The 457,858-nt window shown below is 56.5% G+C and carries 414 protein-coding genes, 8 tRNA genes, 3 rRNA genes, 5 pseudogenes and 1 riboswitch (2 of these 431 only partly in view); of the genes and pseudogenes, 229 read left to right on the forward strand and 201 right to left on the reverse strand.

The genetic code is table 11. From position 1 onward, the window contains the following. The 3 genes in view from NBV64_RS06280 to NBV64_RS06290 are tightly spaced (at most 52 nt apart) and all read right to left on the reverse strand, a layout consistent with a single transcriptional unit that may run on beyond the window. A protein-coding gene (locus NBV64_RS06280) for a PhoH family protein (protein WP_022983572.1) crosses the window boundary here: on the reverse strand, positions 1-301 show its 5' end (the start). It extends 1,424 nt beyond the left edge of the window; 301 of the gene's 1,725 nt are visible here — the first part of the coding sequence; it begins with the start codon at positions 299-301; the stop codon falls past the left edge of the window. 52 nt (positions 302-353) lie between these two features. Then, the gene (locus tag NBV64_RS06285; RefSeq protein WP_009457565.1) at positions 354-821 is read right to left on the reverse strand and encodes a peroxiredoxin; all 468 of its coding nucleotides are present in this window, start codon (positions 819-821) and stop codon (positions 354-356) included. Continuing rightward, positions 818-1,261, reverse strand: a complete 444-nt coding sequence (locus NBV64_RS06290; RefSeq protein WP_009457563.1) for an Mth938-like domain-containing protein — start codon at positions 1,259-1,261, stop codon at positions 818-820. Before NBV64_RS06290 ends, NBV64_RS06285 begins: the two co-directional genes overlap by 4 nt. Positions 1,262-1,428: 167 nt before the next feature. Between NBV64_RS06290 and alaC the strand changes: the two genes are divergently transcribed. The 4 genes from alaC (at position 1,429) to speG (ending at position 6,189) form a co-directional block, all read left to right on the forward strand. After that, positions 1,429-2,616, forward strand: coding sequence for an alanine transaminase (alaC, locus tag NBV64_RS06295; RefSeq protein WP_026484343.1), 1,188 nt, complete (start codon positions 1,429-1,431; stop codon positions 2,614-2,616). Next, a complete protein-coding gene (locus NBV64_RS06300) occupies positions 2,613-3,911 on the forward strand; it encodes a homoserine dehydrogenase (RefSeq protein ID WP_022983573.1) in 1,299 nt (432 codons plus the stop codon). Before alaC ends, NBV64_RS06300 begins: the two co-directional genes overlap by 4 nt. Further along, complete coding sequence (gene thrC / locus NBV64_RS06305; RefSeq protein ID WP_250756912.1) at positions 3,911-5,320, forward strand: threonine synthase; 1,410 nt, start codon at positions 3,911-3,913, stop codon at positions 5,318-5,320. The genes NBV64_RS06300 and thrC overlap by 1 nt, the downstream gene beginning before the upstream one ends. Before the next feature lie 311 nt (positions 5,321-5,631). Beyond that, entirely contained in the window at positions 5,632-6,189 is a 558-nt protein-coding gene (gene speG / locus NBV64_RS06310) for a spermidine N1-acetyltransferase (RefSeq protein WP_009461630.1), read from the forward strand. A 310-nt stretch (positions 6,190-6,499) separates the two neighbouring features. Here speG and hpnE read toward each other — a convergent pair whose 3' ends face one another. From hpnE to hpnC, 3 genes are read right to left on the reverse strand one after another with little or no spacing between them, the layout of a single operon-like run. Then, positions 6,500-7,786, reverse strand: coding sequence for a hydroxysqualene dehydroxylase HpnE (hpnE, locus tag NBV64_RS06315; protein ID WP_250756913.1), 1,287 nt, complete (start codon positions 7,784-7,786; stop codon positions 6,500-6,502). Beyond that, positions 7,783-8,646, reverse strand: a complete 864-nt coding sequence (gene hpnD, locus NBV64_RS06320; RefSeq protein WP_009461634.1) for a presqualene diphosphate synthase HpnD — start codon at positions 8,644-8,646, stop codon at positions 7,783-7,785. The genes hpnE and hpnD overlap by 4 nt, the downstream gene beginning before the upstream one ends. 6 nt (positions 8,647-8,652) lie before the next feature. After that, positions 8,653-9,513 (reverse strand): squalene synthase HpnC, encoded by an 861-nt coding sequence (gene hpnC / locus NBV64_RS06325; RefSeq protein WP_009461636.1) that lies wholly within the window; start codon positions 9,511-9,513, stop codon positions 8,653-8,655. Positions 9,514-9,583: 70 nt separating this feature from the next. On the opposite strand from hpnC, the gene alr reads away from it, so the two are divergent. From alr to phoU, 12 genes are all read left to right on the forward strand, one after another. After that, positions 9,584-10,714, forward strand: a complete 1,131-nt coding sequence (gene alr, locus NBV64_RS06330) for an alanine racemase (RefSeq protein ID WP_009461638.1) — start codon at positions 9,584-9,586, stop codon at positions 10,712-10,714. An 18-nt stretch (positions 10,715-10,732) separates the two neighbouring features. Next, entirely contained in the window at positions 10,733-11,449 is a 717-nt protein-coding gene (locus tag NBV64_RS06335; protein WP_009461640.1) for an SDR family oxidoreductase, read from the forward strand. Positions 11,450-11,458: 9 nt separating this feature from the next. Next, positions 11,459-12,844 carry a DNA repair protein RadA gene (gene radA / locus NBV64_RS06340; protein ID WP_009461642.1) on the forward strand — a complete coding sequence of 462 codons (1,386 nt, stop codon included), beginning with the start codon at positions 11,459-11,461 and terminating at the stop codon, positions 12,842-12,844. 5 nt (positions 12,845-12,849) lie between these two features. Further along, the gene (locus NBV64_RS06345) at positions 12,850-13,629 is read left to right on the forward strand and encodes a sulfite exporter TauE/SafE family protein (protein WP_250756914.1); all 780 of its coding nucleotides are present in this window, start codon (positions 12,850-12,852) and stop codon (positions 13,627-13,629) included. 9 nt (positions 13,630-13,638) lie between these two features. After that, a complete protein-coding gene (locus NBV64_RS06350; RefSeq protein ID WP_250756915.1) occupies positions 13,639-14,358 on the forward strand; it encodes a 3-deoxy-D-manno-octulosonic acid kinase in 720 nt (239 codons plus the stop codon). A 77-nt stretch (positions 14,359-14,435) separates the two neighbouring features. Beyond that, positions 14,436-15,542: a polyamine ABC transporter substrate-binding protein gene (locus NBV64_RS06355; RefSeq protein ID WP_009461648.1), complete on the forward strand. Its 1,107-nt coding sequence runs from the start codon at positions 14,436-14,438 to the stop codon at positions 15,540-15,542. Between the two features lie 6 nt (positions 15,543-15,548). Then, positions 15,549-16,679, forward strand: coding sequence for an ABC transporter ATP-binding protein (locus NBV64_RS06360; RefSeq protein ID WP_009461650.1), 1,131 nt, complete (start codon positions 15,549-15,551; stop codon positions 16,677-16,679). Beyond that, the gene (locus NBV64_RS06365; protein ID WP_009461652.1) at positions 16,676-17,596 is read left to right on the forward strand and encodes an ABC transporter permease subunit; all 921 of its coding nucleotides are present in this window, start codon (positions 16,676-16,678) and stop codon (positions 17,594-17,596) included. The genes NBV64_RS06360 and NBV64_RS06365 overlap by 4 nt, the downstream gene beginning before the upstream one ends. Then, positions 17,593-18,399, forward strand: coding sequence for an ABC transporter permease subunit (locus NBV64_RS06370; RefSeq protein WP_009461654.1), 807 nt, complete (start codon positions 17,593-17,595; stop codon positions 18,397-18,399). Before NBV64_RS06365 ends, NBV64_RS06370 begins: the two co-directional genes overlap by 4 nt. Positions 18,400-18,426: 27 nt before the next feature. Then, positions 18,427-18,771 (forward strand): Spx/MgsR family RNA polymerase-binding regulatory protein, encoded by a 345-nt coding sequence (locus tag NBV64_RS06375; RefSeq protein ID WP_009461656.1) that lies wholly within the window; start codon positions 18,427-18,429, stop codon positions 18,769-18,771. A gap of 38 nt (positions 18,772-18,809) precedes the next feature. Continuing rightward, complete coding sequence (gene rpiA, locus NBV64_RS06380; RefSeq protein ID WP_250756916.1) at positions 18,810-19,493, forward strand: ribose-5-phosphate isomerase RpiA; 684 nt, start codon at positions 18,810-18,812, stop codon at positions 19,491-19,493. An 87-nt stretch (positions 19,494-19,580) separates the two neighbouring features. Next, complete coding sequence (gene phoU / locus NBV64_RS06385; protein WP_009461659.1) at positions 19,581-20,315, forward strand: phosphate signaling complex protein PhoU; 735 nt, start codon at positions 19,581-19,583, stop codon at positions 20,313-20,315. A 61-nt stretch (positions 20,316-20,376) separates the two neighbouring features. Here the strand turns inward: phoU and NBV64_RS06390 are convergent, their stop codons facing one another. From NBV64_RS06390 to argA, 3 genes are all read right to left on the reverse strand, one after another. Beyond that, a complete protein-coding gene (locus tag NBV64_RS06390; RefSeq protein ID WP_250756917.1) occupies positions 20,377-21,663 on the reverse strand; it encodes an EAL domain-containing protein in 1,287 nt (428 codons plus the stop codon). Between the two features lie 368 nt (positions 21,664-22,031). Next, entirely contained in the window at positions 22,032-22,304 is a 273-nt protein-coding gene (locus NBV64_RS06395; RefSeq protein WP_009461661.1) for an oxidative damage protection protein, read from the reverse strand. Between the two features lie 70 nt (positions 22,305-22,374). Continuing rightward, on the reverse strand, positions 22,375-23,730 hold the full coding sequence (argA, locus tag NBV64_RS06400) for an amino-acid N-acetyltransferase (protein ID WP_009461662.1): 1,356 nt from the start codon (positions 23,728-23,730) through the stop codon (positions 22,375-22,377). A 72-nt stretch (positions 23,731-23,802) separates the two neighbouring features. On the opposite strand from argA, the gene hrpA reads away from it, so the two are divergent. The 8 genes from hrpA to NBV64_RS06440 all read left to right on the forward strand — a co-directional run bounded on the left by hrpA (position 23,803) and on the right by NBV64_RS06440 (position 37,154). Next, positions 23,803-27,594, forward strand: a complete 3,792-nt coding sequence (hrpA, locus tag NBV64_RS06405; protein ID WP_250756918.1) for an ATP-dependent RNA helicase HrpA — start codon at positions 23,803-23,805, stop codon at positions 27,592-27,594. A gap of 157 nt (positions 27,595-27,751) precedes the next feature. Then, on the forward strand, positions 27,752-31,228 hold the full coding sequence (dnaE, locus tag NBV64_RS06410; RefSeq protein WP_022983575.1) for a DNA polymerase III subunit alpha: 3,477 nt from the start codon (positions 27,752-27,754) through the stop codon (positions 31,226-31,228). Then, positions 31,225-32,331, forward strand: coding sequence for a glycosyltransferase family 4 protein (locus NBV64_RS06415; protein ID WP_083053968.1), 1,107 nt, complete (start codon positions 31,225-31,227; stop codon positions 32,329-32,331). Before dnaE ends, NBV64_RS06415 begins: the two co-directional genes overlap by 4 nt. After that, entirely contained in the window at positions 32,328-33,170 is an 843-nt protein-coding gene (locus NBV64_RS06420; RefSeq protein ID WP_022983576.1) for a polysaccharide deacetylase family protein, read from the forward strand. Before NBV64_RS06415 ends, NBV64_RS06420 begins: the two co-directional genes overlap by 4 nt. Further along, positions 33,143-33,949 (forward strand): glycosyltransferase family 2 protein, encoded by an 807-nt coding sequence (locus tag NBV64_RS06425; RefSeq protein WP_009461667.1) that lies wholly within the window; start codon positions 33,143-33,145, stop codon positions 33,947-33,949. The genes NBV64_RS06420 and NBV64_RS06425 overlap by 28 nt, the downstream gene beginning before the upstream one ends. Before the next feature lie 33 nt (positions 33,950-33,982). Then, positions 33,983-34,699 carry a polysaccharide deacetylase family protein gene (locus NBV64_RS06430; protein WP_009461672.1) on the forward strand — a complete coding sequence of 239 codons (717 nt, stop codon included), beginning with the start codon at positions 33,983-33,985 and terminating at the stop codon, positions 34,697-34,699. After that, positions 34,696-35,880 carry a glycosyltransferase family 4 protein gene (locus NBV64_RS06435; RefSeq protein WP_052159324.1) on the forward strand — a complete coding sequence of 395 codons (1,185 nt, stop codon included), beginning with the start codon at positions 34,696-34,698 and terminating at the stop codon, positions 35,878-35,880. The genes NBV64_RS06430 and NBV64_RS06435 overlap by 4 nt, the downstream gene beginning before the upstream one ends. Before the next feature lie 158 nt (positions 35,881-36,038). Next, complete coding sequence (locus NBV64_RS06440; RefSeq protein ID WP_035270697.1) at positions 36,039-37,154, forward strand: glycosyltransferase family 4 protein; 1,116 nt, start codon at positions 36,039-36,041, stop codon at positions 37,152-37,154. Between the two features lie 67 nt (positions 37,155-37,221). Here the strand turns inward: NBV64_RS06440 and NBV64_RS06445 are convergent, their stop codons facing one another. Genes NBV64_RS06445 through NBV64_RS06455 form a run of 3 tightly spaced genes read right to left on the reverse strand, consistent with a single transcriptional unit; the run spans position 37,222 to position 39,151 of the window. Then, positions 37,222-37,488 (reverse strand): YkgJ family cysteine cluster protein, encoded by a 267-nt coding sequence (locus NBV64_RS06445; RefSeq protein ID WP_250756919.1) that lies wholly within the window; start codon positions 37,486-37,488, stop codon positions 37,222-37,224. After that, entirely contained in the window at positions 37,485-38,249 is a 765-nt protein-coding gene (locus NBV64_RS06450) for a YdcF family protein (RefSeq protein ID WP_009461680.1), read from the reverse strand. Before NBV64_RS06450 ends, NBV64_RS06445 begins: the two co-directional genes overlap by 4 nt. Continuing rightward, positions 38,246-39,151, reverse strand: coding sequence for a glycosyltransferase family 9 protein (locus tag NBV64_RS06455; RefSeq protein WP_250756920.1), 906 nt, complete (start codon positions 39,149-39,151; stop codon positions 38,246-38,248). Before NBV64_RS06455 ends, NBV64_RS06450 begins: the two co-directional genes overlap by 4 nt. Positions 39,152-39,298: 147 nt before the next feature. Between NBV64_RS06455 and msbA the strand changes: the two genes are divergently transcribed. The 3 genes from msbA to NBV64_RS06470 all read left to right on the forward strand — a co-directional run bounded on the left by msbA (position 39,299) and on the right by NBV64_RS06470 (position 42,246). Further along, positions 39,299-41,092, forward strand: coding sequence for a lipid A export permease/ATP-binding protein MsbA (gene msbA / locus NBV64_RS06460; protein WP_009461684.1), 1,794 nt, complete (start codon positions 39,299-39,301; stop codon positions 41,090-41,092). A 30-nt stretch (positions 41,093-41,122) separates the two neighbouring features. Next, positions 41,123-41,581 (forward strand): hypothetical protein, encoded by a 459-nt coding sequence (locus NBV64_RS06465; RefSeq protein WP_009461686.1) that lies wholly within the window; start codon positions 41,123-41,125, stop codon positions 41,579-41,581. 134 nt (positions 41,582-41,715) lie between these two features. Continuing rightward, positions 41,716-42,246, forward strand: coding sequence for a P-loop nucleotide/nucleoside kinase family protein (locus NBV64_RS06470; RefSeq protein ID WP_250756921.1), 531 nt, complete (start codon positions 41,716-41,718; stop codon positions 42,244-42,246). Positions 42,247-42,421: 175 nt separating this feature from the next. On the opposite strand, the gene rng is transcribed toward NBV64_RS06470, so the two are convergent. Continuing rightward, entirely contained in the window at positions 42,422-43,885 is a 1,464-nt protein-coding gene (gene rng, locus NBV64_RS06475) for a ribonuclease G (protein ID WP_009461688.1), read from the reverse strand. A gap of 1,648 nt (positions 43,886-45,533) precedes the next feature. Here rng and NBV64_RS06480 point away from each other — a divergent pair. The 6 genes from NBV64_RS06480 (at position 45,534) to NBV64_RS06505 (ending at position 52,980) form a co-directional block, all read left to right on the forward strand. Then, a 16S ribosomal RNA gene (locus NBV64_RS06480) occupies positions 45,534-47,070 on the forward strand. 93 nt (positions 47,071-47,163) lie between these two features. Beyond that, positions 47,164-47,240 (forward strand) — tRNA-Ile (locus tag NBV64_RS06485). A gap of 11 nt (positions 47,241-47,251) precedes the next feature. Further along, positions 47,252-47,327 (forward strand) — tRNA-Ala (locus NBV64_RS06490). 378 nt (positions 47,328-47,705) lie between these two features. Continuing rightward, a 23S ribosomal RNA gene (locus tag NBV64_RS06495) occupies positions 47,706-50,589 on the forward strand. Between the two features lie 180 nt (positions 50,590-50,769). Beyond that, positions 50,770-50,882 (forward strand): 5S ribosomal RNA (rrf, locus tag NBV64_RS06500). The 16S, 23S and 5S rRNA genes sit together here with 2 tRNA genes alongside, the layout of an rRNA operon. A gap of 517 nt (positions 50,883-51,399) precedes the next feature. Further along, positions 51,400-52,980 (forward strand): phytoene desaturase family protein, encoded by a 1,581-nt coding sequence (locus NBV64_RS06505; protein ID WP_250756922.1) that lies wholly within the window; start codon positions 51,400-51,402, stop codon positions 52,978-52,980. A gap of 9 nt (positions 52,981-52,989) precedes the next feature. Here the strand turns inward: NBV64_RS06505 and glcC are convergent, their stop codons facing one another. Continuing rightward, positions 52,990-53,754 (reverse strand): transcriptional regulator GlcC, encoded by a 765-nt coding sequence (gene glcC / locus NBV64_RS06510; protein WP_250756923.1) that lies wholly within the window; start codon positions 53,752-53,754, stop codon positions 52,990-52,992. Between the two features lie 195 nt (positions 53,755-53,949). Here glcC and glcD point away from each other — a divergent pair, with 195 nt between their 5' ends. Genes glcD through glcF form a run of 3 tightly spaced genes read left to right on the forward strand, consistent with a single transcriptional unit; the run spans position 53,950 to position 57,742 of the window. Beyond that, on the forward strand, positions 53,950-55,449 hold the full coding sequence (gene glcD / locus NBV64_RS06515; RefSeq protein ID WP_035268958.1) for a glycolate oxidase subunit GlcD: 1,500 nt from the start codon (positions 53,950-53,952) through the stop codon (positions 55,447-55,449). Further along, positions 55,449-56,534, forward strand: coding sequence for a glycolate oxidase subunit GlcE (gene glcE, locus NBV64_RS06520; RefSeq protein WP_250756924.1), 1,086 nt, complete (start codon positions 55,449-55,451; stop codon positions 56,532-56,534). Before glcD ends, glcE begins: the two co-directional genes overlap by 1 nt. Then, entirely contained in the window at positions 56,519-57,742 is a 1,224-nt protein-coding gene (gene glcF / locus NBV64_RS06525) for a glycolate oxidase subunit GlcF (protein WP_250756925.1), read from the forward strand. The genes glcE and glcF overlap by 16 nt, the downstream gene beginning before the upstream one ends. Positions 57,743-57,959: 217 nt before the next feature. Here the strand turns inward: glcF and NBV64_RS06530 are convergent, their stop codons facing one another. The 8 genes from NBV64_RS06530 to NBV64_RS06565 all read right to left on the reverse strand — a co-directional run bounded on the left by NBV64_RS06530 (position 57,960) and on the right by NBV64_RS06565 (position 65,529). Next, positions 57,960-58,913 (reverse strand): Gfo/Idh/MocA family oxidoreductase, encoded by a 954-nt coding sequence (locus NBV64_RS06530; RefSeq protein WP_250756926.1) that lies wholly within the window; start codon positions 58,911-58,913, stop codon positions 57,960-57,962. A 39-nt stretch (positions 58,914-58,952) separates the two neighbouring features. Next, on the reverse strand, positions 58,953-59,801 hold the full coding sequence (locus NBV64_RS06535; RefSeq protein ID WP_021446853.1) for a class III extradiol dioxygenase subunit beta: 849 nt from the start codon (positions 59,799-59,801) through the stop codon (positions 58,953-58,955). Between the two features lie 12 nt (positions 59,802-59,813). After that, a complete protein-coding gene (gene ligA / locus NBV64_RS06540; protein ID WP_009456123.1) occupies positions 59,814-60,206 on the reverse strand; it encodes a protocatechuate 4,5-dioxygenase subunit alpha in 393 nt (130 codons plus the stop codon). A 16-nt stretch (positions 60,207-60,222) separates the two neighbouring features. Continuing rightward, positions 60,223-61,143 (reverse strand): amidohydrolase family protein, encoded by a 921-nt coding sequence (locus NBV64_RS06545; RefSeq protein WP_250756927.1) that lies wholly within the window; start codon positions 61,141-61,143, stop codon positions 60,223-60,225. A gap of 10 nt (positions 61,144-61,153) precedes the next feature. Further along, positions 61,154-61,837: a 4-carboxy-4-hydroxy-2-oxoadipate aldolase/oxaloacetate decarboxylase gene (gene ligK, locus NBV64_RS06550; RefSeq protein WP_009456120.1), complete on the reverse strand. Its 684-nt coding sequence runs from the start codon at positions 61,835-61,837 to the stop codon at positions 61,154-61,156. A 32-nt stretch (positions 61,838-61,869) separates the two neighbouring features. Beyond that, positions 61,870-62,898 (reverse strand): amidohydrolase family protein, encoded by a 1,029-nt coding sequence (locus tag NBV64_RS06555; RefSeq protein WP_021446852.1) that lies wholly within the window; start codon positions 62,896-62,898, stop codon positions 61,870-61,872. 25 nt (positions 62,899-62,923) lie between these two features. After that, the gene (locus tag NBV64_RS06560; RefSeq protein ID WP_009456119.1) at positions 62,924-64,300 is read right to left on the reverse strand and encodes an MFS transporter; all 1,377 of its coding nucleotides are present in this window, start codon (positions 64,298-64,300) and stop codon (positions 62,924-62,926) included. A 119-nt stretch (positions 64,301-64,419) separates the two neighbouring features. Next, a complete protein-coding gene (locus tag NBV64_RS06565) occupies positions 64,420-65,529 on the reverse strand; it encodes a 4-oxalomesaconate tautomerase (RefSeq protein WP_009456110.1) in 1,110 nt (369 codons plus the stop codon). A gap of 136 nt (positions 65,530-65,665) precedes the next feature. Here NBV64_RS06565 and NBV64_RS06570 point away from each other — a divergent pair, with 136 nt between their 5' ends. After that, complete coding sequence (locus tag NBV64_RS06570; protein ID WP_022983202.1) at positions 65,666-66,622, forward strand: LysR family transcriptional regulator; 957 nt, start codon at positions 65,666-65,668, stop codon at positions 66,620-66,622. On the opposite strand, the gene NBV64_RS06575 is transcribed toward NBV64_RS06570, so the two are convergent. From NBV64_RS06575 to pobA, 6 genes are all read right to left on the reverse strand, one after another. Continuing rightward, entirely contained in the window at positions 66,619-67,992 is a 1,374-nt protein-coding gene (locus NBV64_RS06575) for an MFS transporter (RefSeq protein ID WP_250756928.1), read from the reverse strand. The genes NBV64_RS06570 and NBV64_RS06575 overlap by 4 nt on opposite strands. A 104-nt stretch (positions 67,993-68,096) precedes the next feature. Next, positions 68,097-69,548 (reverse strand): aldehyde dehydrogenase, encoded by a 1,452-nt coding sequence (locus tag NBV64_RS06580; protein WP_250756929.1) that lies wholly within the window; start codon positions 69,546-69,548, stop codon positions 68,097-68,099. A gap of 36 nt (positions 69,549-69,584) precedes the next feature. Further along, the gene (locus NBV64_RS06585) at positions 69,585-71,150 is read right to left on the reverse strand and encodes an FAD-binding oxidoreductase (RefSeq protein ID WP_250756930.1); all 1,566 of its coding nucleotides are present in this window, start codon (positions 71,148-71,150) and stop codon (positions 69,585-69,587) included. Between the two features lie 10 nt (positions 71,151-71,160). Beyond that, a complete protein-coding gene (locus tag NBV64_RS06590) occupies positions 71,161-71,652 on the reverse strand; it encodes a hypothetical protein (protein WP_021446850.1) in 492 nt (163 codons plus the stop codon). A gap of 10 nt (positions 71,653-71,662) precedes the next feature. Beyond that, entirely contained in the window at positions 71,663-71,938 is a 276-nt protein-coding gene (locus tag NBV64_RS06595; protein WP_250756931.1) for a c-type cytochrome, read from the reverse strand. Positions 71,939-72,063: 125 nt separating this feature from the next. Next, positions 72,064-73,233 (reverse strand): 4-hydroxybenzoate 3-monooxygenase, encoded by a 1,170-nt coding sequence (gene pobA / locus NBV64_RS06600; protein ID WP_250756932.1) that lies wholly within the window; start codon positions 73,231-73,233, stop codon positions 72,064-72,066. 683 nt (positions 73,234-73,916) lie between these two features. Between pobA and NBV64_RS06605 the strand changes: the two genes are divergently transcribed. The 3 genes from NBV64_RS06605 (at position 73,917) to NBV64_RS06615 (ending at position 74,865) form a co-directional block, all read left to right on the forward strand. Further along, positions 73,917-74,192, forward strand: coding sequence for an aldehyde dehydrogenase family protein (locus NBV64_RS06605; RefSeq protein ID WP_268750657.1), 276 nt, complete (start codon positions 73,917-73,919; stop codon positions 74,190-74,192). A gap of 175 nt (positions 74,193-74,367) precedes the next feature. Further along, positions 74,368-74,613 carry a hypothetical protein gene (locus NBV64_RS06610; protein WP_009456095.1) on the forward strand — a complete coding sequence of 82 codons (246 nt, stop codon included), beginning with the start codon at positions 74,368-74,370 and terminating at the stop codon, positions 74,611-74,613. A gap of 24 nt (positions 74,614-74,637) precedes the next feature. After that, a complete protein-coding gene (locus tag NBV64_RS06615; protein ID WP_250756933.1) occupies positions 74,638-74,865 on the forward strand; it encodes a helix-turn-helix domain-containing protein in 228 nt (75 codons plus the stop codon). A 49-nt stretch (positions 74,866-74,914) separates the two neighbouring features. On the opposite strand, the gene NBV64_RS19135 is transcribed toward NBV64_RS06615, so the two are convergent. Both NBV64_RS19135 and NBV64_RS06620 read right to left on the reverse strand, forming a co-directional pair. After that, on the reverse strand, positions 74,915-75,136 hold the full coding sequence (locus NBV64_RS19135; protein ID WP_082453594.1) for an aldehyde dehydrogenase family protein: 222 nt from the start codon (positions 75,134-75,136) through the stop codon (positions 74,915-74,917). Positions 75,137-75,192: 56 nt separating this feature from the next. Continuing rightward, complete coding sequence (locus NBV64_RS06620; RefSeq protein WP_250756934.1) at positions 75,193-75,627, reverse strand: hypothetical protein; 435 nt, start codon at positions 75,625-75,627, stop codon at positions 75,193-75,195. A 305-nt stretch (positions 75,628-75,932) separates the two neighbouring features. Here NBV64_RS06620 and NBV64_RS06625 point away from each other — a divergent pair, with 305 nt between their 5' ends. Further along, on the forward strand, positions 75,933-76,991 hold the full coding sequence (locus NBV64_RS06625; protein WP_250756935.1) for a DUF1176 domain-containing protein: 1,059 nt from the start codon (positions 75,933-75,935) through the stop codon (positions 76,989-76,991). Positions 76,992-77,309: 318 nt separating this feature from the next. Here the strand turns inward: NBV64_RS06625 and NBV64_RS06630 are convergent. After that, positions 77,310-77,385: transfer RNA gene (locus NBV64_RS06630), tRNA-Thr, on the reverse strand. A 111-nt stretch (positions 77,386-77,496) separates the two neighbouring features. On the opposite strand from NBV64_RS06630, the gene NBV64_RS06635 reads away from it, so the two are divergent. Then, positions 77,497-77,880, forward strand: coding sequence for an MAPEG family protein (locus NBV64_RS06635; RefSeq protein WP_250757221.1), 384 nt, complete (start codon positions 77,497-77,499; stop codon positions 77,878-77,880). A 104-nt stretch (positions 77,881-77,984) separates the two neighbouring features. On the opposite strand, the gene NBV64_RS06640 is transcribed toward NBV64_RS06635, so the two are convergent. Further along, complete coding sequence (locus NBV64_RS06640; protein WP_021446845.1) at positions 77,985-79,073, reverse strand: AI-2E family transporter; 1,089 nt, start codon at positions 79,071-79,073, stop codon at positions 77,985-77,987. Between the two features lie 243 nt (positions 79,074-79,316). Beyond that, the gene (locus NBV64_RS06645; protein ID WP_250756936.1) at positions 79,317-80,894 is read right to left on the reverse strand and encodes a Na/Pi cotransporter family protein; all 1,578 of its coding nucleotides are present in this window, start codon (positions 80,892-80,894) and stop codon (positions 79,317-79,319) included. Positions 80,895-81,111: 217 nt separating this feature from the next. On the opposite strand from NBV64_RS06645, the gene NBV64_RS06650 reads away from it, so the two are divergent. Beyond that, positions 81,112-81,558: an IrmA family protein gene (locus NBV64_RS06650; protein WP_021446843.1), complete on the forward strand. Its 447-nt coding sequence runs from the start codon at positions 81,112-81,114 to the stop codon at positions 81,556-81,558. Positions 81,559-81,673: 115 nt separating this feature from the next. Here the strand turns inward: NBV64_RS06650 and NBV64_RS06655 are convergent. Further along, positions 81,674-81,749, reverse strand: a tRNA-Asn gene (locus tag NBV64_RS06655). Positions 81,750-82,295: 546 nt separating this feature from the next. Here NBV64_RS06655 and NBV64_RS06660 point away from each other — a divergent pair. Beyond that, positions 82,296-83,438: a porin gene (locus tag NBV64_RS06660; RefSeq protein WP_009456075.1), complete on the forward strand. Its 1,143-nt coding sequence runs from the start codon at positions 82,296-82,298 to the stop codon at positions 83,436-83,438. Between the two features lie 259 nt (positions 83,439-83,697). Here NBV64_RS06660 and NBV64_RS06665 read toward each other — a convergent pair. Beyond that, positions 83,698-83,773, reverse strand: a tRNA-Asn gene (locus tag NBV64_RS06665). A 330-nt stretch (positions 83,774-84,103) separates the two neighbouring features. Here NBV64_RS06665 and NBV64_RS06670 point away from each other — a divergent pair. After that, the gene (locus NBV64_RS06670; RefSeq protein ID WP_009456073.1) at positions 84,104-85,024 is read left to right on the forward strand and encodes a DMT family transporter; all 921 of its coding nucleotides are present in this window, start codon (positions 84,104-84,106) and stop codon (positions 85,022-85,024) included. Positions 85,025-85,042: 18 nt separating this feature from the next. On the opposite strand, the gene NBV64_RS06675 is transcribed toward NBV64_RS06670, so the two are convergent. After that, on the reverse strand, positions 85,043-86,266 hold the full coding sequence (locus NBV64_RS06675; RefSeq protein WP_021446842.1) for a patatin-like phospholipase family protein: 1,224 nt from the start codon (positions 86,264-86,266) through the stop codon (positions 85,043-85,045). 122 nt (positions 86,267-86,388) lie between these two features. Continuing rightward, positions 86,389-87,294, reverse strand: coding sequence for a LysR family transcriptional regulator (locus NBV64_RS06680; RefSeq protein WP_035268980.1), 906 nt, complete (start codon positions 87,292-87,294; stop codon positions 86,389-86,391). Positions 87,295-87,394: 100 nt separating this feature from the next. Here NBV64_RS06680 and NBV64_RS06685 point away from each other — a divergent pair, with 100 nt between their 5' ends. After that, complete coding sequence (locus NBV64_RS06685) at positions 87,395-88,450, forward strand: YeiH family protein (protein ID WP_060186834.1); 1,056 nt, start codon at positions 87,395-87,397, stop codon at positions 88,448-88,450. A 230-nt stretch (positions 88,451-88,680) separates the two neighbouring features. Here the strand turns inward: NBV64_RS06685 and NBV64_RS06690 are convergent, their stop codons facing one another. Then, positions 88,681-89,061: a SirB2 family protein gene (locus NBV64_RS06690; protein ID WP_021446841.1), complete on the reverse strand. Its 381-nt coding sequence runs from the start codon at positions 89,059-89,061 to the stop codon at positions 88,681-88,683. 117 nt (positions 89,062-89,178) lie between these two features. Then, the gene (locus NBV64_RS06695) at positions 89,179-90,045 is read right to left on the reverse strand and encodes an MBL fold metallo-hydrolase (protein WP_250756937.1); all 867 of its coding nucleotides are present in this window, start codon (positions 90,043-90,045) and stop codon (positions 89,179-89,181) included. Between the two features lie 74 nt (positions 90,046-90,119). On the opposite strand from NBV64_RS06695, the gene NBV64_RS06700 reads away from it, so the two are divergent. From NBV64_RS06700 to NBV64_RS06710, 3 genes are read left to right on the forward strand one after another with little or no spacing between them, the layout of a single operon-like run. Continuing rightward, positions 90,120-90,446 (forward strand): ArsR/SmtB family transcription factor, encoded by a 327-nt coding sequence (locus NBV64_RS06700; protein WP_009456065.1) that lies wholly within the window; start codon positions 90,120-90,122, stop codon positions 90,444-90,446. Beyond that, positions 90,436-90,864 carry a YeeE/YedE family protein gene (locus tag NBV64_RS06705; protein WP_250757222.1) on the forward strand — a complete coding sequence of 143 codons (429 nt, stop codon included), beginning with the start codon at positions 90,436-90,438 and terminating at the stop codon, positions 90,862-90,864. Before NBV64_RS06700 ends, NBV64_RS06705 begins: the two co-directional genes overlap by 11 nt. 10 nt (positions 90,865-90,874) lie before the next feature. Further along, a complete protein-coding gene (locus tag NBV64_RS06710) occupies positions 90,875-91,285 on the forward strand; it encodes a DUF6691 family protein (protein ID WP_250756938.1) in 411 nt (136 codons plus the stop codon). 18 nt (positions 91,286-91,303) lie between these two features. Here the strand turns inward: NBV64_RS06710 and cadR are convergent, their stop codons facing one another. Continuing rightward, positions 91,304-91,735, reverse strand: coding sequence for a Cd(II)/Pb(II)-responsive transcriptional regulator (gene cadR / locus NBV64_RS06715; RefSeq protein WP_021446839.1), 432 nt, complete (start codon positions 91,733-91,735; stop codon positions 91,304-91,306). Positions 91,736-91,813: 78 nt separating this feature from the next. On the opposite strand from cadR, the gene NBV64_RS06720 reads away from it, so the two are divergent. Both NBV64_RS06720 and NBV64_RS06725 read left to right on the forward strand, forming a co-directional pair. Then, positions 91,814-94,135: a heavy metal translocating P-type ATPase gene (locus NBV64_RS06720; RefSeq protein WP_250756939.1), complete on the forward strand. Its 2,322-nt coding sequence runs from the start codon at positions 91,814-91,816 to the stop codon at positions 94,133-94,135. A 356-nt stretch (positions 94,136-94,491) separates the two neighbouring features. Then, entirely contained in the window at positions 94,492-96,192 is a 1,701-nt protein-coding gene (locus NBV64_RS06725; protein ID WP_250756940.1) for a SulP family inorganic anion transporter, read from the forward strand. Between the two features lie 118 nt (positions 96,193-96,310). Here the strand turns inward: NBV64_RS06725 and NBV64_RS06730 are convergent, their stop codons facing one another. The 4 genes from NBV64_RS06730 to glpK form a co-directional block, all read right to left on the reverse strand. Continuing rightward, on the reverse strand, positions 96,311-97,420 hold the full coding sequence (locus tag NBV64_RS06730) for a formylglycine-generating enzyme family protein (protein ID WP_250756941.1): 1,110 nt from the start codon (positions 97,418-97,420) through the stop codon (positions 96,311-96,313). Then, positions 97,407-99,128, reverse strand: a complete 1,722-nt coding sequence (locus NBV64_RS06735; RefSeq protein WP_250756942.1) for an arylsulfatase — start codon at positions 99,126-99,128, stop codon at positions 97,407-97,409. The genes NBV64_RS06730 and NBV64_RS06735 overlap by 14 nt, the downstream gene beginning before the upstream one ends. 393 nt (positions 99,129-99,521) lie before the next feature. After that, positions 99,522-99,974, reverse strand: a complete 453-nt coding sequence (locus tag NBV64_RS06740; protein WP_021446836.1) for a TM2 domain-containing protein — start codon at positions 99,972-99,974, stop codon at positions 99,522-99,524. A gap of 28 nt (positions 99,975-100,002) precedes the next feature. Further along, positions 100,003-101,496: a glycerol kinase GlpK gene (gene glpK, locus NBV64_RS06745; RefSeq protein WP_035269011.1), complete on the reverse strand. Its 1,494-nt coding sequence runs from the start codon at positions 101,494-101,496 to the stop codon at positions 100,003-100,005. Positions 101,497-101,696: 200 nt separating this feature from the next. On the opposite strand from glpK, the gene NBV64_RS06750 reads away from it, so the two are divergent. Then, positions 101,697-103,295 (forward strand): glycerol-3-phosphate dehydrogenase/oxidase, encoded by a 1,599-nt coding sequence (locus NBV64_RS06750; protein WP_250756943.1) that lies wholly within the window; start codon positions 101,697-101,699, stop codon positions 103,293-103,295. A gap of 124 nt (positions 103,296-103,419) precedes the next feature. On the opposite strand, the gene NBV64_RS06755 is transcribed toward NBV64_RS06750, so the two are convergent. Next, positions 103,420-103,917, reverse strand: coding sequence for a C40 family peptidase (locus NBV64_RS06755; RefSeq protein WP_250756944.1), 498 nt, complete (start codon positions 103,915-103,917; stop codon positions 103,420-103,422). A 437-nt stretch (positions 103,918-104,354) separates the two neighbouring features. On the opposite strand from NBV64_RS06755, the gene flhD reads away from it, so the two are divergent. From flhD to flhF, 14 genes are all read left to right on the forward strand, one after another. Continuing rightward, complete coding sequence (gene flhD / locus NBV64_RS06760) at positions 104,355-104,681, forward strand: flagellar transcriptional regulator FlhD (RefSeq protein ID WP_009455187.1); 327 nt, start codon at positions 104,355-104,357, stop codon at positions 104,679-104,681. A 30-nt stretch (positions 104,682-104,711) separates the two neighbouring features. Then, positions 104,712-105,362, forward strand: coding sequence for a flagellar transcriptional regulator FlhC (gene flhC / locus NBV64_RS06765; protein WP_035269018.1), 651 nt, complete (start codon positions 104,712-104,714; stop codon positions 105,360-105,362). Between the two features lie 191 nt (positions 105,363-105,553). Further along, on the forward strand, positions 105,554-106,429 hold the full coding sequence (gene motA, locus NBV64_RS06770) for a flagellar motor stator protein MotA (RefSeq protein ID WP_009455183.1): 876 nt from the start codon (positions 105,554-105,556) through the stop codon (positions 106,427-106,429). 12 nt (positions 106,430-106,441) lie between these two features. Next, positions 106,442-107,380, forward strand: coding sequence for a flagellar motor protein MotB (gene motB / locus NBV64_RS06775; protein WP_009455181.1), 939 nt, complete (start codon positions 106,442-106,444; stop codon positions 107,378-107,380). An 86-nt stretch (positions 107,381-107,466) separates the two neighbouring features. Beyond that, entirely contained in the window at positions 107,467-109,548 is a 2,082-nt protein-coding gene (gene cheA, locus NBV64_RS06780) for a chemotaxis protein CheA (protein WP_250756945.1), read from the forward strand. 16 nt (positions 109,549-109,564) lie between these two features. Continuing rightward, on the forward strand, positions 109,565-110,065 hold the full coding sequence (locus tag NBV64_RS06785) for a chemotaxis protein CheW (protein ID WP_009455177.1): 501 nt from the start codon (positions 109,565-109,567) through the stop codon (positions 110,063-110,065). 127 nt (positions 110,066-110,192) lie between these two features. Then, positions 110,193-111,929, forward strand: coding sequence for a methyl-accepting chemotaxis protein (locus NBV64_RS06790; RefSeq protein WP_021446832.1), 1,737 nt, complete (start codon positions 110,193-110,195; stop codon positions 111,927-111,929). Between the two features lie 4 nt (positions 111,930-111,933). Next, the gene (locus NBV64_RS06795; protein ID WP_026484567.1) at positions 111,934-112,776 is read left to right on the forward strand and encodes a CheR family methyltransferase; all 843 of its coding nucleotides are present in this window, start codon (positions 111,934-111,936) and stop codon (positions 112,774-112,776) included. A gap of 62 nt (positions 112,777-112,838) precedes the next feature. Beyond that, on the forward strand, positions 112,839-113,897 hold the full coding sequence (locus NBV64_RS06800) for a protein-glutamate methylesterase/protein-glutamine glutaminase (protein WP_021446831.1): 1,059 nt from the start codon (positions 112,839-112,841) through the stop codon (positions 113,895-113,897). Between the two features lie 44 nt (positions 113,898-113,941). Beyond that, on the forward strand, positions 113,942-114,331 hold the full coding sequence (gene cheY, locus NBV64_RS06805) for a chemotaxis response regulator CheY (protein WP_009458133.1): 390 nt from the start codon (positions 113,942-113,944) through the stop codon (positions 114,329-114,331). A 13-nt stretch (positions 114,332-114,344) separates the two neighbouring features. Further along, on the forward strand, positions 114,345-114,986 hold the full coding sequence (gene cheZ, locus NBV64_RS06810) for a protein phosphatase CheZ (RefSeq protein ID WP_021446830.1): 642 nt from the start codon (positions 114,345-114,347) through the stop codon (positions 114,984-114,986). Positions 114,987-115,201: 215 nt separating this feature from the next. Then, entirely contained in the window at positions 115,202-116,353 is a 1,152-nt protein-coding gene (flhB, locus tag NBV64_RS06815) for a flagellar biosynthesis protein FlhB (RefSeq protein ID WP_021446829.1), read from the forward strand. A gap of 5 nt (positions 116,354-116,358) precedes the next feature. After that, entirely contained in the window at positions 116,359-118,470 is a 2,112-nt protein-coding gene (gene flhA / locus NBV64_RS06820; RefSeq protein WP_021446828.1) for a flagellar biosynthesis protein FlhA, read from the forward strand. Further along, a complete protein-coding gene (flhF, locus tag NBV64_RS06825; RefSeq protein ID WP_009458128.1) occupies positions 118,467-120,815 on the forward strand; it encodes a flagellar biosynthesis GTPase FlhF in 2,349 nt (782 codons plus the stop codon). The genes flhA and flhF overlap by 4 nt, the downstream gene beginning before the upstream one ends. Positions 120,816-120,889: 74 nt before the next feature. Here flhF and flgN read toward each other — a convergent pair whose 3' ends face one another. The 3 genes from flgN to flgA form a co-directional block, all read right to left on the reverse strand. Further along, entirely contained in the window at positions 120,890-121,339 is a 450-nt protein-coding gene (flgN, locus tag NBV64_RS06830) for a flagellar export chaperone FlgN (RefSeq protein ID WP_250756946.1), read from the reverse strand. 16 nt (positions 121,340-121,355) lie between these two features. Further along, complete coding sequence (flgM, locus tag NBV64_RS06835; protein WP_021446826.1) at positions 121,356-121,646, reverse strand: flagellar biosynthesis anti-sigma factor FlgM; 291 nt, start codon at positions 121,644-121,646, stop codon at positions 121,356-121,358. Positions 121,647-121,730: 84 nt separating this feature from the next. Beyond that, a complete protein-coding gene (flgA, locus tag NBV64_RS06840) occupies positions 121,731-122,435 on the reverse strand; it encodes a flagellar basal body P-ring formation chaperone FlgA (RefSeq protein ID WP_021446825.1) in 705 nt (234 codons plus the stop codon). Between the two features lie 175 nt (positions 122,436-122,610). On the opposite strand from flgA, the gene flgB reads away from it, so the two are divergent. The 16 genes from flgB to NBV64_RS06920 all read left to right on the forward strand — a co-directional run bounded on the left by flgB (position 122,611) and on the right by NBV64_RS06920 (position 139,310). After that, positions 122,611-123,027 carry a flagellar basal body rod protein FlgB gene (flgB, locus tag NBV64_RS06845; RefSeq protein WP_009458122.1) on the forward strand — a complete coding sequence of 139 codons (417 nt, stop codon included), beginning with the start codon at positions 122,611-122,613 and terminating at the stop codon, positions 123,025-123,027. 12 nt (positions 123,028-123,039) lie between these two features. Then, complete coding sequence (flgC, locus tag NBV64_RS06850) at positions 123,040-123,444, forward strand: flagellar basal body rod protein FlgC (RefSeq protein WP_009458120.1); 405 nt, start codon at positions 123,040-123,042, stop codon at positions 123,442-123,444. A 22-nt stretch (positions 123,445-123,466) separates the two neighbouring features. Further along, a complete protein-coding gene (locus NBV64_RS06855) occupies positions 123,467-124,159 on the forward strand; it encodes a flagellar hook capping FlgD N-terminal domain-containing protein (RefSeq protein WP_009458118.1) in 693 nt (230 codons plus the stop codon). A 54-nt stretch (positions 124,160-124,213) separates the two neighbouring features. Next, complete coding sequence (flgE, locus tag NBV64_RS06860; protein ID WP_250756947.1) at positions 124,214-125,446, forward strand: flagellar hook protein FlgE; 1,233 nt, start codon at positions 124,214-124,216, stop codon at positions 125,444-125,446. An 8-nt stretch (positions 125,447-125,454) separates the two neighbouring features. Continuing rightward, entirely contained in the window at positions 125,455-126,204 is a 750-nt protein-coding gene (flgF, locus tag NBV64_RS06865) for a flagellar basal-body rod protein FlgF (protein ID WP_009458114.1), read from the forward strand. A 44-nt stretch (positions 126,205-126,248) separates the two neighbouring features. Beyond that, positions 126,249-127,034, forward strand: a complete 786-nt coding sequence (gene flgG / locus NBV64_RS06870) for a flagellar basal-body rod protein FlgG (protein ID WP_021446824.1) — start codon at positions 126,249-126,251, stop codon at positions 127,032-127,034. 19 nt (positions 127,035-127,053) lie between these two features. Further along, positions 127,054-127,740, forward strand: coding sequence for a flagellar basal body L-ring protein FlgH (locus tag NBV64_RS06875; RefSeq protein ID WP_009458110.1), 687 nt, complete (start codon positions 127,054-127,056; stop codon positions 127,738-127,740). 26 nt (positions 127,741-127,766) lie between these two features. Continuing rightward, positions 127,767-128,897 (forward strand): flagellar basal body P-ring protein FlgI, encoded by a 1,131-nt coding sequence (locus tag NBV64_RS06880; RefSeq protein WP_026484556.1) that lies wholly within the window; start codon positions 127,767-127,769, stop codon positions 128,895-128,897. Further along, positions 128,897-129,862 carry a flagellar assembly peptidoglycan hydrolase FlgJ gene (gene flgJ, locus NBV64_RS06885; RefSeq protein ID WP_009458106.1) on the forward strand — a complete coding sequence of 322 codons (966 nt, stop codon included), beginning with the start codon at positions 128,897-128,899 and terminating at the stop codon, positions 129,860-129,862. Before NBV64_RS06880 ends, flgJ begins: the two co-directional genes overlap by 1 nt. A gap of 105 nt (positions 129,863-129,967) precedes the next feature. Continuing rightward, positions 129,968-131,683: a flagellar hook-associated protein FlgK gene (gene flgK / locus NBV64_RS06890; RefSeq protein WP_009458104.1), complete on the forward strand. Its 1,716-nt coding sequence runs from the start codon at positions 129,968-129,970 to the stop codon at positions 131,681-131,683. 35 nt (positions 131,684-131,718) lie between these two features. Continuing rightward, positions 131,719-132,936, forward strand: coding sequence for a flagellar hook-associated protein FlgL (gene flgL / locus NBV64_RS06895; protein WP_250756948.1), 1,218 nt, complete (start codon positions 131,719-131,721; stop codon positions 132,934-132,936). Positions 132,937-133,004: 68 nt separating this feature from the next. Then, positions 133,005-134,429 (forward strand): methyl-accepting chemotaxis protein, encoded by a 1,425-nt coding sequence (locus NBV64_RS06900; protein WP_274984795.1) that lies wholly within the window; start codon positions 133,005-133,007, stop codon positions 134,427-134,429. After that, positions 134,429-134,866 (forward strand): hypothetical protein, encoded by a 438-nt coding sequence (locus NBV64_RS06905; protein WP_009458098.1) that lies wholly within the window; start codon positions 134,429-134,431, stop codon positions 134,864-134,866. Before NBV64_RS06900 ends, NBV64_RS06905 begins: the two co-directional genes overlap by 1 nt. Positions 134,867-134,887: 21 nt before the next feature. Continuing rightward, a complete protein-coding gene (locus NBV64_RS06910; RefSeq protein WP_115634920.1) occupies positions 134,888-136,594 on the forward strand; it encodes a methyl-accepting chemotaxis protein in 1,707 nt (568 codons plus the stop codon). Positions 136,595-136,713: 119 nt separating this feature from the next. Then, a complete protein-coding gene (locus tag NBV64_RS06915) occupies positions 136,714-138,624 on the forward strand; it encodes a DUF294 nucleotidyltransferase-like domain-containing protein (RefSeq protein ID WP_250756949.1) in 1,911 nt (636 codons plus the stop codon). After that, the gene (locus tag NBV64_RS06920; protein WP_250756950.1) at positions 138,621-139,310 is read left to right on the forward strand and encodes a 3'-5' exonuclease; all 690 of its coding nucleotides are present in this window, start codon (positions 138,621-138,623) and stop codon (positions 139,308-139,310) included. The genes NBV64_RS06915 and NBV64_RS06920 overlap by 4 nt, the downstream gene beginning before the upstream one ends. Here NBV64_RS06920 and fliR read toward each other — a convergent pair. The 20 genes from fliR to NBV64_RS07020 form a co-directional block, all read right to left on the reverse strand. Continuing rightward, a complete protein-coding gene (fliR, locus tag NBV64_RS06925; protein WP_021446822.1) occupies positions 139,307-140,092 on the reverse strand; it encodes a flagellar biosynthetic protein FliR in 786 nt (261 codons plus the stop codon). The genes NBV64_RS06920 and fliR overlap by 4 nt on opposite strands. Before the next feature lie 95 nt (positions 140,093-140,187). Further along, the gene (gene fliQ / locus NBV64_RS06930) at positions 140,188-140,457 is read right to left on the reverse strand and encodes a flagellar biosynthesis protein FliQ (protein ID WP_003804652.1); all 270 of its coding nucleotides are present in this window, start codon (positions 140,455-140,457) and stop codon (positions 140,188-140,190) included. Between the two features lie 9 nt (positions 140,458-140,466). After that, positions 140,467-141,234, reverse strand: a complete 768-nt coding sequence (fliP, locus tag NBV64_RS06935; RefSeq protein ID WP_039941844.1) for a flagellar type III secretion system pore protein FliP — start codon at positions 141,232-141,234, stop codon at positions 140,467-140,469. A gap of 7 nt (positions 141,235-141,241) precedes the next feature. Further along, positions 141,242-141,544 carry a flagellar biosynthetic protein FliO gene (gene fliO, locus NBV64_RS06940; RefSeq protein WP_235484243.1) on the reverse strand — a complete coding sequence of 101 codons (303 nt, stop codon included), beginning with the start codon at positions 141,542-141,544 and terminating at the stop codon, positions 141,242-141,244. A 3-nt stretch (positions 141,545-141,547) separates the two neighbouring features. Beyond that, positions 141,548-142,051 carry a flagellar motor switch protein FliN gene (gene fliN, locus NBV64_RS06945; RefSeq protein ID WP_250756951.1) on the reverse strand — a complete coding sequence of 168 codons (504 nt, stop codon included), beginning with the start codon at positions 142,049-142,051 and terminating at the stop codon, positions 141,548-141,550. Beyond that, entirely contained in the window at positions 142,048-143,055 is a 1,008-nt protein-coding gene (fliM, locus tag NBV64_RS06950) for a flagellar motor switch protein FliM (RefSeq protein ID WP_009458081.1), read from the reverse strand. Before fliM ends, fliN begins: the two co-directional genes overlap by 4 nt. Beyond that, positions 143,056-143,541 (reverse strand): flagellar basal body-associated FliL family protein, encoded by a 486-nt coding sequence (locus NBV64_RS06955; protein WP_226349333.1) that lies wholly within the window; start codon positions 143,539-143,541, stop codon positions 143,056-143,058. A gap of 212 nt (positions 143,542-143,753) precedes the next feature. After that, positions 143,754-145,100, reverse strand: coding sequence for a flagellar hook-length control protein FliK (locus NBV64_RS06960; protein ID WP_250756952.1), 1,347 nt, complete (start codon positions 145,098-145,100; stop codon positions 143,754-143,756). Between the two features lie 12 nt (positions 145,101-145,112). Continuing rightward, positions 145,113-145,562 (reverse strand): flagellar export protein FliJ, encoded by a 450-nt coding sequence (gene fliJ, locus NBV64_RS06965; protein WP_009458076.1) that lies wholly within the window; start codon positions 145,560-145,562, stop codon positions 145,113-145,115. A gap of 2 nt (positions 145,563-145,564) precedes the next feature. Further along, positions 145,565-147,007 (reverse strand): flagellar protein export ATPase FliI, encoded by a 1,443-nt coding sequence (gene fliI / locus NBV64_RS06970; protein ID WP_371477461.1) that lies wholly within the window; start codon positions 147,005-147,007, stop codon positions 145,565-145,567. Further along, positions 147,007-147,747 (reverse strand): flagellar assembly protein FliH, encoded by a 741-nt coding sequence (gene fliH, locus NBV64_RS06975; protein ID WP_021446819.1) that lies wholly within the window; start codon positions 147,745-147,747, stop codon positions 147,007-147,009. Before fliH ends, fliI begins: the two co-directional genes overlap by 1 nt. An 85-nt stretch (positions 147,748-147,832) precedes the next feature. Beyond that, entirely contained in the window at positions 147,833-148,843 is a 1,011-nt protein-coding gene (gene fliG / locus NBV64_RS06980; RefSeq protein WP_009458072.1) for a flagellar motor switch protein FliG, read from the reverse strand. Beyond that, a complete protein-coding gene (fliF, locus tag NBV64_RS06985; RefSeq protein WP_009458070.1) occupies positions 148,830-150,563 on the reverse strand; it encodes a flagellar basal-body MS-ring/collar protein FliF in 1,734 nt (577 codons plus the stop codon). Before fliF ends, fliG begins: the two co-directional genes overlap by 14 nt. Positions 150,564-150,667: 104 nt before the next feature. Further along, entirely contained in the window at positions 150,668-151,003 is a 336-nt protein-coding gene (gene fliE / locus NBV64_RS06990; RefSeq protein ID WP_009458068.1) for a flagellar hook-basal body complex protein FliE, read from the reverse strand. A 142-nt stretch (positions 151,004-151,145) separates the two neighbouring features. Further along, positions 151,146-151,466, reverse strand: a complete 321-nt coding sequence (locus NBV64_RS06995) for an EscU/YscU/HrcU family type III secretion system export apparatus switch protein (protein ID WP_115634930.1) — start codon at positions 151,464-151,466, stop codon at positions 151,146-151,148. Further along, a complete protein-coding gene (locus NBV64_RS07000; protein WP_250756953.1) occupies positions 151,456-152,718 on the reverse strand; it encodes a flagellar hook-length control protein FliK in 1,263 nt (420 codons plus the stop codon). The genes NBV64_RS06995 and NBV64_RS07000 overlap by 11 nt, the downstream gene beginning before the upstream one ends. Further along, a complete protein-coding gene (locus tag NBV64_RS07005) occupies positions 152,715-153,050 on the reverse strand; it encodes a flagellar protein FliT (RefSeq protein ID WP_115634934.1) in 336 nt (111 codons plus the stop codon). Before NBV64_RS07005 ends, NBV64_RS07000 begins: the two co-directional genes overlap by 4 nt. 78 nt (positions 153,051-153,128) lie before the next feature. Continuing rightward, entirely contained in the window at positions 153,129-153,560 is a 432-nt protein-coding gene (fliS, locus tag NBV64_RS07010) for a flagellar export chaperone FliS (protein ID WP_026484537.1), read from the reverse strand. A gap of 6 nt (positions 153,561-153,566) precedes the next feature. Further along, positions 153,567-154,955, reverse strand: coding sequence for a flagellar filament capping protein FliD (gene fliD, locus NBV64_RS07015; RefSeq protein WP_250756954.1), 1,389 nt, complete (start codon positions 154,953-154,955; stop codon positions 153,567-153,569). 89 nt (positions 154,956-155,044) lie between these two features. After that, positions 155,045-155,446, reverse strand: coding sequence for a flagellar protein FlaG (locus tag NBV64_RS07020; RefSeq protein WP_170978593.1), 402 nt, complete (start codon positions 155,444-155,446; stop codon positions 155,045-155,047). Between the two features lie 236 nt (positions 155,447-155,682). On the opposite strand from NBV64_RS07020, the gene NBV64_RS07025 reads away from it, so the two are divergent. Beyond that, a complete protein-coding gene (locus NBV64_RS07025; protein WP_250756955.1) occupies positions 155,683-156,444 on the forward strand; it encodes an RNA polymerase sigma factor FliA in 762 nt (253 codons plus the stop codon). Positions 156,445-157,086: 642 nt separating this feature from the next. On the opposite strand, the gene NBV64_RS07030 is transcribed toward NBV64_RS07025, so the two are convergent. The 3 genes from NBV64_RS07030 to NBV64_RS07040 all read right to left on the reverse strand — a co-directional run bounded on the left by NBV64_RS07030 (position 157,087) and on the right by NBV64_RS07040 (position 163,954). Further along, on the reverse strand, positions 157,087-160,239 hold the full coding sequence (locus NBV64_RS07030; RefSeq protein ID WP_250756956.1) for an O-linked N-acetylglucosamine transferase, SPINDLY family protein: 3,153 nt from the start codon (positions 160,237-160,239) through the stop codon (positions 157,087-157,089). 156 nt (positions 160,240-160,395) lie between these two features. Beyond that, positions 160,396-161,478, reverse strand: a complete 1,083-nt coding sequence (locus tag NBV64_RS07035; protein ID WP_250756957.1) for a FliC/FljB family flagellin — start codon at positions 161,476-161,478, stop codon at positions 160,396-160,398. Positions 161,479-161,938: 460 nt separating this feature from the next. After that, complete coding sequence (locus tag NBV64_RS07040; protein ID WP_009458332.1) at positions 161,939-163,954, reverse strand: PhoX family protein; 2,016 nt, start codon at positions 163,952-163,954, stop codon at positions 161,939-161,941. A gap of 249 nt (positions 163,955-164,203) precedes the next feature. Here NBV64_RS07040 and NBV64_RS07045 point away from each other — a divergent pair, with 249 nt between their 5' ends. After that, positions 164,204-165,520, forward strand: coding sequence for a DUF445 domain-containing protein (locus tag NBV64_RS07045; RefSeq protein ID WP_250756958.1), 1,317 nt, complete (start codon positions 164,204-164,206; stop codon positions 165,518-165,520). 163 nt (positions 165,521-165,683) lie between these two features. Here the strand turns inward: NBV64_RS07045 and NBV64_RS07050 are convergent, their stop codons facing one another. Then, the gene (locus NBV64_RS07050; protein WP_021446811.1) at positions 165,684-167,339 is read right to left on the reverse strand and encodes a methyl-accepting chemotaxis protein; all 1,656 of its coding nucleotides are present in this window, start codon (positions 167,337-167,339) and stop codon (positions 165,684-165,686) included. Between the two features lie 286 nt (positions 167,340-167,625). Next, a complete protein-coding gene (locus NBV64_RS07055; protein WP_250756959.1) occupies positions 167,626-169,356 on the reverse strand; it encodes a methyl-accepting chemotaxis protein in 1,731 nt (576 codons plus the stop codon). 405 nt (positions 169,357-169,761) lie between these two features. On the opposite strand from NBV64_RS07055, the gene NBV64_RS07060 reads away from it, so the two are divergent. The 3 genes from NBV64_RS07060 to NBV64_RS07070 all read left to right on the forward strand — a co-directional run bounded on the left by NBV64_RS07060 (position 169,762) and on the right by NBV64_RS07070 (position 172,742). Further along, entirely contained in the window at positions 169,762-170,706 is a 945-nt protein-coding gene (locus NBV64_RS07060; RefSeq protein WP_021446810.1) for an NUDIX hydrolase, read from the forward strand. A gap of 94 nt (positions 170,707-170,800) precedes the next feature. Next, positions 170,801-171,700: a carboxylating nicotinate-nucleotide diphosphorylase gene (gene nadC / locus NBV64_RS07065; protein WP_250756960.1), complete on the forward strand. Its 900-nt coding sequence runs from the start codon at positions 170,801-170,803 to the stop codon at positions 171,698-171,700. A gap of 22 nt (positions 171,701-171,722) precedes the next feature. Beyond that, a complete protein-coding gene (locus NBV64_RS07070) occupies positions 171,723-172,742 on the forward strand; it encodes a tripartite tricarboxylate transporter substrate binding protein (protein ID WP_250757224.1) in 1,020 nt (339 codons plus the stop codon). Between the two features lie 276 nt (positions 172,743-173,018). Here the strand turns inward: NBV64_RS07070 and NBV64_RS07075 are convergent, their stop codons facing one another. The 4 genes from NBV64_RS07075 to NBV64_RS07090 form a co-directional block, all read right to left on the reverse strand. Next, positions 173,019-173,291, reverse strand: a complete 273-nt coding sequence (locus tag NBV64_RS07075; RefSeq protein ID WP_009458345.1) for a hypothetical protein — start codon at positions 173,289-173,291, stop codon at positions 173,019-173,021. A 270-nt stretch (positions 173,292-173,561) separates the two neighbouring features. Further along, entirely contained in the window at positions 173,562-174,104 is a 543-nt protein-coding gene (locus NBV64_RS07080) for a (2Fe-2S)-binding protein (RefSeq protein WP_250756961.1), read from the reverse strand. Continuing rightward, positions 174,101-176,920 (reverse strand): xanthine dehydrogenase family protein molybdopterin-binding subunit, encoded by a 2,820-nt coding sequence (locus NBV64_RS07085; protein WP_250756962.1) that lies wholly within the window; start codon positions 176,918-176,920, stop codon positions 174,101-174,103. The genes NBV64_RS07080 and NBV64_RS07085 overlap by 4 nt, the downstream gene beginning before the upstream one ends. A 516-nt stretch (positions 176,921-177,436) precedes the next feature. After that, entirely contained in the window at positions 177,437-178,840 is a 1,404-nt protein-coding gene (locus tag NBV64_RS07090) for a GntP family permease (protein WP_035269147.1), read from the reverse strand. 316 nt (positions 178,841-179,156) lie between these two features. Between NBV64_RS07090 and NBV64_RS07095 the strand changes: the two genes are divergently transcribed. Next, a tRNA-Met gene (locus NBV64_RS07095) sits at positions 179,157-179,233 on the forward strand. 38 nt (positions 179,234-179,271) lie between these two features. Here NBV64_RS07095 and NBV64_RS07100 read toward each other — a convergent pair. After that, on the reverse strand, positions 179,272-180,006 hold the full coding sequence (locus NBV64_RS07100; RefSeq protein WP_352230610.1) for a site-specific integrase: 735 nt from the start codon (positions 180,004-180,006) through the stop codon (positions 179,272-179,274). 163 nt (positions 180,007-180,169) lie between these two features. Between NBV64_RS07100 and NBV64_RS07105 the strand changes: the two genes are divergently transcribed. Then, the gene (locus NBV64_RS07105; protein WP_250756964.1) at positions 180,170-180,556 is read left to right on the forward strand and encodes a hypothetical protein; all 387 of its coding nucleotides are present in this window, start codon (positions 180,170-180,172) and stop codon (positions 180,554-180,556) included. A gap of 139 nt (positions 180,557-180,695) precedes the next feature. On the opposite strand, the gene NBV64_RS07110 is transcribed toward NBV64_RS07105, so the two are convergent. The 3 genes from NBV64_RS07110 to NBV64_RS07120 form a co-directional block, all read right to left on the reverse strand. Next, on the reverse strand, positions 180,696-181,115 hold the full coding sequence (locus NBV64_RS07110) for a BON domain-containing protein (RefSeq protein WP_250756965.1): 420 nt from the start codon (positions 181,113-181,115) through the stop codon (positions 180,696-180,698). 1,553 nt (positions 181,116-182,668) lie between these two features. Then, on the reverse strand, positions 182,669-182,821 hold the full coding sequence (locus NBV64_RS07115) for a hypothetical protein (RefSeq protein WP_181363933.1): 153 nt from the start codon (positions 182,819-182,821) through the stop codon (positions 182,669-182,671). Between the two features lie 78 nt (positions 182,822-182,899). Then, the gene (locus NBV64_RS07120; RefSeq protein WP_203144929.1) at positions 182,900-183,133 is read right to left on the reverse strand and encodes a hypothetical protein; all 234 of its coding nucleotides are present in this window, start codon (positions 183,131-183,133) and stop codon (positions 182,900-182,902) included. A gap of 249 nt (positions 183,134-183,382) precedes the next feature. Here NBV64_RS07120 and NBV64_RS07125 point away from each other — a divergent pair, with 249 nt between their 5' ends. After that, positions 183,383-183,661 (forward strand): hypothetical protein, encoded by a 279-nt coding sequence (locus NBV64_RS07125; protein WP_203144928.1) that lies wholly within the window; start codon positions 183,383-183,385, stop codon positions 183,659-183,661. 290 nt (positions 183,662-183,951) lie between these two features. Here the strand turns inward: NBV64_RS07125 and NBV64_RS07130 are convergent, their stop codons facing one another. Next, positions 183,952-184,248 carry an addiction module antidote protein gene (locus tag NBV64_RS07130; RefSeq protein WP_250756966.1) on the reverse strand — a complete coding sequence of 99 codons (297 nt, stop codon included), beginning with the start codon at positions 184,246-184,248 and terminating at the stop codon, positions 183,952-183,954. Beyond that, positions 184,245-184,472, reverse strand: coding sequence for a type II toxin-antitoxin system RelE/ParE family toxin (locus NBV64_RS07135; RefSeq protein WP_342467221.1), 228 nt, complete (start codon positions 184,470-184,472; stop codon positions 184,245-184,247). The genes NBV64_RS07130 and NBV64_RS07135 overlap by 4 nt, the downstream gene beginning before the upstream one ends. A 267-nt stretch (positions 184,473-184,739) precedes the next feature. On the opposite strand from NBV64_RS07135, the gene tauA reads away from it, so the two are divergent. The 3 genes from tauA to tauC are packed head-to-tail and all read left to right on the forward strand — an operon-like array spanning position 184,740 to position 187,436. Continuing rightward, positions 184,740-185,738 carry a taurine ABC transporter substrate-binding protein gene (gene tauA, locus NBV64_RS07140; protein WP_250756967.1) on the forward strand — a complete coding sequence of 333 codons (999 nt, stop codon included), beginning with the start codon at positions 184,740-184,742 and terminating at the stop codon, positions 185,736-185,738. 5 nt (positions 185,739-185,743) lie between these two features. Beyond that, positions 185,744-186,529 carry a taurine ABC transporter ATP-binding subunit gene (gene tauB, locus NBV64_RS07145; protein WP_250756968.1) on the forward strand — a complete coding sequence of 262 codons (786 nt, stop codon included), beginning with the start codon at positions 185,744-185,746 and terminating at the stop codon, positions 186,527-186,529. Between the two features lie 16 nt (positions 186,530-186,545). Continuing rightward, entirely contained in the window at positions 186,546-187,436 is an 891-nt protein-coding gene (gene tauC / locus NBV64_RS07150) for a taurine ABC transporter permease TauC (RefSeq protein WP_250756969.1), read from the forward strand. 258 nt (positions 187,437-187,694) lie between these two features. On the opposite strand, the gene NBV64_RS07155 is transcribed toward tauC, so the two are convergent. Further along, entirely contained in the window at positions 187,695-188,399 is a 705-nt protein-coding gene (locus NBV64_RS07155; protein ID WP_060186934.1) for an SDR family oxidoreductase, read from the reverse strand. Between the two features lie 103 nt (positions 188,400-188,502). Between NBV64_RS07155 and NBV64_RS07160 the strand changes: the two genes are divergently transcribed. The 7 genes from NBV64_RS07160 to NBV64_RS07190 all read left to right on the forward strand — a co-directional run bounded on the left by NBV64_RS07160 (position 188,503) and on the right by NBV64_RS07190 (position 195,567). After that, positions 188,503-189,375 (forward strand): LysR substrate-binding domain-containing protein, encoded by an 873-nt coding sequence (locus tag NBV64_RS07160; protein WP_250756970.1) that lies wholly within the window; start codon positions 188,503-188,505, stop codon positions 189,373-189,375. 4 nt (positions 189,376-189,379) lie between these two features. Further along, positions 189,380-189,562 carry a hypothetical protein gene (locus NBV64_RS07165; protein WP_250756971.1) on the forward strand — a complete coding sequence of 61 codons (183 nt, stop codon included), beginning with the start codon at positions 189,380-189,382 and terminating at the stop codon, positions 189,560-189,562. After that, on the forward strand, positions 189,559-189,903 hold the full coding sequence (locus NBV64_RS07170; RefSeq protein WP_026484515.1) for a zinc ribbon domain-containing protein YjdM: 345 nt from the start codon (positions 189,559-189,561) through the stop codon (positions 189,901-189,903). The genes NBV64_RS07165 and NBV64_RS07170 overlap by 4 nt, the downstream gene beginning before the upstream one ends. Before the next feature lie 195 nt (positions 189,904-190,098). Beyond that, on the forward strand, positions 190,099-190,593 hold the full coding sequence (locus NBV64_RS07175) for an RNA polymerase sigma factor (protein WP_250756972.1): 495 nt from the start codon (positions 190,099-190,101) through the stop codon (positions 190,591-190,593). Beyond that, positions 190,590-191,534 (forward strand): FecR family protein, encoded by a 945-nt coding sequence (locus NBV64_RS07180; RefSeq protein WP_250756973.1) that lies wholly within the window; start codon positions 190,590-190,592, stop codon positions 191,532-191,534. Before NBV64_RS07175 ends, NBV64_RS07180 begins: the two co-directional genes overlap by 4 nt. A gap of 101 nt (positions 191,535-191,635) precedes the next feature. After that, positions 191,636-194,353 carry a TonB-dependent receptor gene (locus NBV64_RS07185; protein ID WP_250756974.1) on the forward strand — a complete coding sequence of 906 codons (2,718 nt, stop codon included), beginning with the start codon at positions 191,636-191,638 and terminating at the stop codon, positions 194,351-194,353. 191 nt (positions 194,354-194,544) lie between these two features. Further along, on the forward strand, positions 194,545-195,567 hold the full coding sequence (locus NBV64_RS07190) for a cytochrome-c peroxidase (protein WP_250756975.1): 1,023 nt from the start codon (positions 194,545-194,547) through the stop codon (positions 195,565-195,567). A 93-nt stretch (positions 195,568-195,660) separates the two neighbouring features. Here NBV64_RS07190 and dctP read toward each other — a convergent pair whose 3' ends face one another. The 4 genes from dctP to NBV64_RS07210 form a co-directional block, all read right to left on the reverse strand. Continuing rightward, positions 195,661-196,758 carry a TRAP transporter substrate-binding protein DctP gene (dctP, locus tag NBV64_RS07195; RefSeq protein WP_026484510.1) on the reverse strand — a complete coding sequence of 366 codons (1,098 nt, stop codon included), beginning with the start codon at positions 196,756-196,758 and terminating at the stop codon, positions 195,661-195,663. Between the two features lie 18 nt (positions 196,759-196,776). Beyond that, the gene (locus NBV64_RS07200; RefSeq protein ID WP_009458431.1) at positions 196,777-198,099 is read right to left on the reverse strand and encodes a TRAP transporter large permease; all 1,323 of its coding nucleotides are present in this window, start codon (positions 198,097-198,099) and stop codon (positions 196,777-196,779) included. Continuing rightward, positions 198,089-198,589 carry a TRAP transporter small permease subunit gene (locus NBV64_RS07205; RefSeq protein ID WP_009458438.1) on the reverse strand — a complete coding sequence of 167 codons (501 nt, stop codon included), beginning with the start codon at positions 198,587-198,589 and terminating at the stop codon, positions 198,089-198,091. The genes NBV64_RS07200 and NBV64_RS07205 overlap by 11 nt, the downstream gene beginning before the upstream one ends. Before the next feature lie 385 nt (positions 198,590-198,974). Continuing rightward, on the reverse strand, positions 198,975-200,381 hold the full coding sequence (locus NBV64_RS07210) for an amino acid permease (RefSeq protein WP_031232286.1): 1,407 nt from the start codon (positions 200,379-200,381) through the stop codon (positions 198,975-198,977). 378 nt (positions 200,382-200,759) lie between these two features. Beyond that, positions 200,760-200,849: riboswitch (glycine riboswitch) on the reverse strand. 290 nt (positions 200,850-201,139) lie between these two features. Between NBV64_RS07210 and NBV64_RS07215 the strand changes: the two genes are divergently transcribed. Further along, the gene (locus NBV64_RS07215) at positions 201,140-202,084 is read left to right on the forward strand and encodes a rhodanese-like domain-containing protein (RefSeq protein ID WP_250756976.1); all 945 of its coding nucleotides are present in this window, start codon (positions 201,140-201,142) and stop codon (positions 202,082-202,084) included. 51 nt (positions 202,085-202,135) lie between these two features. Here the strand turns inward: NBV64_RS07215 and NBV64_RS07220 are convergent. The 5 genes and pseudogenes from NBV64_RS07220 to aqpZ all read right to left on the reverse strand — a co-directional run. After that, positions 202,136-202,390 (reverse strand): annotated as a pseudogene (locus NBV64_RS07220) (DoxX family protein); the annotation flags it as partial. A gap of 25 nt (positions 202,391-202,415) precedes the next feature. Further along, the gene (locus tag NBV64_RS07225; protein ID WP_009458440.1) at positions 202,416-203,291 is read right to left on the reverse strand and encodes a DMT family transporter; all 876 of its coding nucleotides are present in this window, start codon (positions 203,289-203,291) and stop codon (positions 202,416-202,418) included. A gap of 145 nt (positions 203,292-203,436) precedes the next feature. Then, positions 203,437-204,375: a LysR substrate-binding domain-containing protein gene (locus NBV64_RS07230; protein WP_009458441.1), complete on the reverse strand. Its 939-nt coding sequence runs from the start codon at positions 204,373-204,375 to the stop codon at positions 203,437-203,439. Positions 204,376-204,379: 4 nt separating this feature from the next. Continuing rightward, positions 204,380-204,799: a lysozyme inhibitor LprI family protein gene (locus NBV64_RS07235; RefSeq protein ID WP_081055479.1), complete on the reverse strand. Its 420-nt coding sequence runs from the start codon at positions 204,797-204,799 to the stop codon at positions 204,380-204,382. Between the two features lie 247 nt (positions 204,800-205,046). After that, a complete protein-coding gene (gene aqpZ / locus NBV64_RS07240) occupies positions 205,047-205,745 on the reverse strand; it encodes an aquaporin Z (RefSeq protein ID WP_250756977.1) in 699 nt (232 codons plus the stop codon). A gap of 183 nt (positions 205,746-205,928) precedes the next feature. Here aqpZ and NBV64_RS07245 point away from each other — a divergent pair, with 183 nt between their 5' ends. Beyond that, on the forward strand, positions 205,929-206,354 hold the full coding sequence (locus NBV64_RS07245) for a nuclear transport factor 2 family protein (protein WP_250756978.1): 426 nt from the start codon (positions 205,929-205,931) through the stop codon (positions 206,352-206,354). Between the two features lie 95 nt (positions 206,355-206,449). Here NBV64_RS07245 and NBV64_RS07250 read toward each other — a convergent pair whose 3' ends face one another. The 11 genes from NBV64_RS07250 to NBV64_RS07300 form a co-directional block, all read right to left on the reverse strand. Next, positions 206,450-207,415 (reverse strand): DUF3325 domain-containing protein, encoded by a 966-nt coding sequence (locus NBV64_RS07250; RefSeq protein ID WP_250756979.1) that lies wholly within the window; start codon positions 207,413-207,415, stop codon positions 206,450-206,452. Next, positions 207,412-207,708 (reverse strand): DUF3649 domain-containing protein, encoded by a 297-nt coding sequence (locus NBV64_RS07255; RefSeq protein WP_060186954.1) that lies wholly within the window; start codon positions 207,706-207,708, stop codon positions 207,412-207,414. Before NBV64_RS07255 ends, NBV64_RS07250 begins: the two co-directional genes overlap by 4 nt. Beyond that, positions 207,705-209,366 carry a PepSY-associated TM helix domain-containing protein gene (locus NBV64_RS07260; protein ID WP_250756980.1) on the reverse strand — a complete coding sequence of 554 codons (1,662 nt, stop codon included), beginning with the start codon at positions 209,364-209,366 and terminating at the stop codon, positions 207,705-207,707. The genes NBV64_RS07255 and NBV64_RS07260 overlap by 4 nt, the downstream gene beginning before the upstream one ends. Positions 209,367-209,946: 580 nt before the next feature. Next, complete coding sequence (locus NBV64_RS07265; protein WP_009461047.1) at positions 209,947-211,308, reverse strand: SLC13 family permease; 1,362 nt, start codon at positions 211,306-211,308, stop codon at positions 209,947-209,949. Between the two features lie 285 nt (positions 211,309-211,593). Next, positions 211,594-212,076, reverse strand: coding sequence for an isochorismatase family protein (locus NBV64_RS07270; protein WP_035269181.1), 483 nt, complete (start codon positions 212,074-212,076; stop codon positions 211,594-211,596). 98 nt (positions 212,077-212,174) lie between these two features. Then, the gene (locus NBV64_RS07275) at positions 212,175-213,182 is read right to left on the reverse strand and encodes a YeeE/YedE family protein (protein WP_250756981.1); all 1,008 of its coding nucleotides are present in this window, start codon (positions 213,180-213,182) and stop codon (positions 212,175-212,177) included. A 33-nt stretch (positions 213,183-213,215) separates the two neighbouring features. Continuing rightward, the gene (locus NBV64_RS07280) at positions 213,216-214,511 is read right to left on the reverse strand and encodes an NAD(P)/FAD-dependent oxidoreductase (RefSeq protein WP_026484494.1); all 1,296 of its coding nucleotides are present in this window, start codon (positions 214,509-214,511) and stop codon (positions 213,216-213,218) included. A 2-nt stretch (positions 214,512-214,513) separates the two neighbouring features. Continuing rightward, entirely contained in the window at positions 214,514-214,867 is a 354-nt protein-coding gene (locus tag NBV64_RS07285; protein ID WP_021446793.1) for a c-type cytochrome, read from the reverse strand. A 165-nt stretch (positions 214,868-215,032) separates the two neighbouring features. Further along, positions 215,033-215,359, reverse strand: a complete 327-nt coding sequence (gene soxZ, locus NBV64_RS07290) for a thiosulfate oxidation carrier complex protein SoxZ (RefSeq protein ID WP_009461038.1) — start codon at positions 215,357-215,359, stop codon at positions 215,033-215,035. 13 nt (positions 215,360-215,372) lie between these two features. Further along, positions 215,373-215,876, reverse strand: a complete 504-nt coding sequence (locus NBV64_RS07295) for a thiosulfate oxidation carrier protein SoxY (protein ID WP_088452464.1) — start codon at positions 215,874-215,876, stop codon at positions 215,373-215,375. After that, complete coding sequence (locus NBV64_RS07300) at positions 215,863-217,191, reverse strand: FAD-dependent oxidoreductase (protein WP_250756982.1); 1,329 nt, start codon at positions 217,189-217,191, stop codon at positions 215,863-215,865. The genes NBV64_RS07295 and NBV64_RS07300 overlap by 14 nt, the downstream gene beginning before the upstream one ends. Positions 217,192-217,595: 404 nt before the next feature. Between NBV64_RS07300 and NBV64_RS07305 the strand changes: the two genes are divergently transcribed. Further along, positions 217,596-217,805: a cold-shock protein gene (locus NBV64_RS07305; RefSeq protein ID WP_009461028.1), complete on the forward strand. Its 210-nt coding sequence runs from the start codon at positions 217,596-217,598 to the stop codon at positions 217,803-217,805. A 92-nt stretch (positions 217,806-217,897) separates the two neighbouring features. Here NBV64_RS07305 and NBV64_RS07310 read toward each other — a convergent pair whose 3' ends face one another. Both NBV64_RS07310 and NBV64_RS07315 read right to left on the reverse strand, forming a co-directional pair. After that, the gene (locus NBV64_RS07310; protein WP_250756983.1) at positions 217,898-219,250 is read right to left on the reverse strand and encodes an ATP-binding protein; all 1,353 of its coding nucleotides are present in this window, start codon (positions 219,248-219,250) and stop codon (positions 217,898-217,900) included. A 12-nt stretch (positions 219,251-219,262) separates the two neighbouring features. After that, entirely contained in the window at positions 219,263-219,925 is a 663-nt protein-coding gene (locus tag NBV64_RS07315; protein ID WP_021446792.1) for a response regulator, read from the reverse strand. A gap of 253 nt (positions 219,926-220,178) precedes the next feature. Here NBV64_RS07315 and NBV64_RS07320 point away from each other — a divergent pair, with 253 nt between their 5' ends. The 4 genes from NBV64_RS07320 to NBV64_RS07335 are packed head-to-tail and all read left to right on the forward strand — an operon-like array spanning position 220,179 to position 224,355. Then, positions 220,179-221,774 (forward strand): cbb3-type cytochrome c oxidase subunit I, encoded by a 1,596-nt coding sequence (locus NBV64_RS07320; protein WP_031232271.1) that lies wholly within the window; start codon positions 220,179-220,181, stop codon positions 221,772-221,774. Next, entirely contained in the window at positions 221,771-222,421 is a 651-nt protein-coding gene (locus tag NBV64_RS07325) for a cbb3-type cytochrome c oxidase subunit II (protein ID WP_009461016.1), read from the forward strand. Before NBV64_RS07320 ends, NBV64_RS07325 begins: the two co-directional genes overlap by 4 nt. A gap of 8 nt (positions 222,422-222,429) precedes the next feature. After that, a complete protein-coding gene (locus NBV64_RS07330; protein WP_035269192.1) occupies positions 222,430-223,245 on the forward strand; it encodes a c-type cytochrome in 816 nt (271 codons plus the stop codon). Between the two features lie 21 nt (positions 223,246-223,266). Next, on the forward strand, positions 223,267-224,355 hold the full coding sequence (locus tag NBV64_RS07335) for a c-type cytochrome (RefSeq protein ID WP_250756984.1): 1,089 nt from the start codon (positions 223,267-223,269) through the stop codon (positions 224,353-224,355). A 1,088-nt stretch (positions 224,356-225,443) separates the two neighbouring features. Here NBV64_RS07335 and NBV64_RS07340 read toward each other — a convergent pair. Beyond that, complete coding sequence (locus tag NBV64_RS07340) at positions 225,444-226,112, reverse strand: metallophosphoesterase (protein WP_250756985.1); 669 nt, start codon at positions 226,110-226,112, stop codon at positions 225,444-225,446. Between the two features lie 236 nt (positions 226,113-226,348). Between NBV64_RS07340 and NBV64_RS07345 the strand changes: the two genes are divergently transcribed. Next, a complete protein-coding gene (locus NBV64_RS07345) occupies positions 226,349-227,482 on the forward strand; it encodes an aminotransferase class V-fold PLP-dependent enzyme (RefSeq protein WP_250756986.1) in 1,134 nt (377 codons plus the stop codon). A gap of 99 nt (positions 227,483-227,581) precedes the next feature. Here NBV64_RS07345 and NBV64_RS07350 read toward each other — a convergent pair whose 3' ends face one another. From NBV64_RS07350 to NBV64_RS07365, 4 genes are read right to left on the reverse strand one after another with little or no spacing between them, the layout of a single operon-like run. Further along, complete coding sequence (locus tag NBV64_RS07350) at positions 227,582-229,072, reverse strand: TolC family protein (protein ID WP_250756987.1); 1,491 nt, start codon at positions 229,070-229,072, stop codon at positions 227,582-227,584. Between the two features lie 10 nt (positions 229,073-229,082). Continuing rightward, complete coding sequence (locus NBV64_RS07355) at positions 229,083-229,769, reverse strand: MarC family NAAT transporter (protein ID WP_250756988.1); 687 nt, start codon at positions 229,767-229,769, stop codon at positions 229,083-229,085. Positions 229,770-229,789: 20 nt separating this feature from the next. Further along, positions 229,790-231,262 (reverse strand): metal-dependent hydrolase family protein, encoded by a 1,473-nt coding sequence (locus NBV64_RS07360; RefSeq protein WP_250756989.1) that lies wholly within the window; start codon positions 231,260-231,262, stop codon positions 229,790-229,792. A gap of 41 nt (positions 231,263-231,303) precedes the next feature. Further along, entirely contained in the window at positions 231,304-232,938 is a 1,635-nt protein-coding gene (locus NBV64_RS07365; protein ID WP_250756990.1) for a Na+/H+ antiporter, read from the reverse strand. 202 nt (positions 232,939-233,140) lie between these two features. On the opposite strand from NBV64_RS07365, the gene NBV64_RS07370 reads away from it, so the two are divergent. From NBV64_RS07370 to NBV64_RS07390, 5 genes are all read left to right on the forward strand, one after another. Next, positions 233,141-233,395 carry a YtcA family lipoprotein gene (locus NBV64_RS07370; protein WP_170978589.1) on the forward strand — a complete coding sequence of 85 codons (255 nt, stop codon included), beginning with the start codon at positions 233,141-233,143 and terminating at the stop codon, positions 233,393-233,395. Positions 233,396-233,402: 7 nt separating this feature from the next. Continuing rightward, positions 233,403-234,452: a multidrug transporter subunit MdtN gene (mdtN, locus tag NBV64_RS07375; RefSeq protein ID WP_021446781.1), complete on the forward strand. Its 1,050-nt coding sequence runs from the start codon at positions 233,403-233,405 to the stop codon at positions 234,450-234,452. Beyond that, entirely contained in the window at positions 234,439-236,190 is a 1,752-nt protein-coding gene (locus NBV64_RS07380) for an FUSC family protein (protein WP_021446780.1), read from the forward strand. The genes mdtN and NBV64_RS07380 overlap by 14 nt, the downstream gene beginning before the upstream one ends. Positions 236,191-236,506: 316 nt before the next feature. Beyond that, positions 236,507-237,886 (forward strand): NCS2 family permease, encoded by a 1,380-nt coding sequence (locus NBV64_RS07385; protein ID WP_021446779.1) that lies wholly within the window; start codon positions 236,507-236,509, stop codon positions 237,884-237,886. 69 nt (positions 237,887-237,955) lie between these two features. After that, on the forward strand, positions 237,956-238,567 hold the full coding sequence (locus NBV64_RS07390; protein ID WP_250756991.1) for an HAD-IB family hydrolase: 612 nt from the start codon (positions 237,956-237,958) through the stop codon (positions 238,565-238,567). A 204-nt stretch (positions 238,568-238,771) separates the two neighbouring features. Here NBV64_RS07390 and NBV64_RS07395 read toward each other — a convergent pair whose 3' ends face one another. The 4 genes from NBV64_RS07395 to NBV64_RS07410 form a co-directional block, all read right to left on the reverse strand. Next, a complete protein-coding gene (locus NBV64_RS07395; RefSeq protein WP_009460967.1) occupies positions 238,772-239,341 on the reverse strand; it encodes an HdeD family acid-resistance protein in 570 nt (189 codons plus the stop codon). A gap of 326 nt (positions 239,342-239,667) precedes the next feature. Then, positions 239,668-240,147, reverse strand: a complete 480-nt coding sequence (locus tag NBV64_RS07400; RefSeq protein WP_021446778.1) for a copper chaperone PCu(A)C — start codon at positions 240,145-240,147, stop codon at positions 239,668-239,670. Positions 240,148-240,167: 20 nt separating this feature from the next. After that, on the reverse strand, positions 240,168-240,785 hold the full coding sequence (locus NBV64_RS07405; RefSeq protein WP_009460963.1) for an SCO family protein: 618 nt from the start codon (positions 240,783-240,785) through the stop codon (positions 240,168-240,170). Positions 240,786-240,841: 56 nt separating this feature from the next. Further along, positions 240,842-241,258, reverse strand: coding sequence for a hypothetical protein (locus tag NBV64_RS07410; RefSeq protein ID WP_021446777.1), 417 nt, complete (start codon positions 241,256-241,258; stop codon positions 240,842-240,844). Positions 241,259-241,340: 82 nt separating this feature from the next. Between NBV64_RS07410 and NBV64_RS07415 the strand changes: the two genes are divergently transcribed. Then, positions 241,341-241,505, forward strand: coding sequence for a hypothetical protein (locus tag NBV64_RS07415; RefSeq protein ID WP_155624338.1), 165 nt, complete (start codon positions 241,341-241,343; stop codon positions 241,503-241,505). Between the two features lie 20 nt (positions 241,506-241,525). Here the strand turns inward: NBV64_RS07415 and NBV64_RS07420 are convergent, their stop codons facing one another. Continuing rightward, a complete protein-coding gene (locus NBV64_RS07420; protein ID WP_009460959.1) occupies positions 241,526-243,232 on the reverse strand; it encodes an FMN-binding glutamate synthase family protein in 1,707 nt (568 codons plus the stop codon). Between the two features lie 374 nt (positions 243,233-243,606). Here NBV64_RS07420 and NBV64_RS07425 point away from each other — a divergent pair, with 374 nt between their 5' ends. From NBV64_RS07425 to NBV64_RS07435, 3 genes are all read left to right on the forward strand, one after another. Next, positions 243,607-245,520: an FUSC family protein gene (locus tag NBV64_RS07425; RefSeq protein WP_250756992.1), complete on the forward strand. Its 1,914-nt coding sequence runs from the start codon at positions 243,607-243,609 to the stop codon at positions 245,518-245,520. Continuing rightward, positions 245,520-245,984, forward strand: a complete 465-nt coding sequence (locus NBV64_RS07430) for a MarR family winged helix-turn-helix transcriptional regulator (protein WP_250756993.1) — start codon at positions 245,520-245,522, stop codon at positions 245,982-245,984. Before NBV64_RS07425 ends, NBV64_RS07430 begins: the two co-directional genes overlap by 1 nt. A 129-nt stretch (positions 245,985-246,113) precedes the next feature. Continuing rightward, complete coding sequence (locus tag NBV64_RS07435) at positions 246,114-246,644, forward strand: CinA family protein (RefSeq protein ID WP_250756994.1); 531 nt, start codon at positions 246,114-246,116, stop codon at positions 246,642-246,644. A 34-nt stretch (positions 246,645-246,678) separates the two neighbouring features. Here NBV64_RS07435 and acnA read toward each other — a convergent pair whose 3' ends face one another. Then, entirely contained in the window at positions 246,679-249,333 is a 2,655-nt protein-coding gene (acnA, locus tag NBV64_RS07440; RefSeq protein WP_250756995.1) for an aconitate hydratase AcnA, read from the reverse strand. A 169-nt stretch (positions 249,334-249,502) separates the two neighbouring features. Between acnA and NBV64_RS07445 the strand changes: the two genes are divergently transcribed. Both NBV64_RS07445 and NBV64_RS07450 read left to right on the forward strand, forming a co-directional pair. Next, a complete protein-coding gene (locus NBV64_RS07445) occupies positions 249,503-250,513 on the forward strand; it encodes a GntR family transcriptional regulator (RefSeq protein ID WP_009460951.1) in 1,011 nt (336 codons plus the stop codon). Between the two features lie 4 nt (positions 250,514-250,517). Next, positions 250,518-251,678 carry a 2-methylaconitate cis-trans isomerase PrpF family protein gene (locus NBV64_RS07450; protein WP_009460950.1) on the forward strand — a complete coding sequence of 387 codons (1,161 nt, stop codon included), beginning with the start codon at positions 250,518-250,520 and terminating at the stop codon, positions 251,676-251,678. Here the strand turns inward: NBV64_RS07450 and NBV64_RS07455 are convergent. Continuing rightward, positions 251,675-252,661 carry an AraC-like ligand-binding domain-containing protein gene (locus NBV64_RS07455; RefSeq protein WP_250756996.1) on the reverse strand — a complete coding sequence of 329 codons (987 nt, stop codon included), beginning with the start codon at positions 252,659-252,661 and terminating at the stop codon, positions 251,675-251,677. The two genes, NBV64_RS07450 and NBV64_RS07455, sit on opposite strands and share 4 nt — an antisense overlap. A 305-nt stretch (positions 252,662-252,966) precedes the next feature. Here NBV64_RS07455 and NBV64_RS07460 point away from each other — a divergent pair, with 305 nt between their 5' ends. The 11 genes from NBV64_RS07460 (at position 252,967) to NBV64_RS07510 (ending at position 267,435) form a co-directional block, all read left to right on the forward strand. Next, positions 252,967-254,148: an ABC transporter substrate-binding protein gene (locus NBV64_RS07460; protein WP_250756997.1), complete on the forward strand. Its 1,182-nt coding sequence runs from the start codon at positions 252,967-252,969 to the stop codon at positions 254,146-254,148. Positions 254,149-254,186: 38 nt separating this feature from the next. Further along, a complete protein-coding gene (locus NBV64_RS07465; protein WP_035268328.1) occupies positions 254,187-255,578 on the forward strand; it encodes an aromatic ring-hydroxylating dioxygenase subunit alpha in 1,392 nt (463 codons plus the stop codon). 32 nt (positions 255,579-255,610) lie between these two features. Then, positions 255,611-256,147, forward strand: a complete 537-nt coding sequence (locus NBV64_RS07470) for an aromatic-ring-hydroxylating dioxygenase subunit beta (RefSeq protein ID WP_035268326.1) — start codon at positions 255,611-255,613, stop codon at positions 256,145-256,147. After that, positions 256,147-256,755, forward strand: coding sequence for a cysteine hydrolase family protein (locus NBV64_RS07475; protein ID WP_250756998.1), 609 nt, complete (start codon positions 256,147-256,149; stop codon positions 256,753-256,755). The genes NBV64_RS07470 and NBV64_RS07475 overlap by 1 nt, the downstream gene beginning before the upstream one ends. Positions 256,756-256,764: 9 nt before the next feature. Further along, positions 256,765-257,592 (forward strand): SDR family oxidoreductase, encoded by an 828-nt coding sequence (locus NBV64_RS07480; RefSeq protein WP_042488955.1) that lies wholly within the window; start codon positions 256,765-256,767, stop codon positions 257,590-257,592. A gap of 104 nt (positions 257,593-257,696) precedes the next feature. Further along, positions 257,697-259,289: a phytoene desaturase family protein gene (locus NBV64_RS07485; protein WP_250756999.1), complete on the forward strand. Its 1,593-nt coding sequence runs from the start codon at positions 257,697-257,699 to the stop codon at positions 259,287-259,289. Positions 259,290-259,594: 305 nt separating this feature from the next. Then, a complete protein-coding gene (locus NBV64_RS07490) occupies positions 259,595-262,036 on the forward strand; it encodes a DUF3772 domain-containing protein (protein ID WP_250757000.1) in 2,442 nt (813 codons plus the stop codon). A 43-nt stretch (positions 262,037-262,079) separates the two neighbouring features. Then, positions 262,080-264,476 (forward strand): mechanosensitive ion channel family protein, encoded by a 2,397-nt coding sequence (locus NBV64_RS07495; protein WP_250757001.1) that lies wholly within the window; start codon positions 262,080-262,082, stop codon positions 264,474-264,476. A gap of 99 nt (positions 264,477-264,575) precedes the next feature. Next, the gene (locus tag NBV64_RS07500; protein WP_009459482.1) at positions 264,576-265,874 is read left to right on the forward strand and encodes an MFS transporter; all 1,299 of its coding nucleotides are present in this window, start codon (positions 264,576-264,578) and stop codon (positions 265,872-265,874) included. A 15-nt stretch (positions 265,875-265,889) separates the two neighbouring features. Next, complete coding sequence (locus tag NBV64_RS07505) at positions 265,890-267,005, forward strand: aminotransferase class V-fold PLP-dependent enzyme (RefSeq protein WP_226349538.1); 1,116 nt, start codon at positions 265,890-265,892, stop codon at positions 267,003-267,005. A gap of 13 nt (positions 267,006-267,018) precedes the next feature. Further along, entirely contained in the window at positions 267,019-267,435 is a 417-nt protein-coding gene (locus NBV64_RS07510; RefSeq protein ID WP_009459478.1) for a hypothetical protein, read from the forward strand. Between the two features lie 9 nt (positions 267,436-267,444). Here NBV64_RS07510 and NBV64_RS07515 read toward each other — a convergent pair whose 3' ends face one another. From NBV64_RS07515 to mgtE, 4 genes are all read right to left on the reverse strand, one after another. Then, a complete protein-coding gene (locus NBV64_RS07515; protein WP_009459475.1) occupies positions 267,445-268,017 on the reverse strand; it encodes a helix-turn-helix domain-containing protein in 573 nt (190 codons plus the stop codon). A gap of 58 nt (positions 268,018-268,075) precedes the next feature. After that, positions 268,076-269,092: a response regulator gene (locus NBV64_RS07520; protein ID WP_009459474.1), complete on the reverse strand. Its 1,017-nt coding sequence runs from the start codon at positions 269,090-269,092 to the stop codon at positions 268,076-268,078. Next, complete coding sequence (locus NBV64_RS07525; RefSeq protein ID WP_022983193.1) at positions 269,085-272,051, reverse strand: MHYT domain-containing protein; 2,967 nt, start codon at positions 272,049-272,051, stop codon at positions 269,085-269,087. The genes NBV64_RS07520 and NBV64_RS07525 overlap by 8 nt, the downstream gene beginning before the upstream one ends. A gap of 160 nt (positions 272,052-272,211) precedes the next feature. Continuing rightward, positions 272,212-273,552 (reverse strand): magnesium transporter, encoded by a 1,341-nt coding sequence (gene mgtE / locus NBV64_RS07530; protein ID WP_021446772.1) that lies wholly within the window; start codon positions 273,550-273,552, stop codon positions 272,212-272,214. Positions 273,553-274,035: 483 nt separating this feature from the next. Here mgtE and cnbZ point away from each other — a divergent pair, with 483 nt between their 5' ends. After that, on the forward strand, positions 274,036-274,797 hold the full coding sequence (gene cnbZ, locus NBV64_RS07535; RefSeq protein WP_009459468.1) for a 2-amino-5-chloromuconate deaminase CnbZ: 762 nt from the start codon (positions 274,036-274,038) through the stop codon (positions 274,795-274,797). A gap of 64 nt (positions 274,798-274,861) precedes the next feature. Here cnbZ and nhaA read toward each other — a convergent pair whose 3' ends face one another. The 7 genes from nhaA to loiP form a co-directional block, all read right to left on the reverse strand. Next, positions 274,862-276,226, reverse strand: a complete 1,365-nt coding sequence (nhaA, locus tag NBV64_RS07540) for a Na+/H+ antiporter NhaA (RefSeq protein WP_250757002.1) — start codon at positions 276,224-276,226, stop codon at positions 274,862-274,864. 118 nt (positions 276,227-276,344) lie between these two features. Beyond that, entirely contained in the window at positions 276,345-276,803 is a 459-nt protein-coding gene (dtd, locus tag NBV64_RS07545) for a D-aminoacyl-tRNA deacylase (protein ID WP_250757003.1), read from the reverse strand. A 15-nt stretch (positions 276,804-276,818) separates the two neighbouring features. Then, the gene (locus tag NBV64_RS07550) at positions 276,819-277,163 is read right to left on the reverse strand and encodes a DMT family transporter (protein WP_009459464.1); all 345 of its coding nucleotides are present in this window, start codon (positions 277,161-277,163) and stop codon (positions 276,819-276,821) included. Between the two features lie 6 nt (positions 277,164-277,169). Continuing rightward, entirely contained in the window at positions 277,170-277,688 is a 519-nt protein-coding gene (locus tag NBV64_RS07555; RefSeq protein WP_026484694.1) for a DedA family protein, read from the reverse strand. A 37-nt stretch (positions 277,689-277,725) separates the two neighbouring features. Continuing rightward, positions 277,726-278,196, reverse strand: a complete 471-nt coding sequence (locus NBV64_RS07560; RefSeq protein ID WP_250757004.1) for a GNAT family N-acetyltransferase — start codon at positions 278,194-278,196, stop codon at positions 277,726-277,728. Then, positions 278,193-278,594 (reverse strand): YchJ family protein, encoded by a 402-nt coding sequence (locus NBV64_RS07565; protein WP_009459461.1) that lies wholly within the window; start codon positions 278,592-278,594, stop codon positions 278,193-278,195. The genes NBV64_RS07560 and NBV64_RS07565 overlap by 4 nt, the downstream gene beginning before the upstream one ends. A 336-nt stretch (positions 278,595-278,930) precedes the next feature. Further along, positions 278,931-279,689 (reverse strand): metalloprotease LoiP, encoded by a 759-nt coding sequence (loiP, locus tag NBV64_RS07570; protein ID WP_009459460.1) that lies wholly within the window; start codon positions 279,687-279,689, stop codon positions 278,931-278,933. A gap of 137 nt (positions 279,690-279,826) precedes the next feature. Here loiP and NBV64_RS07575 point away from each other — a divergent pair, with 137 nt between their 5' ends. Further along, the gene (locus tag NBV64_RS07575) at positions 279,827-280,063 is read left to right on the forward strand and encodes a hypothetical protein (RefSeq protein ID WP_250757005.1); all 237 of its coding nucleotides are present in this window, start codon (positions 279,827-279,829) and stop codon (positions 280,061-280,063) included. 22 nt (positions 280,064-280,085) lie between these two features. Here the strand turns inward: NBV64_RS07575 and NBV64_RS07580 are convergent. The 6 genes and pseudogenes from NBV64_RS07580 to NBV64_RS07595 all read right to left on the reverse strand — a co-directional run. Further along, positions 280,086-280,439 (reverse strand): annotated as a pseudogene (locus NBV64_RS07580) (MFS transporter); the annotation flags it as partial. 12 nt (positions 280,440-280,451) lie between these two features. Then, positions 280,452-280,577: a major facilitator superfamily transporter gene (locus tag NBV64_RS19075; RefSeq protein WP_009459451.1), complete on the reverse strand. Its 126-nt coding sequence runs from the start codon at positions 280,575-280,577 to the stop codon at positions 280,452-280,454. Between the two features lie 152 nt (positions 280,578-280,729). Continuing rightward, positions 280,730-280,808: transfer RNA gene (locus tag NBV64_RS07585), tRNA-Ile, on the reverse strand. A gap of 346 nt (positions 280,809-281,154) precedes the next feature. Continuing rightward, positions 281,155-281,475 (reverse strand): hypothetical protein, encoded by a 321-nt coding sequence (locus NBV64_RS19175; RefSeq protein ID WP_082453584.1) that lies wholly within the window; start codon positions 281,473-281,475, stop codon positions 281,155-281,157. Between the two features lie 119 nt (positions 281,476-281,594). Then, positions 281,595-281,858 carry a Txe/YoeB family addiction module toxin gene (locus tag NBV64_RS07590; RefSeq protein WP_009459444.1) on the reverse strand — a complete coding sequence of 88 codons (264 nt, stop codon included), beginning with the start codon at positions 281,856-281,858 and terminating at the stop codon, positions 281,595-281,597. Then, a complete protein-coding gene (locus NBV64_RS07595) occupies positions 281,851-282,105 on the reverse strand; it encodes a type II toxin-antitoxin system Phd/YefM family antitoxin (protein ID WP_009459443.1) in 255 nt (84 codons plus the stop codon). Before NBV64_RS07595 ends, NBV64_RS07590 begins: the two co-directional genes overlap by 8 nt. Before the next feature lie 189 nt (positions 282,106-282,294). Here NBV64_RS07595 and NBV64_RS07600 point away from each other — a divergent pair, with 189 nt between their 5' ends. Continuing rightward, positions 282,295-282,561: a hypothetical protein gene (locus tag NBV64_RS07600; RefSeq protein ID WP_035275328.1), complete on the forward strand. Its 267-nt coding sequence runs from the start codon at positions 282,295-282,297 to the stop codon at positions 282,559-282,561. A 36-nt stretch (positions 282,562-282,597) separates the two neighbouring features. Here NBV64_RS07600 and NBV64_RS07605 read toward each other — a convergent pair whose 3' ends face one another. Both NBV64_RS07605 and NBV64_RS07610 read right to left on the reverse strand, forming a co-directional pair. Continuing rightward, positions 282,598-283,287, reverse strand: a complete 690-nt coding sequence (locus tag NBV64_RS07605; RefSeq protein ID WP_088453217.1) for a LexA family protein — start codon at positions 283,285-283,287, stop codon at positions 282,598-282,600. Continuing rightward, on the reverse strand, positions 283,241-283,762 hold the full coding sequence (locus tag NBV64_RS07610) for a hypothetical protein (RefSeq protein ID WP_250757007.1): 522 nt from the start codon (positions 283,760-283,762) through the stop codon (positions 283,241-283,243). The genes NBV64_RS07605 and NBV64_RS07610 overlap by 47 nt, the downstream gene beginning before the upstream one ends. Positions 283,763-283,823: 61 nt before the next feature. Here NBV64_RS07610 and NBV64_RS07615 point away from each other — a divergent pair, with 61 nt between their 5' ends. The 24 genes from NBV64_RS07615 (at position 283,824) to NBV64_RS07730 (ending at position 304,259) form a co-directional block, all read left to right on the forward strand. Then, positions 283,824-284,609, forward strand: coding sequence for a phage replication initiator YdaU family protein (locus NBV64_RS07615; protein WP_250757008.1), 786 nt, complete (start codon positions 283,824-283,826; stop codon positions 284,607-284,609). Then, a complete protein-coding gene (locus NBV64_RS07620) occupies positions 284,593-285,300 on the forward strand; it encodes a replication protein P (protein WP_009459907.1) in 708 nt (235 codons plus the stop codon). The genes NBV64_RS07615 and NBV64_RS07620 overlap by 17 nt, the downstream gene beginning before the upstream one ends. A gap of 7 nt (positions 285,301-285,307) precedes the next feature. Further along, on the forward strand, positions 285,308-285,631 hold the full coding sequence (locus NBV64_RS07625) for a KH domain-containing protein (protein WP_250757009.1): 324 nt from the start codon (positions 285,308-285,310) through the stop codon (positions 285,629-285,631). A gap of 13 nt (positions 285,632-285,644) precedes the next feature. After that, entirely contained in the window at positions 285,645-286,025 is a 381-nt protein-coding gene (locus tag NBV64_RS07630) for a hypothetical protein (protein WP_021446766.1), read from the forward strand. Then, positions 286,022-286,270 carry a hypothetical protein gene (locus NBV64_RS07635; RefSeq protein ID WP_009459904.1) on the forward strand — a complete coding sequence of 83 codons (249 nt, stop codon included), beginning with the start codon at positions 286,022-286,024 and terminating at the stop codon, positions 286,268-286,270. The genes NBV64_RS07630 and NBV64_RS07635 overlap by 4 nt, the downstream gene beginning before the upstream one ends. A gap of 174 nt (positions 286,271-286,444) precedes the next feature. Next, the gene (locus NBV64_RS07640; RefSeq protein WP_009459902.1) at positions 286,445-286,864 is read left to right on the forward strand and encodes a phage tail terminator-like protein; all 420 of its coding nucleotides are present in this window, start codon (positions 286,445-286,447) and stop codon (positions 286,862-286,864) included. A gap of 68 nt (positions 286,865-286,932) precedes the next feature. Next, positions 286,933-287,856 (forward strand): phage tail tube protein, encoded by a 924-nt coding sequence (locus tag NBV64_RS07645; protein ID WP_021446765.1) that lies wholly within the window; start codon positions 286,933-286,935, stop codon positions 287,854-287,856. Between the two features lie 11 nt (positions 287,857-287,867). Further along, entirely contained in the window at positions 287,868-288,341 is a 474-nt protein-coding gene (locus NBV64_RS07650; protein WP_250757010.1) for a phage-derived protein YdaY family protein, read from the forward strand. 68 nt (positions 288,342-288,409) lie between these two features. Beyond that, positions 288,410-288,592 (forward strand): hypothetical protein, encoded by a 183-nt coding sequence (locus NBV64_RS07655; RefSeq protein ID WP_250757011.1) that lies wholly within the window; start codon positions 288,410-288,412, stop codon positions 288,590-288,592. Positions 288,593-288,797: 205 nt separating this feature from the next. After that, entirely contained in the window at positions 288,798-290,618 is a 1,821-nt protein-coding gene (locus NBV64_RS07660; protein ID WP_160289034.1) for a phage tail tape measure C-terminal domain-containing protein, read from the forward strand. Continuing rightward, positions 290,615-290,956, forward strand: a complete 342-nt coding sequence (locus NBV64_RS07665) for a phage tail protein (protein WP_051316388.1) — start codon at positions 290,615-290,617, stop codon at positions 290,954-290,956. The genes NBV64_RS07660 and NBV64_RS07665 overlap by 4 nt, the downstream gene beginning before the upstream one ends. After that, the gene (locus NBV64_RS07670) at positions 290,953-291,696 is read left to right on the forward strand and encodes a phage minor tail protein L (RefSeq protein ID WP_250757012.1); all 744 of its coding nucleotides are present in this window, start codon (positions 290,953-290,955) and stop codon (positions 291,694-291,696) included. The genes NBV64_RS07665 and NBV64_RS07670 overlap by 4 nt, the downstream gene beginning before the upstream one ends. A gap of 175 nt (positions 291,697-291,871) precedes the next feature. Next, positions 291,872-292,654, forward strand: coding sequence for a C40 family peptidase (locus tag NBV64_RS07675; RefSeq protein ID WP_250757013.1), 783 nt, complete (start codon positions 291,872-291,874; stop codon positions 292,652-292,654). 14 nt (positions 292,655-292,668) lie between these two features. Next, positions 292,669-293,256, forward strand: a complete 588-nt coding sequence (locus NBV64_RS07680) for a tail assembly protein (RefSeq protein WP_250757014.1) — start codon at positions 292,669-292,671, stop codon at positions 293,254-293,256. Beyond that, positions 293,256-298,583, forward strand: coding sequence for a TipJ family phage tail tip protein (locus tag NBV64_RS07685; RefSeq protein WP_250757015.1), 5,328 nt, complete (start codon positions 293,256-293,258; stop codon positions 298,581-298,583). The genes NBV64_RS07680 and NBV64_RS07685 overlap by 1 nt, the downstream gene beginning before the upstream one ends. Positions 298,584-298,608: 25 nt before the next feature. Then, positions 298,609-298,977, forward strand: coding sequence for a hypothetical protein (locus NBV64_RS07690; protein WP_250757016.1), 369 nt, complete (start codon positions 298,609-298,611; stop codon positions 298,975-298,977). A gap of 50 nt (positions 298,978-299,027) precedes the next feature. Then, a complete protein-coding gene (locus tag NBV64_RS07695) occupies positions 299,028-299,369 on the forward strand; it encodes a hypothetical protein (RefSeq protein WP_250757017.1) in 342 nt (113 codons plus the stop codon). Then, on the forward strand, positions 299,356-300,843 hold the full coding sequence (locus NBV64_RS07700; RefSeq protein ID WP_250757018.1) for a hypothetical protein: 1,488 nt from the start codon (positions 299,356-299,358) through the stop codon (positions 300,841-300,843). The genes NBV64_RS07695 and NBV64_RS07700 overlap by 14 nt, the downstream gene beginning before the upstream one ends. Before the next feature lie 112 nt (positions 300,844-300,955). Next, entirely contained in the window at positions 300,956-302,191 is a 1,236-nt protein-coding gene (locus tag NBV64_RS07705; RefSeq protein ID WP_009459877.1) for a hypothetical protein, read from the forward strand. Then, positions 302,191-302,607, forward strand: coding sequence for a hypothetical protein (locus NBV64_RS07710; protein WP_009459875.1), 417 nt, complete (start codon positions 302,191-302,193; stop codon positions 302,605-302,607). Before NBV64_RS07705 ends, NBV64_RS07710 begins: the two co-directional genes overlap by 1 nt. Next, positions 302,591-303,016, forward strand: coding sequence for a DUF4376 domain-containing protein (locus tag NBV64_RS07715; RefSeq protein WP_009459873.1), 426 nt, complete (start codon positions 302,591-302,593; stop codon positions 303,014-303,016). Before NBV64_RS07710 ends, NBV64_RS07715 begins: the two co-directional genes overlap by 17 nt. A 121-nt stretch (positions 303,017-303,137) precedes the next feature. After that, positions 303,138-303,362, forward strand: coding sequence for a twin-arginine translocase TatA/TatE family subunit (locus tag NBV64_RS07720; protein ID WP_009459872.1), 225 nt, complete (start codon positions 303,138-303,140; stop codon positions 303,360-303,362). Then, positions 303,346-303,804: a lysozyme gene (locus NBV64_RS07725; RefSeq protein ID WP_009459871.1), complete on the forward strand. Its 459-nt coding sequence runs from the start codon at positions 303,346-303,348 to the stop codon at positions 303,802-303,804. Before NBV64_RS07720 ends, NBV64_RS07725 begins: the two co-directional genes overlap by 17 nt. After that, positions 303,783-304,259 (forward strand): DUF2514 family protein, encoded by a 477-nt coding sequence (locus NBV64_RS07730; protein ID WP_250757019.1) that lies wholly within the window; start codon positions 303,783-303,785, stop codon positions 304,257-304,259. Before NBV64_RS07725 ends, NBV64_RS07730 begins: the two co-directional genes overlap by 22 nt. A gap of 45 nt (positions 304,260-304,304) precedes the next feature. On the opposite strand, the gene NBV64_RS07735 is transcribed toward NBV64_RS07730, so the two are convergent. Next, on the reverse strand, positions 304,305-304,835 hold the full coding sequence (locus NBV64_RS07735; RefSeq protein ID WP_250757020.1) for a P-loop NTPase family protein: 531 nt from the start codon (positions 304,833-304,835) through the stop codon (positions 304,305-304,307). A 124-nt stretch (positions 304,836-304,959) separates the two neighbouring features. Between NBV64_RS07735 and NBV64_RS07740 the strand changes: the two genes are divergently transcribed. After that, positions 304,960-305,325 carry a YgiW/YdeI family stress tolerance OB fold protein gene (locus NBV64_RS07740; protein ID WP_250757021.1) on the forward strand — a complete coding sequence of 122 codons (366 nt, stop codon included), beginning with the start codon at positions 304,960-304,962 and terminating at the stop codon, positions 305,323-305,325. 118 nt (positions 305,326-305,443) lie between these two features. Next, positions 305,444-305,788, forward strand: coding sequence for a DMT family protein (locus NBV64_RS07745; RefSeq protein WP_021446759.1), 345 nt, complete (start codon positions 305,444-305,446; stop codon positions 305,786-305,788). Between the two features lie 341 nt (positions 305,789-306,129). Here NBV64_RS07745 and NBV64_RS07750 read toward each other — a convergent pair whose 3' ends face one another. Both NBV64_RS07750 and NBV64_RS07755 read right to left on the reverse strand, forming a co-directional pair. Further along, a complete protein-coding gene (locus NBV64_RS07750) occupies positions 306,130-306,945 on the reverse strand; it encodes an META and DUF4377 domain-containing protein (protein ID WP_250757022.1) in 816 nt (271 codons plus the stop codon). A gap of 107 nt (positions 306,946-307,052) precedes the next feature. Beyond that, positions 307,053-307,760 (reverse strand): tellurite resistance TerB family protein, encoded by a 708-nt coding sequence (locus NBV64_RS07755; protein WP_026482931.1) that lies wholly within the window; start codon positions 307,758-307,760, stop codon positions 307,053-307,055. Positions 307,761-307,969: 209 nt separating this feature from the next. Here NBV64_RS07755 and NBV64_RS07760 point away from each other — a divergent pair, with 209 nt between their 5' ends. Continuing rightward, positions 307,970-309,112 (forward strand): ABC transporter substrate-binding protein, encoded by a 1,143-nt coding sequence (locus NBV64_RS07760; RefSeq protein WP_250757023.1) that lies wholly within the window; start codon positions 307,970-307,972, stop codon positions 309,110-309,112. An 88-nt stretch (positions 309,113-309,200) separates the two neighbouring features. Here NBV64_RS07760 and NBV64_RS07765 read toward each other — a convergent pair whose 3' ends face one another. The 4 genes from NBV64_RS07765 to NBV64_RS07780 form a co-directional block, all read right to left on the reverse strand. Then, a complete protein-coding gene (locus NBV64_RS07765; protein WP_230940605.1) occupies positions 309,201-309,467 on the reverse strand; it encodes a DUF3892 domain-containing protein in 267 nt (88 codons plus the stop codon). Positions 309,468-309,554: 87 nt separating this feature from the next. Beyond that, positions 309,555-310,241 carry a 3'-5' exonuclease gene (locus NBV64_RS07770; protein ID WP_009455576.1) on the reverse strand — a complete coding sequence of 229 codons (687 nt, stop codon included), beginning with the start codon at positions 310,239-310,241 and terminating at the stop codon, positions 309,555-309,557. Positions 310,242-310,554: 313 nt separating this feature from the next. Next, positions 310,555-312,003, reverse strand: coding sequence for a GGDEF domain-containing protein (locus tag NBV64_RS07775; RefSeq protein ID WP_250757024.1), 1,449 nt, complete (start codon positions 312,001-312,003; stop codon positions 310,555-310,557). A gap of 181 nt (positions 312,004-312,184) precedes the next feature. Beyond that, complete coding sequence (locus tag NBV64_RS07780; RefSeq protein WP_009455580.1) at positions 312,185-312,451, reverse strand: hypothetical protein; 267 nt, start codon at positions 312,449-312,451, stop codon at positions 312,185-312,187. A 544-nt stretch (positions 312,452-312,995) separates the two neighbouring features. Here NBV64_RS07780 and NBV64_RS07785 point away from each other — a divergent pair. Next, a complete protein-coding gene (locus NBV64_RS07785; protein ID WP_250757025.1) occupies positions 312,996-313,865 on the forward strand; it encodes an MOSC domain-containing protein in 870 nt (289 codons plus the stop codon). 18 nt (positions 313,866-313,883) lie between these two features. Here NBV64_RS07785 and NBV64_RS07790 read toward each other — a convergent pair whose 3' ends face one another. After that, entirely contained in the window at positions 313,884-314,345 is a 462-nt protein-coding gene (locus tag NBV64_RS07790; protein WP_250757026.1) for an Lrp/AsnC family transcriptional regulator, read from the reverse strand. 146 nt (positions 314,346-314,491) lie between these two features. Between NBV64_RS07790 and metC the strand changes: the two genes are divergently transcribed. Further along, entirely contained in the window at positions 314,492-315,715 is a 1,224-nt protein-coding gene (gene metC / locus NBV64_RS07795; RefSeq protein WP_250757027.1) for a cystathionine beta-lyase, read from the forward strand. Here metC and NBV64_RS07800 read toward each other — a convergent pair. From NBV64_RS07800 to NBV64_RS07815, 4 genes are all read right to left on the reverse strand, one after another. Further along, a complete protein-coding gene (locus NBV64_RS07800) occupies positions 315,695-316,168 on the reverse strand; it encodes a hypothetical protein (RefSeq protein ID WP_009455589.1) in 474 nt (157 codons plus the stop codon). The two genes, metC and NBV64_RS07800, sit on opposite strands and share 21 nt — an antisense overlap. A 158-nt stretch (positions 316,169-316,326) precedes the next feature. Further along, positions 316,327-316,740 carry an NUDIX hydrolase gene (locus NBV64_RS07805; protein ID WP_035268238.1) on the reverse strand — a complete coding sequence of 138 codons (414 nt, stop codon included), beginning with the start codon at positions 316,738-316,740 and terminating at the stop codon, positions 316,327-316,329. 46 nt (positions 316,741-316,786) lie between these two features. Continuing rightward, complete coding sequence (locus NBV64_RS07810; RefSeq protein ID WP_009455593.1) at positions 316,787-317,176, reverse strand: YbaN family protein; 390 nt, start codon at positions 317,174-317,176, stop codon at positions 316,787-316,789. Positions 317,177-317,178: 2 nt separating this feature from the next. Further along, a complete protein-coding gene (locus NBV64_RS07815) occupies positions 317,179-317,769 on the reverse strand; it encodes a peroxidase-related enzyme (protein WP_009455594.1) in 591 nt (196 codons plus the stop codon). A 177-nt stretch (positions 317,770-317,946) separates the two neighbouring features. Here NBV64_RS07815 and argG point away from each other — a divergent pair, with 177 nt between their 5' ends. Further along, positions 317,947-319,281, forward strand: a complete 1,335-nt coding sequence (argG, locus tag NBV64_RS07820) for an argininosuccinate synthase (protein ID WP_035268236.1) — start codon at positions 317,947-317,949, stop codon at positions 319,279-319,281. 253 nt (positions 319,282-319,534) lie between these two features. Here the strand turns inward: argG and NBV64_RS07825 are convergent, their stop codons facing one another. The 6 genes from NBV64_RS07825 to NBV64_RS07850 all read right to left on the reverse strand — a co-directional run bounded on the left by NBV64_RS07825 (position 319,535) and on the right by NBV64_RS07850 (position 325,263). Then, complete coding sequence (locus NBV64_RS07825) at positions 319,535-320,368, reverse strand: phosphodiesterase (protein WP_250757028.1); 834 nt, start codon at positions 320,366-320,368, stop codon at positions 319,535-319,537. A 15-nt stretch (positions 320,369-320,383) separates the two neighbouring features. Beyond that, entirely contained in the window at positions 320,384-321,448 is a 1,065-nt protein-coding gene (locus tag NBV64_RS07830) for an ABC transporter ATP-binding protein (RefSeq protein ID WP_250757029.1), read from the reverse strand. Then, positions 321,438-322,250: an ABC transporter permease gene (locus tag NBV64_RS07835; protein WP_009455599.1), complete on the reverse strand. Its 813-nt coding sequence runs from the start codon at positions 322,248-322,250 to the stop codon at positions 321,438-321,440. Before NBV64_RS07835 ends, NBV64_RS07830 begins: the two co-directional genes overlap by 11 nt. A 7-nt stretch (positions 322,251-322,257) precedes the next feature. Beyond that, positions 322,258-323,064: an ABC transporter permease gene (locus tag NBV64_RS07840; protein WP_026482917.1), complete on the reverse strand. Its 807-nt coding sequence runs from the start codon at positions 323,062-323,064 to the stop codon at positions 322,258-322,260. 22 nt (positions 323,065-323,086) lie between these two features. Continuing rightward, positions 323,087-324,094, reverse strand: coding sequence for an ABC transporter substrate-binding protein (locus NBV64_RS07845; protein WP_425541754.1), 1,008 nt, complete (start codon positions 324,092-324,094; stop codon positions 323,087-323,089). Positions 324,095-324,198: 104 nt separating this feature from the next. After that, complete coding sequence (locus tag NBV64_RS07850) at positions 324,199-325,263, reverse strand: LacI family DNA-binding transcriptional regulator (protein ID WP_250757030.1); 1,065 nt, start codon at positions 325,261-325,263, stop codon at positions 324,199-324,201. Between the two features lie 205 nt (positions 325,264-325,468). Between NBV64_RS07850 and NBV64_RS07855 the strand changes: the two genes are divergently transcribed. From NBV64_RS07855 to NBV64_RS07885, 7 genes are all read left to right on the forward strand, one after another. Beyond that, entirely contained in the window at positions 325,469-326,221 is a 753-nt protein-coding gene (locus NBV64_RS07855; RefSeq protein ID WP_250757031.1) for a type 1 glutamine amidotransferase, read from the forward strand. A 77-nt stretch (positions 326,222-326,298) separates the two neighbouring features. After that, positions 326,299-326,394 carry a K(+)-transporting ATPase subunit F gene (kdpF, locus tag NBV64_RS07860; RefSeq protein ID WP_022983188.1) on the forward strand — a complete coding sequence of 32 codons (96 nt, stop codon included), beginning with the start codon at positions 326,299-326,301 and terminating at the stop codon, positions 326,392-326,394. Positions 326,395-326,530: 136 nt separating this feature from the next. Further along, a complete protein-coding gene (kdpA, locus tag NBV64_RS07865; RefSeq protein WP_250757032.1) occupies positions 326,531-328,234 on the forward strand; it encodes a potassium-transporting ATPase subunit KdpA in 1,704 nt (567 codons plus the stop codon). Positions 328,235-328,246: 12 nt separating this feature from the next. Beyond that, positions 328,247-328,921 (forward strand): potassium-transporting ATPase subunit KdpC, encoded by a 675-nt coding sequence (gene kdpC, locus NBV64_RS07870; protein WP_009455608.1) that lies wholly within the window; start codon positions 328,247-328,249, stop codon positions 328,919-328,921. A gap of 14 nt (positions 328,922-328,935) precedes the next feature. Beyond that, positions 328,936-331,020 carry a potassium-transporting ATPase subunit KdpB gene (gene kdpB / locus NBV64_RS07875; protein WP_250757033.1) on the forward strand — a complete coding sequence of 695 codons (2,085 nt, stop codon included), beginning with the start codon at positions 328,936-328,938 and terminating at the stop codon, positions 331,018-331,020. Between the two features lie 45 nt (positions 331,021-331,065). Next, the gene (locus NBV64_RS07880; RefSeq protein ID WP_250757034.1) at positions 331,066-333,735 is read left to right on the forward strand and encodes a DUF4118 domain-containing protein; all 2,670 of its coding nucleotides are present in this window, start codon (positions 331,066-331,068) and stop codon (positions 333,733-333,735) included. Beyond that, positions 333,732-334,439: a response regulator gene (locus tag NBV64_RS07885; protein WP_009455639.1), complete on the forward strand. Its 708-nt coding sequence runs from the start codon at positions 333,732-333,734 to the stop codon at positions 334,437-334,439. The genes NBV64_RS07880 and NBV64_RS07885 overlap by 4 nt, the downstream gene beginning before the upstream one ends. A gap of 239 nt (positions 334,440-334,678) precedes the next feature. On the opposite strand, the gene argF is transcribed toward NBV64_RS07885, so the two are convergent. Then, positions 334,679-335,620, reverse strand: coding sequence for an ornithine carbamoyltransferase (gene argF, locus NBV64_RS07890; RefSeq protein WP_021446751.1), 942 nt, complete (start codon positions 335,618-335,620; stop codon positions 334,679-334,681). 252 nt (positions 335,621-335,872) lie between these two features. On the opposite strand from argF, the gene NBV64_RS07895 reads away from it, so the two are divergent. Beyond that, the gene (locus NBV64_RS07895) at positions 335,873-336,187 is read left to right on the forward strand and encodes a DUF3579 domain-containing protein (RefSeq protein ID WP_009455652.1); all 315 of its coding nucleotides are present in this window, start codon (positions 335,873-335,875) and stop codon (positions 336,185-336,187) included. Positions 336,188-336,242: 55 nt separating this feature from the next. Here the strand turns inward: NBV64_RS07895 and NBV64_RS07900 are convergent, their stop codons facing one another. From NBV64_RS07900 to NBV64_RS07945, 10 genes are all read right to left on the reverse strand, one after another. Further along, entirely contained in the window at positions 336,243-337,184 is a 942-nt protein-coding gene (locus NBV64_RS07900) for a 2-hydroxyacid dehydrogenase (RefSeq protein ID WP_250757035.1), read from the reverse strand. Positions 337,185-337,341: 157 nt separating this feature from the next. After that, entirely contained in the window at positions 337,342-337,605 is a 264-nt protein-coding gene (gene rpsT / locus NBV64_RS07905; RefSeq protein ID WP_009455654.1) for a 30S ribosomal protein S20, read from the reverse strand. Between the two features lie 56 nt (positions 337,606-337,661). After that, positions 337,662-339,215 carry a murein biosynthesis integral membrane protein MurJ gene (gene murJ / locus NBV64_RS07910; RefSeq protein WP_083053773.1) on the reverse strand — a complete coding sequence of 518 codons (1,554 nt, stop codon included), beginning with the start codon at positions 339,213-339,215 and terminating at the stop codon, positions 337,662-337,664. 18 nt (positions 339,216-339,233) lie between these two features. Further along, positions 339,234-339,998, reverse strand: coding sequence for a 3-hydroxyacyl-CoA dehydrogenase (locus NBV64_RS07915; RefSeq protein WP_060186008.1), 765 nt, complete (start codon positions 339,996-339,998; stop codon positions 339,234-339,236). A gap of 63 nt (positions 339,999-340,061) precedes the next feature. Then, positions 340,062-340,718, reverse strand: coding sequence for an adenylate kinase (gene adk / locus NBV64_RS07920; protein WP_009455661.1), 657 nt, complete (start codon positions 340,716-340,718; stop codon positions 340,062-340,064). A 102-nt stretch (positions 340,719-340,820) separates the two neighbouring features. Further along, entirely contained in the window at positions 340,821-341,585 is a 765-nt protein-coding gene (gene kdsB, locus NBV64_RS07925) for a 3-deoxy-manno-octulosonate cytidylyltransferase (RefSeq protein ID WP_250757036.1), read from the reverse strand. Between the two features lies 1 nt (position 341,586). Next, positions 341,587-341,772 carry a Trm112 family protein gene (locus NBV64_RS07930; protein ID WP_009455665.1) on the reverse strand — a complete coding sequence of 62 codons (186 nt, stop codon included), beginning with the start codon at positions 341,770-341,772 and terminating at the stop codon, positions 341,587-341,589. Continuing rightward, positions 341,772-342,851, reverse strand: coding sequence for a tetraacyldisaccharide 4'-kinase (gene lpxK, locus NBV64_RS07935; protein WP_250757037.1), 1,080 nt, complete (start codon positions 342,849-342,851; stop codon positions 341,772-341,774). The genes NBV64_RS07930 and lpxK overlap by 1 nt, the downstream gene beginning before the upstream one ends. Continuing rightward, on the reverse strand, positions 342,848-343,252 hold the full coding sequence (locus tag NBV64_RS07940) for an ExbD/TolR family protein (RefSeq protein WP_250757038.1): 405 nt from the start codon (positions 343,250-343,252) through the stop codon (positions 342,848-342,850). The genes lpxK and NBV64_RS07940 overlap by 4 nt, the downstream gene beginning before the upstream one ends. Further along, a complete protein-coding gene (locus tag NBV64_RS07945; protein WP_035268192.1) occupies positions 343,252-343,857 on the reverse strand; it encodes a MotA/TolQ/ExbB proton channel family protein in 606 nt (201 codons plus the stop codon). The genes NBV64_RS07940 and NBV64_RS07945 overlap by 1 nt, the downstream gene beginning before the upstream one ends. Before the next feature lie 425 nt (positions 343,858-344,282). On the opposite strand from NBV64_RS07945, the gene xseA reads away from it, so the two are divergent. Together xseA and sodB are read left to right on the forward strand one after the other, a co-directional pair. Further along, positions 344,283-345,629 carry an exodeoxyribonuclease VII large subunit gene (gene xseA, locus NBV64_RS07950; protein ID WP_250757039.1) on the forward strand — a complete coding sequence of 449 codons (1,347 nt, stop codon included), beginning with the start codon at positions 344,283-344,285 and terminating at the stop codon, positions 345,627-345,629. A gap of 54 nt (positions 345,630-345,683) precedes the next feature. Then, positions 345,684-346,262, forward strand: a complete 579-nt coding sequence (gene sodB / locus NBV64_RS07955) for a superoxide dismutase [Fe] (RefSeq protein WP_009455685.1) — start codon at positions 345,684-345,686, stop codon at positions 346,260-346,262. A 138-nt stretch (positions 346,263-346,400) separates the two neighbouring features. Here sodB and bfr read toward each other — a convergent pair whose 3' ends face one another. Next, a complete protein-coding gene (gene bfr, locus NBV64_RS07960; RefSeq protein ID WP_035268187.1) occupies positions 346,401-346,865 on the reverse strand; it encodes a bacterioferritin in 465 nt (154 codons plus the stop codon). A gap of 252 nt (positions 346,866-347,117) precedes the next feature. On the opposite strand from bfr, the gene NBV64_RS07965 reads away from it, so the two are divergent. Together NBV64_RS07965 and pcaF are read left to right on the forward strand one after the other, a co-directional pair. Then, entirely contained in the window at positions 347,118-347,939 is an 822-nt protein-coding gene (locus tag NBV64_RS07965; protein WP_250757040.1) for an acid phosphatase, read from the forward strand. 384 nt (positions 347,940-348,323) lie between these two features. Then, positions 348,324-349,529 (forward strand): 3-oxoadipyl-CoA thiolase, encoded by a 1,206-nt coding sequence (pcaF, locus tag NBV64_RS07970; RefSeq protein WP_042487885.1) that lies wholly within the window; start codon positions 348,324-348,326, stop codon positions 349,527-349,529. On the opposite strand, the gene NBV64_RS07975 is transcribed toward pcaF, so the two are convergent. Both NBV64_RS07975 and NBV64_RS07980 read right to left on the reverse strand, forming a co-directional pair. Next, the gene (locus tag NBV64_RS07975) at positions 349,530-350,000 is read right to left on the reverse strand and encodes a DUF192 domain-containing protein (protein WP_115635105.1); all 471 of its coding nucleotides are present in this window, start codon (positions 349,998-350,000) and stop codon (positions 349,530-349,532) included. A 46-nt stretch (positions 350,001-350,046) separates the two neighbouring features. Beyond that, positions 350,047-350,292: a cold-shock protein gene (locus tag NBV64_RS07980; RefSeq protein WP_003801483.1), complete on the reverse strand. Its 246-nt coding sequence runs from the start codon at positions 350,290-350,292 to the stop codon at positions 350,047-350,049. A gap of 166 nt (positions 350,293-350,458) precedes the next feature. Here NBV64_RS07980 and clpS point away from each other — a divergent pair, with 166 nt between their 5' ends. The 11 genes from clpS to NBV64_RS08035 all read left to right on the forward strand — a co-directional run bounded on the left by clpS (position 350,459) and on the right by NBV64_RS08035 (position 365,667). Continuing rightward, complete coding sequence (gene clpS / locus NBV64_RS07985) at positions 350,459-350,782, forward strand: ATP-dependent Clp protease adapter ClpS (RefSeq protein WP_026482895.1); 324 nt, start codon at positions 350,459-350,461, stop codon at positions 350,780-350,782. Positions 350,783-350,875: 93 nt separating this feature from the next. Further along, complete coding sequence (gene clpA, locus NBV64_RS07990; RefSeq protein WP_035268183.1) at positions 350,876-353,197, forward strand: ATP-dependent Clp protease ATP-binding subunit ClpA; 2,322 nt, start codon at positions 350,876-350,878, stop codon at positions 353,195-353,197. A 93-nt stretch (positions 353,198-353,290) separates the two neighbouring features. Beyond that, a complete protein-coding gene (locus NBV64_RS07995; protein ID WP_009455702.1) occupies positions 353,291-354,490 on the forward strand; it encodes a paraquat-inducible protein A in 1,200 nt (399 codons plus the stop codon). A gap of 10 nt (positions 354,491-354,500) precedes the next feature. Continuing rightward, complete coding sequence (locus NBV64_RS08000; protein WP_250757041.1) at positions 354,501-356,153, forward strand: PqiB family protein; 1,653 nt, start codon at positions 354,501-354,503, stop codon at positions 356,151-356,153. After that, entirely contained in the window at positions 356,150-356,764 is a 615-nt protein-coding gene (locus NBV64_RS08005; protein WP_009455706.1) for a PqiC family protein, read from the forward strand. The genes NBV64_RS08000 and NBV64_RS08005 overlap by 4 nt, the downstream gene beginning before the upstream one ends. A gap of 111 nt (positions 356,765-356,875) precedes the next feature. Then, complete coding sequence (gene putA / locus NBV64_RS08010) at positions 356,876-360,649, forward strand: trifunctional transcriptional regulator/proline dehydrogenase/L-glutamate gamma-semialdehyde dehydrogenase (protein ID WP_021446750.1); 3,774 nt, start codon at positions 356,876-356,878, stop codon at positions 360,647-360,649. A gap of 129 nt (positions 360,650-360,778) precedes the next feature. Further along, positions 360,779-361,936, forward strand: a complete 1,158-nt coding sequence (locus tag NBV64_RS08015) for a branched-chain amino acid ABC transporter substrate-binding protein (protein WP_137430884.1) — start codon at positions 360,779-360,781, stop codon at positions 361,934-361,936. A 128-nt stretch (positions 361,937-362,064) separates the two neighbouring features. Next, positions 362,065-362,997, forward strand: a complete 933-nt coding sequence (locus tag NBV64_RS08020) for a branched-chain amino acid ABC transporter permease (RefSeq protein ID WP_021446749.1) — start codon at positions 362,065-362,067, stop codon at positions 362,995-362,997. Continuing rightward, the gene (locus NBV64_RS08025; RefSeq protein ID WP_021446748.1) at positions 362,994-364,100 is read left to right on the forward strand and encodes an ABC transporter permease subunit; all 1,107 of its coding nucleotides are present in this window, start codon (positions 362,994-362,996) and stop codon (positions 364,098-364,100) included. The genes NBV64_RS08020 and NBV64_RS08025 overlap by 4 nt, the downstream gene beginning before the upstream one ends. Next, positions 364,097-364,933 carry an ABC transporter ATP-binding protein gene (locus NBV64_RS08030; protein WP_250757042.1) on the forward strand — a complete coding sequence of 279 codons (837 nt, stop codon included), beginning with the start codon at positions 364,097-364,099 and terminating at the stop codon, positions 364,931-364,933. Before NBV64_RS08025 ends, NBV64_RS08030 begins: the two co-directional genes overlap by 4 nt. Continuing rightward, positions 364,930-365,667 carry an ABC transporter ATP-binding protein gene (locus tag NBV64_RS08035; RefSeq protein ID WP_021446747.1) on the forward strand — a complete coding sequence of 246 codons (738 nt, stop codon included), beginning with the start codon at positions 364,930-364,932 and terminating at the stop codon, positions 365,665-365,667. Before NBV64_RS08030 ends, NBV64_RS08035 begins: the two co-directional genes overlap by 4 nt. Positions 365,668-366,051: 384 nt before the next feature. Here NBV64_RS08035 and NBV64_RS08040 read toward each other — a convergent pair whose 3' ends face one another. Beyond that, positions 366,052-370,626 carry an AAA family ATPase gene (locus NBV64_RS08040; RefSeq protein ID WP_250757043.1) on the reverse strand — a complete coding sequence of 1,525 codons (4,575 nt, stop codon included), beginning with the start codon at positions 370,624-370,626 and terminating at the stop codon, positions 366,052-366,054. A 597-nt stretch (positions 370,627-371,223) separates the two neighbouring features. Between NBV64_RS08040 and NBV64_RS08045 the strand changes: the two are divergent. Both NBV64_RS08045 and NBV64_RS08050 read left to right on the forward strand, forming a co-directional pair. Next, positions 371,224-371,966 (forward strand): annotated as a pseudogene (locus NBV64_RS08045) (SDR family oxidoreductase). Positions 371,967-371,998: 32 nt separating this feature from the next. Beyond that, positions 371,999-372,643 (forward strand): DJ-1/PfpI family protein, encoded by a 645-nt coding sequence (locus NBV64_RS08050; protein ID WP_250757044.1) that lies wholly within the window; start codon positions 371,999-372,001, stop codon positions 372,641-372,643. A 119-nt stretch (positions 372,644-372,762) separates the two neighbouring features. On the opposite strand, the gene rlmF is transcribed toward NBV64_RS08050, so the two are convergent. The 6 genes from rlmF to NBV64_RS08080 all read right to left on the reverse strand — a co-directional run bounded on the left by rlmF (position 372,763) and on the right by NBV64_RS08080 (position 379,955). Continuing rightward, the gene (rlmF, locus tag NBV64_RS08055) at positions 372,763-373,758 is read right to left on the reverse strand and encodes a 23S rRNA (adenine(1618)-N(6))-methyltransferase RlmF (protein ID WP_250757045.1); all 996 of its coding nucleotides are present in this window, start codon (positions 373,756-373,758) and stop codon (positions 372,763-372,765) included. A 136-nt stretch (positions 373,759-373,894) separates the two neighbouring features. Beyond that, on the reverse strand, positions 373,895-374,356 hold the full coding sequence (gene dut / locus NBV64_RS08060; RefSeq protein ID WP_042487854.1) for a dUTP diphosphatase: 462 nt from the start codon (positions 374,354-374,356) through the stop codon (positions 373,895-373,897). 72 nt (positions 374,357-374,428) lie between these two features. Continuing rightward, positions 374,429-375,613 carry a bifunctional phosphopantothenoylcysteine decarboxylase/phosphopantothenate--cysteine ligase CoaBC gene (gene coaBC, locus NBV64_RS08065; protein ID WP_250757046.1) on the reverse strand — a complete coding sequence of 395 codons (1,185 nt, stop codon included), beginning with the start codon at positions 375,611-375,613 and terminating at the stop codon, positions 374,429-374,431. Between the two features lie 20 nt (positions 375,614-375,633). Beyond that, on the reverse strand, positions 375,634-376,167 hold the full coding sequence (gene lspA, locus NBV64_RS08070) for a signal peptidase II (RefSeq protein ID WP_373568173.1): 534 nt from the start codon (positions 376,165-376,167) through the stop codon (positions 375,634-375,636). Beyond that, positions 376,160-379,000: an isoleucine--tRNA ligase gene (gene ileS / locus NBV64_RS08075; RefSeq protein ID WP_250757047.1), complete on the reverse strand. Its 2,841-nt coding sequence runs from the start codon at positions 378,998-379,000 to the stop codon at positions 376,160-376,162. Before ileS ends, lspA begins: the two co-directional genes overlap by 8 nt. Continuing rightward, positions 378,990-379,955 (reverse strand): bifunctional riboflavin kinase/FAD synthetase, encoded by a 966-nt coding sequence (locus tag NBV64_RS08080; RefSeq protein WP_250757048.1) that lies wholly within the window; start codon positions 379,953-379,955, stop codon positions 378,990-378,992. The genes ileS and NBV64_RS08080 overlap by 11 nt, the downstream gene beginning before the upstream one ends. A gap of 49 nt (positions 379,956-380,004) precedes the next feature. Here NBV64_RS08080 and purN point away from each other — a divergent pair, with 49 nt between their 5' ends. The 6 genes from purN to sorU all read left to right on the forward strand — a co-directional run bounded on the left by purN (position 380,005) and on the right by sorU (position 387,694). Then, positions 380,005-380,661: a phosphoribosylglycinamide formyltransferase gene (gene purN, locus NBV64_RS08085; protein WP_009455720.1), complete on the forward strand. Its 657-nt coding sequence runs from the start codon at positions 380,005-380,007 to the stop codon at positions 380,659-380,661. Positions 380,662-380,834: 173 nt separating this feature from the next. Beyond that, on the forward strand, positions 380,835-382,100 hold the full coding sequence (locus NBV64_RS08090) for an RsmB/NOP family class I SAM-dependent RNA methyltransferase (protein WP_045931823.1): 1,266 nt from the start codon (positions 380,835-380,837) through the stop codon (positions 382,098-382,100). A 101-nt stretch (positions 382,101-382,201) separates the two neighbouring features. After that, a complete protein-coding gene (locus tag NBV64_RS08095) occupies positions 382,202-383,428 on the forward strand; it encodes a DesA family fatty acid desaturase (protein ID WP_026482877.1) in 1,227 nt (408 codons plus the stop codon). Beyond that, entirely contained in the window at positions 383,425-385,719 is a 2,295-nt protein-coding gene (locus tag NBV64_RS08100) for a UvrD-helicase domain-containing protein (protein ID WP_022983186.1), read from the forward strand. Before NBV64_RS08095 ends, NBV64_RS08100 begins: the two co-directional genes overlap by 4 nt. A gap of 392 nt (positions 385,720-386,111) precedes the next feature. Next, positions 386,112-387,332 carry a SorT family sulfite dehydrogenase catalytic subunit gene (gene sorT, locus NBV64_RS08105; RefSeq protein WP_250757049.1) on the forward strand — a complete coding sequence of 407 codons (1,221 nt, stop codon included), beginning with the start codon at positions 386,112-386,114 and terminating at the stop codon, positions 387,330-387,332. Positions 387,333-387,385: 53 nt separating this feature from the next. Next, a complete protein-coding gene (gene sorU / locus NBV64_RS08110; protein WP_250757050.1) occupies positions 387,386-387,694 on the forward strand; it encodes a SorU family sulfite dehydrogenase c-type cytochrome subunit in 309 nt (102 codons plus the stop codon). Positions 387,695-387,726: 32 nt separating this feature from the next. On the opposite strand, the gene NBV64_RS08115 is transcribed toward sorU, so the two are convergent. The 3 genes from NBV64_RS08115 to NBV64_RS08125 form a co-directional block, all read right to left on the reverse strand. Continuing rightward, complete coding sequence (locus NBV64_RS08115) at positions 387,727-389,619, reverse strand: metallophosphoesterase family protein (RefSeq protein ID WP_250757051.1); 1,893 nt, start codon at positions 389,617-389,619, stop codon at positions 387,727-387,729. A gap of 123 nt (positions 389,620-389,742) precedes the next feature. Then, positions 389,743-390,120 (reverse strand): hypothetical protein, encoded by a 378-nt coding sequence (locus NBV64_RS08120; RefSeq protein ID WP_250757052.1) that lies wholly within the window; start codon positions 390,118-390,120, stop codon positions 389,743-389,745. Between the two features lie 23 nt (positions 390,121-390,143). Continuing rightward, positions 390,144-390,791: a TetR/AcrR family transcriptional regulator C-terminal domain-containing protein gene (locus NBV64_RS08125; protein ID WP_250757053.1), complete on the reverse strand. Its 648-nt coding sequence runs from the start codon at positions 390,789-390,791 to the stop codon at positions 390,144-390,146. Positions 390,792-390,889: 98 nt separating this feature from the next. Between NBV64_RS08125 and NBV64_RS08130 the strand changes: the two genes are divergently transcribed. The 3 genes and pseudogenes from NBV64_RS08130 to NBV64_RS19140 all read left to right on the forward strand — a co-directional run. Continuing rightward, positions 390,890-392,032, forward strand: coding sequence for an HlyD family secretion protein (locus NBV64_RS08130; protein ID WP_250757054.1), 1,143 nt, complete (start codon positions 390,890-390,892; stop codon positions 392,030-392,032). A 2-nt stretch (positions 392,033-392,034) separates the two neighbouring features. Further along, on the forward strand, positions 392,035-393,561 hold the full coding sequence (locus NBV64_RS08135; RefSeq protein WP_250757055.1) for an MFS transporter: 1,527 nt from the start codon (positions 392,035-392,037) through the stop codon (positions 393,559-393,561). A gap of 154 nt (positions 393,562-393,715) precedes the next feature. Then, positions 393,716-393,886: pseudogene (locus tag NBV64_RS19140) on the forward strand (DUF4148 domain-containing protein); the annotation flags it as partial. Positions 393,887-394,003: 117 nt separating this feature from the next. Here NBV64_RS19140 and NBV64_RS08140 read toward each other — a convergent pair. Beyond that, on the reverse strand, positions 394,004-395,125 hold the full coding sequence (locus tag NBV64_RS08140) for an arabinose transporter (RefSeq protein WP_342467223.1): 1,122 nt from the start codon (positions 395,123-395,125) through the stop codon (positions 394,004-394,006). A 10-nt stretch (positions 395,126-395,135) separates the two neighbouring features. Between NBV64_RS08140 and NBV64_RS08145 the strand changes: the two genes are divergently transcribed. Next, on the forward strand, positions 395,136-395,687 hold the full coding sequence (locus NBV64_RS08145) for a TetR/AcrR family transcriptional regulator (RefSeq protein ID WP_250757056.1): 552 nt from the start codon (positions 395,136-395,138) through the stop codon (positions 395,685-395,687). Between the two features lie 327 nt (positions 395,688-396,014). Here the strand turns inward: NBV64_RS08145 and NBV64_RS08150 are convergent, their stop codons facing one another. The 4 genes from NBV64_RS08150 to dapD are packed head-to-tail and all read right to left on the reverse strand — an operon-like array spanning position 396,015 to position 400,811. Then, positions 396,015-397,940, reverse strand: a complete 1,926-nt coding sequence (locus NBV64_RS08150) for an ABC-F family ATP-binding cassette domain-containing protein (protein WP_250757057.1) — start codon at positions 397,938-397,940, stop codon at positions 396,015-396,017. Further along, positions 397,937-398,860: a 50S ribosomal protein L3 N(5)-glutamine methyltransferase gene (gene prmB, locus NBV64_RS08155; RefSeq protein ID WP_088452598.1), complete on the reverse strand. Its 924-nt coding sequence runs from the start codon at positions 398,858-398,860 to the stop codon at positions 397,937-397,939. The genes NBV64_RS08150 and prmB overlap by 4 nt, the downstream gene beginning before the upstream one ends. Continuing rightward, complete coding sequence (dapE, locus tag NBV64_RS08160; RefSeq protein ID WP_009455735.1) at positions 398,854-399,990, reverse strand: succinyl-diaminopimelate desuccinylase; 1,137 nt, start codon at positions 399,988-399,990, stop codon at positions 398,854-398,856. The genes prmB and dapE overlap by 7 nt, the downstream gene beginning before the upstream one ends. Before the next feature lie 2 nt (positions 399,991-399,992). Next, positions 399,993-400,811 carry a 2,3,4,5-tetrahydropyridine-2,6-dicarboxylate N-succinyltransferase gene (dapD, locus tag NBV64_RS08165; protein ID WP_026482863.1) on the reverse strand — a complete coding sequence of 273 codons (819 nt, stop codon included), beginning with the start codon at positions 400,809-400,811 and terminating at the stop codon, positions 399,993-399,995. An 850-nt stretch (positions 400,812-401,661) separates the two neighbouring features. Between dapD and NBV64_RS08170 the strand changes: the two genes are divergently transcribed. Then, positions 401,662-402,567: a hypothetical protein gene (locus NBV64_RS08170; RefSeq protein ID WP_250757058.1), complete on the forward strand. Its 906-nt coding sequence runs from the start codon at positions 401,662-401,664 to the stop codon at positions 402,565-402,567. 120 nt (positions 402,568-402,687) lie between these two features. Here the strand turns inward: NBV64_RS08170 and NBV64_RS08175 are convergent, their stop codons facing one another. Beyond that, positions 402,688-403,455, reverse strand: coding sequence for an AraC family transcriptional regulator (locus NBV64_RS08175; protein ID WP_021446735.1), 768 nt, complete (start codon positions 403,453-403,455; stop codon positions 402,688-402,690). A 106-nt stretch (positions 403,456-403,561) separates the two neighbouring features. On the opposite strand from NBV64_RS08175, the gene NBV64_RS08180 reads away from it, so the two are divergent. Next, positions 403,562-404,368: a sulfite exporter TauE/SafE family protein gene (locus NBV64_RS08180; RefSeq protein ID WP_250757059.1), complete on the forward strand. Its 807-nt coding sequence runs from the start codon at positions 403,562-403,564 to the stop codon at positions 404,366-404,368. Positions 404,369-404,522: 154 nt separating this feature from the next. Beyond that, positions 404,523-406,310, forward strand: a pseudogene (locus NBV64_RS19145) (SLC13 family permease); the annotation flags it as partial. Positions 406,311-406,406: 96 nt separating this feature from the next. On the opposite strand, the gene NBV64_RS08190 reads toward NBV64_RS19145, so the two are convergent. Next, on the reverse strand, positions 406,407-406,838 hold the full coding sequence (locus NBV64_RS08190) for a hypothetical protein (RefSeq protein WP_009455757.1): 432 nt from the start codon (positions 406,836-406,838) through the stop codon (positions 406,407-406,409). A gap of 257 nt (positions 406,839-407,095) precedes the next feature. Here NBV64_RS08190 and NBV64_RS08195 point away from each other — a divergent pair, with 257 nt between their 5' ends. Beyond that, complete coding sequence (locus tag NBV64_RS08195) at positions 407,096-407,494, forward strand: DUF1090 domain-containing protein (protein WP_009455758.1); 399 nt, start codon at positions 407,096-407,098, stop codon at positions 407,492-407,494. A gap of 185 nt (positions 407,495-407,679) precedes the next feature. Next, positions 407,680-408,603 (forward strand): DNA/RNA non-specific endonuclease, encoded by a 924-nt coding sequence (locus NBV64_RS08200; protein ID WP_082453580.1) that lies wholly within the window; start codon positions 407,680-407,682, stop codon positions 408,601-408,603. Positions 408,604-408,640: 37 nt separating this feature from the next. Here the strand turns inward: NBV64_RS08200 and NBV64_RS08205 are convergent, their stop codons facing one another. After that, complete coding sequence (locus NBV64_RS08205) at positions 408,641-409,063, reverse strand: hypothetical protein (protein ID WP_250757060.1); 423 nt, start codon at positions 409,061-409,063, stop codon at positions 408,641-408,643. 131 nt (positions 409,064-409,194) lie between these two features. Between NBV64_RS08205 and NBV64_RS08210 the strand changes: the two genes are divergently transcribed. The 3 genes from NBV64_RS08210 (at position 409,195) to NBV64_RS08220 (ending at position 411,366) form a co-directional block, all read left to right on the forward strand. After that, entirely contained in the window at positions 409,195-409,437 is a 243-nt protein-coding gene (locus NBV64_RS08210) for a hypothetical protein (protein ID WP_009455761.1), read from the forward strand. Between the two features lie 104 nt (positions 409,438-409,541). Continuing rightward, entirely contained in the window at positions 409,542-410,450 is a 909-nt protein-coding gene (locus NBV64_RS08215) for an arsenic resistance protein (protein ID WP_425541756.1), read from the forward strand. 379 nt (positions 410,451-410,829) lie between these two features. Next, positions 410,830-411,366 (forward strand): AmiS/UreI family transporter, encoded by a 537-nt coding sequence (locus NBV64_RS08220; RefSeq protein ID WP_026482851.1) that lies wholly within the window; start codon positions 410,830-410,832, stop codon positions 411,364-411,366. 161 nt (positions 411,367-411,527) lie between these two features. Here the strand turns inward: NBV64_RS08220 and soxR are convergent, their stop codons facing one another. Then, positions 411,528-412,016: a redox-sensitive transcriptional activator SoxR gene (gene soxR, locus NBV64_RS08225; protein ID WP_035268132.1), complete on the reverse strand. Its 489-nt coding sequence runs from the start codon at positions 412,014-412,016 to the stop codon at positions 411,528-411,530. Positions 412,017-412,129: 113 nt separating this feature from the next. On the opposite strand from soxR, the gene NBV64_RS08230 reads away from it, so the two are divergent. Continuing rightward, the gene (locus tag NBV64_RS08230; RefSeq protein WP_250757062.1) at positions 412,130-413,563 is read left to right on the forward strand and encodes an MFS transporter; all 1,434 of its coding nucleotides are present in this window, start codon (positions 412,130-412,132) and stop codon (positions 413,561-413,563) included. 1,461 nt (positions 413,564-415,024) lie between these two features. Here the strand turns inward: NBV64_RS08230 and NBV64_RS08235 are convergent. Together NBV64_RS08235 and NBV64_RS08240 are read right to left on the reverse strand one after the other, a co-directional pair. Further along, positions 415,025-415,109 (reverse strand) — tRNA-Leu (locus tag NBV64_RS08235). A 123-nt stretch (positions 415,110-415,232) separates the two neighbouring features. Next, complete coding sequence (locus tag NBV64_RS08240; protein WP_250757063.1) at positions 415,233-416,444, reverse strand: CaiB/BaiF CoA transferase family protein; 1,212 nt, start codon at positions 416,442-416,444, stop codon at positions 415,233-415,235. A 173-nt stretch (positions 416,445-416,617) separates the two neighbouring features. Here NBV64_RS08240 and tig point away from each other — a divergent pair, with 173 nt between their 5' ends. The 4 genes from tig to lon all read left to right on the forward strand — a co-directional run bounded on the left by tig (position 416,618) and on the right by lon (position 422,722). Next, positions 416,618-417,928, forward strand: a complete 1,311-nt coding sequence (tig, locus tag NBV64_RS08245; RefSeq protein ID WP_009459092.1) for a trigger factor — start codon at positions 416,618-416,620, stop codon at positions 417,926-417,928. Next, a complete protein-coding gene (gene clpP / locus NBV64_RS08250; protein WP_021446711.1) occupies positions 417,928-418,581 on the forward strand; it encodes an ATP-dependent Clp endopeptidase proteolytic subunit ClpP in 654 nt (217 codons plus the stop codon). Before tig ends, clpP begins: the two co-directional genes overlap by 1 nt. A gap of 100 nt (positions 418,582-418,681) precedes the next feature. Beyond that, the gene (gene clpX, locus NBV64_RS08255) at positions 418,682-419,983 is read left to right on the forward strand and encodes an ATP-dependent Clp protease ATP-binding subunit ClpX (protein ID WP_009459099.1); all 1,302 of its coding nucleotides are present in this window, start codon (positions 418,682-418,684) and stop codon (positions 419,981-419,983) included. Positions 419,984-420,256: 273 nt separating this feature from the next. Further along, positions 420,257-422,722: an endopeptidase La gene (lon, locus tag NBV64_RS08260; RefSeq protein WP_250757064.1), complete on the forward strand. Its 2,466-nt coding sequence runs from the start codon at positions 420,257-420,259 to the stop codon at positions 422,720-422,722. Between the two features lie 473 nt (positions 422,723-423,195). Here lon and lexA read toward each other — a convergent pair whose 3' ends face one another. The 3 genes from lexA to NBV64_RS08275 form a co-directional block, all read right to left on the reverse strand. Beyond that, positions 423,196-423,855, reverse strand: a complete 660-nt coding sequence (lexA, locus tag NBV64_RS08265) for a transcriptional repressor LexA (RefSeq protein WP_026482844.1) — start codon at positions 423,853-423,855, stop codon at positions 423,196-423,198. Between the two features lie 105 nt (positions 423,856-423,960). Next, positions 423,961-424,521, reverse strand: a complete 561-nt coding sequence (locus NBV64_RS08270; protein ID WP_250757065.1) for a GNAT family N-acetyltransferase — start codon at positions 424,519-424,521, stop codon at positions 423,961-423,963. Positions 424,522-424,592: 71 nt separating this feature from the next. Further along, positions 424,593-425,795 carry an amino acid aminotransferase gene (locus NBV64_RS08275; RefSeq protein WP_009459106.1) on the reverse strand — a complete coding sequence of 401 codons (1,203 nt, stop codon included), beginning with the start codon at positions 425,793-425,795 and terminating at the stop codon, positions 424,593-424,595. Positions 425,796-425,879: 84 nt separating this feature from the next. Between NBV64_RS08275 and uvrB the strand changes: the two genes are divergently transcribed. The 8 genes from uvrB (at position 425,880) to NBV64_RS08315 (ending at position 433,484) form a co-directional block, all read left to right on the forward strand. Further along, on the forward strand, positions 425,880-427,901 hold the full coding sequence (gene uvrB / locus NBV64_RS08280; protein ID WP_009459107.1) for an excinuclease ABC subunit UvrB: 2,022 nt from the start codon (positions 425,880-425,882) through the stop codon (positions 427,899-427,901). A 297-nt stretch (positions 427,902-428,198) separates the two neighbouring features. Further along, positions 428,199-428,690, forward strand: coding sequence for a low molecular weight protein-tyrosine-phosphatase (locus NBV64_RS08285; RefSeq protein ID WP_026482840.1), 492 nt, complete (start codon positions 428,199-428,201; stop codon positions 428,688-428,690). A gap of 141 nt (positions 428,691-428,831) precedes the next feature. After that, the gene (gene iscR / locus NBV64_RS08290) at positions 428,832-429,308 is read left to right on the forward strand and encodes a Fe-S cluster assembly transcriptional regulator IscR (RefSeq protein ID WP_021446710.1); all 477 of its coding nucleotides are present in this window, start codon (positions 428,832-428,834) and stop codon (positions 429,306-429,308) included. A gap of 33 nt (positions 429,309-429,341) precedes the next feature. Continuing rightward, positions 429,342-430,535, forward strand: coding sequence for an IscS subfamily cysteine desulfurase (locus tag NBV64_RS08295; RefSeq protein WP_035268115.1), 1,194 nt, complete (start codon positions 429,342-429,344; stop codon positions 430,533-430,535). Next, positions 430,532-430,915 (forward strand): iron-sulfur cluster scaffold-like protein, encoded by a 384-nt coding sequence (locus NBV64_RS08300; protein WP_009459111.1) that lies wholly within the window; start codon positions 430,532-430,534, stop codon positions 430,913-430,915. The genes NBV64_RS08295 and NBV64_RS08300 overlap by 4 nt, the downstream gene beginning before the upstream one ends. Positions 430,916-430,969: 54 nt before the next feature. Further along, a complete protein-coding gene (locus NBV64_RS08305) occupies positions 430,970-431,293 on the forward strand; it encodes a HesB/IscA family protein (protein WP_003801383.1) in 324 nt (107 codons plus the stop codon). Between the two features lie 6 nt (positions 431,294-431,299). After that, the gene (locus tag NBV64_RS08310; RefSeq protein ID WP_009458020.1) at positions 431,300-432,178 is read left to right on the forward strand and encodes a methylglyoxal synthase; all 879 of its coding nucleotides are present in this window, start codon (positions 431,300-431,302) and stop codon (positions 432,176-432,178) included. Between the two features lie 289 nt (positions 432,179-432,467). Continuing rightward, entirely contained in the window at positions 432,468-433,484 is a 1,017-nt protein-coding gene (locus NBV64_RS08315; protein WP_235484236.1) for a Bug family tripartite tricarboxylate transporter substrate binding protein, read from the forward strand. Positions 433,485-433,631: 147 nt separating this feature from the next. Here NBV64_RS08315 and lysS read toward each other — a convergent pair whose 3' ends face one another. From lysS to infA, 5 genes are all read right to left on the reverse strand, one after another. Further along, positions 433,632-435,155, reverse strand: coding sequence for a lysine--tRNA ligase (lysS, locus tag NBV64_RS08320; protein ID WP_009458015.1), 1,524 nt, complete (start codon positions 435,153-435,155; stop codon positions 433,632-433,634). An 11-nt stretch (positions 435,156-435,166) separates the two neighbouring features. After that, entirely contained in the window at positions 435,167-435,904 is a 738-nt protein-coding gene (locus NBV64_RS08325; RefSeq protein WP_250757066.1) for an SDR family NAD(P)-dependent oxidoreductase, read from the reverse strand. A gap of 1 nt (position 435,905) precedes the next feature. Beyond that, a protein-coding gene (prfB, locus tag NBV64_RS08330; RefSeq protein ID WP_115635138.1) for a peptide chain release factor 2 occupies positions 435,906-437,010 on the reverse strand; the annotation gives its coding sequence in 2 pieces (ribosomal slippage) (positions 435,906-436,928 and positions 436,930-437,010; 1,104 coding nt in all). 111 nt (positions 437,011-437,121) lie between these two features. After that, on the reverse strand, positions 437,122-438,831 hold the full coding sequence (locus NBV64_RS08335) for a methyl-accepting chemotaxis protein (protein ID WP_250757067.1): 1,710 nt from the start codon (positions 438,829-438,831) through the stop codon (positions 437,122-437,124). Positions 438,832-438,942: 111 nt separating this feature from the next. Continuing rightward, positions 438,943-439,215: a translation initiation factor IF-1 gene (gene infA, locus NBV64_RS08340; protein ID WP_009458008.1), complete on the reverse strand. Its 273-nt coding sequence runs from the start codon at positions 439,213-439,215 to the stop codon at positions 438,943-438,945. A 694-nt stretch (positions 439,216-439,909) separates the two neighbouring features. Here infA and NBV64_RS08345 point away from each other — a divergent pair. Then, a complete protein-coding gene (locus tag NBV64_RS08345; protein WP_021446707.1) occupies positions 439,910-440,821 on the forward strand; it encodes a DMT family transporter in 912 nt (303 codons plus the stop codon). 120 nt (positions 440,822-440,941) lie between these two features. On the opposite strand, the gene NBV64_RS08350 is transcribed toward NBV64_RS08345, so the two are convergent. Then, positions 440,942-441,874: a bile acid:sodium symporter family protein gene (locus NBV64_RS08350; RefSeq protein WP_021446706.1), complete on the reverse strand. Its 933-nt coding sequence runs from the start codon at positions 441,872-441,874 to the stop codon at positions 440,942-440,944. A gap of 347 nt (positions 441,875-442,221) precedes the next feature. Here NBV64_RS08350 and NBV64_RS08355 point away from each other — a divergent pair, with 347 nt between their 5' ends. Next, complete coding sequence (locus NBV64_RS08355; protein WP_250757068.1) at positions 442,222-443,145, forward strand: DMT family transporter; 924 nt, start codon at positions 442,222-442,224, stop codon at positions 443,143-443,145. A 172-nt stretch (positions 443,146-443,317) separates the two neighbouring features. Here NBV64_RS08355 and recJ read toward each other — a convergent pair whose 3' ends face one another. Continuing rightward, a complete protein-coding gene (gene recJ / locus NBV64_RS08360) occupies positions 443,318-445,027 on the reverse strand; it encodes a single-stranded-DNA-specific exonuclease RecJ (RefSeq protein ID WP_250757069.1) in 1,710 nt (569 codons plus the stop codon). After that, positions 445,009-445,956 carry a hypothetical protein gene (locus NBV64_RS08365; protein ID WP_250757070.1) on the reverse strand — a complete coding sequence of 316 codons (948 nt, stop codon included), beginning with the start codon at positions 445,954-445,956 and terminating at the stop codon, positions 445,009-445,011. Before NBV64_RS08365 ends, recJ begins: the two co-directional genes overlap by 19 nt. Positions 445,957-445,998: 42 nt before the next feature. On the opposite strand from NBV64_RS08365, the gene NBV64_RS08370 reads away from it, so the two are divergent. From NBV64_RS08370 to purL, 8 genes are all read left to right on the forward strand, one after another. Continuing rightward, a complete protein-coding gene (locus NBV64_RS08370; RefSeq protein ID WP_009457991.1) occupies positions 445,999-447,273 on the forward strand; it encodes a lipoprotein-releasing ABC transporter permease subunit in 1,275 nt (424 codons plus the stop codon). Then, the gene (locus NBV64_RS08375) at positions 447,266-447,979 is read left to right on the forward strand and encodes an ABC transporter ATP-binding protein (protein ID WP_250757071.1); all 714 of its coding nucleotides are present in this window, start codon (positions 447,266-447,268) and stop codon (positions 447,977-447,979) included. The genes NBV64_RS08370 and NBV64_RS08375 overlap by 8 nt, the downstream gene beginning before the upstream one ends. 74 nt (positions 447,980-448,053) lie before the next feature. Then, positions 448,054-448,887 carry a TatD family hydrolase gene (locus tag NBV64_RS08380; RefSeq protein ID WP_250757072.1) on the forward strand — a complete coding sequence of 278 codons (834 nt, stop codon included), beginning with the start codon at positions 448,054-448,056 and terminating at the stop codon, positions 448,885-448,887. A 200-nt stretch (positions 448,888-449,087) separates the two neighbouring features. Beyond that, positions 449,088-451,556, forward strand: coding sequence for a DNA internalization-related competence protein ComEC/Rec2 (locus tag NBV64_RS08385; RefSeq protein WP_250757073.1), 2,469 nt, complete (start codon positions 449,088-449,090; stop codon positions 451,554-451,556). Positions 451,557-451,677: 121 nt separating this feature from the next. Further along, positions 451,678-452,574, forward strand: coding sequence for an alpha/beta fold hydrolase (locus NBV64_RS08390; protein ID WP_137431589.1), 897 nt, complete (start codon positions 451,678-451,680; stop codon positions 452,572-452,574). 6 nt (positions 452,575-452,580) lie between these two features. Beyond that, positions 452,581-453,429, forward strand: a complete 849-nt coding sequence (locus tag NBV64_RS08395; protein ID WP_250757074.1) for a 3',5'-nucleoside bisphosphate phosphatase — start codon at positions 452,581-452,583, stop codon at positions 453,427-453,429. A gap of 17 nt (positions 453,430-453,446) precedes the next feature. After that, positions 453,447-454,040, forward strand: coding sequence for a transcription elongation factor GreB (greB, locus tag NBV64_RS08400; protein ID WP_009457980.1), 594 nt, complete (start codon positions 453,447-453,449; stop codon positions 454,038-454,040). 232 nt (positions 454,041-454,272) lie between these two features. After that, positions 454,273-457,858 carry the 5' portion of a phosphoribosylformylglycinamidine synthase gene (gene purL / locus NBV64_RS08405; protein ID WP_250757075.1) on the forward strand. The gene runs 476 nt beyond the window's last position, so only the first 3,586 of its 4,062 coding nucleotides appear in the window; it begins with the start codon at positions 454,273-454,275; the stop codon falls past the right edge of the window.

The following is a 457,858-nucleotide window of genomic DNA, read 5'->3' on the forward strand; positions in this document are numbered from 1 at the left end:
TGCTGGCTGCGCCGGCGACAGGCTTGGGGGGCTGGGCAGGGCTGGCGGCAGCGCTTTTGCTGGGAGCTGCTTTGGCCACACTGGCGGGCGCAGGCGCTGCTGCGGGGGCCGCGGGCGCCGTTTTGACGGGCGCAGGCTTTTTGGAGCGTGGCGTAGCAGCCGCTTTGCTGGTGGCGGCTTTGGGGCTGGCGGGGGGAGTGTCGGGTTCGTCTAGTGGTACGGGTGGATCGGCAAGGATGACACTGTCATCTTTTTCGCTAAGCAGGGTTCCCAGCTTGGTGGGCAACGTTGGTAGCGGCATATAACACGTACTCCTGGTTGTGTGCCGACCTGCAAGTCGGCACGGTAAGGTTTCAGGCGGCTTGCTGAACAGCCTGTAATACAGCTTGGACGTGGCCGGGCACTTTGATGCCACGCCATTCTTGAATCAACACACCTTGGGCGTCGATCAAAAAGGTGCTGCGCTCGATGCCACGTACCTGTTTACCGTACATGTTTTTCATTTTCATGACCCCAAACAGTTCGCACAAGCGCTCTTCGGTGTCGGCAAGCAAAGGGAAAGTCAGGGCTTGCTTGTCGATAAAACGTTCGTGCGAACTGAGCGAGTCGCGCGAAACGCCAATGATTTGTGCGCCTGCAGCCTGAAATTCGGGCAGGGCATCGCGGAAATTCTGGGACTCGGTGGTGCAGCCCGGCGTGTTGTCTTTGGGGTAAAAGTACAACACTGTCATTTTTCCTTTCAGGTCAGCGGCGCTGAACTCGCCCTGGGTGGAGGGCACGGAAAAGTCGGGGATGGGGGCACCAATTTGTAGGGCTGTCATGCTTTTTCCTGTATGAGTAAGGCGGCGACAACTTTGCGGCCTTCGGACATGAGGATATTGTAAGTTCTGGCGGCGGCCTGGGTATCCATGATTTCCACACCTATGCCCCACTGCAGCATTTCCTGCGTGACAGCCGGGTGCAGAAAGTGTTGGCGCTGGCCAGTCCCAATCAAGATCAATTCGGGGGCGTTGTCAGGGCGCGCCGGTGGGGCGTCGTCCAGAAAGGCCATGGGGTCTTGCTTGACCGATTCCAGTCCGGCAATCCGGCGCAGCAACGGGGCTGTCAGCTCGGTTGCGCTTTGAATGGCCAGGTCCTGCACAGGACCTTCAGGGCTAAAGAAGATGGAATGATCGTGGTTTTGAAAGTTGATTGCCACATAGTCCTCACCGTAAGCGGTGATGGCATTCATGGCTGGATTGTGTTCGCGTTGCAGTTGCACGATGAGTCTCTCCCGTTACAGGGTCGATGATAGCGCAAAGAGTCAGGGACGATGCGGCACCTGATCTGTTTGCAGTGATTCTCAGTAAGTCAATCATGGATTAAACTCTTTGATTTACTTCGCACCTTTTGGTTTGGGTCTTCGCTGTTTTCTTCTCAAGGAATGTCATGATTCGCTTTCCGCGCATCGAGCGTTTGCCGCCTTACGTGTTCAACATTACAGGCGAGCTGAAAATGGCCGCCCGCCGTCGTGGCGAGGACATTATCGACATGTCCATGGGGAACCCGGACGGCGCGACACCGGCGCACATCGTGGAAAAGCTGGTCGAGGCGGCCACCCGCCCGGACACTCATGGTTATTCTGTCTCCAAAGGCATTCCGCGTCTGCGCCGAGCCGTGACCAATTGGTACGAGCGCCGCTACAATGTGCACTTGGATCCTGATAGTGAAGCGATCGTTACCATCGGTTCCAAAGAAGGTCTGGCCCACTTGATGCTGGCAACCCTGGACAAGGGCGACACCGTTCTGGTGCCCAACCCCAGCTACCCGATTCATATATATGGTGCCGTCATTGCCGGCGCGAATATCCGTTCGGTGCCCATGGTCCCCGGCGTGGACTTTTTCGAGGAAATCGAAAAAGCCGTGCGGGAGTCCATTCCCAAGCCCAAAATGATGATTCTGGGTTTTCCCAGCAATCCGACGGCCCAGTGTGTGGAACTGTCCTTTTTTGAGCGTATTGTGGCGCTGGCACGCGAGCACAATATTCTGGTGGTACACGATCTGGCCTATGCCGACATTACCTTTGACGGCTACGTGGCCCCCTCCATCATGCAGGTGGAAGGTGCGCGCGATGTCGCAGTCGAGTTTTTTACCATGAGCAAAAGCTACAATATGGCCGGCTGGCGTATTGGCTTCATGGTGGGGAACGAGTCCTTGGTCAATGCCCTGGCACGTATCAAGAGCTATCACGACTACGGTACCTTCACACCGATTCAGGTGGCCGCCATTGCGGCGCTGGAAGGACCACAAGATTGTGTCAGCGAGGTGGTGGAGCAGTACCGCCGCCGTCGCGACGTATTGGCCAAGGGCCTGCATGAAGCAGGCTGGATGGTCGATGTCCCCAAGGCATCAATGTATATCTGGGCCAAGATTCCCGAGTTCTACAAGGACATCGGTTCGCTGGAGTTTGCCAAGCGCTTACTGAGCGATGCCAAAGTAGCCGTATCCCCCGGCATCGGCTTTGGTGAGTATGGCGACAACTATGTGCGCTTTGCGCTGATCGAAAACGAGCAACGTACCCGTCAGGCGGTACGCGGCATCAAAGAAATGTTCCGTAAGGACGGATTTGTTCAATGAGTCCTATCAAAGTAGGTTTGCTGGGTTTGGGTGTGGTTGGCAGCGGCACCTGGAACGTATTGAAACGCAATGCAGATGAAATCGCTCGCCGCGCCGGTCGCCGTATTGAGGTGGTCGCTATTGCTGTGCGTGACCTGGAAAAGGCACGCGCGCTGGTGGGGGACGAGGTCACCCTGACCACAGACGGCATGGATGTGGTGCGCAACCCCGAGATCGATATTGTGGTCGAGCTGGTGGGTGGCGACACCCTGGCACGCGAGTGGGTCATGGAAGCCATTGCCCAGGGCAAGCACGTGGTCACCGCCAACAAGGCGCTGCTGGCCAAGCATGGCAACAAGATTTTTGCCGCTGCTCACGAGCGTAGCGTCATGGTGGCCTTCGAAGCCGCTGTGGCCGGTGGTATTCCTATCATCAAGGCAATTCGCGAAGGCCTGACGGCCAACCGTATTCAGTGGCTGGCCGGCATTATCAACGGCACCACCAACTACATCCTGTCCGAAATGCGCAACCGTGGTGTCAGCTTTGCTGAAGCCCTGGCCGATGCCCAGCGTCTGGGTTACGCCGAAGCCGATCCTACTTTCGACATTGAAGGTGTGGATGCTGCGCACAAGCTGAGCCTGCTGGCCTCCCTGGCCTTTGGTATCCCCGTGCAATTTAGCAAGGCTCACGTGGAAGGCATTACCAGCCTGGCACTGGAAGACCTGCAACACGCACAACGCCTGGGCTACAACATCAAGCTGCTGGGTATTACCCGCGCCCGTGAAGAAGGTATCGAACTGCGCGTACACCCCACACTGGTTCCACTGCAAAGCATGCTGGCCAATGTCCAAGGTGCCATGAACGCGGTGCTGGTGCATGGCGATGCCGTTGGCCAAACCGTTTACTACGGTGCCGGTGCCGGCGCCTTGCCAACCGCCTCGGCGGTGGTGGCGGACCTGGTGGATGTGACCCGTCTGCAAACGGCAGAACCGGAACATCGCGTGCCTTACCTGGCCTTCCAGCACAACGCCATGTCCGATACGCCCATCCTGCCTATGGATGAAGTGGTGTCCTCGTACTACCTGCGTTTGCGTGTGGATGACCGTCCTGGTGTTCTGGCTGATGTGGCTCGCATTCTGGCGCAAGCCTCGATCTCGATCGGTTCCATGTTCCAGGAGCCAGCCGGTGAACAGGCTGACATCATCTTCCTGACGCATGAAGCGCGTGAAGGTGCCATCAATGGTGCGATCAGCCAGATTCAGAATCTGCCTTTTGTTCAGTCTGCCGTGACCCGTCTGCGCGTGGAGAACCTGTAATGAATTACATCTCTACTCGTGGCGGCATGAAGGCCCAGCCATTTTCGGACATCTTGCTGGAAGGCCTGGCTCCGGATGGCGGTTTGGCCATGCCAGAGAGCTACCCTCAAGTCAGTGCAGAAACGCTGGAGTCCTGGCGCGCCCTGAGCTACCCCGAACTGGCCGCCAAAGTGCTGGGCCTGTTTGTCACCGATATTCCGGCTGATGAACTGTCCGCCTTGACGGCACGTGCTTACGCCCCTGGCGTGTTCGACAGCGAGCAGGTGGTACCGGTCAAGGAACTGGAACCCGGTTTCTCCTTACTGGGCTTGTCCCAAGGCCCAACCCTGGCTTTTAAAGACATGGCCATGCAGTTCCTGGGCCAGGTTTTCGAATACGTGCTGACACAGCGCAACAGCACCTTGAACATTGTGGGTGCCACGTCTGGCGACACGGGTTCGGCGGCTGAATACGCCTTGCGCGGCAAGCGTGGCGTCAGCGTGTTCATGCTCTCGCCTTACGGTCGCATGAGTGCTTTCCAACGCGCTCAGATGTACTCCTTGCAAGACGAAAACATCCACAACCTGTCGGTGAAAGGTGTGTTCGATGATTGCCAGGACATCGTCAAGGCATTGGCTGGTGATCTGGAGTTCAAGTCCAAATGGCATCTGGGCGCCGTGAACTCCATTAACTGGGCACGTATTTCCGCTCAGGTGGTGTACTACTTCTGGGGCTGGCTGCGCAGCACGAACCAGGCCGGTCAAAAGGTCTCGTTTGCTGTTCCTTCGGGTAACTTCGGCAATATTCTGTCGGGCCACATTGCTCGTCAGATGGGGCTGCCTATCGCCAAGCTGGTTCTGGCCACCAACGAAAACAACGTGCTGGAAGAATTCTTCCGCACCGGTATTTATCGTCCCCGTGGTTCCGAGCAAACTTACGCCACGTCCAGCCCATCCATGGACATTTCCCGTGCCTCCAACTTCGAGCGCTTTGTGTTTGATCTGCTGGGCCGTGATGGTAGCAAGGTCAAGGCATTGTGGGAGCAGCTAGCCAAAGAAGGCCAATTCGACCTGAGCGAGCATCTGCCACGCTTCCAGGAAGAGTTCGGCTTTGTGGCTGGTGCCAGCTCGCACCAGGATCGTCTGAACATCATTGCTCAGGTGAACAAGCAGTACCAGACTCTGATCGACCCGCACACGGCAGACGCCGTCAAGGTGGCTCAGAACTTCCGCGAAGAAGGCATCCCCATGCTGGTGCTGGAAACCGCGCTGCCTGCCAAGTTCTCCGAGACAATCGAAGAAGCGATTGGTCAGCCCGCTCCGGTGCCTGCGCACCTGACCGGTCTGGCAGACTTGCCACAGAAGGTGGTGGTGATGGATTCGGATGTAGCTCAAGTACGTCGCTACATCGAGGAACACGCCCCAACCTGATGCCCGCTACCTGCGCTAGCTCCGGGCTGGCGCAGCCATAGCGGCTAGGTAGTAGTTTCAAACCCCGATTTTGATATTCCTGCTGGCCTGACTGATGTTCAGTTTGCTATGCAGGAAAGCAGAAATCGGGGTTTTTGCGTTTTTGGCCGGTTTTACCGCAAGACTGGTCGGGCTGCGGTTTTGCAGCCAACTGAACTTTTTCTATCAGGCCTTCATCAAAAACACACGATATGCGGGCATGATGTCTATGGCCTTTGGTATAGGCAGATAGGCGGCTCGTCTATCGAACATAGAGAAAGGATAGAAAAATCATGAGTAAAACGACTCACGTTAAATTACGCCCGCTGGAGCGCGAAGATTTGCGCTTTGTGCATTTGCTGGACAATAACGCCAGCGTGATGCGCTACTGGTTCGAAGAACCTTACGAAACCTATGGCGAGCTGGCGGCTCTGTACGATGAGCATATTCACGATCAGCGTGAACGTCGTTTCGTTGTGGAGTGGGAAGGGCAGCCGTCCGGCGTGGTGGAACTGGTGGAAATTGATTATGTACACCGCCGGGCAGAGTTCCAGATCATTATTGCGCCGGAGTTCCAGGGCAAGGGCATTGCCTCGCGGGCGACCAAGCTGGCTATCGAGTACGGCTTTGGGGTGCTGAACCTGTACAAGATCGTGCTGATTGTGGACAAGGAAAACCACAAGGCCATCCACATTTATCAGAAGTTTGGTTTTCAGGTGGAAGGCGAGCTCAAGCACGAATTCTTCATTAACGGCCAATATCGGGATGTGGTGCGCATGTGCCTGTTTCAATCGGAGTTTCTGGCCGCTCATAAGCCTGCGCAGACTTTGCTGACACCGTCGGCACAATAGTGTTTTGCCTCAATAGCGCTTGTGTTTAGAGTGTCTTAAACGAGGCCTTCGCTGATGGCCGGGTTTCTGGGCATGACTCTGTTTGATTGCCTTAATGCGTAGTGAGTGTTTGCTGGTTTGTGCAGGACCGCTTTGCAAAGGGCGGATGCCGTACTAGTCAGAATAGCTGCCAAAGCCGAGCCTACGGTTCAAGCCAGGCTACGCCAAGCAGAGCTAAGTCGGCGGTAGAGCAAGAGCTGGATAAACGGGTGGCAGGGAAGACGGTTACTCGGCAGATTCTTTCCAGCTGTGATGCGCTCAGAGCTGGTGCTTATAGATGTGCCGCTTTCAGACCGCTGCGCACAGCGCCTTCCAGCACACCGGGGTAGCCGGTATCGGTCCAGTCGCCTGCCAGGCGAATAGCTGGCCAAGGTGTCGCTACCGAAGGGCGACGCAGACCGGGCACAGCCGCAAACGTGGCCCGTTTTTCGATAATCAGCTCGCTGGCCCGTATGGCAGGCATGGCTTTCAGGTGCCGGGTCTGGCAGCGTACCTGCTCGATGATCGCGGCAATGGCTTGCTCGCGGTCCAGCGCTTGCAGGCGCACAGCATCGCTGATGACGATCCCCACCAGCGTTTCACCGCTGCCCGGTTTCAGGGCGCTGTGATCAAATAGCCATTGGCCACCACTGCCGCTTTTATCGTCCAGCATCAACATGGAATGGGGCAGATTCCAGGCCTGTTCCAATTCCAGATACAGGGTGGCAATAGGGATGTAGCTGAAGGCTTCCAGATCGGCCAGCAGTTGTTCGCTGGCCGGGCTGCTGGGTAGGCTATGCAGCAGGCGCGCAGCCTGTACGGGAGGGCAGGCCACAATGGCTGCATCAAACTGCAGGCCGTCAATTTGTACACCTGACTCTGTCAGTTCCAGTCTTTGTACTCTGTGGCCCAGCTGTAGCTGAATGTCACGCAGGGCGGGCTCGCACCAGAGCTGGCTTAAATCCATCAAGGGAATCAAGGTTTGGCTGGCTTGCCGGGGACCGCCCAGGCTGTCGCGCAAGACATGGGCAAAGAGTTGGGCGCAGGCTTGCTCAATGGGCGTGTTCATGGCCGCCACGCAGAGCGGCTGCCAGAACAAACGGATGACCTGGCTGTCTTGCTGATGCTGCTCCAGGAGCTGCAAAACCGTCAGACCATCCGGGGTGCGCCATTGCTGTTTCATCAGCCAGCGGCAAAAACGTGCCAGCTTGATTTTCTGCGACCAGCTCAGGCCCTGGGCGCCTAGCAGGCCAGTCAATAAATGGAAGGGGGCAGGCAAGGGGCGATTGCGCAGGCGAAAGCGCCCATCGGCCGAGATCACGTCCAGATCCTTGCGTTCCAGACGGGATGCTTCGTCCAGTCCGATTTCCCCCATTAACCCCAGAATGACGGAGTAGGCGCCCAGCATGATGTGCTGGCCATTATCAGTATCACGCCCCAGATTGGGGCTGTGGATGCGGCGGGCACGCCCGCCTATATGGCGCGAGGCTTCAAAGACACTGACTTGATGGCCTTGCGTCTTCAGCCGCCAGGCGGCAGCACAGCCCGCCCAGCCCGCCCCGATAACCGCGACTTTCATCGGCCCAGTTTGCGTTGCAAGCTGCGGCCGCCCGATACCCAGGTTTTCCAGGCCAACCAGAATTTGCGAATGGGTGTCAGCGAAATGCGCTGTTCCAGTACATGCCAACGATCATTGGCAATTTCCACCAGCAGGGCATGGTAGATGGCGGCCATCAACAGGCCTGGGCGTTGTGCCCGGCGATCCACAGCGGGCAGGGCACGCATGGCCTGGCGGTACAAGTCCTGGGCGCGTTCGGTTTGAAAGGCCATCAGGGCCTCGAAGCGCTCCGAATGCTGTTGATCCAGGATCTCGTGAGGTGACACACCGAACTTGTCCAGATCTTCCTGGGGAAGGTAGATGCGGCCACGACGAGCGTCATCGCCCACATCACGGATGATATTAGTCAACTGAAAAGCCAGGCCCAGTTTTTGGGCATAATCGCTGGTCTGTTCCTGGGTTTGGCCAAAAATACGCGCCGATAGCAGTCCCACCACGCTGGCGGCGTGCCAACAGTAGCGTTCCAGCTCGCTCCAGCTTTGGTAGCGCACCTGGTCCAGATCCATTTCCATGCCGTCAATCACGGCCAGCAGTTCGTCCTGAGGCAGGTCGAACGCTTTGATATGGGGCGCCAGAGCCTGCATGACCGGGTGATGGGCACGGCCTTCGTACAGATCGGCCACTTGCGTGCGCCACCAGACCAGCTTCATGCGGGCAACCGATTCCTCGTGAACCTCGTCCACCACGTCGTCCACCTCGCGGCAAAACGCGTACAGCGCCGTGATGGCACGGCGGCGTTCAGGCGGCAGAAACAAAAAGGCGTAGTAAAAACTGGAGCCGCTCTGGGCTGCCTTGTTCTGACAATACTCGTCTGGGCTCATGGACGTTCAGGGTCGGTAAGGGGTACGGCTCAAGCCGCGGGTAATCAGGCGTAGCCAGTCCAGGCGGGACAGGGTGGGACGATGGCTGAAGACATCAAACTTTACCGCTTCCAGGCGTTCCAGAATACGCAGGCCGCCCAATACCATCATTTTCAGTTCCAGGCTGATGCGCCCGGACAGATAGCTGGACAGCAGCAGCCCGGCTTGCAGGCGTTGACGGGCATCGGTAACCAGCAACTGCATCATTTCCTGCCAGCGGGCATCGGCCTCGGGCTGACGCAGCAGCTGGGTACGGGCCTGGATGTAATCATCATCCAGATCATATTGGGCCAGCAGGTCTTGCGGGATATAGACACGGTTCTTGTGCCAGTCCAGTGCCACGTCCTGCCAGAAATTAACCAGTTGCAGCCCGGTACAGGTGGAGTCGGCCATCTCGATCAGCTCCGGGCTGTGGGCTTGATACAGATGCAGCATCAAACGGCCGACCGGGTTGGCCGAGCGGGTACAGTAATCCAGCACCTGGGCCATATCGCTATAGCGATGGGTGGTGACATCCTGGCGAAACGCAGACAGCAGGTCCAGAAAAGGCTTGAGAGGCAACTGGAAGTTGCTGATGCTGCTGGCCAGAGGGACAAAAATTTCACTGTGCGGGGTATCGGCCAGGACGGGCTGGTGATATTGCAGTTGTTCTATTCCGGCTTCGAACTGCGCCAGCAGTTCCAGGCGCTCGGCAGCGCTTAAATCGCCTTCATCAGCAATGTCGTCGGCGCTGCGGGCAAAACGATAAATATCGGTGACCGGTCGGCGTAGCCGACGAGGTAGCAGCACAGAGGCGACAGGGAAGTTTTCATAGTGCTCGATAGACATAGTCCGCCAGTATACGGCTTTCGTTTCCACTAGGGCTGGTTTAGACTTTCGTATTGCTTCGGGGAGAACCATGCCACGTCCTATCTCGGCCACCATTCATATTGCGTCACTGCGTCACAATCTCGATATGGTTATTCAGAGCCTGAATAACGCCACGGCTCCATCCGGCGTAAAACGGCCCCATATCTGGGCCGTCATGAAGGCCAATGCTTACGGTCATGACATCGAAAATGCGGTGCGGGCATTCAGTGCCGCCGAAGGCATGGCGATGCTGGACCTGAAAGAAGCCATACGTTGTCGGGCTGCCGGTTGGACCGGCCCCATCATGTTGCTGGAAGGTTTTTTCCAGCCTGAAGATCTGGATGTGCTGGCCGAGTTTGGCCTGACCACTGTCATTCATTGCCACGAGCAGCTCAAGATGCTGGAGCAGTGGAAGGGCGGGGTGGCCTTGAATGCCATGGTCAAGCTCAATAGCGGCATGAACCGTCTGGGTTTCAGCGTGGACGATTACCCCGCCGCCTTCGAGCGCGCTCAGCGTCTGCAAAAAGCGGGCAAGCTGGGAACCGTGGGGCGCATGACGCACTTTGCGCGCGCTGACGACAATATCGACGCCACGCTGGAGCAGATTCGCTGCTTTAACCGGATCACCGACGGCTTGCCGGGCCCGGTCAGTGTGTGTAATTCAGCGGCAACACTAAGCCCTGACCTGGGTGCATACATGCCCTCCGGTCCGGATCACTGGGTACGCCCCGGTATTTGTCTGTACGGCAGCTCTCCTTTTGCGGACATCAGCGCCGAGGACTTCGGCCTGCAGCCTGGTATGACTTTGGCGGCAGAGCTGATCAGCGTGCGCGGCGTCAAGCAGGGCGAGGGCATTGGCTACGGCCATACGTACATTGCCGAGCAGGCCATGCGTATTGGCGTGGTGGCTTGTGGCTATGCCGATGGTTACCCGCGTCACGCGGGAACCGGCACCCCGATTACCGTGAACGGTGTGCGCACTCGTTTGCTCGGTCGTGTGTCCATGGACATGCTGGCAGTCGACCTGACCCCGGTGCCCGCCGCCGGTGTAGGCAGTCAGGCGGTGTTGTTCGGTCAAGGCGGGCCCAGTGTGGATGAGGTTGCTGCGGCAGCCGGAACCCTGGGCTACGAATTGATTTGCGCGGTCGCCCCACGCGTGCCGCGCGTCATCCAGGATTAACACCAACAAGGCATAGCCATGAAAAATAAATGTGTACTCGTTACCGGCGCTACCAAAGGAATCGGCTGGGCAATCAGCCAAAGGCTGGCTGATGCCGGGGCCCACGTTGTGGGTCTGGCCCGCCACACCGAAAGCATTGATTTCCCCGGATATCTGTACTCCTGCGATTTGAGCAATGCAGGCGAAACCGAGGAAATGCTGCGCGTTATCCGCGAAAAATATCCCGTTGATGCGGTTGTGAACAACGTAGGTATGGTCGCGCCCGAACCGATTGGTCAGGTGGACCTGGGCAATCTTTATCAGGTGTTTGACCTGAATGTACGTGTGGCGGTGCAAGTGGCCCAGGCTTTCATCCCTTCGATGAAAGCGCGCAAGGAAGGCCGCATCGTCAATATTTGCAGTCGTGTTGTGCACGGCGGTTCCGATCGCACCAGCTATGCCGCGGCCAAAAGTGCCTTGCTGGGTTGTACCCGCACCTGGGCCTTGGAATTGGCTCCTTACGGCATTACCGTCAATGCGGTCTCTCCTGGTCCGATCGAAACCGAATTGTTCCGTGCCAATCATCCCGTCGGCAGCGAAGCCGAACAGCGCAGCCTGTCCTCCATTCCTTTGGGACGTTTTGGGCAGGCGGCCGAAGTGGCTGCTGCGGTTACCTTCTTGCTAAGCGATGAAGCTGCTTATATCACCGGCCAGAATCTGGGCGTGGATGGCGGTGGCAGCTTGGCCGGACGTTAAGGAATTTCTATGGCCACCAGTACTCGTGCGGCCCGCAAGGCCAAAGTTGTATTTGTTTGCACGGAGTGCGGGGCAGATACACCCAAGTGGGCGGGCAAATGCCCGGCCTGCGGGGCTTGGAACAGCTTGCAGGAAACGGTAGAGACACCGGCTGCGGCCAGTGCGCATCGTTTTGCTTCCCTGGCTGGCTCCAGCCCGGTCCAAAGTCTTTCCGATGTGCAGGCACGGGAACTGCCGCGTGTGCCCACAGGCATAGGCGAGTTCGATCGTGTCCTGGGCGGTGGCCTGGTGGAAGGCGGCGTGATCCTGATCGGGGGCGATCCCGGAGTCGGTAAATCCACGCTGCTGCTGCAGGCCATGGCAGCCTTGGCCCAGCAAACCAAAGTTCTGTATGTGACGGGCGAGGAATCCGCCGAGCAGGTCGCCTTGCGTGCTCGCCGTTTGGGCGTGCCTACCGAAGGTGTGGATCTGCTGGCTGAAATTCGACTGGAATCCATCAGCCAGGCCTTGCAGTCGCACCAGCCTAGCGTAGTGGTAATCGATTCGATTCAAACCCTGTATTCCGATCAGCTCAGTGCGGCCCCAGGCTCGGTATCGCAGGTGCGTGAATGTGCGGCGCAGCTCACCCGTCTGGCCAAGCAAAGCGGTACTTCCATGATTTTTATCGGTCACGTCACCAAAGACGGGACCTTGGCCGGTCCGCGTGTGCTGGAGCACATTGTGGATACAGTGCTGTATTTCGAGGGGGATACCCATTCCTCTTTCCGCATGGTGCGCGCATTCAAGAACCGCTTTGGCGCGGTAAATGAATTGGGCGTGTTTGCCATGACGGAAAAAGGCTTGAAAGGAGTCAGCAATCCTTCGGCCCTGTTCTTGTCCCAGCATTCCCAGTCAGTAGCCGGTTCCTGCGTCATGGCCACCCAGGAAGGCACACGGCCTTTGCTGGTGGAAATTCAGGCTTTGGTGGACTCGGCCCATGTACCCAATCCGCGTCGCCTGTCTGTGGGGCTGGAAAGCTCCCGTCTGGCCATGCTGCTGGCGGTGATGCACCGACATGCAGGCGTGGTCACTTACGATCAGGACGTGTTCGTGAACGCTGTAGGGGGCGTCAAGATTACCGAGCCAGCCGCTGACTTGGCTGTGTTGCTGGCTATTTTGTCTTCCCTGAATAACCGCCCCTTGCCACGGGGCCTGGTCGTGTTTGGGGAAATCGGCCTGGCCGGTGAAATTCGTCCGGCCCCGCGTGGACAGGAGCGTTTGCGCGAAGCGGCTAAATTGGGCTTCAGCATTGCCTTGATTCCCAAGAGCAACGCCCCGCGTCAGGCGATCGAAGGCCTGGAAATCTGGGCGGTAGACCGGGTGGAAGACGCTGTCGACCGTCTGCGTAATCTGTAACCGTCATGATAAGTATTGAGTTGATCCTGGCCTGCTTGCTGGGAGGCGCGCTTATTGGCTATACCGGCGGGGTCCTGGGGATAGGTGGCGGCTTGCTGGCTATTCCATTGCTGGGCCTGATTCTGGGTATGGACCAGCAAACCGCTCAAGGTACGGCTCTGATCATGGTGGTGCCTGCGGTGCTGCTGACCGTGCGTCAGTACCATCGTCGCAACCACATTGATTTTCGTCGGGCAGCACTGGGGGCGATCTCCTCCATCATCTTTACCTGGCTGGGCGCACGTCTGGCTCTGGGCATGGATGCGATCTTGCTGCGTCGCATTTACTCTGTATTTGTGATGGCCATTGCCCTGTATTATTTCGACCAGAGTTTGGGTTTTTCCCGGCGGCGTCGTCGCAGTGACAAGCCGCGTCCGGACCCGGAGTCGTTTGGCCAGCTGTGGTATATCGCGGTAGGCATGATGGCGGGCTTGGCCGGAGGCGTGTTTGGTGTGGGCGGTGCGGTGCTGGTGGTGCCGTTCCTGACCAGCCGTATGGGTTATAGCCAGACCGGTGCGCAAGGCTTGGCACTGTCCATGATTATTCCCGGCACGTTGGTCGCCTTGGCGACGTACGCGTTTCATGGTCAGGCTACTTGGCAGGTCGGCATACCGATGGCGATGGGCAGCCTGCTGCTGGTGCCGTTTGGCGTGCGCTTGGCCTATCGTTTGCCCGAGAATCGTCTGAAGTTTATTTTTGCCTGCATGCTGGTATTGATCATGGCCCTGTTGCTGGTTCGTGCCTGAGGAGCTGCTGTGAGCACCCAATCCGAAACTGTCTATTCTTTGCCCGGTGGCGGTGCCTTGTTGGCTCCGGAGCTGGCCAATCAGCTGAATCTGGAACCCGAGGCCTTGCAGCGCTGGTTCGAGGCCACCTCGTATGGCGACCAGGCCAGCAAGGTGGGGCAGGGGGGTCGTCAGGCCGCCTGGTTTGTGAACGGGCCCTTTGGTCAGGCGGTGCTGCGTCACTACCGCCGTGGTGGCCTGGTGGCTCGCTTCAATGAGTCTTCCTACTTGTGGCAAGGGGCATCGCGGACTCGCAGCTGGCGAGAATTTCAGGTGATGTCTTATTTGCACAACAAGGGCTTGGCCGTCCCCAAAGTGCTGGCGGGTGCATGGTGGCAACAGGGTTTTTGGTACCATGCGGCCTTGATAAGCCAGCGTGTGCCCGATGTGCAGCCTTTGACTCTGTGCCTGGACCGTGCCTCCCCCGAAGCGGTGGCACACGAGATTGTCCGCATGCACCAATTCGAGGTTTGGCACGCTGACCTTAACGCCTACAATATTTTGCTGGATGCGAATGACAAAGTCTGGCTGATCGATTTTGACCGTGCACGACAGGGGCCCGTCAGCCCCGCCCAGGCGCTGGGTAATGTGCAACGCCTGAGACGATCTTTGCTCAAAGTGTGTGGGCCGCGTGGCGATCAGTGGTGGCAGCAGATGTTTTCTGCTTACCGTCACCAAACGCAGCGTTAATTACGACTACGGGCTTTAAAAAAGCTTTATCATCTCGCCTTTTGGGTTTTTCGCTTTCGATAGGAAGGGGACTCGTGATGTCTTTTGGGATGAACACACCACAGGTACTCGCAGGCCTGCTGGCCGCTGCTGCCATCATGCCTGTTGCACAGGCACAAAATCAGGTTGTTAACGTCTATAACTGGGCTGAATATACGGCCCCCGACACCTTGTCCGGCTTTCAGAAAGCCACGGGCATTACCGTGCGTTATGACGTTTACGACAATAACGACACTTTGCAAGCCAAGTTGTTGACGGGCAAGTCGGGGTACGACGTGGTGGTTCCCTCCACGCATTACGCAGCGCGTCAGATCGAAGGCGGTTTGTTCCAGAAGCTGGATAAAAGTCAGATTCCCAACTGGTCCCATCTGGACCCGGACATCATGGCGCTGCTCTCCGATGTGGACCCCGGCAATGAATACCTGATTCCCTGGGGCTACGGCACCAATGGCCTGGGCTACAACGTCACTAAAGTCAAAGAGATCATGGGCGAGCAGGTGGACCTGGGCAACTGGGACATGCTGTTCAAGCCTGAAAATGCCGAGAAGCTGAAAGGCTGTGGCATTTCCATTCTGGACGAAGCCGCCCAGGTGTTCCCGGCCGTGCTGCACTACATTGGCAAAGACCCCAACAGCAGCAATGAAGCCGATTACCGCGAAGCCCTGGACTTGCTCAAGCAAATCCGTCCTTACGTACGTCAGTTCAGCTCCTCGGGCTATATCGACGAGCTGGCTGCGGGCGATCTGTGCATGGTCTACGGTTTCTCCGGCGACGTGATGATCTCCGCTGATCGTGCGCGCCAGGCTAAAAAGCCGTACGCCATCGACTACTACATTCCGCAAGGCGGGGCTCCGGTCTGGTTTGACACCATGGCCATCCCCAAGAGCGCGAGCAATGTGAAAGAGGCCCACGCCTTCATCAACTACATTGAAACGCCGGAAGTCCATGCCGCCATTACCAACACCATGTTCTACCCGAACGCCAATAAAGATGCGCGCGAGTTCGTGGTCAAGGAAGTAGCTGACAACCCCATGATTTACCCGTCGCCCGAAGTCTCCAAGACTTTGTTCGTCATCAAACCACAGCCACTGAAGGTGCAGCGTCTGCAAACGCGCCTGTGGGCTGAACTCAAGTCTGGACGTTAAGGCATCATGCAAGATATCCGTACCGGAACCTCGCCCTGGATGGATGGCGAGGATGCTTTCGTGCGTGTGGACGAAGTCGTCAAGATTTTTGGCGATACGGTGGCCGTCCAGTCTGTAAGTCTGGACGTCGCCCGTCACGAAATTTTTGCGCTGCTGGGTAGTTCAGGCAGTGGCAAATCCACCCTGCTGCGTATGCTGGCAGGTTTCGAGGAGCCGACTTCCGGTCGGATTTATCTGGACAACGAGGATATTACCGACCTGCCGCCTTACCGGCGGCCGGTCAATATGATGTTCCAGTCCTACGCGCTGTTTCCGCACATGTCGGTTGAGGCCAATGTGGCTTTTGGCTTGAAGCAGGAAGGCGTGCCCCGCAACGAAATCCACGAACGCGTATTTGAAGCCCTGGATCTGGTGCAGATGGCGGGTTTTTCACGCCGCAAACCCAATCAGTTGTCAGGCGGCCAGCAACAGCGTGTCGCTTTGGCGCGTAGCCTGGTCAAGCGTCCCAAGCTGCTCTTGCTGGATGAACCCATGTCCGCATTGGACAAGCAGATTCGTCAGAAAACCCAGATTGAACTGGTCAAGATTCTGGAGCGTGTGGGAGTGACCTGCATTATGGTGACTCACGACCAGGAAGAGGCCATGACCATGGCCAGCCGACTGGCGGTAATGTCCGATGGGCAGATCATCCAGTCCGGTACGCCTTACGATGTGTACTCCTTCCCGAACTCGCGCTTTGTGGCGGGCTTTATCGGTTCCACCAATTTGTTCACCGGCGTAGTGACGGTGGACGAACCGGACCACGTTCATATCGAGTGCGAGGAGTTAAACCGCCCCTTGTATGTCAGCCACGGGATCAGCGAACCGCTGGGCATGGACGTGTATGTGTCCATTCGTCCCGAGCAGATCAAGGTGAGTCGTGAGTTGCCTTCCGAGGACACCAACTGGGGCCACGGCATTGTGACCCACGTGTCCTGGATGGGTAGCTACACCCGCTACCAGATTCGTCTGGACGCCGGCATGCTGATCGAGGCGCAAATGCCCAGTGGCACCTTGGCCCAGCCAGATGCTCCCGGCGTGGACGAAGAGGTCTACGTGTCCTGGTCCGACGATAGCGCAACGGTACTGAGCACATGAAGAACCTGTCCTGGCGCAAACTGCTGCCCACCAGTCGCACGCTGGTGGTCGCACCCACATTCCTGTGGATGATCCTGTTTCTGCTGGTGCCATTTTTGCTCGTGCTCAAGATCAGTTTTGCCGATCTTGATTTCGGGGTGCCGCCGTATACGCCCTTGGCCCAGTTTGCCGAGGAAAGCATTTCCTTTGTACTGAACCTGCGCGGCTATATCCTGCTGTTCAGCGACAATCTGTATTTGGCCACCTACGTCAGCTCCTTGAAGATGGCTGCCGTCACCACGATCTTTTGTATCCTGATCGGCTACCCGGTGGCTTACTACATTGCGCGCTCTTCACCCGCCGTGCGTAGTCTGTTGTTGCTGGCGGTGATTCTGCCTTTCTGGACCTCCATGCTGCTGCGTGTCTACGCCTGGGTAGGCATCTTGCGTGGCGATGGCCTGCTCAATCAGGTCTTGCTGTGGATAGGCATTATTGATGCGCCGCTGGAAATCTACCGCACCGATCTGGCCGTCTATATCGGTTTGATCTATGCCTATCTGCCATTTTTCATCCTCCCTTTGTATGCGAATCTGGTAAAGCTGGATATGCGCTTGCTGGAAGCGGCTTACGATCTGGGCGCACGTCCCTGGTCGGCGTTCTGGAATATCACTTTGCCCATGTCCATGTCCGGCGTGATTGCCGGTGCCATGCTGGTGTTTATTCCGGCCGTAGGCGAGTACGTGATTCCGGAAATGCTGGGTGGGGCTGACACCTTGATGATGGGCCGTGTCATGTGGACCGAGTTCTTCAATAATGCGGACTGGCCGATGGCTGCTGCCGTCACTTGCGTGATGGTCCTGCTCTTGATCATTCCCTTGATTTTCTTCCAGTACAGCCAGATGCGACAGATGGAAGCGCAACGGGGAGGCCGCTCATGACCAAGCCTAATCCCTGGCTGCGTGCCATCGTCCTGACGCTGGGCTTTGGTTTTCTGTACATTCCTATCCTGTTCCTGATCGTCTTTTCATTTAATGAATCGGCCATCATGACGTCCTGGTCGGGTTTTTCCTTCCGCTGGTACGAGTCCCTGTTTCAGGATAAAGCGCTGCTCAGTGCTGCCAAGCTGTCTTTCCTGATAGCCGTGCTGACCGCGACCATGGCCACCATTCTGGGCACCTGGGCCGCCTATGTGCTGGCCCGTATGGGACGCTTCAAGGGCTTTGCTCTGTACATCGGTCTGGTCAGTGCACCGTTGGTCATCCCGGAAGTGGTGCTGGGTATTTCCCTGCTGCTGATGTTTGTGGAGCTGAACTCCCTGTTTGGCTGGCCGGAACAGAACGGTATCTTCACTATCTGGATTGGTCACGTGGTGCTGTGCACCGCGTACGCGACCGTGATTCTGCAGTCGCGCATGCGTGAGCTGGATCGCTCTCAGGAAGAAGCGGCGCTTGATTTGGGTGCTACCCCCTTGAGGGCGTTTTTCCAGGTGGTCCTGCCTTCGATCGTGCCTGCCTTGATGGCGGCCTGGTTGCTGGCCTTTACCTTGTCGCTGGACGATGTGGTGATCGCTTCCTTCCTGTCCGGTCCGGGCTTTACCACCTTGCCGGTGGAAGTGTTTTCGCGCGTACGCTTGGGTCTCAAGCCCGAGATCAACGCGTTGGCGACCCTGCTGATTTTGGTGATTGGTATTTTTGTTGTGGTCGCCAGCCGCTTGCAGGTACGCCGCGAGCGTCGCGCCTGATTGATAAGGAGTATTGCCGTGTTCACGATGTATGGTTTGAAAAATTGCAGCACCTGCCAAAAGGCGATTGCCTGGTTTGAGCAAAACGGTCTGCCTTTGAACTTTGTGGATTACCGCGAACATCCCTTGGAAGCGGCCCGCCTGCAACAATGGGCGCAGGAGCTGGGTGGCTGGCCCAAGCTGGTCAATCGTGCCTCCATGACCTGGCGTAATCTGCCTGCGGAACGTAAAGAGCCGCAGGACGATGCCCAATGGCTGGCCTTGATTGCTGAATTTCCGGCGCTGGTGCGCCGCCCCTTGCTGATTACGCCCGAGGGCGAGGTCAGCGTGGGTTTCAACGAAGGCAAATTTGCCGCACGTTTTCTTAAATAAACCAAGGGGGGCCAAGCCCCCCCATTTTTATATCTGCCATGTACACACAGACCGAACTCAAACAACAGGTGGCTCAGGCCGCGGTTGATTACGTCCTTCCTTTCCTGACCCCGGATTCCATTCTGGGTGTGGGTACGGGTTCCACGGTTGATTTGTTTATTGATGCTCTGGCGGCGCACAAACATGCCTTCAAGGCTGCTGCTTCCAGCTCGGAGCGCTCGACCGCTCGCCTGCAAAGTATGGGTATTGCAGTGCAAGACTTGAACACCATCGAACGCATGGACTGGTATGTGGATGGTGCCGACGAAATCGATGCGGCGTTGAACATGACCAAGGGCGGTGGTGGCGCTTTGACCCGCGAGAAAATCGTGGCTTCGGTCTCGGACAAGTTCCTGTGCATTGTGGACGATTCCAAACTGGTGGATCGCCTGGGTGCGTTCCCCTTGCCGGTGGAAGTCATCCCCATGGCCAAGAATGCCGTGGCTCGCCAATTGCGCGCCTTGGGCGGTAATCCCGTCGAGCGTACGGGCTTTGTCACCGATAACGGTGGCCTGATTCTGGACGTGTCCGGTTTGTCGATTGCAGACCCGGCTGCTCTGGAAGCCCAGATCAACAATATGCCCGGTGTGGTGTGCTGTGGCCTGTTCGCGATTACCCCAGCCAGCGTGGCCTTGATTGCCGGTCAACAGGGTGTGCGTACCCTGCCTGGCGACGGTTTCTGAATTTTAATGTCTCTGTCATAATCGGTGCTTAATCTATGCACGGATTAAGCGCTGGCGCGAGCCATTTTGCTGTTACAGAAGGCCACTATGAACGAACATACCAATAAGCAGTTTCACTCCGATCTGGAGGCCACCCGTTCGCTGTTCTTGCAGATGGGCGGTATTGTTGAATCTATGGTTCGCAGTGCGACCGAAGCCCTGCAAACCGGGGATATGTCGCTGGTTGACCAGGTTCGCGAGCGTGAAAAAGAAATCAACCGCCTGGAAGTGGAGATTGACGAGCGCATCACCAACCTGATCGCCCGTAATCAGCCCACTGCCATTGACCTGCGCATGCTGCTGTCCATCTCCAAAATGCTGACCGATATGGAACGCTGCGGGGACGAGGCCGAGCGCATCGCCAAGATGGCTCGCCGTCTGCACGAAGGTACCGCTGGCTACGAGCCCGTGGTGGAACTGCGTCACATGAGCTCCTCAGTCGCTGGCATGATCAACGATGTGCTGGACGCCTTTGCGCGCCAGGATGCCGTACACGCAGCACAGATTGTGCGTAGCGACAAGGAAGTGGATCGTGAGTGGAAGGGTTCGCTGCGTCACATCATCACTTACATGATTGAAGATCCACGCACGATTTCGCACTCCATTGATCTGATCTTTATCGCCCGTGCGCTGGAGCGTATTGGCGACCACGCCAAGAACATGGCTGAACGCGTGATCTACATGGTGCGTGGTGACGACGTGCGTCACACCGGTGTGAAAAACACCGAGCGTACTGCACGTGGTGAACCCTTGCCAGAACCGGAATCCGAAGACAAAGCCTGATTCCGACCCGGGCCTTCTTGCTGCAAGCCTTGCATGGTGTCATGCAAGGCTTGTTTGCTTTTCAAAAACCAAAACCGTAGCCTTTGGGGGCTTGGTCAGGATAGAACTGGGTACGTAGCAGGACCGCATCCTGCACCGTTATCAACACTGCCGAGTCCCACCAGGGCGGGGTCAGCGTTGGCAAGGCCAGCAGATAGCCCTGTACGCCGTGCGCACCGGACTGGCGCACAAACTCCAGATCAGCCTCGTCCTCGACACCTTCGATGATCACGTAGGGGCTGTAATCGGCGCAGACATTGACCAGATTGCGCAGCAAATGGGCTGGCTGACCGGGGCTGCGTGCCCGCAGCAAGATCGAGCGGTCAATTTTGATAATGTCGGCATGGGTCTGCACCAGAAAGGCGAGGGTGCTATTGCCCGATCCCGTGTCGTCCAGAGCAATCCGTACCCCCAGGTTTTGCAGTTGGGCAATCAGGCGCAGCGCCGTGGGCTTGTGGGCGATGGTGCCGGTTTCCGTCACCTCCAGAATCAGGCGCTGGGCCACATCCGGGCGACTGTCCAGATAGCTGAACAGATCTTGCCACCACAAATCGTCCTGCAGGGAGCCTGCGGAGATATTCACTCCCAGACAAAGACCGGGTTTTGTACTGAGCAGCTCCACCACACTGCCCAAGACACTGCGATCCAGCCGGGACACCAGACCTAATCGCTCCAGAGCGGCGATGGCCTCGGGTAAAGAGTAATCCGCCGTGCCGCAGTGACGAATCAAGGCTTCTTCATAAAAGTCCTTGTTCTTGTGTTTTTCACCCAGGTGATAGATGGGCTGAAAGGCCAGGGCCAGCAGCCCATTCTGTAAATCATCCAGCATGCGAACTGCCAGACTCATATCGTCTCGGTAGGTCTTGGCCCAGACCTTGTGCCAGGCGGCCAGCGTCGCTGGATGATTATGAGAGCAGGGGTTGGGAGCAGGAGGGTGGAGCTGATTCGTGTCGTACTGACGGCTATCGTAGTGGTAAGCCATCTGGGTGTGCAGGTAGATGCGGTGCTCATCCTGGGTGATGGGGTCACACTCCAGTGCCGCACCCAGCAATTGGGCCAGGGCATTGGGATGGGTACGCTGAAAGCGGTGTTGCTTGCCCAACTGCTTCAAGGCAATCAGGACAAAATCCCCCCGGATAAAGATTTCATTGGCAGTCAGCCCACAGTCCAGCAGCCTTTGCTGCACGGTATCCAGCACAAAAGCATGAAACTGCGGCCCATACAAAGCCTCCAAATAGCTCAGGTTGACCAGCCACAGGCGCAAGTGAGTGGAGTACTGGTCAATCTCGGGTAGGTCTAGGCGGCACATGAACTTCTTTTCCTGTGGGTAAAGCAGTAAGCGGCGGTGCTGTGCAGGGCTCGGCGCAAGGCTGCTCAGACATGGACACGTGATGGGCCGGTGTGGCTTGGGCACTGTATGCGCATCAAGGCCAGCCGTGATTTTGTGCCTTAGGGCTTCAGGTAACTGTAGAAAAATCCCATTTCTTTTGATTTTTGACCAGTCTGAAACTAACTTGTCGCGCAGCGTTTCATTTAATTACGTTTTGGCTGCGTGCTGAAGGTGGGGCTATTTGATAAGAATGCGGGGAAAGGCGGGGGAGTCGGGGGCAAAAATAAAGAAACCCCGGAGCACGATGGTAATGCTCCGGGGTTTGGGTGCGTGTCCTGAATCGGGACTTAAGCGGAAGGGGCGGTAAAACCGTCGGCTTCCACGTCCTTGTCTTCAAACAGATATTGCTCCATCTGTTCTTTCAAATACGTGCGGGCACGGGCGTCGGCCAGGTTCAGGCGGTTCTCGTTCACCAGACGGGTTTGCACGTCCATCCAGTTGGCCCAGGCCTGTTTGGAAATCGAGTGCCAGATCTTGGTGCCCAGCTCGCCGGGGTAGGGGGGAAACTCCAGGCCCTCGGCTTCCTGTTTCAGCTTCACACAGTGAATCATGCGTGCCATATGTGTTCCTTTTCAATCAAATGCTTGGATGGGCGTATTGTACTTAGGGGCGCAGGAGGGTCAAACCGGCTTACAGCTTTTTAATAAAGACCATGCTGTTGCGCGAACGGTTGTAATGCGACTGCTTGCCCTTGGGCAGATCGGACACGCCACCTTGTACAAAGCCACGCTTGATAAACCAGTGAGACGTGCGGGTGGTCAGCACAAAAAGACGCTTGAAGCCGGCCGCACGGGCCTTGGCTTCGGTATGGCGCAAGAGAATTTCACCTTCGCCCGAGCCTTGCCATTCCGGGTGCACGATGAGACAGGCCATTTCGGCCATGCTTTCTTCTTCGTACGGAATTAATGCCACACAGCCGTAAATAATGCCGTCGTGCTCCAGAACCGTGAACTGCTCCACCTCGCGCTCGATGACCGAACGGCCGCGGGGGACCAGGGTGCCGTCAATTTCAAGGGGTTCGATCAGTTGCACGATTGCACCCACATCGTCCAGATTGGCCGGGCGCAAATCGTCCAGTGTGTCTTCCACCACCATGGTGCCCACCCCATCGTGGGTGAAGATCTCCAGCAAAATGCTGCCGTCCTGCTTGTAGGGTACCAGGTGCGCACGGGCAATACCGCGTTTGACGGCTTGCGAGGCGTAGCGCAGGAAGGTGGAGCAGTCCTCGTCCAGCTTGCCCGAGGCCAGCAGGGAGTCGGCATCGGCACGGGCCAGTTCCGAATCGATATCCAGATTATTGGAGTGCCCGATATGCTCCGGGGTCAGGAAAATCAGCTTTTCAGCGCGCAGGGCGATGGCCGTGCTGGTGGCCAGATCTTCCATGTCCAGGGTAAAGGCCTCGCCAGTTGGAGAAAAACCCAATGGGGAGAGTAGAATAAGCGCTCCTTGGCTCATGATCAGCCGCATGGCGTCCACGTCCAGCTTGCGTACCGCCCCAGAATGCTTGAAGTCCAGGCCATCAATCACGCCCACCGGACGCGCGGTCACAAAGTTGCCCGAAATGATGCGAATCTGGGCATGGGACATGGGGGTGTTGGGCAAACCCTGGCTGAATGCGGCTTCAATATCCAGGCGAATTTCACCAGCGGCTTCTTTGGCGCATTCCAGAGCGACCGCACTGGTTGGCTCGGTACCGCGACCGAATTGCGTGGTTTCGCCTTTCAGGCGCAGTTGCTCATTGACCTGGGGGCGGGAGCCATGCACCAGCACCAGCTTGATGCCCAGTGCTGACAGCAGCGACAAATCCGGGATCAGGGTGTAGAGCAGTCCATCGTTGATGAGCTCGCCCCCAAAGGCCACCACGAACGTCTTGCCACGAAAATCGTGCACATAAGGCGCCACTTCCCTGAACCATCGCACAAATTGTGCCTGGGATTCATCAGGTGGTTCGATGGCGTTGTACGAGTCGGGGATGTCTGTGTTCATTGCGGGGGATCTTTGCGTCCAAATGGTTTCAAGCCAAAATTATAATGATGTCTGTACCAGAAACTACCTTTCATGCACGAGTCCGACGAATTGACTGAAAACCCACACTCTTTACCAACAATTTCGTACCCTGATGACCTGCCAGTCAGCGCCCGACGGGCCGAAATTGCGCAGGCGATCAAAGACCATCAGGTGGTCATTGTGTGTGGTGAAACCGGCTCGGGCAAAACCACCCAATTACCCAAAATCTGTCTGGAGCTGGGCCGTGGCCTACAGGGCAAGATTATTGGTCATACTCAGCCGCGCCGTCTGGCCGCCACGTCGGTCGCCAAGCGTATTGCCCAGGAGCTGCAATCGGAGATTGGTGACTGGGTAGGGTACCAAATCCGCTTTAACGACAAGACCGGACCGCGCTCGGCCATCAAATTGATGACAGACGGGATCTTGCTGGCCGAGTCCCAGCGCGATCCCCTGTTAAGCCGCTATGACACGATCATTATTGACGAGGCCCATGAACGCAGTCTGAACATCGACTTTCTGCTGGGTTTTTTAAAGCAACTGTTGCCACGGCGTCCGGACCTGAAGCTGATTATTACCTCGGCCACAATTGATGCCGAACGTTTCGCGCAGCACTTTGCCCACAAGGGCAAGAAGGCGCCTGTCATTGAAGTGTCGGGCCGTCTGTATCCCGTCGATATTGTGTACCGCCCGATTCTGGACCCGTCTTTGGTCGATGCCGAAGAACGCCGTTCCGCCTCCGAGGAGGAGCGGGATCTGATGCAAGGCATTGTGGATGCAGTGCAGGAATGTGCCCGGCATGGTACGGGCGACATTCTGGTCTTCCTGCCTGGTGAGCGTGAAATCCGCGAAGCCACCGAGGCGCTGGAAAAAGAAAAGCCCATCAATACCGTGATCCTGCCCTTGTTTGCGCGTCTGTCGCAGGCGGATCAGGAACGTATTTTCCGACCCAAAGGCAATGCGCGCCGTGTGGTGCTGGCGACCAATGTGGCAGAAACCTCGCTGACCGTGCCCGGCATTCGCTTTGTGGTCGATAGTGGTCTGGCGCGTATCAAGCGCTATTCCTGGCGCAACAAGGTCGAGCAACTGCGTATTGAGGCGATCAGTCAGGCCTCGGCCAGCCAGCGGGCAGGGCGTTGCGGTCGTATTGGCCCCGGTATCTGTATTCGTCTGTATGACGAGCAGGATTTCAAGAGCCGCCCCCCCTTTACGGATCCCGAGATTTTGCGCTCCTCGCTGGCCTCGGTGATTTTGCGCATGAAGGCCTTGCATCTGGACGATGTGGAAACCTTCCCCTTTGTGGAGCCGCCCACTGGCCGTGCGATTGCCGATGGGTATCAAATTCTGCAAGAGCTGGGTGCGCTGGATGAACAGCAGCGCCTGACCAAGGTAGGCCGTTCCCTGGCCAAACTGCCTGTGGACCCGCGTGTGGCCCGCATGATTCTGGCCGGTCATGAACATCATTGTTTGACGGAAATGCTGATCGTGGCCTCGGCTATGTCCGTGCAAGATCCGCGTGATCGTCCTGTCCATGAGCGTGAAGCAGCCAATCAGGCCCATGCCCGTTTCAACGACGACAAGTCCGAGTTCCTGTCCTATGTAAAGCTGTGGAACTGGTTGGAAGAGCTGTCGCAGGAACAAAGCTCGCAGCGCAAGTTTGCCAATAGCGTCAAACAGGCTTTGTTGTCCCCTTTGCGTATTCGTGAATGGCGGGATGTTCATACCCAATTACGCAGTCTGGTACAGGAGCAGCGCTGGGTCGCCAACCCCTCGGCAGCCACGTATGAGCAGGTGCATCTGGCCTTGTTGACGGGCTTGATCGGCAATATTGGCTACAAGAGTGAAGAAACGGGTGTCTACCAAGGCACGCGTGAATTGCGCTTTGTGATTCACCCCGGCTCCAAGCTGGTCAAGAAAGCAGGCCGTTGGATACTTGCGGGCGAGCTGATGGAAACCACGCGACTCTTTGCCCGCTGTGTGGCGCGTATCGAGCCGCAGTGGATTGAGAAAGTCGGTGCCCATTTGCTGCGCAAAACCTGGGGCGATCCGCGCTGGGAGAAGAAAGCCGGGCAGGTAGTGGCCAATGAGCGCGCTACCTTGTATGGCTTGCTGATTTACAGTGGCCGTCGCATTCACTTTGGCCGCATTGATCCGGTGCAGGCACGCGAGTTGTTCTTGCGCCAGGCTCTGGTGCCAGGCGAGATCGACTCCAACCTGCCTTTCCTGCGTCATAACCGTCAGCAGATACAGGCGGTAGAGCGTTTGGAGCACCAATCCCGCCGTCCCGATATTCTGGTGGACGAAGAACTGATTTACGCGTTTTACGATCAGCGCATTCCCAAGGACGTGTACCAGACCGCCACATTGGAAAAGTGGTTCAAGGGCTTGTCCAAAGAAGAGGCCAAGGGCCTGGAGCTGAACCGCGACGAATTGATGCAGCACGACGCAGCCGGCATCACCACCGAGGTCTTTCCGCGCTCCGTTGAATGGCAGGGTGTGAAGATGGCGCTGGATTATCACTTCGAGCCGGGCTCGGTGCGCGATGGGGTGACCTTGAGCGTTCCCTTGTTCGCCTTGAACCAGATCGACGCTGCGCGTTGCGAGTGGCTGGTGCCCGGCATGCTGAAAGAAAAAGTGCTGGCTTTGCTGAAATCCTTGCCGCAACGCATCCGCCGCCATTGTGTGCCGCTGCCCGATTATGCTGCCGCCTTTCACCAACGCTGGTTTGAAAAAGCAGCCGATCCGGGCATGGGCCTGCTGGACGCCATTTCGCAGGATATGTGGACTCAGCTCAAGCAAAGGCCGCAGCGCAGTGACTTCAAACCCGAGACGCTGGCGACGCACTTGTTCATGAACTTCCGGGTCATTGACGAGCATGGCCGCATGTTGTCGGGCGGGCGCAATCTGGATCAGCTCAAGGCCGAGCATGGCCGTCAGGCCCAGGCATCCTTCCAGCAAATGGCCGCCAGCGACGAACAGGTAGCGCAAGTGCTGGATCACGAGCAACTGACCAGCTGGAGCTTTGGTGAACTGCCCGAGCTGATGGAAATCAAACGCAAGGGGCGCAGCTTTATTGGCTACCCGGCCTTGATCGACAAGAAAACCCATTGCGATCTGGATGTGTTCGATGACCCGGCCCAGGCCCAGCGTCAGCACCGTCAGGGTTTGCGCCGCTTGTTCCGTTTGGCCCTGCGCGAGCAGGTGCGCTTTCTGGAAAAGAACATTACGGACCTGACTCGTATCAGCATGCTGTACATCAATCTGGGGACGCAGGAACAATTGCGTGATCAGATTATTGATGTGGCCCTGGAGCAGTCCTGCATGATGGAGCCCTGGCCCAAGAACCAGGCCGAGTTCGAGGCTCGTGTGCAGGAGGGCCGCAGCCGTCTGGGTCTGGTGGCCCAGGAAGTGGCGCGTCTGGCCGGGCAGATTCTGACTGAATGGAGTGCCGCCCAGAAGAAACTGGCGCAAATCAAGGCCCACCCCGAGGCTTTGAAAGACATACAGCAGCAATTGAACGCCTTGATGCCTACCTTGTTTCTGGAAAGCAATGAATACGCGCAGTTGGCGCATATGCCGCGTTACTTGAAAGCGGTACAAACACGGGTGGACAAGCTGCGTGCCGACCCGGCTCGCGATCAACGCCTGATGCAGGATATGTCGGTTCTGCTGACCAAGTACCAGCGTGCCGTGGCCGCGCTGAAAGGTGCGACCGATAGCGGTTTGCGGGATTTCCGCTGGATGCTGGAGGAACTGCGCGTGTCCTTGTTTGCCCAGGAACTGCGCACCCCCATGCCTGTCTCGGTCAAGCGGCTGGAAAAAGCCTGGGCTGCCTTGCAGCGCTAGATTGTTTGTTATTTTGGTATTGGTCGGCAGGGGGCGGGTGATTGTGCGTTTGTTGTTCAGTGAGATGTGAACCAATCGAAACATATTGCCTGCCCTTATTCACCTTGAGCATCGCTTCAGGGTCACCAATGTCTATTGGCTTCAGTACAATTCCATCATGAGCGAAACCACCCCTTCCTTTGTCCATTTGCGATCCCACTCGGAGTTCTCCGTGGTGGACGGCATCGCCCGTATTCCCGAAATGATCAAGAAAGCGCAGGCCTATGGGCAGCCTGCACTGGCTTTGACGGACTTGTGCAACTTGTTTGGACAGATCAAGTTCTATACCTCGGCGCGTAAAGCCGGGCTGAAAGCCATCATGGGCTGTGATATCTGGCTGCAAAACGAGGAAGACCGCGAAAAACCGTCGCGCTTGCTATTGCTGGTGCAAAACGAGGCCGGTTACTTGAGCCTGTGTGACATTCTGACCCGCGCCTGGTTGGGGAACCAATACAAGGGGCGGGCAGAGGTACAGCGCGCCTGGCTGAAAGAGTGCAGTGGCCTGATTGCCCTGTCCGGTGGACGTATGGGCGATGTAGGCCAGGCCCTGGCCGATGGCAATCTGGAATTGGCCCGTGATTGCGCCCGCCACTGGGACAGTCTGTTCCCGGGCGCTTTCTATATTGAGTTGCAACGCAGCGGTGCGGACGGCGACGAACTGTATGTACAAGCTGCCATGCGCTTGGCCGCGGAGCTGGACCTGCCCGTGGTAGCGACGCACCCGATTCAATTTATTGCACCCGACGATTTCCGCGCGCATGAGGTGCGGGTATGTATTGCCGAAGGCGAGCAGTTGGCCAACCCCAAGCGTGTGAAGCGTTTTACGCAAGAGCAATATTTTCTAAGCTCGGACGAAATGCAGCAGCGCTTTGCGGACGTTCCTGCTGCGCTGGAAAACACGTTGGAAATTGCCAAGCGTTGCAACCTGGAGCTGGAACTGGGCAAACCCTATCTGCCCGATTTTCCCACGCCCGATGGCATGTCGCTGGGTGACTTCCTGATTCAACAGGCCAAAGACGGGCTGGAAATCCGCTTGAAGCAGCTGTATGCCGACCCCGAGGAGCGCGAGAAGCAACGCCCCACTTACGAAGAGCGTTTGATGTGGGAGTGCAACACCATTATTTCCATGGGCTTTCCCGGCTACTTCCTGATCGTGGCGGACTTCATTAACTGGGGCAAGCACAATGGCGTGCCCGTAGGGCCGGGCCGGGGTTCGGGGGCGGGTTCCCTGGTGGCTTACAGCATGGGGATTACTGATCTGGATCCCTTGCGCTATGACTTGCTGTTCGAACGTTTCCTGAATCCCGAGCGGGTATCCATGCCTGACTTTGACGTGGACTTTTGCCAGGACAACCGCGAACGCGTTATTGATTACGTTAAACAGAAATATGGCCGTCAGGCCGTCAGCCAGATCGCCACATTCGGTACTCTGGGCGCAAAAGCCGTGGTGCGCGACGTAGGCCGTGTGCTGGAATTGCCTTACAGCCTGTGCGATGGCTTGTCCAAACTGATTCCTTTCAACCCCGCCGATCCCTGGACGCTGGAACGTGCGCTGGCCGATGAGCCTGCCTTCCGCGAGCGTTACGAGAACGACGAGGAAGTCAAAGCCCTGATCGATCTGGCCCGTCCCTTGGAAGGCCTGACCCGTAGTGTGGGCATGCACGCCGGGGGGGTCTTGATTGCACCCGGCAAATTGATCGATTTTTGCCCGCTGTATGCCCAGTCTGGCCCGGACGCCAACGCCGTGTCGCAATACGACAAGGACGACGTGGAGGCTGCCGGCCTGGTCAAGTTCGACTTTCTGGGGCTGCGTAACCTGACGATTCTGGACTGGGCCGTGCGCTATGTACGCCAGTTCAATGCGGACAAGCGCGAGTTCGACATCATGGCCTTGCCATTGGATGACGACGCCTCCTACAAGCTGTTGTGCGAAGGTAATACGACAGCGGTGTTCCAGCTGGAATCGCGTGGGATGAAGGAGCTGCTGCGCAGTCTGCGGCCTTCCACTTTTGAAGACATTATCGCCATGCTGGCCCTGTATCGTCCGGGGCCGCTGGAGTCAGGCATGGTGGTGGACTTCGTGAACCGTAAACACGGTCGAGCCGAGGTCGATTACTTCCACCCGGATCTGGAAAGCACCTTAAGCAGCACCTACGGAGTCATCGTCTACCAGGAACAGGTGATGCTGATCTCGCAGATTATCGGTGGCTACTCGCTGGGTGGTGCCGACTTGCTGCGCCGTGCCATGGGCAAGAAAAAGCCCGAGGAGATGGCCAAGCACCGGGTTCTGTTTGAGGAAGGGGCGGTCAAGAAAGGCCACGACCCTGAATTGGCGGTCAAGCTGTTTGACCTGATGGAAAAGTTTGCGGGCTATGGCTTTAACAAGAGTCACTCCGCTGCTTATGCTCTCATCGCCTATCAGACAGCCTGGCTCAAAGCCCACCATCCGGCCGAGTTCCTGGCCGCGACTTTGTTGTCCGATATGGACGATACCGACAAGGTCCAGATTTTCTGGAAAGACGCGCTGGCCAACGGCGTGGAAGTCTTGCCGCCAGATATCAATGCGTCCAACTATCGCTTTGAGCCTGTGCAGGACAGCTATACGGAAAAAGGCTTGCCGCCACGCACCATGCGCTATGGTCTGGGCGCCGTGAAGGGTACCGGTCAGGCTGCGGTTGAAGCGATTGTGGATGCTCGCAAGCAAGGCGGTCCTTTCACCAGTCTGTTTGATTTCTGCCGTCGTGTAGACCGCCATCAGGTGAACAAGCGCACCATTGAAGCCTTGGTGCGTGCCGGCGCTTTTGACACGATTGATGAAAACCGCGCCGCTTTGCTGGCCAGTATCGGTGCCGCTACCGAAGCTGCCGAACAGGCCGAACGTAGCGCCAACCAGTCTTCGCTGTTTGATGACGACTCCAACGATATTGTGGAAGGCGAGGTTGCGAAAGTGGCTCCCTGGAGCCTGCAAGATCGCTTGCGTCAGGAAAAGACGGCACTGGGCTTTTACTTCAGCGGCCATTTGTTTGACGCCTGGCGTGATGAGGTCCGCCGTTTTGCACCGACACCGTTGGCACGTTTGGAAGCGTCGCGCAGTCCGCAGTGGTTTGCCGGTGTGCTGTCAGCGGTGCGTGTACGCATGACACGTCGCGGCAAGATGCTTTACGCCATGCTGGATGACGGCTCGGCGCAGCTGGAAGTGGCCATCTTCAATGAGCTGTTTGAAGAGCATCGCCAGCGTCTGAAAGAAGACCAGTTGATCATCATCCAGGGCAAGGTCAGCAACGACGATTACACCGGCGGCTTGCGGATCAATGCTGATGCTATTTTTGACTTGCAGTTGGCCCGTGAAGCCCGTGCCAGTTGCCTGAGCATCGGCCTGAACAATAATGCCGACGCACAGCGTCTGCAAACCTTGTTGGCACCACACCGTGCCCAGGAGCAGGGCGGGGTGCCGGTCGAGGTACAACTGCTGCGTCCCGATTATGAGTGCGTGGTGCAGTTGGGCCCGCAGTGGCGTGTTCGTCTGGCGGATTCCTTGCTGGAGCAGCTGGAAGGCTGGGACGCCACGCGCGAGGTGGAGATCAGCTACCGATGAGGCCCTTGCGCATTCTGCACTCGGAAGCTGCCACCAGCTTTGGTGGTCAGGAAAACTACATCCTGCGAGCCATGCGCATCTTGCGCGAAAGGGGGCATCAGGTGGAGGCCGCCTGCCAACCCCACGCCCAGTTGACCGAGCGCCTGCGCGACGAGGGTTTTGTGGTTCATACCCTGTTGATGGATGGCCCGGCCAATTACATGCGCGGTGTGCGCCAGTTGCGTCGGGTCTTGCGCCAAGGTCAGTTTGATGTGCTGAACAGCCATAGCCGCCGTGACACCATGCTGGCCGGTGTGGCCGGGCGCCTGGCGGGAACCCCCTTGATTGTGCGTACGCGCCATCTGGCCAAGAAAGTGGGCTCCTTGATGTCTTACACCATCGTGCCCAAACGGGTGATTACGCCCAGTGATTATGTGCGCGATCACCTGATCGAGCGGGGCGTGAAACCTGGGCATGTTCGGGTGGTCTATCCCTGTGTCGATCCCAGCGTGATTGATTCAGCGCCCCTCCTGGATTTGCGTGCCCAGTTGGGTTTGGCGTCTGATACCTTGCTAGTAGGTTGCGTTGCCGTATTGCGGCGCGAAAAAGGCCATCATGAACTGATCGCCGCCATGCAGCCTTTATTTGATCGCTACCCTCAATTGCACTTGGTGCTGGTGGGGGGCGGCTCTCCGGGCTATGAACAGTTGCAGGCCTTGATCGCGGAGCTGGGGCTGCAAGGGCGGATTCATATGCTGGGCGCTCGTGCAGATGTGCCCTCGATTCTGCCCAATCTGGATATTTTTGCCTTGGCGACCCATATGGAAGCGTCGGGCACTGTTTTTGTAGAAGCTGGAAGCGCCGGCATTCCTGTGCTGGGCAGCCGTGTTGGCGGAGTCCCGGAGATGATGCAAGAAGGCCGCAGCGGTTTGCTGGCGGATTTGCACGACCCGGAGCAGTGGCGTGCCGCCTTGGAAAAAATGATCCGGAGCACGGAGTTGCGTCAGGAAATGGGAGCCGCAGGGCGCCTGTTTTGTCGTAGCGACGAGCGCTTTACCCCGGTTGCCATGGGCGACCGGCTGGAAGGCGCTTATTATGCTTGGTTAAAGGAGCTTCAGGGATGAAAGTGGCAAGCACCGTGCCCGTCATGATGTACCACCATGTCACCCCGGAAGGGGGCATGATCAATGCCAGTCCCGAGCATTTCGAGCAGCATTTGCAATGGTTGAAGAAAAACGGCTGGACCAGCCTGACAACCGAGCAATTTGTAGGCCATCTGCAAGGGCAGGGCGTACCGCCCAAATCGGTACTGATTACCTTTGATGACGGCTACCTGGATAACTGGGTATACGCTTATCCCTTGTTGAAAAAATATGGCTTCAATGCCGTGATTTTCCTGGTGACAAGCTGGATCAATGAGGGGCCTGTGCGCCCTTATCTGGGCCAGGGTCAGGACGTGCCCGAATGCCCGGATCATCGTGAATGTGAAGCGCGTATCGAGCAAGGTCGTAGCGACGAGGTGATTTTGCGCTGGAGTGAAATCCACGCCATGCAGGCTGATGGTGTGTTCGAGTTCCACAGTCATACTCATACCCATACTCGCTGGGACCTGAGCGAACAGCGCGATCAAAAGAACGACAAGATGCGTTGGGAACTGGAGCAATCCCGTCAGACCTTGAAGGCCAATATGGGTATGGTCTCTGACCAGCTGTGTTGGCCGCAAGGCTATTTTGATCCTGATTATGTGCAGGTCGCCCAGCAAGCCGGTTTCCGCTATCTGTATACAACGCGCGCCTTCGGCTCCAACCAGCCTGGTAGCGATCCTTTGCACATTTATCGTTTCGCCGTGCGTGACACGACGGGCGTATCGGTAGGACGCAGGCTGAATGTTGCGGTACATCCCGTGATTGGTCCGATTTTCAACAGGTGGAAAGCATGGCGTCGTCGTCAACGACAGAAGTAGGGCAAAGCGCCGCGTCGAGTTCTGGCAAGCGCCTGTCCGTTATCCTGATTACGAAAAACGAGCAGGCGCATATTCGTGCCTGCCTGGAATCCGTTGCCTTTGCGGACGAGATTATTGTGGTGGACTCGGGCAGTACGGATGAGACGGTGGAGATCGCCCGTTCCATGGGGGCGAACGTGACGGTCACCCCGGATTGGCCCGGTTTTGGGCCGCAGAAGAATCGGGCACTGGATCAGGCCACGGGCGAGTGGGTGCTGTCCATTGATGCGGACGAGCGTGTTACGCCCGAGCTTGCACAACTGATTCAGCAGGAAATGACTCAGCCTCGTGGTACAGCTTACCGGATTGCCCGCCTGTCAGAGTTCGCTGGCCGCTGGATGCGCCATAGCGGTTGGTGGCCAGACCGGGTATTACGACTGTTCAAGCGTGGTACAGCCCGTTTTAACGACGCCAAAGTCCATGAAAGCGTGCAGACCGAGCATCCAGTCCTGGTCTTGGATGGACATTTTCTGCATTACCCCTACGCCAGCCTTGAAGTCTTTATCGACAAGATCAACCGTTATTCCTCGGATGCGGCCCGTCAAATGCAGGCCAAGGGCAAGACCACCAGCCTGCCGGGCATTGCTGGCCATGCCAGCTGGACCTTTGTGCGTCACTATATTGTTCGACGGGGTTTCCTGGATGGCCCGCAAGGCTTCATTCTGGCGTGTATGGCCGCTTCTGGCAGCCTGTTTCGATATAGTAAGCTGTGGTATTACACCCGTCAGAAGTCTGATTAGCCCCTTATAATGCCGCCTATGATTCCGATTCTTATGTACCACCAGGTCGGGGTGCCTGCTCCCAAGGGCTCGCCTTACCGTGGTTTGACCGTGCATCCTACTGATTTTCGGCGCCAGATGACTTGGCTCAAGCGCTTGGGTTACCGTGGTTTATCCATGGCGCAACTGATGCCGTACCTGCGGGGTGAAAAGCAGGGCAAGGTTGTGGGGATCAGCTTTGATGATGGCTACCGTAACGTCTTTCAGAACGCTATGCCGGTGCTGGATGAATTGGGCTTTACGGCGACCAATTACATTGTGGCGCGGCATCTGGACGGTTCGAACTTCTGGGACCAACCCAAAGGAGTGCCGCATTCCGGTCTGATGTCCTTGCCAGAACTGCGCGCCTGGGTGAACGCCGGTCATGAAGCCGGTTCGCATACGCTGGACCATGTGCATCTGACCGATGTGTCCTCGGAAATTGCCCATTACCAGATCGCGCAATCCAAGGCGGAGCTGCAAGACGTGCTGCAAGTGGAAGTCAGCGCGTTTTGCTATCCCTATGGCGATCAGAATCAGGCTATTCGTGAGCAGGTGCGTCAGGCTGGTTATCTGAATGCCACCACGACCAATCGCGGTCTGGCCCGTTCAGACGATGATTTGTTTGACTTGCCCCGTGTGACGGTCTCGCGTTCCACCAATATTTTGCGCTTCGTGCAAAAGTGCGTGACACGCCTGGAAGACAAGCGTCGTACGGTTTCCCGCTCATGAGCTCAGATCAAACCCGCGATACTCCCGCTGCGATTCCCGAGCGCCTGCGCATCGCTTTTGTGGTCGACCGTTTCGGTAACCGCTTTGGCGGCGCTGAAGCGTATGGGGTGGAGCTGATGCGCGAGCTGGCCGAAAAACACGAAATCACTGTGTTTGCGCGCGAATATGACAGTCGCTGTGATTTGAAGCTGGCCTATGTGCCTATTCGACATTGGTCGCATTGGCCGGGCTGGATACGCGGCATCCTGTTTGCCCGTCAGGCCGCCAAGGCCACGGCGCAAGGTTTTGATATTGTGCACTCGCACATGAACGGCTGGTGCGGGGACGTGGAAGTAGTGCATGTCACCCCCGTGCGGTTTAACTGGCGCGTGCGGCCTTTGCCTTTGTTGAAAAAACTGGGCTCTTACTTCAGCCCCAGGGTCTGGGGGTATCTGGGCCTGGAAAAACGCCGTTTGCGCCCCGGTCCTCATGCCGTAGTCGCCGTTTCGGGCCTGATTGCCGAACAATTGCAGCAAGCCTATGGCAGCGTGCACGACTATCCCGTCATTGCTCCCGGTGTGGCCTTGCCGCAAGCCGATGCCCAAGGCCAGGAGCGCACCCAGGTTCGCGAGTCTTTGGGTTTTACGAACGATCAGGTCGTCTGCCTGTTGGTGGCTCGTAATCCGCTGCGTAAAGGCTTGAATACGGTGCTGGAAGCCTTGGCGAAACTGCCTTCCCATTATCGATTGCTGGTGGTGGGCGGAAAGCCGGGTCTGCGTGACCAGATACGCCAGCAGCTTCAGACTCTGAATATGCAGGATCGCGTTATCCTGCAGGGTGAAACCTCCAACGTCGAACCTTTTTATCGCGCTGCCGATATTTACGTGCATCCCACCCTGAATGACAGCTTTGGCATGGCACCGCTGGAAGCCATGTCCTATGGCTTGCCGGTTGTCCTGAGCCCGGCTCCGTGGTGCGGCTTTGCCCAATATGTGCAGGGCGGCTATCACGCATTGCTGCTCAGCCATCCGGAGGATGCTCAGGAACTGGCTCGGGCGATTGAGAAAATCAGCAAGGACCCGGCCATGGCCAGGAATCTGATCGAGAACTCGCGTGAGTTATTGGTTCAATTCAGCTGGCCTGCCGTCGCGACTCGCTATCAGGACCTGTATCAAAAAGTGTTGCTTCGCCGCCAAGATTAAAGGCAGGTGCAGCCAGGTTTTCTCTTTTACCGAGATTAAATCGTCAAAACTGCTGTTCAGTCATTGTTCAGCTTACGCAATAGCGGATACACTTTGTGGCCTGTAGATGCTCGATCTGAGTATTTGTCTGTCATTCACAGCCGCTGACGGAGCGAGTTTTGAAGGTCCTGATCACTGATATTCACCATGGTAATGGCGGTGGCCATGTCACCTATATTCTGGGTTTGTTGCGCGGTTTGGCCCATCAGTGTGAATTCACTCTGGCGGCACCGGCAACGGGCCGACTGTATCGGGAAGCGTCGCAGATACCCGGTGTAAGAGTGTTGCCAGGCCTGTATACCGCCCGTATCGGGACGGCCTTGTCGGAAATCTGGAACCTGCGCCGTTTTTTGCAGCGCGAAGCTTTCGATATCGTGCATTGCAATGGCAGTACCGATCATCGTCATGTCATGATCGCCTGCAAAACCTTGTCGAATCCTCCCGTTATTATCTGGACCAAACACAATACCAAGCGCCTACACAGCATGGGTAACCGTTTGCGGGCGCGCTTTGGGACTGATCTTTGCATTGCTGTCAGCGATTATGTTGCCCGCCAACTCGCCAATTCCGATTATCGGCGTTGCAACGTTGAACGGATTTATCACGGTCTGGACTTGGAGCATTATTCCCCGGTTTCCGCGCAGGAAAAGCAGGCTGCACGCCAAGCACTTTTCGGCGCTGATTTGGCAGAGAACAGTTTGGTGCTGGGCTCAGTGGGTGGCACGGATCTGGAAAAAGGTTGGCTGCTGCTGGTTGAAGCAGTGTCCCGTCTGGAGCCGGAACTCAAGCAGCGCGTTCGGATTGTGGTAGCAGGTGATCCACCTGCGCAGGCTGTTCGGGAGCAAGTGCAGGCTTTGGGCTGTGCCGAGCAATTGGTTTTCCCCGGCTTGGTTAAGGATGTGCGCTCGATCCTGGCTGCCTGTGATGTGGGGTTTGTGCTTTCATACAAAGAGTCGGCCTCGTACGCGTGCTACGAATCCTTGGCTTTGGGGCTGCCCGTCTTGATCTCCAATGCGGGTGGTCTACCGGAAAGCATCGAGCATTTGCATGAGGGTTGGGTGGTGCCTTGTGGAGACGTGGCAGCCATTGAGGCGCATGTTCGAGACATGTTATGTCAGAAGTACTGCTTGCATACCGTGGGCAAGCGTGCCAGGCAGCGCGCAGAGAATCGTTTTGATGCGCAGCGTTTTTCGGTGGATACTTATCAGGCCTATTTGAAGGCGCGGGCGCTATAAAGTCAGGTGCAGGCCAAGCCTGTAGCAAAAAGCGTTCTGAGTGTATTTCAGAACGCTTTTTTTATGCCTAGTTGTTGAGGGACGGAGCCGTGAGTGTTTCCAGCTCCGTCAGCCAGGTCAAGGCATCTTCCCGCTTTTCCCCACACATTTCCGAAGAGGCTTGCAAGCCCGAGCAACAGGCAGGGCGTTCGGGTTGGCCAAAAATCCGACAACGTAGCTGTTCGTCCAGCTGAATGCAAGGCACACCCGCAGGCTTGCCGTGGGGCATGCCGGGGATAGGACTGGAGATAGAGGGGGCGATACAGCAGGCCCCACATTCAGAACGGCAAATCATGCCCAGCCTCGGGACCAGTACACCAGAATCCCGACATATTCCTTGATGATGGAGCGGCTGGATTGCAGGGCCATCAGATTGGGTTTCCACATGGAAAACTCGGGGCTATTCGGAACCGTTAGCTGTGGGGCGGCACCAGCCGCAATGACATCGACCCCTTGCTTGCGGAAAATTGCCATGGCGCGCGGCATGTGCAGGGCAGAGGTTACCAACAAGACTTTCTTGGCCTGCTTTTCTTGCAGTAGCTGGGCGGTGTATGCACCATTTTGCTGGGTGGTCAGGCTTTCGTTTTCCATCAGTGTGGCCGAGGCGGGCACATCCAGATTAGTCAGGGTGTTGGCCATGACCTTGGCTTCACTGATGCCGCCGTCCAGCGCGGCTCCCGACAAGACAATGTAAGGTGCACGGCCCGCTTTATACAGATCGGCCGCTCGTTCTACCCGCGCCGATGTTTTCTGTGCTGTTTGGGGCAAGAACCAATTGCTGCGATTTTGAGCGGTGTGGCCGCCCAGAACCACAATGGCATCGGCTTGCGTTACCTGCTCAGCCGGCTGATAGGGATACATTTTTTCCAGATAACCGCCCGCATACAGACTGGTGGCAGGCAGGGACCAGGCGCCGGTCCAGAGCAGTCCGGCCAAGGCCAGAGCGGCGGCGGTTTTGCGCAGGCGCAAGATAAAGAGCAGCACCGCCACAAGTAGTAGGGCGGCAAACAAATTCAGCGGAATGACCAGGCTGGTCAGGATGCTCGATACATTCATGGGTGCTCCCGCTCTGACTCCAGCACTTGCACCACCTCGTCCAGCGTTGGCCATTGGCCATCGCGCCCCAGGCAAATCGCCCGTGGCGACCAGGGACCGGTGTCTTCAGGGTTGGTGACGCCACATAAGGTCAGCTGCTGGGCCTTGATGGCTGCCGCGACATGGGAGACGCCAGAGTCATTGCAAATAACCCACTGCGCCTGTTGGCAAAGCCGCGCAAACGCTCCTAAAGGCAGGGGCGGCAGGCAACGTGCGCTGGGCGCATTTTGCAGGGCAGCCTCATGCTCGTTGGGCGGGGGGCACATAATGACGGTTTTGCCTTGGGCTTGCAGATGGCGGGTCAGTTGGTCGAAATACGGCCAGACTTTGACGCGGCCTTTGTGCAGTCCCGTTGCGGTAGGGGCGATCAGAATATAGTCACCGGGGCGCAGGGCGGCTTGGCGCAGACTGTTGTCGCCTTCTTGCCGTTGCAGGGGGCTGAGCGTCAAATCCAGGGTGGCTGGGGCTTGTTCAGGCGCCGGGTTCAATTTCCACAGCGCTAAAGCCTGCTGAACAATATAGAACCAGGATTGCACCGCATGCAACTGCTTTTGCGGCTTATTTAAAGGCCATCGTAATAAAAGGCTACGGCCGTCGTCCCGGTAACCGCAGGCTGGCAGACCTGCCAGTTTGAAGCTGAGGGCACTACTCAGCGAATCGGGCAGCAGCAGGCCATACGCTTGGCGATGGCCGTGCTGGCGACGATAGCGGCGTATGGCCTTGGCGTCCTGATGCCAGTGGCTGCTCATGGGGAGGAAGCCATGCAAGGGGTAGGCCGACAGCAGTTCGCGGGCCCAGGGACGGGCGCAAACCACGACGGGCAAACCGGTATCCAGCAGAGCCTGTAAACACGGCAGGCTCATGCATACATCGCCTAACCAATTAGGCAATCGTAGGTAAAGGGCAGAGGGATCAGACATGAACAGGACAACTAGGCAGAACCAACAAGTGCGGAGAAGCTCGATTCAGGCAATGAGCGTTAGAATAAACACAATTAGATAGTATATAGGGTGTCCTCGTTGTCTAACGCCATAGAAACCAAAATCAAGCCTGCTGGGCACGATCCTGTCAAATCCGATCTCTGGAAGCGCATTTATAGCCGTTTGCTGCCTTATTGGAAGGTGGCGGTGCTGGCGCTGATCCTGGTCAGCATCTCCTCAGCTACCCAGCCGGTGCTGGCGGTGATCATGAAGCCTTTGCTGGATGATGGCTTTACGGGTGCCAATCCGGACTATATGTGGTCCATCCCGCTGGCGGTGATCGGGCTGATGTTTGTGCGCGGCGTGACCAGCTACGGCAGTTCTTATTTGTTTGCCTGGATCGCCAACAAAATGTTGCTGACTTTACGTGGTGACATGTTCTCCCGCTTGCTGGGATTGTCTGATTCGGAGTTCAAGCAAGGGGATACTGGCCGTTTGCTGAACCGCTTCACGATTGATGCCGGCACCATGACTGGCGTGGCCACCGAGGTGGTCACCGTCGTAGTGCGTGAAACCTTGACTGTGATCGCCTTGTTGGGCGTTCTGCTTTACATGTCCTGGCAATTGACCGTGATCGTGTTTCTGGTCATGCCCGCCTCGGTCTTTGTGGCCAAACTGGTGTCGCGTCGCCTGCGCCGCATCAACCGCGATACCGTGAACATGAATGCCGAGCTGACTCGTGTGGTTAGTGAAGCTATTGATGCCCAACGTGTCATCAAGCTGTTTGATGGCTACGAGCGTGAAAACACCCGTTTCATGTATGTGAATGCGCGCCTGCGCCGCTTCGCCATGCGTGCAGCTTCTGCGGATGCCGCTCTGTCGCCTATTACACAGCTGTTTGTGTCGATTGCCGTGGCCGGAGTGATTTTTGTCGCTCTTTACCAGGCCAATACCGGCACGCTGACTATCGGTAGCTTTGCCGCTTTCATGGCTGCCCTGGGACAGATTTTTGATCCTATCAAGCGTTTGACCAATATCACCGGCACGATGCAGCGCATGCTGGTGGCGGCAGAAAGTGTCTTCAAGCTGGTTGACCAGGACCCGGAGCCCGATACGGGGACTCGAGAGTTCACGCAGCCTGTGCATGGTCATATCGAGTTCGACTCGGTGTCACATCGTTTCCCCAACGCGCATCGCGATACCTTGTCCGAGGTCAGTTTTGCGGTGCAGCCCGGCCAGACCATTGCCCTGGTTGGCCGTTCCGGTAGTGGCAAGACCACACTGGCCAATATGTTGCCGCGTTTCTTGATTCCTAGCAGTGGGCAAGTGCGGGTAGATGGCATTCCCTCCGAAGAGCTGACCTTGCGTAGCTTGCGTAGCCAGATTTCTTTGGTCAGCCAGGACGTGGTGCTGTTTGAGGCGACGATTGGCCAAAACGTGGCCTATGGTGCAGGAGCCGATGTTACGCCGGAACGTATCTGGGAAGCGCTGGAGGCAGCCAATCTGCGCGAGTTCGTGGAAGGCTTGCCACAAGGTCTGGATACGATGGTGGGCGAGAATGCCAATTCCCTGTCTGGCGGCCAGCGTCAGCGTCTGGCCATTGCCCGTGCCTTGATTAAAAATGCTCCCATTCTGATTCTGGATGAAGCCACCTCGGCTCTGGATAATGAGTCCGAGCGTCAGGTTCAGATGTCGCTGGAGACCCTGATGAAGGGCCGCAGTACCTTGGTGATTGCGCATCGTCTGTCTACCGTACAAAATGCGGATCAAATCCTGGTGCTGGACGAAGGGCGGATTATTGAGCAGGGCCGTCACGACGAATTGCTGGCCCGCAACGGTGTGTACGCCGGTTTCTACCAAATGCAGTTTCAGTTCAACGAATAAGCAGCCTGGGGCTGCACGATAAGGAACATCATGAAGAAAATCATTCTTGCGCTGGCCGGGCTGGCTGTGTTGGCAGGGTGTGCCAAGCAGGGTGCGGAACTGCGAGAACAGGATTTGCGTCGTCCCAGTTACTTCAAGACGGAGCGCCGCATCAATACGGACTTTGTGGGTATTCAGCGTGCCTTGTTCAAGCATCAGGCCGAGTGTGGCAAAGCAGCGGTTTTCAAAATGGATGAGCGTCAGGCCAGCTACGGCACTTTGCGCTACGAACTGGAACCGGGGGCGGGCTGGGATAAAAGTATCCTGATCGATCTGACCATGATGCAAAAGGGTTGGGTAGACGCAAAGGTTTACGCTTACCGCGCTGATGTGAAGCGAGAGATTCAGGAGATCTTCACTTCAATTCGTGCTCCAGGTGTGTGCAACCCGGACGATGCACCAAAAGAAGTGCTGCCCGAGGATGATTTTGTACCGGTTGCGCCGCTGTAAGTGTCCAAGCTTTGTGCTGGACAACTCGCTCAGCACATGAGGCGCCCTGATCGCAGGACAAGTCTGTCCTGCTCGTGACCCGCTTTTTCAGGCGGGTTGATTGTTTTAATCCCTCTCAATGAATAGAGATGATTATGGATCTTGCCTCTACACCCCAAGCCAGACAGATAGCCCCGACAGCAGCGATGCTCTATCTGATTTGCGGCAAGATAGCGGCGGGTAAATCCACCTTTGCTAAAAAGCTGTCCGAGCAGCCCAAGACCGTACTAATCAGCGAAGACGTTTGGCTGGCTAACGTATACCCCGGTCAAATTGCGTCTTTGGAAGATTACGCGCGCTGTTCAGCGCAGTTGCGGGCGGCCATGGCACCGCATATTGCTGCTTTGTTGCAGGCTGGGATGTCTGTAGTGCTGGATTTTCCGTCCAATACCTTGGCAACACGCGCTTGGGCGCGGGAGCTGATTGAAAAATCGGCTGTGGCTCATGAACTGCATTATCTGGATGTGGCAGATGAACTGTGCAAAGCACGTTTGCATGCCCGTAATGCCAGTGGTGAGCATCCCTTTGAGACGACCGAAGCGCAGTTTGATTTGTTCAGCTCTTACTTTGTGGCACCTCAGGAGTCAGAGGGCTTTCATATCATCCGCCATCAGATCAGCGAATAAGCCGGGGCGTGTTTTTCTGCTGCTAGTTGCCGCATGCCAGAAGATGTTTGCTGGTTTGCTTGTATCTGTGCCTGAACTTTGCGGGTGTAGGAGCGTGTCCGAGCACGCAGCAGACCTTGCCGTACAAGAGCTTATGTAGGGGATTGGCTACTCAGCCAACCCCAATGCTGACCAATTACAGCAAAATAATGTCGTACTGTTCCTGGGAGTAGTGTGGATCTACTTCCAGAGAAATAGGTTTGCCAATAAAGTCGCCCGCCACGGCCAGGTGCTGGCTTTCTTCTTCCAGAAACAGGTCCACGACCTCTTGAGCCGCCAAAATACGAAATTCTTTGGGATTGAATTGTTTGGCTTCGCGCAGGACCTCGCGCAAGATTTCATAGCAGACTGTGCGGGCCGTGCGGACGGAACCTCGCGATTGGCAGGTGGGGCAGGGCTCGCATAGTTGGTGCGCCAAAGAGTCACGCGTACGTTTGCGCGTCATTTCCACCAGACCTAATTGACTAAAGCCATTGATCGTCACGCGAGTGCGGTCTTTGGCCAGCGCTTTTTGCAGCTCCTGCAAGACAGACTCCCGGTGAGCAGGGTCGTCCATATCAATAAAGTCCAGGATGATGATGCCACCCAGATTGCGCAGACGCAGCTGGCGGGCCAGGGCAATCGCTGCTTCCAGGTTTGTTTTGAAGATCGTGTCGTCAAAGTTGCGACCACCGACGAAACCGCCGGTATTCACATCCACCGTAGTGAGTGCTTCGGTCTGATCGATAATCAAATAGCCGCCGGACTTCAAATCCACCCGACGCGACAGGGCGCGATTGATTTCTTCATCTACATGGGCTGTATCAAACAGAGCGCGACTGCCTTTGTGATGACTGATGCGCTCAAGCACCGAGGGCGTGTAAATCTGTGCCCACTCCTTCATCTCCTGCACGACGGTGCGTGAGTCCACGATGATGGATTGGGTGTTGGGCGTCACCATATCGCGTAAAACACGTTGCGCCAGGCTCAAGTCCGTATAAAGCACAGAGGGGGCGCCTTGCTCGCGGATACGTTCCTGAATACGTGTCCACAAAGTACGCAGATACTGCTGGTCTGCACTGATCTCTTCATCCGTCGCGCATTCGGCCTGAGTCCGTACGATGAAACCGCCTTTCTCATCCTTGGGCATAAGACGACTGACACGCTCGCGCAGCTCGATCCGGTCTGCATCCGAACCAATCCGTTGCGATACGCCAATATGAGGATCAAAAGGCAGATACACCAACATGCGGCCCGCAATACTGATTTGTGTTGATACACGAGCACCCTTGGTACCCAATGGATCCTTGATGACTTGTACTAATAGAGACTGACCTTCGTACAAGAGCTTTTCAATCGGCGTGGTGGGACTACCCTGATTACGCTCGGTGCGATTCTGGCGTAAGTCCGCGACATGGATAAACGCCGCGCGTTCCAGGCCAATATCAATAAAGGCACTTTGCATGCCGGGCAAAACCCGCGCCACTTTTCCCAGATAGACGTTCCCCACATAACCGCGTTGGATGCTGCGCTCGATATGAATTTCCTGGACAGCACCTTGCTCGACCAGGGCAACACGGGTTTCAAACGGAGTGACGTTAATCAGGATGTCTTCATGCATAGTAATTTCGCTCAGGAATATCTGTTCCGGGCTAGTGTAGGGCCAAGTCGGTGAGGCTGCTATGCCTTTATGACTATATAGAGAGTTTAGGGAGGATGAATGCTTCGCTTGTCTTTGTTTGGGAGACTGCTTGGAGGCGTTTATGGTTCCAGTTGCTTTATGCAGGTCGCCACTCGAGGCCCCGGGACCGGGTGTTGGGGCGGACTACTTGCCGGCGCAATGCGCCGGTCCCCTTGTCGGAGTCACAATCGGGGCGCAGTCTGAACTCGCCCAGTGATTGGTCCCCCGGACCAATCACAAACTTTGGGCTCAAACAGCAGACTGCTTGCATCCCCGATTGTGACTCCGACTGCGGCAAGTACTCTGACTCGCCCCAACACCCGGTCCCGGGGCCCCGAGTGGCTAGCAGCCCTGCATAATGCTCGATCTTGGAGGCCATTCAACTCGTTATCTATCTCTATATAGACACTGTTGGTTGAAGGCACAGGGCCGATGCAGTGTTCGTGTGGCCGTTCTTTTGTCCGCCATCTATCCATCCAGCAACCAACCAACCAACCAACCAACCAACCAACCAACCAACCAACCAACCAACCAACCAACCAACCAACCAACCAACCAACCAACCAACCAACCAACCAACCAACCAACCCATCGACTGGCGACTGTTCTTTGGAGGGAGTTTTTCTTCTATCTATATAGAAGAGGATAGAGGGAGGAGTTGTCAGAGAATGGGGGAGATGATTTAACGAATTTCCGTGAGGAAAATAGCTTTCTGTTCGTGTTTTGCTCTGAAGAAGCTTGAAGCCTCCTGCCTGAAGGCAAAAAGTCGAAATAAGCTAAAAATTATTTTTATAGTTATTCTTCATAGTTATCAATCAGCTACATCGTTTTACGGAGTTTTCTCTCCTGAAATACCTAGGAAAATCCCATAGAACGCTTGCAAAGCGGAAAATCCTCGTGCTATAGTTCTTTTCTCGCTGCAGCACACACAGGGTTTTCCCCGAAGCGCCGCAGAGAGCAGTTAGACAAGTTTCACCGCCTTGGCCAAGAGGCCCGCACCGAAACTTGAATGACTGGTCAGGAAACTGACAGGGTGTAAAACCCGGAGCTTGACAAATCAGAAAATTCTGTGTTAAAGTTCTAGGTTCTGCTCCAGGGAACGCAATGTTAAGTTTTTAAGCGGTTTTGCAGGTTGAAACGGTTTTGAGAATTTACCCTTGTTTGTGAAGTTAGATAGTTGACCTCACGGTTGATTGTTCAGTAGGTAAGAAAGAACGAAAGTTCTGGTTTAAGCGGGACGAGTTGGACGGTTTTAAAACTTTCTAGCTTCTTCAAAAAACGCTTGACACACTGCCTGATCTGCTTCATAATCTCGTTTCTCTGCTGCTAACACAGCAAGGTACGAAGCGCTAAGCGCGACGAGCCAGCCGGGTTAGTCAGTAGAACGACAGGCAACTGTCACTGCTCTTTAACAATTAACAGCCGATAAGTGTGGGCGCTTGGAATGAGCGAGTCGAACCCTTCGGGGATCGCCACAAGTTTGTATCAAGTGCTCACAAACGAAAGATGAAGAATTACCTTGTGTAACTCTGAATTTTTCTTTGAGACACAATCGGTCTCGTCGCAAGACGGGACAACCACAGAGATTAAACTGAAGAGTTTGATCCTGGCTCAGATTGAACGCTAGCGGGATGCTTTACACATGCAAGTCGAACGGCAGCGCGAGAGAGCTTGCTCTCTTGGCGGCGAGTGGCGGACGGGTGAGTAATATATCGGAACGTGCCCAGTAGCGGGGGATAACTACTCGAAAGAGTGGCTAATACCGCATACGCCCTACGGGGGAAAGGGGGGGATCGCAAGACCTCTCACTATTGGAGCGGCCGATATCGGATTAGCTAGTTGGTGGGGTAAAGGCTCACCAAGGCAACGATCCGTAGCTGGTTTGAGAGGACGACCAGCCACACTGGGACTGAGACACGGCCCAGACTCCTACGGGAGGCAGCAGTGGGGAATTTTGGACAATGGGGGAAACCCTGATCCAGCCATCCCGCGTGTATGATGAAGGCCTTCGGGTTGTAAAGTACTTTTGGCAGAGAAGAAAAGGTATCCCCTAATACGGGATACTGCTGACGGTATCTGCAGAATAAGCACCGGCTAACTACGTGCCAGCAGCCGCGGTAATACGTAGGGTGCAAGCGTTAATCGGAATTACTGGGCGTAAAGCGTGTGTAGGCGGTTCGGAAAGAAAGATGTGAAATCCCAGGGCTCAACCTTGGAACTGCATTTTTAACTGCCGAGCTAGAGTATGTCAGAGGGGGGTAGAATTCCACGTGTAGCAGTGAAATGCGTAGATATGTGGAGGAATACCGATGGCGAAGGCAGCCCCCTGGGATAATACTGACGCTCAGACACGAAAGCGTGGGGAGCAAACAGGATTAGATACCCTGGTAGTCCACGCCCTAAACGATGTCAACTAGCTGTTGGGGCCGTTAGGCCTTAGTAGCGCAGCTAACGCGTGAAGTTGACCGCCTGGGGAGTACGGTCGCAAGATTAAAACTCAAAGGAATTGACGGGGACCCGCACAAGCGGTGGATGATGTGGATTAATTCGATGCAACGCGAAAAACCTTACCTACCCTTGACATGTCTGGAAAGCCGAAGAGATTTGGCCGTGCTCGCAAGAGAACCGGAACACAGGTGCTGCATGGCTGTCGTCAGCTCGTGTCGTGAGATGTTGGGTTAAGTCCCGCAACGAGCGCAACCCTTGTCATTAGTTGCTACGCAAGAGCACTCTAATGAGACTGCCGGTGACAAACCGGAGGAAGGTGGGGATGACGTCAAGTCCTCATGGCCCTTATGGGTAGGGCTTCACACGTCATACAATGGTCGGGACAGAGGGTCGCCAACCCGCGAGGGGGAGCCAATCTCAGAAACCCGATCGTAGTCCGGATCGCAGTCTGCAACTCGACTGCGTGAAGTCGGAATCGCTAGTAATCGCGGATCAGAATGTCGCGGTGAATACGTTCCCGGGTCTTGTACACACCGCCCGTCACACCATGGGAGTGGGTTTCACCAGAAGTAGGTAGCCTAACCGCAAGGAGGGCGCTTACCACGGTGGGATTCATGACTGGGGTGAAGTCGTAACAAGGTAGCCGTATCGGAAGGTGCGGCTGGATCACCTCCTTTTAGAGCGAATGGCTCGCAAAGCGAAAGCGTCCACACTTATTGGCTGTTAGTTAATGTCATGACCATTGAAGGTATCGCCCACTGGTGATAGATGGGTCAGTAGCTCAGTCGGTTAGAGCACCGTCTTGATAAGGCGGGGGTCGTTGGTTCGATTCCAACTTGACCCACCAACGATTACCTCGGGGGATTAGCTCAGCTGGGAGAGCACCTGCTTTGCAAGCAGGGGGTCGTCGGTTCGATCCCGTCATCCTCCACCACCGCTTTTGTGGTTGGTTGTCGATACAGCAAGGTTCATGACAGAGTATAGGGCACAGGCAAACAACGGTTAGCCTGGCGCTAGATTCAACGAAGAGTGTTCTTTTTAAAGAATACTGCTCGTTGGGTTATGCAACCCACGAATTGCTCTTTAACAATTAGGAAGAAGCACAACGAAGGTGTGTTGTCTAATAAACGCAAGACGATTAGTCGCCTTGTAATGACAATACACGGGTTGTGATTGCAACAGAACAAATTATGTTCAACGAAAGTTCTCAAAAATATAGACGTTGTTCAGTCTTCGGATTGGATAACAGCTAAGGATTGATGAACGGCAACAACGTATACTCATATTCCTATAACAGCATCAAGCGTTATAGGATCAAGCGAATAAGTGCATATGATGGATGCCTTGGCGATCACAGGCGATGAAGGACGCGGTAGCCTGCGAAAAGCTACGGGGAGCTGGCAAACAAGCTTTGATCCGTAGATGTCCGAATGGGGAAACCCACCGTAGTAATACGGTATCCCATGCTGAATACATAGGCATGTGGAGGCGAACCGAGTGAACTGAACCATCTCAGTAACTCGAGGAAAAGAAATCAACCGAGATTCCGGAAGTAGTGGCGAGCGAAACCGGACCAGCCTGGATGTTTTAGCGTAGTGAATAGTCGAATGGAATGGAAAGTCCAGCCGTAGCAGGTGATAGCCCTGTAGGCGAAATTCAGTACGTGGAACTAAGCATCGAACAAGTAGGGCGGGACACGTGAAATCCTGTCTGAATATGGGGGGACCATCCTCCAAGGCTAAATACTCGTGATCGACCGATAGTGAACCAGTACCGTGAGGGAAAGGCGAAAAGAACCCCGGAAGGGGAGTGAAATAGATCCTGAAATCGTATGCATACAAACAGTAGGAGCACCTTCGTGGTGTGACTGCGTACCTTTTGTATAATGGGTCAGCGACTTACATTCAGTGGCAAGCTTAACCGAATAGGGGAGGCGTAGCGAAAGCGAGTCCGAATAGGGCGATTCAGTCGCTGGGTGTAGACCCGAAACCAGGCGATCTATCCATGGCCAGGTTGAAGGCACGGTAACACGTGCTGGAGGACCGAACCCACTAATGTTGAAAAATTAGGGGATGAGCTGTGGATCGGAGTGAAAGGCTAAACAAGCCTGGAGATAGCTGGTTCTCTCCGAAAACTATTTAGGTAGTGCCTCGTATATTACTGCCGGGGGTAGAGCACTGTTATGGCTAGGGGGTCACAGCGACTTACCAACCCATGGCAAACTCCGAATACCGGCAAGTACAGTACGGGAGACAGAGCACCGGGTGCTAACGTCCGGACTCAAGAGGGAAACAACCCAGACCGCCAGCTAAGGTCCCTAACTATGGCTAAGTGGGAAACGAAGTGGGAAGGCATAGACAGTCAGGAGGTTGGCTTAGAAGCAGCCATCCTTTAAAGAAAGCGTAATAGCTCACTGATCGAGTCGTCCTGCGCGGAAGATGTAACGGGGCTAAGCCATAGACCGAAGCTGCGGATGTGTACTTTAGTACACATGGTAGGAGAGCGTTCCGTAAGCCTGTGAAGGTGTTCCGTGAGGAATGCTGGAGGTATCGGAAGTGAGAATGCTGACATGAGTAGCGATAAAGGGGGTGAAAAGCCCCCTCGCCGTAAGTCCAAGGTTTCCTGCGCAACGTTCATCGGCGCAGGGTGAGTCGGCCCCTAAGGCGAGGCAGAGATGCGTAGCTGATGGGAAGCGGGTTAATATTCCCGCACCGTCGTAGAGTGCGATGGGGGGACGGATTGCAGAATGTTATCGGGGTGTTGGATGTCCCCGTTGGCGCATCATAGAAGGCACTTAGGCAAATCCGGGTGCGTAATTCAAGGGTGTGACTGGATAGAGCTTCGGCTCTAAACTAACTGGAAGCAGTTCCAAGAAAAGCCTCTAAGCTTCAGCTCTACGAGACCGTACCGCAAACCGACACAGGTGGACGGGATGAATATTCCAAGGCGCTTGAGAGAACTCAGGAGAAGGAACTCGGCAAATTAATACCGTAACTTCGGGAGAAGGTATGCCTCATTAGTGTGATGTGCCTGCGCACAAAGCATGAAGAGGCCGCAGTGAATCGGTGGCTGCGACTGTTTACTAAAAACACAGCACTCTGCAAACACGAAAGTGGACGTATAGGGTGTGACGCCTGCCCGGTGCCGGAAGGTTAAGTGATGGGGTGCAAGCTCTTGATCGAAGCCCCGGTAAACGGCGGCCGTAACTATAACGGTCCTAAGGTAGCGAAATTCCTTGTCGGGTAAGTTCCGACCTGCACGAATGGCGTAACGATGGCCACACTGTCTCCTCCTGAGACTCAGCGAAGTTGACATGGTTGTGATGATGCAATCTCCCCGCGGCTAGACGGAAAGACCCCATGAACCTTTACTGTAGCTTTGCATTGGATTGTGAACCGGCCTGTGTAGGATAGGTGGGAGACGTTGAAGCGTGGTCGCCAGATCGCGTGGAGTCATCCTTGAAATACCACCCTGGTCTGTTTGCGGTTCTAACCTAGGTCCCTTATCGGGATCGGGGACCGTGCATGGTGGGCAGTTTGACTGGGGCGGTCTCCTCCTAAAGTGTAACGGAGGAGTTCGAAGGTACGCTAGAGACGGTCGGAAATCGTCTTGATAGTGCAATGGCATAAGCGTGCTTGACTGTGAGACTGACAAGTCGAACAGGTACGAAAGTAGGACATAGTGATCCGGTGGTTCTGTATGGAAGGGCCATCGCTCAACGGATAAAAGGTACTCTGGGGATAACAGGCTGATACCGCCCAAGAGTTCATATCGACGGCGGTGTTTGGCACCTCGATGTCGGCTCATCTCATCCTGGGGCTGTAGCCGGTCCCAAGGGTATGGCTGTTCGCCATTTAAAGAGGTACGTGAGCTGGGTTTAAAACGTCGTGAGACAGTTTGGTCCCTATCTGCCGTGGGCGTTGGATACTTGACGGAGCCTGCTCCTAGTACGAGAGGACCGGAGTGGACGTACCACTGGTGTATCGGTTGTCATGCCAATGGCATTGCCGAGTAGCTACGTACGGAAGAGATAACCGCTGAAGGCATCTAAGCGGGAAACTCGTCTGAAGATTAGGTATCCCGGGGGCTTGACCCCCCTGTAGGGTCGTCCGAGACCAGGACGTTGATAGGCTGGGTGTGGAAGTGCAGTAATGCATGTAGCTAACCAGTACTAATTGCCCGTGTGGCTTGATCCTATAACCCTTGAGGTTGTAGTGAGTTAAGTTGTTGACCACAGAACGTAATATTGAAGTGCAGCGCAACCCGCGCTTGACACCTTCGTAACCGCTGCTAGCTGATCCGTACTGATCGCTAGCGGTGTGCTTCTTCCAATTGGCTGGGGCGTCCCTTAAAAGACGACTCGGCAACCAGTTACGCTTGACGACCATAGCAAGGTGGTCCCACACCTTCCCATCCCGAACAGGACTGTGAAACGCCTTTGCGCCGATGATAGTGGACGGACGTCTGTGAAAGTAGGTCATCGTCAAGCTCTTATTCCTCAAAACCCCCGCAAGCATCCCTTGCGGGGGTTTTGTTTTAGGCGGCGACAAAAGAGCAGGCTACCGGCCTGTCTCGGATTGCTCGAAGGCCTGACCCTGGACCGCCCGGTTCAGGCGTACCGCCACCCCTCCTGGCCCGTTCCGGGCTGCGTGTATTCCTTATTCTTACCGACGCCGATTGGCCCAACCCTAGCAGGTCGGTCTTGGCATCCTGTCCCGGCACCCTAGGATTGACCTTCAATCCGTCGTTGCTTACCTGCAGGGTGGTCGGTCGTTCTACTCTTCGCGCTTGTAGCATTAGTTGCTGAGCTTTCTGTACCAATCAGCTTTGATGACCAAGATAGGGCGTACAGCTGTCGGCATCAGGTTCTGTATGGCTATATAACGTGCCTAGTTATTACCCGCCTTTGTCCTACTCGTCCTCCCTGATTCCCCTGAAATTCCTACTCAGTTTCCTCTTTGCGCCGTAGAATACGGATAAATACTTTAGAGCTAAAGGAGTTGCCCGTGGGTGCAGAGACGGTAGTAGACGCGATTGTGGTTGGGGCAGGGCACAACGGCTTGGCAGCAGCGGTTGAACTGGCCAGTAAAGGCTGGAAAGTTCAGGTTGTGGAAGCCAAAAGCTCGGCGGGTGGTGCGGTCAGCACTCAGGAGTTGACCATGCCAGGCTTCAAGCATGATGTGTGCGCCATGAACCTGTCCTCCTTCGCGGGCTCTGCGTTCTTCCAACGCCATAAAGAAGCCTTGGCCCGCCATGGCTTGGTTTTCGTCCCCGCAGAGCATTGCTTTGCCAGCGTGTTCCGGGATCAAAGTTATTTGGGCGTCAGTACAGATCTGGAAACGACCTTGAAGCGTATTCGAGCTGTTTCTGAGAAGGACGCTCAGGCTTGGCAAGCCATGCTAGATGACTTCCAGAGCAAGGCTCCCCATCTGTTTGGTGTGCTCGGTAGCCCTATGCCTTCTTGGGGCCTGATGAAAAGCGCCTGGAAGAGCTGGCGGGAGCTGGGCAAGGATGGCGTTGCAGAGCTGATGCAATTGCTGCTGGCGACGCCTCGTGACTTTCTGGACCGCCATTTCGAGAGCGACTCAGTGAAAGCCATGATGGCAGCCTGGGGGCTGCATGTGGATTTCACACCAGACACAGCAGGCGGTGCCTTGTTTCCTTATCTGGAGTCCATGGCCAACCAAGCCTTCGGCATGGTGATCGGGCAGGGCGGTGCTGACACGATTATCCGTGCCATGACGAGCTTTCTGCAGGAGTTGGGCGGTGAGCTGCTGTTGAATGCCCCCGTGCAGACAATTGAACAAGAGAATGGTCGCGCCAGTGGTGTTGTTTTGGCCAACGGTCGCCGCTTGAAGGCACGCAAGGCGGTCATCGCGAATCTGAATCCTCTGCTCGTCTTTGGGCGCCTGGTGCAGTCTGCTACCGTCCCCAAGGATTATCAGAAGAAAGTCGATGCCTTCCGCCCCGGTTTGGGCACCATGATGATCCATTTGGCTCTGGATGGCTTGCCTGATTGGACAGCGGGCACCGAGCTGCAGCGTTTCTCCTACGTCCATCTGGCACCCGATATGGTCATGATGAGCCGCGTCTATGCCGAAGCAGCTGCAGGTTTATTGCCTGCCGAGCCAGTTCTTGTGGTTGGACAAGGTACAGCACTGGATCCTTCGCGCGCCCCGGAGGGGAAACATACTTTGTGGATTCAAGTGCGTGTGCTGCCCGCCCAAGTCAAAGGCGACGCTTCTGGCAAGATTGCCGCTGGCGATTGGTCGCAGCTTAAGGATGCATATGCAGAGCGCGTCCTGGATCTGCTTGAAAGTTATGCGCCGGGCCTGCGTAGCAAGATCCTGGCCCGCCATATCATGTCGCCCCAGGATCTGGAGCAGTTCAATGCGAACTTGATTGGCGGTGATAACCTCTCGGGCAGCCACCATCTGGATCAGAACTTCTTCTTCCGTCCAGTGGCCGGTTACTCCAAATACAAAACGCCGATCAAGGATCTGTATTTGTGCGGCGCCTCGACCTGGCCCGGTGCAGGGACGGGGGCCGGATCAGGTTATATGCTGGCCAATCTGTTGGCGAAGTAAGTCAAAGAACTAAAGGCCATTCAGACGTTGCCGGGCATGTTCCAGGCGCAGCTGTTTGGCCTCCATCTCCTGTAGTTGTCGTCGTATCCCATCGATATGTTCTTTGGCGGCGCGTCGGGCCAAGTCAGCTTGGCCTTGCGTGACGGCATTGCATAAACGCGCATGTTGTCTGTCCAGCCTGCGTTTGGAGTCATGGTCGGGATACAGGTGCTGCACGGACACACGCACCGTAGATAACATCAAATCGTTGAACAGGCTGATCATATGTACCAGCACCGGGTTGTGCGAGGCCTCACAGATTGCCGCATGAAAAGCATGATCTGCCCGCGCAACCTGTTCAGGCGCTGCATCCTGCATTTGCAGATCCTCCAGTTCCTGAAAGCGTCGTCGTATCATGATGTGATCGGCTTCCGTCCCCCTGGAGGCGGCTAGTTGAGCCGCCTCGCTTTCCAGCAGTTCACGCACTTCCAGCAAGTCATATAGAGTGCGCCCTTGCGCTTGAAGCAGGTGCTCCAGCGGCTTGCTGACGGCTGAATCAATCAGGTTGGCGACAAAGGAACCTTTGCCATGCCGGGTTTCAATCAAGCCGCGCACGCGCAGGATTTGTAGCCCTTCGCGCAGGGCAGATCGGGACACCGCCAGCCTTTGCGTCAGTTGCCGCTCGGAGGGCAGGGCTTGTCCCGGTTTCAGGACGCCATCCATAATAAAAGTTTCGATGCGTTGGGCGACCAGCTCGGCGGTGACTTCCAAACGCTTGGGTTCCTGCATTTTCATTCGTGGTCAGACCAGTTGTATGCCTGTGGAAATGATAACAAGCTGATTATCTATCTGTCTGATTTATAAGTATAAAGATAAACCCTAATACTCTCTTAGGGTAAAAACTGGTCGGACCAGTAGCCTGACGGCTGGACAAGCTAGCCCGCATCAAAGACCATCCGTTTCAGGAGACTTTAAAAGACAGGAGGCGTCATGAGCTTGCGCTACGACGAAAAACTGGACGGTGTGCTGCCCCGCGTGGACAGGATGCAGCTGCTTAGCCGTTTGCGTGATGATATTCCCGGCCTGGATGTGCTGCACACTGATGAGCAACTGCATCCTTACGAGTGTGATGGACTGAGTGTTTATCGCGCCAAACCCTTGCTGGTCGTTTTGCCCCGTAATGTGGAGCAGGTACAGGCCGTGATGCGCTTGGCTCACGAAGTCGGCGTGCCGGTGGTGGCTCGTGGTGCGGGTACCGGCTTGTCGGGCGGTGCCATGCCTTTGGAGCAGGGTATTTTGCTGGTGATGGCGCGCTTGAACCAGATTCTGGATCTGGACCCTGTAGCCGGGATTGCTCGCGTTCAGCCCGGCGTGCGTAATATCGCGATCTCTCAGGCGGCCCAACCCTTTGGCTTGTATTACGCACCGGACCCGTCTTCGCAGATTGCCTGTTCAATTGGTGGCAACGTAGCGGAAAACGCGGGTGGTGTGCACTGTCTGAAATATGGTCTGACCGTACACAATATCCTGCGCCTGGAAGTGATTACCGTCACAGGCGAACGATTGATTTTGGGCTCCGAAGCTCTGGATACGCCCGGCTTTGATTTGATGGCCCTGTTTACGGGTTCCGAAGGAATGCTGGGGGTAGTCACGGAAATTACTGTCAAGTTGCTGGCACGTCCCCCCTGTACGGTAGTGCTGCTGGCCAGCTTTGACGAAGTGGAAAAAGCAGCTGATGCCGTGGCGCAGATTATTGCTCAAGGCATTGTGCCGGCAGGGCTGGAGATGATGGATCAAATGTCCATCCGCGCAGCCGAGGACTTTATCCACGCTGGCTATCCCGTTGATGCACAAGCGATCTTGCTTTGCGAGATTGATGGCGCTTTGGAAGACGTGCAGGACGATGTGGCTCGTGTGGAGCAGGTTCTTTTCAAGGCCGGCGCGCAAGAAGTGCGGGTTGCGCGGGACGAGCAGGAGCGACAACGCTTCTGGGCCGGTCGTAAAAACGCCTTTCCCGCTGTAGGCCGGATTTCTCCCGACTATTACTGCATGGACGGCACCATTCCGCGTCGTCAGTTGGCTTATGTGCTGAAGAAAACCGCGGAGCTTTCCGAAGAGTACGGCCTGCGCGTCGCCAACGTGTTTCATGCGGGCGATGGCAATATGCACCCGCTGATTCTGTTCGATGCCAATCAACCTGGCGAGCTGGAGCGAGCCGAAGCCTTGGGCGGCAAGATTCTGGAATTGTGTGTGGAAGTCGGCGGCACAATTACGGGCGAGCACGGCGTAGGCAGAGAAAAAATCAATCAGATGTGTGTGCAGTTCAATGAAGACGAGCTGCAGTTTTTCCATGCGATCAAAGCTGCCTTTGATCCCAAAACCATGCTGAATCCCGGCAAGAACATTCCTACTTTGCATCGCTGTGCAGAAATGGGCGGCATGCACATCCATCACGGGCAATTGCCTTTCCCAGAGTTGGAGCGTTTCTGATGAGTACCGTAGAACACAAAAATCAGGATCGCAGCGCTGAATTGCTGGAGCAGGTCCAGCAAGCCCTGGCCACTAAAACCCCCTTGCGTTTGCAAGGCGGCAATACCAAAGCTTTTTTAGGCAAAGCCGTGCAGGGGCAAGAGCTGAGCCTGGCAGGCCATGAAGGGGTGGTCGATTACGATCCGGCGGAACTGGTCGTCACGGTGCGTGCCGGGACTTCCGTGCAGGCGCTGGAAACGATCTTGAACGAGCAAGGTCAATGCCTGCCTTTTGAGCCACCTCTGTTTGATAGCCGCGCCACTGTTGGTGGAGCCACCGCCTGTGGTCTGTCGGGACCGCGTCGTCCCTGGGTAGGCTCATTACGAGATTATGTACTGGGCTGCCGTTTGATCAGTGGCATGGGCACACATATGCGTTTTGGTGGCCAGGTCATGAAGAACGTCGCCGGTTATGACGTATCGCGACTGATGGTCGGCGCACAGGGTTCATTGGGTGTAATTACCGAGGTGTCCTTCAAAGTCTTGCCTCGCCCACGTAGCCGTGCCAGCCTGGTTCTGGAGGTAGCCCAGCAGGAAATCGCCGGTTTATTACGCAGTTGGCGTGACCAAAGCCGTCCCATTACGGGCGCAGCTTGGCAGGACGGGCGTTTGCATTTGCGTCTGGAAGGTGGCGACAGCTCGGTGCAATTGGCTCAAGAGCAAATCGGTGGGGAGGCTTTGGACTTGTCCTATTGGGACGATTTGTGCGAGCAGCGCCTGGAGTTCTTCAAGCAACCCGGCACCTTGTGGCGGATCGCCTTGCCAGTCGATGCCCCAGTGCAAACATGGCCCGGCCAGGTTCTGGTGGATTGGGGTGGGACACAGCTGTGGCTGAAGTCCGATGCTGCTGCCGAGCAGATTCACGCGCAGGCTCAAGCTTTGAAAGGGCATGCCCGTTGCTGGTCCGGATCAGGTGCAGGGCAGGATGTCTTGCCCGAGTCCTTGTTGATATGGCATCAGCGTTTGAAACAACAGCTGGATCCTGCTGCCATTTTTAATCCAGGTCGTCTCTTTCCTTCGGCGGAGTCCACATGCAAACACAACTGACACCATGGGCTCAGCAACTACCGCAAGCCGAGCAAGCTGAAGCTATTTTGCGCTCCTGTGTGCATTGTGGGTTTTGCAATGCCACCTGTCCGACTTATCTGGACCAGGGCAACGAGCTGGACGGCCCCCGTGGCCGGATATACCTGATCAAGATGTTCCTGGAAGGCAAAGCGACCTCGGAGCTGACCCAGCATCACCTGGATCGTTGCCTGAGCTGCCGCAATTGTGAAACCACCTGTCCTTCGGGGGTGAAGTATCACAACTTGCTGGATATAGGTCGGGCCGCACTGGAGCCCAAAGTAAAGCGTCCCTTGAAGGACCGTGCCATGCGAGTCGCACTGACGCAGATTCTGCCAGAGCCTGCTCGAGTCAACGCCTTGCTGGGGGTGGCACGAACCATGCGGCCCTTGCTGCCATCTTCTTTACAGGAAAAAATCCCGCCCAAGCAAAATGCGGATTTGACACGACCCGCACAGCGGCACAGCAAGCGTGTCCTGATGCTGGAAGGCTGTGTTCAGCCAGCCATGGCGCCTTCCATTAATGCTGCGACGGCCCGGGTGTTGGATCGCTTGGGCATCAGCGTGACGCCCATCGCTCAGGCAGGCTGCTGTGGCGCTTCGTCTTTTCACTTGGGTGCGCAAGAACAGGGCCTGGAGCAGGCGCGTCGCAATATCGACGCCTGGTGGCCGCAGATCGAACAGGGAGCTCTGGCGATTGTGCAGACCTCCAGCGGTTGCGGAGCGTTTGTGAAAGAGTACGTGGACCTGTTCAGGAACGATCCGGCCTACGCCGAGCGCGCTCGCCGCGTCAGTGAACTGGCCAGGGATCTGGTCGAAGTGCTGGAAGAGCAGCCTTTGGAAGAATGCCTGAACACGCAAACCCGCCCACGCCTGGCTTTCCATTGTCCGTGCACCTTGCAGCATGCGCAAAAACTGGGGGGACGAGTTGAGGCCGTGCTGACTCGCCTGGGTTTTGATCTGGGCGCTGTGCCGGATAGCCATTTGTGCTGCGGTTCGGCGGGCACCTATTCATTGACTCAACCCGAGATCGCAGGACGCCTGCGGGATCGCAAGATGGATGCGCTGGAAAGCAGCAAGCCCGACCTGATTGTCACGGCCAATATGGCCTGCGGGAATCATTTGAATGGAGCGGGTCGGACTGCGGTCAAGCATTGGGTTGAGTTGGTGGATCAATACTTGAGTGCATAGTCGCAGGAACCAGGGTTGTCCGAGTCGTTGAATGTTTTTCTGCGGGCCCCTAAGGATGGCCCAGTACAGCCGCAACGTCCGCGCTTGAACGTGGGGGCAGGCAGGGGCAAATTCTGCGGTTTTGTTATCCTGCCTGTTGTTCGCCCCCTCCACCTGACGATATGCTTGCCGTTGTCGCGCAGATAGCCTCGTTTGCAGGAAGGGGCGGTGCAGACTCTTAGGCGGTCAGTTGTTTTTCGAGCAGGTCCAGTGTCTCATAGCAGGCCAGGACCGACGCCACGCTGGAGTTGGGTTCGCGATTTTCCAGAATAGCCGCGATAAACTCCCGGTCCTGCAATTCGATGCCGTCCATGGATACATCTACGTGGGAGACATCGATTACTTCGTCTTTGCCGGTGGCGAGGTCGTCGTAGCGGGCCAGATAGGTTCCGTTGTCGCAGATGTAGCGAAAGAACGTGCCGAAAGGACCGTCATTGTTGAACGATAGCGATAGCGTGCATAGTGCGCCGTTTTCTGTCAGCAACTGGATGGACATGTCCATGGCAATGCCAAGCTCAGGATGGATAGGGCCTTGGATGGCATTGGCCTTGATGACTTTGGAGCCGGTCTGGTATTGAAAAAGATCGACAGTGTGCGCGGCATGATGCCAGAGCAGGTGGTCTGTCCAGGAGCGCGGTTTGCCCAGGGCGTTGGTGTTGCTGCGGCGGAAAAAATAGGTCTGTACATCCATCTGCTGAATGTTCAATTCACCCGCCTTTATCTTTTGATGAATCCACTGATGGCTGGGGTTGAAGCGGCGCGTGTGGCCAACCATGGCCACTAGGCCCTTTTCCTGTTGTACTTGCAGCACTTCCTGGGCACCGGCCAGGGTGTCCGCCAAGGGAATTTCAACCTGTACGTGTTTGCCCGCTTTCAGGCATGCCAGTGTTTGCGCAGCGTGCATCTGAGTAGGGGTGCACAAGATGACGGCATCGACCTCCTGACTGGCCAGCGCCTCGTTCAGATCGCCCGAGGCGTGGGGGACGCCGTATTTTTGCGCTACTTCCTGGGCCTTGGCCTGGGTGCTGGACACGATATAGGTGACCTGGGCTTCGGGGATACGGGCCAGGCCGTCCAGGTGCTTGATGCCGAAGGCGCCTGCGCCTACCAGTGCAATATTGACTTTTTTCATTTCTATTTCCTTTTGTTCAGAGCGTGGGGCCAAGCCCGCTCACGCAGTCTCTTTGTTTTCCAGGATCAGGTGTCCGACCGCGGTATTGGAGGCGGGCACATGGTAGAAGCGGTGGCGCACATCGACGTGTGGATTCATGGCGCCACGCGCGACCAGCCACATCACCAGCTCGATGCCTTCCGAGCCTGCCTCACGCACATAGTCGATATGGGGCACGCGAGCCAGGGCATCGGGGTCGGCAATCAGGCGATCCAGGAACTGGTTGTCCCATTGGGCGTTGATCAGTCCGGCGCGGGGGCCTTGCAACTGGTGGCTCATGCCGCCTGTGCCCCAGATCTGTACATTCAGGTCTTCGTCATACGAGGCGACCGCGCGACCGATCGCCCGGCCCAGATCCAGGCAGCGCTGGCCGGATGGGGCCGGATACTGAACTACGTTGACGTGCAAGGGGATTACGGGGCAGGGCCATTGTTCGACTTGACCGAACATCAGGGAAAGTGGAACGGTCAGGCCGTGGTCTACTTCCATTTTGTTGCACAGCGTCAGATCGAAGTCGTCCTGAATGACCGAGTGGGCAATATGGGCCGCCAGTTCGGGGTGCCCTTGTACCGTGGGGACAGGGCGTTTGCCCCAGCCTTCGTCACTGGGTTCAAAAGAGGCACCAGTGCCCAGGGCAAAAGTGGGAATCAGGTCCAGGCTGAAGTTGTTGGCGTGGTCGTTGTAGACCAGGATGATGACATCCGGTTTGTTTTCCTGCTCCCATTGCTTGGAGAATTCGTAGCCGTCGAACACTTTTTTCCAGTAGGGTTCGGTGTGCTTGCCCAGGTCCAGCGCGGCACCAATAGCAGGAACATGCGAGGTATAAACAGAGTGTTTGATCTTTGCCATGATAGGTTCCGGTTATTTTTCTTGTTCGTGTAAGTAGCGGTTGCCCTCGGGGGAGCGGCCACCCTTGAGCATCATTTCCCGATAGTCCTGTTCGCTCATACCGGTCATGCTGCCTGCCATTTGTTGGAAGGACAGGCCATCGGTAGCGCCGATCTTGGCCAGAAAGTAGATGTTGCCACCCAGTTGCATGCAGCGATTCAGGTCACGACTGAGCACAGCCTGTTTTTGCTCCATGCTCATGGGCCACTCATCCAGATAGGCTGACTCGTCCGCTTTAAAGCGGGCCCGGTTTTCTGCCTTCATCAGTGACATGCAAAACTGGTTCAGGTGGTAGCCCTTACGCGATTGTTCCGAGTCAAAAATAATCGTTCCCGGTATATCCTGGTACGGTTTGTCCAGTGCCATAGTTATCTCCTCAAATTCATGTCAACTCTTCTGGCCAATACAGGCGCATCGGGTTGTCCACCAGTAGTAATTGTTGTTCTGCGGGACTGGGCGCAATTTGTGCCACGTAGTCAACCAGCAAACCGTCATCGGGCATATGGTCTTTCAGGTTGGGGTGGGGCCAGTCGGTCCCGAACAAAACGCGATCGGGGAACTGCTGCATCAATCGGCGTGCAAATGGTACGACATCCTGATACGCATGCTGCTCGCCATGCAGGGCGGCAGGACCGCTTTTGCTCAGACGCTCAGGGCATGAGAGCTTGGACCAGATGTTCGGGTGTTCGGCCATCAAGCGTACGAACAGGTCGAACTCGGCACTCTCTGCCCCTTGGCTGACATCCGGACGGCCCATATGGTCAACGACCACTGTGGTCGGTAGACCGGCGAAAAAATCCCATAGTTCTGGCAAATCCTGTGCCTCGAAGTACACCACCACATGCCAGCCCAAAGGCGCTATTTTATGGGCAACGTTCAGCAGTTCTTCTTTCGGCGTGAAATCGACCAGACGTTTGACAAAATTGAAACGCACACCGCGCACGCCGGCCTGGTGCATGGCGTCCAACTGCTGTTGCGTGACATCCGAGCTCAGGGTGACAACGCCACGCGCCTTGCCTTGTGAGGCCTGCAAGGCATCGAGCAAGGCGCTGTTGTCCTTGCCGTGACAGGTAGCTTGCACAATGACGTTGCGGGCAAAGCCCAGGTGGTCGCGCAAGGCAAACAGCTGCTGTTTGCTGGCATCGCAAGGAGTGTATTTGCGCTCGGGGGCGAAGGGGAACTGCTCAGCGGGGCCAAACACATGACAGTGGGCATCAACCGCACCAGCCGGTAACTGGAGTCGGGGTTTGGAGGGGGCGGCGTACCAGTCCAGCCAGCCGGGGGTTTTCTCAAAATGGCTCATCATCCTTCCTTCAGTCGATGTAACGGAGCCCGGCCTTCTCCAGGGGCTCACGCATTTTGTACATATCCAGGCCCAGGACACCGCTGGCCAGCTTGGCGCGTTTTTCACCCTCAAAACTTTCTCTTTTTTGGGCGGCCGCCAATGTAGCGGCGGCCTTGGCGGCGGGCACGCACACCACGCCATCATCATCAGCCACGATGACATCGCCCGGCGTGACCCACATGCCTGCACACACGACCGGAATATTGACCGAACCCAAGGTGGCCTTGATGGTGCCCTTGGAGGAAATGGCCTTGCTCCAGACCGGAAAGTTCATCGCCTGTAAGGTGTTGATGTCGCGCACTCCGGCGTCAATGATCAAGGCGCGCGCTCCACGGGCCTGGAAGCTGGTGGCCAGCAGGTCGCCAAAATAGCCGTCACTACACTCCGAGGTCACCGCGGCAACCACGATATCGCCGGGCTGAATCTGCTCGGCGACGACGTGCATCATCCAGTTGTCGCCCGGTTGCAGCAGCACCGTGACGGCAGTGCCGGAGACTTGCTGACCGGAGTAAATCGGGCGCATATAAGGTTTGAGTAGACCGACACGGCCCATGGCCTCGTGAACAGTGGCCGAGCCCAGGGCCGCCAGTGCATCGGCGGCCTGGCGGTCGGCTCGTTGAATGTTGCGGTACACGACACCCAGTTCGTACATGGTTGATTCCTTGATGAATAGTTGCAGGCGGCTTACAAGCCTTTTTTCTTCAGCGCAGCGTCCAGGCGCGGGAACACGCGGCGTGCGTTGCCTTCGTAGATCTGGTGACGTTCCTGTTCGCTCAGGTTAAGCGTGGCTTCGATATAGCGTTTGGTATCGTCGTAGTAGTGACCGGTCGTGGGGTCAATGCCGCGCACCGCGCCAATCATTTCGCTGGCAAACAAGATATTCTTGACAGGAATGACCTCGGTCAGCAGGTCGATGCCAGGCTGATGGTAGACGCAGGTGTCAAAGAAAATGTTGTTGAGCAGGTGCTCGTCCAGCAGGGGCTTTTTCAGCTCCTGTGCCAGACCTCGGAAACGGCCCCAGTGATAGGGCACGGCGCCGCCACCATGGGGGATCAGGAACTTGAGCGTGGGAAAGTCTTTGAACAGATCGCTGGTCAGACATTGCATGAATGCGGTGGTATCCGCGTTCAGATAATGGGCGCCGGTGGTGTGAAAGCAGGCGTTGCAACTGGTGGAGACGTGGATCATGGCAGGAATGTCGTACTCCACCATTTTTTCGTAAATGGGGTACCAGGAGCGGTCGGACAGCGGCGGGGCCGTCCAGTGGCCACCGGACGGGTCGGGATTCAGGTTGATGCCGACGTTGCCATACTCTTCCACACACTTGACTAGCTCGGGAATGCAGGTTTTGGGATCTACGCCCGGCGATTGCGGGAGCATGGCAGCCGGGATGAAATGGTCAGGAAACAGTTCGCTGACGCGATAGCACAGCTCATTGCAAATGGCGGCCCAGGTGCTGGAGGTCTCGAAGTTGCCGATATGGTGGGCCATGAAACTGGCACGGGGACTGAAGATGGTCAGGTCCGAGCCGCGTTGTTTCATCAGCTTGAGCTGGTTGTTCTCGATGGTCTCGCGGATCTCGTCATCGCTGATCTTCAGATCACTGGCGCGGGGCGTTTGATTGGGGTCTTTCAGGCCGGCGATCTGCAAGTCGCGCCAAGCCCCCAGTGCGGCGGGGGCCGTGGTGTAGTGCCCGTGTACGTCGATGATCATGGGAGGGTCTCCTGCGTCTTGATGTTTAAGGGTTAATGAGAGGGGGAGTCGTGCCGCCTTGCGGCTGTGCACGGCTGTATTGCTTGATGAGGAGGGCGGCCATGGCGATGACGCCTGGGATGGCCACAACGGTAAAGATCTGACTGAAATCCAGCTCGCGTGCCGTCAGCTCGGCCACCAGGAAAGAGCCGGCAATACCGCCAAAACGACCGATGCCCAGCATCCAGGCCACGCCCGTGGCGCGTCCCCGAGTGGGGTAGTAGGCGGCCGCCAGTGCAGGCATGGAGGACTGTGCGGTATTCATCAGCGTGCCGGCCAGAAACACGACCACAACCAAGCCGCCCAGATGTCCGGCCATCTGGCCAATCCACCAAATGGATAGAGCGGTCAGCGCGTAGCCCAGAGCGATGATGCGGTTGGCGTTGAAGCGATCCATCAACCAGCCAGAGAGCACGGCACCCACACCGCCCAACGGGAAGAGAGCGGCAACCAGCGTGCTGGTCTGGGATGCCAGTCCGGCTTCTTTGAACAGCACGGGCATCCAGTTCATCAAGGCGTAGAAAATGACCAGTCCCATGAAATAGGCCAGCCAGAGCATGAGTGATCCCAAGCGGTATTCACGCGATAACACGATACCGATACCATTGTGGGCGGCAGGCTGGGAGCTGGTCTCGGTCAGCGTAAAGCGTTGGACGCTGTCCACAGCCTTGCCGGCAATGGGGGCCAGCGCCCGGCGGATACGGTCGGCGGAGTCATGTCGGGCGACCATGTGGCGCACGGACTCGGGCAGCTTCGGGATCAGCACGAGCAGTAGTATCAAGGGGGCGATGCCACCCAATATCAATACACTGCGCCAGCCAAATTGGGGAATCATCCAGGATGCCAGAAAGCCGCCCAGGGCGGCCCCCAGAGGAAAGCCGCAGAACATGGCATTGGTCAGGGTGGCGCGACGGGCATCGGGGCAGTATTCGCTCATCAAGGTGACAGCGTTGGGCATGGCGGCTCCCAGACCCAAACCGGTCACAAAGCGCAGAACAGCCAATGTCCAGATGTCCGGGGAGAAGCCTGAGGCCAGGCAGGCGAGGGCAAAGATGGCTACCGAGCTGACCAGCACCGTCTTTCTGCCCAGCCGATCAGCCAGTGGCCCCGACAGCAAGGCCCCCGTTGCCAGACCGAACAGGGCAGCGCTCAGTACGGGTGCCAGGGCGGGCTTGCTGACACCCCACTCGGCTATCAAAGAGGGGGCGATATAGCCGATGGCGGCAGTATCAAAGCCATCGAGCAGCACAATCAGAAAGCACAAGCTGAAGATGAGCCATTGAAAGCCAGAGAAGGGGTGCTCATTGAGCAGCGTTTGCACATCAAGGCTGGGCTGGTCTGTTTTGTCGGCTAGGGATGTCATGGTTTGTCTCGTCCAATATCATTATTTTTCGGTGGGCACCGTATGCGCAGGCGCAGCCCACCCCCTGCCACCGCAGTGGCGCAAGCCCTGCGGTGTTCTTTTTTTTGTTTGAAATGCGTTTAGTTCGAGTGCGGTACCAGAACGTCGCCGCGCATCAGTGCTCTTGCGGTGCGCAGCAACGCTGCCTTGGTCACAATCTCGGGGTTTTCGGGGTCGCTATCGAGTGTGACGCTGAATTCGCCGGTGGGATGTTCGACCGACAGCGTGACCGGACCCAGGCTTTGCTCGAAGCGGGCGATCCCCTCGCAAACGGTGCCTGGCATTTTGATGGCCGTACCCACTGTCACGGCAGCGAGCACCCCAATGGCCTCATGGCATACATGGGGGATGAAACTACGGGTGGTCACAGCGCCGCCGTGTTCAGGCGGGGCGATCAGTGTCATCTTCGGGTAATTCTTGGTCGAGACATCGCCCAGTCCCATACGTTCGGATATCTGCAGGCGCAACGCTTCTACGCGTCGCTTCAGTTCCGTATTGGCGTTTAGCTCAGCCACGCTTTCCAGGCCGCTTACTCCTACATCAGTCGCCTTGAAAATCACTAGCGGCATACCGTTGTCAATGCAGGTGACATCCAGGGTGAACGGAGGCAAGCCATCCGCATGAACGGTGATGGTGTCTTTGGGTTTGCCCGTGGGCAGCAGTCCCGAGCAAACCGAGCCTGCCGTATCCAGAAAATTGATGGCAATCGGGGCGCTGGTGCCTGGTACGCCGTTGATCGCGGCATTACCTTCGTAGCTGATTTCGCCTTCGGGTGTTTGCACCTGAATTTCACTGACCATGCCGGTATTGAGCGTCAGGACCTTGACCGTAGTGGTGGGGCCTTGGGCCTGGATCAGGCCTTTTTCCAAGGCAAAGGGGACGACCGCCGCCAGCATATTGCCGCAATTGGGTTTGGTGTCCACCAGGTCAGAGTCGGGTTGCAACTGGGCAAACAAAAAGCTCAAGTCAGCTTGTCCGGTGCTGCAGATATCCACGATCCCCACTTTGCTGGTCAAGGCATGGGCGCCACCAATGCCATCGATCTGTCGACGGTCGGGCGAGCCCATCAGCCTGAGCAGTAGTCGATCCCGCTCTTGGATATTTTCGGGCAGATCTTTGGCGTAGAAGAATGGACCTTTGGATGTACCCCCCCGCATCAGGATACAAGGAATGCTATATTGGCTGGCCATAGGTGGTGCTCCATAGGTCACTGAAAAAACAGGCAAACTGCGAGGCACATTGACTGTGTTCCCATTCGCTCTTGCTATGCGTACCTATTTTAGTAAGCCCGATAAAAGTTAAAAGAACGAAACCCGACTAGTAGATATGTCAAAAAAACATAGCGAAGACAAGCGCCCTATGGAATACGTGATCGATCTCAAGCAATTGAGCTACTTCACGCATGTGGCCGAACTGGGCAGCTATACCCGAGCTGCAGAATTTACCAATGTGGCTCAGCCAGTCCTGAGCCGGCAGATTCGCAAGCTGGAAATTGATTTGCGGCAGAATTTGCTGATTCGTCACGGGCGCGGTGTCATGCTGACCGACGCCGGCAAGATCTTGCTCAAGCACAGTCGTCTAATCTTGCGCCAGTTGGAGCAGGCGCAGGAGGATCTGAGTCTGTCTGAGGGCAAGCTGACCGGGCACATGTATTTAGGTTTGCCGCCCACGGTGGCGCGCACCATTTCTTTGGATGTCGTGCAGGCGTTCAAGGAACAATTACCCGATGCACACCTGACGATTATCGAGTCACTGACGGTTAATCTGGAGGAGCAAATTCATCTGGATCGGGTCAATATGGGATTGCTGTACAACCCCTCTTCCTCGCCAACACTGGAGACGCAGCTTCTGGCCGAGGAACAGTTGCACCTGATCTGCGGTGTGGACAGCCCTTATGCGCAGGGACGCAGCCGCATCGCGCTTAAAGATCTGGCCGATATTCCGCTGATCATGCCTAGCCTGTCCAACAGTTTTCGGATGTTGGTGGAAAAAGAGATGCAAAAGCTCAATCTGAAGCCGCAGATCGAGTTTGAAATCAACAGTGTGGGGGTGATTATTCAATTGCTGGCCAAAGGCATGGGGGCTGCCATTTTGTCCCGCTCGGTGTTGGAGTTCATCCCGCAAAGTGGCTTATTGACGGCTATTCCAATCGAGCAGCCGGCCTTGGTCAATCGTTTGTATCTGGCCTATTCCTCCAAACGTTTGCCCACCAAACTCCAGGTTAAAGTGCGGCAGATCCTGATTGATATTTGCCAGCGACATTTTCCTGGCCGGGATGATTAAGCGCCTTGCTTTTGGGTCATGTTATGCCCATCCATGGCATGCAAGCGTCGAAAAAGGAATGCGGAGCTCAGGGTAATGAGCCCGACAATGACAAACGTGAACTGGAAGGCGGTGGTGGCTGTCTGTACGGATGAGGCGCCAAATAGGGCTTGTCCGTAGCGCAGAAGCATGGCACCTATAGCGGTTCCCAAACCCATGGCCAGTTGCTGGTTTACCGCCATCAGGCTATTGCCACTGCTTTTTTGATAGGGACGCAATCTGGCCATGGTCAGGGTGTTGACGGCGCTGAACTGAATCGAATTGGCGGCTCCCAAAAGCAGTAAGTGCAGACTGATCCACAAGGTACTGGTCTGCGCGTCAATAAAAGCCAGCGCTGTAATCAGCAGGCCGATCAGGATGGTATTGCTTAGCAAAATGGACCGATAGCCAAATCGGTTCAGCAATGGGTGCAAAAAGGGTTTGGCTGCCATGGCGGAAATGGCCATGGGCAACAGTAAGAAAGCGGATTGCACGGGGCTGTAGGCAAAGCTGATCTGAAACAGCATGGGCAGCAAAAAGGGCAATGCGGCCATGCCGATCCGGCTAAGCAGATTGCTGCTCAAACCAATCCGATAGGTACGTACAGACAGCAGATGGCCTGGATACAAGGCGTTTTGCTTGTGCGTGCCATGACGCTTGTAACCTAGCAGAAGAAGAAAACCGGCCAGTATTAACATCCCTGACAAAGCGGGGCTGGCGAGGCTGCCAGACAGTTCAAAGCCCAGCGTTAGCAGGCAGGCGCTGCCAGTGAACAGCAGCAAGCCGTGCAGATCCAGTTTTCCCGGCGTTTCGGTGTAGTTAGGCATCCACTTGCTGGCAAAAAACAGGGACAGCAGGGCAAAGGGCAGATTGATCAGGAAAATCCAGTGCCAACTGGCATATTGCACCAAATAGCCGCCTACCAGCGGCCCCAGTATGGGCCCCAGCAGAGCGGGCATGACGGCATAGTTCAGTACACGCAATAACTCGGCATTGCGAAATGATTTCATCAATACCAGCCGTGCCACTGGGGTCAGCAAGGCTCCGCCCATGCCCTGAACCACACGGGAGACCAGCAACATGGACAACTGCGAGGACAGGGCACACAACAGCGATCCCAGACCAAACAGAAACATGGCGGCCATGAAGATTCGTCGTGTGCCAAAACGGTCGCTCAGGTGCGCGCTGACGGGGATGCATACTGCCACAGTCAGGACGTAGCTGACGATGACCGACTGCATGTGCAGGGCTGAGGTGTTCAGGTCGCGGGCCATGCTGGGCAGCGCCGTGTTGAGCACGGTGACGTCCAGCATTTGCATGAAGATTGCCAACGCCAACAGTGCGGGCAACATTTTTTTTTGAAAAGGGGCAAGCGGTACAGAGGCAGGGTGAGGCATGACAACAGGGCGCAGGGTCGGCCCGGGACCGATCCTGCGCCCGGGCCTGCAGGCCAGATTTATAAAGGATACTGGCGGGGGGTAGTCTGGACGGTAATCCAGCGCAGTTCGGTGAACTCATTGATGGCGGACTTGCTGCCAAAGCGGCCATAACCGCTGGCTTTCATGCCGCCAAATGGGGCTTGGGCTTCATCATGGACGGTAGGTCCATTGATGTGGCAGATGCCGCTCTGGATCTGTTTGGCAATGCGCAGACCACGGTTTACATCCTGCGTGAATACTGCTGCCGCCAAGCCATATTCGCTATCGTTGGCCAAGCGGATTGCCTCGCTGTCCTCACGGTAGCGGGTCATGGTGACGACGGGGCCAAAGGACTCCGTGGCATAGAGCTGCATGTCGGGGGTGACGTCATTGACGATCAGCGGATGCATCAGGGCGCCCTCGATGTTCAGGGGCAGCGGCAAGGAAGCACCTTTGGCAACGGCGTCCTCCACCAGAGCCTGGATGCGCTGGGCAGACTGGACACTTTCCAGATAGGCAAAGCGCGTGTCTGCCTGATCGGGTGAGCCAACCGGAATGGTCTTGATTTTGGCGACCAGTTTTTCCAGAAATGACGGGGCAATCGATTCATGCACAATCAAGCGTTCGGTTGACATGCATATCTGACCTTGATTGAAGTAAGCGCCAAAGGCAACACCGGCGACGGCCTGTTCCAGGTCGGCGTCCTCGCACACAATAACCGGTGCCTTGCCACCCAGTTCGAGCAGGACGGGTTTGAGGTATTTGGCGGCAGTTGCGGCGATGATCTTGCCAACTTTGGTGGAGCCGGTGAAATTGATGCGCTTGACCGCCGGGTGTGCAATGAGCTGCTCGACTACGGCAGGCGCATCTTCAAGGGCGTTGGTAATGACGTTGATCACGCCGGCTCCGACGCCTGCGTCATTGAGCACTTGTCCCAGCAGAACATGGGTGGCCGGACACTGTTCGGAGGCTTTCAGAATGACGGTGTTGCCGCAGGCCAGGGGCATGGCCATAGCACGAGTGGCCAGAATCACGGGCGCATTCCAGGGGGCGATGCTCACGACCACGCCGCAGGGGACGCGATAGGCCATGGACAGGCTGCCGGGCAGATCCGAGGGGATGATGGAGCCATCAATCTGCGTGGTCATGGCAGCGGCCTCGCGCAAGATGTTGGCCGATAAATGCACGTTGAAACCATACCAGGAGTCCGTCGAACCCGTTTCCTGACGTACTGTTGCGATAAATTCGGCCGCGCGCTCGTCCATGAGGTCAGCGGCTTTGAGCAGGCGCAGCCGGCGCTCGGTGGGGCCCAGGGCTGACCAGTGTACAAAGGCTTGTTCGGCGGCCTGCAGGGCGGCTTGCACATCCTCAGCTTGGGCGGCTGCCGCGATGGTCGCGGCTTGGCCTGTAACGGGGTTCTGGCGCGTAAATGTCCGTTGACCACTGGCGTCACGAAGCTGGCCATTGATCAATAGTTGACTGGTGTTCATTATGTCTCCTGCAATACTGCGGATAGATAGGCAAAGTTAAAACGGGTTGTTCAGGTCAATGCCGGATTTGCCCGGTGCCAGAATATTGTTCGGGTCCAGGGCGCGCTTGATCGCGTGTTCGACCTGGCGTTTCACCGTTCCGTATGATTGGGCGACCCGCTCCTGAAAGCGTGTATTGACCCGATACACGGCATACCCTTCTTTCTCGAACTCATCGAGCAGTTCATTAAAGCAGGCATCGGCTCGTGCTGTCTCTTGTGGATTGCTGCGATCGTAAAGCACATCGATGACATGGTGCATGTCTCGCCAGCCAACAATGAATTCACCGACGTAATCGAGCCCGTGCTTGTTCAAAATGGCCTTGGCCAGTGTTTTTTGCTTGTCGCACTCGCTGCCACGGGCCTGGCTGACGGGAGCGAACCACATGGAGCCACCACCTCCACGCCAGTTGTACAGGCCAAATTCCTGTAAATTGGGCACGCCCGACATCAGTTCGGCGCGGTATTTGAACGGTTGTGTGTCGCCGGCCTCTTCCTGGGTTACCAGCGTGCCTTTACCCATTTTCTTGACTGCTTCCTGGACAATTTTCCAGTTCACATCTACTTGTTCTTGTGTACCGTACAGGGCGGCGTAGACGTTCCAGGCTCCCAGGTTCTTGTCTTTCTGAATTTGCTTCAACACGCTGTCCGGGGTGGCGCCCGGTTCGCTCAGGTAGTCGCTGCGTCGGGTGTTGCAGGTAGCAGCTTCCCACAGAATATTGGCAATAACCACCGAGTTGGGGATAACCTGGGCAATGCGCAAGGGGCGAATCATCTCCACGATATCGGCAATATCGGCTTCTTCCTCGAATTTGATTTCAAAGGGTTTGTAGACCGGGGGTTTGGGCATGAGCCAAAACCCCATTTTGGTGCAAATGCCGTAATTGGCCTGGGTAAACATGCCGTCCAGCGTTGGGCCATATCCCCATTTGAAAACCTGCCAGGCCTTGTCACCTGGAACACTGCCCATTCCGGTACGCAATACCTGGCCGTCGGCCAGCACCAGCTCCATGCCGCATTGCATCATGAAGTGTTCGCCGTACGGGGTATAGCCCACGCCACGATCCATCGTATTGCCCAAAGGGCCGGCAATGGCCGAGGGCGCAGAAAAGGACAGCATGAGAGGAATGTTGTTGTCCTCCAGATAGTCGTAGAGCTGCTGATACGTCACCCCGGGTTCGACCAAAGCGGTGCACAGATCAGGGTCCACATGGAGGATCTTGTTCATTTTTTTCAGATCCAGCACCACCTGGCCCCGTTGTCCGGGCGCGGCCGAGCCATAACCGAAGTTGCGCCCAGTGGAAATGGTCCAGATAGGGATCTTGTATTCGTTGCAGATCTTGACGATCTGCTGTACCTGTTCCACGCTAGTGGCCGACAGCACCGCCGAGGGCGTATGCGCCTCTTCGGAGACCGACATCATGATTTTGGTGTAGGGCTGAATCTGTGCCGATTCCAGCAGGACATTTTCCTTGCCCAACAAGGTCTGGAACTGGGTCAGCGCCTGTTGAAACTGGGACTGATCTACCCCTTTGGGTAGCACCATTTGTTTGTTGTTTTGCACGACCCCCTCCTTAAATTTCGAGCATGAACGACACGTGATGGCCGTTTACGTAGTGTGTGTTTTGAATGGCAGATTGTATGGGTGCGGCCCCGGCCAAGGCAGCGCCCAGACCTTGGCTGTCCCGGGTGCTGAGCTGTGCGTGGTGGGCCTGCCAATGCAGACGGCCCTGAGCGTTGCGCAGCAGATCGATCACAATGGTGGCGCTGGCATCATCGACCAGCCCCAGGATTTTTTTAGGCCCTGTCTGCTCTAGCAGGGTTTGCCATTGGCGCAGAAAGGACAAGTCGGTGCTGGTGTACAGCACCTGGGGGGCTGACGCAGGCTGGTACGCCTGTACGCCACTGAGAAAGGCCGACGCGCATTGGCCCGGCGTAAGAATGACATGCAGGGGCGGCGCTTGCTGTACACGGTTTGCCCAGGCAGTGGCGGACGAACCCAGGCTGCCCAGGGCCGATCCTGTCAGTACCATGCCTTTGAGAACCTGACGACGTTGACTGTTCATGCCAGGCTCCTTATTTGCTGGTAGCGCTGGCGGGCACCCGGGCCGGGGAGGTGGACAGATACTGACCTAGCTCCTTGAGGGTGGCATCGTTGATATGGGTCTGCGGAAAGGCAGGCATGGCTCTTAGGCCGCTGCGCACAATAATGGCAAAGAACTCGGGCGGAAGCTGCCGGCCTTTCAGTTCCGGGCCAATTCCTGCTTCGTGACAGTAAATACAGGTTTTTTCGTAGGTTTTCTGCCCCAGTGTCTTTGCTTGTTCGGCGGCAGCGCTTGTCGAAAAACACAAGCTCCCCAGCCCCGCCAATGTCAGCAAGCGAGCTGTTCTGAGAGCGTGGCAAGTGAAGCCTTGTATTGCTGGCCTGTGGTAAGCCATATCCGTCTCCTGGTTACGATTGATTTTGATGTTTTTTGTTAGTAGGGAAGGCCAACATAGTTCTCGGCAAGCAGGCGGGCGCCGTGCTCGGAGTTCATCAGTTGATTAAATTCGGCTGCCTGAAGCTTGTGATCCCAATGACTCATGTCCGGGAAAGTATGCATCATCCGGGTCATGTACCAGGAGAAACGTTCCGCTCCCCAGATACGTTTCAGACAACGATCTGAGTAGTTCTCTATTTTTTCGCGGCACTGGTTCTGGTAGAAGTCCAGCAGCGCCTCCGAGAGATACAAGACATCACTGGCGGCCAGATTCAGGCCCTTGGCCCCAGTGGGAGGCACAATATGGGCTGCATCACCTGCCAGGAACAGGTTGTGATGGCGCATGGGTTCGGTCACGAAGCTACGCAACGGAGCAATGCTTTTTTCAATGCTGGGGCCAGTGACCAGGTTGGCAGAACGTGTCGGCCCCAGGCGGGTGCGTAGTTCGTCCCAGAATCGCTCATCGGACCAGTCTTCTACCTTGTCACTCAAGGGCACTTGAAGATAGTAGCGGCTGCGTGTTTTGGAACGCTGGCTGCAAAGCACAAAGCCGCGCTCATGCTTGACATAGATCAGTTCGTCGGAGACCGGGGGGGTGTCTGCCATCAGGCCCAACCAACCAAAGGGATACACACATTCGTAGGTTTTCAGGATATCGGCCGGAATGGTGGGGCGTGATATGCCATGAAAGCCGTCACAGCCCACGATGAAGTCGCAGTCCAGACGGTGCGCCTTTCCTTCGTGCTTATAGGTGACATAGGGGTGGCTGCTTTCCACTTCATGCAAGGCCACATCTTGGGCTTCATAGACAGTTGTCGCACCGATCTTTTCACGCGCTTGCATCAAGTCGCGGGTGACTTCGGTCTGGCCATAGACCACGACATGGCGATTGACCAGTTTTTCAAAATCGACTCGGAACGAGGTGTTGTCGAACACCAGTTCGCAGCCATTGTGCACCAGGCCATTTTTTTTCAGATTATCGGTGACACCAGCCTGTTCCAGGGCATCGACGGTTACGCTTTCCAGCACACCGGCCCGAATGCGGCCCAGAACATAGTTTCCCGTTTGACGTTCAAGAATGACGTTGTCGATACCGTTTCGGGACAAGATTTGTCCCAGCAGCAAACCGGACGGGCCTGCTCCGATAATAGCTACCTGAGTTCGCATTTTTTTCTCCACCAAGATGTTGCTGTGTTGCTCGCTATTTGGCGTATTGTCGTGAAAAAATCAGCAGGCAAATACATCGAATATGTACTAGCAGCTATGCGTTTTTGTGCGAGCAGCCCATTTTGAGTAGCGGACTCAATTCTAGATGTTCTTTCTGCGCTCATCGGCATCACACAGGATGTTTTCAGGCTGTAGTTACTATAAAAAAGAAAGGAGTTGCTCCATGCACTTAACCATTCGCGCGTCCTTGCTCGCCGCGGGCATCTTATGCACCTCTATTCCTGAGTCTCAAGCCTAACGAGCTCTATTGTGAAGAGGGTACTGAGCTCAATGCTGATCTGGCCGTGTCTTTGGTATTTTGAGCAGCAAGCATAACTTTATAGATCGCCCGGACCGTATTGGCGCTGGCTCTGTTTTCGGTAGCCTGGGCTTGGTCAGCTCTGGCACTTAGGGCGACGGTGACCCTGGCGGTTATTCCATAGGGAAAGAAAGGCGTGCCAGTTTTGAGGATGCGTATTTGGGGTAGTGCTCGGAGGACTTGCTTCCCTGCTTGGGCCAGGATGGCATTGATATTTCCTTCGGTCGGCAAAGCATGACGCTTGCCCAGGAGGGCTGGTGGTATGACGCTGCCGCTAATCCAGGCAGAGGTATGGGCAGGGTGTTTGACCGAGGTGGCGCTTACTATGTGGGCCCTTGTCATTCTTTTGCCTAGACAGCTGTTTTCCGTTTGGGCGGCAGCGGCTCCGACCATGAAACCTGTCCCTCTGGAGTTGGGTGGCAAGTCCTCCACTGTTATTTCGGCTGATGCTGATGTGAGCCGAGCAGTGCCTGGTGCGGCCGCTGCTGTTTTCTTCAATTCTGGTCAAATATGTACAGTGGGCTCCCGCTTGCTGATTGATGCCGCGGTATATGAAGAAGTGATCGCGGGTGGTCGGGCTGGTTCGCTCCAGCCTGGGTGAGGGGGCAGTGGATTGGCTGGCGGCGATATGATTGATGAGGCGGGATGAGATTTGATCAGCCCCCGTTTTGACGGGGTATCGCGTGAAATGCCCGTTATACGTGGGGAAGTATCTGGACCAGTGGTCTGTGCCTTGCGTATCGGGGAGCCCGCGGGCTACGCTGGATTCGTTTGGCATGTTTCAAGGCCATTGGCAAACCAGAGCATCCCTGCATGTAATGGCTCAGGCTGAGACCACGACGCTTAGTCACTGGATTCAGAATCGGGCCATTTGGCCGCGCAGTCAGGATACCCGGCTCAAGTCTGTGCTGGAATGTCATTTGCCGGACCTGATGGGGCCAGAGATTACGGTGGCGAAAGCTGTGACAGAGCAAGTAGAGGAAGCGATTGCCCGGCGTTTGGGGCGTGCGCCGGTAGATTGAGATTCCATTACTTTGGTTCTGGGGATGTCGGCTCGATCTTTGCGTCGACGCTTGATGGAAGAGGGGGCATCTTTTCATAGCGCATCGCAGACCGTTCGCCAGGAGCGAGCACAAGCCATGTTGCAGTCTGCTGACCAGCCTTTGTCCGTCGTTGCCGAGCAGCTTGGTTATTCGGATACCGTGACTTTTTCGCGCGCCTTCAAAGAGTGGACGCGGGCTTCCCCGCGTCGTTTCTCCAGGCGGCAAAGCTGAGGCTGGTTTTTTTATCCCTTTTCAGCTCCGCCGTTGATGCTTGCCTGGCTCAAACAGCAAACCCAGGTTGCGGTAAGCTGTTTTGCACCGTGATGGCTTTCAGTTCCGAGTATATGTTCAAGGTTTCACGGCAGTGCTCGCGTCCTATGCCGCTTTCCTTCATGCCACCAAAGGGCGAGCCGCTCCTCAAGTTGAGGTATCGGTTGATCCAGACGTAGCTCTGGATACAAGCCAGGTGCCAATTTGTTGGACGGTCTATGAGTGCCTTCACCCCGTTAAGGCTCGTCCCTGGAAACAGCGCGCAGGCTGTAAGCCCCGGGCTGGTTACTACCTGAGCTCACGTACCTTGCAGCGAGTCTTTCCTTGCTCGTCCTCTCGGCAAGAGGTAGCTGCGGTGCCGTCGGCATCAAAATAAATCCCCATATTCTCTTTCTTGTTGTTGGGCGGGCCGAAGCGATTGGCCGGGTTTCTGTTCTGCTCAAGCTGGGGCAGGCGGTTGCGCTCAAGTTGCTGTTCTCGTGCCGCTTGGCGAGCCTTTTCCTCATTGCTCATCGCCTTCTGGAAGTTTCTGCTGAACTCCGAGTCCTTGGCCGGATCTTTAGGTGTGGCTGCCGAGGGACTCGCTTCGCGTGGCATGACGGAGGTCGAGCGCAGCTTTTTAAGGTCTTCAGTCGTGACGGAAAAATCCGGAGAAGCCGCGTGGCTGGCAACGGCGAGGAAACTGAGCAAGCCAACTGCAATAGGGTTCAGATATTTGCGCATCAGAATTTACTCGACGTGGATGAGGTTTGATTATCTATCGTTTGATAAACATGGCATGGTTTTTTTCTGCATTCTATACAGAGGATTGACACGAGCACAAACGGAAACAGGGCGAGCCAGGTGCCTGTGGCTTAGCCAGATAGCGACAAGCCTTGCAAGGGGACGATTGAACAGAATAATGTCACGAACACAGGCGGTCAGACGTTTAATGTGGTTTTCTGACATGGACTTGGGAAAACGCATTTAGCCTTGCCGCGACGTAATATGTGCTGTGTATCCAGATAACACCTTAGGGAGGAGAGAAAATGAGCGGGCAAAAACAAGATTACAGTGCGTTTTTTTCAGTACGAACAGCCGCCATATCGCTAGTACTTTGTATGGGAGGTGCAGCGGCTAATGCTGCGTCAGTGGCGTTTTCTCATAAAGACTGGGATCTACGTTGCGATAACACGCTAACCTGCCGCGCCGCCGGTTATGCGGCTGAAGGTGAAGAGCTGGGCTCAACGGTGTTATTGACGCGTAAAGCGGGCAGTGGAGAGCCGGTGGCAAATAGAGTCATGCTTGCACATTACGACGATCCCGAGTGGCCAAAAGGCTCAGTGCCAGAACTTGTTATTGCGGGCCGTAAAGCCGGTTCACTGAGTGTTGCGGGTGACGAGTCTTGGCAAATGAGTGAGGCGCAGTTAGCCCAGTTTTTGGCAGCCTTGAAAAAAGACGCCGTAATTTCCTTTCGTGGGAATGGCAGCACTTATGCATTCTCGGGGGCAGGTTCCAGTGCCGTCTTGTTGAAAATGGATGACGTTCAAGGACGTGTCAATACGCCAGGGGCTATTCTGCGTAAAGGGAAGGGCAGCGAGTCTACGGTCAAGGCACCTATTGCTGCGCCAGTTATCAACCGTGCCCCGGTAGTGGATAAAAGCTTGCGCCCCATGACAGCGCAAGAGGATGCCTTGATTCGGCCTGTGCTGTTGAAGGTACTTGCCGCTGATGAAGAGCAATCCTGTAGTGCTGACATGCTGTCCGAGCCATGGGAAATCGCACGATTGAATCAGCAGTTCTCCCTGGTTGGCGCGCCTTGCTGGTTAGCCGCTTACAACGGAGGGGCAGCCTATTTTGTGATCAATAACAATATGCAGTCTGCTCCGGTGTTAGTGAGTACCAGCGCCACTGATTACGATAATGGAATGATCTCGTCCAGCATGAAGGGGCGGGGCTTGGGCGATTGCTGGAGTTACGAGGCATCGGTCTGGGATGGAACCGACTTTGTTGAAAGTGAACGCGGCGACACCGGGCGCTGTGCTCTGATTCGCGCTGGGGGGGCCTGGAATATTCCGGAGCATGTCAGCCAAGTGGTCGGGCCGTGAGGTTATAAAAAAGCTACCGACGTGGCCTTGGAGTACTGATCCCCCGGCTTTCGAGCCTGGGGGTTTATTTTTTTGGTTCTCAGCTCGGCAATGATGTGTTGGTGAGCGGAGAAACCTAACGGTTTCTGGGCTGGCTTGCTATGGCCGCTGCATGTTTGGCATTGCTTGCCATATGCCCATTTGCATGAGGCTAGCCGTGGGGCTTTTTTGGGGCCGTCTATGTGAAATATTTGAAAGCAGGCGATTAATTGCTTCTGATGTTAAACCATTGATTTAACTGAGTTATTGATTATTTTATTTCAATGGTTTTAGATTAGCTGGTGCCGATGAAAGGAATCGAACCCTCGACCTTCTCATTACGAATGAGCTGCTCTACCGACTGAGCTACATCGGCTAACCTAAGAAGATAAGTATATCCTGTTTTTTTCGGGTTTGTAAATTCTGCGCACGCATTTGGGCTGCGGCGTGCTATGTTGGGCGTTTTCAGCCTGTGAAGGGGACGATGATGCTGGGGATCAAGATCAGTTTGGTGGTAGCGGCTTTCTTGCCTTGGTTGGCGGCGATTTGTGCCAAAGCCGGTGGGGCGGGCTTTACGAATCATGAGCCTCGTCCGTGGCTGGCCAGCCTGTCGGGCTGGCGTGGTCGGGCCAATGCGGCGCAGGCCAATGCGTTTGAGGCCTTGCCGTTCTTTTACGCGGCTGTCTTGCTGGCCTTATGGTCGGGGGCGGATGCCTTGAGCGTGCAGAACCTGATGATTTCCTGGATTGTGCTGCGCGTGCTGTATTTGCTGATGTACATAATGGACAAGGCCACCTTGCGTTCGCTGGTGTGGTTCCTGGCCTTGGCCGTCAATATCTGGATTGTGTTCCTGCCCGTGCTGCGGACTTGATGAAATGAATAAGGGCCTGTTCTGTGCTTTTGATCAAGCATGGAACAGGCCCTGGGATTGCTTGCTTGGACTATTGGCAGGCCAGTCGCAAAGCTGGCCTGTTTTTATTTGCCGTTGCTATCTTGCTCTTCCGCTTCCACGCGGGCGCTGACGGCCGAAGGGAACAGGTCCCAGCAGGCAATGAACATGGCGGCGATCAGCGGGCCAATCACAAAGCCGTTCAGGCCGAAAATCGACAAACCGCCCAGGGTGGAGATCAGGATCACGTAGTCCGGGATCTTGGTGTCTTTACCCACCAGCAGGGGGCGCAGCAGGTTGTCTACCAGGCCGATTACCAAAATACCAAAGGCGGTCAGGATGATGCCGGGGACGTAGTGGCCCGAGACAAAGAAGTAGATGGCAACCGGAGCCCAGATCAGCGAGGCGCCCACGGCAGGCAGCAAGGACAGCACGGCCATCAGCACACCCCAGAACAGTGCGCCTTGAATGTCCAGGAACCAGAACATGACCCCGCCCAGCGCACCTTGGGTGGCTGCCACAGCGATATTGCCTTTGACGGTAGCGCGTACCACAGTGGTGAATTTGCGGAACAGATGGGTTTTCTGGCCCTCGCTCAGAGGGATCAACTGGCGGTAATGACGACCCAGCTCCACGCCATCGCGCAGCAGGAAGAACAGCATGTACAGCATGATGCCCAGGCTGACCAGGAACTGGAAGGTGTTCTGGCCGACGTTCAGGGCTTGTTTCGTCAGGAACTGGCCGCCTTGCACGGCAAACTCAGAGAACTTCTCTTGCAGGGATGCAAAGTCATGCAGACCAAAACGAGCGGCAAAATCCGTCACGCTAGGAGGCAGGGCATTCAGTATTTTTTGCAGGTAGGCGCCCGGATTGAGCTGACCGCTATTCATCAAATCGTACAAAGAGGCGATTTGTTGAACCAGGGAAATGGAAATCAGGATGACCGGAATAATGACGATCAAAATGATGACCAGCAAACTGATCAGGGCAGATAGAGACCGCCGGCCTTTGGTTTTAGCCAGCAGTTTGCGTTGCAAGGGGGTAAACAAGATAGCCAGAACGGCACCCCAGAATATGGCGCCATAAAAGGGAAGAAGTATCCAGACAAAGGCAGCGGATACAGCGGCCAGCAAAAGCAAAAAGGTATGGAATTGTAGATTTGGCCGGGTGGACATGGAGTTTTTCCATTAGCGTGAATTTGAGCCGATTGTAAGGGGGAATCCTTACTATGAGCGTGAATCTTGGTATCTGTTTATTGGGTTTCTGTGGGCTTTAAAACACGCTTGTTTTGCATATTCTTGTCATATGAGTTTTGCGCGGCAGGAGAGCCCCAAAAGTTGCTTCAAGTATGAAGGGTAAGCTGGGGGCGCCTGCTTGCGGGTAGCGGCGCCAGCCGGGTTGATGTATGGGCTTGGGGCTTATTGCTCCGGTTGGCGAGCCCGCTGCAAGTAATAGCTGCTGCGCCAGACATGCTGGCTGCTGCGTTCGAACCAGCGATGGGTGTCTGTGATGCGCAAGGTGCGTGAGACATCATCATGGCCTTGTGGCGCGGCTAGAAGCTGACTGCGAACGGCGTTTAACAAGTCGGCCAGGGCCTGGGCTCTGGCTTGTACTTGCTCCAGCCAATCAACAGGGGCTTGTCCGTGCAGGCTTTGCTGCGCCAGGGTATTGAGCTCTGTGGCCAGGGTTTGAGCTTGCTGGTAACGATTGTCCTGCAGGTCCGTGCTGGGCGGATGTTGCAGTCGGCTGCGCAGGCGCTGCATATGGTCAATGGTGTGCAAGAGCGCGCTGATACGGGCGGCAACGGCGGGATCATCGGCTGCGCTGGGGATGCGCAATACAAATTCGTAGGCTTGATCCAGGACTGTCTCGATTTGCTGCAGGTCGGCAGTGGCGGTGCTGGGGCGGCTCATGTTCAGACTGTGCTGATACAGGTTCAGCAGGCGCTGGGCCAACTCTTCCAGGGTGCGTTGTGTGGTTTCCAGGGCCAGGGCCGGTACTTGCAGCAAGCTGTCGTCCAGATGGTGCTGGGGGCGGGCAGCCCGGTCGGGTACCAGGCCTTGTACCCAGCGAGCAAACTGCTGGGTAAAGGGCAGGCACAAGGCAGCCCCCAGGCCGATGAACAGGCTGTGAAAGGCTGCCAGTCCTAATGCACCGGGAGGAACGTTGATGTATGAGCCTGTGGCATACATGGCTTTCAGGAACAAGGGCAGGATCAGCAGCCCCAATAGACCGGCAATAACGTTGAACAGAATGTAGGCAATGGCTGTGCGTTTTGCGTAAATGGTGCCACCGATCGCAACCAGTACGCCGGTCAGGGTGGTGCCTATGGAGGCTCCCACGACAATGGCGGCGGCCTGGTCAAAGCTGACGGCACCGGCATCCAATGCGGTCAAGGTCATGGCGATTGCGGCGGTCGAGGATTGCAGCACGGCGGTCAGAGCCAGGCCGGTCAGCATGATCAACAGGTGTGCGCCATAGCCTCCTGTTGGCATATGGGCCAGGCTGAAGCTGGCTGCCAGCCCTTGCATGCCGTCTTGCAGCATGCCCAATCCAAGAAATAGAGTGCCAAAGCCTGCCAGTGCCCGGCCCAGCTCCTTATAGCGACCGGGGGCAAGCAGTTTGAGCAGGGCACCCAAGCCGATCAACGGCAGGGTGTAAAAGCCCAGATTCACTTTCAGCCCCAGACCCGAGATGATCCAGCCGGTGGCGGTATTGCCCAGACTGGCACCGATGACTACGCCTATGGCTTGTGTAAAGGAAATCAGGCCTGCACTGACAAAACCAATCAGTGTGACGGTGGTGGCGGTAGAGGATTGGGCCAGCGCGGTAATCAGGGCGCCGGAAACAAAGGCCTTGATGGGCCTGCCGGTAAACGCCAGCAGGATCTGCTTGAGAGAGCCACCCGCAAAAGCCACCAGTCCTTCGGACAGCAGCATCATGCCAATCAGGAAAAGGCCAAGCCCCCCTAAAAAGGGGAAAAGAGTATCAAGCATAAAAGAGTGCAAGCAGCGAAATAATCGGCAGGTTCCGGCGCGACAGACCGGGATAGAAAACGGGATGCTGCATTATCGCCAGTTACGCAGCCTATGGAGTGAAATACTTCAGTGTTGCAAACTGGACGTTTCTGGAAGCGTATGTTGCAAACACAGCGGTTATTCTCTTTTTTGTGTATAAGAGCGCTTGGGTTTCTATGGCAAAAGAGAGGGCAATGTGGATTTTCGTAAAAGTGTGAAGCTGGCTGCAGGGGCCATGCTGCTGGGTGGTGTGGTTGCTGGCCAGGCACAGGCGGTGCAGATGTGGCATTCCGATACGGTCTTTGCGAATCAGGGAATGTGCGCTGCGAACTTTACTTTTGATTCCCAAATGGAGCCGGTGCAGCAACTGAGGGTTCATATTCAGGTGCTAAGCAAGAAGAACAATAAGCTGGTGGCCGAGGATGTGATCGAGGTGGACGATTTTGGAAGTTCCAGTGCCGATCGCTATGCCACTGGTTATTGGTATAACGAAATCGCTTGCGATCAGAATTTGCGAGTGGTGGTGACGGGGGCGACTGCAGTGATGAATGGCGAGCGTGTTGATTTGTTGGCCAAGGATCTGCTGGAAGTGGAGAACTTCGTGCCGTATGAGATCAGCATTACACCCGCAGGAGCCAAGTAAGCGATTCTGGATAGTGATCTTGCAGACAAGGCTTCTTGAGCAATCAAGAGGCTTTTTTCATGAGTCCAAATGTAGAAAAGCCCAGCTACTTGCGTAGCTGGGCTTTTTGTATTTTTGGCTCCCCGACCAGGGCTCGAACCTGGGACCTGCGGATTAACAGTCCGTCGCTCTACCGACTGAGCTATCGGGGACCAGCAAAGAAAATAATTATAGGGTAGGGCTATCGAGATTGTAAAGAGGTATTTTTTGAGAAATTCATTTTCATATACGCAAAACCGGATGCGGCCTTGGCAATAGGCGTAAATCCTGATTTTTTCATTGGAAACATACCGTCTGGTCAATAAGGCTCATGAGCCTGGTTTGTTGCAAATGGTTGCAAGCCTTTTGTTTATTGGCTTTGCGACCGTTTAGCCCATTTTTTGCTGAATTCTCTGTAGGTGAAAAACTAGGGAAAATGCGTATTAAACCCAGTAAACACGCTGGATTCAGTTTATTGACACCAATATTGTTTATGTCTGAAATATAAATGCTTGCAGTATATGTGCCTCAACTATCAAGCCCCTTTCATCCCTGTTTCAGGGCTGATCTGTTGAGCAGTTTTGCTTCAAGAAATAGGAGGGGGTGCAGGGGATTGACGTCGGGAAATCAGCTTTTCAGGCGGTGGGACCCAGCACTTGATCAAGAGCCGGACAACGATAAGAAATCCGGCATTCAGACGTTTACAGAGAACAGAGAACATGAAAAAAACTATCTTGGCAGCCATGTTGATGCCTGTGTTGGCGGTTCCCGCATACGCCGCATCAAACGTGACCTTGTACGGCGTGGTGGATACAGGCCTGGGCTACGAGCAGTGGAAAGGGAGCGACCTGAAAGGTGGCGCAGAGAAACAAAGCCGTTTTGGTCTGTACGATCAGGGCTGGATGGGTAACCGCTGGGGCCTGATGGGCAGTGAAGATCTGGGGGGCGGTCTGAAAGCGAACTTCATGCTGGAAAGCGGCTTTGATCTGAGTGATGGCAATATGCGCCAGAACCGCTTGTTTGGTCGTCAAGCTACCTTGGGTCTGAGCGGCGAATCCTGGGGGCGTGTGGATCTGGGCCGTCAAACCACTGTGACTTCCCTGTACGTTGCCGGTGTAGCCAGTCCCTTTGGTGGCAACGGCTATCAGTACGGCGTGGGTGCTGCATTTGATGCGGCCAACACGGTTCGTTACGACAATATGGTCGCCTACCAGAGCCCCGAGTTCTCCGGCTTCCAGTTCGGTGCTGGCTATTCTTTCAATACCAACGGCGCACAAAAGTGGGATCGTAGCGGTTTGACTGGCAATACCATCAACAGCGACGACGCTAACGTGAAAGCCTTTAGCGTGGCCATGCGTTACACCAATGGTCCTTTGAAAGCGGCCTTGAGCTTTGACCAGGCCCGTTATGGTTCGGCTCGTGAGCAAGGCGGCAACCTGGTTGCGGCTGAAAGCGGCAATGTCAGCGCCTGGAACCTGGCTGCCAGCTACAAATTCAGCTTTGCTACCTTGCACGCTGCTTTTGGCCAAAGCCGTAACGGTTACATCGGTGGCTCGCTGCAAACCGAACAGTTTGGTCCCGGACTGCACAAAGACCTGAAGGTTAACTCCTACGCGCTGGGCGTGACTGTTCCTGCAGGCAAGGCCGGCTCGGTTCTGGCTTCCTGGACCATGGCTGATCCACGCTCGACTCCACGCAGTACTGATGATGCCAAGACCCAGCACGTATTTAGCGCTGGCTACCTGCACAACCTGTCCAAGCGCACCAATCTGTACGCGATTGGCTCCTACGCTCGCAACATCGGCTACTACAGCGATCTGAAGAGCACGGTTGCCACGGTCGGTATCACGCACCGTTTCTGATCTTTCTGACTGATTCTGCCAGCTCCGGGTCGACGTAGTGCGTTAGCAGCGGCGGCATCGTCCCGGGCAGGGGCTAGGTCAGGGGAAAAGAGCCACAGCGGGGCGGCATCAACATGCAGTCCCGCTGTCTTTTTGGCTAAAGGATTTTGTTTGTCAAAATGTTAATGGCGCCGCTGCGTTGTTATCGGACAGACGCATTTTGCAAGGACAAAAAAATCAGCCCAAAGCAAATGCTATGGGCTGATTTCAATGGTTTTCTTGGCTCCCCGACCAGGGCTCGAACCTGGGACCTGCGGATTAACAGTCCGTCGCTCTACCGACTGAGCTATCGGGGACCAGAGAAAAAGAATATAGCATGTATTTTGCGAAATGTGCAAGTTTTCATGGAGGAACAGCACAAAAGTTTTGGCATGTTGGTGCTGTTTTCACGGGTGGGCAGACTAAGTCTTTGTCTTTATTGAGGAGTTGGTTCGACATCGTGTCATTCGCGATCTTCCGGTTTTGGAGACTTGTGCACTCTAGTGGGCCATTGGCTGCGATATTGGCAGGGTCAACGTGGCCGCTGCCAGAAGCAAAGAGTAGAATCGACGGCTTGTTGACTCTTTTTTCGCTGGGGCCAGCAGCTCTTGTGCTGACGGTGTCGCCCTGCAAAGTGATGAATTCCCATGCAAGCTAGTCAAAGCTCCAGTGCGCAGCGCAGTTCCTTTTTAATTGGACTGGCCCTGTCGGGGGGCGGCTCTATTCTTTTCTCCGCCAAAGCGGTGGTTGCCAAGCTGACCTATCAATACGATGTCAACGCCTTGACCGTTATTGGCTTTCGAATGCTCTTGTCGCTGCCTTTCTTTCTGGCTATTGCCCTTTGGCAAGTGAAGAAAGTACGGCAGGGCAAGCTGGCCGCACTGACTGGTCGTCAGAAGCTGGAGCTGGTGGTGCTGGGCTTTCTGGGCTATTACCTGGCCAGTTTGCTGGACTTTATCGGCCTTGAATATATTTCGGCAGGGCTGGAGCGGCTGATTCTGTTTTTGTCGCCTACCTTTGTGCTGATGTTCTCCGCCATCTTTCTGAAACGACGCATTCTGCCCAAACAATGGCTGGCTCTGGCGCTGGCCTATTTAGGGGTAGGGCTGGTCTTTGTGCAGGACTTGAGCCTGACCGGCGATGATGTGCTGCTGGGTGCGCTTTGCGTGTTGGGTTCGGCCATTTCCTATGCCATCTACCTGATTGGTTCGGGCGAGCTGCTCAAGGCCATTGGTTCTACACGGCTGGTGGCTTATGCCATGTCCTTCTCGGCGGTCTACACCCTGATTCACTTTTTTGCCGTGCTGGGCTGGCAGGGGCTGGTGCAGCCTGCGCCGGTCTATGGCCTGTCCATGATTCACGCCGTCTGCAATACGGTTTTGCCGACCTTTATGACAATGTGGGCAGTGGAGCGAGTAGGCGCGCCCATGAGTGCTCAAATGGGGCTGATTGGCCCAGTTTCGGTTCTGTTTCTGGCGAACTGGTTTCTGGGGGAGCCGATTACGCTCATGCAATTGCTGGGTACGGCCTTTGTACTTAGCGGCGCGATGGTCTTGAGCCGCCGCTAAGTCTCGGCACAGGCTGGCTTACTTGCCGTTGTTGGCCAGCCGTTTTTCGATTTCGTCGCGGTGCACGTCGTAGGTGGTGAAACCGGCCAGGTTCTCCGGCATGTTCAGCTTGTCTCGATGGATCAGCGTCTGGCGAATATCATCCAGACCGCTACGCCAGTGCTCGCGCATGGTCATGCGACCAAACTGATAGTCCTTGTAGTGCTGCTCGTAGGGCTGGTTGCGGTAAATCAGGTGCACCACGTTGTAGCGCTTGTTGCTGGCCAGCTCTTCGGCCAGGCGGCACGGCAACAGGTCTTTGCGTTGATCTTCGGGGATCAGGGGGAGCAGCTCTGACAGGATATGACGCATGTACTGCGAATGACGCATGTCCTCGGTCACCATACGGGTACGGCTGGAGTAGCGGATCTCGTTCAAGCGGTCGCTGACTTCACCCATATTGTTGGGTACCGGGCCACGCGCACTCCACAAGTCCACTTGAAAAACCAGAGTGTCCCGGCGGGGTGACTGATCCAGCACATAAGAGAGCGGCGTATTGGAAACCAGACCGCCGTCCCAGTAATACTGACCATCAATTTCCACGGGGGCGAAAGCCGGAGGCAGGGCACCCGAGGCCATGAAGTGTTCGGCTCGCAAGGTAGTGCGATGGTTGTCAAAGTAAACAAAGTTGCCCGTGCCTACATTGACAGCACCTACCGAGATGCGCTGACGCTTGTCGTTGATGCGATCAAAGTCACATAAACGTTCCAGCGTGTCTTTCAGGGCGCTGGTGTCGTAATAGCTGGCACCTTCGGGCACGCCCGGTGTGGCTTGCATTGGAGGGGGGAAACGGGGGCGGAAAAAGCCACGCTGTCCCAAGACCAGGGCGTTGCTGGCATTGAAGGCGCTGATGGCCTCACGCATGACATCGTTGATACCAAAGAGGGCACGCTCCAGGCAGGCTGGGCTGGACCAGCCATAGTAGGGCTCGCAAATGGTATTCCAGAACTCCCGCAGGCGTTCTACCTGCCGCTCGGGGGGATTGCCCGCAATAATCGCGGTGTTCAAGGCCCCAATTGAAATCCCGGATAAACAGTCTGGCTCGATTCCTGCTTCCAGCAAACCTTCATATACACCGGCTTGATAGGCTCCCAAAGCGCCGCCGCCTTGCAATACCAGGGCTACCGTTTCGTAGGGTGGCAAATAAGAGGGGCGGGCAAAAGCGGGGACATCTTGCGCTTGTGGCGTAGGAACAGTGTTCATGGCATCACTCGGTTCAAGAGGTGGGCAGGAGAGCGGGACTTATGGTCCCTTCTGTTTGTGCTGCACTGCAGCAAGAATAGCATTGCTGCGGGTGTCAACCATCATCAGAATGCAAACTTGCGTCAAGTTTCCGATGCGCTTGAACCGGACTCCGGGCTGTGTACATGTTCCGCAAAAGCGCTTAACACCTGGCTACGGTAGCGTTCTTTATGCAGGACCAGGGACAGGCGGCGCTTCAAATCCAGAAAAGGGGTGTCCAGGATGCGTAGTCGCTGATTGGCAACAGCATCCAGGGTAGCTGCCTGTGGCAGGCAAGCCAGGCCCAGTCCGGCGATGACCGCCTGTTTGATGGCTTCTACCTGACCCAGCTCCATCAGCACATGGCCGCCGGGCAGCACATTCAAGGCTTGTTCGGTCAGCGCTCGGGAGGCCGAGCCACGTTCGCGCATGATCCAGCTCATGCCCGCAAAGTCCTGTTTTTCCAAGGTGGCCTTGGTAGCCAGCGGGTGATCGGGGGCGGCGCAGACGACCAGCGCATCTTCGCGCCAGATCCAGGTTTCCAACTGAGGGTGATTGACCGGGCCTTCCACGCAGGCAATGTCGCAGCCATGTTCCAGCAACTGATTGATGATGTTGGCCGTGTTGTCCACCGACACATGCAGGGACACGCGCGGGTGCTGGCGCACAAACTGCCCCACCAGATCCCCAATCAGATAGTTGCCGACGGTATTGCTGGCCCCGATGCGGATTTCACCACGCAACTCGCTTTCTTCCTGCTGGCTTTGCATCTCCCGCAGGCGTTCCAGAATTTCGCGAGCGTGTGGCAGCAATTGCTTGCCGCGGCTGGTCAGCTGCATGCGCCCCGGCGTGCGTTCAAACAGGGGACAGTCCAGCTGCTTTTCCAGCTCGGCCAAGGCCATGCTGGCGGCAGGTTGGGACAAGTGAATCTGGGCGGCGCAAGCACGCACGGTGCCCAAGGTGGCAATGCCTACGAACACTTCCAGTTGTCTGATGCTGATCGCATTCATGATAAATAAAATTGATACTTACGATAAGTAATAATGAATTTTTTAATACTCGGGGTCAACCTAAAATTACTTTTACTTATTACATATCTGGAATGACGAGATGAGCAGTGTGACCGATTTACCAGCAGGAAGCACGACCCTGAAGGCACAGGGCAAATCGGGTTTCTCTCTGAAGCCGTCGCGTTGGTGGGGTTTTTTACTGGCGGTGGCCGTGGGTGTGGCCGCTATGGGCCTGGGTAAAGTGTGGCCTTTGATTGGCGGTCCGGTTTTTGCGATTGTCTTGGGCATGGTATTGCGTAACAGCATGGGCGTGGCTACGGTGTTTCAGCCCGGTTTGCGCTTTTCGTCCAAGGTATTGTTGCAGTGGTCGATTATTGGTCTGGGTTTTGGTTTGAGCCTGCCGCAAGTGATGCGTACCGGTATGGATTCGCTGGCGGTGACCCTGGTGACCTTGACGGTGGCGTTTGTGACGGCGCTGGTGCTGGGCCGAGCCTTGGGGATTCCTTCCAAGCTGCGCACCCTGATTGGGGTGGGGACAGCGATTTGTGGTGGCTCGGCCATTGCAGCGGTCACGCCTATTCTGAAGCCTGAGGAACATGAAACCGCACTGGCGATTTCCACCATTTTTATCTTCAATATTGTGGCCGTGCTGATTTTCCCCTTGGCCGGTCACATGATGAATATGTCGGACGCAGGTTTTGGGGTGTGGGCGGGAACCGCCATCAACGATACGTCTTCAGTAGTGGCAGCAGGCTATAGCTACAGCCGTCAGGCCGGTGACCACGCCACTATCGTCAAGCTGACTCGGGCAACCTTGATCATCCCGATTTGCCTGATTCTGGCGGGTCTGGAAGTGTGGCGTTCGCGTCAGGCTGGTCGGGATTTTGACTTGATGCGTGTGTTTCCCTGGTTCATCGTCTGGTTCATGGTGGCCTCGGCTCTGCGCTCGCTGGGTTGGGTGCCGGTGGAGTGGCTGGAACCCCTGCGTTTTCTGGCTGAGTTCCTGATGGTGCTGGCCCTGGCAGCTATCGGTTTGTCTTCGGACTTGCGTGTGATGGCCCGAGCGGGCGTGCGGCCTGCCTTGCTGGGCTTGGGAGTCTGGATCGCAGTGGCGGTCAGCAGTTTGCTGGTACAGCGTTGGATAGGTGTCTGGTAAGACAGGTATGTAAAAAGCCCCTGTCAGTGGAAGATAACTTTCACTGACAGGGGCTTTTTTGTCGCCGGGCCGTCCCAAGACAAAAAGCTCCCCTTCGGGGGGCAGCAAGCCGTAGGCGTAGCGTGGGGGCTTTTTTTGTCGCCGGGCCGTCCCAAGACAAAAAGCTCCCCCTCGGGGGGCAGCAAGCCGAAGGCGTAGCGTGGGGGCTTTTTTGTATGTGGGCTACTGGTTTAGACGAACCAGGACGCCGGGCTGCGATTCAGCGCCACGCCTACGATATAGGCAAAGATGGCAATCGCAATCAGGGCTGCCACGCCGCGGCTAAAGGCGGTTTTACCGCGCTTGATGGCATAGCTGCCCACCACAATGTAGACCACCAGCAACACAATCTTGGTCAGCAGCCAGGGCTGGTTGGCGGCTGCGCCCAACATGCCGGCCAGCGCCAGACCACAGACCAACAAGACGGTATCGATGACATGCGGGGCAATGCGCACAAAGCGATTCTGCAAACAGGATGATCCGCTGACTGACCAAAAGGCCCGAATAATGAAAAACAGAATGCTCAGCCCGGCGGCTGTCATGTGCAAGTGTTTGAGGGCCACGTAAGTCATGCCAGTTATTTCCTTCTGAAGTTCAGGGTGCAGAAAAGGGCAGTATACGCAGGCTGAGCCTTAAAAGTTTTTCTACGTCCGAGCCTGTGTCTGCCCGGACGCAAAAAAAAGTCATATTCAAAGCAGATTGACGGGCAGTTTCAGATAGATCTGACCATTGCTTTCTGGTTCGGGAAAGTGTCCGGCGCGGATATTGACTTGAATGGAAGGCAGGATCAGGCGTGGCATGCCCAGGGTTTTATCGCGTGCGCGGCGGCGCTCGCAAAACTTTTCCTGGCTGATGCCGTCGTGTACGTGGATGTTGCCGTCCTTCTGCTCCTGAACCGTGCAGTGGAACTGGGGCTCCCGTCCTTCAGGCGGATAGTCGTGGCACATGAACAAGACCGTATCTGCGGGCAGGGCCAGCAGGCGCTGGATGGATTCATAAAGCTGGCTGGCGCTGCCGCCCGGAAAGTCGCAGCGGGCGGTACCGACATCGGGCAGGAACAAGGTGTCGCCCACAAATACGCCCAGACCTTGAACGTGATAGGCCATATCTGCCGGGGTATGACCGGGCACGTGCAAAGCCTGCACTTGAATGGCGCCGATCTGGAACGGTTCCTGATCCTTGAACAGCGTATCGAAGGGTGTGCCGTTGGCCTGTATTTCGGCCTCTATATTAAAGATGCGGCTGAACGTGGACTGCACTTGCTTGATGTGTTCGCCAATGGCTATTTTCCCGCCCACCTGTTCTTGCAGCCAGACCGCAGCGGACAGATGGTCGGCATGGGCATGGGTTTCCAGAATCCATTGCACCTCCAGCTGATGCTGGCGCACAAAGTCCACGACCTTCTGGGCAGACACGGTGCTGCTGCGGCCGGAGGCGGCGTCGTAGTCCAGCACCGAGTCAATGATGGCGCATTCGCGTTGACCTTCGGCATAAACCACGTAGGTGAACGTGGATGTGTCCGTATGAAAGAAGCTGGCGACCTGGGCTTGGAGCATGTCAGACCTCTTGTTGCTTAAAAAATATGAAAAGATATTATATAATAATATATATTGTATTTTTGTAGAACGTTATGAATCAAACCGAACTGGAAGCCCTGCGACAGGTAGCGGGCCGAGCCAGCAGCTTGCTGGGCAGCCTGGCCAACCCTGACCGCCTGATGATTCTGTGCACGTTGGTGCAGGGCGAATGCAATGTGGGGGAGCTGGCGCAACGCAGTGGAATTTCACAACCTACTTTATCCCAGCAATTGACGGTTTTGCGGCGCGAAGAGCTGATTGCCAGCCGCAAAGAGGGCAAGTACGTCTATTACCGCCTGGAAAACCCGGCGGTGCTGGCTGTCATGCAAACTTTATATGGAATTTTTTGTGCCCCAGGAGGCATTGATGATCGCAATTGACTGGAGTTCCTTTACCCCATGGAGCGCCTTGTTTGGCGGCGCCTTGATTGGTTTGGCGGCCGCGGTGCTGGTGCTGTTCAATGGTCGGGTGTTTGGCATATCCGGCCTGCTGTCGGGCACCTGGAGCGGGGAGGCGGGTGACAGGGGCTGGCGCTGGATGGCCTTGCTGGGCCTGGCGGCGGCACCCTGGCTGTACCGCCTGGCCGGGGAAACCGTACCTGTCGTGCAGCCGCAGCCCTGGATGTGGGTGGTGGTAGCCGGTTTGCTGGTGGGGTTCGGAACCCGTTTGGGTTCGGGGTGCACCAGTGGTCATGGTGTGTGTGGTCTGTCGCGTTTGTCGCCCCGTTCTTTGGTGGCAACGCTGACGTTTATGGCCAGCGGCTTTCTGACCGTGTTTGTCTTGCGTCATTTGATCTAAGGAGCCCGCCATGCACTATTTCATCGCTTTAGTTTCCGGTCTGATTTTTGGCTTGGGTTTATTGATTTCCGGCTTGGCCAACCCCAGCAAGGTGCTGGCGTTTCTGGATCTGGCCGGAGCCTGGGACCCGTCTTTGGCCTTGGTAATGGCCGCGGCAATTGCGGTGGCGATTGTGCCGTTCAGTCTGGCACGCCGTCGTCCTTGTGCTTTTGTGACTGGCCAGCCCATGAATCTGCCCAAGCAGCGTCAAATAGACCGTCCTTTGGTGTTGGGTGCTTTGATTTTCGGCGCTGGTTGGGGTGTGGCAGGTTTCTGCCCCGGACCGGCCATTGTGCTGGCTGCGTCGGGCGCACCGTTGGCTATTTTGTTTCTGGTCGCGATGCTGATCGGAATGTGGGCGGCAGGGCGGGTGCGTAGCTAAGGACCACGTCACACCGCCTTAGCCCAAATGGGTTGTGGGAGCCGGGACTTGATCCGGCTCCATATTCACCAATCCCTGCAAAATGCCGCAATGCTCCAGGCCACCGGCCTGTCCGCAGCGGTGACGCAGTTCAATCAGTTGTTTTTGCAGGTGTTCCAGCTCGGCAATGCGTACGGCCACATGCTCGATGTGTTCATCCAGCAAATCGTTGACCGGGGCGCAGTCTTGCGCTGGGCCGTCCATGAATGCCAGCAGGCCGCGAATTTCTTCGTGTGTCATATCCAGGCTGCGGCAGTTGCGAATAAAACGTAGCCGTTCCAGGTGGATACTGCGGTACAGGCGGTAGTTGCCCTCGCTGCGCTCCGGCTCGGGCAGCAGCCCAACTTTCTCGTAATAGCGGATGGTTTCCGTGTTGCAGTGGCTTTTTTCCGCCAACTCACCAATTTTCATTGCTTGGCCTCCAAAGGGCTTGACCTTGTAGTTACTTTAGGCTTTCTACTGGTCCCATGCAAGAAGCGAGGAACTGCTATGACATCAGCTAACAACACATCAAAGCTCGGCGTGGGGCAGTGCACAACATCAGCCTGCCAGACCGAGCACGTACATGACCATAGTCATGATCACGCCCATGCGGCGGGCGATCACAGCAACGAGCATAGCCATGATCACGATCACAGCCATGCAGAACAAGCGTCGCACTCCCACGAGGGGGCGTGCTGCTCGGCACCCGCATTTGGCCCATCGGTGACCTTGGCGGCCAGTACCTCCACTCGTCTGGTCGTGCATATTGCTGATATGGACTGCCCGGCGGAAGAGAACATGATTCGCTCCGGCCTGAAAAAGCTGGATCAGGTGCAGAACCTGGGTTTTGACCTGATGCAGCGTGTGTTGACCGTAGACCACGTGGATGGTGCCCGTGACAAGGTGCTGGGCGCGTTGCGCGGCCTGGGCTTTGAACCCCGCATGGCCGATGAAGAGCCTGTGAAGCAGGTATCGCCCAAGCAAGGTTTGATTCGCATTGCCGGCGCCGTGGTGCTGGCTTTGGCCGCCGAGATCAGTCACTGGCTGGCGGCCCCCGAGTGGCTGGTGATTGTTCTGGCTCTGGCCGCGATTCTGTCCGGCGGCGTGCAGGTCTACAAGAAGGGCTGGATTGCGCTGCGTAATGGTCAGCTCAATATTAATGCCTTGATGAGTATTGCCGTTACCGGCGCGGTACTACTGGCCCAATGGCCTGAAGCCGCCATGGTGATGTCCTTGTTCAGCCTGGCTGAGTGGATTGAGGCTCGTTCCCTGGACCGCGCCCGTAATGCGGTGGACAGCCTGCTCAAGCTGGTTCCGGATGAAGTGCTGGTCAGTGCCGATGGCAAGGATTGGCAGCGTGTACCGGCCAATCAGGTGCAGGCAGGCTGGCAAGTGCGTGTGGCCCCTGGGGAGCGTTTTGGCCTGGATGGCAAAGTTCTGCAAGGGCTAAGCACGGTTAACCAGGCTCCTATCACGGGTGAAAGTGCCCCCGTGGACAAAGCGCCCGGTGACGAAGTTTTTGCAGGCACCATCAATGGCATGGGCGAACTGGTGTATCAGGTCCAGGCCGCGCATGATGAAACCTTGCTGGCCCGTATCACACGTTCGGTTCAGGAGGCCCAGGCCAACAAGGCTCCGATTCAGCGCTTTGTCGACCAGTTCTCTCGCATCTACACCCCGCTGGTTGTGGTGGCGGCAGCCTTGATGGCTGTGGCCTTGCCCTTGATCTGGGGTGTGAGCTGGTCGGAGTCCGTATACCGCGCTCTGGTTCTGCTGGTCATTGCGTGCCCTTGCGCCCTGGTGATCTCCACGCCTGTGGCCGTAGTCAGTGCCCTGGCCAGTGCCGCGCGTGCCGGTATTTTGATTAAAGGTGGCGTGTATCTGGAGCGGGCTCGTCAGCTACGGTACTTGGCCGTGGACAAGACCGGCACCCTGACCTTGGGCGAGCCTTCCTTGAGCGAATATGGCAGCCTGCGTCCAAGCCTGTCAGATAGCGAAGTGCTGGACATGGCCGTTGCTCTGGCCGAGCGTTCGGATCATCCTGCCTCGCAAGCGATTGCCCGTGGCCGTGTGGCATCGGGTCTGGTGCGCCTGGATCAATTCGAAGCTTTGGCGGGTAATGGTGTGCAAGCACAAGGCACGACTGGCCAATTGCGTCTGGGCAAGCGTAGCTGGGTGCTGGGGCAGAACAAGGCTGAGTCCAGCCAGGCCGAGCAGCAAGCGGTAGAGAGCGGTGCCACCATGGTGTATCTGGGTGACGAGCACGGTCTGCTGGCCTGGTTCGCCATGATGGATACGCTGCGTCCCACCACCAGCCAGGCGATTCGCGATCTGCAAGCGCAGGGCGTTCAGGTGGAAGTGCTTTCGGGCGACCACGAGCAAGCCGTGCGTCATGTCGCCCAGCAAGCCGGAATCAAGGATTTCCGAGGTGGCTTGCTGCCACAGGACAAGCTGGACCGTATCGAGGAAAAACTGGGTAATGGTCTGGTGGCAATGGTGGGTGATGGCATTAATGATGCACCCGCCCTGGCTCGTGCCGATGTGGGTATCGCAATGGGAGCTTTGGGTTCGGACATTGCCATCGAGACCGCTGACGTGGCCTTGATGGACGATGATCTGGGCAAGATTGCCTTGCTGATGCGTCAGTCTCGAGCCTTGCATGCCGTGTTGTGGCAGAACATCAGCCTGGCTTTGGGTATCAAGGCCGTGTTCCTGGTGATGGCTCTGACCGGACAAGCCACCATGTGGATGGCCGTGTTTGCCGACGTGGGTGCCAGCTTGCTGGTGGTGCTGAACAGCTTGCGTTTGCTGCGCGCCCGCAACCCTTGAACTCCGTGTTCGTTGTCACTGAGCCCCACCTCTTTGAGGTGGGGCTTTTTTTATCGCTGGGCCGTCCCAAGGCTCGGCGCCCCCGGTAAAAAGCGCCCCCTCGGGGATGAGCCTGGACACACAGTAGTCCATTGCGGCCTGCTGTGTGCCAGGCGAATCCGAGCGGCATGCAGGCCGCGAGGTGGAGCGCAAGCCGCAGGCGCAGCGTGGGGGCCTTTTTTATGCCGCATCAAATAAGCCCATCACTAACGTGAAGTTTTTTTGACACGCAGTAGTATCATTAAGGCTTCATTTGGGTTGAGGCCCTGCTTGTTTCTCATCTGTGTCGAGCAGGCTGGGCATGACAAGGACGCGCGATGATTGCACTGCTGGAAGCGGGTCGAGCCGGACTCCTGGGGCGAAAACACTGGCTAAATAACCTGTTGGCTGGTTTGGTGGTGGGGGTGGTGGCCTTGCCGTTGGCCATGGCCTTCGCCATTGCCTCCGGGGTCAAGCCCGAGCAGGGTTTGTATACCGCCATTATTGCTGGTTTGGCGGTGTCTTTATTTGGCGGCAGCCGGGTGCAGATTGCCGGGCCGACGGGGGCCTTCATTGTCATTCTGTCCGGGGTGGTGGCCCAACATGGGGTGGCGGGCCTGCAAATTGCCACGCTGATGGCCGGGGTGATCTTGCTGCTGCTGGGCCTGCTGCGCCTGGGAGCCGTGATCCGCTTTATTCCCGATCCGGTCATCGTGGGTTTTACCGCCGGTATCGGGGTGATCATCTGGGTGGGCCAATGGCGGGACTTTTTTGGCCTTCCCGTCGTCGAGGGCCAGCACTTTCACGAGAAACTCTGGTTCTTGCTGCAGAACCTGCCGTCCCTGGATTGGGCAACCACACTGCTGGGGCTTTTGTCTCTGGCGATTCTGATTGTCGTGCCCAAGATCCCAAGTCTGGCGCGTTTGCCCGGACCGCTGGTGGCCCTGGTGGTCATTACGCTTATCCAGGCGATTTTCCGTTTTGAGTCGGTGGCCACTATCGGCTCCAGCTTCGGTGCCTTGCCCAGTGGTTTGCCGTCGTTTCAATGGCCGGAAATTACGCTGACTCGCGTGGTGGAGCTGATCGGGCCTGCGTTTGCAATTGCCATGCTGGGTGCGATTGAGTCCTTGCTGTCCGCTGTCGTGGCCGACTCCATGACAGGGACCCGTCACGACTCCAATCAGGAATTGGTGGGCCAAGGGATTGCCAACGTGCTCTCGCCCTTGTTTGGCGGGATTGCGGCTACCGGGGCCATTGCCCGTACCGCTACCAATATCCGTAATGGCGGTGACAGCCCCATTGCCGGCGTGGTGCATGTCATTTTCCTGGTACTGGTTCTGCTGTTGCTGGCCCCGCTGGCGGCTTATATCCCGCTGACGGTGTTGGCGGCCATTCTGTTCATGGTGGCCTGGAATATGAGTCAGGCCAAGCTGGTTCTTCGCCTGCAGCGCCGTATGCCTACCGCTGACTTGTTCATTCTGTGGGTGACTTTCGCCCTGACGGTATTTGCGGATCTGGTGGTAGCCGTCAATATTGGGGTGATTCTGGCCATGCTGTATGTGCTCAAACGCACCTCGGATGGGGTGCAAGTGCGGGCCTTGGAAGGCCGCCGTTTACAGCGGGCACTGGATTTGTCCTTCAGCCAGGAATTGCGGCAGGATATTTCGGTGCTGACTCTGGAAGGACCGTACTTCTTTGCCAGTGTGGAAGCGGTGAATCGTTCCTTGCTGACGGTGCCGGAGCAGGTTCGGGCCGTGGTCTTGCGCCTGAATTACGTGCCTTTTGTGGATGCGACGGCCATGCAGGCTTTGGAGACTGCCTTGGCGGAGCTGGAACAGCGCAATGTCATGGTGGCGCTGTGCGAGGCGAACGAGAAAGTGGGTCGCAAGCTGATTCGCATGGGTCTGTTCAAGCAGATTCACGCGCATCGCGTTTTTGATAGCTTGCAGAATGCGTGGGAAAGCGTCAGCGAGACCCTGGACCATCAGGCCGTCAAGCAAAAAGAAACGGCCACGCCTGAAACGGGAATGGCAACGTAAGCCTTGATGCCTTGCTTGTCTGCCCTGAAAGAACTTGATAGTGAACAATCCCCTCGTGAAAAGCGGGGGGATTGTTGTTTGGTGCCGGGCTTGGCAAGGGTGAGCCCGGCTTTTGAGCTTAGTTTTTTATTTCATTAAGCACCGTACGAAAGCCCACATGCTGGGTAGACATGGTGGTTTCCTGGGGTTGCCGTGAAGCTGGGCGATAGCGTACGCAGAAGTTCGCCGCACACAGAAACGAGCCGCCCTTGATGACGCCTGTTGCCGGATTTCCGTTGGCATCCGTTGCTGCCACGAGAAGGGGTTTGGGCGCTAGGGGGCGATGCTGGGGCTGCCATGCACTGCGTGTCCATTCCCAGACATTGCCGACCGAATCCCACAGGCCATAGTTATTGGCCGGGAAGCAGCCTACGGGGGCGGTGCCTTCGTAGCCATCGCGCAGCAGGTTCTGGGCGGGGAAACTACCTTGCCAGGTGTTGGCCATCAAGCGGCCGCGCACTTCAGGCGTATTGCCCCAAGGGTAGGTAGCGCCTTCCAGTCCGCCGCGCGCTGCAAACTCCCATTGCTCTTCGGTGGGCAGATCGCGTCCCAACCAGCGGGCGTAGGCCAGCGCATCCTCGTAGGCGATATGGACGACGGGATGATTGTCACGGCCGTTCATATTGGTATCGGGGCCACCGGGATGCCGCCAGTTGGCACCTGGCACCCATACCCACCAGTTGTAATTGCTGGGAGGGGCATGTTGATCGTGCCCGTCGTGGTGATCGTGATCATGCGTTGCTGCCGGTGGCGTGAAGACGGCGGATCCGGGCTGACGATACTGCTCGGGAACCTGAACATTCGGCGGAAATTCCGGCACCCGTTCCGCCTGGGTGACATAGCCTGTGGCTGCCACAAATTGTGCGAATTGGGCATTGGTGACTTCGTGCTGGTCTATCTGAAAAGCCTGGACCTCCACGGGATGTACCGGCTTTTCTTCCGGATAGCTTTCGTCGGACCCCATCAGAAAGCGCCCCCCGGGAATGGTGACCAAACCAGCCTGATTGGCGGCTCCTTGCCTGGCCGGGCCGAAGCCTGTTGGTATGCCGCTATAGGCTTGGCAATCGTGGGCCGGAACCGGAGGAGGGAGGGTATCGGAGCCGTCTGCCGCTGCAGGCAGCGGGGCTGCTGTCAGCAGCCCGCATACCGTCAGCAGTGCCTTGGCTCGGGAGAGCTTAAAGGACTTCATCCAGATCCTTGTAGTAGTTCAGGCTGTTGCTGTAGCCAGGGCGCGAAGCCAGACCTTCAAAATCCTCCACCCCGTTGCGCTTGGCATATTGCTCGTACTCGGCAATCAGCTCTTTCAGCTTTTCAGGATGTTTTTCGGACAGGTCATTCAGCTCGGAGCGATCTTCGACCACATTGAACAGTTCCCAGCGGTCTTTGCCCCACGGTGCATTGGCGTACACGATTTTCCAGTCACCCACGCGCATGGCGCGGCGGCCATTCAGCTCCCAGCCTTGGCGGAAGGTTTCATGGACCTGATCGCTGTGACCGGTCAGCACATCCACCATGGAGTTGCCTTGCATGGGGATGACCTGGCGGCCACGGTATTCGCCCTTGGGCTGTTCGATCTGGGCCAAGGCCAGAATGGTGGGGGCGATGTCGGTTACATGGGCCGGAGCGCGCACAAATTCGCCCTGACGCTTGCCACCGGGTACGCGCATGATGCTGGGCACCGAGATACCGCCTTCATACATGAAGGCTTTGTACAGATTGAAGGGCGTGGAGCCAACTTGCGCCCAGCCTGGGCCGTATTCCACAAAGGAGCCGGGACGGCCCGTGTTTTCATAGCTGTTATCGCGATGCTTGTGAGCCCAGGCGCGGGTTTCACCTTCATCCAGCACGGTATTGCCGTCGGCACCGTTATCGGACATGAAGATCACAACGGTGTTGTCGTACTGGCCGGTTTGTTTCAGGTGCTCGATGACACGGCCAATCTGTGCATCCATGGCTTCCACCATCGCGGCGTAGACCGCCATACGTTTGCTTTCAACACGTTGCTGTTCAGGACTCAGCTCTTTCCAGCGTGGCCAGGCCGGATTGCCCACATAGCCTTGCATATCCTGGGGCACCAGACCCAGCTTTTTCATGCGTTCCAGACGTTCCTCACGCAGCACGTCATAGCCTGCGTCATAGCGGCCTTCATATTTGCGTATGTATTCCTCGGGTGCGTGCAAGGGCCAATGGGGAGCCGTAAAGGCCAGGTAGGCGAAGAAAGGCTGGTCCTTGCGCTTGTCCGCATCGATATAAGACATCAGGCGCGAGGCAAAAAACTCGCTGGAGTAGAAGTCTTTGGGCAGTTGCACTTCCTTGCCGTTCTCGCGGTACAGGGCAACCGGTGCTTTATTGGCATCAAAGGTGATGATGCCGCTTTGGTCAAAGTGGCTGGCGCCGCCGTGCATCAAGGCGTAGGACTGGTCAAAGCCGCGATTGGGTGGGGCGACTTCCTCTTTCACGCCCAGATGCCACTTGCCCGCCATATAGGTGCGGTAGCCATTGTCTTGCAGGACCAGGGGGAAGGGCAGGGCCTGGTCGCTTAGAAAGCCTTCGTAGCCGGGCAGGGCGCGCTGCTGGGGCGTCATCAGTTCGGCCATGCCACCAAAGCCAACCTGGTGGTTGTCCGCGCCGGACATCAGCATGGCGCGGGTGGGGGAACAGAAGGGGGACGCGTAAAAGTCGGTCAGTGCTACGCCGTCTTTGACCAGGGCATCCAGGTTAGGGGTGGAAATTTCCCCGCCAAACGCGCCAATGTCTGAATATCCCAGATCATCGGCCACGATCAGCAAAATATTGGGGCGTTGTGTCTCTGTGGCTGCGTGACTGCTTAGCGTGCAGGCGGCCAAAGCCAGGCCCAGCAAGTTGCGCAGTAAATAGCTGGTTTTAGTGCGTCGCATTTTCGTGTGTCTCAATCTAGTTATGTTTATAGGTAGAACGGATGTGTAGACAGAGCCAGCAACAAAGGCCTCACACTTTTGATCTGAGCCGCCGCTGCCAGTCTTTTAGAGGCTGGCGTGTCTCCCCCAATTCGATTGGACACGAAGCGGCGTGGGGATTTCCAAGACTAAAAAGGTTTGCTTGTATACCTGGAAGGTATGGTGGCTAATATAAGTATTGGAAATCAAGGAACTAGGTTTGTACGTGGCATGGGCTGTGGTTTTCCCTGATGGGACCACAAAATGTCCTGAATTGGGTCTGTTTGATTGCCGTCGTCGGGCTTCGGGAACGCGTCCGGCGCTCAGCCATGAAAAAAGCCCCAGCAAGTGGGGCTTTGGTGAACAATCTGGAAATTAACGGGCCAGCTTGAACTCGTCGTCGCCCATGAAGGCGTAACGCAAGGCGTCGATCAAGGCCAGGAAATAGGCCAGCGGCGACCAGATGGCAAACAGCACCAGGAATAACAAGCCCATGCCGATCTGGCCCAGGTAAAAGCGGTGCACGCCCAGCCAGCCCAGGAATATCGCCAGCACAATCGCGATCTTGCGGTGGCTGTTGGGCTTGGACATTTCGTCTTTCTTGTTCTTGGAAATCCAGATCACCAGCGGGACGGTAATGATCAAGGCGATCAGTGCCTTGCCCCAATGCACGGTCAGGTAGCGCTGAACTTGCTGCATCAATTCGATGAAGTCATGGAACAGGAATCCCAGGTACGAGGAAATGTAGTGGAAAATGGCCTCGCCAAAGGTCAGGCCCAACATCACGATCAGGAAGATGGCAATGCCCAGAATGATTTTTTGCAGCATGGTGTTTCCGTCAAAAAAAACAGCAAGTTCAATAAGTGCGTGCCTGACGCACGGCTTGTTCCCAACTGAGCATCAGGTTTTGGGCTTCATCGCGCGACATGATGGGCTCGAAAACCCGGTCGCATTGCCATAGCGCCGCAATCTCAGGCAGACCTGAATACAGACCGCTGCCCAAGCCCGCCAGATAGGCGGCGCCCAGCGCGGTCGTCTCAATAGTAACGGGACGCACGACAGGCAGGCCCAACAAGTCTGCTTGAAATTGCATCAGAAGATTATTGGCACAGGCCCCACCGTCCACACGCAGCTCGTGCAAGGCCGGGCCGCCGTTGGCCTGTACATCCCGATTCATGGCTTGCAGCACGGCGGCGCTTTGGTAGGCAATGCTGTCCAGAGCAGCGCGGGCGATGTGGGCCATGGTGGAGGCGCGTGTCAGGCCGGTAATGGTGCCGCGGGCTTGGGCATCCCAATAGGGGGCGCCCAGGCCGGTGAAGGCAGGGACCAGTCGTACGCCTTGTGCATCCGGCACGCTGCGAGCCAGCTCTTCGACTTGCGCGCTATGCTCCAGTGCGCCCAGACCATCGCGCAGCCATTGGACCACCGCCCCCCCAATAAATACGCTGCCTTCCAGCGCATAGGCGGGAGCATCGCCGTGATGGGCGGCGCTGGTTGCGATCAGGCCGTTATGGGATTGGGGGACTTGAGAGCCACAGTGCATCAACAGGAAGCAGCCTGTGCCATAGGTATTCTTGGCCATGCCGGGTGTTGTGCAAGCCTGGCCGAACAGGGCGCTTTGTTGGTCGCCCGCCACACCACAAATGGGAATGGGGCTACCCAGAATTTCGGGGCTGCAATGGCCAAACTCGGAGGCGGAGCTCTGTACCTGGGGCAAGACGCTGGCCGGGATGTTGAACAGGGCCAGCAATTCATCGTCCCATTGCTGGCTATGAATGTTGTAGAGCAGAGTGCGTGAGGCATTGCTGACATCGGTGGCATGGACTTTGCCGCCGCTTAAATGCCAGATCAGCCAGCTGTCAATGGTGCCGAAAGCCAGTTCACCACGCGCTGCACGTTCACGGGCGCCGGGTACGGAGTCCAGCAGCCAACGCAGCTTGGAGGCCGAAAAATAGGCATCAATAGGCAGGCCGGTCTTGCCGGTAATGGTGGCTTCGTGCCCTTGTTCGCGCAACTGGGCGCAGAAGTCCTCGGCGCGTCTGTCTTGCCAGACGATAGCCTTGTGCAGGGCCTGCCCGGTTTGCCGATCCCATAGCACTGTGGTTTCACGCTGATTGGTAATGCCAATGGCGTGTATGTCCTGAGGGCGCAGCCCTGCCTGCTCAATCGCTTGCCGGGCGGTTCGGAACTGGGTGTCCAGGATTTCCTGGGGATCATGCTCCACCCAGTCTGTACGCGGGTAGTATTGCTGAGTTTCCTGCTGCGCCTTGGCCAGAATGCGGCCGTCTGCCGCTACCACAAGGCTGCGCGAGCTGGAGGTTCCCTGATCAAGAGCAAGTATGAATGTCATGCGAATGAGGCAGTAAAAGCGGAGCAGACCACAGTGTACTGGCTCTGTGTGATCTGTGTCCGGTCGCAGAAGGGGACTTGATACGCGAGCAAACAAGTTTCACTGGACGGTAAAAGTTCAGGGGCTAAAATCAGGGTAAATCCCGAGCCAGTCAGTGTTTTTTTCGGGTGTCTGCTAATTTCAGGTCCAAAGCTCATCTTATGACTACATTAAGTTCCCCCTTATTGACCGACAGAGCCCAGATGCTGGGCGCCTTGGCGCGCACCACGCAGGTTGATATGGTCGTGGTGGGTGGTGGCGCTACCGGCTTGGGCGTGGCTCTGGACGCGGCCTTGCGGGGCTTGAGTGTGGTTGTGCTGGAAGCCTGGGACTTTGCCAAAGGCACGTCCTCGCGGGCGACCAAGCTGGTACACGGCGGGGTGCGATACCTGGCCCAGGGCAATGTCAGTCTGGTGCGTGAAGCCTTGCGCGAGCGTATGCATTTGCTCAGCAATGCGCCCCATCTGGCGCAGCGCCTGCCTTTTGTCATGCCCAGCTACAAGTGCTGGGAGACTCCGTTTTACGGGGTGGGCCTGATGGCCTATGACGGTTTGGCGGGGCGCGAGGGGTTGGGTCATACCCAATTTTTGAGTGCTTCCAAAATCCGGCAGCTTCTGCCCGGTGCGCGGCAAAGTGGCCTGAAAGGTGGCGTGAAATATTGGGACGGCCAGTTTGATGATGCCCGTCTGGCCTTGGCCCTGGCCCGTACGGCGGCACTGAATGGGGCCTTGCTCATCAATTACTGTCCGGTTGTGGATGTGATGCACAGCGAGGGCAAGGTCTGCGGGGTGCGCTGCCAGGACAAGGAAAGCGGTCAGACCTATGAGATCCAGAGCAAATGCGTGGTCAATGCCACGGGCGTGTGGGTGGATCAGGTGCGACAACTGGATGCGCAGGAAGCCGGGCGTGAACTGCGCCCTATGGTTTCGCCCAGCCAGGGTGTGCACTTGGTGGTTGATCAGGAATTCTTGCCCGGTGAACACGCCTTGCTTGTGCCACGGACCAAGGATGGCCGGGTCTTGTTTGCCGTGCCTTGGTTGGGCAAGCTGATTTTGGGCACGACGGATACTCCCCGAGACGATATTCCGCTGGAGCCGCGCCCCTTGGCCCAGGAAGTGGATTTCATTCTGAAAGAGTCCGCGAATTATCTGCAAAAAGCGCCCACGGTGCGGGATGTGCGCAGTATCTGGGTGGGGCTGCGACCGTTGGTGCGCCCTGCAGCCGAGTCGGCCGCGGGGCAGACGCAATCCATCAGCCGGGAACATAGCATTACGGTTAGTGCGAATGGTTTGCTGACAGTCACTGGCGGCAAATGGACGACGTATCGTGCCATGGCCGAAGATGTGCTGGAACGCTGCCAGCAGTCCGGCTTGCTGAGGCCTTTGCCAGCCTGTCGGACTCAGGAGCAACGTTTGGTCGGTGCTTCTTATGTAGGTGACCGGCGTTCTCTGGGGCGTACAGCCGGTCTGGATGCGTATGGCAGCGAGGCCGACTGGGTGCAGACCTTGCCGGGAGCGGATCAGGAATTGGCGCCGGGCTTGAGTGTGGCCATGGTGCGCTTTGCTTGCCGCTTTGAATATGCCCGTACCGTTGAAGACATGCTGGCCCGTCGTTCGCGCCTTTTGTTCCTTGATGCGCGTCTGGCGCAGTCACTTGCCCCAGCGGTGGCGGCAATTATGGAAGAAGAGACCGGGCGCTCGCCCGAGCTGGAGGCCTTTCTGGAACTGGCCGAGCAATACGCCACCGTGCCTACGCGTTAAACGTATGGCAATAAGAAAGGGCCCGTTCATTACGGGCCCTTTTGCTTTCTGCGCTCAATGAAATTGGGTTTGGTGAAAGATCAGGCCCGCTTCCATTCAATACCTGCGCTGGCTTGCTGATGAGTCAATCAAAGAAAGTGCGAGCTGTTTCAAAGCGCTTGGCGAAATAGGGATTGTCCAGTGAATCAATCCGCACGCGTCCACCACTGGAGGGAGCGTTGATGAATTGTTGCTTGCCTATATAGATGCCTACATGCGAGTTCGGGGTACCCAGTGTATTGAAAAACACCAGGTCACCCGGGCGCAGCTGTGAACGGCTGACACGCCGGGCCGCGCTGGCCTGGTCGCCGGTGCGGCGTGGAATGGGGGAGCTGGACTCCTGGCTGAATACATAGTGCACCAGGCCGCTGCAATCAAAGCCGGTAGACGGCTCGCGTCCGCCGTAGCGGTAAGGCGTATCCAGCAATGTCAGGGCAGACAGGACGACGGCTGAGCGGCGCTGTTCATCCACACCAATGGGTTTGCCGGGGGGGAGGCGGGACGAGGGCGTGTGCGCACAAGCTGCCAGGATCAGTGTCAGGCACAAGGCGAACAGACGTTGCGTAAAAGCAGCAGGAACCATGGGCTGTTACAAAACGGATGTGGTGGCGGCGGGGAAAGCTGTCCCCAGAAGATTATCCGATATTTCAACGCTTTTTAGGCTGCACGCGAGATGGATCGTCGAAATATGCATTAATTAATGGCTAATGTATGCAACAAAACATAAATTTGATACAGGCGCTTTGATCTTTGTCATGTTACATCTCGTTTATAACTACAACATTAAGTGAGCATCTGATAATATTCTGCTGTGTCTTGATACGTTTATTGCATATATTTATTGTTTTCCATGTTTTTAGGGCATTAAAAGAGAGTGTGTGTCGGAAACATCGAGAATGTAAAATTTATATTCACGCAATAGATTGCAAGGCATGATACATATTTATGTAACTTTATATGTTTTAAATGTGTTTTGTTACAAGAAACTGGCTGATTAACAGATTTACAAGGATGGCTGACATGCCCGTATCGGAAAATTCGCTGCTGAATGATATTCAGGAAGTCAATTTGTCGTACTTGTTACTCGCGCAGCGCCTGCTGCGGGAGAATTTTTCGGCAGGTATGTTCCGTTTGGGCTTCGATACTGATGTGGCAGAGACCTTGTTGCGTCTGTCGCCGGCCCAATTGGTCAAGCTGGCCAGCTCCAGCTCGTTGATTTGCGGCTTTCGCTTCAATGATTACGACCTGCTCACCACCTTGACGCAGGATGTGCTGGGAGGGGTATTGCAGCAGGCTCACTCCACTATTCTTCTGTCACAGCGCGCGACGGCAGAACAAGCCGGTTAAACCGGCTGCGAACTTATTACATCAAGAACTATGGCTATAAAAAGCGTCGCCAAAGAAGCCCAGGAAATTGGGCTTGCTTCCGACATGATTGAGCTGGGGGCGCGTTTGCAGGTCCTGCAAGCAGAAACATCATTAAGCTACGACCGGCTGGCCCGTTTGTACCGTGAAGTCAAGGGCTGCTCGCCACCCAAAGGGATGCTGCCTTTTTCTGTCGACTGGTTCATGACCTGGCTGCCCAATATTCATTCCAGCCTGTTCTATAGCATTTACCAGTTCATGGCCGTACATACGCCGTGCGACAAAAGTCGTGCACTGGTCGAGGCCTATCGCCTTTACCTGGAGCAATCGTCGGCCGGGCGTCTGGACGTGGGGCCGGACGAAGAGCCCGTGCTGAGTTTTACCCGTGCCTGGATGCTGCTGCGCTTTTTTGATAGCGGTTTGTTGCAGCTGTCCCAGTGCGAGCGCTGCAAGGGGGGCTTCGTGGCCCATGCGCACGATCCTGAATCAGGCTTTATTTGTGCCATTTGCCGTCCGCCACCACGGGCCGGCAAGACCCGTGCCAGCAAGGCGCGCAGTACACCTAAATCTCCGGGCGGCAAAAGTCGAAAATCAGAGCCGGTCAAGGAGCCGCAAGCCAGGGTCACGGGGCACGTCAACGCACAGGTAGACGTGCCCATCTAACAATAGCTTTTGTCGTCAGTGTGCAGCAAAGCCGGATAGATGCTGGTTTTTGATGTGGATCTGATAAGAATCTGAATGTGTCAAGGCAACTGGAAGCGTTGATCTAGGCTGGAAAAAGGCCATTAACGCGTCGTTTTAGCCCGGTTGCTTGCCGCCATCATTAGCAGCGTGTATTTGAAGAAGGCGTATCCGTGCTTATTATCCTTGGATATATCATTGTTTTCGTCTCCGTTTTCGGGAGCTTTGTGGGGCTGGGCGGGCACTTGGGTGCGCTATACCAGCCTTTTGAATTACTGCTGATTGGTGGCGCGGCCCTGGGAGCCTATTTTGCGTCCAACAGCGGCAAGTCCATCAAGCTGCTGGCCAAAGCGTTGCCGATTGCATTTCGCAGCAGCCCCTACAACAAGCAGTTGTACATGCAGTTGATGGGCATGTTGTCTGTGCTGCTGAACAAGGCTCGACGCGATGGCATGATGTCCATCGAAGCGGATATCGAAAACCCCGAACAAAGCCCCATCTTTGCTGATTACCCCAATGTGGTGAAAGATCCGGCTTTGATGAACTTTGTGTCCGACTACCTGCGTTTGATGATCAGCGGCAATATGAGCTCGTTTGAAATCGAAACGCTGATGGACCAGGACATTGAAACCCACCAGCACGAACGTAACGTGCCTGCACGTGCCTTGCGTGAAGTGTCTGACGCCTTGCCCGCTTTCGGGATTGTGGCGGCCGTGCTGGGTGTGGTGAAAGCGCTGGCCTCTGTAGACCAGCCGCCTGCCGTGCTGGCAGACCTGATTTCCAAGGCCATGGTTGGTACCTTCCTGGGTATCTTGCTGGCCTACGGCTTTGTCGCTCCCTTGGCTGCTACCATCGAACGCCGTACCTCTGATTCGGTCAAGGTGCTGGAGTGCATCAAGGTCACTTTGCTGGCCAATCTGAACGGTTACCCGCCCCAGCTTGCCGTGGAATTTGGCCGTAAAGTGCTGTTTTCCTCCGATCGCCCTTCGTTCCAGGAGCTGGAAGAGCATGTGCGTCAGGCCCGCTCGGGTGCTGGTCGCAAAGCCTAAGCGGATGCGTTCATGAGCAATCATAAAGATCGCGTGGTCATCCGTCGCAAGAAGACGGCCCATGCCGAGCATCATGGTGGTAGCTGGAAAATTGCCTACGCCGACTTCATGACGGCGATGATGGCTTTTTTCCTGGTGATGTGGATTCTTTCCCTGGTTCCCAAGCAGGACTTGAAGGAAATTGCCGATTACTTCCGCATGCCCTTGATGGACGCCGTTTCGGGCGGCTATCAGGCCGACTATTCGCGCAGCGTCATTCCTGGTGGCCAGCCCAGCCTGGTGCCCAATCCCCATCCCGGCACGAACAGCAGTCAGGCAGCCGATGATCGCCAGGATGTGGAGCGTCTGGAAGATTTGAAATCGGCTCTGGAAGAACTGATCCGCATCGACCCCGTGCTGAAAGAGTTCCGTCCGCAACTACTGCTGGACATGACTCAGGACGGTTTGCGCATCCAGATTATCGACCGTCAAAGCCGCCCCATGTTCTCCACGGGCAGCGCACAGGTGCAGATTTATATGCGGGCTATTTTGCGCTCGCTAAGCGCTCCCTTGAATGAGATGCCTAACCGTATTCTGATTTCCGGTCATACCGACTCGCTGCAGTACGCCAGTGGCGAGCGTTTGTACAGTAACTGGGAGCTGTCGGCCGATCGTGCCAATGCGGCTCGACAGGAGCTGGTGGCTGGTGGTCTGGCCGAGGCCAAGGTCAAGCAGGTCGTGGGTTTGGCCGATAGTGTCAGCCTGGTTAAAGATAACCCCGCCGCAGCCGTAAATCGACGTATCAGCCTGCTCGTGCTCAATAGCCGGGCCGAACGACGCATGGACGAGCAAGCCGCAAGCGGTTCGGAAGAGTTTGATTTGCGCGAAGCCATGCAGGAGACCGAGGGGCCAATCAGTATTCATATTCCCGGTCTGCCTGAAATGCCTTCTGCCTTGCCAGTGGTGCCCTAGGGCTTGTTAACAGGCCCGACGGCCCAGGTGTTTGGGCTGTGCTTTTTGTTTTGTTGTTCTAAGCCATAACCAGGAAGGAAGTGTTCATGAGCTCCGGCGTAGATCTGAGTCAGTTTTACGAAACCTTTTTCGATGAAGCCGATGAGTTGCTGGCGGACATGGAGCGCTTGCTGCTGGAGCTGGATCTGGACGAGCCTGATCGCGATCAGCTCAATGCCATCTTCCGGGCCGCGCACTCAATCAAGGGCGGTGCAGGCACGTTTGGTTGCTTCGGTCAGCTGGCTGAAACTACCCACTTACTCGAAAATCTGCTCGATCTGGTCCGTAATGGCGAGATGCAATTGCGCAAGGACATGATTGACCTCTTTCTGGAAACCAAGGACGTGCTAACCGGACAAGTCAATGCCTACCGCGAGGAACAGGAGCCTGACGAGGAAGCCTATACCCGTATCTGCGCGCAATTGAGGCAACTGGCCCTGGAGCAAAAGGGCATTCTGGCAACGGACGCGAAAGGAACCGAAGCGATTCTGCAAGCCGAAGCGGAACCCGACCCGGAACCGGCCGCCAATACGGATGGCTTGCCACTGTGGGTGTCCATGGGACCGGTATCGGATAAAGATGCGGAGGCGCTGCAACAAGAAATGGAGTTGATGGGCACCATCGTCCATCAAACCCGTGAAGGCGATCGTCTGGATATCTGGGTGGAAACCACAGGTTCAGCTGACGACATACTGGCCGTTTGCTGCTTTATTCTGAATGCCGATCAGGTGTCGGTAAAACCGGCTGCTGCTCCTGGGCAAGCGGCGGCTCCAGCATCCGCGGCTGCTTCTGCTCCTGCCGCCGCCGTGGTTGTCGAACCCGCCGCTGTCGCTCCGGCCGCTCCAGCACCAGCCCCTGTTGCGGCTGAACCTGAAAAAACCGAAACGCCTGCTCCTGCTGTTGCCCCTAAAGCTGCCGACAAACCCGCCAAGGCCGCGGCTCCCAAAGAGTCCGGCACGATCCGCGTGGGCGTGGAAAAAGTTGACCAGATCATCAACCTGGTGGGCGAGCTGGTCATTACACAAGCCATGCTGGTGCAAACTGCCTCGACGCTGGACCCGGTCGTGCATGATCGTCTTTTGAATGGCATCGAACAGTTGGAGCGCAATGCGCGCGATCTGCAAGAGTCCGTGATGTCCATTCGCATGATGCCGATGGATTACGTGTTCAGCCGCTTTCCGCGTGTGGTGCGTGAAAGCGCGGCCCGCATGAACAAGAAGATTCGTCTGGTCACCAAAGGGCAGGCCACCGAGCTGGACAAGAGCCTGATCGAACGCATTATTGATCCGCTCACGCACCTGGTGCGCAACAGTATCGACCACGGCATTGAAATGCCCGAGGATCGTCTGGCAGCGGGCAAGGAAGAAGAGGGCGTGCTGACCTTGTCGGCCCAGCACCAGGGCGGTCATATCATCATTGAAGTGGTGGACGATGGCGCTGGTCTGAACCGCGAACGTATTCTGAAGAAAGCCATGTCTTCGGGCCTGCCTGTCACCGAGACCATGCCGGACGACGAAGTGTGGCAACTGATTTTTGCCCCCGGCTTTTCCACCGCCGACAAAGTCACGGAGATTTCCGGACGCGGCGTGGGCATGGACGTGGTGCGACGCAATATCCAAAGCATGGGCGGCCATGTGCAGCTGTACTCGCGCGCAGGCAAGGGAACGACCACCCGTATTGTCTTGCCGCTGACGCTGGCGATTCTGGATGGCATGTCGGTCCAGGTGGGCAATGAGGTGTTCATCCTGCCGCTGGCTCACGTAACCGAATCCATGCAGCCCACAGAAGAGCAGTTGCGCAGCGTCACCGATACCGATCACGTCATGTTTGTGCGTGGCGAGTATCTGCCCCTGATTTCCCTGCGTGACATCTTCTCGGTTGAAGGGGCCGAGACTGATGTGACTCGTGCGATTGCCGTTATCTTGCAGGCCGAAGACATGCGCTTTGCCTTGCTGGTCGATCACCTGATTGGTCAGCATCAAGTCGTGGTCAAGAACCTGGAAGCCAATTATCGAAAAATTCCGGGTATTTCCGCTGCCACCATTTTGGGCGATGGCAGCGTAGCCCTGATTGTTGATGTTTTTGCCTTGCAACGTCTGGCGCGTGACCCCGCCTCGACGTGGGCCTGATTATTCGGAGATCTTTATGTCCAACGACTTTACTTCCCACTCCGAAGCTGCCGAGGCTGGCGGCAAGGAGTATCTGGTATTTACTCTGGGCGACCAGGAATACGGCATCGATATTCTGAAAGTTCAGGAGATCCGGGGCTACGACTCCCAGACCGTCACTCGTATCGCCAACGTGCCCAATTTCATCAAGGGTGTTACCAATCTGCGTGGCGTAATTGTTCCTATCGCAGACTTGCGGGTGCGTTTCAATATGGAACGGGTGGAGTACGACCACCAGACTGTAGTGGTGATTCTGAACTTGCACGACCGAGTAGTGGGTGTGGTGGTGGATGGTGTCTCGGATGTACTGGTGCTGCAATCGTCCCAGATCAGCGCTGCCCCCAGCTTCGGCACCGCCTTCTCGACCGAGTACCTGACCGGTATCGGTACGCTGGGCGAACGTATGCTGATTTTGGTGGATATTGAAAAACTGATGACCAGTGAAGAGATGGCTCTGGTTGACAGCGCAGTGGCCTGATCGCCCGAGTCTGTAAAGACTTGCCAGGCGGGGACTTGTTTAACGGGTCCTTCAAGGAATGTTCGGGCCGGGGGAGGCGTCACAAGCGCCTCTGATGTTCGGATCTACTCTAGACAAGGTGCTTGCAATGCTGGATGGATTACGTTTAGCCAATCTGAAGGTGCGGACCAGTCTGATTCTGGTACTGGTGTTTTTTTTAGCAATGCTGGTGGCAGGCGCCGCTCTGGGGATTTTGTCCTTGCGCGCCAATAACGGTGCGCTGCAAAGCATCGTGGTCAATCAGCGTGTAGGCTCGGCCATGTATCAGGCCATCGAGCGCTACAAAGAGACTCAAACCCTGATTGGACGAGCGGCCATCAGCTATGTGGTCAGCAATGATCTGCAAAACCAGGACTTGATGGCCGAGTGGAGCGATGTGGCTCCCAAAACCTCGGCGATCAGCTCGGCAACCCGTGATGCCCTGGACGCCACGCGCAAGCAGTTTGAGCTGGCCCAGGAATCCTTCTTTGAATACCAGGGTGTCGCTACCCAGCTGGAAGGCACCAATGATTACTACCAGCGTGTCGACGCGGCGTTCATGTCCCTGATGCAAGGTGGCGTGCTGCCCTTGATCGCCTACCTGGAGCAAGGTGATATTGCGGGTTTCCGCAGCTATGTGGCGACTACCACCAAGTTCCTGGAAGAGGATCTGTACAGCGCCTTGAACACCTTGCAGGAAGCTCAGCAGCGTTCTATCGACTCGCAATACCAGAAAGAAAACGACCAGTACAACATGGTGATCCGTCTGGTGGGTCTGGCCATGGTGCTTTGTCTGTTTATCTCCTTGGCCGTGTATGTGTTCTTGAATCGCATGGTGTTGCGCCCCTTGCGTCAGGCTGGTGCGCACTTTGATCGCATTGCCAGCGGGGATCTGACCCAGCGCGTGGAAGTGAAGTCCACCAATGAAATTGGTGTGCTGTATGACGCCGTGCGTCGCATGCAGGGCAGCTTGCAGTCCATGGTGCAAACCGTGCGTCAGGGCGTGGAAGAGATCACCTTTGGTTCGCGCGAAATTTATGTGGGCAATACGGACTTGAGCAGTCGCACGGAAGAGCAGGCCGCCTCCTTGCAGCAGACTGCGGCTAGCATGGAGCAGTTGGCCAGCACGGTTCGCCAGAACTCGGACAATGCCCAGCAAGCGGACCAGGTTGCCAAGAATGCTTCCGAAGTGGCTCTGCGCGGTGGCCAGGCGGTCTCTACCGTGGTGCAAACCATGGAAGACTTGTCGGCCAGTTCGGGACAGATTGCCCAGATCGTGAACGTGATCGACGGCATTGCCTTCCAGACCAATATTCTGGCCTTGAACGCCGCGGTGGAAGCCGCCCGTGCGGGCGAGCAGGGCAAGGGTTTTGCGGTGGTAGCCGGTGAAGTACGCAGTCTGGCTCAGCGCAGTGCGCAAGCGGCGCGCGAGATCAAGGGCTTGATCGAGCAGTCGCTGGCCAAAGTGAAAGAAGGGACTCGACAGGTGGATGAGGCGGGCAAGGTGGTCATGGAAGTGGTCAGCTCGGTACAGAGCGTAACGACCATCATGGCGGAAATCTCCTCGGCTTCAAACGAGCAGTCCGAAGGAATTGAGCAGGTGAACCGGGCGGTTGCGCAAATGGATGTGGTTGTGCAGCAGAACGCGGCCCTGGTCGAGCAGGCTACCGCTGCGGCGGGCTCCTTGCAGGATCAGGCAACCCGTTTGTCCGATGCGGTGTCGGCGTTCAAAGTCAGTGCGCAAGACATTATTGATGATCCGTTTGAAGCGCCCGAGCCGGAACGATTACGTTCTACCGAGCGTCTGTCGGCGGGGCCTTTTAGCGGGACCTTGGCCAGCCTGTAGTTATATGAGCACATCTGTGGAACCTTTTGTTTATACATTGCCCTCGATCCCGCAAGCCTCGAGGGCCGACTGTGAGCGAGCCGCGCGCTTGCTCAAGTCGTATGCGGGCATCATCTTAGGTACCCACAAAGAAGATATGGTTGCCCGCACGCTGGGTATGCGCAGTCAGAACGCGGGCATGCGCGAGGTACGCCAGTACCTGGATATTCTGGAACAGGACACCCATAGCCAGGAGTGGCAGGACTTCGTCAACGCCTTCACCATCAATCACACCGCGTTTTTTCGGGAACAGCATCACTTCGATATTCTGGGCAAGTTTGTCAGTACACGCGGCAAACCCCTGGATATCTGGTGCAGCGCCGCCTCTACGGGCGAGGAAGCGTATTCCATTGCCATGACGGTGCGCGAACACTGCCCTTCACCGGATGTGAATGTGTCCATTCTGGCTAGCGATATTGACTCGGCTGCCTTGGACAAGGCCCGTCAGGGCGTGTATACCCTGGAGCGCATTCAGCCCGTGCCCGATTTGTGGCTGCCGCGTTACTTTCAGCGTGGCGTGGGCGCTCGCAAGGGGCTGGCACGCGTCAAGCCCGTGTTGCGCAATATGGTGGAGTTCGAGGAGTTCAATCTGGTGGGGCCCGCCTGGCCGTCTTCCAGCCGTTTTGATGTGATCTTCTGTAGAAACACCATGATTTATTTTGATCGTGATGATCAGACACGCATTCTGGAGCGCTTTGCCGCCGTCACCAAGCCTGGCGGACTGCTGTTTGTGGGGCATTCCGAGAACTTCTCCTACCTGACCAAGGCCTTTCGACTGCTGGGTCAGACGGTGTATGTACGGAACTAGGGCCCATTAGTTTCACCCCGCCCCAAGCTCTGTTGGCGTTTGAAATCGGGATTATGAGTAGCATGAAGAAAATTCGAGTTTTGTGTGTAGACGATTCCGCCCTGGTGCGCAGCCTGATGGTGGAAATTATCAACAGTCATGCGGATATGGAAGTGGTGGCCGTGGCCCCCGATCCGCTGGTGGCGCGCGAGCTGATCAAAGAACACAATCCGGATGTGCTGACGCTGGACGTCGAGATGCCGCGTATGGACGGGCTGGACTTTCTGGAGCGCCTGATGCGCTTGCGTCCCATGCCCGTGGTGATGGTGTCCTCGCTGACCGAGCGCAATTCGGACGTGACCTTGCGTGCCCTGGAGCTGGGCGCGGTGGACTTTGTGACCAAGCCCAAGCTGGGCCTGCGGGACGGCTTGCTGGATTACTCGGACCTGATTGCCGACAAGATCCGCGCCGCCTCCATTGCCCGTCCACGTCGTGCGACCCCGGCCCCGGCAGGGTCCGCCCCGGCTCGTCGCCTGACGCACAACTTTTCGACCACTGAAAAACTGATCATGATCGGTGCATCCACAGGCGGCACCGAGGCCATTCGCCAGGTGCTGGAGCCTTTGCCGGCCAATTGTCCGGCCATCATGATTACCCAACATATGCCAGCCGGTTTCACGCGCTCGTTTGTGAACCGTCTGGATGGACTGTGTTCCATGCAGGTGCACGAGGCCGAAGATGGTCAGCGCGTGTTGCCCGGCCATGTGTATCTGGCTCCCGGTGGCGTGGCGCACATGAAGCTGGCCCGCTCGGGTGCCAACTATGTGGTCAAGCTGGTGGACAGTGAACCTGTCAACCGCCACCGGCCCTCGGTTGATGTGCTGTTTCACTCTGCCGCCGAGCTGGCCGGACGCAATGCCGTGGGTGTCATTCTGACCGGCATGGGCAAGGACGGCGCGCAAGGTTTGCTGGCCATGAAACAGGCCGGTGCCATGACTTTTGCCCAGGACGAAGCCACCAGCGTGGTCTTTGGCATGCCGCGTGAAGCCCTGCAAATTGGCGCGGCGGACATCGCCTTGCCCTTGGGGCAGATCAGCGAACGAATTCTAGCCAGTGTGGGGGCCTTTGGGCACCGTGTATAAACGGTCCTGAACGCACTGGCATGCTACTCATTTGGAGAATGTAAATGGTACAAAAAAATATAAAAATTCTCGTCGTCGATGACTTTCCCACCATGCGCCGGATCATCAAGAACCTGCTCAAGGATCTGGGATACGAGAATGTAGACGAAGCAGAAGATGGTCAGATGGGCCTGGAAAAACTGCGCAACGGCAATTTCGAGTTTGTGGTCTCTGACTGGAATATGCCGAATCTGGATGGGCTGGAAATGCTCAAGCAGATTCGTGCCGATGCCAACCTGTCCTCTTTGCCTGTGCTGATGGTGACCGCCGAAGCCAAGAAAGAGAACATTATTGCCGCCGCCCAGGCGGGCGCCAATGGCTACGTCGTCAAACCCTTTACCGCCGCAACTCTGGAAGAGAAGCTGAACAAGATCTTCGAGAAAATGGCCGGTTAATACGGAGTACGTCATGGATCCACAGCAAACACCGAATCATCCCGACCCCCAAAGCGTACCGGTTGATCTGGTCTACCGCATCGCCAATCTGACCCGCCTGCTGCGGGAAAGCATGCGCGAACTGGGTCTGGATCAGGCCATTAAAGATGCCGCGCACGCGATTCCGGATGCCCGTGATCGTCTGCACTATGTGGCTCGCATGACTGAGCAGGCCGCCAACCGGGTACTGAACGCGGCCGAGCAGGTGCGTCCTTTGCAGGAGTCCTTGCAAGAGGATGCCCAGGCCCTGGATGCCGAATGGGAACAGTGGTTTGAACAGCCTCTGGACCAGGACCAGGCCCGCGAACTGGTCAAGCGTACTCGAGGCTTCTTGCGCGATGTGCCCGTCAAGGCCCAGCAGACGCAGGACAATCTGCTGGAAATCATCATGGCCCAGGACTTTCAGGATCTGACCGGGCAGGTGATCACGCGCATGCTGGGTGTGGTTGGCACTATCGAGACCGAACTGGTCCAGGTGCTGGTCGATAATGTCCCCACAGAAAAACGCGAAGAAACTCAAAGTCTTATCAACGGCCCGGTGGTCTCGCCGGTAGCCTCGGAAGTGGTCACCAGCCAGGACCAGGTGGACGACTTGCTGGCGAATCTGGGCTTTTAATCCTCGCCCAAATTCGATCATCGCGTTCGCTTCAGAAAGGCGCTGCACCTTGCAGCGCCTTTTTGCTTGTGGGGAACAGCCTGCTTTTATCGGGCTTTCTCCGCGCTATCAGAGCCGCGGTGCTCTTTTAGAATGACCCCGCGGCCTGCAGTGCGAACGCGACATTCGTGCTGGGCGCGTGATTCATTCTTTCAATTCCTGCGTCTTGGCAGTCCATGGCAGAAGACAGCGATCTCGAAAAAACAGAACCGGCCTCACCCCGGCGCCTGGAGAAGGCGCGGGAAGAGGGGCAGGTGGCGCGTTCCAGAGAGCTGACGACATTCCTGATGCTGCTGGCCGGGATTGGCGGAATCTGGGCCGGAGCCAGCTATTTGTACGAGACTTTTGGCGGCATTGTGCGTCGCAGCGTCTGGTTTGATCCGCGCGTAGCGCACGATCCCAGCGCTATGGTGGTACAGGCGGCCGGTCTGGCAGGCGAAGCGTTAAAAGGTCTGGCACCGCTGTTCCTGCTGCTGGTTGTGGTCGCGATCTTTGCCTCGATCGCCCTGGGCGGCATGAGCTTTAGCGGCAAGGCCTTGCAGCCCAAGTTCGAGCGCATGAATCCGGCCAAGGGCATCAAGCGCATGTTTTCCATGCAGACCGTGATCGAGCTGATCAAGACCCTGGCCAAAGCCGGCCTGGTAGGTTCGGTGGCGGTGTATGTGATCTGGACCGAGCGCGAGCAGATGACGGCTCTGATGTATGTGCATCCCACTGCGGCCATAGCCACGGGGATGACGCTGATCATCAAGTGCTGTGCCCTGATCGCCGCCAGCTTGCTGGTGATTGTCTTGATTGATGCGCCCTGGCAGTTGTGGAGCTTTTACAAAAAGCTGCGCATGTCGCGCCAGGATGTGAAAGAAGAACATAAGGAAAGCGAGGGTGATCCGCATGTGAAAGGGCGCATCCGGCAGCAGCAACGGTCCATGGCCCGTTCGCGCATGATGTCTCAGGTGCCGGGGGCCGATGTGGTGGTTACCAACCCTACGCATTATGCGGTGGCCTTGAAGTATCAGGACGGCAAGGGCGGTGCCCCCCGTGTGGTTGCCAAAGGCACGGGGCTGATTGCTGCCAAGATTCGCGGGCTGGCCGCCGAGCACAAGGTGGCCATGCTGGAGGCGCCTGCGCTGGCACGGGCCTTGTACTTCAACGTGGAGCTGGAGCGCGAGATTCCTGTGGATTTGTACTCGGCCGTGGCCGAAGTGCTGGCCTGGGTTTATCAGCTTCGTAACTGGAACAAGGGGCAGGGCGAGCGCCCGATCATGCCCACCCGATTGAAAGTGCCAACTGGCATGGATGAAGGGCCACTGCGTTCGCGCAAACACTAAAAGCAATGAACAATTTTTTTGCCTTACTGAAACAAAACGGTGGTCAACACGCCCGGCTTTTAGCCGGTCCGGTGCTGATCCTCATGGTCATGGCCATGATGATTCTGCCCTTGCCACCGTTTCTGCTGGACCTGCTGTTTACCTTTAACATCGCCCTGGCCGTCATGATCCTGCTGGTGGCCATGTTCACCAAAAAGCCGCTGGATTTTGCCGCTTTCCCGGCAGTGCTGTTGTTTGCCACCCTATTGCGCCTTTCTCTGAACGTGGCCTCGACGCGAGTGGTACTGATGAACGGCCACAAAGGTCCGGATGCTGCCGGTCAGGTGATTGAAGCTTTTGGCCACTTTCTGGTGGGCGGTAACTTTGCCGTTGGTCTGATCGTGTTCGTGATTCTGGTCATCATCAACTTTGTGGTGATTACCAAGGGTGCTGGCCGTATTGCGGAAGTGGGGGCACGCTTTACCCTGGACGCCTTGCCGGGCAAGCAGATGGCCATTGATGCCGACTTGAACGCTGGCCTGATTGGCGAAGACGATGCCCGTCGTCGCCGTACCGAGGTTTCGCAGGAAGCCGAGTTTTACGGCTCCATGGACGGTGCCAGCAAGTTCGTGCGCGGGGACGCGGTGGCGGGCTTGCTGATCATGGTCATCAACGTGATTGGCGGTCTGATTATTGGTGTCCTGCAGCATGACTTGTCTTTTTCGGAAGCCGGTCGCGTTTACACCTTGCTGACCATTGGTGACGGCCTGGTCGCCCAGATTCCAGCCCTGATCATTTCTACTGCCGCCGGTGTGGTGGTGTCGCGTGTGGCGACGGATGAAGACGTGGGCCAGCAAATGGTCAGCCAGCTTTTCCGCAATCCCATGGTGCTGTACATCACCGCCGGTATTCTGGGTTTGATGGGTTTGATTCCCGGCATGCCCAATCTGGTGTTCCTGCTGCTGGCCGCGATATTGGGTGCTGGAGCCTGGATGATGCAAAAGCATCAGCTCGAACAGCAGCAGCAAGCCAGCGAACCCAATGATGAAGTCCTGGCCGCAGCCGATTCTGCCGCCAGTGAAGCCAGCTGGAATGATGTGTCCATGGTGGACCCGCTGGGTCTGGAAGTGGGTTATCGCCTGATCTCTTTGGTGGACCATGCGCAAAACGGCGAGCTGCTGCATCGTATCCGCAGCTTGCGTAAAAAGTTCGCACAGGAAGTGGGCTTTTTGCCGCCTGTGGTTCATATTCGGGACAATCTGGAGCTCAAGCCCAACGACTATCGCATCCTGTTGGCCGGGGTGGAAATTGGCCGGGGTACCGCCACGCCAGGGCAGTGGCTGGCCATTGATCCCGGGGGCGTCACCATGAAGCTGCCCGGCACACCTACCACGGACCCGGCCTTTGGCCTGCCCGCCGTGTGGGTGGATGTCAGCATGCGCGAGCAGGCCCAGATCGCGGGCTACACCGTGGTGGATGCCAGCACGGTGATTGCCACGCATATCAATCACTTGCTGCATCGCCACGGGGCCGATTTGCTGGGCCGTCAGGAAGTGCAGCAATTGCTGGATCACGTGGGCCGCGAAGCGCCCAAGCTGGTCGAAGATTTTGTACCGCAAACCTTGTCCCTCAGCCTCTTGCTCAAGGTCTTGCGTGGTCTGTTGGCTGAAGATGTGCCGATTCGCGATATGCGTAGCATTGTGGAAACGCTGGCTGAACACGCACCGCGCATTCTGGCTCCCGGCGCGGTTCAGCCCGGCCAGGAGGCTGGCGAATTGCTTGCGGTTCTGCGCGTGGCCTTGGGACGCGCTATTGTGCAGCAGTGGTTCCCTGGCGAGGGCGAATTGCGTGTGATTGGTCTGGATGCCCGTCTGGAGCGGGTCATGACGCAGGCGCTGACCAGCAGTGGTGCGCTGGAACCAGGTCTGGCCGAGTCGGTACTGACCGATGCCATGCGTGCGGCCCAGTTCCAGGAGGAACATGGGGATCCGCCCGTGCTGGTTGTGCCGCCTGTTTTGCGGGCCACCTTGTCGCGTTTCTTGCGTCACCACATCCCACAACTGGGTGTCTTGTCCAACGCTGAAATCCCTGAAGAACGCATCCTTCGGGTCACCACCATTATTGGTCAGTCTGAATGAATATAAGTCGCTTTTTTGGTAGTACCAGCCGGGAAGCCATGCGTCAGGTGCGCATCGCTTTGGGCCCCGATGCCTTGATTGTGTCCAACCGTCGCGTGAATGGCGGGGTGGAGATTCTCGCTACCGATTCCAGCTCCGTTCCCGGTGGTGCCACCGAACGTGCGCCCATGCCCAGCAGTGCGCCGCATCAAGCCGCGGGGATACGTCAGCAGGAAATGGCCCCGCCGCCCGCTGCCGACAATGTGATGGGTGCGATTGGGGCATTGCGTGGTGCCCTGGAAGGCCGCATGGATGATCTGGTCTGGAGTCACCAGATGCGGCGCTCGCCTGTAGCGGTGAATCTATTTCAGAGTCTTTTATCGCAAGGCTTCAGTACCGCCTTGTTGCGTGCCATGCTCAAGCGCCTGCCCGAAGAACTGGGCGCGCGTGCAGCCTTGCAATGGGTGCGGACCGAGCTGGAAACCCATTTGCCGGTGCTGCGTTCCGAGGACTCCTTGTGGCAGCCCGGCTTGGCCTTGGCTCTAGTGGGCCCCACGGGTGTGGGCAAGACCACCACGCTGGCCAAACTGGCTGCGCGTGCCGTGCGTCGTTTTGGTCCCGATAAGGTCGTTCTGCTGACGACTGACACCTATCGGATCGGTGCGCACGAGCAACTGAAAATTTATGGCGACCTGATGCGGGTAGCCGTGCATATCGTTCAGGACGTGGCGCAACTGCGTAGCGTGATGCTGGGTGTGCGGCCCGATCAGGTGATCCTGATCGACAATATGGGCATCAGCCAGCGCGACCGTTATGTGCGAGAACAAGCTGCATTGCTGGCCAGTGCCGGACGCCGGGTGCAACGCTTGCTGGTCCTGAACGCCGCCAGCCAGGGCGATACCTTGGATGAGGTCGCCCGCAGCTACACGCAAGATGGTGGCACACCGCTAAGCGGTTGCATCATCTCCAAAGTGGACGAGGCGATCAAGCTGGGTGGCCCGCTGGATACGGCCATTCGCTTCAAGCTGCCTATTCATTACGTGTCCAACGGCCAGAAAGTGCCCGAGGATTTGCGTTTCATGAGTGCCGCCGAACTGGTCGATTCTGCCTTGCAGGTGCGCGGGAACCAGCGTCCCTTGTACGCGCCCAGTTCCGGTGATCTGGCGGCCTTGCTGGAAAGCGGTGGCCAGTCCGCCCAGGAGCAACAGGCTGAAGAAGAACGCCGTGCGCGTGTCTTGCCGCGTCTGTTGTCGGCTGCCTCTGCGGGTGGCCCTATCGCCCTGGAGCAGGCCCGTCGTGCAGCCGCCGACCTGGACGAGCGTCTGGCCTGCGCGGAAGCCTACGATTTCTGGCGCGATCTGCATGCGCAAAATGCCCCTGTTCAGGACGGGGCGGCGGCACAGCGTGCCGAAGGCCTGATGCGTGCCGCGTGTCAGGAAGTCAGTGAGGGCAATGTGTCCCGCTTGCTGGTGATCCATGCCGATCATCAGCTTGCCGGTAGCCAGGAGCAATGCTCGTTCAGTTTCCTGTTCAGTCCTAAGGGCCAGGCCTTGAGCGTGCCGTATTATCAACGCCAAACGCCCTCCCAATGGTCGGATGTACGAGGCGTGCGCAGCATGGAACGGCCGGGCCCGACACAGGCACTGAACCAGGCCATGCAGGTCTTGAATGCCCAGGCCCAACCGGTAAACTTGCTGCATATTTTTGAAGGTGGTTCGCCCACCATGTGGCGTCAATGGGCTGATATGGAAGCCGACTGGCTGGCCCTGATTCCGGGTGCGACTTCCTTGTGGCACAAGGACGGCAAGACCACGCCTAATGCCCTTGGCAAACAGTTGGCCTTTCACGCGATTCCTGATCTGGCAGCACGATTGCATCTGGAAACGTTGGGCCGCGCCAAGCAGGGTGAAATCGCCCTGTGGTACGCCGTCGAGCCGGTGCAGTTGCGACAACGCAATGCCGAGCCTGTGCATCTGGACCTGATCATCCTGCGCACCGTGCGTCGTCACGACGGCAAAGTGTTGAAAACCCGTTTTGCCTTGGTGCACCAACGCGCAGGCTCCGAGGCTATCGCCCCGGCCAGTCTGGCCTGCTACATGATGCTGCGTAGCGAAGTGCAGGAAATGGCGCGCTTGCTAAGCACTGTGCGTGGCATTTTGCCTACCAGCAATTCCGAGTTTGAAGAAGAACTCAACTTGCTGGCCGCCGCCCAATTGACGCTGGCCGCCTGGGATTTGCTGCAGGCACCGGACAATCTGGGTGTGCGACAACTTAGCGCACGCTTGCTGGGCAAACCGGGGCTGAAGTCCAGCCACGCGGTTGATGCGCTGGTAAAGATGCTGGTGTTGAAGGAAGCGATGAGCTAAATTCAGCAAGATTGAAAAAGCCTGCCGTGTGGCAGGCTTTTTTATGTCTGTCAGAGCGCAGCTTTGGCTTGGCTCTAAGCCTTCAAGCTCAAGGAAGACTGCGTATTCCGTGTTTTGCCGGACGCGTCGTAAAAGGTATTGCGACCCGTGAAGGCTTCCAGGGCGTCCAGGTTTTGCTGGGTGTCGACCAAAAAGGTATCCACCAGAATGCGGTTGTTGTCGCTGGCGTTGCGTACTTTCTCGCTCAGTTCGATCAGTTGGTCCAGCTCGTGTTCCAGTTCGTCTTCTTCGGCGGCATAGCGCAGGCCCTGGATGTTGTTTTCCAGCTCGCGCTCTTGCAGGAGCTGGGCGCGAGCCTGGTCCTGTTGCTCGATACGTTCAACCAGCTGATATTTGCGCAGGGTGATCTGGGCCAGTTCTTGTGGCTCGAAGCTGCGCAGCAGCAGGGTGTTTTCTTCTGCCAGTAGCTGCTCGAAGTCCAGCAGGGTTTGGCGTTGATCGGCAAGACAGGTTTGCAAAGACATGGCCGTTTCAGGTGAGTTACTTGAGAAGATCGCGCACAGAGGCAATCAGGGAGTCGGCGATCCGACTGGTGTCAATTTTGAGCTCGCCGGCTGCAATGGCCTTGCGCAAGGCCTCGACTTTTTTCATGTCGACATCGGCACTGCTGTCTTGCAGGGAATTGAGCTGGCGGGCTGCAGCGCTGAAGTCCACTTCGTTGGTGCTGCTGCTGTTGTTGTACGCGTGGCGCGCACGAGGGGATGCCGTGCTGCGCTCTGCGGCAGACGTTTCAGCAAGGGGTGTCTTGAGGGGGGAGGGGCTGATCTTCACGTGTTTCTCCGTGCGGCCTGTTCTTTGCGTTGATCTTGTAACGGCGCTCTGGACGCAAACTTTAGCATGCTCATCCGATTTAGTTTAGAGAACGACCTGAACCGTGGATGCATCCAGTACCGTGGCGGAAATCACTTGCCCCGAACTGGCCTTGATCTGAATCTGGGTGCCTGGTGAGCCGCTTTGCAGCGCCTGGCCCTCGCCGGTCGCTACAAAACCCATACCGCGCGCAATGGTGCGCACCATCTGGCCGCGTGTTACCGACTGCGGGTCGCGTAGAGCCGAAGCCCGTATCGCATTGCCCAAAGGAATACGCTGGCTGGCGACATACCCGATGATCTGGTTGGGATCAATGACCACGCCATTGGCCAGAGCCAGCAAATCCCCCTCGCGCTCAAGCAGATCGTCCTGATTGATGGTCTCGCCCGGATTGATGCGGCGGTTGGTGACGTAATAGTGTCCCTGAATAGACAAGGTGGCGCTAATGGAGGTGCTCCAGCTTTGTGGGCTCAGGCAGCGCACGCCAATACTCATGCGCGATCGCAGGCGTTGACCGCTGGGCAGAAATATCTGGTTCTGGGTGCAGGCAGGCATGGCGTTCAGGCGCGCGCTGTCCAGGGTGATCGTGGCGATACCGGGATACATTTGCGCCAGCTTGAGCAGATAGTCCTGCGCCTGGTCCTGCATGGCTTGCACGCTCAGCGCCTGAACGCTCTCTTGAGCGCGCACGTTCGCTGTTGCACCCAGGGCGAACAGGCATACGCAGATCAGGAGTCTATATAAGGTCATGACTGAATTTTACGGACTCAGTCGCCAGGTCAAGAGCTGAACTGGCCGATAAATTGCGTTTTGTTCCCTGATTTGTGAAGCAGTGCCTCTGGCTACCATTCTGTTATAGCGGTGAAAAGGCGTGCGCGCGTTCACCTGGATCTCAAACTTGAACACAGAATATTGGCTTGACTCCATGATTGATCGCATCGGTGAGCACCTGAAGTTTTACCAGACGGCCCTGGCTGTGCGCCAGGAGCGCCAGGAGGTGCTGGCCTCCAATATTGCCAATGCCGACACGCCTAACTACAAGGCCAGGGATATGGACTTTACGGCCACCTTGAAGGCCGCTTTAGGGGGGCAGGGCCAGATGGCATTGCCCAATACCAGTTTGTCCTTGACTTCGGCCCGTCATATTCCCGCCCAGGCAACCCGTCCGCCCAGCACGGACGAGTTGCTCTATCGCGTTCCTGTACAACCTTCTCTGGACGGCAACACGGTCGAGATGGATGTGGAGCGCATGCAATTTGCCGATAACACCTTGCACTATCAAAGCACGATCAACCTGGCTTCCCAGCGCTTGAAAGGCTTGATGGCGGCCTTGCAACAGTAATAGCGAGTCTTCATGTCCAGTTTCAGTATTTTCCAGATTGCCGGTTCTGCTCTGACGGCACAATCGCAGCGCTTGAACGTGTCGGCCAGCAACCTGGCTAACGCCGATAGTGTGGTCGGACCCGATGGCCAGCCCTACAAGGCCCGCCAAGTGGTGTTTCAAATGACTCCTCAGGGCAACAGCCCCGTGGGTGGCGTACAAGTGGTGGGCGTGCAGGAAAGTGATGCGCCTGGCCGTTTGCAATATGACCCCGGCAATCCCTACGCTGACGAACAAGGCTATGTGACTCTGCCCAATGTGGATGTGGTGGCCGAGACCGTCAATATGCTGGCCGCGTCGCGCTCTTATCAGGCCAATGTGGAAGTGGTGAACACCTCCAAGAACCTGATGTTGCGCACCTTGACCATTGGCCAGTAAGCCGGTTTACGGAAGATAGAACATGAGCACAGTCAATAACGATCGCACCGCCCTGGACCCCACCGCAGGGGCCATGGCTGGTGTGGATGCCCGCAACAAAAGCGCCATGGCGGAAACGGAAGACCGCTTTCTGACCATGCTGATTACGCAGCTGCGTAATCAGGATCCGCTCAACCCCATGGATAACGCCCAGGTCACGACCCAGATGGCGCAAATGTCCACGGTGGCGGGGATTCAGCAATTGAATAACACCTTGCTGGCTGTGGCCGGGCAAATGGACGTCAGCCAGTCCATGCAGGCCGCCAATCTGATCGGCAAGCAAGTGCTGGTGCCGGGCTCGAAAGTGTCTCTGGGGACCAGCCAGGATGGCGAAAAAGTGGCCATGCCCTACGGCATTGATCTGGTCAGCGGAGCGACTTCGACCGTGGTTCAGATCAAGGACAGCAGCGGCAAAGTGGTTCGTGAATACGATCTGGGCGCCAAAGACGCGGGCGTGTACTCGCTGGAGTGGGACGGCCTGGATAACGATGGTTCACCGCTGGCCGACGGTTCGTACACCGTCAGTGTATTGGCCAGTAATGACGGCACGGCCGTCACAGCCAGCCCATTGACGCATGGCAAGGTCGATAGCGTGGCTTACACCTCCAGCGGCTTGATGCTGGACCTTGGCCTGGCGGGTTCGTTCTCCCTGCTGGATATACGCAAAATCATGTAAGCGCCGCTTGCCCCAACAGCGGGCTGGGCCAACACGACATTAAAAGGAAAGTTCATGAGCTTCGGACAAGGATTGAGTGGCTTGAACGCCGCCTCCCAAAACCTGGATTCTATTGGTAACAACATCGCCAACTCGGGCACGGTGGGCTACAAGGCCTCGACCGTGCAGTTTGCGGACGTGTATGCCAACTCGCGCATCGGTCTGGGTGTGCAGGTATCGCGGGTCAGCCAGCGTTTCTCGGTAGGTAACGTCAGCAACTCGGGTAATCAGTTCGACATGGCGATTGACGGTGCAAACGGTTTGTTCCGCCTGGAGCAAAGTAACGGCGCTGTCCTGTTCTCGCGCAATGGCCAGTTCTATCCGGACAAGGCGGGCTATCTGGTTAACGCCCAAGGTCATTACCTGACCGGTTACGGCCCAGGTGGTAGCCAGCTGGAGCGCTTGCAAGTGCCTTCGGCCAACGTGCCTCCCAAAGCCACGACCGCCCTGGATTTCAAGCCCAACCTGCCCGGTGGTGCCGAAGCGATTCCAAAAGAGGATGCTAGTGGCAATCCCATTAATGTCTTTGACCCCACAGACAACAGTACTTACAGCGAAGCGTTCAGCTACTCGGTGTATGACTCCTTGGGTAACAGCCACGAGATCTCCCAATACTTCGTCAAGCGCCCCGCCAATGCGGCCGGTGAGAGTGTGTGGGACGTGTATTACATGGAAGGCAGCACGCCCTTGTCGCCTGCCAGCGCGACCTTGACCTTTAACGGTGCAGGCGTGATGACCAGCCCCAATCCGGCTACCGTCAATCTGACCCTGGCCAATCCGGGCGGCAATGCGTCGCCAGCGGATGATCTGGTGTTTGATGTGCGTTACACCGGCACCACCCAGTTCGGTGGGGAGTTTGCCAAGGGCAAGCCTTACCAGGATGGTTACGCCACGGGTGAGTACGCTGGCATGAGCATCGACAAGGACGGCACCATGATTGCCTCCTACACCAACGGTGTAACGCAGCGTCTGGGTTCCCTTGTTCTGGCTGACTTCAGCAACCTGCAAGGTCTGAGCCCTGTAGGCGGTAACGCCTGGGCTGAAACCGGCGCATCGGGCCAGCCTATCCTGGGTCGTCCCGGCGAGAACGGCTTGGCCACGATCAAGGGTCAGGCGGTGGAAGATTCCAACGTGGATATGGGTCAGGAACTGGTCAATATGATTATTGCCCAGCGTACCTACCAGGCGAATGCCCAGACCATCAAGACGCAGGATCAGGTTCTGCAAACTCTGGTCAACCTGCGTTAAGAGCTGTCATGGATCGCCTGATTTACACCGCCATGAATGGCGCCCAGCGCACGCTGGAGCAACAAGACGTCATTACCAACAACCTGGCCAACGTGAACACGTCCGGTTTTCGCCAGCAGTTGGCGTATTACCGTTCCGTGCCCGTCACAAGCGATGTGGGTTCGCAAACCCGCGTAGGCACGGCCACAGTGACGCCTGGCAGCCGTTTTCAACCTGGCGCCATGGCCGAGACCGGCAATGCGCTGGATGTGGCCATTGCGGGCGAGGGCTGGTTTGCCGTCCGTGCGCTGGATGGTCAGGAAGCCTATACGCGGGCAGGCGATCTGGTGGTCAATGCCCAGAACCAGCTGGTGACACAAGGTGGCTTGCCCGTGCTCAGCGCCGATGGGCAGGTCATTGAAATCCCGGATCGCGGATCGATCACGTTCTCCAGCGACGGTCAGTTGACCGCGCTGGGTGCGGGTGACAACCCACGCGATATCCAGGTGATGGGTCAATTGAAGATGGTCAATCCCCCTTCTGCTGATTTGTTGCGGGGGCAGGATGGTTTGTTTCGCATGAGCAATGGCGCGCCGGCCCCGGCTGATCCGTCGGTACGCATGGTTTCGGGTTTTATCGAGAAAAGCAATGTGAACCCGGCTGAAGCGATGGTGGCCATGATTGCCAATGCGCGCCGCTTTGAAACCCAGATGAAGGTCATCCAGGACGCCAGCGCACGCGAAGATCGGGCCAACTCCCTACTTTCTTTTAATGGCTAAGCCGCGCTGATTGCGCAGGCGCTAGCTGCAAGGATTACACACACATGATTCGCTCTCTGTGGATTGCCAAGACCGGTCTGGAAGCCCAGCAGACCAATATGGACGTTATCTCCAATAACTTGGCCAACGTGAATACCACCGGCTTCAAACGTACCCGTGCGGTGTTTGAGGACTTGATGTACCAAACCATTCGTCAGCCTGGCGCTCAAGTCGGTGCTGCCAACCAGTTGCCTACTGGCTTGCAGGTTGGCACCGGTGTGCGCACCGTAGCCACCGAGCGTATTCATACCCAAGGTGACATGAAGCACACGGGCCACAATATGGATATCGCGATTCAGGGTAGCGGTTTCCTGCAGGTGGAAATGCCGGACGGCACGTTTGCCTATACACGTGACGGTAGCTTGCAGCGTGACCAGAATGGTCAGTTGGTGACTGCTGGCGGTTATCCCATTCAGCCCCCCATCAATATCCCTGATAACGCGCTGGAACTGACGATTGGCCGTGATGGCACCGTGTCGGTCACTCAGCCTGGTGCAGCCGGTACGAGTGTGGAAGTGGGCCAATTGCAATTGAGCACCTTCGTGAATCCGGCCGGTCTGCAAAGTATGGGCGAGAACTTGTACATCGAAACCGATGCCTCGGGTGCCGCCAACTTCCTGCAACCTGGCATGGACGGTGCTGGTCTGGTCATGCACAAGTACAACGAAACCTCCAACGTCAATGTGGCCGAGGAACTGGTCAATATGATCAGCACCCAGCGTGCCTACGAAATCAACAGCAAGGCCGTTTCCACGGCTGACCAGATGCTGGCTCGCCTGACACAGCTGTAAATCTAAAGAGATCGTGACAATGTTCCAAGCTCTGATGAGCCGTCTTGCCTTGTGTGCGCTTGTAGCCCTGTCCGGTTGTGCGCTGGTGCCCCCTGAAGATGTGGTAACCGGCCCCCTGACGGCGGCCCCGCCACCGGCGGTGCCTGCCGCCGTGGTGGCCAATGGCTCTATCTACCAGCCCTCGGCTTACGGTAACTATCCGCTGTTTGAAGACAGACGACCACGTAATGTGGGCGACATTGTCACGATCATGATCCAGGAGCGGACCAACGCGGCCAAGAATGTCTCGACCAATACGGATCGGACCGGAAGCGGTGGTCTGGACTTTACCGGCGTTCCAGCTTTCCTGCCTAACGAAGTGGGTAGCAAGCAGAACTTTGAAGTCAGTGGCTCGAACAAGGCCCAGGGCAAAGGTTCCAGCCGTGCCGACAATACCTTTAGCGGCACCTTGACGACGACCGTGGTCGGCGTTTTGCCTAACGGCAATTTGCAGGTGGCCGGTGAGAAGCAGATCGCCATTAACCGTGGCAGCGAGCACATCCGCTTTTCTGGTGTGGTGGACCCACGCTCCATTACTGGCAGCAATACGGTGTCTTCCACCCAGGTGGCCGATGCCCGTATCGAGTTTCGTAGCAAAGGGGTGATGGACGAAGTCCAGACCATGGGTTGGCTACAGCGTTTTTTCCTGAATATTTCTCCGTTCTGAGCCTTTTGCTTGCTATGGCGTTTTCCATGAGTCGTACTCGTTTTTCTTCTTGTCGCCAAGTGCTACAAGCCGCCATGTTGGCTGCGGGCCTGTTGCTGGCTCCGGTCAGCCAGGCCGAGCGTATCAAGGATCTGGCATCCATTCAGGGCGTGCGAGACAACCCGCTGATCGGCTACGGTCTGGTCGTGGGTCTGGATGGCAGCGGTGACCAGGTGCGTCAGGCTCCTTTCACCCAGCAAAGCTTGACCAATATGCTGTCCCAGTTGGGGGTGACCATTCCCCAGGGCAGCAATATGCAGCTCAAGAACGTGGCGGCTGTCATGGTGACGGCCCGTTTACCCGCCTTTGCCCGTCCTGGTCAGGCCGTGGATGTGGTCGTGTCCTCCATGGGTAATGCCAAGAGTTTGCGTGGCGGGACCTTGTTGATGACGCCCTTGAAAGGTGCGAACGGTCAGGTCTATGCCATTGCCCAAGGCAACTTGCTGGTGGGTGGGGCAGGGGCCGAAGCAGGTGGTTCCAGCGTCCAGGTCAACCAGCTCAATGGCGGCACCATTCCAGGCGGCGCAACGGTCGAGCAGAGCGTACCCACGACTTACGCTCGGGATGGCGTGATCAATCTGGAAATGAATTCCTCGGATTTCGGTACAGCCCAGAACGTGGTGGCGGCCCTGAACAAGCAGTTCGGCCCTTCAACTGCAACAGCGCTGGATGGTCGCTTGATTCAGGTGCGCGGTCCCTTGGACCCCCAGGCTCAAACCGCCTTTATTTCGCATGTTGAAAACCTGCAAGTGAATCTGCCACCGGCACGTGCCCGCGTGGTGATCAATGCTCGTACGGGTTCGGTGGTCATGAACCGCACGGTCACGATTGATGAAGCCGCCATTGCCTACGGCAATCTGTCCGTGGTCATCAGCCGTCAACCGCAGGTCAGCCAGCCGGATACTCCTTTTGGTGGTGGTCAGACCGTAGTGGCTGACAGCACCCAGATTGAAATGCGCAGTGATAGCGGCTCCCTGCAACGCGTGAAGACCAGTGCCAATCTGGCCGATGTGGTGCGCGCTTTGAACGCTTTGGGTGCCACCCCTCAAGACTTGTTGTCCATCTTGCAGAACCTGAAAAGCGCGGGCGCTTTGCGGGCCGATTTGGAGATCATCTAATGACGGTGCAGTACTTCCCACGTCCGGGCACGGGAACGCAGGTTTCGATTTTTGACCCGCAGCAACTGGCCCAACTGCGTCGGCAAGCCGGGCAGGACGGTCAGAATCAGGCCACTCAGCTGCAAGTGGCGCGTCAGTTCGAGTCCCTGTTCATTCAAAATATTTTGAAGCAGGCACGGGCAGCCAATCCCGAAGGCGGCCTGTTTGATACGCAGTCGGTGCGCATGGCACAAAGTCTGGGTGATGAGCAACTGGCCATGCAGCTGGCTGACCCCGGCATTGGTTTGGCCAAAGCCTTGCAGGCCCAGATGAGCGGGCAGAACAGCGAGCCATTTGGTGTCGCGTCCCATGATCCGGAAGCGGCCTCTTCGCGTCGGGCGGATTTGCGTTCGCGCATGCCTAATGACCGTTCCATTGATGCAGCATCGATTGCCGAGCTGATCGACAAGCTCAGCAATAACAATACGGTGCAGCGCGTGTACTCCGCGATTCAGGGCGCGCCCAATCATATTCGTCAGTTTGTGGACCGCATGAACACGGCCGCCAAAGTGGCTGCCGAGGACAGTGGCGTCCCGGCCCAACTGATCTTGAGCCAGGCGGCGCTGGAGTCGGGCTGGGGCAAGCGTGAAATCATGCACGCAGATGGCTCTACCAGTCATAACCTGTTTGGTATCAAGGCCACACCGTCCTGGAAAGGTAAAACGGTAGAGGTCATGACGACGGAATATCAGAACGGCGTGGCGCGCAAAATGACGCAGACCTTCCGTGCTTATGACTCCTATGCCGAGTCGTTTGCGGACTACGCGCGCCTGATCGGTAATAACAAACGCTATGAAAGTGTAAAACAAGCGGCTTCGCCTCAAGAAGCGGCGCAACGCATTCAGGAAGCGGGCTACGCCACTGACCCCTCCTACGCCAAAAAGCTGATCTCCATCATGGCCTACTTTGATGGCGGCAAGTCTTAATTATTGATACAGGTCTAAATATTGCACCAAGGTGGTCGTTAAAAAGCAGCATGTTCATTTTTCGCCTTGGACACTACGGGCCGGGCAGGACAGAAAGGATTTGATATGAATCTCGCCAACCTTGGTATTACCGGCTTGTTTGCCGCTCAAAAGCGCATGCAGGTGACGGGCCACAATATTAATAATATCGATACCGCTGGCTATAACCGCCAATCGGTCCTGGTTGAGACGGCTGGCTCGGTAGGAAGCGGCAATGGCTATTACGGCCGTGGCGTGCAGGTGGTTACCGTTCAGCGCTCCTACGACAACTTTCTGTATCAGCAGTTGGTGCGCTCGCAAACTACCGGTGCGGCTCTGGTTAGCTACGGTACGGAAATTGCCCAGCTGGACAATCTGTTCTCGGACCGCACGGTCGGCGTCAGCCCCGCCTTGCAAAACTTTTTCAATGGTCTGGAAGCCGTGGCATCGCAACCTGCGGATCCTTCGGCTCGCCAGGAACTGCTGGGCCGTGCAGAAAGCCTGGCTACCCAGATTCGTGACGCGACATCCTACATGAACCGCGTCAACGAGAACATCAATACCCAGGTCGGTACCACCGTTACCCAGATCAACAGCTATCTGGAACGGATTGATAACGTCAACAAACAGATCGTTGCTGCCAAAGGCACCACGCCCGGTCACGAACCCAATGACTTGCTGGACCAGCGCGAACAGCTGGTGTCCGAGCTGGGGCAGCTGATTGATGTGCGTACCGTCGAGCAGGATGGACGGATGAGCATCACCACCGCTGGCGGCCAGATGCTGCTGGGTGGCGAAAGTATTTACCCCTTGCACGCCGTGCGTTCGGCTGAAAACCCCGAGCGTATGGTGGTCGGCTTTACCTCCGCACTGAATGTGGACGGCAAGATGGTGGTGTCCGAGTTCCGCGAGGGCACCATTAAAGGCGGCACCTTGGGGGGCTTGTTGCAGTTCCGTCAGGAAAGCCTGGAGCCGGCTATCAATGCGCTGGGGCGCTTGGCTGTGGGTCTGGCTCACACGGTGAACGATATTCACCGTCAAGGTGTGGACCTGAAGGGTGAGGCGGGCAAAGACATGTTCAGCGTCAGCGGCCCGAAAGTGATTGCCAATGGCAATAACCCGGTCAGCAGCGGTGTGCCTGGTGTGTCTTTCTACAAAGACCCTGTTGATCCGGCTGATCCCAGCAAGGGCTACACCCAGCCAGTCGACAAGCTGACGGGCGACAACTACCGCATCGAGCGCGTGGATGGTCGTTTCCAGCTGCGTAACTTGAGCAGCAACGACGTTACCCCCTTGAACGGTCCGGACAAGAACGGTGGCATTACCCGGGTGGATGGTCTGGAAATTGATGTCTCCGGCTTGAAGACCCAATCTCAGGATGGCGACTCCTGGTTGCTGCAGCCCACCGTCAATGCAGGCAGCAGCTTGCAGGTGGAGATCAAGCGTCCACAGGATATTGCTGCAGCTGATAAAGATACCGGTTCGGCTAACGGTGCCATCGCCCAGAAACTGGCGGACTTGCGCAATAGCAAGGTGCTGGCCGACGGCTCCTTGAGCCTGAACGATTCTTTTGGTCAGATCGTGAACCGTATTGCGGTGCAAACGCAGCAAAACGGCACGGCGGCCAAAGCCCAGTTAAAGCTGATCGAGCAAAACTATGCCGCTCAGCAAACCTTGTCCGGCGTGAACAAGGACGAGGAATACATCATGCTCCAGCGTTATCAGGAGCAGTATCAGGCCGCTGCCCGTCTGATTGACGTCAGCTCCCAGATGTTTGACACCCTTTTAGGCCTGCGTAGTTGAGTACGGCTCTTTAGTCTTGAAATTGGAACCTTGCTATGCGTATCAGTTCTTCTCTTTTCTTTCAGACGGGCCTGACTTCGATCAACAAGCAGCAGTCCGATCTGATGCGGGTTTTTCAGCAAATGGGTTCGCAAAAGCGCATGATCACCCCATCGGATGATCCGCTGGCCTCGGCCCAGACCATTAATCTGGCCCAGTCCCAGGCCATGGACAAGCGTTACGGTGAAAACCGTGAAGTGGCCATGCGTGCCCTGGGTGAGGAAGAAAACCTGCTCAATGCCGTCAACCTGCAGTTGCAAGGCGTGCAGACCCGTCTGGTGGAAGCCTCTACCGGCACCATGTCCGACGCGGACCGCAGCACCTTGGCCACGGTGGTGGAAAGTGCTCTGGATACTCTGTTTGGCTTTGCCAATACCAAGGATGGTTCGGGGCAATACCTGTTCTCCGGTGCCAAGGGCACGACACAGGCCTTCGAGCGTACGGGCAATACCTTCAGCTACACGGGCGACACCAACAGCCGCAATATTCAGGTTGAGCAAACTCGTCAAATGGATTCGGCCGATCATGGCCGCACCATTTTCGAGCGCGCCAATCCCGGCTCGACCGCCTATTTCACCCAGGCCAATGCCAATACGGGCTCGGCTGTAGTCAGTGCGCCTAATGGCAACTCCTCGCTGGCCGGTGCCCAAGCCCATTACACCATCCGCTTTACTTCGGAAACCGAGTACGACATTGAAGTGAATGGCGCGGTTGTCAGCCAGGGCGTACTGGACGAAAACGAGCGTCAACGCATTAATTTGCCCGGTGGCGTCAGCGTCCAGATCGAAGGCAAGCCTGCCGTCGGTGACAGTTTCGAGGTCAGCTCGGTAGACAGCACCAGCTCGGCAGACATGAACATGTTCAACACCTTGCAATCGGTGGTTGAGGCCCTGCGTAAACCTGTCAGTGGCGATCCTGCTGGGCAGGCAGAGTTCCGCAACGCGATGAACTCGGCCATGCAACGTATCGGGGAAAACTTCGATAACGTGCAGACCGTGATTTCCTCGGTGGGTACGCGCATGAACGAAATTGATGCCTTGAGCGCCAACGGCGCGGCTCGTGCTTTGAACTACACCAATGAACTCTCGCGTCTGGAGGATCTGAATATTTTTCAGGCTTCTACCGATCTGGAGTTGCGCAAGGCCGCGCTGGAAATGTCGGCCATGGCGTTCCAGACGATTCAGAGCATGAGCTTGTTCAATATGAATCGCTAAGCCTGCGTTCCTTTTTTGGGTGGTTTTTCCTTAAACCGGCAGTCAAGCACCACGTGCGGGAATCTTCTATGCTTTTTAAGAATTTGAGTCTAAAGGTCGGCATGACCTTTTGTATTGCTGCTCTGATGGCATTGACAGTGGCCATGGCAGGTTGGGCGCTGTATTACTTTCATGGCCTGCTGGCCCTGGGTTCGGGCGACAAAGTATTGCGCACCCTGCAAGAGCAGCAGAGCACGTTCAATATCGTCCTGACCGTTGTGCTGGTGCTGGCCGTGCTGCTGGGCCTGGCCGCGATCAGCTACTTCTTCCGCCGTGTGGTGCGTCCCTTGGGCGACTTTGCCGCGTACTTTGATGCAATTGCCAAAGGCGATCTGACTCAACGTATTCGCGTGCTGACCGCCAATGAAATCGGTGATCTGTTCGAGTCGCTGGGCCGCATGCAGGAATCCCTGGTCAAGACCACCACGACGGTACGTCTGGGCCTGGAAGAGATCCATGCCGGTGCGCAGGAAATTGCCCAGGGCAATACCAATATCAGCAGCCGTACCGAAGAGCAGGCCGCTTCCTTGCAGCAGACCGCTGCCAGCATGGAGCAGTTGGCCGGCACTGTTCGCCAGAACGCGGACAACGCCCAGCAAGCCAACCAGTTGGCCGCCACGGCATCGGATGTGGCTCATCGTGGTGGTAGTGCCGTCAATGAAGTGGTTGCAACCATGCAAGGCATTTCGGCCAGCTCCAGCAAGATTTCCGACATTGTGGGCGTGATCGACAGCATTGCGTTCCAGACCAATATTCTGGCTCTGAACGCGGCTGTGGAAGCAGCTCGTGCAGGGGAGCAGGGTAAGGGTTTTGCGGTGGTGGCCGCCGAGGTGCGAGCCCTGGCTCAGCGCAGTGCCCAGGCCGCGCGTGAAATTACCGCCTTGATCGAGGACTCGGTACGCAAAGTGACGGAAGGTTCCTCGCAAGTGGAACGTGCCGGCGCCACCATGCAGGAAATTGTGGACTCCGTGCGTCGCGTGACCGACATCATGGGTGAGATTACCGCTGCCACGATTGAACAGTCCTCCGGGATTGATCAGGTGAATCGCGCAGTCTCGCAAATGGATGAAACAACGCAGTACAACGCCCGTCTGGTGGAGCAGGCCGCTCTGGCATCCTCTGGCCTGAGCGAGCAGGTGACCAAGGTCAACCAGGCCATCGCTTTCTTCCGTTCGCCCGGTACGGAAGTCATTGACGTCAGCGCGCGCCGTGTGGCCAACCGCCGCAGTGTGGCCGCTGCTTCCTCTGAAACAGAACACCGTCGTAGCCCCGCCTTGAACGGCAGTGCCGCGGCCACCAAAGCCAGCCCCCCCACCAAAGGCTTGTCGGCACCTGCCAAGGCTGCACCGGCCGCCAAGACTACCGCTGCCCAGGACGATAGCCAGCGCCTGCTGCGCCCGGACCTGAGCAAAAGCAGCAGCGCTGCTTCGGATGATGATTGGGAGGAGTTTTAATGTCTCGCACCCGACTGAGTACCTGGGTCGGGCTGGGACGTAAGACGCTGATAGGCTTGTGCTTGCTGACCCTGGTTGCGTGCGCCACCCAGGGATCCTCCTTCAAGGCCTCGGGGTTGAATGATCTGATCCTGGGCCAAAGTACTCGTGCCGATGCCGAGCTGTCCTTGCAAGGTCGTCCTCATCAGGTCTACCGACAGCTCGATGGTAGTGAAATGGCCGTGTGGTTCCAGGGCACAACCCTGGCAACGGATGCGGTCTATTTTCGACAGGAACTGTGGCTTCAATTTGATGCCCAGGGGCGTTTCCAGCAAGTGGTCAAACGCAGTCATATTCCTTCCATGTATCGCGAGCAAGCGCGTAGTACCACGACAGGCTCGGTCACGATTGAGCACCCTGGCACGGACATGATCACCATCTTGCCGGTCAGCCACTAGAGTTTTCTTTGGATTTAGCAAATGCTGGGTATTGAAAGCAGTCTTCCGTCCGCGTCCCGCGCTTCTAAACGTCGTTCCTCAAAATCATTTCGCCCCAGTCTGAAGTCTGCTTCGGGCCTGAAGATCAGCACCATGCTGATGATCTGCATGGGCTTGTTCATGGTCCTGATTGTGGCCGTGGGCGGCCTGGCGGCTTACTACCTGCAGCAAAGCGGCGATGCGCTGCGTACCATCAATCGTCAGGCAGATCGTTCCGCACAGGTTCTGCAGCTCAATAACAATATGATGGAAGCGCGCCTTAGCTTGATGAGCGCAGCGCGCTTTTATCAGGAAGCTGGCATCGATAACGACGCCAATATGCTGCAAAGTGCAGACAATCTGGTGATTATGGCCAACCAGAAGCTGGATGAGGTACGCAAGGCCTTTGCAGATATCCGTGCCAATATGCCTACCGAACCGGAGCTGCGCCGACTGGCCATGGGTTTGGTGGCTTCCTATCAGGCGTATCTGGACGATGGTATCGAGCCTATGGTTCAGGCCCTGGAGACACGCGACTACAGCACTTTTTACTTCGTCAGCGAAGGTTTTGGTGTGCTGCGTGCGGCCACTTTCCAGTTCCGTATTGAAGAGTTGAGCAAGTTCTACAACGATCAGACGGATCTGTTGCTGGAGCAAGCTCAATTGCAAACCCGTGTTGCCAATAGCGCGATTGGTTTGGGCTTGCTGATTGGCTTGGCCATTATTGTGGCGCTGCGCCTGGTGCTGGGCCGTACCGCTTTGGCTCCCCTGCGTGAAGCCGGTGTGCATTTTGACCATATTGCCAATGGCGATCTGACCAAGAAGATTACCTATCGTTCGGCCAATGAAGTCGGTGTTTTGTATGATTCCATGCGCCGCATGCAGCAAAGCTTGCAAGGCATTGTGCTGACCGTTCGCCAAGGTGTGGACGAAATTGCTTCGGGTTCCTCGCAGATTTTTGCAGGCAATACTGACTTGAGTTCCCGTACCGAACAACAAGCCGCCGCCTTGCAGGAAACGGCGGCCAGTCTGGAAGAATTGGCCAGCACGGTGCGTCAGAACGCAGACAATGCTCATCAGGCAGACCAGCTGGCTCATAACGCCGCCAAGGTTGCTCGCCAGGGTGGCGAGTCGGTCGGTGCCGTGGTCAATACCATGAACCAGATTTCTGCGCGTTCCGGCCAAGTGGCAGACATCGTTAACGTGATTGACGGTATTGCTTTCCAAACCAATATTCTGGCTTTGAACGCCGCCGTGGAAGCCGCCCGTGCCGGTGAGCAGGGCAAGGGCTTTGCGGTGGTAGCGGGCGAAGTACGCAGCCTGGCGCAGCGCAGCGCGCAAGCAGCCAAGGAAATCAAGGGCCTGATTGAAGCCTCGCAAAATGAAGTCCAGACCGGTACACAGCAAGTGGCCAGCGCGGGCGACATTATTCAGGAAGTGGTGCGCGCGGTAAATAGCGTGACCACCTTGATGAGCGAGATTTCCTCGGCCTCTCAAGAGCAAACGGCGGGTATCGAACAGATCAATACTGCCGTGGCACAAATGGATGCTGTGGTGCAGCAAAATGCCTCGCTGGTGGAAGAGGCGGCTGCGGCAGCAGGCTCTTTGCAGTCTCAATCCGAGACCCTGGCCGAGGCGGTCTCCCAATTCAAGGTCCAGGAAGGTGATGTCATCGATATGGCCGAGCGTGACTACGATCGTTTGCGTTAAGCGCTTTGAGGGGAAAAACAGGCGCATGCCTATAGTTGAAATCCCCTAGAAAAACGGGGTCCGCGAGGGCCATGCTGCATGGCACAATAATTCTTTGCCTATAGCCAGCAGAGACGCCCATGTCCTTCGCGATTCCCGGTGAATCCGTGGCCAAGACGGCGGTGCGCCAAAAGGCGCCCGGCATCTTGGCCTGGTTGATTGCTTACCCGCCTTTCGATCAGATGCAGGCGCAGCACTGCGATTACCTGATCGAGCATAGCGAGCTACGGTTTTTTTCAGCCGGACAGGTGCTGTTGGAAGAAGGCGCGCGTGTTGACCAGCTCTACCTTGTTCGCCAAGGTCAGATCTCCAGCCAGGAACACGGGGAAACTCACGAGTATGTGGAAGGGGATCTTCTGCCCGTGCGTGAACTGGTTTCGGGTCAGGCTCTGGACAGTGATTACCTGGTACAGGAAGACTGCTTTACCTTGTGCGTGGCTGGTGAAGCCGTTGCCCATCTGCTGACCATCAGCGAGCCTTTTCGGGATTACTGCTTGCGTGGTACCAGCAGCCTGCTGGCCTCGGTCTGGCGCAGTGCCCAGAAAAGTGCCAGCGCCGACCTGGGTGCCAGCTACACGCTGGACATGAGTCTGCAAGCCCTGACAGAACGCGGTTTGCTTAGCTGTTTGCCGGATTGTCCGGTCGAGCAAGCGGTCAAGGATATGCACGAGCGTCAGGTCAGCAGCATGGTGGTGGTCAATCCGGACCAGCATTTGCTGGGCATCTTCACCTTGCGAGACTTGCGCCGTTTGGTAGCCGGTGGTCAATACGATCCGACCCAGGCCATGTCTCAAGTCATGACACCGGACCCGGTCTGGCTGGCTCCCCAATCCTCGGCCTTTGATGCAGCTTTGCTGATGGTAGAGCATCAGATTGGCCATATCTGCCTGGTTCAAGACCATAAAGTCGTGGGCATGGTGTCCGAGCGCGATGTGTTCTCCTTGCAGCGCGTGGATCTGGTGCATTTGTCGCGTGCCTTGCGCTGTGCTCAGGACGTGTCCGTGCTGGTGCGTCTGCAGTCCGATATTGGTCGGCTGGTGGATGCCATGCTGGCTCACGGTGCGCGTTCTGAACAGCTGACTGCGGTGATTACGCGTTTGAATGATCACACGGTTCAGCGCACGATTGAATTGAGCTTGCCCGGCTCCGGGCTGGATGGCATCGAGTTCTGCTGGCTGGCTTTTGGTAGTCAGGCCCGTGGCGAGCAAACCCGTCATACCGATCAGGACAATGGCATTTTATTTGCCGCCCATTCGCCCGAACAGGCCCAAGCCCATCGGGCCCTGCTCCTGCCTTTTGCGCGTCGGGTGAACGAGGCCCTGGACCGCTGCGGGATGGCCTGGTGCACTGGCAACATCATGGCCAGCAATCCTGACCTATGCCTGTCTGAAGCCGAATGGCTGCATCGTTTCCAGATCATGATTGAACGGCCTGCGCCCGAGCAATTGCTGGAGTCCACGATTTACTTTGATTGCCGCGCCATCTGGGGCCAGAGCAGTATGCTGCAACGCATGCAGCGCCGCGTACTGGGCATGGTGAACGATAACCCTGTGTTCCAGCGCATGCTGGCTCAAAGTACCTGTCAGACCCGCATTCCCAGTGGTAAAAAGCGCAGTCGTCTGGAAGCGCTGATGGGGCAGGGCGATGACAAGCTGGACATCAAGAAACAGGCCTTGGCACCGATGGTGGATGTGCTGCGTGTGCTGGCCCTGGCGCATGGTTGCGAACTGGCCTCGTCCATGGACAGGCTGGCCGTGCTGACTCAGCGCGGTGTCTTCACAGACGAGGAGTCGGATGGCCTGCGCGAGGCCTACCGCTATTTGCAATTGCTGCGCTTGCAACATCATCAAACCCAGTTGCAGCAGGGGCAGGAGCCCAACAATCTGGTGCGTTTAAGTACGTTAGGTGCACTGGATGCACGTGTCTTGCGTGAAGCCTTGTCGCAAGTGCGCCGTGCCCAACGTATTCTGGCTTTCCGGTATCGCTTATGAAACTGCTTTCCTGGCTACCTTGGCGTAAATCCTCTTTTGCCGCACGCAGTCCCTCCTTGTCCTGGAGTGGGGTGGACGAACTGGCTTTGGACGAAGCGGCCTTTACGGTGCTGGATCTGGAAACCAGTGGTCTGGAGCCCAAGCGCCACCATATCGTTCAGATGGGGGCGGTCCGCCTGGAAAACGGTTCGATTGCCTTGGGCAATATCTGGTCCGGTCTGGTTCGCACCCAGGGCGAGCGCAGCCCTGATAGCTTATTGATTCATGAGATCAGCCCGCAACAACAGGAAGAAGGCGAGCCACTACCCCAGCTGATGCGGGACTTTGCCCGCTATTCCGAAAATACGGTATGGGTCGCCTGGGATGCCGACTTTGATCTGGCGTTTCTGGACCGTGCCTGGCCGAAGGCGGGCCTGGAGCAGGCCCGACCTTTGGCTCTGGATTTGGCTGAACTGGCTGCGTGTGTATTGCCCGACTGGCGTGGTCGTCGTCTGGGCCTGGACGATTGCCTGAAATATTGTGGCCTGCCGGTAAGTGACCGCCATGATGCCTTGGGAGACGCCCTGGTCAGTGCACAGTTGATGCAATTACTGATTGGGCGCGCCAAGCAAAAAGGCGTCCTGACCATAGGCCAGGCTCGGCGCTTGATGCAATCGCACAAGCAGCGGCAGGCGCACGCGTTTTAAGAGCCTGCCAGTCCCAGCGCGACCCGCATCATGGCTTCGTAGCCGGAGTTGAATAGCTGGGTCAGGAAGGGCGTAGTCTGAGGAATGACCACGGTCAGCAAGGTCAGGCCGACTGTCAGCGTAATTGGGAAACCCACAGCAAAAATCGTCAATTGCTGGGCGGTACGGTTCAAGATCCCGAAGGCCAGGTTAATGGTCAGCAGCACAATAATCAGTGGCAGGGCCAGCAACATGCCTGATACCCACAATTCGCTGCTCCAATCAAGCAAGGCACCCCAGCCATTGATGTGCAGGTCCACGCCGATGGGCAGCACATGGAAGGTGCGCACCAGCACACCCAGCAAGAGCAGGTGGCCGTTCAGGGCCAGAAAGGTCAGCACCGCAATCACGTTCAGCAGCCGCGACAGCACGGCGGTATTCGCGCCGGTAGCGGGGTCAAAGAATGAGGCAAAAGACAGGCCCATTTGCAGGCCGATAAACTCGCCCGCTGTCTGTACCGCTGCAAACACGATGCGCATGGTCAGACCCAACGCGACACCGATGAACACTTGCTGCGCGGCAATCAGCAGGGCCTCGTAAGAGGCCGTAGGCAGATCGGGTAGAGGCGGTAGCGAGGGCGCGACAATCAGGGTCAGGACAAAGCCCAGACCCACTTTGGCCCGCTTGGGGATGGCCGATTCGCTGAAAAAGGGGACCGTGGCCAGAGTGGCCAGAATACGGATGAAGGGCCACAGGAAAGCATTGAGCCAGGCATAGAGCTGGGCGGAGTTCAGGTCGAGCACGGCAAGCCTAGGGCCTGTTCAGTGGGCAAGGCATTGCACTTTGCCAGTCACGGATTTGCGTACTCACGGAAGGCTCCTTGTCGCGCTGGTCAGTCTTAGTTGACCAGCCCGGGAATGCCACGCAACAGGCCCTGCATGTAGTCGACCATATTGTTGATCAACCAGGGGCCCAGCAGCACCACCGTAATGCCCATGGCCAGTAGCTTGGGGATGAAAGACAGCGTCATCTCGTTGATCTGGGTGGCTGCCTGGAAAATACTGATGCCCAGACCGACCACCAGCACCACGATCAACATGGGACCGGCCATGGACAGGGCCAGTTTCAGGGCGGTATAGGTCATGGACATGACGGTTTCGGGAGTCATGACAGTCCTTTATTGGTAGAAGCTGCGGGCGAGGGAACCCAGCAGCAGATGCCAGCCATCGGCCAGCACAAACAGCATGAGCTTGAAGGGCAGCGAGATAGTCACGGGTGGGACCATCATCATCCCCAGGGACATCAGGACGCTGGCAATCACCAGGTCAATGATCAGAAAGGGGATAAAAATCGTAAAGCCGATCTGGAAGGCGGTTTTCAGCTCGCTGGTTACAAAAGCCGGCACCAGTACGCGCAAGGGGACATCTTCCGGGGATTCCAGTTCTGCCACGCCCGCCATATCGCCAAACAGCTTCAAGTCCGCTTCGCGGGTCTGGTGCAGCATGAAGGTTTTCAGGGGTTGGGCACCTTGCTCCAGCGCGGTTTCAAAGCTGATCTTGTTTTCCGACAAGGGCTTGTAGGCGTCCTGATACACCTGATCAAACACCGGTGACATCACAAAGAAAGTCAGAAACAGGGCCAGGCCCACCAGCACGGTGTTGGGCGGCGCCGTACCTGTTCCCATTGCATTGCGCAGCAGCCCCAGCACGATGATGACGCGGGTAAAGCCGGTCATCATCAGCAAGGCCGCTGGCAGGAAGGACATCATGGTCAGCATGGCCAGTGTCTGGATGCTGAGTGACCAGGTTTGCGAGCCGTTCGGGCCTGCTGTGCTGGTAATGGCCGGAACAGCCTGGGCCCAGGCCTCGGAAGGCAGGAGCAGGCTGATCAGGGCCAGAAGCAGCATCAGGCCGATGCGCTGGGTGGGAGAGAAGAGTGCGGTCATGATGCGGTCAGCGGGGCGCACGGTGCTGGTCCAGATGGGCCTGGAAGTCCGGCTCGGAGCTAGCGGGCGTTGTGGTGTGCAGCAGGCTGATCTGCTGAGGGGTGATGCCAATCAGAATTTCGCGGTCATCAATCTGGACCAAGGCCACGCTGCTGCGCGGCCCCAGGCGTTGATTGTCCAGAATCTTGATGCGTTGCTGGTTTTTGTTTTTCAGCAGCCCGCCTCGGCGGGCAACCCAGGCTGCCGCCAGAATCAGGCCTACAACCAGCAGCAGGCTGAGCATGATTCTGACGAGCTGGGCTTGTTCCATGTTCTAGCGGCGGCCGTTCAGGCGTTGGATACGATCCGATGGAGTCACGATGTCGGTGACGCGAATACCGTATTTATCGTCTACCACGACCACTTCGCCTTGGGCGATCAGGTAGCCGTTCACGTAAATATCCAGCGGTTCGCCAGCCAGACCGTCCAGCTCCACCACGGAGCCCTGGCCCAGTTGCAGAATGTTCTTGATGGTCAGACGTGTGCGACCCAGCTCCACCGACAGCTGGACCGGGATGTCCATAATCATGTCGATATCGGTGGTGGCGTTCGCTTCGGCGTGCTCCATGGGCGGGAACAGATTGCTGGCCGGGCTGGATTCGTGCACAGGCGTGGCCGCGCTTTGCTCGGCCAGTGCCGAGGCCCAGTCATCCTCCAGGGGCTGTTCCAGTCCTTGGGCTTGGGTGCTGCTTTGGCTGCCAGCCTGTTGCTCAGCCATCGCGGCTGCCCAGTCGTCCTCGGGCGCAGACCGGTCGTTAGGGTTGTGAGGGTCGCTCATAGGGACTTACCTTTAGTCAAATCGCTGTCGTTGGTGGCCAAGATGTTTTCTACCCGCAAGGAGTAGCGGCCACCGGAGGTGCCGTAGCGGCATTCCAGAACCGGCACGCCATCCACGTGGGCTTCAATAAGAGTGGGGATTTCAATTGGCAAGACATCATTGGCCTTTAACTGGGTCAGCTCGGCAATGGTCATGTCTATATTGACGAAGTTGGCAATCAGTTCAACTTCGGCGCTGCGCACTTGTCGTGACAATTGCTGGGTCCAGCGCTGGTCGATATCGTTGGTGCCTTTGTCCTGCAAGGGGCGGGTCAGCAGATCGCGCAGCGGCTCGATCATGGAGTAGGGCAGGCAGATATTCAGATTGCCACCCTGGGCACCAAATTCAATATTGAAAGAGGTCACCACCACGATGTCATTGCTGCTGCTGATGCTGGCAAACTTGGTATGCATCTCCGAGCGCATGTACTCCGCTTCCAGCGGGTAGATGGACTCCCAGGCACCGCAGTAGCTCTCCAGCGTCAGGGTCAGCAAACGCTGGATGATGCGCTGCTCGGTCGTGGTGAAGTCCCGGCCTTCGACGCGGGTGTTGTAGCGGCCATGGCCACCAAACAGGCTGTCGATAATCAGGAAGACCAGGTTCGGGTCGAAGGTAAACAGCGACACGCCCCGCAAGGGCTTTAAGGCAACCATGTTCAGGTTGCTGGGCACGGGCAGGTTGCGCTCGAAATCCGAGTACTTTTGAATACGAATGGAACCGACGGTGATGTCTGCGTTGCGGCGCATGAAGCTGAGCATGGTCGAGCGCAAACGACGGGCAAAGCGCTCGTTGATCAGCTCCAGGGTCTGCATGCGGTGACGCACTACCCGGTCTGGCGAGGTCAGGTCATAGGCCCGTACGCCAGTCAGGTTTTCGTTCAAGGGCTTGGTGTCAGCGCCTTCGCCGGTAACACCGGCCAGCAGTGCATCGACTTCGTCTTGGGATAGGAAGCTCTGATACGACATTTATTGGATGACAAAGGCGGTGAACAGGACATCATTGATGTTCGGTACAGCAGTGTTGGGCGCGTAGGGCTCTTTCAGGCCGGCGCTCAGCTGTGCAACCAGGGCTTGACGCCCTTCGGAGGTCTGGATGTAGGTGGGGCGCTGTTCAGCCAGAATCTTGAGCACGCGATCACGCACCATGGGCATGTACTCCACCAGCATGGAGCGCGAACCATCGTCCTGGACACGCAAGGTGATGCCCACGTACAAGATGCGCGAGCGGCCATTCTCGTTCAGGGTGACGGTAAAGGGGTCCAGCGGCGCAAAAATGGGTTTGGCATTGACCTTGACCACCGGCGGTTCGTCCGGGGCAGGGGCCGCTTCAACCGATTGGCCTTTTTCTGCCCAGGCCAACCAGGCAGGCGTGCTGCTTTGTTGCAGGGAGTAGTACAGCGTTGCGCCCACGCTAGCGGCGATAATAAACAGAACCAGCAGACCGGTTTTCATCAGGCGTGCAAGTTTGGTGGGTGCTTTTCGGGCCATGTGATGTGAGCGATGTATTTTCTAGCGTATTACAAACAGACAAACGCATGTCGGGCCTGAGCCTGACTGCATGCCTGAGCTATTGTGCCGGAGGTCAGACAGGACAGGCCCGGCGAATAGACGCTGCTTTTCGAGCTTAATCATGCTTTTTGCCGGGCTGTCTGTGGGACTGTGAATCAGGCGAAGGTATCAACCAGCGCGTCGGGGTTCAGCGAGCGTGTGGCGCTGCTGTTCACCAAGGGGCTGCTTTCGTCAGCGGAAGCCACGCCGTTCAGGCTGAAGGCGGGTTGATCGCCTTGATTGCCCTTGGCGGCCAGTTGCTCGTGAAAGGCCTGGTGCGAGGCGTGCTGGTCGCCTACGTCAGCCTGTACCAAGGTCAGCCCGTTTTCTGCAAACTGCTGTTGCAGCTGCTGCAAGGATTGCTCCAGGGCGTGGCGGACTTGAGCATGGGGCGAGGTGATCATGGCGTGGGCCATGCCATCTTGCATTTGCAAGGTAATGCGCAAGGGGCCCAGTTCGGGTGGGTCCAGACGAATGTCGGCGCTTTGAACGCCGCCTTGAGCCTGTTGGGCCAAGGTAATCATTTGACGACCCATGGCCGCCCCCCATTCGGGGGACTGGACCGGCGTGGCAATGGCCAGCGTCAGGGGGCTGGGCAAGGCGGCCGGGCTGTTGGCCTGGACTGCGCTGGGTGCGGCGCCAAGTTGGGCTAGCAGGGAAGCATCCAGAGCGGGCAGGTTCAGATTCACGCCGGCACGGGCATCGTCAGCAATTTGTCGTCCAAAGCTAGCCAAGGAAGCCGACGCTTCATCCATCAAACGTGACTGGGATGAGGGCACATTAGCGTCGATGCCAGTGCCTGGCGGGTTGTTGTTCAGTAATTGTGCTGTGTTCACCGCTGATTTGCGAGTAGTGGTGGCGGCCAGCGGATTGCTGGTTTCAACGGCTTTAGGCAAGACCAGTTCGGCGCTCAGATCAAGCTTGGCTTCTGCTTCAACAGCGTTCAATGGCGCGGTCTGAGCTTGACGGCTACTTGGCTCGGCGGCCAGATTCTGGCGTGTGTTGAGAGCGCTCAGTGGCAGTTTGCTATCGGTTTGGGCACTTTTTGGGTCGGCCTTGCTGCTCTTGATGGCCTGTACTTGCGAAAGAATCGACAAGGCCATGGCAGGCAGGCCGCTATCGGCCGGGGCATCAGTGTCAAGTTCCAGATCGCTCTGATCGGCAATCAGCAGGGCCGGGTCTTTGATCAAGGGGTCCAGCTCGCTGGCACCAGCCTGTTCGGCCACGGCGTCAGCCAGCTTGGGGCTGTCGGCGGGAACCTGGGTTTTGGTGCTGTCCTGCTTGGCGGCTGCTGGTGTCTTGCCAGCCCCTTTGTGTTGCACCTGCTGCTGTTGTGTTTGCAGATGCTGGGCAAAGCCTTCGTCTTTGGGCGCATGCGCAGCCGCAGGCCCGGCCGTGTTAGTGACGGGGGCCGAGGGTGCGGCAGGGGCCGCAGGTAAAACCGAAAGAGTGGGCGAAGTCATGGCGGCGCTTGTTTAATAGGCGGTCTGGCTACGAGTAAAGAGACGAGCAGCGATTTCATCGCTGTTACGTTGTTCCATTCTTTGTTGCTGGACTTGCTGGGTCTGGAGACGGCGGTCGATCAAGGTTTCATACGCTTTCAGGCGCTGCTGATGGCCATACCAGACCTGGCGTCCCTGTTCCATTTTCTCTTCCAGCGCTTGGATGACACTATTTTGCTGGGAAATGGCCTGGTCCAATGTCACGATAAAGCGCCGGAAATTGTGGTAGTTCGCCATGGTTACCCCAGTTTGGCCCACATCCAGCAGGCGCTGGGCGTAGTCCTGGCGATAGGTCTGCAACATTTCCAGCTGCGACTGGGCCGCATCGCGCTCTGTTCGCAGCTCCTGCAGATGGCGGGCCGCGTCGTCCACATTGTTCTGACTGAGATCGACCAGCGTATGTAAAGAGGCGTTGGCTTTCATGGCTATTGCTCGCTATTGAGAACGGCGTTCAATTCATCGAAGGCGCGTGGCACGTCCACACGTTGCTGCATGCCCTGGCGCAGATAGGCTTCCAGCCAGGGGAAACGATCAATGGCTTGATCAATGGCTGGATCATTGCCACGGGTATAGGCGCCCACGGCAATCAGGTCGCGGTTGCGTTGATAGCTGGAGAGCAGGCCCTTGAAGCGGTGCACCATCTTGATCTGTTCTGGCTCCACAATGCTGGGCATGACCCGCGAGATGGACGCTTCGATATCAATGGCCGGGTAATGGCCGGTTTCCGCCAGACTGCGCGACAGTACAATGTGACCGTCCAGGATCGCGCGGGCCGAGTCGGCAATCGGGTCTTGCTGGTCGTCGCCCTCGGTCAGCACGGTGTAGAACGCGGTGATCGAGCCGCAACGGCCTTGTGCATTGGGTTCACCGTTACCGGCGCGCTCCACTAGGGCCGGTAGCTTGGCAAATACGGAAGGAGGGTAGCCCTTGGTGGCAGGCGGCTCGCCAATTGCCAAGGCGATTTCGCGCTGAGCCATGGCATAACGCGTCAGTGAATCCATGATCAGCAAGACGTTCTTGCCTTCATCGCGGAAAAACTCGGCCAGACGGGTGGCGTACACCGCGCCTTGTAAGCGCAGCAAGGGCGAGACATCAGCCGGGGCCGCGACGACAACCGAGCGTTGCAGGCCTTCTTCGCCCAGATTATGCTCAATAAATTCTTTAACTTCCCGGCCCCGTTCACCGATCAGGCCCACGACAATGATGTCGGCTTGGGTGTAGCGGGCCATCATGCCCAGCAGCACACTTTTACCCACACCGGAACCGGCAAACAGACCCATGCGCTGACCACGGCCTACGGTCAGCAAACCGTTGATGGCACGTACTCCTACGTCCAGAACCGTGTCGATGGGACTGCGCTTCAGTGGGTTGGGTGTGGTGTGGCTGAGCGAGACGCACGCTTGCGCGTCGATCGGGCCCAAACCGTCCAGCGGATTGCCGCTGCCATCGACCACGCGACCCAGCAGGCCGGGGCCGACCGGAACATGGCGCGAACGCGCCTGGGCGGGCAGGCTGTCCGGTTGATCGGAGTCGGGCAGCGGAACCGGCGGCTGCAATTGAGCTTCAACCGGTACAACACGTGCACCGGGAGGCAGGCCGGAAATTTCGCTCAAGGGCATCAAATACAGCGATCTGCCTTCAAACCCTACAACCTCGGCTTCGGCCCAGATGTTTTGTGCGGCAGATAATTCCACTTTGCAAGCGGCCCCTACAGCCAGCTTCAAACCTGTAGCTTCCAGCACCAAACCCGTGGCGCGGACAACGCGGCCGCTGCGCAAGCTGGGCTCAATGGCCTGAACCCGTTGCTGTGCCGACAGCATCTGGGCGCGCCAGCGTTCGGGGGAGGAGGCCAGAAGGGGCGTTGCCATCAGGGCTCCGAAGAGACGGGCAAGCCCAGGCTGGCCAGGGCGCGTTTCCAGCGAGTGGCAAAGGTGGCGTCAATATCGCCGTAGCTGGAGCGCACACGACATTCACCGCGTTGCAGTTGGGGGTCTTCTTGCAGACGCCAGGCGCGGGGCTCGCCTTGTTCAATCAGAAACTCACGCACCAGGCTGATGTCGTCCGGGTGCAAGCTCAGTTCCAGGGCGCTGGTATCGCCTGGATCACTACGCAGTACTTCGGCAACCAGATCGCGGATGCGGCTGGGTTCGGCCTTGATGGTGCTTTGCAATACATGCTCGGCAATACGTGTCGCCAGCTGAATCAGGGATTGGCCCATTTCCTGATCCATCAGTTCAATGGACTGGGCGCAGTTCTGGTTCAAGGCGACAAATTCCTTGATGTACTGGTCAATCTGTTCTTGTGCCTTGGCCATTCCAGCCGCCATTCCGGCTTCATAGCCTTGGGCATGGCCACTTTCCTGGCCTGCTGCCAGACCAGCAGCATGGCCCTGGTTGTAACCGGCCTGATAGCCCTGGGTATGGCCTTCTTCCTGCGCCTGGCTGCGCTGGTTTTCCAGATCGCGCTGCAGTTCTTCCGGGGTAGGAGGGACGAACTCGGGCTCTTCCGGTTCCGGGGCGACGACAGGATCATCCAGCCCCTGCATTTGCCAGCGGCTCCAGCTTTCCTGAAGTTCCGAGTAGGCCGAGGCTTTACGGTGGCTGGACATTTACAGGCTCCCGCGCAGGCGGTTCGTGCCTGGGCACAAGCGAATAACGGCTTGGACGGGCAGGAGCTGCCCAAACGAGGCCGTCTTAGACATACTCGTCCCCACTCAGGCCACCCAGCGTAATCTGACCGGCTTCGGCCAGGCGACGGGCCACCTGCACAATGGCTTTCTGTTCCTGTTCCACCTTGGACATGCGGATCGGGCCTTGGGCGTCGATGTCTTCGCGCAGCATTTCGGCAGCACGGTTGGACATATTGCGGAAGAACTTGTCGCGCAACTCTTCGGGCGCGCCTTTCAGGGCAATCGTCAATGCAGAGGTCTCGATTTCCTTGAGCAGCAGCTGAATGGCAATGTCTTCCACATCGGCCAGGTTCTCGAACACGAACATCTCGTCCACGATGCGCTGGGTCAGGTCGGCGTCCATGCCGCGCAGACTGGTCAGGACGGACTCTTCCAGGCTGGCGTTCATGTAGTTCAGCATCTCGGCTGCCGTGCGTGGACCACCCATCTTGCTGCGTTTGGCACCCTGGCCCGATAGCATGCCGTTCAACACTTCGGTCAGCTCGTTCAGGGCCGTGGGCTGTACGCCGCCAAAAGTAGCAATACGCAGGACCACATCATCGCGCAAACGATCCGGAATGTAGCCCAGAATGTCGGCGGCGCGATCACGCTCCAGATGCACCAGAATGGTGGCAATAATTTGGGGGTGTTCGTCGGCAATCAGCTCGGCCACGCTGGAGGCATCCAGCCAGTTCAGGGCATCAATACCGCTGCTGGAGCCTTCGCTGTTTTCCAGCAAGTCTTCGATCAGGCCAGCGGCTCGGTCCGAGCCCAGCGCCTTGTTCAGTACGGAGCGGATATAGGCGTTGGAGTCCAGTGCCACCGCCATGAACTGGTCGGCCTCCTGGCGAAAGCTCTCCAGAGCCGCGTCCATATCGGCACGGGTCAGTTGCTTCAGGGACGCCATGGCGGTACTGAGCTGCTGCACCTCACGAGGCGAGAGGTGGCGAAACACCTCGGCGGCGGCATCTTCCCCCAAGGACATCATCAAAATCGCACTGCGTTCGATGGAATCGTCCGGTTTAGCCGTTTTCATTTTTTTCATCTTTGTTTAACCAGGAGCGCAACACCATAGCCACGGCACGTGGGTCATCGTGAGCCATCGTGCGGGCGGTGTTCAGATTCTCTTCGTAGCGGCTCATTTCGGCGGCACGTTGTTCAGCAGCCTGTTCGCGAGCAGATTCTTCTTTCTGGCGCTCGACGCGGGCGTCAGCCACCGCCTTGGCCTGGATCAGGCCCTGGATGATGGGGTTGATGACGATGCGCCATGCCATGAACAGAATGAATGCAAAGACCAGATACTTGACCAGTTCCATAGCGAGCTCGCGGTACTCCGGATTTTTCCAGAAGGGGGTATCAATATCGCCTTGTTCGTTGAACTGTCCGTTCACCACGCTCAGGCTATCGCCTCGATCAGCCGAGTAACCGACGGCTTGTTTGACCAGATCGCGGATCTTGTCCAGTTCTTCCTGCTCCAGCGGCTGTTGGTCCTTGTCCGTATTGCGATAGTTCACCACCACGGCTACCGACAGGCGGCTTAGCTGACCCAAAGGACCTTTGACGTGGCTGATGGTGCGATCCACTTCGTAGTTCACGGTGGAGTCGTTACGCGCATTGCCGGTGTTTTGCAGCAAGCGGGCCTGTTCGGCCAGGGACACCAGTGAAGGGTCTGTACCGGCCGCTGCAGCGTTTGCGGCGTTGGCGGTTTGTGCGGCGGCATTGGCCGGCTCAGTTGCCGGAGCAGCCGGGGCTTGGGGCTGATTTGGCGCAGCAGGCGGGTTGACCAGATTGGCGGTGGCATTGTTGGGAGCCTGATTGCTCAAGGCACCGGGCACGCCCTGGGGCTGCTGCGGGTTGCGTTGCAAAGAAGAGCTGGTCTGCTGGCTGCGTACCGCGGCCTGACCGGGTTGCTGATTGGGCTTGTAGACCTCGGACGTCTGCTCGCGGCGCGAAAAGTCCACTTCAGCCGTCACCTGGGCGCGGACGTTGCCAGCACCGACCAAGGGGTTCAGCAAGGTCAGGATGCGCTGGACGGCTCGGTATTCAATATCGTTTACAAAATTGCGCTGCTGATTATCAGCACCCATCTCGCCAGTGGGCGCGGTTAGCAAGCGGCCATTCTGGTCAATGATGGACACCTTGTCGGCTTGCAGATTGGGCACGCTGGAGGAGATCAGCCAGCTGATGGCGGAAACCTGGCCTTCGCTCAGGTCGCGGCCCGGATACAGCGACAGCACTACCGAAGCGGTCGGAGACTGGCGGTCACGTACAAACAAGGTTTCACGCGGCATGGCCAGGTGAACGCGCGCTTCCTTGACGGCATGCACGGCCTTGATGGAATTGGCCAGCTCGCCTTCCAGGGCGCGCTGATAGGTGACTTGCTCGGTGAACTGGCTGGCGCCAAAGCGACTTTGATCCAGCAGCTCGAAACCGGCATTGCCACTGCGCGGCAAGCCTTGCGAGGCCATTTGCATGCGCACATCATGCACACGATCTTGTGGCACCAAAATGGCGGTACCGTTGCTGTTGAACTGGTAGGGCACGTTCATCTGGCCCAGGGCCGAGACAATCGCACCGCCATCGCGGTCGTCCAGATTGGAGAACAGTACCTGGTAGGTAGGGCCGCGGCTCCACAGCAAGAGGGCGACAATCAGAGCAATCAGTGCGGCACCCAGCCCGATCAGCGCTACCTTGGGCAAGGCGCGCAGTGTGTCGTAGCCAGGAAGTTTGTTCAGCAACTGTGCTGTCTGACTCATGGGTGAGGCAGAGGCAGGGTTCTGCATGGAATCAGGGGAGTTCAAATCAGGACGTGCTCAGGCAGCATTAAGGAAAGGGCGGCGGGCATGAAAGAATCAGGCGCTTATACCGGCATACTGGCAATTTCTTGGTAGGCGGCCACTAAGCGGTTGCGTACCTGGACGGTGGCCTGAAAGCCAACGCTGGCTTTTTGCAGGTCAATCATCACGTCGTTCAAGGAAATTCCGGGCTCGCCCATTTCAAAGGCCTGAGCCTGGGCATTGGCCTCATTCTGCGCCTGGGAAACCCGGTTCAAAGAGCGGGCCAGCTCGGCGGCAAAACCACCGGGAGCGGCGCTGCTGGCCGAGGAGGACACAGAACTGGAAGCCCCGGCCGCTTGCGCAACTGCGCGCATCTGGGCCAAAAGGTTTTCAATGCTGGAGAGATTGGAAATCGACATATTCGCTTGCCAGAAAGTCAGGATGGGCCACGCGCACAGGTGCGGGCAGCTTGCCGTGCTTAATGTAACGTTTAGAACGCGAGGCTAAGCAGGGTATCTAAGCCCAAAAACAGGGGCTTTTCAGCCCTTATAAATAGCAGGCTCAAGTTTTTGGGGCGTCGTGCAAAGCCTGCAAGGCTTGTGTGGCCTGGGGATGGCCTTGTTCCAGGGCGTAGAGCCAGGCCAGCAATTCAGCCACGGCTTGATAGAGCTGAGGGGGGATATGACGGTCCAGATCCACCTGCATCAGCAGGCCGACCAGTTCGGGGGACTCGTGTACGTACAGACCGTGCTCGCGGGCGGTCTCGACAATTTTTTCGGCCAAGGTGCCGTAGCCTTTGGCAACGACACGCGGGGCCCCGTCTTTGGGCTCGTAGCGCAAGGCCAGGGCCTGCGGGCGACGGGAGGGGGAGTCATGACTCATCGGGCAGGTCCTGCGGCAGGGTCGGGTCGGCTTCAATCTGCAATTGGCTCAGGATCAGGCCCTGGTCTTGCAGACGTTCGCGCAAGGGCAGGCTGTTCTCGTCCAGATAAGGGGCGGATTGATCGGCCTGAATATGGACCAGCAATTGCTGGTTCAGGAGGTTGAGCCGTAGGGTGATCGGCCCCAGCGTGGGCAGGTCCAGTTGCAGGGTACTGGACCAATGTTCGGTTTCGTCCTCTGACTGGGCATGGTGACGTTGCACACTCCAGTTCATGTCGGCATCCGGCCAGGCCTGACCTTGCCATTGCAGGTTCTGGTAGGCCAGCGTATCCAGTTGCTGACGCACCAGCAGGCTATTGGCCGGGTCCTGGGTGCTGGCCTGGGCCTGAGGATTCTGGCTTGTGCTGGTATGTGTTTCGGCCGCGGGGCGATTCAGGTTTTGCGGCTCTTGCTGTAATTCGCCAACGCTGCGTTGCCCAAAGTGCAGATCACTAAGATGAGACTCGTAGAATAGCCCGCTTTGTTGCAAGGCCTGGGGCAAAGCCTGGCTGAAATGCTGGGCCAGAGCAGCCGTGCTGCCTGTAGGCAGGGGGCTTTGGGTTGCGGCGCCGGTGGTCGCAGTGCCTGTTCCCACAGCACTGCTGCCTGTTGTCATTGCACTGGCAGAGCCCGCGTTTGCGCCGCTTGTTGCTGTGCTACCGGGCAAGGGCAGGCGCTGCTGAGCCACGGTGGCGATTGTGCTGGCGGTATTCTGTGCTGTGCCTGCCCGCCCCGCCGTCTGGGTATCGCTGCCGGGACGCGTGGGCTCCTTGCCGTCCGCCTGCATCGTGGGGCGGCCAGGTAACAAGGCCTGTCGTCCCTGGATAGCAGGGGCACGATCCGGAAAGCGCTCCAGCAAGGACAGGATCAATTGGGCAGTGCGCCCCAGGGTTGTGGGGGCCGAGCTGGTGGTGGCCGTATTGGGGCCACGAGCATTCAGAGCCGGGTCGGTCGAGGTTTGTCCGCTTTGTGTGCGGATATTCCGGCTATCGCGACCCTGGGTGTGGGCGCGGGCTTGATCTACGCTTTGGCGTTGATCACGAGCCGTTTGGTTTTCGGCGCGCTCGGGGCGCTGGCTGCCCGGTGTCTGGCTGATGGCGTCCGGTCGGGCGCCCGTGGCGATATTGCTTTGCTGTCCAGTGCTGATACCCAGAACGGCATCAAGCCGTTGAATGAGCAGCGTCCCCAAGGGGGAGGGGCCGCCTATGCTCATGGATGAACGCTAGGGTTGTAATACGCTTGCAACACGGTTTGCTGGCGCTTCATATTGCCCAGCAGTGCACCCAGACGCCCCAGTTCGGGGGTGGCCAGATGGCGGATCTGGGCGTCGTCCTCCAGAATTTGGGTCAGCAACTGACGGCGTGCCTGTTTTTCAGTAATAGACAGGTCTTCCATGTTCTTGAGCTTTTCCACGGCGAGTTGATAGTGTTCGGATTGTTCAAACACATCCTCCCAGCGAGCCGTTTGGGCAAGCTCCAGCATGTGACGGGTGATGCTGGCGATAATTTGATATTGATCGACGATCGGGTTAGAGGTATCGCTCATGTTCGTACCAGGCGCTAAAGGCGCAAAGGAGGTTGGAGGTGCAGGTCAGGAACAGAACCTGTCCCGCGAGCCCCGGAGTCAAGCTGGCTGCTTGGCACGTTGGGTATCAACATTGCTGCGCCAGGCATCGGCAATATCGGTCAGCAAACGCTCGGCCAGCGTCAGCTTTTCCGCGTCATTGCGAAGGTTGGCCAGCATCAGATTGTGCAAAATCAGGTCATAGGTAGCGACCAGATTGCGGGCCAGCTCTCCGCCCTTTTCGGTATCGACCGCCATTTTCAGGCCGCTATCGACAATATCAATAGCCTTCGATAGTGATTGCCCCCGCCCGGCAATATTGCCCTGTTCCATATGCAAGCGCGCTTGCAGCATGGCGGTGCGAGCACCGTTAAATAACAGGGTAATCAGATGTTCGGGGCTCGCGCTCAAGACCTCGGTTTCCAGACCTACTTGAGCGTAGGCGCGAACCGATTGTTGGCCAAAGCGACGGGAAGGGGCAGGATAGCTCATAGGGGGTTATTTATTGCTGTTCATATTGCCCAGCATGGACAGTTGCTGGCTTAGGTAATTGCTGGTGCCTTGCATGCGGTTGATCATGACGTCCAGTTGGACAAACTGCTTGCGATAGGCTTCCATCTTGTTCTCGATACGCTGGTCGGCTGCATCATACTGATCCTGCAATGTCTTGCCGACTTTTTCAGCGCCAGCCTGAGCGTTGTCAATGCGACCATCTTTTTTGATGAATTCGTCAGCGGCTGCTCGTACGCGGCCGGCAACGCTGTTCTCACCCACGAACATGTTCTTGACGTCCGCCATGTTGGTCTTCAGGACTTCATTCAACTTTTTTTCATCCAGCTGCAGATCGCCCGTCTTGGGGTCGACGTTGATGCCAAGGCCTACCATGGAGCGAATCTGGCCTTCGCCGGGCACATATCCTAGCGTGGCGTCACGCATGGCGTTTTGTGCTTCACGGGCCATGGAGTCGCCGGTCAGGGCCGCGCCTTGTTTCAGGTCGACGTTGTAGGCGGTCAGAGCACGGATGGACTTGTTGAACTTGTTGTAGGCTTCGACATAATCTTTTACTGCTTTGGCCGCTGCGCCGTCGTCTTTGGCTACATCGACATTAATTGGCTCGTCACCTGCCTTGTTCAGCGTGATTTCCATGCCTTCAATGGTGTTCTTCAAGGTATTGCTCTGGCTGGTGATGGCAATGCCGTTCACGGTCAGCTTGGCGTTCAGCGCCTTGGTTTGCTCAAAGCCGCTGGCAGCTGGATCGCTGGCATCAAAGTGCAGCAGATCGGCCAGATCATCATTGCCGTCTACGCGAATCGTGCTGACCGAGGCGGCTTCACCGGTTTCACCGGCGGACAGTTGCAAGCGGTAAGGCTCGTCCGGATCACCTGTGTTGATGATGGTGGCTTTCATGCCCAGATCGGCTTCGGCATTGATGGCGTTCATCACCCCTTGTAATGAGGTGTCTTGGCCCTTCATGTCCAGGCTGTGTTCTTTGCCATTGGCCAGGCGAACGGTGATTTTGCCGCCTTCGCCGATTGCTGTATCGCGCGACTTGTGGGAGCCGGTGGTCAGCGTCTGACGAGTGGCAAGATTATCAACCTTGATCACGTACTGACCGGGCGCTGCTTTGGAATTGCCGGTCACTTTGATGTTTTCGCTATTGGCGGTGACTTTGACCGCGCCAAACGAGTCTTCCGAGTTTAGGGCCTTGGCGGCGGTTTGCAGCTCTGCCAGACTGCTTTTGAGCTGACCGTAGGCCGAGATCTTGTTGGTATTGGCCACCTGGCGGTTCTGGATGACAGCAAGACTCTTCTTTTCCGTCTTGCGCAAATCTTCCAGCAGCTCGTCCAGCTTCAGACCTGAGCCCACGCCAATTGAAGAAATAGCCATATCAAATACTCCTGTAGTGTCCTATTTTGTCGCGAATGTGTCGCGCGCAAAGCCCATGTCAATGGGAAGTTTCGATGCCAGTTTGGTTTTTAAACCTTCACGCTGACCGCGTTGCCCTGCAATTGCACGATCATCTTGGCAATCTGGATCACCGCGTCAGACGGGACGGTGCGCAGAACCTCGCCGGTCGAGTTGTCCACAATCGAGACCACCAGACGCTGGGCCTCGTCGTCCATATTGAAGCGAATGCCGGTGGACCAGGCCTGCAAGGAGTTGTTGATCTGGTCCAGGGTGTCGTCCAGTGTGTTGACCATGCCGGGCACGGGTTCGCGTTTGTCGGGCCAGCGTTGCTGCAACTGGGTATCGGTACTGCTTTCCTTGATGGGGGTCACCGTGGTGGCCGCCGAAGGCGTAGGGGTGCCGGGATTTTGCTCCACTGGGGAGGCTAGGGGCACCAAGGCCGTCGTTTGAGATGAAACTGAGTTGATCATGACATCACTCCAAAAGGGGCTTGGTGGCAGGCCTGTTCAATGGGGGGGCTTGGCACCTGTAACGATCCAATTACGGCACCTGCGCCTGTATCTTTAGGAGATATTTTGGTTTTTGGCCGCTTCAGACCCGTTTAAAGCCTGAATAAGATGGCGAAAGACTGTCTGATTTGGGGACTGTCGGGCAGGGCGGGCAGGCAAAATAGCTCAATCTTTATTGTCCGGATTCTTGCCTGTCCATGCCTCGTTCAGAAGACGTCCTGGTTGAGCAGTACGCCCCATTGGTGCGCCGCCAAGCGCTCCAGCTTGTGTCGCGCCTGCCCCCCAGCGTTGAACTGGATGATCTGATGCAGGCGGGCATGATGGGCCTGCTGGACGCCGTGCGTCGTTACCAGGTGGTGGCCGAGGCCCAGTTTGACACCTACGCGGTCACCCGAATTCGTGGCGCCATGCTGGATGAGTTGCGCAGCCAGGACTGGCTGCCGCGTAGTGTGCGCAGCAAAGCGCGCCAGATCGAAGTGGCCGTCAGTGCCTTGCGTCAGGAACTGCTGCGCGAGCCCACCGAGCCGGAAATTGCTGAAGCCTTGTCCATGAGCATGGACGACTACTACGAACTGCTGGATGAGGCGGTCGGAGTGCAGGTGATTCATTACGAAGACCTGAAACGTCATGCCGATCCTTCCGCTGATGCGTTGGAGTTTCTGGAAGACAGCACGCGCGAGCAGGCGTACTTCGATAATCCCCTGAACCTGTTGACCTCCCAGGGCCTTCGGCAAGCCTTGATTACCGCCATCGACCAACTGCCTGAACGTGAGAAATTGCTGTTCGCCTTGCAGTTTGAGCAAGATTTGAATCAGAAAGAAATTGCTCTGGTGCTGGGTGTGACAGAAGGGCGCGTATCCCAACTGCGTAGCCAGGCCGTGGCCCGTATCCGCGCCAGTCTGGCCAAAGACCAGTGGGACGCCATTTCCGATAGTGCGGAATTTCAGGTGTTGTTGTAAGCCTGCGCGTGCTGGCTACCAAGCTTCCACTTTTCGACTCGTACAAGGGACTTTTTCTGGCTCTCGTGTGCTTATAGTCGTCTGATGCTGAAATAGCTCTAAATTTGTAGCTTTTTTGGAGCCATTATGGATGCGATTTACGCTGATTATTCTATTAGCATGTCCGAGTTCAAGAAGAACCCGGCGCAGGTATTTGCATGGTTGGAGAAATGCCTGTTGCTGTGTCGAACCTTAACCGGCCTGCCTTTTATGTGGTGACTTCTCGTTTGTTCGAGGCTTTGATCAAAGAGGTGGCTAATCGGGATCTGGATGAACTGGTGCGTCGACGGGGCTGGTCGTCAAGGATAGGGCGGTCGAGGTTGATCTTGAATAGCGTTGAGCGATAGCCCACAAAATACAAATTAAAGTTCTTCCCCGAAGCCTTGCAAACCTTGGGGGCGGCTGGGTGTACCGCATGTTCCGGGTTTTGCATCGCGGGGCAATTTGCGGCATTGTTACAAAATCAAGCTGCTCAAGCAGGGCTATCGCCTAGCTTATACGGTAGAGGACGATGTATTGGTGGTCTAGGTGCTGTGTTGAATACGGTTGGTCTGAAAATCTGGCCTTTCCTGTAATTCACCGTCAGGAAAGGCCAGATTCGCTTTAACGATAATCCTGCTGGAAAGCAGTTTTTACTGCCTGGAGTTGTGCCCGATTGATGTTGGCCTTGATCTTGAACAGGCCCGCTGTTTCAACGGTTTTTTCGGCGTTCAGGAATTCCAGGACGGGTTTGTAGAACTCACGGTTCCAGAAGTCATGGATGAAGATCCGTGCCGAGGCGGGATCTCCTTTTTCGAGCACGTACTCGATACTTTCCAGGGTGCAGGCTACGCGGAAGCGGCCATCGACCAGAATTAGGTCAAAGGGCAGGTCCTGGGTGTGGATGGAGCGGCTGTAGTTGGGGAATTGATCCGCAGCACGCAGGTCCACGGGGTAGCCCCATTCTTTGGTAGGGCCAATGTCCACATGATTGACCTTGCAGGCCTCACCTACTTCAGCGTGCAGTTGTTCCAGCCAGCGGCGGTCGCTTTCTACGCCATGAACGAGCAGGCCCATGCTTGCGGCCAGTTTGGTGGAGCCGCCACTGCCAAATTCGTAGTAATGCTGGGCCTGATCCAGGCAGGATTCAAAAAACTCGATTTCGGCGGAGGTCATGGCCGGGGTGTCGGGAATCTTCATGCTGGGCAGGTTGCGCAAACGGGCCTGTTTTAGGTAGTCCTCGGCCTTGGGGTGCTGGTGCTGCGTCAGCAAGCGCTGGGTGTAGTCGTGAGCCCCAAAGTAGGCGTGCAGAATAAACGCCAGTTTTTCCAGTCGCTCGGAAGGAAGATCTTGCGTGTTGCGGGGCAAGAACAGGGCTATGGCTGAACGGGTGCGGCTGCCACTGTGGCTTTCCTTGAGCTGCTCGTCGGTGTAGCCGCTTTCGCAATCAAAGGCTGTGAGTGTGTAGAACTCTAGGTCATGCGGTGCAAGCAGGTCGCGAGCCTGTGACAAGTCCAGCTGCTGCGCATCGCCCGGTGCAAAATGCACTTTGATGGAAACAGCTAGGGCTTGTTCCAGGGTATGGGTAGCATTGCCGAGCAGGGCGTGGTTGTCGTAGTTGTCAGCCAGCATCAACCAATCGATAGGTGCATCCCGGTCCAGATCATCCAGTCGGATAGAAGGCAGGTCAAACTGAGCCAGCTCAGGGGTGGCATTCAGTACGGGCGGCAAGGTGCCGCTTTGCCCGTTGTCCATACGAGCTTGGAAATTGACGACCCCGCCATGTCCCAGTACGGCTTGCTGAACGATTTGCAGCCGATCGCGGTTCAAGGGCAGGATCAGGTCCCGGGTAGTCGCTGCCGGGTCAAAGCAAATGACATGCAGGGCCCCAGTTGCGTAGAGCTGCTCGAACTTTGCATCCTGAACCAGGCGGGCACCGTGGTCGATCACAACTATGGGGCTGGTCAGCTCGAAACTGAAGCCCTGGTCGTCATCCGTTTCCTGCAAGGGCACGGCAAGCTGGGCGTTATCCTGGTCTTCAAAGCGAACTTGATGATTTGCCTGGATACTTAGTGCCGCAGGAGCTGCACCGTCGCAATGACGTTGCCAGATTGCTCGTAATCCCTGGCGCAAGGACTGGGCAAAAGAGTTGTGATCGCATACAGGTGAATTCAGGAATACCTGGCGCATTTCGCTGCGCAAGGAGGCTAGCAAAGCATGGTCTTGCGCTAACAGGCAAGCAAGGGACACGTAATGATCCCAGGACTGCGCAACCAGCTGTGGATAACCGGCGTTGCTGATGTGGCTGGTTGAGTGGCGGCTTGCAAAAGTAGGGCCAGGCAGGGTAATGACCGGCGCGCCCATCAACATGGATTCCAGCGTGGTCAGCCCGCCTGAAAAGGGCCAGGGGTCCAGAGTGATGTCTACGCGGTTATAGGTTCTGAGTAGTTTTCGGTGATTTGACTGACCTTCGAAGTCCAGACGCTCAGGATCAATGCCTTGGGCTTGAAAACCGTCCCTGATGCGCTGTGTGAACTCTTCGCCTTCGTACAAGGAGCCTTTCAGCAGCAGGCGTGCATCGGGTACTGCTTTTAAAATAGCTGCCCAGGCTCGAATGGTGGGGGTATTAATTTTGTTGGCATTATTGAAGCAGCCAAACGTAATGAAGCCATTTTCAATATGGGGAGCCGGTCCTACGTCTGGTACGTAGAATGGCGGCGTGTAGCTGATGTAGCCGTTGGGCATGCGGATCAGCTTCTCGGTGTAATCTGAATCTGTGCCTTCAGGGCTTTCAAAACGGTCCGAGATCAGATAGTTGATGTAGTCCAGCCCCATGGAGTTGTTCAATCCGCCGACCCACTTCACGATCAGTGGGGCAGGTTTCATGGACAGCATTCGCAGCCGGCTACCTTTGTGATAGCCGCTCATGTCGATCAGAATGTCAATCCGGTCCTGGCGGATTCGCTGGTTTAGTTGCTCATCGCTCAGGGTAGCGATGTCGTGCCAAGCGTGGCATTGTTCGCGGAATTGTTCGGTGACCTCGTCAGGCTTGTCGGTACTGCTGTAAGCGTACAGCTTGAACTCTTTTTTAGGCAGGCGTGTTAGCGAACCGCTGGTCATGCGAGTAACCGGATGGTTGCTGAAACCGTCGGACAGCAGGCCAATTCGTAGTGTCCGGCTTGCGATGCGGCGCGTGTCAGCCGCGCTATACATGGTGTAGGCGAAACGTTTTTGCCAGTCCTGCTGCAGTTGACGAATAGTGCCCAGATCCAGATCCGGGTTGAAGTGTTCGTCGGTAATGACTTTACCGAGAATCAGATGGTTCTTCGGGTCTTGCCGATGAGCTTGGCGCAGCAATGCGCGCGAGCTCGCCAGGTCACCACGCTTTGCATGGAGCTCGGCCAGTTTGAACAAGGCCACAGCACTGGGCTTTTGCTTGATCTCTTCTTCCAGCAGTGTCTGGGCTGAAGCGTAGTCCCGACAAGCCACATAGACGTCCACCGCCAAGTCGCGTGCGGCAAGGTCTTTTTTGACTTGGAGCAGGGGCAGGTAGTCGCGCGCTTTCTGAGGGTTTTTTTCGTTGATCAGCGCTTTGATGATGAGCGATAGGCTGGCCTGATGCTTTGGGTGATGGGTCAGCAACGTCTCCAGGAGGTCAATGGCGGCAGGGAACAGGCCGTCATTAAATAGCTGGAGGGCTTGTTGATAAAGCGTATCAGGGGACACGGGGCGGTCAGAGGAGGACATGGCGTGGTAGGGGGCTGAAGTCTCGTTCAAATCTGGCTAGCATACCGGTCAGGCTTAGGGATCAATGCGTGAAATAAGCCGGTTTTTCAGGGCTTTGGACAAAAAAAACCGGATATTGCAGACAATATCCGGTTTTCGTGCAACTGGCCGACGGGTAAACCTGTCGGCCCGGTGTGCGGCGGCTGATTAACGCAGCAGCGACAGAACCGTTTGTGGAACTTGGTTGGCCTGGGCCAGAACCGACGTACCAGCTTGTTGCAGGATCTGAGCACGAGTCATGTTGGAGACTTCGACTGCGTAGTCGGCGTCTTCAATACGCGAACGCGAAGCGGACAGGTTGGTAACCGTGTTGTTCAGGTTGGCGATGGTGGACTCGAAACGGTTCTGCACAGCACCCAAGTCGGAACGCAGGTTGTCCACGTCCTGGATAGCAGCGTCGATCGATGCCAGAGGAGCGACCAGCGACAAAGTTTCCTTGTCGGTCACTTCAGCGCCACGAGCCACGGAGATGGTGTTGGCGGTTACGTTGGCGGTGATGGTGCCAGCAGCGTACACCTTGCCTTCGTGCAGGATGTAGTTGGTGGAAGTTGCGCCAGTGGTTTGTGTCAGAACGGTGCCGCCGTTAGCTGCAGTAACCAAGGTGTTGGCATCGCCCATAACTGCGTCAACAGCTGGACCGGTAGTGGTGCCAGCAACAGCAGCTTTCATTTCGAACTTGGTAGCGTCGAACTTCTTGGCCAGTTTGGAAACGTCCAGATCTTTCAAGTTCAGCGTTTCGGAGTCGATCTTTTTCAGGTTAACCGAGATGGTTTCGCCGTCGTTAGCACCAACTTGAATGGCCAGGGACTGGTCTTTGGCCAGGACTTTCACGCCGTTGAACTGAGTTTGTTCGGAAACGCGGTTGATTTCGGCCAGACGCTGGTTGATTTCAGCCTGGATCGAAGCCAAGTCGGTTTCGGAGTTGGTGCCGGTGGTGGCTTGCACGCTCAGAGTACGGATGCGCTGCAAGTTGTTGTTGATTTCGTTCAGCGAACCTTCGGTTGTCTGAGCGATAGAGATACCGTCGTTGGCGTTGCGGGCAGCTTGTGTCAGACCGTTCACGTTGGCGGTGAAACGGTTGGCAATAGCCTGACCGGCGGCGTCGTCTTTAGCGCTGTTGATGCGCAGGCCGGAGGACAGACGCTCAATGGCTTGACCCAGTGCGCCTTGCGATTTGCTCAGATTGCCTTGGGCAACGAGGGAAAGCGAGTTCGTATTGATAACAGACATGGTAACTCCCAATGTTGAGTAGAGCGGCGAAACGGTTTCGCCCTTTGCCCAGGAAAGCGTTGGCGTTCTGCTAGGCCCCAGGGGGCTGATCGCGCATTCGACACACTGCGTTCTTCCTGTACAGCACCATTAACGGATGGGGCAAAAAACTCTTTAGGGGCCTGTTGAGAAAATTTTCTCAGCTTTGTCTTGATGCCTTGAATTACGCGGCTTCAAGCATGACGACCCGGTGTGCAGAGCAGCCTGTTTGCTTTCGTTTTCCGACTCTGAATTCTGATTTTTCCAGTTCGCTGCCTGGAAATGGAGCAGATAGCGCTGTGCCGCAGCAGACAATCCAGAGGCCTTGTTTGAGGTGCGCAGTCAAAAAAAGCAGCGGGGCCATCTATTGACGGCCCCGCATTGTAAAAACTTAAGAAAAAACTGGCTTGGGCGGATTTAAATAAGGAACCCGCCCTTGCGCTTACACGGCAATAGGCTTGCCATCCGCACGTTGGATGACGACGGTCGAAGAACGCGGGCGTACCGTGTTCATGCTGACTACCGTGGCGTCATGCGTGTCGTAGGCCGGCCAGTTCGAGGGGTGCTGAATGTTCAGGAACAGGCTGGTGTGGTCGGGCGTCATGGAAAAGCCGGTAATTTCGGCTTCGTTCGGGCCTACAAAGAAGCGACGCAGATCGGACTGGTTGCTGGCGTTGATGGCCGGGCCGGTGCCCGAGCTGTCCGCCAAGGCACCTGGAATCACGGCCAGCATCTGGTCGTTGGTGGCGCGCGCAACATTGTTCTTGCGTCCGCCGTCGATGCCGTTGTCGGTCTGAATCCACAGAATGCCACGGCTGTCGAAGCCCAGGCCGTCGGGGCTGGCCAACTGGTTCAGGTCGGTCAGGCCGGAGCGGTTGGTGTCTGCGTCCGCACCCGAGTCCGAGCCGAATACGAAGATATCCCACTTGAACTTGTTTGAACCGGGTTCGTCGTGCCAGCGGATGATGTGACCGTTGACGTTGTTCAGGCGCGGGTTCGCGGGGTTGGTGCCAGTGGACGCGTTGCGGCTGGTGTTATTGGTCAGCGTCAGGTAGATGTCGCCATTGCTGGGGTGGGTAGCCGTCCACTCGGGTCGATCCATCGGGGTGGCACCGACAAAGTCAGCGGCGCCCCGGGTATTGATCAGGATGGCGTCGAGGCTGCCAAACTCGTCTGCCAGGGTACGGCCATTCTTGCCCACTGTGGTACCCGTTAGCGGCAGCCACTCGCCAGAGCCATCTTCCTTGAAGCTGGCCACGTACAGCGTGCCCTTGTCCAGATACTTGGCGCCCACGGCCAGGCGATCCGTGCGCTGGGCGTCTTTCGGGTCCCAGTTCGCTTCGGACACGAAGCGGTAAACGTATTCAAAGCGCGAATCGTCGCCACTATAGAAAGCCAGGGGTTTGCCGGCTTCGGGCTTGCTGTAGGCACAGCCTTCGTGGGCGAAGCGACCCATGGAGGTGCGCTTGGTGGCAATGCTGCTGGGGTCGTAAGGGTCGATCTCGACCAGGTAACCAAAACCGTTGACTTCGTTGCGCCAGTCCTCGGTGGCGCTGGCGCCTGTTGCGGTCACGTTAAAGCGGGCGAATTCGCCCAGGACTTCCGAAGGATCCTTGGCAGCCGTTTCCCACTGGTAGCGGCCAACGGGGCCAGCCGATACGCCCACACGCTGCTGGTGAGGCGGGCGGATGCCGGTGTTGACAAAGCAGGCTGCCCAGTTCTCTTCAGCGGTGATGTAAGTGCCCCAGGGCGTGGTGCCGTTACCGCAGTTATTGTTGGTGCCGCGCACTTGCGTGCCGTTGGGCGAGAAGGGGGTCTTGACCCAGTCCGTGCCACCCACAGGGCCAGCCAGTTTCATGGCCGTGGCCGAGGTGAAGCGGCGGTTGTAGCGCGAGTTCTGAACGATGTCCCAGCGGCCATTGGTACGACGAATATGGATGATGGCCACGCCGTGGGCGTTGATTTCCTTGCGTACTTCTTCTGCCGGGCGCTTGCCATTGACCAGGGTCGGCCCATTGGGGTGCAGGGCTTTTTCATCAATGTATTCGTGGTTGACGGCCAGCAAGCCCTCGGTAGAGCTTCCTTCCAGAGGGAAGAAGTGCATGCCGTCATGGTGCATGCCCATGGAGTTGAGCAAGTCGTTGGAGCTGTTATTGCCGTTCTTGTCCCAGGGCAGGGCATTGTCATTGATTGGCGTACCCCATGGGGCCAGTACATGGGCGATGTAGCCGGGAGGTACGACACAGCCGTCGGTCATGGAGGTGGGCAGGGATTCAAAACCCAGTTTGACGCTTGCTGGTGGTTCCGGATCAGGGCCGGGACCGGGTTTCGGGTTCTCGCCGCCGTTATCAGTGGAATTGCCTCCTGTGCTGCTGTTATCGCAACCAGCCAGACCAAAGCTGCTCATGGTGGCCAGGGCGGCTGCCAGGCCACCGCGCATCACGGCGCGGCGAGTCATGCTTCGTTCCAGGATTTCACTGAAAGGGGTGTTCTGACTAGCGTTACGAACAGTCTTGTCGGAGATATGTTTGCTCATAGTGATAAATAGCGCCAAGGCTGAGTTGTAGGGGTAGCGCTCATGCTAGTGGTTTAAGGTGAAAGGACTATGACACTTCTCCTCGTGCGGGGGTTTTGCGCAGGACAGCAAGATTGGCTCACAATAAGAGGTTATTGCATGCGGCTATTGAACTACGCATAGACTGTGGAAATGTCTACATCATCCTCTCGCCCTGACTCGCCCGAACGCCGCCTGCGTCGCATGAAGCGCAGCGCATTGGCTTTGCTGGTGCTGACTATCTGCCTGTTCCTGCTAAGCCACGCCATGATGCGGCAGGGCGAGGCGGCGCCCATTGCCGGATTTTGGCCCTGGTTGCGTGCCTTTAGCGAGGCCGCCACCGTCGGTGCGTTGGCAGACTGGTTTGCCGTCGTGGCCTTGTTCCGCCACCCGCTGGGCCTGCCGTTTCCACATACTGCGATCATTCCCAACAAGAAAAACAGCCTGGGTGAAAGCCTGGGCGTCTTTGTACGCGACCACTTTCTGGACTCCGCCATGTTGCTGGAAAAGCTGCGCAGCCTGGACCCGGCAGCGCGTTTGGGGCAGTGGCTGTCGCAACCTGAACAAAGCGAACGTGTCAGCCGTGCCTTGCAAACCGCCATGGGCGAGGCTCTGCGCTTGCTGGACGAGCGCAGCGTTAAACAAGCACTGACCGATGGCGTACGTGGTTACTTGATGCGGGTGGACATGGCCGGTTCCAGCTCCCAGATTCTGGGCTTGTTGACGCGCAATGCCCGACACCAGCGCCTGCTGGACGAAGTCTTGCAGCAATTGGGTGGCTATTTGTCCAACGAGGCAGTCAAACAGCGTGTGGCTGATGTATTGGTGCGCTACGCTCAGCGGGAGTGGCCCAAGCTGCTGGCCATGGTCGGGGTAGTGACTTCGGTAGACGAGTTATCGGGCAAGATGGCCGACCGTCTGGCGCGGGCTCTGGTGGATGAAGTGCAAACCATTTTGAGCGAGCCCGAGCACCCCTTGCGCAAGGATTACGAGCAATGGGTACACGACTATATCCAGCGCCTGGGTCAGGACCCGGACTTGATGGAGCAGGTAGAGGCGATCAAGCAGCGCTTTTTGCACCATAAAGATGTGGGTGAGTACATTGATGGCGTCTGGACGGATGTGATGCGTGTTGTGCGCAATGATCTGGCCAAAGAGGATTCTTCTGTGGCGGCTCATCTGCGTCAGGTGGCGCAGGATTTGGGGACACGCTTGAATACGGATGCGACGCTGCGTGAAACCTTGAATGAACACATGCTGTCCGCAGCAGCGGGCCTGGCCGAGCAACTACGTGAAGGGGCCAAAGACCATATCTCGCGCACCGTGCGTCAATGGGATGACAGGCAACTGGTGCGCGAGCTGGAGCTGACCGTGGGCACGGATCTGCAATACATACGCTTTAATGGCACGGTGGTGGGCGGTTTGGTTGGCGTAGGCCTGCACGCGATTCTGTTACTGGGTTTGGTCTAAAAAGAACTTGCCAGATCAGCGTCCTGTCAGCGCCTTGGCCGTGCCTGGAAAACAGGGCAGAGCATTTCTGATCAGGGTTCGCTGAATTTGCTGCCTTATCGAGGCAGGAGTAGGGGGGGCGGGGCAGCGAGACGCTCAGCGCTTTGCCCCCACGGCTTTCTTATCAGGCAACTTTCAGCAAGGGAACCGGCTCCTGGGTGGCATTCGGGTCGGGGGCGTAGGTAGAACGGCCAGTCGACCCCGTATTCAGAAGCTGGATGGACAGTTTCAGCTCTTGTGCCTGACGGCTGAGCTCATGCACTGTCACTCCCAAATTTCGAGCCAGATCGGCGTTGTCGTTGGTATCGCTGTCCATGGTGGAGACAGCGTCGTTAATCTGCGCCAAACCGCTGGCTTGCTCATTGGAGGCCGTGGAAATTTCGCTGATCAGATGCGTCACATCGGAGACGGACTGCATGATTTCATCCATGGTAGAACCGGCCCGTTTGGCATGATGGGCGCCGGTTGCCATGCGCTTCAAGGAGTCTTCCACCAGGTTCTTGATTTCCCCGGCGGCCTGCGCACTTTTCTGCGCCAGACTGCGTACTTCACCAGCCACGACCGCAAAACCTTTGCCTGCCTCGCCCGCACGGGCGGATTCCACGGCTGCATTCAGCGCCAGAATATTCGTCTGAAACGCCAGCCCTTCAATAATCGACACAATATCGCCAATGCGCTCGGAGCTATTGTGGATGTCCTGCATGGTGCTGACCATGTCCTGCACCACTTCGCCTCCACGCCTTGCGGTAGACAGGCTCTGGTCGGCCAGCTGATTGGCCAGCCTGGCATTGTCCGCGGTCTGCTGCACATTCATGGTCAACTGCTCCATATTCGCGGCCGTGCGCTGCAAGGAGCCGGATTGGGCGGCGGTACGGTGGGATAGTTGGCGGTTGCCGTCCTCAATCTGTGTAGATACATCCAGAGAAGCCTGAATGCCCTGATGCACATCGCGGGCAAGGCTCAGCAGGCTCTTGCGCATCATGTCCATATAGAAATACAGCTGTGCAATTTCCTGGCTACGGGTGTGTTGTGGGTTCAGGTCGATCAGCAAATTGCCCGTCGCAATTTGTTGAGCGATATGGGTGGCACTGTGCAGGGGCTGCATCATGCGCTGGGTCACAATCCAGCCATAGGCCAGAGTCGCCAGACTGAGCACCCCCAGCGAGGCCAGCCCGGCGGTCAGATAGGTGCCGGATGCGCCACTGCCCAATAGCAAACCGACGCTCAAGGTCACCAGGCTGCCCGTCAGAATCCCGAAGCGTAGCAAGCTGGCGCGCAGGCTGCGGTTCAAGGGTTGGAGCAGGGTGTTCAGGGCAGAGCGCCAGCCTCTGGCTTGCAACTGGCCTTCATGCAGACGAAAGCCGCGCAACCCTTGCTGCTGGATGGAGTGGTACAGATATTCTGCTTCCTTGATCTCTTTGGGCTGGGCGCGTACCCGTACCGAGGCATAGCCATTGACGCGGCCATTCTCTATTAAAGGAATGACGCGGGCCTTCACCCAGTAAAAGCCGCCGTCCTTGCGGCGGTTCTTGATCAGCCCCGACCAGGATCGTTGTTGCTTGAGGGTCTGCCATAAATCCTGAAAAATCACGGCCGGCATGTGGGGATGACGCACGATATTGTGGGGTGCCCCGATCAGCTCATCATGGCTGTAGCCGCTAACCTCGATAAAGACCGGATTGGCGTAGATGATGCGCCCCTTCAGGTCTGTTTTGGAGATTAAATAGGTTTTTTCGGGTACCTGTGTTTCATGAGACGTAATGGCTTGGTTTTCACGCATGATCTGGCCCTGTTAAAGACGTAGGCGGAAAAGGACAGATCATTATGTTTCATATTGACTCAATTTTGTTACCTGGTATTTGCATTAGAGTCTAAATGTGTCAATGTAATGACAAGCAGAATCCAGGGTTTCAGAGCAAGGTTGCAGTGGTCTACTTCCTTGATTTTATTATTAATTATTATTTTCAAGTATTCCGGGTATCAAAACCGATCCCGGAATTATTGTTTTGTCTAGCTGTCAGTTTTATCAGGATCAGCAGAGCCGCTGCCGATCCTGATTTTATGGTTTAGCGACGAATCGCTTCCAGGCGGGCGTTCGCTGTTTTGGCACTTTGAACCTGAAAGGGCTGCGTGTTCTGGTAGGACAGTACCTGCATGGTGGGAGCCTTGCTCAACTGAGCCAAAGCAGGAGCACTTTGGTTGGAATCGACAGAGCCGGTATTCAAGGCCTTGATGGCATCGGCCAGCTCGGAGGCTTCGGAGGCCAGGTCGCTCATGGTGTTGCCCAGATCCTGTACCAGGGCGGCATTCTGCTGGGTGACTCCATCCATCTTGGCCATCGCTTCGTTGATCTGATCCAGACCGCTGGCCTGCTCGATCGACGCGGTGGAGATCTCGCCGATAATATCCGTGACACGTTTTACCGAGTCCACGACCTCACCCATGGTGGCGCCCGCGCGGGCAGCTTGTTCGGCACCCACGGCCATACGGCTGACCGAGGCATCAATCAGGTTCTTGATCTCGCCAGCAGCTTGGGAACTCTTCTGGGCCAGACTGCGCACTTCACCGGCCACCACGGCAAAGCCACGGCCAGCCTCACCGGCACGGGCCGATTCCACCGCCGCGTTCAGTGCCAGAATATTGGTCTGGAAGGCAATGCCTTCAATGACGGTGACGATATCGCCAATGCGGCGCGAGCTGTCGTGAATGCCTTGCATGGTCTGTACCACTTCATTGACCACTTCGCCGCCACGCTGAGCAATCTGCATACTGGCATCGGCCAACTGGCTGGCCTGATTGGCGTTATCTGCGTTCTGACGCACGGTTACCGTCAGTTCTTCCATGCTGGCGGCGGTTTCCTGCAAGGACGCAGCCTGATCTTCGGTGCGCGATGCCAGATTGGTATTGTTGACTTCCAGAATGCGGGCCGCATGGATAGAGGCATCAATCCCGGTGCGTGCATCACTGGCAATTCCCACCAGACTCTTGCGCATCAAATCCAGACAGAAGTAGAGCTGGCCAATTTCCGAATTGCTTTCGCTGGAGTTGATGTCAATATCCAGCTGCAAGTTGCCGGTGGCAATTTGCTGGGCGATCAGGGAGGCCTGGTCCAGAGGGCGGATCACACGCTGGGCAATCAGCCAGCCGTAACCCATCATCACGGCACTGGCCAGACACAAGCCACCTGTCAGCCACAAACCCGAGCCTTGAGGTACGCCCCCCGTCAGGGCGAAGTACAAGGCGGTGCCGGTCGTGGCCAGAGCCAGGGTGCCCATACGGAACAGGCTGGCACGCAAGGAGTTGCTGAAAGGGCGGCGCAACTGACTCAAGGCCTTGCGCCAACCGGTAGGCACAGCACGGCCTTCATGCAGGCGTACACCTTTGGCGCGGCCTTCATTAATGGCGGCGTACAGGCTTTCGGCCTCGTTGATTTGTTCCTGGCTGGGTTTTACGCGTACCGAAGCATAGCCAGCGACGGTGCCATTTTCGTAAATAGGCACCGCCATGGCGTACACCCAGTAAAAACCGCCGTCCTTGCGGCGATTCTTTACCACGCCCATCCAGGGGCGCTTGCTTTGCAAGGTATCCCAGAAATCCTGGAAAGCCTCGGGGGGCATGTCGGGGTGGCGGACCAGGTTATGGGCCTTGCCGATCAGCTCCTCACGGGTGAAGCCACTGATCGCAATAAAGGCTGCATTCGCGTAGGTGATCCGACCTTTCAGGTCAGTTTTTGAAATAAGGTACTGATCGGCCCGGACGCGAACCTCGTCCTGGGTAATGGGGAAATTCTTACGCATTCATCATCCTGGAGGAGAACAACAAAGGGGACGCGGGGGGCCGTCAAGCCCGCATGGGCCATGCAAAAACGGGGCATAGGCTTCTGTCTGTCCGTGATCGACCTGAATTGTCAGAAACCTTCTATTTTTGCGAATGGCGGAGCAGAACAAAGCGTGAAACTGTTGTCTGATCCGGCCTCTGACTGAGCGCTTGCTTGTCATTTATGGCAAACACATACAGTTCAAACGCTTAACGGCAGGCAGGCGAATTTCTTTAGGCTTAGATGTTCATGGGTCATAATTTGAGCATCTGAAAATAAGGTACCCACTGTAATTTCGGATAGCGTCCCTGCCGCCCGCCGGAGCAGGGCGGGCCTCGCTTATAATCCGCCAGATGCGCGCTGGCGCGATTCAGAAGGAGAATATGTGATCGATACGCAGGAACCTGTAGTCAGTGCTGAGCTGGTGGCTGTTTTAGTGGCTGTCACCGATGGTGAGCCTCGTGTCTTGACCACGGATGCCGGGCAGGCCTTGCCCGCCGGACCGTTTCAGCACACGCACCGTTCTTTGCAAACGGGGCTGCGCGATTGGGTGGAAACCCAAACCCATCACCCGGTGGGGTATGTGGAGCAGCTGTATACCTTTGCAGACAGGGATCGTTTTGACGCGCAGGGCACGCGTATTGTGTCGGTCAGCTATGTCGGGCTGACGCGTGAAGTTGGCCAGCCGGATGTAGCCCAGGTGATCTGGCAGGACTGCTACCGTTACTTCCCGTGGGAAGACCGACGCGATGGTGCACCGGACATTATTCAGAAAACCATCGTGCCTGCCTTGCTGGACTGGTGCGAGCAGGACGAATCCTTGCGGGCCTTGCGCCGCCAGCGCGTCAATTACAGTTTTGGCCTGGAAGGGGCGATCTGGAACGAGGACTTTGTTTTGCAGCGTTACGAGCTGCTGTATGAAGCGGGCTTGTTGCCCGAGTCCTGTCGCCGTCGCCAGCGTGAACAGCAAGAGCTGGGCAAGCATTACGAGCTGGGTCTGGGCATGCGTCACGATCATCGCCGTATTCTGGCCACTGGCTTGGCACGTCTACGCGCCAAAATCAAATACCGTCCTGTTGTGTTTGAACTGATGCCGCCAGAATTCACCTTGCTGCAATTGCAGCAGGCCGTGGAAGCCTTGGCAGGGCGGGGACTGCATAAGCAGAACTTTCGCCGTTTGATTGAACAGCAAGCCCTGGTGGAAGAAACCGGCGCCATGAGTGTGGGTGGTTCAGGCCGACCCGCCAAATTGTTTCGCTTTCGTGGAGACGTTTTGTTTGAACGGGCCATCTCGGGCAGTAAATTGCCGCTGGCAAAACAAGCGCGTTAAAAAGCGGGCCTATGGCTTGACAGTGCTTATGCTCAGGAATAGCATAAATGCACCGTGCCATTAGGCCTTATTTTTAGCGATTTAAATACTCATAATGAGCATAATTAACGCCTCCGAGCCGACAGCGCAAGCTGCAGAGACACGAGCTCACCGTATTCCTTCCTTGCCCGACGTCATCCTGGAACCCTTGGTGCGCGCCACCTTGCAAGAAGACTTGGGTCGCGCTGGTGATCTGACGACGGATTCTATCGTTCCCGCAGCAACGCGCACGCAAATGCGCCTGGTGGCCCGCGAGGAAGGTGTGTTGGCTGGCCTGGATCTGGCTCGTCTGGCCTTTACCTTGCTGGACCCTACGCTGCGCTTCGAGGCCCAACTGCAAGATGGCGATGTCCTGACTCCGGGGGCGCAGATTGCGGTCATTAGCGGCTCGGCCCGTTCCATGCTGACGGCAGAGCGCTGCGCCTTGAATTTCCTGGGGCATTTAAGTGGCGTGGCATCGGCAACTGCCTCCATTGCCCGCGCGATTGCGCCCTACGGCACGAAAGTCACTTGCACCCGTAAAACCATGCCCGGTCTGCGCGCTGTGCAGAAATACGCAGTTCGAGTCGGGGGCGGCAGCAACCATCGCTTTGGTCTGGATGACGCGGTACTGATCAAAGACAACCACATCGCCGTTGCCGGGGGCGTCAAAGCCGCGGTGGAAGCAGCCCGTGCCTATATTGGTCATCTGGTTTGCATTGAGGTGGAAGTCGATACTCTGGAGCAGCTGGATGAAGTGCTGGAACTGGGTGTGGACAGCATTCTTCTGGACAATATGGACACCCCAACCTTGACCGAGGCCGTGGCCCGCGTCGCAGGCCGAGCCAAAACAGAAGCCTCTGGCCGTATCACTCCTGAAACAGCCGTAGAAATAGCCCGTTGCGGTGTAGACCGAATCGCAGTGGGCTGGATTACGCACAGTGCACGTGTACTGGATATTGGTCTGGACGCTTGAGTAGAGAAACGTGTTGGCTGTCATGGCGGGTTTTCAGGTGGGTAAGCGGGCGGCAGCAGCCGCCTTGCTGGGCTTGGTGGCGCTAGGCTTGGGTAATCCAGCGGCGCAGGCAAGGGAGGTGGCAGCCGAGCAGGCTGTGAAATATCCCCTCAAGCCGATTACCGTGATCGTCACCTTTCCGCCTGGCGGCGGGACCGACTTGCTGGCCCGCAAACTGGGCCCCAGGCTGGAAAGAGCGCTGGGCCAACCCGTTATTATCGACAACCGACCTGGTGCCAGCGGCAATATTGGTGCGCGGGCGGTAGCTTATGCTCGCGCTGACGGCTACACCTTGCTGATGGCCAATAGCTCTTTCGCTATCAATCCTGGCGTATTTCGTAACCTGGGCTTCAAACCCAAAGAAGACTTTGCGCCGATTGCGAATATAGGATTTGTGCCCTCCGTGATCGTGACCGGACACGGCTCGGATATTCAGAATCTGGAACAAGTTCTGGAGCAGCAGTCCGAACCGGCCTTGGCTTATGCGTCCTGCGGAAATGGCACTCCTCAGCATCTGGCCGGAGAGATGCTCTATGACTTGCGAGGCACGGCCTTGCTGCATATCCCGTATCGCGGCTGCGGCCCCGCTTTGAACGATGTGGTCGCGGGCCAGGTGCCTTTAGGCATTGTGACCTTGTCCAGCGCGGCTACCTTGATCGAGTCCGGACACTTGCGCGCCCTGGCCGTCACCTCTGCCCAACGCAGCCCCGTTCTGCCTAAAGTGCCAACCGTGGCTGAAGTCAGTCATAGTGATTTCGAGCTGGACCAATGGCACGGCCTGTTGGCCCCGTCTCACACGCCTGAACACATTATCAATACGCTGAACCGCGTCGTGCAAAAAGCCCTGACGGACCCGGCCATGCAATCGCAGTTGTTGGCATTGGGTTATACGCCGCAAGAAGGCAATGAATCAGCACAAGCCAGTGGCTTCAAGGCCATGATCTGGAACGACATCGACCGATTTGGGGCCTTGGCCTACAAGATTGGTTTGCAGGTGGATTAGGGCGGGTAGGGCCCTGCTTTGGGGACTGGTTGACTCCTGGAACGCCAGCGACGGGTTTTCCTCTGATAATGTTCCGGCACCCGAATGCATCAGATCATGCGGCAATATGCCCAGTTTCTATATGAATCTTATTGGTCCCTCAGACAGTTTGAGGCCCAGGCAGCGGCTTGGGCTTACCTGGGCCAATATCTATAGAGAGGCGAGGGGCCGATAGCTGAGCTTGTGTCTGTCTAACAGTCAGTCGATTGTGAACTGACAGACAAGCCCAGCTTCTATTTAGAAGAAGCTGTCTTCACTGGGCGCCTCAGGAACAGGCTGGGTCGCAAACCAGTGTTTTTCCAGTAGCAGGGTATGCGTCAAACCATCCTTGCTGCAGTTGGAATCGATCTCGATCTGGCCGCGCTGGCTGCCGCCCGCATTGAAATTATCGGCCTCTACTTCGGCAGCGGCGATATAAGCCTGCAGGTTCAGATCAGGCTGACCACGATCCAGAACAAACTGACGAATCGCTTCAGTGCCTAACTCGTTAAGGGTGTAGGTGTAGTTCATGGTGTGCTCCTGATAGAGGGCCTTGAGAATATGCGGCCATAGATCCAAATCCTAGCACAGGGTAAAAGGAGCCGTGTGCATCGAGGCACTGTACTGCTTGATGTAAGCCCTCCATCTAGCTAACCATGTGACACGAGCAGACAGATGGCGTTGCAACGGAAGGCGTACTGTCGAGTACTCGAACGCCTCGATACCAGCGTGGCTGAGCCCAGAATTTTGCCGTGCAGTTGCCAGGGGATCACCAGCTAGATCCCCCGCAGCCTTTGTGACTTAACTGACCATGCCTGGAGTGGCGAGAATCAGATCCCTCATTGCTTGGTGGTAACGGACATAGCCGGTACAGCGGCAGATATGGTTTTGTAAACCTTCCGATACTTTGGCTTCAACTTGTTCACGTGAAACGGGCTGCTTTTGCAGGGACTCGTACAGCACAATTCCCGCATTTACAAAGCCGGGGGTGCAGTAACCACACTGAAAGGCAAAGTGCTCCAAAAAGGCTTGTTGTACAGGGTGCAGTTGCGTGACCTTGTCCTGTGCATCCCGCTGGACATGGGCCTCGATCGTGCGTATTTTTTTGCCCTCAAAGTAACTGGCTGGTGTGATGCACGTTTGTATCTCTTCGCTACGTCCGTCCGGGTGATCCACGATGACAACACAAGCATGGCAAATCCCCATTCCGCAGCCCAAATGCGTGCCGGTCAGCCCTGCATGCTCATGCAGAAAGTCGATCATGGGCAGATCTGGGCTGACGTCCATTGTTTGCAAGTCCACCCGATTAATGTTGAGGTGTAAGGTCTTAGTGGGGCTGCTCATGCCAAGCGCTCCTTGATTTTTTCTGCGGTCACAGGCAGTTCACGAAAGAACTGTCCTGTAGCGTGGTTAACACCGCTGACAGCGGCAGCAATGATGGGGATCATCACCACTTCGGCAATTCCCTTGGGAGAGTCCGTCTCGGAAATCTGGTCCAGTAGTTCGAAACTGGTGTTCCAGACGGCCACATCCTTGGCGCGAGGTAGGCGATAGCGGTGAAAATTCCAGGAGCCATCGCCGGGGCCACCTTCGTGCAGCGGTAGATCCTCGAACCAGGCCTGACCCAATCCCATGGCTAACCCCCCCTCGGCCTGACTCATGACTAGTTGGGGCACGATGGGCTTGCCGCAGTCGATCCACGTATGTGCTGACAATAAGGTCTGTTCACCACTTTTGCTGTCGATCTCCACTTCCGTTAACACGCCAACGGCGGAGTAATACAGGTAACCGCCTCGACGACGTGACACAGGCGGGTAGCTGATATTGCGACGCTCCAGTCGCTGATAGCCATTATGCGCCTTGGCCTGTTCGGTCTTGGTGCCTGCTCCATGGCGCAGTGCCAGCCCATCCAGCGGTAGTCGCAGGTTTTGGCCAGCTACCTCAAAGTCGGCCTCGGCCCACTGGTAGCGGTTAAACGCATGCAGCACGACACCAGTAACCAATTCCAGCTCGTGGGCGCGCTTGGCCAGTTGTGGCAGCGTGAGGGGTTCCAGACCTCCGGTGCTGAGCAGGCCATCGCCGGTCCAGCTGGCGTCTTCAGGGCGTACGGTCAAGGGGGCGATTTGACCACCACCGTAACCTTCCCCCCAGATGGACAGGGCGGCTGGCCATAGTCCATACAGAAACAGCAAGCGAGCCGCTTCCGAGGTGCCGTGAGAACCAAAGTAGGAGGAGCTGCTGGCGTAGGAGCCGGAGGATAGAACCGGTGTCCAGCGTGGATTGGTTTGATGTTTGTCTTGATCAGGCTGTTTTAAGGTGTAGGGGTTGTGAGTAGCCTGCATATCCAGCTCGGGCCAGTCAAGATGTGAAGCCTTTACCGTGTGGGCAGCGCGGCCAACCCACTTGGCACAGATCACTGCTTGGGACGTTGCCGAGCCCGTACCAATTTCTACCGTAGAGGTGCGAAGGTGGACTTGCCCTTGCTCATCAATTTCGATACCAGAATGGTCTCCTTGCGCGCCGGTGCCATAGTTTTTCATAACGCAGGCAAAGCCCACGCCATACAGCTTGCCTGGGTTACTGGCTTCAAACTCTTTCTTTTTCTTGTCCCGCCCGGTCCACAATGGATGTTGATGTGCTTTTTCTAAAATCTCCCTGGCACGCAGGGAGCCCGCCGGAATCCCTCCTTCCATATTTTTCTGACCGCTGCGCATGACGTTCTTGAGGCGTAATTCGATGGGGTCCATGTTCAGGCGAGCGGCTGCTTCGTCCAACATCAGTTCCATGGCAGTCATGGTCTGTCCCTTGCCATAACCACGCATGGAGCCGGCCTCCACCGCGCGCGAGGCCAGTGCAATTCCCCAGGAGTCGCTCTTGGGCAGATAGTAAATACCCTGTGCGCTTTGTGCACCGCCTGTGGTGACCGCCCAGCTGCACGTAGCCCTGCCTCCACCGTCCGTTATGCTAAAGCTCTGGTACTGCATGATCTTGCCGCTCTTTCTGTCGATAGCAATGCGGTTGTTCATGCGGTTGGAGTGTCGTTTTTGACCAGCTTGAAACTGCTCAAAGCGGTCATTGGCTAGCCGTACGGGCATATTGTCTGCAAACAGGGCAGCAACAACTCCGTAGTGGTTGAAAGCGCTGTGCTCCTTGACCCCGTAACCTGTGGCCGTACAGGGGTGGACAATGATGTTCTCCAAACCAAATTGGGATGCGGCCACTATGCCCGCAGCTTCTGCACCATCCGCCCCCGGGGTTTGGGAGCCGACCACCATTTGCAGCTCTTTGTTTTTGTTGTCATACCAGCAATTGATGCACTCCGGTTCTAAAGGGGCGCCGTCGATCGATTGGGAGTAGTACTCACCATCGAACACGAGCCAGTCATCAGGTGGTTGGTCGAAACGTTCTTGCATCGCTTCGCTCAAGGCGATGGCCTTCGCTGTATTGGTGTTTCCCTTGCTGGACGGCCATACAGGTGAGTTTCCCTGAATTTTTTCCGGAAACACGACTCCGTCCTTCATGCTGGAGAATATATCGTCGGCCCCTGGCGTATCGCCCTCTACACGGATATAGCGTGCTCCACCATAGGCATCTATTTCCCTGAAGCCTGTCTTGTCTCCATACTTCAGCACGGCGGATCTCTTGCTGGCATTTTTAGCGCGGCGGTAGCGATCAAAGTCTTTGTAGATCAAGATGGCGACCGGGTGCCCTAAAAAGCGCGCCGTCTTACCGGTGGCCAATAGCATCTCGTCGTTGTAGTAGTCAGGCAGTTCCAGTTGTGCCTTGGCGAGGTCTTGGGCCTGGATCAATATATCGGGCTGTAGGTCGGCACCTAGTGCTTCCAGGTCCAAGCCGATGTAACGATGATCAGCTTGAGCGGCGCGCAGGATAAAGGCGTGAGCCTGATGCTCTGGCCAACCGGGCATATCTTTGGCGCGAATGTCACGTACAAAAAATTTGCTGCCGGTGACTTGTCGCGTACCGTCAATCTTGAAGGGTACTTGTCGCTCTACGCTATTCCAGGGCGTAGGGCGGGAGTCGTGTTCTCCCAGAAGTGTGGCCTGTGCTGCCTTGGGTATAAAAGGCGCCATATAAATGGATACGCCGGATACGACACTAAACTTCAGGAACTGTCGCCGATTAAAAGGCGCTGTGCTCATGCAGGACCTCCGGATAATAAAAGATACGTCGCGATATTGAGAGCAACACTCCGCCTTCAGATGCGTAGTCGTACAGCATCGTTGAGCGTGGCTGATGATAGGGACGTGTCAGAACCCGAAGTTGGGCTTTTGGCCAAATTTCATATGTGTGTCTCCGAATCTTCGTATCAGGTAGGACCTCGCCTCGCCTTTTTTGTAGATGGCGTAGCGGGACCTGATTATTTTTTAGTTAGCTGGCTAGCTTCATAGGCATGAAGCATTTCTGATAGTGGCGGAGAATATCTGAAAATAGCGTGATAATGGTTATATTGTTTATGTTATGTTGATTTTTATTGTTGTAAATCAGTTGCTTATGGAGGCCCTTGTTGTTGCTGGTGTTTCTACTTAGGCAGGTTTAAATGGTTCTTGGGTGTGGTTTTAACATCCTGACTCTACGGTCCTGGTGTGTCGGCTGTCTCCATTTGGACTAAAAAGCCAGCCCAATGGGCTGGCTCGATGCACTGATAAGAAGAAAATCTAGAAGCTGCCAAAAATCGTACCCAACGTAATCACGGTGATCAGCGCAAAGATAGGAGCAGCCATTGTCACCATGGCGATATTGCCATAGGACTGACGGTGGTTCAGCTTGCAGATCGACAGCAAGGTAATGATCGCGCCGCAATGGGGCAGGGTATCCAGACCGCCCGCTGCCATCACCGCCACACGGTGCAGCAGTTCAGGGCTGATGCCAGCTTGCTGAGCCATCGCCAAATAATCCGAACCCAACGTCTGCAAGGCAATACTCAAACCACCTGAAGACGAGCCTGTAATCCCGGCCAATGTCGTCATGGCGACTGCTTCCGAGATCAGTGGATTGCCAGGAGCCACGTTCAATACAAAGTCCCGAATAATCGCAAAGCCTGCCAGGCTGGCAATTACCGCGCCGTAACCAACTTCAGAGGCGGTATTGAACAACGGCAGCATGAAACCAAATACGCCTTTATTGATGCTCTCGCGCAGACTCTTCCAGTGACCCAAGCGGCTGATGATCAGCACCAGGTTCGCGGTAATCAAGGCAATAATCAGCGCCCACAGACCCGTAATCTTGGCAGGATCAACCTGAGGGAAGCGCTCGGCCATGAACTCGAAGTTTGTGCCGGGGAAAATCCCATAAGTGAACAAGGCATTGACGCCAATCACCAGAATCAGCGGCAAGATAGCCAGGAAGATAGGCATGGGTTTCTGACCATGCGTACTGTGATCGTCGCTGGCATCAAAATGATCCTGACCGTGGTCGCCATAGCCTTCGCCATTCGCAATAGCTTTGCGCGCACGCGACTGCAGCCACCACAGGCCACCCAAAGCCATGATCAAACCACCAATAATCCCCAGCCCCGGTGCAGCAAACACGTTAGTGCCGTAATAAGGAATAGGAATCGCGTTCTGAATGGCAGGCGTGCCAGGCAGAGCCGTCATGGTGAAGGTAAAGGAGCCCAAAGCAATCGACGCGGGAATCAGACGCTTGGGGATGCCTGCGGCGCGAAACAGATCCTTGGCGATCGGATAGATGGCAAAGGCCACCACGAACAAGGACACCCCACCATAAGTCAGTACGCCGCACACCATCACAATGGTGGCAATAGCATGACGATGTCCCAGCTTGCGTGTAATCCACTGAGCAATCGCCTGAGCCGCACCGGAGTCCGCCATCAACTGACCAAACAAGGCACCTAACAAGAAGATGGGCAAGAACTGAAGCACATAGCCGCTAAGCGCGCTCATGAAGGTGGATGTGTAGATGGGCAACAAAAACCCGGAGTCCCCCGAGAGCAGCACAGCCAGGGCGGCCATCAAGGGAGCCAGCAACAGAACCGTCACCCCCCGATAAGCGAAGAACATCAGCAGCAAAAGCGAGACAACAATAGCAAGCGTACTGGCCATAAACAAAGTTCCTGTGGAAGGTCCGGATCACGGACGTCAGTCAATTAACAAGGACGGGTCAAACGCCAAGCAGGCAGTGTAGCAATAGGGAATGACAAACAGGCTTGATAGGGCGCAAGGGGGAGGAGTAGCAGGAAAAGGCCGGGTCGTTTACTTTTTGTATCATTTGGATGGGTGGCAGGAGCAGGCGTTGAAGAAGGGAAGCTCAATGAATACAAGGGCTTAGCGTTTTCATAGGAGAGAATTATCAAAAAGATGAAAAAAGATCGAGATAAGTGCTTGCTAAAAGACGAAACCTTGCTATAATTTCTTCTTCGGCGCATTAGCTCAGCAGGTTAGAGCGACGGAATCATAATCCGCAGGTCCCCTGTTCGAATCAGGGATGCGCCACCAGAATTATCCTTGTTTATCAAGGTTTTAAAGCCGCCTTCTTAGGCGGCTTTTTTCTTGCCTGCCGTTTGCTGTGACCTAAACGTGACGTGATTGGCGTACTGTGCCAGATGGCCTGCGTCCAGGTGGGCATACTTCTTCACCATGTCCAAAGTCTCCCAGCCACCCAGCTCTTTCAATACGAAGAGTGGGGTGCCATTCTGAACATGCCAGCTCGCCCAGGTGTGACGCAGATCGTGAAAGCGGAAGTCCCGTAGCCCAACCTCCTTCATTGCCGCAGTAAATGCTCTGCGGTCGATCTGCTCAATTTGCGACCCTGCCCATATTCGAGAGAACACCAGGCTTGCATGGGTTCCTATTCTGCGCTTAACCGCCTCCACGGCATGCTCGTTCAATGGGACTGCTCGTGCACGGCCCGACCTGGCCAAGTCATTCGTGACCCAGGCCAGACTCCTACCCAGATCCACCTTGTCCCAGGTTAGTGAGAATATTTCGGCAGCGCGGCAGTCCGTTGCCAACGCAAACTCGCAGGAGTCTCGCACCCAATTCAAACGGATAGCGTTCAGGAATTGATCGGCCTTTGCCTGGGTAAGCCAGTGAACGCGTACGGTTGCTTCTCTTGCTATCTGTAGCTTGGGTTTGCGGTCGATCCACCCAGCATCTGCCGCAAGAGACAAGATGCGTGTCATGCTTGCGAGATAGCGGTTCTGAGTCGCAGGGGTTAGTTTTGTTGCTGGCCCGCTTTCATATGTTATGTGCGTCGGCAGGCCATTCATTATGTCGTCAGTTGTTAAAGAGCAGATGGAGCGGCCGCGCACACAGTCTGAATGGATTGTGGGCGTAGTCAGCACGGTGGTGGCTTCGATCTTGGACGGTGTCGCTGTGATCTAGCAGTACGAGCTGCATCACTGGGCAAACAACTCAGTTGATCTGGTGGTCATGCTCGTCTGGGGCTTGCTGGCCCTTTTTTTTCGTCCGCAGAAAGTGGAGCAGGCCACACCAGAACCAGAGAAGGCTTCGCCGATGCCGGGCCGGGCGTCGTTCAGGGTCCGCGCATCAGCCAAGCCGACGCCGACCAGCGCCTGCAGCGCCAGAGCGGCAAGGTGCTGCTGGGCCTGCTGGGGGGGCCTGAACCTTGCCGCTCTGGCGCTGCTGCTGATCGGGCGGCGTCAGGGTAAGGCCCAGGCAGAGCAGAAACAAATAAAGGCAGACATGGCTGCCGTGGTGGGGGTATCAAGAGATGCAACTGAAACGATTGAGCGCCTGGATGACGATGCTGTGCGCGACCGTGCTCGCAAGCGGATGGGTGGCAGCGAAGGGCGGTAGCTACTTCGCCGCCGCCCAGCGGCCTTTCCAGTGGCGCTCTGATGCTGAGATTGACGCCACGCCGATAAGAGTGTTGCGCTATGTGGAAACAGAGGCTGTAACTTGGGGGCGGCTGTGTTTTTGATCAGAGGAATGTCGATCAGTTGGCCTTCACTGTCAAGCCGGTGGCGTCAACCTTGCTCACGCCTTTGATGCTTTCCGCATCTGAAATTGCCTTCTGCAGTTGCTTGTCATCTGAAACTGCACCAGTGAGCTTAGTGACTCCATTTTTGGTTTCGACTGAAATGGTGTTGCCCTGCAGTTCTTTCTGGGCGGCTAGGCGGGCCTTTACCTGCTTTGTGATTTCTGCGTCAGATGTGTTTTGTTGAGTATCGGCCCCGCGGTTGTGTACCTCTTTAGCGTTTGCTTCTCCTGGGGTTTTCTCCTCAGCTGCTCCTTTCCCGGCTGTTGCAGAAAGGTCAGGGTGGGAGGGCCTGTCTTCTGCCATGGCACCGGCGCTTAGCCCAAGGCTGAGTGCTGAGGCTGCCAATAGCTTAGAGATAGTTGTTGAGTTAGTCATTCTTTCACCTAATTTGGGCGAATTGGTTTTGTGGGTCTTTAAAAGGATGTTTCCGGTGGTAGGCTCATCTCTCTTAATTAAAGCGAACCGCACCTTTGCTTGTGCTGGCCGTCGACAGTATTGAAGGTTGAGGAGCTTGCCGATTGTCGTGAGTCAGAAAGGTGTTCAATGTACCTGACCATAACTTGAACCCTAAGCAGGCTTGCCATTTGTCCTGCTGATAAATCCAGTGCATGTGGCAGACTGTGCATTGGTAAAGACGCTGAATGCCAAACTGTCCAGAATCCTCTTTTGGGTTAAAGCCGTTATGTTGGGGTGGCCGCGATGTGCGGGGTTTGGAAAGTGGCAATGTCTGACACATGATGCACATGGTGCCGTGGTCTAGCTTTCCGATATATTGCTCCTTTGGTAAAGGTTGATACAGGTAACAGCTAAGCTCTAACTAGCTCGGGAAATACGAATCAATTCTCATTGCTTTTATTTCTTTCAGACTTTACGCTCAGACGGGTTTTTAAAATGCGCAAAAAGTTACGGATGTAAAGCAATGTGTGGAAAGAGTGCTTATATGGCTGTAGGGTAATTTGTGTTTGGAGCCTGGCACTTTACATTGCTCATCTGCTTGGTGGCGGGGTGCCAATCTTTAGGTTTTTGTGTTTATCAGCTTACGCGTGTGTGACATCTGGCAGGGGAAGAACATCTACTCGCGCAGTTGAGATTACTAAGCGGACGCGACAGTCTGGGACTGCTCGGACCGCGGTGGCTTGTTCAGCCTCACGCGGCTTTATTTTGCGTACTGGCTACCAGATGAAGATAAACAAGCTATTTATCGGTTTATCGCCTATCCTGTACTTATGTCCTAACATTTGTTGGGGCTGCCATTGACCAATGGAGGTCATAATGGACAAGAGAGGCAAACCGGCTAAGAAGCCAAGTACACGCAAGTCTGAGCTCACTCCGCCGCAAGTGGGTTGGCCAGCTCAGGCTCCTAATGCGGGGATCAAGCGCGCCAGTGCTGCCCATGATCACAAACCCACAGGAAGAGGGGCTGTACGGGGAAGATAAACCTCGAGACTTGAATCGCTATCCCATCCCGCTATAGAAAGGGCCTGCAATGACACATCATCGCAGGCCTTTTTGTTTTCAACTCTACACAGTGTACTAGCGTTGGAAATCCTGCTGCATACCCGGCCATAGCTTAAAGCCTAGGTAAGCGCCACAACGGTCGCGCTCATACAGCCACAATGTTTTGCAGTTGGAGCATTGGTATAAAGATTTTTGAGCTTCACCAGAGCCTTGCAAGCAAGGGCCGGCAACAGCCATAAATTCGTGCTTGAGGCTGATCGAAGAGGATAAGGGTAACAGCTGGCATAGAGTGCACAGATTATGTGAGCTTTGATAGGGCACTTTGTTCTCCTGAAGGGGGGAGCTCCAGGCATTAGCCAGAGTGATGAAAAGTTATTATTGTTGTTGGAGTCGTCAGGGGGAGGGGCTGTTGCCGGAATGTTTGGCAGTCCCGTATTGCAGACTCGTTGGGGCGAGTCTGCGAAAGCTACTTATTTGCCTTTCGGCTGGTCCTGCGGAGCTTTGCCATCTTTATTGCCATCCTTCTTGTCGTCAGGATGCATGGCCGCTTTTCGATCAGGAGACGGTGATGGGTTTTGGGAAGGGGCTTGGGGTTTGTTGGGCGAGCTGGTTGTTTGTGTCATGAGAGACTCCAATAGGTGAATCCCAGCAGCAAATCAGGCGATTTGAGGGCACTGCTTTGTGCTGTGATGCACTAACAGTTAGTTAAAAATGGATTGATCGTTTTGCGCTGGAGGAGGGGAGCGAGGTTTCTTGTCGCCGATGGGCTCATCGTTTGCAGGTAATGTCTGATCGTCTTCGTGGATCCGTTCGATTTCAACGGGGCGTTTGTCGCGGGGGTCCGGGATAGTGGGTTCGGCGGGGTCGGCGGCCGAGAGAAGGGGGAAGCGAAGCAAGTTAACTTTTCTTCCAATGGACCGGAGATAGTGTGTCATAGGCACTCCTGCCATGACTGGCGGGATATTTCTCAGAGAGTCTGAGCAACAGCGCCAGTAGCGCCTTCAGGGTGTCAACGAGAAGGTCTAAGTTCATACTAGGCTGATCCTGAAAATACCCACCATGCTAATTTGTAAATCATTGTATTTTAAGGGGAATTCAGTCTGTGTACTTTGCTTTAAATCTGCTTGCAAGGCTGAAGAGGTCTATACTGACAATTCGTTTAACCGCCGATTAGGGAGGGCGTCATGAATACAGAAGTTTCATCAGGCGGCGGGCAATGGGATGACGATGGCGGATCTCAATTGAAAGCCTTGGCAGTGGCACGAGCCGTAGATCAGCTAGATGAAGATGATCAGTTGATACTTGGTTTTTTAGGGGCATCCTTATTGAGCTTATGGGATGATTTACCCGCCAGCGAGCAACAGAGGTTGTTGAATAGCCAGGCCATCAAAAATGCATTTGATAAAGCAGAAATCAAAACTCGAATTCAGCGGTTGGAAGAACATTTCAAGCGGTTAAAGTAGTCGCTCGCCGGCTTAGGGGCACTGTAGTCTGCATAGCCTTGCCTACTGTCATGCGTGGGCGAAAAAAAGCCCGCTCTAGGGCGGGCCTCTTTATCTGTGCTGTGACCGGAACGTGTCGTGAATAGCCAAAAAATGCCATAAAATGGCCAAAATCGGACTGTTGTGTGGTGTGTGATTGTCGCTGCAGTTTATTGTTTTTCAGATGAAGAAGCCACCACTCAGTGGGTGGCTTTTTTCTGTTACGGCAGATCAATTGGAAGTGCGCTTGTCCGCCAACCCCTGATAGCGCCCTATCGTGCATGAAGCGGCTCTGTCGTTAATTTCACCCCAGCAGCCCGCGCTAATTTCAGCACAGTGTCATATCGTGGCTTGGCACCGGGAGCCAGGGCCTTGTACAGGCTTTCTCGGCCTACACCGGCGTCTTTTGCCATCTTTGTCATGCCTCTGGCTTTAACCACATCCGCAAGCGCAGAAAGGAACAAGGCTGGATCGTCCTCTTCCAAAGCAGCAGAGAGGTACTCGGCGATAGATTCCTCACTATCAAGATATTCAGCGGCGTCGAAAGGGGCAGTTTTGATGGCGGTCATGATTGATCCTCCTGAATTTTTTTCCACATAGCGATTGCAGTTTTTATGTCTTGTTTTTGAGAGGACTTGTCGCCCCCGCTAAGTAGCAGATAGACCACACGGCCCTCACGAGCATAGTAGAGACGATAGCCCGGGCCGAAGTGGATGTGCATCTCAGACACGCCATCACTAATTGGCTTTACGTCTCCGAAATTACCCAGGCTGGCTTGTTTAATGCGAACCACGATCTTTCGCTCTGGCCTTGAGGTCTTTTAAGCCCGATAGCCAGGAGCTGAAGGTCTCGGTGCGGTTGATCGTGTTCATGGGGCCAATTGTATCCGTTTGGATACTTTTATGCAATGTAAAGTGCGTAGTTAGGGTGTTCACCCACCTCATAAATTCACGCACTAACAATAAGCGAAATCGGTCTTTTGCCAGCCGTCTCGCTTTGTCTATCCTGATTCCTCGACCTAACGGCTTATCCAGCCGCAAAAATAATCGAGGAATGCTTCATGTCGTTGACGAAAACTCTGCAGCATCTGGGCCTGGCTTTAGCGGCCAGCGTCGTATCTCTAAGCGCGCAGGCCACCAGCCTGACCGTTGCTTATCAGACCATTCCCACTCCATCCAATGTGCCTCAGGCAGACGGTGTTTATGAAAAAGAAACCGGCGCCAAAATCGACTGGCGCAAGTTTGATGGTGGGGCAGAGGTTATCAATGCCGTCGCTTCGGGTGATGTGCAGATTGCCTATTTAGGCTCCAGCCCCTTGGCCGCCGCGGCCAGCCGTAAATTACCTATCGAGACTTTCCTGATTGCTGCCGAGCTGGGAACCAGTGAAGAGCTGGTGGTGCGAAATGGCTCGGGCATTCAAACTCCGCAGGACCTCATTGGCAAGACGATTGCCACGCCTTTTGTGTCGACCAGTCATTACAGTCTGCTGGCTGCGCTCAAGCATTGGAAGATCGACCCCAAGCAGGTCAATATCATCAATCTGACGCCGGCCAATATTGTGGCAGCCTGGGCTCGTGGTGATATTGATGGTGCTTATACGTGGGACCCGGCCTTGAGCAAGGCCAAGGAAAGCGGCAAGGTGCTGATCAGTTCAGGGGAACTGGCCAAGCTGGGTGCTCCGACTTTTGATGTGTGGTTAGTGCGCAAGGATTTTGCGGAAAAACATCCGGATATTGTGTCGGCTTTTGCGCGTGTCACCTTGGCTGCGTACGAGGGCTATACGCATGATCCTGCTGCCTGGGTAGCCAATGCCGATCACATCAACAAGCTGTCCCGCTTGACTGGTGCGACGCCTCAAGAAATTCCCAATGTTCTGGCTGGCAGCGGCTTTTTATCTGCGGCTGATCAAATCAAAACTTTAGGTCAGCCCACTGCCAAGGCCTTGGCCGATACCTCTGCCTTCCTGAAAGAGCAGGGCCGTATCGACGAGGTCTTGCCTGATTACGCGGGTTACACCACCAGCAAATATGTCGAGGCGGCTGCCTCGTCGGCCAAGTAATTCTGATGGCGCAGTTAACACTGAATCACGTCAGCGCACGTTATCCCGGTGCCGATCATCTGGCGCTGCGAGATGTGTCGCTGCAATTGGGGCCGGGGCAGTTGGTGGTGGTGCTGGGGCCTTCGGGAAGTGGGAAGACTACTTTGTTGAATCTGATTGCAGGCTTCACCTTGCCCAGTGCTGGAACGATTATCTTAGATGGCGAACCTGTGCGCGGCCCTGGGGCTGATCGCGGTGTGGTGTTCCAGGACGACGCCTTGCTGCCTTGGCAGACGGTTCTGGAAAATGTGGCTTTTGGTTTGACGCTGCGGGGTGACTCCAAGGAGCAGCGTCAGGCGGTAGCTCGTCATCAATTGGCCCTGGTGGGGCTGGAGGGATTGGAGCAGCGCCGTATCTGGCAATTGTCTGGTGGTCAGAAGCAGCGGGTGGGTATTGCTCGTGCTCTGACAGCGGACCCGCGTGTGCTCTTGCTGGACGAGCCTTTTGGGGCGCTGGATGCCTTTACCCGAGAGCAGGCGCAGACGCTTTTGTTGAATGTCTGGCAGCGTAGCGCCAAGCCTGTTTTTCTGATTACTCACGATATTGAGGAAGCTGTGTTTCTGGCTACCGATCTGATTATTTTGGGCGGTACGCCTGGGCATGTGGTGGAGCGTCTGACGCTAGACTTTGGGCGGCGTTACACCGATGGGCAGCCGGTACGTCAGGTGAAGTCTTCGCCGGAGTTCATTGCGGCGCGAGAGCGTGTGCTGGAGCATGTGTTCTCGGCGCATCCCGTTACCGCTTCATCCTGAGTTTAGGAGACTGTTCATGAAATCCTCTGTCGCTGGCGAGGTTCTGCAACCGCGCGATATCGCTGGTTTGTCGGGCGCTTCGTCTTTAAGCGTGAGTGGCGATTCCAAGCCTGATCAATCAGCGCCCACTAAGTCTCGGCAGACGTCTATTGCCGTGATCAGTTTGCTCACTTTAAGTGGGGTGCTGTTTTTGTGGTGGGCCGTCACCGCTTGGGGCTATGTGGACCCGCTGTTCCTGCCTTCACCCCAGGCTGTGCTGAGTCGCGTTTTTCGTCTGTTCACTGTGGGCTATATGGATGCCACGGTGCAGCAGCATTTGGTGGCCAGTTTGTGGCGGATTAGCTTGGCATTGTTTGCGGCTGTCTTGTTGGCGATTCCTACAGGTATCGCCATTGGTCGTAATCGCATTGCCCAAGGCATTCTGGACCCTTTGATTGAATTCTATCGCCCGATTCCTCCGCTGGCGTATTTGCCGCTGATCGTGATCTGGTTTGGGATTGGTGAGCTATCAAAAGTACTGCTGATTTATCTGGCGATTTTTGCGCCGATCACGATAGCGACAGCTGGCGGAGTGCGTAATGTGGATCCGGTGAAACTGCGTGCGGCTCAATCTCTGGGGGCGACGCGTGCTCAGTTGCTGCGTTACATCATTCTCCCCAGCGCCTTGCCTGATATTTTGACGGGCTTGCGCATCGGTTTGGGAGTGGGGTGGTCAACCCTTGTGGCTTCGGAGCTGGTTGCTGCCACGCGTGGTTTGGGATTTATGGTTCAGTCAGCAGGGCAGTTTCTGGCAACTGATGTGGTGATGGCGGGGATTCTGCTTATTGCCTTGGTGGCGTTTGTGCTTGAAATCGGTTTGCGTCGATTGCAGGCCAAGCTTGTTCCGTGGCACGGGCAAGCGCGTTAGCAACTGGGATGTGATTGTTCGCCTGGAGTTTTTGGTGCAGAGGTTCAGAGTTGATGTTGTGCGGTGTGAGTAGGTCGGCTCTCGTTCGAGCCGACCTGGACGTCCAGGCACCGTAGCATTGCGTCAAGACATTATTACTGCTTTGCTGGTTTATTCCTCAGTTGCTGGATTGAACTTATGGATCCCATAAGGCCTTTATTTAGTGTGCGAACAGTAGCCTTAGTGTGAATACAGCCAGTCTGCTCAGCTCTTGGCAGTTCACACTGACCGAGTCAGCCCACCATCCACTTTGATGTTCTGTCCCGTAATGTAGCCGGCTCCATCCGACAACAAAAACGCAATTGTCGCGGCAATTTCCTCGGCTTTTCCATAACGTCCCATAGGCACGCTTTCTCGACGTTCTTCGGTCGCCGGCAGGCTATCAATCCAGCCAGGCAGCACGTTGTTCATGCGTACATTCTTGGCTGCATAGCTGTCCGCAAAAATCTTGGTGAAGCTGGCTAGCCCGGCGCGGAATACCGCCGAAGTGGGGAACATCTCCGCAGGCTCAAACGCCCAGGCTGTAGAAATATTCACAATAGCCCCACCACCTTGCGCGGCCATGATGGGCGCTACCAGTCGTGCTGGACGCACGGCATTCAGAAAGTAGACATCCATGCCCTTATGCCAGTCTTCGTCGCTGATCTCCAGAACCGGGCCGCGTGGACCGTGTCCAGCGGAGCTGACCAGGGCGTCGATACGCCCCCAGCGCTGCATGGCCAGGTCAACCAGGCGCTGTAGATCTTCGTTAGATTGATTCGAGCCAGTCAGGCCCACCCCGCCCAGTTCTTTAGCCAGTGCCTCGCCCTTGCCGGACGAGGACAGGATGGCGACGCGATAACCATCTTGAGCCAGCCTGCGGGCCGCAGCGGCGCCCATGCCCGAGCCGCCTGCGCTAATAAGTGCTACTTTTTCTACAGTCATGAGAGCCTCCATATGTTGAGATTGATATTATTATTTCAGTCTGGAATGGAAAAATCATGCGATAAATAAACCCTCCAGGATGTAGAAAAACTACTGTCAAAAAATGATGAAATCTCGCCGTTCATTGCCTCCGCTCAATGCCTTGCGTGCTTTTGAAGTGTCTGGCCGTCGTTTGAGTTTTCGTGCCGCTGCTGATGAGCTGGGCGTGACTCAAGGTGCGGTCGCCCAGCAAGTTCGGGCCTTGGAAGAGCATCTGGGGCTTGCGCTGTTTCAGCGTCATCCACGTGGTTTGCAGCTGACTTTAGCGGGCGCGGCCTATTTGGCCGAGGTGACTCGTGCTTTTGACACTTTGGCTGATGCAACAGGGCGTTTGTTGGTACGCCCCGATACAGTCACGATCAGCGTCACGCCCACGGTGGCGGCCAAATTGCTGATTCCCCGCCTGGGGGATTTGCAAGCGGCCTTGCCCGATGTGGAGCTGCGTACCGTGGCAACCGAGGCCTTGTCGGATTTTGAGCGCGATCAGGTTGATATTGCCGTGCGCCTGACTCGCCCGCCTTTTGCGGCGGATTTGGAGGCCCAACTGCTGTTTCGTCAGGATCTGGTGGCCGTGGCCAGTCCTCGTTTGATAGGGAACATGACGCTTCCATTGTCGATTGAGCAACTGCGTGCTTTGCCTTTATTGCATGATGCTCACGATCATTGGGCTACGTTTTTGAAAGGCAGTGGCAGATTGCCGGGCCCGGTGTTCAACCAGACAACGCTGGCATTGGATGCAGCCATGGCGGGTCAAGGTGTGGCTTTGGCGTGCAGGGCTTTTGTGGCAACAGATCTGGCCGCTGGGCGTCTGGTGCAGGTGGCGGAAGCAGGGGCTTTAGGGCCGGATTTCTATCTGGTACGCAAGCGATCAGCGCCGGTCAGACAGTCGGTGGAGGCAGTATGGGATTGGTGCTTGAAGAGATTGTTAATTCTGTAGCCTGATGCGCAGTTTATTTGCCCTTTTTAAGGGGGCTGACGTTGCTATGAATGAGGTACGGCTTGGCCGCAAGCCCATTGCCATGGTTGATGTGAATCTTGCGTTTTTGGTCTTCCTGATGCAAAGGGCTAAACTGGCCGCACTTCTGGTGCAGCAGCACCCAGCTTTTTACAGGAAAAAAATATGAGCACACCGCTTCCCTGTCCTCAGTGCACCTTGGAAAATACCTACCATGACACGGAGCAATGGGTATGTGCCGATTGTGGCTATGAATGGCAAGATGCGGACCCGGCTGCCGAAACGGATACCGATGACGATGAGCTGATCGTCAAGGACAGCAACGGTAACTTGCTGGCTGCGGGCGACGATGTGATTCTGATCCGCGACTTGAAGGTTAAAGGCTCCAGCACCTTGAAGAAAGGTGCCAAGGCCAAAGGCATACGTCTGGTTCGTGGTGACCACGAAGTCGATTGCAAGATTGATGGGATCAGCTACTTGTTGAAGGCCATGTATTTGAAGAAAGCCTAAGTACTCAAACTTAGGTTTTTTCAGGCGCAGCGTATAGACACGCTGCGCTTTTTTTATGCGTACAGACAGGGGAATACATCCAGGCGACAGCAACTATCAGCCAACGTATTGATGGCAGGTAGTCGCAAACAAGGCGCTGGACTTGTATATAATAATGAGAATGATTATTAATTAGATGCTAACCTGATTGTCTCTATGTCCAAGTTGACGGCGGCGTTCCTGACCCACTACCCGGATTTGATCCGCTATCTGCGCAAGCGTACTGATTGCTCTGAACTGGCGCAAGATTGCGCTCATGATACCTGGCTGCGTTTGCTGGAGAAGGGCAAGCAGGTCGCGGTGGACAACCACCGGGCCTATGTGTTCAGAGTGGCTGCCAATATCGCGGCGGACTGGTATCGGCGTCAAACACGTGAGCAGGCTGCTTTCGATGGCTACGCCTTGAGTGTTGCCCATCACCATGCCCCGGATACGTACGAGGAAGTGCTGGCCAAGGAAACCTTGCAACGTCTGGAGCAGGCCTTGATGGCCCAGTCCCAGCGCAGTGTGCGGATTTTCATGATGCATCGCTGTGAGGAGATGAGCTACGCGCAGATCGCCCAGAAGTTGTCAGTGTCCGAGAGCACGATTGAGAAACACATGATGCGCATTTTGTTGGTGGCGCACCAAGTCTTTAATTCCGCAGTATGAACGCGCAGTCAGATTCGGCCTGGAGCCGAGTAGATGAAGACGCCGCCCGCTGGGTGGTGCGTAAAGAAGGCACCAAGCTGGAGCCGGACGCCCTGGCCCAGTTCGACGCCTGGTATGAAGCCGATCCGTTGCATGCTCAAACCTACGATGCCTTGGCAGCCAGTTGGCGGAGGCTGGATCAGGTTTCGGTGTTGCCTATCGCCCGTAAAAAGAGAAAGTCACGCGTCAAAACCCTGGCCAGTGCCTGTGTCTTGATGGGCGTCTCTTTTTACGCCTGGCAGATGTTTGAGCTGCAAGGCTCAATCCGCAGCGGGGTGGAGATCACTCAGTTGAGTTTGTCTGATGGCTCGGTGGCGATTCTGGACGCACAGACCCGTGTGCGGCTGAATTTTGAAAATGGCCAACGACAAGTCAGCGTGGAGTCGGGGCGTGCTTTCTTCCAGGTGGTGCCTGCTTCGCCCCAGACAGGTCCGTTCACCGTGCAGGCCGGCCCGACACAGGCGACGGCTTTGGGAACACGCTACGAGGTCAGTCTTAACGATCAGATCAGCGCCGTGGCGGTATACGAACATACCGTGCAGGTGCAGTGCCAGTCTTGCGAGAGCTCGCAGCCAGTAATCTTGCAGCCGGGAGACAGTGCCACGGTAGCGGGCGGGCAACTGCGGGCGCAGTTGGCTCAGCCTGCAACGTCCACATATGCGGAAGCGGCGCCCGCCTGGGTGAACGGCTTGCTGAGCTTTGATGATGTCAGTTTGAAAGAAGTTGCCCGTCAGTTGGGGGAATACACCCATCGAGTGATCTGGATTGGCAGCGAGCAGGCGGGCTCAATGCGAGTGTCCGGTGTGGTGCAAGCGGCTCGCCCAGCCGCTGCCCTGAACTTGCTGACCTCGGGCCAAGGCTTGCAAATCAAGGAGTTACCAGGACTTATAGTCATTTACTAATGATAATTATTAACAATTAAAAAATACGATGGCAATCAGGGGTGAGGGGAGAGGGGTAGCACAGCGTCCTGAGGGTAGTTGTTTACATAGGATGCTCAATCATGAAGTGCGCTTTGCAGGACACGCCGTCTCTTTTTGCCTTGCGCAGGCAAGCTCGCCCCGGCGTGACAACCAAGTCTCTTTCTTCTTCCCAAGGCTCGCGCTTCAAGCAGGGGCAACTGGCTTTCTTGATGGCCGGTGTTTTGTTCGTGATGCAGCCCATGCCGGCACACGCTGCCGGGCCTATTGTGCTGGATATGGCCTCTCAGCCTTTGGCTGATGCACTTTTGCAAATTGGCCGTCTGGCCCAGGTGGAAATTGCGTTTTCACCGGGACAGGTTCGGGAAAAGCGAGCCGGGGCCTTGCAGGGCGAACTGACGGTTGAGCAGGCCTTGGATACCTTGCTGGCCCCTTGGGGACTGGCGGCCAGAGCCCAGGGCGATCAGCGCTACACGATTGTGACGGCTCCCGTTGCCAAAGGCTTGTCCGTGCTGGAGCCCGTCCGTGTACAAGGCCAGCGTGTTGGTGAACGCAACTATACCCGCGAGGAACTGGATCAACGCGCAGCGGGTAACCGTGATCTGTCCAGCCTTCTGGCCGATAACCCGGCCGTGCGTCAGAACGAGGCCGCAAAAACCAGTGCCAACCGTGGTTCTCTGGCGCTGGAAGATATCAGCTTCTATGGGGCCAGTCCGTTCCAGAATCAGTTCCAGATTGATGGCATCAGCTCCACCAATCAGATTGATCCAGCCAGCCGCAATTTGAATTTGCAGGTAGGCAATGTGCCCGCCTACTCCCAGGCCTACAACCTGGACACGAATATGCTGGAAAGCGTGACGGTGCTCGATAGCAGCATTCCCGTGGAATACGGCCGCTTCACTGGGGGCGTGGTCGATGCCAAGGTGCGTGATCCCAAGGGCAATAACAGCTTCCGTGCGGACTTCAGCTACAACTCCTCGGGTTTGACGTCGCAGACTGTACCTGAAGAGCAAAAGAAAAAGTTTGGGGCGGGTGAGCCCGGATTCACCCCTGCCTGGACCAAGCGTTTTTCGTCCGCCATGCTGGATGTGGGTATTACGGACAATACCTCGGCCTTGATCAATGTGTCCCGGCGTGAATCCAGCATTGATCGCACCATGCGGGTCTTGCACGAGAAGGAGTTCAGTGATGTGAATACGAACTCCAAAGACCGTGTCGATAATGTGTTCGCCAAAATCCATACCCGTTGGAGTGCCAGCACGGATTCCGCCTGGACCCTCAAGTACGCGGATCGACGCGAGGATCTGGTGGATTCCGGCATCACGGCTAATCGTGTTCAGTGGCAGCATCAACAAAAAGCCTATGGTCTGGGTTTCGACCTGAATCATGACTTTGGTTGGGGGCAAGGGCGGGTTCAGCTGGGTTATGACCAGATGAACAGCTACCGTAATTCCGACGGCACGGAATATATGGTCAATATGGTGTTTCTGCCCAATGGCCGCCCCGACTACACCTATATCAGCGGTGGTTTCGGGCAGGAGTCCACCGAGCAACGCAATCTGACCATGAAGACCCGACTGGAGTTCAAGCCGTTTCAGACCGGGGCAATCGAACATACGCCCTACGTAGGTTTTGAGCTGGCCCATACCAAGGGAGAGTTTGTCCGAGATCGGGATGCCTACGGGGGGCAGAGACGCCATTACAGCGATGGGCAGCCCAGCAAGGTGCAGGTCTTGAACTATTACCGCGCTGGAGAGGTGGGCGTCAGCTATACCAATGCGTCCGTTTATGTATCGGATCGCATGTCCTGGCAGCGTCTGGCCCTGACAACGGGCTTGCGCATGGATAAGGACAATTACTTTGGCAATACCAATCTGGCTCCGCGCACCTTGCTGGAATGGGATGTGCTGGGAACGGGTGAAACCCGTCTGTCGGGTGGCTGGTCGCGCTATTACGGCATGGATATTCTTGGAATTGCCATGCGCGAGCGCAAGAGCCAGTTGCACACCTTGCTGGTGACGGGCGGCAATCCGGTAGACCGTCCTTCGCATACGGCCTACAAGCTGGATGGCCTGAAAACCCCGTATGACGACGAGTGGGCCTTGCGTTTGCAGCAACAGCTGACGAACAAAGTAGCAGCCGAACTGGCCTATGTGCGCCGCTATGGTCGTCAACAAGTCTCTATCGAAGGGCAGGCGAGGACGGGCTACACCTACACCAATAATGGCAAGTCCAAAACCGATGCCTTTACCTTGAGTTTGATGAACACGGCCCCTTGGACCTTGGGCGAGAGCTTGTGGACGGGGCGTGTGGATGTGACCTATCAGCACAGCAAGCGTAATAACAAGTTGGCCGACGGTTATGACGGTGAAGCCGAGGAACAGGAGGAGAACATCTATTACAACGGCGACCTGATACGCCGTGGTGATCGTCCAGTGGGGGACTACAACCTGCCTTGGCGAGTCAGCGCTGGCGTAACCGGCATGTGGGCGCGTTATGGTTTGCAGATGAACAACCGGATCAATTGGAACAGCGCCCGCATGGATGTGCACTATGTGGGTCTGAATCGGGGCGATGGCTTGGAGAAGTACGAGTCCGGTCGGGTCGGTTCTTATTGGACCTGGGATATGCGTCTGGATTGGGAACCGGCCATGCTTAAAGGTCTGGGCCTGGGGCTGGATGTGCTGAACGTGCTGGACAAGCAAGCACCCGTGGTGGTTTCGACACCAACCTCGGTGCTGAACCCGAACCTATATCGCACAGGACGAGAGCTGTGGCTGCGCGCTTCCTATCGGTATTAAAAGGGGGACAAGCTGGCGCAAGTTTGCTGATGGCGGCACTGGCAACCGTGCTGTCAGGGGCAGCTTGCGCTGCGGGGGGAGTGGAGACAGGAGCGGACCAGAAGCTTGGCTCAGGTTTAGCTTCTGCTCCTGTGGTCACTACGGGGCTTTCCGCGTCGGAGACAACAGAGCAATCCTGTGGAGCTAAGGACATGCTTGAGGCCAGGTGTCTACGCGCCCTCTATAAAAATGTCCCCGCTCAATGGCCTGCGCCCACTATTGATCCAGGGCAGCCCTGGCAAGAGTGGGGCCCCGTGCCTGGGCCTGGCTCCAGCGCCCAGCCCGAGGCGGCAGAGGATGCCAGGAACAGGCAGATCGTCTCCTTGGGGGCACGGCTGTTTTTTGACAAGCAGCTGTCCCGTAAAAAGCAGATCTCCTGTGCCTCCTGTCATCAGCCCGACAAGTCCTTTACCGATGGCAAGGCATCAGCCGTAGGGGAGGATGGCTTGATGGGAAAACGCCGTACTCCACCCTTGTTTGCTGCGCCTTTTGCTAAAGATCTGTTCTGGGATGGCCGTGCTCGAACCTTGCAGGAGCAAGTCGTCGGCCCCATAGAAAACCCGGTAGAAATGAACCATGCCTTGAGTGACTTGATTCCACGTTTGCAGGATTCGGAAGGCTATCGTCAGGCATTTCAACAAGCCTTTGGCGCATCTTCATCCAATTCCATCGACGCTGAGCGGCTGGCCCGAGCCCTGGCCGCCTATGTCGTTACCATTCGCCCGGCAGCAACGCGCTTTGATGAATTTATCGCCGGGAATACGGCTGCCTTGAATGATCAGGAACTGATCGGCCTGCACCTGTTCCGTACCAAGGCGCGCTGCATGAATTGCCATAACGGCCCCATGCTGACAGACAACGGTTTTCACAATATCGGCCTGTCTTTTTATGGGCGTCGCTTGCAGGATCTGGGACGATTTGAATGGACCCGAGATCCTGCGGATCTGGGGCTGTTCCGAACACCTAGCCTGCGCAATGTTGCCAAGGCAGGTCCCTGGATGCACAACGGTTTGTTCCCCAGCCTGGATGGCCTGTTGCGTATGTATGACGTAGCAATGGGGCCGGACCCTAAAGAAACCGGCCTTTTGGTGCCGCGTAAATCGGAATGGATACGGGTCTTGAACTTGAGCGACGAGGAGCTTCAGGCTTTGCTGGCCTTTCTGCAGGTCCTGTAGCGATCAAAGCGATTCAGACTTGATTGCGGGGCGCATAAAAAAAGCGATAGTGGCGGACCACTATCGCTTTTAAGCTCATTGGAGGAGGGCGTTTTATTTCAGGCAGGCTTTGATTTTTTCCAGATCCGGGCCATCAATCGGGCGTCCCAGATTGAAGGGCATGGAGGTTTCGCGCCAGTCCTTGTAGTCATGCAGGTATTCCATCTGGCTGGCATATACCTTGGCCGCATCAGGATTGCTGCAAGCCATGGAAATCATCACCTCGTTGGTGACTTGCTGAATGGTCTTCAGGCTTTCATCATCCATGCGGTGTATTTCCACGCCAGCTTTCTGGAAGGTGCGCAGACCTTCTGTCGCTTTTTTCTCTGTAAAAGCAATGGACCACATCATGGTGGCGTCGGCGGCAATTTGCAGTTTCTCCTTGGCCGAATCACTGAGTGCATCCCAGGCGGTTTTATTGATCATGACGCCAAACACGGAAGCGGACTGATGCCAACCCGGCGTGGTCCAGTGCTTGGTGACCTGATGCAGCCCGGCAGAAACGTCCACGTTCGGCGTGGAGAACTCGGCTCCCTCGATCACGCCGCGTTCAAGCGATTGATACAGTTCCTGGCCAGCCATGGAAACCTGCGTGCCACCAATCTTTTCCAGCACCTTGCCTTGTTCGAGGCCAGAGAGGCGCAGACGCTTGCCCTTGATTTCTTCCAGATTGCGAATCGGCACATTGGTATGGAAGCCGGATTCGTTATTGGTGATGGCGTAGGGGAGGTACACCATGCCGTACTTGCCGTAGATCTCGTTATAAAGCTCGGCGCCACCCCATTCCTTGATCCAGTTGGCGTAGTCAACCGCGTTGAACAGGCTGGAGTGTGTTCCTAAAGGGGAGAAAGCGGGGTTGCGGCCTGCCCAGTAGCCCGGCCAGTCGGCTCCGGCTTGTATGGTGCCGGACTCCACCGCGCTGAAGACCTCGCCGGTTGGAACCAGTGCGCCGCCTTCAAAGAACTCGATTTTCAGTTCGTCGCCGACCAGCTTGTTGGCCAGCTCTACCCATTTCTTGTCCAGCTCCACCAGCTCGATCGAAGCGGGCCAGGTACTGGTCATGGTCCACTTTTGTGCCGCCTGGCTCAGGCTGGTCATGCCCAGCAGGGCAAAACCCGTCAAGGCGAAGAGTGCCTTCTTTGTCAGTTTCATGGTGTCTCCTTGTTTTATTTAAGTTCCGTACAGGACGGTGGGTAGCCAAGTGGCCAGGCCAGGGAAAATGGCCAGCAAGATGCACATCAAAATAATCAGGGCAATGAATGGAATGACGCCGGTAATGATCTCCATGGTTTTGACGGATTTGGGCGTAATGGCCCGCAAGTAAAACAGTGCATAACCAAAGGGAGGGGTCAGGAAAGAGGTCTGCAACACAACGGCGACCAGAATCACAAACCATAGCAGGCTGATGCCCATCTCTTGCACAATGGGCAACAGAATCGGGAAGGAAAGCAGGACAATACCGGTCCAGTCCAGAAAGCAGCCCAGCGCAAAAATAATCAGCAGCATCACCACGATAAGTAGCCAGGGCTCCATATCCAGGCCACGCATCAGATCCTGTGCGGCACCCAGACCGCCGGTGATATTAAAGACGCCGGTAAAGGCGGTTGCACCCACCACGATAAATAAGATCATGGAGGAAGTACGGCCCGTTTCGTAAAGCGCATTCAGGAAAATGGACCATTTGAATTTGCCCCGGAAAATAACGATCAGCAGGGACAGCAACACCCCAATGGCCGAGGCTTCCGTGGCCGTTGCAATACCGGCCAGCATGGAGCCCAGAATGCCCAGAATCAAAAAGATAGGAGGCACGGCTTCCACCAGCAGCATGCGGATCAGGGCGGGCTTGGAGATCTTTTCATCAGGCTCCACCGAGGGGGCACGTTCCGGGTGACGCCAGGCTACGAACACCACCCAGACGGCATACAGCAGGCCCAGCAGGACACCCGGTATCAATGCACCAGCGAACAGCTCACCGATGGACAGGGGAGAGTAGCTGGCCATCAAGATCAACATGATGGACGGTGGAATCAGAATGCCCAGACAGCCGGAGGCCGCAATAACACCGGTGGTCAGCTTGGGGCAGTAGCCGTATCGCAACATGGGGCGCAAGGCCATCATGCCGGTGACGGTAATGGAGGCGCCAATAATGCCGGTGGTCGCTGCCAGAAGGATGGAGATGAACACCACGGCCAGTGCCAGCCCGCCACGAACGCGGGACATGAGCAGGCGCAAGGCTTCGAACATCTTGTCAGTCACTTCCGAGTCGGACAGGAAGCGCGCCATCAGGATGAATAAAGGAATGGCGATCAGGGTGTAGTTGTCCAGGACATCGCCGTAAATGCGGTTGACGACAATGCCCAGAACCATGGGCTTGCCAGCCACCATTGCGCCGATGACGGCGGTACTACCCAGAACAAAGGCCAAGGGATGGCCCATGAATAGCCCAAGCAGGAGCAGGCCACCCATGACAAGTGCAATCAGTTCAGGCGTCATGGTGAGCGGCTTCCTTCTGGGTCAACAAACGAATAACTTCAGCAATGCCCTGGAGCAGCAAAAGCGCGGCGGCCAGGACCATGGACATCTTCAAGGGATAGACGGGCAACTGTACTGCGCCGTACGTGGTTTCGCCTTGCGCCAGCGAGCGCATGGCGAAGTCGTAGCTGCGTGTCAGAAATACCCAGGCAAAAGGGAAGAAGAAAATCAGATAACCCGCAATCTCGGTCCATTTGCGAACGGTGGGGGAAAAGCGGTTGATCAGCAAATCCACCCGGACATGGGCCTGATGTTTAAGTGCGTAGGCGCCCAGCATCAGAAAGTAGAACCCATATAGCTGCTTGGTGACGTCAAAAGTCCAGCGAGTGGGCTGATTCATCACATAGCGCATGAACACTTCGTAAATAATAATGGCGGAGAAAATGATGGCAATAAAGGAAATGAGCTTTCCTATCCATTCATTGATTGAGTCGATTAGACGCAAAACCATGCTTGTCCCTTTTGTACGTTTTTATTGGCCACACACCGGGTTTAGTCTATGAGTAAGCTCCAAAGCGCCACAACTTGGGTTTACCCTTACGTAAACTTGAGTTTAATAATTAAGGGTAATAAGGCGTAAATAAGGGTGATTTTCTTGGGAAATCGTGCTGGGCCTGAAGGTGAAAGCCAGATTTTCGGGGCGACAATGAGCATGAAAAAAGCCACCCGTTCGGGTGGCTTTTTGCTGCCGGGCTCCAGCCTCGTTCCAGATCTGCTGTCCAGGTACAGCAAGGTGGAGTGTTGCCAGTGTGTGCCAGCCAAGTTGTGTAGAACGTGGCCAGACCCGACTGCATCAGCACGGCTCCGGGTAGAGCCGTGCCGTGTACTTCAACAACTTAGCGCATGTTTTGCGCGGCCAGACCCAGGGCCAGATCTTGCTTCATGCGTTTCTTGTAGAAAGGCAGGCAGATGAACAAGGCCAGGAACCAGAATGGCGTAGCCATCAGGCCGATCAGGGTTTCTTCTTCCTGGCTGAACAGGTACAGCGCAAAGGCAAAGAACGCCAGGGTCAGGTAGCACATGGGAATCGCAAAGGGCATTTTGTAGCTCGATGCGGCATGGGCCTCAGGACGAATGCGACGGTACTTCAGGTAGGTGATCAGAATCACGGCCCAGACAAAGATAAAGCAGATGCTGGCCACGGTGGTCACAATGGTGAACACACGCATTACGTCGCCTTCTGCGTAAAGCAGGAACAGGCTGGACAGCAAAAGGGCGCAAGAATAGATCAGACCATTACGGGGAGTGCCGTTACGCGACAACTGGCTGAATGCCTCTGGAGCCAGCTTGTTCTTGGACAGACCGTACAGCATGCGGCCGGTCGAGAACATGCCACTATTGGCCGACGACAGGGCCGAGGTCAGCACCACAAAGTTGATGATGGCAGCCGCTGCACCCACGCCAATCAGCAAGAACATGTTTACAAACGGGCTCTTGTTGGGCGCCACAATGTCCCAGGGGGTGACGGTCATGATGGCGGTCAGGGCCAGCACGTAGAACACAATCACGCGAACGGGAATCTTGTTGATGGCTTTGGGCAGGTTCTTGGCAGGGTCAGCCGTTTCAGCCGAGGCCGTACCCACCAGCTCGATCCCCACGAAGGCAAAGATGGCGATCTGGAAGGCCGCAAAGAAACCATGCAGGCCATTGGGGAACATGCCGCCGCGATCCCACAAGTGGGTCAGGCTGGCTTTTTCGCCGGTCGGGCCGACAAAGCCGGTAAACAGCAGGTAAGCACCCACACCAATCAGGGCCACAATAGCGATGATCTTGACCAGGGCGAACCAGAACTCCAGCTCCCCAAACAATTTGGCCGACAGCAGGTTGAAGATCAGCAAGAAGGCGATACACGCCAGGCCGGGTAACCAGAGCGGAATGTCCGGCCACCAGAACTGGGTATAGCCGGTAATGGCGACAATATCCGCAATACCAATCACCACCCAGCAGAACCAATAACTCCAGCCCAGAAAGTAACCCATGGTGGGCCCGAGAATATCGGCGGAGAAATCCACAAAAGATTTGTATTCCAGGTTATGCAGGAGCAATTCCCCCATCGCCCGCATCACAAAGAATAAAAAGAACCCAATGATCATGTAGGTAAACAAGACCGAGGGTCCGGCCAGGCTAATGGTGCGGCCTGATCCCATAAATAGCCCTGTACCGATAGCGCCTCCAATTGCTATCAGTTGCAGGTGCCGGTTTTTCAACGAGCGCTGCAGTCCAGATGAATGTTGCTGAGACACACTGTTCTCCTAATTTTTTTTCGTTCAAATGCGTAATTATGACTGTGCTGCGAGAAAACAAAGGGCACAACCCGTCCTCAAGGACGGTTTTCTTGATGCCGATCTAAATAAGCTGAGGAGCGCACAGCAGTCCTCCTTGTTCTGACGACATGAAATGTCAAAACAGACCTGTGTGCGAATAAAAATGGGAATAGGGGTGTGGTATGCCAGGCGGCCAGAAAAGGCGCCTGACTATCTGCTCATAAATAGGCTCCGGACGAATAGGTGAACACAGGCCATATGGCCTCTGTACCCCCTCTGTCCGTTTACCTGAGAGCTTATCCATCGGTTCGCGATGGTCCCCTTCGGTGGGCACGGGTGTGCCTCTCTCCAGATGGTCAAAGGTTCAGGATTCTTTTGCCTGAGAGATTCCGGGGTCGTTGCTCCGTCGGCGCTTCATCAAAGTGAAGACTCTCACCTGAACCGTTATTGACGCCGCTATTGTATAGACAGGTAAAAAGCGATGACTACTAGCGTTAACCTGTAGGCTTTTAATGAGACTAGTTCTTGTTTGTTGAGGGGTTTTGTGGCTGCAGAGCCAGCCTCGGGGATAGTGCAGGGGCGTGATGAAAGTGGCGGCGTCGAGTCTGGCCAGATGCCCTTGAAAGGGGCCGTGTTTTTTGCATGGAAGCTATGCCGTAATGCTTTAGCGTTGAAACAGAAATCGGCCGACACCAGCCTACAATATCGGCTGTCTGGCAATTTTTGTACCTCGCAATATGGTCGAATCGATTCTGCAACTTATCGAGCAACACGGTCTGTTGATCGTGTTTTTCAATGTCCTGGTGGAGCAGGCAGGGGCGCCGGTGCCGGCCTATCCGGTGTTGGTGGTAACGGGTGCCTTGCACGAGTCCGGTGGTTACAGCCTGTGGGGCTTGCTGGGTTTTGCCGTGCTGGGCGCGATGATTGCGGATTACGGCTGGTATCTGGCTGGGCGACGCTATGGTGGCAAGTTGCTGGCTTTGCTGTGCAAAATTTCACTGTCGCCGGACTCCTGTATTCGGCAGACCGAATCCATTTATATGCGTTGGGGGGCACCGTCCTTGATGGTGGCCAAGTTCATACCCGGCTTTGCTTCCATTGCCAGTGTGTTGGCCGGTACGGTGGGCACACCCAGAAGAAGCTTCCTTTTTTACGACATTATCGGAGCTGCGGTTTGGGCGGGCTCTGCCGTATTTTTGGGTTCCTTGTTCAGCTCGGCGGTGGATGAACTGTTGAATGTGCTGATCAGCCTGGGTGTGGTGGGCGGAATCCTGCTGGCACTGGCTTTGGGCGTGTTCATTGCCAGAAAGTGGTGGCAGCGCCATCGCTTCATGAAATCCTTGTGCATGGAGCGTGTCAGCGTGCAGGAGTTGCAGCAGATGCTGTCCTCGGACACGCCCCCCACGATTGTGGATGTGCGGTCGACCCTGATGCAGGCGCAAGGACGTATTCCGGGGGCGATCAGCCTGGCTTTGGGTGAGGCCACGCTGAATTTGATTACCGACGGGGAAATTATTGTGTATTGCGATTGCCCCAATGAGGTGTCCGCAGCCTTAGTGTCCAAACGCTTGCTGCAAAGTGGCTATAGTCGGGTGCGCCCTTTGGAAGGCGGATTGGAAGCCTGGCGGGCCGCTGGTTTTGATATACAGCGCGACCCTGATCAGCCCGAACCGGCCCTGTAAAGGAAAACGGCAGACATCAAACCATGTCTGCCGTTTTTGCAAGATAAAGACACTCAGCATCAGCGCCCCCAACCAGGCCAGACGACTCGCGCTGATAATCAGCCAACTGCCCAGCAATTGAACTGTGATAGTCAGCACGGCGAATAAAGCCTGGGGCTCCAGTCCGAAGTGGGCCATTTCCTTTTTTGCAGCGCTGAAGTCCCAAACCTTGTTCACACCGCTCCACCAGAAAATGTAGGTCAGGAGCAGAGTAGCCAGTACAAAATACACTCGTGAACGCAGTAATTCTTGTATGAGGTGGTTCATGATGCCTCCTCCTTGGGTGGGGCGTTCAGGGCTTGTGGACAGATGCTTCCAGCGTGGAGCGTGCGACGGCCAGTGTTTGCTGGCTCAAGACCAGTCCACCCATGACCAGTGCCACTCCCACCAGTTGCAGCGTGGTGGGCCAGATGCCCTTGATCAGCGCGTCCAGAATAAAAGCGGTCACAGGCACCAGCAGCATGAAGGGGGCAACAGTGACGGCGCCCAGTTGCTTGATGGCACTGAACCATAGCGCGAAGGGACCAGCCGTTAGTACAGTTGCCAGCAGGAACAGGCCCAGCCAATGCACAGGGATAAGCTGGCTTGGAATGTCCTGCGTCAGCAGCACAACCACACTCAGTTCCACACCGGCAATCAAGAGCTGCCAGCCGGTAAAGCCCAGCAAAGGGATAGGTGGCGCCCCCCATTTGTTCATCAAGACCCCGCCCATCGCAATGGACAACATGCTGCCCAAAGCGGCGGCAATGCCGATCAGATCCAGAGTGGCGTTGCTGGACAGGACAACCAGCGCCACGCCCAGTGCACCCAATAGAACGGCTCCAATCCGCGTTAGGGCGGGGTGAGCACGCAAAATGCCCCAGGCTATAAAGATGGTGGCCAGTGGTGCCAGCGCCTGGAAGATGGCGGCCACGCCACCGGGCAGACGGGTGGCAGCGATAAAGAACAGACCAAAGAACAGGCCGGTGTTCAGGGTGCCCAGCACGGCCAGGCGCCCCCACCAGGCACGGGGCGGCAGGCTGCGTACCAATGCCAGCAGGACGATGGCGCCTCCCAGCGCCCGGACAGCAGCCAGGAACAAGGGATTAGGTGGCAACCAGGTCGTGGTCAGAATGTAGGTAAAGCCCCAGAGAATAGCGGCAGTGGCCGCGGCCATTTTGGCGTTCATGTCGATGCACTCCCCATCATGAATAGTTCGATGAAGAGACTATAGGAGTGCAACGATGGCTTGAATAGACAAGAATATGGCCATCAGCGTTCCATAATTAGAACGACTGAGTGGCGGCTGGCTTTGGGTAATTTGCAGCAGGGATTCAGGGGGCGGGCGTATGCAAAATAGTGACGAACTCCTGGCCCAGAAAATCCAGCAGAGCGCGTACCGCAGGCACCAGGCCTCGGCGTGAAGGAAAGACGGCATGTACCACGCCGGAGCGGGGGTTCCAGCCGGGGGCCACATCCACCAGTCTGCCGTCCTGCATGTACGGAGCGATCAGCATGGCCGGCATCTGAACGACGCCAATTCCCTGCAAGGCTGATTGCAGCAAAGTCATGCGGTCGTCGCAGACCAGACGGGGTTGGTAGGGCACTTCCATCAGGGTGTTTTCTGCGGTTTGCAGTTGCCAGGTGGGATTGCGCTGCAGATGCTCGTCGCTCAAGGCGGGCCAGCTACCTAACTGGTCCAGCTTGGGCAGCCCACCCATGCGTTCGATCAGGGCTGGGCTGGCAACCAGATACTGTGTGCTCTCGCCCAGGACTTTCATCACCAGACCGCTGTCTTCCAAAGGAGGGAAGCGGACGCGCAAGGCCACATCAAAGCCTTCGCGAATCACGTCCACGCGGCGGTTGGTGCTTTCCACTTCCAGCTTGACCTGCGGATAGGCCGCCATATAGCGGGCCAGCAATTCATTGACGCCGTAGTCCAGCAAAGCCAGGGGGCAGCTGATGCGTACTGAGCCTTGCGGCTCGCTGCGATGGCGCTCGATGATGTCCTGAGCGGAGTCGGCCTCCACCAGCATGGCTACACAGCGCTGGTAGTACATCTGGCCAATTTCCGTGACGCTGAAATGGCGGCTGGAGCGCTGAATCAGACGCACACCCAGGGATTCTTCCAGAAAGGTGATGCGTCGGCTTAGCTTGGATTTCGGGATGCCCAAAGCCCGTCCGGCCGGTGCAAATCCTCCGTGGTCCACGACCTGTACAAAGTAGTAAAGGTCGTTCAAATCGCGCGTGGATGGGTGTTTGGTGTCGGGCATGTCATTACATGGCCGGTGGAACCGGGCAGCTCATATCGCCTTCTTCGCAGGACAGGTAGGTGTTGAAGTTCTTGATACGGGCCTGGGTCAATTCATTCCGGCATGTGGTGATCAGCATGGAGTGAATGCTGCCGCCCTCGGTGTTGATCGCTGCAAAGTCGCATTCTGCATCCCTGAAGCTGATCCAGGCCCGTTGGGCGTTGCGCAAGGCTTTGAGGGTATCGGCATCATCTTTCAGACGATGGCTGATTTCCTTGTAGAGCTTGTTCAGTTCGGCGTCCGAGTTCTTGTACTCGTTGCTAAAGCACTGGTTCATGGCATTTTGATTGCTCATGCTGTCGCAGTCGGCTGCCTGAACGGAAGAGGCGCTTGCCATCAAGCTCAGTCCTAAAGCGATCAGGCCGGTATTCAATGCTTTTTTCATGAGGTTCTCCGGGTTTGCGGGCGTTGATAAGCGTATGAGTCTGGGTTGAGTCGCCAGGTGCAGCGCGTACTGCCTCTTTGCTTGGGGCAGGGTGTAAATCCTACTACAGAAGCGCGACAAGCCTGGTGCTTTGCAGGGTGACAATTGGGGTCCATAAATAGCATTGAGCCGCATCGTCTTGAATCGGGCACATAGCCCGTCCAAGCCGATGCGGCTCAATGATTCTGTCAGCAGGAGTCAGTGCAGCTTATTCGTCGTTGCTGTGCAGAAAGCGATACACCAGAGCGCCGATCACACCACCAATCAAGGGAGCGACCCAGAACAGCCACAGCTGCTCCATGGCCCAAGTGCCCTGGAAGAAGGCCACGCCAGTAGAACGCGCAGGGTTCACGGAAGTGTTGGTGATAGGGATGCTGATCAGGTGAATCAAAGTCAGTGCCAGACCAATGGCTACGCCTGCCAGGCCAGCGTGACCACGCTTGTGGGTTGCGCCCATGATGATGAACAGGAAGAAGGCGGTCAGCACAATTTCTGCGATCAGGGCTGCGTTGCGGCTGTAGTTGTCGGGCGAGTGCTCGCCAAAGCCGTTGGAGGCGAAACCTGCCACGGGATCGAAGCCGGTTTTGCCGCTGGCGATCAGGTACAGAACACCGCCGGCCAGCAGACCGCCGATAACCTGGGCAATGATGTAGGGAATGGCATCACGAGCGGGGAAGCGTCCCCCAGCGACCAGGCCCAGCGTGACAGCCGGGTTGATGTGACAACCAGAGATATTGCCGATGGCATAGCACATGGTCAGCAAAGTCAGACCAAAGGCCAGGGCTACCCCGGCAAAACCAATCCCCAGTTCAGGGTAGGCAGCGGCAAAGATCGCACTCCCGCAGCCTCCAAAGACCAGCCAGAAAGTGCCCAGCGTTTCTGCGGTGCATCGTTTTAATAAAGACATGATATTGTCCTGTTAGTCATTTAACACGGCTGGATTCTAGCGATAAGCGGGAAGCGCTAAGTGCTTGAAAGGAAAACAACTGTCAAAAATTTTCCTTTGTTTAGGGAGGTGTTTTTTTATAGTAAATGTGAGAAATATCGGTGGCGTGGCGGCTTGTGTCAGGTGTAGGATTTTGTCTGGTTTATGAAGAATTGTGTTGACGATTCTGACGCTGAATATCACTCCCAAGTCCCCCACATTCACGTGCCTCATTCCCTTGAATCCTTGATCCTGTCTCTTGAAGAGCGCCTGTTTGAGCGTGCCACTCGTCAGGATGTGGCGGCGCTTGGCGCTTTACTGGCCGACGAGTTTGTAGAGTTCGGAGCCAGAGGCGCGGCGTGGGGTAGAGCAGAAGTGCTAGGCGATCTGCCTGAACAGGATTTTGTGCAGCGCCACCTCAGCAACTTCAAGCTGACCATCCTGTCAGAGGATGTAGTCCTGGCGACTTATGTGTGTGAGGTATCAGGTGATGAAAAGCCGCAGCAGTCCTTGCGCAGCTCCATCTGGAAGCAGAGTCAGGGGCGTTGGCAGATGGTGTTTCATCAAGGAACCCGCGTTGCCCAGGAATAAAAAAGGGCCGGGATTTGAATGGCCCACCAAAGCTTGAATTGTTGTTCAACACTCGGGGGGCGGTTCAATCTTGGCCCTTTCTATTCGGGTCGCGCTTACGGCTGTTGCTGGATGAATGCCGCCGTCATCGGGGATACCTGGTGGAAATCAAAAGCCTGATGGTAGATCTCTCCACTCTTGGCTTCCACGGTTAGCCATAGTTGATGTTCCAGTTCGCTATTGGGCGGAATGACGATTTCTACCGCTCGTGTCCAGCGCGTGTTGCTGAAAGCTTGGCGGGGCGCAGGCATAGGCTCGGGCTTGCTCACGTGCAGATAGGCGCGGCGTATATGTGGGTCGCAGGCCTGGCAAAAGCGAATCTGAAATGCTTTGCGATGAGCGCCGGTGGGCCCGCTGATGGGGGCTTTGTTATTCGTCTCAGCCAGAGCAAACGACCAGGGGCCAATCTGGCCTTGCAGGGCATGGTGGCCAAATACAGGCTCGGGGCCTTGTTGCGCCAGATAAATCATGAAGGCGGCAGGGATGGCCAAAAGGCCGCTGGCAAAAACCAGGCTGCGTGTGGAAAACCGTGATGCTGTAGGCGCCACTCCAGCGTGAGTTGGCTCTGTACGTGTAGCCCCAGCGCTAGTTGAAGCAGCGCTTGAATTTGCCGCCGCCACTCCATTTTTCCCAGCTACAGCGTCATTTGATGTCGATGCAGTGTTGTCCGCTCCAACCGCTTTAGGCGCTGCCTTCGCAACTGGTGCAGGTTTGGCCCGCACAGGTTTCTTTTCCTGCCAAGGCCACCAGGGCAAGTAAAAGGTCAACCCGGCACCGGCCATGGTCAGCCAACCCAGCCAGGCAACGGTGCCCATGCTCCAGCCCCAGCCTTGCCAGCATAGAGCTAAAGCCACAGCCAGCAAGGGCCAGCCGAGCAGACGAAAGATCCGCCTTTCCTTCTCGCTGGGCATGCGATGCAGCAGGAATTCCCCCTGGCGATCACTGGCCAAAGCCAGGCAGATAAAGCCCACCAGGCTGATGATAAAAACGGCCAGATTCAGCCACAGACTGGTATTAATCATGGCAGCACTCCTGCAGGCATCAACAGAACGCTCAGCAAGGCGATCAAGGCCGTCGGTAGAACCATACCCACCCAAGCGCGAGTGGCACTTTTGGTGCTGAACACCCACATCACGGCGATGGTGTACCAGACAAAGCTCAACATATTCGCTGCCAGAACTGCCTGGGCTTTAGGCAGAGGCCAGAGCAAGGTCAGCAACACCGTAGCGGCGGCTGCCAGGGCGTAACCGCCGACAGTGGCCGCCACAATGCGCGACAGCACTTGCAGGCGGTAGCGGGAAGTCAGTCCACTCATCCGTTCACTCCCGCAGTTTGCAAGCTGGCCGGGGCAGCGGCTTTTTTAGGCAGGCTGGCAATGTGCCATTTGCGTTTCATTTTGATGGCGATATAGACAAAGATAGCGGCCAGGCCAAACATGGTCAGGTCAAAGCCTGCCAGGCCCCAGTCACCATGGATGACGGTGACACCCAGGTGGCGGTCGGTCGTCAGCAGGTTCAGGACAGGAATCAAGGCGTAGGCGGCGGCGGTCAGGTACAACAGTTCCAGCCAGGCGCGTTTTAATGGTCGCCAGGAGGCATACAGGAAGGACCAGCCCCAGACCAGGAACAGAGCATGAAACTCCCAGGCGGCGCGGTCGGCCATATTCACAGGCAAAAGGCGGTTGGCCCAGAAGTAGGCCGCCAGTCCCAAGGGCAAACCGGCCAGAGTTCCGGCATTCAGGATTTCTACTAAACGCAGGCCAGCGGCATCAAAACGCTCGGATGCGCTAAGCGGGGCGGCTTTGGCCTTGCGTTTTTGATGCTGGGTACGACGCTTTACCGTCCACAGCACCAGACCTGTCCCAATGACGGCGCAGCCCAGCAAGCCTGAAATAAAGTACAGCCAGCGCAACCACCATTCGGCAAACACTCCTTCGTGCAAGGCCAGCAATACGCGGTGAGTGTCTCCGGTGACATTGCTATTGTCCTCCGGCTCCATGAGGCTGCCATCAGAGGCGTTAAAGCGCAGGGTCTCGGCACGGGTCCAGTACACGCCCGTGACGCCGGTGCGACGCAGTTCTACATAGGCTTGGCTATCTGCCGGATGGGTAATCTGCACCGAGGCAATGCTGTTCTTGCCCCAGGCTTGTTCTGCGCTGTGCATCATCTCGCCCAGGGGAGCCTGCGGCATGCTCACGGGCAGGAAGTCGCGTTTTTGCTGACGAATATCCTGGAAGTAAGCCTGCCGTCCTTCTTCTGTCGCGCCGTACATGACTTCTCGTCCGGTCGGCATGTAGATGGACATGAAAAAAATCAGGCCCGTATAGGTAATCATCAGGAAAAAGGGCAGGGACATGACGCTGACGATATTGTGTGCGTCCAGCCAGGAACGCTGGCCCTTGCCGGGTCTGAAGGTGAAGAAGTCGGTAAAGATTTTCTTGTGAGTTACCACGCCCGTAATCACGGCCAGCAGCATCAGCATGGTACAGATACCCACCAGCCAGATAGCGACCGGATAGGGGAGGTAGTGCAAGGCGTAATGCATGCGGTACAGGCCGGTGCCACCAGCAGTTGCGCGGGGTTCCACTTCCGGCTGAATCTGGCCGGTGACAGGGTCCAGTTCTTCTCCCCCGCGACGGCCACGTTGACCGGGCTGGGGCATTTCTTCCCAGGCGATGGACAGCCCTTGCGTGGCACGCGGGTTCAGGGCTTGATGCGGCAGGGTAATGGTCCAGGCTTTGGACTCTGCCGGGGCATGCGCTTGCAACTGCGCCAGGGCCTGATCCAGCATCTGGCTGGATTGCTCGGGCAGGACTTGCATGGGCAAGGGGCGCTCCGGCTCCATCCAGCGAGTGATTTCATCGTCCACATAGCCAGCCGTGCCGGTGACGAAGACGAAAAACAGGATCCAGCCCACCACCAGACCGACCCAGGTATGCAGCCATGCCATACATTGGCGAAATGACTCTTTCACGCTGACGCGCCTCCTACTACAACACCGTCTCCGGATGCTGGATTGATGATCATTAAACCGAGAAAAGCCGTGCTTGTTTGGCAACGGTAGGTGACGGATTGAGTCCGCTATTCTTGTACGCTGCGCTCATCACGCAAGCTTCGCTTTTCAGTAAGCAAGTTCTTGGTGACAGAGAGGGGAAGAGGGCATCAGGCTTGAAACAACGGCAGAATAATAGCAATCATTCTCATTTCGGTGTTGGGAATTTCCAGCTTTCAAGGCTTTATTCAGAAATTAATGCGGCGCCATAGCTGTTTTGGCGTTTTCCATAGGGAAAACGCGGTTGAGAGGGAGGCGGGGCGATGAGCTGGTGAGACTCGGGCGGGAATGAGTCTTGTCGGTTCCGGGCTGAGGGCTGAACGCCGGGATGAGGCAGGAGGGAATATGCCTTGCAGGCATTCCACGCCACTCGCAAATCTTATGGTCTATGGAGTTGGACCAGAGAGTGTTAACTGCCGGTTGATGAGGTCAGAATTCCCATCAAAAAGGCCCCGGCTAGCAAAGTGCCGGGGCCAGCTGGATTTCTGCTTCGCCGGGAGTTTTAGAGCACCACAAACAGCAGCCAGACGACGACCGGGGCAATAACCGTGACGGCAGCACCGTACAGCAATAGCTGACGGAAGAAGGCATCACGCGACACTCCCTGGGCATTGGCCAGTACCAGTGCGCCATTGGTGGAGAAGGGGCTGACGTCCACAATGGTGGAGGATACGGCCATAGCCGCAATAAAGCCCACCGGCCCCACGCCGCCATCGCCTTGCAGAAAGGGCACCGCCAGCGGAATCAGCGAACCCAGCACGGCGGTGGAGGAGGCAAACGCCGACACGACCGCGCCCACAAAAAGCAGCAGCAAGGCCGCCATCAAGGGAGAGGTCAGCTGGGCAACACTATGGCCGACAAAATCAATCGTGCCCATGGATTCCATCACGCCCACATAGGTGCTGACACCCACAATCAGCATGATTTCAGGCCAGGACACTTGGCCCAGTGCGCGTTTTTGCAGATTGGGGGCCATCAAGGTCAGTACCAGACCGATGGTGATCGAGGTAAAGCCAATATCCTGTTTGAAAAACAAAGTCAGCACGGCCAGGATGAACAGGCCGACCAAGGTAAGAACGCGATACCAGTGGGGGGCCTCGTTGGCACCATTACCGGCTTCGACCAGGGCATCGGGGCTTTTCCGGGCGGTCTTGCGCTCTTCACCAAAGGCTTCGGCTTCAGCGTCGCCAAACACTTGCGGACCACCCGAGCCATGGGCCACGCGGGCAACGTTTACGTCAGCCGAACTTAAGTCCACTTTCTGACGCATCAGCTTCAAACCGCCCATCCACACGAATAGCAAAATGGACACGGCCAGGTTGATGCTCAGGCTGGCCATCATGGTGGCCATTTCATTCAAGGGCAAACCGGCGGCGCTGACCACACGGTTGGTGATGCCACCGTAAATACTGATGGGGGAGAAGCCGCCCCCTTGGGCGCCATGAATCACCAGCAAACCCATCAAGAGCGGGTTGATGCCGTACTGGCGGGCAAAGCCCAGCGCAATCGGGGCAATGATGGCAACGGCGGCCGGGCTGACGGCACCCACAGCGGTCAATGCGGCCGTGATCAGAAACATGATCCAGGGAATGGCGGCGATGCGGCCACGCACGGCTCGCACGGCCATGCTGACCAGCCAGTTGATCGTGCCATTGTTTTGAGCCAGCGCGAACAAATAGGTAATACCGGCCAGTGTTAGAAACAGGTCAGCCGGAAAGCCGCCCATGATTTCCTTGGCGCCCATGCCCGCCACCAGCGTACCCACCAGAAAAGCGCCTACAAAAGCAATCAGCCCCATATTGATGGGTAGGGCGGTCGCCAGTACGAACATGCCTCCTAATACGGCAATGGATAGCCAATGCATATGTCTCGTCTCCTTGTAAGTGAACCTTTTGCAGGTTTCTGGAAACGACCATATCAGTGGCGGTATGGGGCTATCAATAAAGCTTATGACTGAACGATTACGCTAAACGTAATGATTAATCAGGGGCGCGATGGTTGAATGTTCAATCAGCATTTGTCTGGTGCAGCAGAGAGAACAGGGGGGCGGATTTGATGAGCGGTTCGCTGCAGAGTAGTGGCTTGACGCGTGTGGGCGCTACCTTTGGGTTGCTGAGCCAAGTCCGGCTTTACCCGCCCATGCGCGTGATTATTGCCGGTCCAGTTCAGCCAGTAGTTCGCTGCTGTGGATCGTGCTCCCGAAGTGATGTTTCCACAATTTGATACCCAGCTCGCCGGAGCGATCCAGGGACGAGCCAACCGTCAGATCCGTAATCAGGGTGGGGTGCAGCCCGGCATCAAACAAGGCAAACCCGGCAGCCAGCACGCAGGTATCGGTTTGAATGCCGCAGACCAGAATGCGATCAGCCTGACATTGCTGCAAATATTCCATTGCAGCGGGGCTGGGGGCGTAGCCGTGCTTGATGAAGATTTGTTTGGCATCGACCAGACAGCGATCGCTGCGCGGCGGACACCAGCCTAGCTGACTGGAAAAAGGGGTTTGAGACTCGTCGTGCAGTTCAATCAAGGCCGCGCAAGGCAGGCGGGTGCTCAGGGCGTTAATGCCGTCGATCAGCCAGGGGGGCGGTGAAAAGCAGCTTTGCACATCGACAACAAGCAGGATCTGTCGCATTGCAGTGGGCTCGGTAAGAGTGCTTCAGCGAATGTCAGGCGGAGCTCGCCAGGGCCATTCTGAAGCGCCGTCAATCAAGCCCTTATTGAAACACGGAGTCAGGCGCTTGGGCGGGTCCAGGTCAGACGTGCACCGACGATAATGCCCAGCACCGCCAGCAAGGAGGTGGCCGACAAGGTGGACAAGCCGCTTAAGCCCTGGCCTATGGTGCAGCCCAGGGCCAGCACGCCACCTACGCCCATCAAGGTACCGCCTGCCATGGAGCGCAGCATGTGGCGGGGCGACTCAAAACCTTCCAGCTTCCAGCGGCGACGCAGCAGGGCGCTCAGCAAGGAGCCGGCCACCACACCCACCACAATCATGATGGTAAAGCGCGGGCTCATGCCGGTGGAGATCATGGCGTATTGAATGCTTTCCCCAATCGGGGCGACAAAGCTCAGCGAGCTGACGAGTAAAGGCTCGAAGGGATCATCGCCCAGCCAGCCGGTAGTCAGCCAGCCTGCCACAATCAGCAGCCCTAAAAATGCTCCGGCCAGCAGATCATTCAGGCGTTGGCCGTCCTGGCGACGCAGCAAGGCAAAAGCGATCAGGGCGGCGACGAGGAGGGCAATCACCATAGAGCGGAGGGGACCCTCGGACAGGGTCGCTGCGGGCAGGGTGACACTGCTGGCTTGGGCGATGCTCATGCGCAGCGGCGCCAGCAGGCCCGTCAAGGTGACATAGGCGGCGATACCCAGACAAAGCACGACGACAAAGGAGCGCAGATTTCCCTGTCCCAACAGAACCAGAGCTCGGGCGCCGCAGCCATTAGCCAGGGTCATGCCTGCCCCAAAGAGCACACCTCCAAGCGGCACCAGCAGCCAGGAGAAAGTGGGGTTCAGGTACAGGACCTTGTCCAGACTGATCAGCCCGTAGCCCGCCGCCAGTTGTGTCCCGGCCAGGGCCACGGCCAGCGCCAGGGCAAAGCCCTGAAGCTTGTAGCCGCTACGCCCGGACCAGCGCTCGGTCAAGCCACGATAAAAGCAAAAACCACTGAGCTGGCCACTAATGCCAAAGAGCAGGCCAATGGCTAAGCTGACCCACAGTATAAGTTCTGTATTCATCATGTGCGCTGGATGTTAGGACCGGGTTGGAACCACTTAGCCTTTGGTGCCCCAGATGTCGCGACTGATCGCGGCATACCAGGCCTCGCCATACTGGGCTTCCTGCTTGCGAAAGGCCGGGCTGGCTTCTTTAGGGCTGACCCCGCCGGACGCTTCAGCCAGCTTGTCATCGGCAAAGGCGTACAAGTGCCCCACAGAAATGCCATAGTCGGGAGCGATCAAACTGTAGCAGGTATTGCTCAGTGTGGCCTGTGGCGCAGGCTTGCCGCTCAAGGCATTAATGATGGCAGCCGCTGCCAGCTTGGCTTGCGTATTGGCAGAGAAACCGGACTTGGGCATGGGTGAGGCAATGGTGGCATCGCCCACCACATAGATGTCCTTGACCTGCTCGGACTCGAAGGTATGCGGGTCAATTGGCACCCAGCCGCTGGCGTTGGTGACACCGGCCTGTTCGGCAATGGCTCCGGCTTTTTGTGGCGGGATCACGTTCAGCACATCGGCTTTGTGGATTTCGCCAAACTCGGTTTCCACGCTCAGCTTGGCGGCATCCACGCGAGTGACTTTGCCGTCTTTGGAGAAGGGCACCCATTCGATCATGTCGCCATAGACTTGTTTCCAGCCATCCTGGAACAGGCCCTGTTTGGAGAAGCTGTCTTTGGCATCCAGAATCAGGATCTTGGACTTGGGTTTGTTCTGCTTGAAGTAGTGAGCCACCATGCTGGCGCGCTCGTAAGGGCCGGGCGGACAGCGGAAGGGGTTTTCGGGGGCTACCATAATGAAGGTGCCGCCGTCGGGCATGGCATCCAGCTGACTTTTCAGCAAACGGGTTTGATCGCCCGCTTTCCAGGCGTGCGGGGCCAGCAAGGAAGCGGCTTCGTCATAGCCTTCCAGCGTGTTCCAGCGAAAATCAATACCGGGTGAGAGCAGCAGCTTGTCGTAAGACAGCTTCTGGCCCTTGGCCAAGGTCAGGGTTTTGGCCTGGGAGTCGACCGCGGTGGCCAGGTCGTGAATGACATCGATACCGGCTGCGCGCAAATCATCAAAGCCGTGGCCTTGCTGTTCAAAACGGCGCAAACCAGCCAGATACAGATTGGTGAACGGGCAGGTGTAAAAGGTGGTGGCCGGTTCAATCAAGGTGACTTTCAGGGATGGATCACCGCGCTTCAAGTAACGGGCAGCGGTTGCACCGCCAAAGCCGCCGCCGACCACAACGACATGGGCCGAGCTGCTGCGCGCGTACACAGGCAGGGTGCTCAAGGCCAGACCAGCCACACTGGTTTTACCGACACGGCTCAGCCACTGGCGACGGGAGGAGTTCAAGGGGGTGCTCATTCTTAACGTCCTTCCGCAACGCTGCGAGGGGTGGAGGAGATTTCAGAGAAATGACGTGCCAGGGCTTCCAGATCCGCGTCCTGGTAGCCTTTGACCAGACGACTCATGATGGTGGTGCCTGCCGGAGGTGTGTCCGAAGCAAAGGCGCGCAGTTGCTCCAGCAAGGCGGCTTCGGGACGGCCTGCCAGCGAGGGAATGATGGTCGTGGAACGCCCATCCGGGCCGTGACAGTTCGCACAGGAGTTGGCCACCGTTTTGATGTCCAGTGTGGAACTGGCCCAGGCCGGCGCGGTGGCACTGCTGGCCACGAGCAAGGCGGGGGCAAAAAGGAGACGACCTACCAGAGAGAGGGACATGGGCATTCTTCTTGTCAATGTGCATCGTTGTAGGAAAGGACGCTCAGCGTAGCATTCCCCTTACGCCCACCTTGTATGACTATATAGAACACTGTTATGAACTCAGCGCCCGTTAAGGGCGCTGAATGGGGCAGGTCAGGGGGCCGGGCTGGAACTGATCCGCAATCAGTCGCTGATGCTCAGCTCCGTCTGGCCGGTAATGACAGCGCCTTGATCGTCCGTCCAGCTCATTTCCAGAGCGCCGGAACGTCGTGCGACAAAGGTAAATTCAATGTACGGGTTTTGGGAAATCGCGGTTTCCGGCTGCCAGTTGAACAAGGGCTCGCCGTTAAAGGTGGCCTTGAATTCGTGGATGATGTTGCGCGGCACAACCTGGCCTTCCTTGCTCAGGCGCAGACCGCTTTCCATACGGTGTTCGACCAGGGCGCGCACGCGCACAATGTCGCCCGCCTTGGGCTTGGCATTGCTGATCCAGATACGTGGTTTACTCATGAGTGCCCCTTGTTTACATGCCGCAGCCGCCAGCAGTCACCGTGATGTGATGCTGGGCGCTCAGGACGCGGCCATCGCTTAACCGTGCCAGGGCGCGGATGGTTTGGGTTTCAATCAGACGCAGACGAACGGCCACTTCCGTTGTTCCGGCCAGGGCCGTGAAGTTGAAGCGGCAGGCCAGTGGATGCGGGTTGCCCTGTGCCAGAATGATCAGTTCCTGGCAGTACACATCGTCGCTCGCGGGCAAGTCCAGCACCACTTTGACGGGCACTGCGGCGGGGTTGTCGCCCAGAGCGGGCATATCCAGCTTCATGCCTTTTTCTTCTGGGCTGGCGCCTTTCAGGAACTCGTCCACAATGGCTTGGACCTGGGCCGCAGTGGCCGGTTTCAGCAATTGATCAAAGGCAACTTGCGCATGCAGATTGAGGGGCAGCCACGCGGCACCCAGTCCGGCGGCACTGCCCAGTACAAGCTGGCGGCGGCGGACAAAACGGGAGGGAAGTTTAGAGGAAGTCATTGAAACGGGTCTTGATCCACTGGAAGTCTTCTTGAACAAGGTCGGAGGTACGGACATCCATATCGATCTGGGTTTGCAGAACCTTGCCGCTTGCGTCCAGCTCGTATTCAAACTTGACCGAGATTTCTTCTTGCGGATCTCCGTTGACCATCATGTAGCAAAGATTATCCGGCAGCACGGGCACCACTTCCTTGCCCGCGATACGTTCGGCCAGGTTCTGGGAAACAATCTTGGCTACGGCGTGTGCCACGTGGGCGCTCTTGGGGTAGTGGCCGAACTGGTCGGAAATAAAGCCCATGGAGTCCCCCACCACGTAGACATTGTCGTCGTCGCGGGCAGTGAACAGGCGTGGGTCAATATTGGCCCAGCCTGTTGGCTTGCCGTCAGGACCTGTGCCGACCAGGCCCGCATTCCAGACCATATCGGCGGCCTGGTGTGGGGGCATCAGCACCGCGTCGTCAAAATCAAAATCGCCGGCGGTGGTCTTGATGTGCTTCTTGAAGGGGTCTACTTCGCGTACCCGGGCATTGGGGACGTGGGTGATGATGTCCGGGTACAGCTCCTGGAAGGCTGCGCGGTATCCCTCGCCAATCGGGGCAATGGTGGGCTTGGGGTCCAGAATGATGATCTTGCCCGGAATCTTGTTGGTCTTGATATGCCAGGCCATCAAACAGGCGCGCTCGTAGGGCGAGGGCGGGCAGCGATGCGGTGGCGGGGGCAGCGTCATCACAATGGTGCCGCCCTTGAAGGCTTTGAGCTTGTTCTTCAAGGCAAACATCTCGGCATTCGGGATGTAGGCGTTGGGAAAGTGCTGGCGGGTGTATTCCGCCGCGTAAGTGTCATTGCCAAACCAGGCATCGTAGGCATTGCGTATGCCGCCCGACAGGATCAGGTAGTCGTACTCCAGCGCGCCTTGGGTCGTGCGCACGGTTTTCTTGTCGCGCTCGATGGCGGTGACTTCGGCATGAACCAGGCTGTAGCCGTACTTGATGGAGGGCGCCAGCATGTCGTGGTTCAGGAAATCCGTGTTGACGATGTCAATCAGCCACTTGTTGCTCATGGGGCCGGACCAGAACGTGGGGTTGCGTTCGATCAGCACCACTTGTGCCTGGGGCACCAGTTTGGACAGGTGCTTGGCGGCCGTCATTCCGCCCCAGCCGCCCCCACAAATGACAATGCGCGGGCCTTTGGTGTGGCGCGGCAGGATTTGGCTGGTGTTGGTGATGATGGCGGGGGCAGACTGGCTGGTGGAGGGCAGAACCAGGGTTCCAAATGCGGCAGCGGGCGTGGCCAGCAGGAAGTTTCTACGATTCATTGTATGTTCCTCGTGATCATGACATGACACACGTCAATCAGGATAAGTAGACCGCTAAGTGCGAGCCAGTATAGCCAAGAGTGCTTTGATTGCGTGGGGATTTTTTATCGGCTGAAGTGAGTTGTTCAGGCCTCAAATACCGTTTGGCGCTGAAATGGCGGCGCTTTTCACCAGGCGTTCTTGTGTGGGGGATGGCAGGGGCAGTTGGCCCGGACGCGGTGCGCAGCGGCATCCCGGATGCAAGGGCGGGGCTAGACAAACAGGATGGACAGGCTCAGGAAACAACAGAATTTCCGGATTTTTACAATTAAAAAGTAACGGAGCTATCTTTGTGGACGCAATCGGAGGATAGTTCAGGGAGAGAAAATTTTTTTCTCTGATCGTCATTACATTTAGGACTTATTTTGAAGACAGAAATTGGTATTGTGAAGTGGTTCAACAGCGAAAAAGGCTTCGGATTCATCGTGCCGGAGAACGGCGGCAAGGATCTCTTCGCACACCACAGTGAAATTCAGGGAACCGGGTTCAAAACTCTGGAAGAGAACCAACGCGTTTCCTTCATCGAAGGTGCAGGCCAAAAAGGCCCATGCGCAACTAAAATCCAAATTCTTTGATGATGGGCTTGCCTGAAACAGGCAAGCACCGCGTCAAACAGAAAAGGCCGGACCCTGATGGGCTCCGGCCTTTTTTATTGCGTGGCTTGGTTTTAGTTACCCTGGTCGGCAAGGGGCACGGTCAGACGCGCTTCCAGTCCGCCACTTTTGCGATTCAGCAGCTCCAGCGTTCCGCCATGCTGGGTGGCGATAGCGTTCACAATCGACAAGCCCAAGCCATAGCCCGCCTGTTGTTGCGAGCCGCGCCAAAAACGGTTCATGGCCAGATCCCGTTCGCTGTCGCTTAATCCGGGACCGTGGTCCAGCACGCTGAGACGCAGATAGCCCGGCTCTCCTGCTTCAATCCGCAAGCTGATCGGTTGCTGGGCTTTGGTATAGCGCAAGGCATTGTCGATCAGGTTCTGTACGGCCACTGTCAGCAGGGATTTCTCAATCTGCACCGGGCCGGGTTTGCTGCGTATATCCAGCGTGATCTGGTCTATGGTGCCGCCGTAGATGGCTTTAAGGGCATGCAGGGCAGCGTATACCGCCTCGTCGGCCTGGCTACTTTCCATTCGGGCGCTTTGCCCGTCCAGCCGTGCCAACTCCAGCAGCCGCTGCAAAATGTTCTGTAGCTGTTGTACGCCCTGGTCTGCCTGGCTCAAGGCCGTATCCAGCGTGTTGCGTTCTCCAGGACGTTGGGCAGCCAGATGGGCAACTTGAATATGGGTTTTGATTCCGGTAAGGGGTGTACGCAGTTCGTGGGCGGCGCTGTCGGTAAAGCGGCGTTCGCGCATGATGGCGGCTTGTTGCCGCTCCAGCAGTTCTTCAAGGGTTCGCAGCAAGGGTTGCAGCTCAACCGGGACGTTGACTTTGGGCAGTGGGCTGTCGTCCCCGGGACGACGGCGCGACAGCATGTCCCGAATTCGCTCCAGGGGAGCCAGGCCGTGACCGATACCAACCCACAAAAGCAGCAGGCTACCAAACAAGGCCACGACAAAGGGCAGGCCAGCCGAGAGCATGATTTCCCTTACCAGTGCTTCGCGTATTTCTATGCTGTCGGCGGCGGCAATCTGAATATGGCCTTCGCGCAGCACAAAGGTGCGCCAGCGCTTGCCACCATGCACGTGCGTGCCAAAGCCCAAAGCCACTTGTGACATATCCGGGCTACCCGCAGTTCGGCTGACCGCCTGAATTTCTACTTCGCTGCGCACCACACTGATTTCGCAAGCCACCCCATCTCGGGCAATGATGTCCAGGGGGCGCTCCGCGGATTGGGCCAACTCCTGCAAGTTTGGAAATTGGGCCACCAGTCCGGCCACCATGCGGGCCGATGCTGCCAGTCGGCTATCCAGCGCTTCACGCAAGGAGTGGCGTGCATCCATCAGCATCCAGGTGGCGACCGCACTCCAGAGCACGGTCAGGGAAATGCCGATAACCAGCAGCAATCTAAGGCGTAGGCTCATGGTGTGAAATACCTAACCGGCAGGCCCCAGTTTGTAGCCCAGGCCCCGCACGGTCTCGACAATATTGCTGCCCAGCTTGCGGCGCAAATGGTAGATGTGCACATTGATGGCATTGCTTTCCAGATCCTGATCGTAGCCGTAGACGCTGTCGCACAGTTGTTCGGCACTCAGGATGGTGTGCGGTTTGCTGAGCAGGGCACGCAACAAGGAGAGCTCACGGCGCGCCAGACTGACTGGCTTGCCATCCAGGGTGACATGGCCGGTGGAGGCACAGAAACTGAGCCGCCCATATTCAATGCAATCTGTTTCGTGGCCCGCTACACGTCGTGTCAATACATGCAGGCGTGCCAGCAGCTCGTCCAGGTCAAAAGGTTTGATGACATAGTCATCGCCCCCACCCAGCAGCCCTTCAACCCGGTGATGCAGGGCGTCGCGAGCCGTCAGAATCAGAATGGGCAGTTTACGGCCTTGTTCGCGCCAACGACGCAGCAGCGTCAGCCCGTCCTGATCAGGCAAACCCAGATCCAGAATACAGACATCAAAGTGCGAAGACAGCAAGGCCGTGTCGGCCAGGCTGGCCGTGCCCACGTGGTCCACGGTCAGCCCATGCAGTCGCAAGCCCGCCACAATTCCGCTGGCGACGAGCGCATCATCTTCAACAAGTAAAACGTGCATTCTCCCCCCCTGTGGTAAATGCGGCTTGTGCAGGCAAAGCCTGATGTTTATTACGTTTCGGCGTTCATGTTAGCAGCCTTGAGGGCAGGGGCGAGAGGGAAAGTTCTCTTAATTTGGCCTTAATCCTGATCCTCTACTGTGATGTAGATTGCATTGCATTTGTATCTCGGTACTTACTTTTTTAATAAAACCGGCTTGGGCAATGACGTTTCTTTAGGCTTAGCCGCATGACAGATATCGGGCATTTATTCACATGACTCCTATATTAGGAATATTACTGGCGACCAGTTTTGTCGCTTCTTTGGTGGCACTGGGCATTCTTGTCTGGGCCGTGGCAAACAAGCTGATCTTCGTTGGGAAGAACGAAGCTGAGACCATCTTCATGAAAGGTGAGCTTGGTCAGCCGGATGATAGTGCTTCCTTTGGGGGGGAGAACGAAGCACAGACACATCGCTTTGACGTTTTGCGTGCCGGTATTGACCGCAGTGGTCGGGGGCCGGTTCTGCTTCTGGTCACGGTCGGGATTACCTGGCTGCTGATCGGTTCGGTGTTTGGCGTGATGGCCTCGCTGAAATTGCATTGGCCCGATTGGCTGGCCGACGTGGCACAAGTGACCTTTGGTCGTGCGCGTACCTTGCACCTGAACATCGTGGCTTACGGCTGGTTATCGGTGACCGGGATTGGCGTGGCCCTGTGGTTGCTGCCGCGTATTTTTCATACGCCTTTGCGACGTCCCAATATGGTGTACTTCGGCGCTGCCTTGTGGACCCTGGGGGTATTGGGCGGCACGATTGCCGTGGCCAATGGCTGGTCCGACGGGATCGAGTGGCTGGAATTCCCCTGGCAGATCGACATTCTGTTGGCAGTAGGGGGCTTTTTCCTGGCCTGGCCTGCCATTGAAACCGCCGCCAACCGCAAATCGCGCCACATCTATGTGTCGGGCTGGTATTTCCTGGCCGGTATGGTCTGGTTTCCGTTCCTGTTTCTGGTGTCCAACATCCCCGGTCTGCACATCGGTGCTCAGCAAGCAACCGTGAACTGGTGGTTTGCTCACAACGTGCTGGGTCTGTGGCTGACGCCGATGGGTGTGGGTGCGGCGTACTACATCATCCCCAAGATCATCGGCAAGCCCGTGTATTCCTACAACGTGTCCTTGCTGGGTTTCTGGAGTCTGGCGCTGTTCTACAGCCAGGTCGGTATTCACCACTTGATGGGCGGTCCGGTGCCAACCTGGGCCGTCACCTTGTCCGTGGTGCACAGCATCATGATGTTTGTGCCGGTGATTGCCGTGGCCATTAACCAGCACGTAACCGTTGCGCAGAACCTGTGGGCCTTCAAGCAATCCATGGCCCTGCGTTTCGTCTGGATTGGCGCGCTGATGTACACCTTGTCCTCCTTCCAGGGTTCGCTGGAAGCCATCCGCTCGGTGAACTCAGTGACGCACTTCACGCATTACACCGTCGGTCACGCTCACCTGGGCGCCTACGGCTTTGTGTCCATGGTGATGTTCGGCACGCTGTATTACATGATGCCGCACATTCTGGGACGTCGCTGGCCCTTCCCGGCTCTGATCAAAACCCATTTCTGGCTGGTGACGGCAGGCTTCACGATCTACGTGCTGGCTCTGAGCATTGCCGGTGTGGTGCAGGGCATGGGCTTGATGGACCCAGGTTCAAGTTTTGGCGAGATCACTCGCAAGATGGTTCCGTATCTGGAAGCCCGCTCTATTGGCGGCACCATGATGACACTGGGCCACTTTGTCTTTGCGGCTCACTTTGCCTTGCTCTTGCTGCGCAAAGGTTCCGCTGTTAATGCGACTCCTACACTTGCTCGGGCAGATGCGTCATGAATCGACTCTTACCTTTACTAATCGGGGCCATTGGCGTGTTGCTGCTGGCTACCTTGATGCTGGTGATTTTGCCAGCCTGGCAATTGCGTACCTCGGAACCGCCGGAGCAGTTGCAACCCTATACCGCCCAGCAACTGCTGGGGCGTGACGAGTACGTGGCCAACGGCTGTTTGTACTGTCACAGCCAGCAGCCACGCTCTACCGGTCAAACCCTGTTTGATACGGCACGTGGCTGGGGCCGTGCGTCCACACCGGGCGATTACTTTTACGATTCGCCCCACCTGCTGGGCACCATGCGTACCGGTCCGGACCTGTTTAACGTCGGTGCGCGCATGAAAAGCCGTGACTGGCATTTGACCCACCTGTATCAGCCCCGTGCGATTTTTGACTGGAGCCTGATGCCGTCCTATCCCTATATGTTCGAGCTGAAAGACCAGGTTTCCGAAGGCGATGTAGTGGTGCGTTTGCCAGAGTCCCTGCAGCCTGCGGGCAAGCATGTGGTTGCTCGCAAGGAAGCGCTGGACTTGGTGGAGTACCTGCTGGCTCTGGATCGCACCTATGCGACCAGCGCGCAGGAACTGGATAAACGTGACCGTGGCTACGATCGTCGCCCCGCTGAAGCCTCGACGGATTCGGGCGCTAAATAGGACAAGTCATGACAATGGAAAAAGTTTCTAGTTCGCCCCAGGTCGAGAACATCGACCCCACCTTCGAGCCGTGGGAGCCACCGCGTCCCATTCCGATCTTCCTGTTGGCTGTGCTGTTCGCCTTGGCCTTGGCCGGTGTGGGTCTTTACCTGCACGATCTGGCGCCACATGCCGCAGCGGACAAGCCGACCGCCGCTATCGTTGCTTCCAATGCAGGCGGTACCCCTGTGGTGCCCGCCATCCCCGCACTGAAGGATGCGCCCGTACTGGTGCATTCGGGGCAGGGCAGTGTGTGGAGCTGTGCTTCCTGCCACGGCGAGGCCGGTGAAGGCGCAGGCATCACTCCTCGTTTGGCCGGTATACCCGAGGCGTATCTGCTCAAGCAGCTGGAGGATTTTGCTCAAGGTACACGCCTGAACGAGTCCATGCAGTACGTAGCTCGCGGTTTGAAGCCTGAGGATATGAAAGAGCTGGCTGCTTACTACGCCAAGCTGCCTGCTCCTGCCATTAATGTGCCCAGTTCGGAAGCGAACCTGGCCCGTGGCGAAGCCCTGTTCCATAAAGGGGACTGGAAGCAGAACGTGCCTGCATGTATCAGCTGCCACGGCAGTCAGGGTGAAGGTGTAGGTACATCTTTCCCGCCTTTGGCTGCGCAACAGGCCGAGTATTTGTTCAGTCAGTTGTCGGCCTGGAAAGGTGGCCATCGCCACAATTCGCCGCAAAGCCTGATGGATGACATCGCATCGCGCTTGTCCTACGAGGACCTGTATGCGGTTTCCTATTACGCCGCCTCGCTGCCAGCCAATGGCAAGCAGGCGAAATAAGATCAGAACAGAGAGCTTTTTATGAAAGACACTCAAAAAAATGGTCGCAGCAAATCCACCATGTCGGGTGGACGCAGACTGGCCTGGGGGGCCGGTATTGGTGTGCTGCTTTTTGCGATTGGCTATGGCATGAACGCCAAGGGTTGGTTGTCCTTTTCCCTGGGTTCGCCCGACAAGGGCACTATCCAGGTTGGCGAGGCCACCTATAGTCGTGAGGCCATGGAAGCCGATCGCAAGGCACAGAGCAAGGACAAGCATTCGGTCACGGCTGGTATGCCGGTAGGCGCAGATGGTTACTACGTGCCACCGCCAGAGAGCAGCATTCCGGATACGCCGTATGGCGAGGCGGTTCGTCGCGGTCACAAGATCTTTATGGAAACCTCGACCACGGTGTCGGATCACGTGGGCAATACCTTGGCTTGTGTGAACTGCCACCTGGACGGTGGTCGTCGTGAACACTCTGCGCCTATGTGGGGAGCCTATGTTAGCTATCCCGCCTATCGTGCCAAGACCAAGGCGATCAGCACGCTGGAAGATCGCATTATTGGCTGTTTTACCTACTCCATGAATGCGCAGGCTTCGCCTTCGGGTGTTGCGCCGCCCGCTGGCAGCGATGTGTACCGTGACTTGATGACTTATATGTACTGGATGTCCGATGGGGCGCCTACGGGTCAGAAGTTGCCAGGTGCTGGTTTCCCCAAAGTTAAAAAGACCGAACTGGGCTATGACGTAGCACGCGGTAAAGAGGTTTACGCCAACAACTGTGTCTTGTGTCATGCGGTCGATGGCCAGGGGCAGAAGGATGCCGAAAGTGGCGTGGTGTTTCCGCCTTTGTGGGGTCCCAACTCGTATAACTGGGGTGCGGGGATGGCTCGTATTGATACGGCTGCTGGTTTCATCAAGGCCAATATGCCTTTGGGTAAACCGTTCTCCTTGTCGGATCAGGAGGCCTGGGACGTAGCGGCTTACATCAACAGTCATGAGCGTCCCAAGGATGCTCGTCAGAAGGGGACGGTTGAGCAAGCGCGTGTGGAGTTCCATGATGGCGAGGAAAGTTACTACGGTAAGGAGGTGAACGGCGTGATCTTGGGTGGGGGCGTGGAGAAGTAAGCCTTTGGCCTGTTTGCTGTTTGTTTGAAGATGAGACCGCCTCAGTTTCTTTTGGGAACTGAGGCGGTTTTGTTTTGGGCTTCATCTTCTTCATTTTCCTGAGTGTTGAGGAGTGGGGGGGGGAGCAGGAGGGTTGGGAGATAAGGAGTGCAGAGAGCCTGCATGTTTAGATAGTGACTCGTGAAAACGCCGGTCTGGGCCGGGGGGCCGTCCTCCGGGCTTGGCTCCTTGCCGGTGCTGCGCACCGGTGCCCTGGTCAGGCTTGCTATTCGGGCGCATCCTGAACTCGCGAAAGTGCCTTGTCCCCCGGACAAGGCACAAGCATTTCGCTCAAACAACAGGACGCTTGAACCCCGAATAGCAAGCCCGCCTGCGGCAAGAAGCCTGAATCGCCCAGAGGACGGCCCCCCGGCCCAGACCGGCTCACAATGACTATAAAACTGAGAACTCCGTCCTTTTGGGGCCTGGCTGTATGTGGCTTCCTTCTGCTGCTCTAAGTGCGTTGGGAGCTGGAAGGGTGTCGAGGTTTGTTTGTTGACCGTCACTTTCAGCAGTTGGCGGGTAGAGGGTGTGGGGGATAGAAAAATAGGAGCCCACTACTAGCTATCGAGTGCCTGGTGTTTTTATGGGAGTATGAATCTTGCTGAGGATATCCAGGCCTACCAAGCAGTCGTGCGTAATCTTGAGCTTGTCGTTTGTTTTTGAAGCCGAAGCGCTCGTCATGATGGTTGTTCAGGTAGGCATAGATACCGCGAGAGACGAGGCCAGTACCGACATTGACGAAGACAGGTTTGTACGTCATCAGACGTAGTGTCATTGATTCCGTGTTCAAGGCGAGTCGAACATCAGCCATTAGCGATTAGCCATTAGCCATCAGCACTCAGTAAACAATGAGCAGCAATCAGTTGCCGCATAAGGATTGTCTTTGCAAGTAATCGCTGAGAGCTGTTTCGGTCCTGCCGGGGTACCGGCGCGCAGCGCCGGCCAGTGCTCAGCCCCGACACCCCAGCAGGACCGAAACAGCGCCTTCCCAGAAACTAATTAGGCAAAAACAATCTTTTTAATCGAGAGCGAAGAGCCGAAAGACCCTACAAAGCCACCAAGCGCTTCAAATCCAGCAAGGTGAAATGCCCATGATCCAGCCACCCGCCGGTATCAATGAAAAACACATTCCCTAATTGCCGCATCTTGTGCGTCGTCTGATGCCCATGCACCAAAGCCCGAAGACCCTCTACCATGCCATCGTAGCCAGTCACATAGCGATCCCTGGACCACATACAGACATAGCGGTCATTGGCATCAAAACCCTCGGTATGAATGTGCTGCCAATTGTCGTAGGGAAAGTCGGCATGAACCATACCCACCAGTCCCAAGGGCGTTTCTATTTCCATCGCCAAAGGCAGGGCTTGCAGACGTTGAGCGATCAGTGCCTGCTCGTTTGAGGTGCAATCGTCCAGCCATAGCCCACCATGCACGCGATGGTCCACTTCCTGAATAGGCTGCCCAATCGCCCGCCGCCAGGTCAGCTGCTCGTGATTGCCACAAATTGCATGAAACCAGGGCAGGTCCAGCCACTCCAGAACATGATGCGACTCCGGACCGCGATCCACCAGATCGCCCACCGAAAAAAGGCGGTCCTTGGACGGATCAAAACGAATCCGCTTTAAAGACGTGTTCAGCTTGGAGAAGCAACCGTGAATATCGCCAACCGCAATATCGCGTCCCAAGGTGTTCTGGCTGAAGTGTGCTACCTGCATGATGATGAAACCCGGACTAGATCAAACGTGCTCATCACGGTACTCAGGGCGGCAGGCCGAGTCAAGAAAGCAGAAGAAGCGCAATAACACCTCCTGCAGAACAGCCCATAGCGAAGAGTTTGAGTTGTGATTTGGCTGCAGCCGGACGAAGCTTGGGGGCAAGTCGCCCGTACAGATCTGCTTGGTCTAAAATCCTTTGATCCTTATATCTTCTCTACCAGAATTCCGAGGTTTTCATGTCTCAAACCAGCACTCCCGTTGATCCGGACGGCCTGCTTGAATATTCGGTGGTCTACACCGACCGCGCCTTGAACCATATGTCCAAGACCTTCCAGGAAGTGATGCGCGAAATCTCCCGCACGCTCAAGCAGGTCTATCAGGCACATTCGGCGATTGTGGTGCCGGGCAGTGGCTCGTTTGGCATGGAAGCGGTGGCCCGTCAGTTTGCAACGGACCGCAAGTGCATGGTGATACGCAATGGTTGGTTCAGCTACCGCTGGACTCAGATTTTTGACATGGGTTCCATCCCCGCCAGCACCACGGTTCTGAAAGCCCGCCCGATTGAGGAGGGCAAGCAGGCCGCTTACGCACCGGCCCCTATCGAAGAAGTAGTTGCTGCGATTCAGGCTGAAAAACCGGCCCTGGTGTTTGCGCCGCATGTGGAAACGGCCTCCGGCATCATGTTGCCCGATGACTATATGCGTCAGGTTGCGGATGCCGTACATGCGGTGGGCGGTCTGTTTGTGCTGGATTGCATTGCATCGGGCACCGTGTGGGTGGATATGAAGGATGTGGGTGTGGACGTGCTGATCAGCGCCCCACAAAAGGGGTGGACCGGCTCGGCATGTTGCGGTCTGGTGATGTTAAGCGAGCGTGCTCGTCAACACATTGAAACCACGACCAGCACCAGTTTTGCCTGCGATCTGCGCAAGTGGCTGCAGATCATGGAAACGTATGAGAACGGGGCTCATGCCTACCACGCCACCTTGCCTACCGACTCCTTGAAAGTGCTGCAAGAGGCGATGGCCGAGACGGAAGCTCTGGGCTTTGACTGGATCCGCAATCGTCAGCTGGAGCTGGGCCGCAAAGTGCGCGCTCTGCTCCGCGAACATGGTTTCCGCAGCGTGGCGGCACCGGGCTTTGAGGCACCGGGCGTAGTGGTGTGCTACACCACGGATGACGGGATACATTCGGCCGCGAAGTTTGCCAAGGCTGGTTTGCAAGCCGCCTCGGGTGTGCCTTTGCAGTGTGATGAACCTGCTGATTTCAAGACCTTCCGAATTGGTCTGTTTGGCCTGGACAAGCTGAACAATCTGGAACGCTCGGTGGAGCGTTTGGCCAAGGCGCTGGATGCGATTGAAGAGCAGTAAGTTGCTGCAGTAGCGGTTGCTACAGGAGAAGGGAGCCTTGCATGGCTCCCTTTTTATTTTTGCTCCCAAGTAGAGTTCGGCTTGCTTCTTCTTTGCCTACTACTTGGTGGCATCCCCAGGGGTTTTGGGGGCTTGATTGAGTTCGCCCATGGCAAAGGCCAGGTTCACAGAGCCGACCAAACCTGCGGTATGAGCCATAGTCTGGGCTTCTTGTGCTCCTAATAGACCGCTGTGCGCTTCGGTCAGCAAGGTCATGCCGGTCAAGCCTTCCTGGTAGGATTCCAGCGCACCTTGGTAGGTGATCTGGGCCGCCTCGACCAGGCTGGTGGCGGCTTGATGAGACTCCAGAGCAGCTCGCAGTGCGTCGGCAGCGATGATCATTTGCTTGTAGGCGTCTTGCTCGGTTTTGGCAACGCGTTCGCGCGCGGTGTCGGCACGCAACTGGGCTTCGCGCACTTGCTTGTTGCGTAGCCCAGCGTCGTAGATCGGGATATTCAGGGCCAGCACGGCGCCTCGGGAGGAGGATTGCGGGCTGACTTCGGGCAGGCTGCCTACACTTAATGAACCCATGCGTTTGGAAATAAAACCCATCAAGGCCAGCTTGGGCATGAAACTGGCTTCGGCTGAGTCTATGCCTGCCAGACTGGCCTGATGGGCGGCTTGCAGGGCCTGTACATCGGGCCGCTGGGCGATGGCTTTTTTCAGTGTGTCATTGCCAGGGATATCCAGATTCTCGGGCAGGGGGCGGGTGGCGCTATCGGCGACTTTCAGCTCCGTTTCCGGGGACAGGCCAATTGCACCCAGCAACGTTTGATAAGACTGACGTGCCAGAGTGCTGGCATTCACATGGTGCAAACGAGCCTGGGCTTTCAGTTGTCGTGCCTGCGCGACTTCAATCTGGGTGCCCAGCCCATTGCGCTGCCGCTCCAGGGCGATATCTTCAATCAGTGCCGCATTTTTCAGCCCTTGGGCAGAGATTTGCTCGCGTTGGCGGGCCGAGTTGTAGTTGAAGTAGCTGATGGATACTTCCGCAATCACGGCCTGATGCACTCCACTGAAGGTAATCCGGCTGGCCATGGCCAGTTTGTCGGCCGCCTCTTGCAAGGCGGCGCGTTTGCCAAAGTCGAACAGAAGCCACTTCAAGGTCAGGGAAGGAACGGCGCCACTTAAATGGGTGTCGTAATCCACATCGATTTCTCTACCCAGAATGTGCACGCTGCTGTCGCGGTCGCTGCGCATATAGCCGCCCACCACGCTGGCGGAGATCAAGGGCAGGTAGGTGCTTTCCACCATACCGGCAGCTTCTGCGGCTTGTTGGGCCTCGCCCCAGGCAATGCGGGTGCTGGGGTTCAGGCGTTGGGCCAGGTCGATCAGTTCTGACAGGCTGTATTCGTGATGGGCTTGCACGCGGGGCGCTGGCTGGTTTTGATCCGGGCCGCTGTATTCGGCCAATGTCAGGCGAGGTGGTTCCGGCGCATCTTGCTCGGGCATGGCCTGGGCCATGGGTTTGTGATTCGGCGCCGCGCAGGCGGCCAGAGTCAGGGCGGCCGTCACAGCCAGAGTCAGACGCAATGCAGGAAAACAAGTCATAGACATAAACTCAGGAGGCAGCAGAATGAGTCAGCAGCGTAGCAGCATACTGCTGTCCGCCTTCAAGGACGAGTTGCACGGCCATGCAGACCAGCAAGAACCCCATGATGCGTGAAATGGCATCGACGCCGTTATGCCCGAGCACACGCACGATGCTGAGCGAGGAGCGCAGGCAAATGAAAAAGATCAAACCAATCAGGATGGCCAGAATGATGGGCGTGGCCACCAGCACCCATTCTGCATAGTGTCCGCGCATGCCAGCCATTTTGGAGGAGGCACTGATGACCAGTGCCATGGTGCCGGGGCCGACCGTGGAGGGCAGGGTCAGTGGAACGAAGGCGATATTGTTGTGGGCGGCGGTGTTCTGATCGGCTGCCTTGGAAACCACGTCGCTGACAGTGGGAGGAAACAGCATGCGAAAGCCGATATACGCCACAATCAGCCCGCCCCCGATACGCATGTCCACCATGGAAATGCCCAGTGCCGAAGTAATCCACAAACCGGCGTAGTAGGTAATCAGCAAGGCCAGAATGACATACAGCGTCGCCTGACGCAGTTGCTGCTTCTTTTCTGCTGCGCTCAAGGTTTCGCCCAATGACAGGTACATCACCATTGAGGTCAAGGGATTGGCCAGGGGCAGCAAAAATGCCAGCCCCAGACCAAGCAATTTGAATAACTGCATCACTTCGTTGGGCATGGGAACTCCTTGATGAGGTTTCAGCCGGGCAGGGCGTTCTTGTAAATCTTGCCGTCCTTGATGACCAAGAGCAGGTTCTGTTCGGGCTGCTCCAGAAAGCTCAGGCTTTGTTCGGGTTCGCCATCAATCAACAGCAGATCGGCCAGGGCACCGGCTCGGATTACGCCCAGCTCGCCTTCGTACGGTTGGCGCAGGCCCGACAGTTGCAGCAGCCGGCCATTATCTCCGGTCGCCATTTTCAGCACCTTGAGCGGGCTGTAAAAACGGGTCAGCTTGGACAACATGCGGCCATGGTGTGGTAGATGGGCGGGGGTGAACAGAATGTCCGTGCCCCAGGCGGTCTGGATCTGATATTTATCGGCCAGCTCGTAGGCACGTACGGTTCCTACGGCAACTTGTTGTTGCTTGGCCTTGCTGCGTGGATCGTGCTGGACGTTGGCGTCTTCATCGGCCAAAAAGGGTTGCAGGCTCCACCACACGCCTTCGCCAGCCATCATGCGGGCGGTTTCGTCGTCGGCAAGTTGGCCGTGTTCGATGGATTTCACGCCAGCCTTGATCGCACGCTGAATACCACGAGCGCAGTACACGTGCACCATCACGTAGGTGCCCCAGTCGCTGGCGGCGCCCACCGCGGCACGCAGTTCGGCATCACTAAATTGCAGTCCTTCCAGTGGGTCGTACAAGGAGGTGACACCGCCCCCGGCCATCAGCTTGATCTGGCTGGCGCCCAGCATCAGTTGCTCCCGAACACGACGCAGGACTTGGTCGGCACCATCGGCAATGCAGGTTACACCTGCTCGTTCGGTGTGGCTTAGCTCGCCTTCTGCGCGTGGCACTTCGTAGCGCATACGAAAGTCTGCATGGCCGCCGGTTTGCGCAATCATGGCGCCGCTAGGATAGATGCGCGGGCCATGCAGCAAGCCCATATCAATACCGCGTTTCAAGGAGAAGCTGGGGCCACCGGCATCGCGCACGGTGGTAAAGCCGCGCAGCAAGGTGCGCTCGGCCTCTTTGCTGGCAATCAAATGCAGGTCAGCCGGGTCGGCCATCATGGCGGTCATCTGGTCGACAGCGCACAAGAGGCTATGCCAGTGGGCGTCGATCAGGCCAGGCATCAAGACTTTGTTCTGGCAGTCCATGACGGTGGCGTCGGCCGGAATCTCGGCAACCGGCATGACGGCAGTGATGCGGCCCTGATCAATCTGGACGGCCAGCCCTTTTTTCAGCTCTGTTGTTTCACCATCAAACAGGCGCAGATTGCTCAGGATCAGTTTGGGAGCCAGGGCGATGGGTTTCTGATCCAGGGCATTATTGGATTGGAAGGCCGGGCCTGCAGGGGCCGCGCTGGGGGCGAAGCTGGCTGATGCACTCAAGCGCTTGTGAATGAAGGGAATGGAGGGGTGGGCGCAAACACAGGCTGGCAAGCCGTGACGATAGGCTTGGCGTTGTTGGCGCAGGGCAGGGGACTGGCCCAGGTAGGAGTAAGTCTGCATGGCGTCCTAAAAAATCAACGATAAATGAAAGGGAGGCGGACTCAAGACATACGCAGTTCGATCAGATCCAGCAGGCGGACCCGTTCGCGAGCGATTTCATCGGATATCTGGTGTGTGCGAGCTAAAGTGTAAACGGCCTCACGCGCGGCGTGGATGGCTCGGATTTGCATGTCTTTTTCCAGTGCTTGTTCTGCCAGATCCGGCTCCAGTCCGTCGCCTTGAGGGCTGTGAGCAATAGTGCTCAGGACGCGGTCGGCCATGGCCGTGTAACGCGCCCCTGAGGACTGGGGATTGTGAGTAATCAAGTCATTCAATGTCTGCGCCACCGACTGGGCGCTGGCGTGACGTACGGCTTGCTCGGCCCGTTCTTCCTGCTCCTGACGTCGACGCAGGGCAGGGAAGCTGACTCGTTTCATGATGGGTGGCAGGGCCAGGCTGGCCGTCAGCAGTGACACGATAATGACGACGGAGGCCAGGAAAATGGCCAGATCTCGGGCGGGAAAAGGACTGCCATCGGCAAGAGTGAGCGGCAAGGTCATGACACCGGCCAGGGTGACGGCACCCCGTACCCCGGCAATGGACAGCACCAGCACCAGACGCGGGTTGGCTTGGGCGGTCTCAGCATCATGATGCAAGCCCAGCAGGGACAGGCCGCGTCGTAGCCACAGGTAAGCGTAAACGCATAGAAAACGCAGCAAAATCAGGGTGGTACACATGGCGACCGCGTAAACCAGCAGCCAGGCTGGATTGTGGTGGCCGGTCTCCTGGACAACCTGTACCGCTCCGCGAAAGATAGCGGGTAGTTGCTCGCCCAGCAGGACGAACATCATGCCATTCAAACTAAGTTGCAAGGTGTCCCAGACGGTCTTGCGCTGCATACGGGTGGCCGCCAGCGCATTGCCCGAGAGCTCGGCGTAGCTCATGGTCACGCCTGCCGCGACAGCGGCCAGAATGCCAGAGGCCTCCATTTGTTCGGCCAGGAAGTAGGACGCAAAAGGCAGAAGCAGGCTGAACAGAACTTCTGGTCCCGGCTCTTCGCCCCAGCGGCGCACAAAGAGATTACGCAGAAAAAGCAGGGCACGCGTGGTCACTACGCCCACGACCAGGCCGGCCAGCGTTAACCACAGGAAGTTCTGGCTGGCAGACGAGATGGAAAAAGAGCCGCCCAGGGCCAGGGCTACAGCAAGTCGAAACGCAACCAGACCGCTGGCATCATTGAACAGGGATTCACCCTCCAGCAAGGCCTGCAGTCGTGGCGGCAGAGGCACGCGGCGGGTAATAGCCGAGACGGCAACTGGGTCAGTTGGCGAGACAATGGCGGCCAAGGCGAAGGCCACTGGCAAAGGCATGGCAGGAATGAGCCAGTGCAGCACGTGGCCTAATCCGAATACCGTTAAAAAGACCAGAATAAAAGCCAGAACCAGAATGCCAATTCGGTCCCGAATTAAACTTTCCTTGGAAATGCGCCAGCCATCCAGAAATAATAAGGGCGGCAGAAACAGATAAAAGAACAGATCCGGATTCAGGGTCATCCCATGATTGAACCAGCCGGCAATTAGAAAGCCGAGCAAAATCTGTACGAGAGGGGCAGGGATGGCAACAGGTATTATCTTGACCACGCTGTTACTGATTAGAACGGCGGCCAGCATGCTTAAAGTCAGGTTTACGTCATCCATGGCAACTCTGTGTAAATAACCGAGGTTATTGAGACCCTATCAGAAAGATGCTTGTCACTATACTCGTGAAAATCATAGATACACAGTTGCTTAATCAGGTAGGGATATAAGGGATGTATTTGACAGGCTCGGGTACAATTCATCGCAGCGATCAGGGCGCCATGCGCAGATCGGTTTAACAATAATCAGGGAGATGCCACGCATGCGTGCGCTACTAGCCGGTCTGGCTGTCTTGCCCTTGTTGGGGGGATGTTCTCTTGCACCTTCGGTCTATATGGCGGGTTCGTATTTCCCGGCCTGGCTGGTGTGTGTGCTGGGAGCCGTGCTGCTGACCTTACTGATTCGTTGGGGGCTGATTCGTGCGGGAGTGGATGATGCCCTGCCCATGCGTTTGCCTGTCTATGCCTGCTTGACGCTGGCACTGACCTTTGCCGCACTTCTTCTATTCTTCGAGTGACTGAGCCATGACCCAGGCACAGAAATCCTCCCCCCGTAAAGGCGCTGCCCGCCTGCTGAGCGTGCTGATTGTTGTCGCCGCCATTGTCTTGGCATGGTGGTATTTGCAGCGCTCTGCCAACAACCCTTTGTCCGAAGACGCGGTGATCGGTGCCGATGTGGTGCACATCTCCAGCTCCTTGCCTGGGCATATTGAGCGCATGATGGTACGTGACGGTCAGTTCGTCAGCCGCGATGAACTGCTCTTTACCGTAGACCCGGTGTTTTATCAGCTGCGTCTGGAACAGGCCCAGGCTGAACTGGCGCTGGCTCAGGCTACGCTGGACATGAAACAACGGGCTGTGCGCGCAGAAGGGCATAACGCCGTCATTGCCGATGATCAGATTACCCGCGCTAAAACCAATTTGACGATGGCCACGCAAAGCCAGCGTCGCTTGGCGAATCTGGCGGCCAAGGGCTATGTCTCCCAACAGCAATTGGATGAAGCCAATACCTTGCTGCGTGATGCTCAAGTCACCTTGAAACAGGCAACAGAGCAATCCGGGGCTGCTCAGGCTCTGGTCGGCAATACGCAGGCAGAAGAAGCCATGGTGCAAGCGCGACAGGCAGGTTTGGCGATGGCCCAGCGTGACCTGGAACATACTCAGGTCAAGGCACCGCACAACGGTCGTATCGTGGGTTTGCGTATCGGCTCGGGGGAACATCTGATGCCCGGCACTTCTGTCTTTACCTTGCTGGATACGGATTCCTGGTATGTCACGGGCATGTACCGTGAAACGGATCTGAAGGAGATCAAGCCAGGGGCCTGCGCCACGGTGTATGTGATGTCCGATCCGTCGCGCAAGCTCTCGGGCAAGGTAGAGGAAATTGGTTGGGGCGTCAGTAGTCAGGAGCAGATCAATCTGCCGCGCAGCCTGCCCTATATTCAGAAATCCATGAATTGGGTACGGGTAGCGCAACGCTTTCCGGTGCGTATCCGTCTGGATGCCCCGCCCGAGGACTTGATGCGCATGGGTGCCTCGGCCACCACCATTATTCATCGCGATGGCAACTGCTAAGACCGGCGTGTCGGGTCTGGCGCGGCTGGTCTGGCAAGACTTGCAGCCCACCCCCGGTCGTCTGGCGCAAAGCTGGCGCGTGGCGGTGCTGTGCGCCTTGATGGTGCTGCTGGCCATGAACTACGGTATTCCCGAGTCTGCCGTCAGCTGCTTTGTGATCTTCTTTGTGATGAAGTCCGATGCCGGCGAGAGCTCGGTACTGGCGCTGGCTCTGGTGGTGCTGGTGTCCATTGTGGTGCTGCTGATGGTGCCACTGATTCAGGTCACGATTCAGTATCCGGCCTGGCGTTTGCTGGCCATGGTGCTGACCTCCTTTGTGCTGTTGTTTCTCGGGGTAGCCAGCAAGCTGGGGCCTTTGGGCGGGATTATTGCCTTGGTCATCGCCTTTGTGCTGACCTTGTTGGGCTATGTGCCCTTTGGCGAGATTGCTACCCGTGCCGTGCTTTATGCCTGGTTGATGACCTGCGCCCCCATGGGCCTGGTGCTGATCTTCAATCTCTGTTTTGGTTTGTACCCGCACAAGGTGTTGCGCCGTGAGCTGGCAGCGCGTTTGCGTTTGTCGGCCCAGGGCTTGATGGGGCAGGCAGATACGCAGGATTTGTGGGACGAACTGGCTTTGGGAGTCAGTGCACAACAGAAGCGACTGGGCTGGATACGGCTGTTTCATTTGCGGCCTGCACAAGAGCAGGCAGAACTGGATCAGACCATCTTGAATACCTACCGAGCCTTGCTGGCGGTTGCCGTCTTGCGCGATCAGCATCTGGACAATGAGCAGGCCACAGCATTTGCCCAGATTTGTGAACGCAGCGCACAGGATATTGAACAAGGGCGTTTGCCGCAGATGAATGATCTGCCCGAGCTGTCAGCCTCCAGTTCTTTGGCCGAACAAGATTTGCGCGATGCCTTGCTGGCCTTGTCGGGGGCAGTGTCTATTGGCAAAGCGGATCCGGAACATGGCTCCTTCATGGTGCCCGACGCCTTTAGTAATCCTGTTTATCAGCACCATGCCTTGAAGGCGACGGCAGCAGCGGTGCTTTGTTATCTGATCTATAGCGCGGCAGACTGGCAGGGCATTCATACCGCCATGATTACCTGCTACGTGGCCGCTTTGGGCTCTACCGGGGAAACCGTACACAAGCTGACCTTGCGGATTGTGGGCTGTTTGCTGGGGGCGGCACTGGGCTTTATCACCATCTTGTTTGTGATGCCGCATCTGCTGGATATTGGCGGCTTGATGGTCGTGGTATTTCTGGTGTCCCTGTTAGGGGCCTGGGTATTTTATGGCCCGGAACGTATCTCGTATGCCGGCATTCAAATTGCCTTTGCCTTTTATCTGGTGACCTTGCAGGGCTTTGGTCCCAGCTTTGATCTGGATTCAGCCCGTGATCGGGTGATCGGTATTTTGCTGGGCAATGCGGTGATGTACGTGATGTTTACCCAGATCTGGCCTGTCAGTATTGCAGGTTCGGTACGTCAGCGTTTGGCCAAGGCTTCTGACAGTTTGAGCGGCTTGGGCAGCTTATGGCAGGAACGTCCCGCCCAGGCGGTGCAGCAGTCAGCCAGCGTCGCGCAGGAGCTGTCGGCGGCCAAATATGGATTGGCTCTGATGCACTTGGAACCAGAGCGTTTGCGACCCGACCAGCAGCAGGCCCAGGATATGCAACGTCAATGGCAGCAGTTGCGCCAGCAGTTCATCGGCCAAGCCTATATGCCTGTATCTCGCCACCGAAGCGATTGATAACCCTCATTACCTAGAGGTGATTTTCCCGTCCTTGACGGCTCGTAGAATGGCCCTCACTTCCCATTATCGGGATCAAAAGAAGCGCCGCAAAGGCCTCGGTTCGGTCGGAGACACCCCCGCATACCTACTTCTTTCTGCCTATGTCTGCACCTTGTTGCGGGCAGGGCAGGACTCGTCTTTGCTCGGCGTTTTCTTTGATTCAGCGTGTGAGAAGTCTCTTGCCCCCTTTGGGGCTGGAACTGTCCATTACTGATTCCTGATGACGGCAACGTACCGTTTCAGACATCACAATACTGATAAAGGAGCATGAAGTATGGCTGAGCAAGAATCCGCATTGCGGCCAGGGCAGGAGGCCCTGGTCCCTCCGCTTGCTGGCGGTTGGTTGCAGAAACATTTTGCCTATACAGAGCGCGGCAGTTCTCTGCGTCAGGAGGTCTTGGCAGGGCTGACGACATTTCTGGCAATGGTTTATTCCGTATTTGTCGTACCGTCCATGCTGGGCAAGGCGGGCTTTGATACCTCGTCGGTCTTTGTGGCCGTGTGTCTGACCAGTGCTTTTGGCTCCCTGCTGATGGGGCTGTGGGCGAATCTGCCCATTGCGGTGGGCTGTGCCTTGTCCTTGACTGCGTTCTTGGCTTTTGACTTGGTGCTGGGCCAGCAACTTAGCCCGGCCGTCGCCCTGGGTGCCGTGTTCCTGATGGGCCTGATCTTTACCCTGATTTCCGCCACTGGGATTCGTACCTGGATTCTGCGCAATTTGCCCCTGGGCATCGCGCATGGCACGGGTATCGGAATTGGCCTGTTCTTGCTGATGATCGCCTCCAACGAGGTAGGTCTGGTGACCCGTAATACGGGCGCAGGTCTGCCGGTTGCCCTGGGGGACGTCACGTCCATGCCGGTCTGGCTGAGTGTGCTGGGTCTGGCAGCGATTTTTGGCCTGGAGCGCCGTCGTGTCACGGGCGGTATCTTGCTGGTGATCTTGGGTCTGTCGGCGGTAGGCCTGATCTTCGATCCCAATGTGCGTTTTACTGGCCTGTTTGCCATGCCTAGCCTGCTGGGCGAGAACTCCTTGATCGGTGCCATGGACATAGGCGGGGCCTTGAATGCGGTCGTCCTGCCCAGTGTGCTGGCTCTGGTGATGACGGCCGTGTTTGATGCGACCGGCACGATTCGTGCGGTCGCGGGCAATGCCGGGCAATTGGACAAGGATGGCCAGATCATCAATGGCAGTCGCGCCCTGACGACGGACTCGCTCAGCTCTTTGGTGTCAGCCAGCTTGGGGGCTTCGCCTGCCGCCGCCTATATTGAATCAGCTGCCGGCACAGCCGCCGGGGGACGTACCGGTCTGACCGCGGTGGTGGTTGGCCTGGGTTTCCTGATGCTGATCTTCTTGTCGCCTTTGGCCGGTCTGGTGCCTTCCTATGCGACTGCGCCTGCCTTGATGTATGTGGGCTTGCTGATGCTGGGCGGCGTGCGTCATCTGAATACCGAAGATACGGTCGACACCATGGCGGGTCTGGTGTGCGCCGTGTTTATCGTGCTGACCGTCAATATCGTCACAGGCATCATGCTGGGCTTTTGCACGCTGGTGCTGGGTCGCCTGTTCTCGGGTGAACTGCGTCGTCTGAATGTGGGCACGGTTCTGATTGCCATTGCCTTGGTTGTTTTCTACCTGGGTGGCTGGGCCTTATAAAGCAGGGCTTGGGAAGGGCTGGTGTTCCCCTTTACACTAGCCCTTTTTCTGAAAACCAAAGGGGTACCTGTGCTGGTCGCATTTGATTTTGATGGCACGATTACAGACCGGGACAGCTTGCAGGACTTTATACGTCGCATGCGAGGCTGGCCAGTCTGTATTCGTGCCTATTTAGCTTGCGTGCCTCGCGTCCTGGTCTGGGATCGCGGTCCGCAGCGTCGTCAGGCGATCAAGCACCGTTTTCTACGCAGTGCCTTGGGTGGTTTGAGCCGGGAGCAGGTTCAGGCTTTAGCCGCCACTTACGTGCGGGACTATGTGCCGCAGATTGTCCGCCCGGAAATGATGGAGCGAGTCCGTGCCCATCGAGAGCGGGGAGATACGGTGGTGCTGGTCAGTGCCTCGCCGTCCATTTATTTACAGCCCTGGGGGCAAGCACAGGGAATGGCTCAGGTGCTGGCGACAGAGTTGGCCTTTGATGATCAACAAGGTTGTGTGGGCATGGCCAGCGCCAATTGCTGGGGGCAGGAGAAGGTGAATCGCTTGCAGGCGTGGCTGGGAGATAAACCCGTGGAGCTGGATATGGCCTATGGTGATAGCCCCGGTGATGCGCAGATGCTGGCCCATACGCGTCAGCCCTGGCTGCGGGGAAGGGATGCCGCTCTGCCAGCGCTGGAAGCCTGATAGTCAATTGTGGGGCTTGCTCTGTACCGCTTGAGTTGCAGGCTTGGCAGCTTGGTGGCAGGCCTACAGTCCGAGGCGGGAGATCAAGATAGCAAAATGCCCGACCAGAATCTGCTTCTGGTCGGGCATTTTTTCGGAGTGATTTGCAGTGATTAAGTCAGCGGAGATCAATCCCGACGCAGGGGTTTGATCCTGGCCGATGGTTTAGTTCTGATTGCGCTTGATTGCCATACCAATCAACAAGCTGGCCCAACCTTGGGTCAGCAAATCAATACCCAGTATCAGGCCCAGAATCCATACACTATTGCCGGGCCAGCCTGCGGCAATGATCAAACCGGCTGCCAGTGTAATCAGGCCGGAAAAGGCCATCCAGCCGCCACCTGCCTGGGCCCGGTTCTGAAACCAGATCCAGAGTCGGAATGCGCCGGAAGCAATCAGGAAGGCGCCAAAAATCAGGGTCAGGACGGTGGCACCTACCAAGGGGTTGCTGATGGCAATCAAACCGGCGAACAAGTACAAAATGCCGCTCAAGCTCCAGAACAGAAAGCCGCGCCAGCCTTTGGAACTCCATGCATGAGCCAGATGCAGCACGCCGCCTATGGTCATCAGGATGCCGACGTACACCACGCTGGCAACCGTGGCGCCAACCACGTAGATCAAGGCGATCAGACCCAGAATAATCAGGGCGATGCCCAAACCAATAAACCATCCTGGTTTCAAGGGCAGTTGACGTAGCAACTCAGAGCGATTGTTGTCATGTGGACTTAGAGCCATCTATGTACTCCTTGCAAGGTTAAACCGACGCTACGGTCTTAACTTTACTCCAGACCCGGGCAAGGGCCTAGTGATATGCAAAGAGCCTGCTGCAGAAACACGAAGGCCCTACCGTTGCGGTAGGGCCTATGGGCCGCTCTGGCGGCGGTGAACTGTCATGATGACAGTTTGGGAAAGCTGTGTTTCAGACAGCTTACTGACACTATGTCAGTGGTTTCAATGTACGTTAGCTAATCAAAACCAGCCAATTATGGAAAACCCGGAAGTCTGAAACAAAGCCCTTCAAACCGGTAAAACAGGCGGTTTGAAGGGGTGGGAACAGGGCCTTAGTGGCCGTGTGCGCCCTGGTGACCCTGGCCAGCCTTGGTGTTCAAGGCACGGACTGGAGCGCTGATTTTCAGCTCTTCCTTTTGACCGGCGGCATTCTGGATTTCCAGGGTGAGATCCACGGAACTGCCCGCCTCAACCTGTTTGTCCAGACCCAGCAGCATGATGTGGTAGCCGCCGGGTTTCAGTTCCACAGCCTTGCCAGCGGGCAGGTCGATTTTTTCAACCTGGCGCATGCGCATGACTTCGTTTTCCATCGCCATTTCGTGTACCTCTACCTGTTTGCTCAAGCTGCTGCTGGCGCCCAGCAATTGGGCGTTGTCGGTGGATTGCAGCACCATGAAGGCGCCGGTGGCTTGCTGGCCGGGAACCGTGGCGCGAACCCAGGGATCGGTCACGGTGACTTCGGCCTGGGCCAGGGTGGGCAGGCTCAGCAAGGCGGCCAGGGAAAAAAGAGAGCGAGCAATAGTACGTTTCATGTTGGTAATCCTGTTGGGGTTCACTTGCTCAGAGCCAGTACCTGGCGGATATCAGCCACGGCTTCTTCAGCCGTTTGCGTATGACGCAGGGCGATCTGCAACTTGCCTTGTGTGTCATACACATAGGTCAAGGCGCTGTGGTCCATGGTGTAGCTGGAGCCGGTAGGAACCTTTTGATAGAAGACTTTGAAGTCGCTGGCGGTTTTGGCCAGCTCTTCCTCGGTGGGGCGCAGGGCCACGAAACTGGGGTCGAAAGCCTGCATGTAGGCCCGCAGCAGTTCGGGCGTGTCGCGCTCCGGGTCAATGGAGATAAACAAGACTTGCAGCTTGTCGCCATCCTCGCCCAACTGTTCCTTGATGTCGACGGCACGAGTCAGGGCTGTCGGGCAGACGTCGGGGCATTGGGTAAAACCAAAGAAGATCAGCACGATCTTGCCGCGATAGTCGGCCATGGTGCGACGTTGGCCTTCGGTATCCAGCAAGCTGAAATCCTTGGCAAAGTCGGCACTGCTCATGTCTACACCTTCCAGATTGCGAAAGGCGGGCTGCTTGGGGGCCTTGTCGCCGCAGGCGCTCAGGACCAGAGGAGTCGCCAGCATGGCAAGCAGGAGCTGGCGGCGTGAGAAGGAGGCGTTCATAGAAATATCCCGCTAATTGACAACATAAGATGGCTGCGCCGGGCAGCCGAGGCTGGTCAGGAAACGAGCGTGGAGGGGGGACCGCGCGCACTCAGGGGCGGGCCCGTCAGGGGAAGAACGGGAACCGCCGCCTGTTGGGCAGTGTCCCAGGTATGTCGTGGTGTAGGTGTCAGATTCCAGGCAGGGCTGGGATCATCATTCAAGGCTTTTTGCGCCTGGGCCTGGGCGAACAGACAGGCCGCATGCAGGCTGTGTTGTTCGTCGTGCTTCGGGCCGCCAGGTAGCTGGCTGCTCCATTGCGCCAGGAAAGGGTCGCCCTGAACGCACAGGCTGAGCGCGGCTGCATTGGCCGGGTCGGCGCTGGGCATGTAGCCGTTGGGGATCAGACCACGCAAAAGCAGGGCGCAGATTGCCAGCACCAGTAAAAACCGGCTGCGAGTACCTGAGGTGGGGAATGCGCAGTGCCTGATCATGATCAGAGCATTCTAGTACAGATGGAAATCAGTTTGCCCAGATTCTGTGGCACAGTAGACGCCTATCATCAAGGAGCTTGATATGCGACAGATTTATGGGGTGCTGAGCGCCTTGGTCATGGTGCTGGGGCTGGCGGCGTGTTCAACACCGGATCGCTCTGCAGACAGCAGCTGGAGTCGACCGTCGGGCGTTGAAGTTTACGGGGAAGTGGATGCGGGGGTAGGGACCCGGCGGCAGTCCCACTAGGGAGACTGCCGCTTGCAGCGTTAAGCCAGAGCTTGGCCTGCGCTGTCAGCTGCATCCTGTTTTTTCATGATTTCTTCAGGATCAGCTTCATCATTCAAGTACGACAAGGCTTTGCTCAGGCTATAGGCCGGTTCAAAGGAGTCGGGGTTAGCCATAGGCCAGCCCACACGGAAAATCGTTTGACGATAGTGGCCGCGCAAGAGTTCGCCTTTTTTCAGATCCGGGAACAGAGCCGACATCACGCGCACTTCGCCGTTGCTGATACGGCGGGCAATATGGTGGGGACGTAACTGGTCCGGATGTTCCAGGCCCGCCGCACCCAATAGTTCAGCCAGGGCTTTGAGCGTATTGCCATGGAAGCTGGCCACGCGCAGGGATTTGTCATCAACCACCAGGGCTTTTTGACGCTGCGGATCTTGTGTCGCCACGCCAGTGGGGCACTTGTCGGTATGACAGGCCTGCGCCTGAATGCAACCCACGGCAAACATGAAACCACGCGCGCTATTGCACCAGTCAGCACCCAGGGCCATGATGCGGGCCATATCAAAGGCGCTGATGATCTTGCCCGAGGCACCCAGGCGGATTTGTTCGCGCAAACCGATACCCACCAGCGTGTTATGAACCAGGCGCAGAGCCTCGCGCAAGGGGGTGCCGACGTGGTCAATGAACTCCACGGGGGAGGCACCGGTACCGCCTTCAGCACCATCGACCACAATAAAGTCCGGTGTGATACCTGTTTTCAGCATGGCTTTGGCAATGGCAAACCATTCCCAGGGGTGCCCGATACAGAGTTTGAAACCCACGGGCTTGCCACCGGACAAGGTACGCAGCTTGGCCACGAATTCCAGCAGCTCCACCGGAGAATGGAAAGCGCTGTGGCTGGGTGGCGAGTTACAGTCAACGCCTTCCGGCACACCGCGTGCCAGGGCAATTTCAGGCGAGACCTTGGTGCCGGGCAAGATGCCGCCGTGGCCAGGTTTGGCCCCTTGCGACAGCTTGATTTCAATCATCTTGACGTGATCCTGAGTGGCACGTTCGGCAAAGCGTTCGGGCGAGAAGTTGCCTTGTTCATCGCGGCAACCAAAGTAGCCCGAGCCAATATTCCAGATCAGATCACCGCCATGACGCAGGTGATAGGTGCTGATGCCGCCTTCGCCCGTGTCATGCGCAAAATTGCCCATCTTGGCACCCTTGTTCAGGGCCAGGATGGCATTGGCCGACAGCGCCCCAAAACTCATGGCCGAAATATTCAGCACCGACAGCGAATAGGGCTGGGTACAGTCCGGCCCACCCACCTTGATACGGAACTGTGAGTCCTTGATGTGCTTGGGCGTCATGGAGTGGTTGATCCACTCGTACCCATTGTTGTAGACCTCCTGGTGAGTACCAAAAGGCTGCTTGTCGACCTGCTGTTTGGCGCGCTGGTACACCAGGGAGCGGTCCGCCCGCGAAAAAGGCAGTTGCTGCTCATCGCCTTCCAGAAAGTACTGGCGAATCTCAGGGCGTATGGCTTCAAAGATAAAGCGCAGATTACCGATAACCGGATAGTTACGACGAATGGCGTGACGAGTTTGAGTGATGTCCACCAAGCCCTGAATGCACAGGGCCAGCCCTGGTATCGCCAGCCATAGCCAGCTTGCGCTTCTGAACAAGGAAAGCAGCAAGAAAAAGGCGGTCAGGCCAATGATGATGTAGAAGGCGGTGTAGCGTGTCAGCCACTTTTGCATAAAGACTCCTGCCAAGAAAACGGGGTGACGGGCAGGATTTCGGGTACCTGCCGGTCAGGCTGCCAACATCATAGAACGCTCCCGTACGGTTTGACCATGCCTGGATGGCGATAGTTTATGAAAACTAACAAACAACCATGGAGTGGCTAAAAAAGGGCGGGGTAGGGCGCAAATTGTTTAGTTTTGAAAGGCTTGATGGAAACCAGGGAGGCTGTTGCGGTGCAGCATGAAACAGGGTGTTCTGCCTTGAAGCTTATGTCTGGCGGGCAGGGCCGGAGCTGCCATAAACACGATATTCAGCGAGTTTTAATTGAATAGGTAGGTAAGCTATCTATATAATCATGCTTTAGCCTTTGTTCTGTCCCCTGTCTTTTATGTTTCCCTCTCTTTCCTGGATCCAGCTGGATCGACCTGCGCTTGTGCATGGCCTGAATTTGGCCTTGGCAGCGTGGCTGTCGTTCACCATCGCTGTTCTGCTTTCCGTTGATAACCCGTTTTGGGCTGCCATGCCGGTGTGGGTGCTGTCGCAAGCGTATCGGGGGCTGGTGTACGAGCGGGCTTTGTGGCGGATTTTGGGAACGTTGGTGGGGGCCGGTTTGGGATTGGCGTTCCTGCACTTGCCCAATCCTTATCTGCAATTGCTGGGGATGGCCCTGGTAGTGGGGGTGGCCTCGGCCTTGACCCATGTGTTTCGGGGCGCTTTTTCTTACTTGCCCATGCTGGCGGGGATCACGATCGGCGTGGTGGTCTTGCCCTCGGTGCTGGCTCCGGATGCGTCACTGGATTTGGCCTTGTCGCGAGTGGAGTGCACGCTGATCGGGGTCGTGGTCACCACCTTGCTGTGCTCGCGGACAACGCCGCGCAGTCAGCGCAAAACGTATTACGAGCGCGTACGTGTCCTGGCGGCGGATGCCTTGCGCATCGCTGCTCATGCTTTGGGGCCGTCTTATCAGCAGCCGGATCAGAGCTCGTGGAGCCGTGTCCGCCAGGAGATTGTAGATCTGGATGCCCAAGCCCGTATTCTGGCGGCAGGCTCTCTGGATGCTTATCGACGCCTGCCTTATGTGGATGCGTTTCTGTACGCCGTGATTGAGCTTTTGGCCGCCAGCGCGCTGATTGTCCAGCAAAGGGAGCAGGGCCTCTCGCCTGCCGCGGATTATGCACGCGACTTGCAGGAACAGGCACAACGCTTGCAGGACGGTCTGAGTTTGCGGGTGCTGGGCAAGACAGCCTTGCGGCAAGAGGGGCAGATCAGTCTGGCGCGCTTGCGCCGTGCAATGGGTCAAATACAAAGGGCGGAGCATGGGTTGTTCGCTGAACGGGTGCAGCCCAGACGGCACCGTTTTCTGACGACGCCTGCTGTTTCGGTGGATTGGCCCTTGGCAATCCGCACAGGCCTGGTCAGTGGCCTGGCTGCTTTCACTGCAGGTGGTATCGCTTACGCTTTGGCCAGCCCCGCGCTGGAGTTGATGGCGATTGGGGTGTGTACGTTCTCCATTATTTTGGGCTCCATGCCGCGTCCGCAACTGATGAGCCGAACCATGTTTACCGGGATTGCCGTGGGCGTGCTGGTAGCCAGCTTTTATCGCTATTTCGTCCAGGTACACCTGGTTGCGGACTGGCAGGTCATTCTGTCCGTGCTTCCTTTTTTGGTGATCGGCGGTTTGTTACGTGCCAACCGTCCTACTTCGACCTGGGCATTGGACGCGAATATGTGTTTCCAGCTGGCCAGTCAGGCCGGGATGGCGGCGGTTACTTGGCCCATCATCTTGAAGGAGTCCTTGCCTTTGCTGGCGGGCTCCGCGGTCGTGTGCAGTGCTTTCTTTCTTTTGCCTCGCCGTACTCATCCTCGTGGCCAAGCCTTGGTCAGACGTGTGGTGCGCGAACTGTATCCCTTGATCAAGCGTTCGCGCCCACGCCTGTTCCGGGTCTGGCGTGCGCGGGTAGCGCGTCAATGGGTGCGTCTCTGGCACTGGATGGGCGAGCAGACCCCTCATGGTTTGCTGTCCTTGATCAACCTGGGCCATGGCGTGGTCGCGCTGAAGCGGCTGGCCAAACGCGGAACGGAGCAGCAAGCTTGTGTGGAGCTGGTCTGTGAGTTGCTGGAAGGGTTTGAGCATCAGCCCGTGGAGTTGGCCCAGCAATTGCTGCGTCTCAGCCAATCCTGTACCGACATGGTATTGAGGCAGGCGATCATGGATGTGGCGCAGTCCTTGCAAGGGGCGCAAGCGGTTCTGGTTTATGCTTACCCGCCTGATGCTACGCCGCGCGCTGTGGAGACTTCCTGATGAATCACCAACTTTATGAACGATTTGGCCTGTCCATGATTGTGCTGGCGCGCCTGTATCGTCGTGAACTGGATCAGACGCTGGTGCGTTATGGCGTGTCCGAGGCCACCATCCTGCCGATTCGCTATCTGGCCCAGTTGGGAGAACCCATACGGCAAGGGCAGTTGGCACGCATGATGCGTCTGGAAGGCCCCACCCTGGTGCGCCTGATCGACCAGTTGGAGTCCGGCGGTTTGCTGGAGCGTGTGCCCGACGAGCAGGACAAGCGCGCTCGCCTGTTGTGTCTGACTGAAAAAGGGCGGGACTTTCACGAACGCCTGCTGGAATTGCTGCGCCAATCCCGTGCTCCCCTGTTTGAAGGGATTGCGGACGCAGATATAGAAGCGGCTTTGCGTTGTTTTGACGCGCTGGCCGGCAATTTGGGGCTGGAAGCAACGGATATGTCCAGCCTGTTCGGGGATTGATCAAGGGCCTGGGCGGGGTAGCGTAAGCGCATGTTCCAGATGGTGAGCAGAAAGCAGGAGCTGGTTTCCTGCTTTTTTACTTTATGGTTGAATAAACCGTCCTTGTTTCAGCAATAAGGAGGGTATGCCATGAACGATGTAGATCTTGCACGCTTGGTTAAAACCATGAGCGAGGCCCAGCTGACGCTGGCAACCGCAGAATCCTGCACGGCAGGGTTGATTGCGTCCACGCTGGCTGACCAAGCGGGGGCGGCAGCTGTATTGGATTGTGCTTTTGTGACGTATTCTCCGCAGGCCAAGTATCGCTGCCTGGGCGTCGATCAGCGGGTGTTGGCGGAAAACAATCTGTGCAGTGAGGCAGTGGCGCGGGCCATGGCCAAAGGAGCCGCAGAATTGACCCCGGCCAATTTGATCATTGCCAATACGGGGGTGGCTGACGATATTGCGGAGCCGCAGATTCCGGCCGGCACGCAATGTTTTGCCTGGCTGTTCAAGCCACAGGATAAATTTGATCCTTTGGTCGTCTATACGGAAACGATTGTTTTCGATGGCACGCGGGATGAAATCCGCCAGCAAAGTGCGAATCATGCCTTGCTGCGCATCGAGCATTGGTTGCGGCTGGTTAAACAAGAACGCCAGGGTGTGACCCCTGGCGTTTGATACTGCTAACTGGACAAGCTAAGCCTGTAAAGGCTTAGTTTTCCAGGTATTTGCGCCAGACGCGTGGCAGGATACCGCCATGACGCCAGTACTCCATGTCCTCGACCGTATCCAGACGCACAATCACCGGCACGGACTGGGTGCTGCCATCCAGACGGTGGATGATCAGTTCGGCTTGTGAACGTACACCCAGGTTTTCTTCCAGGCCTTTCACATCAAAGGTTTCGGTGCCGTCCAGGCCCAGGGTATCGGCATTGGTGCCGTCCTGGAACTGCAAGGGCAGCACACCCATACCGACCAGGTTGGTGCGGTGGATACGCTCGAAACCTTCGGCAACCACCGCCTTCACGCCCAGCAGAGCAGGGCCTTTTGCGGCGGAGTCGCGGGAAGAACCGCAACCGTAGTTCTTGCCAGCAATCACCAGCAAGGGAACCTGACGTTCCTGATAGGTCTGGGCCGCTTCAAAAATACGCATCACTTCGCCTTCCGGCATCACCTTGGTGACGCCGCCTTCCACGCCGGGAACAATCTTGTTGCGCAGACGGATGTTGGCGAAGGTCGCACGTTTGACCACTTCGTGATTGGCACGGCGCGTGGTGTAGTTGTTGAAGTCTTTTTGCTCCACACCCTTGGATAGCAGGAAGTCAGCAGCAGGCGTACCCAGGCTGATCGAACCCGATGGCGAAATGTGGTCGGTGGTGATGGAGTCACCCAGAATCGCCAGCGGACGCATGCCGCGCAGGTTGGCCACGGGAGCCGGTTCGCGCTGCAAGCCGTCAAAGTAAGGCGGTTTGCGGATGTAGGTGCTGTCGGCTTCCCATGGGTAGTGGCCACCATTGCTTTCGCGGGCCAGGGCATCCCAGGGTTCGCCACCGTCGTACAGCTCGGCATAGCGTTCGATGAACAGGTCGCGGTCGTACGCGCCGTGGATGGCTTCCTGAACTTCTGCCGATTTGGGCCAGATGTCGCTCAGGTAGACGTCTTTGCCGTCCTGATCCTTGCCCAGCGGGTCGCGGGTCAGGTCTACATTCAGGTTGCCGGCCAGGGCGTAGGCCACAACCAGGGCGGGCGATGCCAGGTAAGCAGCGCGCACGTTGGCGTGGATACGGCCTTCAAAGTTACGGTTACCCGACAGTACGGCGGTGGCAATCAGCTTTTCGGATTCAATCGCGTTGACGATATTGGCAGGCAGTGGGCCCGAGCCACCGTTACACGTGGTGCAACCAAAGCCGGCAATGTTAAAGCCCAGCACGTCCAGGTCGTCTTGCAGTTGAGCGCGCTCCAGCACGTCAGCTGTTACTTGGCTACCTGGCACCAGCGAGGTCTTGACCCAGGGCTTGCTGCGCAGGCCACGAGCGACGGCGTTACGGGCCAGCAAACCGGCGGCCATCATATTGGCGGGGTTAGCGGTATTGGTACAGGAAGTAATGGCGGCAATGACCACATCGCCATCATTCAGCACAAAGTCCTCGCCTTCCACGGGTACGGCACGTTGCGGGTCGTAAGGACGGCCAGCAATTTTCTGGTGGTGGGCGGGGAAGGACTGGGCAGCGGTGTCCAGATCCAGGTGATCTTCAGGATTGCTGGGGCCAGCCAGGCTAGGCTTGATGCTGCTCAGGTCCAGTTTCAACACGGTGTCGTAAACAGGAGCGGGGGCGGCCGGGTCGCGCCACAGTTTTTGAACCTTGCTGTATTGCTCGACCAGATCAATCTGTTCTTGTGGACGGCCTGTCATGTGCATGTAGTGCAGGGCAGCGTCGTCGATGGGGAAGAACACCGCGGTTGCGCCGTACTCTGGTGCCATATTGGCGATCATGCCACGGTCGCCCAGGGAGAGCTCGTCCATGCTGGGGCCAAAGAATTCGACAAACTTGCCCACCACGCCCAGTTCGCGCAGTTTTTGCGTAATGACCAGAACCAGGTCGGTAGGCAGCACGCCGTCATTGAGCTTGCCAGTCAGCTCGATACCCACCACGGCAGGCAGGGCGATGGCGACGGGCAGGCCTACCATCACGGCTTCGGCTTCAATACCTCCGACACCCCAGCCCAGAATGCCCAGGCCGTTAACCATAGGCGTGTGGCTGTCGGTCCCGACACAGCTGTCGGGGTAGACCAGATCCACGTCCTTGCCTTCTTCGGTCCATACAACCTGACCAATATGCTCGATGTGCAATTGGTGCATGATGCCTTTGCCAGGTGGCACCACTTTCACGCCGTCAAAGTTGCTGGAACACCAGCGCAGGAAGGCAAAGCGCTCGCCGTTACGTTGGTATTCACGTGCCAGGTTGATGTCGGCTGCCTTGGGGTTGGCCCAGCTGTCCACTTGCAGGGAGTGGTCAATAATCACGTCGATAGGGACTTGAGGGCGCACGCGGCTGGCGTCACCACCGGCTGCTTGTACGCCTTCGCGCAAGGCGGCCATGTCCAGCAGCATCACCAAACCCAAAATGTCCTGACCAAAGACGCGGGCAGGGTAGAAGGTGATGCCGTCGCCCACCTTGCGCTGGAGCAGGGAGTCAATTTCCTGATCCACGTCGGCGTGACGCACGGCCTTTTGACGACAGAGGTTTTCCAGCAGAACGCGCAGCGAGTACGGCAGCTTTTCAATACCGGGGATGTCGGCGATAGGAACGTAACGTACGGAACGTCCGTTCAGGGACAGCGTTTCTAGGGCAAGAGACTGAGACATGGCAAACGATTCATCCGTAATAAGAAGCCAGGAAAGCAGGGCCAACCTGAGCAAGAATAATCAATAAAATTATGCGTCTGGAGCCTTGATAAAACAATTAAATTGTATTTTGTTTGTATATAATACAATAAAACGATCCAGGATCGCTTCGATTTTTAGGAATGTCGGCATGAAAAGCCAATCCAATTCTTTGCATGTCACCTTGGCACATCGCCTGCTGGACTACGTGCGGGCAGGGCATTTGCAGGCCGGGCATCATTTGACGGAACAATCGCTGGCCGAGGCGCTGGGTGCGTCGCGCTCGCCCATACGCGGCGCACTGGCCTATCTGGCGGAAAAAGGCATTGTGGGCGCACAGCCGCCCCGACGTGGCTTATATCTGTTGAAAGGGGCCGACCAGCTTGGTGTGATCGAAGAAGAGCTGGGCACCAGCCAGGACGACCAGATCTATCTGCAACTGGCCCGCGACAAGCTATCTGGTATTTGGGGTGACACCTTGTCGGAGAACGACGCCATGCGCCGCTATGGCCTGACACGCGAGCGTGTGCGCCGCATTCTGGCTCGTGCTGCCAATGAAGGTTGGATGGAACAGCGCGCCAGCAAAGGCTGGTCTTTCCTGCCCATGATTGACGGCCCTCAGGCTTGCGAAGAAAGCTATACCTTGCGCCAGATGCTGGAACCAGCGGCCATGCTGCTGCCGGGCTTCGCCATTGACTCCACTGTCTTGCGCCGGGTGCGTTTGCAGCAGCAGGCCTTGGCCGACGGGGGCTGGCGTCATGCCGGACACGCGGAAATGTATCAGGCCAATGCCACCTTCCATGAAGCCTTGGCCTCCTTGTCCGGTAACCGCTTTATCGCCCAGACCGTGACACGCCAGAACCAGTTGCGGCGCTTGCTGGAATATCAGGAAACCCTGGATCGGGAACGTATTCGTCGCCAATGCCTGGAGCATCTGGCAATTCTGGATTTGCTGGAAAAGGGCGAACGCGCTCAGGCCTCCGCCCTGCTGGCCCGCCATCTGGGCAATGCCAGTGAAGAGAAAGTACAGCAGCTGGAGCGGCAGCAGCAGCAACGCAGCGGCCAGCCCGGCGCTTTTAGTGAATCGATGGTCTCTCACGCCGAACCCATGGAGGAGACGGCGCAATTTTCTTTAATGGCGCAAGCCAAGAACCAGGAATAACGTGATGAAGCAAAAATCCCTTCCCGCCGTGTTCATGCGTGGTGGCACCAGCAAAGCCTTGATGCTCAATATTGCAGACCTGCCTGCCGAGCGCGACGACTGGACGCCTCTGTTTTCCGCTGCCATGGGTACGCCGGACCCTTATGGTCGCCAACTGGACGGCATGGGCGGTGGTGTTTCTTCCTTGTCCAAGGTTTGTATTATCGGCCCGTCCAGCCATCCGGACGCGGACGTGGACTATACCTTTGCGCAAGTAGCCATCAAGGAAGAGAAGGTGGATTACCGTGGCAACTGCGGCAATATGAGCTCGGCCGTCGGCCCTTACGCAGTAGAGCAGGGCATGGTCAAGGTTGAGGATGGCGAAGCGTGCGTACGCATTCTGAATACCAACACCAACAAGATCATTCACGCCCACTTCACGGTTGAAGATGGTCAGCCCCGGTACGACGGTGATCTGTCCATTCCCGGCGTAGGCGGCACGGGCTCGCCTATCCGTCTGGACTTTGTGGAACCTGGTGGTGCCTCTACTGGTTCCTTGCTGCCTAGCGGTGAATTGACCGAGTGGCTGGATGTGCCTGGCGTAGGCCGTATCGAGGTGTCGCTGGTGGACGCGGCCAACGCAGCGGTGTTTGTACGCGCGGCTGATGTAGGCCTGACCGGTCTGGAATTGCCCGACTGGCTGGAAGCTCACCCTGAAGTGCTGGAGCGTCTGGACGCAATTCGTGTGCAGGCGTCGGTACGCATGGGCATTGCTCCCGATGTGGAAGCCGCACGTCAGATTCGCATCGTGCCCTTTGTTTGCATCGTGTCGCCGGCTCAGGACAACCCGACCTTGTCTGGCGACGTGGTTCCTGCCAAAGAGATTGATCTGGTTGCCCGCGTGATTTCCAATGGCCAGCCGCACCGCGCCTTGCCCTTGACGATCTCGCTGTGCACCGCTGTGGCTGCTCGTTTGACGGGCAGCCTGCCTTCGCAATGTCTGTCCGACTCGGTTGCCCCTCAAGGTCCACTGCGTCTGGGCATGCCTTCCGGTGTGCTGACAGTGGGCGCGGAAGTGGAAAAGAAAGACGGCCAGTGGTTTGCCAAGGCCGGTTCTTTCTATCGTACAGCGCGTCGCCTGTTTGATGGCCGTGTGTGGGTTCCTGGCAAAGCCTTGAAGGACTAATCCACGATACGCAAGTCCTGCGAGGGCGAACGCCCGAAGCGGGACTTGTAGTCTGCACAGAAGCGGCCGAAATGGTTGAAGCCGCAGCGCAAGGCAATCTCGCTGACCTGGGTACCCGGCACGGCATGACGAATGGCTTGCTGGGCCGCTTCCAGACGAATCTGTTTCAAGAACTGCATGGGGCTCAGCCCCCGCTCCGTACGAAATGCCAGCGTCAGGCTGCGCACACTGGCACAGGCCGCGGTGGCAATCTGCTCCAGCGTCAGGGCCTCGTCCAGGCTGGCCCGCATGAAATCCTCGGCTCTTTGTACCCGGCGCGAACTGGCCGGGCGCACGCTTTGCTGCAATTGCTGGCTGTAGTTACCCGGCTGGGTATGAAACAGATGCAGCAAAAGATTGTCCTCGGCCTGACGCGACCACTGGTCCATTTCGGGCGGCAAATGCCCGCCATAAGCCAGCAAGCTGCCAATCTGGTGCTGCCAGGCGCAGCCGTGCGGCGAATCCAGAGACATGCCAGCAGCAAATTCAATGGGCCGATCCAGGCTCAAGCCCAAGGTCTGACGGGCCACTTCTTCCAGCCGGTGGCGCGGAATCTTCACTAAAAACTGTTCACAGCCCTGTTCCCAATCCAGTTCAACCTGCAGGGAAGGGGAGATCACGCTGGCGATTTTGGGGTTGGCCTGGACGTACTCCCGACCAACCCGAATACAGGAGCGTCCCTGTATCGGCACCTGAAACAGCAGGAAATCGTCCAGAATCCCCGGCGATACCTGCACCGCCGCGCCATATTTCAGCAAGACAAAGGAAAAGCTGTGGCTGCTGGCATAGCGCAGGGAAGCATCGACCGGGCCGTCATTCCAGGTCAAGCGGTGCTCGGTTAAAAAACCGGCCGTCTCGCTGCGTGTCTGGTCCGGGCAGCGCGATTCAAAGCGCGGCGCACTGTGTTGCAAGGGGGCCAGCCCTGACATAAACCACGCTTGCATGATGTGTGTCTCCAAATTTTTGCCGGTTCGGGATAAGGCTTGCCATATCTGGATAGCCGCCCATTCTGCGCCGGTCTAATGTATTTCAAACCTAAAACAGTAGTCCTGTCCCGGCACCTTAGCAGATTGGGATACGACTGGGAATTGCTGTATTCACGTAGTCCTTTGGGCCCGTCTTTTCTGGCTTGCAGGACAAGCGCCGCCAAAATCACGGGCGTCAGTGGTACACAGCTTCCGGCGTATTGGGGGTGGTCCAAGGCAGAACTAAAGTCCAGTTTTTTGAAAGACAGAGGACGGAGACAAACATGAAAAAACAAGTGGCGTTCTGTATGAGCACGCTGGCCTTGGCCCTGGCCTGTAGTCCGGCATCCAGTCAGGAAGTATTCAAGGTGGGGCTGCTAACCACCTTGTCTGGCCCTGGTGCAGCCATTGGCGCAGAAATCCGTGATGGTTTCGAGCTGGGCCTGAACCACTCGGGTGGCAAGCTCGGCGGTGTGGATGTGGCCTTGACGGTGCTGGATGATCAGCAAAAACCAATGGAAGGCCGCCAGGCGGTGGACCGTCTGGTCAAGCGTGACAAGGTCGATGTGATTACCGGCATGGCCTTCTCCAATGTGCTGCTGCCCGTGATGCCGACGATTTTGAACAGTGACACGATCTACATTTCCGCCAACACCGGCCCGGCCGATTACGCGGGCGAGCGTTGTCACCCCAATTTCTTCAGCGTGTCCTGGCAGAACGAGGATATACCCGCTGCGATGGGCAAGTACGTGACCGATCAGGCGCACAAGAAAGTCTATTTGATTGCCCCCAACTACCCCGGTGGTCGCGAGTCCATTGAAGGCTTCAAGCGTCTGTTCAAGGGCGAGATTGCCGACGAAGTGTATGTGAAGGTCGGCCAGATGGATTACGCCGCCGAGCTGGCACAAATGCGAGCTTCGGGTGCGGATGCCGTGTTTTTCTTCCTGCCCGGCGGCATGGGCGTGTCTTTTATCAAGCAGCTGATCAACTCGGGCCTGTCCACGCAACTGGCGGTGTATACCCCCGGCTTCTCGGCTGATCAGGACACGATTGCCGCGATTGGCGAGTCCATGAAGGGCATGGCGAATGCCGCCCAGTGGTCGCCGGATCTGGATAACCCGGTCAACAAACGCTTTGTGGCGGATTTTGAAAAGACCTACGGTCGCCTGCCTTCCATGTACGCCTCCCAGGGCTACGACGCCGCCTTGTTGCTGGATGGCGCACTGAAGGCTGACCCCAAGGCCGCTACCGACCGGGAAGCCCTGCGTAAAGCCTTGCGCAGTGCACCGTTCGAGTCTGTACGCGGCGCCTTTGCCTTTAACAACAACCAGTATCCGGTGCAGACCTACTACATGCGTGAAGTGGCTCCGAATGATCAGGGCCAGATGAGCAACAAGATTGTGTCCACCGTATTCGAGCAGTTCCAGGATCATTTTGCACCGCAGTGCAAGATGGAAAAGTCATAAAGAGGGTGCGTCAAGCATCCGGCAGCAAGGAGGTAATGATGAGCTATAGCAACGAACAGCTGTCCGCACTGGTGCGGGGAGACAGCGTACATAAATCGGTCTATACCGACCCTGAAATCTTCCGTCTGGAGATGGAACGCATTTATGGCCGTGCCTGGATCTACATCGGCCACGACAGCCAGGTGCCTAATCCCGGCGACTACCACACCACCTTGTTGGGCGGCCAGGACGTCATCATGGTGCGCGGCAGCGACAAGAAGGTGTACGTGCTCTACAACCGTTGCCCGCACAAGGGTGCGAAAGTAGTGGCCGATGGCTGTGGCAATGCGGGCAAGTTCTTCCGCTGTCCTTACCACGCCTGGACGTTCAAGCTGGACGGTCAGCATCTGGCCGCTCCGATGAAAAACGGCTTGGAAAACACCTGCTTTGATCCCAAGCACCCGGATTTCTCCATGCGCCGTGTGGCTCGTGTGGAAAGCTACCGTGGTTTCGTTTTTGCCTGTCAAAGCGCCCACGGCCCGGACTTGAAAGAGTTTTTGGGTCCCATCATCACCTCCATCGACAATCTGTGCGATCGCTCGCCCGTGGGTGAAGTGGAAGTGGCCGGTGGCAGCTTCAAGGTCTGGCAGCCCTCCAACTGGAAGGTGTTCTACGAGAACCTGCACGACACCATGCACGCCAACGTGACGCACGAGTCGTCCTACGTGGCAGCCCGCGAGCAGGCCGAAGACTACGGCTCCATGCCGCTGGAACTGCACATCATGGACGGTAACGGCGAGCCCTACGGTTTCTGGGAAAAGCTGGACCTGTATGCCTTTGATAACGGCCACGGCTACATGGAAGGGATTTTCAATCCCGGTGCCATCGAAACCGACCCGATCACCAAGGCGCACTACGAAACGCTGAAAGAAGCTTACGGCGAAGAAAAAGCGCTGAACATTCTGGGCGAGAACCGTCACAACAGCATTATTTACGGCAGTGGCTCGCCCCACACCGTATTCCAGCAGTTCCGTGTGATTCGCCCGGTGGCGGTGGACCGCACTCATGTGGAAATCCAGCTGTTCCGCCTGAAAGGTGCGCCAGATGATATTTACAAGCGCGGCCTGATGTACGCCAACCTGATCAACTCGCCGTCGTCCAACGTGATGCCGGACGATATCGAAGTCTATGGCCGCTGTCAGGAAGGTAACCAGACCAATGGCGGAGACTGGATCAGCATGCACCGCTATGACGGCACCGACAAGCCTATCGAAGGCGGTATGGTCGCCACCAACGGCACCAGCGAATTGCCCATGCGCAATCAGTTCCGCGCCTGGAAGCATTTCATGACTACCAGTCTGTACGACGCGCCTGCGCAGTCGGAAGACAGTGGTAAAGCCACGGTGCGTTCGGCTTCTGGTGAGCCCATCGCCCCGGCAACACAGGCTTAAGCGGGCTGCTGTCCGAGCCAAGGAGAATTCTTATGTTGTTTGATATTGATTTTGACGTCAGCGTGGATCAGGTCACGCCTGTGAACCTGAGCCTGGAAGCCATCCGTGAAGTGGAGCAGTTCATCTATCACGAAGCTCGTTTGCTGGACGAGCGTCGCTGGCAAGCATGGCTGGATCTGTGGACCGAGGAGGGCATGTACTGGATTCCTCACAGCTACGATCAGGAAAGCCCTTACGAGCACATTTCCCTGTGCTGGGAAAACAAGCTGCTGCGTGAATTGCGTATCCGTCGTCTGGAAAACCACCGCAACTGGTCCCAGCAGCCAATCACACAGTCCTGCCGTGTGCTGGGCAATGTGATGATTGATGGCACTGATCCGGAAGGCTATCTGGTGGTGCGTTCCAGCTTCCACTCCATGGAGTGGCGTGGCAAGGATCCGGTCTACCGTGTGGGCAGCCTGATTCACAAGCTGCAGGCCCAGGAGGGCGGTGGCTGGAAACTGCGCATGAAGCAGGTGAACCTGGTGGATCGTGACGCGGTTCACGGCGCTATTCAGGTGTACATCTAATGTCGGCAGCCCATCACACAGCCTTGCTGGCCCTGCATTATCAAAACGACGTCCTGCACGCCGATGGCCTGATCCGCGTGGGGGTAGAGGCCAATAGCCCCCAGCGTCAGGCCTTGATCGAGGCCGCAGGCCGTTTGCTGGCGCAGGCCCGCGCACAGGGCGTGCCCATTGTGCATGTACGGGTGGGCTATCGGCCTGACTATGCCGACCTGCTGTGCAATGCGCCGATTCTGCACAATGTGAAACGAATCGGCGCCATGCAGACTGGCAGCTGGGGAGCCCAGTTCTTTGACGGGCTGGCTCCCTTGCCCGATGAGTTTGAAGTTCACCACACGCGTATCAACGCTTTCTTTGGTTCCGCGCTGGAGCCAGTGGTGTGTCGTTTGGGCGTGGAGCGTCTGGTGATTGCCGGTGTGGCTACCCATTCTGTAGTCGAGAGCACAGTGCGCCATGCGGTGGATATGGGCTATGAGGTGGCGGTGGTGGCCAGCGCTTGTGGTGCTCCCCCCGCGACCCATGAGGCCTCCCTGGCCAGCATGAGCCTGATTGCTCATATTGACCGGGACGAAGATTGGGCGACGGTGTTCGGCGCACCAAAAGTAGAGTAGGAGAAGCACATGCAGCAGGACATGAAGGTGAATTTACAAGGTAAGGTCGCCATCGTGACCGGGTCCACGCAAGGGCTGGGGGCGGACATCGCCCTGGCTCTGTGTGCCGCCGGTGCGTGGGTGCTGATCGTGGGTCGCAGTCAGGAAGAAGGTCAGCGTACCGAGGCGCGTCTGCAGGCCGTAGGCAAGGCCCAGTTCATGGCCGCCAATATTTGTGATGATGCACAGCTGGATGCCTGCGTGCAGGCCGCCCTGGCACAAACTGGCCGCATCGACATTGTGGTGAACAATGCCTGTTCCTACGGGGACGAAGGCCTGGCTTCCAGCCGGGAGCTATGGCATCAAACGCTGGATGTGAACCTGATCTCCAGCGCGATTCTGGCCCAGAAAGCCACGCCGCATATGGGGCAGGGTGGGGTCATCATCAATATGGGCAGTACAGGTGGCAAATTCGGCGTGGCCGGACGCGCCCTGTATCCGGCTTCCAAAGCGGCCATCCTGCAATTTACAAAAAGCTTGGCCGTGGAATTGGCTCCCTCGGGGATTCGTGTGCTGACGGTTTCGCCCGCCTGGACCTGGTCGCCGTCCGTCGAACGCATGAGCGGTGGTTCGCGTGAGCTGGCCAATCAGGTGGGGGCGCAGGTTCATCCTTTGGGTCGAGTCGGTTCCGGCGAAGAAGTGGCTCAGGTGGTCTTGTTTGCCGTGTCGGGCGCGGCTTCCTGGATGACAGGGATTGATCTGCCCGTGGACGGTGGCTTTTCCGTACTCGGGCCAGAGCAGGGCAAGTCGCCCCGTCACTGGTTTGAACGCTGGCAGGCGCAGTCGTCTGGCTCATAAATAGAAAAGTGCGGTAAAAGATGTCCAGGGCTTGTGAACAGCTGTTTCTTGTGGCGTGTTCACAAGCCCTGACCCCGTTCAGGGCAATTTAAAAAAGGTGTGGGATGACAGACTCAACAAATAAAAAATCGTATGCCGTCATTGTGGTGGGCAGTGGCATCAACTCCCTGGTGTGTGCAGCCTTGCTGGCGCAAAAGGGCAAGCAGGTCCTGGTGCTGGAGCGTAACGACCGTGCGGGCGGGTGTATCCGTACCGAGGAACTGTTTCCGGGCTTTACCCATGAGTTGCTGTCGTCCTGGTACCCCTTGTTCACATCCGGCGCTGCCTATGCCCGTTTGAAAGACGATCTGGCCGCCCAGGGCGTGGAGTTTCTGGAAAACGGCTACACCACCGGCGTAGTGGGCAGCGATGGTAAAGGCCTGGCCCTGCGCCACGATGTGGGTGATTCCATTCAGCGTATCAATGGCTTGCAAGCTGGTGATGGCGATGCCTTTGGTGCCATGTGCAGCCAGTTGTTTGAGCGCGATGCGGGCCTGACCTTCGGCTTGCTGGGCACCGAGCCATACAGCCGTGGCTTGTTGGGTTTGCTGTTCTCGCAATGGCGCAAGCGCCGCATGGACGGCATGGTCCAGTACGGACGCGAGTCTCTGGAGTCCTTCCGTCGCTGGGCCGATCGTGAGCTGAGAGATGACCGTGTACGCGGCATGATGGCTCCCTGGGTCTTGCACTCGGGCCTGGGCCCTGACGACGCCTGCTCGGCGCTGATCGGCAAGCTGACCTTTGCAGCTGTGGTCGCCGGTGGCATGCCCGTGGTGAAAGGCGGCGGCCAGAATCTGGTGCGTGCTCTGTGCGCCATTATTGAAAAGGCTGGTGGCCGTATTCAACTGAACACCGAAGTGGAAGAAATTGTGCTGGAAGGACAAAAAGCCCGTGGCGTGCGTGCCGGCGGCCAAGTCTACGAAGCTAGCCACGTAGTGTGCAACGTCACGCCGCCACAACTGTATGGACGCTTGCTCCCAGGTGCTCCCGCCCAAGTTCGCGAGCAAGCCAATGCCTATCGTTTCGGCCGTGGCGACATGCAAATTCATCTGGCGTTGGACAGCATGCCTAACTGGAGCGATCCAGAGCTGCTGAAAGTACCGTTGCTGCACCTGTCCGACAGCCTGGAAGACGTCAGCATGAGCGTGGCCCAGGCCAATAACGGCCTGATCCCGGCCAAGTTCACCGTGGCGATCGGTCAGCCATGCTCGCTGGATCCCAGCCGTGCGCCGGAAGGCAAATGGATACTGTGGATGCAGATGCAGGACATGCCATCCAAGTTGCGCGGCGATGCGGCTGGCAAGATCGACGTGCCGGAAGACGGTAAATGGACCGAAGAAGTCAGCCAGGCCGTGGCTGAGCGCATCATCGACCAACTGGAAGGCGTCATGCCCGGTTTGCGTCAACAAATCGTGGGTCAGAAAGTGCTGTCGCCAGCCGACCTGGAATCCATCAACTGCAATCTGGTGGGCGGCGACCCCTACTCGGGTATTTGCTCCCCCGACCAGTTCTTCTGGATGCGCCCCTTTGCAGCCAGTAACGGTGCCCGCTCCCACGCCACACCGTACAAGAATGTCTACCACATTGGTGCGTCCACCCATCCAGGCCCAGGTCTGGCGGGAGCGTCCGGATTTATGGTGGCGGAGCAGATTCGTTAATCCTGCATGTTCTTGGGCCTGAGGCTTGATGCCTGCAGGCAGAACAACCGGCCGGGGTAGGTGTTTTGCACCTGTTCTGGCCGGTTTTTTTTGCTTCTTGGCATTCAGCCAGAAGAGGGGATGAGGGGGAGTAAAGGAGCCGGAACCTGAAAAGTGAGCAGGTCGGGGCGTTTATCGTCAAAAAAACAGGGTTCTCGTGAATACCTCATGCGCCAAGCCCACAATAGTTCGGTATTCTGTGCATGTTTTCTGCTGCCCTGGCGGTTTCATGCTTGGGGCCTCATTGTTTAGCCGGAGTTTTATTGATGCACGCTTTTCGCCGTTCGCGCCTGTGTGCTTTTTTGTCCTTGTGGCTGCTGGCTGTGGTGCTGGCTGTTACCGCTGTCCCTGTGACGGCCGAGACGGTGGCATTGACGCCTGCGCAGGCCAGTGAATCCCTGAATGAATTGCGTGACACGCTGCAAACTGTCCAGGACCGTTTGCAGAAAAATGATGGCTTGGGCGATTCCGATCTGGTTGCCTTGCGCAATCAGTTGCTGCTGGCGCAAGAGCAGGCTCAGGAAATGAGTGTACGTCTGGAGCCTGAGCTGTTGAGCGTGACCGCGCGTCTGAATCAGTTGGGGCCTGTGGATGATCCGGCGGGGGAGTCCGAGGACATTGCGCGCCAGCGTGCTCAATTGCAGCAGGCGGTGACCGAGCTGGACGGCATGATCAAGCTGGCCCGTTTGATCGGCGTGGAAACAACACAAGGCCTGGATCAGGTGTCCAAGCAGCGCCGCGTAATTTTCCAGGCGGAATTGGGTCGGCAGTCGCAGTCCGTGTTGACACCGCGCTTCTGGCGCAATGTGTCGCGCGATTTGCCTGGTGATCTGGCCAGGGTTGAACGCATGCGCAAGGATCTGGCTCAGCGGGTAATCGATTTGCCCGCTTATGTGCTGTGGTCGGCAGGAGCCTTGGCTCTGGTCTTGCTGGCTTTGTCGGTCTGGGCGGTACGGGGGCTGGAGCGTTTTACCATCAACCACACCAAGCCCTCGCGCTTGCGACGCTCTTTTTATGCGACGGCTTTGATTGTGCTTTACAGCCTGACGCCCGGTTTGTTGGCATCGGTGGCGGCAGGGTTGTTTTACTGGAACGGCAATCTGGCTCCGGATCTGTCCAGCTTTGTGTCCAAGTCCGTATTCGCCTTGTATCTGGGTGGCTTTGTGACCGGGATGGGCCGCGTGCTTTTGTCGGCGCAGCGTCCTAGCTGGCGCTTGCCTCCCATTCCCAGCAATGTGGCTTTGAAGCTGGCATGGTTGCCCATTGCTCTGGGCATCATGGTGGCCTTGACCTGGATGTCGCAGCAATTGCTGGGCCTGATCAATGCCACGCTCAGCACTACCTTGCTGGTCAACAGTTTTAACACGCTGACACTGAGCATCTTTATTGCCATTGCAGCCTGGAACTTGAGCCAGGGACGGGATAAGACCCCCGTTCCAGAAGGTGGCGAGGACCCGCAGAAAACGGCTCCGGTTCAGCAGGGGGCGACCTGGTTGCGCGCCATTCCTATCACCCTGGGTGTGGTCATTGGGCTGGGGATGATTGCCTTCTTGCTGGGTTACATCGCCTTGAGCAGTCTGATTGTGCAAGAGGTATTGTGGCTGAGTCTGGTGATTTGCACCTGCTATGTCCTGGTCGCGCTGATTGCGGATATCGGTCAAAGCCTCTTGCTGCAATTTAAAGAGAAGCGCGCCGCTAATGAATGGAGCAGTACGCAATTGCGTGGCAGCAGCCAGATCGTGATCGTGCTGTCCGGAGCCTTGCGTTTATGCCTGATTATTACGGCGATTACCCTGGTCTTGCTGCCTTTTGGCGAAGACCCCACGCAGTGGCTGCAGCGTCGTTTGGGCTTTTTGGTTAAAGGTTTTTCTTTAGGTCAGGTTCAGTTAAAACCCAGCTCGGTCCTGCTGGCCGTGCTGATTCTGGTGCTGGGCATTTTGTTCGTTAAAGCCTTGCAGCGCTGGGTGGCCAACCAGCTTTTACCCGCCACGCGTATCGATCCGGGTATGCGAGTGTCTACTGCTAATCTGTTCAGCTATGTGGGCTACTTTATTGTGGTGGCTACGGCGATTTCGTCTCTCGGAATCGGTCTGGAGCGCATGGCCTGGGTGATTTCAGCCTTGTCGGTGGGTATCGGTTTTGGCTTGCAAGCGGTGGTGCAGAACTTTGTATCGGGGCTGATTTTGTTGGCCGAACGTCCCATCAAAATTGGGGACTGGGTCAGCCTGAACGGGGTAGAGGGCAATGTACGCAAGATCAATGCCCGTGCCACGGAAATTGAAATGTTCGACCGCTCCACCTTGATCGTGCCGAACTCCGAATTCATCACCAAAACCGTGCGTAATGTGACCTTGAGCAATCCCTTGGGGGTAGTGAAGGTCAAGATCAATATGCCTATCGACACAGACGCTAAACGGGTACGTTCTATCATGCTGGATGTGATGCAGAACTACAACGACGTGCTGGCCGACCCGGCGCCGGATGTGACGCTGGATGGCTTTGATGCCAACGGCTTGCAGTTCACGGCGACCTGCTATGTAAGCTCGCCTCGCATTGGCAGCCGGGTACGCAGTGTCCTGATGTTCGATATTCTGGATGAATTACGCAAGGAAGGTCTGGCGTTGCACCATACTCAGACCATGACGGTATTGCCCAATACACCGGTCGCCAGCCAGAGTGAAAGCGGCAACCCCTTGCTGAATGATTGAACCTCGATAAAAACAACAGGCAGGCCCCAGGGAGACAACAGCCATGAAGACGCTACGACTAGGTGTGCAGGTCTTGCTCTTGTTTATTGGCCTGCTGCTGGGGGGCGGGTCTCAGGCACAAACCCTGTCCGAGATTGAGCAAGAGCGTCAGCTGATGCGGGAGCTGCAGCAGGCGCAAGATGAAGTTCGCCTTTTACAGTATCGCCTGGAAGGCAATCAAACCTCCATACGACGCGAACGTAGCTACGAGTTCGAGCAGAAGCTCACCCATGCGCGCGATCTGTCCAGCCGGGTCGTGCAAAAGCTGGAGCGACGTAGCCGCTTGTTGCGGGCGCGCTTGCAGGAGCTGGGTGAAGATGCTGGAGACGAGGCAGACCAAACCACACTTCATAACGAGCGGCAGCAATTGCGACGGGCTGACGCGGCCTTGCGCGCAGACTTGCGGGTAGCACGCCTGGTGCAACTGGAAACGGAACAGACAGGTCAGCTGTTGCGGGATGCGACAGCGCGCTATGAACATGCCAAGCGCTGGCAGCGCAGTGCTTCCCTGGTCTTGTTGCAAAGTCTGCCTGGATTGAGCGAGGCCTGGCCGGCGGATCGGCAAAAACTGTCCGACTTCGCTCAGCAGTGGCGTGAAACCTGGAAAGACACGAGCTGGCAGCAAAGTAACGCATCATTCGGGATGGTGATCGCGGTTGTGATCATGGGGTTTGTTTTGTTGCGACTGATGCCGGTGTGGATCAGCCGTTATTTACCGGCAGGGCGTTTGCGCCGCTCCAGCCTGACTCTGGCCAATTTCCTGTTGTGGTTTTTTGTCAGCCTGACTCTGGTGGATCAGTTGATTGAGCTGTTCTTCGATCGCCCAGGCATTAGCGCCATGCAGTTTGAACTGCTGGCTACCTTGAAGTTCGGAGCGGCAGTGGCGGCGGTGGTGCTGGCCACCATGAAAGGTATCTTGATCCAGAGTCGCGCCTCCTGGCGCTTGCTGCCCTTGTCGACTCAGGCGCAAGGGCGAATGCGTTATTTTGCACTCGCCTTTTTTCTGATTGCCTATCTGGACATTGTGGCGACCTTTTTTAAAGGTTCGATAGGAACGTCAGACACGTTTCAAGCCTTGATGGATGGCATCACCAGCCTGCTTTACCTGGTCTTGTATGGCTATGGCTTGTGGATACTGCGGGCCGAGCTGTTTGGCCAGACCGAATCGTCGGGGCAGGGCTCTGTCAGAACAGCGCGTAGCTGGGCGCGCCTGGTCTTCAAAGGGGCCGTCGCCGTCTATATTCTGGTCGCTGGGCTGTTCATCGGTGGGTGGCAGGGCTTGTCGGATGATTTGATGTCCCACTTCATCACCATGCCTTTGATCTTTGGCTTGATTGCCTATGTCTTCATGGTGTGGCTGCAGGACATCTCGGACTCCTTGCTGGCCTATTTGCACAACCGCAGTCGCGATCCTGACGCGGCACCGATTCGTGTGCAAAGCCAGTTGATCGTGGTGTTCTTTGCCATTGCCAGAATGACAGTCCTGGGCCTGGCTATCTGGATGGTCAGTGGGGATTGGTTGACTGAACCCAAGCAGATGCTGGAATCGGGACTGGACGTCTCGCGTGATGTCCTGCGTCTGGGGGCGGTGCAATGGCGTCTGGACTTGTGGCTGATTGCCTTGGGCGTGATGCTGGTGGGGGCCGTCCTGATTCATTTCCTGCGCACCTGGCTGCGTCAGCATTACATGCCTAACACCACGCTGGAGCCGGGCCTGCAAAATGCGATCGTGGGCATGGTTGGGTACGTTGCCTATTTTGTTCTGTTGGTGATCTGCCTGTCCATGCTGGGTGTGCCGATTGAATCGGTGACCTGGATCTTTACGGCCTTGACGGTGGGTCTGGGTTTTGGCTTGCGAGGCATTGTGCAGAACATTGCCTCTGGCCTGATGCTGATGGTCGAGCGTCCCGTCAAAGTGGGAGACTGGGTGGAGGTAGAGGGCAGCGAAGGCAATGTGCGCCAGATTCGCTTGCGGGCGACCTATGTTGAGCGCTTTGATCGCACCATGGTCATGGTCCCCAACTCCCAGATGATGGGGCGGCAGGTGCGTAATCTGACTTACACCCCGACCTCCTTGGGCGCGATCGAGTCCCGCTTGCTGTTTCCGCTGGATGTGGACGCGGATGCGGTCATGCAGATTTTGCGTGAGGCCGTACAGTCCGAACCGGAAATTCTGACCGAGCCAGCCCCTATCTTGTCTTGCGACGGAATTTTTGGGGATGGGGTGGCATTCAGCACCCGTTGTTTCATCAATACCATGCGAGTCCAGCGCCGGGTGCGCAGCAATCTGATGCTCGACATTCTGCGGCGCTTGCGTCAACAGGGCATCAGTCTGCATCCGGCCCAACGCTGGGTTCAGGAAGCCATGGACAAGGACAGGGCCGAAGACCCCGACCTTTAGGGTTTTCCCAGTGATTGAAAGCTGAAATATTCATCCGTATAATTTGTTTAGCCACACTAAACAGAATAGACGCATTATGCGTATCAGGATGGATGAGACATGAGCAAGAAACAGTCCCCACAGGACGAGGCCCCCGTATCGCCGTGGCGTGCCGCCAGCGCAGCGGGTTTGGGCACCATGATCGAGTATTACGACTTTCAGCTGTACGGCGTCCTGGCTGTGACGCTAAGCGTGCTGTTTTTTCACGCCGGCAATGAGAACGCGGCCTTGCTGTCCACATTGGCCGTGTTTGGCGGCGCCTTTCTGGCACGCCCCTTGGGCGGTATTTTCTTTGGCTGGTTTGGCGACAAGCATGGCCGTACCGCTGCCTTGATGTTCACGATTGTGGGCATTGGAGTGGCCAGCGCCTTGATGGGCATGTTGCCTACCTACGCCACGCTGGGCCTGGCTGCACCGGCCTTGCTATTGCTGTGTCGTTTGCTGCAGGGCTTTTTTGCCGGTGGTGAAATTACGGGCGCAGCTACCTATGTGGCGGAATGCTCGCCTCCCGGCAAGCGCGGTTTCTTTGGCGCGTTCAACCCGGCCGCCGCCACTTTGGGCTTGTCCCTGGCCACCGGCGTCGCGGGGTTGGTGACGGCGCTGGTGGGTAAGGAAGCCATGCTGGATTGGGGCTGGCGTATTCCCTTTCTGCTGTCCATTCCGCTGATCATTCTGTGTGTCTGGGCTCGTTCACGTATCGAGGATTCGCCGCGCTTTAAGGAAATGCTCAAAAGCCATCACCCCGAGCATTCGCCTTTGTCCTTGATTGTGCGTGATTACCGCCGTCCCCTCTTGCAAGTCATTGCCATTGGTTTTGCACAGAATGCAGCAGGCTACGTGGGCGTGGTCTATCTGAGTACCCATTTGATTCACACCCTGAAATACGACGGCACCGCGGTGTTCTGGCTGATTTCCCTGGTCACCTTGTGCTCGGCCTTCATCATGCCTTTTGCCGGTGGCCTGTCTGATCGCTTTGGCCGCAAACCCTTGCTGACGATTGGCTTGCTGGGCTATCTGGTGCTGGTGCCGCTGACGATGTGGGTCGCCTCCTGGGGCAGTTTCCCGCTGGCGGTGATCGCGGTGGCCGTGTCCATTTTGCCCTTCATCGTAGTGCAGGCCGTGGGCTACCCCTTGTATGCCGAATTGTTCCCTACGCGAGTGCGCTATAGCGGCGTGTCGCTGGGCTTTAACATCGCCACCATTCTGGGTGGAGCGACGGCGCCATTCGTGGCGTCCTGGCTGACGGGCCTGACCGGTTCGAGCATGGCACCTGCCTTTTACGTGATGGTAGTGGCGCTGATCGGGATTGTGGCTTTGAGCACGGTGCAGGAAACCTCTGGCCGTCAGTTGGCCGATTGATTTTCAAGGAAGTAAATGATGTCCGGATATTTTCTTTATCACTCCATTGGCATGTTCGAGGGCAAGGAAGCGGCCATGCGTGCCGAGCTGGATCAGTTCAGCCAGGTCTGGTCGGCGCAGGACGATGCCCAGTGGGGGTACGCTCTGGGCCAGAAACAGGCTTTCATGGATGCCTGGGCCCGTTTGATTGGTGCTGATTCCAAGGATATTGCGCTAAGTGAAAATGTCACTGGCGGCCTCTACAGCATTCTGGGTTCTTTGCCTTCGCATGTGCTTAAAGGACGTACCTTGCTGGTTGCGGCCGATTGCTTTCCCAGCCTGCATTTTCTGTTGCAAAAACTGGCCTTGCGCCTGGGTTTCACCTTGCGCACCGTACCTTTGAGTGCGGGCCTGTCTTATGTGACGGACGATGATTTCATCAACGCCTGGGATGACAGTGTGGGTTTGGCCCTGGTGACCTGGGTCAGCTCTACGTCCTCGCACCGGGTGGATGTGGATCGCATGGCGCAATGTGCGACGGAGCACGGCAGCCTGATGGCGCTGGATTTGACACAAGCCGCCGGGCTGGTGCCGTTCACCGTGCATGAAGGCGTGGCCTTTACCTTGTCGGCCTCCTTGAAGTGGGCATGCGGCGTGTCCGGTGCCAGCCTCTTGCATGTGCGTGCAGATTTGATCGAGCAGTGCGAGCCGGAGTTTCGCGGCTGGTTCAGCCAGGAAAATCCCTTTAACTGGAATCTGGACCAGTTCAGCTATGCTGACGGCGCGCGTCGTTTCGACCACGGCACACCGGCTATTTTGGGAAGTATTGCGTCCCTGCCTGGCATGCGTTTCGTGCTGGAAACTGGCGTAGAAAAACTGCTGGAGCAAAACCGGGCATTGACGGCGGTCTTGCTGGATCGTGCGGCCAAAGCCAATTGGCCCGTGCTGACCCCATTGGCCGAGAACGAGCGCGGCGGCAGCATCATGTTGCGCGCCAGCAGTGCCCAACGCGCTCAGGCTATGGTGGATCAGCTGCGTGAGCAGGAGCTCTATTGCGATCAGCGTGACGGCGTATTGCGTCTGTCGCCCGGTAATGTCTGCACCGAGCAGGATGTACTGCGCTTGTGCGACACCTTGCAAGCCGGTTGGTAAAGGAGGAGGGGATATGGATAGCCAAACCTGGGCTCATCAGGCCAGCCGTCGTATCGAACGATCCGCCAAGGTCGTGATGGACTATATGGCGGATCTGGATGCGCTGGGACGCTGGTCTCTGGGCTGCTTTGACACCGAAACGGTGGAGCCTGGCCTGGTGGTGGGGACGTCCTTGTTTGATGGTGGCCAAACCCATGTCAGCGTGGAGATTCTGGCCGAGCAAGGGCTGATTCGCTATTGGGTAGGTAGCGCCACACAACGTACGCCGCGCATCAGCGCCATGGTGCAGCCGCTGGATCAGAATTCCTGCATCTTGATCATGCTGGCGACACGCGGTGCAGACATGGATGAAAACCGCTGGCTACGTTTGCAGCGTTGCCATGAAACCGAGCTGGACCTGATCCAGGCCCAGCTGCACAGCGCCGCCTAGTGCTCGTGCTTAATAGCTTGGTGGGGTGATCGCCACAATAAAGCGCACATCCGTGTCGTAAGGATTGCGGTAGGCATGGGGCAGGCTGGAGTTGAAATAACAGCTATCGCCCGTTTGCAGACAGTGCTGATCATCCCCTACATCGACCAGCAGCTGGCCTTCCGTCACCAGCACACATTCCTCGGCAGGGTGGCTCCAGCGCTGCCCGACCGAGCTTCCTCCCGGCGGCAAGAAGCCCGCCAGCATTTCAATACTGCCAAAGCCCGGCGACACCCGCTGGTACTGCACGCCCGAAGCGGATTGAATGCTCATGCGCTCGTTCTGGCGCACCACCGCCACTTGCTCCACATTGTCATCCAGCAGGGAAAACAAGGGCGTATCCAGCGCACGTGCAATTTGGCGCAGGGTATCCAGACTGGGTTGGGTCAAACCGCGTTCCACCTGGCTGATCAGGCCGGGGGAGACTTGGGCAAGCTCGGCCAGCTTGCGCAGAGACAGTTTTTTATGAAGTCGGACTTGGCGAATACGCAAAGCGGCCATGTAGATGCGGGGGTAGGTAGTAAAGCCGTCATTGTAGGGCAAGCCCGCAGGGCTGAGGAGCGCGGGACCTGGCCCACCTGCTGCTTACGGGCCAATCGGTTCAAGTCTTTGCCATCGGCTGGGGATCGTCGGCCCATTTTTCTTTGATATGCAGCATTTCAGGCAGGCATTTATCCAGCAGAGCGATCAGTTGCGGGTCAAAGTGCTGGCCGGATTGTTCGCGCAGATAGCTGATGCAGCTCTCCACACTCCAGGCTTTCTTATAGGGTCGCTCACTGGCCAAGGCATCAAACACATCGGCCACCGCCACGATGCGGGCGGGCAGGGGGATATTCTCGCCTGTTAAACCATAGGGATAGCCGCTGCCGTCCCATTTTTCATGGTGATACAGCGCGATCGTGCGTGCCAGTTTCAACAAGCCATGCGAGTGCTGGCCAATAATGCGGGCGCCAATCAAGGTGTGCGTACGCATGATTTCCCATTCTTCGGGCGTTAGCTTGCCGGGTTTTTGCAGGATGGAATCCGGGATGCCGATTTTGCCAATATCGTGCATGGGTGCGGCGTGCAGCAGCTCGTCGGCCGCTTCGCTGGAGTAACCCAGCCAATGGGCCAGAATGCGCGTGTAGTGGCTCATGCGGATGACGTGGCGGCCAACTTCGTTGTCCTTGTATTCGGCCGCTGTCCCCAGGCAACGGATAATCTGCAGGCGGCTGTCGCGCAGTTCCTGCATTTGTACCAAGGACAGATGGTTGCGTATACGTGCCTTCAGAATCGCCGGGTTAAAGGGTTTGGAGATGTAGTCCACCGCCCCCATGTCCAGCCCCATTTGCTCATCCTGCGGCTGCGAGAGCGCAGTTACAAAAACAACGGGGATGTGGCGGGTTTTAAGGTCGGCCTTCAAGGCTCGACAGACTTCGTAACCCGACATTTGCGGCATCATGATGTCCAGCAAGATCAGGTCCGGTAGGTCCCGTTGTGCCAGCTCCAGCGCCTTGATGCCATCTTTGGCAAAGAGCAGCCGGAAATCCTGTTGCAGCGTATGGCGCAGAATCTGCAGATTGGCGGGCTCGTCATCGATGAGCAAGAGGGTGGGGCGCGGCGAGGTAAATTCATTCATGGCGTGGCGGATCCTTGGCCAAGCTCGCATTCAGGTCTTTGATCAGCTTGGACAGGATCAGGCTGGCTTGAGCAAAGTCGAACACGTCGATGGTTTTATTAAGATCATTCAGGGTATCGGTTTGCCCTGTGCTTTCCAGATACTGACAGACCACTTGCAAGGCAGGCTCGTCCAGCTCGTTGAGCAAGACGCTGCTATGCAGAATGTGGAGATTGTTCAAGGCAACGTCGGGGGGATGCACCACGACCTGTTGAGCGTCTGAATAAGTAGTCGGTGGGCCGTTGTGACCAAGTTCGTGAGCGATGCGGTTGAACATTTCCTGCAACTGTTCAATACGGCGACGCATCTGGCGAGTTTGACCACGACGAATTTTTTCTTCCAGCTCGGCGCTGAGGGCAGACACTTGGGGCAGACCCAGATTGCCGGCGGTGCCGCGAATGCCATGCAGGCTGCCCAGCACAATCTCCCAGTTCGGGGATGCCTGCTTGATTTCATCGAGCGGGTAGCGGGTATGCAGGTCAGACAGAAAGCTCAGCAGAGCGCGGCGCAGACGGACCTGGGAACCCCACAGGCTCAGGCCCAACTCCCAATCGATCAGGCTGCTCTCTTGTGGTTCGACGCTGTGCTCCAAGGGGCCGGTGGGGGGCAGACCCATCACCATGGCAATCTCCTGCAGCAAAGAAGGCAGATCCAGCGGTTTGGTGGCAAAGCCATTCATGCCGGCCTCCTGGGCCGCATGACGGTCGGACTCCATGACACTGGCAGTCAGCGCAATTAGTGGCAAAGGCAGCCGCGCTTCGCGGCGTTCCTGTTCGCGCCACCGGCGGGCGGTTTCCAGACCGTCCATCTCGGGCATGTGCACATCCAGCAAGGCCACATCAAAATCTTCTTTGGACAGCAGCTCCAGCACTTTGTGACCGTTGTCGGCCACTGTCACGGAATGTCCGTGCTGCTCCAGGGCCAAGGTCAGCAGTTCCTGATTCAGGCTGATGTCATCGGCCACCAGAATGCGCAGCGGCGGCAGGCGGGGCACGGGCTGATCGTCCGGGCTCAGGCTGGGTTCCTTGCCCGGTTCCAGGGGAATACGGACTTCAAAGACGCTGCCCACACCCAGGGTACTTTCAACCTTCAGCGTGCCGCCCATCAGATCCACCAGCTGGCGGGCAATGGATACGCCCAGGCCGGTACCGCCAAAACGGCGGCTGATGGATACATCGGCCTGTGTAAAAGGGGTGAACACATGGCGCAACTGCTCAGGAGTCATGCCAATGCCGGTGTCCGTGACGCGGATGGAGACGGTATTGCGCCCTGGTTCGGGATTGACATCCACATGCACCGCTCCGCTTTGGGTGAACTTGATGGCATTGCCGATCAGGTTGTTCAGCACCTGCTGAATCCGCATCGGGTCGCCCTTGTAAAACTGATGCAGCTCGGGCGCATGGTTCAGACGGAACTCCAGGTTCTTGGCATCCGCTGCCAAACGCAAGGAGGCCACGACCTGATTACACAATTCAATCAGCGAAAAATCCACTTGCTCCAGCTCGACCGAGCCGCGTTCCAGCTTGGTGGTATCCAGAATGTCGTTCAGCAAGGCCAGCAAGGAGTGGGCGGACTGGTTGATGATGGCAAGGTGCTTGTTTTGCTGCGCATTGATCTGATCATTCAGCATCAAGTCGCTAAAGCCAATAATCGCGTTGAGCGGGGTACGGATTTCATGGCTCATATTGGCCAGAAAAGCCGTCTTGGCCTGGGCTGCCTGCTCGGCTTTTTCCGCACTTTGACGCAGGGATTCGGTCAGTGCCTTGTAGCGGCTCATGTCAGTGACAAAACCGACAAACAGCGGGTCACCCGGCTGGCGTACCTTGCCTACGGCCAGGCGCATCGGCAGCAAGCTGCCATCCTTGCGCAAACCGGTGACATCCCGGCCTACGCCAATAATTTTTGGGTCGTTGGTGCGTAAATAATTGGACAGATAGCTGTCGTGGCGCGAGCGGTCCGGCTCGGGCATCAGCATGTTCACATTGCGCCCCAGCACCTCGCCAGCCTTCCAGCCAAACAGGCGTTCGGCTGAATGGTTGAAGTCCAGAATGGTGCCGTGGCTGTTGATGGTAATAATGCCGTCAATCGCGGTATCCACAATGGCCCGGTTGTGCGATTCGCTTTCTTCCATCTTCAAGAACAACTGGCGGTAGCGCAGCAGGCCGTTGGCTGCGGTCACCAGTACCGTCACCGTAATGGTGAAGGTGGACAGCACCATGGAGGCAAAGGTGCTGTTGAAGATGATCATGTCATCGGGCGGTGTGGTCTGGCCTATAAAGCGGGCGGCCGCCATGCCGGTATAGTGCATGCCGGAAATGGCCAGGCCCAGCACAATGCCGCTGATGACCACGCGTTGCAGCAAGGTCAGGCGGGTGCGATGCAGGCGAAAGCGTATCCACAAGGCCAGCGTGGCCAGTACCACGGCCAGCACAATCGACAGGAAGAAGGTGATGGGCTCATAGCGCAGGACCGGCGCCATACGCATGGCAGCCATGCCACTGTAATGCATGGTGCCTATACCCAGACCCACCAAAATACCGCCCACAATCAGGTGCGAGCGTTGTACACGGGCTTGCGAGAGAATTTGCAGGGCGACCCAGGATGCCCCTACGCTGGGCAGAACCGACAACATGGTGATGGCCGGGTCGTAATGGACGCTGGTGCAAAGTTCAAACGCCAACATGCCAATAAAGTGCATGGTCCAGATGCCACCGCCCAGGGCGATGGCACCCGTACAAATGGCAATCTGGCGGTGTATGCGCAAATCAGCCATGCGGGCAATATGGGCCGTTTGCAAGGCCATGCCCGAGGAGAAGATGGCAACCAGTAGCGACAGGATGACCAGACCACTGTTATAGCTGCCAACCAAGAAGGGAGCCATCTGGTCTGCACTGATGAAGAACTGGTCGAGTATCCGCATAGGTGCTGATGTCCGAAGCGGCCCATGGGGCCAAGTTAGACGAAATGTGTCAGGCTCCCCCTGCCTGTCAGAGGGAATGTAACGGTGAAATTCGGATAGGTTACCGAGTTTGTCTCTTACTGTGCGCTTTTTTGTATGGATTCAACAAAAAAATTCATGGCTAGAGCAAGGTTCCTGTCAGCAACATCGCGGCCACGGAGAAGTAAATCACCAAACCGAGCACGTCCACCAGCGTGGCCACCAGGGGAGCCGAGGCACTGGCCGGGTCAAAACCGACGCGCTGCAAGATGAAGGGCAGCATGGAGCCAATACAGGAACCGAACGTCACAATGCCCACCAGAGCCAGCCAGATGGTGAAGGCAATCAGCAAGGAGTGCTCGCCATAGTCGTACAGGCCCAGGTGTTGCCAGATTTCGATACGAATAAAGCCGATCGCCCCCAACATGGTGCCCAGCACCAGACCCACCGGCAATTCGCGCAGCAGTACTCGCCACCAGTCGCGCACCCGGACTTCACCCAGGGCCAGACCGCGAATCAGCAAGGAAGTGGCCTGCGAGCCGGAGTTACCGCCGGAGCTCATGATCAAGGGAATGAACATGGCCAGGACCACGGCCTTTTCCAGCTGTATTTCGTAGTACTGCATGGCACTGGCGGTCAGCATTTCACCCAGGAACAGAATGGCCAGCCAGCCTCCCCGTTTGCGAATCATGGTGCTAAAGCCCGCTTGCAGATAGGGTTTGCCAATATGTTCGGCACCCCCGAAGCGGTTCATGTCTTCGGCGGCCTCGTCCATCAGGGCGTCGATCACGTCGTCTACCGTCACAATGCCGATGATGGCATTGGCCTCGTCCACCACTGGAATGGCCAGAAAGTCGTGGCGGCGTATCAGTTGGGCCACGGCCTCCTTGTCCGTCAGGGCCTGCACGGCAATGGGGCTGTCGCCACTCCACAACTCGGTCAGGGCCGCCTGCGGGTCGGCGCACACCAGCTTGCGCAAAGGCACCACAAATTGCAGTTGTTGCTTGTCGTTGACCACATAGATGGCATAGACCGTTTCGCGGGTACTTTCCACTTCCCGAATGTGCTGCAAGGTTTGTGCCACATTCCAGCTCATGGGCACTTGCAGAAACTCGGTAGTCATGATGCCGCCGGCTGTGTCTGCCGGATAGTGCATCAGACGCATGATGGAGGTGCGGGTGCGCTGGGTCAGGCGGCCAAGAATCTGCTCCTGGTCTTCATGGTCCAGGTCTTGCAGCAAGTCGGCCATTCGGTCTTCGGCCAGTTGCTCCAGCACTGGCAGGCGTTCGGGACGTGTCAGCTCCATCAAGAGCGCACTGGCCCAACGCAACTCCGGCACTTCCAGCAAGGCTTGCAGACGTTCGTTATCCAGCTCCTGGGCAGCGAGCAGCGCGGGGCCTTGCTCCAGCTGATTCAGGGCCAGAACAATATCGGCAATCGGGGTTTGGGGGCCAAGTAGCTCAGTTGATGGATGCGTGGACATGCAATACTCCAGTGGGCGTGCAGGTACAGGGTCTTGAGTTCAGGAGGTTGGCACTGGGCCAACAGACCGTAAAGCGAACCGGCTCAGTTCGCACGAAACTCGCTAGGATAGCGTTCTTTGCGGATACGTGCTTCCCAAGCCGGGCGCAGGAAACGCCAGGCCGCTGCATTTTGTCTGGGAAATTGCTGATGCTGTGGTCTAAGTATGTCTGTGAATCGATCCATGATTTACCCATAGAACCGCTCAGTGCACTACCAAGCTGAAACTCAGCGTGATGAAGAATATCGCCATCGTAGGGAGGTCTGCGCTGGAAGTCAAAGCGATTGCAATGATGCGCAAAAAAATGATTTGTGCTGTTAAGGTGAGGCTTGTGCCCCTGCACCGAACTTGAGACGGTTAAGAGGGTGCTATAGTGCCCGCTTTGCCGCATAACGGCGACTCGACCCCGGCGGGCCAAGGCCCACTACACGATCAGGAACAACCATGAGCAATGCGATTAATTTTGACAAAGGCAACTACCGCTTCATTCCGACCGGCGTGAACCGCTTTTCGGGCGGGGTGGCCGCTCAGCCCGGTTACGAGATCTGCCGGGTCGTGTTTTCTGCCCCCGTGCCATTGAAAGAAGGTTTTGACTTGATTCAGGCCGTGCTGGAAGCAGAAGAGCGTCCTTTGACAGCCTTGTGCGCCTGCGAGCTGCGCTCGCCCGAGCCAGTTAGCGACAGCGACTTCAACAAGTTCAATGAGCTGTATCTGGAAACGCTGAAAGAGTGGGGCCTGGTCAAAGGCAAGCATAATCCGGTCGCCCGCAGCAACGTGTCGCCGCTGGTAGGCGCACCTGCCGAGCCCAGTTTTTACGCTTTCAGCTACACGGTGGAAACCGATATTGAAGAAGCCACCTTTGTGATCGCAGGCAGCTGCGAAGTCCCCGAAACGCCCGACGACTATATAGAGAGCATTGTGGCCTACCAGGACGTGTCGCCTGAAGGGCTGTTGCAGAAGGCGCAATGGGTTCTGGGTGAAATGGAGCGTCGTCTGGAAGTGTTGGGCCATGAATGGGCTGACACGACGGCCACCCATGCGTACACGGTGCACAATCTGCATCCTTTCATGGCTACTGAACTGGCTCAACGCGGTGCGATTAACCATGGCTTGGGCTGGCACCTGGCCCGTCCTCCCGTCAAGGATCTGGAGTTTGAAATGGATTGCCGCCGTATCCTGAACGAACGCGTGCTGACCATTGATTAATTGATCAGCCCTAAAAAAAACAGGCCCACGCTAGCGTGGGCCTGTTTGTTTGACGTCTGGCTGTTTATGCCTGGCTATAAGCTGCCTGGCTGGCAGACTGCTGATAGCGACGACGCACAATCAGGCCCCACGCCAAGCCCAGAACGGCGGACGCCAAAGAGCCGCACAGAACGCCCAGCTTGGCAGCATCCAGCAAAACGGGCTCGGCAAAGGCCAGGTTGGCCACAAAGATGGACATGGTAAAGCCAATACCGGCCAGCAAACCAATCAGGGTGACGCCGGCCCAATCCATGCCGGCAGGCAGGGTACATAGCCCCAAGCGTACGGGCAACCAGGTGCCCAGCAGGACGCCCAAGGGCTTGCCCACAATCAGGGCAATCGCCACACCAAACAGGGCGCTTTGTGCACCGGCGGCATTCAGGTCCAGACCATTCAGGCTGACCCCGGCATTGGCCAGCGCAAACACCGGCATGATGATGAACGCTACCCAGGGGTGCAGCAGTGCAGGAATACGCTGGACCGGAGGCAGAATCTCGCGTTGAGCCAGCTGCATTTTCTGCAGCGTGTGCATGACTTCGTGAGTGTCGTGCTGGCTTTCCAGTTTGGTGGCCAGTTCCAGATTCAGGTGACGGGCCTTGCGAGGCAAGGGCAGGGCGCGCACAGGGCTCATCATGCCCAGAACCACACCGGCCAGTGTGGGGTGAGCACCTGTCTTCAACAAGCCAAACCACAGGATCGCACCGGGAACGACATAGGCCCAGGCCGAGCCTATGCCCATTTTTTGCAGACCCAGGACGGCCACAATACCAACGGCTGCAATCAGGAAGGCGCTGTAGTCCAGGCCACCCGAGTAGAAGAATGCAATGATCAGGATGGCGACCAGGTCATCAATAATGGCCAGCGCCAGCAAAAACACCCGCAAGCTGGGGGGCAGGGAGCGGCCCAGCAAGGCCAGCACACCCACTGCGAAGGCAATATCGGTGGCAGTCGGAATGGCCCAACCCATCAGCACCTTCGGGTCGGGATTCATGGCGGCGTAGATCAGCGCCGGCAGAGTAATGGCGGACAGGGCAGCACAGATAGGCAGCATGGCCGAGCGCCAGTCGGACAGGGCGCCGTCATGGATCTCGCGGCGGATCTCCATCCCGACAACCAGGAAGAACAAGGTCATCAGAATATCGTTGACCCAAAAATGCAAATCTTGCGAGAAACGCCAGGAGCCCAGCTCCAAGGTCACTTGGGTGTGCCACAGGGCAGAATAGCTATCGGCAAATGAAGAGTTGGCCCAGATCAGGGCTATGGCGGCAGCCATCAACAAGACCACACCGCCCAGGGCCTCGATATGCAGGAGGCGTTGCAATTGGGCTTGCAACTGGCGGGTCAGAACATGGGCGCGCGGCAAAGGCGCACCGGAAGAAGGGGGGGACATGGTCGGCAAATCTCCACAAGGCGGCCCGACCTTGCGTATGTAATTAACCTGCCTTGCTGCACCATGCCAGCAAAACACCCTGCGCAATTATAGGGATGGAGCCTCTTTAAGGCAATCGTCAGCTAGGGTCTGTGTCGGGCGCAATATGTATGGGAATCGTGACTGGCCCATCGTTGGTCAGGCTCAATTGCATATCGGCACCAAATACGCCGCACTGGGTATCAGGCAGCCGGGCGCGGGCCATGGCTACCAGCTCGTCAAACAAGGGCTGGCTGATTGCAGGGGGCGCAGCGCGGCTGAATCCTGGACGGTTGCCCTTGCGCGTATCGGCCGCCAGGGTGAACTGGCTAACCAGTAATAGCTGACCACCGGCTTGCTGCAAGTTCAGGTTCATCTTGCCTTGCTCGTCCGAGAAAATGCGCAGGGCCAGCAATTTATCCAGCAAGCGTGTGGCTTGCTCGCGGGTGTCACCGTGCTCGGCACAGACCAGAACGGCCATGCCTGCGCCAATTTTTGCGACAGTCTGGTTTTCAATATCGACCTGGGCCTGGCGTACCCGTTGAATCAAGGCAATCATATTTATTCACTAAAATCAGTGGCCGACAGATTTGGAGAACAGATTCACAATCAGCACGCCCACCACTATAAAACCGATGCCAATCATAGCGGCCAAATCCAGCTTCTGCTTGAAGACCACCCAGCCAATCAAGGAAATCAGCACAATGCCCACTCCACTCCAGATGGCATAGGCCACCCCAACCGGCATGACGCGCAGACTGAGTGACAGAAAGTAGAACGCACCCGCGTAGAACATGATCGTGAAGGCGCTGGGCATCAGGCGCGTGAACTGTTCGGAGCGCTGCAGCAAGCTGGTGGCGATGATCTCGAAGAGAATCGCGATGAATAAATGCAGGTAGGCGAGGCTTACAGGGGTCATTGAAAATCAGGGTTGGAAACTGAACCAGCCAGGTAGCAGCAAGACACTGGCCCACAAGGCGGCCGAGGCCCAGGATGAGATATGAAAACTCAGAGGGGACATGGCACAGGTGCCCGCAATCAAGGGGACAGTTGAGCGCAAGGGACCAATAAAGCGGCAGGCCACAATACTAAACCATCCCCAGCGTGCAAAAAAAGCCTGCGCTTTTGCATACAGATGCAAACGCTTGCGGGCCCACTCGAAGTGGAACAGATTGCCACCGTAGCGCTGGCCCAGAAAAAACGAGATGGCATTGCCCAGGCCAGCGCCCAGTGTCACGGACAGCCAGATCGGCAGCAAGCTCATTTCCCCGGCGCCGACCAGGGCACCCACAGATAAAAGGATGGCCGTACCCGGTATGATCAGGGCCAAAAAGGGCAGGGACTCGACCAGGCACAAGGCGAAAACAGCGGGGGCCACCCATTGTGGGTTGGCGCTGATCAGGGCGGTGGCCTGTTCTGCAAAATTGCTCAGGGTGCTCAGCATATCAACCAGAAGGAAGGGACAGCATCATTGCAGTCTTTTAGTTCAGGGCAAGGCTCAGAATCAGGCGGTCCTTGTGCTGCAAACCGTCCTCAAACAGGGCCTCGTCGTAATGGTGCAGGAAATAATCGGGCTCTACCGCTACCACTCGAAAGCCGGCGCGCTGATAGAAAAACAGGGGGTAGCCAATGGTGCCGGTGGCCACATATAAGGTTTGCCCACCTTGTTCGCGTACATAGCTAATCAGGGCAGACAGCAGCTTGGCACCCAATCCATGACCCTGGTGCGAGGGCTGAACGGCGATGTTCATCAGCTCCCAATCCTGGGCGTTCCTGCGCTGCAAAATAGCAGCCGCCACGATGTGTTCCTGATCTTTGATACACCAGGCGTACGGTGTGTCTTTGTAGCTTTCAATCAGACTCGTGCTGGGATCGGCTTCCAGCAGCAAAGCCATGGGCAGGCTGGAGCCATGGACCTGTTCAGCTTGTACAAAGTCGTTGCTTTGGCTCATGAGAAATCCCCGTCCACGTAAAACCATTGGCCTTGTTCAAGGACAAAACGGCTGACTTCATGCAGACGGTTCGCCCGGCCATTCAGACGGTTGCGAGCGACAAATTCCACAATCGCTTCCGTGTCGGAAACACGTTCATGACGTCGCACATCCAGGCCCAACCATTGCAAACCTTCCGGATTGGGTTCCAGCGAATGAGGGCGGGTGGAGCTATGCCAGGTGGCCAGCAGATAGTCCAGATCGTCGCGCACAAAAGCGCTGTACCGCGAGCGCATCAGGGTAGCCGCATCGGGGGCTTGCAAGTACTGCGGGCCTTGGTGCCAAGGGCCGCAACAAACTTCGTAGGTTTTGGGATTGCCGCAGGGACAGGAATTTTTTGAAGAGGAAGACTTTTTCAAGAGCGTAACTGCCAAGACCAAAGAATGGCACAAGCATACCTGAAAGCAGGTACTGGTTTATGGCGCCACCGCGACGAAAAGTAAGGATTTACAGACCAGGTTTTGCTGTAGCTGGATCGCTTGTCAGGCGGGGGCGTTCGAGGGAGTACGGGTGTTGGTAATGTCTGATTGGTTCATCGTATGGATAAAAAGTTCCAGGCCGAGCATCCAGCGTTTGGTAGCGGCGGTCCGATGCTGTGCTGCATCCTGACTTGTGATCCCTGGAATCCCCATAAAAAAAACCCGCCCGCAAAAGCGGACGGGTTAGCGGCATGCGATTCGCTGCGTCGAAGGGGCTTATTTAGCCGCGTCGATGCGCTGTTGCATACGCTGGGCGCGTTCTTTGGAGCCGGGGTGCGAGCTCATCACGCTGCTTTCGCCGCCGTCCAGAGCTGCCAGTTTTTCAAAGGCAGAAACCAGACCCTGGGTCTTGAGCTTGCGCTCGGTCAGCAGGTCAAAGGAGTAGTCGTCAGCGTCGGATTCTTGCGATTGCGAGAACTGAGCGTTCAGGAAGGCTTCGGACAGCTCGCCCAATTGGCTGGAGTTCAACTGAGCAACCACACCGTTACCGGTGGCGGCAGCAGCGTCACGAGCAGCGGACAGACCGTAGGCGGTTTGCATGGCTTTCTTGCTGTGGCCCAGTTCAACGTGGCCCATTTCGTGACCGATCACGCCGCGCAGTTCGTCGTCGTTCATCTTGTCCATCAGACCGGCATACACACGGATACAACCGTTAGCCATGGCCCAGGCGTTCACTTCCTGAGTCTGGTAAACCTTGAAGTTCGGTGTTTGACCGTTCAACTGTTTCGCCAATGGCTTGACGACACGTTGCAGGCGCTTGTTGTACTTGCTGTTGGGGCTGGCCACTTTGTTTTCAGCATCCATCTGCTTGCAGGACTGATCCGACAGAGCAATCACTTCCTGATCGGACAAATTGAACGCTTGGACAGCCTTGCTGCCAGCACCGACCATGCCACCCACATCCATTGTCTGGCAGCCTGCAGTCAGGCCAGCGACGGCCAGCATAGCGGCCAATGCACCCATACGAAAAGTCATGAACTTCCCCTTCTACTTATATAAAGAGAAGCGATTTTAATGACTAGGCGGCGAAGGGTTCCTGTATAAAACAAACTTTAACAATTGTTGTGGGCGTATTTACAGTTTATGGAAGGCCTTGATGGGCACGATAAGCGATGTTCGCTGCATTTGTGCTCAACCATCGCCTCAGTTCCGGCTCCTACACCCATATGCATGGCCGAGAAGTTCAGGCTGATGCCAGCCTGTGCGGATTCACTGTCGGTATGGATCAAAAAGCTTTGTACGACCGGGGAAATCATCCCGTTGATGCAAACCAGATCAGCACCATGAAGCTGCCTAGCCAAGGCAGGTGGTTCAGTAAAAAGGGCAAGGAAACCAGGCTGCCAAGATAAAGTGCGGCTACAAGGTTCAAGGCTAGCGGGGCTGGCAGGCGATCCGCCAGCCGCCCCATTGGCCAGTTAACATTCCCGCCTGAACCCCCAACACCAGCGACCCGCTGATCCCCATGAAAATCAGACCAATGGCACGTCCTTGCAGGGAAGGTGGGACCAATTCTGTTGCCAGTGTTGTTGCCAGCACACAGACTACCGCGCTGGCACAAGCCATCATCACTCTTGCCAAAAATAACAGCGTAAAGGAAGGGCTGAGGGCGGCCAGGACATTGCCGAAGACGAATAGTGCCAAGGCACTCAAGTACAGGGGGCGAGGGCGCAGCCGATGTCCCAATAAAGGGACGCATGGCGCCATCAAGGCAAAACTGAGGGAGAAAACTGCCGTTAACTATCCGGCCAGGGCCACTGAGACGCGCAGGTCCGAAGCCACATCCAGTACTAGCCCAACAATGATGTTTTCTGCTGTGCCCGTGACGAAAGTGGCCAAGGCAAACAAGAATACGCGGGGATCCATGCTCTCTTTCCTCTGAACGTGATGACCACGCCAGAACCTTCCGTCGTGGTTAAACCAGGCGAACGGGTTTCGAGGCAGAGCTTCGGTTATCCCTGAATGAATAAAAGCCGCAGATTGTGCGACTTTGAAATACAGGTGCAGCTTGAAATGGGTGGTGCCCCCCCCGTGAGTCGAACACGGCACCAACGGATTATGAGTCCGCTGCTCTAACCAAGCATGAGCTAGAGGGGCAACAAGTCCGCAATTATTACATAAAGTCTGTGTTTGTGCCTAGCGTAGCCACGGCTAGAGCAAGAGATTCAAGCATCTGGAAGGCCAACTGTATTTGCTCGCGATTGGTAGCACCTTGTTGTGTATCCTTAGCGCACAATGAGCGCGTCTAAAACCCAGAGAATAATGATGAAAACACTTATTTTAGCTTTGACCATGACAGCTGTTCTTTCCGCCTGTGCCGTCCATACCCCCCGGGGATCGGTGATCGTGGATCCGGATGGTTACGGTGGATATGGGCAGCGTCACTGTCCACCTGGCCAGGCTAAAAAGGGCAATTGCTAAGCAAGTACCGCAGGCTGCCCCCTTATTTGCGCTGATAGCGTTTGCTGCCTGTGCTGGTTTCGCAATAGCGCCCTCCACGAGGGCCGGTGCAATAGGTTCCACTGGAGCAGGGGCAGGCGCTGCTGGATCGCAGCGCCTGTGGCCTGGACTGCGAACTTTGTCCTGCAGTGCCGGTGTATGCAGGACACGACCGCTTGCTGCCGCTGGCTGAACCATCACGGCATACAAAGACTTCCCCCTCGCAGTGGGAAATGCCGCCTTTTTTGCCTGAGCAGGGTGTATTTCTTGCTTGAGTGTGCAGAGGTAGCAATGCCATGATCAGGCATAGGAACAGCCATTTCATTCTTGTCTCACATGCCAGGGACGAATTAGTCACTTCGGATTGTAGGGGGCTGTGTTCGATTCACTGGGGGGGCACCAGAATTCAGACTGGTTTTGGATGCTTTAGTGGAGTCCGGTTGATTAATAATGATAACGACAAGAAATGATGGTGATGCTTGCCTTGTCTACGGCATAGACCAGGCGATTCGTGTCATCAATGCGTCTTGACCAAAAGCCGGACAGATTTTCTTTAAGCGCTTCAGGTTTGCCTATGCCATCGAATGGCGCACGTCGTACTTCCTCTATCAGTCTGTTGATACGCTTCAATGTCTTGCGGTCCTGGCCTTGCCAATACACATAGTCAATCCAGGCAGCGTCAGTCCAGCATAACAAACGGTCAGTCATCGCTCAGCTCGCGTGGCATGGCTTTGCCAGCACGATATTGTTCGATAGAGCGGCTCAGGTGTTCCGCATTAGCGGGGGAGCGCAGCAGATGGACGGTTTCCATCAAGCTGTTGTAGTAATCGAGTGACATGACTACAGCGTCTTCCGCATCACGACGCGTGATGATGGTGGTGCTGGCGTCATCGACTACGCTATCCAGTACAGCTTTCAAGCTGTTGCGCGCTTCTGAAAACGAGATGATTTTCATGGCAACCTCACTTGTCCAATTCACTGTACAAGTCTAATGGAAATAGAATGACTTGTACAGATTACTGTACGGGTTAAAGCCTTTGATGGAGGAAGGAGCCAGGCGCATGCAGTGAGCTTATTCTCGCCCAACCCACCCTCTTGCACTCTGCTATAAAGGACGTTTCGCCTCTTCTTTTCAGGTATTGCCATGCGAATCTTGATGCTTGCCCCCGCTTTATTGTTAGCCGCTTGCCAAACTACGGCGCCCACCGAGAAAGTCGGCAGTGAAGCCTGGCTGGAAAAGGTGGATCGCCAATTGGCTGTCTCCGATGGGCAAGGGCATGGCCCTGACTATGGCTCGCAGGAGTGGTGCAACGTGGTGCATATCCGTCTGTATGGTCAGCGCTCAGCACAGCCCGTCCCTTGTGATCAGGCCTGGATGGAGAAGGTCGATCAGGAAATGAAAAAGCGTTAAGCCGTATCATGCATGGCAGCCTGCGCTGCCAGCTTTTTACGAACGCCGATAGTATTTCCGGTGCTCCACCATGGTGCCAATGATTTCAATAGCATGCTGGTCGCTGCGAATGGAAGGATAGTCTTCGTTCAGCGGCACCAGCTCAAAGATTTCTTGCCCACCTTCATCTATGCACAAGAGCCGGTACTTCTTGAAGGTGGCTTCTTCTTCGCTGTTTTTGGCGACCACATAATCACCGGGGCGGGGCGTGAGCTCGCAATCAACAATAATCCGGTCGCCTTCCTTGAAGTCCGGCAACATGGAATCGCCCTTGATCTGCAAGGCAAAGGAACGCTCGGACAGACACAGGTCTGTCAGCAGATATTCCACTTCTTCAAACGTGAAGTTCTGACCGGGATCCCGAAACACACCTGCCTGCACATAGTTCAGCAGGGGGATACGCCGCTCGCCCATCATGGCGTCTTGCACGTTGGAGTCAAAACCGTGCTTGGCCCCAAAACCATAGCCTTGCTGATCCAGGCTATGCGCTTCCAGACCCACTTCTTTTTCTATGGCTCGCGCCACTCGTTCGCCAATGCTGCGCCCACCGTTGTAGGTGGATGACAGGTACTGGGCCAGTTGCGCCCGTGTGCGCCCAATAGAGCGCGCAAAGTCAGCCGCGTTGCCGTGAGCGCGGTCTTCAATCAGGCGTTGCAGGTTTCTGCGGCGAATCGAGTAAATATCCATACTCGACATTAAAACAAGAAAAAACTAAACATGGGTTTAGATATTTCTTTTCTTTACGTTTAGAACTATCTATACTCAATGCATGAACGCTAAACACATCATCGAAGAAATGGGCGGTCGCCGAGCCGTATTGCGTATCACGGGCTTGAGCAAAGGCCGCATATCTCAATGGGAGAAGGCGGGTGTCATACCGCGCGTCTGGCAACTGGTCTTCCATCACATGAACCCGGTGGTGCCGGCCCCAGCACCCAAAGAAAGCTCTAGAAATATCTAAGCATTTACGACGGGTTTGGCTTGCAAGCCATGCCTGACAGTTCGACTGTGTCATGGGGTGACGCAGTTCTTGTGCCCTTGGGGCATTGCCTATCAATCGGATGTTCGTGGCCTGTTTGGGCCAGGGATCCTGCTGCGCGTCATATTTTTGCAAATACATCAGAGGCGTGCGGTTTTTCAGGCGGGGGTGCCATGAAAACACGTATTCACAACCATCGACACGAGTTTGCTTGTCGATGGCTCACACAGTCAGGAGCGTGCCTATGAGCAATATGCCGTGGTTTCGCGCCTATACCGAGATGGTGGACGACGAGAAGTTGCGTCTGCTGGCTTTCGAGGACAGATGGCATTACGTGGCCTTGCTCTGCCTTAAAGGGCAGGGCGTGCTAGACAGCGAAGACACGCTGATGCTGCGCAAGGTGGCCGTCAAGCTGGGCCTGGACCTGCGCACCTTGGACGATGTGGTGCGCCGCTTAAGCGAAGTGGGCCTGATCGACCAGGAAACTTTGCAGCCTCTGGCGTGGGACAAACGCCAGATGAAATCCGACAGCAGCGCGGAGCGGGTGGCGCGTTTTCGGGCCAGAAAAAAACAGGAACAAGACGGTAACGAAGGCAGTAACGCGTCCGTAACGTTACCGAAACGGCCGGGTAACGCGCTAGATAAAGAGACAGATAAAGAAGGAGATACAGATACAGAAAAAACAAACGTGCGTAGCAAGGCTCCGGCGCTGGAGTTTTCTGCCTGGCCTGCCGAACCCAGCGCAGACGTAGTGGCGGATTATCTGCGCCATCGTCGCGAGATCAAAGCGCCCTTGACGCAAACCGCCCTGAACCGCCTTGGCACCGAAGCCCACCGTGCTTTGGAAATGGGCTACAGCGTGGACGACTTTCTGGCCGAGTGCATGTTGCGTGGCTGGCGCGGGGGCAAGGCCAGCTGGCTGGAAGGACGCAACGAGCCCCGTGCAGGTCAGGCGTCGGGCTTTGATCCCCTGGCTTATGTGAACCGTCATCGGCAACGCGAGGAGATAGACGATGTCATCGATATCTGATTTTTCCAACCCCTGGCTGCTGCGTCATACCAAGCTGGAAGGCATCAGCCTGATGGACCATTTGTACAACCGGCTCAATGGCATTTATCCGAACAAGTTCCGCTCCAACTTTCGGGACAAGCAAGCCATTGAAGATTGGAAACAGGCCTGGGCCGAAGCTTTTGACGAGGAAGGCGTCTCGCCCAATGACGTGGCACTAGGCATCAAGAATTGCCGTCGCATGTTTGATTGGCCCCCCAGCTTGCCGGAGTTCTTGCGTGCGTGCCGCCCTCAACTGGAACCAGAAACCGCCTTTTTCCAGGCCGTGCGTGGCATGCAGGCACGAGTGCGAGGAGAAATGGGCGAGTGGTCACACCCGGCTATCTATCACGCAGCAATCAGCATTGGGCAGTTTGACATGCTGAATCAGGCCTACACGCAGCTGGAACAACGCTGGCACAAAGTGCTGGGAGATCAACTGGCCAAAGGACAGTGGGCAGAAATCCCGCCGCCTCGATTGGCCCTGACCTCCCCGCAAGACTGGGAGCAAGGGCGCCGGGAAGGGCAACGACGCGTGCGCGACCTGGCTCAGGTGATTTCGGGCGACACCAACAAGGACCCGCGAGTCTGGGCGAATCGGATCTTGGCCCGCCCGGAAGCGTGTTCCTTGGCCGTGCTGAAGATGGCCAAAGCAGCCTTGGGCAAGGAGTGAACCAGCCATGGATCTGACAACACGACTTCATCAAGAGGTGCATCAGGCGATCACCGGAGCAACTGCCCATCGCTACAGAGCACTGCTGGCTTTGCAGCGGAACGGCCAGATCAGGCATTTGGTACAGCAGCCATCCTGGAGTCTGGTGCCACGGCTTTTCAGCCACCTGATACCCGCTGGCAGGATTTGCTATATCGCGGATTTTGCCTACACGGACAACAGCAGCGGCGATCGCATTGTGCAGCTAAGCGGCGATCCAGAAAGCCTGTTCCAAAGCATCAAACGAATTTTGCTGACTCGGATGCACGGCATCACCGTTCATCGGGCTTGAAGGAGGAACCCACATGACAATCAAAGCAGAAAAAAAGCAGGGTCTGAGCGGCGACGATCTGCTCTGGAACTGGGCCCGTTGGTGCTGGTCCGGGCAGACCGTGGGCAATATGGAACGCTACGTTCCCTGGCAAGAGGACTTTCGGCCCATACATCAAGACCACGCTTTGGCGGTTGACGCCCTCTACCAGCGCCTGCCGCATTACCAAGCCATGGTCATCCAGGCCGAGTACCCGCGCAAGAACGCTCAGTATGGTCATTTGACCGCCAGCGAACGCCAGGCCACAGCCCGTTTGTGGATCAAAAAGGTGACTGGCGCGGTCCTTCGGGATGAAGACTACCGCCGCCATTTGATGGATTTCAGAATCACAGTCGAGAAGGAGATTTTGCGGTGAAGTATGCAGCCGAAGTCATAGACCTGTTAGCGGCCTATCCGGGACGAGAGTTCCGCATGATCCAGATTGTGCGGCACGTCAGCAAAGGCATGGAGCTGTCCACGGCCCAACGCAACGCCATGCGCGAAGGGGTCAAGCGTGTGCTGGTGCAATTGCAGGATTCAGGTCAGGTGGACAAGATCAAAGAGGGTGAAACCTCTGCTTTTTACGCCTGGCGTTGCAGTCTGCAACATGGGCCGCTATGAATCTGCAAGGCTAATTGCAATAATGGGCGTGCAAAGTTGCGTCCAATACAAACGAAACAACCCCGAGCAAGAAATTGCTGCGGGGTTTTTTATTGTCTGGTCACAACAACCTACGCACAGTCATCGATTGGCCATCAAGCAGATGGCCAGGACCGTTCAGGAGAACTACACAAGATGAACTTTGAACAGATCAGTAAAGCCATTATTGATCACATGGTGGCATTGACCGGGATTGCTCAGGAGCGCATCGAGTATCCCAATGCGCACGCGGCCTTTACTCCGCCGGATACAGGCGTCTGGTGCCGTCTGCTGATCAAGAATACCGACTCGGAAATCTCGGGCATGGGTGCGAAACCCTACACCCGCAAATCGGGCGAGATTCTGATCGAGTGCTTTGATCGTTTGGGTCAGGGCCGTCAGGAGCTGGATCGCCTGAGCGATGCCCTGGATGAACACTTTTCCTTCTGGTCTGAAGGAGCGTTGGAATGCCTGGGCCTGAGCCAGGTCGACGTGGCAGCGGATGACCCGCAAAAACGGCCTCAACGCGAAGAGTTCTACCAGATCAACCTGACCGTCCCGTTTCGGGCCGGTTAATTTTTTACCTGTTTTTTTGTGCCGACCTCGCGTCGGTTTTTTTTGCCTGCATACAGGAGAGATGCATTATGAGTTCTGGCGCTAAAGTTACTAGCTACCTGGTTAAAGAAACCGTTCCCGGTGTGACCCCTGGTTCGGGCTGGCAGACGCTGCGCGTCACCGGCAACACACTGACTCCGACTCTGAACAAGGAGGAGTCCGAAGAAATCACCGATTCGCGTATTGGTCAGGGTTCAATCGTGACCAGCATTGATATTGGTGGCGACATCACGGGTGAACTGTCCTACGGCACCTTTGACGAGCTGCTGGCCGCTGCCTTCTACGGCGAGTGGAAAGAGAACAAGCTGAGCGTGGGCGAGACCCGCAGTACCTTCAGCCTGGCTAAGGCCTATCGCGATGTGGATGTCTACGCGCTGTTCAAAGGTGCACATGTCAGCACCTTTGCCCTGGAAGTGCCTGAAGAAGGCAAAGCCACCGTGACCTTCACCATGTCTTGCCTGGATTACGAAGACAAGGAAACTCCCTTTGCCACCGATCCGGCCGAGCCCAGCCAAACCCCGTTCATGTCCTCGATCAGCGTGGGTGATGTGAAAGCCAATGGTGTGTCCCTGGCTGGCCAGGCTTGCGTATCGGGCCTGACCCTGAACATCGACAACCAGTTGCAGACCCAACGCTGCTTTGGTGCCGAGCGCTTGGGCCCCGGCGCCCTGATTGAGACCGCAGCAGCCATCACCGGCACGGTGACCCTGGCTTGGTCTCAGAAGGCCTGGGAGCTGTGGAAGAACCAGTTCAAACGCACCCCGATCGCCATTTCCTTCCCGATCACCGACTCTCTGGGCAACAAGTACGAGATCGATCTGCCTGCCATTGAGGTCGATGGTGATTTGCCTAACGGTGCCAAGGGCGACATTCTGAAAGTGGAGCTGAACTTCACCGTGGCCAAGCAAACTCCCGTGCTGACTCGTAGCCCCGTTGCTGCGCCTGCACCTTAAGGAGTGATGACATGGCTTTGAAGATTAATCGACTGGAATCGGTGCTGAGTCAGGAGCGGTGGGAGGATTACACCGATGATGTGTCCTTCAAACTGACCCGACTGGATACCGAGGCTTATCAAATCGCTCTGGAGCGAGTGCGACGTTTGATTGCCCGTGAAGATGCGGGCCAATCCTTGAGTTCCATTCTGGTGTCCGATAGCGACGTCCGTGAGCATGACATCCAATGTCAATTGCTGGGTCGTTACATTATTCGGGATTGGAAGGGCCAGATTCAGGACGAGACTGGTCGTCAGGTTCCGTATTCGCCAGAGAATGCGGCGGCATTGCTGTCTGGCGATAGCGATCTCTTTACCTGGGTTCTGCTGCACGCGGCTCAACTGGCCAAAGAGGCTCAAGAGGAGGTCAAGGAAACGGTGGAAAAGTCCTCGCCCGGTTCCAGTGGGAAAAAGAGTGGGCCGGGCCAAGCCAAAAGCGCAAGCTGATCTATGCGAAGCTGGGGGCGGCCGTACCGCCCGAGGTTCCCTCGGATCCGATTACTGACCACATCATCATGATTTATCACGCAGCCAGCCGTTGTCGACCTGTCGTAACGGGGATGGGTGGCGTCTTTCCCTTGCCATTGAGTACCGCTGATATTTCGGCCGTGGTCGGTGCTTACGGGACGCCCTTATCTCGTGCCGAGCTGGATGCCGCGGTATTGGCGATTGATGGCGTGGAGCGTCAGAAGTCCTAGGTTTGGCTTGCTATCCGGGCAGTCGAGCGGCCTGTGCAAGCCTGCTCGACTGCCCGATGTTCTGTTCAGGCGATGAGGAGAACGAAAACGAGTGATTTTTCACATAGCTAGTGTTGATGGCCCCGCCTGGGTTGGCGGGGCTTTTTTGTAGGCGAGAGATGCAGCGCAGACAAGCCTATTTTCTATAGTCATGGACCCCAAAAATATGAAACAGCAGATTGCGGATCTGGAAAAGGCAATGAAGGCGCTTGATAAAGCGGGCCTTCGTCTTTCAGTGACGACTGTCAAAGCTGGCAACGCACTTGCTGATGCAGGGAATCAGTTTGCCCTGGTTGGGAAAAAGGCCAAAGCCAGTGCGCAAGCCATCGATCAGTTTATTCAGGCTTTGGATAAAGCCTTGCCCAAACGTCCTGTGGCGTCTCAGCCCCCCATTGTGGTGGTGAATACGGTTGCCCCCCCTGCAGCAGCCCCCAGTCGACCAGTGAATGCACCGTCTACGGCGCCTTCTCCCGCTCCAGCCAGCGCAGCGCCCAAGAAGGCTCCAGCTTCCTCTGGTAATTCCAGAAAGAGTGAGGAGGACAAGGGATGGAATGCAGGTCGTCAAGCGGCGATTGCCAAATACATCGAGGCAGCCTCTGATATGGCTACTCCGATGGAAAGCATTGTGACCAATGCCTTTACCAATCTGGAAAAAAGTCTGTTCGACTTCGTCAAGACAGGCAAATTCAACTGGAATACCTTGTTGGTCGGCGTAGCGGATGAGGCGCTGCGCATGTTGATCAAGGCCGGCATTGGAGCGGTGCTGGAGGCGATCAGCGGGCCGAAGAAAAAAGAAGATGACGCTGCCGCCAAGGCCACCAAAGCAGTTCAGGATAAAGCCGAGCAGATACCTGCTGCGGCGGCGCAGGACTGTGTGCCTTGTTGTTGCACCGGTGGAAGCCCTCTTGCTCCCATGCCGGATCCAGGGACGAATTTGTATGGTTTGCGTGTACCCGGCCTGACCCGGTTTGCGAATCCGAATGAAGACATAAATGCCCCCATGTTCGGCACCCGCTTGCCGGGCTATGGTAGCTATCCAGCCATGCCAGGAACCCCGACTCCCGGGTTTGGTACGTACTCCAATATGTTTGGTTCGCGCCTGCCCGGGTTTGGTGCAGACCCTTTTTCTTTGGATGGGCATGTGCCGGGCTTGGGTGGGATGAGCGGACCTGGTCCTGCATACGGCGGAAGTGGATCATTCTTTGGACCACAACCGGGGGCTTCGCTTGGGGGGGCTGGTTCTTCGGAGAGTTCGGGTACCTCTTTCTTTACCGAAGAGCTGCGCAAGTTTGCAGCGACTGCAATTGATGTGTCCGCGCTGACGCAGCAGGTGTTTGAGACAGCTTTTGAGAATATCGAACAAACCCTGTTCAATTTTGTGAAAACAGGTGAGCTGGATCTACGTGGCCTGTTTGTTGGGATCAGTGACGAGGTCTTGAAGATGCTGATCAAGATCGGTGTGCGTATGGCGGTCAATGCAATGCTGGGTGAAACCATAGGTGCAACAACTACCACGACCAGTGCCGCTCAAGCCGCCACTATTGCAGCGGCTTGGAGTGGGCCAGCGACCTTGGTGTCTTTGGCTACCCAAGGTGCCAATGCTGTCCCGGCATCTTTAGGAATAGCAAATACTTTTGCTTTGACGAATCTTATGGGTGTTGCTCATAAAGGTATCGATCGTGTGCCGTATGAGGGAACCTGGTTGCTGGATAAAGGTGAGCGTGTGTTGAGTGCCCGTCAGAACTCGGATCTGACGGATTACCTGCAGGACGCCGGTAGTGACCCAGGGCAGGCCGGAGCTCAAGGATTCCAGATCAATGTGGCAGTCAATATGTCGCAAAGCGATGGCCAGACGCAGGTGGATGGCGACGATATGCAGGGCCGGCAGTTGGGGACGCTGATTGCTGCTCAAGTGCAGCAGACTTTGTCGCGTGAAATGCGACAAGGCGGCTTGTTATGGAATCAACGCAATGGATATTCACGATGATGGAAACATTTACTTGGCTGCCTGAGCAAAAGGCAATTTCTGAAGAGGTTCAGTACCGTGTGCTCTCCGCTCGTTTTGGTGACGGGTATGAGCAAAGCGCAGGTGCTGGTCTGAACCCGCGACGGTCTGGCTGGTCTTTGATGTTTGTCGGTACCGAAGAAAAGATGGGGCCTATTCAGGAGTTCCTGGACCGTCATGGCGAGGGACGCGCTTTTCTCTGGACTCCACCAGGCTGGAGTGAGGCTATGGTGGTGCAGTGTCGCGGTTATACCAAAACCCATAGAGGTGGCCCTGTTTGGCAGTTGTCACTCGGTTTTGAACAAGGATTTCGACCATGAGCATAACGGCAGATATTCAAAAACTGGAGCCAGGCACCATTGTTGAAGTGTTTGAACTGGACGCGGAGGAAATCGGTGCCGGTACCTTGCGTTTTCACGGCTACCCGCAAGAGACTCCGATTTGGTGGCAGGGAGAGCGCTACGAGCCCTGGGCTATTCAAGCCAGCGGTTTTCAGCGTACGGGAGAGGGTCGTCAGCCAACGCCTAGTATTCAGGTAGGCAATATTGGTGTGGATGAGAGTGGCAAGAAAATTCCGGGTGTGATTTCTGCCATGTGTCGCTTGTATGGTGATTTGGTTGGTGCAAGGTTTATCCGTCACCGTACCTTGGCCAAGTATCTGGATGCAGCCAACTTCCCTGAAGGTAACCCGACCGCAGACCCGACCCAGGCATTTCCGCCGGAGGTCTGGTTGATTGAACAGCGTGTCGCCAGCAATGCTCAGCTTGTAGAGTTTGAGCTGTCCAGTCCCCTGGACTTTCAGGGGCAGCAATTGCCAGGTCGCCAGATCATGACGTATTGCTCCTGGACGCGTGTGGGCGGCTACCGTGGTCCGTATTGTGGCTATACCGGCTCGGCCATGTTCGACAAGAACGATCAACCCGTACAGGATCCGGCCCTGGATCGTTGCCCCGGTTTTGTACGTAGTTGCCAGTTGCGCTGGGCCAGTGTCCAGAATTGTCGGCCAGAGGAAGCCGAGATCTCTTTTGGTGGTGAACCGGCTGCTGACCGAGTGCGATAAGGATGAGCTCGGGCCGTCGTATTTGTCTTCTGGTAAGCGGTAGTTGGCTACTGGAGGGTGGGCACTGCGGGCCAAGCTTCAACCGATAGGCGAGCCAGGTTGTGGTGTTCGGGGTTTCTTGATTTCAGTAAAGCGTTGGACGACCGCCATGGGCGGTTTTTTTTATGGGTGTCGTATGAATAAAAAAACCATAGAAGCGATTAATGCGCACGCCTTGGCCGAGTATCCACGCGAAGCAGTGGGCTTTGTGGTGGCCAAGGGGCGCAAGGAAATGTATGTGCCAGGAGTGAATGTGGCCGCTGAGCCTGAAGACTACTTTGCCACCCGTCCGCAAGACTGGGTACAGGCCCAGGAGCAGGGTGAGTTGATTGCCTTTGTGCATTCGCATCCGAACATGCCCGCAGTGCCCAGTCAGGCTGATCGGGTGGCATGCGAGGCAATGGCCGAACACGTCAAACCTCTGGAGTGGCTGATTGTGTCGGTGATGCCTGGCGATGATGGTCCCCGGATTGAGGGCATGGAGTCTTTTTGTCCCGAGGGTTATCAGGCTCCCTTGATCGGCCGTCAGTTCTATCACGGTGTGCTCGATTGCTACACCTTGATACAGGACTTTTATCGCCGGGAAAGGGCAATCGCTTTACCAGACTTTGAGCGTGAGGATGGTTGGTGGGAGGGAGGGGACGAGTTGTACTTGGATAACTTTGCAAAAGCGGGCTTTGTTGAGGTCGAAGACGGTCCTAAAACAGGCGATGTGATCTTGATGCAGTTACGTAGTGAGCGGGTCAACCATGCGGGAATTTATCTCGGGGCAGAGCCTTTGGCAGAAGCTTCTTATCTGCATCCGGTACCCGATGCCATGTTGCACCATGCCTACGGCTACTTGTCAGAGCGTGTGCCTTACGGCGGTTATTGGGCGCAGATTACTCGCAAGATTATTCGACATAAGGAGTTGTTGTGATGATGACAGCATCAATGGATCAAGAACTGCGAACCATACGGCTGTATGGCAAGCTTGGCAGCCGTTTTGGACGGGTGCATCGTTTGGCCGTCAATTCCCTGGCCGAAGCCGTAAGGGCTTTGTGTGTGCTGTTGCCAGGATTTGAGCAGGAGTTGATGACTTCGTGTGAGCGGGGGATCTCGTACGCCTGCTTTCTTTCCAAGATGAACATCAATGAAGAAGCGCTTCACGCCCCGGTGGGCCAGGATGAAATACGGATTGCCCCTGTCATGCAAGGCGCCAAGCGAGGGGGGCTGTTTCAAACTATTTTGGGTGTGGGGCTTTTTGTAGCAGGGTTTCTGATGCCACCAAGCTGGGCAGTTTTGGGCAAGGGCTTGATGATTGCTGGTGCAGGGCTGGCCCTGGGAGGAGTGTTTCAAATGATTTCTCCTATGCAGCAAGGCCTGGGTACAGAAGACCGTCCAGAAAACAAGCCTTCCTACAACTTTAATGGGCCAGTCAATACAACGGCTCAAGGTAATCCTATTCCGCTCGGTTATGGACGAAAGTTTGTTGGTAGTGCTGTTGTGTCTGCCGGGATTTACTCAGAGGATCAGATGTGATGCGACTTCTTGATTACAACATTGCGGCGCCTGAGGGCGCCGTTCCTGTTTCGGGTGGCTACAGCGTTAAAGGCCACAAGGGTGGTAAAGGAGGGGGGGGCTCCACACGAACACCAGTTGAAGATGCAGATAACCTGCATAGTATTGCTTACGCTTCTATTGTCGACTTGATCAGTGCGGGCCCAATTCATGGCTTTGCGCATGAAAATAGCCCGCTACGTTCTGTATACCTGGATAACACGCCGATTCAAAATGAGGATGGCAGCTTGAATTTCCAGGATGTTCAAATGGAGTTTCGAGCCGGGACGCAAGACCAAAGCTATATACCTGGTTTTCCAGCCGCTGAGTCTACTACGGCTGTGAATGTGGAGTTGCGTTCTGATCAGCCGTTTACACGCGCCATCCAGAATATTCATATTTCTGGTTTGCGAGTGGGATTGTCGGTGCGAGGTCTCAAACAGCAATCCAAGAAAACAGGTGATATCACAGGGTATCGAGTTGAATATGTGATTGAGCTGTCTACAGACAATTCGGCTTTTGTTGAAGTGTTGCGCGCTTCCTTTGATGGCAAGACCACTCAACAGTACTCCCGCAGCCATCGTATTGATTTACCCCGTGCGACGACAGGCTGGTCAGTCCGTGTGCGTAGACTGACCGCTAATGCCAGTAACTCGACCATTAGTGATACGACGTATGTGGACTCGATTACCGAGGTGACCGATGCCAAGCTTCGTCGCCCCATGTCAGCATGCATAGGCCTGCGAGTTAATGCCAAGCAGTTTCAAAGTATTCCGTCTCGTGCTTTTGATCTGTATCTACGTGTTGTCCGTGTTCCTAGCAACTACGATGCCTGGACTCATACCTATAGTGGTAGTTGGGATGGTACGTTCAAAATGTCCTGGACGGACAATCCTGCCTGGGTTTTTTATGACTTGGCGACTAATGCATGCGACGGTTTAGGGCGCTTGTTGCCAGCCTCCTGGTTGGATAAATGGGCCTTGTATCAGATTGCTCAGTATTGTGATGAGCAAGTTCCCGATGGTAAAGGAGGTACTGAACCACGCTTCTCTTGCAACGTGTATTTGCAGGATAAGGCTGAGGCCTGGAGAGTGTTGCAGGATCTGGCCTCTGTTTTTCGAGGCATAGCCTATTATGCTCAGGGAACTGTGTTGGCCGTGGCGGACATGCCGCGCGATTCCGTATACACCTACTCCAATGCCAATGTTGTGGATGGCATATTTAATTATTCAGGGTCCAGTCTCGCAACCCGTTATACCGTTGCCCTTGTGTCCTGGAATGATGAAACGGACATGGGCAGAGCCAAGGTTGAAGTGCTTGAAGACCCTGACGGCATTGCACGTTACGGTGTTCGACAACTGGAGCTGACTGCTTTTGGGTGTACGTCCCAGGGGCAGGCACAGCGCATGGGGCGAAGTGCCTTGTTTACCTCCCGGATGGAAACTGAAACGGTTACTTTCGGCGTTGGTTTGTCAGGGACACTCGCACAGCCTGGGCAAATTATTGAGATTGCGGATGCTCATTTGGCTGGGCGTCGTATTGGTGGTTTGGTACGGTCTGCCACCAAATCGGAAGTCATGCTGGATGCCACAGTGAAGGTTGCTGCTGGAGATCGTCTGACTGTTGTGTTGTCAGATGGTGTGTCGCAGTCACGTCCCATTGTGATTTCCTCGCAAGCGGCTACTGAAACCCAAACTGTACAAGTTGACCCGCCCTTTAGCCTGGAGCCAGAACCAGAAGCGGCATGGGCTATTAGTGCAGCCGATCTGTCGACCCAGAAGTATCGGGTTATCAGTGTTGCCGAAGACGGCGATCTTAAGTACACCATCCATGCTGTCCAGTATGTGGATGGAAAACATGCCGCGATCGACTATGAAACCCGCGTGGAAACTCCACCGGTTAGCGTTGTTCCCCCGCCTGTTCAGAGCATTCCAGGTAATGTTTCAATCACCTCTTATCATGTCATTGATCAGGGGCAGGCCCGACATAATGCGGTGATTTCCTGGGACGCTGTTCCCAATGCTGTTGCCTATGAGGTGCAGTGGCGTCGGGATAATTCCGAGTGGGTTGTAGTTCCGCGTACGGGCTCCACCAGTGTCGAAGTTCCTAACATCTATGCAGGTGCGTATCGTGCACGTGTACGTGCGATTAACGTTCTGGATGTGTCCAGCCTGTGGGGCAACTCAGATCTGACAGAGTTGTCTGGTAAGTTGTCTGCCCCTTTGCCTGTGACCGACCTGAGGACCAGCTCCATTCCTTGGGGTATACAAGTCAAATGGAGTTTTCCAGCGGATCCGAACATCATTGAGCGCACCGAGATCAGGTATAGCTCGACACAAAGCTTTGCAGATTCGCTGAGTGCCGGTGGTTTTGCGTATCCGACGGACTCATTCGAGCAAACAGGTTTGGCGGTGACGGCTCAGCATTTCTTCTGGGCACGTCTGATCGATAAAAACGGGACTCAAGGACCGTGGTTCCCGGCAGAGTCAAATCCTGGTATTCGTGGTGTGCCTTCTACATCGGCCAGTGAGTATAACGAGCTGATCACTCCATCCATTGTGGAGGGCGGCCTGGGTGAATTGCTGATGGGTGACATCCGCGATATCCCCAAAATCCGCGATTCCGTGGGAGATCTGACTCTTGAGCTTGGTGAGCTGAATCAACGGGTTGATGAGGTCAATGGCCAAGTACAAGAGCTGCTTCTTGCTGATAAATGGGATTCGAAAAAAGCCTATGCAGCCGGTTCTGTCGTCTTTGCCAATGACAAGATGTACCGCGCTAAAAAGGCTGTACCGGCAGGCAAGAAGATAACGGATGCGGCGTATTGGGGGCTGATCGGAGACTTTGCCTCGATCACTGATGGTCTTGCTGCTTTGGCGGTCCAGTCGCAGGAGACGATCAGCCGGGTGGAGAGTGCTGAAGGCCGGATTCAGGCTAATGCTCAGCAGATCAATACAGTCGCAGGCCAGGTGAATGATCCGGTAACGGGTCTTGGTGCCTTGGGTTCCTCCGTGCAATCCATGCGCACTCAGGTCGAGCAGCTGGAGGGCGGCCTGCGCTCCTTGTCTGACTCCACCACCGCGCTGTCCAGCAAGGTGGATGGCCTGGATGCAGCGCAGCGTGGCTTGGCAACGGCCGTTAATTCCTTGGGTACCCGTGTGACGGCGACCGAGGGCAAGCTTGATGCACAAGCAAGCAGCATCACGCAGTTAACGACCAGCGTGAATAGCGCCGATGCCAAAGCCGTTGCGGCGCAGGATGCGGCAGCGGCTGCCGCCACTACCGCTGGGGCAAAAGGGGAGGTGATCTTTGCAACAGCAGCTCCTGCGGCTGCCAAGCGCTTGACACAAAATCTGTGGATCGACACTAAAAACAATGCCAATACGCCCAAGCGCTGGAATGGCAGTGCCTGGTTGGCGGTTACCGACAAGGCCGCTACCGATGCTGCGGCAGCAGCTGTAGCCGCAAAAGAGGCGGCAGATGCGGCACAGGCCACTGCAAATCAGAAAGCAGATGCTACGGCAGTTAACGCGCTGACGACTCGCGTTGAGCAGGCCGAAGACAGTATTTCCAGTCAGGGCGAGAGCATCACTCAGTTAGAAGCAGAACTTGGTGCGTTGTCGGCACCGTCAGGTAACCTACTTCTCGATTCAAATGTGGAGCTTGTGCGGTCCACGCCGATATATCTGTTTGGTCGTTACGACTTGGTGGAGGATTTTGAGTCAGGGCAGGACTATACCCTTGTTGTCTGCTATACCCACAAGCCAGCCAGTGGCGACACATCGTCTGCTATCGGTATTTGGGCGGGAGGCAGCTCGCAGCAGGTGGGAGAGCTGGATAAGGACGTCACTCGGAGCGTGCAAGTCCTCAAGTTCACAAAGAGCACGGCCAACGCTCAGCCTAAAGAGCTGCGTTTCTATTACGTTCCCTCGCCCGGCACCCACGCAGGCGAGGCTGTCATTCATTGGGCAACGCTCTATAAAGGAGCGGTTATTCCGGCCATGGAGTGGCAGCCGAGCCTGGCCAATTTGCAGACGCAAACTCAGGCGAACACCAGCGCAGTTGATGGATTGTCAACGAAGGTGACTCAGCATGGCAATACGATCACTTCTCAGGGAGAGAGCCTGACTGCGTTGCAAAATGAGGTTCGAGATCCAAGCACGGGCTTAGCAGCAACCGCCGGTGCCCTGAACGACACTAAGACACGCGTGTCAGACGTGGAGGGCAAGCAGGAGGCAATGTCCAGTCATCAAATGGTGCTCAATGCTGAAATCAAGCGCCAACAAGCGGGTGAAGATGCCTATCTTGAAAGCGTGTTGAATCAGTACCAGACAAACGTGGGGCTGACACAGGCGCGTGCCGCATTGTCTGAGTTTAGTAACGTGCAGGCCGAGGAGAATCGGGCATTGGCTGAGTCCATTCGCATTGTCCAGGCAGAACTGGGTGGGGTGGCTGGGCAGGCAAGCGCGGCATCAGCCGCTGTTCAGGAAACGCTGCAGGCGCTTGTAGAGCTGGAGGGCGAGTTCACGAAAGTATCGGCAGCGTGGGGGATCAAACTACAAGCTAACGCCAACGGCGTGCGGTATGTCGCAGGGGTCGGCCTGGACCTGACCAACGAGTCTGGCGTGATGCAGTCCACGTTCGCAGTGTTAGCTGACCGCTTTGCTGTCATGCATGCGACCAACGGTGATCCGGTCACGGTGTTTTCGGTACAGGGTGGGGCCAGCATTCTGAATACGGCGCTAATTGGCTTTGCGTCGATTACGGAAGCCAAAATTGCTGACGGTGCTATTTCGCGGGCGAAGATCCAGGACGCTGCCATTGGGCACGCTCAGATCGAAAATGCCGCAATTACCAGCGGCAAAATCCGCGATGCGGCGATTACACGCGCCAAGATTGGGCTTGCTGAGGTCGATACGCTGAGGATTGCCGGTAACTCAGTCACCATGCACGCAGCACGATCCGGCTCCGGGAGTTTAGTCATTAACACAGCCCATGGCGGTATAGCCAATATCATGGTGTTCTATAACGGTACTGCTTCGTCGTCAACTGTTCGACACAACAAGATCGTTATTCGTGTGAACGGATGGATACTGGCCCAGTTTCCCGCTTTGCATATCTACTCGGGCAACTCTTATCTGCCCAACATTGAGAACCCTATCTCAAAGGTAGTGAGCACGGAGCTGAATGCTGGGAATAACACCATAGACGTGTGGGCCGCAGACGTTAGCTGGAGACCGGGTATCGACCCAACCCCACCGCCGCTGCTTTCCGCCGTGGATACGGTCGTACTGTTTAATATGAGGTGAATATATGCGACCAAAATATGAATCCGTGACACTGTTTATGCCGGGCACAGGCCGGTTTAACGGGGTAGTTAAGGGGCACCCAGATTATGTTCTGGCCCCTACTATGGTTGCCTGGACGGGGGGAGTCGCTCCGGGCGCGCTTGATGATTCGTGGTGGTTCTACGGTGGGCAGGCGCGTCGGCGTCCGGCTTGCCCGGTCGTGGCAGAGGGCCTGGTGCTGCGCGGGGTTCGCCCAGGCAGCACAATTACTATCGAGGGCCAGCAGTACGAGTGCGCAGACGGCGGGGACGTGGAGCTGTCGTTTCAGTTCTCCGGAATGTACGAAATCACGGTCACGCGCTGGCCGTATTTGGATGGGAGTTACACCATTGAAAATCCACCACCAGCCGAATAACCACGCAGAACGCCGGCAACGGGAGTATCCGGATATTGGGGATCAGCTCGATGCAGTCTACAAGCTGGCCCGGCATTTGCAGGAGCAAGGCCAGCAACTACCGCCAGATGTTGATAAATGGGTGGCTCAATGTCGAGCCGTTAAAGAGAAATATCCAGCCGCTTGAAAAGCGGCTTTTTTATGGGCATTCAATGAACATTCATCATTCTATTGCGCAGGTTTTCGAGAACAACATGGGTAATCGAATCACGCCCGAGCTAGCTGGCGGCATGATTCGTAGCTTGATCGACATTCTCGCCACGGGCGTACAGCAGGCCGGCGATTCGCAGCAGCAGACCGAGCCGGCATCTGAGGCCCAGCTTCAGGAGGAGGGAAGTAATGGCATGGTATGACGCAGGGACAGTCAAGGTTACTGTAAACAGCGCGACGGTGACGGGTACTGGCACCAAGTGGCTGGCCGGTGCTCGGCAGGGTGAGGCCTTTGTGGCGCCAGACGGGCGTTTATACGAAGTGTTGAACATTGCCTCTGATACCTCCCTCTCGCTGACGAAACCCTATCGTGGTGCTACGGCTACGGGCCAGCCTTATGCTTTGGCCCCCATGCAAGGCTATGTCAAAGAGTTGGCAGATCGTGCAGCAGAATTGCTGCCTGCGCTGTCGGATATAGGGACAGCCGCTAAGGGGACTTTGACAACATCAACCATAGACCCCGTTGCCGGTCGCGTGATGCGAAATGCTGATTGGGGATTTGGGGGGGTGAATGGCGTAGCTGCAGATCGGAATATTTTGAATAATACGGTCAATGGTATTTATCGATCGGGTTCCACGGATGAAGGTAAGCCGGACGTCCACACTGCCGGGTCTTACTTCAGGATGGGTTGGGGTTCAACGTATTATGGCTTGCTGTATAACTCACCAATCACTGATAAATGGCACGTCCGCACAGTCAATAATGGAGCGGCAAATAGCTGGAAAGAGTTGATGACGGTGGGAGCATACGGCCTTGGGTCTACGGGGGCTGGCGACGCAGCAAGTGGTGACGCCTTTCCAGGTGGAAGTCTAGATACAGCGAGCGTCGGGTCTGGCCTGTACTATGTTCCAGCGGCAGAAGCTCAGGCAAGTGGTCTGCCAGACGGCGTGCTAAAGCAAGGTGTTGTTATGCACCGTCAGTCAGGTTCTGGTGGTGGGCAGATTTTCGTGTCGTTCAACGGAGATATGGTTGTGCGAGGTCGCCGCTCCAACTGCTATAACGGCTGGCGAGAAGTGCTGACTGCTGGGTTGTACGGATTCGGCGGTGCCCAAGCCGTTCCTGAATCTTGGGATGCGCAAAGAACTGGCTGGTACTACAAATCCGGCGCTAAGCCGGCCTGGGGTGGTGGGGCGTTTTTCCTAGATCTGGCCTACAACACAACCTACGTTAATTCCGGCTTGCGGATTTCGACTGATCCGTATACAGACAATTTCTATATGAACGGTGCGGTGTCTGGACAGAAAACGTACCGGGACGCCTGCAAACTTGTTCATGACAAAAACATTGTGGGAGATGTGACTGCCGGAGCTGTCATAAGTCAGGGGTCTAACGTTTCTGGTCAATGGGTTAGATTCGCTGATGGCACCCAAATTTGCTACGGAAATCAAGCTTTCCCTGGCAACGGATGGAATGCCAAACCTTGGCACTATCCCTTGGCATTCATAACCAGACCTGTCGTTGCTGTCAGTGGTGGAGGGGACAATGGCGGGTTTGCGGCAGCGCCAATTTTGGAGATCCAAAATACAGGAGTGATTTTCAGAAAAGTGACCGGTTCAGTTGAGAACGATAACTGGGCCGATTTTTTTGTCATCGCTATCGGAAGGTGGAAAGCATGACGTTTAAGGCTACGACAGTAGTGCCTAGTTCTAATAATTCCCGCACATGCGGGTTTTTTTTGCTGATTGTTTGTAGCCAGGTGGCAAGCATACGATACATAGGAGGATAGCAATGGCTTGGTATACCGCCGGGACCGTCAAGGTCGCCGCAAACAATGCCACGGTCACCGGAACCGGGACAAAGTGGCTTTCTGGAGCGCGTCAGGGTGAGGCATTTGTGGCACCTGATGGGCAGCTTTATGAAGTAAAGAATATTGCGTCAGACACATCTTTGACGCTGACGCAGGTTTATCGAGGTGCGTCTGCCAGTGGGCAGGCCTATGCTTTGGCTCCCATGCAGGGTTACGTCAAGGAGTTGGCAGATCGAGTCGCTTCGCTACTTCTGCTTTCCCAAACTGAATGGGAGTGGGATTCGGTTTTAAAAAAGACAGATTTGCAAGCTGCTCCTAACGATCCGACAGCCTGGAAAATTCTTACTAATGGTCGAGCATTCGGCTTGGGTAGTTTTGGGGCGGCAAACTCATATGATCATTGGCCCACGGCATCGCTTGACGATGTAGATGTCCCGGCAGGCATGTATTACGTAAGCACGGCGATTACCGACAGACCGACCACAGCGCCTGGTGTTGTATGGCATCGTCAGACCGGTACGGTGGGAGCCCAAATTTATGTCTCCTCCGATGGTGGTGTGGTTCACCGAGGGCGCCGGTCCGGAACATATCGAGCCTGGCTGAGCACCTTGAATGTCGGTGAATTTGGATTAGGTGGTGCTACAACCACCCCATCCAATGGCAGGGATAGTTCCAATCCATTTGGCTGGTACTACCAAACACGGGCGGTAACGTGGGGTGGTGGTTCTTTCTTTCTTGATATGCCCTACGGCAGCAATATGAATGCGGGGCTGCGCCTTTCTACCGATCCTTACTCCGATAACTTTTATTTAAATGGTGGGGTCTCGGGCAAGAGGGAATACCGCCCAGCCTGCAAGTTGGTTCACGACAAGAATATTGTGGGTGATGTGGCAGGTGGCTCCGTTGTGCAATCGGGGTCAAATTCAAACGGCAATTGGATACGGTTTGCCAATGGCACTCAAATTTGTCGTGGGCAAGTCACATTCAGTGGTAATGGCTGGAAGCCGTCCAGTCCAGTGATCTCTTATCCCATGGCGTTTACTGCGCCCCCCACTACGGTGATCCAGCCCCTGTCTGACGGCTCTGGATATTATGCCGTGCCTCAAATGGGGATGGGTTCAGGGGCGGGTAGTTTCTTTATTCGCGACACTGCCGGCATTGTGGATACTGGCACAAGTGCCGCAGTTGACTATGTAGCAATTGGAGTGTGGAAATAATGAATTTCATCATCAAACTATGCCCCCAGGTCCCTGTGGATATGGTCCAAAAGATCAGTCTGGAGCGTTCGGGCACCATTCTGAAAATTAACCAGGAAGAGCTTGATTTGTCCTTTATGTCCCCTGGCGATGTTCTGCCAGCCGGCGCAATCGAGCATCCCTTATTGAAGCAGGCCTCAGTTACCCGTCATGCTGACAGCGTCGAGATTGATCAACTGCTTTTTCATATCGCGGCGGATCAAACAGATCCGGCAGCATGCTTTCCTGAGCCGGTCGTGATCAGTGAGGACGGCTTGGTTGCTTTACCTGAGCAATGTCCATCGCCAGCGCCCGCCCCAGAGTTGCCTCCTGAAGCTGACTTTGAAACAAACCCTGAATCTGAAGTAAAGGAGGAAACCGATGCAGATCAATATTGATAGTAGTAAGGTCGTGACGGCAGCAGCTCAACTGCAGACGTATAAGGAAAGCAAGATTACCGCTTTGTCGGCAGCTTGCCGGGCGGCTATCAAGGACGGCTTTGAGTCCGAGGTTTTGGGTGAGCTTCACCGATACCCTAGTAATGAAACTGATCAATTGAATCTGGCTAGTAGTTTGGCTGATTCATTGTTGCCTGGTCTTGCCGCTGATTGGTCTACACCATTTTGGTGCGCGAACCAGGCCGGCGATTGGGCTATGCGTATGCATACGACCGAGCAGATTCAGCAATTGGGTCGAGAGGCCAAGGCACGCATTGTGAGTCTGATGCAGCGTAATGCGCTGTTGGCTGAGCAGGTTCAGCAAGCAAATAGCAAAGCCGAAGTGGATCAGTTTGAGTGGTCTGCGTAGACCTATCATTACTTCTTGAAAATTGTTCCCCCCGGCCCGCTTGAGCGGGTTTTTTTTATGTCTGCTGCACCCATAAAAGGGATGCAGCAGACAGGACAAATTTGAATAAGGAGAAGGGCCTGTGCTGAATAACGACGCCGCTCACCTACCCATAAGCACCGGCTCGGCCCTGCTTATTTATGGTTGGACGATGCAGGATTTTGTGCTGACTTTATGGGCGGCTTATGTGGTGATTTTGATTGTGACCAAGCTGCCGGACTTTACTCGTGCGGCCGCGCGGATTGTGGGCGGGATCCAGCGTGCCTGGCGCCAGCTCAAGGAGTGGAAGCATGGATCTGAAGACTAAGCTGGGTGCAGGGGTAGTCTCGGCGGCGATTGCTTTGGTTGCCGCCTGGGAGGGGCGCTCTTTGATCGCCTATGTGGACCCCGTCGGCATCCCGACTATCTGCGACGGCTACACACAAGGAGTCAAGCTGGGTGACATGGTCAGTCCGCAGCGTTGCGACGCCTTGACGGAGCAGGAGGTTCGTCGCGCTTTGAGTGTGGTGGATCGTTCCGTTAGCTACCCCTTGCCGGATGAGGTACGTGTAGCGCTGAGCAGCTTTGTTTACAACGTGGGGGCCGGGGCCTATGCCAATTCGACCTTGCTGCGCAAGCTACGGGTTCGGGATATAGCCGGTGCATGTCAGGAGCTGGATCGTTGGGTCTATGCCGGTGGCCGCAAACTACGGGGGTTGGAGCGGCGGCGTCAGGCCGAGAGGCAGTTATGTCTATCAAGTCTGCATTAGCAGGGGCTGCTGTTCTGGCAGCCCTTTTTTTATGGGGGGCGCTTTATGGTCAGGAGCAGTATCGCAAAGGCTATGAGCTGGCCCAGGCGCAGACCAGGGCGGCGCAGTTGCAGGCCGAGGTTCGTGCACGCTTGATGGAGCAACGATTACAAAAGGAGGTGGAGGATGTTCGAGTCACTTATCAAATGCAGCTGGATGCGGCTCAGCGTGTTGCTGTGGCTGCTCGCGCCGATCTTGACGGCTTGCACAGCAAGCTCGCCGCCGCCAATGATCGTGTCGCCGCTCAGGCTGCCCGAGCCGGACATGCGCTGGATGCAAACGCCCGAATTGCCAGCCAGCTGCGCAACGTGGTCGGCCTGTGCGCAGAGCGATATACAGAGATGGCAGGAGTTGCTGATGGATACCGGAGCGCTTTAAGCGGTTTGCAGGGGTATGTGTTGGCCTTGAGGAAATAGGGCCCCACGGATGGAAACAGCCCAAGGAGTTAGCGCTTCGTGCGCTTAGCGTTGCAGGCCTTGGGTTTGATAAAACAGTTTCAGGTCGCGAGGGCTGCCTAGTCTGACTTTAGGCAAGGTGCTTGCCTCGAAAATGCTCAAGTATTTGTGGCGATTGGGCGGGGTCACGATGGCGATATGGCGGATCATTTGCCATTTCACACTATCTTTACCGCCTTCCAGGGCTCCACGACGGTTGCGCTCAAACAGGGTGCGCCGGAAGTAGCGCAGCAGGCTGGTAGCGGTGGAGACCTCTAGCACGATGAAACCTGTAGCACGAGCCAGACGTGGGGCCAGGTGGCGCGTGTAGTTGCCTTCCATCACCCATTGTTCTTGCGCAATAGCCGCCTGGTGCAGCGCAACAAAATCTGCTTCGGGGCGGGGCACCCAGTTGCTATGGGGCAGGTGGTAGAGCTGATCCAGATGCACGGCCGGGATGGCCAGCTTGCGTGCGATCGCGTCAGCCAGGGTGGATTTACCGCTATTGGATGGGCCAAGAATGCAGATGCGGGGGCCTAAGTTCTCAAGAAGGGGCATGGTGCAATGATGGTGTGATGTCGCGCTTGGTAACAAGGCAAGCCCAACACCGCCATTTTAATTAGAACGCTGATGATATCTGCTGTTATGGTTAAGTTTCAAGCCATGAACAACAGGAGTCACTATGTCTGCTTATGTTAAATTGCGCTCGGCCGTGGCGCTGGCTTTGTTATCAGGCGCGCTGTCGTTTCCTGCCCATGCCCAGTACACGGGCCCGTCGGAGATTGGTCAAACGACGGTTGCGGAGATCCTGAAAAATCCCGTCGATGATCAGGACGTGCGGGTGCAAGGTCATCTGCTACGTCAAACGGCGCACGACAAGTTTCTGTTCTCTGATGGCAGCGGGGAAATCGTGGCGGAGATCAAGGCCAAGCATTTTGCGGGTCAGACTTTGGATGAGAAAGCCAGGGTGGAGCTGATTGGCCAGGTCGATACCAGTTCCAAGCGCCCGCCCGAAATTGAGGTGGATTTTTTGAAAGTTATGGACTGATAGCCCTTGCTTGATGCCCCGTCTTTCTGCTGCCTGATTATCCCCATAGGCGCTGCTCAAATGTGACGCTACACTGGCCGGGTCGCGGTGCAGGCCGCTTTTTATTTCCGTGTCCAGAATGGCTAAGATCCTTCCCATCTTGATGTTGGTCGTCTCCAATGTGTTCATGACCATTGCCTGGTATGGGCATCTGAAATATCCCAATAGCCCCTTGCTGAAAGTCGTTCTGATCAGCTGGGGCATTGCTTTGGTGGAGTACTGCCTGGCGGTGCCGGCTAATCGTTTGGGGCATACCGTCTACAGTGCCGCGCAGTTAAAGACCATGCAGGAGGTCATTACCTTGCTGGTGTTCGTGGTGTTCTCGGTGCTGTATCTGAAAGAGAGCTTTACGCTGAATCACCTGCTTGGCTTCACACTGATTGGTGCCGGTGCGTTTTTTATTTTTTATGGGCCGCTGAAATAAGAGCAAGCCTCATCACCGTTCAGGCATAAAAAAAAGCCTCGCATGTCGCAAGGCCTGAAGCCGGATAAATAGGGAGGTGAAAAATGTTATCCGGTATTTCCATACTACGGATGGGCAGGCTTGCTGACTAGGTTCAAAGCATGGCAGTGAGTAACTATTTGTGGCTCCGAATGTGCTGTTTCTTATGGGCTTTAGAGGATCTGAACCAGGACAGTTTGCTTCCTGGCTCGAAAAAAATGTCCCTGAAATAAATAGCCCCAAGGCCGGAATCAACTCCAACCTTGGGGCTATGCGATCACGTCGTCAGTGCAAAAAGCGCTTGGACGACCTTGCTGCGTGAGTTACTTGCTGACTTGTTCGGACTCTACAACCATGTCCAGAACATCGGCCTTGGACGAGGCGTCTGCAGGCACGTTCTTCAGTTCGTAGCGGTTGATACGCAGCACGTTACGAACGCCAGGAGTATGGGTGTAGCCCTCGATGTCGCCGTAGTAGTACATCCAGTCACCCGTGTAGGTCTTGACGCCCGAATCGCTGTACTGGATCTCGCGTACCTTCAGGCACTGGTAGTTTGGAATCAGGGGGTGGGAGCACTTCTCTTTTTGTGCAGCCACTTCCAGGAACACACGGGTAGGCTCGCTGCCGTAACGGGTCGTTGCAGTAGGTTCACCTTTCAGGCGCCATTTGGTGCCGTCTTTAAAGTTCAGGGTAAGGACCGGTGCTGGATTATCCGGTGCGGAATCGGCCTTGGCCATGCTCCAGTCTGTCGCTGTAGGCAACAATTTGCCAACGGCTTGTTCGTTGCGCATCAACTCGGGGTCCGAGCACATTTTCATGGTGCTGACTGGCGAGGTAAAGGTGATTTTGGAACCGTTGATGGTGTAGCCGCTGCCCAGGACATTACACAGATTGTCTACCGACATCATGGTGTCAGTGAAATTCAAGGTGACTTGCTCGCCGCCTGCGCCAGGTATGGCGGGGGCTGGCTGGCCGTCTTTGCCGGTAGTGGCAAACAGACGCCAGTGATAAGCCTGCAGAGAGGTTTCTTTATCCATTTGGCGCTCGGAAGTCGCGGTGTTGCTGTTGTTTGGAGCCGCGCAAGCGGCCAGACCCATTAAGGCCAATGTACCAATCGTCAACTTGAGGGTGTTTTTCATGAGTGGTTTCCTTGATGAGTCGTGGGCTGCATTGGGAGTGTCAGCCCGGGGTTGAAAAATAAAACAATCAGAGTGGGGGTGTTCTGATGGAACGGTCCCACTCCCGATCAAGCTTGGGGTAAAGCTTGTACTTGATTATCCAGACTTTCGCGCAAGGAGTTTGGCAAGGATAGTAAACGTGCCAGCTCGTCCAGATACGCGCGTTCCATATAGCTTTGCTCATCAATGACGATGGCACTGGTCAAGTAGATTTCAGCGGACATCTCGGGCGTTTGCGCCAATTGGGCGATGGCTTGCGGGTCAACCGGTTTGAGCAGTTCTTGCGACAGCCAGAGACGGGCTTGTTCGGGGGCGGCCATTTTGCTGATTTCCGCGTCAATCAATTCGCGCTCGGCATCACCGATATGGCCGTCTGCCTTGGCAGCGGAGACCAGAGCGGCCAGGATGACCATGGCATGGGTATCGGCCGGACCGTTGGAAGCCAGCGGTAGCGGGGCGGCTGGGATCGCTTGCACGGGTGTTGGGGCCGCTTGCTGGCCCGCATTTTGTTCCTGCCAGTTCTGATAGACCTTGACGGCCAGGGCACCCAAGGCAGCGGCTCCGCCGTACGCGGCCATGGAACCGCCCATTTTGCGGAACTTCTTGTTGCCCAGCAGGACGCCCAGAACGCCGCCTACCACAGCGCCGCCACCAAAACCACCGGCTTGTTCACTGATCTTCTTACCCAGGCCGGAGGAGTTCAATTGGCCTTGACCTTGTTTTAGTGCGCTTTGGCCGCTTTGCAGAATTTGTTGCAGCATTTGCTGAAGTGACATGGGATCGCTCTATGAAAGGTAAACAGTAGCTTCGTTATAAACTACTTTATTGTGTGTGCCCGCGTACAATTGTAAGCAGACCTGCCAGAGCAAATCGTTCAATAAGACGTGTGCGGCACGGGGAATTTGGTATCTTATGCCAGATCAATACATATAAGCGCGGCTGCGCTGATATCAAGGGGGGAAGGGCTTAACTGGCTCTGCACATTATGAAATTGACTCGAACTGCTTTCGCTTTGTCCGTTGTTCTGGCCACACCGGCTCAATCACAGGTCAAGATTGGCGTGATCGCCTCGGCCACTGGACCGACCGCCGTGGTCGGTTTGCCGCAGCGCAATACCGTGCCGCTGCTGCCTACCAAGGTTGGCGATCTGACGGTTGAATATGTCTCCCTGGATGATGCCAGCGACCCGAACCAAACGGTGACGCTGTTCAAGAAAATGATTTCCGAGGACAAGATTGATGCCTTGATCGGGCCTACCGGCTCGCCCAATGCCATGAGTCTGATTCAGTTTGCGGCCGATTCGGGCACGCCTGTGCTGGCACCGGTGGGCGCGGCGTCCGTCGTGCTGCCCATGACCGAGCAAAAGAAATGGGTTTTTAAAACGACCCAGAACGACGACATTATTGCTCAGGCCCTGGTCAAGCATATGGTCGATACCGGCGTGAAAACAGCCGGTTTCCTGGGCTTTAACGATGCCTATGGCGAGAGCTGGTTGACCGTGTTCAAGGAACTGGCCGAGGCGAATAATATCAAGATTGTGGCCACTGAGCGTTATGTGCGTTCCGATACCTCGGTAACAGGCCAGGCCTTGAAGATTTACGCGGCCAAACCAGACGTGGTCCTGGTAGCCGGCACTGGCGCTGCGGCTGTTCTGCCACAAGTGACGCTGGTTAAGCAAGGTTACAAAGGGCAAATTTACCAAACTCACGGTGCTGCGCTGCCTGCGTTCTTGAGCCTGGGTGGCGAGCAGGTTGAAGGCACTATTCTGGCGGCCAGCCTGATGTTGGTCTTGCCTGAAATTGCCGATAGCAATCCGTCCAAGCCTATCGCGCAGGACTACATCCAGCGCTATACCGAGCGTTACGGTCAGGCTCCCGCTACATTTGGTGCCAACGTGTACGACGCTGGTCTTTTGCTGGAAAAGGCAATTCCTGAGGCGGCTACCAAGGCCAAACCCGGTACGCCGGAGTTCCGTTCGGCTTTGCGTGATGCGCTGGAGCAAACCCGTGATCTGGTGGCTACTCAAGGTGTGTATACCATGTCGCCCGAAGACCATAGCGGCTTTGACGAGCGTGGTCGCGAGCTGATTACGGTACGTAATGGCCAATGGCATTTGCTCAAGCCTTAAACAGGTTTTAAGGCAGGCATGGAAAAACGCGGCTTAAAGCCGCGTTTTCTGTTTTTCTTGAAGGAAAGTGGAGGGAGGACCGGCTTGCTTAACCGGCCTGGCTGGGAAGGCTGAGCAAAATATGAGGCTCTTCAACTTCAAGCTCAGTTTTCAGGTACTTGGCACCAAAACGGCTGAGCGCCACGATCAGTTTGGCGGGAATGCCATCCAGAAGAATGTAATAGTCCTCCTGGCCCTGCTCAATTTGCTGGACCACATCCGGTTGAGAGCGTTGCCAGCCTGCGCCTCCAAGATGGGTGATTCGTTCGTAAGGGTCCCGACGCATATCTTTCGTGACGTATGCAACCTCGATCATTTGCCACCTCATGAAGTTCTTGTTGGGACCTTCATCATTGGGCATATGATGGCTGACAGCCATTAGGGATTTTACGAACCTTGAGGTTTAGACCTTCAAGGCCTTGACCAGATAGGGATCCAGGTCTGGTTGACGCAGCAACCAGTTCTTGTAGTCCTGTGGTACATCGGCAATGGCCATGCCCTTGTGTTTGCCAAAATGCAAAATGGTGGGAATCCGGGCGTGCTCGGAGAGCTGCCACAACTGTTCCCAGGTATTGATGTTTTGCGTCAGGCCCAGCAAGTATTGCAGGAGTGCCAGGCAATTACGTACATCGGCCAAGGCGCTGTGCGCATTGCGCAGGCGCTCGCGGGCGTTGGCGCGATCAATGTGATAGATCAGGGCGGACTGGCTGTAGCTGTCCAGGCCTGGAATCAAGTGCCGGGCCAAGGCCAGAGTGCAAATCCGCTTGATATTGGGCGAACCGGCCACGCCCCAGTCGTAGTCCACGTTATGGCCAATGATGTATTGGGTGTCGGCAGGCAGCTTGAACTCGGTATGCGACGGGCAGTCTTGCAGCTCTTCGTCGTAAATGTGGTGGGTGGCCAGCGCACCCAGAGAATTGGCTTCATCAGGCCGGTAGCGTTGCTCGAATTCTTCATTGACCAGCAAGAAGACAGGGTCGCTTAAACGCAGCCAGGCTGCCTCGATGACTTGAGGTTTGGCAGTGCCGGTGGTTTCAGTATCAAACAGCAGGGCAGACATACGGGAATCGCTAACAGACAAAGCCGTCATGGTAGTGCATGTGCCCCGCTTTGCCTATACGGGTTTCAGGCGAAAGCCTTCGGGAACGCCCCAGCGATTGGTGCGTAGCAGCCAGTGGGTCTGGCAGCTCAGGCAGCGGTACTGGGTCTCATGAGCCCCGTCAGGAGAGGGAGGATGCTGTCCCAGTAAACGCAAGTCAGCATGCGCTTGGCTAGTACTTAATCCCTGTGGCAAGGTTAAACACGCTTGGCACAAGGGCGAGCCGTAAACTGACGCCATATCACCGCTCCCTGATGTTTTGTTTCGTATTGACACATCAGTATCGGTTTGCTTACGGATAGCGTCAAGTCTTCGTTTGTGGTTCGGCGAAATGATAGGAAAAACTCTGATCCCGACCGGCACGTTTTGCCTCGTACAGGGCTGTGTCGGCCTGACGAAGCAGAGCATGCAGATCCAGCGTGGAGGCTTCCAGAGTCGCGACACCCAGGCTGGCCGTCATGGTCAGTTGCTGCTCGTTATCCAGGGCCAGGGGCCGCAGAGCAATACTTTTGCGTACGCGCTCGGCCACGGCATGGGCTTGGGTGGCGCTGCAGTCGGGCAGCAAGATGCCAAATTCCTCGCCACCCAATCGACCGCACAAGTCTGTATCGCGCAAAGCCAGGGAAATACGCTGGGTGATGGCGCTCAAGGCCAGGTCACCGACATGGTGGCCGTGGGTGTCGTTAATGGGTTTGAAGTGGTCGATGTCCAAAACAATGACGCTGACAGGAACGTGCCTTAGGCGACATTGAGTCAACATGGTCTGGCTTTGCTGATAAAAGGCCTGCTTGTTGAGCAAACCGGTCAGGGCATCGTGGTGAGCCAGCCGCTGGAGTTTTTCCACTGCCAGATTACGGGCTGAGATCAAGCTGGCACTGGTAATGGAGGCGAGTGCAATGGAGGCAATGCCAATGCGCAGCGACAGCAGATCCAGCGAGGTATATAGCTGGCTGGGCAGGAAGTAGACCGGCTGGCTCAGGGCGAACAGTGTCCAGAGCACATAGAACAAGGTCAACAAGGTGGTGGAAAAGAGCGAGTAGCTCAGGGCGCACCACAATAAAGGCAGGACGGGAAAGGCCATGGAGCCGGGGCCGTCAATCAGCAAACTCAGCAAGCTGGTCAGTAATAAGGACAGGGCGGGTGCCAACTGGGCCAGACTCATCAAATGGGGCTCGTTCCAGTACTCCATGAAACGGCGTATGGGGCGGGCCGGGGCAGTCAGGATGACGGGCAAAATAGCGGTGTAGGAGATCATGCCGGTCAGCATCCAGGACAGGATGGCCAGCGACAAGGCTTGAGAGGTATGTAAAGACAGGGCAATGCCGCCTAGCAGGGCGGAAAGGACACAGGCCAGCCCGTAGTAGGCAGCCAGGGTCAGCATGGCCTGAGGGCGGCGCAAGGACAGGTCCAGCAGCGGATTGCGGATGATCAGCCAGTATGCCAGCCCGACACCACTGACATTGGCCAAGGTCAGCAAAAGGGCAATAGGCAGGGGATTGCGGGCGATCAGTTCGGCACACAGATAGGCCAGAACAACAATGACCCAGTTTAGGAACTGGCTGGCCCAATCCGGGCGACGAATAAACAGGCCCAGCAGCACGGCCTCGGCAGGCCAGAAGATGGTCAGGGCGTCGTAATGGCGCAGCTTGGTGCCCAGCAGGGTCAGGATCAAGACCAGGCTGAACAGGAAAAAACGGGAGAGATAGGAATAGCGCCGCGGCGGGCGCAAGCAGGAAGCCTGCTTTGATTTCATATCCGTTGCCATAGGAGCGCACGCTCGTCGTGGACGCTTTACAGCGTCGGATAAGTTTCAAGCCGCCACTATTTTAGGATGAAAGCAGGAATGTTTCTTGCAAATTGTAATTATCTGTTTGCAAATGAAATAAATACGGGGAGTTGGGTTCCGCTCCCCGTATTCATTAGCAGGCAAAGCCTTAGTTCAAGGCTGGCAAAGGGTGGCGCGGAGCCACGTGATGCACGTCCTGCAGGCGGAAACGGAAACGCACGTTGGCGTCCTGGTTCTGCGCGTCTGCCGTATAGGTGGTGCAGCCATGTACAGGCGAGCTGAAAATTACGGTACCCGCCATGCGAGGGCCGTTCTTGGGTTGCAAGTAAACGGTATCGCCAATGCGAATATCGGTCTTGTTCAAGGCAATATGCTCAGGGCGCGATACCAAACCGGTTGGATAGATATTTTTCATAATTTTTTTCCTTATCGTGTGGCGTCATTACATCGTTTTTTTATTGAGATTTGATGACACCATGATGGATCGGTCTCCACACGGAGGCCAAGCCATTGCTATTTCAATGTAGAGCCGCGCTGGTCGAACAAATGTCAGGCAGACGTGCTCTGTGGCAGCATGGACAGCGCCTTATTCGTTTGCCAAGCAAATGGACGGAGCGAGTCCGCTACGATGCAAAAAATAAGTCTGGATGTGGCTGTCGTCGCCGTGGTGAATGAATACCCGCATGTTTGGGGACATGCCAGAAGGTCAAAGGGACCTGTTTTGCGTGGGTACATTCAAAAAAATGTTGATCGCACTTTCTTGATGTAATGGTATGTTGGTGCAATCAATTGACTATTAACTCATAGCTTTGCGCTGTTGTCAAGTGTTGGTGCGAAATAGATTTTCAGAGTCGATGTTTCTGATCCACTTCTTTGCAATCAGTCTCCAAAGCAGGGGCAGGCAGGCGCTCAGCCTGTTTTAGAATAAGTCCCTTAACTTGCCTTTTTTGTTGCGACTCATGATTACCATCACTGGCCTTTTTACCCATCCCATCAAATCCTGTGCCGCCCAGGCCCATCCGCAGGGCGTGGAGGTCAGCGTTGCGGGCCTGGCCTTTGACCGAGAGTGGGTTGTTGTTGACCAACAGGGCGTATTCATGACTCAACGTCGCTGGCCGCGCATGGCCTTGATTCAGCCAGTGGTGCAGGACGGGCGGATTACTGTGCAAGCGCCTGGTATGGATTCTTTGTCCTGGTCTCTGGATGCCCCGGCAGGGGATAACGTCGCTGTGTCCGTGCGTATCTGGAGTTCAGATACCTTGGGCCGGGACGAGGGCGATCAGGTCGCGCAATGGTTCAGCGACTTTTTGCAGACTCCTTGCCGGGTATTGCGTAACCATAGCCGCTCAAGGCGTTATGTACTGACCGAACGTGTGCGTCCCTGGGAAGAAAAGTCCCAGGGCTGGCGTCAGATTGGTGATCAGATCAATGGTTTTGGTTTTGCAGATGCGCTGCCTTTTCTGTTTACCAATGAGGCGTCCCTGGAAGAGCTGAACCGCCTGGTGCAACAGTCAGGTGAGCAGGCCGTACCCATGAATCGTTTCCGCGCGAATGTGGTATTTGAGGGCCTGCCCGCGTATGAAGAAGACTATGTGCTGGGTGTCAGCAGTGAAGGCTTGAGCTTTGCCTTTATCCGCCCTTGTACTCGTTGCCCTATGCCCAATGTGAATCAGCTGACAGGGGATGTGGGTACTCAACCCGGCCTGGCCCTGGCACAAAGCCGTCAGTTCCCGCAAGGGACCTTGTTTGGCATGCAGGCCATGCTGGTTGAATCCAAACCTCAGAGACTGAGTATCGGCCAGACGCTGGATGTGGAATACAGCTTTTAAGCCTTGCACCACACTGGATCAGGCGTAGTCCAGGGGCAGACGGGTCGTGAACTTGATCTGCTCCATGGCGAAACTGGAGCTGACGTCGGTCAGCTCTATTTCCGAGATCAGGCGCTGGTAAACACGGTCAAAGCTTTTGATGTCAGGCACAACCACGCGCAGCAAATAGTCGGTATCGCCGCTCATGCGATAGAACTCCACAATTTGCGGGATCGCCTCCACCACGGCCGAAAACTGGCTGTACCACTGTTTGTTGTGCTGATTGGTCTTGATGGCCACAAACACCGTCACCCCGACATTCAGCTTTTCAGAGCTGAGCAAAGCCACCCGTTTTCCGATATAGCCTTCCTGCTCCAGGCGTTGTATGCGTCGCCAGCAGGGTGTGCTGGACAAACCCACCCGATCGGCAATTTCCTGGATGGCCAAGGTGGCATCGTTTTGGAGGATCTCCAGAATGTGCTTGTCGAATTTGTCCAGCATAAAAATAATTTCCCAATAATCTTGCTGATTGTAGGTTTTTATTCTCGGAATTCTGCCTACAATAGCGTGAAAACGCAATAATTGCCCTTGGGCTCTTGCGTAGACTGTTTCCATTCATCTCTAGCGATCTGGATCAGGAAAACAGCATGCAGGACTGCAATTATCAACATACCCGTTTGACCCATGTAGGACGGGACACCAGCGTGTCGGCTGGTTTTGTGAATGTGCCCGTTTGTCGCGGCTCCACGATCCTGGCCGACAATCTGGAACAATGGGCGCAGCGCAAGGAGCCCGATAATCCCTACGCCTCTTATGGTCGCTTCACTAATCCCACCTTGCAAGCCTTGACGCAGGCCGTGGCCGAGCTGGAAGGCGGTTTTCAGGCCAGTTTGTTTCCCTCTGGATTGGCGGCCTGTACTCATGCCTTGTTGGGCATGCTGGAAGTTGGAGATCATTTGCTGATACCGGATTCAGTCTATGGACCGGTACGCGCGTTTGCCCAGCAGGTGCTGGCTAGCCGCATGGGTATTCAGGTGCAGTTCTATGAGCCGTCTTTGGGTGACGGCATGGCCAGCCTGATTCGTCCCAATACCAAGGTGGTGTACGTAGAGTCGCCCGGTTCGGCCACCTTCGAGATTCAGGATATTCCTGCGATTGCTCGCTGCGCACAGGCGGTGGGGGCGTATGTGCTCTTGGACAATACCTGGGCTACTCCCTTGTTCTTCCAGCCCTTCGAGCATGGTGTGGACGTATCCATTCAGGCGGCCACCAAGTATCTGACCGGGCATTCCGATGCCTTGCTGGGAATTGCCACCGCGAATGAGCGCGCCTGGCCGTTGCTGCGTCGTGCTGCACATGATTTTGGTCAGACAGCCGGTCCTGACGATGCCTTTTTGGCGCTACGCGGCATGCGTACTTTAGGTGTGCGTTTGCGTCAGCACCAAGCCAGTGCCTTGCAGATTGCCCGTTTTCTGGAGAATCACCCGCAGGTTCAGCAGGTGTTGCATCCGGCATTGGAATCGCATCCCGGTCATGCCATCTGGAAGCGGGATTTCACCGGCTCTACCGGCTTGTTTGGCCTTGTGCTGGAACCCTTGAGCGAAGCGCAGTTATCCTGCTTTTTCAAGACCTTGTGCCTGTTTGGCATCGGTCTGTCCTGGGGGGGCTTCGAGAGTCTGGCTCTACCCATGGATATGCCCAAACGCAATGGGAAAGCCTTGCTCGGGGAAGGGCAGTTGTTGCGTTTGCATGTGGGGTTGGAAGAGCCCCAGCACTTGCAGCAAGACCTGGAACAGGCTTTGGACGCGGCTTATGCGCTCAACACGTCCAGAAGCACAAGTGGGCTGCGTTTAGTTGCCCAGCAGGCTTAACTGCTGGTTTTCCTGCCTGGCGATCAGGCGACGAGTCTGTTCTTCGCTGATGTCCAGGCTGGGATCATCCAAAGAAGGTTGAGCGGGGCTGGAGATGCTTTCTGCAATCCGGTTCCAGCGCAGTCCCAGTTTGCTGGGTTTGGCCGGGCGACGACGGCTGCGCGGGGCGGTTTCGTGCTGGTCAGGCGAGTACTGGGTCAGATCAAACTGGCCAGTGACGATCCCGACTTGCTTGAGCAGAACCATGGCCTGCAAGGGGCTTTTGAAACTGCGCGGATCTTTGCTGCGGGCGGTAACCAGCACGGCCTGACCGGCACGCGTGGCCACTTGTACAAAAAAATGATTGCCTTGTCCTTTGATGGACACACCTAAAATCCCCCCGGCTTGCGTGGCGGCACGCAGCTGCTGCAGGGTAAAGGTGACGATTGCGCCTTGACAGGGCAAAGAGGACATAAATTAGCGCTCAATAAAGAAAGCCCGCCGTTGCGGGCTGGTCGGGCAAATAGCTGCGTCCCCAAAAGAGGGGACTCAAGGGCGACATTATGCCAAAAAATAGGCGGTTCGTGGCTTGGACGGCACAAGACGGACGGAAGTCTTGTGCGGGCTGGCACTCAGGCGGCGGCCTGGGCGCACAGGCGCGGCAGAATGTGATTAGCCAGCAAGGGGGCTAGCGTTAGCGAACGGATTTCCTGCGGGCTGACCCAGCGTGCTTCTTCCAGCTCGGCGGCGGCCTGGATTTCCCGGTTCACCGTCAAAGTGAAAACGTGGGCATGAACCACGTGGCCAGGTTCATTGGCGGCGGGGCTTTCAAAGTATGCTTCGTAGCGGGCCGAGGCGGTTTCTTCCGCTGTCAGGCCCAGTTCTTCGTCCAGTTCGCGTTGCAGGGCTTGCAAGGGCGTTTCACCTGCTTCCAGCTTGCCGCCTGCCTGCATGTAATAGGCGCTGCCACGTTTGCGGACCAGGAGAATTTGGCCTTCAGAGTTGGTGATGTAGGCGGCAGCCAGCAAGATGACAGGATTGGACATAGGTGTTTCAAGCAAAAAGGGTCAAGCCAGAATCGGTTCAAGCAGGCTATTTTTGCACAGGCTCGGAAGGGGTGTCATCCAGGGTTTTGGCACGCAGCAAATAGCGGGTGGCGAAAATGCCTGGAATCAAGAGTCCGAGTCGATACCAGCCCAGGTGACTGGTCAGCCAGGCCGAGACGGCCAGCGACAGCCACAACATGATCAGCGCCCGGCGTTTGGCCTGGCGGGTCAAGCCCTGGCCGTTCTCCCAATTGCGTAGGTATGGGCCCAGATGGCGTTGATCCAGCAGCCATTGATGAAAGCGGGGGGAGCTACGGGAAAAGCACCACGCGGCCAGCAGTACAAACGGCGTGGTAGGCAGCAAGGGTAAAACAGCGCCGGCAATCGCCAGCGCCACACAAATCCACCCGGCAAACAACAGGGCGTAACGCATCATGTTTAGCGGGGAACGCGTCCCAGCATGTAGAACTCGTCATTGCAGCGCATGGACATGAAGTTGGCCATGCGGTTACTCAGGCCAAAAAAGGCACTGATGCCGGCAATATCCCAGGCGTCCTCGTCGCTGAAACCGTGCTCGTGCAGGGCCTGGAAGTCGGCGTCTTCAATCTCCTGAGCGTTTTGCGAGACTTTCATGGCAAAGCTCAGCATGGCTTTTTGGCGCGCCGGAATATCGGCCTTGCGCCAGTTCACGGCAACCTGGTCTGCCACCAGGGGATTCTTGGCGCGGATGCGCAAGATGGCACCGTGGGCAATCACGCAGTAATGACACTGATTGGCGGCGGAGGTGGCCACCACAATCATTTCCCGGTCTGCATGGCTCAAACCACTGGGCTTTTCCATCAGCGCGTCGTGATAGGCGAAAAAGGCACGGAATTCGTCAGGACGGTGGGCCAGGGCCAGAAACACATTCGGAATAAAACCGGATTTTTCCTGGACGGCTTCAATTCGACTGCGAATATCCTCGGGCATTTCGGCCAGCGTGGGGACGGGATAGCGGCTGATAGCGGGTTGAGCGTGGGTCTCGGGCATGGCTTGTCTCCAGGTAAAAATGGATGTTCTAGTTCATCGAGTAATTAAATCCAGCTACGCAAAGGTGTCCAGGGTCGGTCAAGACGATATAATGACATATTGATCCTGCCGCGGGCAGGGCTCTACAAGAGAGCCTTACGGGCGGAACTGTACTTGCACACCACTACTGACGCGATAATGACAACCATCCTTGAATCTCTTCCAGTCGGCCAGAAGGTCGGCATTGCCTTTTCCGGTGGCCTGGACACCAGCGCTGCACTTTTGTGGATGCGCAACAAGGGCGCGATCCCTTACGCCTACACTGCGAACCTGGGCCAGCCTGACGAACCCGATTACGATGCGATTCCCCGCAAGGCCAAGGAATACGGTGCCACGCTGGCCCGTCTGGTGGACTGCCGTCAGCAACTGGTGGCTGAAGGGATTGCCGCCTTGCAGTGCAACGCCTTTCACATCACCACCGGTGGCGTAACCTACTTCAACACCACGCCTATTGGCCGTGCTGTTACCGGCACCATGCTGGTTGCCGCCATGAAAGAAGACGACGTCCATATCTGGGGCGACGGCAGCACCTACAAGGGCAATGACATCGAGCGTTTCTACCGCTACGGTTTGTTGACCAACCCTGAACTGAAGATTTACAAGCCTTGGCTGGACCAGACCTTCATTGATGAGCTGGGCGGCCGCGCCGAGATGTCCGAGTACATGCAGGAAAACGGCTTCGACTACAAGATGTCGGCCGAAAAAGCCTACTCCACCGACTCCAACATGCTGGGTGCCACACACGAAGCCAAGGATCTGGAGTACCTGAACGCCGGTATCAATATCGTCAAGCCCATCATGGGCGTGGCTTTCTGGCGTGACGATGTGGCCGTGGCTGCTGAAGAAGTGCGTGTGCGCTTTGAAGAAGGTCAGCCTGTCGCCCTGAACGGCGTGGAATTCTCCGACCCTGTGGAACTGATGCTGGAAGCCAACCGCATCGGTGGCCGTCATGGTCTGGGCATGAGCGATCAGATCGAAAACCGCATCATCGAAGCCAAGAGCCGTGGCATTTACGAAGCCCCCGGCATGGCCTTGCTGCACATTGCTTACGAGCGTTTGGTCACCGGCATCCACAACGAAGACACCATCGAACAGTACCGCATCAATGGTTTGCGTTTGGGCCGCTTGCTGTACCAAGGCCGCTGGTTTGACCCACAAGCCATCATGCTGCGTGAAACCGCCCAGCGCTGGGTGGCTCGTGCCGTAACTGGCGAAGTGACACTGGAACTGCGCCGCGGTAACGACTACTCCATTCTGGACACCGTCTCGCCTAACCTGACTTACAAGGCCGAGCGTCTGAGCATGGAAAAAGTGGACAGCATGTTCTCGCCACGCGACCGTATCGGTCAGCTGACCATGCGTAACCTGGACATCGTGGACACCCGCGACAAGCTGTTCACCTACACCCAGGCTGGCCTGTTGGCTCCTGCCGCTGGTTCGGCTGTGCCTCAGCTGAAAGACAGCAAGAAGTAAGACATGGCTTGCAGATCGGGGTGGCTCTGGGCAGCCCTCTTGATCTGAAGCAGCAGTATCAAAACACCCCAATATCGTTGAATCCGATATTGGGGTGTTTTTTTTAGGGGATGGGCCTAGCGTTCTTGAACGGCTTTGCTTAATGCTGTCAGTGTTTGCTACTGCCTTGAGCTAGCAAAGAGGGACCTATAGTCAACTTGGCTTGACGAGACCATCAAGGCCAAGCAGCAGTTGGTGTACGCCGTGCACCCAATCAGTCGATCAGTTTCCCGCTTGGCTCATGGAAGGCGAAGGGGCCGTCGAATTGGCCGACGGTGGCAGTATGGGTCACGATCTGGCCAAGGCTGTCCAGCGCATGAATAGCATAGCCGGGTGGCTCCAGTGTCCAGGCCGATGCTGCATTTTCAGCCAGATCCAGACAGACTTGATGCGCCACCGATGGGGCGGTGCTGGCAATGGTGCCGCCAAAACGGATCTGGATATTGCGATGCAAATGTCCGCTGATCACACGTTCGATATTGCTGTGTCGGCGCACAATCGCTTCCAGTTGTTCCGCTCCTTGCAGCAGGCCTATCTTGTCCATATGGCCGATCAAGGTGTTGAAAGGAGGGTGATGCAGGGCAATGATGGTGGGGCGCTCAGGCTGTTGGGCCAACGCGGTACTTAACCAGTCCAGTTGTTCCTGATCCAGACTGCCCGCGCTGGCTCCCAATACCGCACTGTCCAGGGCCAGCAGTCTTAGCTCTCCAATATCCACGCTGTAGCAAACGGGCCCGGCCTTACCCAGATAGGTATGTTCGGGAAAGCTCTCGCGCAGTTGCTGGCGGTCATCATGATTGCCCGGCAACAAATACACCGGGATGGAGCCCAGCGGTGCCAGCAAGCGGCGCAAGTGCGCATATTCCTGTGGTCGACCAAAGTCGGTCAGATCGCCCGTCAACACCAGGGCATCCGGTTTCTGGGGCAGGGCTAGAGCGTGGTCGATGGCGTCCTGCAGATAGGGTGCGGTATTCAGACGGCCATAAGCCAGCCGACCTTCTTCCCGAATATGCGGGTCCGTCATTTGAATCAGTAATGTTTTCAGCATCGTTATCCGCTTGCGTTAAGAGAGTGGGACGGTACCGGGCATCAGCTTGCCGGGGTTGATGTGAATTCCCACTGTACTGCCAAGGACGGCTCCGTGATCACGGTCTACCTCGGCAGTCAGAGGGGCTTGTCCGTCCACGTCCAGGGTCAGTTGCACCCGTCCGCCCATAAAACTGCGTTGTCGCACTTTGGCACGTGCCCAGCCGCTGGGTGTATCCATGCAAACGCTGATGTCTTCCGGGCGAACCAGTAACTCCTGCGCCCCGCGCAAGGTCTCGGGGCAAGTCAGGCTCAGGTCTGCCAGACGGATCTCGTTATTGAGCAGGCTTTGTTCGTTGCGTTGCAGGACGTTGACCCGTCCGAGGAAGGTGGCGACAAAAGGGTGGGCCGGATGGCGGTACAGGCTTTCGCCATCGCCAATCTGAATGATGCGGCCTTCGTGCATGACGGCCAGACGGTCGGCAATGGCAAACGCTTCCTGCTGATCGTGGGTTACATGAATGGCCGTGATACGCAGGCGTCGCAGCAGCTCGGCCAGCTCGTCGCGCAAGGAGACTTTCAGCTTGGCATCCAGGGCGGCCAGCGGCTCGTCCAGCAGCAGAACGCGGGGCTGATTGGCAATGGCACGTGCGATGGCAACGCGTTGTCGTTGCCCACCCGACAAGGCGGAGGGCTGGCGTTTTTCCAGACCGTTCAGGCGCATCAGTTCGACCAGCTCACCCACCAGTTTTTGGCGAGCGGCCAGATCCATTCCCTTGATCTTCGGGCCATAGCCGATATTGGCTTCCACCGTCATGTTCGGGAACAGGGCGTAATGTTGAAACACCATGCCGACCTCACGCTTTTCAATCGGCAGATGGGTGACGTCCTGGCCGTCGAACAGAATGCGGCTGCCGGCATCGGGCATTTCCAGGCCGGCGATCAGTCGCAGCAAGGTGGTCTTGCCGCAGCCCGAGGGCCCCAGCAAAGCCATGACTTCACCGGGGGTGATGTCCAGGGTGCTGGGATGCAAACCCCGTGTGCCATCGGCATAGGTTTTGGCGCAGTGTTCGATACGCACCGGTACGTGTTTATTTTCCATAGTGTTTCTCCAGCAAGCGCGCCAAGGTCTGCAGCCCCCACAGCACGGGCAAGATGACGAGCATGAAAATCAGCGTATAGGCCGAGCCCACCTCGATACGCATGGACGCATAGCTATCGGCTAGCCCCACGGGCAAGGTGCGGGTCAGTGGCGTATGCAGCATCCAGGTCAGGTTGAACTCGCCTAGCGACAAGGTGAAGACCATCAGGCTGCCAGCCACAATCGCAGGCAGGATGGCCGGCAGCAGGATGCCGAAAAAGATTTGCGTAAAGCTGGCTCCCAGCGAGCGGGCCGCTTCTTCCAGATCGATCAGGCTGCGTTTTTGCAGAGCTGCCGTGGTCGTGCGCACCATAAAGGGCAGGGTGAACACAATGTGGCCCACCAGAATGAACCAGAAGCTTTGACGAAAGCCTTGCAAGGAGCCATAGGCCAGCAGTAGAGCCAGGGCCGAGGCCATGCCGGGGACCGCCACTGGCAAGGTCAGCAGTTCTTCAAAGCTTCGGGCCAGACGGGAGCGGCTGCGTGCCAGGGCATAGGCACAGGGGACGCCCAGCACAATGACAGCCAGCACACAAAGCAGCGCCAGCTGCAGGGATAGCCAGACTGTGCTGCCGTAGTTGGCCCAGACGTGCTCCACCCATTTCAGGGTCAGGCCACTTTTCAGTCCAATACGATAATTGTTGACCAGCCCGGCCAGCACGGAAACCAGAATGGGGCCGAGCAGGAATAGCACGGTCAGTCCGGTGACAGCCAGAAGCAAGGGGGCAGGGCGATGGGGGTTTGAAGCCGTTTTCAGTTTCATGGTGCCCTCAAATAACGACCGAGGGATCGCGGACCAGACGCCGGGCCAGCCACAAGGTAAACCATGTCAGCAGCCCCAGGGAAATGGACAAGCTGGCCGCCAGGGTGAAATTCGCATAGTTGGTAAATTCGTTATAGATCGTGATGGGCAGCACTTCGTAGCGGCTGGACAGGGTGAACGCCGTACCGAAAGCGCCCATGGAGGTGGCAAAAACAATGGCACCGCAAGACAGGGACGTGGGAGCCAGTTCCGGTATCCAGACATCTCTGGCGATGTCCCAGCGTGTGGCTCCACAGGAGCGCGCGGCTTCCTCCAGATTGCGGTCTATGGATTCGGCGGCTGCGGTGTAAGTAGCAATGGCGCGGGGCAGGGAAAAGTACAGATAGGCCAGAAACAAACCCAGCAGGCCGTAGGCAAAGGTCACTCGCCCCAGCCCCAGATCCTGGCCGATCTGGGCCAGCAGCCCCTGCCGACCGCCCAGCAAGATAATGAAAAAGCCCACGATGACGCCAGGAAAGGACAGGGGCAGCGTCATCAGGGAGAGCAGCAGGCGCTTGGCTGGCACGCGATAGCGAGCCATCACGATGCCGACCATGGCACCCAGCACCAAGGTGGCCAGGGTCACGATGGCGGACAGGAGCAGCGTTTGCAGCAAGGCCTGCAAGTACCGCCCCGATGTCAGCACGACCCAGTAGGTGTGCATGCCTTCTTGTGCGGGCAGGGCCAGAAGCTGTACCGCGGGCAAGAGCCAGAATGCGGCAAAGAAAGCGACGGCAGGGGCCGAGCATAAGGGCAGCAGGTATTTGCGTTGCATACGCTAACTCCACATGGACCGCTTAGCGGACCTCTGCCAGATAACGCTCGGCAAAGGGTTTCTGACCCTGTGCCATGCGCTCATAGTCAATGGCCTTGGCACGCGCGTATTCGCTGTCGGGCAGGAAGCGCGCCTGGGCTTCCTTGCTGACGGCGCTGCTGCGAACCGGGCGCAGGAAAGCATTGGCCCAGATGGACTGCCCTTGCTCGGACAGCACAAAATCCAGCACCTTGCGTCCCTGTTCGGTGTGTGGAGCCTTGTTGACCAGGGACATCACATACGGCACCACAATCGTGCCTTCCTGGGGAATCACGAAAGCGACGTCCTCGCCATCCTTGTACTGAGCGCGGTAGGCGCTGAAGTCATAATCCAGCAAGATGGGGATTTCGCCGGAAATCAGGCGGGCGTAGGCGGTTTGCTTGGGAACGATGGGATTGTTCTTTTGCAGGGCCTTGAACCAGTTGATGGCGGGATCAAAGTCGTCCATATTGCCGCCCAGGGCTTCGTTGATGGCAACGGCACCCACATAACCCACAAAGGCGGAAGAGGGGTCCAGATACCCGACCAGGCCTTTGTATTCGGGCTTGAGCAGGTCGTTCCAGGAGGCAGGCACAGGCACATTGCCCAGGGCCGATTTGTTCACCATGATGCCCATGGTGCCGGAGTGGATTGCAAACCAATGGCCTTGCGGGTCTTTCAAGCCTTCGGGAATCTGCTCCCAGCCCTGGGGTTTGTAGGCCTGGGTCACGCCTTCTTTCTGGGCCTGAATGGCAAAGGTGATGCCCAGATAAGTCACATCGGCGACCGGATTGGCGGACTCGGCAACCAGCTGGGCCAGGGACTGGCCGGAGTTCTTGTTATCGGGTGGGACGGTAATGCCGGTGTGCGCCTTGATGGCCTCGATCTGGCTCGCCCAGTCGGCCCATTCAGGTGGACAGTTGTAGCAAATGGCGGTTTGCGCGGCAGCCGCGCTTCCCACTGTCATCAGGGCCAGGGGCAGTGCCAGGCGGCAAGCCAATGTGCTCAGCATATGTTTCATGGTCGATCACTCCAGTCAATAAGTGGTGTCAGGCAAAAGCCGGGATTGGCTTGAACGCAGGGGGGCGGGAGCGGGTCCCGAAGAGGAAAGGGGCTTCATCCTGGATGCGCCCGTGGTGAACAAGGGGCAGGGGCGCAGGACTCGCCCGGGTTGAAGGTGTAGGGCAGCAGAACCGAGGCCTGCGCGGGAACCGTTTTTTGCTGGGCTACCGCTTCCAGCAGCAGGCCGATGCACTGGCGACCAATTTCTTCATTGGGCTGTGCGATGGTGGCCGGGCGTGGAAACAGTTCAGCGCCCAGGGCGATGCCGTCAAAGCCGATCACGCTGATATCGTTGGGAACCTGCAGGCCAATCTGCTGCGCCGTGCGCAGACAGCGAATGGCAATCAGATCGTTGGAGCCAATCATGGCTGTGGGGCGTTCTGGTTGGCGCAAGAGTCGGGCGACGCTGGCAAGATGCACGTGCTCAGAAGACGGTGCTTGCCTTTGCTCTCCTTGATCCATGAAAGGCACTTCCAGCAGTGGCATGGGCACCAGGCCAGCCTTGTCCATTCCTTTCAGATAGCCACGGCTGCGTTGCTGGGCGCGATCAGAAACGTGCAGATGACCGCTTACCATGGCAATGCGGCGATGGCCTTGCCTTGCCAAGTGGCCGATCAATTCAATCATGGCCTGCTCGCCGTTGACGGTGACGCAAGGATGCTCGGGATGCAGGTTGTACGCCAGTACGTAGGGACAGCGTGTCTTGCTCAGCCGACCTAAAGCAGGAGAGTGAGCCGGGTTGGAGACCACCAGCACAATGCCTTCCACATTGCTGGCCAGGAGCAAGGCCACTGCCTGGGATTCACGTTCCAGGTGGTAGTCGGTAAAGAAGGGCAGGATGGCATAGCCGCTGCGGGCTGCGGTATCGGCGATGCCCTTCAGGCACTCGGCAAAGACGGGGTTGAGCAAGGTCGGCAAGACCACGCCGATGACTCGGCTGCGCTGGCTGCGCAGACTGCGTGCCGAGGCATTGGGCTCATAGGCCAGTGCGTCGATCGCGGCTTGCACGCGCAGGCGGGTTTTCTCACCCACCTTTTCCGGCTCATTGAGCACGCGCGATACCGTAGCAACCGATACCTGTGCTGCTCTGGCGACATCCAGTATTCCTATGTTGGCCATGACACCCAGCCGTCAAAATGAAAACGATTACATTTGAGCAAAGGCATATGTCAGGCAAATGACGGTCTTGGTTTTTTGTGTGCAGCAGGAAGCACCTTGATGCCACTTATACGAGCCTGATCGCAAACAGATCCTGGTCTTGATACGGCCAGTTCTACAGTGAGTTCTCCTGAACAACAGGCCTGCGCGGTCAGGCTTTTATCTCATGAAACCCATTCTTGTTTTGCAGCACGAGGTCACGCAAGGGCCGGGGGTGCTGCTGGATCATCTGGAGAGCCACGGTCTTCCCTATCACTTGTGCATGTCGCCGCTGGATGGCCGGGCGCCCGTGTCGGCTCGTGAGTACAGCGGGGTGGTGGTGCTGGGCAGTGATCGCAGTGTCAATGATCTTTTGCCCTGGATAGAGCAGGAGCATGCCTTGTTGCAGGATGCGGTTCAGCGTCATGTTCCGGTTCTGGGGCATTGCTTCGGGGCACAACTGCTGGCGCGTTCCCTGGGGGCCCGCGTGCAGCGCAATCCGTATCCGAACATAGGCTGGGGTCAGGTCTGGAGCAGTCCCTACGCCCGGCGTGTCATGGGCCTGCCCAGGCGTGCCATGCTGTTCAACTGGCATTACGACACCTTCCAGATTCCCTCGGGGGCCAGCCGGACTTTATACGGCCCTCATTGTCTGAATAAAGGTTTCTGCCTGGGCCCGCATTGGGCCTTTCAAGGCCACCTGGAAGTGACTGCCGACAGCATCCGTCAGTGGTGTGATCACGGCCGCTGCGAGTTGGAGCAGGTATACGGTCCGGCGGCCCAGGATGCAGAACATATCTTGTCGGGCCTGGATCAGCACCTGAGCACTTTGCACCTTATTGCCAGACAGACTTATCAACGCTGGACAGATCAGTTGCTGGAGCGTGCCGGTGTCGCCCTGGCCCAAATCCATATGCCGTCTTTATACGCGGGCCAGTAAACACTGCTCTGAATTTATGCCGCCACTCCTAGACTTTCTCTGTCTGCTGCAAGTCAGCATTGATCGGGGAGTTCGGGATGAGTGCGTCCTTTTTTACGGTTCTGGCAGGAGGGATTTCTCTGGGGCTGTTTATCTATTTGTTCTATGCCTTGCTCAAGGCCGAAAAATTCTAAGTTCAGGCCAGCAAGTGTTCATTGTGGGAACAGGTGTGCATATGAGTGATTTTCTATTTTTAGCGGTGCTGCTCGCGTTCTTTGCGATGGCGACCGGATTTGTTCTTGGTCTTGAGAAGCTGTAAGAGGAGCTGTCATGCTGGACGATCTGATGCAGTTTCTAGTTATTCTGGCCGTCTCTACGGTCTTGTTAGTAGTGGTGGGTAAATGGATTGCCCATTTTTTCAGTAGTCCCAATCACAGCTTGATCGAGCGTGGCACGTATCGGCTGCTGGGCGTGAATCCTGAAGAGAAAATGTCCTGGAAGCGATATGGTCTGGCGCTCTTGTTGAGCAATGCCGCCATGTTGCTTCTGGGATATATTCTTTTGCGGGTGCAGGACTGGATTGCGGGCGACAGCCTGCAGCGCGCCGCACAAACGCCTGACCTGGCCTTTAATACGGCTGTGTCTTTTACGACCAATACCAATTGGCAGGCGTACTCGGGTGAATCCAGTCTGTCCAATTTTTCCCAAATGGCGGCCATCACCTTTCTGATGATGATCAGTGCCACAACGGGTCTGGCAGCGGCAGGAGGTTTCATCCGTGGCTTAAGCCGTAAAAGCTCGGCGGATATTGGCAACTACTGGGTGGATTTCACCCGCTCCTTGTATCGCTTGCTCTTGCCGTGCAGCTTCCTGCTGGCCTTGCTGTATATCTGGCAGGGTATGCCACAGACACTGAGCTCGGATGTCGTGGTCAATACGCTGGAAGGGCTCAAGCAGCAGATAATTCTGGGGCCAGTAGCCAGCCTTGAAAGCATCAAGCATGTGGGGACTAATGGGGGCGGCTTCTTTGGTATGAACGCGGCTCATCCATTTGAAAACCCTACGCCGCTGACTAATACCGTGCATATGCTCAGCATGTTGCTGGTGCCTTCGGCCCTGACTTACGCCTTTGGCTCCATGCTGGCTCGTCGTCGCCAGGGTTGGGCTTTCTTTGCGGCCTTCCTGGTGATGTTCATCGGTTTTCTGTCCCTGATTTATAGCGCTGAACAGGCAGGCAATCCTTTGCTTACTTCCCTGGGTGTGGACCAGACCCAAAGCAGCACGATGGGCGGTGGCAATCTGGAAGGCAAGGAACTGCGCTTCGGTGTGGCGCAAAGCAGCTTGTTTGCCACCGTGACTACGGCTGCGACTACCGGCTCGGTCGATGCCATGCACTCTTCGCTGACTCCTTTGGGTGGCCTGGTGCCGATTGCCCAAATGATGCTGAACAACGTGTTTGGCGGGATAGGCGTGGGCTTTATCAGCCTGGTCAGCTACGCCATTCTGACGGTGTTTCTGGTGGGCATGATGATAGGGCGTAGCCCGGAGTTTCTGGGCAAGAAGATCGAGGCGCGGGAGATGAAGTACGTGATGCTGGCCATGCTGGCGCATGCCTTCAGCATTCTGGGCTTTACGGCCTTGGCCAGCGTGCTGCCATCCACCATGGACAGTCTGTCCAATATGGGGCCGCATGGTTTCAGCGAAGTGCTGTACGCCTATACCTCGGGTACGGCCAATAACGGCTCCGCCTTTGCAGGTTTCAACGCGAACACACCATTCTTCAATACAACGATAGGGCTGGCGATGTTGGTGGGGCGGTATCTGACCCTGCTCCCCCTGCTGGCTTTGGCCGGTGCGCTGGCTGCCAAGAAAGCAGTTCCTGCGGGTCCAGGCACCTTGTCGACGGCCACCCCCTTGTTCACCGGCCTGTTGATTTTCGTGGTCCTGGTGGTGGGCGGGCTGACTTTCCTGCCTGCACTGGCGCTGGGCCCGATTGTGGAGCACCTGTTGATGCTCGATGGCATTACTTTTTGAGGATTGACTGTCATGTCTACCCATCAATTTATGGTTTCGACACCGGCGGCACCGACGATGAAAAGCTTGTTGCGTCCCGTGCTGCTGTCTGCCGTGTTTTTTATGCTGTTGACGGGCATTGCCTACCCGTTGGCCACGACCTTTATTGGCACCGCCTTGTTCCCGGAGCAGGCAAAGGGCAGCCTGATTCAGCGGGACGGGCAACTCGTGGGTTCGCGCCAGATTGGTCAGTACTTCAGTCAGCCCGAGTATTTCCATGGGCGTCCCAGCGCGACGCTGGGAGCCGATCCGGCTGACTCCTCCAAGAGCATTGCGCAGCCCTATAACGCGGCGGCCAGTGGGGCCAGCAATCAGGGGGTACTAAGCAAAAGTCTGCTGGAGGCTGTGGCAGAACGCAGCAAGGCATATCGCCTGATGAACGGTTTGGCAGAGGATGCTCCTGTGCCTGTAGATGCTGTCACAGCGTCGGCATCGGGTTTGGACCCGCATATTTCGGTGGCCAACGCCCGTTTGCAGGCCGTCCGTATCGCCAAAGTGCGCGGTATGCCGCTGGCTCAGGTCCAGGTCCTGATTGATCGCTATACCAGTGCTCGTCAATTAGGTGTGCTGGGCGAGCCACGCGTGCAGGTCTTGGAGCTTAATCTGGCGCTGGACATGGCCAAGCGTGCCCAGCCCGCAGTGCGTTAGGAGCAGGTGTCATTATGTCTATTACTGATCTGAAAGCCCCGCAAGAGGCCGAGCGTTCGACGGCATTTCAGGCCGTACCCTGGGGCACGGTGTGCAAGGAAGCCTTCAAGAAATTGTCGCCTCGGGTGCAGTTCAAGAACCCGGTGATGTGTGTGGTGTATCTGGGCAGTATCGTCACCAGCTTGCTGGGCATTCAGGCCTTGATGGGGCAGGGTGAGGCCCCCGCTGGATTTATCTGGTCTATTGCAGCCTGGTTGTGGTTTACAGTCCTGTTTGCCAATGCGGCCGAAGCCGTGGCAGAAGGCCGTGGTAAAGCTCAGGCTGATGCGCTGCGTTCTACGCGCAAGCGGGTCATGGCCAAGGTTCTGAAAGACCCCGCCCGTGATAGCCGCGCCTGGCCTGTCCCCAGCGACGAGCTGTTGCCCGGTGCCTATGTGCTGGTTGAGGCGGGCCAGATTATTCCGGCTGATGGCGAAGTTCTGCAGGGGGCAGCGTCGGTAGACGAGTCCGCCATTACGGGGGAATCGGCGCCGGTTATCCGGGAATCGGGGGGCGACTTTTGTTCCGTTACGGGGGGAACCCGTGTTCTGTCCGACTGGATCGTGATGCGGGTCACCGCCAAACCGGGTGAGGCTTTTCTGGATCGCATGATTGCGATGGTGGAGGGCGCCAAGCGCGGCAAGACGCCGAACGAGATTGCCTTGAATATCTTGCTGGTTGCCCTGACGCTGATCTTTCTGCTGGTCTGCGTGACCTTGCTGCCTTTCTCCAGCTTTGCGACGGTGCTGACCGGCCAAGGTTCGCCCGTTACGATTACCGCCTTGATTGCTCTGTTGGTGTGTCTGATTCCGACTACCATCGGTGCCTTGCTGTCGGCGGTAGGTGTCGCCGGGATGAGCCGGATGATGAAAGCCAATGTGCTGGCCAGCTCGGGCCGCGCTATCGAGGCGGCGGGAGACGTGGATGTTCTGCTGCTGGACAAGACAGGCACCATTACGCTGGGTAATCGGGAGGCCTCGGCCTTTTTGCCTGCGCCGCAGGTATCGGAACAGGCCTTGGCAGACGCAGCCCAATTGGCATCGTTGGCGGACGAGACCCCCGAAGGACGCTCCATTGTGGTGCTGGCCAAGCAGCTTTTCAATTTGCGTGGTCGTGAATTGCAAGGTGCGCAGACCATTGCCTTTAGCGCCCATACACGCATGAGCGGCATTGATATCGAGGGTCGTCAGATTCGAAAAGGGGCGGCAAATACCATGCGCTCCCATATCGAGTCCCTGGGCGGCGTGTTTCCTCGCGAACTGGACACCTTGGTCAATGAGGTCGCTCGCCGGGGCAGCACACCGCTGGTCGTCACTGAAGATAATAAGGTGCTGGGTGTGGTGGAGCTCAAAGATATCGTCAAAGGCGGTATCAAGGAGCGCTTTGCCGAGTTGCGCGCCATGGGCATCAAGACTGTCATGATTACCGGGGACAACAAGCTGACCGCCGCTGCCATTGCGGCCGAAGCCGGGGTGGATGATTATCTCGCCGAGGCCACGCCCGAGGACAAGCTGCAATTGATTCGGCGCTATCAGGATGAAGGTCGCCTGGTTGCCATGACTGGCGACGGCACGAATGATGCGCCTGCTCTGGCGCAGGCCGATGTGGCCGTGGCCATGAACAGCGGCACCCAGGCGGCTAAAGAGGCCGGCAATATGGTGGATCTGGACAGTAACCCCACCAAGCTCCTGCGTGTGGTGGAAGTGGGCAAGCAGATGATCATGACGCGCGGTGCCCTGACCACCTTCAGCATTGCCAATGATCTGGCCAAGTACTTTGCGATTATTCCTGCAGCTTTTGTGGTCACGTATCCTGCTTTGGGTGCCTTGAATGTGATGCAGCTGCATAGTCCGGCTAGCGCCATCCTGTCGGCAGTCATTTTCAACGCCTTGATCATCATCGCCTTGATTCCTTTGGCCTTGCGGGGTGTGAAGTATCGGGCCGAACCGGCCAGCCGTTTGCTGAAACGCAACTTGCTGATTTACGGCTTGGGAGGGCTGATCGCACCTTTCATAGGCATCAAGCTGATTGATTTGCTGCTGACGCCGTTTTTTGGATAAGAGCGTAAGATCAATAGCAATTTTCTGGATGGAGTGCGCAGATTCATGTCACTTGAGGATAGGCCGGACCCGGATGAGCTGCTGCAGGTGATTGGCGAAGATCCGCACCAGCCTCGTCGCGGGCAGCTCAAGATTTTCTTCGGCGCTTGTGCGGGCGTAGGGAAAACCTACGCCATGCTCAAGGAGGCGCATCAACGCCAGTCCGAGGGCGTGTCCGTGGCTATCGGGATTGTGGAAACCCATGGCCGCCAGGAAACCCAGGCTCTGATTGACGGTTTGCCCGTGCTGCCTCGCAAGGAGTATCAACGTCAGGGGCGGGTGGTGACGGAGTTTGATCTGGATGCCGCCTTGGCCTCGGGTTATCAGCTGCTGCTGGTAGACGAGCTGGCGCACTCCAATATTGAAGGCAGTCGACACGCCAAACGCTGGCAGGATGTGGAGGAATTGCTGGATGCGGGCATTGATGTGTATACCGCGCTCAATGTGCAGCATCTGGACAGCCTGAATGAGGTGGTGGGCGGCATTGTCGGGGTACGGGTTCGGGAGACGGTGCCAGACCGGATTTTTGATCGGGCGGCCGATGTCTTGTTGGTGGATCTGCCGCCGGATGATCTCTTGTCTCGTCTGAGTGCGGGCAAAGTGTATCTGGCCGACTCGGTGGCTCACGCGCGTCAGAACTTCTTTCGTCGCGGCAATCTGATTGCTCTGCGTGAGTTGGCTTTGCGCCGGGTGGCGGATCGGGTCAATGCGGACGTGCATGTGTATCGGATCTCCCATGCGATCCGGACAGTTTGGCCGACACGTGAGTTACTGATGGTATGCGTCAGTGCCGATAGCGCCCAGGAAGCTCTGATTCGGGAGGGGGCGCGCTTGGCCCAGCAATTGCAGACGCCCTGGATTGTGCTGCATGTGGATACGCCGCAGGAAAGCGGGCAGATCAAGGCGCAGGAAGCACTGGTGCGCTTGGCGGCCAGTGCTCAGCATGCCGGAGCCGAGTTTGCCAATATTGCCGGGCAGGATGTGGCGCACACGATTTTGGCCTATGCCCGTCAGCGCAATGCGACCAAGCTGATTTTGGGAAACTCGTCAGTGCGATCTATCTGGCCCTGGCGCACTCGCCTGTCCGAGCGCTTGGCGCGCAGCAACCCTGAAATTGGTTTGCTGCTGCTGCGTATGGATACGGTACAGCGGCCCATACGGCCCCTGGAGCTGGAACAACCCATGGCACAAGGCAAGGCCTTGTCGATTGCGTCCATTATTTGCGTTGTGACCACCTTGCTGGCCGAGAAGCTCTTGCCCTTTTTCGAGCTCTCCAACGTGATTATGCTGTTCCTGATCACTGTGGTCTTTATTGCCCTGCGTTTGGGACGACTGGCGGGGGTATGGGCTTCTTTGCTGTCAGTGGCGTTTTTCGACTTCTTTTTTGTCGAGCCGCGTTATTCCTTTTCGGTAACGGATACCCAATATGTCTTTACCTTCGGCGTCATGCTGGGAGTGGCGCTGATTATTGGCCAACTGGCTGCCAAGCTGCAGGCCGAAGCCAGGGCTGCCCGTGATGGTGAACGCCGTGCTGCGGCATTGACTCGTGTCAGCCGGGACTTGGCCGGAGCCTTGGCCCTGGAACAAGTCCTGGCGGTCTGCCGCGATACGCTGGAACCTTTGTTCGAGATGCAGGTGGTACTGGTGGTGCCGGATCAGCAAAACCAGTTGGTAGCGACTCGTCATACAGGCTTTGTAGAGCTATCGGTGGCGCAGTGGGTGTTTGATCATATGGAAGCCGCCGGTAATGGCACTGAAACCCTGAGCGGTGCCAGTGCCCTGTATCTGCCCTTGAAAGGCCCCATGGCCCCGCGTGGGGTCTTGGTGGTGCAGTCCGGCGGAGCCGCTTCCTTGAGGACACCGGATGGACGGCGCTTGCTGGATGCTTGTTGCTTTACCTTGGCCCAGGCTCTGGAGCGAATTCATTATGTGGAAATCGCCCAGGATACGGTGCTGCGCATGGAGGGGGAGAAAATGCGCAATACCTTGCTATCCGCTGTCTCGCACGATTTACGCACGCCCTTGACTGTGATTCGAGGCCTGGCAGAAACGCTGGAGCAGCCCAAAGGCGTGAGTGAAACCGAGCGCACGGATATTGCCCGATCGATCCGCATTGAATCGGACGAATTGCGCCGCCAAGTATCCAACCTGCTGGATCTGGCGCGTATGCAAAGCGAAGGGGTGAAGTTGCATAAGGAATGGCATGCCCTGGGCGAGATTGTGGGGATTGCCGTTGCCCGTTGCTCAGCGGCTTTGCAGCCTCGCAAGGTGGTGACCGAGTTTGCGGCCGACCTGCCTTTGATCGAGGTGGATGGTGTTTTGCTGGAGCGAGTGGTGACGAATCTGCTGGATAATGCCGCCAAATATACGCCCGTCACCAGTACGATTTCCCTGCGCGGCCTGTGTTCGGGTCAGTTCATGTATTTAATGATCAGTGATGACGGGCCAGGCTTGCCGCCCGGTGATCCCGAGCGCTTGTTCGATACGTTTACCCGGGGGCAGAAAGAGTCCTCTGTGGCAGGTGTGGGCTTGGGCCTGGGCCTGTGTCGCACGATTATTGCCGCACATGGTGGTACGATCAGCGCCAAGCCGCGTATGCCCCATGGCGTGATCTTCGAGATTCGCCTGCCCTGGAAAGCGGCTCCCCGTATGGATGATGACGAGCTACTGACATGAACAAAGCCCAGATACTGATCGTGGAGGACGAATCCAATATTCGTCGTTTCGTGCGAATTGCCTTGGAGCAGGAAGGCATGTCCGTGATTGAGGCCAGCACGCTGGCGCAGGCGCGCATGGATGCGGCAACCCGTCGCCCTGATTTGATGATTGTGGATTTGGGTCTGCCCGATGGGGATGGCAAGGACTTGATTCGTGATCTGCGCAGCTGGGTGTATTCGCCCATTCTGGTGCTGTCGGCGCGTGAGCGAGAGGAAGAAAAAGTAGCAGCCTTGAATGCAGGGGCGGACGATTATCTGGTCAAGCCCTTTGGCGTACCGGAGCTGCTGGCCCGGATCCGGGCCTTGTTACGGCGCTCTCAGCTGGTTCCGAATGTTCAGACGGCTTCTTCGCGGGTTCGCTTTGGGAACGTGCAGGTGGATCTGGCCTCCCATGAGGTCACGCGGGACGGGGAGGCGGTGCATTTGACACCGATCGAGTTTCGCTTGCTGACGGCCTTGATCCGGGGACATGGCAAGGTGCTGACGCACCAACATTTGCTGCATGAAACTTGGGGAGCGGCGTATTCCGATCGGCCTCATTACCTGCGGGTGTACATGATGCAGCTGCGCCAAAAGCTGGAAGAGGATGCGGCACAACCCAAGTATTTACTGACTGAGTTGCAGGTTGGCTATCGCTTGGCGGGTTTGGAAATCCAGGAGTAAAGCGAATCTGGTGTTGATGTTGGCGGTGTTGCTTGAGATCGCTTATCGCATTGCCTGACGCTTTCAGGACTTGAGTTTGGCGGTTAAAGGATCAGCAGTACGCCAGTTTAGAACGTATATTCAAAAGGATTATTTGAATCCCGTTTGAATAGGCGTGTGAAGCGATCCGGTATTAAAAAGGGGATACGACGTATCCCCTTTTTATGTCATTGAGCAAAGTCTGCTCCGGGTAGAAGCACTCAGGCTTCCAGACGACCCAGAATCAGGAACTCCATCAACGCTTTCTGTACGTGCAAGCGGTTCTCGGCTTCGTCCCAGACCACGCTTTGTGGGCCGTCAATGACTTCGCCGGTTACTTCCTCGCCACGGTGAGCGGGCAGGCAGTGCATGAAGATGGCTTCTGGGTCGGCCACATCCATCATTTCCTGATCCACACACCAGTCAGCAAAGGCTTTGCGACGCTCTTCGTTTTCGTCTTCGTAACCCATGCTGGTCCACACGTCGGTGGTGACCAGGTGCGCGCCCTTGCAGGCTTCCAGTGGGTCGTCGAATTCACGCAGAATGCTGGAATCCGGGTTGCCGGTGCGATCGGATTCCAGGTGGTAGCCGTTAGGGGCCGACACATGCAGGGTGAAGCCCAGGATTTCCGCCGCTTGCAGCCAGGTGTAGGCCATATTGTTGGCGTCACCAATCCAGGCCACGGTCTTGCCCTTGATATCGCCACGGTGTTCGATAAAGGTGAAGATGTCGGCCAGAATCTGGCAAGGATGAAATTCGTTGGTCAGGCCATTGATGACCGGCACACGCGAGTGGGAGGCAAAGCGCTCCAGACGGGTTTGCTCGAAGGTACGAATCATGACGATATCGACCATGCGTGAAACCACGCGGGCGGTATCTTCGATAGGTTCGGAGCGGCCCAGCTGCGAGTCGGTGGTGGTCAGGTGAATGACCGAACCGCCCAACTGATACATACCGGCTTCAAACGAAACACGGGTACGGGTGCTGGCTTTTTCAAAAACCATCGCCAAGGTGCGGTCGTGCAATGTGTGGTGCGGCTGATAGCGTTTGAACTTGTCTTTGATCAGGCGTGCGCGTTCCAGCACATATAAAATTTCGTCGTGAGAAAAGTCGCGAAATTGCAGAAAGTGCCGAAGCGGTCCTGCTTGCACGATGGCATCCATAAAAAAATCCTGCGGATAAAGAAAGCCATCTTAACCTGTCCGGCTATTAAGAGCAAAGCCGGTCTGTGGCGGGGAAGGGGAAACCGTTTGGTTTTGGAATAAAGCGAGAGGGCAAAGTAATGATTAGCAATAAATTGTCAAGCGGCTAATTTATTGAATCCCGGGCTTTGCGTGGCCGCGATCGGATACAATGCGTGGCGAGAAAGGAAAAGGTGCAGCATACCTGAACTGCACGATGAGCGATTAATTGTTATGACAGAGCCAGTGAAGCAACTTGTAATCCATGGTGTGACCCGGCAGGATCAGCGCTTTCGTCCCAGTGATTGGGCAGAACGCTTGGCCGGTGTAATGTCCCAGTTTCGTCCCGCTGGGGCGATGGGTGGTCATCTGACCTATTCGCCCTATGTGGTGCCGCGATTGATTGACGGCGTGCGATGTGTGGTGGTGGATGCTCGCCTGCGAGAGCTTGAACCTTTGGCCTGGAAATTCGTCTGTGGCTTTGCCGATGATAATAATTTAAAAACCAGCGGCATTGACCCCGACAATATGGACCCTGTCGATTCCTGATTCAGACAGCGCATTCAATAAGTCGCCACCGCGAAAACGGTAGGCGACTTGTTTTTTATACGGTAAGCGGCGTGAGCACTTTGCCGGTTTTTTGATACTGTAATACATTTTCCAGCGTCAGCGAGAGCATGGCTTCGCGTGTCTCGTGCGTTGCACTGGCCGTGTGCGGTGCCAGAACGACCTGGTTCAGATCGCGCAAGGCCTGGGGCACCTGGGGTTCATTCTCGAACACATCCAGCCCGGCAGAGCCCAGTCGTCCTTCCTGCAGGGCGGCAATCAGTGCGCTTTCATCGACCACGCTGCCGCGGGCAATATTGACCAGAATCCCTTTGGGACCCAAGGCGTTCAGCACGTCTATATTGATCAGCCCCCGTGTCTCATCGCCACCGACGGCAGCAATCACCATGATGTCTGCCCAATGGGCCAGTTCGATCAGGGAAGGCTCGTAGTGCCAGGGCACATCGTGACGTGGACGGCGGTTGTGATAGCGCAGTTCCATATCAAAGCCACTGGCGCGGCGGGCAATGGTCTGGCCAATGCGTCCCAGGCCCACAATGCCCAGCTTCTTGCCGCTGACCCGCGTCCCCAGCCCGAAACCATTGGGTCTGTCCCACAGACCGGCACGCACGTAGCGATCCGATTCCGTCACACGGCGAGCCGCATCCAGCATCAAGGCCCAGGCCATATCGGCCACGCAATCGTTCAGAACATCAGGAGTGGTACTGACCTGAATACCGCGCTTTTTGGCGGCCTGTACGTCGATGGAGTCGTAGCCTACCCCTACGCTGCAAATCGCTTTCAAAGCGGGCAGGCGGTCCATCAAGGAAGCGGGGGTAGCAGTGACAGCGCTGGTCAGGAGTACCTGTACGCGTTCGATCTGCTGGGCAGAGAGCTGGTTCAGGTCCTGGAAGACAATGCGCTCGAAATGACGGTCGATTTCGTCAAAAGAAGGGTGCTGGGCCAAAGATGCCAGTTGCAGCACGATGGGACGTGTCATGGGGACTCGCTAATGAAAAAGCAAATCCATAACTTAGCATGATTGGCCTGCATGTTCAGGCAATGGTTTTGTGGCTAATAAAAAAGGGGTGCTAAGCACCCCCTTTCTAACTGGTTTTTAGGCCAGAGCCGATTAAACCATTAAAAATCTTCAGCAATCAGGCCAGGGCCTTGATAGCAGCAGACAGGCGGCTCTTGTGGCGGGCAGCCTTGTTCTTGTGAATGATGTTCTTGTCGGCAACGCGATCAATGATGCTGGTCGCTTTGCGGAATACTTCGTTAGCAGCGGTTTTGTCACCGGCTTCGATAGCCTGGCGAACGCGCTTGATAGCGGTACGCAGCATGGAACGGATGCTGGCGTTGTGTTTGTTGCGAGCCACTGCTTGGCGGGCGCGCTTGCGTGCTTGTGCGGAATTAGCCATTTTTAATAAAGCCTAAGTTTTAAAGTTTAATCGGCAAAGACAATTATTCTAGGATACTAAGCCCGCTTTGTAAAGTAAGAGGGGCGAATGCCTACGATAAACAACATGCCGAAATAGGAAATGCCGCTGGCAAGCAACACGCCGCCCAGATACAGCACACGCAGCAGGGGCGTGGCTCCCAGGCTGATCCAGTCGATATAACGGTCAGCCAGCAAGAGGACGGCGGCCAGAGCAGCCAGGGCGGGAATAATCTTCAGGAAAAAACGTAACCAGTCATGATTGGGCTGGTAGATCCCGCGCTTTCGCAGCATGACCAGCAAGGTCAGCGCATTGACAGTGGCACCCAGGCCAATCGACAAGGCCAGCCCGGCATGGGCGAAGGTAGGCACCAGTACCAGGTTAAAGAGCTGGGTAATGATCAGGACGGCAATGGCGATGCGTACGGGAGTGCGGATATCCTGGCGGGCGTAAAAGCCGGGGGCCAGAATCTTGATGGCCAGCAGGCCCACCAGGCCAACCGAATAGGCACCGACTGCCAATTTGGTCTGGGCAACATCAGCGGCAGCAAACGCACCGTAGTGAAACAGGGTGGCGACCAGGCCGTCGGACAGTAAGGCCATGCCCAGGGCGGCAGGCAGGCCCAGCAGCAGGACCAGGCGCAGGCCCCAGTCCAGCAAGCCGCTGTAGTTCTTGTCGTCCTTGCCGGCATGGGCGGCCGACAGCTTGGGCAGCAAGACCGTGCCCAGTGCCACACCTAGCAGGGCAGTGGGGAACTCCATCAGACGGTCGGCAAAGGACAGCCAGGTCACGCTGCCGGACTGCAGCCAAGTGGCGATATTGGTATTGATCAGCAGGGAAATCTGCGCAACAGAAACGCCCAGAATGGCGGGCAGCATCTGTTTAAGAATGCGCTGCACGATAGGGTCGCGGCGCGCTTCACCCAGTCGTAGCGAGAATCGTGGCAACAGGCCCAGACGGGCCAATGCGCTCCATTGCACCAGCAATTGGGCCAGACCGCCCACCATCACCCCAACGGCCAGGGCGTAAATGGGTGTTTCCATATGCTGGGCCAGAAACAGGCTGGCGCCAATCATGGACAGATTCAGCAGGATAGGAGTGAAAGCCGGAACCGCAAAGCGGCTCCAGGTGTTCAGTACCGCAGAGGCAAAAGCCACCAGCGACATGCAGATGATGTAGGGGAACATCATGCGCGTCATGGTGATGGCGGCACCAAATTCGGTTTGTCGCTCGGGGGCGGTCAGGCCACTGGCCATGGCACTGACGACCCAGGGGGCCGCAACAATGCCAATGGCAGTGACCAGCATGACAGCAAAGGTCAGCAGCAGGGCGACGCGGTCCAGCAATTGCTGGACCTTGTCCTGCTCGTGCTCCTTGCGCACCTGCCCCAGGATGGGGACAAAGGCTTGTGAAAACGCTCCTTCTGCAAACAGGCGTCGCAGCAGATTGGGAATGCGAAATGCCACCCAGAAAGCGTCGGTGAGCGGGCCCGCCCCAAAGGCGCGGGCAATCAGAATATCGCGTGCCAGTCCGGTGATACGAGACAGCAGCGTCAGGCCACTAATTGTGGCCGCTGAGCGAAACAAACCCATTGGAGCCGATACAGAAAGTTATTTTGGTGCCATACGAATAGCGCCATCCAGACGGATGGTTTCGCCATTGAGCATTTCATTATTGATGATGCTCTGCACCAGTTGGGAGAAATCTTCAGGGCGACCCAAGCGCGATGGGAAAGGAATGCTGGCCGCCAGGGAGTCCTGAACTTCCTGAGGCATGGCAAACATCATGGGGGTGCCGAAGATACCGGGAGCAATCGTCATGACGCGGATGCCGGTCTGGGCAAGGTCGCGGGCCAAAGGCAGGGTCAAACCGACCACACCGGCCTTGGAAGCGCCGTAAGCGGCTTGGCCAATCTGGCCATCATAGGCGGCTACCGAAGCGGTGTTGATCAGCACGCCACGCTCGCCCGAGGCTTCTGGGGTATTGCTGCCCATGGCCGCGGCCGCCAGACGACACATATTAAAGGTGCCGACCAGGTTGATCATGACAGTTTTCTGGAACAGGTCCAGCGTGTGCGGGCCATTGCGTCCTACCGTGCGCGAGGCAGGAGCCACGCCGGCACAGTTGATCAGTCCGAACAGGGGGCGGGCGCTGTCCTGGCAAGCCAGATCCACGACGGCCTGGGCATCTTGCTCGGAAGTAACATCACAGCGCTGATAAAGTTGGCCCAGCTCTTTGGCCAGAGCCTCACCGGCCTCGTCCTGAATATCGGCGATCACCACGCGGGCGCCGTTTTCAACCAGCATACGTACGGTGCCTGCGCCCAGACCCGATGCGCCGCCGGTGACAATAAAAGTCTTGTTATTGATTTGCATGAGCTTGTCTCCCTTGGATAATAAACAACCGGCCCTTTTGGGGCCGGCTGAATCTTGACTTTCTTAGCTTGCCAGGGCGTCCACAATGCGCTGGCGGATCTCATCGACGCTGCCCACGCCGGAAATCTTGCGATAGGCCGGAGCTTCTGGGTCGCCGGTGGCTGACCATTGCGAGTAGTAATCGACCAGAGGGCGGGTCTGCTCGCGATAGACAGACAAGCGGTGGCGTACGGTTTCCTCGCGGTCATCGTCGCGCTGGAGCAAGGGTTCGCCCGTCACATCGTCCACACCGGGGGTTTTGGGTGGATTGAAGGTGACGTGGTAGCTACGACCGCTGGCAGCGTGGATACGGCGGCCGCTCATGCGTTCGATGATGCTTTCTTCCGGTACGTCGATTTCGATCACGAAGTCCAGTTTGACCTGGGCATCCTTCAAGGCATCGGCCTGGGGAATCGTGCGTGGGAAACCGTCGAACAGGTAGCCGGGCTCACAGTCGGCTGCTTGCAGGCGGTCGCGTACCAGGCCGATGATCAGGTCATCCGAAACCAGGCCGCCGGCGTCCATGATTTTTTTGGCTTCTACACCCAGCGGGGTTTGGGCTTTGACAGCGGCACGCAACATATCGCCCGTGGAAATTTGTGGAATACCAAATTTCTCGGTGATGAAAGCAGCTTGAGTGCCTTTGCCGGCACCAGGGGGCCCGAGCAGTATGAGTCGCATGAATTCCTCCAGGAAATGCGTCGATCCGATTCTCGCTTCAGTATGATGCGTTGCAGCATATTTAGCGCATTTTTTATTCGGATAGAGCAGAAAAAAGATCTTTTATAACCGATTTGCGAAGTGAGCGCGTACTCTTTCCAGGTCTTGTTCGGTGTCTACCCCGGCTGCAGGAATCTCCTGGAGGCGGTGAACCATAATCTGGAAGCCGTTTTCCATGGCTCGCAGTTGCTCCAGAGACTCGAAGTGTTCCAGTGGCCCACGAGGTAGCTGGGCGTACTGCTGCAGGAAGCGATTTCGGTAGGCATAAAGGCCAATATGGTGCAATGCGGGAAGCCCGTCGGCCAGCACCTGTTCGCCATCGGCCAGCGCGTCGCGGGCCCAGGGCATGGGAGCGCGGGAAAAGTACAGGGCGCGGCCTTGCAGGTCGCAAACCACTTTGACGGCATTGGGGTTAAAGAGTGTCTCGGCGTTCTTGATGGGCGCGGCCAGCGTGGCAATGTCGGCCTGTTCGCTGCGCGCCAGCAGCTCGGCGGCGGCATTGATGTGCTCGGGCTGAATCAGGGGTTCGTCACCTTGCACATTGACCACGATCTCGTCCTCGGACAGCTCCAGCAGGCGAGCGGCCTGGGCCAGACGGTCGGTGCCGGTCGGGTGTTCTGCGTCGGTCAGCAAGGCATTGAAACCATGTGCCTGTACAGCCTCCAGCACTTGCGGTGAGTCCGTCGCCACCCAGACCTGACGCGCCCCGCTTTGCGCGGCTTGTTGAGCGCAACGCACGATCATGGGTTGGCCTGCAATGTCGGCCAGCGGTTTGTTGGGCAGACGGGTGGAGCCCAGGCGGGCAGGGATGATGACGGAAAAAGTCATATCAGTTGCTGGAAGGTTCCTGCGCGTCCAGTTGACGTGCTTCGTTGATCAGCATGGTAGGGATGCCGTCCACAATGGGGAAGGCCAGTTTGTCGGCCTTGCAGACCAATTCTTGCTGTTCGCGGTCGTGGCGCAGCGGGCCTTTGCACAAGGGGCAGACCAGCACTTCGAGTAGGCGAGCTTCCATTATTGAACTCCGGGTAATGTGGGTAAGGTTGAGCGCCGTTCGCGCAGCAGGCTATCCAGTTCAGCAATCCAGTCCGGGCGTGAAAACACGGGCTGGACATCGACGACCCACAATCGTGGATCGTTCAGGTGCTGGCATTTTACGGCGTCTTTACGGGTAATGAGTACCGGCCCCTCATGCAGGACCTGAAAGTCCTGAGCTTGCAAGGCGGCATGGTCGGGCAGGGGGAAAGTCTGGCTCAGATGCAGACCACAAGCGCGCAGCATCGTGAAAAAACGGGCGGGCTGGCCAATGGCGGCCAGCGCCTGCAGTTCTTGCTGGCCGTATTCCTGATACCAGTCCGACCAGCTCAGGCGACGGCCCGAACTCAGGTGTTCCAGCTGATAAGGACGCAGGCTCATGCTCAGGGCGCGGCCAGGCTCGGTGGGTTGAGGGGTGGAAGGCGGCGTTTGGTCGGCCACAATCTGGCTGATCAGCCAGTCCACGCGACGCAGGCGTTCGGGACTTTCACGCAATGGTCCGGCTGGCAGCAGCAAGCCATTTCCCACACCGCGAGCATCCTGTACCACGACTTCCATATCGCGTTGCAAGGCCAGATGTTGAAGGCCGTCATCCGAAATAATCAGGTCGACTGCCGGATATTTCTCGAGCAAAGCCTGGGCCGCCAGCGCACGGCGAGGGTGAACGGCGATGGGGGCCCGGGTTTGGGCGGCAATCAGGGTGGGTTCATCGCCAAATTGTTCGGCGGCTAATTGGCCCTGGCCTACGCGCGGGCTGGGGCCGATCTCTACCCCGTAACCTCGGCTGACAATGCCGGGTGTCCATCCCAGGGCGCGCAATTGCTCGGTCAGAGCCAGGACGACGGGGGTTTTGCCTGCGCCACCCACGATGATATTGCCCACCACGATCACCGGCACCGGGCTGCGGTAGGATGCGGCGGGATCTTGCTCGTAGCGTTGCTGCTTGCGCTGTACGAAGAGCGCAGCCAGCGCTGAAAGCGGGCGCATCACAAGGCTGAACCAGCCCTTTTTCTGCCACTGCTGGTGAAGCCAATGAGTCAGGCGGACACGCGCACTCATGGGGCCTGGGTCGCAAAGTGAATGCGATGAATGCCAACCTGACGGGCGGCCTCCATAGCCTGTACCACCGCGAAGTGGGGGGCTTGGGCATCGGCCAGAATCAGCAGGCTGCTGTTTTCGTCAGTCTTTTCGCTCGACAAGGCGTGGCTAAGGGGAGAGCCACTGCTGGCATCCAGCCACATACCGTTCAAGGCGTAGCGCCCGTCCTGGCTGATAGCCAATAGCAGGTCCGTGGTTTGTGCGGTCTGGGCTTGAGCCTGGGGCAAGGAAACATCCAACTGGCGATAGCGCACGAAGGTGCTGCTGGCAGCCAGGAAAATCAGCACCACCAGCAAAACATCTATCAAGGGCACCAGATTCAGTTCCAGCGTGTCCTGGTCTTGGGCTCGGCGAAAGCGCATCAGACGGCCCTCTGAGCCAACAGACGATCCAGCGCACCCGCTTCCGTTTCCAGGCAGTGAAGCAGATAGTCGGCACGGCTGCGAAAGTAGCGGTGAAAGATCATGGCCGGGACAGCAATTAGAATCCCCAGGGCGGTGTTGTACAGGGCCACGGAAATGCCACGGGCAATCAGGCTGGGGTCGCCACCGGCGGGGTCGTAGGCAGCAAAGATGTCGATCATGCCAATAACCGTACCAAACAGGCCCAGCAAAGGGGCGATCACGGCAATGGTGCCCAGTGCCGGAATGTACTTGTTCAATTGGTAGCTGATGTCTTTGCCTTCTGCCTCGACCGCAGACTCACGCACGGCGGAAGTTTGGTGGCGGTTTTTCAGTACGGTGGCTAATACTCGACCCAGAGGGGAGTTATCGTACAGGCGGGGCAGGGACTCGTCCTGAATCCGGTTCTGGGCCGTTAGCTCGCTGATCTGGCGTGCCAGTCCGGCCGGTAGAATTCGTTTGCTGCGCAGGGCTAAAAGACGCTCCAGGATCAAACCCAGGGCAAGAATGGAGCAGGCCAGCAGGAACCAGACAGGCCAGCCAGCGGCATGGATCAAAGTAAGCACGAGTCTATTATCCGGTCACGAAATAAATCAGCGCTTATTGTAGAGCCCCTGTCCGCATTGCGGGAATGTTCCGGCGCGAGCGCGGTACACTTTACGGTCTTTTCCCACAAAGCACGGCCAAACCCCTGATGTATTTGAAGTAATAGGTGTAGTGCTAAAACTATCCACAAAAACTGTGGATAATTCTGTGTATAAAACATCCCATAGTGGCTCGGGCGGTGGTTTAGAGGTTCTCTGGCTAATTTTCGACCATCTTGGTGTTTTTATAAATAGTCTTTAATTTCAATGGCTTATCCGCTTTCGATAAAGTGCTGCATCAGGTGTTCAACGGAAGCCATTGTCTTGGCGTCTATTTGACAAAAGCATGACAGTTGTGGATACGGAACGGTGGAAAACTCGTTCGGGGCGAGTCAAAAACAAAGAATATGATGCATTATCAAGAATCTAGAGCACCTGCGGTATGGACCGTGGCACAGTTGAATCGCCGTGTCAGCCAGTTGCTGGATGAGCATATGCCCGTGGTTTGGGTCAGTGGTGAGGTGTCGAACTTTACCCAGGCCGCTTCCGGGCATTGGTACTTTTCCATCAAGGATGACAAGGCGGCCGTTCGTGCCGTGATGTTTCGGGGGCGTGCCCAGGCCGTGGGATTTGTGCCGCGTGCGGGCGAGCGCTTCGAGTTTCGTTGCTCGGTTACCTTGTACGAGGCACGCGGGGACTTCCAGGTTCAGGTGGAAGGCATGCGCCGCGCCGGGCTGGGGGATTTGCACGAAGCCTTTTTGCGGCTGAAAGGGCAGTTGCAAAGCGAAGGCTTGTTCGATCCTGAGCGCAAACGCCCCATCGCCACCTTGCCGCGCAGCATAGGTATTATCACTTCCCTGGCAGCCGCGGCCTTGCGGGATGTCCTGACTGCGATGGAGCGTCGTGCTCCGCACGTGCGCATCATTATTTATCCTGCTCCGGTCCAAGGAGCAGAAGCACCGCCGCGATTGCGGCAAGCTCTGGAAACCGCGATTGAGCGGGCCGAGGTTGATACGCTCTTGCTGGTACGTGGGGGCGGTAGCCTGGAAGATCTCTGGGCTTTTAACGACGAAGGTCTGGCGCGTCTGATCGCGGCCAGTCCTATCCCTATTATTAGTGGGGTGGGGCACGAGACAGACTTCACCATTGCTGATTTTGTAGCTGACTTGCGCGCACCCACGCCAACCGCCGCCGCCGAACTGGCCTGTCTGGGGCGCGATCAGTTACTGGAACAGGTGTTTGCGCGCATGGGCGCGCTGAGCCACGGTGTGCAGCGTCATCTGGATCGGGCCTCTCTGCGTCTGGATCGGGCGGTAGCCAAATTGGTCTCTCCGCATCAACGCCTGGCCCAGCAGCAGCAACGTCTGGATCATCTGACCCAAAGGCTGCAACGTGTGGCTCGCAGCGTCCCCGATACTGCTGCGTTGCGCCTGACTACCTTGAGGGCGCGTTTGGAGCGCAGCATTCCTCAGCTGACGTCAAGACAGCAAAATCTGAATATGCTTTTCCAACGGCTGGAAAAAGGTCTGGATCATGCGCTGGTTTTGCGTCGCCAGCGCCTGGCCGCGGCCCAGCAAACGCTGCAAGCCTTGTCCCCGCGCCTTATCATCAATCGTGGATATGCCATAGTCAGGGATAGCGAGGGGAAAGTTGTAAAAAATGCGTTAGACTTAAAGATTGGTGAACGACTCGATGTCGAGTTGAGTCGCGGTCATGTGTCGGTGGATGTGGTGCGCACGCACGATCTGCTCTAGGCTGCGTCGTCCTTGTTGGATACCAAACACGGTTTTTTTTTAGAAGGAATTGAAATGGCATTCACTCTTCCAGCTCTTCCATACGAACTCAACGCCCTTGAGCCACATATCTCCAAGGAAACTTTGGAGTTTCACTACGGTAAGCATCACCAGGCTTACGTCACCAACCTGAACAATCTGGTTGCTGGCACCGAATTTGAAAACGCTTCCCTGGAAGATGTGGTCAAGAAATCCTCCGGTGGCGTGTTCAACAACGCTGCTCAGGTTTGGAACCACACTTTCTACTGGAACAGCCTGTCCCCTAACGGCGGCGGCGCTCCTACCGGCAAAGTGGCTGATGCCATCAACGCCAAATGGGGCAGCTTTGACGCCTTCAAAGAAGCCTTCACCAAGTCTGCCGTTGGCAACTTCGGTTCGGGCTGGACCTGGTTGGTCAAAAAGGCCGACGGTTCCCTGGACATCGTCAACACCAGCAACGCTGGCACGACGCTGACTTCCGACGACGTCGCCCTGATCACCTGTGATGTGTGGGAACACGCCTACTACATCGACTACCGCAATGCCCGTCCCAAGTACCTGGAAATTTTCTGGAACCTGGTGAACTGGGACTTTGCCGCCAAGAACCTGGGTTAATCGTCCTGGTTGAGGGTAGCGCTCATCGGAGGGCTACCCGGCAATAAAAAAACCGCCATGCGCATGCTGGCGGTTTTTTTTGGCTTCAATGAAAACAAGTCATAGGGCGTGTGCTGCCGTGCCTTGTTTTTGAAGACCTTACATCTGGGATTGCTGGTAGTTTTCCAGGCCCACTTTTTCGATCAGGCCCAATTGCTTCTCCAGCCAGTAGGTGTGGTCTTCTTCCGTGTCGCGCAACTGGGCCAGAATGATGTCGCGTGTCACGAAATCGCTGGCGGATTCTGCCAGTGCTATGCCTTTTTGCAGAGCCGCGCGAACTTCATATTCCAGTTCCAGATCCTTGCGCAACATGCCGACCACGTCCTTGCCGGGTTCAAACGCATTGGGGCGCATGTCGGGAATACCGTCGAGCATCAGGATGCGGCGTATCAGGGCGTCAGCGTGCTGTGTTTCTTCTTCCATTTCGTGGTTCATGCGCTCGTAAAGCTGCGTGAAACCCAGATGCTCGTAAAAGCGGGAATGGATAAAGTACTGGTCGCGCGCTGCGAGTTCGCCGCGCAGCAGTTGATTCAGATAGTCGAGGACTTCGGGGTTGCCTTGCATGATGATGAGCCTGTAGAGGATGCCAACGGGGGAAGTATGCCATGAGCAGGCCATGAGGGTGCTTGATCTGTGGCACCAAATGGCTAACACGCTATTCAGTTTGGCGGCTGCAATGGCAAGATCGCGGCTTGTCTTCCAATCGTGCCGGGATGCAGCTTCAGTGTTTACCGATCTCAGCCGGGTCAAGAGCTTCACGCGGCCGTTGGCGTTTTCCGAAACTGGAGCTTTTTGCTCCTTTAGTCGAGGTCTGCTATGTCTGCTGCTTTGCGTGTTCGTCCTGCCTTGTTGGGCCTGGTGGGCAGTGTCTTGGTTTTGTCGACGGGTCAGTTGAGCGCCCAGCCTTCTACACATTTGGAAGTCAAGGAAAGTCACTCTTCCGTCAAGCGGGTGGCTGGTTACTTGGACCAAACTGAACTGCCTGATAGTGTGATGCTCCTCGATCCGCCGCCGGCTGCAGATAGTGGGGCCTTTGCCCGGGATGAAGAAGCGCGTCGGGCTGCCGGGCAGCTAAAAGGGTCAGCTCGCTGGGCACTGGCTAAACAAGATGCAGACTTGGTATTTCCACGGCCCGCTCAGAATTATTCGTGCGCATTGGGAGTTCAAATCGACCAAGAGAGCACGCCGGTTATTTATCAGATGATGCGTCGCTTGTTGCCTGATGCGGGTCTATCCACCTACGGAGCCAAAAACAAGTATCAGCGGGTGCGTCCTTTCGATCTTCATAATGAAGATACATGCACGCCAGCGGATGAGGAGTTTTTGCGCAATGATGGTTCCTATCCCTCGGGCCATGCGGCTGCTGGCTGGGCGTGGGCACTAGTGTTGGCGCAGATCAGCCCTGAACGAAGTAATGAGTTGCTGGCTCGTGGCCTGTCTTTCGGTCAAAGCCGTGTCATTTGCAATGTACATTGGCAAAGTGATGTGGAGGCGGGGCGTGTGATAGGCGCCGCCGCGGTGGCTCGTGTGCAGAGTGAGGAGGCCTTCCAGGCTGACATCCTGGCCGCCCGACTAGAATTGGCACAAGCGAAAGTTGCTTCAAGTGGTCAAGCGCTTAATTGCACCGAACAGTTCTAGTGCTGCTTTGAGTGGGTCGTTCGGCTGGCGATTGTAAAAACGAGCGCCCTCATATTGGGTTGAGTGCAGGAAAGAGGGCTTCCGTCTGCTTTCCTGTGCGAGCGCGCCTTGTTTTCTTAATGCCTTGATTACCTGGCGTTGCGGGTATGAGAATTGAATAAGCTTTTTTCTGGTGTGGATTCGGCTTGTCACTGTACCAGGCGCTTTGGCGCATAGACCGCCGGATCGTTCGGGACTAGACGCGCTAAACTGACCGCACAGCGGACATGCTGAATCACCAGAAAAAACCCGGCTGTACTCAAGCGCTACTATCAAAACAGTAGATTTCGAGCGCTCCTCATAGTGCTCTCGAGTGATTTTATTCAAGATATCAGGGTGAATTTCATGAGTCAGGACGCCTTTATTTGTGACGCAATTCGTACGCCTTTCGGACGTTATGGCGGTTCGCTGTCCGCTGTGAGGGCGGATGACCTGGGTGCGGTGCCTATTGCCGCGCTGATGAAGCGCAACCCCCAAATCGATTGGAGCAAGCTGGATGATGTGATGTACGGCTGCGCCAACCAGGCGGGTGAAGACAACCGCAACGTGGCGCGGATGTCCGCTCTGCTAGCCGGTTTGCCCGTGGACGTGCCTGGCGTGACCTTGAACCGTCTGTGCGGTTCGGGCCTGGACGCGATTGGTTCGGCTGCTCGTGCCATTCGCGCTGGCGATGCCTCTTTCATCCTGGCCGGCGGTGTGGAAAGCATGAGCCGCGCCCCCTTCGTCATGGGCAAGGCTGAAACAGCGTTCTCCCGCAGCGCGGGTATTTATGACACCACGATTGGCTGGCGCTTCATCAACAAAGCCATGAAAGAGCAGTACGGTGTGGACTCCATGCCCGAAACGGCTGAAAACGTGGCTCAGCAGTTCAATGTGTCCCGCGAAGACCAGGACGTGTTTGCCCTGAATAGCCAGCTGCGTGCTGCCGCTGCCCAGGAAGCCGGCATTCTGGCTGAAGAAATTACCCCTGTGATCATTCCCCAGCGCAAAGGCGATCCCATTGTGGTGGATAAGGACGAGCACCCACGTGCCACGACTCTGGAGTCCCTGACTCGCTTGAAGCCTGTCGTGCGTGCCGATGGTACCGTGACCGCGGGCAATGCCTCGGGTGTGAACGATGGTGCTTGCGCGCTGCTGGTTGCGAACAAGGCAACCGTCGAAGCCCAAGGCCTGACTCCGCGCGCTCGTGTGGTGGCCATGGCGTTTGCCGGTGTGGAGCCACGCATCATGGGTATTGGCCCGGCACCTGCCAGCCAGAAGGTGCTGGCTTTGGCGGGTCTGACTCTGGATCAAATGGATGTGATCGAGCTGAACGAGGCCTTTGCCGCTCAAGGTCTGGCGGTGACTCGCATGCTGGGTCTGGCAGATAACGATCCTCGCGTGAACCCGAATGGGGGCGCGATTGCGCTGGGTCACCCTCTGGGTGCCAGTGGTGCGCGTCTGGCGATTGCGGCTATCAACCAGTTGCATCGCACAGGCGGACGCTACGCCCTGTGCACCATGTGTATTGGTGTCGGCCAGGGCGTGGCTTTGATTCTTGAGCGCGTCTAACTAAGGTTGCAGGGCAGGCAGGCCGGTGATTGTCTCACCGGCCTTTTTGTCTGCTTGCTTGAACCAGCCTTGTTCCATCTCCAAGGCATAGCGCACAGGTCGCACTGGGCAGTGGGATTGAAGATCAAAGGGTTGCATGGCCTCGATATTGGTGATCGTGCCTTCTTCGGTAATAAAGGCAATATCCAGCGGCAGAGGCGTATTCTTCATCCAGAAGCAAGGCATTCCGCTTTGCTCGAATACGAATAACATGCCGTGATCGGGGGCCAGGCTTTCTCGATGCATCAAACCTTGTGCACGAGTCTCGTCGCGATCGGCCACTTCAGCCTGGATTTGTTTGGAACCCAGGGATAGTGTCAGGGTGGGAAGAGTCTCATCCGCCTGGACCGGGGCGCTAATACAAAGCGCTGCCAGAAGACAGGCAAAAAAAACAGGGCGCGCAGGCCCCGTAGTCGTAGTGCGATACTGCATGTGTGTTGCGAACCTGCTTTTGTTAGAATCGAGAGCGCAAGAGATCTTAAGGCGAAGTAATATTAAGTGCCTGCTTGCCTTTGGGGCCTTGGGCGACTTCATACAGAACTTTCTGGCCTTCTTTCAAAGTCTTGAACCCGTTCATCTGAATGGATGAAAAATGAGCGAAGAGATCTTCGCCGCCGTTATCGGGTGTAATAAACCCAAAGCCTTTGGCATCATTGAACCACTTAACGGTCCCGGATAGTTTTTGATTGTCTCCAGTGCCTGCGGTGGTGGTAGTTTCCGACATGCTTGCTGCCTCTCAACTTAGTGTATGGTTGATACTTTTTTCGGCCCCTCCCTGGGCCTGTGATCGCGGCACCTCACTTTTTTATTGTGAAGTTGACACGATCAGTCGGATGATGCTGAATTTTGTTCCCCCCAGTCAACCTATGGAAAGCACCTAGTTCTGTATTATGGCCATTGAGATCGATAAGCAAGGCGCCACAACGGTAGAGCGCCAATCCGCGCGGCTTGCCCCACCACCCATGTATCAGGTCATCTTGCTCAACGATGACTACACACCCATGGAGTTCGTGGTGAATATACTGGAGCGGGTATTTGCCAAGACCCCGGAGCAGGCCGAACAGCTTATGCTTAAAGTACATTACGAGGGTCGGGCGGTCTGTGGTGTGTATCCACGCGACATTGCCGCCACCAAGGTGGAAATTGTGCGACAACTGGCGCAGTCGCGACAGCACCCTTTGCAGTGTGTGATGGAGCCGGTGCCTGATGCTTGACCATTTAATGGTTTACCGTATTGTTCAGATCAGGCAAATTAGTCATAGAATAGCTTTAACCCCTAGTTTTACTCTTGCCGTGTAGGAGGAAGCATGATCTCCGAAGAACTTGAAGTCAGTCTACACATGGCCTTTGTCGAGGCTCGTGCCGCGCGCCATGAATTCATCACGGTAGAGCATCTGCTGTTGTCCCTGCTCGATAACGCCTCCACGCTGGAAGTGTTGAAAGCATGTGCTGCCGATATTGATGCACTGCGCCAGAATCTGCGTAAATTCATTAACGAAAATACGCCCACTTTCCCTGGTGAAGGCGAGGTCGATACCCAACCCACGCTGGGCTTTCAGCGTGTGATACAGCGTGCCATCATGCACGTATCGTCCAGCAACTCCGGTAAAAATGTCGTTTCCGGTGCCAATGTGCTGGTGGCGATGTACGGGGAAAAAGACTCGCATGCGGTGTATTACTTGCAGCAACAAGGTGTCTCGCGCCTGGATGTTGTCAATTTCCTCTCGCACGGTATCACCAAGGCCAATCCGGAACCTGCTGCCCCCGAGCCACCCAAGGCCGCCGCTGCTGCGGAAGCCGACACGCGCTCGGACGCCCAGAAGTCCCCTCTGGATCTGTACGCTACAGACCTGAATACCGAAGCCAGCCTGGGTCGCATTGATCCCTTGATTGGCCGTGAAAAGGAAGTGGAGCGTGTCATCCAGGTGCTGTGCCGCCGCCGCAAGAACAACCCCTTGCTGGTCGGGGAGGCTGGCGTGGGTAAAACCGCGATTGCCGAAGGCTTGGCGCTGCGCATTCAGCGTGGTGACGTCCCGGATATTCTTAGTGAAGCGCGTGTTTACGCGCTGGATATGGGTGCCTTGCTGGCCGGTACCAAATATCGGGGCGACTTCGAGCAACGTCTGAAGGCGGTGCTCAAGCAGCTCAAGGAAACGGCACAGTCCATTTTGTTTATCGACGAAATCCACACACTGATCGGAGCCGGCTCGGCTTCGGGCGGTACGCTGGATGCGTCCAACCTGCTCAAACCTGCGCTGTCTTCCGGTCAGCTCAAGTGTCTGGGTGCGACCACCTACTCGGAATACCGCGGAATTTTCGAAAAAGACCACGCCTTGTCGCGTCGCTTTCAGAAAATTGATGTGGCTGAGCCGACAGTGGAGCAGACCATCCAGATTCTGCGTGGTTTGAAGTCCAATTTTGAAGAGCACCACGGTGTACGTTACTCGGCGGCGGCCCTGACGGCGGCAGCGGAGTTGTCCGCCCGTTATATCAACGACCGCTTTTTGCCGGACAAGGCCATCGACGTGATCGACGAGGCTGGTGCAGCGCAGCGCTTGCTGCCACGTTCCAAGCAGAAAAAGGTTATCGGCAAGGCCGACATCCAGGCAACGGTTTCGCGTATTGCACGCATTCCGCCCCAGACGGTCTCCAGTGATGATCGCAACAAGCTGGCAACCCTGGCCCGCGATCTGAAATCGGTGGTGTTTGGTCAGGATGTAGCCATTGACGCCTTGGCAGCTGCCATCAAGATGGCGCGCTCTGGCCTGGGTCTGCCTGACAAGCCTATTGGTTCCTTCCTGTTCTCCGGTCCGACCGGCGTGGGTAAAACCGAAGTGGCGCGTCAGTTGGCCTTTGTGCTGGGCGTAGAGCTGCTGCGCTTTGACATGTCCGAATACATGGAGCGTCACACCGTGTCGCGCCTGATCGGTGCTCCTCCTGGTTACGTCGGTTTCGATCAGGGTGGTTTGCTGACCGAAGCCGTTACCAAACAGCCGCACTGCGTGCTGCTGCTGGACGAAATCGAGAAAGCGCACCCGGACGTCTACAACATTCTGCTGCAGGTGATGGACCACGGCACGCTGACGGATAACAACGGTCGCAAGGCCGATTTCCGCAACGTCATCCTGATCATGACCACGAACGCCGGAGCCGAAGCGCTGAACAAGACCAGCATTGGCTTTACCCAGCCCCAGCGCTCGGGTGATGAAATGCAGGATATCAAGCGTCACTTCTCGCCAGAGTTCCGTAACCGTCTGGATGCGATCATTGGCTTCAAGCCTTTGTCGCGCGACATTATCCTGCGCGTGGTGGACAAGTTCCTGATGCAGCTGGAAAACCAGCTGCACGAGAAGCGCGTCGAAGTGTCCTTCTCGGACGCCTTGCGCGAACATCTGGCTGCCAAGGGCTTCGACCCAGCCATGGGTGCCCGCCCCATGCACAGGCTTATTCAGGACACTATTCGCCGTGCCCTGGCCGACGAGCTGCTGTTTGGTCGTCTGGTCGATGGTGGCCAGGTCGAGGTGGATCTGGACGAGAACGGCGAGGTGGTACTGGAATATCCTTCTTCAGGACCTGATGAGCCCGGTAGCAAGGCCTCTTCGCGTCCCGAGCCGGAATTAGTCGACTAAGCCGTGAGGGCATCGCGCCCCTTAATCGTCTGTACGCACTGTGACACCGTACACGAGCGAGTCCCCGTTCAAGGAGCGGGGCTCGCTCGTTGTGTGCGTTGCGATACTGAACTTTACCGCCACAGCCGCTTTTCACCACGTGAATGGCAAGCGCTGGTCTTGGCGGTTTTTATCCTTTTTCTGATTGCCAATCTGTTTCCCGTCGTCTATCTGAGCATGGCGGGTAAAACAGTGTCGCCCACGTTTCCCAAAGCCCTGTTGCTGATCTGGCAGCAGGGGTATTGGGGCTTGTCCGTCATGGCGGGGTTGGTGGGATTCTGGCTGCCGTTGTTTCAACTGATTTTCCAGTTCTGGGCCTTGGGCCTGATTGCCAGGGAAAAGCCCTTGCCGGGCGATTTCGGTATTGGGCTGCGGGCCTTGAGCCATCTGGAGCATTGGTCCATGACGGCTGTGCTGTTCCTGGGCTTGATTGTGGCCATGGTGAAATTTGCCGGGATCGGGCATTTGACGATTGCGCCAGGTCTGTACGCCTTTTTTGCTCTGACCTTCCTGCTGACCGGCTTGAGCCGTATTACGGCGGGGCGCTTGTGGCGCTGGGCAGAGGATCGTGATCTGGTGCCGGTTTCGACCCGGCAGGTCTTGAAAGAGCATCCAACCTGGAGTGCCTGTACCCACTGTGGCTTCGTGCAGTCCAGTCAGAAACCGGACTGTGACCGTTGTGGTGCAACTGTGCATAAACGCAAGCCCAATAGCCGCACACGGGTGGCCGCTCTGGTGTTGACGGCCTGCGTGTTCTATATTCCCGCCAATGTCCTGCCTGTCATGGAGCTGCGCAGCATTTTAGGCAGTAGCGCGCATACGATTCTGGGTGGGGTCATTGAACTCTGGCAACTGGGCTCCTGGGACTTGGCATTGATCGTGTTCATCGCCAGTATTGTGGTCCCCATCACCAAACTGCTGGCTTTGATGATTCTTTTGTTGGGGCGTCGTTGGCATGGCAATGCTGTACAGCGTCAACGCAATCGCATTTACGACATGGTCGAGCTGATTGGGCAATGGTCCATGCTGGACGTATTCGTGGTGGTTCTGATGGCAGCACTGGCCAACTTCCCAGGCTTGTCGCAGATTATTCCTGGAGCGGGGGCCTTGAGCTTTGGCATGGTGGTGGTTTTGACCATGCTGGCCGCGCTTAGCTACGACCCTCGCCAAGGCTGGGACCAGGATACCCACGAAGAACCAATAATAGAACCGCAAACTACGCCGTCTCCGCCTGCCTCACAGGCGACTTCCTGAAGGAAACAAGGTGCACGATCCTACAACTAATCAGCCTGACGGTCAGACCGAGCCCGCGCAGCCTAGACTGATTCCTGCCAAGCGATCCCGATTCTCCTGGATCTGGATTTTGCCCATAGCCGCCGCCGTGGTGGGGGCGTCTTTGGTGCTGCGAAACTGGATGTTGACCGGACCGCGTATCACGATCAGCTTTGATTCAGCCGAGGGCTTGGCCGTGGATCAAACCAAGCTACGTTATCGCGAAGTGGATGTGGGTACGATTTCGGACATTCAGGTGTCTCCGGATCGAAAAGGGGTTTTGGTCACGGCGCAGCTCGAGCGTGATGGCTCCGAGTTCATTACCCAAAAAGACACGCGGTTCTGGGTGGTGCGCCCGCGTTTGGGCTTAAGTGGGGTCTCCGGTCTGGGCACCTTGTTGTCGGGTGTTTATATCGGTGTGGACGCGCCTTTTGAAGTGAATAAAAAAGGCGAGCAACTGGACTTTGTGGGCCTAGAAAGTCCGCCGGAAGTAACCAGTGGCCGTGCTGGTAAGCGTTACGTGTTGACTGCGCCCGAATTGGGCTCGCTGGATCTGGGTTCGCCCTTGTACTACAAGGGCATACAGGTTGGGCAAGTCAGCAGTTATGAGCTGAACGAAGAAGGTAATGGCGTGCGTGTGCAGGTGTTTGTCGATGCTCCTAACGACAAATTCGTGACGCAGGGCTCGCGCTTCTGGAACGTCAGCGGCGTCAATATGTCGCTGGATTCCACCGGCTTTAATGTGCGTACGCATTCCTTGGTCTCTGCCTTGGCAGGAGGTCTGGCCTTTGATCAGATGGAAGGCGAGCCTACGGATATTGCTCAGGCTGATTCGCAATACGAACTGTTCCCCACACAAGAGCGCGCGATGGCTGAGCCGGATGGTCCCGCGGTTGAATTGCGCTTCCATTTCCATCAGTCCGTGCGTGGCCTGGTGCCGGGCTCCAAGGTGGAGTTCCGGGGCTTGGAGCTGGGGCAGGTCTACGATGTGGATCTGGAGTTTGATTTTGAGCGTAAGCGCTTCTTTGCCCTGGTGAAGGCACGTATCTATCCGCAGCGTTTTGGCCGCCTGTACGAGCGGGTGGTGGAGGCTAGACCGGACGAGAAAGATCCAATGAGCGCCTTGTTCAAACCGATGGTTGAGCGTGGTCTGCGTGGTCAATTGCGTCCTGCCAGCCTGATTACGGGCCAGCAGTACATTGCCCTGGAGTTCTTCGACAAAGCGCCTGAAGCGGACTTCGATGAAAACGCCAAGCCATTGGTGGTGCCCGTCATTGCGGGCGACTTCGACCGTTTGCAGGAGCAGGTCAGCGATATCGTTACCAAGATTGCTGCTATCCCGTTCGATCAGATCGGCAAGAATCTGCAAAGCGGGCTCACGGAGCTGGGTCAGGTGCTCAAGCAACTGGACAAGACGACGGTGCCGCAGCTCAATGGCGCTCTCAAGTCCATGGATGCCGCTGTTCAGAAACTGGGTGCCATGCTGGATTCGGATTCTTCCTTCAATACTTCTGTGGATCAAACCTTGAGCGAGCTGAAGCGCTCCTTGCGATCCCTGCGTGATTTAAGCGATACCTTGCAAAGCCAGCCCTCGGCGGTCCTGCGAGGTCGTTCCCCTGACGTGCTGCCGGAGCCTGCGCCATGATGTCTCGTTTTCTGATTCCCGTGGCGTTCGCCGGTTTGCTGACGGCTTGCGCCTCGACCACGCCCACTTACTACACCTTGCAAGCGTCCAATGCCGCTCCGGCGGCTGCGGCTCCTTCCACGCAAGTGTGGAAGGGCTTTCAGCTGCGACGCATGGATGTGCCTGCTCAATTGGATCGTCGATCCTTTGTGCTGACGCAGACTGCGGGTGGGCAAGTCAACTTGCTCAACGATAGCCAGTGGGCCTCACCTTTACCTGATGAAATGTCCTTGGCTTTGGCGTCTGGTTTGCAGGATCGCCTGGGCGTTCCCCAGTTGGCCAGCGCTGCTCCGAAAACACCGCTGTGGCAGATCGATGTGCTGGTACAGCGCTTCGAATCTGTCTATGGCGAACGCGCTACCCTGGAGTTGAGCTGGACACTGACGCCAGTTGGCTTTGAGGGGAAGGTCCAGCAATGCCGCTGGCTGGACTCCGAGCCTGCGTCCTCTGTGCCAGAACTGGTGCAGGCGCATCGCCAATTGCAGCAGCGCTGGGCAGATGCACTGGCCGCACAAATGCAAGGTAAACCTGTCCCGGTTAACCTGAGCAAAGCCATGCTCTGCGTCAGTTAACCCTTTTGGTTAACTTTTTCCTGTGCGGGTTAACCTGAATACGAATTTTGGTTAACCGTCAGTATTATTTCGGCTTATCGCAGTCAACAAAGCGTAACCGGGATAAGAAGCATGGCGAGCACAACCTTAGGGATTAAAGTCGATATAGAACTGCGCGAGCGCCTGCGGCGTGCGGCGGATCAGTTGCAGTGCACCCCGCATTGGCTGCATAAGCAGGCCTTGCTGTCCTATATCGAAGGAATCGAGCGCGGTGTGTTGCCCAGCGAATTGGCGCTGCTAAGCGGGGGGGACTCCGAAGCCGCCGAAGAAGGTGTACTCATGCCTTCCATCCCGTTTTACGGCTTTGCACAGGATGTGCAACCGCAAAGTGTGTTGCGCGCAGCCATTACCGCCGCCTACCGCCGCCCAGAAACCGACTGTTTGCCTTTGCTCCTGAGTGCAGCGCGTTCTTCTCAAAGTGCGCGTGCCCAGGAGTTGGCCGCTCGTCTGGTTAAAGCCTTGCGCGCCAAGCGCCGTGGCGGCGGCGTAGAAGGTCTGATCCAGGAATTCTCCTTGTCCAGCCAGGAAGGCGTTGCCCTGATGTGTCTGGCAGAGGCCTTGCTGCGTATCCCTGACCGCGCGACACGCGATGCCTTGATTCGCGACAAAATCAGCCACGGCGATTGGCGTGCACACATGGGCGAGTCCCCCTCGTTGTTTGTGAATGCCGCCACCTGGGGCCTGATGCTGACGGGGCGCTTGGTCAGTGTAAATAGTGAAAAGAATTTGTCCTCCGCCTTGACCCGCATGATCGGCAAGGGTGGCGAGCCCCTGATCCGTAAAGGCGTGGACGTTGCCATGCGCATGATGGGCGAACAGTTTGTGACTGGCCAAACCATTGCCTCGGCACTGGCCAATAGCCGCAAGTTTGAAGAGCAGGGCTTCCGTTATTCCTACGACATGTTGGGTGAGGCCGCGACGACAGCGGAAGACGCGCAACGTTACTACCAGGCTTACGAGCAGGCCATCCACGCGATTGGTCGTGCCAGCCAGGGTCGTGGGATTTACGAAGGCCCCGGCATTTCCATCAAGCTGTCCGCACTGCACCCACGTTACAGCCGTTCCCAGCGCGATCGCGTCATGCGGGAGTTGTTCCCGCGCTTGTTGTCCTTGGCACAATTGGCGCATCACTACGATGTGGGCCTGAATATTGACGCCGAAGAAGCAGACCGCCTGGAAGTGTCCCTGGATCTGCTGGACAAGCTGTGCTTTGACCCGTCTTTGGCAGGTTGGAACGGCATTGGCTTTGTGGTGCAGGCTTATCAAAAGCGGGCACCCTTTGTCATCGATTACTTGATTGATCTGGCCCGCCGCAGCGGTCACCGCTTGATGCTGCGCCTGGTGAAAGGCGCGTACTGGGATTCGGAAATCAAACGTGCCCAGGTTGATGGTCTGGAAGACTACCCCGTCTACACCCGCAAGGTGCACACGGATGTGTCTTACCTGGCTTGCGCTCGCAAGCTCTTGCAGGCTCCGGAAGCCGTTTACCCGCAGTTTGCGACACACAATGCACAAACCCTGGCCGCCATTTACGTGATGGCAGGTCAGAACTACTACACCGGCCAATATGAGTTCCAGTGCCTGCACGGCATGGGCGAGGACCTGTACGACGAGGTAGTCGGCCCGATCAAGGACGGCAAGCTGAACCGTCCTTGCCGTATCTATGCACCCGTTGGTTCTCACGAAACCTTGCTGGCGTATCTGGTGCGTCGTCTCCTGGAAAACGGTGCCAACACCTCTTTCGTGAATCAGATTGGCGATGCCGATGTGAACATGGAGCAGCTGATTGCCGACCCCGTGGCTCAGGCCCTGAGCCTGCAACCCTTGGGTCGACCACATGACAAGATTCCGTTGCCGCGCCAGTTGTACTGGGAGGCGGAGCAGCGCTTGAACTCGGCTGGCCTGGATTTAAGCAACGAGCACCGCCTGGGTTCTTTGGCCGCTACCTTGATGCAAACCGCTGCCTTGCCACGTCAGGCTCAGCCTATCCTGGGGCAGGGCAATCCGGTCTGGGACGAGTCCAAGGCAACGATTGTGCGTAATCCAGCCAATCATCAGGACGTAGTGGGGCAGGTCATGTTTGCCACTGCACAGGATGTGGAGCAGGCTTTGGACGCCGCCAGCCACTATGCACCGATCTGGCAGGCCACGCCGGTAGAAGAACGCGCCGCCGCCTTGCAGCAAGCCGCCCAACTGCTGGAAGACAATATGCAGGACTTGATGGGCCTGCTGGTGCGTGAAGCTGGCAAGTCCTATGCGAATGCGATTGCCGAAGTGCGTGAAGCCGTGGATTTCCTGCGTTACTACGCCGGACAGGTTCTGCGCGACTTTGATAATGACGAATATCGTCCCGTCGGTGTGGTGCTGTGTATCAGCCCCTGGAACTTCCCCTTGGCTATTTTCCTGGGTCAGGTCTCGGCGGCTCTGGCTGCAGGCAACGTCGTCCTGGCCAAGCCTGCTGAACAAACCTGCCTGATTGCGGCGGCGGCTGTCGAGCTGCTGCACAAGGCAGGGATTGCTCCCGGTGCCTTGCAGCTCCTGCCTGGTGATGGCCCATCCGTGGGCGCGCCTTTGGCGGCCAGTGAGAAGGTTAATGCTGTGATGTTTACCGGCTCGACCGCCGTTGCCATGGGCTTGAATCGTCAATTGGCTAAACGCCTGACGGCAGACGGTCAGGCCGTCCCGCTGATTGCAGAAACTGGTGGCTTGAATGCCATGGTGGTCGACAGCTCGGCCTTGCCTGAGCAGGTGGTGTTTGATGTGCTGAATTCTGCTTTCGACTCGGCCGGTCAGCGTTGTTCGGCCTTGCGCCTGCTGTGCATCCAGGAAGATGTGGCCGAGCGTGTGCTGAATATGCTTAACGGTGCTATGCAGGAACTGAGTGTGGGCAATCCCGATCTGCTCAGTACCGATGTGGGGCCGGTGATTGATGAAGAAGCCCGCTCCGGTATCGAAGAGCACATCAGCGCCATGCGCGAGGCTGGTTTTCGTATCACCCAAAGTGAACAAAGCCGAAGCCTGACAGGTACGTTTGTCTTGCCGACCATTATCGAGATCGAGCAGGTCAAGGATCTGGAGCGCGAAATTTTCGGCCCCGTTCTGCACGTGATGCGCTTCAAGCGCAGCGAGCTGGACAGCCTGATCAATCAGATCAACGAACGTGGTTACGGACTGACCTTTGGCGTGCACACTCGTCTGGATGAAACCGTGGAGCGTGTCGTTTCGCGCATTCACGCCGGTAACGTCTATGTGAACCGCAATATGGTGGGTGCGGTGGTGGGTGTACAGCCTTTCGGTGGTGAAGGCTTGTCGGGTACCGGCCCCAAAGCAGGCGGCCCCTTGTACCTGCGCCGACTGCTTAGCCGTTGCCCGCAGAACCTGCCTTTGCAAGCTTGGCAGGAGCAGGGCGCTGTCTTGCCTGGTCCGACGGGCGAGTCCAATATTTATCAGTTGCACCCACGAGGTCGCGTTCTGTGCATGCCTGTCAGCGTGCACGGCTGGCAAGCTCAGCGCGAGGCCTGCGCACGCAGCGGCAACCAGGCCATCTTGCTGGACCGTTTAGGTCTGGGTGGCTGGCAGGACGCGCCTGCTGAGCAAATTGCCATGTCCGATTTGGGTGAGGCAGATTATGATGCTGTTTTGTTTGAAGGCGACAGCGACGAACTCCGGCAAGTATTGGGACAAGTGGCTGAGCGCCGTGGCCCCATTGTTGGGGTTCAAGGGCTGTTGACGCAGGAATTGGAGGGGGGCGCGACTTACCTCGTCGAGCGTTTGTTGCGCGAAGTCTCGGTCAGTACCAATACAGCGGCAGCTGGGGGCAATGCCAGTTTGATGATGGTTGGTTGACATCAGATGGCACCCATTTCTATGCACACGTTTGGTCGCACATTTCACCTGGAGCGGCGGCCCTGCGTTCATTCTCACGGCACGGGCCGACATGTAGCGCGGCTATATTAAAAAACGAAGGAGAACAATATGCAGTCCATCACGAGCTTTAAATTGGCCTTGGTTTCGACCGCGGTTTTTGGTGCACTGGCGGCTAGCCCCGTCTTTGCCGCTGACAAGGTAATCAAGCTGGGCTTTTCCGCCCCCTTGACCGGCCCGCAGGCTCACTACGGTGAAGACATGCGCAATGGTCTGGTGCTGGCTCTGGAAGAAGCCAACGCCCAGAAAATTGAAATTGATGGCGCAACCGCCCGTTTTGAACTGGTGGCCAAGGATGACCAGGCTGACCCGCGTACAGCGGTCCAGGTCGCCCAGCAAATTGTGGACGACGGTGTGGATGGCGTATTGGGCCACTTCAACTCGGGCACCACGATCCCTGCTTCGCGTGTCTACAACGACGCGGGCATCCCCCAGATCGCCATGGCAACCTCACCTGAGTACACCCAGCAAGGTTACGACAACACCTTCCGCATGATGACCAGCGACACCCAGCAAGGTGCCGCTGTGGGTCAGTTCATCGTCAAGGATCTGGCAGCCAAGAAAGTGGCACTGATCGACGACCGTACCGCTTACGGCCAAGGTCTGACTGACCAGGTTGCCCGTGCGGTAGAAAAAGCCGGTGGTCAGATCGTGGCCCGTGAATACACCACGGACAAAGCCAACGACTTCACCTCCATTCTGACCAACATCAAGTCCAAGGCGCCCGATGCCATCTTCTTTGGTGGTCTGGATGCGCAGTCCGGCCCGATGAAGCGTCAGATGCAGACGCTGGACATCAAGGCCCCGCTGGTTTCGGGCGAAATGACGCGCAGCGACACCTTCCTGCGTCTGGCCGGTGCAGCCGCTGACGGCACCTACGCCTCCCTGGCAGGTGTTCCTCTGTCCACCATGGCGGCTGGCGAGAAATTCGCCAAAGACTACCAGGCCCGCTTCAAGGCTGAGCCCGGTGTTTACGCTCCGTATGCCTACGACGGCGCCTGGAACATGATCACCGCCATGAAGGAAGCCGGTTCTTCCAAGGCAGAAGACTACCTGCCCAAACTGGCCGCATTGAAACGCAACGGCGCAACCAGCAGCAACATTGCCTACGACCAGAATGGCGACCTGAAAGAAATCGCCGTCACCATCTACGAAGTTAAAGATGGCAAGTGGACGATGGTGAAAACCATGGTCAGTCAGGCTAACTAAGCACGCTTGATCCTGCAGTTTGAGCCCTTCGGGGCTCATCTTTACCGTGGCCTGTGTTTGGCAGGCCCACGCTCCCTGTTCTATCGCTGTGCGCCGGGGCAGGGAGCAATGACCACGAGTCCCAATCTATGGAAATCCTGATACAACAACTAATAAATGGCCTGACCGTGGGCAGTGTCTACGCCTTGGTGGCGCTGGGCTACACCATGGTGTATGGAATTATTGGCCTGATTAATTTTGCGCATGGTGATGTAGTCATGGTTGGGGCGATGTTGGCCACGACAGTGGTGTTATCGCTGGTCGGCGCGGACCCGGCAGGCCTGTCCGCCTGGTTGATGGTGGGGCTGGCCCTTTTGGCCGCTATCCCCGTCTGCATGGGCATAGGCTGGACTGCCGAGCGTTATGCGTATCGCCCCTTGCGTCGTGCGCCTCGTTTGGCCGCACTGATTACCGCTATTGGTGTGTCCTTTATTGTGCAGAACCTGGCCATGATGATCTGGGGGCGCAATTACCTGAGCTTCCCGCACATTATTGAACCCATGGTGTTTCAGTTGGGTGACGCGCGTATCAGCTTGCTGCAGATTCTGATTATTGGCGGTGCCGCCGCGATCATGTCCGGCTTGATGGTGCTGGTGCACCGCACCCGTCTGGGCACCGCCATGCGTGCAACTGCCCAGAACCGCGAAGTAGCTGGCTTGATGGGCGTGAACATCAATACCGTGATTTCTGCTGCCTTTGTGATCGGCTCGGCCCTGGCTGCCGTCGCAGGTGTGATGATCGTGACTTACTACGGTGTCGCCCAATACACCATGGGCTTCATGCTGGGCCTGAAAGCCTTTACCGCCGCCGTTCTAGGGGGCATTGGCAACTTGGGTGGTGCCATGCTGGGTGGCTTGCTGCTGGGCTTGATCGAAGCTCTGGGCGCGGGCTATATCGGCGACCTGACCAATGGGGTCTTTGGCAGTAACTATCAGGATGTGTTCTCTTTTATCGTGCTGATCTTGGTGCTGATTTTCCGTCCCTCGGGCCTGTTGGGTGAACGTGTGGGAGATCGCGCATGAGTCTGAATCAAACATTAAGTGGCGCTGGCTCCAAACAGCGCCCCGCAACGCCCGCTAAAGTCTGGGTCGGTGCGCTGCTGATTGGTGTGGTGCTGGCCATTTTGCCCTTCGTGCTGGGCATGGCGGGGCAAAGCTGGATCCGCACCCTTAACTTTGCCTTGCTGTACGTGATGCTGGCCCTGGGCCTGAACATCGTGGTGGGTTTTGCCGGTCTGCTGGACTTGGGCTATATCGCTTTCTATGCCGTAGGGGCGTACGTCTGGGCCATGCTGGCATCGCCGCATTTTGGTCTGCACCTGCCGTTCTGGATGGTGCTGCCAGCCGGTATCGCCTTGGCCGCCGTATTCGGTGTGTTGCTGGGCTTTCCAGTTCTGCGCTTGCGGGGCGACTATCTGGCCATTGTGACCCTGGGTTTCGGTGAAATTATCCGCATCTTCATGAACAACCTGGATGCGCCGGTCAACATCACCAACGGTCCGCAAGGGATCAACCGGGTCGATACCTTCAAGATTGGCGACTTCATCTTTGGCAAGGCGGAAACCCTCTTTGGCATACGGATAACCGGGCCAGAAAAATACTATTACCTGCTCCTGCTGATCACGCTGCTGATTGTGTTCATCTGCGTGCGCTTGCAGCACTCCCGCATTGGCCGCGCCTGGGAAGCCATTCGCGAAGATGAAATCGCCGCCAAGGCCATGGGCATCAATACCCGTAACGTCAAACTGCTGGCCTTTGCCATGGGTGCAACGTTTGGTGGTGTGGCCGGTGGCTTGTTTGCCTCCATGCAAGGCTTCGTTAGCCCGGAGAGTTTCAGCCTGACCGAGTCCATTTCCGTGCTGTGCATGGTGGTGCTGGGTGGTATGGGCCATATCCCCGGCGTGATCGTTGGCGCTTTGCTGCTATCTGTCTTCCCCGAACTGCTGCGCTCCGTCGTCGTACCTCTGCAGCAAAGCGTGTTTGGTGACGTGATTCTGGACCCGGATGGCATCCGTATGCTGTTGTTCGGCTTTGCCCTGGTACTGGTCATGATCTATCGCCCCGAAGGCCTGTGGCCCTCTGCAGTGCGCCGTCGTGAACGCAAAATGAAGCAGGTGCAAGCATGAGTCTGAGCATGAACCAACAAGTAAAAAACGGCGAGGTGCTGTTGCAGGCAGAAGGCTTGTCCAAACGCTTCGGCGGTTTGCAGGCCTTGTCCGAAGTCAGCTTCAGCATTCGCAAGGGCGATATCTACGGTCTGATCGGCCCGAACGGCGCGGGTAAAACCACGCTGTTCAACGTGATGACAGGCTTGTACATCCCCGAGTCGGGCCGCTGCACCTTTGCAGGCCGCAACCTGACTGATTGCAAACCGCATCAAATCGCTGAATCCGGCTTTGCCCGTACCTTCCAGAACATCCGCTTGTTCGGCAGCCTGTCTGCCCTGGAAAACGTCATGATCGGCCGTCACGTCCGCACCCGTGCTGGCGTGCTGGGGGCGGTGCTGCGTAACCGCGCTACCCGTCAGGAAGAAGAACAGATCGAGGCCCGCGCCTACGAGCTGCTGGATTACGTAGGCATTGCCCAGCACGCTAACGAGATTGCGCGCTCCTTGTCCTACGGCGACCAGCGCCGCCTGGAAATCGCCCGCGCACTGGCAACCGATCCCATGCTTCTGGCATTGGATGAACCCGCTGCCGGCATGAACCCGTCCGAGACCGTCGTCCTGCGCCAGCTGATAGAAAAAATCCGTGGTGACGGCATTACTGTCCTGCTGATCGAACACGATATGAAGCTGGTTATGGGCCTGTGTGACCGGGTTCTGGTGCTGGAATACGGCAAAGTGCTGGCCGAAGGTAAGCCAGCCGAAGTCCAACATAACCCGCGCGTGATCGAAGCCTATCTGGGCGCAGGTGCAGCCAAAGAGCTGGGCATTACCGTTGAAGAGGAAAAGGCATGAGCACAGAGCCGTTAATGCTGGATATTCGGGGTCTGGATGTAGCTTATGGCGGCATCCGGGCGGTACGCGGCCTGGACCTGCGGGTGGGTAAGGGTGAATTGGTTTGCTTGATCGGTGCAAACGGCGCCGGTAAAAGCACCACACTGCGAGCCATTACAGGACTGGTGCCTGCGGCTGCGGGGCAGATTGAACATCAAGGCGAAAGCATCGTCGGCCTGCCGTCGCACCAATTGGTACGTCGTGGTGTGGTCATGGTGCCGGAAGGGCGGGGGATTTTTCCGCAACTGACGATCGAAGAAAACCTGGCCATGGGGGCGTATACCCGCAAGGACCACCACGAAGTCCGCCAGGATATCGAGCGTATCTATACCTTGTTCCCGCGTCTGGCTGAGCGTAAGAAGCAATCGGCAGGGACTTTGTCTGGTGGGGAACAGCAGATGGTGGCAATGGGACGGGCGATGATTTCCCGGCCTTCATTGCTGTTGCTGGATGAGCCTTCAATGGGCTTGGCTCCCATCATGGTCGAACGGATTTTTGAGTTGATCCAGACGATTGCTAAGGAAGGCGTGACGATTTTACTGATTGAGCAGAATGCGCGCTTGGCGCTAGAGCTGGGAGATCGGGGATATGTGATGGAGTCAGGGCGGATTATCCTGGAAGGCCCGGCTGCGCAGTTGCTGCATGATCCGAAGGTGAGGGCGGCTTATCTGGGAGAAGAGGATTTTGCGGCGTAGGTAGGATTTAGATTTAGAGAAAAAGCCAATCAACTTTGGGCTGATTGGCTTTCTAATTAACTATATGAAATTGGGTCGGGGTTTGAGGTTAACTTTATGAGTTGCGGTTTTCGACCCGAAGCTGCCGTTCGCGGGCCAGGGGACAACGTCTACTGTGCGGTGATTGCAGAGGTTGATGGCCTCAGGCAACGTGAGGGTTATCAGGTGTACGAGGTGCTGCGACTTTAACTTCTCCGCGTCATAATTATTGCTTATCGCTGACCGCTTTGGCCCAGACTGGTCGCATACTACCGAACCAAAGAAGACTAGTGTCCATGAACCTCATTACTAAAGAGCCAATATTAATGAATGCTGATGACAAAAGACTATTTCAGAGGAGATAGCTCATGGTCGCTCTGCATATTTAAGCCAGTCATTTACTCCACTAACTCCCAAAGCTAGCAACGTATCTTGTACTGCAACCACACGTTGCAGCATGGCCCCAGCGTCTGATTCTTCCTGCTCTTCAGCCTGTGCAAAAAGGCGGGTCAGAAGCTGTGTGAGGTTGTTCTCATAGTCGTACAGATAGAGGCTTGCTCGCCTAACATAGTCCAGATAAGCCTCGGTAGATTCCAGCGCAGACATTGGATCTCGAGCGGATGTAGCATTTAACCATGCATCGAATCCATATATGTCTCTTTGTGTGGATTCAGTCTCGGCCCCAAGCAAGGTAAAGCAACGCCTGATTAGTTCAGTCGGTATTGAAATCAGCGGTCCTTTTTCTCTAAAAAGGCCTCTGCATTTGCGCGCTACAGCGATAGCAACAGGGTTTGCAGTGCTTAGTCCTTCTTGAATACCTGTCAGACATTGATCACGATGTTGCAGCATATTTTGTGGATGTGTCCAAACACTCGCGGCACCACGCCAAGCCTGGTTGGCGTTTCGCGATATCAATTCGGAGAGGAAGACGGAGAAGTTAATATGCTTCGACAAAGCAGCCAAAGCTGAAATGCGTCCCCAGGTTTCCAAATCTTTATCTTGACCATCACGGTAGAGACGTGACAGCCGTGGGGCAACAATGTCAAATTTCCTGTGGTAAGCGTGATACAAACATGACTCGGCCATAGCCCAAAGTCTGGTGGTGCTTTTTTGCATAGCAAGATCAAACAGCTCCCAGCCTAGGTCTGGTTGCAGACTTTGCAAATAGGGTAAGCGCCTCAGAAGTAGGGCGCGGATCGCGGGGTGCTCGTCGGCGGCAAATTGGCGTAATGTTGATGTTAGAAGTTCAGGCCAAGCCAAGTTGTTTTCGTGCAACTTCGTGACCATGATCATCAAGGCCTCCACAACGTGACCACGTGTCATATTGATGCCGATAGTAAGTAAATCGACGGAATCTCCAGAAATGGAACCTTCTTCTTGCAGCGTTAAAAAATCGATCGTCAAGAACACTAGTTTTTCAGCAAATAACGTGGTTTGAACTACGTGAGAACAGGCTTCTAGTGCATTTGATGCTGTCCGGCTGTGGTGCCAGTGGGTTGGGTGTCTTTCCAATTCATCCAAGATGTGCTGCGCCAATGCAGCGACATCTGGCTCCTCAATGGGTGTCCAACCGTTTTGACTTTGTAAGTTGCCGTATCGATAAGCCAAATAGGTGGCTACACCACCCATGATGTCATCGCGAAATTGATTGGAGAGTTGCACCCAATATGTCTGTAATAAGTGCAAAAAGTGTGTCGGCTGCCGTGAAGCGGCTTCATGTAACTGCCTGCCAACTTCTTGTTCTCCGCCCACTAGAAAATCATCAGACGAATTTCGGTCGTACCCGTTGTAGTGAGCCAATAGTCGCAGTACTGTGTCATCGCTTGCAGAAAGAAAAACATCAAAAGTAAAAGGCGCACTCACCATGCCACCACGCATACCAATGTCAGGTTGGCGCTCTATAGGCCAGAACGATTTTTCACATTCATTTAACACCTCTTGGGCGGCAGACGAGCGCAAATGGGATGGGATACTGAGAATCAGTTGCGCTTGCTCTTTCAGCATCCATGGCCGGTATGTCGGATCGGCAGCATCTTCCTCATGAAGGCTCAGAATAATTGCCTGAATCGCATCCTGCACCGCACTATCGAGTTGTGCAAATGAGCTCCGCATTAGCGTACCCAATTCATATGAAAGATTTGATTGCAGCAAAGGTTTGTCGCATAACATGCGTTCGATTACATCGAGGTTGTTTGTCGATGCTGCCGTGCATGCGAGGATGGCGAAATAACGCAACGCACCTTCGGTGCTGGAACATAAACGTTCACAGTTTTTTCGCCACCAACTAGAGTAGGTGGTTGCATGGTGTATGACTGCAGATTCAACCGCATCCATTAGGATGCGTTCGCTATCCACATGCTGATAGTCTACTTGGCTGTGTGTGTCGTTGTAAGACGTGTCACGTAAGAACCCACTCCAGTAGCTTACGGGTGTCTCTCCATAACGCAATTGTTTGATTTGGCTCCATTGTTCAATAGACGCAATGGCCATATCCAATAGAGCGGTGGACTTTTGCATTCGATCTGCAAGAAACTTATTGTTGCTACTTCCAAATTCATGCGGCTTGCAACGTAGTTTCGAGCCAAAGTGGTACCCCTGTACATCCTCATCGCTGACTTCGCCCGTAACGTAGTCCCACAACACCGAATCATCTAGATTGCCGGCTTTCATACAGTGTGCAAGCGCTTGCCCAAGAAAGCTGTGATCTCTGCGAGGCAACTTGAGCAAAATCAGCAGTAAGGGTTTAAGCAGTTCCGAATGATTTACATGAATTTGGGTGATGCTACGTGCCATTGAATGGACAAACTGGGTTTTGTCCACATCGTCCATAGCCAGCACCTCCAGCCAGTACGCAACTACTCCTGCCGTATCGTCGTTTTGCCACTGTTTCACCAGGTGTGCATGTGTCGCCAATCCGTCTACATCTCGCGAATCTCTCAACATCGGAACTAGATGCTTGAACCAAAAATAGTGCCATTCCGGTCGGATTGCTTGGGTGTAGATTATTTGAAAAACTTCTCGATGCGTGGCTCTCAGGTCGCGTATTAATGGCCAGTCGTCATCTTGGGGAACTTGCTTCGCAAAAGACTCCGCCACTAGGCGGCGAATGTGGAAGGCGTGCGAGCCCGTCAAAACAGTGCGTAATTGCTTTCGGAAGTCGCGTCGATCCCTGGTGGCTAGTTGCGTGATAAAGCTGCGAATGCTGGGACGCACAAAAGGCACGGGCGGTAGGTTTTGGATGAACGCATTCAAACTCACTCCTTGCCGCTCTGCCCCACTGATCACGAGCACATCCAGTAGGGTTTGGTGCCCAAACGTCAATTGTCCGTCCTGCATTTCAGTTAGTACGTTGTGGCTGAGTAACGCCCTCAGGGTGTCTTGAGATGCGGAAAATCGCGGCCTGGGCACTGCCAAGCTGCGCAGCCTGAGCATTTCCGAGGCCATGGCCTCGATGGCTTGCATCGCAGCATCTCCCAATGCGCTATTGGATTGAACGATCGTTGTTAGGTAACGCTGTGCTAATGCTTGACTTGTCACTACATTGAAGCTGCCGCCTTGTTGCGCCAGTTCTACATATAAAGCCAGCTCCCGCGGATTGCGGATTAATTCGCGTGTAGCTGCATCCGTGATGGACGCGTCAATGCCAAGTTTGGCAAGCAACGGGATAATTTCCGTGTCCCAATCCAATGGTTGGCAAGTGAATTCGCTATCCCACGTTCTTTGTGCAATACGTCGATCGTAATCGCGGTCAAAGTCACGGCAAGCTGTGATGACGGTGACATTGGGGATCAAAAGAAGCTGATCAATTTGAGCCAGAAAATACGTCAACACTTGATGCTCTCGGGCAATGGAAAGAACATCTAAGGAGTCAATGACCACCACAACATGGGCATCCTCTGCCATGCGCGCAACCCTGCCAACCCATTGCTCGGATAGCCCCTGAGCTTGGCGGTCTTGTGCAGTGGCAAAGTCTGCAAACTCGCGTGATTGAATAAACAGCGGCAGTAAGTCTGAGCGGATTTGGGCGAGCCGTTCCAACTCATCCTGCAAGGCAAGCATTACGCAGGTTTTGCCTGAACCTGGCAATCCGGTCAGCAAGATAGATCGATGCTTGGCTGCAATCGCGGCGAGGATATCGTTGATCAACGGGCTTGGAATACGCTCGTTACCGATGTCTCTGCGCCATATGCGTCCAATGGCAGAGGTGCTTTGGAATGAAGTGCGAATTTCCATCACATTTACGGATGGGGTCAGCATTGATCCAGCTTGATTCAGTAGATCTATGAGATCGGCTTTGGTTAGCCGGTGCTGTATAGCGAAGTTGTGGCCATCGTTGTTGACTCGCATCCCAAGGCAATCTAGACGGATCCACAGGGCGTTATAGGCCGCTGAAGGATTGCTTACCAGTCGGCCTAAACGTTCTTGTAACAGTGTCTGCATGCGCTCCAGATCGGGGCTAACCTCAAAGCGTATTCGACTCAGAAATGTGTAAGTCGACATCTTTGGAGTCTGCAGAGCAAGTAGTTTTTCTAGCTGTGTATCCGTCTCTTGATGTGCAATGCCAAGATTAGCTTGGTAGACAGATTCATCGGCATAGCTGGCGCTGAATTCGCGCAACGCTGCCAAGTTGCCAAAATTGTTGCGTGAATAAAAACGCACCACCGCTGTGTTATCGCTGGCAAGCAGGCTCTTCGCTTTATGCAATTCGTCGCTCAAGTCGACTATTGACCAAGCTTTGAATGCAGTTTGATTCTTTTTGCATTGGCAGCAAATTTTGCTGCCGTCTGCTTTTCCAATCACTACATCGTCTACCACCGATGTTACTGAATCAACCTCAAGCCATTGATACTCAGGTTCTGATAAAACGGCTAAAGCCCATTCAAGGGCAACAAGAGTTTGGTAACCATCTCCGCGGTTGGATTGGATGCCTGCCTTGCTCATTTTTCTCTCTTGAATATTACAGGTGCCTTGAAGCTAGTCCGTATGAGGCACACCTGCTTCTGTGGAGGTTGTAATCTGGCCAGTTGTTGTCGCTCAGATGCTGGCTTGTGGATGGCTTAGATCAGCCTGTAACACTTAGTCGTTGAGGGCATGTTGAACGGAGTCTTATGGCCGAAAGTAGACCGCATAGTAGCTGAGACCAAGCAATGTGTCTCCAGGCCTCATAAGTAGCCACGTAGTTGTTCGTTGAGTGCTTTTTTATTTAATGGGTAATCAAGTATATAAATTATCTTGAAGGTCTTTAAGACTCAGAGTAGAGATGCGCTCAAAGCTCATTGGTGTTAGGTGATATTTTATTTTTTTTGCATGCAGAAACTTATGCCAGCCTACGAGTTGGCAGATATGTGTGGTGCAAATAGTAGTTAGGCGTTTTGAGTGGGCTCTGGGTGGTTGTAAATCTTTAACATAGCAACTACAGGATGTAGCTGACAGGTTGCGATGGAAACATCACTAGCTTCTGCTATCCAAAAATACAGTGGGTCGAGAATGCGTTCCCATGCGAACGATTTCGTTGCAAAGGTCCGCCAAGGAGAAAAAATGGATTTAGGAATTACCGGACGACGAGCCCTGATCTGTGGGGCATCCAGTGTTTGGGTTTGGCTTGTGCCCAGGCTCTCGCCGCTGAGGGTGTGCAGGTTACCCTGGCTTCGCGCAGTGAGCACAAGCTGCAAGCAGCTGCCAAGCAGATTGAAGCGGCGACGGGCGTGGCGGCACAATGGATTGCCGCCGATCTTTCTCAGGCAGCAGGCAGTCTGGCTGTAGTTGGAGCGTGCTCGGACATCGATATTTTGATGACCAATGCGGGTGGGCCTCCGTCTATGCCTTTTGCTCAGTTGGAAATCTCTTATTGGTAAGCCGCGCTGGAACAAAACTTCCTGGCAGCGGTAGAGTTAATTCAGGCCGTGTTGCCAGGCATGGTGAACCGTCGTTTTGGCCGTATCGTTAATATCACTTCGGTTTCGGTCCGTTCGCCTGTGACCAACCTTGAGTTGTCTACTGCCGCTCGTATGGCCTTGACTGGCTTCGTTGCCAGCGTGTCTCGTGAAGTGGCCCAGCATAACGTCGCGATCAATAACCTGCTGCCCGGCACCATCATGAGCGATCGCTTGCGGGAGTTGGGAGCTGTGGCAGAAAAGCTGATTGCCTCAGTACCAGCAGGGCGAGCTGGAACGCCGAGCGAATTTGGTGATGCGTGTGCTTTCTTGTGTAGTGATGCCGCAGGTTTTATCGTGGGTCAGAATTTATCTATTGATGGTGGTTTGGTACGAGCTACGATCTAAGTTATTCAGTTTCAACCATGAAGGGGCACATCATGAGCGGTACGGCAGCGTCGACTACATCTAACAGCACAGTAGGGTGCACAACAAAAAAACAAATCGGCATTGTGCTGTTTGATCAGTTTGAAACCCTCGATGTATTCGGACCAGTTGAAATGTGGGGCGGGATGCCGGATTACGAGATGGTCATGGTGTCTCAGCAGGGTGGGCTGGTTCGCTCGTCGCAGGGGATAGAGACACAGGCCGCTTATAGTTTCGAGACGGCTCCGCAGTTCGACATTCTGATGGTTCCCGGCGGTATGGGGACGCGTAGCGAAATCAACAACCCTGCCATGCTGGCCTTTATTCAGAAGCAGGACAGGGCAACCCAGTGGACGGTGTCGGTGTGTACGGGGGCGGCCTTATTAGCCAAAGCCGGTGTTCTGAAGCAGCGTCGTGCTACGTCCAACAAGCTGGCGTTTGATTTTGCAGTGGCTCAGAATGGGGATGTGCTTTGGCAAAAGCAGGCCCGCTGGGTGTTCGATGGCAAGTACGTCACATCCTCGGGGGTATCGGCGGGGACGGATATGGCGTTGGCCCTGGTCGAGAAGCTCTATAACCGTGAGCAAGCTGAAAGCATTGCGCATTGGACCGAGTATGTCTGGAATAGTGATCCGACGATTGATCCGTTTGCGCGCTAAGGCTGGTGTTCACTGGGCGTAGTTGTTGGGTGAAAGCTTTTAGGAGTCGGGGGCTTGGAGTATGTAGCTGATTGCAGCTAGTGCCATCAGCGTATCGAGCATCCCGACTTGATACGAGCCTACTTCCAGCGCTTCTTGCGCCAAGCCTCTTGTGCCGCAGCGTCCAGAAAAGTCCAGGCGACGAAGCGGCTTTGCTTTTGTCCCTGCGTCATTTCTACGGTTTTGACCTTAACCGCTTTGGCCTTTTTCAAGGCATTCAACACACTGGGTACGTTCGATGCTTTGGACACCAAGGTACTGAACCAAAGCACTTGCTCGCCTACCGCCACGCTTTCTTCGATCATGCGGCGGATGAAAAGCGCCTCACCGCCTTCGCACCAGAGCTCCGTATTCTGCCCACCAAAGTTCAGCACAGGAGCATTGTGCTTGGGCGCAGCCTTGCCCAAGCCACGCCATTTACGTTGACTGCCGCTTTCAGCCTCTTCCTGCGACGAATGGAAGGGCGGGTTGCACAGCGTCAGGTCAAAGTAATCATTCGCGCCTAGCAGGCCTTTGAAAATATGTCTGGGGGATTTCTGCTGACGTAACTTGATTGCAGCCGACAAGCCCGGGTTCGCGTGAATAATGCTTCGTGCAGAAGTCAGCGCATCAGCGTCTATGTCGGACCCTAGAAACTGCCAGCCATATTCGGTATGACCAATCAATGGGTAGATAGCATTTGCGCCCACGCCAATATCCAGGACGCGTACTGCCTCACCACGGGGAATGGTCCCCTTATTGCTGTTGGCCAGCAAATCGGCCAGGTAGTGCACGTAGTCGGCCCGGCCCGGTATAGGAGGGCAGAGGTAATCGGCAGGAATATCCCAATGCGCTATGCCGTAAAAACTCTTCAGAAGAGCACGATTCAGGGTTTTGACGGCATTCGGATCGGCGAAGTTGATGCTTTGATCACCGTAGGGATTCACAAAAACGAATTCAGCCAGCTCGGGCGTGTCTTTGATGAGGGCATCAAAGTCGTAACGCCCCTGATGGCGGTTGCGTGGGTGGAGCTGAGCCGCCGTTTTATTTGAAGTGGGTAATTCGGCGTTGGAATTACCTTTTTTTGGAGATGGCATTGGAATCCGAAATTGGCCGGGGTAAGTCTGAGTCGTGGCGCTGCTACGTTTTTAAAGCAAAGCATCAGGGCTAAAGAAGGAGCGATGCTGACTGCGCCAAGGCATTTCGCATCGAGTCCTTCTCCAGTTTTAGAGCTTAGTTCTTGCCCGTGCTGCCAAAGCCACCGGTACCGCGCTCGGTTTCGGTAGAGAATTCGTTCACAAACTGCAGTGCCACTTGCACCACAGGCTGGAACATCAGTTGGGCGATACGCTCGCCGGGCTGGATCACGTAATCCTGATCGCTGTCATTGGCCAGAATCACACCAATCTCGCCGTGGTAGTCGGCATCGATCACGCCAATACCTTGTGCCACACGCACACCGTGCTTCAGGGACAGGCCCGAACGCGAGGCGACGATGGCGACCAGGCCAGGGTCCATCATATTGATGGCCAGGCCTGTTTTAACCAACGTACGGCCGCCTGCAGGCAGGGTAACGGCTTCGCTCAGGCAGGCGCGCAGGTCCATGGCGGCCGAGCCGTCCGTGGCATAGCTGGGGGCTTCAATAGTGGTGCCCAACAAGTCATTGACGATGCGAGCTTCAATACGGCGGTGCATAGACGGTATCCTGAAAAAAAGAGGCAGCGCACCTGCTTTAGCGCTGCCCGTCATCATAAAAGAGAAAAGGGATTAAAGCCGCTGGGCGATATTTTGCACCAGTTGGCGTGCGGCCAGCAGTTTATCCTGAGCGGGCCATTGCATATGGCCTTGCTCGTCAAACAGCACCAGTTCGGTGTCGTCGGCGTTCATGGCGCGCTGGGCCAGGTTGGCAACCAGCAAAGGCACATTTTTACGCTGACGTTTGGCTTGGGCGTGCTCGATCAAGTTGTCGGTCTCGGCGGCAAAGCCTACGCAGAAAGGGCCGTTCTTCAGGGCGGCAACCTCGGCCAGAATGTCGGGGTTGGGGCTGAATTGCAGGTCCGGCGTGGCTTGTTCGGATGTCTTCTTGATCTTGATGTCGCTGGCATTGCTGACGTACCAGTCTGCTACTGCTGCAACGCTGATGAAGATATCGGCATCGTCCACTTGGGACATCACGGTGGCGTGCATTTGACGGGCAGTTTCCACGTTGATGCGACGCACCTGGTAGGGCGTTTCCAGTGCAACGGGGCCGGAGACCAGAGTCACTTGTGCACCCGCTTCTTGAGCCGCACGGGCAATGGCATAACCCATCTTGCCGGAGGAGCGGTTGCTGATGACGCGCACCGGGTCAATCGGCTCGCTGGTCGGGCCAGCGGTGATCAGGACGCGTTTGCCCGCCAACAGCTTGGGCTGAAAGAAGGACGTGAGCTCTGCCAGCAATTGGGCAGGTTCCAGCATGCGGCCATCGCCGGTTTCACCACAGGCTTGGTCGCCACTGCCGGGGCCAAGAATGTGTACACCATCGCGGCGCAGTTGTTCGACATTGCGTTGGGTGGCCGGGTGCAGCCACATTTCTCGGTTCATGGCTGGGGCGATCAACAGGGGGCAATGGCCCCGAGCAATACACAAGGTGCTGAGCAGGTCGTCGGCCAGACCATTGGCCAGCTTGGCCATGAAGTTGGTGCTGGCGGGGGCGATCAAGATGGCGTCCGCATCCCGGCTCAGCTGGATGTGGGCCATATTGTTGGGAACACGCGCATCCCACAGGTCGGTGTAGACGGTACGGCCAGATAAGGCCTGGAAGGTGACCGGGCTGATGAAGCGCGTGGCCGATTCGGTCATGACGACATCAATCCGGGCACCCAGGTCCTGGCTGCGACGCAAGAGTTCGGCGGTTTTATAAGCAGCGATGCCGCCGGTGATGCCAAACACCAATTTTTTATTGCTAAGCATAGGACATGATCCTTACAGACTCAGGAGCGCTGTCGTTTGTTGCGGCGCATGCGCATGAACTCGTCCAGCACCAACAGGGCAGCGCCGCAGCTGATGGCGACGTCGGCAATATTGAAGGCCGGAAAGTAGGATTGATTCCAGTAGAACAGCAGAAAATCTACCACGTGCCCGTGCATCAGGCGATCCACCACGTTGCCGATGGCACCGCCCAGAATCAGGCTTAGCGACAGGCAAAACAAGGGTTGCTTGGCCGAGCGGCGCAGCATGGTCACGATAAATACCGTGGCAACGGCTGCGATGCCGACAAAGAACCAGCGCTGCCAACCCTGACCACCGGCCAGAAAGCTGAACGCCGCGCCGGGGTTGTAGAGCAGGGTGAAATCAAAAAAGGGCAGGATATTCCAACGTTCCTGATAGAACAGGTTGCTGTCGAAATACTGTTTGGTCCATTGGTCCAGGCCGACAATAAAGGCGGCCAGAGCAATCCAGGCCCAGAACTGCCGCGAGGGCAGTCGGGCCTGGCCGGGAGAAGGGGCCATGTCCTTATCAGGCATGGTGACGCACTTCGCCTTCGCCAAACAGATTGTCCTCGCAACGACCACACAGGGTGGGGTGCTCGGCGCTCTGGCCTACGTCAGGGCGGTGGTGCCAGCAACGCTCGCACTTGGCCTGTTCGGTAGGGGTAACGTCGATGCGCAAGTCGCCTTCGCCTGCATGCACATCGGCACGCGAGACGATCAGCATGAAGCGCAAGTCTTCGCCCAGGGATTGCAGGAATTCCAGATCCTGACCGTTGGCATAGATGTCGATCTCGGCAGCCAGGGAGGAACCGATGGCGCCGGTGCTACGTACATCTTCAATGCGGCGCATCACGTCGGCACGGATGGCGCGCAGGCGTTGCCACTTGCTGCTCAGTGCCGATTGTTCGCCTTGCTCGGGCAGGACATGGAATAGTTCGGTGAAGATGGTGCCGCTAGGAACCGAACCACCGTGCATGTCGCGCCAGGCTTCTTCTGCCGTGAAAGACAGGATAGGAGCCATCAACTTGAGCAGGGTCTGTGTCAGGTGATACAGCGCGGTTTGAGCCGAGCGACGTGGCTGGCCATCTTTAGCCGTGGTGTACAGACGGTCCTTCAGAATATCCAGATAGAACGCGCCCAGGTCTTCGGAGCAGAAGGTCTGCAAGCGAGCCACGATGGGGTGGAACTCGTAGCGCTTGTAGTTCTCCAGCAACTCGGCCTGCATGTCGGCGGTCATTTGCAGGGCGTAGCGGTCGATTTCGGTCAGTTGATCAACAGGCACAGCATGTTGGGTGACATCGAAGTCGGCCAGGTTACCCAGCAGGAACTTCAAGGTATTGCGGATACGGCGGTAGCCTTCCACAACACGCTTCAGAATTTCGTCGGAGATGGACAGCTCGCCCGAGTAGTCGGTGGAGGCGGCCCACAGGCGCATGATCTCGGCACCCATCTTGTCGGCAATTTCTTGCGGCTTGATGATGTTGCCCAGCGATTTACTCATTTTGCGGCCATTGCCGTCCACCACGAAACCGTGGGTCAGCAGGGCTTTGTAGGGCGCGCGGCCATACAGCATGCAGCCCGTCAGCAAGGACGAGTGGAACCAGCCACGGTGTTGGTCCGAGCCTTCCAGATACAGGTCGGCAGGCCATTGCAGCTTGTCAGCGTGCGAGCCGTGGGTGGTGTGATCCTTGCCGCCCAGCACGGTAGCGTGTGTGGTGCCCGAGTCAAACCACACGTCCAGTGTGTCGCGGTTTTTCTCGTACAGATCGGCCTCGTCACCCAGCAGGTCGCGTGGGTCCAGGTTCTGCCAGGCTTCGATACCGCTCTTTTCGATGCGCTCGGCTACTTGTTCCATCAGCTCGGGGGTGCGGGGGTGCAGCTCACCCGTTTCCTTGTGCACAAAGAAAGCCATGGGCACACCCCACTGGCGCTGACGCGACAAGGTCCAGTCCGGGCGGTTGGCGATCATGGCGTGCAGGCGGGCACGACCCCAGGAGGGGTAGAACTCGGTGTTATCAATGGCTTCCAGGGCCATTTCACGCAAGGTACGGCCGCTGCTGTTTTCCTTGTCCATACCGGCAAACCATTGGCTGGTGGCACGGTAGATGATGGGCGTCTTGTGACGCCAGCAGTGCATGTAGCTGTGCGGGTGCTGTTCGGTTTTCAGCAAGGTGCCGGCGTTCTGCAAGGCTTCCACGATTTGCGGGTTGGCTTTCCAGATCATCTGGCCGCCAAACAGAGGCAGATTTTCGGCGTAATGCCCATTGCCCATCACGGGCGTGAGCATATCGTCGTCCTTCATGCCGTGGGCTTTGCAGGAGATAAAGTCTTCAATACCGTAGGCCGGGGCCGAGTGAACCACGCCCGTACCGCTGTCCAGGGTGACATAGTCGCCCAGGTACACGGGGGAGCGGCGTTGGTAGCCTGCGTCCACGTGAGCCAGAGGGTGGTTGAATTCGATCAGGTTCAGGGTTTCGCCGGTGGCGGTAGCCACGACCTGACCGCTCAGACCCCATTGCTCCAGGCAGGATTTCACCAGCTCTTCAGCCACGATCAGCATGGAGCCGGTGGCGCGTGGTGTGTCCAGCTTGACCAGGGCGTAGCTGATTTCAGGGTGTACGTTCAGTGCCTGGTTGGCAGGGATGGTCCAGGGGGTGGTGGTCCAGATGACGATGGCGCCATCGTCCACGCTGTCCACGCCAAAGGCGGTAGCCAGCTTGTCTTTTTGCGCGAAGGGGAAGGCCACGTGCACGGACGGGTCGGTGCGATCCGCGTATTCAACCTCGGCTTCTGCCAGAGCGGAACCACAGTCAAAACACCAGTTCACGGGCTTCAGGCCACGGAACACGAAACCCTTTTGCATGATCTTGGACAGTACGCGCAGCTCGTCGGCTTCGTTACTGAAATTCATGGTCAGGTAAGGGTTCTCCCAGTCGGCCAGCACGCCCAGGCGCTTGAAGTCCTTGCGCTGGCTGTCGATCTGCTCCAGAGCGTAGGCGCGCGCCTTGGCCTGAACTTCAGCCACAGGCAGGTTTTTGCCGTATTTCTTTTCGATCTGAACTTCAATGGGCATGCCGTGGCAGTCCCAGCCGGGCACGTATTGCGCGTCAAAGCCAGCCATATTGCGGCTTTTGACGATGATGTCTTTCAGAACCTTGTTGACCGCGTGGCCAATGTGAATGTCGCCGTTCGCATAGGGAGGGCCGTCGTGCAAAATAAATTTGGGACGACCGGCACTGGCTTGCCGAATTGCTGCATAGACTTTGTTTTCTTCCCACTGGCTAATCCAGCCCGGCTCACGTTTGGCGAGGTCACCACGCATGGGAAAGGGAGTGTCGGGCAAATTGAGAGAGTTTTTATAGTCCATTTGAAGCAAAGTAGTCGCGAGCGCGTTGTGCATCGTTGTCGATGGCGGCGATCATTGTGATGAGGTCCGGGAATTTTTCCTCGTCCCTGACAAATTCCAGAAATTCTATACGGGCAAGTTTACCGTAAGCATCCAGGCGTTGGTCCAGTAAATGCACCTCTAACAGCAGCCGTCCCTGGTCTATGACGGTTGGGCGTACCCCCAAGGAGGCAATGCCGGGCAGAGCCTGTCCGGTCAGTCCGTGCACCCGGACCACGTACACGCCGGAGCGGGCGGCACAGTGTTCAGGAACACGCACGTTCAGGGTCGGGTAGCCAATGTCCCGGCCCAGTTTCTGGCCATGAATGACATGACCACTAATATGAAAGGGTTTGCCCAGCAGGGCACGGGCTCGGTCCAGTTGACCCACGGCCAGGGCGGTGCGCACTTCCGAGCTGGAGATGCGGCGGCCATCGGCATCGGCGACATCGTGCAGAGTCTCGACGCTAAAGCCATGGCGCTTGCCCGCTTCGCGCAACATTTCAATGTCGCCGGCCCGTTTGTGGCCGTAGCGGAAATCCTCGCCCACCAGCAGCCAACCCGTATTCAGGCCCTGGACCAGAATCTCGTCAATAAAGGTGGCTGCCGACATATCGGCCATGGCCTGATTGAAGCGGGCCAGATAAATTTGTTCAATGCCACATTGATGCAGGGCTTCGACCTTGTCGCGCAGGCCGCTGATCTGTGTGGGGATCAGTTCGGGCCGTTGGCCGCGCTGCGCAAAAAAGGCGCGTGGGTGGGGCGTAAAGGTCATTACACAGGAGCTCAGGTGCTGCTGACGCGCCATTTCATTGACGCGATGCAAGATGGCCTGATGGCCCAGATGGACCCCGTCAAAATTGCCAATGGTGACAGCGCTGCGGGCCGTGCTGTTGCGCCGCGGCAGAGAGCGATAGAGTTTTAGATCAGATTTCACAAGCGAGAGTTTACAATTTTGGATTCGTTATTTCTCGGGAAACAGGATTTTGACCGATTCCACCCTACCTTGTCGCCTTGTTGTGCTTATTTCAGGCCGGGGCTCCAACTTGCAGGCCATAGGCGAACTGATCAAGACAGCGGGCTTAAATGGCCGTATCGAGGCGGTCATCTCTAACAAGGGCGATGCGCCCGGACTGGAATGGGCGCAGCGTCAAGGGCTGCCTACCGAGACGGTTTCGCATCGCGAATTTGCAACACGTGAAGCCTTTGACCAGGCTTTGGCACGCGTGATCGACCGCTACCAGCCAGATTATGTTCTACTTGCGGGATTCATGCGCATCCTGAGCACCGATTTTGTTCAGCACTATGCAGGCAAGCTCATCAATATACACCCATCCTTGCTTCCTAGCTTTCCCGGTTTGAATACACATCAACAGGCACTTGACGCGGGCGTGCAGTTTCACGGCTGCTCGGTGCACTTTGTGACCCCTGTGCTCGATGATGGTCCCATCATTGCCCAAAGTATCGTGCCCGTCCTGCACGACGATGATGCACAGACTCTGGCAGAGCGCGTTTTGGCAACCGAACACCACGTCTATACCGAGGCCGTACGCTGGCTGATCGAGGGACGGGTGCGTTTGCTGGCTGATGGCCGTGTCGAGGTTGCTGGACTTGCGCATCGCGGCTTTTATTTCCCCGCCTGATTGAGCGGGCTATTTGGAATTTTTGAATATTCATGTCTGATCACCAACAATCCCGCGGCCGCTCGGACCGCAAGCGCCCGTCCTCGTCTGCCCAACGTAACGAGTCCGGGGCGCGTGGTCGCCCTTATGCAGCACGCCGCGACAAACCCTCGGGTCCACCCGAGCCGGGCGCGATGGCACAGCGCCGTCTGGAGCAGGTCTCCAGCGCCCTGGGTGAAGTTTTGCAGTGGAAGCACCCCGCTGACCTGGCCTTGACACGCTGGGCGCGTACACGCCCCAAAATGGGCTCGCGTGACCGTGCCGAGATCCGTGAGGCCGTGTTTGATGTGCTGCGCCACCTGCGTCAGTACCGTAACTGGGCGGAAAGCGGCGTAGGCCCATCTACCCGTCGTCTGGCCATTCTGGGCCTGTCTACGGCTATCGGTCAGGAATCCCTGTCTTTGGGGCTGACGGAAGAAGAGCGCCAGTGGCTGGGCCATATCCGCGCCCTGAATGTGGACGGTCTGCCGGTTGGCGTGCGCCTGAGCCTGCCCGAGTGGCTGGAAGAGCGTCTGAAAGAGATTCCGGATTCCTACAAGCTGATGGCCGCCATGAACGAGCAGGCCTTGCTGGATTTGCGTGTCAACCCCATGAAAGCCGAGCGCGACACGGTGTTGCGTCAGCTGCAAAACGGCCCCATGGCTCGTTTCAAGCCGGTTGCCATGCCGTTTTCGCCCTGGGGTATCCGTATTGAAGGCCGCCCATCTGTCGCAGTATGGCCACAGTATGAGAAGGGCGAGCTGGAAATTCAGGAAGAGGGCAGCCAGTTGCTGACCGCCTTGCTGGAGCCTCGCCGTGGCGAGATGGTTATTGACTACTGCGCCGGTGCCGGTGGCAAATCCCTGCTGCTGGGTGCCTTGATGCGCTCCACAGGCCGTTTGTACGCCTTTGACGTGTCGGCCACCCGCTTGAACAAGGCCAAACCGCGCTTTGCCCGTGCTGGTCTGTCCAATGTGGTGCCTGTCGTGATTCAGGAAGCGGGCGACCAGCGAGTTCGCCGCCTGCATGGCAAGGCACAGCGTGTATTGGTAGACGCTCCGTGCAGTGGATTGGGAACTTTGCGTCGAAATCCTGATCTTAAGTGGCGTCAACACCCCCAAGCTCTGGAGCAGTACACTCAGATGCAGGCCGACATTCTGGAGCAAGCCGCGGCTTGTGTCGCACCAGGAGGTCGTTTGGTTTATGCAACATGTAGTTTCTTGCCTGAAGAAAACGAGCAGCAAGTGCAGGCATTCTTGGACAAACATCCCGAATTCAAACTGCTGGACGCCCGGGAAATCTTGAAGGACAAATGTCCGGCCCTCGCGCTAGAGGGGCCTTATTTGAATCTGCGCACGGACCGTCACCAAACCGACTGTTTCTTTGGTGCGGCACTTGAACGAATCACGGAAAGTGCTTGATTTAAAGCAAGTTCGTCCTTAAATAGTGTTATTGTTAACTGGTTAGGTGGGCTACACTTTTCCGGTTTCCCTTAACACAAAGATCAGGTCTAAAAGGGTCTATGCAATCGTTTCTTTCTTTTCTTGCTGACGGATGGCTGCAACTGTCTTGGTGGCAGCTCACTCTTGTCATTCTGGCGGTGACGCATGTCACTATTGTGTCAGTCACCGTATTTCTCCACCGCAGTCAGGCGCACCGCGGGCTGGACCTGCACCCTGCGCTGATGCATTTCTTCCGTTTCTGGCTCTGGATGACCACCGGTATGGTCACAAAAGAATGGGTTGCGATTCACCGCAAGCACCACGCCAAATGCGAACGTGAAGGCGATCCCCATTCCCCTGTGGTCTTTGGTCTGGGCCAGGTATTCTTCCGTGGTGCCGAACTGTACCGCCAGGAAGCCACCAACCCTGAAACCTTGAAGCGTTTCGGTCACGGCACGCCCGATGACTGGCTCGAGCGCAACCTGTACAGCAAATACAGCATGTTAGGTATTACCATCATGCTGGGTATTGATCTGTTCCTGTTCGGTCTGCTGGGTCTGACTGTCTGGGCTATCCAGATGGCCTGGATTCCTTTCTGGGCAGCCGGTGTGGTGAACGGTCTGGGTCACGCTATCGGTTACCGCAACTTTGCCAGCCCTGATACCAGCACCAACGTGTTCCCTTGGGGCATCATCATTGGTGGTGAAGAGCTGCACAACAACCACCACGCTTACGGTACGTCCGCCAAGTTCTCCAGCAAATGGTACGAATTTGACTTGGGCTGGTGCTATATCTCGGTGTTCAAGGCACTGGGTCTGGCCAAGGTCAAGAAGGTCGCTCCCAAGCTGCGTCTGGAGCCTAGCGTGCCTTCGAATGCTCCGCTGGAAGGCATTAGCCTGGCAACCTTGCAGGGCGTGATTACTCACCGCTACGAAATTCTGGCCCGCTATGCGGACATCATCAAAACCACCGCTTCGGAAGAAATCGCTCGTCTGAAGCCACAAGTGAACAAGGACAACCCGAATTGCTCCTGGTCCCTGCTGGAAAGCTGCAACGACTGGATCGGTCGCGGCGACGACGTTCTGGCTCCCGAGCAGCGCGCTGAACTGGAAACCGTAGCGGCTGGCGATTCCCGCCTGTCCATCCTGGTTCGCATGCAGCGTGAACTGGCTGGTATCTGGGAAAGCTCCAGTGCCTCCAGCGAGCAGTTGCTGTCCGACCTGCGCACCTGGTGCCAGCGCGCTCAGCAAAGTGGTATTGAAAGTCTTGAGCAGTTCGCCTTGCGTCTGCGCCGCTACGCGGCATGATGGATCGCTTAAACCCGGAACAGCGAGCCGCCGTTACTTTACCCTCTGGCCATGCCCTGGTTCTGGCCGGAGCGGGTAGCGGAAAAACCAGTGTACTGACCTCCCGAATGGCCTGGTTAATCCAGACCGGGCAGGTCAGCCCACATGGCCTTGCTGCTGTTACCTTCACCAATAAAGCCGCGCGCGAAATGCTGACGCGGCTTACTTCTTTATTGCCTATCGATACCCGCGGAATGTGGGTCGGGACCTTTCACGGCCTGTGCAATCGCCTGCTGCGCATGCATTACCGTGATGCCGGTCTGGTGCAGACGTTCCAGATTCTGGATACGGCAGATCAGTTGGCCTCCATCAAGCGTATGGTCAAGGCCAATAATGTGGATGACGAGAAATTTCCGCCCAAGGAAATTCAGAAGTTCATCAACGCCTGTAAAGAAGATGGCCAACGTCCTGGCGACCTGGAAGCGCACGACCCTCACCGCCGCCGCCTGATCGAGCTTTATCAGCTTTATCAAGAGCAGTGCGAACGTGAAGGAGTAGTGGACTTTGGCGAGCTGCTGCTGCGTGCCTACGAGCTGTTGTCCCGCAATGCCCCGATTCGCGAGCATTATCAGCGCCGTTTCAAACACATTCTGGTCGACGAGTTCCAGGACACCAACGTGCTGCAGTATCGCTGGTTGCGTCTTTTGGCCGGTGATCAGGCCTGCATGTTTGCCGTGGGCGACGATGACCAGTCCATCTACGCATTCCGTGGCGCGAACGTGGGCAATATGGCCGACTTCGAGCGCGACTATGCCCGTGGCAATGTGATACGCCTGGAGCAGAACTACCGTTCCTGCGGCCATATTCTGGATTCGGCCAACGCGCTGATCGAGAACAATAGCGGCCGTCTGGGCAAGAATTTATGGACCGATAGTGGCGAAGGCGAGCTGGTACGCATCAGCGAACTGGCCTCGGATGCCCTGGAGGCTCAGTGGATTGTGGACGAAGTCCGCGCCCTGATCGCCGAAGGCAAGCCACGCCGTGAAATTGCCATCCTGTATCGCAGCAACGCCCAGTCCCGAGTGATTGAGCACAGACTGTTTTCCCAAGGCTTGCCCTACAAAGTGTATGGCGGCCACCGCTTTTTCGAGCGTCAGGAAATCAAGCACGTACTGGCTTACTTGCGGTTGATGGATAACGCGGACGATGACACCGCTTTCTTGCGCGTCGTGAACTTCCCGACTCGTGGGATTGGCGCTCGCTCCGTGGAGCAACTGGCTGATCTGGCGCGTGAGCGTGGTACCAGCTTGCTGCGTGCCATTCCTTACCTGCAAGGACGTGCGGCTGCCAGCCTGATGCGTTTCTCGAACCTGATTCAGGATATGGCCAGCCAGGCACAGATCCTGTCCTTGCCCGAGCTGATTGAGCACGTTGTCCACGACAGTACCTTGCTGGCCCATTACCAGGCCGACCGCGAAGGTGCCGAACGGCTGGAAAACTTGCAGGAGTTGGTCAACGCGGCTACGGTTTTTGTGGGTGAAGAAGGCTTTGCCGAACTGCCCGCAGGTCGAGTCCCCGAAGCAGTGGCGGGCGAGTCCGAGCAGGCCATGCAGAACCCGGATCAACCGGCTGCCTCCGTGCTGGCTCCCATGTCGCCTTTGGGCTCTTTCTTGACTCATGCTTCTCTGGAAGCAGGGGACAATCAGGCCCAGGCAGGCCAGGACGCCATTCAGTTGATGACGATCCACGCAGCCAAAGGTCTGGAGTTCGATGCAGTCTTCATTACTGGTTTGGAAGAGGGCTTGTTCCCGCATGAGAACAGCTTGTTCGACCCCGGTGGGATCGAGGAAGAGCGTCGTTTGATGTACGTGGCGATTACGCGGGCGCGTCAGCGTTTGTACATCACTCTGGCGCAAAGCCGCATGTTGCACGGCCAGACGCGTTACGCCATGCGTTCGCGCTTTCTGGAAGAGCTGCCGGAGCAACACATCAAATGGTTGTCGGCCCGCTATACCAGTACACCCATGCAGTCAGAGGCCAGTTCGGGTGCCTTCCGTCGTGGTCAAAGCTGGGAGTCCAAGGACAAGAGCTATTCGGCCCAGCCTTACGGCGGTCGCAGTCACACCAGCGTGCTGGAAGTGAATGGCCAGACTTTCCGGGTGGGGCAGGGGGTGCATCACAACCGCTTTGGTGAAGGCACCATTATTAATCTGACGGGTCAGGGCGACGATGCCCAAGCCTTGATTCAGTTCCGTGAAGTCGGCAGCAAGACTTTGGCCTTGGCCATTGCCAAACTGGATCCTGTTAGCTAAAAAGTGAAGCAACTACTGAATCAGTCAATCGCCGTTTGAAGGCCCCCGGAAACTCCGGGGGCTTTTTTTTATGGCCGCACAAAGCGATGGGAATTTTCAAACAGACTTGTTTTTGGCCTGGTTCTTGCATCAAGCAGTTCAATTCTCCAGTTCCTCATTCTTGGTTTCGTAGCCTCCCAAGAAAAGATTCATGTTTTATTTCCTGTTTTTGACAGAAGGATGGTGTGTTCGGAATCCCTTGCTGTATGCGGGTTTCCTGTTTTTAGTATTCTTCTTTTAGCTGCTATATGAGCGTTATATATAAGGGTTATAGATTCTAGTTATAAAGATGGTGCCCCCATAAAATCGAAGCCTAAATTAATTACAAATAACAAACACACATGGAGGCGATCATGGAACCTAGCAATCTCTCGCGCCGGCGCATGCTTTTGTCCACGGGCGGAGTCATGGCTTTGGCGGGAACGGCAAGCCTGACACCCTTGTCAGCGGCACTGGCTCAGGAAAAGGCAAAAACGCAGGCCAAAACCTTGCCAGCCTATGCATCCTGGAAACATGCCGACAGCTTGATCGTGCACAGTGCCAACACTATTGAAACCAAACGCAGCGCTTTTGGCTCGGGTTTGATCACGCCGCTGGATCGCTTGTTCGTGCGTAATAACGTCGCTCCCCCGTCCGAACAGATCGTTGCTGATCCGGACGCCTGGGTGCTGTCGATCAAGGGTGTGAAGAAACCGAAAGACATGAGCGTCGCCGAGCTGAAACGCCTGGGTTTGGTGGCTGTGCCCATGGTGCTGCAGTGTTCGGGTAATGGTCGTGCTTTTTTCCCTGAAAAACCCAGTGGTACTCAGTGGACGGTAGGTGCAGCTGGCTGTGTGGTCTTTACCGGCGTGCCGATCAAGGCCGTGCTGGAGGCTGTGGGCGGCATGGAGGAGGGCGCCAAGTACATGACCGGTCAGGGCGGCGAGGAAATTCCTCAGGGGCTGGACCCGAACACCATTATGGTAGAGCGTTCGATTCCCCTGGAAGCCATTGATGACGCTATCTTGGCCTGGGAAATCAATGGTCAACCCATCCCCTTGGCTCACGGCGGCCCCTTGCGCTTGATCGTGCCGGGTTACACCGGGGTCAATAACGTCAAGTACATCAAGCAACTGGCGTTTACCAAGGAGCAGTCTGCTGCCAACATTCAGCAAAACAGCTACCGTTTGGCGCCTGTGGGTGAAAAGTCCAACCCCAATCAGGAGTCGGTTTGGGAAATGCCCGTCAAGTCCTGGGTGACCAGTCCTAGTGGTGAGCCTGGCGAAGAACTCAAGGCCGGCAAGGTGCAGATCCAGGGCTTGGCTTTTGGAGGCATGTCGGCAGCCAAAGAAGTGGAAGTGTCCGTGGATGGTGGCAAGAACTGGGTGAAAGCGACGTTTGTAGGCCCTGATCTGGGCAAGTATGCGTGGCGTCAGTTCGTTGCAGGCGTGGATTTGAAACCAGGCAAGTACGAGATTGCCAGTCGCGCTACCAGTGAGGCAGGCACGGTACAGCCTGAAGAGCGCGTACCTAATAACCGCGGCTATTTGAATAACAGCTGGCGCGACCACATGTTGGCTGTCACGGTCGTTTAAGTCTTGAATGTTGTACCCGCCCCGTCAGCTCGGGGCGGCTATGGAAGGGAATCATGAAGAAATATCTAGTTGCTGCAGTATCTGTATTTGTTTTTAGTACTCAAGCCTACGCTCAGGAGCAAGGCAGGGAACTGTTTCTGACAGGTGCCAAACCTATTGCCTGTGCGGTCTGTCATGCCTTGGCTGATGCTGGTTCAGCCGGGGCAATTGGTCCGGATCTGGATGAACTCAAGCCAGGCAAGGAACAGATCCTGAAGGTCATGAAAGAAGGCATGGGCGCCATGCCTTCTTTTGCACAAACCATGAGTGACGAAGAGCGTGATGCTGTCGCCACCTATGTCAGCTCTGTAGCGGGTCAGTAAGTTCCACCTGCTGTAGCCAGACGCTAGCCGCCTTACCCTTTCTTCTCCTGATCCGGAGGCAGAAATTCGGTAGGCGGCTTTTTATTGGCATTGTGATGCAGGATGCGAGCGGGGCGACCTTCCTCATCCAGCCAGATCTGGCCGATTCCGGAACCATTCCATACCCGTTCCCCCTGTTTGCGCTGATCCGGCAGACGCGGGCTGATGCTCAGGTCACGGCGTTGCGTAAACCAGTTCAGAGGGGATCGCGGCGAGTAGAGCCAGCGGTTCAGCCGATCCAGCCAGTTCAATAAAGCTTCCGGAAATTCGTTCTTGATGCCGCTGCTGGTGACTTGCCAGATATGTGGAATGTGCCCGCTATGGCGTACCTGTACATCGTAGACAAAGGAATAGTGCACATCGCCGGACAGAATCACATAGTTTCCGGGCGTGCGTGAATGCCTGAAGATGTTCAGCATGGTGTTGGCAGCCCCTCGGTGGGCCATCCAGTTCTCGGCGTCTACCGTCAGAGCAAAACCCGCGTACGTGCAGATGCTTTGTATGACTTCGATCAGCTTGACGCCAAACATGGGCGTGGGCGACACAATGATGGCGGCACGTTCATCCAGCAGTTCGTGCTGGAGCTCGGTCAAAGACTCCCAATCCATCAGTCCGGACGGGCGACTGGGCAAACGGCGCTTATGCCAGCGGCGTGTGCGTGTATCCAGCACGATCAGGGTAGGCTGGGTGCGCAGCACATAGTCCCATTGGCGAAACTCCAGCAGTTCCTTGATCAGCGCATCTTGAGTCTCATGTTCAAGACGCTGATATTCATCCGGCTGGCTGGTCCAGGCGGTCACCGTGTCCAATACCGACTCAAACACCTCGGGCCGGTTGCCCCAACCCTGACACAACATATAGGCGATCAGGGCATTGCCTACGATCTGCCGTGAAAAAGGATGGCCATAGGCGACGCTTTCCCATTTGGCGGACAGATTCCAGTCATCGGTGATGTCGTGGTCGTCGAAAATCATCAAGGTTTGCACGTGGGCCAAAAGGCGTGCTGCTTGGGGCAGGTCCTGACGGAAACCTTCCAATGCCAGTGACTCGCGTTGCCAGCGTTGCTGATGCTTGGGCTCCAGTTGAGGAGGCTCAGGCTCGGGAATGATTTGCCATGGGATGGGGGACCAAACCAGCAAATACATGGCCATGACTTCGGCCAGCGTGACCAAGTGATTGTGTGCGTTGGCAGTGGTGAAAATCGGTTTTTCCACACCACCAAAAAAGCGCTCGCGCAGATCTTCGTTGGATTTGAAGGCAGGCAGCAAATCCGCACGTCGGTAGTAGCTGGCGGGGTGCCGGTAAAGCGATTCACTATCCGAGACGACGGCGCCTTCCAGATATTCCCCATACAAGCCTAGCCGCTCAATCAAGGCATGAATGGCCGCCAGCATGGGGCCGGCCACATCGTCGGCGTAAACCTGGTCTCCGGACAGCATCAGCAAGGCAGGCCGGGCATGGGCTTGGGTAATGTGCTCACTCAAGACTGTGTCGGCCTGAGCCAAACCATCGCGCGAGGCGTGATGAGGCTTGCGGCACGAGCCAAACATCAGATTGTCAGCGCGGCTGGCCAGCACAAAGCTGGGCCGGGTTTGACCCTGGTGCAGCAGATGGGGAGCCCAATCAGCAATCCCTTGCTCCGGTCCACCTTCGATTGAGGCGAGCAAATCGTAGTGAACAAGCGTGTCTTGGGGCAGGGCTGTAGTTAGTGGTACATCCAGAAAGTGGATAAAGGCCTGCTTGCCCAACTGTACGATGCGACAGTGCTCGCTACTGAGCGAAATACGCTGGGGAGCGGCACCCTCTGCTTGCAGGACCAGGTCCAGGCTCAAGGCCGAGCTGCCAACCAGCCATAGCACCAGGCGCTGGGAATCGAGGCGACGCAAAATAGGGCCTGCCAGTACAGGCGGTAGTGTGGGGAGATGTGGGGAGAGACTCAAACGGGTGACAGTCAAAATCAGAAAAGATAATGGACAGTGTAGGGCCTATAAAGTTGCAACTCGTACTGCTTAGCTGTCTGCCACTTCCGGGCTGGCAGCCAGAAAAGCGGTAATTTGCGCGTCCAGATCGTCCTCATGCACCACGCGGACTGGAAAGCCGAATTTTTCGCTCAAAGGGGCGACAAAGGCATTCAAGGAAAAGGCCATCAAGGCATTGCTGACAACTACCAGGCTGGCGGCACAGGACACGCTCAGACGGCTGCGGTTGGCCTTGATCCATTGTGAGAATTCCTCCTTGTCCGTGCCTTCCTCTGCACCGGGCAGCTCGCGGGTCAACAAGACAAAGCGTCGTCCTTGATCCAGCAAGGCTTCCAGCTCCTCTTTCCAGTTGGAAGGGGCGCTGTTCGAGATCCAGATACGGGGGAATTCCTGTGTGGCAACGTGCATGGACGGGTCCTGAAAAGGTCTGTTTATGGTTTGTTTTGAATGCGCTGCTTTGTACCATCAATCAACAGGTTCAGGCCAGTGATAAAACGGCCCGTAAAGTCATCGGAAAAAATCGCCTCACGTGCCTGCCAGTTGCAGGGGTATTTTTCTTGAGCCAATTCTAAAAAAGCCTGTTTGCGTAAAGACAGGTCCAATGTGCTGCCCGGCCCAAGCGCCTGTTCTTCCATGACAAAACCCAGAATGTAGTAGATCAGGCTAAAGCTGGCCTCGGCAGCAAATTGGCTGTCTGCGCCTGCCTGCATGAAAGCGGACAAAAAGGCTTCGCTGGTGCGCAGCACATTGTCGGTGACTACATAGGTACCCGCAAAGACGCGAGCGCCGTCTCGCCTTTGCAACAGGGCCTGTCGGAACTCCAGGCCCAGATGCCGAACTTGTTCATCCCAGGCTTGGTCCGTTGGACAGTGACGCGCCACGTTTTCTACCAGAGCGTCAGCCATGCCATCAATCAAGGCTTGCTTGGCATTGAAATGCCAATACAGCGATGGCGCCTGGATATTCAGGGCCTGAGCCAGTTTGCGCAAAGTCAGGCCTTCCAGCCCCTCCTGGTCCAGCAAGTCCAGCGCTGTCTGGATGATGTGTTCACGTTGAATACGGGGCGCTTTTGTTGCCATGTTCTCTCCGATATTTGCAACCTAACGATGTTAGTGTATCATTCGCTCATAGACTAACAGTGTTAGGTTGTGATTTTTGATTGAGCAGGGATACGGTTATGAGCACCTCAACAACTTCGACGGAGCGCAAAGCACTGGGCCTGCGGCTGGCTCCTTGGCTGGGCTGCCTGGCCATGATTGGGCTGCTGATTCTGGCGACCACGCAGTGGAACGAGTGGACCAGTAGCCGCCGCATACAGAGCACTCAGAATGCTTACGTGAAATCCGATTTTGCGGTGCTCAGTGCCAAGGTTTCGGGCTACGTGAAAGCCTTGCCCTTGGGGGATTATGAGCAGGTCAAGGCGGGGGATCTGATTGCGCAGATTGATCCGGCCGATTACGAGCTGGCCGTGGCGGCAGCGCGGGCGGAACAGTCCAAGGCGCAGGCCCATCTGGACAATCTGGACGGTGAAATTGCACAGCAACAGGCGCGTATTAAACAGGCGCAAGCCAAGCTGCGCTCCGTGCAGGTGCGCGTGCGGCAATATCGTAATAATCCTTCGCGTCAGGCAAGGCTGGTCAAGGAAGGTGCCTTGTCACGGCAAGGCTATGAAAACGCCCAGGCCGATCTGGATGAGGCAATCAGCCAAGGGGAGGCCGCTACCGCGCAAGTGGAGCTGGCGAAAAACTCCCTGAAGGTTCTGCAGGGGCAGCGTGCGATTCGTACGGCTGATTTGAAATCGGCTGAAGCTGCCTTGGAGTCTGCTCGTCGCAATTTGGGCTATACGCGGATTGTGGCCCCTTTTGACGGGGTCTTGAACAAGCGTCATGTGCAAGTAGGCAGCTTGTTGAACCAGGGCACGCAGATTGTTTCCATCGTCCCCCTGGAGCAGGCCTACGTCATTGCAAACTACAAGGAAACGCAGCTTGCGCATGTGCAGCCTGGGCAGCCGGTGGAGTTGACCGTGGATGGCTTGCCCGGTGGCAGTTGGCGGGGGCGCGTAGTAGAGATTGCACCCATGAGCGGGGCCGAGTCTTCCTTATTGCCTGCCGATAACGCCTCCGGGAATTTCACCAAAGTGGTGCAGCGCATACCGGTGCGTATTGAGCTGGAGCCGGGCCAGGCACAGTTGGAGCGTCTGCGCCCCGGTATGTCGGCACAGGCCAGAATCGACACGGCGGGTTCCCACGTCGCGGCATATGACATGCCGGGTTTGAAACAGACTCGTCAACTGGCCGTCGTTCGGGCTCAGGAGGGCTGACCATGCCGTTCTCCAGGCTGATGGCTAATACGCAAACCGCACGCCCCATCCTGACCGTGATGGCGATCTTCCTGGGCGCGGTCTTGACCACCGTGCAAGGGCGTCTGTTTTCCGCTGCCTTGCCGGACTTGCGCGGCCAGTTTGGCTTGGATGTGCTGGAGGCGGCCTGGTTGGGAACGGCCTTGAATGCGGCGCAGTTGATCTCCATGCCGATTGCGCCCTGGCTGGCAACCGTAATCGGGCCGACCCGGGTACTGCTGGTGCCCAGCCTGCTGTTGGGCTTGGCCGCCTTTTTGATCCCTTTCTTTGCCCATCATTACCCCGTCTTGTTGAGCCTGCACGGACTGGCCGGACTTTGTCTGGGGATTTACCTGCCACTGACGATGTCCCTGGCTTTGCGCAGTGTGCACCCTCGGCTTTGGCTGGCTGTTATGGCAGCGTACAGCTTGCGTGTTTCAACCGGCATGGATGCGGGCTATGGCACGTCCGGTTTTTTACTGGAGGAGTTCAGTTGGCATTGGGTATATTGGCCCACTGCTTTTGTGGGGCCAGTGATTGCGTTTCTGGCCTGGAAAGCCATGCCGTTGACGCCTATAGATCGCGACCAATTGCAAAACGCCGATTGGGGCGGGATGGCCTTGTTTTGTACGGGTTTGGTGCTGGCCTTTGTCGGGATAGAGTCCGCGGAACGGCTGGGCTGGACTGATTCCGGTCTGGTTGTTTCTGCTTTGCTCGGTGGCGTGGTGCTTGTGGCGGCCGCGATAGGACGTGGCATGCGCAGGCAGAACTCCTTTGCCAGCCTGATGGCTTTGAGCAATCGAAATATCCGTGTGTGCCTGATTATTGCCTGCCTGTTCGGCGTGCTGATGACACCGACGTCTTTGCTGATCCCCAGCTTTCTGACCCAGATGGGGGACTTGAAGCCCCTGCAAGCGGGTGCTGCCACCTGGATTGCGTTTGGGGCTTACCTGGCCTCGACTCCGCTGGCGATCTATCTGGCCCGACGTCTTGAGCCACGCCTGATGATGATTCTCGGTTTAAGCATCATCGCCTTCACCGCCTGGTTGGGGACTCATATTAGCCATGACTGGCGTGTGGAGCAGTTTTTTTCGATCCTGATTTTGCAGTCTGTGGGCGAGAGCACCATGTTGATCGGCTTGATTGCTGCTTTTGTGACCAATCTGAATCCTCAACATGGAGTGGCTTTGGGGGTGTATGTCCCCACTGCTCGTGTCTTTACGCCCGTTGCCGCCGCCACGCTGGTGTCGACCTGGCTGCGCATGGCAGGCGATATCAGCCGCAGCAGTCTGAGTAGCCATCTTGTAGAGGGTGACCCTCTGGTTATGGAGAGGGCTTCGGACGGCGTGGCCGCCTTGGCTCGCGTTCTGGCTCGTGAATCGCAGGTCGCTGCGCAGATCAGCGCCTACAACCTGGTGTTTTGGTGCAGCTTGCTGGCCTTGTGTCTGGCCGTGCTGTTGCGTTCTTCACCCCCCAATCCCATTGCGCCTCCCTTTGCTCGACCTGTTTAGGTCCTGGCGGAGAGGCGGTTTTTTTTAATCAAGGAGATTCATTATGAAATTAGGTTTATGGACAGTGGCTTGCACGACTTTGATCGCTTCAAGCGCTGCTTGGGCGGCTGACGGAACTGCACAGGTGCAGGGCTAGAGCTACAGCAAAAGTCGCGCTCAGGTGGTTCAGGAGTTGCAAGAGGCTCAACAAGCCGGTTTGCTGAATTTTGCAGACGATGAATATCCAGTCCTGCCTGCGGGCAGTGCTCATAAGACGCGTCAGCAGGTTGTGCAGGAGCTGGAACAAGCCAGAAAACAGGGCCGCCTTTTGTATGTAGCCCCATAAGGCTGTCTTGAGCTGCCTTTGCGGTATTTTGTTTAAGGTTTAAAAAGGGACTGAGACTGCCTAACGGCAAGCTCAGTCCCTTTTGCTTTTATGAAATTGCTTTTGCGGGAACGGGTTTCAAACCTGGGCTATAGGATGACGCATCAAACGCAGCGCCACCAGTACAGACAAGCTAACGACCACTGCACTGAACAGATAAATCGCTTCCAGCCCCCAGGTTCCTGCGACTGCGCCCAGGGCAGGGCCGGTGACGCCCAAAGAAATGTCCAGAAAGGCGACATAGGCGCCCATGGCGACACCTCGGCTTTCGGGTGGTGCGCGGCGTACGGCCTCGACACCAAAACCAGGAAAGGCCAGAGAATAACCCCATCCGGTCAAGGCTGCACCCAGGTACGCAATGGCAGGGCGGTGGGCACCCCAGATCAGCAAGAGACCCGCTGCTTCCACCAGCACGCACAGCAAAGCGACGCGTGCCCCGCCCAGCTTGTCAGGCAGATGACCAAAGAACATGCGCGCAGCAATGAAGGTAAGCCCAAAGGCTGTGAATGCCAGCGAAGCATTGCCCCAGTTGCGATCAGCAAAGAGCAGGGCGATAAAAGCGGTCAGACTGCCAAAACCGACACTGCATAGCAGCAAGCCCATACCGGCGCCCCAGACCAATCCCAGGACTTGGTAGAAAGGGGTACGACGTAGCGCAGTGGGGGCGGTGGCGCGGACCTTAAGCAGCATCACCAGGGAAATCAAAGGCAACAGCGTGACGGCGACGGCGATACTGTTAAAACCGTACTCCTGGTTCACCACAACACCAAAAGGGGCGCCGACAGCATAAGCGCCGTACATGGCCACACCCACCCAGGCCATGACTTTGCCTGCATTTTGCGGGCCAACCAGACCGATGCCCCAGCTCAAGGCACCCGTCACAATCAGGCTTTCACCGCAGCCCAGCAAGATACGGCCAATCACCAGCACCCAGACCGATAGGGTTGGTGTGCTGACAAAGCTCAACGAAGCCAGATAGGCCAGGCCGGACAAGCACATCACCATCAAACCCAGCATGACGGCGTGCTTGGAGCCTTGTGTATCAGCCAGATTCCCGGCCCAGGCACGGGAGAGCAAAGCGGCTGCGAATTGAACACCGATAACCAGGCCCACGACCAGCGTACTCATCTCCAGCACATTGTGTACATGCAAGGGCAGTACGGGCAGGGGCAGCCCGATACTTAGAAAACTGACGAACACGGCTCGCGTTTTGTCCGAGCGTGGCTATGCCGGCACCAATACCAATGTGGTCGCGGAAGTGGCTGGAGTCAGCGTGGGGTCGGTGTATCAGTACTTCCCGAATAAGGACTCACTGATTGCCGCCTTGCATGAACGCCATGCTTTGCAAATGAACCAGGCTATGGAAAGCAGTCTGGCCGATACGCAGTCCCTGGGGTTGCGGGGGCGTTTGAGTGATCTGGTCAAAGCCTGGTTGGCCGCGCATCGGGTGGACCCGGAATTGCATCGGGTACTGGAAAAGGATTTTCCTTTCTTTGATGCGCCAGCCAGCGAGAGCCAGGCTGATCAAAGTATTCGTGACCGCATTCGTCAACTGCTGGAAGAGCACCGTAGCGAGGTTGCCCCGCAGGATCTGGATTTAGCCACCTGGGTAGTAATGCAAAGTCTGGAGTCCCTGATTCATGGTGCGATCATTCCGCCCGGTGTGCCGTATCCACCGGAGCAGGTGGAAGAGGCCATTGTGGACTTGCTGTGTGGATATTTGGGCTGTGCGGGCTGTGGGAATGGGGGTGAAGGGAGCTGAGTTGTCGAGCCGGTTCTCGAGTGAGTTTTGGCTCATATGAGTTTGTTGTTTGCTGGCCGGAATCAGCTTAGCTAAGGCATGCAGTGGACGATGTATTGCAGCAACACGAAGGATGGGGGGAGCATAGCCAGCTTTACGAGTGTATACCCCCTGTGCTCATGGTCCTGTCTCAGATCCCCAGGTGGCAGCAATCAGGTGCCTGCAGTCTCGCAAGGTCTCAATGTGTGTTTTACAGACCATCAAGAGCTTCCGTCAAAAAGGCGCCAATCCTTGTGGATATGGCGCCTTCTTTTTCAGGAGTTCACGAGCGGAACGGAGTCGATAGGCCTAGACCTGTCGCCCGATTTCTTCCATTGCTTCCTGAATTTCCAACCACTCTTCTTCCAGTGTTTGATGCGTCTTGGTGAGCTCACCATGTTCGGTCATCAAGGCGGGGCGTTGGTCCTTGTAGCTGTCGGAGTAAAAGTCGGGGTCTTGCATCAAGGTATCCAGTTCCTGCAAACGCAGCTGAGCTTTCTCCATGGCTGACTCCACTTTCTTCAAGCGGCTTTCCAGTGGCTTGCGTTGTTGGGCCTGCCGTTGACGCAGTTCGGCTTCCTGACGGCGTTGAGTCTTTCGGTCTGTGCCTTCAGCACCTGTATCCGCACGCGCTTCCTGGCGAGCTTCCGAGCGCGATTGCGCGCTGCGGGCCAGTAGCCAGTCGCGGTAGTCTTCCAGGTCGCCATCAAACTCCTGAACCTGGCCATCGGCCACGATCCAGAAAGAATCAACGGTAGAGCGCAGCAAATGGCGATCGTGCGATACCAGCAGCACGCTGCCACCGTAATCAGCCAAGGCTGTCGCCAGGGCCTCACGGGTATCCACGTCCAAGTGGTTGGTTGGTTCGTCCAGCAGGAGCAGGTTGGGTTTTTGCCAGACAATCAGGGACAGGGCCAGACGTGCCTTTTCGCCACCGGAGAAGGGGGCGGTCAGGCTGGTGACCATATCACCGCTAAAACCGAAAGAGCCCAGGTAATTGCGCAGTTCCTGCTCGCGCACATCCGGAGCCAGACGGGCCAGATGTTGCAGGGGTGTGGAGTCCGGGTCAATGGAGTCCAACTGGTGCTGGGCAAAGTAGCCGATCACCAGACCTTTGGATTCCAGGCGCTCGCCCCTGATAGGTTCCAGCTTGCCAGCCAGGGTTTTGACCAGTGTGGATTTACCCGCACCGTTCATCCCCAAAATACCCACACGGGCACCGCCGCGTACCATCAGACGGACCTGGCTCAAAATGGCCTTGTCCTGACCGGGGTAACCCAGATCGGCTTGATCCAATGTCAGCAAGGGATCGGGTGTGTATTCGGGCGAGGGCAGGCGAATGGAAACGCTTGAGTCGTCGCGCAAGAGCGTCACGGTCTGCATGCGGGCCAACGCCTTGACGCGGCTTTGTGCCTGCTTGGCCTTGGTGGCCTGGGCCTTGAAGCGATCAATAAAGCTTTGCAGGCGCGCGGCTTCACGGGTTTGACGCTCGTAGGCGATCTGGCTTTGTTGTACGCGCTCGGCACGTTGCATCAGAAAGTCGTTGTAGCCGCCTTTGTAGCGAACCAGCTTGCCTTGATCCACGTGCAAAATCGAACGGGCCACGGCATCCAGAAACTCGGTGTCGTGCGAAATCAGCAGGACCGTGCCGGGGTAGGAGCCCAACCAGCGTTCCAGCCAGAGCATGGCGTCCAAGTCCAGGTGGTTGGTAGGTTCGTCCAGCAAGAGCAGGTCCGAAGGTGCCATCAGGGCGCGGGCCAGGGACAGGCGCATTTGCCAGCCACCGGAGAACTCGCGCACAGGCAGCATCCACTGATCGGGGCGGAAACCCAGACCGGCCAGCAATTGCTCGGCACGCGAGGGGGCGGACCAGGCATCGGCTTCGATCAGGGCGTTTTCCAGTTCGGCAATGGCTTGGCCATCGCTGTCGGGCGTATTGGCACGTTTTTCCTGCAAGGCACGCAAGCGCTCGTCGCCATCGATAACAAATTCGCGGGCAGGGCGGTCACGGTCTGGAATGGTTTGGCGCACACTGGCCACTTCCCAGACTTCGGGGATGCTCAGGTCACCCCCGTCCAGATCCAGTTCGCCTTGCAGCAAGGCAAACAGCGAGGATTTACCTGCACCGTTCTTGCCCACAATGCCCAGGCGCTCGCCCGGGTTGACGATGAAATCAGTATTGTCCAGCAGGACTTTGACGCCGCGACGCAGCGTAATTCCAGTTGCGCGTATCACAGAGCCAGTTGCTCCCGGCTTAACAAGAGAATCTGGTCTTCAGCGGTTTCCGTGCTCAGCCAGATCGGCTCCAGCTCCGGGAAAGCAGCGATGAAATTGTCGTACTCATTGCCGATTTCCAATACCAGCACACCTTCGGGCGCCAGGAAGTTGGGGGCCGCTTCCAGAATGCGACGCACCAGATCCATACCATCGTCGCCGCCAGCCAGGGCCAGTTGTGGCTCGTGCTGGTATTCCTTGGGCAGGTTTTGCATGGACTGCTCATTCACATACGGTGGGTTGCAAATGATCAGGTCGTAAGCGCTTGGCGGCAATTGATCCAGCAGATCGCTCTTGTACAAGCTCATGCGATCGTTCAGCTCGAAGGCATCGATGTTTGACTGGGCCACTTCCAGCGCGGCGTCGGACAGATCCACGGCATCGACCTGGGCTTGCGGGAAGGCCAGTGCCGTCAAAATAGCCAAACAGCCCGAGCCAGTGCACAAATCCAGGGCGTTGTAGATGGCATCGGGGTCCGCAATCCAGGGTTGCAACTGCTCTGCCAGCAATTCAGCAATGGGAGAGCGCGGCACGATGGTGTCAGCGGTGACGCGGAAGCGATGGCCTTGCAGCCAGGCTTCGCCAGTCAGGTAAGCGGCGGGCACGCGCTCGTTGCAGCGTCGTGCGACCAGGGCCAGATAGGCAGCGCGCTCGGACTCCAGCACGGTGGCATCCAGATACGGGTCCAGCGTGTCCAGGGGCAAATGCAGGGTGTGCAGCAGCAGATAGGCGGCCTCGTCCCAGGCATTGTCACTGCCATGGCCAAAGGCCAGCTGACAGCGGTTGAACTGACTGACGGACCAGCGCAACAAGTCACGCACGGTGCGCAGTTCCTGCTGGGCTTCCAGCAGGGAGGAATGATCGATGCAAGGGCTTAACAAAGCAGGGATTCCAATGTACGGCGATAAATGTTTTTAAGAGGCTCAAGATCAGCCACAGCAACGTGCTCATTGATTTGATGGATGCTGGCGTTGAGCGGGCCAAATTCGACCACTTGAGGACAGATTTTAGCGATAAAGCGGCCATCCGAGGTGCCGCCTGTCGTGGACAGATCGGTTTCCACGCCGGTTTCGGTTTCAATGGCCTTGGCAAGAGCCTGGCTTAGCGGTCCGGCCTCAGTCAGGAAGGGTTCGCCACCTAGTGTCCATTCCAGTTGGAAGTCCACACGATGACGGCGCAGGATGGACTCCACTTCGGCTTGCAGACCGGCAGGTGTCTGCTCGGTGGAGAAGCGGAAGTTGAAATGCACATCCAACTGACCGGGGATCACATTACCCGCGCCGGTGCCGGCATGAATATTGGAAATCTGAAAGCTGGTGGGCGGGAAATCGATATTGCCGGCGTCCCACATGCGGTCTGTCAGTTCGTGCAGCGCAGGGGCGAATACATGCAGCGGGTTGATGGCCAATTGCGGGTACGCCACATGGCCTTGGCGACCCTTTACGATCAAGTGGCCGGACAGGGAGCCACGACGGCCATTTTTAATGGTGTCACCTAATTGGCGCGAGCAGGTAGGTTCGCCCACGATGCAGTAGTCCAGCTGTTCGCCACGTTCTTTCAGCACTCGGCAAACATGCACCGTGCCGTCGGTGGCCGGGCCTTCTTCATCCGACGTCAGCAGCAGGGCAATCGAGCCTTTGTGTTCAGGATGGGCCTGGGTAAATTCCTCAACTGCGTGGATGAAGGCCGCAATCGAGGCTTTCATATCCGCCGCACCACGGCCATACAGCTGACCGTCGCGCACGGTGGGTTCAAACGGGGGCGAGTCCCAGGCCGCTTCCGGCCCGGTAGGAACCACGTCTGTGTGACCGGCAAAAACAAACAAGGGCGCCAGGGTGCCACGGCGGGCCCACAGATTGGACACCGGGCCGCTGGGCAGATGTTCCAGGCTAAAGCCCGCTTGCTCCAGCCTTGCGCCCAGCCATTGCTGGCAGTGGGCGTCCTCAGGGGTGACCGAGGGGCGGGCAATCAGGGCTTTGAGGGTGTCTAGTACAGAATTGTCAGTGCTCATGTTCAGGCGCGAAGTAAATCATTAATACTGGTCTTGGCGCGGGTACGGGCATCCACACGCTTGACGATGATGGCGCAGGCCAGGCTGTACAGCCCATCGGCCGAAGGCAGGGAACCAGGGACCACTACCGAACCGGCAGGGACACGGCCCTGGTAAATCTTGCCTGTTTCGCGCTCGTAAATTTTGGTGCTTTGCGACAGGAAGACGCCCATGGCCAGCACCGAGTTCTCTTCTACGATGACCCCTTCCACCACTTCGGAACGGGCACCGATGAAACAGTTGTCCTCAATGATAGTGGGGTTGGCCTGCAGAGGCTCCAATACCCCGCCAATACCGACGCCACCCGACAGGTGAACATGCTTGCCGATCTGGGCGCAGGAACCAACGGTGGCCCAGGTATCTACCATGGTGCCTTCACCGACATAAGCGCCGATGTTCACAAACGAGGGCATCAGTACGACATCGGGGGCTACATAGGCGCCTTGGCGTACCACAGCACCGGGAACGGCGCGAAAGCCTGCCTGAGCAAACGCAGCCTGGTCGTGCTGCTCGAATTTCAGAGGCACCTTGTCATAGAAGGGAGCGGGCTCGCTGGCCATGACGCGGTTTTCGTTGATCCTGAAGGACAGAAGAATCGCTTTCTTGACCCAGTCGTTGACCTGCCACTGTCCGTCGATTTTCTCCGCCACACGCAGGGAACCGTAATCCAGCTTTTCGATCACGGTATGGATGGCCGTGCGCAGTTCAATGCTGTGTTCTTGGGGGGAGAGGGAAGCTCGCTGTTCCCACGCCGATTCGATCAGACTTTGGAGGTCGCTCATAGGCTAGGCTCTGTGAATGCAGGCCGTCTTTGGCAGTATCGGGATACAGAAGGCGCATGATGCGCGGTTTACCACCGCAGCGGCCGAGCTTGAATGGAGGCAACAGGATAACCGAGTCTGCCCCTTCCATGCACGGTTTTGTGGCTTTCTTTGTCGCTTTTGAGGACAGATGCGTGTGGGATGCAGTCTGTCAGCAAGGCCAGGAAGGTGGTGTGTTGGCCAAGTGAACTTCATGTGCAGATGTGAATGCGGAGGCCTGCAATATCTGTGTTGGATTTTTTCTGTTTACTTTATTTCTGAAGTTGTTATTCTTTTTTCTTGTGGTTCGATAATTATTTTTCTACTTACCCTTGTTTTTCTTATCGCAGCTATTTTGTTTATTTATTATTGCTGCTGCTCAATTCAATCGGCTACGTAATCAAGTATTTCAAGATAATAAAAAATAAGCATGTATTGCCATACAAGCTTTGTGTGAAATTCTTGGGCGAGGCCTGATTTGCGGGTGTGTGCTGCCTGATCGTATAGCCTGTTTCTTTCTCGCCTGCCTCTGTAGAGCTTATGTGAAAAGGGTCATGAGTCTATCCATGTTGAGAATGAAGTGGCCTGCAGCCATGCGCTTTGATTCGGTTTCTCTTTTTACATTTTATAAAATTTATCGATTTTTTATCTGCCTAGAATGAGCGTGAAGTGTTTTTTTTTGCTGCATTCAGTTCTTGTTTTTCATTCAAACGGAGGGCTTATGCGATCGATCCTTTTATGGCTTCTGGGTGTTCCTATCCCTATCATCATTTTGCTGGCTCTGTTTTGGCACTAAGGTGCGTGCGATCACAATCTGAAATAAGGAATCATCATGGCTACAACGCAATTTGGTTCGGATGCAGGTTTGGGGACGCAAGCCGTGGCGGAGTCTTCGCACTCCGCTGTGTCTTGGGGCGCTGTCATCGGGGGCGCGGTTATTGCCGCTGCCATGACGGTGACCTTGCTGGTAGGTGGGACCGGCCTGGGTTTCATGGCGATCTCCCCGTGGAGTAATGACGGGGCCTCAGGCACCACGGTGGCTATCGGGACGATTATCTGGCTTTTTGTCACGCAGATCATTGCCTACGGTATTGCGGGCTATGTCACCGGACGTCTGCGTACCAACTGGACAGGTGTTCACGGTGACGAAGTTCATTTCCGCGATACGGCGCATGGTTTTCTGGTCTGGGCCGTGAGTGCGGTTGTCAGCGTCTTCTTGCTGGGATCGGGTGTCGCCTCGCTGGTCTCGGGTACGGCTCAGGCAGGGGCGAATCTGGCCGGGGCTGGAGTGGGAGCGGCATCGGCCATCGTAGGCCAGGCAGGCAAGGATCAGGCGCAGGGCCCCGGCTTGGGCTATTTCACCGACACCTTGTTGCGTCCGGCAGATCCTGCCAATGCGCCTGCTCAGACTGGCAGCCCGGAACGTGAGGTCAGCCGGATTCTGGCTCGCAGCCTCAAAGAAGGGGAGGTGTCCCAGCAGGATCAGGATTACTTGCTGCGTTTGGTGGCCAACCGTACCGGCTTGACGCCCGAGCAAGCCAAGGAGCGCCTGGACTCCGTGCAAAAGCAAGCCAAGGAAACAGCCGACAAGCTGGAGCAGCAAGCTCGTGAAGCGGCTGACACCGCTCGCAAGGCAGCCGCTGCTTTCGCGCTGTGGGCATTTGCGTCCTTGCTGGTAGGTGCCTTCGTGGCCAGTCTGGCTGCAACGATTGGTGGACGGGCGCGTATCACGCGTTAAGCCCCAGTCATGATGCCAGGCCGCTTATAAGTTGAGGCGGGCAGTGCAGGCCCCTGGATGTCAGAGCTCCGGGGGCCTTTTTGTTTCTGCTTCCATCAAGTTGCTGTCTGGTCAGTTCCTTCAAGGAACACGAATAAAGTTGCTGGGTGCTTGCCCCAAGCGGCGACGAAACATGGTGGAAAAGGCACTGGAGCTGTCGTAACCCAGATCCAGTGCAATCTGTGTGACGGATTGGCCGGCCGACAGCTTGGCCAGAGCCGCCAGCAGACAGGCTTGTTGACGCCATTCACTAAAACTCATGCCGGTTTGTTGCCGGAACAGGCGCGTAAAACTGCGCAGGCTTTTATTGATTTGCCCGGCCCACTGTTCTGGCGTGCTTTGAATATTGGGCTGACTTAAAAAGTCTTTGCAGAGCTGGGCCAGGGATGGGTCTTGAGGGATGGGGGCAAAGAGCGGCATGGTTTGCGCCAAACCGACTTCATGCAGAAGCAGTTGAGCCAAGGCGTCGTCGCGGCCATCTTCCTCGTACAGAGCGGGCAAGGCCAGGGAGGCCAGCAACAAGTGATGCAGCAAGGGCGTAATGACCAGCACTTCGCAGTGTGTGCTGCTGCGAGGTGCTGCTTCCGGCTCTATATATAAGCTTCGGGTGCTGGCGCTTTGCATGCGAACGCGATGGCGTTTGCCAGCTGGAATCCACACGCCACTATAAGGTGGAATTACCCAGGCGCCATCGTCGGTTTCGACTTCCATCAGCCCGGTCATGGCATAGAGCATTTGCGCCCGTCGGTGCACATGAAAGTCCAGCAGCGTGCCCGGCGCGTAGTCCGTGCCAATCGCCAGCAAGGGGCGAGGGGTGGCATCTACGCTATCCAGTCGTACATTGTGCATAAGCAAGCCTCTGGCCGGAACGAAAGTATTGTTGACCGGTTTTAGCATGCCAGCCAAAGCAGGGCGACCTATTCTTGGGTTTTGTCATCTGTGTTGATGGGCGGCTATGTATTTTCTATTGCTGTTTTTTGGTTTGCTGGCTGGCGTGACCACCGTGCTGTTTGGCTTCGGTGGCGGTTTTGTGGTGGTTCCCGTGCTGTATTCGGTGCTGATTGGCATGTATGGCGTGGACAGTCAGATGGGGCAGGCGGCCATGCATATTGCGGTGGCCACTTCCACCTGCGTCATGATTTTTGGTGCTGGCCTGTCTACCTGGCGCCACCACAAGGCGGGCACTGTGCCTTGGGGGCAAGTGCGTCCTTTGCTCCTGTTCATCGCCTTGGGGGCGATTCCCGGTGCGGCAGCAGCCATGGCCTTGAGCGGGTCCTGGGTACGTTGGGTTTTTGTGGCGTATCTGGGCCTGACGATTCTGGATAGCCTGTTTCGTTCCGGCTTCACCCAAGAGTCCAGCAATACCATGCGCCCTTTAAGCAAGGCCAGTAGTGCTGGGGCCGGGGTAATTATTGGTGCGATTGCCGCCTTTTTGGGTGTCGGTGGTAGCGTGATCACTGTCCCCTTGATGCGTCGACGCGGTGCCAGCATGACCGCTGCCACGGCCGCAGCCAACCCCTTGTCCTTGCCGATGGCGGTGGTGGGGAGCCTGACCTACGCCATGCTGGCCTGGAATGCCGATTCCTTGGGGGCCTGGCATGCAGGTTATATCGACTTGCGCGCATGCCTGGTGCTGGTGATTGGCTCCTGGCTGGGGATTCGCTTCACCTCGCGCTGGATCGGCAAGATCCCGGACAGCATTCATGCCAAAGCCTATATCGCCTTGTTGGGGCTGGTGTTTTTGGTGATGCTGCTGGTTTAAGCGTTGCAGGGGTGGCCTTGCGCCACCGATCCTTCCAAGCTTGAAGGCTTCACTTTTCCTGTTTTGAAAACTTGTGTTTTTTTGTTGAGTGCGGCGAAATGCAGTGCTTGGTGTGCTGCATTTTTCCCTATACTGAGCAGCACAGCACAAACAGGAGTGGGGCAACATGACAACAGAGATTGCAGTGGTCTTGGGTCTGGCTTTAATCGCGATTGTCTTGTTTGCTACAGAAAAACTCCGAATAGATGCTATCGCCTTGCTGGTGCTCAGCACCTTGGCGGTTCTGGGTTTGGTGACTCCCGAGCAGGCCGTGGGTGGTTTCAGCAATCCGGCCACGGTTACCGTCGCGGCCATGTTTGTGCTGGCTGCCGGGCTGCAAAATAGCGGGGCGCTGTCCGGGATTGGGGATTTGCTGAGCAAAGCACGCTCCCCTGTGCAGTTTCTGCTGCTGTTGTTTCTGGTTCTGGCGGTGATTGCTCCTTTCGTGAACAACACGGCGGTGGTAGCGGTATTCATTCCCATCGTCATGGCCGCCTGCGCACGGATAGGCATGTCGGCTTCCAAAGCGCTTATCCCCTTGTCCTATGTCTCGCAAATGGCCGGGGTCTGTACCTTGGTCGGGACCTCTACCAACCTGCTGGTCAATGCCATTGCCCGCGATCTGGGCCATCCCGGTTTCACCATGTTCGAGTTCACCGCCTTGGGGGTGATCTGTATGGCTGTGGGGTGTCTTTATTTGCTGACGATAGGGCGCTGGTTACTGCCCGATGCCCGTGGCGGCGAGTTGGTCGAGCAATATGAGCTGGGAAAATACATTACCGAGCTGCGGGTGATGCCCGATTCTTCCCTGATTGGCCAATCGGTGGGCGATGCCAAGCTGGGCGAGCAATACGGGGTGTTTGTGCTGGAGCTGTTGCGCGGCGATACCAAAGTGTGGGGCCCGCGAGAGCAGAAGATCGAGCAGGACGATGTGCTGTTGGCGCGCGGAGACTGGACCAAGCTGGATGAACTGCGCAAAGAAGCGGGTCTGGAAGTAGACCCCCAGTTCAAGCTGGAACAACAGTCTTTTGAGCAGGTCGATCAGGTCCTGACCGAGGTCATGATTGCGCCGCGTTCGCGTATCAGTGGTCGTACTTTGGGCAGTTTGGGAGCAGGCTGGCACAAGAACGCCACCGTGCTGGGCATTCATCGCCGTGGTCAGGTCTTGCGTGAGCAATTGCGTGCAGTGCGTTTGCAAGTGGGCGATATCTTGTTGATATTGACTCCGGCCGCAGAGGCGGCCGATTTGCGTGCTGACAGCAATATTATCGTGCTGTCCGAGCGCGAGGCTGAAAAGGAAATGGGCTGGCGTGCGCCGTTTGCACTGGTCACCATGGCCCTGGTGATTTTGGTGCCTGCCTTGGGCTGGGTGCCTATCAGCATCACCTCCTTGTTCGGTGCCGTGGCCATGACACTGGCCGGTTGTTTGAAAGCAGATGATGTGTACGACGCCATAGACTGGCGCATCATCATCTTGATGGCGGGCTTGCTGCCTTTGGGTATGGCCATGAGCGAGACCGGCGCGGCCCAGTTTCTGGTCGAAAATACCGTTGGTCTGGTGAAGTCCTTTGGGCCTTTGACCGTGTTGGCCGTGGTCTACCTGATGGCCCTGATGCTGACCGAATTCATGAGCAATGCCGCCGCTGCCGTCTTGCTGGCACCGATAGGAATGTCCACGGCGAAAATGATGGGCGTCGATCCCACTCCATTTCTGATCGCCGTTACCTTCGCGGCTTCCACCAGTTTTGCCACGCCTGTGGGCTATCAGACCAACACCATGGTTTATGGCGCAGGCGGCTATCGTTTTGTGGATTTCCTGAAAGTGGGTTTGCCCTTGAATCTGATTTTCTGGGTGTTGGGCGTGTTGTTGATCCCCGTTTTCTGGCCCTTCAATCCGGCTTGAAGCCGTTACTTGTACGGCAAGAATAAAGGAGACCCTGGTCATGGCCTCACCGGCCCCGCAGACCATCCGGATGATGCAAGGACGAGAGGAACCTGATTACAGGCTTGCGTCACCCGAGGGGCCGGATTGTTCCTTGGGACCTTTCCAGCGATAGCTCAGCAGCAGCACCCACAGGGTGGCCATGCCCAGTCCGTACAACATGGCTCCATAGGAAACGGAAATATCAATACCGCAGACCCGCGAGAAGCGGTCCGCGGTATCGCAGATATTCTTGATCGCCAGTACAAACAAGACGGTGTTGACGGCCATGGCCAGACAAGCGGACACCGCCCGTTCTGCCCAGATCAGACTGGCAACGGCCAGAATGGACAAGGGCATCAAGGAGTTGAGCACACTGGTATGCCAGGCTGAATACGCCTGGGAGGAGTTGAGCAAACTTTCGTTGACGTGCGCAAAGGGAAAGAGCCACAACACAATCAAAGCAGCGCACAGGAAAAAAATCAGTTTCCTGGTGGTGATGTTGAACACGATTAAAAGTAAAAGTTTGCTTTATGAGGATTTCGAGTGTAACTGAACTGTTTTATGCTTAAAGACAAGTTGTGTAAATTTCTCGACACAATTTGCGACAATTTTGTTACTTGAATATGACATAAACAGAAGAATTTTCGAATTTAATCACGTTTTCGTGACAAATTGACGAAGTCTATTCCAATCGTCCACCTGAGGTAAATTGGAGTCTGGATTGTATGATGGCTATCTGGATGAACACTGCAGGAGTAACAAGGATGAAACGTTCCGTATGGTGCTTGAGTGCTGTATTAAGTGTGATGGCCTTGCCCGCCTGGGCTGATAACCCGGCTTGCCAGTATCGGGCTGCCGAAATTCAGAACCAGATCAACTATGCTCGCCAGCATGGCAATGTTCATAGAGAGCGTGGCCTGGAGCGCGCCTTGGCCAATGTGCAGATGCATTGCCGGGACGCGGATTTGCTGCGTGATGTACAGGAAGATATCCGCGAGCAGGAAGAGGATATCCAGGAGCGCCTGGATGAAATCGCCGAGAAACGGGCTGAAGGGCGACAAGACAAGGTGGAAAAGCTGGAGAAAAAACTGGAACGTGATCGTGCCAAATTGGAACAACTGCAAGATGAATTGAAAGAATTGCAGGCTCTGGGTGCTCAGTAAAAAGCGTCACCGCAAGTCCTGAGTCTTTTCCTGTTCTGGCGATTGATCGCGTTAAAAAAGCCGGAGTCAGAAATAAATACGTGCTCCCACTGGGGGCACGTTCTTTTGAATCTGAAAGGACTGCTTATAATCACAGGTGCAGTCGGCGCAATGATGTAAGCCGACCAAGCATAAACAAGAGTGGTATGAGCAGAAAAAGTACAGGTCGTAGCGTTAAAAAAACCAGTAGTAGAAAAAAGACAGGGCAGGCAAACCCGTCCCGATTTTTGAAGTCCGTCCTTGCCGCGGCCCTGACCAGTTTCGGGATTGCAACGGCCTGGCTTCATCCCCAAGGGCCGAACTGGCAAAGTCTGGAATCGTTTCTGGTGTCCTTGGGTTGGCCAGGTGCGACGCAGCAGGATAGTGTGCCTGTTCCGGCCTCGGTCGAGGGGTATGTTCAAACCTCTTTTGCACATTGCCCCCAGTTCTTTCCCGGCTCGCGACCTGTCGTGCCCATGGCTTACACGCAAAGAGAGTTGTGCTTCAGCTCTTTTGCGATTTTGCATAGCGGCCAAACCAAGACGCCGGTGTTTGTCGTCCAGCGTCTGAATCGTCAGCAGATTCAGTCCGCCAAAGGCTTGAAGCGCACGGATCGTTTTTATGCTGAAGGCCGTTTGCCGCAGGCAGAGCGAGCCGAGCTGAATGACTATCGAGGCTCGGGCTTTTCGCGCGGGCATATGGCTCCGGCAGGGGATATGGCGTCGGAGCAGAGCATGGCGCAGAGCTTTTCTCTGGCCAATATGGTGCCGCAAAATCAGGTCCACAACGCCGGCCCCTGGAACAAGATCGAAGCCGATACCCGTAAATATGTGGCGCGTGCCGCAGGCAATGTGTATGTGTTCACCGGACCTGTGTACGAGCGCAATGCCGCGACGATAGGTTCCAGCCAGGTTGCCGTTCCCAGTCATTTGTTCAAGCTGGTGTATGACGCCACCACAGGACGCTCCTGGGTACATTGGCAGGCTAACCAGGCTTCCACTCGTGTTGGACCACCCATCAGCTACGAGGAGTTTGTAAGACGGACAGGCTTGCACTTGCTGCCTGACACCAGTCTGAAAAGATCGGGTTGAAGCAGGCACCTTGGCGTGTGGGCACTAGCCCGTTTTATTAATTGAGTATGGCGTGGACTTGATCTTCAGAAAAATACACGCTGTCCCCGACCTCGAAAACGTGGTAACTGATGTTCTGCTCGCTGACGACGCCCCTGAAATACGCCTTGGGGGTGGCTGGCAGTTGGGTGATACGAACACTGATGTAGCGCTCGCTGGTGTAAGAAACCAGCTGTACATGCATACCTTGCTTCAAATCCAGGGCGCCTGGGAAACGGTCCAGATCGTCATGGCTGACTACAACTCGAAATGCAGTGGGCCTGTGAATGACATAGGCTCCCTTCAGCTGGAGATGTAGAGTCAGGATCTGTTGTGCTTGTGTGCTGATTTGCGCGCCCGGATGTCGGACTTCCTGCTCCAGTTCGGGATTGGGCGTCAGATTCAAGATTTGGGCCAATAGCAAAAATTGTTCGTGAGTCATAAATTGCAAATTATCAGGAAAGGGAATCGACGGGCTTTGGAGGCTCAGGGTACAGTGTTCCTATTGTCCGCGATCGGTTCTGATTTCGATTCGCGGTAATTGCAATAAAGATTTTTTGTAGGGAAAACACAATGATGGTTCGACGTCTGATTCAAAGTTGCGCGGTGCTCGGTCTGGCCGCTTTGATGGCAGCTTGTTCCTCCGCGAAGCCCGGTGGTGGCCCCGTGTCAAAACTCTTTAATGAATGCACCTGGGACCGTGAGTCCTGCATGCACGAGGGCCGGTACGAAGCCGGAGAAAGCGAGTATGCCGAGCGTGAGGCTCGAGATTTGAACCGTCAGTCCGCCGCACGTTTGCGCCGTAGCGGTCTGTAAAAGGGAGTTCTCACGGCAGTGCCGGAGTTGTTCAGCCAAACGAGGTATTGGCCGTGATTCGTGATGTATTAGAGCGCCGGCAAACCGCTATTTATTGTGTGGCGATGTTGCTGGCCGCCTGGATGGCCAGTGTCTGGGTGATGCCAGCTAGTCTGGTCGACTGGATCAATCCAGCGCTGGCTTTCATGTTGTATGTCACCTTTGTGCAGGTGCCTATTGCCCAGTTAGGCAAAGCGCTGACCCAGCTGCGCTTTCTGGCCGTTGTGCTTCTGGCCAATTTTCTCCTGATACCTCTATTGGTCTTTGCGCTGGTGCCCTTGCTGCCAGACCACACCATGTTGCGCCTGGGCGTGCTGTTGGTCTTGCTGGCTCCTTGCATTGATTACGTCGTGACCTTTGCTCAATTAGGTCGTGCCGACGCCCGCGCACTTCTAGCCGCTACGCCGGTACTGCTGCTTGTGCAAATGCTGCTCCTGCCCTTGTTTTTGAAATTGGCCTTGGGGGAACAGTTCGGTTTGTACATCAAAGCCGGGCCGTTTCTGAATGCTTTCTTTTACTTGATTCTGATTCCGCTGCTGCTGGCGGGGGCCACCCAGTATCTCGCGGGTAAAAGTCATAGCTGGGCGCAGATAAAAACGGGTTTGGGCTTGGCCCCCGTTCCAGCCACTGCTTTGGTCTTGTTCATCGTCGTGGCGGCTGTTTTGCGACAACTGGAGCCTGCACTGGATGTCTTGTGGCGAGTGTTGCCGGTGTATGCGCTGTTTGCCATTCTGGCTCCTGTCATCGGCTGGGCGCTGGCACGGCAAGCGCGGCTGGCCGTCCCGTTGCGACGTGCGGTGGCTTTCAGCAGTGCAACTCGCAATTCTTTGGTGGTGCTGCCTCTGGCTTTGGCGATTCCGGGGGCTTTGCCGTTGTTGCCAGCCATCATTTTGACGCAGACTTTGGTGGAACTACTGGCACAGTTGGCTTATGTGCGTGTGCTGGCTCGCTGGGGCCAAAACGAACAGGCTTGAGCGGGCTCTTGAGCAGGCACGCTGTTTATTGTTTGGTCAGTTGCCAGACCTCATTTGTAGCGGCCTTGCCCAGGCTTCGATGATTTTTTAACTCATTGATTAAAAGGGACTTTGTTTGGTCCTGGGCTGAGTCTGCTTCCAAAATGGAGAAGGGGACGTTTGTCTGCTAATGCCTGTGCAAACCGCTCGCTTTTCAGCCAGAATTTTCACTGGAGAACCGCCGCAAAATTGCGCGTTTTTTTCTTATAGAGCTTATAAAAAAAATCACATGGCAATTGTGTAGCCAAGCTCTATGATCTGCTCCGCCTCAGCCTTGAGTGCAACATCATGTTGCGGGCATGTTCTGTGTCCGCCTTCTATTACTTAGGATATCTTCAAAATGCTAGTTGCCGCTTTTCTGGCGTTTGCAGGCCTGTGCCTGTTCGTTAATGGTGTTCGTCTCTTTTACTCTGAAGGTCATCATGCTGGCAGGCTGGTGGATGCCAAAGATGCTGCTATCGTCAACTTGTTCACGGCCGTACTGGGATTCATCTGCATGTCCCATATCTTGAACCCCGCCAATAGCACCGTGTACTCTCCCTTGTCGGCCATTTATCTGGGCCTGTTTGCCTTGACCTATTTTTGGGTAGGGGTGAACGCGTTTACAGGAAGTGATGGGCGTGCCTTGGGCTGGTATTCCCTGGTGGTCGCCTGCATCGCTGTTCCCGCCGCCCTTACAAATTTGAGCGTAGCCGAGCGGATTTTTGACTACTGGCAAGTCCTGAGCTGGTTGTCCTGGGCAGTGCTCTGGTTCATGTTCTTCTTGCTGCTGGTGCTGAATAAACCCATTGCCCGCCTGACTGGGCTGGTGTCTGCCGTGCAAGGGGTGCTGACAGCCTTGCTCCCCGCGCTGCTGTATTTCTGGGGAGTGATCTAAGAGAGCAGGGCGTTTCTTGGAAAGTGAAAAAGGCCTGGTGTGAAAACTGGGCCTTTTTGCTGCCTGATGCCTTCTGGCATAGTGAAGTAAGAGTCGGTTTTCGCTGATTTCCAACCCTGATGCGCTGCGTGTTCAGCCTGGATTTCACACAAGCCGCGCGATCAGATTTCCCCCGCTCTTTTCTTCCGCTTCTGATTGTGTCGTCCGGCATCAAGCAGCACAGCACCCGCGCCTGACAGGGATAACTGATCCCCCGGGTTTCTAAGTGGGCAGTCCGTCATGGACAAACACCCACAGCCTATACAGCCATCCAGCTCATCGCGTAGCTGTGTCAGGCTGAGAATCCGCTCATTCAACATATCCCGCCAGCTCGTGGACAAGGTCGCCCAGTCCTTGGCGTTCAGTGGCCGGCCAGTAGGTAATTCATCCAAGGCTGTTTTGATGGTAGCCAGTGGAATGCCGGCGCGCTGCGCAATTTTGATGACCGCAATTTTCCGTAGAACATCCCGGTGATAGCGGCGCTGGTTACCATCGCTACGCCAGCCATGAATGAGACCTTTGGTTTCATAGTGATGCACGGTTGCAATGGTGACCCCGCTGCGGCGGGCGACTTCACCCACGGACAGAGGGATGCTGGTATCGATTCTCATGGTGTTTGGATCTCTTGACCTCATCTATACATGAGGTTTTATAAAAGACCACTCTTGCCTATGCAAGCTTTTCAAGCGGCAGGGCTACTTTTAAAAGAATGAGTCGAGATCTTATGAAGAATCAGCAAGCTTGCGCGAGTAGCGGGCAAGGGGTACAGACCGGGTGGGGCGCTTTGTTGTCGGGGGCCAATGCTATGCGTGCCCTCGTCCTGGCCGGTGGAGTGGTATTGCATGCCGTCAATGTCTACATTGTGACCACCATTTTGCCCACGGTTGTGCAGGATATTGGTGGGCTGGATTTATATGCCTGGAATACGACCCTGTTTGTCGTGGCGTCTATTCTGGGTTCGGCTCTGTCACCCAAGTTGCTGGCCTTGACGGGCCCTAAAGGCAGCTATGCCGTCGCAGTCTTGATCTTTGCTGTGGGGGCGCTTGTTTGCGCGCTGGCGCCGAATATGTCCCTTTTGCTGTTCGGGCGCTTCGTCCAGGGGATTGGCGGTGGTTTTCTCTTTGCTCTGGCGTACGCCATGATTCGTCTGATTTTTGCAGAGCCCTTGTGGCCTCGAGCCATGGCGTTGGTATCAGCGATGTGGGGCGTGGCAACGTTGGCCGGGCCGGCAGTCGGTGGCGTGTTTGCGCAGTGGGGAATGTGGCGTGCGGCTTTTGGATCGGTCGCCTTGATTGCCGTGCTTTTTGCCGCTTTGGCATTAGTAGTCCTCCCCAAACGCGAGCAACATGCCGCGGCGGTGAGCAAGGTGGCTATTCCTGTGATTCAACTGCTGTTGTTGACGCTGGCGGTGTTGGCGATCTCTGCCGGTAGTACCTCGGCAGATGTACTGCAAAATGCGCTTGGCCTGGGCTTGGCGGGGGTGTTGGCCGTCGCTTTGCTGGTAGTGGAAAAACGTTCGTCTACCAAGTTGCTGCCATCGGGGGCGTTTCAGTTCAGATCTGCTATTGCCAAACTCTATGCCTTGATGTCCTTGTTAGTGCTGACGGTGACCAGTGGTGAAGTTTTTGCACCGCTTTTTCTGCAAGTCTTGCATCAACAGTCCCCGTTAGTAGCGGGGTACTTGACGGCGCTGATGGGGGCGGGCTGGACGGTAGGGGCAATTATCAGCTCGGGCCTGGGGGAAAAAGCCATTGCGCGGGCGATCATGGCTGGGCCTATCCTGGGACTGCTGGGTATGGTGGGGCTTGTTGTTTTACTGCCAGATACCAGTACGGGTTCCGTCCTGGCTCTGGCACCGATTTGTCTGGCTCTGGCCTTGATAGGCGTGGGAGTAGGGGTAGCTTGGCCCCATTTGCTGGTACGGGTTTTCAAGGCAGTGCCAGCCCAAGAGCAGGAACTGGCGGGGGCATCGATTACAACCATTCAGCTCTTTGCAACGGCAAGCGGAGCAGCCTTGGCTGGAATGATTGCCAATGCGGGTGGACTTATTGATCCCGGTGGCGTGGAGGGAACGCGTCAAGCGGCATATTATTTATTTGGAATTTTTGCTGTGGCACCGCTGTTAGGGATAGGCGTGGCAAGGAACTGTCGGGCGTGAATGCTGTCTGATTAATTATGAGCCAGCTAATTTGTTCAGTGTTCCGCTAGGGTTAATACTAGAGCGTCCATTAATTAGCTCTTATTGATATAAGATTTGGTGCAATTGAGGCTTGGCTCTATATTTTTAATTTTCATGAAGGAGGTTGCCTTGTGAATAGTGCCCCCTTTACTAATCAGGTACCGAAACCCGATCCGCAGCCGAAGCCCATGCGTTGGCCTAGCGATTTTCCGGGTAAACACGATCGGCAGGAATAAGCTCCGAATTTAATCGGGAAGCCGCCTTCAAGGGCGGCTTTTTTGTGTCTGCGCTTCAAGGCTTTCTTTTGTGGGGCTCGGAAATGAGGGGGGGGGATCTTTCGGGCTTGATAGTAGGGATATCAGGTGACGTGCCCGTTGCTCTTGCTGCTTCACTAAGCTGTTTGTTGTGGCTCAGCCATCTCTGTGCCGACTTTCTCTTTATGCAGGGCATGGTTTTTGCCTTGTCTGGCTGGCCGTGTTGAAGTCCTCCCCTGAGACTTCCTGACAACAAAAATCTCTTCCTCCTGGGCCGGTTTCAAACCGGCTTTGACCTACGTCTATAGAACGATGTCCATAATCCGTTTCAGCTCATCAATGTAGTATAAAGTAACAAATATTCTTCGGTTTATTGGTCTTTCAGTCAAATTTATGACCTCTTTATACATGAAAAATGTAGTTATCGAGTAAAAAACAGGAATAAATGTTATTTATTGTCAAATGTGACTAGGTAATATAATTACTTGAGAATGATTGTCATTATTGATTTTTTATAAAGGAAAGATGGGGATGAATCGCAATCCAAAGCCAAGCCCAAATCCGGCTCCCAGCCCAAGTCCTGATCCGGCTCCCAAGCCTGAGCCGCAACCCATGCGCTGGCCCAGTGACTTTCCTGGAAAGCACGATCGCTACAACTGATGTTTAAGTAGTGGTGTTCAGGAGAAAAGCACAGTGCCCAGCGGGGTTCTTGCGATTCTGCCCCCCGGCACGTGCTTTTTCTCAGCAGTCTCGAGGTCGATTTCAGTAAATACCGTTGGATTTATCAGATCGATATAGCGCAGCTTTGGTGGGCTCTTATCTGAAAATAACTTTGTTAGCGCGGACAAGCTTTAACTAATGATTGTGAGAGTGGGCTAGCTTCCGTACATAACAATACAAGACGTGCAGCGAGTTGATTGAGTGGTAATTATTAACGGCCAAACAATTACAAGGGAACCAAATCAATAGACGTACTTGCAGTCATGTGGATCGCTAACAGTATTGAACTGGACTCAATACCTAGGCGATGTGGCTATTTTTGTTTTTTTGAGGAATTCGTGGGGCCTTTACGGGGCCTACGATGTTGAATACTTGAAAATAGGCTATTAAAAGCTGTTAGGGTATGAAAGTTAAGCCGTTGATTTTGCTTAAAATTGATTTTTCTGAATCAACGGTTTTCATGCTCTGGTGCGAACGGAGAGACTCGAACTCTCACACCTCTCGGCGCCAGAACCTAAATCTGGTGCGTCTACCAATTCCGCCACGTTCGCAGCACGAAAGAGGTAGATTCTAGCTTGGATTTTCATCCTCGGCAAGTGCTTGCTCCGTATGAAAAACAAATAGATTAGGGGCCATCTTGTACTGGCCCCCAGGTGCTTTTGTACTGCTTTGTTTTACTTGCGTTTTGGGTTCTTGGCGATCAGGCCGCGTGCTTGCCAGTCGGCTTGTTGTTCGGCGCTGATCCCCAGATTATCCAGGATTTCCTGGGTGTCCTGACCCAGGTGCGGAGCAGGGCGGTAGATGGCGCCAGGGGTGTGGCTCAGCTTGGGAACGATGCCCGGTACTTTAAGTGGTGTGCCGTCTGGCAGACTGCTGTCCAGCAGCATGTCACGGGCCTGATAGTGGGGGTCCGCCGCGATATCGGCAATGTCATAAACCCGCCCTGCGGGAACGCCAGCCTGGTCCAGAATTTCCAGTACCTTGTCCAGTTCCAGAGCGCTGGCCCAGTGGCCAATGGCGGCATCGATCACGCCTGCATTTCGGGCGCGACCATCATTGTGCGCGTAGTCGGGATTGTCAGCCATATCAGCGCGCCCAATGGCGTTCATCAAGCGCTTGAAAATGCTGTCGCCATTGCCGGCGATCAAGGCGTACTTGCCATCCTTGCAGACGTAGGCATTGCTGGGCGTAATGCCGGGCAGGCTGCTGCCGGCAGGCTCCCGAATGGCACCGAAGGCGGAGTATTCGGGCAGCAGGCTTTCCATCATGTTGAACACGGATTCATACAGGGCCACGTCAATATATTGACCTTCGCCCTTGTTCTGTTCACGCTGGCGCAGGGCCATCATGATGCCGATGACACCATGCAAGGCTGCCAGAGAGTCTCCAATGGACACACCAACCCGTACTGGTGGGCGTCCGGCTTCACCGCTAAGGTGGCGCAAGCCGCCCATGGCCTCGCCAATCACGCCGAAACCGGGCTTGTCCTTGTAAGGGCCGGTCTGGCCGTAGCCCGATACACGCAACATGATCAGACCGGGGTTGATGGCTTTCAGGTCTTCCCAGCCTAGCCCCCATTCTTCCAGGGCGCCGGGGCGGAAGTTCTCGATCAGAATGTCACATTCTTTTGCCAGTGCGCGCACCACGTCCTGACACTCCGCCTGTCGCAGGTCCAGGGCCAGAGACTTCTTGTTACGGGATTGCACCTCCCACCAGACCGAGTTACCGTCATGCAGCAAACGCCATTTACGCAAGGGGTCACCGCCTTTGGGGGATTCGATCTTGATGACGTCCGCGCCAAATTCGCCCAGGATCTTGGCGGCAAAGGGGCCGGCAATCAATTGGCCCAGTTCCAGGACCCGGATGCCGCCTAAAGGGGAGTTCATGTGCATATCAGTCTTGCGTAGGGAAGGTAAAGTAAGGGATCATAGTCCGGCACGGCTGTATTGTCTTGACAGGAAATTATGATTCAAAATACGTTTGTTTGGATTTACCGTGCCAGTTTCCGGTAAAATGCCGGATTACTCTTATCAATTACTCAATTTAATATAGGTCTTCAATGCAGCCCGAGGTTGAAATTCTGTCCGGCTTGGAGCGCCGAGTCGATGTGGTCGTTTCGGTGGCCGACGTAGAAAAACAAGTCCAGGCCCAGCTCAAGCGTGTGGCTCGTACGGCCAAGGTACAGGGCTTCCGTCCCGGTAAAGCGCCTTTGTCCGTTGTCGAGCGCAGCCACGGCCCTGGTATCCGTTACGACGCCATCAACGAAGAAATCGGCAAAGCCCTGGACAAAGTGATCCAGGACTCCAAATTGCGCGTAGCCGGCACTCCTAATCTGGAAGCCAAAGAAGGCGAGCCTGCTGAAGGCACCATGGCCTTTACCGCAACTTTCGAAGTTTATCCAGAAGTGGCTCTGCCTGATCTGTCCAAACTGGAAATCAAGCGTGCCAACACGCCTGTGACCGACGAAGACATCCAGCGCACCGTAGACGTGCTGCGCAAGCAACGCGCCAACTACGAATCCAGCGCTGATCGCCAAGCTCAGGAAGATGACCGCATCACTCTGGACTTTGTGGGCACCATTGACGGCGTCGCCTTTGAAGGCGGTAGCGCTGAAGGTTTCCAGTACCTGCAAGGTCGTGGCCGCATGCTGCCCGAGTTCGAGACTGCCGTTGCCGGCATGAAAGCAGGCGAAACCAAAACCTTCCCTCTGGAATTCCCTGCCGACTACACCGGCAAGGAAGTGGCTGGCAAAACTGCCGAATTCAAGATCACCGTGACAGACGTGGCCCAGCCTGTTCTGCCCGAGCTGGATGCTGAGTTTGCCAAGTCCCTGGGTCAGGCTGAAGGTGATGTGGACGCTTTGCTGGCCGACATCCGTGCCAACATCGAACGCGAAATCAAGGCTCGTGTGCACGCTCGCAACAAATCCGCTGTGATGGACGCCTTGCTGTCTGCCAGCGAATTTGACGTGCCTAACGCTCTGGTCGACAACGACGTGGAAGGTCGCATCGCTTCGGCTCGCGCTGAGCTGAAAGAGCGCGGCGTGCCTGATGCAGACAAGATGCCTATCCCTGCCGAGGCCTTCAAGGAAGAGTCCACTCGCCGCGTGCGTCTGGGTCTGCTGGTCTCCGAACTGGTCAAGGCTGCAGAACTGCAAGCCAAGCCCGAGCAGGTTCGTGCCCGCATCGAAGAATTTGCCCAGAACTACGAACAGCCCGCCCAAGTGGTGGCCTACTACTTGTCCGATCGCCAGCGTCGCGCCGAGATTGAGGCAGTGGTACTCGAAGATAACGTCGTCGAGCACGTACTGTCCCAGGCCAAGGTGTCCGACGAGGAGGTGGCGTTCGACCAAATCATGGGAACCAACTAATGTCGTCAACCTTTGTCGACTTCTACGCCTCAATGCATGGGGGGCAATCTGTTGCCCCTACGGGTTTGGGCTACGTGCCTATCGTGATCGAGCAGTCCGGTCGTGGAGAGCGGTCTTACGACATCTACTCCCGCCTGCTGCGCGAGCGCATCATCTTTCTGGTGGGCCCGGTTCATGACAACTCGGCCAACCTGATTGTGGCCCAGCTGCTGTTTCTGGAGTCGGAAAATCCTGAAAAGGATATTTCGCTCTACATCAACTCGCCCGGTGGTTCGGTCTATGCAGGCCTGGCCATCTACGACACGATGCAGTTCGTCAAGCCGGAAGTCTCGACATTGTGTACCGGCATGGCTGCCAGCATGGGCGCTTTCTTGCTGTCTTCGGGCGTCAAGGGCAAGCGTCTTGCCTTGCCTAACTCGCGCATCATGATCCATCAGCCTTCGGGCGGTGCGCGAGGCCAGGCTTCCGATATCCAGATTCAGGCCAAGGAAATCCTGAGCCTGCGCGAACGCTTGAACAAGATCCTGGCCGAAAACTGCGGCCAGCCTGTCGAGCGTATCGAGCTGGATACCGAGCGTGACAACTTCATGGCAGCTGAAGACGCTGTGGCCTATGGCCTGATCGACAAGGTGATGAACACTCGTGACGAGTAATCATCTGTCCCGCCAGGGATCGATCTGACGCAGTACTATGGCTGTTCGGGGGCGGGACTTGTTCCCGTCCTTTTACCATCCTGAAGTGAAATTTAAATTTATGTCCGAAAAGAAATCGGCCGACGAGAAAGTTCTGCATTGCTCGTTTTGCAATAAAAGCCAGCATGAGGTCAAGAAACTGATCGCTGGACCTTCGTCCGTGTTCATCTGCGACGAATGTATTGATCTGTGTACCGATATCATTCGTGACGAAGCTGCGGGCGCCACTCCTGATGGTGAACGTAAAGAATTGCCCACCCCCCAGGAAATCAAAGAGTTTCTGGATGGGTATGTCATTGGCCAGGAAATGCCCAAGCGCACCTTGGCCGTAGCGGTGTACAACCACTACAAGCGAATTCGTAGCGGCAAGGCAGGCCGTGACGATGTGGAACTGTCCAAAAGTAATATTTTGCTGATCGGGCCTACGGGTTCGGGCAAAACGCTGCTGGCCCAAACACTGGCCCGCATGCTGGATGTGCCTTTTGTGATGGCAGACGCCACCACACTGACCGAAGCCGGTTACGTGGGTGAGGACGTCGAGAACATTGTTCAAAAACTGCTGCAAAACTGCGATTACGATGTGGAAAAAGCGCAGCGCGCCATTATCTACATCGATGAAATCGATAAAATTTCCCGCAAGTCGGATAACCCTTCGATCACCCGCGACGTGTCGGGCGAGGGCGTGCAACAGGCGCTGCTCAAGCTGATCGAAGGTACAGTCGCTTCGGTGCCTCCGCAAGGTGGTCGCAAGCACCCGAACCAGGACTTTGTGCAGGTGGATACCACCAGCATTCTGTTCATCGTGGGCGGTGCTTTTGATGGCCTTGAAAAGGTGATTCGCGACCGTACAGAAAAATCCGGTATCGGTTTTTCTGCTTCCGTGAAAGCCAAGTCCGAACGAGGCGTGGGTGAGCTATTCTCTGAGGCCGAGCCCGAGGATCTGATCAAGTTTGGTCTGATTCCCGAGCTGGTGGGGCGTTTGCCTGTGGTCGCCACTCTGGAAGAGCTGCACGAAGACGCACTGATCCGCATTTTGACCGAGCCGCGCAATGCCTTGGTCAAGCAGTTCCAGAAGCTGCTGAGCATGGAAGGCGTAGAGCTGGAAGTTCAGCCCGAAGCCCTGCGTGCGGTGGCCCAGCGTGCCATCAAGCGTCGTACCGGCGCTCGTGGTCTGCGCAGTATTGTCGAGCAAGCGCTGCTGGACACCATGTACGAACTGCCTTCGCGTAAAGACGTCAGCAAAGTGGTGCTGACCGAGGACGCCATTGTCGGAAAGAGTAAACCCGAATTGATTTTGGGCCGCCCTTTGTCCGATAGTGAAGCCAGTGACACTGAGTCGCCCTTGAAAAACGCAGTAGCTTAGAGATATCTCCTCGTTTGTGCCCTGTCTGGCTGCGGTCGGACAGGTGCAGGCGGGACAGGGCGACAGGCGAAGGTAAGGAGAAAGGAGTGGACCTATGAAGACCACCAGGCATAAGGGCTTGTCTCTCTTTAACTCTGTAAAGTTCTGTTCTAATGTTCGTTCGGCCTACTTGAAATATCAAAATTCGCCACAATCTGAGCTACAACAGGTTAAACCGTGAAAGGGAAGCCCAGGCTTCCCTTTTGCGTCTAAGGACATTTATAGGAAATGACTATGTCTGCGAGCCAGATTCTTTCTACGGAACCTATTGAGCTGCCGCTGCTTCCCTTGCGCGATGTAGTGGTGTTCCCTCACATGGTGATTCCGCTTTTTGTTGGCCGGCCTCGCTCGATCAAAGCTCTTGAGCTGGCAATGGAGTCCGGCAACAACATTATGTTGGTGGCGCAAAAGTCCGCAGGCAAGGACGATCCCGCTCCCGAGGATCTCTACGAAATTGCGTGTGCGGCCAGTATTTTGCAAATGCTCAAGTTGCCCGATGGCACGGTAAAAGTGCTGGTGGAAGGCTTGCAGCGTGCCCGAATCACCCAGGTACAGGATGCCGAAACCCACTTCATGGCCTCGGTGGTCGAAGTGCCCGGCGACTCCGGTGACGCGGCTGAAACTGAAGCCCTGCGTCGTGCCGTTCTGGGTCAATTCGAGCAATACGTCAAACTGAATAAAAAGATCCCTCAGGAAATTCTGACTTCCCTGACCGGGATTGATGATGCTGGCCGTCTGGCCGATACCATCGCTGCTCACCTGCCTTTGAAGCTGGAGCAAAAACAGGGCATGCTGGAAACGCCCAAGGCTTTGGAGCGTCTGGAAAGCCTGCTGTCGCAATTGGAAGGCGAAATTGACATCTTGCAGGTAGAGAAGCGCATTCGCGGCCGTGTGAAAAAGCAGATGGAAAAGAGCCAGCGCGACTACTATCTGAACGAGCAGGTCAAGGCGATTCAGAAAGAGCTGGGCGAAGGCGAAGAAGGCGCTGATGTTGAAGAGCTGGAAAAACGCATCGAGCAGGCCCAACTGAGCAAGGAAGCGCTCAAGAAAGCCGAATCGGAAATGAAGAAGCTCAAGCTGATGTCGCCGATGTCAGCCGAAGCAACCGTGGTGCGTAACTACATTGAAACGCTGGTTGGCCTGCCTTGGCGCAAAAAGAGCCGTATCAACAACTCCTTGAGCAATGCCGAGGAAGTGTTGGATGCGGATCACTTTGGTCTGGAGAAGGTCAAAGAGCGCATCGTTGAATACCTGGCTGTTCAGCAACGTGTCGACAAACTGAAGGCCCCAATCCTGTGTTTGGTTGGCCCTCCAGGCGTGGGTAAAACTTCGCTGGGACAGTCCATTGCCAAGGCAACGAACCGCAAGTTCATTCGTATGGCTTTGGGTGGGGTGCGTGACGAGGCCGAGATTCGCGGTCACCGTCGTACCTACATCGGCTCCATGCCGGGCAAGGTGGTTCAGAACATGAGCAAGGTGGGTGTACGTAACCCGCTGTTCCTGCTGGACGAGATCGACAAGATGGGCGCGGATTTCCGTGGCGACCCATCCTCGGCACTGCTGGAAGTTCTGGACCCTGAACAAAACCACACCTTCCAGGATCACTACCTGGAAGTGGACTATGACTTGTCCGATGTGATGTTCGTGGCAACCAGCAACACCTTGAACATTCCACCGGCCCTGCTGGACCGTATGGAAGTGATTCGTCTGTCGGGTTACACCGAAGATGAGAAGGTGCGTATTGCTTTCGATTACCTCTTGCCCAAGCTGATGAAGAACAACGGCGTGCGCGATGGCGAGCTGGAAGTGACCGAAGATGCCGTGCGCGACATCGTGCGTTACTACACCCGTGAAGCGGGTGTGCGTTCCCTGGAACGTGAAATCAGCAAGATCTGCCGCAAGGTTGTTCGCAAGCTGTTGGTGGCCAATCCACAAGCCGGTACGCGTGCAGCTCGCAACAAAACACTGACCCAGGAAACCTTGGTCGTGAATGCGGCGAATCTGAACGATTACCTGGGCGTACGTCGTTTCTCCTTCGGCCTGGCCGAAAAAGAGAACAAGGTTGGTCTGGTGACGGGTCTGGCCTGGACCGAGGTGGGCGGTGAGTTGCTGACCATCGAAGTGGCCGATATGCCCGGTAAAGGCAATGTGCTGCGCACCGGCTCGATTGGCGATGTGATGAAAGAGTCGGTTGAAGCGGCTCGCACAGTCGTACGTTCGCGTGCCCAGAAGTGGGGCATTGCCAATAGCGTGTTTGAAAAGCGTGACCTGCACGTGCACTTTCCAGAAGGCGCTACGCCCAAGGACGGTCCATCGGCCGGTATCGCCATTACGACCGCTATCGTGTCCAGCCTGACGGGTATTCCGGTTCGTGCTGATGTGGCCATGACGGGTGAAATCACCTTGCGCGGCGAAGTTCTGCCTATCGGCGGCTTGAAAGAGAAGCTGTTGGCAGCGCAACGCGGCGGCATCAAAACCGTGATGATCCCGGAAGAAAACATCAAGGACCTGGCCGATATTCCAGATAACGTGAAAAACACGCTGGAGATTATCCCGGTGCGTTGGATTGATCGTGTACTGGAAGTGGCCCTGCAAGACGCTGTAACGCCCCTGAGCGACGAAGAAGTAGCTCGCCTGGCCGCTGAGGCCTTGGCAGCCACGCGTGCTGCTGGGGCGGGTTCTGAGTCCTTCAAGCACTAAGCATCAGCAGTAGTCAGTAAGCAGTGAAACAGGCTGCCTTGGGTTCAAGGTAGCCTGTTTATATTTTGGCTAGGCTGATCGTGCGTTTGAAGTCAGTCATATTGACTGCAACGAGAGCCAGACTTTTGGGTGATGATGGTGACGCGGGTGGTGATACAAGCTTGCGCGAGAGGTTTACGTTTGTTCAACTCGTGCTGTAGGCATGTAGGCATGTAGGCATGTAGGCATGTAGGCATGTAGGTACGTAGGGGCTAGGTATGGCTATACCCGCGATTGCAGTCATGACTGCAACTGCAGACATACCGCGAAAATCATGGTCAAAGTGACTATCGCCGTTAATCTGTTCAAACCTGTATAGCGAGCATGCACTCGGACCAATAAAAAACCCCATGTACCGTTTGGTGCATGGGGTTTTTCTCTTATCAGAAGCACCAACCTTACAAAACAGCTCTGGTGGCCTAGAGAGGGACAGCTTAATGCAGCGGGCTGGTGCGAATCAGACCGACAGCAATGCCCTCCAAAGACAGGGAATCCGGGTCGGTGACGATGATGGGTTCAAAGTCCGGGTTCTCGGGCAAGAGGACCACTTGATTGCTGGAGCGCGACAGGCGCTTGACGGTGACATCGTCGCCAATGCGCACCACCACGATCTGCCCATTACGCGCTTCACTGGCTTTCTTGACGGCCAGCAGGTCGCCGTCAAAAATGCCCGCGTCTTTCATGCTCAAGCCGCGTACGCGCAGCAGGTAATCAGGCGTTTGGGTGAATAGGGTAGGGGCGACGCCAATCTCGCGCTCGATATGCTCGGTGGCCAAAATAGGGCTACCGGCAGCCACGCGACCAATAATGGGCAGCAAGAGGGCGTCAGCCAGATTGGCCAATGCGTTGCTGCTGGGAGCGGCGCTTTCGCGGGTATCCGTACCGAGCAGGCGTATGCCGCGCGAGGCGCCGGCAGTCAGCTCGATAGCGCCTTTGCGGGCCAGAGCTTTCAAATGATCTTCGGCCGCATTGGCGGATTTGAAACCCAGCACCTGAGCAATCTCTGCTCGAGTGGGAGGGAAACCCGTCCGTTCGATTTCAGAACGAATGATGTCCAGCACTTGTTGTTGGCGTGCGGTGAGCTTGGCGGTCATAGTATTGTCTGCTGAATATATATACAGTAAAGATTGTGCGTTACAGTTGGCGTTTTTGCAAGCGGTGAGGGCCCTAAAGGCTTAATTTTTGACCCTTCGGGCTGCTCAGGCAGACTGGGGCCAATCCTTGCGGTCCAGGGTGTACAGCACATGGGGGGCGAGTTTGTGGCCCGCCGCTACACCGGGGTGATCAAAGGTACCAGCTTGCTCTGTCATGCCCAGGCGTTGCATGACGGTCTGCGAAGGCAAGTTCAATTGAGCGGTGTACGCCACAATTTGATCCAGGCCCAGTTCGTCAAAACCAAAGTCCATGCAGGCTCGTGCCGCTTCGGTGGCATAGCCCTTGCCCCAGTACTCAGGCAGCAAACGCCAAAGAACTTCCACGCAAGGCTGAAAGTACAGATCGGCGGTCGGGCGGTTCAAGCCCACCATGCCAATGAAGGCCCCGTTTTCTTTCAGCTCGACTGCCCAGGGACCCCAGCCATGCTCGTCAATCAGGCTTTGGCTGCGGTGGGCGATGGCATCGCTTTGCTCACGGTCCAGGGTGGCCGGATAAAAACGCAGTGCGTGGGGATCGCTGTTCAAGCGGAAAAAGGGCTCCAGGTCGGAAGCTTTCCAGGGGCGCAAGATCAGGCGTTCGGTGTTCAGGGAAATCGTGTCTGTCATGGTAGTGCTCCAAGGGCTGGAACGACAACGCCCTTCCGAAGAAGGGCGTTGGGGCTGTAGTGAGGGACAGCTTACTTCAGGACTTGAGCGATGGCCTTGGCCACGACGTCAATATTCTGGCTGTTCAATGCAGCAACGCAAATACGGCCGCTGCTGACAGCGTAAATGCCGTGTTCCTGTCGCAGGCGTTCGACTTGCTCGGCAGTCAGGCCGGAGTAGGAGAACATGCCGCGCTGTTGCAGCACGAAGTCAAAGTTTTGGGTAGCGCCGTGCTCTTTCAGCTTGGCAACCAGTTGGGCGCGCATTTCGCGGATGCGATCACGCATGCCGGCCAGTTCAGTCGCCCAAGTCTGGAACAGTTCAGGCGAGTTCAGTACCGTGGCCACAACTTTGCCACCGTGTGTGGGTGGGTTGGAGTAGTTGGTGCGAATCACACGCTTGACCTGGCTCAGTACGCGGGAGGTTTCGTCCTTGCTGGAAGTAACCAGGGTCAGGGCGCCAACGCGCTCGCCGTACAGCGAGAAGGACTTGGAGAACGAGGAGCTGATGAACATGGACAGACCCAGCTTGGCAAACAGACGCACTACGCTGGCGTCTTCTTCCAGACCGGCGCCAAAGCCTTGGTAAGCGATGTCCAGGAAAGGAACCAGTTGACGTTCTTTGATCAGCTCGGCGATCTGGGCCCATTGTTCCATGCTGGGGTCCACGCCGGTCGGGTTGTGGCAGCAAGCGTGCAGGACCACGATGGACTGGGCCGGCATGGCGCGCAGCGAGGCGATCATGCCGTCAAAGTTCAGGCCATGCGTAGCGGCATCGTAGTAAGCGTAGGTGTTGACCTTGAAGCCGGCGCGCTCGAACAGGGCGCGGTGGTTTTCCCAGCTTGGATCGCTGATGTAAACCTCGGACTGGGGCAACAGTTGCTGCAGGAAGTCAGCACCGATTTTCAGCGCACCGGTACCGCCCAGGGATTGCACGGTCAAGGCGCGGCCTTCGGCAATGATGGGGGAGTCGGCACCCAGCAACAGGGTTTGAGCACCCAGATTGTAGGTATTGATCCCTTCAATAGGCAGGTAGCTGCGCGCGGCGGCTTTGCTCATCATGGCTTCCTCAGCCTTTTGAACAGCCTGCAAAATCGGGATACGCCCTTGATCGTCGTAGTAAACACCGACCCCCAGATTAACTTTGCCGCTGCGTTCGTCGGCATTGTATTGTTCGTTCAAACCCAAAATAGGGTCGCGTGGAGCCAGTTCGACGGTTTCGAAGAGCGATGTCATGATGATATGGGGGCGTTAGTGCAGAAAGGTAGAAAAACAAAGCATTAATGTGATAATACGGGCTTACCCTAAAGTGTGTCTAGCATGAAATTTGAGCCTGCCTTTCAAGAATTTCCGGGGAGTTCCTTCAAACTTTTCCAACCTTATTTGCCTGCTGGCGACCAGCCTGCGGCGATTGAGCAGTTGGTTGAGGGGATTGATGATGGCTTGATGTACCAGACCCTTTTGGGGGTAACGGGCTCGGGCAAGACCTATACGATGGCGAACATTATTGCTCGCACCGGGCGTCCGGCCATTGTTCTGGCGCCCAATAAAACCCTGGCGGCGCAGTTGTACGCCGAGATGCGCGAGTTCTTTCCACGCAACGCCGTGGAGTACTTTGTGTCTTACTACGATTACTACCAGCCCGAGGCCTATGTGCCATCGCGTGATCTGTTTATTGAAAAGGACTCGTCCATCAATGAACACATCGAGCAGATGCGCTTGTCGGCCACCAAAAGCCTGCTGGAGCGGCCTGACACCATTATTGTGGGTACCGTGTCCTGCATCTACGGTATTGGTAACCCCGGTGATTACCATGCCATGGTGCTGACCCTGCGCAAGGGTGACCGTATCGCCCGCCAGGAGCTGCTGGCGCGTCTGGTCGCCATGCAGTACGAGCGTAACGATCTGGATTTTCAGCGTGGGATATTCCGTGCTCGTGGTGAAGTGGTCGATATCTTCCCGGCAGAAAACGCGGAGCTGGCCTTGCGAGTCAGCCTGTTTGATGACGAGATTGAAGAGCTGGAGTTGTTCGATCCGCTGACAGGCAAGGTCGTGCAGAAGCTGAACCGCTTTACCGTGTTCCCTAGCTCGCATTATGTGACGCCACGCGAAACCGTGTTGAGGGCGATTGAAACCATCAAGCTCGAACTGCGCGAGCGTCTGGAATTTCTGACACGGGAAGGGCATTTGGTTGAAGCTCAACGCCTGGAGCAGCGCACCCGTTTTGATCTGGAAATGCTGCAGGAGCTGGGCTTTTGCAAAGGCATCGAGAACTACTCTCGCCACTTGTCAGGAGCAGCGCCTGGCGATCCGCCGCCGACACTGATCGACTACCTGCCACGTAACTCCCTGATGTTTATCGACGAAAGCCACGTCACTATCGGGCAGTTGGGCGCCATGTATCGCGGTGACCGCTCGCGTAAAGAAACCCTGGTGCAGTTCGGTTTCCGCTTGCCCTCGGCCATGGATAACCGGCCTTTGAAACTGGAAGAGTTCGAACGCCGTATGCCGCAAACCGTGTTCGTGTCGGCTACACCCGCTGCCTACGAGCAAGAGCATGCAGACAATGTGGTTGAACAGGTGGTGCGACCTACCGGACTGGTGGACCCGGAAATCGAGGTTCGTCCGGCTACCACGCAGGTCGATGATTTGCTGGGTGAAATCAAGCTGCGTACTGCGCAGGAAGACCGTGTGCTGGTGACAACGCTGACCAAGCGCATGTCCGAAGATCTGACCGAGTATTTGTCAGAAAACGGTATTCGCGTGCGCTACTTGCACTCGGATATTGATACGGTGGAACGGGCCGAGATCATCCGGGATCTGCGTCTGGGCGTCTTCGATGTGCTGGTCGGGATCAACCTGCTGCGTGAGGGGCTGGATTTGCCCGAAGTGTCTCTGGTGGCGATTCTGGATGCGGACAAGGAAGGCTTCCTGCGTTCGGAGCGCAGCCTGATTCAAACCATAGGTCGGGCAGCGCGTAACCTGAACGGTAAAGCCATTCTGTATGCCGACAGAATGACGGACTCCATGCACCGCGCTATCGAAGAAACCGAGCGCCGTCGTGCCAAGCAGATCGCCTTTAACGAAGAGCACGGTATTACGCCGCGCGGCGTGAACAAGGCCGTCCGTGAGTTGATTGATGGTGTTGTTGCCTCGGATCCAACTGCCAGCTTGCGCGAGGATGTGCCGGACGAGTTGATTCGCGACGAGAAGGCCGCTGCACGCGAGATCAAGCGTCTGGAAAAAGAGATGATGGACCACGCCCGCAACCTGGAGTTCGAGCAAGCGGCAGCCGCGCGCGACAAGTTGCAAAGACTGAAGGCCAAGCTGCTGATGGCGTGATGATTGTTGTGTATTTGCAACTAAAGCTGGACGAAAGCTCAGAAAAAACACCGTTCTGCTACCGGCTTTCATCACTCGGGTGTATTGCTTGATTTATCTCATCTCGAGAAAGTGGTGTATCCGCTAAGCAAAGGTTGCTGCGCCTTTGGTTTATTCCAAACTTCAAGCAGCTGCGACCGGTTCTTATTGGCAGCTCTCAAACGATACGGATTTGCTGTTTTCAAGGCGATTTTCGGGGTCTGTTTTCACCCCGGTTTCATCTTGCCTTATTTGGGGTTTTCCCGCAGACTTTGACGCATTATGAGTAAGGTTCTGTTTGTCTGTACAGGGAATATTTGCCGCTCCCCCAGCGCCGAAGGTGTCTTGCGCCAACTGGTCGACCAGGCCAGTTTGTCGGAGGCTATTTTGGTGGATTCAGCCGCCACGCATGGCTTTCATGTTGGCGAGCATCCTGACACACGCGCACAGATAGCCGCTCGTAAACGCGGTTATGACATCTCTACCTATCAGGCCCGACAGGTCCAGCGCGAGGACTTTCGCAACTTCGACCTTATCTTGAGCATGGACTGGGAAAACCACGCTGCCTTGCAGCAAATGTGTCCTCCCATTTACCGTCACAAGCTCATGCTGCTGATGCGCTTTGCCACTGACTATGAAGCGGCTACCGTGCCCGATCCTTATTATGGCGGCCAGGATGGCTTTAATAAGGTCATGGACTATATCGAAGATGCCTGCCAGGGCGTGTTCGAACTGGTTCGCAAGCGCGTCCCCAATTACCGTGCTGCCTGAGTGGCTATATAACACTTCAGTATAAGTGTAAAAACACACGCTCAAGCACGGTAGTTTCCCCTGTATTTGCTATACTGGACCAAATTGGTCGGATTTGCCGTTGGCAGTCCGGCCGCTTTCGCCTTTGGCAAGGAAACTATCATGCGTTTGACGACAAAAGGGCGTTTCGCCGTAACCGCGATGATCGATCTTGCGCTGCGCCAGCAAAGTGGACCGGTGACGCTCGCAGGCATCAGCCAGCGACAGGGTATCTCGCTCTCGTATCTTGAACAGTTGTTTGGCAAGTTGCGCCGCCATGAACTGGTCGATAGTGTGCGTGGTCCGGGTGGTGGCTATACGCTTGCGCGTCTGGCCCGCCACATCACCGTTGCTGACATTGTGTTTGCGGTCGATGAGCCCGTTGATGCCACCCAATGCGGTGGCAAGGGTAATTGCAAGCAGGGCACAAATGGGCAGAAAGGCGAGTGCATGACTCACGAGCTTTGGGCGACGCTTAGTCGTAAAATGGTCGATTATCTGGATTCTGTCTCGCTACAGGACTTGGTTGATCAGCAGCGTCTGCGTCAGCTGAAGTTGGCCGCTCAGGAAGCCGGCCAGCCAGAAGAATGTACTTTGTAGTGGGCAAGATCCGCTACTGACCCGGAGTTTTGTATGAGTCGCGCTCAGCGTATCTATATGGATTATGCCGCCACTACACCGGTAGACCCGCGTGTGGCCGACAGCATGATTCCCTGGTTGACGGAACGATTTGGCAATCCGGCCTCCAGCAGCCATCCCTATGGGTGGGATGCGGAAGAGGCCGTGGACCAGGCGCGCCGTCAGGTTGCCGCTTTGGTAGGGGCAGAGCCGCGTGAAATCGTCTGGACCTCCGGTGCTACCGAAGCCATCAATCTGGCGTTAAAAGGTGCCGCGCAGTTTTATCAGTCCAAGGGCCGCCATATTATTACCGTCCGTACGGAACACAAGGCCGTGCTGGATACCTGTCTGGCCTTGCAGGACGAAGGGTTTGAAGTCACCTTTCTGGATGTCCTGCCCAGTGGTCTGATTGATCCTCAGGCGTTTGAACAAGCCATTCGCCCCGACACCATCCTGGCCTCGGTCATGTTAGTGAATAACGAAATTGGCGTGATTCAAGATGTGCAGGCCCTGGGGGCAATGTGCCGGGAGCACAAGGTGCTGTTCCATGTGGACGCCGCCCAGGCCACCGGCAAGGTGGCGATCAATCTGCAGGAGTGGCCGGTGGATTTGATGTCCATGTCTGCCCACAAGACTTACGGTCCCAAAGGAATCGGGGCCTTGTATATCCGTCGTAAACCGGCCGTGCGCCTGAAAGCGCAGATTCACGGTGGTGGTCACGAACGCGGGTTTCGCTCCGGTACGCTGGCCACTCATCAGATCGTGGGCATGGGGCGTGCTTTTGAACTGGCTGCGCAGGAAATGGATCTAGACAATCAGCGCATCACCGCGCTGCGAGATCGTCTATGGGCTGGCTTGCAGTCTATCCCTGACCTGTTCCTGAATGGCACCTTGGATCAGCGCGTGCCCCACAACCTGAACATCAGCGTGGATCACATCGAGGGCGAAGCTCTGATGATGGCCCTGACGGATCTGGCCGTGTCCAGCGGCTCGGCCTGTACGTCGGCCAGCCTGGAACCGTCCTACGTATTGACGGCCTTGGGTCGCAGCGATCAGTTGGCGCACAGCTCCTTGCGCTTGAGCCTTGGTCGTTTCACGACCGAGCAGGACATTGATGACACGATAGCCGCCATCCGTCGTGTGGTTGAACAATTGCGGGCCATCTCTCCCTTGTGGAGCGAGCCTGCTTCGGAGCAGTTCGCGCAATGATATATAGTGACGCTGTCATGGAGTATTTCCTGCACCCGCGTCATGTGGGTGTCATGAACAGCAGTGATGCTGACGTGGGTACAGGGGAAGCGGGAAGTCACGAAACCGGGGCCTTGATTCGCATTCAGCTCAAGGTATCGGAGCAGGGCCAGATTCAGGATAGCTGTTTCAAGGCTTATGGCTGTGGCTGTACCATCGCTGCCGCCTCATTGGCGACACAGTGGCTGCAAGGTCGCAGTCTGGAGCAGGCAGCTCAGTTCTCGTCTACAGATGTGCAGCAAGCGCTGGAATTGCCGCCGGTCAAAGTGCATTGTGCTTTGTTGGCCCAGGAGGCGGTTCAGGCCGCTATTGCCTCGGTACAGAACAAAGGCGCGTTTTAGTTGTCCAAGCCTGAAGGCTGAATATTCTTTCAGGTTTATAGAAAGGAAAAGATTATGTCTATTTCTCTTACTCAGCCCGCCGCAGAACATATCCAGCGTCATTTGAAAAAACGCGGGGGCGGTTTGGGGCTACGTTTGGGTGTACGTCTGACCGGTTGCTCGGGTCTGGCCTACAAGCTGGATTTTGTTGATGAGCCGGTTGAAGGCGATCAACTGTTTGAAGAGCACGGCGTTAAACTGTTTGTTGATCCTAAAAGCCTGCCCTTTATTGACGGCACGCGGCTGGATTATGGCCGTGATGGCCTCAATGAAGGTTTCAAGTTCATCAATCCAAACGAGAAAGCCTCCTGCGGGTGTGGCGAATCGTTTACCGTGTAGGAACTCATGTCATTACGTTTCGGTTTGGCGGCCAATCAATTGCACCATGATTCGGCAGATGCGGCTTTGTTTCAGTGGTTGCGGCGCTCAGCCAGCGGTATTCGCGAATTGGAAGTTGAGCTTTATACGGTCGGTCGTACCTGTAATGCCATCGAGCGTTCGGGCCTGCTGGAAGGCTATGGCGGCCTGGTTCGCTATCCCTATGGTCGTGATGGCGGCTTGATGAAGCTGGTGGCCCGGGTCACGCAAAGCCCGGATGGTACACCGCCTTTTGATGGCGCCATTTATCTGATTGACCCGGTAGACCCTTCCTCCATTTTTCCGGAAGCATTGGCGCTCAAGCGCCAATGCATCACGCATGGCCGTCCTTTCATTTCTACCTTGATGGGTGCAATTGAATGGATTGAAGTGGAGCGTGTCAGCCGCGGCTTGTGGCCTGATTCCAGCTGCAAACGTATTTTTGACTTCCCTAATCAAACCCTGGCCATGATTGCGCACGATGCACTCAAGGACAAGATGATTGAGTTTGCCGACAAGCATTTTGATCTGCTGTCTCGCTTTGGCCAACGCGTGGGAACCGGGACGACAAGCCGCCTGTTGAATGAGCTGGCCTGGTCTAAAGGCTGGCCTAAGGAAACACCCTGGATTCAGTCATATCTAAGTGGACCTTTGGGCGGCGATGCACAAATTGCCGAGCTGGTGCTGGAAAATCGTTGTCAACGTGTCATCTTCTTTGAAGACCCGCACGTTGCGCGTCAGCACGAGGCTGACATCCAGCTGCTGGAGCGTGCGGTGCGCGTGGTAGCAGACAAGGCTTCGTGTTTTTCTTCGCCTGAGGTGGCTCATAAATGGGCGCAGGCGGTGATGCGTTTGCCGGTGGATTAATTGTCTCCAAATCGTACTCGCAACACAGGTGCAACACGATGAGTCTATGAGCCTGGATTCGCAGTAAAAAGAGGACGCTTTCGAGCGTCCTTTTTTGTTTCGGCATGACGTGTCGCCGAGCAAGTGGTCAGGCTGCGCGAAAGTCGCTGAGAGGCGCTTTAGCGACGGTCGGGACGAGGGCAGCTTGATTCGCGCACGGGGGCTCTCTAGACTACAGTTCGTGGTTGGCAAGCACTGCAACACAATGTCGCCCGATCAATGGGGCAGTCTGTGGATACTGGAGGTAGGCTTGAATCGACGCATGATCTTGAAAGCGACCGGCGCGGGTATCGCCGCCCGGCTTGGAGTTCCTGTTTCTTCTTTGGGTGCTATGTTTGCCACGGTTCCGGCACGTGCGCAGCAGGCCGATACGTTTCCCTCCGGGCCTGTGCGTATTGTTGTTCCGGTGAATCCGGGCGGCAACGCTGACCGTATCGCACGGATGCTCGCGCAAAATCTTGCCAAATTGTGGCAACAAACGGTGATCGTGGATAATGTGCCCGGCGCTCACACCAGTCTTGGCGTCAACCGGGTAGTTCGTGCAGCCCCAAACGGGCATACCCTGTTGTCTAGCGGGGATCAGCTTGCGATCAACGCTGCCCTCGGTCGCAAGCTGCCCTATAGCGAGACGGAGGTCCGTGGTGTGACCCGCACTATTGTTAATTCGCAGGTGCTGGTAGTGCGGCCAGGGCTGGGCGTTAATCACTTCGATGATTACGTGGCGTTACTCAAGCGTCGGCCTGGCGAAGTATCTGCAGCGCTGCCGATTGGTTACGGCAGTATTTATCATTTGGCCGTCGAGATGCTTAACCAGCGTTTGGGTACGCAAACCAATAACATTCCTTACGCGGGAGGGGCCCCCGCTATGTTGGACATACTAGGTGGGCATGTGGACGGGGCGCTTATTGATATCTCTGGGACAATCCAGAACATTCAGAAGAGTGAACTCATCCCTCTGGCGGTGACCTCGCCGGAGCGTTCGAAGGTTTTACCGGATGTTCCCACTTTTCATGAATTGGGAGTATCTGATTTCGTGATCGAAAGCTGGCAGGGCGTTTTTGTGCCACGTGCCACGCCCGATGAGGTGGTTGCCGGGCTGAATCGCGATATTACGGCTGTACTGCATTCGCGCGAATTTGCGGAGCCATTGGAGGAGCAGGGCTTTGTGATCGCGCCTGGTTCGGCCGAGTCGCTAGATCAGATCGTGGCGCGTGATATTGCCTTGTTTCGTGAAGTGGCGGCAGTTGCTGGTATCAAGCCTGAGTGAGGTCTGTCTTTACCGGCGTAGGGCTGTAATGATGCGATTGGAGTGGAGTCTGTTCCTGAACGGGCAGAATAGCTGCGTATGTGCGGCCGAAGATGCATAAAGAAAAACGCGCGGTCAAGACCGCGCGTTTTTCTTGCTTGAGACTGATCAGTCCTCGCGACGCAGGTGCGGGAACAGGATCACGTCACGGATAGCAGGGCTATCGGTCAGCAACATGACCAGTCGGTCGATACCGATACCGCAGCCGCCTGTAGGGGGCATGCCGTATTCCAGCGCACGGATGTAGTCCGCGTCATAGAACATGGCTTCTTCGTCGCCAGCGTCCTTGGCCTGAACCTGGGCCTGGAAACGTGCGGCTTGATCTTCAGGATCGTTCAACTCCGAGAAACCATTGGCAATTTCGCGACCAGTAATGAATAGCTCAAAGCGCTCGGTAATGCCTTCCTGGGTGTCCGAAGCGCGTGCCAGTGGCGACACTTCCACGGGGTAGTCCACGATGAATGTGGGGTGCCACAGCTTGGATTCCGCTGTTTCTTCAAACAGAGCCAGTTGCAAGGCACCCAGACCGGCATCGCGCAGTGGGGGTGAGTTCACGTCCACTTTCAGGCGAGCCAGCTCAGTGCGCAGGAATTGGATATCTTCCAGCTGTTCGATCTGGTAGGACGGAGCGTACTTCATGATGGCGCCGGTAATGGTCAGGCGATCAAAAGGCAGGCTCAGATCCAGCTCGCGTTCCTGGTATTGCAGGGTGGCGGTGCCACGGGCGCTGATAGCGGCTTCGCGTATCAGGTTTTCGGTGAAGTCCATCAGCCACTGGTAATCCGTATAGGCCGCGTAGAACTCCATCATGGTGAATTCAGGGTTGTGACGAGGGCTGACGCCTTCGTTACGGAAGTTGCGGTTGATCTCGAATACGCGCTCGAAACCGCCCACGATCAAACGCTTCAGGTACAGCTCGGGAGCAATACGCAGGTACATTTCCATGTCCAGCGCATTGTGGTGCGTAATGAAGGGTTTGGCCGATGCGCCACCCGGAATGGGGTGCAGCATGGGGGTTTCCACTTCCAGGAAGTTGGCCTGTGCCATGTGCTGGCGCAGGCTGCTCATGACCTTGCTGCGGGCCAGGAAGGTTTGACGGGTGTCTTCACCCATGATCAGGTCTACGTAGCGCTGACGGTACTTCAATTCCTGGTCAGCCAGACCGTGGAATTTGTCGGGCAGGGGGCGCAGGGACTTGGCCAGCAGGCGCACGCTGGAAGCATGTACGGAAAGCTCGCCCTTATTGGTTTTGAAGACTGTGCCTTCCACGGCCAGGATGTCACCGATATCCCAGCCCTTGAATTCCGCGTAGTTTTCTTCGCCCAGTGCGGCTTTGTCCAGGTAGATCTGGATGCGGCCGGAAGCATCTTGCAGTGTGGCAAAACTGGCTTTACCCATGACACGCTTGAGCATCATGCGGCCAGCTACTTTCACGACTTTATTGGTTGCAGCCAGGGCATCCTTGTCCTGCTCGCCGTACTGGCTGTGCAGCTCGGCAGCGTGAGCGTCAGGGCGAAAATCGTTGGGGTAGGCTATGCCGTTTTCGCGCAGGCGGTCCAGTTTGGAACGACGCTCGGCGATCAGGCGGTTTTCGTCTACGACGGGGGCGGAAGTGTCTAGCGGTTCAGTCATTGTGTCAGTACTTATTCGTAGTGGCGGATGTCATCCAGGACGTGCTGGCCAAAATCCGGGCTGTTCAGGTGGCGCAAAATGCGCTCGGCCGTATCGTCCGGGCTGCTTAGCTGACCTTGCTGATGCAGGTCGATAAAGCGGCTCAGGTTCGGGAACTGGTCGCGGGATTGGCTACGGATATGGCCTTGCATATCGGTATCGATCACGCCAGGGGCCAGAGAGCAAACGGCCAGCTCGGGATTTTCCAGCTTCAGGGTTTGCGTATAAAAATCCAGCGCTGCCTTGCTGCAGCCGTACACGGCCCAGCCCGAGACGGGTTTGCGGCCAGCACCGGAGGATATATTGAGCACCTGGCGTTGGGCATCCTTGGGGGCGCCTTGCAAGAAGGCGGCGGTCAGGCTCATGACACTGGCGACATTCAATTGCAGCGCCTGTGTAATGGCCTGGGCATCGAGCAGGTGGCTGGCCTGCCCAACGGGATCAACCGTGCCCGCATTATTAATGAGGACGTAGCGTTGAGCCTGTGTCTGGCTGATCAAGGCTTGCAGAGCCTTGGCAGCCTGTTGTGCGCCTTCCGCGCTGGCCAGGTCTACTTGCAGATGTTGATGAGCCCCTTGGGGCGCATCCAGTTGCAGTTCGCTGCGGGCCAAAGTGATCAACTGATGGCCAGCGGCCAGTGCCTGACGTGCCAGGGACAAGCCCAGACCGCGAGAGGCACCGCTTAGAACAGTCAGCGTGGAAGCGTGCATATTAAATACCTTGTTTCAGGCTGGCTTGAATAAAGGCATCCAGGTCACCATCCAGAATCTTCTGGGTATTGGAGCTTTCGTAGTTGGTACGCAAGTCCTTGATGCGGCTCTGGTCCAGCACATAGGAACGGATCTGGTGACCCCAACCCACATCGCTCTTGGAGTCTTCCAGTTTTTGCTGCTCGGCCATACGGTTGCGCATTTCCAGCTCGTACAGGCGGGACTTCAGCATTTGCATGGCTTCGGCACGGTTACGGTGCTGCGAGCGGTCGTTCTGACACTGCACCACAATGCCGCTGGGCTCGTGCGTAATACGAACGGCCGAGTCGGTTTTGTTAATGTGCTGACCACCGGCACCACTGGCGCGGTAAGTGTCGATACGCAAGTCGGCCGGGTTGATTTCGACTTCAAAGGAGTCGTCGATTTCCGGGTAGACGAACACGCTGGTGAAAGACGTGTGGCGGCCATTGGAGGAGTCAAAGGGACTTTTGCGAACCAGACGGTGCACGCCGGTTTCAGTGCGCAGAAAACCGTAGGCGTAATCGCCTTCAATCTTGATGGAGGCCGATTTGATACCCGCCACGTCGCCGTCAGACTGTTCCAGGATCTCAGCCTTGAAGCCCTTGTGTTCGGCATAACGCACATACATGCGTAGCAGCATGGAGGCCCAGTCCTGGGCTTCGGTACCACCCGCACCGGCCTGAATATCCATAAAGCAATTCAGCGGGTCGGCAGGGTTGGAGAACATGCGGCGGAACTCCAGCTCTTCAATACGGCTGGCCATGGCGGCACAATCTTCTTCGATGGCGGCGATAGTGGCATCGTCATCGTCCATCGCGGCAAGCTCAAACAGGTCCTGCGAATCTTTCAAACCCGTGTGCAAGGCGTCCAGCACATGCACCACGTTTTCCAGACTTTTCTTTTCGCGGCCCAGATCCTGAGCGTGTTGAGGATCGTTCCAGACGTTGGGGTCCTCGAGTTCGGCATTGACTACGTGCAAACGATGAGCTTTGTCATCGTAGTCAAAGATACCTCCGTAAGGCATTTTCCCGCTCCGAATAATCGGCAAGGCGGGCTTCCAGTTGATTAAGTCGTTCCGATTCCATGATTCAGCGGCTTTCCTATATTTGATGTGCCACCCACGCCAGCCAGCAAGGCGGCGCGCGGCAAACTTCCGATTTTACCCTTATCGGAGGTCTATGGCACGTATTGGCCGCTCAGGAACTGGACATTGTGCACGTGGCTGTGCGATAGGCGGGCACGGATCGGTAAGAAGGCTGCTTGAGGGCGGCGGGCAGGGCGGGAGCATCGGGCCCGGAAAGATCGCTATCCAGACTGAAATGCGCCACCACCTGGGCCAGCAAAGTGGTTTGCTCCAGCTGCTCCTGAGCGGTGTGGGCGCTGTGTTCAAGCAGTTGGCGGTTGGACTGGCCTTGCTGGTCCAGGCGCGTCATGACCTGGTTCACGTAGTCGATATGCGTCGCCTGCTCCTGAGAAGCTTGGGCAATATCCGCCACAATGCTGCGCATTTCATTGACCTTGTGTTGTGTGTTGGCCATGACTTGCGCCATACCTCGGGCCGCAGCCGAGCTTTGCTCGGTTTGTTCGACTGAGCTGGAAATCAGGGTGGAAATCTGTTGCAAGGCGTCGGTGGAGCGCAAAGCCAGGTTGCGCACTTCGGCAGCAACAACCGCAAAGCCATGACCATGGACTCCGGCGCGGGCGGCCTCCACCGCGGCATTCAGGGCCAGGATATTGGTCTGGAAGGCAATGTTGCGGATCAGTTTGGTGATTTCGCTCATTTTGTTCGAGCTGTCGGCAATCGCGTCGATGGTATCGAGCAGGCTGTGTACCGCTTGATTGCCCAGGGCCACCTGGCTGGAGGTGTCTTGCGCCAGATGATCGGCGGTTTGGGCCTGCTCCGCGTTCTGGCGCACGGTGTCAGCCAGTTGATTCATCGCCTTGACGGTCTGATTCAATTCGGTGGATTGGTCCAGAATTTGTTCGCTCAGGTTCTGGCTACCCAGCACAATGGCATGCGAGCCGTCGCGTATCAAGCCGGTTTGTTCGCGGATCTGATGCACCACGGTTTGTACGCCCTGGCCGATGCCATTGAGTGCTGTAAGCAAGGTCCCGAACTCATCATGGCGACGCACGCTGAGCTGCGCATTGAGCTTGCCCTGGGCCAGCTCCTTGGCCAGATTTGCCCCTTGATCCAGTGGCTGCTTGATGGAGCGATACAAGAGGCGTAGAGCAATCGTGCTGGCCATGAAGAACAGGGCCAGTGCCGCTAATGCCAGACTGAACGCACGGTCGCTGCTACGACCAGCCAGATCCAGAGAACTGTCCAGGCGCTCGCTGAACTGGTGTTCGAACTGATCCAGTGTGTTGGTGATCTGGGCGGAGGCTTGAATGTATTGCTGGCTGAACACCAGCACTTTGGCCATCAAGGCATTGGGCAGGGCGATACGGATAGCGCCGTTACCATCTTCAAACTGGCCGCTGGCGGTTTGGATGGCCTCGGACTGAACCTGGCTAAGTGCGAGGGTCTGCTCATAGGCGGAGCGAAGCAGGTCCTGTTCAGCCGGTTCCAGCTCCAGATCCCTGAAACGGTCCAGCATCGCCAGGGTGACGCCGTCCTGATCCGCCTGGGCACCCGTAAACACCGCCAGGAGGTGGCGGAAATTATCCTGAAATTCAATTTGCTCGCTGGAGACAAACGCGATGGCCTGACGGCTTAGCAATTCGCTGATGCGTTTGAAGTCTTTGCTAAGCGCCGTCGTTTGGTGGCGCTGGGCTTCCAGATGCTTGCGCTGTTCGATGCTGCTGCTCAAATGTTGCAGGGCAATCAGCATCAGGATTAGAAACAGGCTCAGAATTGCAAAATAGGCGATGAAGCCGGTTTTGAGCGTCAGTAGTTTTTTCAAGGCGACTCCCACAAGATGTGGGGTGCGCCCGAGCGCTGATGGCTCTTGTCGCACCCCTGTCAGGCGCGCCTATCTTTGCATCTAATTGTGACAGGGGTGTGGCGCTATGTCTTAACGGCGGTGGGGAGTGCGACGAGGGGCAGAGGTCGGCGCGCCAATACGCTTGGGCAGGTGGCGGAAGATAATGCGACCTTTGCTCAGGTCGTAGGGCGACATTTCCAGGGTGACGCTGTCGCCAGCCAGAATACGGATGTGGTGCTTGCGCATTTTACCGCCGGTGTAGGCGATAACGGCGTGACCGTTGTCCAGGGTGACACGAAAGCGCGAGTCAGGCAGGATTTCGGTGACGGAACCTTGCATTTCAAGTAGCTCTTCTTTGGCCATAAATCGGGACTCCTTTAAAAATAATAATTCCCGTCTGGCCTTGCTGGGCGGGACGGGGACGGGCTTGAAAACAAGGCAGACCGACAAACCGGACAAGCGGTGTCTGGAGTCCAGCCTTGCACTAGGCCCATAAAAATCGGGGTGAATCTGTGTCTGTCAGGAATGGTTGGTTCCAGACAGGGTCAGGTGGATCAAATTGAAAACACGCCCGCCGTTCATAGGGGGATCCAGCCGGGGCAGACAAGGTCTGCCTACCTGAAAAACGGGCAAAAACACGAATACTTGCCAGGAACAGGAACCTGTATAACGACGCGCGGGACAGGCCCTTGCGGTTAAAGGTGCTGGTTGTGGTGCCAAGTAATGCACTTGGGGCGCTTGATCGGGTCAAGCTTTATTCCCAAAAGTGGGGGTGTTTCAAGGTCGATTTACCCTGGGTAGCTGCATCTGATGTTGCTAAAGTCAGACGAGCGTGGATGGGATGGGCCAATAAAATTCAATCAGCGCCATGACGTGACAATTGTATGATTATAAATAATATTTATGGATTGGTCAAAGATTGACCAGTTCTCATCGTCACAAGCAGGCAGGTAAAGGCGTAGAGGGCAGAGCATGCTTGCCTATATACTAGGCCAATCGTAACGGCGCAGAGGTGACCTGAGGAGGGATCACATGCGCCGTTGCCGTTTTTTAGGACATGCTTGTGAGCACTCAGAAACTGACCCCTGGCACGACGGCTTTACTGGTTTTACCCACGATCTTGTGGGCAAGTAATGCCATTGTGGGGCGCCTGATTCATGATCAGGTTCCGCCCATTACCCTGAATTTCTTCCGTTGGCTGGTAGCTTTCACCATTCTGCTTTTTGTGGGACGACAAGTGCTGCGACGCGGCAGTAATTTGTGGACCAACTGGAAACGCTACTCGATTCTGGGTTTGCTGGGCATAGGGATCTATAACGCTTTGCAATACCTGGCACTGCAAAGCTCGTCCCCCATTAACGTGACTTTGGTCAACGCCAGCTTGCCGTTCTGGATGCTGGTCATTGGACGCCTGTTCTTCAAATCTACCGTCAATGGGCGTCAGTTGGTGGGGGGCTTGATGTCCTTGCTGGGTGTGGTGCTGGTGCTGACGCGTGCGGACTGGCAGGAGCTGATGGCCTTCCGTTTTGTGCCGGGTGATGTGTACATGGTGATTGCCACTATCGCCTGGGCGATCTATAGCTGGATGCTCAGCACCCGTCGCCATGAGGGTGCAATCGCAGAAACCTGGGCCACTGTAGTGATGGCACAAGTGTTTTTCGGTTTGATCTGGTCTGGTGCTTTTGCCGCCATGGAGTGGCAATTTACCGACTGGCATATCGACTGGTCCTGGGGCTTGTTACTGGCCATTCTGTATGTGGGGACTGGTCCGGCTCTGATCGCCTTGCGATGCTGGGGGGTGGCTGTTCAGCGAGTGGGCGCTGCCACGGCCGGTTTCTTCGTCAATCTGATGCCTGTATTTGCGGCTTTGATGTCTGTTTTTATTCTGGGCGATACCCCCAAGCTTTACCACGGAGCGGCTTTCTTGCTGATCGTAGGCGGGATTTATGTGTCTTCGCGTAAAAGCTGAGGCTTGAGCGGATGCGGGTGTCTTGCGACACTCTGGATGCAAAAAAAGGGACGCCCGGTAGAGCGTCCCTTTTTACTTTGTGGACTTTGGGTTCAAGTCCTTGCACATGGTTGCAGGTGTTTACTTGCCATCACCCATGCGACGGAAAATTGTCGCGACCAAGGGACCGGAAATATTGTGCCAAACGCTGAAAATAGCGCTGGGCACAGCGGCCAATGGCGAAAAATGGGCGCTGGCCAGGGCAACACCCAGCCCGGAGTTTTGCATACCCACTTCAATAGCCAGCGTCTTGCGCTGTGCTAAAGGCATGCCGCTCAAGCGTGCCAGTACATAGCCCAGGATGTAGCCCAGGGTGTTATGTACAACGACAACCGAGAACACCAACAAGCCACTGGTCGCAATTTTTGGCTGGTTACCCGCGACAACAGCGGCCACGATAGCCACAATGGCCACCACAGATACCAGGGGCAGGGCTGCCACACCGGCTTTGATCTTTTCACCCATCAGGGATTGCACAATAATGCCCAGGGCAATTGGCAGAATCACCACCTGCACAATGGACCAGAACATGGCCGAGGCGCTGACTTCCAGCCATTGGCTGGCCAGGAAGTAAATCAGGGCAGGGGTGACGATAGGAGCCAGCAAGGTGGTGACCGACGTAATGGCAACCGACAGGGCCAGGTCGCCACGGGCCAGAAAAGTCATCACGTTCGACGAGGTGCCACCGGGGCAGCAGCCCACCAGAATCACGCCAATGGCCAATTCGGGTGGCAGGGAAAAGGCGTAGGTCAGAAACCAGGCCAGACCGGGCATGATGATGAATTGTCCCACTACACCAATAGCCACACGGCCAGGGCGCACAAACACCTCTGCAAAGTCCTGGCGCGACAAGGTCAGACCCATACCGAACATGATGATGCCCAGAAGTGGAACAATATAAGCGCCTAACCAGCGGTAGTGGTCGGGAAAGTAATAGGCCAGAACGGCAAACAGTAGAACCCAGATGGCAAAGGTATTGCCAACAAAACGGCTCAGGCGGGCGATAGCCTGCATGATGAAATATCCTTCAAGGAGCACGGCTGGCCGGTGGGCCGGCGCGGTGCGGATTAGTCTGTTACGGGGAGCAGCATGGGTCGGGCCGAGTGTAGGGCCGTCCATCGCAGACCTGCTTAAGGGCTGGCGACACGACTTTCCGATGGGGTGGGATAAAGCGCTGGCAACACGGGGCTGTACGGGCAGATCTGGGTAAGGTCAGGGGTACAGGCGGTGGTGAGCGAAACGGACAACATGGCAGGCCATGTTTTTTATCCTGGAAGGCCGAGCTCGGGCGTATTGTAGACCTTGGCCGCCGTGGTATTTTGATTAGCTGCCTTGCAAATGTGTGTATTAGGAGAGGGTGGGTGAATAGAGCGGGATCACGTCTGGCGGCATACGCCTGTTTGGCCTTGTCCATGTCCTTGGTGGGCAGTTATATCGCCCTGACACGGCCGTTGGTCGCGGCACTGCCGGTGTTCTTGCTGGCCTGGCTGCGCTTTGGCATTGGCGGGATCGCCATGCTGCGCTGGCTGCGCAAACCGGCGACTGAACCCGCACTGGATCTGCGTACCCGTGGCCTGATTTTTCTGGAATCCTTTTTGGGTAATTTCCTGTTCACGCTGTGCATGGTGACAGGCATCAGCATGACCAGTGCGGTCTCTGCTGGCGTTATTTTGTCCGCCATTCCCGGGATGGTGGCCTTGTTCAGCTGGTACTTCCTGAAAGAAAGCATAGGGCCGCGCACCTGGGTGTCACTGGCCCTGGGGATGGGCGGGATTGCCTTATTGGCCCTGGTACAGGAGGACGATCACGGTGTGGATCAGCTGGACCCAGGAAAAATGTGGCTGGGCAATGCGCTGATCTTTTGTGCCGTCCTGTGCGAGTCGGCTTATGCGGTCATAGGCAAGCGCCTGACCGCCGTGCTTAGTCCCAAGCGCATCAGCGCGATTATCAATCTGTGTAGCCTGGCGCTGATTACGCCCCTAGGTTTATACGCCGCCTGGGATTTCGATTTCACGGCACCGGCAGGCTGGATCTGGCCTTTGCTGGTGTTTTATTCCTTGGCCGCCAGCGTCTGGACGGTCTGGCTGTGGATGACGGGAGTGCGTTCCGTACCCGCTTCGCAAGCCGCGGTGTTTATGGTCTTGATGCCCTTGGGTACCGCAGCAGTGGGTGTGCTGGTGCTGGGGGAGAGCTTTACGACCGTGCATGTTTACGCTTTTATACTGGCTTTGGCGGGCTTGGTGCTGGCGACCTTGCCGACTCGGTCGAAGTCTCAAACGCCTTAAGAAGGTTAGGCGCGGGATGGCCGTATTGGGACTGTATTGGATGCGGCTATTACAGAAGCCATGCGTAGCTGGGATGCCAGGGCTGCTTCTATTCAAAGCTAGTCGTAAAAAAAAAAAACCGCTGCATAAGCAGCGGTTCCGGGAAAGGGACACTGGGCGATAGCGATAGTGCTTAATCCTGACCCTGTGCATATTCAATAATAAATTGCACGCTGACGTTCCCGTTCCATTCGTTCTGATCCAGACGATAGGCGGCTTCGATATTTTCCGGCAGCAAGGTATCGCGGTTGAACCAGATCGCATCGAAGTATTCACCGTTGCGCTCCAGGCTCAACTTCAGGTGCTTGTTCTTGAGCAGACGTTGTTGACGTACGAAGAAGTTGTCGCGGAAAACAGGAGCCGGGAAGCCGGCGCCCCAGACTTGTTTTTGCAGCATTCCGGCCACCGTAATATTGATGTGCTCGGGCTCCAGCGAACCGTCGGTTTCAATGACGGGATCAAACTGATAGCGGCCGGTCAGTTCCTGTACGGCTTCTTCAAAGGCCTGCACAAACACATCGTAATTGTCCTCTTCAATCGTCAGGCCGGCCGCCATGGCGTGGCCACCAAACTTCAGAATCAGACCGGGATAGCGTTTGGAGACCAAATCCAGCGCATCGCGCAGGTGTACGTCGGGGATGGAGCGGCCCGAACCTTTGATCTCGCCTTCGTCACCCTGGGCAAACGCCAGGGTAGGGCGCCAGTACTTTTCTTTCAAACGCGAGGCGACCAGGCCGACCACGCCCTGGTGCCATTCGGGGTGGAACACGCACACAGTGGCGCTGGTGTCCGGTTCGGCTAGTTCGGCTGCGCGCAGGGCCTCTTCGCGCATGGACTGCTCAATCGAGCGGCGATCCTGGTTCATGTCCTCCAGTTCGCGAGCCAAATTAGCGGCCTCGTCTTCGTCATCCGTGATCAGGCAGCGTATGCCCAAGGCCATATCGGCCAGTCGACCGGCGGCGTTGATGCGTGGCCCCAGGGCAAAACCCAGATCAAAGGCGCTGGCCTGACGAGGATCGCGGCCAGCAACCTGGAACAGGGCGCGCAGCCCAGCCTGCATCTGGCCCTTGCGCATGCGCTCCAGCCCTTGGGTGACGATCAGGCGGTTATTGGCATCCAGGCTGACTACGTCGGCCACGGTCCCCAGGGCAACCAGATCGGCCAGTTCGTTCAGGCGTGGGCCGGCATTGGCCTCATATACCCCGCGCTGACGCAGCTCGGCACGCAAGGCCAGCATCAGGTAAAAAATAACGCCCACACCGGCCAGGTTCTTGGAGGGGAACTCACAACCGGGCTGATTGGGGTTCACAATCGCCAGGGCATCGGGCAACTCATCGCCGGGCAGGTGGTGGTCTGTGACCAGAACTTTCATGCCCGCCATATGAGCGGCTTCCACACCATCAATACTGGCAATGCCATTATCCACGGTAATCAGCAGATCCGGTTTGCCCGAGGGATGTTGCTCTGCCAGTTCGACCACGGCGGGTGACAGGCCATAGCCGGTTTCAAAACGGTTTGGAACCAGAAAGTCCACGACTGCGCCCATGCTGCGCAGCGCACGCAGGCCGACTGCACAGGCGGTAGCGCCGTCACAGTCATAGTCGGCAATGATCAGCATGCGGTCCCGGCGGGCAATGGCATCGGCCAGCAAAACGGCGGCTTCACGCGCCTGGGTCAGCATATTGGGCGGAATCATGTTGCGCCAGGCCGGATCGATCTGGGCGGCGTCCGTCACACCCCGAGAGGCCAGCAGACGGGCCATTAAATCATGAATCCCGGCCTGTTTCAGGGCGTGGCTGGCGGCTTCTTGAACGGGACGGTTTTTCAGGATAGGGGTGACCACCACTGACTCCAGTTAGAGGTTTGTTTGAACAGGGACAGGGGCCAGATGCGGCGCGAGGCGGGACCGACGTGAGCGTAGCGGTCCAGTCCGGTCAGCACCAGTTCTGGCATGGGCCCTGCGGCCAGGGGGGCGAGCACGGTACGATCCAGCTCGGCCAGTTGTTGTAGCCAAAGCCCCCAGTCTTGTCGTATCAGGCTGTCTTGCAAGTCATCAATAATGCGCAGTTCGGCGGGCTCGGGGCCTAATTGCTGACAGGACGCTCCGCCAAACAGCCACAAGCTGTTCACATTGGGCAGACCCGCCTGTTCGCGCTCCTGATTGTCCGGCAGGGAAAAGGCCAGCATTTGAAATTCATTGATAAGACGACGCCAGGGGCGGGTTTGCACATCCTGTGTCCACCAATTATTCAAATTGCTTTGGCTGACCAGTTCTGTGGAGGCCGCTTGCACCGTAAAATCAGCTGGTGGAGTGACACGCCACAAGGCCGGGCTGATGTACTCGAATTGAAAGCCGGTGTCGTCCAGATAAGGGCGAATGGCCTCCAGCAAGGCGCGGCTATAGGACTCAGTCAAGGCTAGTTGCTCGCTGGGTATCAGCATGGCGCCCTCGCGAGAGGGGGCAATGTGCACCAGCTCTGCCAGCCAGACCGGCTGGTCCGGCGCCACCGAGTGGATTTGTTTCAACTGGCGTAGCCGCAAAGGGGCCAGACCTGCGCTAAGATGCTGGGCTTGGTGCGCCGTAAAGCCGTGGGCGTGCAAAAGCCAGGCTTGTGCTGGCGTGCACAGGTCCTCGGACGGGCCGCGTACCGACAGCGTGCCTTTGCCCTGAGTCAGTAACTGAACCAGTGAAGGGGCCGTCTGGGGCAAGTGTTTGATGAGTTCGCGCGCGATGGCCGGTTCCGGCAGCGCACCGTTGATTACGATCTGCATGACAGCGATTGTAGTGTTTTCTTTGAGGCGATAGCAGCTCGCATGGGATACGAATTTTGGATTGGAGCGCGGTATGCCGGCCTGGCCAAGGGCCGCAAACGGCGTGGGGGACGAAAAGACCGTTTCGTCTCCTTTATTGCGGGCAGCTCGATGGCGGGGATTGCCCTGGGGGTAGCCGCGCTGATTGTCGTGCTGTCTGTCATGAACGGCTTTCAGACCCAGGTGCGTGATCGCATGCTGTCGGTCTTGCCGCATATTGAACTGATTGTGCGCAATGCCGATCATCAGCAAGTCTTGAATGAGTGGAAATCGCTGGCTCAAAAAGCCCAGACCAATCCGGCGGTGGTGGGCTCGGCCCCCTATGTGGCCGGTCAGGGCATGTTGGTGCGCAGTAATCAATTGATGGGCGTGCAGGTACGTGGCATTGAGCCTGATCAGGAAAGCAAGGTGTCCGAGCTGGCCCAGCAAATGGTCATGGGCCGACTGGAAAATCTGCAGCCAGGCACTTTCGGGATTGTGCTGGGCGAGCAGTTGGCCAATCAATTGCGTGTCAGCACGGGCGATACGATCATGCTGATGGCCCCGCAAGGCTCGATCTCGCCAGCCGGTTTTTCACCACGCATGCGCCAGTTCACGGTAACCGGCGTGTTTTCCTCCGGCTATTACGAATACGATGCCAGCCTGGCTTTTGTGAACGTGGATGATGCTTCCAAGATTTTCCGCGACAGTGGCAATAGTGGTGTGCGTCTGCGTATTAAAGATATGCAGCAGGCCCCCATGGTGGCTCAGGAGTTGGCCAGCAAAATGCCGCGCAACGTGCTGGTGTCGGACTGGACAGCTAATAACCGTACCTGGTTTGCCGCTGTGCAAACCGAAAAACGCATGATGTTCCTGATTCTGGCCCTGATTGTGGCGGTGGCGGCTTTCAACCTGCTCTCTTCCTTGGTGATGGCCGTGAAAGACAAGCAGTCGGATATTGCTATTTTGCGCACTATTGGTGCCACCCCCAGCGAGATTGCCCGTATTTTCCTGGTGCAAGGTGCTTTGATTGGCGTTGTGGGTACCTTGCTGGGCGTCGGTTTGGGTACCTTGATTGCCTACAATATCGACGTGATCGTGCCCTTTATTGAAAACCTGATGGGTCGTAAATTCCTGCCTCAGCAGATTTACTTCATCAGCGAATTGCCTTCCAATCCGCAGGTCTATGACATTGTGCTGATTGCTATTGTCTCGCTGGTTTTGTCCTTCCTGGCCACGCTGTACCCAAGCTGGCGTGCTTCCAAGCTTCAACCTGCACAGGTGCTGCGTCATGACTGATCTTATCGCTCCAACCGTGCTGTGCGCGCGCGATGTCAGCGTCCACTACGAGGAAGGCGGCAACAGCATTCAAGTGCTTTCCGGGGTGAATCTGGAGGTGTGTCGTGGCGAGATGGTGGCTATTATCGGCGCTTCCGGCTCGGGTAAAAGTACCTTGCTGCACGCTTTGGGCCTGCTGGATAAGCCTGATACAGGCAGCATCGAGGTTAACGGCACCCAGACAGAGAGTCTGAATGAGAGCGAACGCAGTCAGCTGCGCAACAAGGTGCTGGGCTTTGTGTACCAGTTCCACCATTTGCTGCCTGAGTTTGATGCGCTGGACAATGTGGCCATGCCCTTGATCGTGCGTCGCATGAAGCGTCCAGAGGCGCGCGAGCAGGCTCAGCAGGTTCTGGAACAAGTGGGTTTGTCCCAGCGCGTGCATCACTATCCGGGTCAGTTGTCCGGGGGCGAGCGTCAGCGAGTGGCCTTGGCGCGTGCTTTGGTCACACGACCTGCCTGCGTGCTGGCGGACGAGCCTACGGGTAATCTGGACCGCTATACCGCTGAAGGTATGTTTGAACTGTTAAGCCGGGTCAATGAAGAGTTCGGCACAGCTTTTGTCATCGTGACCCATGACCAGGCCCTGGCCTCCCTGGCCCATCGTCAGCTGGTAATGGACAAGGGCTATCTGACCCAGGAAATCAGGGCCGAGCGCCGGGTCTAATACCTCGCAGGGGCGTGGGGCTGTCATACCGCGTCCTTCCCTTTGAGGGGCTGAGGTTTGTGGGGAGTCTCGTTATGCTTATCGATACGCATTGTCATCTGGATGCTCCCGAATTTGCTCAAGACCGAGAGCAGGTGATTGAGCGTGCCCGCGTGGCGGGTGTACGTTCGATTGTGGTGCCGTCCGTAGGTGTATTTGACTTTCAAGCTGCCCGTGAGACCGCGATGGCAGCACCCGGGGGCGTGTATGCGTTGGGGATTCACCCCCTGTTTACTCCTGAAGTGGGGGCAGCAGATCTGGAAGCCTTGGAACAGGAAATCCAGCTGCGTCTGGACGACCCGCGTTTTGTCGCCTTGGGGGAAATCGGTCTGGACTACTTTGTGCCAGAGCTGAAAACCGAAGAGGCTAGTCGTCATCAGGAATGGCTGTATGAAGCTCAATTGGCCATGGCGCAACGCTATGGCTTGCCTGTACTCCTGCATGTGCGTCGCTCTCAAGACCGGGTACTGAAATATCTGCGGCAATTTCCGGGAGTAGGCGGGATAGCCCATGCTTTTAACGGTAGTGAGCAGCAGGCGCAGATGTTCGTACGCCAAGGCTGTGCGCTGGGTTTTGGTGGGGCCATGACCTTTGGCCGAGCCAAGCAGATTCGCCGTCTGGCGCAGGATATGAGTCTTGATGATATTGTGCTGGAAACCGATGCGCCGGATTTGGCGCCGTCCTGGTTGGTGGAGCCGGGGACTCCCTTGGCATCGGTTCGCAATGAGCCGGCTGAGGTGAAAGGAGTCGCGGAGAGTCTTGCAGAGCTGCGGGGGATGGACGTGGCTGAAGTCATTCGCCAGACCGGGGCCACGGCACGACGAGTCTTGCCAAGGCTGGATGCGTTTTTGTCTAGCCAGGGGTATTAGGCTGGGGGCAGGCTTTTTGATGTTGCCAGAACTGCTTTTTCACTGGGCTTTCACTCCTGGTTTATCTGTCAGGTAAGAGGCGCGTTTTGCCTATCGGTACAAGCCGATATGAGCAAAGTGTCCTTGTTTCGACCCTTTGAGGCACGCCTGAACTCTACGCTATAGATTTGCGTGGAGATCACGATGGCAGGGCAGAGCCCATGACAGGGCGTGCGTGTTTAGCCGCTTTTGTGGCCGCAGCCACATTCACCCATTTCCTGAAGCCTTCGTATCTGGCCTTGCCTGTTTGGCCGTGGCTGGGTGCTGTGGTTGTGAGCATCTTGCTGGCGCAGCGTTTTTCTTTTGCTTATGTTCTGGTCTTTGCCTGCTTGGGAGCCAGCTACAGCATTTGGCATATACAGGGCCGGCTGGCTCAATCCGTCCCGGTCACTGACATCAATAAAGTCAGTCGGGTAGAGCTGGAAATCCAGTCCTTGGTACAGGCAGGGCCGAATTACAGACAGTTTCAGGCACGAGTCTTGAGCTCCCAGCCTCCCGGTTTGCCCGAGCAGATTCTGGTTCGCTGGAATGCGGCTCAAGGCCATCGCTCCTTGTACCGTGAGCCGTCTGTACAAAGCTTCCCCGAGCTGATGCCCGGTCAGCGCTGGCGCATGTCTTTATTGATGCGTCCACCTCAAGGAGCCCGTAACCCTCATGGCTTTGACGCAGAACGTCATGCCATGACTCAAGGCTGGCGGGCTGTGGGCAGTGTGCGGGGTCAGCCACAACGATTGGACTTTGATCCGGCGCAGTCCTGGCCCACATGGACGGAGCGTCTACGCCATCATTTGCGCAACGTCCTGATGCCCTACGTACAAGAACAACGCTGGGGCGGGGTGATGCTGGCTTTGTCTTTGGGAGATCAGGCCAGTATCGCCGCAGCGGATTGGCTGATCTTCAATCGCAGTGGCCTGACGCACCTGGTCTCCATCAGCGGCACGCACGTTACGTTCCTGGCCGTGTTGTTGGCTGCCTTAGTGTCCTGGTGTTGGCGACGTGTTCGTTGGGGGCGCTGGGTATTGGCCGAACAAGTTCCTGCTCAGGTTGCTGCGACCTGGGTAGGTATTGCCGGGGCGGGTGCTTACTGCGTCATCGCAGGTTGGGGTGTTCCTGCCCAGCGTACTTTTTTGATGTTGCTGGTGCTGGGTGTCTGCCGTATTCGGGGTTTATATTTGGGAGCCAGCCGGACTTTGCTGATTGCAGCTCTGTTTGTGGTTTTGCATGATCCATGGGCGGGGCTGACCACCGGCTTTTATCTATCTTTCGCCGCTGTTTCGGTCTTGTTCGCGTTTGGCGCTTTGATGGGGCAGGTGCCGCAGCCAGGCACCCGGTGGCAGCGCTGGGGGCAGCGGATCTGGTTTGCGACTCAGTTGCAGGTGCTGATTACCTTGGCCTTGTTGCCCGCTCTGGCCCCCTTGTTCCATGAAATATCCTTGGCTTCCTTGCCCGCGAATGCGTATGCCATCACCTTGATCGGCTCAGTTGTGACGCCGCTGGTGCTGCTCTTGTTGATTTTGGCGGCGCTACAGGCTCCTTCAAACTGGTGCGAGTCTGTCGCTAATCTTGCTCATGCTGTATTGGATTTCACCATGCAGCCTACGATCTGGCTGGCGGAGCGCAGCCTTGCCAGTGTGCCAGTGCCTGCCCAGCACTGGGCTTGGACAGTTCTGGCTTTGCTGGGGGTACTGCTATTACTTTTGCCCAAAGGCTTTGTGTCCCGCTTGAGCGGCCTGTCTCTGTTAGTGCCCGCCTTGGCTTTGCGACCTTCTTTATTGCAGGAAGGGGACTGGGACTTGTTTGCCCTGGATATAGGCCAGGGCAGTGCGGTGGTGCTGCGTACTCGCAGTCAGGTGTTGCTGTTTGACGTGGGAAACCGCTACGGCCCTGATTCCGATGAAGGCAAACGCAGCATTGCCCCCTGGTTGAAAGCCAAGGGGATAGGGCGGATCGATACCTTGGTGTTGTCTCATGCCGATATGGACCATGTGGGCGGGACGCGCAGCGTATTGCAGGCGGTACCGGTTAGCCGCTCCTATAGCAGCTTTGATCTGGACGCGCATCTGAATCGGGAGGAGCGTTTGCTGGCCGTGCCTGCTGGCTCCACTGTTCGCCCGGAGCAGGCCCTGCGCTGTGAGCAGGATGTGCACTGGAAGGTAGACGGCGTACGTTTCCGGTTCTGGTGGCCCCCTGCGGATGAAGCCAGATTCAAGGCCGCCTATGGCAGTGAGGAAGATAAGAATGCCATCAGCTGTGTGCTGGAAATTCGAGGTGTCCGACACAGCGCCTTGCTTTTGGGCGATGCCAGTGTGGCGCAGGAGCAAGCCATTGTGGCGGCGGGCTTGGGGCCTGTTGATGTCGTTGTAGTCGGGCATCACGGTTCCCGGACCTCCTCGGGGGCGCATTTTGTGAAACACATGCAAGCGGGGTTGGCGATTGCTCAACTAGGATGGTGGAATCGCTTTGGGCATCCACATGCGCAGGTGCAAACGCGTTGGGAACGCTCCGGCGCTTTATTCCTGCGTACCGATCATTGGGGCGCTTTGACTGTGGAGTCGCGTCCTTCGGCCCTGTATTACTTTGGCGAGCGTGATCGTCACGCCCGCTACTGGCAGTCCCCAGCACCGCCCTGAAGGCAGGACAGAAACGGCATAGTAAAGCCCTCGGGCTGGGCTACAATAGTCCTTTATCTGTCAAATTCTGGTCTGAGCGTTCATGACAACTGATCTTCAGGAGCCGCGCCTTAATTGGGTTATGTGTGCCAGTGCCTCCGGTACGCACCGCATGGCGTACTGGGAGTGGGGCGATCCCGGTAACGATCAGGTCTTGATGTGCGTGCATGGTTTGACGCGTACTGGCCGGGATTTTGATCAACTGGCTCAGCGCCTGTCCAAACGTTACCGTGTGGTAGCCCCCGATGTTGTGGGACGTGGCCGCTCTGATTGGCTGATTGATCCAGCCGCTTACGCTATTCCTCAATACGTTGCTGACATGTTGGTGTTGATTGCCCGATTGCAGCCGGCACGGCTGGATTGGGTGGGCACATCCATGGGCGGTTTGATTGCCTTGGGTTTGCAAGGCGCGCAAGCCATGTCAGCCTTGCTGCGTCCGGCTCGCCCCGGACCAGGTCTGGGTGTCGAGCCCTTGCAACTGCCCTTGGGGCGTGTCGTTCTGAACGATGTAGGCCCGGCGCTGGATATGACAGGGCTGCAACGCATCAGTGAATACGTCGGTCAGTCCGTGCTGTTTGATACCTTCGAACAGGCGGTGGAGTATGTACGTTCCGTCTCGGCTTCCTTCGGAGAGCATTCCGCTGAAGAATGGGCCGATATGTCCCGCCACGTCTTTGTGGAACATGAAGGTAAATGGCGTCGCCATTACGATTTGCGCTTGTCGCAAGCCTTTGCTCAGCAAGCGGATGTGGACTTGCAAGCGGCACAGGCCTTGTTGTGGGGCGCCTATGAGGGTTTGCCGGACAAGGTGCTGATCGTGCGCGGTCAAGAGTCCGATCTCTTGAAGCCAGAAGCGGCCCAGGAAATGTTGCAACGCAATCCCAATTCGCAACTGGTGACTATTCCCAATGTGGGACATGCACCCATGCTGCGCAATGCCGAGCAAATCGACCACATCGACTACTTTCTAGCTGGATAGCCCCTTATGAGTGTTCAGGCCCGCTTGCCCGTTGATTTGCATTGCCATTCCATTTATTCAGATGGTGTGCTCAGCCCCGCGGAACTTGCCGCGCGTGCGCATGCTAACGGTGTGAAACTGTGGGCCCTGACGGATCATGACGAAATCGGTGGCTTGAAATTGGCCCGGCAATGCGCCGAGGATCTGGGCATACGCTTTGTGGACGGCGTAGAAATCTCCGTCACTTGGGCGAACAAGACTATCCACATTGTTGGCCTGGGCGTGGACCCGGACCATCCTGCCTTGCAAAAGGCGCTGCATGATGTGCGTGCTGGCCGCGAGCAGCGCGCCCGTCAAATGGGTGACCGCTTGGAAAAACTGGGTTTTCCCAATGCCTATGAAGGCGCAGTTCCATTTGCCGCCAATCCGGAACTGATCAGCCGCACGCACTTTGCGCGGTTTCTGGTGCAGCAAGGTTACTGCGTTGATATGAATGAGGCCTTTCGCCGCTACTTGGCGGATGGCAAGCCTGCTGCCGTGGAAACCGTCTGGGCCAGCCTGGAAGAGGCGGTGGGCTGGATACGTGAATCGGGCGGCAAGGCCATTATTGCCCACCCCGGACGTTACGAATTGGATGGCACCCGCAGCCATGCCTTGTACACCCAGTTTCTGGAACTGGGTGGCGTAGGTATTGAAGTGCTGACAGGCAGTCATACTCCGCAGGAATACAGCGTGTATACCCAGGTAGCACGCAGCTATGGTTTTGAAGTGTCCTGTGGTTCGGATTTTCATGGTCCCAGCGAAGGGCGTGTTGATTTAGGCGATTTGCCGCCTTTGCCCTCGGGATTGAAACCCGTTTGGCAGGAGTGGCTCTAGCAGGAGCCTTTTAAACGATGAATAAAGCCTTTGTGAAAGAGTCCGATCAGGACGATGACGACGATCTGGACGCCCCGGCCAGTGCACTACCCAGTGGGACCAAGAATTACATGACGGTCCTGGGGTATCGCCGTTTGCGTGGCGAACTGAGCCATTTGATGAACAAGGAACGTCCCGAGGTGGTGCAGATCGTCTCCTGGGCGGCATCCAATGGTGATCGCTCCGAGAACGGCGATTATTTGTACGGTAAAAAACGCCTGCGGGAAATCGACCGCCGTATCCGTTTCCTGACCAAGCGTCTGGAAATTGCCGAAGTGGTCGATCCCGGCTTGCAGCCCAATCCCGATCAGGTGTTCTTTGGTGCAACCGTTGTTTATAGCGACAGCCAGGGTGAAGAGTTCACCATCACCATTGTGGGCGTGGACGAGGCCGAACCCTTGCAAGGCCGTATCAGCTGGATTTCGCCGGTGGCCCGGGCCCTGATCAAGGCGCGTGAAGGCGATACCGTGGTGCTGCGCACCCCCGCCGGTAAGGAAGAGCTGGATATTCTGGAAGTGTCCTATCCCGAACCCGCACCAGCTCCTGATCTGGATGGAGACAGCCCGATTTGAACGCCGTACCGGGTCCGTATTGGAGATTACGGGGCGCGAATCGCTCCGGCCCCTCAAGACGTCTTGTCGAGCTTGCCGGGTTTGCTGTGTCTCCAGCCCCGCTTGCGGACCCCTTGTTTGAACTGAATTTTCCCTTTTTGTGCACGCCATTTACCGATGTGACCTCTTGTGTCGCTTCCGGTTAAAATGGCGTGTTTTCTATTTCTCCCACCTTTTTTGCCCCTCCCGTATCGTGAGCCAAATCCTGTACTTTCCCGGTTCGTCCGTGCTCTCCGCATTTCGTCGTGAGCGTTTGCTAGAGCGTGTCGAGCAGCGTCAACTGCCTGTTGCCGACATTCTTGCCTTGCACGAATACTATGTCTGGACTGAAGAGTCCGGCCTGGATGCCAGTGCGCGTCAGCACCTCAGCGACCTGCTGGATGATGGTCTGCCTGCGCTGGACCCTCAGCCGCCTAAAGGCGCCTTGGTTCTGCGTGTCATTCCTCGTTTGGGGACCGTGTCACCCTGGGCCAGTAAAGCGACTGACATCGCTCATAACTGTGGCTTGCAAGCGGTACGTCGTATCGAGCGTGGCGTGCGTTACATCATCACCCCCAAGCGTGGCTTGCTGGGTGCCAAGGAACTGGATCAGGCTCAGCTGGAGCAACTGGCTGCCTTGCTGCACGACCGCATGACCGAAACCGTGGTTGGTTTGGAGTTTGACGGTCAGGCGCTGTTCACCCAACTGGAAGGCAAGCCCATCCAGACCGTGGATGTTCTGGGTGGTGGCGTGGCGACCTTGAAGCAGGCCAACGAGGAAATGGGTCTGGCGCTGTCCGAGGACGAAATTGAATACCTGATGGATGCCTTCACGCGTCTGGGTCGTAACCCGCACGATGTGGAATTGATGATGTTCGCGCAAGCCAATAGTGAACACTGTCGTCACAAGATTTTTAACGCACAGTGGGTAATCGACGGTCAAAACCAGGGCAAGACCTTGTTTGGCATGATTCGCGAAACCCACGCGGCTCAACCTGAAAACACTGTGGTGGCTTATGCGGATAACGCCGCCATCATGACGGGCGGCCCCGCTACTCTGTTCCACGCCGGTATTGATGATCAGGCCAACGAGCCTGTGTATCAGCGCCACGAAGCGCTGGTTCACACCTTGATGAAGGTGGAAACCCACAATCACCCCACGGCGATTGCTCCATTTCCCGGCGCATCGACAGGTGCCGGTGGCGAGATTCGTGACGAAGGTGCAACAGGCCGTGGTTCCAAGCCCAAGGCGGGCTTGACCGGCTTTACCGTGTCCAATCTGTGCTTCCCTGAACAAATGGAACCTTGGGAAAAAGACTCCCACGGTATTCCTGACCGTATCGCCAGCCCCCTGGACATCATGATTGAAGGCCCGATTGGTGGTGCCGCCTTCAATAACGAATTTGGTCGTCCTAATCTGCTGGGTTACTTCCGTACCTTTGAGCAAACGGCTGGCGATCAGCGCTGGGGCTATCACAAGCCCATCATGATTGCTGGTGGTCTGGGTTCGATTGACGATCGCCTGACTCACAAAGATCCTCTGCCAGTGGGCGCCTTGCTGATTCAGCTGGGCGGTCCCGGCATGCGTATTGGTATGGGTGGTGGTGCTGCGTCCAGTATGGGCGTGGGGGCCAACCGCGCCGAACTGGACTTTGACTCCGTGCAGCGTGGTAACCCGGAGATGGAGCGCCGTGCCCAGGAAGTGATCGACCGCTGCTGGCAGCAGGGCGAGAATAACCCCATTATTGCCATCCACGACGTGGGGGCGGGCGGTCTGTCCAACGCCTTCCCGGAACTGGTGAACGATGCCGAGCGTGGCGCTATTTTTGAACTGACTCGCGTTCCTCTGGAAGAGTCGGGTCTGTCGCCTGCTGAAATCTGGTCCAACGAATCCCAGGAGCGTTACGTCCTGGCCATTCTGCCCAAGGATCTGCCACGTTTTGAGCGCATTGCTCAGCGCGAGCGCTGCCCCTTTGCCGTCGTGGGTGTGGCTACTGAAGAGCGCCAATTGCGCGTGACTTTCGGCGAAGGCCTGCCTGGCGTGGACGAAGTGCACACCCCCAAGAGCATCGAGGAACGTCCTGTTGACGTGCCTATGGATGTGATTCTGGGTAAAGCCCCACGCATGGAACGCGACGTCAAGCGTCTGGACGGCGTGGCCGAACCGCTGGACCTGACGGTTATTCCGTTGACCGAAGCCATGCACCGGGTGCTGCGTCACCCCACTGTGGCCAACAAGACTTTCCTGATCAGCATTGGCGACCGCAGCGTGGGTGGCCTGTGCAGTCGTGATCAGATGGTTGGCCCTTGGCAAGTGCCTGTGGCCGACTGCGCCGTTACTTTGGCTGATTTTGAAGGCGTGCGCGGCGAAGCCATGTCCATGGGCGAACGTAGCCCTAGCGCCATGATTGACGCTGCTGCCTCCGGCCGTATGGCTGTGGCTGAAGCCTTGACCAACTTGGTCGCCAGCGATGTGCGTGACCTGAAAGACGTCAAATTGTCCGCCAACTGGATGGCCGCTTGCGGCGTAGACGGCCAGGACGCCGCCTTGTTCGACACGGTTCAGGCTGTTAGCCAGTGGTGCCAGAGCCTGGGCCTGTCCATTCCTGTGGGCAAGGACTCTTTGTCCATGCGTACCAGCTGGGAGCAGGACGGTGAGTCCCGTCAGGTGATTTCGCCAGTTTCCCTGGTGGTGACTGCTTTTGCTCAAGTGGCCGATGTGCGCCGCACGCTTACCCCCCAACTACAAACCAATGTGGGCGATACCGCTTTGGTCTTGATCGATCTGGGACAGGGCAAACAGCGTATGGGCGCTTCCGTATTGGCTCACGCCTTCAATCAGGTTGGCCAGTCCGTACCTGACATGCAGGACGCCGAAGCCATGCTGGCGTTTGTGAAGGTGATTCGCCAATTGGCCGACCAGGATCTGATCCTGGCCTACCACGACCGTTCCGACGGTGGCCTGGCCGCGACCGTGGCCGAGATGGCGTTTGCCGGTCACACAGGCGTGTCCGTGAATCTGGACATGCTGACCATCGACCCTCATGCTGCCGATTGGGGCGATTACAAGATTCGTGCCGAACAGGTTTCCGTGCAGCGTGATGAAATCACCTTGCGCGCCTTGTTCAACGAAGAGGCTGGTGCTGTTATCCAGGTGCCATTGGCCCAGCGTGATCAGGTCATGCAAACTCTGCGTGAAGCCGGTTTGTCGGCTCACTCCCACGTGATTGGTAGCCTGAACAAGACCGATCAGGTCGAGTTCTATCGCGATGGCGCTTGCATTTACCAAGCCTCTCGTGTGGAACTGGCGCAACAGTGGAGCGAAGTTAGCCGCCGCATCATGGAGCGCCGCGATAACCCCGCTTGCGCACAGGCTGAATTCGATCGCTGGGAAGACGTACAAGATCCAGGCATCTCGCCGCGCGTCATGTTCAACCCGCAGGAAGATATTGCTGCTCCCTTCATCGCTACCGGCAAGCGCCCACGCGTTGCCATCTTGCGCGAACAGGGGTGCAACAGTCAGGTGGAAATGGCCTGGGCCTTTGATACTGCTGGTTTCGAAGCCGTTGACGTACACATGACCGACCTGCTGTCGGGCCGCGCATCGCTGGAAGGCATGCAGGGCATGGTGGCTGTGGGTGGTTTCAGCTATGGCGACGTTCTGGGCGCCGGTGAAGGCTGGGCCAAGACCATTCGTTTCAACAACCAGTTGTCGGATCAGTTTGCTGCTTTCTTCGGTCGCAGCGATACCTTCGGTCTGGGTATTTGTAATGGTTGCCAGATGATGGCCGCTTTGGCTC

This window comes from Alcaligenes sp. DN25, assembly GCF_023674485.1.
GTDB classification, from domain to species: domain Bacteria; phylum Pseudomonadota; class Gammaproteobacteria; order Burkholderiales; family Burkholderiaceae_B; genus Alcaligenes; species Alcaligenes phenolicus.

Excerpts from the sequence above, each read along its gene's own strand:
- NBV64_RS06285 (WP_009457565.1), bottom strand. The coding sequence starts at position 821 with ATGACAGCCCTACAAATTGGTGCCCCCATCCCCGACTTTTCCGTGCCC.
- alaC (WP_026484343.1), top strand. The coding sequence starts at position 1,429 with ATGATTCGCTTTCCGCGCATCGAGCGTTTGCCGCCTTACGTGTTCAAC.
- NBV64_RS06300 (WP_022983573.1), top strand. The coding sequence starts at position 2,613 with ATGAGTCCTATCAAAGTAGGTTTGCTGGGTTTGGGTGTGGTTGGCAGC.
- thrC (WP_250756912.1), top strand. The coding sequence starts at position 3,911 with ATGAATTACATCTCTACTCGTGGCGGCATGAAGGCCCAGCCATTTTCG.
- speG (WP_009461630.1), top strand. The coding sequence starts at position 5,632 with ATGAGTAAAACGACTCACGTTAAATTACGCCCGCTGGAGCGCGAAGAT.
- hpnE (WP_250756913.1), bottom strand. The coding sequence starts at position 7,786 with ATGAAAGTCGCGGTTATCGGGGCGGGCTGGGCGGGCTGTGCTGCCGCC.
- hpnD (WP_009461634.1), bottom strand. The coding sequence starts at position 8,646 with ATGAGCCCAGACGAGTATTGTCAGAACAAGGCAGCCCAGAGCGGCTCC.
- hpnC (WP_009461636.1), bottom strand. The coding sequence starts at position 9,513 with ATGTCTATCGAGCACTATGAAAACTTCCCTGTCGCCTCTGTGCTGCTA.
- alr (WP_009461638.1), top strand. The coding sequence starts at position 9,584 with ATGCCACGTCCTATCTCGGCCACCATTCATATTGCGTCACTGCGTCAC.
- NBV64_RS06335 (WP_009461640.1), top strand. The coding sequence starts at position 10,733 with ATGAAAAATAAATGTGTACTCGTTACCGGCGCTACCAAAGGAATCGGC.
- radA (WP_009461642.1), top strand. The coding sequence starts at position 11,459 with ATGGCCACCAGTACTCGTGCGGCCCGCAAGGCCAAAGTTGTATTTGTT.
- NBV64_RS06345 (WP_250756914.1), top strand. The coding sequence starts at position 12,850 with ATGATAAGTATTGAGTTGATCCTGGCCTGCTTGCTGGGAGGCGCGCTT.
- NBV64_RS06355 (WP_009461648.1), top strand. The coding sequence starts at position 14,436 with ATGTCTTTTGGGATGAACACACCACAGGTACTCGCAGGCCTGCTGGCC.
- NBV64_RS06360 (WP_009461650.1), top strand. The coding sequence starts at position 15,549 with ATGCAAGATATCCGTACCGGAACCTCGCCCTGGATGGATGGCGAGGAT.
- NBV64_RS06365 (WP_009461652.1), top strand. The coding sequence starts at position 16,676 with ATGAAGAACCTGTCCTGGCGCAAACTGCTGCCCACCAGTCGCACGCTG.
- NBV64_RS06370 (WP_009461654.1), top strand. The coding sequence starts at position 17,593 with ATGACCAAGCCTAATCCCTGGCTGCGTGCCATCGTCCTGACGCTGGGC.
- NBV64_RS06375 (WP_009461656.1), top strand. The coding sequence starts at position 18,427 with ATGTATGGTTTGAAAAATTGCAGCACCTGCCAAAAGGCGATTGCCTGG.
- rpiA (WP_250756916.1), top strand. The coding sequence starts at position 18,810 with ATGTACACACAGACCGAACTCAAACAACAGGTGGCTCAGGCCGCGGTT.
- phoU (WP_009461659.1), top strand. The coding sequence starts at position 19,581 with ATGAACGAACATACCAATAAGCAGTTTCACTCCGATCTGGAGGCCACC.
- NBV64_RS06390 (WP_250756917.1), bottom strand. The coding sequence starts at position 21,663 with ATGTGCCGCCTAGACCTACCCGAGATTGACCAGTACTCCACTCACTTG.
- NBV64_RS06395 (WP_009461661.1), bottom strand. The coding sequence starts at position 22,304 with ATGGCACGCATGATTCACTGTGTGAAGCTGAAACAGGAAGCCGAGGGC.
- argA (WP_009461662.1), bottom strand. The coding sequence starts at position 23,730 with ATGAACACAGACATCCCCGACTCGTACAACGCCATCGAACCACCTGAT.
- hrpA (WP_250756918.1), top strand. The coding sequence starts at position 23,803 with ATGCACGAGTCCGACGAATTGACTGAAAACCCACACTCTTTACCAACA.
- dnaE (WP_022983575.1), top strand. The coding sequence starts at position 27,752 with ATGAGCGAAACCACCCCTTCCTTTGTCCATTTGCGATCCCACTCGGAG.
- NBV64_RS06415 (WP_083053968.1), top strand. The coding sequence starts at position 31,225 with ATGAGGCCCTTGCGCATTCTGCACTCGGAAGCTGCCACCAGCTTTGGT.
- NBV64_RS06420 (WP_022983576.1), top strand. The coding sequence starts at position 32,328 with ATGAAAGTGGCAAGCACCGTGCCCGTCATGATGTACCACCATGTCACC.
- NBV64_RS06425 (WP_009461667.1), top strand. The coding sequence starts at position 33,143 with ATGGCGTCGTCGTCAACGACAGAAGTAGGGCAAAGCGCCGCGTCGAGT.
- NBV64_RS06430 (WP_009461672.1), top strand. The coding sequence starts at position 33,983 with ATGTACCACCAGGTCGGGGTGCCTGCTCCCAAGGGCTCGCCTTACCGT.
- NBV64_RS06435 (WP_052159324.1), top strand. The coding sequence starts at position 34,696 with ATGAGCTCAGATCAAACCCGCGATACTCCCGCTGCGATTCCCGAGCGC.
- NBV64_RS06445 (WP_250756919.1), bottom strand. The coding sequence starts at position 37,488 with ATGATTTGCCGTTCTGAATGTGGGGCCTGCTGTATCGCCCCCTCTATC.
- NBV64_RS06450 (WP_009461680.1), bottom strand. The coding sequence starts at position 38,249 with ATGAATGTATCGAGCATCCTGACCAGCCTGGTCATTCCGCTGAATTTG.
- NBV64_RS06455 (WP_250756920.1), bottom strand. The coding sequence starts at position 39,151 with ATGAGCCTGCCGTGTTTACAGGCTCTGCTGGATACCGGTTTGCCCGTC.
- NBV64_RS06465 (WP_009461686.1), top strand. The coding sequence starts at position 41,123 with ATGAAGAAAATCATTCTTGCGCTGGCCGGGCTGGCTGTGTTGGCAGGG.
- NBV64_RS06470 (WP_250756921.1), top strand. The coding sequence starts at position 41,716 with ATGGATCTTGCCTCTACACCCCAAGCCAGACAGATAGCCCCGACAGCA.
- rng (WP_009461688.1), bottom strand. The coding sequence starts at position 43,885 with ATGCATGAAGACATCCTGATTAACGTCACTCCGTTTGAAACCCGTGTT.
- glcC (WP_250756923.1), bottom strand. The coding sequence starts at position 53,754 with ATGAAAATGCAGGAACCCAAGCGTTTGGAAGTCACCGCCGAGCTGGTC.
- glcD (WP_035268958.1), top strand. The coding sequence starts at position 53,950 with ATGAGCTTGCGCTACGACGAAAAACTGGACGGTGTGCTGCCCCGCGTG.
- glcE (WP_250756924.1), top strand. The coding sequence starts at position 55,449 with ATGAGTACCGTAGAACACAAAAATCAGGATCGCAGCGCTGAATTGCTG.
- glcF (WP_250756925.1), top strand. The coding sequence starts at position 56,519 with ATGCAAACACAACTGACACCATGGGCTCAGCAACTACCGCAAGCCGAG.
- NBV64_RS06530 (WP_250756926.1), bottom strand. The coding sequence starts at position 58,913 with ATGAAAAAAGTCAATATTGCACTGGTAGGCGCAGGCGCCTTCGGCATC.
- NBV64_RS06535 (WP_021446853.1), bottom strand. The coding sequence starts at position 59,801 with ATGGCAAAGATCAAACACTCTGTTTATACCTCGCATGTTCCTGCTATT.
- ligA (WP_009456123.1), bottom strand. The coding sequence starts at position 60,206 with ATGGCACTGGACAAACCGTACCAGGATATACCGGGAACGATTATTTTT.
- NBV64_RS06545 (WP_250756927.1), bottom strand. The coding sequence starts at position 61,143 with ATGAGCCATTTTGAGAAAACCCCCGGCTGGCTGGACTGGTACGCCGCC.
- ligK (WP_009456120.1), bottom strand. The coding sequence starts at position 61,837 with ATGTACGAACTGGGTGTCGTGTACCGCAACATTCAACGAGCCGACCGC.
- NBV64_RS06555 (WP_021446852.1), bottom strand. The coding sequence starts at position 62,898 with ATGATCATCGACGTACACGGGCACTACACCACGGCCCCCGCCGCACTG.
- NBV64_RS06560 (WP_009456119.1), bottom strand. The coding sequence starts at position 64,300 with ATGACATCCCTAGCCGACAAAACAGACCAGCCCAGCCTTGATGTGCAA.
- NBV64_RS06565 (WP_009456110.1), bottom strand. The coding sequence starts at position 65,529 with ATGGCCAGCCAATATAGCATTCCTTGTATCCTGATGCGGGGGGGTACA.
- NBV64_RS06570 (WP_022983202.1), top strand. The coding sequence starts at position 65,666 with ATGTCAAAAAAACATAGCGAAGACAAGCGCCCTATGGAATACGTGATC.
- NBV64_RS06575 (WP_250756928.1), bottom strand. The coding sequence starts at position 67,992 with ATGTTGCCCGCACTGTTGGCGTTGGCAATCTTCATGCAAATGCTGGAC.
- NBV64_RS06580 (WP_250756929.1), bottom strand. The coding sequence starts at position 69,548 with ATGAACACCAGTCAACTATTGATCAATGGCCAGCTTCGTGACGCCAGT.
- NBV64_RS06590 (WP_021446850.1), bottom strand. The coding sequence starts at position 71,652 with ATGAACAGTCAACGTCGTCAGGTTCTCAAAGGCATGGTACTGACAGGA.
- pobA (WP_250756932.1), bottom strand. The coding sequence starts at position 73,233 with ATGCGAACTCAGGTAGCTATTATCGGAGCAGGCCCGTCCGGTTTGCTG.
- NBV64_RS06605 (WP_268750657.1), top strand. The coding sequence starts at position 73,917 with ATGTGGGCCCTTGTCATTCTTTTGCCTAGACAGCTGTTTTCCGTTTGG.
- NBV64_RS06610 (WP_009456095.1), top strand. The coding sequence starts at position 74,368 with ATGTTTCAAGGCCATTGGCAAACCAGAGCATCCCTGCATGTAATGGCT.
- NBV64_RS06615 (WP_250756933.1), top strand. The coding sequence starts at position 74,638 with ATGTCGGCTCGATCTTTGCGTCGACGCTTGATGGAAGAGGGGGCATCT.
- NBV64_RS06620 (WP_250756934.1), bottom strand. The coding sequence starts at position 75,627 with ATGCGCAAATATCTGAACCCTATTGCAGTTGGCTTGCTCAGTTTCCTC.
- NBV64_RS06625 (WP_250756935.1), top strand. The coding sequence starts at position 75,933 with ATGAGCGGGCAAAAACAAGATTACAGTGCGTTTTTTTCAGTACGAACA.
- NBV64_RS06635 (WP_250757221.1), top strand. The coding sequence starts at position 77,497 with ATGCTGGGGATCAAGATCAGTTTGGTGGTAGCGGCTTTCTTGCCTTGG.
- NBV64_RS06640 (WP_021446845.1), bottom strand. The coding sequence starts at position 79,073 with ATGTCCACCCGGCCAAATCTACAATTCCATACCTTTTTGCTTTTGCTG.
- NBV64_RS06645 (WP_250756936.1), bottom strand. The coding sequence starts at position 80,894 with ATGCTTGATACTCTTTTCCCCTTTTTAGGGGGGCTTGGCCTTTTCCTG.
- NBV64_RS06660 (WP_009456075.1), top strand. The coding sequence starts at position 82,296 with ATGAAAAAAACTATCTTGGCAGCCATGTTGATGCCTGTGTTGGCGGTT.
- NBV64_RS06670 (WP_009456073.1), top strand. The coding sequence starts at position 84,104 with ATGCAAGCTAGTCAAAGCTCCAGTGCGCAGCGCAGTTCCTTTTTAATT.
- NBV64_RS06675 (WP_021446842.1), bottom strand. The coding sequence starts at position 86,266 with ATGAACACTGTTCCTACGCCACAAGCGCAAGATGTCCCCGCTTTTGCC.
- NBV64_RS06680 (WP_035268980.1), bottom strand. The coding sequence starts at position 87,294 with ATGAATGCGATCAGCATCAGACAACTGGAAGTGTTCGTAGGCATTGCC.
- NBV64_RS06685 (WP_060186834.1), top strand. The coding sequence starts at position 87,395 with ATGAGCAGTGTGACCGATTTACCAGCAGGAAGCACGACCCTGAAGGCA.
- NBV64_RS06690 (WP_021446841.1), bottom strand. The coding sequence starts at position 89,061 with ATGACTTACGTGGCCCTCAAACACTTGCACATGACAGCCGCCGGGCTG.
- NBV64_RS06695 (WP_250756937.1), bottom strand. The coding sequence starts at position 90,045 with ATGCTCCAAGCCCAGGTCGCCAGCTTCTTTCATACGGACACATCCACG.
- NBV64_RS06700 (WP_009456065.1), top strand. The coding sequence starts at position 90,120 with ATGAATCAAACCGAACTGGAAGCCCTGCGACAGGTAGCGGGCCGAGCC.
- NBV64_RS06710 (WP_250756938.1), top strand. The coding sequence starts at position 90,875 with ATGCACTATTTCATCGCTTTAGTTTCCGGTCTGATTTTTGGCTTGGGT.
- cadR (WP_021446839.1), bottom strand. The coding sequence starts at position 91,735 with ATGAAAATTGGTGAGTTGGCGGAAAAAAGCCACTGCAACACGGAAACC.
- NBV64_RS06720 (WP_250756939.1), top strand. The coding sequence starts at position 91,814 with ATGACATCAGCTAACAACACATCAAAGCTCGGCGTGGGGCAGTGCACA.
- NBV64_RS06725 (WP_250756940.1), top strand. The coding sequence starts at position 94,492 with ATGATTGCACTGCTGGAAGCGGGTCGAGCCGGACTCCTGGGGCGAAAA.
- NBV64_RS06730 (WP_250756941.1), bottom strand. The coding sequence starts at position 97,420 with ATGAAGTCCTTTAAGCTCTCCCGAGCCAAGGCACTGCTGACGGTATGC.
- NBV64_RS06735 (WP_250756942.1), bottom strand. The coding sequence starts at position 99,128 with ATGCGACGCACTAAAACCAGCTATTTACTGCGCAACTTGCTGGGCCTG.
- NBV64_RS06740 (WP_021446836.1), bottom strand. The coding sequence starts at position 99,974 with ATGCTGCAAAAAATCATTCTGGGCATTGCCATCTTCCTGATCGTGATG.
- glpK (WP_035269011.1), bottom strand. The coding sequence starts at position 101,496 with ATGACATTCATACTTGCTCTTGATCAGGGAACCTCCAGCTCGCGCAGC.
- NBV64_RS06750 (WP_250756943.1), top strand. The coding sequence starts at position 101,697 with ATGACTACATTAAGTTCCCCCTTATTGACCGACAGAGCCCAGATGCTG.
- NBV64_RS06755 (WP_250756944.1), bottom strand. The coding sequence starts at position 103,917 with ATGGTTCCTGCTGCTTTTACGCAACGTCTGTTCGCCTTGTGCCTGACA.
- flhD (WP_009455187.1), top strand. The coding sequence starts at position 104,355 with ATGCCCGTATCGGAAAATTCGCTGCTGAATGATATTCAGGAAGTCAAT.
- flhC (WP_035269018.1), top strand. The coding sequence starts at position 104,712 with ATGGCTATAAAAAGCGTCGCCAAAGAAGCCCAGGAAATTGGGCTTGCT.
- motB (WP_009455181.1), top strand. The coding sequence starts at position 106,442 with ATGAGCAATCATAAAGATCGCGTGGTCATCCGTCGCAAGAAGACGGCC.
- cheA (WP_250756945.1), top strand. The coding sequence starts at position 107,467 with ATGAGCTCCGGCGTAGATCTGAGTCAGTTTTACGAAACCTTTTTCGAT.
- NBV64_RS06785 (WP_009455177.1), top strand. The coding sequence starts at position 109,565 with ATGTCCAACGACTTTACTTCCCACTCCGAAGCTGCCGAGGCTGGCGGC.
- NBV64_RS06790 (WP_021446832.1), top strand. The coding sequence starts at position 110,193 with ATGCTGGATGGATTACGTTTAGCCAATCTGAAGGTGCGGACCAGTCTG.
- NBV64_RS06795 (WP_026484567.1), top strand. The coding sequence starts at position 111,934 with ATGAGCACATCTGTGGAACCTTTTGTTTATACATTGCCCTCGATCCCG.
- NBV64_RS06800 (WP_021446831.1), top strand. The coding sequence starts at position 112,839 with ATGAAGAAAATTCGAGTTTTGTGTGTAGACGATTCCGCCCTGGTGCGC.
- cheY (WP_009458133.1), top strand. The coding sequence starts at position 113,942 with ATGGTACAAAAAAATATAAAAATTCTCGTCGTCGATGACTTTCCCACC.
- cheZ (WP_021446830.1), top strand. The coding sequence starts at position 114,345 with ATGGATCCACAGCAAACACCGAATCATCCCGACCCCCAAAGCGTACCG.
- flhB (WP_021446829.1), top strand. The coding sequence starts at position 115,202 with ATGGCAGAAGACAGCGATCTCGAAAAAACAGAACCGGCCTCACCCCGG.
- flhA (WP_021446828.1), top strand. The coding sequence starts at position 116,359 with ATGAACAATTTTTTTGCCTTACTGAAACAAAACGGTGGTCAACACGCC.
- flhF (WP_009458128.1), top strand. The coding sequence starts at position 118,467 with ATGAATATAAGTCGCTTTTTTGGTAGTACCAGCCGGGAAGCCATGCGT.
- flgN (WP_250756946.1), bottom strand. The coding sequence starts at position 121,339 with ATGTCTTTGCAAACCTGTCTTGCCGATCAACGCCAAACCCTGCTGGAC.
- flgA (WP_021446825.1), bottom strand. The coding sequence starts at position 122,435 with ATGACCTTATATAGACTCCTGATCTGCGTATGCCTGTTCGCCCTGGGT.
- flgB (WP_009458122.1), top strand. The coding sequence starts at position 122,611 with ATGATTGATCGCATCGGTGAGCACCTGAAGTTTTACCAGACGGCCCTG.
- flgC (WP_009458120.1), top strand. The coding sequence starts at position 123,040 with ATGTCCAGTTTCAGTATTTTCCAGATTGCCGGTTCTGCTCTGACGGCA.
- NBV64_RS06855 (WP_009458118.1), top strand. The coding sequence starts at position 123,467 with ATGAGCACAGTCAATAACGATCGCACCGCCCTGGACCCCACCGCAGGG.
- flgE (WP_250756947.1), top strand. The coding sequence starts at position 124,214 with ATGAGCTTCGGACAAGGATTGAGTGGCTTGAACGCCGCCTCCCAAAAC.
- flgF (WP_009458114.1), top strand. The coding sequence starts at position 125,455 with ATGGATCGCCTGATTTACACCGCCATGAATGGCGCCCAGCGCACGCTG.
- flgG (WP_021446824.1), top strand. The coding sequence starts at position 126,249 with ATGATTCGCTCTCTGTGGATTGCCAAGACCGGTCTGGAAGCCCAGCAG.
- NBV64_RS06875 (WP_009458110.1), top strand. The coding sequence starts at position 127,054 with ATGTTCCAAGCTCTGATGAGCCGTCTTGCCTTGTGTGCGCTTGTAGCC.
- NBV64_RS06880 (WP_026484556.1), top strand. The coding sequence starts at position 127,767 with ATGAGTCGTACTCGTTTTTCTTCTTGTCGCCAAGTGCTACAAGCCGCC.
- flgJ (WP_009458106.1), top strand. The coding sequence starts at position 128,897 with ATGACGGTGCAGTACTTCCCACGTCCGGGCACGGGAACGCAGGTTTCG.
- flgK (WP_009458104.1), top strand. The coding sequence starts at position 129,968 with ATGAATCTCGCCAACCTTGGTATTACCGGCTTGTTTGCCGCTCAAAAG.
- flgL (WP_250756948.1), top strand. The coding sequence starts at position 131,719 with ATGCGTATCAGTTCTTCTCTTTTCTTTCAGACGGGCCTGACTTCGATC.
- NBV64_RS06900 (WP_274984795.1), top strand. The coding sequence starts at position 133,005 with ATGCTTTTTAAGAATTTGAGTCTAAAGGTCGGCATGACCTTTTGTATT.
- NBV64_RS06905 (WP_009458098.1), top strand. The coding sequence starts at position 134,429 with ATGTCTCGCACCCGACTGAGTACCTGGGTCGGGCTGGGACGTAAGACG.
- NBV64_RS06910 (WP_115634920.1), top strand. The coding sequence starts at position 134,888 with ATGCTGGGTATTGAAAGCAGTCTTCCGTCCGCGTCCCGCGCTTCTAAA.
- NBV64_RS06915 (WP_250756949.1), top strand. The coding sequence starts at position 136,714 with ATGTCCTTCGCGATTCCCGGTGAATCCGTGGCCAAGACGGCGGTGCGC.
- NBV64_RS06920 (WP_250756950.1), top strand. The coding sequence starts at position 138,621 with ATGAAACTGCTTTCCTGGCTACCTTGGCGTAAATCCTCTTTTGCCGCA.
- fliQ (WP_003804652.1), bottom strand. The coding sequence starts at position 140,457 with ATGACTCCCGAAACCGTCATGTCCATGACCTATACCGCCCTGAAACTG.
- fliP (WP_039941844.1), bottom strand. The coding sequence starts at position 141,234 with ATGACCGCACTCTTCTCTCCCACCCAGCGCATCGGCCTGATGCTGCTT.
- fliO (WP_235484243.1), bottom strand. The coding sequence starts at position 141,544 with ATGGAACAAGCCCAGCTCGTCAGAATCATGCTCAGCCTGCTGCTGGTT.
- fliN (WP_250756951.1), bottom strand. The coding sequence starts at position 142,051 with ATGAGCGACCCTCACAACCCTAACGACCGGTCTGCGCCCGAGGACGAC.
- fliM (WP_009458081.1), bottom strand. The coding sequence starts at position 143,055 with ATGTCGTATCAGAGCTTCCTATCCCAAGACGAAGTCGATGCACTGCTG.
- NBV64_RS06955 (WP_226349333.1), bottom strand. The coding sequence starts at position 143,541 with ATGAAAACCGGTCTGCTGGTTCTGTTTATTATCGCCGCTAGCGTGGGC.
- NBV64_RS06960 (WP_250756952.1), bottom strand. The coding sequence starts at position 145,100 with ATGACTTCGCCCACTCTTTCGGTTTTACCTGCGGCCCCTGCCGCACCC.
- fliJ (WP_009458076.1), bottom strand. The coding sequence starts at position 145,562 with ATGAAAGCCAACGCCTCTTTACATACGCTGGTCGATCTCAGTCAGAAC.
- fliI (WP_371477461.1), bottom strand. The coding sequence starts at position 147,007 with ATGGCAACGCCCCTTCTGGCCTCCTCCCCCGAACGCTGGCGCGCCCAG.
- fliH (WP_021446819.1), bottom strand. The coding sequence starts at position 147,747 with ATGTCCAGCCACCGTAAAGCCTCGGCCTACTCGGAACTTCAGGAAAGC.
- fliG (WP_009458072.1), bottom strand. The coding sequence starts at position 148,843 with ATGAAAACGGCTAAACCGGACGATTCCATCGAACGCAGTGCGATTTTG.
- fliF (WP_009458070.1), bottom strand. The coding sequence starts at position 150,563 with ATGAGTCAGACAGCACAGTTGCTGAACAAACTTCCTGGCTACGACACA.
- fliE (WP_009458068.1), bottom strand. The coding sequence starts at position 151,003 with ATGTCGATTTCCAATCTCTCCAGCATTGAAAACCTTTTGGCCCAGATG.
- NBV64_RS06995 (WP_115634930.1), bottom strand. The coding sequence starts at position 151,466 with ATGAGTCATGACTCCCCCTCCCGTCGCCCGCAGGCCCTGGCCTTGCGC.
- NBV64_RS07000 (WP_250756953.1), bottom strand. The coding sequence starts at position 152,718 with ATGAGCATAGGCGGCCCCTCCCCCTTGGGGACGCTGCTCATTCAACGG.
- NBV64_RS07005 (WP_115634934.1), bottom strand. The coding sequence starts at position 153,050 with ATGAGCGATACCTCTAACCCGATCGTCGATCAATATCAAATTATCGCC.
- fliS (WP_026484537.1), bottom strand. The coding sequence starts at position 153,560 with ATGAGCTATCCTGCCCCTTCCCGTCGCTTTGGCCAACAATCGGTTCGC.
- fliD (WP_250756954.1), bottom strand. The coding sequence starts at position 154,955 with ATGGCTATTTCTTCAATTGGCGTGGGCTCAGGTCTGAAGCTGGACGAG.
- NBV64_RS07020 (WP_170978593.1), bottom strand. The coding sequence starts at position 155,446 with ATGATCAACTCAGTTTCATCTCAAACGACGGCCTTGGTGCCCCTAGCC.
- NBV64_RS07025 (WP_250756955.1), top strand. The coding sequence starts at position 155,683 with ATGCCTCGTTCAGAAGACGTCCTGGTTGAGCAGTACGCCCCATTGGTG.
- NBV64_RS07035 (WP_250756957.1), bottom strand. The coding sequence starts at position 161,478 with ATGTCTGTTATCAATACGAACTCGCTTTCCCTCGTTGCCCAAGGCAAT.
- NBV64_RS07040 (WP_009458332.1), bottom strand. The coding sequence starts at position 163,954 with ATGACTCGCCGCGCCGTGATGCGCGGTGGCCTGGCAGCCGCCCTGGCC.
- NBV64_RS07045 (WP_250756958.1), top strand. The coding sequence starts at position 164,204 with ATGTCTACATCATCCTCTCGCCCTGACTCGCCCGAACGCCGCCTGCGT.
- NBV64_RS07050 (WP_021446811.1), bottom strand. The coding sequence starts at position 167,339 with ATGCGTGAAAACCAAGCCATTACGTCTCATGAAACACAGGTACCCGAA.
- NBV64_RS07055 (WP_250756959.1), bottom strand. The coding sequence starts at position 169,356 with ATGCGTAAGAATTTCCCCATTACCCAGGACGAGGTTCGCGTCCGGGCC.
- nadC (WP_250756960.1), top strand. The coding sequence starts at position 170,801 with ATGAGCATAATTAACGCCTCCGAGCCGACAGCGCAAGCTGCAGAGACA.
- NBV64_RS07070 (WP_250757224.1), top strand. The coding sequence starts at position 171,723 with ATGGCGGGTTTTCAGGTGGGTAAGCGGGCGGCAGCAGCCGCCTTGCTG.
- NBV64_RS07075 (WP_009458345.1), bottom strand. The coding sequence starts at position 173,291 with ATGAACTACACCTACACCCTTAACGAGTTAGGCACTGAAGCGATTCGT.
- NBV64_RS07080 (WP_250756961.1), bottom strand. The coding sequence starts at position 174,104 with ATGAGCAGCCCCACTAAGACCTTACACCTCAACATTAATCGGGTGGAC.
- NBV64_RS07085 (WP_250756962.1), bottom strand. The coding sequence starts at position 176,920 with ATGAGCACAGCGCCTTTTAATCGGCGACAGTTCCTGAAGTTTAGTGTC.
- NBV64_RS07090 (WP_035269147.1), bottom strand. The coding sequence starts at position 178,840 with ATGGCCAGTACGCTTGCTATTGTTGTCTCGCTTTTGCTGCTGATGTTC.
- NBV64_RS07100 (WP_352230610.1), bottom strand. The coding sequence starts at position 180,006 with ATGAATGGCCTGCCGACGCACATAACATATGAAAGCGGGCCAGCAACA.
- NBV64_RS07105 (WP_250756964.1), top strand. The coding sequence starts at position 180,170 with ATGCTCGTCTGGGGCTTGCTGGCCCTTTTTTTTCGTCCGCAGAAAGTG.
- NBV64_RS07110 (WP_250756965.1), bottom strand. The coding sequence starts at position 181,115 with ATGACTAACTCAACAACTATCTCTAAGCTATTGGCAGCCTCAGCACTC.
- NBV64_RS07115 (WP_181363933.1), bottom strand. The coding sequence starts at position 182,821 with ATGACACAAACAACCAGCTCGCCCAACAAACCCCAAGCCCCTTCCCAA.
- NBV64_RS07120 (WP_203144929.1), bottom strand. The coding sequence starts at position 183,133 with ATGACACACTATCTCCGGTCCATTGGAAGAAAAGTTAACTTGCTTCGC.
- NBV64_RS07125 (WP_203144928.1), top strand. The coding sequence starts at position 183,383 with ATGAATACAGAAGTTTCATCAGGCGGCGGGCAATGGGATGACGATGGC.
- NBV64_RS07130 (WP_250756966.1), bottom strand. The coding sequence starts at position 184,248 with ATGACCGCCATCAAAACTGCCCCTTTCGACGCCGCTGAATATCTTGAT.
- tauA (WP_250756967.1), top strand. The coding sequence starts at position 184,740 with ATGTCGTTGACGAAAACTCTGCAGCATCTGGGCCTGGCTTTAGCGGCC.
- tauB (WP_250756968.1), top strand. The coding sequence starts at position 185,744 with ATGGCGCAGTTAACACTGAATCACGTCAGCGCACGTTATCCCGGTGCC.
- tauC (WP_250756969.1), top strand. The coding sequence starts at position 186,546 with ATGAAATCCTCTGTCGCTGGCGAGGTTCTGCAACCGCGCGATATCGCT.
- NBV64_RS07155 (WP_060186934.1), bottom strand. The coding sequence starts at position 188,399 with ATGACTGTAGAAAAAGTAGCACTTATTAGCGCAGGCGGCTCGGGCATG.
- NBV64_RS07160 (WP_250756970.1), top strand. The coding sequence starts at position 188,503 with ATGATGAAATCTCGCCGTTCATTGCCTCCGCTCAATGCCTTGCGTGCT.
- NBV64_RS07165 (WP_250756971.1), top strand. The coding sequence starts at position 189,380 with ATGCGCAGTTTATTTGCCCTTTTTAAGGGGGCTGACGTTGCTATGAAT.
- NBV64_RS07170 (WP_026484515.1), top strand. The coding sequence starts at position 189,559 with ATGAGCACACCGCTTCCCTGTCCTCAGTGCACCTTGGAAAATACCTAC.
- NBV64_RS07175 (WP_250756972.1), top strand. The coding sequence starts at position 190,099 with ATGTCCAAGTTGACGGCGGCGTTCCTGACCCACTACCCGGATTTGATC.
- NBV64_RS07180 (WP_250756973.1), top strand. The coding sequence starts at position 190,590 with ATGAACGCGCAGTCAGATTCGGCCTGGAGCCGAGTAGATGAAGACGCC.
- NBV64_RS07185 (WP_250756974.1), top strand. The coding sequence starts at position 191,636 with ATGAAGTGCGCTTTGCAGGACACGCCGTCTCTTTTTGCCTTGCGCAGG.
- NBV64_RS07190 (WP_250756975.1), top strand. The coding sequence starts at position 194,545 with ATGCTTGAGGCCAGGTGTCTACGCGCCCTCTATAAAAATGTCCCCGCT.
- dctP (WP_026484510.1), bottom strand. The coding sequence starts at position 196,758 with ATGAAACTGACAAAGAAGGCACTCTTCGCCTTGACGGGTTTTGCCCTG.
- NBV64_RS07200 (WP_009458431.1), bottom strand. The coding sequence starts at position 198,099 with ATGACGCCTGAACTGATTGCACTTGTCATGGGTGGCCTGCTCCTGCTT.
- NBV64_RS07205 (WP_009458438.1), bottom strand. The coding sequence starts at position 198,589 with ATGGTTTTGCGTCTAATCGACTCAATCAATGAATGGATAGGAAAGCTC.
- NBV64_RS07215 (WP_250756976.1), top strand. The coding sequence starts at position 201,140 with ATGGTCGAATCGATTCTGCAACTTATCGAGCAACACGGTCTGTTGATC.
- NBV64_RS07225 (WP_009458440.1), bottom strand. The coding sequence starts at position 203,291 with ATGAACGCCAAAATGGCCGCGGCCACTGCCGCTATTCTCTGGGGCTTT.
- NBV64_RS07230 (WP_009458441.1), bottom strand. The coding sequence starts at position 204,375 with ATGCCCGACACCAAACACCCATCCACGCGCGATTTGAACGACCTTTAC.
- NBV64_RS07235 (WP_081055479.1), bottom strand. The coding sequence starts at position 204,799 with ATGAAAAAAGCATTGAATACCGGCCTGATCGCTTTAGGACTGAGCTTG.
- aqpZ (WP_250756977.1), bottom strand. The coding sequence starts at position 205,745 with ATGTCTTTATTAAAACGATGCACCGCAGAAACGCTGGGCACTTTCTGG.
- NBV64_RS07245 (WP_250756978.1), top strand. The coding sequence starts at position 205,929 with ATGAAGAATTGTGTTGACGATTCTGACGCTGAATATCACTCCCAAGTC.
- NBV64_RS07250 (WP_250756979.1), bottom strand. The coding sequence starts at position 207,415 with ATGATTAATACCAGTCTGTGGCTGAATCTGGCCGTTTTTATCATCAGC.
- NBV64_RS07255 (WP_060186954.1), bottom strand. The coding sequence starts at position 207,708 with ATGAGTGGACTGACTTCCCGCTACCGCCTGCAAGTGCTGTCGCGCATT.
- NBV64_RS07265 (WP_009461047.1), bottom strand. The coding sequence starts at position 211,308 with ATGCATTGGCTATCCATTGCCGTATTAGGAGGCATGTTCGTACTGGCG.
- NBV64_RS07270 (WP_035269181.1), bottom strand. The coding sequence starts at position 212,076 with ATGCGACAGATCCTGCTTGTTGTCGATGTGCAAAGCTGCTTTTCACCG.
- NBV64_RS07275 (WP_250756981.1), bottom strand. The coding sequence starts at position 213,182 with ATGATGAATACAGAACTTATACTGTGGGTCAGCTTAGCCATTGGCCTG.
- NBV64_RS07280 (WP_026484494.1), bottom strand. The coding sequence starts at position 214,511 with ATGAGCACCCCCTTGAACTCCTCCCGTCGCCAGTGGCTGAGCCGTGTC.
- NBV64_RS07285 (WP_021446793.1), bottom strand. The coding sequence starts at position 214,867 with ATGTCCCTCTCTCTGGTAGGTCGTCTCCTTTTTGCCCCCGCCTTGCTC.
- soxZ (WP_009461038.1), bottom strand. The coding sequence starts at position 215,359 with ATGAGTAAACCACGTATCTGGATCAGCAATGCCAAGCCCAAGGCGGGC.
- NBV64_RS07295 (WP_088452464.1), bottom strand. The coding sequence starts at position 215,876 with ATGACTTCCTCTAAACTTCCCTCCCGTTTTGTCCGCCGCCGCCAGCTT.
- NBV64_RS07300 (WP_250756982.1), bottom strand. The coding sequence starts at position 217,191 with ATGAATCGTAGAAACTTCCTGCTGGCCACGCCCGCTGCCGCATTTGGA.
- NBV64_RS07310 (WP_250756983.1), bottom strand. The coding sequence starts at position 219,250 with ATGAGCCTACGCCTTAGATTGCTGCTGGTTATCGGCATTTCCCTGACC.
- NBV64_RS07315 (WP_021446792.1), bottom strand. The coding sequence starts at position 219,925 with ATGCACGTTTTACTTGTTGAAGATGATGCGCTCGTCGCCAGCGGAATT.
- NBV64_RS07320 (WP_031232271.1), top strand. The coding sequence starts at position 220,179 with ATGACTCCTATATTAGGAATATTACTGGCGACCAGTTTTGTCGCTTCT.
- NBV64_RS07325 (WP_009461016.1), top strand. The coding sequence starts at position 221,771 with ATGAATCGACTCTTACCTTTACTAATCGGGGCCATTGGCGTGTTGCTG.
- NBV64_RS07330 (WP_035269192.1), top strand. The coding sequence starts at position 222,430 with ATGACAATGGAAAAAGTTTCTAGTTCGCCCCAGGTCGAGAACATCGAC.
- NBV64_RS07335 (WP_250756984.1), top strand. The coding sequence starts at position 223,267 with ATGAAAGACACTCAAAAAAATGGTCGCAGCAAATCCACCATGTCGGGT.
- NBV64_RS07340 (WP_250756985.1), bottom strand. The coding sequence starts at position 226,112 with ATGCAGGTAGCACACTTCAGCCAGAACACCTTGGGACGCGATATTGCG.
- NBV64_RS07345 (WP_250756986.1), top strand. The coding sequence starts at position 226,349 with ATGTCTCAAACCAGCACTCCCGTTGATCCGGACGGCCTGCTTGAATAT.
- NBV64_RS07350 (WP_250756987.1), bottom strand. The coding sequence starts at position 229,072 with ATGACTTGTTTTCCTGCATTGCGTCTGACTCTGGCTGTGACGGCCGCC.
- NBV64_RS07355 (WP_250756988.1), bottom strand. The coding sequence starts at position 229,769 with ATGCCCAACGAAGTGATGCAGTTATTCAAATTGCTTGGTCTGGGGCTG.
- NBV64_RS07360 (WP_250756989.1), bottom strand. The coding sequence starts at position 231,262 with ATGCAGACTTACTCCTACCTGGGCCAGTCCCCTGCCCTGCGCCAACAA.
- NBV64_RS07365 (WP_250756990.1), bottom strand. The coding sequence starts at position 232,938 with ATGGATGACGTAAACCTGACTTTAAGCATGCTGGCCGCCGTTCTAATC.
- NBV64_RS07370 (WP_170978589.1), top strand. The coding sequence starts at position 233,141 with ATGCGTGCGCTACTAGCCGGTCTGGCTGTCTTGCCCTTGTTGGGGGGA.
- mdtN (WP_021446781.1), top strand. The coding sequence starts at position 233,403 with ATGACCCAGGCACAGAAATCCTCCCCCCGTAAAGGCGCTGCCCGCCTG.
- NBV64_RS07380 (WP_021446780.1), top strand. The coding sequence starts at position 234,439 with ATGGCAACTGCTAAGACCGGCGTGTCGGGTCTGGCGCGGCTGGTCTGG.
- NBV64_RS07385 (WP_021446779.1), top strand. The coding sequence starts at position 236,507 with ATGGCTGAGCAAGAATCCGCATTGCGGCCAGGGCAGGAGGCCCTGGTC.
- NBV64_RS07395 (WP_009460967.1), bottom strand. The coding sequence starts at position 239,341 with ATGGCTCTAAGTCCACATGACAACAATCGCTCTGAGTTGCTACGTCAA.
- NBV64_RS07400 (WP_021446778.1), bottom strand. The coding sequence starts at position 240,147 with ATGAAACGTACTATTGCTCGCTCTCTTTTTTCCCTGGCCGCCTTGCTG.
- NBV64_RS07405 (WP_009460963.1), bottom strand. The coding sequence starts at position 240,785 with ATGAACGCCTCCTTCTCACGCCGCCAGCTCCTGCTTGCCATGCTGGCG.
- NBV64_RS07410 (WP_021446777.1), bottom strand. The coding sequence starts at position 241,258 with ATGATCAGGCACTGCGCATTCCCCACCTCAGGTACTCGCAGCCGGTTT.
- NBV64_RS07415 (WP_155624338.1), top strand. The coding sequence starts at position 241,341 with ATGCGACAGATTTATGGGGTGCTGAGCGCCTTGGTCATGGTGCTGGGG.
- NBV64_RS07420 (WP_009460959.1), bottom strand. The coding sequence starts at position 243,232 with ATGCAAAAGTGGCTGACACGCTACACCGCCTTCTACATCATCATTGGC.
- NBV64_RS07425 (WP_250756992.1), top strand. The coding sequence starts at position 243,607 with ATGTTTCCCTCTCTTTCCTGGATCCAGCTGGATCGACCTGCGCTTGTG.
- NBV64_RS07430 (WP_250756993.1), top strand. The coding sequence starts at position 245,520 with ATGAATCACCAACTTTATGAACGATTTGGCCTGTCCATGATTGTGCTG.
- NBV64_RS07435 (WP_250756994.1), top strand. The coding sequence starts at position 246,114 with ATGAACGATGTAGATCTTGCACGCTTGGTTAAAACCATGAGCGAGGCC.
- acnA (WP_250756995.1), bottom strand. The coding sequence starts at position 249,333 with ATGTCTCAGTCTCTTGCCCTAGAAACGCTGTCCCTGAACGGACGTTCC.
- NBV64_RS07445 (WP_009460951.1), top strand. The coding sequence starts at position 249,503 with ATGAAAAGCCAATCCAATTCTTTGCATGTCACCTTGGCACATCGCCTG.
- NBV64_RS07450 (WP_009460950.1), top strand. The coding sequence starts at position 250,518 with ATGAAGCAAAAATCCCTTCCCGCCGTGTTCATGCGTGGTGGCACCAGC.
- NBV64_RS07455 (WP_250756996.1), bottom strand. The coding sequence starts at position 252,661 with ATGCAAGCGTGGTTTATGTCAGGGCTGGCCCCCTTGCAACACAGTGCG.
- NBV64_RS07460 (WP_250756997.1), top strand. The coding sequence starts at position 252,967 with ATGAAAAAACAAGTGGCGTTCTGTATGAGCACGCTGGCCTTGGCCCTG.
- NBV64_RS07465 (WP_035268328.1), top strand. The coding sequence starts at position 254,187 with ATGAGCTATAGCAACGAACAGCTGTCCGCACTGGTGCGGGGAGACAGC.
- NBV64_RS07470 (WP_035268326.1), top strand. The coding sequence starts at position 255,611 with ATGTTGTTTGATATTGATTTTGACGTCAGCGTGGATCAGGTCACGCCT.
- NBV64_RS07475 (WP_250756998.1), top strand. The coding sequence starts at position 256,147 with ATGTCGGCAGCCCATCACACAGCCTTGCTGGCCCTGCATTATCAAAAC.
- NBV64_RS07480 (WP_042488955.1), top strand. The coding sequence starts at position 256,765 with ATGCAGCAGGACATGAAGGTGAATTTACAAGGTAAGGTCGCCATCGTG.
- NBV64_RS07485 (WP_250756999.1), top strand. The coding sequence starts at position 257,697 with ATGACAGACTCAACAAATAAAAAATCGTATGCCGTCATTGTGGTGGGC.
- NBV64_RS07490 (WP_250757000.1), top strand. The coding sequence starts at position 259,595 with ATGCACGCTTTTCGCCGTTCGCGCCTGTGTGCTTTTTTGTCCTTGTGG.
- NBV64_RS07495 (WP_250757001.1), top strand. The coding sequence starts at position 262,080 with ATGAAGACGCTACGACTAGGTGTGCAGGTCTTGCTCTTGTTTATTGGC.
- NBV64_RS07500 (WP_009459482.1), top strand. The coding sequence starts at position 264,576 with ATGAGCAAGAAACAGTCCCCACAGGACGAGGCCCCCGTATCGCCGTGG.
- NBV64_RS07505 (WP_226349538.1), top strand. The coding sequence starts at position 265,890 with ATGATGTCCGGATATTTTCTTTATCACTCCATTGGCATGTTCGAGGGC.
- NBV64_RS07510 (WP_009459478.1), top strand. The coding sequence starts at position 267,019 with ATGGATAGCCAAACCTGGGCTCATCAGGCCAGCCGTCGTATCGAACGA.
- NBV64_RS07520 (WP_009459474.1), bottom strand. The coding sequence starts at position 269,092 with ATGAATGAATTTACCTCGCCGCGCCCCACCCTCTTGCTCATCGATGAC.
- NBV64_RS07525 (WP_022983193.1), bottom strand. The coding sequence starts at position 272,051 with ATGCGGATACTCGACCAGTTCTTCATCAGTGCAGACCAGATGGCTCCC.
- mgtE (WP_021446772.1), bottom strand. The coding sequence starts at position 273,552 with ATGTCCACGCATCCATCAACTGAGCTACTTGGCCCCCAAACCCCGATT.
- cnbZ (WP_009459468.1), top strand. The coding sequence starts at position 274,036 with ATGAGCAATGCGATTAATTTTGACAAAGGCAACTACCGCTTCATTCCG.
- nhaA (WP_250757002.1), bottom strand. The coding sequence starts at position 276,226 with ATGTCCCCCCCTTCTTCCGGTGCGCCTTTGCCGCGCGCCCATGTTCTG.
- dtd (WP_250757003.1), bottom strand. The coding sequence starts at position 276,803 with ATGATTGCCTTGATTCAACGGGTACGCCAGGCCCAGGTCGATATTGAA.
- NBV64_RS07550 (WP_009459464.1), bottom strand. The coding sequence starts at position 277,163 with ATGACCCCTGTAAGCCTCGCCTACCTGCATTTATTCATCGCGATTCTC.
- NBV64_RS07555 (WP_026484694.1), bottom strand. The coding sequence starts at position 277,688 with ATGCTGAGCACCCTGAGCAATTTTGCAGAACAGGCCACCGCCCTGATC.
- NBV64_RS07560 (WP_250757004.1), bottom strand. The coding sequence starts at position 278,196 with ATGAGCCAAAGCAACGACTTTGTACAAGCTGAACAGGTCCATGGCTCC.
- loiP (WP_009459460.1), bottom strand. The coding sequence starts at position 279,689 with ATGACTTTTCGTATGGGTGCATTGGCCGCTATGCTGGCCGTCGCTGGC.
- NBV64_RS07575 (WP_250757005.1), top strand. The coding sequence starts at position 279,827 with ATGTTCGCTGCATTTGTGCTCAACCATCGCCTCAGTTCCGGCTCCTAC.
- NBV64_RS19075 (WP_009459451.1), bottom strand. The coding sequence starts at position 280,577 with ATGGATCCCCGCGTATTCTTGTTTGCCTTGGCCACTTTCGTCACGGGC.
- NBV64_RS19175 (WP_082453584.1), bottom strand. The coding sequence starts at position 281,475 with ATGAAATGGCTGTTCCTATGCCTGATCATGGCATTGCTACCTCTGCAC.
- NBV64_RS07590 (WP_009459444.1), bottom strand. The coding sequence starts at position 281,858 with ATGACTGACCGTTTGTTATGCTGGACTGACGCTGCCTGGATTGACTAT.
- NBV64_RS07595 (WP_009459443.1), bottom strand. The coding sequence starts at position 282,105 with ATGAAAATCATCTCGTTTTCAGAAGCGCGCAACAGCTTGAAAGCTGTA.
- NBV64_RS07600 (WP_035275328.1), top strand. The coding sequence starts at position 282,295 with ATGCGAATCTTGATGCTTGCCCCCGCTTTATTGTTAGCCGCTTGCCAA.
- NBV64_RS07605 (WP_088453217.1), bottom strand. The coding sequence starts at position 283,287 with ATGGATATTTACTCGATTCGCCGCAGAAACCTGCAACGCCTGATTGAA.
- NBV64_RS07615 (WP_250757008.1), top strand. The coding sequence starts at position 283,824 with ATGAGCAATATGCCGTGGTTTCGCGCCTATACCGAGATGGTGGACGAC.
- NBV64_RS07620 (WP_009459907.1), top strand. The coding sequence starts at position 284,593 with ATGTCATCGATATCTGATTTTTCCAACCCCTGGCTGCTGCGTCATACC.
- NBV64_RS07625 (WP_250757009.1), top strand. The coding sequence starts at position 285,308 with ATGGATCTGACAACACGACTTCATCAAGAGGTGCATCAGGCGATCACC.
- NBV64_RS07630 (WP_021446766.1), top strand. The coding sequence starts at position 285,645 with ATGACAATCAAAGCAGAAAAAAAGCAGGGTCTGAGCGGCGACGATCTG.
- NBV64_RS07640 (WP_009459902.1), top strand. The coding sequence starts at position 286,445 with ATGAACTTTGAACAGATCAGTAAAGCCATTATTGATCACATGGTGGCA.
- NBV64_RS07645 (WP_021446765.1), top strand. The coding sequence starts at position 286,933 with ATGAGTTCTGGCGCTAAAGTTACTAGCTACCTGGTTAAAGAAACCGTT.
- NBV64_RS07650 (WP_250757010.1), top strand. The coding sequence starts at position 287,868 with ATGGCTTTGAAGATTAATCGACTGGAATCGGTGCTGAGTCAGGAGCGG.
- NBV64_RS07655 (WP_250757011.1), top strand. The coding sequence starts at position 288,410 with ATGATTTATCACGCAGCCAGCCGTTGTCGACCTGTCGTAACGGGGATG.
- NBV64_RS07660 (WP_160289034.1), top strand. The coding sequence starts at position 288,798 with ATGAAACAGCAGATTGCGGATCTGGAAAAGGCAATGAAGGCGCTTGAT.
- NBV64_RS07665 (WP_051316388.1), top strand. The coding sequence starts at position 290,615 with ATGATGGAAACATTTACTTGGCTGCCTGAGCAAAAGGCAATTTCTGAA.
- NBV64_RS07670 (WP_250757012.1), top strand. The coding sequence starts at position 290,953 with ATGAGCATAACGGCAGATATTCAAAAACTGGAGCCAGGCACCATTGTT.
- NBV64_RS07675 (WP_250757013.1), top strand. The coding sequence starts at position 291,872 with ATGAATAAAAAAACCATAGAAGCGATTAATGCGCACGCCTTGGCCGAG.
- NBV64_RS07680 (WP_250757014.1), top strand. The coding sequence starts at position 292,669 with ATGGATCAAGAACTGCGAACCATACGGCTGTATGGCAAGCTTGGCAGC.
- NBV64_RS07685 (WP_250757015.1), top strand. The coding sequence starts at position 293,256 with ATGCGACTTCTTGATTACAACATTGCGGCGCCTGAGGGCGCCGTTCCT.
- NBV64_RS07695 (WP_250757017.1), top strand. The coding sequence starts at position 299,028 with ATGCAGTCTACAAGCTGGCCCGGCATTTGCAGGAGCAAGGCCAGCAAC.
- NBV64_RS07700 (WP_250757018.1), top strand. The coding sequence starts at position 299,356 with ATGGCATGGTATGACGCAGGGACAGTCAAGGTTACTGTAAACAGCGCG.
- NBV64_RS07705 (WP_009459877.1), top strand. The coding sequence starts at position 300,956 with ATGGCTTGGTATACCGCCGGGACCGTCAAGGTCGCCGCAAACAATGCC.
- NBV64_RS07710 (WP_009459875.1), top strand. The coding sequence starts at position 302,191 with ATGAATTTCATCATCAAACTATGCCCCCAGGTCCCTGTGGATATGGTC.
- NBV64_RS07715 (WP_009459873.1), top strand. The coding sequence starts at position 302,591 with ATGCAGATCAATATTGATAGTAGTAAGGTCGTGACGGCAGCAGCTCAA.
- NBV64_RS07725 (WP_009459871.1), top strand. The coding sequence starts at position 303,346 with ATGGATCTGAAGACTAAGCTGGGTGCAGGGGTAGTCTCGGCGGCGATT.
- NBV64_RS07730 (WP_250757019.1), top strand. The coding sequence starts at position 303,783 with ATGTCTATCAAGTCTGCATTAGCAGGGGCTGCTGTTCTGGCAGCCCTT.
- NBV64_RS07735 (WP_250757020.1), bottom strand. The coding sequence starts at position 304,835 with ATGCCCCTTCTTGAGAACTTAGGCCCCCGCATCTGCATTCTTGGCCCA.
- NBV64_RS07740 (WP_250757021.1), top strand. The coding sequence starts at position 304,960 with ATGTCTGCTTATGTTAAATTGCGCTCGGCCGTGGCGCTGGCTTTGTTA.
- NBV64_RS07745 (WP_021446759.1), top strand. The coding sequence starts at position 305,444 with ATGGCTAAGATCCTTCCCATCTTGATGTTGGTCGTCTCCAATGTGTTC.
- NBV64_RS07750 (WP_250757022.1), bottom strand. The coding sequence starts at position 306,945 with ATGAAAAACACCCTCAAGTTGACGATTGGTACATTGGCCTTAATGGGT.
- NBV64_RS07755 (WP_026482931.1), bottom strand. The coding sequence starts at position 307,760 with ATGTCACTTCAGCAAATGCTGCAACAAATTCTGCAAAGCGGCCAAAGC.
- NBV64_RS07760 (WP_250757023.1), top strand. The coding sequence starts at position 307,970 with ATGAAATTGACTCGAACTGCTTTCGCTTTGTCCGTTGTTCTGGCCACA.
- NBV64_RS07765 (WP_230940605.1), bottom strand. The coding sequence starts at position 309,467 with ATGATCGAGGTTGCATACGTCACGAAAGATATGCGTCGGGACCCTTAC.
- NBV64_RS07770 (WP_009455576.1), bottom strand. The coding sequence starts at position 310,241 with ATGACGGCTTTGTCTGTTAGCGATTCCCGTATGTCTGCCCTGCTGTTT.
- NBV64_RS07775 (WP_250757024.1), bottom strand. The coding sequence starts at position 312,003 with ATGAAATCAAAGCAGGCTTCCTGCTTGCGCCCGCCGCGGCGCTATTCC.
- NBV64_RS07780 (WP_009455580.1), bottom strand. The coding sequence starts at position 312,451 with ATGAAAAATATCTATCCAACCGGTTTGGTATCGCGCCCTGAGCATATT.
- NBV64_RS07785 (WP_250757025.1), top strand. The coding sequence starts at position 312,996 with ATGATTACCATCACTGGCCTTTTTACCCATCCCATCAAATCCTGTGCC.
- NBV64_RS07790 (WP_250757026.1), bottom strand. The coding sequence starts at position 314,345 with ATGCTGGACAAATTCGACAAGCACATTCTGGAGATCCTCCAAAACGAT.
- metC (WP_250757027.1), top strand. The coding sequence starts at position 314,492 with ATGCAGGACTGCAATTATCAACATACCCGTTTGACCCATGTAGGACGG.
- NBV64_RS07800 (WP_009455589.1), bottom strand. The coding sequence starts at position 316,168 with ATGTCCTCTTTGCCCTGTCAAGGCGCAATCGTCACCTTTACCCTGCAG.
- NBV64_RS07805 (WP_035268238.1), bottom strand. The coding sequence starts at position 316,740 with ATGTCCAATCCTGTCATCTTGCTGGCTGCCGCCTACATCACCAACTCT.
- NBV64_RS07810 (WP_009455593.1), bottom strand. The coding sequence starts at position 317,176 with ATGATGCGTTACGCCCTGTTGTTTGCCGGGTGGATTTGTGTGGCGCTG.
- NBV64_RS07815 (WP_009455594.1), bottom strand. The coding sequence starts at position 317,769 with ATGCCCGAGACCCACGCTCAACCCGCTATCAGCCGCTATCCCGTCCCC.
- argG (WP_035268236.1), top strand. The coding sequence starts at position 317,947 with ATGACAACCATCCTTGAATCTCTTCCAGTCGGCCAGAAGGTCGGCATT.
- NBV64_RS07825 (WP_250757028.1), bottom strand. The coding sequence starts at position 320,368 with ATGCTGAAAACATTACTGATTCAAATGACGGACCCGCATATTCGGGAA.
- NBV64_RS07830 (WP_250757029.1), bottom strand. The coding sequence starts at position 321,448 with ATGGAAAATAAACACGTACCGGTGCGTATCGAACACTGCGCCAAAACC.
- NBV64_RS07835 (WP_009455599.1), bottom strand. The coding sequence starts at position 322,250 with ATGAAACTGAAAACGGCTTCAAACCCCCATCGCCCTGCCCCCTTGCTT.
- NBV64_RS07840 (WP_026482917.1), bottom strand. The coding sequence starts at position 323,064 with ATGCAACGCAAATACCTGCTGCCCTTATGCTCGGCCCCTGCCGTCGCT.
- NBV64_RS07845 (WP_425541754.1), bottom strand. The coding sequence starts at position 324,094 with ATGCTGAGCACATTGGCTTGCCGCCTGGCACTGCCCCTGGCCCTGATG.
- NBV64_RS07850 (WP_250757030.1), bottom strand. The coding sequence starts at position 325,263 with ATGGCCAACATAGGAATACTGGATGTCGCCAGAGCAGCACAGGTATCG.
- NBV64_RS07855 (WP_250757031.1), top strand. The coding sequence starts at position 325,469 with ATGAAACCCATTCTTGTTTTGCAGCACGAGGTCACGCAAGGGCCGGGG.
- kdpF (WP_022983188.1), top strand. The coding sequence starts at position 326,299 with ATGAGTGCGTCCTTTTTTACGGTTCTGGCAGGAGGGATTTCTCTGGGG.
- kdpA (WP_250757032.1), top strand. The coding sequence starts at position 326,531 with ATGCTGGACGATCTGATGCAGTTTCTAGTTATTCTGGCCGTCTCTACG.
- kdpC (WP_009455608.1), top strand. The coding sequence starts at position 328,247 with ATGTCTACCCATCAATTTATGGTTTCGACACCGGCGGCACCGACGATG.
- kdpB (WP_250757033.1), top strand. The coding sequence starts at position 328,936 with ATGTCTATTACTGATCTGAAAGCCCCGCAAGAGGCCGAGCGTTCGACG.
- NBV64_RS07880 (WP_250757034.1), top strand. The coding sequence starts at position 331,066 with ATGTCACTTGAGGATAGGCCGGACCCGGATGAGCTGCTGCAGGTGATT.
- NBV64_RS07885 (WP_009455639.1), top strand. The coding sequence starts at position 333,732 with ATGAACAAAGCCCAGATACTGATCGTGGAGGACGAATCCAATATTCGT.
- argF (WP_021446751.1), bottom strand. The coding sequence starts at position 335,620 with ATGGATGCCATCGTGCAAGCAGGACCGCTTCGGCACTTTCTGCAATTT.
- NBV64_RS07895 (WP_009455652.1), top strand. The coding sequence starts at position 335,873 with ATGACAGAGCCAGTGAAGCAACTTGTAATCCATGGTGTGACCCGGCAG.
- NBV64_RS07900 (WP_250757035.1), bottom strand. The coding sequence starts at position 337,184 with ATGACACGTCCCATCGTGCTGCAACTGGCATCTTTGGCCCAGCACCCT.
- rpsT (WP_009455654.1), bottom strand. The coding sequence starts at position 337,605 with ATGGCTAATTCCGCACAAGCACGCAAGCGCGCCCGCCAAGCAGTGGCT.
- murJ (WP_083053773.1), bottom strand. The coding sequence starts at position 339,215 with ATGGGTTTGTTTCGCTCAGCGGCCACAATTAGTGGCCTGACGCTGCTG.
- NBV64_RS07915 (WP_060186008.1), bottom strand. The coding sequence starts at position 339,998 with ATGCAAATCAATAACAAGACTTTTATTGTCACCGGCGGCGCATCGGGT.
- adk (WP_009455661.1), bottom strand. The coding sequence starts at position 340,718 with ATGCGACTCATACTGCTCGGGCCCCCTGGTGCCGGCAAAGGCACTCAA.
- kdsB (WP_250757036.1), bottom strand. The coding sequence starts at position 341,585 with ATGACTTTTTCCGTCATCATCCCTGCCCGCCTGGGCTCCACCCGTCTG.
- NBV64_RS07930 (WP_009455665.1), bottom strand. The coding sequence starts at position 341,772 with ATGGAAGCTCGCCTACTCGAAGTGCTGGTCTGCCCCTTGTGCAAAGGC.
- lpxK (WP_250757037.1), bottom strand. The coding sequence starts at position 342,851 with ATGAGTGCGCGTGTCCGCCTGACTCATTGGCTTCACCAGCAGTGGCAG.
- NBV64_RS07940 (WP_250757038.1), bottom strand. The coding sequence starts at position 343,252 with ATGCGCTTTCGCCGAGCCCAAGACCAGGACACGCTGGAACTGAATCTG.
- xseA (WP_250757039.1), top strand. The coding sequence starts at position 344,283 with ATGATGCATTATCAAGAATCTAGAGCACCTGCGGTATGGACCGTGGCA.
- sodB (WP_009455685.1), top strand. The coding sequence starts at position 345,684 with ATGGCATTCACTCTTCCAGCTCTTCCATACGAACTCAACGCCCTTGAG.
- bfr (WP_035268187.1), bottom strand. The coding sequence starts at position 346,865 with ATGCAAGGCAACCCCGAAGTCCTCGACTATCTGAATCAACTGCTGCGC.
- NBV64_RS07965 (WP_250757040.1), top strand. The coding sequence starts at position 347,118 with ATGTCTGCTGCTTTGCGTGTTCGTCCTGCCTTGTTGGGCCTGGTGGGC.
- pcaF (WP_042487885.1), top strand. The coding sequence starts at position 348,324 with ATGAGTCAGGACGCCTTTATTTGTGACGCAATTCGTACGCCTTTCGGA.
- NBV64_RS07975 (WP_115635105.1), bottom strand. The coding sequence starts at position 350,000 with ATGCAGTATCGCACTACGACTACGGGGCCTGCGCGCCCTGTTTTTTTT.
- NBV64_RS07980 (WP_003801483.1), bottom strand. The coding sequence starts at position 350,292 with ATGTCGGAAACTACCACCACCGCAGGCACTGGAGACAATCAAAAACTA.
- clpS (WP_026482895.1), top strand. The coding sequence starts at position 350,459 with ATGGCCATTGAGATCGATAAGCAAGGCGCCACAACGGTAGAGCGCCAA.
- clpA (WP_035268183.1), top strand. The coding sequence starts at position 350,876 with ATGATCTCCGAAGAACTTGAAGTCAGTCTACACATGGCCTTTGTCGAG.
- NBV64_RS08005 (WP_009455706.1), top strand. The coding sequence starts at position 356,150 with ATGATGTCTCGTTTTCTGATTCCCGTGGCGTTCGCCGGTTTGCTGACG.
- putA (WP_021446750.1), top strand. The coding sequence starts at position 356,876 with ATGGCGAGCACAACCTTAGGGATTAAAGTCGATATAGAACTGCGCGAG.
- NBV64_RS08015 (WP_137430884.1), top strand. The coding sequence starts at position 360,779 with ATGCAGTCCATCACGAGCTTTAAATTGGCCTTGGTTTCGACCGCGGTT.
- NBV64_RS08020 (WP_021446749.1), top strand. The coding sequence starts at position 362,065 with ATGGAAATCCTGATACAACAACTAATAAATGGCCTGACCGTGGGCAGT.
- NBV64_RS08025 (WP_021446748.1), top strand. The coding sequence starts at position 362,994 with ATGAGTCTGAATCAAACATTAAGTGGCGCTGGCTCCAAACAGCGCCCC.
- NBV64_RS08030 (WP_250757042.1), top strand. The coding sequence starts at position 364,097 with ATGAGTCTGAGCATGAACCAACAAGTAAAAAACGGCGAGGTGCTGTTG.
- NBV64_RS08035 (WP_021446747.1), top strand. The coding sequence starts at position 364,930 with ATGAGCACAGAGCCGTTAATGCTGGATATTCGGGGTCTGGATGTAGCT.
- NBV64_RS08040 (WP_250757043.1), bottom strand. The coding sequence starts at position 370,626 with ATGAGCAAGGCAGGCATCCAATCCAACCGCGGAGATGGTTACCAAACT.
- NBV64_RS08050 (WP_250757044.1), top strand. The coding sequence starts at position 371,999 with ATGAGCGGTACGGCAGCGTCGACTACATCTAACAGCACAGTAGGGTGC.
- rlmF (WP_250757045.1), bottom strand. The coding sequence starts at position 373,758 with ATGCCATCTCCAAAAAAAGGTAATTCCAACGCCGAATTACCCACTTCA.
- dut (WP_042487854.1), bottom strand. The coding sequence starts at position 374,356 with ATGCACCGCCGTATTGAAGCTCGCATCGTCAATGACTTGTTGGGCACC.
- coaBC (WP_250757046.1), bottom strand. The coding sequence starts at position 375,613 with ATGCTTAGCAATAAAAAATTGGTGTTTGGCATCACCGGCGGCATCGCT.
- lspA (WP_373568173.1), bottom strand. The coding sequence starts at position 376,167 with ATGCCTGATAAGGACATGGCCCCTTCTCCCGGCCAGGCCCGACTGCCC.
- ileS (WP_250757047.1), bottom strand. The coding sequence starts at position 379,000 with ATGGACTATAAAAACTCTCTCAATTTGCCCGACACTCCCTTTCCCATG.
- NBV64_RS08090 (WP_045931823.1), top strand. The coding sequence starts at position 380,835 with ATGGCACAGCGCCGTCTGGAGCAGGTCTCCAGCGCCCTGGGTGAAGTT.
- NBV64_RS08095 (WP_026482877.1), top strand. The coding sequence starts at position 382,202 with ATGCAATCGTTTCTTTCTTTTCTTGCTGACGGATGGCTGCAACTGTCT.
- NBV64_RS08100 (WP_022983186.1), top strand. The coding sequence starts at position 383,425 with ATGATGGATCGCTTAAACCCGGAACAGCGAGCCGCCGTTACTTTACCC.
- sorT (WP_250757049.1), top strand. The coding sequence starts at position 386,112 with ATGGAACCTAGCAATCTCTCGCGCCGGCGCATGCTTTTGTCCACGGGC.
- sorU (WP_250757050.1), top strand. The coding sequence starts at position 387,386 with ATGAAGAAATATCTAGTTGCTGCAGTATCTGTATTTGTTTTTAGTACT.
- NBV64_RS08120 (WP_250757052.1), bottom strand. The coding sequence starts at position 390,120 with ATGCACGTTGCCACACAGGAATTCCCCCGTATCTGGATCTCGAACAGC.
- NBV64_RS08125 (WP_250757053.1), bottom strand. The coding sequence starts at position 390,791 with ATGGCAACAAAAGCGCCCCGTATTCAACGTGAACACATCATCCAGACA.
- NBV64_RS08130 (WP_250757054.1), top strand. The coding sequence starts at position 390,890 with ATGAGCACCTCAACAACTTCGACGGAGCGCAAAGCACTGGGCCTGCGG.
- NBV64_RS08135 (WP_250757055.1), top strand. The coding sequence starts at position 392,035 with ATGCCGTTCTCCAGGCTGATGGCTAATACGCAAACCGCACGCCCCATC.
- dapE (WP_009455735.1), bottom strand. The coding sequence starts at position 399,990 with ATGAGCACTGACAATTCTGTACTAGACACCCTCAAAGCCCTGATTGCC.
- dapD (WP_026482863.1), bottom strand. The coding sequence starts at position 400,811 with ATGAGCGACCTCCAAAGTCTGATCGAATCGGCGTGGGAACAGCGAGCT.
- NBV64_RS08170 (WP_250757058.1), top strand. The coding sequence starts at position 401,662 with ATGGCTACAACGCAATTTGGTTCGGATGCAGGTTTGGGGACGCAAGCC.
- NBV64_RS08175 (WP_021446735.1), bottom strand. The coding sequence starts at position 403,455 with ATGCACAATGTACGACTGGATAGCGTAGATGCCACCCCTCGCCCCTTG.
- NBV64_RS08180 (WP_250757059.1), top strand. The coding sequence starts at position 403,562 with ATGTATTTTCTATTGCTGTTTTTTGGTTTGCTGGCTGGCGTGACCACC.
- NBV64_RS08195 (WP_009455758.1), top strand. The coding sequence starts at position 407,096 with ATGAAACGTTCCGTATGGTGCTTGAGTGCTGTATTAAGTGTGATGGCC.
- NBV64_RS08200 (WP_082453580.1), top strand. The coding sequence starts at position 407,680 with ATGAGCAGAAAAAGTACAGGTCGTAGCGTTAAAAAAACCAGTAGTAGA.
- NBV64_RS08205 (WP_250757060.1), bottom strand. The coding sequence starts at position 409,063 with ATGACTCACGAACAATTTTTGCTATTGGCCCAAATCTTGAATCTGACG.
- NBV64_RS08210 (WP_009455761.1), top strand. The coding sequence starts at position 409,195 with ATGATGGTTCGACGTCTGATTCAAAGTTGCGCGGTGCTCGGTCTGGCC.
- NBV64_RS08215 (WP_425541756.1), top strand. The coding sequence starts at position 409,542 with ATGTTGCTGGCCGCCTGGATGGCCAGTGTCTGGGTGATGCCAGCTAGT.
- NBV64_RS08220 (WP_026482851.1), top strand. The coding sequence starts at position 410,830 with ATGCTAGTTGCCGCTTTTCTGGCGTTTGCAGGCCTGTGCCTGTTCGTT.
- soxR (WP_035268132.1), bottom strand. The coding sequence starts at position 412,016 with ATGAGAATCGATACCAGCATCCCTCTGTCCGTGGGTGAAGTCGCCCGC.
- NBV64_RS08230 (WP_250757062.1), top strand. The coding sequence starts at position 412,130 with ATGAAGAATCAGCAAGCTTGCGCGAGTAGCGGGCAAGGGGTACAGACC.
- NBV64_RS08240 (WP_250757063.1), bottom strand. The coding sequence starts at position 416,444 with ATGAACTCCCCTTTAGGCGGCATCCGGGTCCTGGAACTGGGCCAATTG.
- tig (WP_009459092.1), top strand. The coding sequence starts at position 416,618 with ATGCAGCCCGAGGTTGAAATTCTGTCCGGCTTGGAGCGCCGAGTCGAT.
- clpP (WP_021446711.1), top strand. The coding sequence starts at position 417,928 with ATGTCGTCAACCTTTGTCGACTTCTACGCCTCAATGCATGGGGGGCAA.
- clpX (WP_009459099.1), top strand. The coding sequence starts at position 418,682 with ATGTCCGAAAAGAAATCGGCCGACGAGAAAGTTCTGCATTGCTCGTTT.
- lon (WP_250757064.1), top strand. The coding sequence starts at position 420,257 with ATGTCTGCGAGCCAGATTCTTTCTACGGAACCTATTGAGCTGCCGCTG.
- lexA (WP_026482844.1), bottom strand. The coding sequence starts at position 423,855 with ATGACCGCCAAGCTCACCGCACGCCAACAACAAGTGCTGGACATCATT.
- NBV64_RS08270 (WP_250757065.1), bottom strand. The coding sequence starts at position 424,521 with ATGACAGACACGATTTCCCTGAACACCGAACGCCTGATCTTGCGCCCC.
- NBV64_RS08275 (WP_009459106.1), bottom strand. The coding sequence starts at position 425,795 with ATGACATCGCTCTTCGAAACCGTCGAACTGGCTCCACGCGACCCTATT.
- uvrB (WP_009459107.1), top strand. The coding sequence starts at position 425,880 with ATGAAATTTGAGCCTGCCTTTCAAGAATTTCCGGGGAGTTCCTTCAAA.
- iscR (WP_021446710.1), top strand. The coding sequence starts at position 428,832 with ATGCGTTTGACGACAAAAGGGCGTTTCGCCGTAACCGCGATGATCGAT.
- NBV64_RS08295 (WP_035268115.1), top strand. The coding sequence starts at position 429,342 with ATGAGTCGCGCTCAGCGTATCTATATGGATTATGCCGCCACTACACCG.
- NBV64_RS08300 (WP_009459111.1), top strand. The coding sequence starts at position 430,532 with ATGATATATAGTGACGCTGTCATGGAGTATTTCCTGCACCCGCGTCAT.
- NBV64_RS08305 (WP_003801383.1), top strand. The coding sequence starts at position 430,970 with ATGTCTATTTCTCTTACTCAGCCCGCCGCAGAACATATCCAGCGTCAT.
- NBV64_RS08310 (WP_009458020.1), top strand. The coding sequence starts at position 431,300 with ATGTCATTACGTTTCGGTTTGGCGGCCAATCAATTGCACCATGATTCG.
- lysS (WP_009458015.1), bottom strand. The coding sequence starts at position 435,155 with ATGACTGAACCGCTAGACACTTCCGCCCCCGTCGTAGACGAAAACCGC.
- NBV64_RS08325 (WP_250757066.1), bottom strand. The coding sequence starts at position 435,904 with ATGCACGCTTCCACGCTGACTGTTCTAAGCGGTGCCTCTCGCGGTCTG.
- infA (WP_009458008.1), bottom strand. The coding sequence starts at position 439,215 with ATGGCCAAAGAAGAGCTACTTGAAATGCAAGGTTCCGTCACCGAAATC.
- NBV64_RS08345 (WP_021446707.1), top strand. The coding sequence starts at position 439,910 with ATGCTTGTGAGCACTCAGAAACTGACCCCTGGCACGACGGCTTTACTG.
- NBV64_RS08350 (WP_021446706.1), bottom strand. The coding sequence starts at position 441,874 with ATGCAGGCTATCGCCCGCCTGAGCCGTTTTGTTGGCAATACCTTTGCC.
- NBV64_RS08365 (WP_250757070.1), bottom strand. The coding sequence starts at position 445,956 with ATGCAGATCGTAATCAACGGTGCGCTGCCGGAACCGGCCATCGCGCGC.
- NBV64_RS08370 (WP_009457991.1), top strand. The coding sequence starts at position 445,999 with ATGGGATACGAATTTTGGATTGGAGCGCGGTATGCCGGCCTGGCCAAG.
- NBV64_RS08375 (WP_250757071.1), top strand. The coding sequence starts at position 447,266 with ATGACTGATCTTATCGCTCCAACCGTGCTGTGCGCGCGCGATGTCAGC.
- NBV64_RS08380 (WP_250757072.1), top strand. The coding sequence starts at position 448,054 with ATGCTTATCGATACGCATTGTCATCTGGATGCTCCCGAATTTGCTCAA.
- NBV64_RS08385 (WP_250757073.1), top strand. The coding sequence starts at position 449,088 with ATGACAGGGCGTGCGTGTTTAGCCGCTTTTGTGGCCGCAGCCACATTC.
- NBV64_RS08390 (WP_137431589.1), top strand. The coding sequence starts at position 451,678 with ATGTGTGCCAGTGCCTCCGGTACGCACCGCATGGCGTACTGGGAGTGG.
- NBV64_RS08395 (WP_250757074.1), top strand. The coding sequence starts at position 452,581 with ATGAGTGTTCAGGCCCGCTTGCCCGTTGATTTGCATTGCCATTCCATT.
- greB (WP_009457980.1), top strand. The coding sequence starts at position 453,447 with ATGAATAAAGCCTTTGTGAAAGAGTCCGATCAGGACGATGACGACGAT.